This window comes from Stenotrophomonas sp. ASS1 (assembly GCF_004346925.1).
Taxonomy (GTDB): Bacteria; Pseudomonadota; Gammaproteobacteria; order Xanthomonadales; family Xanthomonadaceae; genus Stenotrophomonas; species Stenotrophomonas maltophilia_A.
The window spans coordinates 1,352,526-1,795,883 of sequence record NZ_CP031167.1; the positions used below are offsets into that span (position 1 = coordinate 1,352,526).

The window sequence follows — 443,358 nt, forward strand, 5'->3', positions numbered from 1 at the left end:
GCGCCTGCTCAAGGGCGTGGCCAAGGGCAGGGCGCTGCCGTCGTCGCGCGCGCTGCGCTGGATCAACGAGATCCCGTTGCTGGCCTTCATTCCGATCGTGTGGCTGGTGCTGGCCAAGCCATTCTGAGGCGGGGTCATCTGCACCCGGTAGATCCACGCCATGCGTGGATGCCGTCAGGGCGCAAACGAAAGCGCCGGGCATTGCCCGGCGCTTTCGTTTCTGCAATCACCTGCGTGTTGCCGGCCAGCGGCCGGCACTACCAGGCCTACCTGCATGCCGGCCAGCGGCCGGCACTACGTCAGGCCGCTTCGTACGTGCCGTAGCTGCGCAGGCGGGCGTAGCGCTGTTCCAGCAGCTGCTCGGTGGACAGCTTGTCCAGCGCGTCCAGTTCGTTCAGCAGCACCGCCTTCAGGCGCTTGGCCATCTGCGTCGGGTTGCGGTGGGCGCCACCGGTCGGCTCGCGCACGACCTTGTCGACCAGGCCCAGGCTCTTCAGGCGCGGGGCGGTCAGGCCCAGCTGTTCGGCGGCATCCTTGGCCTTGCCGGCATCCTTCCACAGGATCGAGGCGCAGCCTTCCGGGGTGATGGTCGAGTACACCGAGTACTCCAGCATCACGGTGCGGTCGCCCACGCCCAGCGCCAGCGCGCCGCCGGAGCCACCTTCACCGATCACGGTGCAGATGATCGGCACCTTCAGTTCGGCCATCTCGATCAGGTTGCGTGCGATCGCTTCGGACTGGCCACGCGATTCGGCATCGATGCCCGGCCAGGCGCCGGCGGTGTCGATCAGGGTCAGCACCGGCAGGCCGAAGCGCTCGGCCATCTTCATCAGGCGCAGGGCCTTGCGGTAGCCCTCCGGCTTGGGCATGCCGAAGTTGCGCTTGATCTTTTCCTTGGTGTCACGGCCCTTCTGGTGGCCGATCACCATCACTGCACGGCCATTGATGCGTGCCAGGCCACCCATGATGGCCTTGTCGTCGGCGAAGGCACGGTCGCCGGCCAGCTCCTGGAACTCATCGAACATGACGCGGAGGTAGTCTGCGGTGTACGGGCGCGACGGATGACGGGCCAGCTGCAGCACCTGCCACGAGGTCAGGTTGCGGAAGATCTGCGCGGTGCGCATGCGCAGCTTGTCCTGCAGCGCGTGCACTTCCGCCTCGACATTGACCGCCGGCCCGGCACTGGCGTTGCGCAGTTCCTGGATCTTGGCTTCCAGGTCGGCGATGGGTTGCTCGAAGTCGAGGTAGTTCGGATTCATCGGAAGCCGTCGTGTAAAGAAGAGGGGAATTCTATCCGAATGCGTGCAAACCACCCGTACGCCTTCGTCTGGAAGGCGACGGTAGCGCAGCCGGGCAGGGGGCGCCAGTCAGCTCAGGGCACCACCAGGGCGCTGCGGCCCATCAGCTGGCTGCGCTGGGAAACGAAGTCGTTGTAGGCCTCGTTGGCCTCCCGGCCCAGCCCGCTGCCCAGGGTGGCGGTGGCCGAGGTGAAGGCCATCTGCGCGGCGAAGTCCTGCTTGCGCAGGGCCTTCTGTTCATCGGCGGTGGTGGCCTTCAGCCAGCGCGCATAGACCTCACGCAGCGGCGCGGCATGCGCCTCGAAGGCCGGCACCAGCGCCGGCAGGCTGGCCGGGGCCGGTTCCAGGCTGAATGCCGGTGCCACGTAGCCGGCCGGCTGCTCGCGCTTGAACGCACCGGGCTCTCCCATGCCTTCTTCCACGTAAGCGATGAAGTCCGGCGCGGTGAACACCTTGGCCACGATCTGGCCACCGCTGGTGTCGACGTGGGCCACCACCTTTTCCTTCGGGAAGGGCTCGCGCACGCCGTAGGTCCAGGTCTTGTCGATGAACAGTTCGTGGCTCTTTTCGAACGGGCCTTCGAAGTCGACGCCGCCCAGCTCGATGCCGGCCTTGCCGGTGCCGAAGTTCTTCAGCTTGCTCTCGTCGGTGACATAGATCTCGCGGGCGACCACGTACTCGCTCAGGGTCGGGTTGATCAGGCCACCACGACCGTCGACGTAGACGATGAAGCGCACATCACCGAGCTTGTCGGTATGCAGGCGATGCTCGCCGACGGCCAGCGAAATCGGGCGCGAGCCCTGTGCGGCCACCGGCAGGTCCTTGCCATCGATGCTCAGTGCCAGCGGCGTGTCGGTCGGGTTGTCGATCTGGAACTCGACCTTCGAGGGCGAACAGGCGGCCAGGGCCAGCGCGGCGGCGAACGGGAACAGCAGGGTCTTCATCGGCAATCGTCCTTGATACATGGAACGGGAAAGCAGGGGGTTCAGCAAAACCAGGGAGCCAGCTTCAGCTGGCCCACGGCGGGCTGTAGCGCACCTTCAGGGTGCGCACGGCCGGGTCGGCGCGCAGCGCCTCCATCAGCTTGGAATCGATGCGTACCGCGCTCTGCCCGGACACATCGAGCATGCCGGCGACGCCGCCGTGCGGCCCCTTCAGCAGCAGGTCCAGGCGCAGCGGCGTGCGGCCGGGGCGATGGCGGTCGAGCAGGGCGTCGATGCGCTCCCAGACCGGGCGCTGCTGGCGCAGGTCCAGGCGCAGCGAGAGCCGGGTGGCGTAGTTGGCGCAGACTTCGTCGAAGTCCCAGCACTGGCGGATGCGCAGCGCGAAGCCGCCGTTGAACTCGTCCTCGCGCAGGCCACCTTTGACCACCAGGATGCGGTCCTTGGTCATCAGGTGGCCGAACTCGGCCATCGCGTCGGAGAATGCGCTGCACTCGACGCGGCCGCGGCCATCCTCGAGCTGGATGAAGATCTGGCTCTCGCCCTTGCGGCGCACGCCGACCACCTGGCCGGCCAGCACGGTCTGTACTTCCGGGCGCCAGCGCTTCTCGCCGCCGCCGCCGCCGCCGCCACTGTTGGCGCTCCAGATCTTCTCCACCGAGCCCAGGTCGTTGCCGACCAGGTCGCGCACATCGTCGCGCCAGGGATCGAACGGGTGGCCGCTGAGGTAGAAGCCCAGCGTGTCGCGCTCGCCGTTCAGGCGCTGCAGCAGCGGCCATTCCTCGGCTTCAGGCAGATCCAGCTGGATCGTGGTCGCGCTCGGGTCGGGGCCGCCGAACAGCGAGTTCTGCCCGGACGCACGTTCGCGCGCCATCTGGTCGGTGGCCTTGATCACTTCCGGCAGCTGCAGCATCAGCGAGGCGCGGTTATGCCCGAGCTCATCCAGTGCGCCGCAGTTGATCATCGCTTCCAGCGTGCGCCGGTTGAGCTTGGCCGATCCGACGCGGGTGCAGAAGTCGAGCAGGTCCTTGTAGTCGCCACCCTTCAGGCGCTCGTCCACCACCGCTTCGCAGGCACCCTGGCCGACGCCCTTGATCGCGCCCAGACCGTACTGGATGGTGTCCGGGGTGACGGCTTCGAACATGAAGGCGGAGTGGTTCACCTTCGGCGGCAGCACGGTCAGGCCGAGGTTGCGCACTTCGTCCAGGAAGCCGACCACCTTCTCGGTGTTGTCCAGGTCCGAGGACAGCGTGGCCGCCATGAACTCGGCCGGGTAGTGGCGCTTCAGCCACGCGGTCTGGTAGCTGACCAGTGCATAGGCAGCGGCGTGCGACTTGTTGAAGCCGTAACCGGCGAACTTCTCCATCAGGTCGAAGATCGCATCGGCCTTGGCTTCGTCCACACCGTCCTTGGCCGCACCTTCGCGGAAGATCTCGCGGTGCTTGGCCATTTCGGCCGGCACCTTCTTGCCCATCGCGCGGCGCAGCAGGTCGGCGCCGCCCAGCGAGTAGCCGCCGACGATCTGCGCCATCTGCATCACCTGCTCCTGGTACACCATGATGCCGTAGGTGTCCTTCAGGATCGCTTCGGTGCGCGGATCGGGATAGATGATTTCTTCCTGGCCGTGCTTACGCGCGTTGAACGAAGGAATCAGGTCCATCGGGCCGGGGCGGTACAGCGACACCAGCGCGATCAGGTCTTCGAAACGGTCGGGGCGCGCGTCCTTCAGCAGGCGGCGCATGCCCGAGGATTCGAACTGGAACACCGCGCCGGTATTGCCGTTGGCAAAGATGTCCTTGTAGGTGGGCGTGTCGTCCAGCGGGATCGCGGCGATGTCCACCGGCGGAATGCCGGCGCGCTCATGGCGCTTGTTGATCGCCTTCACCGCCCAGTCGATGATGGTCAGCGTGCGCAGGCCGAGGAAGTCGAACTTCACCAGGCCCACTTCTTCCACGTCGTTCTTGTCGAACTGGGTGACCGGGTTCTTGCCGAGGCCGTTCTCGTCGTGTTCGGCGTACAGCGGGCAGAACTCGCTCAGCGGCTCCGGCCCGATCACCACGCCACCGGCATGCTTGCCGGCGTTGCGGGTCAGGTCTTCCAGCTGCAGCGCCAGATCGATCAGGTCGCGGACATCGTCCTCGGTCTCGTAGCGCTGGATCAGTTCGGCCGACGCCATTTCCGAGCTCGGGCCTTCCTTGCCCTTGCCCAGCGCATCCTTCAGGTGGATGCCGAGGATGTTCGGGATCAGCTTGGAGACACCGTCGACCAGGCCGTACGGGAAACCGAGCACGCGGCCGGAGTCGCGCACCACCGCCTTGGCGGCCATGGTGCCGTAGGTGATGATCTGGCTGACGCGCTCGCGCCCGTACTTGCGTGCGACGTAGTCGATCACCTCGTCGCGGCGATCCATGCAGAAGTCGATGTCGAAGTCGGGCATCGACACGCGTTCCGGATTGAGGAATCGCTCGAACAGCAGGTTGTACGGCAGCGGGTCCAGATCGGTGATCTTCAGCGCCCACGCCACCAGCGAACCGGCACCCGAACCACGGCCCGGGCCGATCGGAATGCCCTGGTTCTTGCCCCACTGGATGAAGTCGGCCACGATCAGGAAGTAGCCCGGGAAGCCCATCTTGATGATGGTGTTGAGCTCGAACTCCAGGCGCTCGAAATACTCTTCGCGGGTCTTGCCCGGCGCCAGTGGATTCTTCTCCAGGCGCTCTTCCAGGCCATCGCGCGACATCTTCTGGATCCAGGTGTCCAGGGTCTCGTCGTCCGGCACCGGGTAGTTGGGCAGGAAGTAGGTGCCCAGCCGCATCTCGATGTTGCAGCGCTCGGCCAGCGCCAGCGTGTTGTCGATCGCATCGGGGATGTCGGCGAACAGCGCGCACATCTCCTCGGCCGACTTCAGGTACTGCTGGTCGCTGTATTCGCGCGGGCGCTTGGGGTCGTCCAGCACGCGGCCGGTGGAAATGCACACGCGCGCTTCGTGCGCGCTGAAATCCGTCGGCGACAGGAAGCGCACGTCGTTGCTGGCCACCACCGGCAGGCCACGCTGGCCGGCGGCCATCAGCGCGAACTGGTTGAAGGTTTCTTCGCCCTCGCGGCCGGTGCGGGTCAGCTCCAGGTGCAGACCGTCGCCGAACACGCGTTGCCAGTCGGCCAGCTGCTGCTCGGCCAGTTCATGCTTGCCGTCCAACGCCAGGCGCCCGGCCAGGCTCTGCCGGCCAGCGAGTGCGAACAGGTTGGCGTTGCCGGCCTTCAGCCAGTCCGGGTGGATTGCCACGCCGCCTTCCGGGCGATGGCCTTCCATCCAGGCGCGGGTCAGCAGCCGCGACAGGCTCAGGTAGCCCTCACGGTCGCGGCACAGCAGGGTCATCCGCCACGGGTCCTGGCCTTCCTCGGCGATCAGTACATCGGCGCCGGCGATCGGCTTGATGCCCACGCCTTCGGCGGCCTTGTAGAACTTGACCAGGGCGAACAGGTTGTTGAGGTCGGTCACCGCCAGCGCGGGCAGGCCGAGCTCGACCGAGCGCGACAGCAGGTTGGCCTGCTTGGCCTTCTTCGGGTCCGCCTGGTCGGGCTTGGCCGGCACGCGGATGGTCGAGTCCGCCAGCGAGAACTCGGTGTGGACGTGGAGATGTACGAAGCGGGAGTTGGACATGCCGGACCAGGTTGGAGCGCGCGGGCCCCGGGTGCTGACGGAAGATCGTCGCCGGGGTCGGGATGCGCTGGAGTGCCCGGTCAGGGTAGCGAGGGCAGGGGGAAGCGACAAGGACTTGACGGTGCGCCGATTGCGCGAATGTCGCCGGGCATGGCCCGGCGCCAGCGGAGGCGTTCACATTGCCGTGAAAGCGCCGGACGATACCCGGCAGCCGTTGTTCAAGCGATGGCTGTGATCGCGGGGGCTGGCGCTGTTTCCAGGCACTCGCGCACCGGGGCGAAGCTGCGCCGGTGCTCCACGCAGGGGCCGTGCTCGCGCAGGGCGGCCAGGTGGGCCGGGGTGCCGTAGCCCTTGTGCTGCTCGAAGCCGTACTGCGGATGGCGGGCATGCACCTCCTGCATGTAGCGGTCGCGCGAGACCTTGGCCAGGATCGAGGCGGCCATGATCGCGCGGTCGATGCCATCGCCGCCGACCAGCGCCTGCGCCGGCAGTACCAGCCCCTTGGGCACCACGTTGCCATCGATGCGCGCGAAGCCGGCCACGTGGGCGACCGCTGCGACCACGTCGCGCATGCCCTGCAGGGTGGCCTGGTAGATGTTCAGACGGTCGATGGTGTCCACGTCCACCAGCACCACATGCCAGGCCAGGGCGCGCTCGATGATGCGGTCATGCAGCTGCTCGCGGCGCGCCGCGGTCAGCTGCTTGGAATCGTCCAGGCCGTTGATGCGCGGCCGTGCCGGGTCGAACACCACGGCCGCCACCGCGACCGGCCCGGCCAGCGGGCCACGACCGGCTTCGTCGACGCCGGCGACCAGGCGCTCCGGCTCGACCACCGCCGCGCCATCGAACAGGGTCAGGCTGGCCGCTGCGGCATGGCGGCGGCTCATGCCTGGGCCTGGTCGCGCATCAGCAGCTCGCCGACGGCGTCGGCGGCACGTGCCGACGCATTGCGGCGCAGGCGCTCATGCAGGCGGGCATAGGTGTCCTGCAGGTCGGTCACCCGCTGCGGGTGGTCGAACCATTGCTGGATGGCCGCAGCCAGCTTGTCCGGCGTGCAGTCATGCTGCATCAGCTCCGGTGCCAGGTCCTGGCCGGCCAGGATGTTGGGCAGGGCGAAGCGGTCGACCTTGATCAGGCCGAATGCCTTGACCAGACGGTAGGTCAGCTCGTTGACACGGTAGCCGACCACCATCGGCCGCTTCACCAGCATCGCCTCCAGGGTCGCGGTACCGGACGCCAGCACCACCACGTCGGCCGCGATCATGGCGTTGCGCGCCTGGCCGTCGAGCACATGCGAGTACGCGACCGGCAGCGCTGAGCGCGACAGCTGCTCTTCGATCAGCCGCTTGCATGCGGGGTTGGCGGCAGGCACCACCACGTGCAGGCCGGGGATGCGCTCGGAGACCTGCCAGGCGGCTTCGAAGAAGGGTTCACCGAGGCGCGAGATTTCGCCCAGGCGGCTGCCTGGCAACACCGCCAGCACCTTGGCCGACGTCGGCAGGCCAAGCGCGGCGCGCGCTTCCTCGCGGTTGCCCTGCAGGGGGATGTCATCGGCCATCGGATGGCCAACGAAACGCGCGTCGATGCCGTGCTTGGCATAGATGGGCGGTTCCATCGGGAACAGGCACAGCACCAGGTCAGCGCTGCTGCCGATCTTCTCGGCGCGCTTCTCGCGCCAGGCCCAGACCGAGGGGCTCACGTAATGCACGGTGCGCACGCCGCGCTGCTTCAGCCAGCGTTCGATGCCCAGGTTGAAGTCGGGCGCGTCGATGCCGATGAACGCGTCCGGTTGCCATTCCAGCGCACGCTGGCGGAACGCGGAACGCAGCTTGAGCAGGCGTGGCAGGTGGCGCAGTACTTCGGTCAGGCCCATCACCGCCAGCTCGCTGGCATCGTGCCAGGTCAGGCAGCCGGCGCTGCGCATGGCATCGCCACCGATGCCGGCGAATTCGGCATTCGGAAAGCGTGCCTTCAGCTCGCGCACCAGGCCCGCACCCAGCAGATCACCGGAGGCCTCACCGGCCACCAGTGCGATCCGCAATGGGCGCTCGCTGAGCACCCGCTGCGCGGGGACGCTGCCGGCCATCGAGGCCAGCGGAATCACGGCGGCGCCGGCCGGCGCCTGGCCGGTCGTGCTGCTCATCGCAGCAAGGGCCTCTCGGCGTGCTCGATGAAGTCCAGCATGGCCTTCACGTCATCGCTGTCGCGCGCCTGTTCGGTCAGCTGCACCTTGGCTTCGGCCAGTGGCAGGCCCGCCACGTACAGCGTGCGGTAGGCACGCTTGATGGCGGAAATGCGCTCGGCGTCGAAGCCGCGGCGCTTCAGGCCTTCGCTGTTGATACCGCGCGGGCGGCCCAACGAATCGGTGCCGACCATGGTGAACGGCGGAACATCGCCATTGGTCAGCGCGCCCATGCCGAGGAAGGCATGCGCGCCGATCCGGCAGAACTGGTGGGCCCCGGCGAAGCCGCTGATGATCACGTAGTCACCCACGGTCACGTGGCCGGCCAGGGTGGTGTTGTTGGAGAACACGCAGAAGTTGCCGACATGGCAGTCATGCGCCACGTGCGTGTAGGCCAGCATCCAGTTGTCGTCGCCGATGGTGGTGATGCCGCCGCCGCCGCCGGTGCCACGGTTCAGCGTGACGAACTCGCGGAACACATTGCGGTCGCCGATCACCAGCTCGGTGCGCTCCCCTGCATACTTCTTGTCCTGCGGTTCGCCACCGACGGCTGCGTGGCCGATGAAGCGGTTGTCGCGGCCGATCTTCGTCGGGCCGTGGATGCTGCAGTGGGGGCCGATCACCGTGCCGGCACCGATTTCCACATCGGCCCCGATCAGGGTGAACGCGCCCACCTGGACGTCATCGGCCAGGCGCGCGGCCGGGTCGATGACGGCGGTCGGGTGGATCCGCGGTGCGTTGTCAGTCATTCCTGCCTCCAGTGGATCAGCCCTTGGCGCCGGCGCACATGACTTCGGCCGAGGCAACGACTTCACCGTTGACCTTGGCTTCGCCGTAGTACCAGCCCATGTTGCGGATCAGGCGCTTCATCTGCACATCCAGCATCAGCACGTCGCCGGGAACGACCTGCTTGTTGAAGCGGGCATTTTCCACCTTGACCATGTAGAACAGCTTGGACTGCGCATCGCGGCCGAGCGTCAGCTGGGTCATCACGCCACCGGCCTGCGCCAGCGCTTCGATGATCAGCACGCCGGGCATGATCGGGCGGCCCGGGAAGTGGCCCTGGAAGAACGGCTCGTTGATGCTGACGTTCTTCTGCGCAAGGATGCGCTTGGCGTCGATGTCGAGCTCAAGCACCCGGTCCACCAGCAGGAACGGGTAGCGGTGCGGGAGCAGTTCCTGGATCTGGCAGACGTCGATCGGAAGCTGCAGCGTGTCGTTCATTCTTTCTCCTTGCCAGCAGCCAGGACGCGGCGAGCCAATGCGTCCAGCTGCTTGAAGCGCGCGGCGTTCTTGCGCCACGTGCGGTTGTCGGTCAACGGGGTGCCGGACGAGTACTCGCCCGGCTCATGGATGGAATTGCGAACCACCGACTTGCCGGTGATCACGACCTTGTCGCAGATCTCGAGGTGGCCGACCACGCCAACGTGGCCGCCGAGCAGGCAGTAGCGGCCGATCTTGGCGCTGCCGGCGATGCCGGTGCAGCCGGCGATGGCCGAGTGCGCACCGATCTGCACGTTGTGCGCGATCTGCACCAGGTTGTCCAGGCGCACGTCTTCGTCCAGCACGGTGTCTTCCAGCGCACCACGGTCGACGCAGGTGTTGGCGCCGATCTCGCAGTCATCGCCGATGCGCACGCCGCCGAGCTGCGGCACCTTGATCCACTTGCCGGCGTCCATGGCCAGGCCGAAGCCATCGGCGCCGAGCACGGCACCGGGATGCACACGAACCCGCTTGCCGAGCTTGACCCGGGTGACCAGGGTGACCCGCGCGATCAGCTCGCAGCCGTTGTCCAGGCTGCAGTCTTCGCCGATCACGCTGCCGGTGCCGATGATGCAGTTTTCGCCGACCACGCTGCGTGCGCCGACGGAGACGAACGGGCCGATATGCGCGCTGGCGGCGACCTGCGCGCTGGGATCGATGACGGCGCTGGGGTGGATACCGGGCGGGCGCGTCGGCGCGATGTCGAACAGCGCGGCGATCTTGGCGAAGGTGGTGTACGGGTCCTTGGCCACGAGCGCGGCGCCGGGGGCGGCCTCGGCGTCGTCGGCACGCAGGACTACCAGCGAGGCCTGGCTGTCGGCCAGTTGGGCGCGGTAGCGCGGGTTGGCGAGGAAGGTCAGCTGGCCAGGACCGGCATGGGCGAGGGTGGCCACGCCATGGATGGCGGTGGCGGGGTCGCCGTGGACCTGCAGGCCGAACTGCTCGGCGAGTTGCTGGGCGGTGTAGGTGGGAGTATTCACGGCGGGAGTTTAACGTGTGACGGCATTGCGGTCATGCGGGGCGGTCATGCAGCCAACGGCAGGGCCCCTCGCGGCCGGCAGAGCCAGTGTCATGGGCTGGGTCGGACGGGGCGGGGCTGCGGGGGGCGGCGCAAGTACGTCCATGTAGCCTTGGTCGCCGCATCCATGCGGCTCACACCCCCGCAGCCCCACCCCGTCCGACCTCCGAGGGCGTGGCGCGAGTGCCAGCCACGGAAAAACAGAAAAGATCAAAAGCAGAGCGGGCGCTTCCGGCATCCAGGCCAAACGAAAACGCCGGGCAGAGCCCGGCGCTTCGCATCCCGTCTGGTGGAGAGCCCCCCTTCGTTAAGGGGGGCGCGCCGCTGGGAATCGCAGGAGCGATTCCCAACGTTGCCATGCAACGGCCCGAAGGGCGCATGCCATGGATGGCATGCGTAACGGCGCGGGGGATAGGTGAAATGCGCGGGCAATTCACCGGAGGTGGATCAGTTCTGAGGAACGACGTTCCTCAGAACTGGCCACCGAACGTGAATTGCAGACGTTCGATCTTGTCATCGTCTTCCTTCTTCAGCGGGAAGGCGTAGCTGATCGAGATCGGGCCGACCGGGGCGCGCCACAGCAGGGCCACACCGGTGGACACGCGCAGTTCGTTGGCCTTGAAGTTCTTGGTGCCGTTGTAGACGTTACCGAAGTCGACGAAGGCGGACACGCGTGCCGACGGGCTGTCGAACAGGCGCGGGAAGTAGGCTTCGACCGAACCGACGGTCTTCAGCGAACCACCCAGCGGCTGGCCTTCCGGGTAACCGTTGGTGACTTCGCGCGGGCCGAGGGTGTTGTCTTCGAAGCCGCGCACCGAGTTGGTACCGCCGGCGTAGAAGTTCTCGAAGAACGGCAGGCCGCTGGCGGTCACCGTACGGGTGGTGCCGTCCGGGTTGGTCAGCGTGCGGGTGTAGTCGTTGCCATAGGCATCGCCGTAGCCCACTTCGGCACGGGTGTTGATCACCAGCGACGGCATGATCGGCCAGTACTTGCTGATCTGGTAGTTCAGCTTGTAGTACTCGATGGTCGAACCCGGCAGCGTGGTTTCCAGGCCGATGCGCTGGTAGGTACCGCGGGTCGGCATGAAGTAGTCGTTGCGCGAGTCACGCGCCCAGCCCAGCTCGGTGCGCCAGGCATGGAACGTGCGCCTACCGACGGCGTTGATGTAGTCGATGATCGACTGCGGGGTCGAACCCTGGTAGGTGGTGATCTGGTTGCTGTCGATGCCGAACATCAGCGAGACGGTATCGGTCTCGGTGATCGGCACGCCGAACACCACCTGCGCCGAACCATTGGTGCTGTTGTACTGCGCGGTGTTGAAGTCGGAGTAGTCCAGTTCGCGCCAGGACAGGTTGTAGCCCAGCGACACGCCGTCATCGGTGAAGTACGGGTTGGTGTAGCTGAAGCCGTAGCGCTGCAGGTAGCTGCTGCGCGAGGCTTCGACCGACACGCGGTTGCCGCCGCCGAGGAAGTTGTTCTGCGACAGCTGCACCGAGGTGGTCATGCCGTAGGACTGCGAGTAGCCCAGGCCGAACACGAAGCTGCCGGACGTGGTTTCCTTGACGTTGTAGACGACGTCGACCTGGTCGTTGCTGCCGCTCACGGCCGGGGTTTCAACGTCCACCGACTCGAAGTAGCCCAGGCGCTGCAGGCGGATCTTGGAGCGGTCGATCGCGGCCTGCGAGTACCAGCTGTTCTCGAACTGGCGCATTTCGCGACGCATCACTTCGTCGGACGTACGCGTGTTGCCACGGAACAGGATGCGACGCACCGACACGCGCGGGCCGGGCACGACCTGCATGTTGATCGCCACGGTCTGCTCGGGGCGGTTGGTGGTCGGGATCGGGTTCACCTTGGCGAACGCGTAGCCGATGTTGGACAGCGAGTTGGTGATGGTGTCCGAGCTGAATTCCAGCAGCGCACGCGAGAACGTGTCGCCGGACTTCTGGATCACCATGCGCTCGACGTCCTCCTGCGGAAGGATCGTGTCGCCGCTGACCTTGATCTCGGAGATCTTGTACTGCGCACCTTCGGTCACGCCGGCGGTGAGGAACATGTCGCGCTTGTCGGGGCTGATCGACACCTGGGTCGAATCAATGCTGAAGTCGACATAGCCGCGGTCGAGGTACCAGGAATTGAGCTTTTCCAGGTCGCCGGACAGCTTTTCCTTGGAGTACTGGTCGTCACGGCGGTACCACGACGCCCAGTTGTGCTCCTTGGACTCCCAGGTCTCCAGGATGTCCTTGCTCTCGAACTTCTCGGTGCCGACCAGGTTGACGTGACGGATCTTGGCCGCCTTGCCTTCCTTGATGGCGATCGCGATGTCCACGCGGTTGCGGTCCAGCGGGCTCACCGTCGGGGTGATCTCGACGTTGTACTTGCCGCGGTCGTTGTACTGGCGGCGCAGTTCCTGGGTCACGCGGTCCAGGCTCAGGCGATCGAAGGTGCCGCCCTCGGTCAGGCCGATGTCGGACAGGCCCTTGAGCAGCTGCTCGGACTTGATGTCCTTGTTGCCGGTCACGGTCAGCTTGTTGATCGCCGGGCGTTCCTTGACGGTCACCACCAGGATGCTGCCCTGGCGGTCCAGCTGCACGTCTTCGAAGAAGCCGGTCTTGTACAGGGCGCGGATGGTCTCGCCGACCTTGTTGTCGGTGACCGTCTCGCCACGCTCCACCGGCAGGTAGGTGAATACCGTGCCCGAGCTGATGCGCTGCAGGCCATCCACGCGGATGTCGCTGACAGTGAAGGGCTCGGCTGCCTGGGCCAGGGCGGGAGCGCCGGTGACGGCGGCGAGGGCGAGGGCCAGCAGGCGGCGATTGGGGAGTCGCGTCATGTCACGTCCGGTAGGAAGGTCGATTTCATTGGTGCGGGATGCCGACGCTGTAGACGGCAACAACGTGGAAAAGTTCATCGCGGGACCAGGCCGAGGATGTCGTTGTAGAACGCCAACCCCATCAGCCCGGCCAGCAACGCCAGGCCGATGTACTGGCCGGCGGCGATGGCACGCTCGCTCAGCGGGCTGCCCTTGACCAACTCGATAAGGTAATACAGCAGGTGGCCGCCGTCCAAGATCGGGATCGGCAACAGGTTGATGATGCACAGGCTGAGTGACAGCAGGGCAAGGAACTGCAGGAACCAGTCCAGGCCGCGTTTGGCCGAGATGTTGGCTACCCGGGCGATGGTGACGGGCCCGGAAACGTTCTGCAGCGAGGCTTTGCCGGTGACGATGCGGCCCATCATTCCCAGCGAATCGGCCGCCAGGCGGCCGGTTTCGCGCACGGCCACGGTGACCGCGTCGAGCGGGCCATAGCGCAGCAGGGTGTCGTAGGGAGGGCTGAACGAGGTCGGGAACTGCACGCCGATCTGCCAGATCGGCTCGCCCTTTGAATCCTTGCCCTGGCGCGGGGTGACTTCCAGCGCCAGGCGCTCGCCGCCCCGCAGGACCTCGATCATGCCCGGGCCGCCGGCGCGGCCCAGCGTCTGGATCTCGCCGATGACCTGGTCGGCGCCGTCGATGCGCTGGCCGTCGATCGCTACGATCAGATCGCCCGGCTGCAGCTGCCCGGCCACCACGGAGTCCGCGGTGAGCGACTCGACCAGCGCCGGTTGCAGCCACGACTGCCAGTACAGGCCAGCCAGGATCGGCACGCGCCGTTCATCGAAGCCGGGGGGCAGCTGCGACAGCGGCAGGCTGCGCACGCGCACCTGGTCGGCCGGGTCCAGCACTTCCAGCTTCACGTCGCGGCGGTCCATCGCGGCGGCGGTCAGCGCCATGCTGGCCTCGCCGAGGGTGACCACCGGGCGCTCGTCCACGCGCAGCACGCGGTCGCCGCTGGTCAGGCCGGCGCTGGCGGCGATGCCGCTGACACGGCCGATGGTCGGCGAATAATCCTGCTTGCCGATCACGAACATCGCCCACAGCAGCAGGATGCACAGCAGCAGGTTGGCGATCGGTCCGGCGGCGACGATGGCGATGCGCTGCCAGACGGTCTTGTGGTTGAAGGCCTGGCCGCGCTCGTGCGGGTGCACTTCGACCTCGCGCTCGTCCAGGAACTTCACATAACCGCCCAGCGGGATGGCGGCGATGGCGAACTCGGTGCCGTTCCTGTCCCGGCGCGACCACAGCGGCCGGCCGAAGCCGACCGAGAAGCGCAGGATCTTGACCCCGCACAGGCGCCCGACCCAGTAATGCCCGAACTCGTGGAACGTGACCAGCAGCCCGAGGCTGACAATCATCCACCAGACCGATCCGATGAAGTCAGTCATGCAGGCTCACAGTGGCGGGCAGGGGCGGCGTCGTCATGCTGGGCGAGGCGGTCGTTCAGGCGGCGTCGATGGCGTTCAGGGTCAGCTGGCGTGCCCGCTGGTCGGCGGACAACAGGACCTCCAGTGTATCGGCTGGCTGGGTCGGCAGTGTTGAAAGAGCGTTAGCAACCAGCTCCGGGATGGTCAGGAAACCGATCCGGCCCTGAAGAAACGCTGAAACCGCCTCTTCATTGGCAGCGTTCAGCACCGCCGGGGCGGTGCCGCCGGCCCGCATCGCCTGCCAGGCCAGGGCCAGGCAGGGGAAGGCGTCGGTGTCCGGGGCCTCGAAATCGAGCCGGCCCTGGGCCAGCAGATCCAGCCCGGATACGCCCGATTCAATGCGTTGTGGCCAGCCCAGGCCAACGGCCAGTGTGGTGCGCATGTCCGGCAGGCCCATCTGCGCCAGGGTCGAGCCGTCCACGAACTCGACCAGCGAGTGGACCAGGCTCTGCGGGTGCACCAGCACTTCGATGCGCTCTCCGGGGATGCCGAACAGGTGGTGGGCCTCGATCACTTCCAGGCCCTTGTTCATCAACGTCGCCGAATCGACCGAGATCTTCGGCCCCATCGACCACTTCGGGTGGGCAACGGCCTGGGCCGGGGTGACCTGGGCCAGTTCGGCGCGGCTGCGGCCACGGAACGGGCCGCCGGAGGCGGTCAGCAGGATGCGGCGTACGCCGGCACCATCGACGCTGGCATCGCGCGAGCGCAGGCACTGGAAGATCGCGCTGTGTTCGCTGTCGATCGGGATGATCTCGGCGCCGGCGCGTTCAGCGGTGCGGGTCAGCAGCTCACCGGCCAGCACCAGCGATTCCTTGTTGGCCAGCAGGATGCGCTTGCCCGCGGCGGCGGCGGCCAGGGTGGAAGACAGCCCGGCCGCACCGACGATGGCGGCGACCACGGTGTCGCAGGCATCGCTGGCGGCCAGCTGGTCCAGCGCGGCATGGCCGGCATGCGCCTCGGTGGCCAGTCCGGCATCGCGCAGGCCATCGCGCAGCTCAACGAACAGCGATTCGTCGGCGATCACCGCGTGCGCGGGCCGGTGCTGGCGGCACAGTGCCAGCAACGCCTGCACCTGACGACCGGCGGCCAGCACGGTGGCCTGGTAGCGCTGCGGGTGGCGGGCGATCACGTCCAGCGTGGAGGCACCGATCGAGCCGGTGGCGCCGAATACGGCGACCCGGCGCAGGTCTGCGACAGCATTCATGGTCAGAACCCGAAGATTTCCTTGCCGAGTGCGAACACCGGCACTGCAGCCAGGACGCCGTCGACACGGTCGAGTACGCCACCATGGCCCGGAATCAGGTGGCCCGAGTCCTTGGCGCCCGCGTGGCGCTTGATCAGGCTTTCGAACAGATCACCCAGCACCGAGGCGAATACGGCCACCACCGAAGTGATCAGCAGGCCCGGCAGGTGTGCGGTATCGATGCCGGCCAGCCAGCCCAGGCCGACGGCCACGGCGACACCGGCCAGCAGGCCGCCGAACAGGCCTTCCCAGGTCTTGTTGGGGCTGATGCGCGGGGCCAGCTTGTGCTTGCCGAAGTGACGGCCGGCGAAATAGGCGCCCGAATCGGCCGCCCAGACCAGTGCCAGCGCAGCCAGCAGCCACAGGTGGCCCTGCTTGCCCGGCGGATCGCCGCCGGCATGGATCAGCACGAGCGCGGCCCAGGCTGGAACGATGGCCAGCGTACCGGCCAGCATCTTCACGATGCGCGAGGGCGCCGACGGTTGCGCGCCGAAATTGAAGAAGCGCAGCCAGACCAGCGCCGCCAGCCACCAGGCAACACCGGCCAATGTGGTGATCTGGAACAGCACCAGCGTGCTGCCATCGGCCCACACCAGCAGCACCATCAGCAGCAGGTTCAGTACCAGCAGCACGGTGCGCGCCAGGGTGTCTTCGATGCCGGCCAGCTTCAGCCACTCCCACAGGCCGATCAGCAGAACCGCAGCGGCCGCCGCTGCCAGCCATTGGGTCGGCAGCAGCAGGATCGCGGCAATGGCGACCGGCGCCATGATCAGCGCGGCAAGGACTCGGGTCTTGGTCATGGGCTGGAAGTCTCGGTGGCCAGTGCGGCGATCTGGGCGCTGGTCAGGCCGAAACGACGCTCACGGCTGCCGTAGGCGTCCAGCGCCTGCTGCAGCAGGGCGGGATCGAAGTCTGGCCACAGCGCCTCGGTGAACCACAGCTCGGTGTACGCCAGCTGCCACAGCAGGAAGTTGCTGATGCGGGTGTCGCCACCGGTGCGGATGAACAGGTCCGGTGGCGGCAGGTCGGCCAGGGCGACCTGGCTGCCCAGCAGCGATTCGTCGATCTGTTCGGGCAGCAGGCGGCCGGCGGCGACTTCAGCGGCCAGCGCGCGCGCGGCACGGGCGATGTCCTGGCGGCCACCGTAGCTGGCGGCGATCGACAGGGTCAGGGTGGTGTTGTCTGCGGTGCGCTGCTCGGCCAGCTGCATGCGGCTGACCAGCCCGGCACCGAAGCGTTCGCGCTCGCCGATGAAGCGCACGCGCACGCCACGCCGATGCAGCTCGTCCACTTCGCGGTCGAGCGCGCCGAGGAACAGCTTCATCAACGCATCGACTTCTTCCTGCGGCCGGCCCCAGTTCTCGCTGGAAAACGCGAACAGGGTCAGCGCCGGAATGCCCAGCTCAAGGCAGCGCTCGATGGTGCGGTTGACCGCACGCGCGCCGGCCCGGTGGCCGATCACGCGCGGACGACGGCGCTGCTGTGCCCAGCGCCCATTGCCATCCATGATGATGGCAATGTGGCGGGGCAGGGCGGCCGGCAACGGAGGCGGGACTGAAGGCATCGACTTCAGACCGACAGCAGTTCTTTTTCCTTGTCGGCAACGACCTTGTCGACGTCCTTGATGTTGGTGTCGGTCAACTTCTGGATGTCGTCCTCACCGCGCTTCTTCTCGTCTTCGCTGATCGCCTTGTCCTTGACCAGCTTGGCGATTTCCTTGTTCGCGTCCTGACGGATGTTGCGGATCGCGATCTTGGCGCCTTCGCCTTCCTTCTGCACCTGCTTGGCCAGCTCCTTGCGGCGCTCTTCGGTCGGCGGCGGCATGTTGATGCGGATCGCGGTGCCCAGGGTGTTCGGGGTGAACTCGGCGTTGTAGAGACCCTTTTCGATCTCCTTGATCATGCTCTTGTCGAACGGCGTGACCAGCAGCGAGTGGGCGTCGGCGTTGGAGATCGATGCGACCTGGTTCAGCGGGGTGCTGGCGTTGCCATAGGCGCTGACCGTGACGCGGTCCAGCAGGGCCGGGGTGGCGCGGCCGGTGCGGATCGAGGTGAGGGTGTGCTTCAGAGCGTCGATGCTCTTGGCCATGCGCGTCTGCGCGTTGTTCTTGATGTCGTTGAGCATCGCCCGGTCCTGGGTGTAACTGGAATCGGGCGATTATAGGCGAATACGGGACGCTGCCGGGCCTGAATCGGCCCGCAGCTCGCCTGGCGCTCAGGCTCAGGCCGGATCGCGGCCCTGGACCAGGGTGCCGATGTTCTCGCCGTTGAGGATCTTCAGCAGCTCACCGGGCTGGCCCATGTCGAATACGCGCATCGGCAGGTCGCTGTCGCGGGCCAGCGCGAAGGCGGCGGTATCCATCACTTCCAGGCCGCGGCGGATCACTTCGTCGTAGCTCAGGCTGTCGAAGCGGACCGCGTCGCTGTACTTGTTCGGGTCCTTGTCGTACACGCCATCGACCTTGGTGGCCTTCAGCAGCAGGTCGGCACCGATCTCGATCGCACGCAGCGCGGCGCCGGAGTCGGTGGTGAAGAACGGGCTGCCGACGCCGGCGGCGAAAATCACCAGGCGGCCCTTTTCCAGGTGGCGGATGGCGCGGCGGCGGATGTAGTCCTCGCACACGTCGTTGATCTTGATCGCGCTCATCACGCGGGCCTTGGCGCCCAGCTTTTCCAGGGCGTCCTGCATGGCCAGGGCGTTGATGACCGTGGCCAGCATGCCCATCTGGTCGCCGGTGACCCGGTCCATGCCGCCGGCGGCCAGGCCGGCGCCGCGGAAGATGTTGCCGCCGCCGATCACCAGCGCCACTTCGGCACCGGCCTGCTGGGCTTCGATGACCTCACGGGCCAGGCGATTGATGATCTTCGGGTCGATGCCGTAGTCCTCATCTCCCATCAGCGCCTCCCCGGACAGTTTCAGAAGGATGCGGCGATAGGCGAGCTTGGACATAGGGACCTCGGGTGCGTGGAAATCGCGGGCGATTCTACGCGCATGCGGCGTTGGGCCAAAGTGTTTTGTGCACTGCGGCGCGAAATCCTGCCGTCCGCCCCGCTCACGCGGGGCGTCCCGTTCAGCCCAGCTCGGCGCCGGCGGTGGCTGAAAGCTCGTCGTGGCCGAGGGCGCCGGGGGAGCGGGCGATCACCCGGTTGCGGCCCAGGTTCTTCGAGCGGTACAGCACATCGTCGGCTGCGCGCAGCAGGTCCTGCACGTCGGCAAAGCGTTCGTAGCCGCCCTGGGTGGCCACGCCGGCGGAGAAGGTGACGAACAGCGGGCCTTCCTCCAGCTCGGCCATCGGCGTGGCGACGATGTTGGCCAGCACACGCCGGATCACGTCCAGCGCCACCGATTCACTGGTGTTGGGCAGCAGCGCGACGAATTCCTCGCCACCGAAGCGGGCCACGGTGTCGCTGTTGCGCAGCTGGCCCTGCAGCTTGCCGGCAAAGGCGCGCAGCACCTCGTCGCCGGTCAGGTGGCCGTGGGCATCATTGATTTTCTTGAAGTCGTCCAGGTCGATGAAGGCCACCGACAGCGGCCAGCCCTGGCGCCCGGCGCGCAGGAACTCCTGTTCCAGCACCGCCTCCAGCTGGCGGCGGTTGAGCACGCCGGTCAGGGCGTCGCGGTGGGCCTGGTCGGCCAGGCGCTTGGCCCGCGCCTCGAATTCGTCGGCGCGGCGGCGTGCCTGATCGGCATCCTGCAACTCGCGCAGGTTGCGCAGGGTGGCCAGCTCCTGCGCGTGGTCGATCAGCTCCCGGACCCGCGAGGGCGAGTTCAGGCCGGCCTCGAACAGGCTGGCGATATCCGGAAGGGCATCGCTGATGCGGGTCAGCACCTGATCGAAACGGGCGCTGTCGAGCTCCAGCCGGTCATGCACCTGGTGCAGGGCGCGTTCGCGGGCGGCATCGGCGTCTTCGTCCAGCCAGATGTCGGCGACAGCGCCGGACAGCTGTACGCAGGCCTGGAACGGCGAATCGGCAGCGTCGTCGTCCTCGCTGTGGCTGATGCTCTCCACCAGGTAGCGCGGCAGGCCCCACTGTTCGGCCACCCAGGCGCCGACATCGGCGTGGCTGCAGCCCAGTTCCTCGCGCTCGCGTGCGACCAGATCGGTATTGTCACGGGCTTCGCGCAGCAGTGGCAGGTAGCGCTCCGATTCGGCCTGGGCCAGGCACAGCACGCCCAGGTCCTGCAGCAGCCCGGCCAGCATCAGTTCCTCCAGCCGGCGCAGGCCGCGCGCCTGGCCCAGCTGGCTGGCGGCCAGGGCGCTGAGAATGCTGCGCTTCCACGCGCGCTGGCGCAGGTCGTGGTCGGCACCGCCGCCACCGGTCAGGCCCTGGGTGACGGTGAAGCCGAGGGCGAGGCTGATCGTGGCATTCAGGCCGAGCATGGTCAGCGCCTGGCCGAGGTTCTCGATGCGGCGGCGGCTGGCGTACAGCGGCGAATTGGCGATGCGCAGCATGCGAGCGCTCAGCGCCATGTCGATGGCGATGATGTCGGCGGCGGTGGCGATGTCCGCTTCCGGGTCCTGGGCCAGCTCGATGATGCGCAGGGCAATACCGGGTGGCGAGGGCAGGTTGCGGCAGAGCGCCAGGGCAGCTGTCAGCTCGGGAGGCATGTCGGGTCGTTCAATTCCATTGGGACAAGAATACCTAGGAATGCATCACAGTCCGCGATTTTCGTTCCTGCTATGTGACTGTGGATTCCCTGCGCCGAGTATCGGCTTGATTCGCGCGCAACGCAAAGGTGCCGGTTGTGCGCACCAACGGTGCGCACCCACCGATGGGGCATGGGTTCATCCCTTGGCCTATACGTAAAAAAGGAGCCGCGGTTTCCCGCGGCTCCTTCTGGTCGCTTCACAGCCGGAAGGCTGGAATCAGACCTGCATCGCCTTGGCAACTTCAGCGGCGTAGTCTTCCACCACCTTCTCGATGCCTTCGCCGACGATCAGCAGCTTGAAGCCCGCCACGTCGGCGCCAGCGGCCTTGACCACCTGCTCGACGGTGGTGTCGCCCAGCACGTAGGTCTGGCCGTACAGGGTCACGTCGCTGACGATCTTGTTGATCTTGCCGCTGATGATCTTTTCCAGGATCTCGGCCGGCTTGGCCTTGTCCTTTTCGGACATCTTGGCCAGCTCGATTTCCTTTTCCTTCTCGACGAACTCGGCCGGGACGTCCGCAGCCTTGTTGTGCGGCGGCTTCAGGGCTGCCACGTGCATGGCCAGGCCACGGGCCAGCTCGACGTCGCCGCCGACCAGGTCGACCAGCACGCCAACCTTGCCGTTGGTGTGGACGTAGGCGCCGATGGTGTTGTTGCCATCAACCTTCACCATGCGACGGATCTGGATGTTTTCACCTAGGGTCTGCACGGCGGTGGCGCGGGCTTCTTCAACGGTGCGGCCATCGGCCAGCTTGGCAGCCTTCACGGCTTCGACGTCGTTGGCGCCCGATGCCAGGGCGGCAGCGGCGACGGCATTGACGAAGGACTTGAAGTTGTCATCGTTGGCGACGAAGTCGGTTTCCGAGTTGACTTCGACCAGCACGGCCTTGCCGCCATCCTGGGCCAGGCCCAGACGGCCTTCGGCGGCCACGCGGTCAGCCTTCTTGTCGGCCTTGGCAGCGCCGGACTTGCGCATGGCTTCAGCAGCAGCGTTGATGTCGCCGTTGGCTTCGGTGAGAGCCTTCTTGCATTCCATCATGCCGGCGCCGGTGCGCTCGCGCAGTTCCTTGACCAGGGAAGCAGTGATTTCCACGGGATTACCTCACGAAAGAAAGGGGTTGGGCCGGCATGGTGGCCGGCCCGTGTGACACGGTCCTGTCACGCGCCAAAGGCTGCGCGCAGGGAGGGTGGACGCCGGGCGTCCACCCCGGGGCCTGGATCAGGCCTGGGCGTCGTCGCCCTTCTTGGCAGCCTTCTTGGCCGGAGCGCGGCGGGCCGGCTTCTCTTCGCCTTCGGCAGCAGCTTCGGCGAACTCTTCCTCACGCACCGAAGCAGCGTGCGGCGCAGCAGCCTTGCCTTCCAGCACGGCGTCGGCAGCGGCGCGGGCGTACAGCTGCACAGCGCGGATGGCGTCGTCGTTGCCCGGGATGGCGTAGTCCACCAGTTCCGGGTTGTAGTTGGTGTCGACCACGGCGATGACCGGGATGCCCAGCTTCTTGGCTTCCTTGATCGCGATGTCTTCGTGGCCGATGTCGATCACGAAGATGGCGTCCGGCAGACGGTTCATGTCCTTGATGCCGCCCAGCGAGGCTTCCAGCTTGTCGCGCTCGCGACGCAGGCCCAGCACTTCGTGCTTGACCAGCTTCTCGAAGGTGCCGTCGGTTTCACCGGCTTCCAGTTCCTTCAGGCGGGCAACCGACTGCTTGACGGTACGGAAGTTGGTCAGGGTGCCGCCCAGCCAACGCTGGTTCATGAACGGCATGCCGCAACGCTCGGCTTCTTCCTTGATGGTTTCGCGGGCGCTGCGCTTGGTGCCCAGGAACAGGACGGTGCCGCGCTTCTGGGCAACCGACGAGATGAAGTTCATCGCATCGTTGAACAGCGGGACGGTCTTTTCCAGGTTGATGATGTGGATCTTGCCGCGGGCGCCGAAGATGTACGGAGCCATCTTCGGGTTCCAGTAGCGGGTCTGGTGGCCGAAGTGGACGCCGGCTTCCAGCATCTGACGCATGGTGACCTGGGGCATTGCAATACTCCTGATATGGAACCGGCGTTTCCGCCCGCGGGATAGGTATGCGGGACGCGTGGAAGCGCGGATGGTTCCGGGGTTGGGCTTCCCTGTTGCCTCCGTGGCCGAACTCCTTGCGGAGCACCCCGGCACGGATGGGGGCAGCAGGTGTGGATTCACCGGTGACGTCCGGTGTGGACGGTCTCCCGCGCACGCAGGCGGCAGGAATCCGGTCGATTATAGCCCGCTGGGAGCGCTCGCTGCAATTGCCGGGTCCGGCGCGGTGAGATCGACCACGCGGCCGTCCTGCAGCCGGGCCTGGAAATGGCCACCGGCATAGCCGCCGGCATGGACGGGGAGGGCCCAGCGGCGTTCCCGGCCCGCCAGCAGGTAGCCGGCCAGTCCCGGCAGCAGCAGGGTGCGGCGTCCATCGCCGGCGACGAACGCAAGATCGTGCAGGCGGGCGTGAACGGAACCTGCGTTGCGCAGTCGCAGAAGAGGCTGCGACGTGCCGGGCTCGATCCCGGCATGCAGGTCCGGCCGCGCCAGGGGCGCCGCATGCCCCCGGAACAAGGGGAGCGAGTAGCGTGGCAGGTCCGGTCCGCTGGGGCTCAGGATCACCCGGTAGGCCTGCTCGACGGCAACGGGCGACGTCTCCCGAGGCAGCAGCCATATGCGTTGACGGGTGCCGGGCGGGAGGTCGAGCCGGGCGGGGCTGGCCAGGATCTGGTCGCTGGGCCGCAGCTTTTCCGCATCGACCTGCTGTTCCCAGGCCAGGATCCGAACCTCGCCCTGCCAGCGGCCGGGCCCGGGGTTGTACAGCCACAGCTCGCCGTGCCCCCCTTCGGCGGGCAGCTGCAGGGTGGTGGGCACCAGGTCCAGCGCCGCAGCGGGCAGTGCCAGCAGCAGTGCCAGCAGGCTCAGCAGGATGCGCATCAGTAGATGAGGGTCACGGCAGGCGCCGCGTCGTCGCTGTCGGCCGGCGGCGCGAGGTCGCGGATCTGTTGCGGAAGCTCGGGCGCGTCGCTGCGCCGGTGCGGTGCCGCGCATCGGGTGTTGCCGGCATCACTGCTGCAGCCCTCGACCACAGTCAGCCGGATCTGCAGGGAGGTGCTGCCGGGATCGGCCCACGCGGGCATACTGGCGACCAGCATCGCCCCGATCAGAAGTGCGCGAACCACCTGCCATCCACCGTACTGTAGGACCCGTTGCGCGGTATCGGCCGGATCGGCCGAATCTGTAGGGTCGACTGCCAGTCGACTGGTCCTGGCGCAGGAGGGATGCGCGCATCCACGCACGGCGTGGATCTACCGGAACCCACCCCGGTGGATGCCGACCATTCCAATCCATCCCGGTGGATGCCGACCGTTGGTCGGCACACAGGTCAGTAAGTGATCGTCACCTGCACCAGATCGTTGTAGGTACCGGCCGGAGGCTGGCCGGTGACCGGCGGCACCCGGCCATGGATGGTCAGCTGCTGCGCGCTGCCACTTCCGGTGCCGCCAACGGTATCGACATTGAGGGTATTGCCCCAGCGCAGGCTGCGCGCGGCGTCGCGGTACAGCTCATAGGGGAGGTAGTAGGTGCCGCTGCCAATGGTGGTGGCCATGCGCCGGGTGGTGGAGGCGGCGGGGTTGTTCTGGCCGTTGTTGAGGCTAATCTGGTAGGCGGTGTTCTTCAGGCAGGTCAGCGTGAGCGTGGCGGTCCGGTCGATGTTGGCGGAAATGCTGCCGGTGACGTTGCCGAAGTCCATGTTGGTGGTGACGTAGCTGCCGCATTGCGGCAGCACGTTGGCAGTGGCAGTGAAGCTGAAGGCCGCACTGGCGCTGTTGGTGCCGGTTGCGCCGCCGTTGCAGGCGGCCGGCACGGTGGCGTTGCCGAGCAGGACTTCGTTCCAGGCCCAGGTGAGCACCACGTTGGCGCCACTGAAGGTGCTGCTGTAAGCACCCGAAGCGAGGATCTGGTTGGCGGGGATCTGCGCGAACAGCTGCACGGACTGCGCACCGCTGCCGCCGGTCAGCAGCGGCACGTTGTAGCTCATGGTCAGTTCCTGCGCCGGCGGCGTGCCGCGTGGCACCAGGCCGGTGACCTGGCCGTAGCTGGCGTTGTTGTAGAGCTGGAAATTCATGGTGTCGCTGGTGGAAGTGGACATCGTGCGGAAGGTGGAGCTGCTGCCGCCGCCACTGCCTGCGCCGACACCCACGCAGACGCGGACGCCGGTGGTGGCCAGCAGGCTCAGTGCGGCGGTGGTGCAGGTCACCGTGATGTTCAGCGTCGCCGCCGTAGGGCCGGGAGCGTTGCTGTTGATGTTGCCGAACGGCAGGGTCGGGTTCGCGGTTGCCGTGCAGACCGCTGTCGCCTGGGCCGGTAGTGCCGCGAGCAGGCCGGCGAACAGCAGCATGCCGAGCAGCAGCACTCTCATGGCGCCACCTCCGGGATGCACGGCAGCGGTGCCGGCTTCGGCCGGGCGCCGGACGCCACTACCTTGGGCTGCTCGGGTACCTTCACCCGGCACTGGCCGCGGCTGGTGGTGATGTACAGCACGCTGCCGGCAGCGACGTCTTCCAGATACAGCAGGCCGTCATAGCCCACCGTGGCCTGGCGTCCGCCGGGCAACTGCACTTCGCTGCCCACTTCCAGCGGCTGCCCGTCCATGCTCTGAAGCGTCAGGCTCAGAGAGGGCCGCGAGCGCAACTGGAATGTCACGTGGGTCCCAGCGCGCTGGCGCGGCGTCACCCAGTCCTCGATGCGGTCGGCACGCATGTCCTCGGGCAGGTCCAGGGTGTCGATCGAGACCCGGTTGCGCTGCCAGGACAGCAGCGGGCTGATCAGCAACAGGCCACGATCATCGGTGACGCCGATCAGGCGGTTCTCCAGCCGCACCGGCACGCCACCGACACCATTGGTGCTGATCACCGCGAATGCATCGGAGACCTCGCGGGTGGCGAACGCGTGCCCGCCCATCCAGACCAGGCTGCCACTGGCGTTGCCGTAGGCATAGTTGAGCCCGCCCTGGCGAGAGGCGCCGAAGGAGTAGCGGCCGACGTCATTGAGGATGCCGACTTCGGCCAGGCCGCCACTGCCGTCCTCGCCGTGGCGCACCTGCGCGCGCCAACCGATGCCGCCTGCACTGCCATCGCCGGGCACCGGCTGGGTGACGTCGGCCACCCACGTCTGGCTGTCGCCATTGCGCTGGCTGGACAGGCTGGCCTGGCGGTTGTTGCCCAGGCTGGCCGTCACCGACAGATAGATGCTGCGGTCATCACTCTGGTCCAGGTTCTGGTTCACCGAGAGGTAGGCTGACCAGCGCTGGCTCCAGGTGCGCGACCAGAACAGGCTGGCGTAGCGGTTGTCTTCGCCATCGGGGTAGCGCAGGCGCAGGTAGCTGGCGCTGAGCGTGCCCAGCCGCAGCAGATCCGCGCCGACCGTGGCCTGTTCGCTGATGCTGGGTGGCAGGTTGCCCTGCAGTGCGCCCAGGTCGCGGTAATCACCATGGCTGCGCACGGTGCGCAGATTGACGTTGAGTCGGCGGTTGTTCCAACTGTAGCCCAGTGCCCATTGCCCGCCCTGCAGGCCGTGATAGTCACTGTGCGCATAGGCGGCGTTGAACACGCCCGCGCCACCCAGCAGCCACCAGCCGCCGATGCCGGCCTGGGCCAGGCCACCACCGCCTTCGGCATGAGCCTCGCCGGTGAACGTGTCACTGATGCCACCGCGCCAGCTGGCACTGGCCACGGTGCGGTCGTCGTAGGCGAAGGAGCGCTGGCCGAAGTCCTCACGCAGGTGGCCGATGCCGGCGGACCAGTCCGACAGGCCCTTGGCCAGCAGCTGCTGGGTGCCATAGAAGCTGAAATCCAGGGTCTGCATGCGGCCGAACGCATCGGTCACCACCACCTGTGCGCTGCCGGTGCCGCTGATCCCCGGCTGTGCGGCCAGCTGGAACGGGCCGACCGGGACCTGGCCGCTGTACTGGCGCAGGCCATCGACGTACAGCTCGACCGTGGACGGCACCACCGCCTGGCCGAGGAAACTGGGCGTGGGGGTCAGCACGCGATAGGGCTGCAGGCCGTAGTTGCGACCGATCTGCAGGCCACCCAGGCGCACCGGACGGGTCCAGTCGACGAAGCCGCTGTAGAAATCGCCGACCTCCAGCGTCATCGCCTGGTCGGGGAAATCCAGGCTCCAGCGCGTATCCAGGCGCACGCTCTCACCACGCCAGCGACGGTCGCCAGGCTGCTGGTAGCGCCTGCTGACCGCGGTGTTTTCGAAGGTGCCGTTGCCGACGCCGAACAGGCGCAGTTCGGAGCTCAGGCTGAGGTTGCCCAGCGTATCCACCCGGCTGCCATACACGTCGTAGTTGAGCAGCAGTCCGGGTGAGGCACTGCTTGCGGGCGCGCGTGTCTGCGGGCGGCTGAGCACGGTGGTTGGCAGGGTCAGCTGGTCCAGTGGCACGTCCAGCGCCAGGGTCTGCAGGCGTGCGTCATAGCGCACCACCGCGCCGCTGATCTGGTCCAGATACACCGGTGCATCGCCGTGGGCGTTGAAGCCGAGCTGGCGCAGTACGTCGGGGCTGGCCTGCAGGCGGCCACGGTTCTCGATGAAAGGCAGCAGTCCGCGTGGGGTGCTGTTGAGCGAAACGTCCAGGTACAGCGTCTGGTTGGCGGTCAACGGTGTGGGCGGTGGCAGCATCGCATCGGCGGAGATGCCTGATACATCGGCGGTGGCGGTAGCCGCTGCACCGGACACATCGGCGGCTTGGGTCGCCGCAGGAGCCAGGGCAGCAAGCAGCGCGCCCATCAACGCCTCAGCGAGCCGATGGGGGCGACAGCGGCGTCTGTTCCGACTCGCCATTGAGCTTGGCCGTGATCTGGTCGTTGTCGTGGTCGATCGCCGTGCGCTCGATCGGCCAGCGCATCACCTGCCCGGGCAGCACGTAACCCAGCAGTCCGGGATGCACGATGCGTGGGCGCGTGGGGCTGCCCAGCGCAAGATCGGCGATCTGCGCATAGCTGTTGCCTGCGTTGGCCACCTCGACGACGTTGCGGCCATCGGGCAACTGCACCAGGCGGGCCTGCAGCTGCGGCGCAAGCTTGCCGGCGGCGGGCTGCACGAACACCGGTATCGAATAGCGCAGCACGAACTGCATGCCGTCGGCGCGGGTGGCCAGGTCGGGCACCTCGTCAACAATCAGCCTGTAGTACTGCTGTGCCGGCGGTGGCGTCCTGTCCGGACGCATCACCCGGACCAGCTGCTGCTGCCCGGCAGCCAGTTCCTGCATCGGCGGGGTGACCACCAGTTCATCGGTGGGCAACAGTTGCTCCTGGCCGTCCTGCTGCACCCAGCGGAACACCCGAACCTGCAGCCTCACCGGCGAGGTGCCACTGTTGGTCAGCCAAAGCTCGCCGGCACGCTGGCGCGCTTCCAGCTGCAGGCTGGTCGGGGCGACCTGCAGGCTGGTGGCTTCGACCGAGGCGGCGAATACCAGGCTCAGGACGAGCAGCGCCACGCCGGTGGCGCGCCACGGGCGGGGTCCGGCCATGCGGGCGTGCTCCATCAATAGGTGATCGTGGCGGTAACCGTATCCAGGTAGTTGCCGGTCGCCGGGTTGTTGGTGCTCAGGTTCAGAATCTGGCCGTAGACGATGTAGGGCACGGCCAGGCCGGTGCCGATGCCAGCCTGGGTGTTGGTGCCGGAGGTGGCACCCCAGACCAGGGTGTGCGCGGCGTCCTGGTAGAGCTGGTAGCCGACGTAGTTGTTGGCGGTCACCGCGGCGTTGGTGTTCTTCATCCGGCGAGTGGTGACGTCATTCGCGGTGCTGGCATTGGCACCCGCATTCAGTGAAATCGTGTACGGGGTCAGTGCCGAGCACTGGGCGGTCACCGTGCCCTGACCCAGGGTGGGGGTCGCGGTGGTCGAGGCCGCCGTGCCGAAGTCAACGTTGGTGGCGGCAGCGGCCGTGATCGTGCAGGCCTTGGTCACCACCAGGGTGACATTGAAGGTGGTGGTGTCTGCGGCCAGGGCCGGGCCGGACAGCAGGACCCCGGCCAGGGCCCAGGCAAGCGGGGAACGAAGCGCGGATCGCATGGACAACCTCCCTGACCCGAAGGTCCGTTGAACAAGGCGAAGGCGGCACGTTCGGCACCGCTTCGGCGACGGTGACCCCAGCTTAGGAGGCGTAAGTGTCTGTATTCCGTGATAAACAGGGAGGCGAAAGGGGGGCGGCGATCACGCTTTCACTTTCCTTGCCGGAACCGTGCATGGCCCGGATCGCCAGTTGGGTGGCGTTCGTTCAGATTGTGGCCGGATCGGCGATAATGGGGGCCATGAGCGTGAATCTGAAAACCCCGCAGGAAATCGAGATGATGCGAATCGCCGGCCGCCTGGCCAGCGAAGTGCTCGACATCGTCACCCCCCACGTCAAGCCCGGTGTCACCACCGAGGAACTGGACCGCATCTGCCACGACCACATCGTGAACGTGCAGGGCGCCGTTCCGGCCAACGTCGGCTACCGCGGCTTCCCGAAGACCGTGTGTACCTCGGTCAACAACGTCATCTGCCATGGCATCCCCAGCGAAGGGAAGGTGCTCAAGGATGGCGACATCATCAACATCGACGTCACCGTCATCAAGGATGGCTGGCACGGCGACACCAGCCGCATGTACTTCGTCGGCACCCCGTCGGTGATGGCCCGCCGCCTGGTGGAAACCACCTACGAAGCCATGTGGCGCGGCATCCGCGCGGTGCGTCCGGGCGCGACCCTGGGCGACATTGGCCATGCCATCCAGAGCTATGCCGAAGGCGAGCGTTTCAGCGTGGTGCGCGAGTACTGCGGCCACGGCATCGGCAAGGTCTACCATGATGAACCGCAGGTGGTGCATTACGGCCGCCCGGGCCAGGGCCTGGTGCTGCAGCCGGGCATGACCTTCACCATCGAGCCGATGATCAACGAGGGCACCCGCTACAACAAGGTGCTGCCGGATGGCTGGACCGTGGTGACCAAGGACCGCAAGCTGTCGGCACAGTGGGAGCACATGATCGCGGTCACCGAGACCGGCGTGGACGTGCTGACCCTGTCGCCGGGCGAGTCGCAGGTCTCCTGACGATGCTGCCGGCGAGTTCGCTGCTGGACACGCCGGCCGCGTCGCTCAACGACCCGGACTGGGCTGCTGCCGCGCGCCAGGCGCTGCAGCAGGCCGACGCGCGCCTGTACCGCCGCTTCGACCAGGGCGACAACATCGAGCGCCTGCTGGCACTGCGCGCGCGCGCTGCCGACCATCTGATCCGCCTGGCCTGGCAGCGCTGCCTGCCGGCCGACAGCGGGCTGTCGCTGTTCGCGGTCGGCGGCTATGGCCGCGGTGAACTGTTTCCGCGTTCGGACATCGACCTGCTGGTGTTCGGCGATCCGCCGGCACAGCTGGCCCATGAGGCGGCGCTGGCGCGCCTGTTCGCACTGCTGTGGGACTGTGGGTTGGCCGTCAGCCATGCGGTGCGTTCTGCATCGCAGTGCCGCGAGGCGGCAGCGGACCAGACCGTGCTGACCGCGCTGATCGAGGCGCGCCCGATCCTGGCCGATGATGTGGCGCGCCGCGCGCTGCGCGAGGCCGTCGACGATCGTGAACTGTGGCCGGCGCGCACCTTCTTCCTGGCCAAGCTGGAAGAGCTGCGCAACCGACACCAGCGCTTCGGCGACACCGCCGACAACCTGGAGCCGGATCTGAAGGATGGCCCCGGTGGCCTGCGCGATCTCAACACGCTTGGCTGGATGGCACTGCGTGCGTTCGGCGTGCGTGACCTGGAGGCGCTGGTCGGGCTCGGCCATCTGGGCGCAGACGAAGCGGCAGCACTGAAGCGCGAACGTGCGGTGCTGGCGCGGCTGCGCTTTGGCCTGCATCTGGTCGCGCGTCGCCCGGAAGAGCGCCTGCGTTTTGATTACCAGAAGACCCTGGCGGCACGCCTGGGCTTTGAAGACGATGCCGAGAATCTCGGTGTCGAGAAGATGATGCAGGGGTTCTACCGTGCTGCACTGGTGGTGCGCCGGATCAGCGACCGCCTGTTGCAGCGCTTCGAGGAGCAGTTCGACGGCGAGGCGCAGCCGGAGCCGTTGACCGTGGGTTTTTCCCTGCGCCGTGGTTACCTGGCGGCCAACGAAGCCGACTGGCCGCGCGGCGACATCGGCCAGGTGTTCGCGCTGTTCGCCAGCTGGGCCAACAATCCGCAGGTGCGCGGCCTGCATTCGCTGACCGCGCGTGCGCTGGCCGAAGCGCTGCCGCTGCTGCCGGCCTACGACCAGGCTGATGCCGATGCACGCGAGCAGTTCCTGGCGCTGCTGCGCGGCCAGCGCCCGGTCGATACGCTCTCGCGCATGGCGCGGCTGGGCGTGCTTGGCCAGTGGATTCCCGCGTTCGCCCAGGTCAGCGGGCGCATGCAGTTCGACTTGTTCCATGTCTACACCGTCGACCAGCACACGCTGATGGTCCTGCGCAACATCGGCCTGTTCGCCAGCAGTCGCGCCGACGAGCGCTTCTCGATCGCGCACGAAGTGTGGCCGCGCCTGCGCAAGCCCGAACTGCTGCTGCTGGCCGGCCTGTTCCATGACATCGCCAAGGGCCGTGGCGGCGACCATTCGGAGCTGGGCGCGGTGGACGCGCGCGCGTTCTGCCAGGCGCATGCGCTGAGCACGTCCGACACCGAACTGGTGGCGTGGCTGGTCGAACAGCACCTGCGCATGTCGGTGACCGCGCAGAAGCAGGACATCGCCGACCCTGAGGTGATCCATCGCTTTGCCACCCTGGTCGGCAGCCGCGACCGCCTGGACTACCTGTACCTGCTGACCTGCGCCGACATCGCCGGCACCAGCCCCAAGCTGTGGAATGCCTGGAAGGACCGCCTGCTGGCCGACCTGTACTTCGCCACCCGGCGCGCGCTGCGCGAGGGGCTGGAACACCCGGTGCCGGCGGCCGAGCGCGTGGCCGAAGCGCGTGACAGCGTGCGCGCGCTGGTGCGCGAGCGGGGTTACGACGATGCCACCATCGATCGCCAGTTCGCGGTGATGCCCGACGAAGGCTTCATCCGCCTGCGCCCGGAGCAGCTGGCCTGGCAGGCTGCCGCGCTGGTGCCGGTGAAGCAGGGCCAGGCGCTGGTAAAGGTACGCCGGATCAGTGTCGACGATCCCGCGCTGGAAGTCTTCGTGCATTCGCCGGACCGCGACGGCCTGTTCGCCGCGATCGTGATGACGCTGGACCGCAAGGGCTACGGCATCCACCGCGCACGCGTGCTGGACGGTCCGGCCGATACCATCTTCGATACCTTCGAAGTGAACCCGGCCGATACCTTCGCCGATGGCAGCAGTGCCAACCTGGAAGCGGCGCTGCGCGAGGCACTCGGCGGTGACCTGTCGCGCCTGCGGCCGTCACGCCGGGTGGTGCCACGGCAGCTGCGGCACTTCCGCTTCGCCCCGCGCATCGAATTCCGCGATGAGCCGGGCGCAACCCGTTTCGCCCTGGTCGCCCCCGACCGCCCCGGCCTGCTGGCCGATGTGGCGTTCGTGCTGCGCAATCAGGGCCTGCGCGTGCATGATGCGCGCATTGCCACGTTCGGCGAACGCGCCGAAGACACCTTCGTGATCAGTGACGAACACGATCTCCCCCTGACTGAACCTGCCCGGCAGCAGCTGCATGACGCGATGCTGGCCTGCCTGGACCCTGATCGAAACGCCGGAGACCCCGCCTGATGGCCACCAAGCCCGCCAAGAAGACCGCCGCGACCCCCAAGAGCGCAGCGGCCCGGAAACCTGCTGCTGCCGCACCGGCCGCGAAGAAGACCCCAGCGCCGAAGAAGGCCGCTGCGGTGAAGGCCCCGGCGAAGAAAGCGGCTGCGGTGAAGCGTGCTGTGAAGAAGCCGGCGCCGGCCAAGAGTGCCGAAGCGGTCCGCGCCGAAACCATCGCCCGCAAGTCGCTGCGCAAGCCGTCGGCCCCGGGCGTGGAAGAGCTGAAGTTCGGCATCGAGAGTGCCTTCGAGCGCCGCGCTACCTTGACCCTGCACGAGCTGGAAGGCTCGACCAAGCCGCTGGTCAACCGCGTGATTGACGGCCTGGAGAGCGGTGAGTTCCGTGTTGCCGAGCCGGACGGCCAGGGTGGCTGGAAGGTCAACGAGTGGCTGAAGAAGGCCGTGCTGTTGTACTTCCGTGTCAATGACATGGCCGTGGTCGACGCCCGTCCGGCGCCGTTCTGGGACAAGGTCGAATCGCGCTTCGCCGGCTATGACGAGGCGAAGTTCCGCCGTGGTGGCGTGCGCGTGGTGCCGGGCGCGATCGCCCGCCGCGGCACCTACTTCGGCAAGGACGTGGTGCTGATGCCGAGCTTCACCAACATCGGCGCCTACGTCGGCGAAGGCACCATGGTCGACACCTGGGCCACCGTCGGTTCCTGCGCGCAGATCGGCCAGCACTGCCACCTGTCCGGCGGCGCCGGCATCGGCGGCGTGCTGGAGCCGCTGCAGGCCAGCCCGACCATCATCGAGGACCACTGCTTCATCGGTGCGCGTTCGGAAGTGGTGGAAGGCGTGGTGGTCGGCCACCACAGCGTGATCGGCATGGGCGTGTTCCTCAGCCAGAGCACCCGCATCTACAACCGTGCCACCGGCGAAATCACCTACGGTTACATCCCGCCGTACAGCGTGGTGGTGTCCGGCTCGCTGCCGAGCAAGGACGGTACCCATTCGCTGTACTGCGCGGTGATCGTCAAGCAGGTTGATGCCAAGACCCGCAGCAAGACCAGCGTCAACGACCTGCTGCGCGGCCTGGCCGACTGAAGGTGACTGCGCCGGAGGATCTGGCGCAGTCCGCGATCTACCGGCATCCGTCCGACACCCTGGTCGGGCGGATGCTGCCGCGCCTGCTGCACGCCCCGCGCTGGAACCGGCTGCGCCGTGCACTGTCGCGGCGCTGGCCGATGCCGGCGCTGGTCAGTGACGTGCGCGATGTGGTCTACGTGAGCTGGTGGGTCGACGTGCGTCACGCACCAATGCCACCGCCGGGCCATCACTACGTGGTCCATGCCGGACGCACGCCTTACACCATCCTCAGCTACCGTCACGGCCACTTCGGGCCCGCGCTGGCTGGGCCGCTGCGTTCCCTGATGCCGTCGCCACGGCAGAGCAACTGGCGCTGGTACCTGCGTCGTGACGACGATCCGGACGGGACGCCGGTGGTGCTGTTCGATCGCAACGTGATGGACCAGCTGGCCTTCGTCGCTGGCGCGCGCGTTTTCAGCGATGCCATGCAACCGCATCTGTCCATACGCTTCGAGCATGTGGTGCGCACCGATGGCGATGGGCACACCCTGATCGAAGGCGGGCAGGGCAGTGCCCCGGCGTTGCACCTGCAGTGGCAGGCCGCCGCGGGCTGGGACGATGCCGGGTGGGCGGCGGCCTTCGGCAACCATCAGGCCCTGCTGCGTTTCCTCACCTGCCAGGACGAGGCCATCGCCCGTACCTGCGACGGCCGCTGGGCCAGCACCCGCATCGCGCTGCCGGTGGACATCGCACAGTTGCAACCGCTGCAGCTGGAGGGCGAACCGCAGTGCCCGCGTCTGCAGGCAATGGGCGTGGCGCTGCACGAGGGGCTGGCCTTCCGGCTGCCAAACGTGCCGTTCCGGGTCGTGTCCGAGCGCCTGTTGTGAGATTCTGGCCCTCTGTTTTCCAGCATCACAGATGGCCATGAGCACCACTGTCTACGGTTTGAAGAACTGCGATACCTGCAAGAAGGCGACCAAGTGGCTGGACCGCTTCGGCGTGCCTTACACCTTCGTCGATTACCGCGAGAACAAGCCGAGCCCAGAAACACTGCTGGCGTGGGCTGGGCACCTGGGGGGCCTGGCCGCGATGGTGAACAAGTCGTCCACCACCTGGCGGCAGTTGCCGGACAACCGCAAGGCCGCCGACTCCGAGGCCGAATGGAAGCTGCTGCTGCGCGAATACCCGCAGCTGATCAAGCGTCCGCTGGTGGTCACGGCCGATGGCACGGTCAGCCAGGGCTTCAGCGACAACGGTTTCAAGGCCCGCTTCGGCGTGGGTGACGCATGAGTGCGGTCCTCGACCTGACCTGCGAACTGATCGCACGACCCTCGGTGACGCCGGATGATGCTGGCTGCCAGACACTGCTGGCGGCACGCCTGAAGCAGGCCGGGTTCCAGTGCGATCACCTGCGCCTGGGCGAGGTCGACAACCTGTGGGCGACCCATGGCCAGGGCGCACCGGTGCTGGTGCTGCTGGGCCATACCGACGTGGTGCCGACGGGCCCGCGCGAGGCCTGGGCCAGCGACCCGTTCACGCCGCAGATCCGTGACGGCGTGCTGTACGGCCGTGGCGCCGCCGACATGAAGGGCAGCGTGGCGGCGTTCGTGGTCGCCGCCGAGCAGTTCGTCGCCGCACATCCCGATCACCCTGGCACGCTGGCGGTACTGCTGACCAGCGACGAGGAAGGCGATGCCATCGATGGTGTGCGTCACGTTGCACGGCTGTTCGCCGAGCGCGGCCAACGCATCGACTGGTGCATTACCGGTGAACCGTCGTCGACCGTGATCCTGGGTGACCTGCTGCGCGTGGGGCGTCGTGGCAGCCTGTCGGCCAAGCTGCGCGTGCAGGGCGTACAGGGCCACGTGGCGTATCCGGATAAGGCGCGCAACCCGATCCATCAGGCGGCACCGGCACTGTCCGACCTGAGCGCAAGGCGCTGGGATGACGGCTACGAGAGTTTCCCGCCGACCAGCCTGCAGGTCTCCAACATCCATGCCGGCACCGGTGCCAACAACGTGATTCCCGGCGAGCTGGAGGTGGATTTCAACATCCGCTACAACCCGCACTGGGATGCACCGAAGCTGGAGGCGGAGATCACCGCATTGCTGGGCCGCCATGGCCTGCAGTACACGCTGAAGTGGCACCGCAGCGGCGAGCCGTTCTACACCCCGGAAGGCACGCTGCGCGCCACCGCGCGTGCGGTGCTGGCCGAGCACATCGGCCGTGCGCCGGAAGAAAGCACCGGCGGCGGCACGTCAGATGCACGCTTCATCGCACCACTGGGTGCACAGTGCATCGAAGTGGGGCCGGTCAACGCCAGCATCCACCAGGTGGACGAGAACGTGCGCGTGGACGATCTGGAAGCGTTGCCGGGGCTGTACCAGCGCCTAGTGGAACGGCTGCTGGTGGGAACCCCATGACGGAATGAATCCCGCGAGGGTGGGTGCCGACCGTTGGTCGGCACGCCTCCCGCCGGGGCCGCTTCTCTACTCGGAAAAAATGAAGAACGGCGGCTCGACCGCTTTCTTCCAGTAACTTGGCGCGGCCATGTAGAAGTGTTGCGCCTCGGCTCTGGCGAACCAGCGCGCCGCCGCGTCGGTGTCTTTCTCCACACCCGGCGCACTGCGGCCCAGCAGCAGACCGGCGAAGTACTGGCCGAACACATTGCCCTTCTCACCGGCGCGCTGGTACAGCTGCAGCGCACGCACCGGATCGCGCGGCAGTCCCATGCCCTTCTCCAGCAGCGCGCCCAGGTCGACCTGCGCTTCGGTGTCGCCGTGCTCGGCACGACGCTGGATCTGCGCCACCAGCGGATGCACGGTGTCACCCTGTGCGGCCACCGCATCCGGCAGTCGCGACGATGAACTCGGGTAGCGCTTGTAGATCATTTCGCGCAGGTCCCAGCGCAGCGCCTGCTGCGCGTCGCCTCGCTGGCGGTAGGCCTTGGCGAGCCCGTAGAACGCATAGGGATTGCCGTGATTGGCAGCCGCCAGATACGCGCGTTCACCACGTCGCCAGGACGCGCGCAGGACAGGTGCAGGGTTGATGTGGGGGCTGCCGGCATGCTGCAGCCTGCCGGAGATCCAGATCCGGCCCAGTGCTTCTTCCGCTTTGGTGTTGTGGAAGGTCCAGGGCGTGATCGCGGCAGCACGCTCGTAGTAGGCGACGGCGCGCGGATCGTTGAAACGTTCGAAGGTCCGCGCGGTGTCCCAGGCTCCGTCGAAGCTGCCGTCGGTGCCGCGTTGCTCCAGTGCCTGCTGCTGCGCCAGCGGCAGCGTGGAGGGCGGAGGCAGGGTCTGGCAGGCGGCCAGGCCCAGGCAGAGCAGGGCGGCCAGCGCCGCGTTGCGTCCAGTGCGGTGTTGCATTTCCATTACACGTTTCACGGCGGGCCATTATGCGCGCCGGGGAGTGGTTGCCAACGCAACGGTTGCGCCGTGCCGGAAACCGGGGTAGGGTCGATGCCATGTCGATCCGCCTGGCCACCGCCGTCAATAACAACAACCGCAATAATCTGCGCGCGAATAATCGTGCGCGGCCGATGCGGGACTGCGCCCTGGGTAGATAGACAGCAACACACGCCCGGACACCAGAAAACCCGCATCAGCCGATGCGGGTTTTTTTGTGCCCGGGCGCAGCCCCACCCGGGCCTGGATGGCCGGTCGAACACCCTCCCACCCGTGAAATCCCCCAACAGGAGCTCTCCCATGTGTTCGATCTTCGGAATCTTCGGCCTGCAGGCCGGTGACGATCTTCCCGCCCTGCGCCGCCATGCGCTGGAACTGTCGCAGCGCCAGCGCCACCGTGGCCCCGACTGGAGCGGCGTGTACCTCGACGAAGGTGCGCTGCTGGTCCATGAGCGGCTGGCCATCGTCGACCCGGCCGGTGGTTCGCAGCCGCTGCTGTCGGCCGATGGCCAGCTGGCGCTGGCGGTGAACGGCGAGATCTACAACCACCAGGCTTTGAAGGCGGCGCTGACCACCGCCTACGACTTCCAGACCCGCTCGGACTGCGAGGTGATCAACGCGCTGTATCGCCAGGGCAGTTCGCCGGCGCAGTGGCTGGAACAGCTCAACGGCATCTTCGCCTTCGCGCTGTGGGACCGCGACAGCGGGCGCGTGCTGGTGGCGCGTGACCCGGTGGGCGTGGTGCCGCTGTACTGGGGCCACGATGCCCAGGGGCGCCTGCGCGTGGCCTCGGAAATGAAGGCGCTGGTCGACACCTGTGCCGACGTCGCACAGTTCCCGCCGGGTCACTACTTCGACAGTGCCAGCGGTGAGCTGGTGCGCTACTACCAGCAACCGTGGCGCGACTATGCCGACGTGCAGGGCCGCCAGGCCGACCTGGCCGAACTGCGCCAGGCCTTCGAGCATGCGGTGGAGCGCCAGCTGATGAGCGACGTGCCGTATGGGGTGCTGCTGTCCGGTGGCCTGGACTCGTCGCTGGTGGCGGCGGTGGCCGCGCGCTATGCGCGTCGCCGCATCGAGGATGGCGGGCAGACCGAAGCCTGGTGGCCGCGCCTGCATTCGTTCGCGATCGGCTTGAAGGGCTCGCCCGATCTGGCGGCCGCGGCGATCGCTGCCGAGGCACTTGGTACCGTGCATCACGGCTTCGAATACACCTTCGAGGAAGGCCTCGACGCGCTGCCGGAAGTGATCCGCCACATCGAAACCTACGACGTCACCACCATCCGCGCCTCGACGCCGATGTTCCTGCTGGCACGGCGGATCAAGGCGATGGGCGTGAAAATGGTGCTCTCCGGCGAGGGCAGCGACGAGATCTTCGGTGGCTACCTGTACTTCCACAAGGCACCGGATGCGCGTGAATTCCACGATGAGCTGGTGCGCAAGCTCGACGCCCTGCACAACTACGATTGCCTGCGCGCCAACAAGTCGATGATGGCCTGGGGCGTGGAGCCGCGCGTGCCGTTCCTCGACCGTGAGTTCCTCGATGTGGCGATGCGCTTCGATGCCGCACACAAGATGGTCGGTGCCGGCTTTGGTGGCCGCCGCATCGAAAAGGCGGTGCTGCGCGAGGCGTTCGACGGCTACCTGCCGGACAGCATCCTGTGGCGGCAGAAGGAACAGTTCAGCGATGGCGTCGGCTACGGCTGGATCGACGGGCTGAAGGCGCACGCCGAAGCCCAGGTGAGCGACCGCGTACTGGCGGCGGCTGACAAGCGCTTCCCGCACAACCCGCCACAGACCAAGGAGGCGTACTACTACCGCCACCTGTTCGAGCAGTTCTTCCCCAGCCGTGCGGCGGCCGAGACCGTGCCGGGCGGCAAGTCGATCGCTTGTTCGTCGCCGGCCGCCATTGCCTGGGACGCTAGCTTCGCCGCGGCGGCAGATCCGTCGGGCCGCGCGATCGCCGGCGTGCACGAACAGGCACTGGCCTAAGCCCTCAAAAAGGGGACGGAGGGGATTAAGTCGTTTGTGCCACTAACGACTTAATCCCCTCCGTCCCCTTTTTGTATGATCGCCCCCTGCGCATTGGGGAATGTTCATGGACGTACAGGCAGGTGGCGACGTGCCGCCCACGAAATGGGGATGGCGTTATCTGGCCTGGGCCGGCGTGCCGTTGCTGGCTGGCGTACTGCTGGCGCGGTATGCCGGGCCGGCGGCGCCCGAGGCGGTTGCCCGCGCCACCGCCGCCGAAGGCAGCTGGGCGCAGCACCTTGCCTCACCGCTGGGCTTGTTCCTGCTGCAGCTGCTGGTGCTGCTGCTGGTGGCCAAGGGCGCGGGTGCGCTGCTCAAGCGCTTTGGACAACCGGCGGTGATCGGCGAGATGGCCGCTGGCCTGATGATGGGGCCGCTGGTGCTCGGCAGCCTGCTGCCGCAGCTGCATGGTGCGTTGTTCCCGGCCAGCTCGCTGGGTCCGCTGGGCATGCTCAGCCAGCTGGGCGTGCTGATGTTCCTGCTGGTAGCCGGTGCCGAGCTGGACCTGGCGGCGCTGCGTGGCCGCCGGCGCTTCGCCTTCACGGTCAGCCATGCCGGTATTGCAGTGCCGTTCGTGCTCGGCGTGGCGCTGGCGATCTGGCTGTATCCGCAGCACGGTCCGCAGGGTGTGGGCTTTACTGCATTCGCATTGTTCGTCGGCATCTCCATGAGCATCACCGCGTTCCCCGTGTTGCTGCGCATCCTTGCCGATCGTGGGATCACACAGACGCCATTGGGCCAGACCGCGATCGCCTGCGCGGCATTGGGCGATGCCACCGCCTGGTGCCTGCTGGCCTTGATCGTCGCCGCCGCCCAGGCCAGCGGCTGGTTGCCGGCCAGCCTCAACCTGCTGTGCGTGGTCGTGTTCGTGGCGCTGATGCTGGGGCTGGTGAAGCCGTGGTTTGCCCGCCAGCAGATCGCGCCGGGCCGTGAGGGACGTTGGTTGCTGGGTATCCTGCTGCTGTCACTAGCGAGTGCGCTGGTCACCGAGATGCTGGGCATCCACGCGTTGTTCGGTGCATTCGCTGCAGGCGTCGCGGTATCGTCCAACGCGCAGCTGCGCGACCTGTTGATGGCCCGCGTCGAACCGTTCGCGGTGACCCTGCTGCTGCCACTGTTCTTCGCCATGACCGGCCTGCGCATGCGCGCCGATGCGCTGCAGGCCAGCGATGTCGTGTTGTGCGTGGTGGTGATCGCGGTGGCCACGACGGGCAAGCTGCTGGGTACCTTCAGTGCCGCGCGCAGTGCGGGCATGCCCACGCGCGAAGCGTGGCGGTTGGGGGCGCTGATGAACACCCGTGGCCTGATGGAGCTGATCGTGCTCAACCTGGGCTACGAGCTGGGCCTGCTCGGCGATCGGCTGTTCGCGGTGCTGGCGATCATGGCGTTGGTGACCACGGCGATGACCGGGCCGCTACTGAACCTGATCGAGCGGCGCCGGGGCTGAGCGCTGGACGGTCGTGCCGGCCAGCGGCCGGCACGACCGCTACCGCGCCGGTACCAGCGTCATCGTGTGCTGCGCTTTGCCGGGCAGGAACGGTGTCGGCCGCCCATGCACCCAGTCTTCGTGGCCGGCGCCCCAGTACGGCGACAGCGGGTGCCCGCTCTGGCCGCCGGGCATGTGCACGATGCCGTCGGCCTCGTGGCCGGGCGAAACCACCATGCGTTCGGAGGCGCCGAAGTTCGGCGTCTGCACGCGCGGCATGTCACGGTCACCGGGCAGGGGATCGGCGGGCATGCACAGCCAGCGCTTGGCGATGTCCGGCAATGCACGCGCGATGGGATGGCAGAGCGCCGCGGTGTTGCGCTCTCCCCAGGTGCGCTGGGCCAGTGGGCCCTGCTTGGCCAGCTCGCTCTCGGTGCGGCGTGCGGCATCAAGCAGCAGCGCGTCCCAGCTGTCGTAGGCCGGTGGCAACAGGTTGGCGGGGCGTTGCTGCAGCATCGGCCAGGCCACGCCTTCCAGTTGTGCCAGGCGCGGGTCCAGATAGTCATCGCCCAGCTGCGCGTTGGCCGGCGCCAGCAGTGCATCGGACAGGGTATCCATCACCTGCGTGCGGAACGCGCGCACCACCCGGTAGCTGACCGAGCTGGCCGAGGCCCGGCCGCCCCATTGATGGCTGACCGCCTTCAAGCGCTTCAGTGCAGGGTCGTCACTGCGTTCGATGACGTCATGCAGCAACGCCCACCAGCGCTGCAGGAACACGGCGCGGTCGTCGAGCTGGATCGCCAGCAGGTCGTGTTCGTCGAAGCGGTCCTGGATGGCGAGCAGGTCGCGGATCTGCTGCGCACGCGCGCCGAGGTCATAGCCACCGTTGCCGACGCTGGCCAGCGCCTCGCCGTCGAGGACGCGTCCGTTGGCGGTCCACAGGCGATGGTTGGGGGGATCGATCAATGCCGGCGAGGCATCGCTGCGGATCGGCCACGGTGCGCAGTCCTGGTTGCTGGCGGCAGTGAAGCCGGCCGGCGCGCAGCCAGGGCCACGGTCCGGACGGGCACCGATCAAGCGCCAGGCAATGCGGCCGCTGCGGTCGCCGACCACCAGGTTCTGCGCGGGAATGCCGGCGCGGTCGGCGAAGTGCAGTGCACCGTCCAGGTCACCGGCGCGGGCCAGATCAGCGAAATCCAGGCGTACGGCGCCGGGCAGGTGTGCGACCCAGCGCAGGGCATCGCCACTGCCATCGGCATGGGTGTGCAGGATCGGCCCCCAGGCGGTTTCGCGTACCGGGAACAGCACGTCGGCCTGGCCGGCCACCGCAATGCGTTCTTCGTGCACGGTCACCGTGGCGTTGGCCGGTTCCGTGCGGTAGTCCGCCGTGTCGATGTAGCTGTTGGTGAAGCCCCAGGCGACGTGGCCGTTGCTGCCGACGATCACCGCCGGCAGGCCAGGGAGCGAGAAGCCAGTGACGTCGACCTGGCCGCCGGCAGCCTGCGGGTCGGGGTAACGCAGGCGCACCCGGAACCACAGGCCAGGCGCGCGCAGGCCCAGGTGCATGTCGTCGGCGACGATCGCGCGGCCGTCGGCGGTGAGTGCGCCGGCCACCGCGAAGTTGTTGCTGCCGATGACGTCCGCCTCCTCCTGCTCGGTGCCCGGCTTTCCCTTCAATGTGCGCAGATCGAGCTGGCTGGCATCGGGCAGAATCGCATTGCCGGTGGCTTCGCCAAACAGCGGTGCATCCCATTCGGTGCCGTCGTGGGCGATCAATGCGTACAGCGCCGGCGGCACCACTGCGCGGATGCGGCTCAGTGCAAGCTCGGTCTGGTTGTTCGGGTCCTGCAGGTCGGCGTACATGGCCAGCCCGGCCAGCACGCTGTCGCTGGGCTGCCACGGTTGCGGTGATTGCCGCAGCAGCAGGTAGGCCCATGGCCGCACGGAGAGATCGGTAAGGCCTTCGTTGACGCCATCTACATAGGCGCGCACGACCGCGCCGTTGTCGCCCAGCGCGGTATCCAGATGCGCCTCGGTGCGGGCGCGCAGGCGGTGCACGCGCATGCGCTTGTCAGCTTCAACGGCCTTCGGCCCGAACAATGCCGACAGCTCGCCGGCGGCACTGCGGCGCATCAGGTCCATCTCGAAATAGCGTTCCTGCGCATGCACATGGCCGAGTGCGCGCATCGCGTCGGCCTGGCTGCCGGCAGTGATGGTGACCACGCCCAGCGCATCGCGCTCGATGGTGACCGGCTTGGCCAGGCCCGGCAGCGCATGCTCGCCGTCCAGGTCGGCCAGGCTGCCGCGCAGCAGGAGCCACAGGGCCAGTGCGGTGACCAGCACGATGGCGACCAACACACCCAGCACCCAACGCCATGTACGTCGCATCGCACGTCCTTTCCGAACTTGTGGGCTGATTGTAGCCGCAGGCGCAACTGCGACTGATTCCGATTAGATCACCGTATTTTGAAATGCGGCACCCTATGCCGCATCGATTCACAGGAGCCCCCCCATGAAAGGCAACCCGGACGTCATCGCCTGCCTGAAGGAACTGCTGCGCGGCGAACTCGCTGCCCGCGACCAGTACTTCATCCATTCCCGCCGCTATGAGGACCAGGGCCTGTTCGCGCTGTACGAACGCCTGAACCACGAGATGGAAGAGGAAACCCAGCACGCCGACGCGCTGCTGCGCCGGATTCTGTTCCTCGGCGGCGACCCTGACATGCGCCCGCATGCCACCGAGCCGGGCAAGACCGTGGAAGAAATGCTGCAGAAGGATCTCGACACTGAATACGCGGTTCGGAACAATCTCGCCGCCGGTATGAAGCTGTGCGAAGAGAAGGGTGACTACGTGAGCCGCGACATGCTGCTGGCGCAACTGAAGGACACCGAGGAAGACCACGCCTGGTGGCTGGAGCAGCAGCTGGACCTGATCAAGCGCATCGGCCTGGAGCTGTACCAGCTGAGCAAGATCGACGGCAACGGCGCTCCGGCGCACTGAGCCGGCGCCCCGCTTTGGGTAGAGCCGACCGCTGGTCGGCTGCTCTTCAAAAGACAGCCGACCAGCGGTCGGCTCTACCAGAAGAAGCACAGCGTTCTGTCGCCCGCCAGCACCGGAGCATCGCCAGCCAGCTTTCGCCAGCCAGCCGCTCCACCGCCCGCCAGCCGACAACGAAAAAGCCGGGGAATGCCCCGGCTTTTTCGTGTCTGGTCTCCGGCAAGGCGTGTCAACCAAGGTTGACACCCACCAGGAGCAATGCCCCAGCCTTTATTCCACCGACAGCCCTTCCACCTTCTGCCAGCCGCGCGGCAGCAGGTGGCCGCGGGTGGCGCGGGCGCCGAGGTAGGCGTCGAGCTCGTTGAACTTCAGCCCCATCGTGCGCTGACCGCTGCGCACCTGCAGGGTCTGCCCCGGGCTGATCGCCACGATGGCGACCACGCGTTCAGTGGCGAGCTTGGCCTTCGGGATCTCGATGATCTTGTTGCCCTTGCCCTTGTCCAGTTCCGGCAGGTCGTTGGCGGCGATTGCCAGCAGGTTGCCGGAACTGGTCACCGCCACGATGCGGTCGGTGGCCACGTTGGCGACCATCGACGGGGTGAGCACCGACGAGCCGGACGACAGGTTCAGCATCGCCTTGCCGGCCTTGTTGCGACCGATCAGGTTCTCGAAGCGGGTGACGAAGCCGTAGCCATGGCTGGAGGCCAGCACGAAGCGGGCATCCGGCTCGGCGCTGGCCAGGGTCACGAAGCTGGTGCCCGCGGCCGGCGAGAAGCGGCCGGTCAGCGGCTCACCGTTGCCACGCGCGGAGGGCAGGGTGTGCACCGGCGTCGAGTAGGCGCGACCTTCGCTGTCGAGGAACGCGACCTGCTGGGTGCTGCGCGCACGCACCGCGCCCTGCAGGGCGTCACCATCGCGATAGGACAGGGCGGACGCATCGACGTCGTGGCCCTTGGCGGCACGGATCCAGCCCTTCTCCGACAGCACGACGGTCATCGGCTCGCTCGGCACCAGTTCGGTCTCGTCGATGGCCTGGGCGGCCTGGCGCTGCACCAGCGGCGAACGGCGCGCGTCGCCGAATTTCTTGGCATCGGCGGTCAGTTCGTCGCGGATCAGCTTCTTCAGCTTGGCCTTGCTGTCGAGGATGCCGAGGATCTTCTCGCGTTCCTTGGCCAGCTCGTCCTGCTCGCCGCGGATCTTCATCTCTTCCAGGCGGGCCAGCTGCTTCAGCTTGGTTTCCAGGATGTACTCGGCCTGTTCCTCGGACAGGCCGAAGCGCGCGATCAGCGCCGCCTTCGGTTCGTCCTCGGTACGGATGATGTGGATCACCTCGTCCAGGTTGAGGAAGGCGACCAGCAGGCCTTCCAGCAGGTGCAGGCGGCGCTCGACCTTCTGCAGGCGGTGCTGCAGGCGGCGGGTGACGGTGTTGCTGCGGAAGGTCAGCCATTCGCTGAGCAGCATCTTCAGGTTCTTCACCTGCGGACGGCCGTCCAGCCCGATCACGTTGAGGTTGACGCGGTAGCTGCGCTCCAGGTCCGTTGTCGCGAACAGGTGGCCCATCAGCTGGTCGGCGTCGACGCGGTTGGAACGTGGCACCAGCACCACGCGCACCGGGTTGGCGTGGTCGGATTCGTCGCGGATGTCTTCCAGCCACGGCAGCTTCTTGGCGCGCATCTGCGCGGCGATCTGCTCGATCACCTTCGACGGCGACACCTGGAACGGCAGCGCCGTCACCACGATGTTGTTGGCTTCCTTGTTGAAGGTCGCACGCGCACGCACGCTGCCGTTGCCGGTCTCGTAGATGTTCCGCAGATCGTTGGCGGCGGTGATGATCTCGGCGCTGGAAGGGTAGTCCGGGCCCTGCACGTGCTCGCACAGGTCGCGCACGGTCGCATCGGGGTTGTCCAGAAGGTGCAGCAGTGCGCTGACGATCTCGTTGAGATTGTGCGGCGGCACGTCGGTGGCCATGCCCACGGCGATGCCGGTGGTGCCGTTCAGCAGCAGGTGCGGCAGCCGCGCTGGCATCCAGGTCGGTTCCTGCAGGGTGCCGTCGAAGTTCGGTGCCCAGTCGGTGGTGCCCTGGCCCAGTTCGCCCAGCAGTACTTCGGCGATCGGGGTCAGCTTGGATTCGGTGTAACGCATCGCCGCGAACGACTTCGGGTCATCGCTGGAGCCGAAGTTGCCCTGGCCCTCGATCAGCGGGTAGCGGTACGAGAACGGCTGTGCCATCAGCACAAGCGCCTCGTAGCACGCGCTGTCGCCATGCGGGTGGTACTTACCGATGACGTCACCGACGGTACGCGCGGACTTCTTCGGCTTGGACGCGGCATTCAGGCCCAGCTCGCTCATCGAATAGATGATGCGGCGCTGCACCGGCTTCAGGCCGTCGCCGATGAACGGCAGGGCGCGGTCCAGGACCACGTACATCGAGTAGTCGAGGTAGGCGCGTTCGGCGTACTCGCGCAGCGGCAGTTGTTCGAATCCGTGGAACACGGGGCGGGCAAGTTCGGTCATGCGGCATTGTTACCTGTTGTCGGGAGGCGGCGACGGCGGTCGCCGCTCGCAATCCTGTGATTATCCGGATGCGGCGGGGGATGCCAAGCCGCGCGCAGGGTCCAGCCCGGTTTCCAGGCCGTGTCCGGCCCGTGCCAGGTAGCGCCCCGGTGGCAGCCCGAAGTGGCGGCGGAACACGGTGACGAAGGCGCTGGCGCTGCTGAAGCCCAGCGCGTGGGCGATATCGGCCACGCTGCGGCCGTCGGTCAGCTGGCGCAGGGCTTCGGACAGCCGGGCCTGCTGCCGCCACTGCGCGAAGCTGAGCGTGGTCTCGTCGCGGAAGTGGCGGGTCAGGCTGCGCGGCGACAGCCCGGCCCAGTGCGCCCATTCGGCCAGGCTGCGCTCGTCGGACGGGTCGGCCAGCAGCTGCGAGGCGATCTTCAGCAGGCGCCGGTCATGCGGCATCGGCAGGTGCATGCGCTGGCGCGGCGCGGTACGGATCTCGTCCAGCAGCACCTCGATGATGTGCTGGCGCTCGGGCGTGGTGTCGTAGCCCAGCGGCCATTCGCAGATGCGGTCGGCCAGCGCCTGCGCCAGCTTGGACAGGCCCAGTACGCAGGGATCGGCGGGCAGGGTGGCGCAGGCCGGTGCGGCCAGCGCCATGCCCCAGCCACGCAGCGGGCCGTCGAGGGTGACCGTATGCGGCTCCAGCGGCGGCATCCAGCCGGCCGAGCCCGGCGCCAGTGACCACGTTCCGTGCGAGGTGCGGGTGGTCAACAGGCCGCGTTCGACGCAGATCAGCTGCGCGCGCTGATGGTGGTGCCAGTCCACTTCACGGACCAGGCCCAAGGGGCTGTCGAAGCGGAAGGCGACAACCGGTGGCCCGTCATTGCGCTCGAACCAATCCAGGGCGTCGTCGCGCAGCAACCGCTTGGGAGGGGGGATTTCTGCCTTGTTCATCATATCCGCTGGCTGAAATGTGTCATCCATTGGCTTAATTGTACTACCGGGCCACCTGACCAGATCATTAAGGTAGGCGCCTTCGTTGATCCAGCCCGCTGCTGCAACACAGCATTCGATGCCAGATCGAATATTTCCATTGAGAAATATTTTTTTTGGAAGAGAATGCTCCCCCATGATCTGTCCTGCAACCACTCCCCCCAGCTTCGGCCTGCTGCTGCGCCAGGTGCGCGATGGCCTGGTCCGTCAACTCGACGCGTCCATGGCTGAAGAAGACCTGGGTATCGGCTTCACCCATTACATCGGGTTGAAGGTGCTTTCCAACATGGCTCCGTGCACGGCCAACGAGCTGGCCCAGGCCATCGACCAGGTGCCCAGTGCAGTGACCCGCCTGCTGGACAAGCTGGAGTCGCTGGGCTGCGTCCGCCGCGAACCGCATGCCCAGGACCGGCGTGCGCTGCAGATCGTGCTGACCGATGAAGGCCGCGCACTGTGGGCGCGGCTGAAGCTGCGTGGCGACGCGGTGATGGATTACGCCCTGCGTGATCTTTCCGCTGACGAGCGCACGCAGCTGCTGTCCCTCCTCACCCGAATCCGCGATTCCCTGACGACCCCATGAACCCGATCCCGCAATCCACTCTCCGCCGGTCCGGGCGCGCGCTGCTGGTATCAGCGCTGGCCCTGGCCCTGGCCGCCTGCGCCAGCAGTCGTGGCCTCAACCCGCAGGGCCACGTGCTCGACGTGGACAGCCTGCACAGCGAACGCACCCTGGCCGACACCGACCTGAGCGCCACCGGCTTCCCGGCGCAGGACTGGTGGAAGGCGCTGGGCGATGCGCAGCTGGACGCGCTGGTCGCCGAGGGCCTGGCTGGCCACCCGAGCCTGGACGCTGCCGATGCGCGCCTGCGCCAGGCGCAGTCGCAGGTCGGTACCGCGCGTGCCGATCGCCTGCCGAGCCTGTCGGTGTCCGGTGGCTATACCGGTCTGCGCCTGCCCGAGTCGATGGCCGGCAGCGAGATGGGAGGCCATTACGCTGGCAGCAGCCAGGTCGCGTTGGATTTCAGCTATGGCGTGGACCTGTGGGGCGGCAAGCGCGCTGCCTGGGAAGCGGCCGTGGACGGCGCCCATGCCGCCACTGTCGAAGCCCAGGCTGCACGCCTGAACCTGTCCACCGGCATCACCCAGGCCTATGCCGACCTGGCGTATGCATGGCAGCTCAATGACGTGGCCGAAGAAGAGCTGGGCCGCTCGCAGAAGTCGCTGGAACTGACCCGCCAACGCCGCAGCGCCGGCATCGACAGTGATCTGCAGGTGCGCCAGGCCGAGGCCCGCGTGCCCGCCGCGCAGCAGCAGGTGCAGGCCGCGCAGCAGCGCATCGATGCGGCCCGCACCGCGCTGGCCGCGCTGGTCGGCAAGGGTCCGGACCGTGGCCTGTCGATCCAGCGCCCGCAGGCGTTGAATCCGATGGCGCTGCAGCTGCCGGGCGTGCTGCCCAGCGAACTGTTGGGTCGTCGCCCGGACATCGTTGCCGCGCGCTGGCGCGTGGAAGCGGCCGACAAGCAGATCAAGGTCGCCAGGACCAAGTTCTACCCGAGCTTCAACCTGACCGCACTGGCTGGCGTCGTCGCACCGAACGTGGGTGATCTGCTGAAAAGCAGTTCGACCTTCGCCTACATCGGACCGGCGCTGAGCCTGCCGATCTTCGAAGGCGGCAAGCTGCGCGCCAACCTGGCCAACACCGATGCGCAGTACGACCTGGCGGTGGCCAACTACAACCAGACCGTGCTCGATGCACTGCGCGACGTGGCCGACCAGGTCAACGCGGTGCGTTCGCTGGCACAGCAGGCGCATTCGCAGCAGCAGGCGGTGGATACCGCACGTTCGGCCTTCGACCTGGCCCAGCAGCGCTACCGCGCCGGCATCGGCAGCTACCTGGACGTGCTGACCGCGCAGTCCACCCTGCTGCAGTCGCAGCAGCAGCTGGCCGGCCTGCAGTCGCAGCAGGTGCAGACCTCGGTGCGCTTGAGCAAGGCGCTGGGCGGTGGTTTCCAGCCCTCTGACGCCGACCGCGCACCGATCGCCTCCCATTCCGATTCCTCGCATTCCTGAAGACTTCCGCCATGAGCCAGACCCAAGACACTGCGGCCCCGGCCGCCCCCAACCGCCGCGGCAACCTGCTGCGCGGCCTGTTCGTGATCGTCGTGCTGCTGCTTGCCGCACTGGCGCTGTGGTACTTCATGTTCGGCCGTTGGTTCGAAGAGACCGACGACGCCTACGTGCAGGGCAACCAGGTGCAGATCACCCCGCTGGTGGCCGGTACCGTGGTCGCCATCAACGCCGATGACGGCATGCGCGTGGAGCGCGGCCAGCTGCTGGTGCAGCTGGACCCGTCCGACACTGCGGTGGCACTGCAGCAGGCCGAAGCCAACCTGGCCAAGACCGTGCGCCAGACCCGCGGTCTGTACCGCAGCGTGGAAGGCGCCCAGGCGGACTTGAACGCCCGCCAGGTGACCCTGAAGCGCGTGCGCGAAGACTTCGCCCGCCGCAAGGACCTGGCCGCCACCGGCGCCATTTCCAACGAAGAACTGGCCCACGCCCGCGATGAGCTGGCCGCTGCCGAAGCGGCCGTGGCCGGTTCGCGCGAGACCGTCGAGCGCAACCGCGCGCTGGTCGACGATACCGTGATCGCCACCCAGCCGGATGTGCAGGCCGCCGCCGCGCAGCTGCGCCAGGCCTTCCTCAACAACGCCCGCGCCGGCATCGTTGCGCCGGTCACCGGCTACGTCGCCCGTCGTTCGGTGCAGGTTGGCCAGCGCGTGCAGCCGGGCAATGCCCTGATGGCGGTGGTGCCGACCGAACAGATGTGGGTCGAGGCCAACTTCAAGGAAACCCAGCTGCGCCACATGCGCCTGGGCCAGGAAGTGGAGCTGAAGTCGGACCTGTACGCCGGTGACGTGAAGTACAAGGGCCGCGTCCAGAGCCTGGGCCTGGGCACCGGCTCGGCGTTCTCGCTGCTGCCGGCGCAGAATGCCAGCGGCAACTGGATCAAGATCGTTCAGCGCGTGCCGGTACGCATCGCCATCGATGCCAAGCAGCTGGCCGAACACCCGCTGCGCATCGGCCTGTCGATGAAGGCCGAAGTGAGCCTGCGCGACCAGAAGGGCGAAGTGCTGCCGAGCACCCCGGCCAAGGGCACGGTGTTCGACACCGACGTGTATGCCAAGCAGCTGCATGATGCCGACGAGGTGATCCACACGATCATCCAGGGCAACCTGCCGCAGCAGGCGAAGGTGGGCTGAGGTCGCCATGTCCGCACAAGCTCCAGCCGCGCCCGGTGCTCCGGGCGCCCCGGCGGCGCCGGGTGCGGCCTCCGGGTTCCTGCCGCCCAGCGTCGCCCTGTGCACCGTCGGCCTGGCGATGGCGTCGTTCATGCAGGTGCTCGACACCACCATCGCCAACGTCTCGCTGCCGACCATCGCCGGTAACCTCGGCGCCAGTTCGCAGCAGGCGACCTGGGTCATCACCTCGTTCGCGGTCAGCACAGCCATCGCGCTGCCGCTGACCGGCTGGCTCAGCCGCCGCTTCGGCGAACGCAAGCTGTTCGTCTGGGCCACGCTGGCCTTCGTCATCACCTCGCTGCTGTGCGGCCTGGCGCAGAGCATGGGCATGCTGGTGCTGTCGCGTGCGCTGCAGGGTTTCGTGGCCGGCCCGATGTACCCGATCACGCAGTCGCTGCTGGTCTCGATCTATCCACGGGAGAAACGCGGGCAGGCACTGGCGCTGCTGGCGATGATCACGGTGGTGGCGCCGATCTGCGGACCCATTCTCGGTGGCTGGATCACCGACAACTACAGCTGGGAATGGATCTTCCTGATCAATGTGCCGCTGGGCATCTTCGCTGCGCTCGTTGTGGGCAACCAGCTGAAGGGGCGCCCGGAGCACATCGAGAAGCCGAAGATGGACTACGTCGGCCTGGTCACCCTGGTGATCGGTGTCGGTGCGCTGCAGCTGGTGCTCGACCTGGGCAACGACGAGGACTGGTTCTCGTCCATGAAGATCGTGGTGCTGGCGTGCGTGGCCGTGGTCACGCTGACGGTGTTCCTGATCTGGGAACTGACCGACAAGGATCCGATTGTCGACCTGAAGCTGTTCCGGCATCGCAACTTCCGCGCCGGTACGCTGGCGATGGTGGTGGCCTACGCGGCGTTCTTCAGCGTGGCGTTGCTGATTCCACAGTGGTTGCAGCGTGACATGGGCTACACCGCGATCTGGGCGGGCCTGGCGACAGCGCCGATCGGCATCCTGCCGGTGATCATGACCCCGTTCGTGGGCAAGTATGCATCGCGCTTCGACATGCGCATGCTGGCTACGGTCGCGTTCATTGTGTTGTCGATGACCAGCTTCCTGCGTTCGAACTTCAACCTGCAGGTGGACTACAACCATGTGGCGGGTGTGCAGCTGATCATGGGCATCGGCGTCGCGCTGTTCTTCATGCCGGTGCTGCAGATCCTGCTGTCGGACCTGGATGGACGCGAGATCGCGGCGGGCTCAGGCCTGGCCACCTTCCTGCGCACGCTGGGTGGCAGCTTCGCGGCGTCGCTGACGACGTGGCTGTGGGCGCGGCGCACCCAGGTGCACCATGCCGACCTGACCGAGCACATCTCGGTCTATCAGCCGGGCATGCAGGACCAGGTGACAGCGATGGGGCAGGGCGACCTGCAACATGGCGCAGCGGTACTGAACAACATGATCAACCACCAGGCATCGCAGATGGGCTTCAACGACATCTTCTTCCTGCTGGGCTGGATCTTCCTGGCGATCATCGCGTTCCTGTGGCTGGCCAAGCCGCCGTTCGGCGCGGGTGCGGGTGCAGCCGCCGGTGGCGGACACTGAAACTCCCTGGAAACACGTGCTGTATTTTGACCCCGCCGCAAGGCGGGGTTTTTGTTTGTGCACCGCGGGTCGCACGGGCCCTGCCGTTGGGATCGTGCCGCGGCGCAGGTTCAGCGCGTGCGATAGACGCGCTTGAACACCACCCGATCGCAGAACAATCGGGTGATGGCCCACATTCCCGCCACAAGTACGGCGCCGCATGTGAGCCAGCCAGCAGTGGCCTGCAATCGGCTGCCGACCAGTGCGCCGCAGATGATGGCGGCAACAAAGACCAGCATTACGGCCTCCTTCGATGCGCCGTAGTGGACCTCGGCCTGGCATCCCACGCATACGCGTACGCCGTGGTTCGAGCCGGTATGGCAGTGAGGGCAGATGATGCTGCGCTGCATGGGTGCGTCCTTTGGGGAAGGGGGAGGGCGCTGGTCAGGTCGTGGCGATACACCTGCAACCGGCTTCTGTAAATCTGCCTTCCACCGAAAAGGAATCGGGTAAATCTCGACTAGGAAAAGTACGAATTGAACGGCTAAAGTGAAATGCGCCCCAAAAGGAGGCCGTTCAAGGTCTGGTAACGACGCGCCGGGAGGAGGTATGCCGCAGCAGGCGACTGCCGGGTGGTGCTAGATACGACAGTTCCAGCGGTAGATGCGATGCCAGGCTCGCCAAACCCCGGAAACGAAAAAACCCGCTTTCGCGGGTTTGATCATCTTGAGTCGTGGTGCCCAGGAGAGGACTCGAACCTCCACGGTTTTACCCGCTAGTACCTGAAACTAGTGCGTCTACCAATTCCGCCACCTGGGCGACTCAGGAGATGAATTGTGCGGGACGGCAGAGAGTGTGTCAACAACATTTCACACATTTTTCTGTGGCCGTACGCCCAGGTGAAGCAGCAGGCTGCGCATCGCCGGTGACAGCTGCGCCCATCCGGCGAAACAGGCGCACAGGCGGCGCTGTGCCCACGCATCTGCAAGCGGAACCGCAACAGTACGGGTATTGCGTCGATGCTGGCGCGCAATGGTACGCGGCACGATGCCGACACCAATGCCGTAGCCGACCATGATGCACACGCCTTCGAACGTCTTCATGCGGATGCGCACGTCCAGGCGTCGCCCGATGTCGCGTGCCTGGTCTTCGATGTAGGCCTGCAGTGCATTGCCATCGGCCAGGGCAACGAAGGTCCCGCCGGCTACCTCGGTGAAGGCCACGCTGCGCCGTGAGGCGAGGCGGTGGTCTTCGGGCAACAGCATCACCAGCGGATCTTCGGCGACCACATGCTGCTGCAGACCGGCAGCGTCGACGGCATCGCTGATGATGCCCGCCTCGGCCTGGCCAGCACTGATCGCACGCACGACTTCAGGGCTGGTGCGCTCCAGCAGTTCCACGTGCAGGCGCGGGCGTTCGGCCAGCCATGGTGCGAGCCGCGAAGGCAGGTAGTTGGTCAGCGCTGCGGTGTTGGCATACAGATGCAGGGTGCCGCGCGCACCGTGCGCGAACGCCTGCAGTTCACCGCGCAGCTGTGCCTGCTGCTGCAGGATCAAGCGTGCATGGTGGGCGAGCGCGGCACCGGCTTCGGTCAGGCTGACGCCGCGTGGGTGCCGGTTCAACAGCGGGGTACCGGCATCGGCTTCGATCGTGCGCAGGCGCTCACTGGCTGAGCCCAGTGCCAGGTTTGCCTGCGCGGCACCGGCCGTGATGCTGCCCGCCTCGGCAATGGCCAGGAACAGGCGCAGGTCGGCGATATCCATCCGCATGTGATGCCCTCATCGCAACGCCTGAGCCTTCGGATCAGCCGAAGGCGAGGCCGGGAAGACCGCATTGTGCGCCGAGCGGCCGGCCGATCCAATGAAGGCATGAATGAATCGATGTACTTCTACGTGCTGCTGGTGGTGGTGTTCGTGCTGGCCGGTGTGGTCAAGGGCGTGACCGGCATGGGGTTGCCGACAGTGGCGATGGGTCTGCTCGGTGGCGCGCTGTCGCCGGTGGCGGCGGCATCGATGCTGTTCATCCCCACCTTCGTCACCAATGCGTGGCAGCTGTTGTCCGGCCCCTCACTGGGCCACATCGTGCGGCGCCTGTGGCCGATGATGCTGGCCGTGGTGGTGGTGACGCTGGGCTCGGCAGCGCTGCTGGTGCGGGTCGATCGCACCTGGTCACGTGTTGCGCTGGGCGTTGCGCTGGTGGTTTATGCGGCCTATGCCCTGCTTGCGCCGGTGTTCCGCGTGCCGCAGCGGCGCGAGCGATGGCTGGGGCCGCTGGTGGGGGCGTTGTCGGGTGTGGTGACCGGCGCCACCGGCGTGTTCGTGATGCCGGCGGTGCCGTACCTGCAGTCGCTGGGATTGCAGCGCGAGGAGCTGGTGCAGGCGCTGGGGCTGGCGTTCACTGTGTCGACGATTTCGCTGACCACTGGCCTGGTGCTGCACGGCGCATTCGGCATCCAGCAGCTGGGGCTGAGTACGCTGGCGGTGCTGCCGGCATTGCTGGGCATGTGGCTGGGGCAGGTGATCCGGCAGCGCATCAGTGCGCGGGTGTTCCGCGCCTGCTTCCTGGGTTTCCTGCTGCTGCTCGGACTGGAGCTGGTGCTGCGGCCGCTGTTGTGATGCCGGCCGCCGGTCGCGGCGATGCCGAATCACGGGCATGAAAAAACCCGCTTTCGCGGGTTTTTCTCATTCTCGACGTGGTGCCCAGGAGAGGACTCGAACCTCCACGGTTTTACCCGCTAGTACCTGAAACTAGTGCGTCTACCAATTCCGCCACCTGGGCGTCGAGGAGCGAGATTATGGGGTGTTGTTACGGGGGTGTCAACACTTTTGGTCGTGTTCGGCGTCACTCGCTGTGCCGCCCTGCATTCCGCCCGCCCGCAGCAGGTTCATGCCGGCGACGGCGCCGAGGATCGCCGCGCTGCCCATCCATTGGGCCGGCCCCAGCACATGGCCGAATGCCGCCGCATCGATGGCAATGGCGATGACCGGGTAGAGGAAGGACAGGACGCCAACCAGCAGGGTCGGTAGTTTCTTCAGGGCTGAGTACAACAGCGTCGACATCATGCCAGTATGCACGAAGCCCAGCGTCAGCAGCAGTGCCCATCCATGCGACGGAGCGTCGCCCGGCCAGCGCGCGAAGGGCAGCAGCAACAGGCTGCCCATCAGGAGCTGCACCGTTACGACCACGGGCGTGGGCACGTCCACCAGTCGTTTGCCGATGGCTGCGGCAATGGCGTAGAGGAGGGCGGCCGCCAGCGCCAGCAGAATGCCAGTGAAGTAGTTGGCCGAAGGGGTGGTGCCTGAGGGGGTGGCAACAACGATCATCACCACGCCGCCGAAGGCCAGCAGCAGCCAGCCCCACTGAGCGGGGCGTGGGCGTTCGCCGAAGGCCAGCACGCCAAGGGCCACCAGCAGGAACGGTTGGGTGTGATAGGTGACGGTCACCACGCCGATCGACGCATACGGGTAGGCGGAGAACAGGCAGATCCAGTTGAGGGTCAGGGCTGCACCGCCAGCGAGAATCCAGGGTAGGCAGCGCCGCTTGCGCGCATCCCCTAACGGCAGGCGCAGTGCGACGCAGGCCAGCAGCATGGCCAGTCCGCCCAGCAGGCAGCGCCAGAACACCACGGTCGGCGCGGGCAGTCCGGTTTCCACCACGAACCAACCCACGCTGCCGGATATCACCATCGCTGCCGCCATCTGCAACGCGCCAACGCGGATGGACTGCATGCCACCTCCAGCGGTGTTCGATATGTCGAACGATTGGCCGCTAAGATAGAAGTGATCACTAGTGTTCGTCAAGTCGAACATTCGTTCGATATGGAGTATTCATGTCTTCATCCAAGTTCGCGCCCATTGATGTCCTCGCCCGTGCCCTCAGGCGGGAGCGCGAGCATTTGGGGGTGTCTGTTTCTGAGCTGGCCAAGCGGGCTGGCGTTGCCAAGTCCACGCTTTCCCAGCTGGAGGCTGGTATTGGCAATCCCAGCCTTGAAACGCTGTGGGCGCTGGCCTCGGCTCTGGAGGTTCAGGTATCGCAGCTGATCGCTCCGCCGCAGCAGCCGGTGCAGGTGATACGTGCTGGAGAGGGCGCTCGTTTGGCCTCCGAGCAGGCTGATTACGTCGTGCATCTGCTGGCCGCGTGCCCCGCGGGGGCGCGCCGCGATATCTATCGGGTCGTGGTCGAGCCTGCATCCATCCGTGAATCCGCACCGCATCCGCCGGGAACGGTGGAGCACGTGGTGCTATGCAGTGGCCGCGCGCGCTTGGGGCCAGTGGGGCAGTGCGTCGAACTGGGGGCGGGCGACTACATCAGCTATGCGGCCGATGTCGCGCATGTGCTGGAGGCGATGTCGGAACCGGTCACCGCGGTGATGTTGATCGAGCATCGCTGAACCCGGACGACCGGAACGCTGGTAAGAGAATCCCTGCCGACATCCATGCTGGAGTGGTGGTGCCTGATGGAGCGTGGAAATGACTGAGAAGGCTTCGCCAGGTGACTGGGTCAAGCGCGGGGAGGGTGACGGTGGCATTGAGCGCATCGAGGCGTTCTTCGAAGGCCACGGTTACGCGCCTCATCGACATGACACTTATGCCATCGGATTCACGCTGGCTGGGGTGCAGAGTTTCCAGTATCAGCGCTCACGGCGGCACGGCGTGCCTGGATCGGTGCTCGTGCTGCATCCTGATGAACTGCACGATGGTGAGGCGGGCACGGCCGCCGGATTCCGCTACAGGATGGCCTATGTCTCACCTTGGCAGGTGCAACAGGTGCTTGGCGGTGCGCCGCTTCCCTTCGTGCAGGGGGGGGTATCCAGCGACCCTCGCCTGAGGGCCGCGATTCTGCCTCTACTGGCGCACCTACAGGCCTGCCTGGATCCCATGGAAGAGGCTGACGCGCTCTATGATCTATCGCACAGCCTTGTCGCGGTGGCCGGGCGCCCGCGTGCCATGCGCAGGCCCGATGCGGCCGGGGTGGAGCGGGCCCGCGCTTACCTGATGGACAGGCTCGGACAGCAGGTGACCTTGGATGCGCTGGAGCAGGTCAGCGACATGGATCGCTGGCAGCTGAGTCGTGATTTTCGCGCGCTGCTGGGTACCAGCCCCTATCGGTTCCTGACACTTCGGCGGCTCGACAGGGTGCGCAGGGCCCTGCTGGCCGGGCAATCAATCGCCTCGGCTGCACTCGATACGGGCTTCTTCGATCAGAGCCACATGGCGCGGCAGTTCCTGCTTGCCTACGGGGTCACGCCTGCGCTGTGGCTCAAGCGGATGGGCATGCGCGGCCGGCGCCGTTGATCGTTGCACGATCGTACAAGAACCCCACGGCGGAGTTTTCCATGCTTCCTCTTCCATGTCGCCAAGAGCATCCGCATGTCACACCTTGATCCCTCTCCGCTGCCCCAGCCGGTCTCGCTTGCCCTGAAATTTGCGCTGTTTACCGAACAGTGGGCACCCAAGGTCATCGCCGAGATGAATGACTACCAGTTCAAGATCGTACGCATCGAGGGCGTATTCGTATGGCACGTGCACGCCGACACTGATGAGGCGTTCCTGGTGGTTGAGGGAGAGCTGCGCATCGAATTCCGCGACGGGCACATCCTGCTGCGACGAGGCGAACTGTACGTCGTGCCTAAAGGGGTGGAGCACAGAACCTGTGCCGATCACGAAGTGTGGTTGATGCTGGTCGAGCCGCGAGGCGTGCTCAATACGGGCGATTCGCGCGGCGAGCGCACCGCGCAGAACGATGTCTGGATATGAGGCGGAGGCGCCGGACAACAAAAAACCCCTGATCGCTCAGGGGTTCTTTATCAGTGGTGCCCAGGAGAGGACTCGAACCTCCACGGTTTTACCCGCTAGTACCTGAAACTAGTGCGTCTACCAATTCCGCCACCTGGGCGTTCCAGAGGCGCAATTGTGAAGATGAATCCCCAGGCTGTCAACGACTTCCTGAATATTTTTCATGCAAGGCCTTCAAGACAGCCGCTGACCCGTTCTGCACGCCGTCAGCGGCTACCATGTAGGGCGATGACTACCAAAAAACCAAGCAAGGGCGGGAGCACCTCCCGCAGCCAGGCCCCGAAGAAGGGCGCCAAGGCGGGCACGGCCCGCACCACCAAGCCGGGCAAGCCGTTGCCGGGCTGGTTCCCCGAATTGAATGAAGGCGGCGCACCACCGCGTGGTCGCAAGGTCCGCAGCGCCGATGCCGCCGCTCCGGGCCCGGCCCCGGGCCGCAAGCTGCCGCCGACCGGCAAGGTGATCGACGATCCCTATGCCGCCCGCGAAGCCGAGAAGTACGAACAGCCCATCGCCAGCCGCGAGGCCATCCTGGCCCTGCTGGAGCGCTGCGAAGGGCCGCAGACCGCCGAGGAACTGGGCGCGCGCCTGGGCCTGACCGCGCCGGACCGGGCCGAGGCGCTGTCGCGCCGGCTCGGTGCCATGGTCCGCGACGGCCAGTTGGTGCAGAACCGTCGCGGCGGTTTCGCCCCGATCCAGACCCTGAACCTGGTCACTGGCGTGGTGATCGCCAACCCGGAAGGGTTCGGTTTCCTGCGTCCGGTCGAGGGCGGTGACGACCTGTTCCTGCCGCCGTATGAGATGCGCAAGGTCATGCACGGCGACAAGGTGCTGGCCCGTGTGACCGGCATCGATCACCGTGGCCGTCGCGAAGGCAGCATCGCCCGCGTGCTCGAACGCGGCATGACCCGCCTGATCGGCCGCTTCAGCATCGAGATGGGCATCAACTACGTAGTGCCCGACGACAAGCGCGTGCAGCGCAACGTGCAGGTGCCGCCGGACCAGACCGGTGGTGCACGTGACGGCCAGCTGGTGGTCTGCGAACTGACCCAGGCGCCGGACAGCCGCCGTCCGCCGATCGGCCGCATCATCGCCGTGCTCGGCGACAAGCTGACCGCGTCGCTGGTGGTGGAGACCGCCATCCACGGCCACGAGCTGCCGTTCGAGTTCCCGCAGGACGTGCTGGACGAAGCGGCTTCGGTGCCGCTGGTGGTTGAGCCGGCAATGATCGGCGACCGCGTCGACCTGCGCAGCACGCCGCTGGTCACCATTGACGGCGAGGATGCGAAGGACTTCGACGACGCGGTGTATTGCGAGCCGAATGCCGAGGGTTTCCGCCTGGTGGTGGCGATCGCCGATGTCTCGAACTACGTGCGCCCCGGCACGCCGCTGGATGAGGAGGCGCAGAAGCGCGCCACCTCGGTGTACTTCCCGGGCTTCGTGGTGCCGATGCTGCCGGAGACGCTGTCCAACGGTATCTGCTCGCTGATGCCGAAGGTCGACCGCATGTGCTTTGTCTGCGACATGCAGATCGACCGCGACGGCCTGGTCACGCATTCGCGCTTCTACGAGGCGGTGATGAACTCGCACGCGCGCCTGACCTACACCCAGGTGTGGAAGGCGGTGGGCGAGGACGATGCCGATACCAAGGCCTGGATGGGCGACCTGCTGCCGCAGGTGCAGCGCCTGCACCAGCTGTACAAGGTGCTGTCCAAGGCACGTGCCAAGCGCGGCGCCATCGAGTTCGAAAGCAGCGAAGTGCGCTTCGTGCTGGACAACCGCGGTGAAGTCACCCAGGCCGGCATGCTGGTGCGCAACGACGCACACAAGCTGATCGAGGAATGCATGATCGCGGCCAACGTCGAGGCGGCCAGGTACCTGCTGTCGCGCCATGTGCCGGCCCCGTACCGCATCCACGAGAAGCCGCCGGAAACCAAGTACGCCGACCTGCTGGAATTCCTCAAGGAGTTCAAGCTGAGCCTGCCGCCGTGGTCCAAGGTGCGTCCGGGCGATTACACCAAGCTGCTGAAGAAGATCCGGGATCGTCCTGATGCCACGTTGCTGGAATCGGTGCTGCTGCGCAGCCAGAGCCTGGCGATCTACAGCCCGGAGAATCACGGTCACTTCGGCCTGGCGCTGGAGGCGTACGCGCACTTCACCTCGCCGATCCGTCGCTACCCTGACCTGCTGGTGCACCGCGCGATCAAGCACGCGTTGTCCGGCAAGCCGCTGGACAAGTTCACCTACAACGCACGCGAAATGGCTGCGCTGGCGCTGCAGTGCTCCGAGCGTGAGCGCCGTGCCGATGAGGCCGAGCGCGAGGTCGACGAGCGCTACCGCGCCGCGTGGATGGAAAAGCACGTGGGCGGCCAGTTCGATGGCGTGATCAGCGGCGTGACCAGCTTCGGCCTGTTCGTGGAGCTGGACGAGTCGAAGGTGCAGGGCCTGGTCCATGTGACCCAGCTGCCGCAGGACTATTACAAGTTCGACGCGACCCGCAAGACGCTGACCGGCGAGCGCCGTGGCAGCAGCTACCGGCTGGGCGACCGCGTGCGCATCCTGGTGCTGAAGGCCAGCATGGAAGAGCGCAAGATCGACTTCCGCCTGGTCGAGCACAAGGGTGAGGATGAAGGCGATGGCCTGCCGCCGCTGCCCGAGCGTGGCAAGCCGGCCAAGCGGAAGAAAGAGAAATACTGATGACCGTGGTAGTGCCGGCCGCTGGCCGGCATCCATGGCACCCTCGGCACCGACGGGTTGCCGGCCAGCGGCCGGCACCACCAGGAGACATCGCATGCAGGGCCAACCCGAATACAGCGGCGGCTGCCAGTGCGGCGCGATCCGCTTCCAGGCGCGAGGCACGCTGACCGACAGCTCGATCTGCCACTGCCGGATGTGCCAGAAGGCCTTCGGTGCCTACTATGCGCCGCTGGTGTCGGTGCGCGGCGTGCAGTTCAGCTGGACCCGCGGCCAGCCGCGTTATTTCCAGTCGTCCAACGTGGTGCGGCGTGGCTTCTGCGCCGACTGCGGCACCCCGTTGACCTATGAAGCCCCCGACGGCGTGGCCGTGGCCGCTGGTGCCTTTGACCAACCCGAACGCCTGCCACCGACCATCCAGTACGGAGTCGAACGCAAGCTGCACTTCGTCGACAGCCTGGCCAGCCTGCCGGCGCGGCGCACCGAGGAAGACATCGCGGCGCTGGATTTCCTGGCCACCATCGTGTCCCACCAGCATCCGGACCACGACACCCCGCACTGGCCGCCGCGCAGCCGATAAGCCACCTGTAGCGCCGAGCCCACGCTCGGCTGCTCTGGGTTCAGGCTTCATCGGCCGCCGCCCGCCGAGCATGGGCTCGGCGCTACAGAGGGCCGGCCGCAGCGCCCGGCCCGCCGATGCTCTACCATAGCCACCCCCTTTCCGGTCCCCGCCCGCATGAGCAAGAACAGCCAGTGGATTGTCGGCGTCAACGCCGTCGCCTCCTCCATCGAGAACGACGCCGAGAACGTCCGCGAAGTGCTGGTCGAGGCCGGTGCGAAGAACCCGCGCCTGACCGAGATCGAGGAAAACGCCCGCCGCAAGGGCATCGACGTGCGCAAGGTGAACAGCCAGGCGCTGGACGGTGTCGGCGGTTCGGTACGCCACCAGGGCGTGGCCGCGCGCTATGCCGCCGCCCGCACCTACAGCGAGAACGAGCTGGAAGGCCTGGTCACTGCAGCCGAGGGCAAGGCCCTGCTGCTGGTGCTGGACGAGGTGCAGGACCCGCACAACCTGGGCGCCTGCCTGCGCTCGGCCGCTGCCGCCGGCGCGACTGCCGTGATCATCCCCAAGGACAAGTCGGCCACGGTCAATGCCACCGTGCGCAAGACCTCGGCGGGTGCCGCCGATCTGATCCCGGTGGTGGCGGTGACCAACCTGTCGCGCTGCCTGAAGGACCTGCAGAAGCAGGGCGTGTGGATCTACGGCCTGGCCGGCGAAGCCACCGCCTCGCTGTACCAGCTGGACCTGAAGGGCAACATCGCCCTGGTGCTGGGCGGTGAAGCAGATGGCCTGCGCCGCCTGACCCGCGAGAACTGCGATGGCCTGGTCAAGATCCCGATGCCGGGCGAGATCGAGAGCCTGAACGTCTCCGTCGCGGCCGGTGTCAGCCTGTTCGAGGCCGTGCGCCAGCGCGGTTGATCGGCAGCAGCGGCTGTGTCGACCAAGGTCGACACCCACCAGGTAGTCGCCAACCTTGGTTGGCGCTCTTGCCGCCTCACCCCGCGCTGCCGCCCAGTGCCTTGAACAAGGTGACGTCGTTGTTCAGCTGCCCCTGGCGCACGCGCGCCAGCGACAGCTCGGCATCACGCCGGGTCTGCTGCGCTTCCAGCCAGGTGCGCAGGTCGGTGGCACCTACGCGGTAGCGCACTTCCTGCGCCCGTTCCACTTCCACCGCTTCGTCGTACGAAGCCTGCGAGGCCGCCACCTGGCGCGCCAGCTGCTCGCGTGCCGACAGCGCGTTGTCCACTTCCGAGAGCGCGGTATACAGCGTCTTGCGGAAATTGGTCGCGGCGATCTGGTAGCCGGTGCCGGCGATATCGGTATCCAGCTGCGCGCGCTGCAGGTTGAGGAACGGAAGCGACAGGCCGGCGCCCAGCGTGGCCACCGGGTTGCGCAGCACGTCACCCAGCGACGTTGCACTGGAGCCGAGGCTGCCGGTCAGGCTCAGCGCCGGGTAGTACTGGGTAGCGGTCACCTTGATGGTCTTCAGGCTGTTGCGCAGGCGCAGTTCGGCCGCGCGCAGGTCGGGACGGCGACCGAGCAGGTCGGTCGGCAGGCCCTCCGCGATGCTGGGGCTGCGTGCGCCGAGCAGGTCCTGCGGTTCGTCCTGCTGCGGCCAGGGCGTGCCGTCCAGCAGCACGGTCAGTGCATTGCGCGCCTCCACCCGCTGCTGTTCCAGCGCACTCTGCGAGGAACGCTGCGACTGCAGGTTCTGCAGAGCCTGGCGTACTTCCAGGCGCGATACCGCACCGGCGTCGAAGCGGGCCTGGACCAGTTCGCGGGTACGTTCCAGCCGCTCCAGGTTGGCCTGGCCGGTGGCGATGGATTGGTTGAGATAGGCCAGGTTCCAGTATTGGTTGATGGTGTCGCTGATCACCAGCAGCGCGGTGTTCTGCCGGTCTTCCTCGCTGGCCTCGGCTTCCCAGCGGGCGATGTCGCGCTGGGTGCGCAGGCGGCCCCACAGGTCCACTTCCCAGCCCAGCGAGACGCCGGTGGAATAGCTGCGGCGCCAGTCGTCGGCCTGGTCGGTGGCGCGGCTGGCGCTACCACTCACACCTGAAGACGAAGGCTGCGGCCACAACGCGTTGCTGGCCAGGCCAGCCTGCAGGCGCGAACGCTGCACGGCCAGGCCAGCGGCGGCAAGATCGCTGTTGGCGGCCAGCGCCTGCGCCACCAGACGGTCGAGACGTTCATCGCCGAAACCGGTCCACCAGGTGTCCTGGCGGATGTCGCGGCCCGGAGTATCCAGGCTGCTGCGCGGATCGTCGGCGGGCGCATTGAGGGCGGCGTCGCCACGACCGTAGGTCGCCGCCACGTCGGGGGCCTGCACCGGATAGCGGCCCATCGATGCGCAGCCGGACAGGGCGAGCAGTACAGCGCCCGCCAGCAACAGGCGCGAGGGGGCAGGGAAGGGCAGTCGGGTCATCATCTTCATTCGCGGGCCAGGGCCTCCACCGGGTCGAGCTGCGCGGCGTTACGCGCGGGCAGGAAGCCGAACGCAACGCCGATCAGGGTCGAGCAGGCGAAGGCGGCGACGATCGAGGCGGTGGAGAACAGCACCTGGAAGTCGCTGGCGAAGCGGCCGATCATCGAGCCCAGCAGCAGGGCCAGGCCGATGCCGAGCACGCCGCCGAGCAGGCACACCAGCACTGCTTCGATCAGGAACTGCTGGCGGATATCACTCTGCCGTGCACCGACGGCCATGCGCACGCCGATCTCGCGGGTACGCTCGGTCACCGAAACCAGCATGATGTTCATCACACCGATACCACCGACCAGCAGTGCGATGGCGGCGATGGCGCCGATCAGCAGGGTCATCGTGCGCGTGGTCTGCTCGATGGTCTGGCGGATCTCGGCGCTGTTGCTGAGGAAGAAGTCCTCGGTGCCATGGCGCATCGTCAACAGGCGGGTGATCGCTTCCTGTGCGGCATCCATCGGCGTGGCGTCGTCCACGCGCACGGTGATGCTGGACACGTGGCTCTGGCCGAGCATGCGCGACATCACCGTGGTGTACGGCACCCACACGCTGAGGCTGGTGCTGCCGCCGAAACCGAAACTCTGGCGCTTGGCCACGCCGACCACGCGTGCCGGCACATTGCCGAGCAGGATCACCTGGCCGATCGGATCGACATCGGGGAAGAACTGGGTCTGGGTGTTCTCGTCGATCACCGCCACCTGGCCGAGGCCCTTCACCGCATCGGCATCGAAGAAGCTGCCGCTGAGCAGGGTCACGCCCTTGACCCGGAAGAACTGCTCGCCGACGCCGCTGACCTGGGCGGTGGAGGACTGGTTGCGGTAACGCGCGGTGACCGAGGTCGACACGCTGGGCGTGGAGCTGTCGACGTAGCTCTGCCGGGCCAGCGCATCGGCATCACTGGCTTTGAGCGTCTGCACACGGGCCGAGCGCATGTCTCCGAAACCACGGCCGGGGTAGACATCGATGGTGTTGGTGCCGAGCGCGCTGATGTTCTGCAGGATCTGCTGCTGCGAGCCATTGCCCAGCGCCACCACCGAGACCACCGAGGCGATGCCGATGATGATGCCGAGCATGGTCAGGAAGGTGCGCAGCCGATGTGCATTCATCGCCAGCAACGCCATGCGGAATGCTTCGGTGAAGCGGTCGCGCGCGGCCCGCCAGCTGTTGCCGCGGGCGACGCCGGTGCTGGCCTCGCGCTGCGCGCGGTAGGTCGGTGCATTCGGGTTGGCGCGGTCGGCGATGATCTCGCCGTCGCGGATCTCGATGATCCGCTGCGCGTGTTCGGCCACGCTCATGTCGTGGGTGACGATGATGATGGTGTGGCCTTCGGCGTGCAGCTCGCCGAGGATCGCCATCACTTCCTCGCCGGATTTCGTGTCCAGCGCGCCGGTCGGTTCGTCGGCCAGGATCACCTCGCCGCCGTTCATCAGGGCACGGGCGATCGACACGCGCTGCTGCTGGCCGCCGGACAGCTGGCCCGGCTTGTGGTGCATGCGGTCGCTCAGGCCCAGCCGCTGCAGCAGCTGTTCGGCACGCGCGTTGCGCACCGGGCCGGGGCTGCCGGCGTACACCGCCGGCACTTCCACGTTGCCGCGCGCATCGAGGTCGCCCAACAGGTGGTAGCGCTGGAAGATGAAGCCGAAATGCTCGCGGCGCAGTTCGGCCAGCTCGTCCGGCTCCATCTTCCCGGTTTCGCGGCCGGCCACCTGGTAGCTGCCACGGGTGGGACGATCGAGGCAGCCGAGGATGTTCATCAGCGTCGACTTGCCTGAGCCGGACTGGCCGACGATGGCCACCATCTCACCGGCGTGGATGTCGAGGTTGACGTCGCGCAGCACGGCGATCACATCGTCGCCGGCCGGGAATTCGCGTCGCAGGTCACGCAGGCGCAGCAGCGGCGCCGTCGTGCTCATCGGCGCCCCATGCCCGGGCCGCCGACCCGCATCTGCATGCCGCCGCGGTTGCCGCCGCCGGCGCTGGCACCGGCCGCACCGGCTTCGCCGACCACCACGCGCTCGCCTTCCTTCAGTCCCGACAGGATCTCGGCCGAGGCGCCGTTGTTGATGCCCACGGTTACCTTGCGCGGCTGCGGCTGGCCCTTGTCGTCCAGCACCCGCACCATGCGCTCGTCGCCACGGCGCTTCGGCCCCAGTGCCACCGCCGGCACCATCAGCACGCCCTTGGCCTGCTTCAGCAGTACCGAGACCTGCGCGGTCATGTCGATGCGCAGGGTGCCATCCGGGTTTTCCACGTCGAACAGCGCGTTGTAGTAGACCGCGCTGCTGGAGCTGGAACTGGACGAGCTGCTGGAACTGGACGAACTCTCGTTGGCGATCGAGGCCGGCGCCGGATTGATCTGGCGCAGCGTGGCGTGGTACTTGCGATCCGGGTCGCCCAGCGTGGTGAAGTACACCGGCATGCCGGCCTTGATCTTCACCACGTCGGCTTCGGAGATCTCGGCATTGACCGTGACCACGTCCAGCCGTGCCAGCATGACGATGGTCGGTGCGGTCTGGTTGGCGTTCACGGTGCGACCTTCCTCGGCCACCACCGCCACCACGGTGCCGTCCATCGGCGCGGTGATACGGGTGTAGGCAAGGTTGGCGCGGGCGGTGCCCAGCTCGGTTTCGCGGCCCTTGATCTGCGCCTCGTAGGACTGCAGCTGGGCACGGGCGGTCTTCAGCTGCGCCTCGGCGGCATCGTACTCCTGGCGCGAGGTGGCCTCGGCGGCCAGCATCTGCTGCTGGCGCGCGAATTCCAGTTCGGCCTGGCGCAGGGTGGCCTGCTGCACGGCGCGCTGGGCGGTGACCTGGTCCAGCGAGGCCTGGGCATTGAGCACCTGGTTCTGCTGGGTGGTGGCGTCGATTTCGGCAATCAGGTCGCCTTCCTTCACGGTATCGCCCAGCTGCACCTTCAGCGATTTGATCTGGCCAGAGGCCTGGGCACCGACGCTGACCAGCTTGTAGGCGTCGATCACACCGGTGGCCTCCACCGTCTGCTCGATGTCACCACGGCTGACGGGCGTGGTCGCCACCGCCGGGGCGGCGGGCTTGCGCAGCAGCCACCAGGCGGCTGCGGCAACGGCAAGGGCGAGCAGGGCGATCAGTATCAGGCGACCCCGGCGGGTCGCGGGCAGCAGGCGGAACGTCACGTCGTGGCTTCACTCTCGGGGCCGCGGTGGCGGCGTTGGTGGGCATTGTGAAGACCGGGCGATGGGCGGCTCAATCCTCGGGGTATGTCTCTATGTAACACTGTCGGTGAATACGCGTAACCACAGGTATCCCGCCCATGGCTGGATACACTGGTACGCATTGCCCCGGATGCGGTTCAGCTGCCGACACGGGATGATCGCGACATGGAGACTGAAAACACGATGCATCGACTGCTGATCGTCGACGACGACAACGACATCCGCACCCTGCTGGCCGAACAGCTCGGCCGGGCCGGCTACCAGGTGAGCACGGCCGCAGACGGCACCGCCATGCGCCAGCTGCTGGACCGCGAACACGTGGACCTGATCGTGCTCGACCTCAACCTGCCGCGCGAGGATGGCCTGACCCTGTGCCGCGACCTGCGCGCGCGTTCGAACACGCCGGTGATCATGCTGACCGCGCGTGCCGAGCCGATCGACCGCGTGCTGGGCCTGGAAATGGGCGCCGACGACTACCTGGCCAAGCCGTTCGAACCGCGCGAGCTGCTGGCACGCATACGCAACGTGCTGCGCCGGACCGAGGCGCTGCCGGCGAACCTGGAGCCGCTGGCGGTGCGCCGTGCGCGCTTCTCGCGCTGGGTGTTCGATCTGGAGCATCGCCACCTGGTCGATCCGGACGATCGCGTGGTGGTGCTGTCCGGCGCCGAGTTCCGCCTGCTGCGGGTGTTCATCGCCCACGCCAACAAGGTGCTGTCGCGCGAGCAGCTGGTCGCGCTCAGCAGCGGCCGCAACTACGAGGCACAGGACCGCGCCATCGATCTGCAGGTCAGCCGGCTGCGCAACAAGCTGGGCGACGACGGTGGCCCTGACGGACTGATCAAGACCGTTCGCAACGAAGGCTATGTACTGGCCTCCTCGGTGAACCTGGAATAAGCCGCGATGAAGCGCCTGCGCCATTTCCTGTCCTCGATGGTCGGGCGGTTGTTCGTGATCCTGCTGCTGGGCATGAGCGTGGCCGCGATCGGCGCGACCATGCTGGCTACCTCCAAACGCCAGCAGGAGTTCGAGCGGCAGAACCTGAACCGCATCGCCGACCGCCTCCAGGGCTACGTCAACCTGCTCGACGGCAACCCCGAACTGCGCGAGCGCCTGCTCGAAATCGGTGGGCCGAGCGTACGTGCGCTGCAACCCGGCGCACGGCTGGGGCGGGCCGATACCGCGTTGATGGAAGTACTCGATGACCGGCCCGGCCCGGTCGCACGCGCGCATGTGCACTTCGCTTCGTTCCGTTCCTGCATTCCCAAGCTGCAGGACCTGCTGCCCCCGCCGCCACCGGGGCATCGCAAGCATCCGCGCGAACGTGATCCGGCGTTCATCCCGCCCAAGTGCCGTGCGGTCGACGTGACCCTCAACGACGGCACGCTGCTGAAGCTGGCGCTGGATTCGCCGGCGGTGGCACACAACGGCATCCTCGCCGTGGACCCGTGGTTCCTGACCCTGCTGGTGCTGGCGATCGCGGTGCTGGCCTATATCGTCGCGCGCATGGCCAGCGCGCCGCTGCAGGAACTGGCCGCAGCCGCCGAAGACCTGGGCGACGACCTGCAGCGCGATCCACTGCCGCTGCGCGGCCCGCGCGAAGTGCAGCGTGCCGCCGAAGCCTTCAACGCCATGCAGCATCGCCTGCAGCGGCACCTGGCCGAGCGCACGCAGATGCTGGCGGCGATCACCCATGACCTGCAGACCCCGCTGACCCGGCTGCGCCTGCGCCTGGAGAATGTCAGCGACGAGGTGCTGCGCGAGCGCCTGATCGGCGATCTGGCCGCGATGCAGGCGTTGGTGCGCGAAGGCCTGGAGCTGGCGCGCAGCGCGGAGAGCGCCGAGCAGCGCGCCGCACTGGACCTGGATTCGCTGCTGGAGAGCATCGTTGAAGACACGGCCGAGGGCGGCGGAGATGTCGTCTTTGAAGGTGGCAGCGGAGCGGTGTTGATGTTGCGTCCGCTGGCCATGCATCGCCTGTTTTCCAACCTGGTGGACAACGCGGTGATGTATGCCTACCGGGTGCGGGTACGGGTCGAGCGTAGTGGTGGCGCGATCACCGTGGTGGTGGCCGATGACGGCCCGGGCCTGGCCGAGGATCAGCTGGAAGCCGTGTTCGACCCGTTCGTGCGGGTGGAAACCTCGCGTTCGCGCGAAACCGGCGGCGCCGGTCTGGGCCTGACCATCGCCCGCGCCCTGGCTGAGAAAGACGGGGCGCGGCTGTGGCTGCGCAACCGCGTCGAAGGCGGGCTGGAGGCGGTAGTGCAGTGGCCGGCCAGTGCACAGGTGACGCCGCCGGGCCGCGCGGGCTGAGCCTTCGCGGCTGGCGATGGTGACGCCGTGGGCCGGGTTTGGCCTATCATCTGCGCATCTTCCCAGTTCCCCCCCGATGAGCCAGCCCGTCCCCGCCGGCATGCCGTCCCGCGCTGCCCGGCAGTTCCCGCATGCTGCCAGGCCCGGCAGCCCTGCCTGGCCGCCGCCGCTGCACTGATGGCCGGACAGGGGGACATCGGGCGCTGGGTGGAGCGCTGCGGATCAGATATCGGTCGATGGCTGCGACAGGGCCTGCTGTGGCTGCTGCTGGCCCTTGCACTGCCGGTGGCAGCGCAGGAGGGGGCTCCGCCACTGCGCGACTACGCCATTGATGTATGGACGTCGCGCAACGGCCTGCCGCACAACTCGCTGCGCGACATCGCGCAGACCCCCGAAGGCCACCTCTGGTTCGCCACCTGGGAAGGCCTGGTGCGTTACAACGGGCTGGATTTCACCGTGTTCGACCGCAGTACCCGCCCGGGCCTGCGCGACAACGGCATCGGCGCGCTGTTCGTCGACCGCCAGGGGGGGCTGTGGATCAGTGATTCGCGGGGCAATGTCAGCCATCGCGGCAACGATGGCCAGTGGCGTGTCTGGGAGCACCAGGCCGATACCCCGCAGGTCCTGATCCAGTCCATGCAGATGGACAGCCAGGGCCGCTTGTGGCTGCTGTATGAAGGCAAGGGCATCGGCTATCTGACGCCGGACACCGGTATCGTCTACCAGGCTCCGGCCGCCGACCTGCCGATGGCGATGAGCTTCACCAAGCTGGTGGTCGATGCGCAGGACCGGGTCTGGGTCGGCACGTTGGATGGACTGGTGCTGCGCGACAACGATGGCGTGCTCAAGCGCGCGCCAGCGACGTGGGGGCTGGGCGCCGGCAGTGGCCTGTCGTGGCCGTACCGCGCTCCGGATGGCGCGCTGTGGATCGTCGCCGGCGAGCGCCTGTACCGGGTGGAGGATGATCAGCTGGTGCTGATGCACCGCCTGCCGGGGCAGCTGCACCTGACCTCGATGCTGCAGGATCGCCATGGTGACCTGTGGCTGGGCACCGAGAACCAGGGCCTGCTGCGGATCTCAGCGCATGGCCTGGAGCGCCTGCCGGCGGGCCTGAACCTGCCGGGTGGGCGCGTGGTCAGCCTGCGCGAGGATGCCGAGGGCAGCATCTGGGTGGGTGCCAACGGTGGCCTGTACCGCCTGCGCGAAACACTGTTCAGCAGCTACACCGAGCGCGATGGCCTCAGTGGCGACTATGTGCGCACCGTGTTCGAGGACCGCGAACGCCAGCTGTGGGTCGGCAGTGCCAGCGGCCTCGACCTGCAGACTGCTGATGGCCGCTTCCGTGCGATGCCGCTGCACAACCGCGGCGGCAAGGCACCTTCGGTGCTCAGCCTGGCGCAGGGTCCGGACGGTGACCTGTGGGTCGGAACGTTCGGTGATGGCGTCTACCGTCTTGGCCCCGATGGCCGGCTGCGGCACAACTATGCCGCCGCCGATGGCATGCCGGGCGGCAACATCCGCGCGATCAGCGTGGACCCGCAGGGTGTGGTCTGGGCCGGCACCCAGAAGGGCGTGGTCCGCATCGACGGCGACCGCGTGCAGGTATCAAGCGTTGCGGGCATGCCCAGCGGCCTGATCACCGCGCTTGAGCACGATCACCAGGGCAACCTGTGGATCGGCACCATCGAGGGCATCCGCGTACTGCGCGGCGATCACGTGCAGTCGATCGACCTCGCGCCGATGGGCGGTGGCCGCAGCGTGTTCGGCTTCCATCAGCTGGGTGACGCGATGTGGATCAGCAGCGACCGTGGCCTGTACCGCTGGCGCAACGGCACGCTGGCACGGGTGGGGCTGGAGCAGGGCATGCCGGTGGATGCGGTGTTCCAACTGGTGCCGGATCGCCTTGGCAACGTGTGGATCAGCAGCAACCGCGGCGTGCTGCGCACCGACATGGGCACCCTCAACGCCGTGGCCGATGGCCGCGCACCCCGGGTGGTGGTGGAGCGCTACAACGAGATTGACGGCATGGCCAATGCGCAGGCCAACGGCAGCTCCGGGCCATCGGCGATCCTGCGCCAGGACGGCACGTTCTGGGTGGTCACCGCCGGAGGCCTGAGCACCGTCGATCCGCAACGCCTGCAGCGTTTCCGCGAGCGTCTTTCACCGCCGGCAGCGATTGAAAGCGTGCAGGTGGATGGCGCCCCGGTGCATTGGGAAGGCCCGGACCGCAACTACATTCCCGGCGGCCGGCGCTTGGCGGTGAGTTATGTCGGCCTGAGCTACCTGATGTCTGACCGGATCCGCTACCGCACGCGGTTGGACGGCCTGGATACGGGGTGGGTCGAACGCGGCCCGCAGCGCAGCGTGGAGTTCGTCGGCCTGCCGCCGGGCGACTACACCCTGCACGTGGCCGCTGCCCATCCGAGCGGCAGCTGGGGCCAGCAGGAAGCGGTATGGAGCTTCACCGTGGAGCCGTTCTGGTGGCAGCGACGCAGCGTGCAGGTGCTGGGTGGACTGCTGCTGCTGGCCGGGCTGGTGGCGCTGTACCGCCTGCTGCTGCAGCAGCTGAAGGCCAGCAACCTGCGCCTGGCGCGGCGCGTGGACGAGGCGACCTTCGACCTGCAGGCCAAGACCGTGCACCTGCAGGCGCTGAACCAGGAAAAGACCGAACTGGCCGAGCGCCTCGCACGCCAGGCCGAGGCATTCGAACGGCAGGCCCGCGAGGATGCACTGACTGGCCTGGCCAACCGCCGTGCCTTCGATGAAACGCTGGCGCGTGACTTCGCCCGTTCGCAGCGCAGCGGTCATCCGCTGTGCCTGGTGGTGCTGGATATCGACCACTTCAAGGACGTCAACGACCGCCACAGCCACAGCATCGGTGATGCGGTGCTGGTGCAGGTGGCGCGGTTGATCGCCGCCGCCAGCCGCGATTCGGACCTGCCGGCGCGGACTGGTGGCGAAGAGTTCGCGCTGCTGCTCAACGACACCCGTCTGGAGGAAGCCGCACAGCTGTGCGCGCGCCTGCGCGGCCTGTTCCATGACCACCCCGACTGGGCCGGCGTGGACGGACTGCGCGTGACCTTCAGCGCAGGGCTGGTGGAGCTGGATGCCGACGACCGCACCCCGGCACTGCTGTACCAGCGCGCAGACCGCGCGTTGTACCGCGCCAAGAGCGACGGCCGCGACCGAACGAGCATCGGTTGATTGCATCCACGCATGGCGTGGATCTACGGGTGTTGCCGTACCAACGGTCGGCACCCAGCAGAGAGGTGACTCACCACAGCGGTGATCGGCAGCCCGCAACGAGCGCAGCGACCCGCTGTTGCTTCCGCTTTTCTGATCTTTCCGTGGCGCTCGCTGGAAACTGTCCGTGGCCGGGCGGGTGGGCTGCGCAGGGGCGTGAGCCGCATGGATGCGGCGACCGAGCTTACAGGGACGTACTTGCAGCGTCCCCTGCGCAGTCCACCCGCCCGGCCCTACCAGGAATCGCTGTCAGCCCGCCACGAGGGGCTCCGCCGTTGGCCGCTTCACCGCGGCCAGGCGTTGGCGATCGTGCAGAACAAGCGCGCGGTCTGCTCGGTGTCGTACACCGCGCTGTGTGCCTCGTTGGCATCCCAGCCCAGCCCGGCGGCGGTGGCCGCACGCGCCAGCACGGTCTGTCCGTAGGCGATGCCGGCCAGGGTGACCGTGTCGAACACGCTGAACGGATGGAACGGGTTGCGCTTGTGGCCGGTCCGCGCCACCGCTGCGTTGACGAAGCCCAAGTCGAAATGGGCGTTGTGGCCGACCAGGATCGCGCGCTGGCAGCCGTATTTCTTCATGGCCGCGCGTACCGGGGTGAAGATGTGGTCCAGCGCCGCCTTCTCTTCCTTGGCCAGCCGGAACGGGTGGTCGAGGATGATGCCGGTCACTTCCAGCGACTTCGGGTCGATCTCCAGGCCCTCGGCCGGCACCACGTGGGCACTGGCGGTCTGGCCGGGGTAGAGCAGGCCGTTCTCGTCCATCTCGATCGGCACGGCGGCGATTTCCAGCAGCGCGTTGCGCTGGCTGTCGAAGCCGCCGGTTTCCACGTCCACCACCACCGGCAGGAAGCCGCGGAAGCGTTGTGACATCGCGCGCTGCGCCTGGGGGACTGCGGAATCGGGAGCGGCGGCAGGTGCGGGGGTGGGCTCAGTCATGCGTGAATTCTAGCAGAGCGACCCTGAGCGCCCGGCCAGCCTTCGGTGCATGCGTTCCCTGCGCGGGCGTGTGTCGACCAAGGTCGACACCTACCGGGACACCGCGCGCTCAGGATTCCGGTAGGTGCCAACCTTGGTTGGCACACGGTGCGCCGACCAGGTTTGGCGATTACCGGACTGCTGGCCGTGCAGGCGTGGCCGAGGGAGACCACCGCGCCAACCACGCATCCACGCTCAGCCTGCCGGCGCCGGTGAAGATCAGCGGCAGCAGCATCGCCATGAACAGTACTGGCAGCTTGAAGTTGCCGAAGCCCTGGTCAGTGATCGCGTAGCCCATGGCCAGGTCGGCCAGCGAGTTCCACTCCATCGGCCAATGCACCGCATAGGTGGCCACTACGGTCAGCACCAGCAGGCTGGCGGCGGCAAACCGGGTGCCGAAGCCAACCAGTAGGCAGGCCGCGCCAATCAGCTCGAACCAGGTGGCAAGCTGCCAGTTCAGGGTGGCCGGCAGCTGGTCGAACGGGAACGGGAAAGCGTCCTGCAGGTCGGCGAACCAGTTCTGGCCGTGCAGCTTTTCGCGGCCGGATTCGAAGTATTCCCAGGCCAGCAGCAGGCGCAGGCCGAGCGGGGCCAACCAGGGGGCGAGACGGTCCAGCTGGCCACGCGTGGCGGCCAGGGTCGGAAGGTTCATCGGTGGTTCTCCGTGGGGGAAAGGGCGTCAGCCAGGGACTGTGAGCGGGCCGATCACGCCGGCCTGCAGGAACTGCTGCAGCAGCGCGGCACCGGGCCCGGCCAGCGCCTCCTCAGCCAGGCCGTTCGCAGCGGCCAATTGCCGCAGATAGGCATGTCCATCGAGGCCGGGTCGTTCGCCGACGCTGGACAGCAGGTATACCGCCAGCGGGCTGAGCACGGCGAAGCACACTTCGCCATCGGCCTCGCGGCGGACCAGCAGGCCGGTCGGTTCCGCCGGCGGCTGCATTGGCGCATCCTCGGCACCGAGTCGATGCACCGGCCACTGGTACAGCAGCGGCCACGCCAGGGGTGAGCGCTGCAGCGGTACCTGCAGCGGATCGATGTCGCCGGGTGCCGGCAGCGGCTCGGCCTGCAACTGGTACAGCGCGGTCTCCACCCACTCGTAATGAGCGAGTTCGGCCAACGCCGGGTGCGGCAGCTGCGGCTGTGCCCGCAGCCACTGCACGAATTCGGCGGCCAGTTCGGTGAACAGCGGTGTCTGGCAGCGATGGGTGGCGAAGTAGTGGCGCACCAGGTCGCTCCAGGCGGGCTCGCCGAGCAGGCGCACGCAGACCGGGAAGCCGTTGCTCAACAGGCCGAGCAGATTGTTGAACAGCAGCCGTTGGTACACCGTGACCCGGCGTGCCTCCAGCCCAGCCGGCGGTGGCACGCCCTGCGGATCGCGCAGATGGGCAGTGAACGCATGCTGCTGCGCGCGCAGGGTGCCGCGAGCGTCAGTCATGTGCAGTCCCCCCGTGCGTCGCCTGCAGGCGGCGGATGGTCTGCAGTTCGCCCTGCAGCTCGGCGTATGGGGGGAAGTTGAAATCGCGCTCGAGCAGGGTGGGGCGTGGGCCGATGCGCGCGTAGGTACGCGCCAGCAGCTCCCAGACCGGGTCGATCACCGCGCTGCCATGGGTATCGATCTTCAGGTCCGGCGCCTCGTCCAGGTGCCCGGCCACGTGCAGGCAGACGACGCGCTCTGCGGGCAGCCCGGCGATGAAGGTGTCGGCATCGTAGCCGTGGTTGCAGGCGTTGACGTAGACGTTGTTGACGTCCAGCAGCAGATCGCAGTCGGCTTCGGCAAGCACCGCATTGGTGAAGGCCAGTTCGTCCATCGCCGGTTCCGGTGCCAGGTAATAGGACACGTTCTCCACTGCAATGCGGCGGCCCAGCAGATCCTGCACGTGAGCGATGCGTGCCGCAGTGTGGCGCACGGCTTCGTCGGTGAACGGAATCGGCAGCAGGTCGTACAGGTGACCGTCATCGCTGCAGTAGCTCAGGTGCTCGCTGTACAGCGGCACGCGGTGCTTTTCCAGGAACTGGCCGACCTGTTCCAGCAGCTGCGTATCCAGCGGCGCGCTGCCGCCCAGCGACAACGACAGGCCGTGGCAGCTCAACGGATGGCGCTGCGCCAGTTCGGCCAGTGCATCCCCGGCGGGACCACCCACATGGATCCAGTTCTCCGGCGCGCATTCGAGGAAATCGAAGTCGCCTGCCGGGGCGTCACGCAGGTCCTGTAGCAGCGCCCGGCGCAGGCCCAACCCGGCGGCCGCCGCACGAAGCGGCGACCGCGGGTGGACGAGGCTGGCGCGGACGTCAGTGCTTGCCACCGCACTTGCCTTCGCCGCACTTGCCTTCAGCCGACTTCTTGTCGCCTGTCTTGGCAGCGGCTGCACCAGCAGCCTTGCCCTTGTCGGCACCGCACTTGCCTTCGCCACACTTGCCTTCGGCAGCCTTGCCCTTGTCACCGCCGCACTTGCCTTCAGCGGTCTTGCCGTCGGCGCCGCACTTGCCTTCGGCGTGCTTGGTATCGGCAGCCTTTGCCGCCTGGCCAGCCACCAGGTAGCCCTGGGCCAGGTCGCTCATGCTCAGGGCCGAGGCACTGGCGGTCATGCCCAGGCCGGCGGCCAGGGCCGTAGCGGTCAGCAGGGACAGGGTCTTGTTGGAACTGCTCATCGGTCTTACTCCTAGGTGGAGGGCAGGTGCCCGGGGTGAATCGATGGTGCAGCGATCCTACTCAACGAATCCTCGCCAAGAACTCAAATTTTCGTGAGATTTATTACAGAGGGGGAGACCGGTGGCCGGAACGCCCAAAAACAAAAGGGCCGCTGTCACCAGGACAGCGGCCACCGTGGAGTCGACTCCGGTGTTGCAGTGCAGCGTCAGGGCTGGCCGGTGCTGGAGGTCTCGTCGCGCTTTTCACGCGGCGGCAGCGGCTGCTCACCGTGCACCAGGAACCACACGTTCTCGGCGATGTTGGTGGCGTGGTCGCCCACGCGCTCCAGGTTCTTGGCCATGAACAACAGATGGGTGCACGGGGTGATGTTGCGCGGGTCTTCCATCATGTAGGTCAGCAGCTCGCGGAACAGCGCGGTGTACTGCGCGTCCAGGCGGGCGTCATCCTCGCGCAGTTCCAGCGCGGCATCGGCGTCGTTGTCGCGGTAGGCGGCAATGGCGCGGCGCACCTGCTGCGCGGCCAGGCGGCCGAGCGCCCGCAGGCCCTGGATCTGTGGCAGCGGCGGCACTTTGCCCAGCGCGATCGAACGCTTGGCAACGTTGGCCGCGTAGTCGCCGATGCGCTCGATGTCGGCCGGGATGCGCAGGCCGGCCAGGATCTCGCGCAGGTCGCGTGCCATCGGGCCACGCAGCGCCAGGCGCATCACGTCATGGCTGATCTGCTGCTCCAGCGCATCGATCGCTTCGTCGTTGGCGATGATGCGATGGGCGGCGTTCTCGTCGCGCTTCTCGATCACGTCCATCGCCGCTTCGAGCTGAGCGACGGCCATCTCGCCCATGCGCACGATTTCGGCCACCAGCCGCTGCTGTTCTTCGTCGTAGCTCTTGACGATGTGGTCGTTGGGAAGATTCATGTTCATTCCACTCTGTAGAGTCGAGCCATGCTCGACTGACGTTATCCGTAGAGTCGAGCCACGCTCGACTGACGTTAGCTGTAACTCGACTGACGTTTCAGCCGAAGCGACCGGTGATGTAATCCTCGGTCTGCCGCTGCGACGGCTGCGAGAAGATCACTTCGGTGCGGTCGTGCTCGATCAGGTCGCCCAGGTACATGAAGGCGGTGTAGTCGGACACGCGCGCGGCCTGCTGCATGTTGTGGGTGACGATGACGATGGTGTACTCGTGCTTGAGCTCTTCCACCAGCTGCTCGATGCGGCTGGTCGAGATCGGATCCAGCGCCGAGGTCGGCTCGTCCAGTAGCAGCACCGACGGGCGCAGGGCCACGGCACGGGCGATGCACAGGCGCTGCTGCTGGCCACCGGACAGGCCCAGTGCGCTCTGCCCCAGCTTGTCCTTCACTTCGTCCCACAGTGCGCCCTGGCGCAGCGCCTGCTCGACGCGGTCGGCCATGTCGGCCTTGCTCAGCTTCTCGTGGTGGCGGATGCCGTAGGCCACGTTCTCGAAGATGGTCATCGGGAACGGCACCGGCTTCTGGAACACCATGCCGACCTTGCTGCGCAGGCGGTTCATCGGGTACTTCGGCGACAGGATGTTCTCGCCGTCCAGCAGCACTTCACCACGCGCCTCCAGCTTCGGGTACAGCGCGTAGATGCGGTTGAAGATGCGCAGCAGGGTCGACTTGCCGCAGCCGGAGGGACCGATCAGCGCGGTCACGCGCTTTTCCGGGATCTCCAGGTTGATGCCCTTCAGGGCATGGAACTTGTCGTAGTAGAAGTCCAGTCCACGCGCAGCCAGCTTCACCGGCGACGGCGTGTGCAGGCTCTCGTGCGAGGACGGCACGGCGATGCGCTGCATCGGCACGGCGTTGGAAAGGTCGTTCATGGCGTTATCCACGGAAAGGTCAGTCATGGGAGATACGGTTGCGCAGCAGGATGCCGCGGGCGGCAAGGCTGACCAGCAACACGAAGACGGTGAGCACCAGGGCACCGGCCCAGGCCAGCACCTGCCAGGATTCATACGGGCTGCCGGCGAACTGGTTCATCACCACCGGCACCGAGGCCATCGGCTGGAAGATGTTGTTGTTCCAGTACTGGTTGCCGAAGGCAGTGAACAGCAGCGGTGCGGTCTCGCCGGAGATGCGGGCCAGCGCCAGCAGGATGCCGGTGATGATGCCGGCCGACGCACTGCGGTACAGCACCTGCACGATCACCTTCCACTGCGGGATACCCAGCGACAGGGCTGCCTCACGCATCTGCGAGGGCACCAGGCGCAGCATTTCGTCGGTGGTGCGCACCACCACCGGCAGCACGATGAAGGCCAGCGACAGTGCACCGGCGAACGCCGAGAAGTTGCCGCCGGTCTGCATCACGTACAGCGTGTAGACGAACAGGCCAAGCACGATGGATGGGGCCGACAGCAGGATGTCGTTGACGAAGCGGACCACGGTGCCGGCCTTGCGGGCGTTGCCGTACTCGGCCAGCCAGGTGCCGGCCAGCACGCCCAGCGGGGTGCCGATGCCGATCGCCAGCGCGCACATCACCGCACTGCCGAAGAAGGCGTTGGCGAGACCGCCTTCCTGCATCGGCGGCGGCGTCATCTTGGTGAACAGATCCCAGTTGATGCCGGCCAGGCCCTTGGAGGCCAGGGTGAACAGGATCCAGCCGAGGAAGAACAGGCCGAACAGGGCGGTGGCACAGGAGGCGGTGATCGCAACGACGTTGCCGATGCGACGGCGCAGGTACAGCGAATCAGCGGTGGTGGACATCAGTTGCCCTCCTTGCGGGACAGGCGCATCAGCATCAGGCGGGCGATGGCCAGCACCACGAAGGTGACGATGAAGAGGACGAAGCCGAGCAGCAGCAGGGCCGAGCGGTAGGTTTCAGTGGCTTCGCCGAAATCGTTGGCGATCAGCGCGGCGATGGTGGTGCCCGGTTCCAGCAGCGACGGCGACAGGCGCACGCTGTTGCCGATCACGAAGGCCACGGCCATGGTCTCGCCCAGGGCGCGACCGAGGCCGAGGAAGATGCCACCGATCACCGCCGAGCGGGTGTAGGGCAGCACGATGTCCCAGCTCACTTCCCACTTGGTGGAGCCCAGCGCGTACGCCGACTCCTTCAGGCGGGTGGGTACGGTCAGGAACACTTCGCGCATCACCGAGGAGATGAACGGAATGACCATGATGGCCAGCACGAAACCGGCGGTGAGCATGCCGATGCCCAGCGGCGGGCCCTGGAACATCGGGCCGATGATCGGCCATTCGCCCAGGGTCTCGTTGAGGAACGGGGTGACGTACTCGGTCATCACCGGCACCAGCACGAACAGGCCCCACATGCCGTAGATGATCGAGGGAATGCCGGCCAGCAGTTCGATGGCGGTACCGACCGGGCCACGCAGCCAGCGCGGCGCGACTTCGGTGAGGAAGAAGGCGATACCGAAGCTGACCGGCACGGCGATGACCATCGCGATGACGGCGGTGACCAGGGTGCCGTAGATCGGAGCGAGAGCGCCGAACTTGTTTTCGACCGGATTCCAGTCGGCGGAGAAGAAGAAGCTCAGGCCCTGCATCTGCAGGGCATGGCGGCCGCCCCACAGCATCGACAGCGCGGCGCAGGCCAGGGCGATCAGGACGAAGATGACGGTGCCGACCAGCACCCATCGGAACAGTTTGTCGTTGCGGGCATCACGCGCATCACGCGTGGACGGGGCGGCTACAGGCTGGGCGATGGCATTCATGGGGACGGCAGGGCCAGGAAGGGGCGGGGCGGCACGGCGTGGAAGAGGCGGTGCCCGCGCGGGGCGGGCACCGTCGTGTCCATCACTTCAGGTCGGTCGCCCAGTAGGCCTCGATCTGCTTGACCAGTTCGGCCGGCAGCGGCACGTAGTGCAGCTCGTTGGCCTGGGCCTGGCCGTTCTCGAAGGCCCACTTGAAGAAGGCCAGGGTGTCCTGGTTGCGCTTGGCGTCCTTCGGCCGCTTCTGCATCAGCATGAAGTTGGTGGCGGTGATCGGCCACGCCTGCTCGCCCGGAGCGTTGGTGATGACCAGGTTGAAGTCCTTGGCGCTGGCCCAGTCGGCGCTGGCGGCCGCGGCGGCGAAGGTTTCCGCGCTCGGCTCGACCCAGTTCCCGGCCGCATTCTGCATGGCGGTGTACGGCATGCCGTTCTGCAGCGCGTAGGCCAGTTCGACGTAGCCGATCGAGCCCTTGATCTGCTTCACGTAGGAAGCGACGCCTTCATTGCCCTTGCCACCGACGCCGTCCGGCCACTGCACCGAGGTGCCTTCGCCGACCTTGCTCTTCCATTCCGGGCTGACCTTGGACAGGTAGTTGGAGAAGTTGAAGGTGGTGCCCGAGCCGTCCGAACGGTGGACCAGGGTGATCTTGCCGTCCGGCAGCTTCACGCCCGGGTTGGCGGCGACGATGGCCGGGTCGTTCCAGGTCTTGACCTTGCCCAGGAAGATGTCCGCCAGCAGGGCGCCGCTCAGGCGCAGCTTGCCGGTTTCCAGGCCTTCGATGTTGACCACCGGCACCACGCCGCCGATGGCGGACGGGAACTGGGCCAGGCCGGCCTGGGCCAGCTCTTCGCTGCTCAGCGGCTTGTCGGAGGAGCCGAAGTCGACGGTGCCGGCCTTGATCTGGGCGATACCGCCACCGGAGCCGATCGACTGGTAGTTGATCTTGGCACCGGTGCTGGCGTTGTAGTCAGCCGACCACTTGGAGACCAGCGGGAAGATGAAGGACGCGCCCGCGCCGGACACTTCGGCGGTCACCTTGGCACCGGCAGCGGCCGGGGCGGCGGCACCGTCGGCAGCCGGCTGCTGCGCGGCCTGCTTGTCGCCACCGCAGGCCGACAGGCCCAGGGCGATGGCCAGGGAAAGGGCGGCAAGGCCGGCCGAGTGCAGTTTCATGGTCACTCCATAGCGGGGAAGAGCCGACGTCGTCGGCGGATGCGGCTATGAAATGATGTTTTTGTTACAGCCGTATTACGACCATGACAGAGGTGTCCTGGATCACGTTCTGACAAGGGTTTCACGGGGTTGGCCTCCATTCGGAAGCTCCCCGGAGACCCCGGATCTGCGCACCGATATGACGGCCGGGGCTCTACAAATGCTCTTGCCTTTGCTCCTGCCTTTCATGACCCCACCGCGCCCCCGATGAACTGTCGAGAGGCGGTGGACCAGGGCGTGCAGGACCGTCCACGGCATGGATGCCGTGGCCGAGCCCCCAAGGAAGGGTTTACGGCGTGTCCTGCACGCCCTGGCCCACCGACTCACCCACGGATCAGCGAAGGCGCAAACGCTCTTCACGACCAACCTCCAAAAACAAGAAGAGCGCGAGATCTCGAGGATCTCGCGCCCGGGGTGGGATCGGCGGGGGAGAGAGGACCCGCCGATCCCGTTCCTGCGGGGGAACGCGCTTGCTTACTTCAGGTTCTGCGACCAGTAGGTCTCGATCTGGCGGACCAGGCTGTCCGGCAGCGGCACGTAGTCCAGCTGGCGGGCCTGGGCGTCGCCGCTCTTGTAGACCCAGCGGAAGAACTCCTGGGTGGCCTTGCCGTTGGCAGCATTCTTCGGCTTCTTGTGCACCAGGATGAAGTTGGTGGCGGTGATCGGCCAGGACTCGGCGCCCGGGGCGTTGGTCATCACCAGGTAGAAGTCCTTGGCGCTGGCCCAGTCGGCGCTGGCAGCGGCGGCAGCGAACGACGCGTCGCTCGGCTGCACGAAGCGGCCGGCGGCATTCTTCATCGCGGTGTACGACAGCTTGTTCTGCAGCGCGTAGGACAGTTCGACGTAGCCGATGCCGCCCTTGATCTGCTTCACGTAGGCAGCAACGCCTTCGTTGCCCTTGCCACCGATGCCGGCCGGCCACTGGACCGAGGTGCCTTCACCGACCGAGCTCTTCCACTCCGGGCTGACCTTGGACAGGTAGTTGACGAAGTTGAAGGTGGTGCCTGAGCCATCCGAACGGTGCACGACGGTGATCTTGGCGCTCGGCAGGGTCACGCCCGGGTTCAGTGCGGCGATGGCCGGGTCGTTCCAGGTCTTGATCTTGCCCAGGAAGATGTTGGCCAGCACGGTGCCGTCCAGCTTCAGCGCGCCCGGGGCGATGCCGGCCACGTTCACCACCGGCACCACGCCGCCGATCACCGACGGGAACTGCGCCAGGCCCGCAGCGGCCAGTTCTTCCGGCTTCAGCGGGGCGTCGGATGAGCCGAAATCAACGGTCTTGGCCTTGATCTGGGCGATACCACCGCCGGAGCCGATCGACTGGTAGTTGACCTTGTTGCTGGTGGCGGCGTTGTAGTCGGCCGACCACTTCGACATGACCGGGTAGATGAACGAGGCGCCCGCGCCGGTGATTTCAGCGGCGTTGGCGGCGAACACGGACGACGCTGCGAAGACGGCAACGGCAACGCGCGACTTGAAGGCGTGGATCACGGGGTGGCTCCTGGGTTGATTGGGATGCGGGGTTACCCGCCCGGCGCACATTCCATAACGGTTCGATGACAGTGCAGGGACCGTTGTATGACGCAACCGTTACAGCGCTGCCCGGCGCCCGCACAGCCAGGGGCGTGAAGGTTCTGAGTGCTGCGGGCAACGTGTTGACCAATGCACCGGAGACGGACGTGGCCCGGTTGCGATCACGTTCTATATGTCGCTGATGGCCTGCCCAGTGTGGTCGTCAATGCCATCCCGGCCTGGCATTCCGCAGTGATGCTGCGTCATCCACACGAAACCATCGATGCAGGTGAGAGCGTCGCGGCGGTCGGTCCAGGCCGAGACGCTGATACATGACGCCATATGCCGCAAGGGATCGACAAGCATGTGCCCGCAAATGAGTCGTACGCATGACCGCACGAAGAAATCTGTGGTTGGTGCTCAGGTTGTCATTCGGCTGTCATGGTTTTAACGGAATGTTCGCAAAACGCTTGACCGGCCTGCCGGCGTGGCGTTCTGCCCAAGCCATTCCAACCCTCTGGAGAAATCCAAAATGCGTTCCCATTTGCTCGCCGCCGCGGTCGTTGCAAGCCTCGGTCTGGTTTCCGCCGACGCCTTCGCAGCCCCCGCCAGCACGGGCGTATCCCAGGCACAGCTGCAGCAGCTGCAGGCACAGATCGCTGCGCTGCAGGCCCAGGTCCAGCAGTTGCAGAACGATTCGCAGGCGCTGCAGGCGCAGTCCGATGCGCAGTCCGAAGTGAACATCACCCAGGCACAGGCCCTGGAAGGTGCGCAGAAGACCCAGACCAGCGTCGACAAGCTCGCCAAGCTGGTCAATGACAACAAGATCGGCGGTCGCATGTTCTTCGACCTGACCAACATCGACAAGACCAGCAACGGCAAGGACACCGCCGCCAGCGGCACCGGTCTGGACGTCAAGCGCTTCTACCTGACCGTCGACCACAAGTTCAACGACATCTGGTCGGCGAACCTGACCACCGACTTCCAGTACAGCTCGGCCATCGGCAACACCGAACTGTTCGTCAAGAAGGCCTACGTGCAGGGCAGCTTCGACCCGGCCTTCAACCTGCGCGTCGGTGCCGCCGACATGCCGTGGATTCCGTACGTCGAGAAGTTCTACGGCATGCGTTATGTCGAGAACACCCTGACCGACCGCCTGAAGTACGGCAACTCGTCCGACTGGGGCCTGCATGGCTTCGGCAACCTGGGCAACAACTTCAACTACGCGGTCTCGGTCGTGTCCGGCGCCGGTTACAAGAACCCGACCCGCAGCAAGGGCATGGACGTGGAAGGCCGCGCGGCCTATACCCCGAACGAGAACTTCGTGGTTGCCGTCGGTGGCTACAGTGGCAAGCTGGGCAAGGAAACCGACATCCAGAGCGCCGAGAACACCTACACCCGCGCCAATGCGATGGTGGCCTACGCCAGCAGCGACTTCCGCGTCGGTGGCGAGTACTTCCAGGCCAAGAACCTCAACAACGTGATGACCGTTGCCACCGACAAGACCAGCGGCTGGTCGGTGTGGGGCAGCGTGCGCGTCACCGACGGCGGCATCAACGTGTTCGGTCGTTACGATGACACCGACGTCAGCAAGACGCTGGACCCGACCCTGAGCGACAAGTACTGGAACGTCGGCGTCGAGTTCCCGGTCATGAAGAACCTCAAGCTGTCGACCGTGTACAAGTACACGCACCTGGCCAACGCCAGCGACAAGAAGAACGACAAGACCAAGGAGTTCGGCGTCTGGGGCGACCTGTCGTTCTGATGTCCTGAAGCACTCTTGTCTACAAGCAAGGACGGCGGGCCCTGTGCCCGCCGTCCTTGTTTTGTCACACCACGAACGCGTTCACGCCTCGGCCGTGGTCTTTTCCTTGAACCGGCACAGGTCGGCGATCACGCAGCCCGGGCAATCCGGCTTGCGCGCCTTGCACACATAACGTCCGTGCAGGATCAGCCAGTGATGCGCGTCGAGCAGGAACTCGGCCGGAATCACCTTCACCAGTTTGTCTTCCACTTCGCGCACGTTCTTGCCCGGGGCCAGGCCGGTACGGTTGGAGACGCGGAAGATATGCGTGTCCACCGCCATCACCGGCTCACCGAACGCAGTGTTGAGCACCACGTTGGCGGTCTTGCGGCCCACGCCCGGCAGCGCTTCCAGTTCATCGCGATCGCGCGGCACTTCACCGCCGTGCTTCTCCAGCAGGATCGCGCAGGTGGCGATCACGTTCTTCGCCTTGGCGTTGAACAGACCGATGGTGGCGATGTACTGCTTCAGCCCGTCCTCGCCAAGCGCGAGGATCTTTGCCGGGGTATTGGCCACCGGGAACAGGCGGCGCGTGGCCTTGTTGACGCCCACGTCGGTGGCCTGCGCCGACAGCGCGACCGCCACCAGCAGTTCGAACGGCGAGCTGTACTCCAGTTCGGTCTTCGGGTGCGGATTGAGTTCGCGCAGGCGGGTGAACATCTCCACCACGTCGGCGCGCGGCATGCTGCCACCGCGTCGCGCCGGCGCGCGCGGGGTCTTCTTCGCAGCGGCCATTACTGCTCCTTGCCGGTGGCGCGGGCCTTGGCCCGGGCGAGAATCGCGGCGGCGGCCGGGGGCAGGGCGGGCTTCACGTCTGGCGCCGGGGCTGGCGTGCGTCGCGCATCGCGTTCGGCCTCGCGGCGCGCCAGGCGCACGGCGCGGGCACGGTAGCGTTCGCGTGCGGCCCAGGCCGCGTGCAGCTGCTGCTGGGCCTGCTGCAGGCGTCGTGGAAGGTCCGGGTGGCCGGGCAGCAGCTGTTCGTCGCCGGCACGGGCAACGTAGTCCATGAGACCGGCCTGCAGGGCGCCATCGAGATCGTCTGCCTGGACCCGGGCGAACAGCTGCGCGGGGTTGGGTCGGGATGCCATGGCGTCAGCGGTTCTGGAAGGCCGGCGGGCGGCGCTGCAGGAAGGCGCTGGTGCCTTCGCGCATGTCTTCGGTGGCGAACAGCAGGCCGAACTGCGCGCTTTCGTACTCCAGCCCAGCCTCCAGGCTGCATTCGCCACCCACGTGTACCGCGTCGAGCAGGCCACGCAGGGCCAGCGGGGCCGAGCGTGCCAGCTGGCGCGCGATGTCCTGTACACGGTTGTCCAGCGCATTGGCGGGCACCACCTCGTTGACGATGCCCAGTTCCAGTGCACGCGCGGCGTTGATCGGTGCACCCAGCAGGCACAGCTCCAGGGTGGCGGCGCGGCCGCACAGGCGCAGCAGGCGTTGACTGCCGCCGAAGCCGGGAATCAGGCCGAGATTGATCTCCGGCTGCCCGACCTTGGCCGTATCGGCAGCGATGCGCAGGTGGCAGGCCATGGCCAGCTCCAGCCCGCCGCCCAGGGCGAAGCCGTTCACGCGTGCGATCACCGGCTTGGGCATACGCTCGATCTGGCGCATCAGGGCCTGGCCGAGCAGGGAGAAATCACGTCCCTGAACCGCACTGAGTGTGTTCATCTCGGCGATGTCGGCCCCGGCCACGAAAGCCTTCGGACCGGCACCGGTCAGCACCACCACGCGCACGTCCGGGTCGGCTGCGGCGGCGCTGAACGCCTCGGTCAGCGCCTGCAGGGTCGCGGCATTCAAGGCGTTGAGCTTGTCCGGGCGCTGGACGGTCACGGTGCGGATGGCGCCGTCGTCGGCGACAGCGATCAGGGCATCGGCCACGGGGAAACTCCTGAAACGTTAAAAAAAAGTGAGATTGAACTCCGCCAACGCAGACGGGTCTTAGCCTGCATCGTGAGTAGCGGTTACACGTTGTGCCCGTTATCCTAACCCGTCGCCTCAGGGCGGCGCAGAACGTCCCTGAGTTACCACCCCTGGAGAACTGTTTGATGAAGTTGCGTTCTATCGCGGTCGCCGTCGCGGCCCTGGCCCTGACGGGCAATGCCTTCGCCCAGGACGTCTCGTCCGAAAAGGGCAAGCTGAGCTACTACTTCGGTTACGACTACGGCAACAACCTGGCGGAGCTGACCGGTCGTGGTGAGCAGCTGGACATCAACTCGGTGGTGAAAGGTCTGCAGGACGCCTACGCCAAGAAGCAGCCGGCGATCACCGCCGACCAGCTGAAGCCGGCCGTTGAAGCGTTCCAGAAGCGCGAGCAGGGCCGTGCCCAGGCTGCCAAGGCCGAGTACGAAAAGGCTGCTGCCGAAAACAAGACCAAGAGCGATCAGTTCATCGCGGCGAACAAGGCCAAGGCCGGCGTGCAGTCCCTGCCGAGCGGCGTCCAGTACCGCGTGATCGAAGCCGGCAAGGGCGCCAAGCCGACCCAGGCCAGCACCGTGCAGCTGGAAGTGGCCGGTCCGTTCCCGTACGGCCAGCGCCCGACCGAAGCCCGCCCGGCCCAGCAGATTCCGTCGATCAAGGTCAGCGAAGTCGAAATGAAGGCCATGCGCGAGACCCTGCTGCAGATGCCGGCTGGCTCGAAGTGGGAAGTCACCCTGCCGCCGGACCAGGCCTACGGTGCCGACCCGCGCACCCCGTTCCCGCCGAACGTGGCTGTGCAGTTCGAGATCAAGCTGGTCAGCGTCAAGTAAATCGAAGCGGTAAACGAAACGCGCCGGTGATCCCACCGGCGCGTTTTTGTTTGCGCGGAGCGCGACGCTGCCGTGCACTGCATATTGACCCCGCGCAAATTCAGCCCGATCGCGCTACTGTTGCCGGGTGCAAACAATGGAAAAAACGGCGCGTGTTGTCGCAAGTCCCTGCATCGGAGTGTGCACGCTGGATCCGCACCGGCAATGCACCGGCTGCGGGCGGCATATCGATGAGATCGCGCGGTGGTCGTCGATGAGCAACGAGGAACGCAGCCGCATCCTGCATCGCGTGCAACCTCTGCGTGAACAGCTGCAGCAATCACTGCGCGGCTCGCTGGCTGATCACGAGCGCCTGATGCGCGCGCTGCATCCACTGGCCGAGCCGCCGGCCGGCGACGGCTGGAACCGCAGTGAACTGATCGATCTGCTTCCGCCCGGGCCCCCGGTGGAAGCCGCCGTACTGGCCGGCATCGTGCCGCGCGCCAACGGCGCACAGGTCATTCTCACCCGTCGCACCGAAACCCTGCGTACCCATGGTGGCCAGGTCGGTTTCCCCGGTGGCCGCACCGAACCCGATGACCGCGATGCGTTGGCCGCTGCACTGCGCGAGAGCCAGGAGGAAATCGCATTGGCGCCCGGCCAGGTGCAGGCGCTGGGCTATCTCGATCCCTTCGTGACGATCACCGGCTACCGGGTCACGCCGGTGGTGGCCGTGGTCGATCCGGATTTCGTGCCGGTGCCACAGCCCAGTGAAGTGGCCGAAGTGTTTGAAGTGCCGCTCGATTACCTGATGGCAGCCGACAACCTGCACCAGGTCGAAATCAATCATCGCGGCCGCGTCCGCCACGTCCTCGAATATGGCTGGCCCGGCCAGCGCATCTGGGGCGCCACCGCCGCCATCCTCTACAACCTGCGTCGCCGCCTGGAGCAAGTGCAATGAAGCCGATCGATCCGCCGTGGACCACCCTGGTCGATGTCGCCACCCTGGCCGCTGCATTGGGCGAGGGCGTTCGCGTGGTCGACGCACGTGCTACTGCCAGTACCGCCGTACGCGTGGTCGATGCACGTTCCTCGCTGTCCGATCCGCAGGCGGGTAACGGCCAGTATCTGGCGGGGCATGTTCCGGGCGCGGTGTATGCCGACCTCAATCGGGACCTGTCGGATCTGACCCGCAGCGGCCACGGCCGTCACCCGCTGCCGGACAGCGATGCCTTCGCCGCGAAGCTCGGCCAGTGGGGCATCGGTCCCGACACCCAGGTGGTGGTCTACGACGGCAGCGATGGCAGCATGGCCGCCTCGCGCCTGTGGTGGCTGCTGCGCCTGATCGGGCACAGCAAGGTGGCCGTGCTTGATGGTGGCATCGCCGCATGGCAGGGCGCAGGGCATCCCTTGGCGACGGGGCAGGATGAGGTGACCGCGCTGCCGGTTTACCCGGGCCGTTTCGACACCACCCAGATCGCCAATGCCGATGAAATCACTGCACGCTTGAAGCATGCACCCGGTTGGCTGGTCGATGCACGCGCGGGTGAGCGCTTCCGCGGCGAAGTGGAGCCGCTGGACCCGGTCGCCGGCCACGTGCCCGGCGCGGTCAACCGTCCGTTTGCGTTGAACGTCGCCGACGGCCGCCTGCGTGATGCACAGGAACTGCGCGCCGAACTGCAGGGCGTGATCGGCAACCGTGATCCGCAGCAGGTGGTGCTGATGTGCGGCTCCGGCGTGACCGCCTGCCACCTGTTGCTGGCGATGGAAGCGGCCGGTCTGTCCGGCGCACGCATCTACGCCGATTCCTGGAGCGGCTGGGTCAGCGACAGCAGCCGCCCGGTCGCCACCGGCGCCTGAGCCACGCGGGGTCGGATCCGTTCTCCAGCGGAAAACGGCTCTGACCCCATCGAGCGTAAATCGGGGTCAGAGCCCGTTGCGTAGCAACGGGATCCGACCCCGTGCCGACCAACGGTCGGCACCCACCAACAGCAGCAGGAATCTGTCGAAGGCGGGGTGGGTCCGGTTGCGGGGGCGTGAGCCGCATGGATGCGGCGACCGAGCTTACATGGACGTACTTGCAGCGTCCCCCGCAACCGGACCCACCCCGCCTCCCCTCCCCTCAGGAAGTCAGCTTCTGCTTTTGCTGTTGTTCTGGCTTCTGCTTCTGCGGGTGCAGGGCGCAGCCCTGCAAACCCTTACCCAACCGGCTGCAACGGCACCTTCGCCAGCACCCGCGCCCACGGGAACAACGGCCCCGGATCACGCTTGCGCGCCACCATCAGCGCCGGGTCATCGCTGGCCGGCACCTGCTCCAGGTCCAGCTGGTCGTGCCCGGCAATCCGCCGCAGCGACGGATAGCGCACCACCAGCGCCTGCAGCAGCTGCTCCAGCGCCTGCAGCTGTGCCTCGGTGTAGGGCTCGTCCATCGCCTGCTGGCGGCTGTCGAACCAGTGCGGGTAGCGCCCGGTGTTGACCAGCTCGATGCCCAGCGTATGCGCGTTCATGCCGCGCACGTGGTGGGCCACGCGTTCCGGCGCCACGTACTGCACCACGCTGCCATCGCGGTCGATGTAGAAGTGGCCGCTGTTGCCGGCACCGCTGTCGTACAGCACACGCTCACCGTACTCGCGGGCCATCGCCAGGTCGGGCAGCTCGGTGCAGTGGATCACCACCATCTCCAGCGTGGCCGGGTCGCGCAGTGGCAGACGGTCTTGGTAGGGCAGCGGCTGCAGCTGCAGGCCGGGCAGGAGCGGGTTGGGCATCCGGCGATGCTAGCATTGCGGCATGAACCTGCCTTCCCTTTCCTCATCGGCCCGCTCCCATGGAGCGCGCGCATGAGCCGCGGCCACTGCATCCTGTCCCACGGTTTCGAGAGTGGCCCGGAAGCGACCAAGGTCACCGCGCTGGCCGACGTGGCGCAGCGACTGGGCTGGACCCATGAGCGCCCGGACTACACCGACCTGGACGCGATGAGCGAGGTCAGCCGGGTGGGCGATGTGCCGACCCGCCTGCGCCGCCTGGTCGAACGCACCGCCATCGCTGCCCAGCAGGGCCCGGTGGTGCTGGCCGGCTCCAGCCTGGGTGCCTACATCTCTGCCATCGCCTCGCTGCAGGTGCCGGTGGCCGGCCTGTTCCTGATGGTGCCGCCGACCACCATGGGCCCGATGCCGGCGCTGGACGCCGCCGCCGTGCCGACCACCGTGGTCCAGGCCTGGCATGACGACGTGGTCCCGGCCGCCGGGGTGATTGCCTGGGCGCAGGCGCGTTCGGCGCAGCTGCTGCTGGTCGACGACGGCCACCGCCTGGAGCACCACGTGGAGGCCTCCGCGCAGGCCTTCGAGCGCCTGCTGCGGCAACTGTGAAGCCCGGGCGCACGGCGCGCCCGCCCGCATTGACTACAATGGCAGCCCCGCCGCCCCCGGCGCGGGCCTGCCGGCCGTGCCTACGGCCCTCCTTTCCGACTGGCCCGGCCCCTGTGCCGCGCCCGACCACCTGCGAACCGATCCTGTGAAATTCTTCGTCTCCTGCGCCAAGGGCCTGGAATACCTGCTTGCCGATGAACTGTCGGCCCTGGGCCTTGGCAAGGCCACTGCCACCATTGCCGGCGTCAACGCCGAGGGCGAACTGGAGCAGGCGCTGCGGATCGTGATGTGGTCGCGCCTGGCCAGCCGCGTGCTGTGGCCGATCGACGAGTTCGACTGCCCGGACGAGCAGGCCCTGTATGACGGCGTGCGTGCGCTGCCGTGGCACGAGCACATCAAGCCGGAGATGACCCTGGCGGTGGACGCGCACGTGTCCGGCGACAAGATCACCCATGCCCGCTTTGCCGCGCAGCGGATCAAGGACGCCATCGTCGACCGCATGCGTGATGAAGGTCTGGAGCGCCCGTCGGTCAACACCGACCTGCCGGATGTGCGCGTCAACCTGTCACTGCGCAAAGGCCGTGCCTCGCTGTCGATCGACCTCGGCGGCGGCCCGTTGCATCGCCGTGGCTGGCGCGGCGCCGCTCACGAGGCACCGCTGAAGGAAAATCTGGCCGCCGCGCTGCTGCTGCGCGCGCAGTGGCCGCGGCTGCACGCCGCCGGTGGCGGCCTGCTGGACCCGATGTGCGGCAGCGGCACGCTGCTGATCGAAGGCGCGCTGATGGCCGCCGACGTCGCGCCCGGCCTGATGCGCCACGGCAGCCTGCCGCCGAGCCGCTGGCTGGGCTTCGACAAGGCCGCCTGGAAGAGCATCCAGAGCGAGGCGCGTGACCGCGAAGCGGCTGGCCTGGCTGCGCTGAAGCCGGTCATCCACGGCAGCGACATCGACCCGACCGCGATCCAGGCGGCACGCGAGAATGCCGAGGTGGCCGGTGTAGCCCACGCGATCCGCTTCACCCGCGCCGATGTGGCCGACCTGGCCGCACCGGAGCAGGAGATCGGTGCGGTGGTCTGCAACCCGCCGTATGACGAACGCCTGGCCGCCGACCCGGCGCTGTACCGCGCACTGGGCAATGCCCTGCAGAAGGCGGTGCCGCAGTGGCGCGCCAGCCTGCTGTGCGGCAACGACGAACTGGCCTTTGCCACCGGCCTGCGTGCGGGCAAGAAGTACCAGATGTTCAACGGTGCGCTGGAATGCGCGCTGATCGTCTGCGACCCGATCGCCGTGCCGGGCCGTGACCCGGCGCAGCCGCGCGAGCTGAGCGAAGGTGCGCAGATGGTGGCCAACCGCCTGCGCAAGAACCTGAAGAAGTTCAAGAGCTGGCGTGTCCGCGAGGACATCACCTGCTTCCGCGCCTACGATGCCGATCTGCCGGAGTACGCGGCGGCCATCGATGTCTACGAGGAAGACGGTGGCAAGCGCCGCACCTTCCTGCATGTGCAGGAATACGCGGCACCGGCGGCGATTCCGGAGAACGACGTGCGCCGCCGCCGCAACGAGCTGCTGGCGGCCGCGCGCGAAGTATTCGGCGTGCCGCCGGAACAGGTGTCGATGAAGTCGCGCGAGCGCGGCAAGGGCGGCAGCAAGTACGGCCGTTTCGAGCAGCGTGACGAGTTCATCGTGGTGCGCGAGAACAACGCGCTGCTGCAGGTGAATCTGTTCGACTACCTGGACACCGGCCTGTTCCTCGACCACCGCCCGCTGCGCCGGATGATGGCCGAGCAGGTGCGTGGCAAGCGCTTCCTCAACCTGTTCTGCTACACCGGCGTGGCCAGTGTGCAGGCGGCGGTGGCCGGTGCGGCCAGCACCACCAGCGTCGACCTGTCGGCGACCTACCTGCAGTGGTGCTACGACAACCTGGCGTTGAACGGGCAGGGCGGCAACCAGCACCTGCTGGTGCAGGCCGATGCGATGGCGTGGCTGGAAGGCGACCGTGGCCAGTACGACGTGATCTTCTGCGATCCGCCGACGTTCTCCAACTCCGCGCGCGCGGATGACTTCGACGTACAGCGTGAGCAGCTGAAGCTGCTGCGCGCGGCGGTGGCGCGTCTGGCGCCGGGCGGCGTGCTGTATTTCTCCAACAACTTCCGCCGCTTCAAGCTGGAAGAGAACGCCATCGCCGAATTCGCCCAGTGCCGCGAGATCACCGCGCGCACCATCGGCCCGGACTTCGAACGCAACGCGCGCATCCACCGCGCGTGGGAATTGAAGCGTTTGGGGTAAGTCCGGTAGTGCCGGCCGCTGGCCGGCAACGGTGTCAGATCCGCAGAGGGTTCATGGGATGCCGGCCAGCGGCCGGCACTACCCCTATCTGGCCGGTAGATCCATGCCATGCGTGGAGGGTTGTTCAGTAGATCCACGCCATGCGTGGATGGTTGTTCAGTAGATCCACGCCATGCGTGGATGGCGGTTACAGCACCGCCACCAGCAGCCCCATCACCGGCAGCGTGATCGCCAGCGCGGCGATCCACTTCGGCCGGTACGGGTACAGCCCGAACGACAACGCCACACCGCCCAGTGTCATCGTGCCCAGCCACAGCACCGGGCCCATCGCCCAGCCATGGTCGACCACGCACAGCGCGAACGCCACCGTCAGCAGGGCCCAGCCCAGCATCCGCCACTGCGTGCGCCGTGCCGGCGAGGCGGCAGCCTTGCCGTGCAGGTCGTGCTGGTGCTTTTCCATCGCCAGCGACAACGCGGTGAACGCAGAGAACGACAGGGTCAATGCCAGCAGCATCATGCGCTGGCCTCCGCTTCGGCGGTTTCCGCAGCGTCCACCGCGGCCTTGGGTGCCGCCGCGGCGGCACGCTTCTTCTTCTCGGCTGCAGACAGCGGTGGCGTCCAACGCTGCATGCGCCAGCCGCACATCGCCAGCATCGCACCGAACGCGATCATCGACAGATCGACGCCGGCCAGTACCCAGTCACCGTTGCGCAGGGTGACGCCAAGGTGGGCGTGCGTGGTCAGCGCGTTGACCACCGGCACCAGCGCGAATGCGGCCGCGCCCAGATACAGCTGCCAGGCCCACATCATCCGCTTCGGCCAGATGAAGGCGGCCAGCAGCGCACCGCCCCACGCGTAGAAGAACACATTGGCCTCGGCGCTGGAGCGTTCGGCGATGTCCAGCGGCAGCAGGCGGTTGCCCCAGAAGTAGGCGGCGAAGGCGATCGGCAGGCCGGCCACAGTGCCGATGTTCAGTGCATCGACCAGGCGCAGGCCGAAGCTGATGCGGCCGCTCTTGGCGTGCTTGGGCCGTTCCTTCACCGCCCACAGCACCACGCCGCTGGCCACCATCAGGCAGCCGACCAGGCCGGACAGGAAGAACAGCGCGCGCAGGCCCCAGTCGGCGAAGCGCGCCAGGTGCAGGCCGTACAGCACGCCACGGGTGGCGGTGGCACCGCCGGAAGGGGGCGTTTCCTCCAGCAAGGTGCCGTTGACCATGTCGTAGCGCAGCGCCGGGGTGTCGGTGGACAGGCGCTTGCCGTCGCGTTGGCGGATGTCGATCACGGCATTGGCCGCACCCGGGTTGGACACGGTGAAGCCGGCCACTTCCACGCCGTGCCAATGCGCACGTGCGCTGTCCAGCAGCTGCGCGATCGGCAGCGGCGTGGCGCGGCCTTCGGCTGGCGCGGTCACCTCCGGCATGCCGCCGAAGGCTTCGCTGAAGAACTTGTCCTCGTCCTGCGGGTAGGCGACTTTCACCCCCCACGGCAGGTACATGATCATCAGGGTGACGATGCCGGTGTAGGTGATCATCGCGTGGTAGGGCAGGGCCATCACCGCGCTGACGTTGTGGAAATCGAGCCAGGAACGCAGGCCCTTGTCCTTGCGGAAGGTGAAGAAGTCCTTGAAGATTTTCTTGTGGGTGATGACGCCGGTGATGATTGCCACCAGCATGAACATCGCACAGAAGCCGACCAGATAGCGCGCCCACAGCACCGGGATGTAGTGCAGGTCGAAATGCAGGCGGTAGAAGAAGTCACCGCCCCGGGTTTCGCGCGCTTTCAGTGCCTGGCCGGTGTTCGGGTCCAGCGTGGCATCACCAAAACCACCGCGGCGGCCACGACTGGGATCGGCCAGCTCCGGTGGCAGCCGCCAGAACATCTGCATCGCCGGGTTGCGCGGCTGCGGCAGGGTGACGAACCAGTTCTCGGCCTGCGTGGCGTTGGCCTGCAGGTAGTCCACCGCACGCTGCGCGGCGACATCGATGCTGACCTGGCTGGACGGCAGTTCCGGTCGCATCCAGCGGCTGATCTCTTCGCGGTAGTAGCTGGCCGTGCCGGCCATGAAGATCAGCAGCAGCAACCAGCCGACCAGCAGGCCGGTCCAGGTGTGCAGCCAGGCCATCGACTGGCGGAATCCGTTCTTCATGCCCAGGCCCCCAGCAGGCGCGCAATGGCGGCCATCAGCAGCGCGGGCGCGAGGATGCCGACCCACGCGCGCAGCGCGCTGCGGGTCGCGAACGCCCATAACGCTGCGCAGGCGGCCACCAGGATGGCCAGCAGCATGCCGGTCAGCACGGTCTGGCCGCGTGCGCCGGGCAGCGCAACCGCGCAGAACACGCTGGTCACCGAGGCCAGCGCGTAGCCGCCGAAGATCGCGGCCAGCGAGCGTGACAGCACGCCCCAGCGCGGATTGGAGAAGAAGGTGCGGGGGCTGGCGGTTGCGGGCGAGCGGTCCACGGCGTTCCTGCAGGTTTCAGTGAAAAGGAACCGGCGCACCGCAGCGCGCCGGGGTTGGCCATCCGTGGCCGGGCACCGGTCGCAGAACCGGTGCCATCCATCGAGGGTCAGAGCTTCCAGCGCAGTGTCATCGTCACATTGCGCGGTTCGCCCCAGAACACGCCGTCATAGAAACCGACGCGGTTGTAATACTTCTTGTCCAGCAGGTTGTTCACGTTTACCTGCGCGGTGAAGTTCTCGTTGAAGCGATAGCCCGCCGACAGGTTGAGCAGGTAGATGTCGCCCTGTTCGATTGCCACGCGGTCGCGCTTGCCGCTGGTCAGGAAATCCGCACGCGGCTTGTTGCTCAGGCTCCAGATTCCGCTCTGCCAGGTGGCGCCACCACCCAGCCAGAAGCGGCCTTCAGCACCGCCCGGTCGCCAGCTGGCGTTGAGGCGGAACAGATCGACCGGGACAACGGTGTTCTGGCGCACGCCCTGCGCACTGCGGCTGACGGTGTGGGTGAAGCCGGCCGCCAGGTTCCAGTTCTCACCAAGGCTGCCTTGTGCTTCGATCTCCCAGCCCTTGACCTTGTTGCCCTTGCCGGTGGAGCGGTAGGCACTGACCCCACCCGGCAGCGAGTTTTCCGGCACCGAGTCATCGAGCTCGGCAACGTTGTCCTTCTGGCCCTTGAACACGGCCGCGGAAGCATTCAGCAGACCGTCGAAGAACTCGGCCTTGACGCCGGCCTCCCACATGTCACCGACCACCGGTTCGAGGTAGTTGTTGTCCCGGTCACGGTAGTTCTGCGGCTGGAAGATATCGGTGTAGCTGACGTAGCCGCTGAAGTAGCGGTTGAAGTCGTAGATGAAGCCGGCATACGGAGTGAGCGAGTCGTCCGGCTTGTAGCCGCCACGACGCGTATCGGTCAGGCGACCGGCGGCGTCGTGGGTGTAGTTCCAGGTGCGCGTTTCCCAGCTGCCGTAGCGCGCGCCGAGCACCGCGGTCAACGGATCGGCCAGCTGCAGGCGCGTCGCCAGATAGGCCGCGCGCTGGCGCAGTTCGTCTTCAGAAGCCAGATAGCCCAGGCGGGTGACCTGCAGCGGCGCGACGTCGCCGTTCCAGCGATGCCAATCCGGTACACGCGTGTAGCTGTCCGGGTAGGCAGCAGTGTCGGTGGCAGGCACTTCACCCTTGCGCACCGATTGGCCGAAACCGAGCACCAGCTCGTGTTCCCGGCCGAACAGCCGGAACGGACCGCCAACGTTGAAGTCGAACACCTGCATATCGCCGTTCTCGCCGAAGCTGCCGACGAAGGCGCTGATGCCGCTGCCATCGGCATTCGGGTAGCCGGAGGCCCCGTACCACACCGCACCGTCGGTTTCGCGCTTGGAGCGGGTATAGGCGGCCTTGGCGGTCCAGCCGTTGCCCAACTGCTGCTCAAGGCGTGCGAATGCGCTCTTTTCGATGATCGGCCAACTGCTCCAGCGGGCGGACAGGTTGGTCGAGCGCGGCAGGTTGGCGGGCTGGCCATCGGACCCCCAGTACGGCACCACGCCCCAGGTCACGCCCGTGGTGCGCGGCGACTGGTATTCGTAGCCGGCCTCGAGCAGGGTCGTGTCGGTGATGTCGGCCTGGACGATGCCGTAGAACACGTCCTTGTCCAGTTTGTAGACATCGCGGAACGAGTCACTCTGTTGTTTGGCCGCCACCACGCGCGCGCGGATGCGGCCGTCGAGCGCAACCGGGCCACCGAGGTCGGCCTCCAGGCGCTGGTTGCCCCAACGCCCGAGGGTCAGGTTGGCGCTCATCTGGAAGCTGTCGGTAGGACGCTTGCGCACGAAGTTGATGGTGCCCGAGGGATCGCCGGCACCGGTGGTCAGGCCGGTTGCGCCGCGCACCACTTCGATGCGGTCATAGATCACGCTGTCGGTGTTGGTCTTGATGTACCCACCGAAGGTGTTGAGCATCCCATCGACCTGGAAATTGGTGATGTTGTAGCCGCGCGAGACGTAGTTGATGCGCTCGCTGTCGGTAACCGATACCGCCACGCCGGTGACCTGGCCCATCACATCGGACAGCGAGAACAAGCCCATGTCATCCAGGCGCTGGCGGGTGACCACGGTCATCGACTGCGGTGTCTGGCGCAGCGACAGGCCGAGCTTGGTGGCCGTGCTGGCACGCTTGACCGTATAGCTGTCGACGATATCGCCGTCAGCGGTGACCTGGACCGTATCCAGCGTGCGCGCGGAAGGATCGGCAGTGCCGTCGGCGTGGGCCAGCGGGGCGATCATCAGTGCGGTCACGGCCAGGGCCAGCAGAGTGGGACGAGGGTGGTTCAGCGGCATTGCCATCGGTGCGATTCCATGCAGGACGAAACAGGCGATGGAATGCGCAGACGCAGCAGCCGTGCGCTCCGCGCACGTCGCCCAGCGAGTCCCATCGACGGTGTGCCACCCGTGTAGTGCGGGCGACCCGGTAGTCGGGGGATGTACACGGGCGAAGGGGCGGGTGGGTGCGTGCTTCCGTGCCCCGCTTGGCTAAGCGTACAACCGATCGGCAAATGATAGGCATTCGCATTTCGTTAATCAAGCGTGACGAATTCCGTCTCCACGCAGGGCGTGGATCGACTGCCGGATGGGGTCCTAGAACCTGAACACCACCGTCGCGGCGTGCAGCAGCAGGCCGATCAGGCCGCCCACCAGGGTGCCGTTGAAGCGGATGAACTGCAGGTCGCGGCCCACGCTCAGTTCCAGCTGTTCGACCAGATGCCGTTCGTCCCAGCTCTTCACGGTCTGCGCGATATGCGTGGTCACGCCTTCGCGCAGGCGGCCGGTGAGGCGCTGGGCGCCCTCCAGAAGATGCTGGTTCAGCGCGTCGCGCAGGGCCGGGTCGGCCTGCAGGCTGCTGCCCAGTGACGCGAGGCTGCGCTGCAGGTGGCCGACCAGCGCCGAATCCTCACGCTGCAGGTCGGCACGCAGGCTGGCATGGATGCGCGCCCACAGCCCCTGCACGTACTCCTGCAGGGCAGGGTGGTCGATCATTTCCTGTTTGAGCTGTTCGATGCGCTCGGCCAGGGCCGGGTCCTCGCGCAGGCGCTGCACGTAGTTCTGCAGCCAGCTCTCGTAGTCCTGGCGCAGCGGATGCTGCGGCTCGGCCAGCACCTGCTGCAGTTCTTCCAGCACCGCCCGCGCCAGTCGCTCGGCCAGGCTGTCGCCGATCTCGTCGATCGGCTTGACCCAGTTCACCGTGCTCGACAGCGTCGGCCACTCGCGCTGGATGTAACGCACGATCAGCTGCGAGGCGCGCTCCTTAACTTCCGGCTGCTCCAGCCAGCGCCCCAAGCGCTGCAGGCCCTCGTCCAGCACGCGCTGGTGGCGCCCATCGGCGGTCAGCAGGGCCAGCAGCTCACCGGCGGTGGCGGCGGCATTCCACTGCCGCAGCTGCTGCACCACGAAGGCGTGCAGCTGCCGACGCACCGCGGTTTCGTCGAAGAAGTCCAGTGCCTGCAGGGCCCAGCCGCGGGCCATGTCGGCCAGCATCCGCGAACGTGCAGGGTCGGCCAGCCAACTGCCGAGACGGCTGGCCGGGTCGAATACCTGCAGCTTTGCCAAGAGAACCTGTGGTTCAAGGAACTGGTCGCGCACGAACAGGGCCAGGCTGTCGCCGATGCGTTCCTTGCTGCGTGGGATGATTGCCGTATGCGGGATCGGCAGGCCCATCGGCCGCCGGAACAGCGCGACGACCGCGAACCAGTCGGCCAGTGCGCCCACGGCCGCTGCTTCGCAGAAGGCCGAAACCCACGCCCAGATGCCGCGCTCGCCTTGCCAGTGGCTGATCGCGAAACCGGCCAGCATCAACAGCAGCAGTCCCAGCGCGAGGGCTTTCAGGCGCCGCAGCTGTGCGCGGCGCGGATCGTTGGCAGACGTCATGCCGGAAGTCTAACCGGCACGGCATGAGCATCTGGTAGTGCCGGCCGCTGGCCGGCATCCGCAACGCACCCGGAACGTTCATGGGGTTGCCGGCCAGCGGCCGGCACTACCCGTTGGTTCAGAGCGCTTCGAGCTGCTTGCGCAACGCAGCCAGCTGCGCGCGCAGGGTGTCGTTCTCGCGGGTCAGCGCGACCACGCGGCGGCGCAGCGCCGGGGCATCCTCGCCCAGCTGCTCCAGTGCCGACAGCACCTCGGCGTCGCGGCTGGCGATCTGCTCTTCGTCCGCTTCCTCGAAGTCCATCTCGGCTGCTTCCGGCTTCGGTGCGCGCGGCTTGCGCTTGGACTCGCGCACGCGCTTGGCGGCCTGCTTCAGCTCATCCTTGCCACCGGCGGCAGCGGCGCGCTGCTCGTCTTCCGGCAGGTCGGCCACGGCAGCAGCAGCGCTGATCGAGATCACGCCGGCCTTCACCGCTTCCACCACCTCGGCCGCGGCCTGGGCGTGGATGCGTTCGATCATGCCGACCTGGCTGGTGCTCAGCTTGGCCTCGCGGGCCAGCTCGGCGCGGCTGATCTTCGGTGCCGGTTCCCACGGCGGGCTGTCCTCACCCGCGTCCTCGATGGCTTCGGCGGTGCCGTCGCTCTCTCGCTGCAGCTGCGCCTGCTCGATCTGCTTGCGGGCGGCCAGGATGTCGCGCTTGCGCAGCGCCAGCACGCCGCGCTGGAAGTCGGACACGCTGCGGCGGCCCAGGTGCTGCTCGATCATCCACAGGTGCACGTCTTCCATGCTCTGGAAGCGGGTGTTCTGCACGGTGTTGAAGGGCAGGCCATGCTTCTGGCAGATGCCGAAACGGTTGTGGCCATCGACCAGCACATCACCCCACAGCACCAGCGCATCGCGGCAGCCTTCGGCCAGGATGCTGCGCTCCAGCGCGTCATGTTCGTCCGCGGTCAGCGGGTCGATGTAGGCCTTGAGTTCTTCTTTGACGACGATATCCATGGGCACGGCAGCGAGCAGGAGCGGAACCGCCCATTGTACCCGCTCGCCACCGCCGGCCCGGGCTCAGGCGGTGGCCCGGATCATCTCGCCCAGGGTGCTGGTGATCTGGTCGATCTGCGCCTTGTCCACGATCAGTGGTGGCGACAGCGCGATGATGTCGCCGGTACAGCGCACCAGCAGCCGGCCGTCCTGGAAGCAGCGCCGGAACACTTCGTAGCCGCGGCTGCCGGGGGCATCGCGGCGCGGTGTCAGCTCGACCGCGCCGACCAGCCCGAAGTTGCGGATGTCGATCACGTTGGGCAGGCCCTGCAGCGCATGCAGCCGTTCCTGCCAGTATTCGCCCAGCTCGATGGCACGCTCGAACAGGCGCTCCTCGGCATAGACCTCCAGCGTGGCCAGCGCTGCGGCGCAGGCCAGCGGATGGCCGGAATGGGTATAGCCATGGAACAGCTCGATGGCCTGCGGCGGTGCCTGCATCAGGGTTGCGTGCACGGCGTCGCTGGCCAGCACGCCACCCAGCGGTACCGCGCCGTTGCTGACCGCCTTGGCGAAGGTCAGCAGGTCCGGGGTGACCCCGAAGCGCTGCGCGGCGAAGGGCATGCCGACCCGGCCGAAACCGGTGATGACCTCGTCGAACACCAGCAGGATGCCGTGGTGGTCGCACAGCTCGCGCAGGCGCTGCAGGTAGCCGGGCGCGGGCAGGATCACCCCGGCCGAACCGGCAATGGGCTCGACGAACACCGCCGCGATGGTCGAGGCATCGTGCAGCGCGATCAGCCGTTCCAGGTCGTCGGCCAGCTCCGCGCCCTGGCGTGGCAGGCCCTTGCTGAACGCATTGCGCGGCAGGTCCAGGGTATGCCGCAGGTAGTCCACGCCGCCCAACTGCAGGCCGAACGCCCTGCGGTTGTTGGGCAGCCCACCCAGCGCCATGCCGCCGAAACCGACCCCGTGGTAAGCCTTCTCGCGGCTGATGAAGCGGGTGCGCTGGCCCTCGCCACGCTGGCGGTGATAGGCCAGCGCGATCTTCATCGCGGTATCCACCGCCTCGGAGCCGGAGCTGGTGAAGAACACATGGTTGAGCGGGGCAGGCGCCAGTGCGGCCAGCCGCTGCGCCAGTGCGAAGGCCGGCGGCGAGCCCATCTGGAAGGCCGGCGAATAGTCGAGCGTGCGTGCCTGCTCGACGATGGCCTCGACGATGCGCGGGCGGGCGTGGCCGGCGTTGCAGCACCACAGGCCGGCGGTGCCGTCGAGGATCTGGCGGCCGTCGACGTCCTCGTAGTGCATGCCTTCGGCGCGTACCAGCATGCGCGGGGCGGCCTTGTACTGGCGGTTGGCGGTGAACGGCATCCAGTACGCGTCCAGTGACTCGGGACGCTGGGTGGCCAGGTCGTGCAGGTCGCTTTCGGGACGCTTCATGCCAGCTCCATCGGGTCCGATGCGACGAATGTAGCGCAGCCGCGTCACGGCGGAGTCGCGGCGGCCCCGGTATAACCAGGGCTCGTTGAATGTTGGAGCTTCCCATGGCCGATTTCCCCGACCGCAGCCATTGGCAGGCGCTGGCCCTCCAGCTGTCGATGCCGGGCCAGGCCTTCATCGACGGCCGCTATGTCGATGCCGCCAGCGGCGTCCGCTTCGACTGCATCAGCCCAATCGACGGTCGCGTGCTGGGCGCGGTTGCCGACTGTGACGCGCAGGATGTCGAGCGCGCGGTGCTGGCCGCGCGGCGCAGCTTCGAGGCGGGCCACTGGTCGCAGGCGAGCCCGGCGCATCGCAAGCGCGTGTTGCTGGCGCTGGCCGCGCTGGTGGAGAAGCACGCCGATGAGCTGGCGCTGCTGGAAACCCTGGACATGGGCAAGCCGGTGCGTGACGCACGCCGTATCGACCTGCCCGGCGTGGTGCGGTGCCTGAGCTGGACCGCCGAAGCGGTGGACAAGCTGTACGGCGAGATCGCGCCGACTGGCCCGCACGAACTCGGACTGGTCACCCGCGAAGCCGCGGGCGTGGTGGCGGCCATCGTGCCGTGGAATTTCCCGTTGCTGATGGCCTGTTGGAAGATCGCGCCGGCGCTGGCGATGGGCAACTCGGTGGTGCTCAAGCCTTCGGAGCGGTCGCCGCTGAGTGCGCTGCGGCTGGGGGCGCTGGCCGCCGAGGCGGGCCTGCCGGAGGGCGTGCTGAACGTGCTGCCGGGCCATGGCGCGCGCGTTGGCGAACCGCTGGCCCTGCACATGGACGTGGATGTGTTGGCGTTCACCGGTTCCACTGCCACCGGCGCGAAGCTGCTGGAGTATTCCGGGCGATCCAACCTCAAGCGGGTCTGGCTGGAATGCGGCGGCAAGAGCCCGCACGTGGTGTTCGCCGACGCTCCCGATCTGGACGCGGCGGCCAAGGCCGTGGCGCAGGGCATCTTCTTCAACCAGGGCGAAGTCTGTACCGCCGGGTCGCGCTTGCTGGTGCAGCGCTCGATCCGTGAGGATTTCGTGCACCAGGTGGTTGCTTATGGCCAGCACATGCAGCCGCAGCATCCGCTGGACGCCGACGCGCCGATGGGCGCGCTGGTGGACGCCGCGCATCTGGACAAGGTGATGGACGACATCGCACGCGCCGAAGTCGAGGGTGCCCGCCTGTTGCTGGGTGGCCATCGTGCCGAGGTGGAGGCGGGTGGCAGCTATGTGCAGCCGACGGTGTTCGACCAGGTGCGCCCGGAGCAGGCCTTGGCACGCGAGGAAGTGTTCGGGCCGGTGCTGGCGGTGCTCGGTTTCGACGACGAGGCCGAAGCGGTGCGCCTGGCCAACGACAGCCGATACGGACTGGCCGCCGGTCTCTGGACACGCGATCTGGGCCGCGCGCATCGGGTTGCGCGCCAGCTGCGCGCCGGCAGCGTATGGGTGAACGGCTGGGATGGCGGCGACATGACCGCACCGTTTGGTGGTTACAAGCAGTCCGGCAACGGCCGGGACAAATCGCTGCACGCCTTCGACAAGTACAGCGAAATCAAGGCCACCTGGATCCAGTTGTAACGACGCGGCTGCTTGACCACTGTTCGCTCTTTGTAGAGTCGAGCCATGCTCGACTGCTTTTCGTTCTTCGGTAGAGCCGAGCCATGCTCGGCTGCATCTCGCGAAGAGCAGTCGAGCATGGCTCGACTCTACAGAAGGCAGACAGCTGTCGAGCTACCGGCAGCGGGCACTCACCTGCAGCACTGCCACACGCAACATGTCGCGGTCGGCTTCTTCGACGGCATTCTGGAAGTAATCCATGTCCTGCCGGCCCAGCTCGCACGGGTCGACGATGTACCCCGGTGGCCACAAACCCAGCAGTTGCGCCACGCCATGCACGATCTGCTCGGGTGTCATCTGCCGACGGATCCGGAAGTAGTTGCGGCGCGGCCCAAACGCCGGATGGACCTCGCGCCGACCGATCAGGCGCGGGGCCACACCCGCTGCGCTGATGCCGTCACCGCCATCGATGCTGCCCGCAGGCAGGTCCAGCATCAGTGGCGCCGTTGCAGGCGGTTCCTCGGACGCGGGTGTGCTGGCATCCGTAGGTGCCGCCGGGGGCGGGCGTGGCGCTGTCGATGCGGCCGGGCGCGCTGCCTCTGCGGTGGGCTGCGCCGGGTGCGGTTGCGCCGGCACGGGCTGCTTCGGTGGCAGCCAGTACAACGTCATCCTGGCGCCTTCGTCGCTGCGCAGCGTCATCCTGCCGCTGCCCAGCAGCCACACTGCCATCAACCCATGCACCAGCAGCACCACCAGCCATGCCGCCATGCGCGGCAGCTTCGGCGAATCGGACCACGACAGCGCGACTGCAGTCATCGGCAAAGCATCCATGCAGGGACCGGTGGCGCAGCCTAGCGGGTGGCCCGAAAAATTCCGTTGGCATCGGTGTCGGCTGAAACCATCGCCCCGTGCGGCCACCGGCCCGTGGCAGAATCGGGCGATCCGCCGTTACCCGTGTTGCCGATGTCGACGATCACCGCTGCCGCGCCGCCCGTGAATTCCCCCCGCCGTGTCCTGCTGGCCAGCCTGATCGGCACCACCATCGAGTTCTTCGATTTCTACATCTACGCCACGGCCGCGGTGCTGGTGTTCCCGCACCTGTTCTTCCCGGACAGCAGCGAACAGGCTGCGCTGCTGCAGTCACTGGCAACGTTCGCGGTCGCGTTCATCGCGCGTCCGGTGGGCTCGGCGGTGTTCGGCCACTTCGGTGACCGTATCGGCCGCAAGGCCACGCTGGTGGCCGCGCTGCTGACCATGGGCCTGTCCACGGTGCTGATCGGCCTGTTGCCCACCCATGCACAGATTGGCTTGTGGGCCCCCGCGTTGCTGGCGCTGTGCCGCTTCGGCCAGGGCCTGGGGCTGGGCGGCGAGTGGGGTGGGGCAGTGCTGCTGGCCACCGAGAACGCACCGCCGGGCAAACGTGCCTGGTACGGCATGTTCCCGCAGCTGGGCGCACCGCTGGGCTTCCTGCTGTCAGCCGGCATCTTCCTGGTGCTCGGCCGTTGCCTGAGCCAGGACGACTTCCTGCAGTGGGGCTGGCGTATCCCGTTCGTGGCCAGCGCTCTACTGGTCGGCCTTGGCCTGTGGGTGCGCCTGAACATCCACGAGACGCCCGATTTCAAGAAAGCGCTGGAGCGCAAGGCGCCGGTGCGGCTGCCGATGTGGACGGTACTGCGTGACCATCCGGTGCCGATGCTGCTGGGCACGCTGGGTGCGTTCGCCACCTTCGTGCTGTTCTACCTGATGACGGTGTTCAGTCTGGGACATGGCACCGCAGTGCTGGGCTACAGCCGCGAGCAGTTCCTGCTGATGCAGATGGCCGGCATGCTGTTCTTCGCGCTGGGTATCCCGCTGTCGGCGCGCTATGGCGACCGTTGGGGCACGCGACGCACGATGATCGTCGCCAGCGTACTGATCGTCGGTTTCGGTGTGCTGTTCGCGCCGCTGTTCCAGCCGCACAGCCCGTGGCTGGTCACTGGCTTCCTGTGCCTGGGCCTGTTCCTGATGGGCCTGACCTACGGCCCCTGCGGCACCTTCCTGGCCGAGATCTACCCGGTGGAGGTGCGCTATACCGGCGCGTCGCTGTCATTCAACCTGGCCGGCATCCTTGGCGCGGCACCGGCGCCGTACCTGGCCACCTGGCTGGCCGAACGCTTCGGCCTGGTCGCGGTGGGTTACTACCTGTGCCTGACTGCGGTGGCGACCCTGTGCGCGCTGGTGGCACTGCACCGGCGCGCCCTGAGGCTCAACCAAAGAAGCGCTTGAGCGTACGCCCCAGCCAACCGCCCCCTTGGTGCTCGCGGGCGAACTGGTTCAGGTGCGCCTTGACCTGTTCGGCATAGGCCTGGTCATCACCGCGGATGTGGTTGAACAGCCAGCGCGAGAGCATGGTGCGCAGTTCGTCGCTGATGTCCTCGCCGGCCTGGAAGCGCATGCGGTATTCCGATACCCGCTTGATGAAGACCTCATGCACGCGCTTGTGCGCGGCACAGAACGGGTAGCCCGCTTCTTCCATCAACTCTTCTTCGAACGCGAAGTGCGACATGGTGTAGTCCACCACCTCGTCGATCACTTCACCCACCGCCGCACGCTGCATGCTGGCCTGGGCCACGTGCAGGTGGTTGAGCATCTCGATGATGCGGCGGTGTTGTTGGTCGATCACATCGATGCCGATGTTCAGATCGTCCTGCCAGACCAGTAGTGCCATCCCCGGCTCCCCTTCATGCGTATGTCGGGGCCGACTGTAGAGCCGCCGCGCGGGTGCGGCGTTGATCTGGATCAAAGCGGGCCGGTCAGGGCAGGGCGGGCTCGCGCGGGCGCAGCGGGCTGGCCACCGTGGTGCAGCTGACCCGGTTGCGGCCACCGGCCTTGGCCAGGTACAGCTGGCGGTCGGCCTCGGAGATCAGCCGGTGCAGCGCATCACGCTGCGGGCGCAGGCAGCACAGGCCGATGCTGACCGTCATGCGAAGCGTCGCGGTGCCAATGTCCACTTCCAGTGCGGCGATGCGCTGGCGCAGCTCCTCGAAGTACTGCAGTGCCTCGTCCTGTTCCATGTCCGGCACCAGCAGGCAGAACTCCTCGCCACCGAAGCGTGCGATCAGGTCCTGGCTGCGTGCATGCGCGGCCACCGCACCGGCCACCGCGCGCAGCGCATCATCGCCGGCCTCGTGGCCGTGAGTGTCGTTGATGTGCTTGAAGTGATCGATGTCGATCATCGCCACCGCCACGCACTGGCCATGCAGCTGCAGCTGCGGCAACTGGCGCTGGCTCTGTTCCAGGAAGCAGCGGCGGTTGGGCAGGCCGGTGAGGAAGTCGCGGGTGGCCAGGTCCTGCAGGGTGCCGATCAGTTCCAGCTGGTCCACGTTCTGCGAGACACGGCAGAAGAATTCCTCGCGCGAGAATGGCTTGCGCAGGAAGTCATTGGCACCGTTCTTCAGGAAGCGCGGGATCAGCGATGCGTCGGTGTTGCCGGAGATACCGATCACCGCCACCTTGTCGCGTGAGCGCAGGGTGCGCAGGCGGCGGGTGAATTCCACGCCCTGCATGCCGGGCATTTCCTGGTCGACCACCGCCAGGCGGATCGCCGGATGCGCCTCGATCGCGGCCAGGCCCTCGTTGCCATCGGCCGCTTCGTGCACCTCATGGCCATACATGCGCAGCAGGGCGGCGGCATAGCCGCGCGCGGACGGGGAATCGTCCACCACCAGCGCCGCGATGCGGCGGTTGCGTTCCAGCCGCTGCACCAGCCACACCAGGTAGTCGATGCTGCCGGGGGTGTTCTTCAGTACGTAGTCGATGATCTGCTGCTGCAGCACGCGCTTGCGCAGGTCCTCGTCGTACACGCCGCTGACCACCACGGTCGGCAGGTCGCGCTTGAGGAAGAACTCGACCACCGCATCGCGGTCGCCGTCGGCCAGCACCAACCCGGTCAGCACCAGGAACCAGCCGCCACCCTCGCTCAGCAGGCGATCGGCCTCGGCCAGGGTGGAGGCGATCACCACCGGCAGTTCCAGGCGCTGCTCGATGGCTTCGCGCAGCATGCCGGTAAAGGCACGGGAATTTTCGACCAGCAGGATCCGCTGTGGCAGCGGATCGGCCAGGTCGCCATCGACGGCGGCCTGCGGCAGGACGGGCATGATGCGGTGGCTCACGAAGGAGGGCTCGGCACGGATAGCGGCGGTTTCGGGCGTAACTTTAGAGGCGAACGCTGTGCGCCGGGCAAGATTCCGTATCAGGCCGCCGCTGGCGACGCGTGGGTGATCGATTCATGCAGGACCAGTCGCAGGCGATTGCCTCGGCAGTGGACCGTTCCGCCGTAGGCAAGCATCCGTCCGGCCAGACGCTCGACGGCCTGGTCGGTGGTGCGTGCCGATAGCGTGCAACCACGGTCGAGCAGGCTCACGATAGCAACGATGCCGCGACGTCCGCCCGCCTGGCCACTTCGGGCACGCACGCAGACCTGCCCAGTCTCCAGCTCCAGCAGCAGTGACACCGCCTCGATCAAGGAGCGGTAGATGGCCAGTTGCAGATCCACAGTCAGCAGGCAGGGGTTACCCGCCAGCCTGGGCGGAATGACGCGATGCGTGTTGTTCCAGATCTCGCATGCGCCGCCTGCTTGCAGCGCGATGTACAACCCGACCTGTTCCAATCCAGTGGGGTAGACCATGCTGGCCTGCTCGCGGAACAGACGTGAGTGCACGGATGACGCGTGTTGCAGGCTGTTCGCCACTGCATGATGGCCCTGAGCCTTCAGCCAGCTGACCATTTCAACGAGCGAGCTGTCCATGCCGTCGCTCAGATGCTTCAGATGGACGGCCCGTTCACGCAGCTCCCGCTCGCTGGTCTGGTGGGAACTGCGTGCCAGGCGCAGCGTCGTTTCTTCGGCCAGGCCGCGGGACCGGGCGCGCTGATGGTGGTAGCTGATGCTGGACCCGAGCGCGAGCAGCGCGACACTCATCACCGCCATGTTCTGCTGGGTGGCGAACGTACCGAGGTCGAAAGAGGAGGGCAGGCCGGTACTGGGCGTAGCGCCGTGAAGTGGGAGATTCAACAGCGGAATCGCGATGGCAGCGCCGCGCCAGCCATGCATGAAGGTCAGGGCGATGGCAGGTAGAGCCGCCAGCAGGACAAGGTGTGTGCGGGTGGTATGTGCGCTACTGTCTGTCAGCTGCATGCCCAACCCCAGTATCAGCATCGCCAGGATCGCCGCAGCTGTAGGCGCAACAAAGCGGGTGCCCCACCTGGGATCCGCGTGCCGCTGCGCCCAAAGGAAGGCCAGCGGGAGCAGGGTAATGATGGCCGCGAAGTGACCAAAGAGCGTTCGGTCGACCGCGTCCAGCAGGTTGCTCGGCGGAGGGTTCGACCAGAGGATATATGAAATGCTCAGGTTTAGACCCGGGACGAACAGTGCCGTGCAGATCGATAACGACAGCAGCCAGAGACCGGTGACGGCCTCGGACGGCATTCTCCTGAGGTGAAGGTGGACCACCAGCATCGCCATCGGCATCAACAGTGTTGACGCCAGGATGACCCACGCCAAGCCGTAGGCATCAATCATGGGGATGCGCAGCGTCGCGAAGTAGATGTATTCGCCCAGCAACAGGTAAGGCCACAAGCGGGGCGGGACGATCAGCAGTGCCGCTGCCCGGATGCCTGCGGGCAGGAAGAACTGATCGAGCGAGAACTGACGCGATATGAGGCAGCTGGCCGCATAGACGGCGGCCAGCACGAGACCGACCGGACGGATCCGGAAGCTCAGTTCAATTGCTTTCTTGAATCGGTCCAAAAACAAGCCTCCTTTGCTCCCGCTCAGCTACCGCTGGCCCGCTACTGGACACTATCCACTAGATCGTCGCAGGCGCAATCAGCACCCTCCTTCTTCTGCAGATGACGTGGTGCGGGCATGGTGTGCAAGGGGGGGGCACGAATGGAACTAAATCGTCCGGATTATCCGTCAATCACTTTGTTGTGGCGGGAAGGCGCTACTATCGTTTTGAGGTTGTTTGCTCTTATCCCGACCAGGAGGTCATTGTGCGATCCATATTTGTTGGTGTTGTAGCCGGGGCAACATTGTTCGCCGCAGCTCCGGTATTCGCGAGTGATAGAGGGGGCGGTGACTACCACGGCAGTCCCTTGGCAAGTGCCGCAGTTTCGAAGGCAGGCCTTGGTGAGACCAACCCTGCCGCCGCAGACATCAGCGCCGATCCCGCTTGGCAGGTGTATGCCTTCCAACGCGATGGCATGGTCTACCTGCAGGTCAACGATCTGACCGGGCAGGTAAAGCTGATCATCGGCAATGCCGCTGGTGCGTACTTTGCATTGCCTGCCGGCAAGTCCGCAGCACTTGTTTCGCTTCCCGGTCAGCGACTCACTGTCCCATCCACTGCAAAGCGTTCCGAGGTGTATCGTGCGCAGGACGTGGTACTGGTGCGGTATGCCACCGCGGATGGCGACATCTGGTCTGTCGAAACACCGTAGCGCCCGGACCGGAGGGCTTGAGGCGTGCGAGCGATCAAAACCGCTTGCACGTTTCCGCGACCACGCTCAAGGCGGGGGCAAATGCCTGCTATCGAAACAGAAGTCAGTAGACCTTGTCATTCAAGCCTGAGCGCGTGAGGGACCCGCTTCGAGTCCCGAAAGGCTGTTCCGGGCATCTGATGAAAAAGCATCCAGAGGAGCGGCTGTACCCGTTTCCTTCATTGCCAGCACGATGCGATTTCGGTTGCATTTCAGTGTGCCGCCGTAGGCAAGCGTCCTGCCGGCCAGTCGTTCCATCGCGGCGGCGGCGGTTGTGTCCGAAAGGCGTTGATGTTGATCCAGTAGTGATACCGCTATCAGGATTCCACGATGCGAACCCGTCCGTCCGCAACGCGCCCGCACGTAGATCTGTCCCGTTTCACCCTGGATCAGCAGTGACACCGCATCTATCACAGTGCGGTAGGCAGCAAGCTGCAGTCCGACACTGAGTTGACAGGGGTCGCCAAGCAACGACGGATTGGCGACGCGAGCCGTTCTTTCCCATGCTTCGCGAACGCCACCTGCTCGGAGGGCAACATAAAGGCCGAGCTGCTCCAGGGCGGTCGGATAAATCATGCTTGTCTGCTCGCGGAACTGGCGCGAATGAATCGACGCCACATGTACAAGGCTCTCCGCAATCGCATGATGGCCTTGTGCAGTAAGCCAGTTGATCACCTCGTCAAGCGCATGATCAATGCCATCCCCAAGCTTCCGCAGATGCAACGCGCGTTCGCGGAGATCCAGCTCACTGGCGACATGGGAGCTCCGAGCAAGTCTGATGGCATTTTTCTCGCCGACCTCCCGCAGTCGATAGCGGTGATAGTAGTGAGTGATCCGGGAGCCCAGTATGAGCAGTGCTGCGCCTGTGACGGCCATGATCTGCTGGGTCGCGAACGATGCAGGATCGAATGACTCAGGGTGAGACGAAGGTGTTGTCAGACCGATAATCATGTTCAGGGTCGGCACGCCGATGGCGGCGCCCCGCCAGCCATACACGCATGTGAGAAGAACGGCGGGAAGCGCCATGAGGAGTTGCAGGGATACTTTTGTCGTCACTGCATCAGCAGGTACGTCCGCAGCCCAAAGGCCGAACACGACCATCAGTGCAAGCGCTCCTGCCATCTGTGCGATATCCCGTTTCCGGACCTGCACTTCAGCCTTGCCACGCGACCACAGCAGCACAAGCGGCGCAAACGTGAGTATGCCTATGAAGTCACCTACTACCAGGCGGACGATTCCGGTCAACAGCGGAAAAGCGGGAGGTGTTGGCCAGAGGGAGTTCGCCAGAAGCAGGTTGATCAGTGTGACGGAAACTGCAGCGAAGGCAGCAATCGAGATGAGCCAAGCGTTCTTTACTGCCGAGATTACATTGCGATGGAGATAGACGATCGTCATTACAACCGGCATCTGGAACACCGAGCCGAGAATGACCCATGTCAGCCCGTACCGATCGATCATCGGCACTCGCATCTGTGCGAAATAGGCGTACTCGCCCAGCAGGAGATAGGGCCAAAGCCGAGGAGGGCAGAGCAGCACTGCAGCCACGCGTACACCAGCGGGCAGATAGAACTGATCAAGGGACAACTGGCGGGTGGCCCAACAGGCAATGGCATACAGCACAGCCAAGGCAAGTCCTGCCGGATGGATGCGCAACTTCAGCTGCAGGCCTTCATTCCACCAATTCAATCGCACTACCCCTTCACAGTACGTTCCCTGTCAGCATCCATTCGCCGCGGGACCCGGTTGTTACCGACGGTATCGACACGCGTTCGATTATGCAATCACTGCAGCGCAGTGCCGGGCAAGTGAGAAAATCATCACATGAATTGCCGTGGCGACGGGTTTCACAGTTTCTGAGGCAGCTGATTCAGGGGGATCCCTGATCAACTCACCACAACGCATCCCGCAGCTTGTACCACGACATCGCCGCCACCAGCAGCGGCGTGCGCAGCAGCCGGCCACCGGGGAAGGGCGCATGCCGCAGGCGCTGGAACACGTCCAGACGCTCGCTCTGGCCGGCAATGGCGGCGGCGATCACCTCGCCGGCCAGCCCGGCGGCGGCCACCCCATGGCCGGAGAACCCCTGCGCGAAGTACAGGTTGCCGTCCAGCCGGCCCCAATGCGGGGCGCGGTTGCGGGTGATGTCCACATAACCACCCCAGACCTGGTCCAGTGCCACGTCGGCCAGCTGCGGGAACACCTGGTGCATGCGCCGCTGCATCACCCTGCGCAGGCCGGGTGGGGGCAGCGCCGAGTAGCTGGCGCGGCCGCCAAACAGCAGGCGGTGGTCGTGGCTGAGACGGAAGTAGTCCAGTGCCCATGCGGTGTCGGCCACGGCCATGTTGTTGCCGATCAGGGCCCGGGCGCGTTCAGCACCCAGCGGCTGGCTGGCGCCGATATAGGTGCCTACCGGCATGATCCGCCGTTCCAGCTCGGGCAGCAGGCCCTGCAGCCAGGCGTTGCCGGCCACCACCAGATGCGCAGCGCGCACGCTGCCCTGAGCGGTATGCAGGGAAGGCTGGGGTCCCCGCTGCACGCGGGTCACCGCGGAGTTCTCGTGGATCACCACGCCGGCCGCGCGCGCCGCATCGGCCAGGCCGCGTGCATACGCCAGCGGTTGCAGGTGCGCGCTGAGCGGATCGAACATCGCGGCGCGGTAGCGCGGGCTGTCCAGCTGCGCGCGCAGGGCATCGCGGTCCCACCACTGCATGGGGTAGTCGTAGTGGCGCTGCAGGTGCTCGCAGTTGGCCTGCAGGTCACGCTCATGCCGTTCGCGGATGGCGACGCTGGCGTGGCCTTCCACCCAATGGCAATCGATGCCGTGACGATCGATGCGGGTGCGCATCGCCCGCACCGCGTCGCGTGACCAGTCGAACAGGTGGCGCGCATCATCGCGTCCGAGCTGCCGTTCCAGCTCGTCCACCTCGCAGCCGTAGCCGACCAGCGCCTGTCCTCCATTGCGGCCGGACGCGCCCCAGCCGATCCGCTGCGCTTCCAGCAGCACCACGCGCTGGCCACGGGCGGCCAGTTCCAGCGCGGCGGTCAGGCCGGTATAGCCCGCGCCGAGCACCGCGACATCGGCCTGCACATCGCCCTGCAGTGGGGGCAGTGCGGGTGGTTCGGGCAGGCTGGCGGCATACCAGCTTGGCGGGAAGGCGGCGCTCACCGCCGGCCTCGCAGGCGCAGTATGGAAGGACGGAGCGGGGGAGGACGATCAGTGTTCACGCGACTAGTTTCGCCGATGCATGACGGCCGTGGTGTGACGGCGACGACTTGCCGCGTTCGCCGGGCGACGGGTAACGTGTCGGCACGCCAAGGAGTTTTCCCATGCGCCGCCTGCCCTGGGTGGGCCTGCCCACCGACAGCACCGTGCTCGGCCATCACCGTTTCGCGGTGGCCGGCGAGAAGTACGTGCGCGCGCTGGCCGAGGCTGCCGAAGTGACCCCGGTAGTACTGCCGAGCCTGCAGCCGCCGCTGCCGGCTGGTGACTGGCTGCAGGGGCTCGATGGCCTGCTGTTGACCGGCGCGGTCAGCAACATCGAACCGCAGCACTACGAGGGCGGCCGCAGCTGGCCGGGCAATCCGCATGACCCGGCCCGTGATGCCAATGCGTTCGCGCTGCTGCGCGAGGCGCTGGCGTTGGACCTGCCGGTGCTGGCGATCTGTCGCGGCTTCCAGGAACTGAACGTCGCGCTGGGTGGCAGCCTGCATCCGCAGGTGCACGCGGTGCCTGGTATGGCCGACCATCGCGAAGACCCGCAGGCGCCGGTGGAGGTGCAGTACGGGCCGGCCCACACGGTCACCCTGGCCGCTGATGGCTGGTTGGCGCGGTGGAGCGGCAGTGGCCGGACGCAGGTCAATTCGGTACACGGGCAGGGTATCGCTCGTCTGGCGCAGGGGCTGCAGGTCGAAGCCGTGGCCGATGATGGCCTGGTCGAGGCGGCACGCAGCCTGCACCATGAATTCGTGCTCGGCGTACAGTGGCACCCGGAGTGGCGTGTCATGGATTCGCCGCTCTATCACGCTATTTTCCGTGCGTTCGGCCAAGCTTGCCGGCAGCACCAACAGAACCGACTGGATTCCCGATGAGTTCCCGAACGCGCCCGCGCAAGACGGCTACGCCCCCCGCACCGCAGGAAAGCAGTCTGCTGCGTTGGCTGAAGGAGCGGCGCATCACCGAGGTCGAGTGCCTGGTGCCGGACATCACCGGCAACGCGCGCGGGAAGATCATTCCCGCCGACAAGTTCTCGCACGACTACGGTACGCGGCTGCCCGAAGGCATCTTCGCCACCACCGTCACCGGCGAGTTCCCTGACGATTACTACGACCTGACCTCGCCGTCGGACTCGGACATGATGCTGCGCCCCGATCCGGATACGGTGCGGATGGTGCCGTGGGCGGCCGATGCCACCGCGCAGGTCATCCACGATTGCTACACCAAGAGCGGTGAGCCGCACGAGCTGGCACCACGCAACGTACTGCGCCGCGTGCTGGCGGCCTACGCCGAGCTGGGCCTGCGCCCGGTGGTGGCGCCGGAGCTGGAGTTCTTCCTGGTGCAGAAGAACACCGACCCGGACTTCCCGCTGCTGCCACCGGCCGGCCGCTCCGGGCGTCCGGAAACCGCGCGGCAGTCGTACTCGATCGATGCGGTCAACGAATTCGACCCGATCCTCGACCTGATGTACGACTACGCCGATGCGATGAAGCTGGACGTGGACACGCTGATCCACGAATCCGGCGCCGCGCAGCTGGAGGTCAACTTCACCCATGCCGATGCGATGGACCTGGCCGACCAGGTATTCCTGTTCAAGCGCACCATGCGCGAGGCGGCGATGCGCCACGGCGTGTATGCCACGTTCCTGGCCAAGCCGATGGAGAACGAGCCGGGCAGTGCCATGCACATCCACCAGAGCCTGGTGCGGGTGAGCGACGGCAGCAATGTGTTCGCTGGCGATACCGATGCCGAAGGCGAGTTCAGCCCGGTGTTCGGCCACTACCTGGGCGGCCTGCAGAAGTACGCGCCGCAGGCGATGGCGTTCTTCGCGCCGAACGTGAATTCCTACCGCCGGCTGGTGTTCGGCGAAGTCTCGCCGAGCAACGTGCACTGGGGCTTCGACAACCGCACCTGTGGCCTGCGCGTGCCGCTGGACACGCCGGAGAACATGCGCGTGGAGAGCCGCTTCGCCGGTTCCGACGCCAACCCCTACCTGGCGATGGCGGCGACCCTGGCCTGCGGCCTGCTGGGCATCCGCGAGCGGTTGGCACCGGATGCGCCGGTGACCGGCAGCGCCAAGGAACTGGGCTACAACCTGCCGCGCTCGCTGGGCGAAGCGCTGGATGGGCTGGAGCAGTGCAGCGACCTGCAGGCCCTGCTGGGCGAGCGCTTCTGCCGCGCCTACATCTCGGTGAAGCGCAAGGAATACGAGACCTTTTTCCGTGTCATCAGCTCGTGGGAGCGCGAGTTCCTGCTGCTGAACGTCTGAGCATCCGGAATAGAAAAATCCGCCGCCGGGGGGTAGGCTGGCACCCGGCGCCGGCCCCGCCGGCCCCCCTTCCCGCATTCTGGAGCACCCGATGAAGCTGCGTATCCTCACGCTCGGCCTGGCCTCCGCCATGCTCGCCGCCTGTGGCGGTGGCAATGGCGGCGCGCAGGACAGCCAGGTCCTGAACGTCTACAACTACAGCGATTACATCGCCGAGGACACCATCCCGACCTTCGAGAAGGAGAGCGGCATCAAGGTGACCTACGATGTGTTCGACAGCGATGAGATGGTCGAGACCAAGCTGCTGGCCGGCAACAGCGGCTACGACGTGGTGGTGCCGACCCTGAACTTCTTCGGTCGCCAGATCCAGGCCGGTGTGTTCCTGCCGCTGGACAAGAGCAAGATCCCGAACCTGGCCAATCTCGATCCGGCGGTGATGAAGCGCATCGCCACCCAGGACCCGGGCAACCAGTACGGCGTGCCGTACATGATCGGCACCACCGGCATCGGCTACAACGTGGAGATGCTGAAGCAGCGTTTCGGTGGCAGCACCGACATCGCCAACAGCTGGGACCTGGTGTTCAAGCCGGAGAACATCAGCAAGATGAAGGACTGCGGCGTGACCATCCTGGACACGCCGGCGGACATGATCCCGATCGCGCTGCATTACCTGGGCCTGGACCCGCACAGCGGTGACCCGGCCGAGCTGCAGAAGGCGGCCGACCTGCTGAAGTCGATCCGACCGTACGTGCAGAATTTCCACTCCTCGCAGTACGTGGGTTCGCTGGCCAATGGCGGCACCTGCCTGGTGGTGGGCTGGTCGGGTGACATCATCCAGGCCCGCGACCGCGCCGAGGAAGCCAGCAATGGCGTGCACGTGGCCTATTCGATCCCGAAGGAAGGCGCCCCGCAGTGGTTCGACATGCTGGCGATCCCGAAGGACGCCAAGCATCCGGAGGCCGCGTACGCGTTCATCAACTACCTGCTGCAGCCGAAGGTTGCCGCGGCCAACACCAACTTCATCCACTACGCCAACCCGGTGCCGACCGCGACCCCGCTGGTGGATGAGGCGATCCGTACCGACCCGACCATCTACCCGCCGGCCGACGTGGCCGACAAGATGTTCACCTATTCGATCAACACGCCGGAAACCGACAAGCTCTACACCCGGCTGTGGACCGAGGTGAAGACCGGCCGTTAAGCCGGTCTGGCGCCGCCGGGCCATGCCCGGCGGATTGCTTCATCCTTGGCCGGGCCATGCCCGGCGGATTGCTTCATCCTTGGCCGGGCGCGGTACCGCCGCCCTGGTCAAGGTGCCGCAGGATCGCCGGCAACAGGTCACGTGCATCGCGACCGCCGTTGCACAGGAACGACGAACTCATCCGCTGCAGGTTGTGCATGCCGATGAAGAACAGCCCCGGCCGCGGAGAAACACCGAACTCGCCGAGGGGGTAGCCATGTGCGTCCAGCACGCCCTGAACGTCGAGCCAGGGCCATTCGGCGACGAAGCCGGTGGCCAGCACCACCGAGCGGATGCCTGCGGCCTGCAGATCCAGTTCACGCGGGGCGGCGTCCGGCTCCCAGTGCAGATAGACCTCTTCGGGAATGTAGCGGGCATCGTCGGTGCGCGGTTCGGGCCGCGTGGCGTAGTACGCGCTGGCCAGCGAATCGAGATAGGCATATTCGGTCCGTGTCGCTTCGATCGCGGTGCGCAGCTGCGGGCGTACATCGGCGAAGCGGGCGACATTTCCATCGAAGCCCTGCAACCGGCCCAGCAGCCTGATGCCCGCGCGGTGCATCGCCAGCAGGCTGATCGAGCTGCCCAGGCCGGCACGCCCCTTGCCGGAAATCAGCGGGAATTCGGCGGTACGGGCCTTGCGCAGCGCATCCGGTTCTCCGGCCAGGACGGCGGCCGCTTCACTCACATGCTGGTGGATACGCCCGGCCATGTCCCACCAGGTCATCGAGTCCTTGCCGCGCAGCCGGCGGGTATGCGAATGCCGCTGGGCCAGTGACCAGTGCACGCTGCGACCGCTGTCGCGCAGGTCCTGGGCGATCTGCGCGCCGGACTGGCCGCCACCGATGACCAGCACGCCGCCGTCGGGCAGCTGGCGGGGGTTGCGGTAGTCGCCGGAGTGCAGCACCGTCAGACCCCGCGCGGGCGCGAACGGGACCCGGGGCATCCGCGCGCGGCGGTACTCGCCGGTGGCGACCACAACCGCCCCAGCCCGGATCAATCCGTGGCTGGTTTCGATGGCATAGCCGCCCAATTCGGGCGTGACCCGCTGAACCGCACAACCTTCGCTGATCGGCAACGAACGTTCGTCGGCATAGTCGCGCAGCCGCCGGATCACCTCCGGGGCCCCCATGAAGCCTTCCGGGTCGTCGCCCGCATAGGCATGGCCGTGCAGGGCCATCGTCGCGTTGGCGGTGTTGGTCTGGAACGAATCCCAGCGCCGCTGCCAGCTGGCGCCCACGGTTTCGGCCTCCAGCACGCGATGCTCGACGCCGGCTTCCTGCAGGAGCGCGCTGAGGGACAGCCCGGCCTGGCCGGCGCCGATGATGACCAGCGGCAGCGTTGCAGGCAGGGAGCCCGGCAGGCGGGGCGGGAAAGGGGAGGGGCTGTCCGGGGAAGTCACCAGGGTGGGTCCATGCAAGGGCTTGATCCGGGCCATTGCGCGGGGAATGCCCCGGGCCTTCAACAGATCCGGTTCTGAAAAACGTTGCAGATCGAGGCGTCGCCTGTGGTGTCTGGCCGGGACGGCCGCAGGGTCGTCCAGGGGAGCCCGGGCCTTTGCGCGGACAGGCCACCATGGTGGGGGAAAACCGACACTCCCAGGGCGCCCGGGGCTGGCCAGCGGCCGCTTCCGCCTGCCGCCGTCATATCCCCTGGGCCCCCCGGCCGTTAGAATGGCGGCCGCTGTCCACCGCCCGCTCCCGGAGCCCCCATGCCCGTTGAAGCCCAGCCGGTAGTCGCGGTCGTCGACGTCAATCTGGACGTACGCAAGGCTGAGAACTAAGCTCTGGTCGGTGGCTCCAGCAGTGGTAAATCGACCCGGCGGTGTTGCCCGGGTGGTTTCGAGACGCCCACTAGGTGCAGCATCACCCTCGATGGCCAGCGCCTGGATGCACTGCCGCCGTACCACTGGCCGGTCAATATGGTGATCCAGTCCTATAAGCTGTTCCCACACATGACAATCGAGCAGAACATCGCTTTCGGCCTGAAGCAGGATGGTCTGGGCAGGGTCGCGATCAGAAGGCGCGTCGGCGAGATGCTCGACTCGGTGCAGATGGCCACATGCCGGTGTCAACCTTGACCCCGCTGGCGGTTGAAGCGGTCCGTAACGCCCCGACCATCTACCTGCCGCCTGACGTGGCCGAGAAGATGTTCACCTATTCGATCTACACGCCGAATACCGACAAGCTCTACACCCGGCTGTGGGCCGAGGTGAAGATCGGGCGTTGAGCGCTGGTCCGGAGGCGCGGGTGATTGCCGACCGTTGATCAGCGCGCCTTGAGATGAAGGCGCATGCCGTGCAGTCAAACAGCGATGGAATCAGCCCACGATGGAAAGCGCAGTGGGGGGCGCAGGAGTGAAGCGCGAGCAGCTGCTTTTCCCCAGCCGAGAATTCCCTGGAGCAGGGGTACAGTGCCAAAATGCTGGAAAATGGCGAGTAGATCAGCATTCGTTCGTCGATTTCTTGCAGTTTAATTCTCATGTCACGGATGCTTGTTGTCCATCCATCTCAAGGAAGTGAATAATGAAAGCCATATCCTGGATCGGTTCCGCAATCATATTTCTGTCCGGTGCTGCTTCGGCAAATGCGCAGTTGTCCGTGCAGATGAAGCAGGCAGCAGGAGCCGCCATGGCTGACGTCGTGGTCCACGTCACCTACATCAATTCCGGCGCAGTGGCGCTCAGCATTCCCGAGAGGGGGCTGCCCAGAGTCCTGCAGGATGGAAGGCTGTGGAATGATGCGTTTCTTGTCGTTTCGCAGGATGGAGATGCAGCTGCATATCGCGGAATCATTGCCCACCTGAGTGCCGCAGCTCGAGAGAAGACGCTGACGCTGGAGCCTGGGCAGCGGCTTGTTCGACAGGTCAATCTTTCCCTGAACTATGAGCTTCGTCCGGGTCAGACATACAAGATTTCCGCTCCGATTCTTAGATACCGGATTCTTGACGGTACGGGGGCCGCAGGAGCGGCCGCGATCGACAAGGAGGCCTCCACATCTCCCGTCTCGATGCTGATCGTCGCTCCGCTGCCTCGTGCAGGCCGGCGCGCCGAAACTGCGCCGCAGGAGGCATCCCGAGTGGCATCCCGAGTGGCATCCTGCCCGCCAGCCCGATTAAAGGAGGTAACGGCGGGAATTGCCGCTGCGGCGGGTATCGCCCGCAGTTCGAAGAACTATATGGAGTCGCTTTATGGATATGAGTTTGGAGAATCATCCATTATCGTGACGTTCAAAGAGACTGCTCGCTACAGGTCGTGGTTCGGTGAGCATGGTGATCCCAACATCGCAAATCCGGTCAATGATCGGATCAGAAAGACAGTCTCGGGAGTCGCTACCCGGTTCGCATTGCTCAAGCAACCTTCTTGCGATTGCCCGGAAGAGATGGTTGGAGACACCAATGCCTGGATCTCCACTGCAGTTCCCTATGTTGTGAATTATTGCCCACGTTTTTTCGATCTCCCGGTAGGTCCCAATGTGCCCTCTGGGTCAAAGGCGGCGACCATCTACCATGAGGTAACTCATTTTTCCGATACCTTCGCACTTGGAACGTCCGATTTGGACGAGCAGTTTCCAAGCCCGGAAGACGCGCGCTACGTCGCTAGGACGGCGCGTGATCTGGCATCTGAGCACTCATACGGATACGAGTACTTTGCTGACAATCATGGCAATGAGAACTGATCGGCGGCGCGTGAAGGGTAGTGTTACTTTGTAACGATCGTACTGATGCGTGGAGGAGCGGGCGGGAATGACGGGGCCGCGGGCAATGCCTCGGCGTCCTCTTGCCAGCTCCCGTCATATCCCCTGGGCCCCCCGGCCGTTAGAATGGCGGCCGCTGTCCACCGCCCGCTCCCGGAGCCCCCATGCCCGTTGAAGCCCAGCCGGTAGCCACCGTCGTCGACACGACCGGTGTGCCCGGCTATCTCTCCATTCGTGACCTGCGCAAGGAATTCGACGGTTTCGTCGCCGTTGACGACGTCAATCTGGACGTGCGCAAGGGCGAGATCTTTGCCCTGCTCGGTGGCTCCGGCAGTGGCAAATCGACCCTGCTGCGCTGCCTGGGTGGCTTCGAGACGCCCACCAAGGGCAGCATCACCCTCGACGGCCAGCGCCTGGACGCGCTGCCGCCGTACCAGCGGCCGGTCAACATGATGTTCCAGTCCTATGCCCTGTTCCCGCACATGACGGTCGAGCAGAACATTGCCTTCGGCCTGAAGCAGGATGGCCTGGGCAAGGATGCGATCAGCAAGCGCGTCGGCGAGATGCTGGACCTGGTGCAGATGGGGCACCTGGGCAAGCGCAAGCCGCATCAGCTGTCCGGCGGCCAACAGCAGCGCGTGGCGCTGGCGCGGTCGCTGGCCAAAGGGCCGAAACTGCTGTTGCTGGACGAGCCGATGGGCGCGCTGGACAAGAAACTGCGCTCGCAGATGCAGCTGGAACTGGTGAGCATCATCGAATCGTCGGGTGTGACCTGCGTGATGGTCACCCACGACCAGGAAGAAGCGATGACCATGGCCACCCGCATCGCGGTGATGGATGCCGGCTGGATCCAGCAGGTCGGCAAGCCGGACGAGGTCTACGAGCAGCCGGCCAACCGCTTCGTCGCCGAGTTCATCGGTTCGGTCAACCTGTTCGACGGGGTGATCGACGAGGACCTTCCCGAGTACGTGACCGTGCGCTCGCCGCTGTTCCCGGCGCCGATCTACATCGCCCATGGCATCACCGGCTATGAAGGGCAGCCGGTCGCGTTCGCGCTGCGCCCGGAGAAGGTGATGATCGGCAAGGACGAGCCGGAAGGGCACACCAACAAGGCGCAGGGCGTGATCGAGGACATTGCCTACTTCGGCAGCCATTCGGTCTACCACGTGCGCCTGCCCAGCGGTGCCAAGGTGCTGGCCAACTTCGCCAACTCGCAGCGCTGGGCCAGCGATGGCCTGACCTGGGGTGACAGCGTGTGGGTGCACTGGCGCGACAACGACGGCGTGGTGCTGACCTCATGAGCGTCGCCGGCCTGAAGCGCTGGCTGCCGGGGCTGCGTGCCACGGTGATCGGCATTCCGTATCTGTGGCTGCTGCTGTTCTTCGCAGTGCCGTTCCTGATCGTGCTGATGATCAGCTTCTCGCTCAGCCGGGTCGGCTCGCCGCCGTACACCTGGCTGCTGCAGTATGCGGACGGCGGCTTCTCGCTGAAGCTGAACCTGGAAAACTACCTGGCGCTGTTCCGCGACTCGATCTATGCGCAGGCGTTCCTGAGCTCGATCAAGATCGCGGCGATCTCTACTTTCCTGACCCTGCTGATCGGCTACCCGATGGCCTATGCCATCGCCCGCCTGTCGCCCGCCGCACGCAACGTGGCAATGATGCTGGTGGTGCTGCCGTCGTGGACCTCGTTCCTGATCCGCGTGTATGCATGGAAGGCGATCCTGGACCGCAACGGCCTGCTCGACCAGTTCCTGCAGTTCACCGGCCTGCAGACGCTGATGACGTCGATGGGCCTGCCGAAACTGCAGCTGATCGACACCCCGACCGCCGCCTATATCGGCATCGTCTACTGCTATCTGCCGTTCATGGTGCTGCCGCTGTACGCCAATCTGGTCAAGCATGACCACCGCCTGCTGGAAGCCGCCTACGACCTTGGTGCCAAGCCGTGGCAGGCGTTCCTGCGCATCACCCTGCCGTTGTCCAAGGCGGGCATCATCGCCGGCTGCATGCTGGTGATGATTCCGGCCATTGGTGAATTCGTGATCCCGGAAATGCTGGGTGGCTCGGAGACGCTGATGGTGGGCCGCCAGCTGTGGAACGAGTTCTTCAACAACCGCAACTGGCCGGGCGCCTCGGCGATGGCGGTGGCGATGATCCTGTTGCTGCTGGTGCCGATCCTGCTGTTCAACCGTTCCCAGCAGCGCCTGCTGGAAGGGAAGCAGGCATGAGCCCGCGTAGCGCAAAGGGCCTGGGGCTGGGCGTGCTGCTGCTCGGCTTCGCCTTCCTGTACCTGCCGATCCTGTTGTTGATGTTCTATTCGTTCAACAGCTCGCGGTTGGCGATGGTCTGGGCCGGGTTCTCCACCCGCGCCTACAGCGACCTGTTCGCCGACCGCGCGCTGATGGATGCGATGTGGACCAGCCTGGTGGTGGCGTTCTGGACCGCCTGTACCGCCACCGTGCTGGGCACGCTGGCGGCGATGGTGATGACGCGCTTCAAGCGCTTCCGTGGCAAGCCGCTGTTCGGCGCGCTGGTGACCGCGCCGCTGGTGATGCCGGACGTGATCCTCGGCTTCTCGCTGATGGCGCTGCTGGCCTCGATGGGTGCGATTCCCGGCTTCCCGGCGCGTGGCCTGACCACCATCTGGATCGCCCACGTCACCTTCACCCTGTGCTTCGTCACCGTGGTGGTGTCCTCGCGCCTGCAGGAAATGGACCTGTCGCTGGAGGAAGCGGCGATGGACCTGGGCGCGAGCCGGCTGACCGTGTTCGGGCGCATCACCCTGCCGATCATCGCGCCGGCGCTGGTGGCCGGTTGGCTGCTGGCGTTCACCCTGTCGCTGGATGACGTGGTGGTGGCCAGCTTCGTCGCCACGCCGGGCTCGACCACGCTGCCGATGAAGGTGTTCGCCTCGGTGCGCATGGGCATCAGCCCGAAGATCAACGCGTTGGCCACGCTGCTGGTGTCGGCGGTGTCGATCGCCGCGGTGATCGGCTGGTACATCAACGCCCGCGCCGAGAAACGGCGCCAGCGCGACCTGCAGCTGGCGCGGCAGGAGAACGGCTGAGCACACGGTCTGTCGACAGCGTCGGCAACATCCGGCTCACGGTCGGCGGCGCACAATGGGGGTCTTCCAGATGGAGATCCCCCATGACCGTCGAGATTGTCGATCCGGCCACCGGCCAGGTGACCTACCGCCATGAACTGATGGGTGCTGCCGACGTCGAGCAGCGCCTGCAGGCCGCCGCCGATGCATTCCCCGGCTGGGCCGAGCGCTCGTTGCAGGAGCGGGGGGCGATCCTCAAGCAGATCGCTGGCCAACTGCGTGCGCGCCGCGACGATCTGCAGCAGGCGATGACCCATGAGATGGGCAAGCTCAAGGCAGAGGCGTTGGCCGAGGTCGACAAGTGCGCGGCGGCCTGCGAGTACTACGCCGACCATGCTGCCGACTACCTCAAGCCGCAGCTGATCGACACCGAAGCCCAGCGCAGCTATGTGCGCTACGAGCCGATCGGCTGCGTGTTCGCGGTGATGCCGTGGAATTTCCCGATCTGGCAGGTGTTTCGTTTCCTCGCCCCGGCGTTCATGGCAGGCAACGTGGCCCTGCTCAAGCACGCCAGCAACGTGCCGCAGTGCGCCGACCTGATCCTGGCGGTATGCCGTGACGGTGGCCTGCCTGACGGCGTGTTCGATGTACTGCACATCGACAACGACCAGGCGGCCGAGGTGCTGCGCGACGCACGGGTGAAGGCGGTGACGCTGACCGGCAGCGAGCGGGCAGGGCGCTCGATCGCATCCAACGCGGGCAGCCAGCTGAAGAAGTCGGTGATGGAGCTGGGTGGCAGCGATGCCTTCGTGGTGCTCGACGATGCCGACCTCGACAAGACCGTGGCGGCGGCGGTGAAGTCGCGCTTCGACAACAGCGGGCAGACCTGCATCGCGGCCAAGCGCTTCATCGTGGTCGAGGCGGTGGCCGATGAGTTCACCCGGCGCTTCGTGGAAGCCGCGGGCGAGCGCCAGTACGGTGATCCGGACGAGCGCGGTACCACGCTGGCGCCGATGGCCCGTGCCGACCTGCGTGACGAACTGCACAAGCAGGTGCAGGCCAGCGTGGCCAAGGGCGCGCGGGCACTGCTGGGTGGTGAGCCGATTGCGGGTACACATGCCGGCTATCCGGCCACCGTGCTCGATCAGGTCGGCCCGGGCATGCCGGCCTACGACGAGGAGCTGTTCGGGCCGGTGGCTGCGGTGATCCGTGTCGCTGACGAGGCCGAGGCACTGCGCGTGGCCAACGACACCCGCTTCGGCCTGGGCGGCAGCGTGTGGACGCGCGATCCGGTGCGCGGCGAACGTTTCGCGCAGCGCATGGAATGCGGTGCCGCGTTCGTCAACGCCATCGTCAAGAGCGACGCGCGGTTGCCGTTCGGCGGCAGCAAACAGTCCGGTTTCGGCCGGGAGCTGGCCGACCACGGCATCCATGAGTTCATGAACATCAAGACCGTCTACGTGGCTTGATGCCCAACGGTAGTGCCGGCCGCTGGCCGGCATTGCCTGGTTGCCGGCCAGCGGCCGGCACTACCAGAAGCGGGTCATGCGCCACGACCAACGGTCGTGGCCTACCGGTCCGGTGGGTATCGACCGTTGGTCGATATGCCCTACAACCACTTCGCGCGCTTGAACAACCGGTACAGCCCCACGCACACACCGCCCACGCCCACGATCATCAGCGGGTACGACCACGGCTCGCTCAACTCCGGCATGTGGCTGAAGTTCATGCCGTACCAGCTGGTGATCAGCGTCGGCGCCGCCAGCAGCGCGGCCCATGCGCCCAGGCGCTTGACCGTCTCGCCCTGCGCCAGCGTCACCAGCGACAGGTTCACGCTCAGCGCGGTGCCGAGCATCTCGCGCAGCGTGTCGATCACATCGCTGATGCGTACTGCGTGGTCGTGGACGTCGCGGATGTACAGCTTCACTTCGTCGGGGATCAGCTCGCCCTGGTAGCGGCGCAGCTGCGCCAGCACATCCTGCAGCGGCGCCACCGCCATCCGCATCTTGTTCAGCTCGCGCTTGAGCTCGTACAGCCGCACCACCGTGCTGCGCTTGTAGGTGTCGGCGAAGATGTCCTTCTCCAGCAGCTCCAGGGTGTCGCGGAAGCGGTGCACGATGGGCAGGTAGTTGTCGACCACGAAGTCGGTCACCGCGTACAGGCAGTACGACGGGCCCATCTTCAGCAGCTGCGGCTCGCGTTCCACCCGCGCACGCACCGGGGCATAGGACAGCGAAGCGCCATGGCGTACCGTCACCAGGAAGCGCGGGCCGAGGAAGGCATGGGTTTCGCCGTACTGGATGCGCTCGTCGACCATCTGCGCGGTGGTCACCACCACGAACATGGAATTGCCGTAGGTCTCGACCTTGGGCCGCTGGTGCGCGTTGCGCGCATCCTCGATGGCCAGGTCGTGCAGGCAGAACTCTTCCTGCAGTTTCAACAGCACATCATCATTGGGGTCGTACAGGCCGACCCAGACGAAGCCGTTGCCACTGGCAATGACATCGCTGATGGCGTCCAGGGTGATGTCGTGGCGTTTGCCCTCGTCATCGTAGTGGACGCAGTTGATGACGCAGGCGGGGTTGGCCGAGGCGGGCGCGGCAGCAGAGGCGGGCAATGACATGCCCGCCATCGTGCGTCAGGGCTGTGTTTTGGACAAGTGAGGAGTACGCCCCAGCACCCATGCCAGCGCGACGTGGACGGGCAGCAGCAGCACGATCCACTGCACGTTGTACTGTGCCTGCAGGCTCAGCCAGTGCAGTACCAGCGCGGCCACCGCCTGTACCGCCAGCAGCCACAACACGATCCTGAACATGCGGCCTGGCACGCGACGGCGCAGCAGGGCGATTGCACCCGGCAACAGCAGCACGGCCAGCGGCGAGAGCAACAGCAGGTTGCGGTTGGCCCATGCGGCGTAGTGGATGCTGAAGCCCCACAGGAACACCAGCACGCCACCAAACAGGGCGCACAGCAGCCAGAACGGCAGGGCCAGCCCGGCCAGCAGGCGCGGGCGGTTGCGCAGCGCCAGCACGCCGCCGGCCACGATCAGCCCGAGCAGCAGCCACGGCCACCAGCGGCGCGCGAATTCCTTCGGCTCCGCATCGATACGATGCGGCAGCAGTTCCTGTTCGGACTGCACCAGCGGACGGCCATCGCTGTTGCGTGCCTGGCGCAGCGCATCGGCCAGGCGCATCGGCACGAAGGCTTCCTGCCAGCGCGACAGCGGCTGGTCGGCAAATGGCCCAAGGCCGACATCGAAGCCCAGCCACATCCACGGTGCCGGCGACGCCAGGCGGACCGATTCACTGCGGTAGGTGTTGCCGCGCGAGCGCCCCGACAGCTGCGACTGCAGGCCGCCACCCAATGCCTTGTCCACCGTGTCGCGCACCATCGTGGCGCAGTTGGCGGTGTAGTAATCGTAGTGGTAGCGCGCGTTTTCCGGCTTGGCCCGCTCGGCCAGGTCGGCGGCCAGCGCACGCGCCTGGTCCGGGCGCAGGTCCAGCCACTGCACGCTGGCGCCACGGCCGGTCTCGTCGTAGTACGACAGGTCCTGCTGCAACGGCAGCGCCACCAGGTAATACATCATGTCGCCGCGTGCGAAGCGGCTGATGAAATCGTCCTCGGACGGATCGAAGTAGCCGAAGTTGTACGAGGTTGCCTCGCCGCTGACCGGATCGACCACGACGATGGCGTCGTGGCCGAAGCGTTCGAAGAACACGGTGCCCGGCTGCATGGTCACCACGCCGATGCGCGGGGCAGGGGCTTCAGCGTTGGTCGCGGGTACGGCAGGTGTGGCTGCCACCGGCTGCGCGAAGGCGGCCAGCGGCAGGGCCATGGCCAGCACGCACAGTGCCAGCCACACCATGAGGATCAGGCTGCGGCGCTTCAAGCGTCGTCCTGCGCGTCCGGCGGCAGCACGGTCACGTGGAAGGCCTGTACCCGGCGCGCATCGGCGCGGGCCACGCGGAACATGAAGCGATCCAGCGCCAGCTCGTCACCGACTTCCGGCAGATGGCCCACGGCCTCGGTGACCAGGCCGCCGATGGTGTCGTAGTCCTCGTCGGAGAACGTCGCGCCGAAACGCTCGTTGAAGTCGCCGATCGGGGTCAGCGCGTCGACCACGTACTGGCCGTCGGACTGGATGGCGATCTGCGCCGAGGGATCCTCGGCCTCGTCATGCTCGTCGTCGATCTCGCCGACGATCTGTTCCAGCACGTCCTCGATGGTGACCAGGCCGGCGACACCGCCGTACTCGTCCACCACGATGGCCATGTGGTTGCGCGACAGGCGGAATTCCTTCAGCAGCACGTTGAGCTTCTTCGCTTCCGGGATCAGCACCGCCGGGCGCAGCAGCTCGCGCACGTTGGCCGGGCCGTTGTCGGCAACCACGCCGCGCAGCAGGTCCTTTGCCAACAGGATGCCAAGGATGTCGTCCTTGTTCTCACCGTGCACCGGGAAGCGTGAATGGCCGGATTCGACCACCTGCTTCATCAGTTCCAGGAAGGGCGCTTCAACCGGCAGCGAGACCATCTGCGAGCGCGAAATCATCACGTCGCCCACGGTCAGCTCGGCCACCGAAATGGCGCCTTCCATCATCTTCAGGGTATCGGCGGCGATCAGACCCTCTTCCTGCGCGGTGTGCAGGACAGCGACCAGCTCGTCGCGGGTATGGGGTTCGCCGGAGAAGGCGGAGGTCAGGCGTTCAAGCCAGCCGCGCTTCTTTTCACTGTGCTCCGCAGGGGAACTACTACTGTCGTCTTCTGACATCTCTGGAAAAAAGGCACCCGGCAGGCCGGGCGTTGACCCAAGTCTAGCAGGATGTGACGGCCTGTCAGTGACTGCCGGTGGCCGGGGTTGGGGCGGCGGGGGCCGGCTCCTCCTCGGGCAGGTCCAGGCTGTAGGTGCAACCGGCCAGGGTCTTGCCGGGGTGGGAGGCCACGGTGGAGACGCTGAGGATGATCGACTCGATCTGGGCCTCGCCGGTCTTCGGGTCGGTCACGTCGCGGCTGACCAGCTCGCGGCCGGCCATGAACTTGCCGTCCTGGTCGTAGCCGGTCTCCAATTCCAGCCGTTTGGCCAGCGGGCGTGGGTCGGCCTGGTCGAGCACCGCCATGATGCTGGCGCCGGCCACCGCCACCCGCTCGGTCTGTTGGCCGAAGACGGTGATCGGGCTGGCCAGCCGGAACTCGCTCATGAACTGGTTGCCCTGCGGCAGCGGTTGCAGGCCCTGGGCCACGGCCTTCAGCGGATCGGCCAGCAGCGGCGCCAGCGCGGCCTGCTCGGCCACGCCCTGGCGGCATTCGATCAGGGCCGGCAGGTCCAGGCGGGTGGCGAAGGCGGCGGGAGCGGCGAGGGCACAGAGCAGGGGCAGGCAGCAGCGCAGTGACACGGTCGGTTTCCGCAGGCGAAGGGCCGCCATCATAGCCCCGGCGAGCGCCGGAACAGCCCGGTGAGAAGGCGCAGGAAACCGGTCATCGCCCGCCGCACGACCATCAGTGAGAGGGTCAGCACGACCGCAAGCATGGCGACCTGCATCGATTGCCCCGCGATGCGCGCCACCGCCGGCCACAGGCCCGGGCTGGTCAGCCAAGGCATCAGTTCCGCTGCGGCGCTCCTGCCCACTTTCATGTAGATCACAGCCAGCACGAACAGCACCAGCAGCGAGGTGCGGCTGGCGTGGAAGAACGGGAGTGAGTTCACGGGGCGGCCCAGGCGGCGGTGCACGATCATCCGCCACAGGAGCGGAAGGGTCAGTGCACCCACCAGCGTCAGCACCATCGACGTTTCAAGCAGACCGGGGAGATGGGCCGGTTCCAACCGTCCGCTGAGGTGCGGGCCGATCATGCCGATCGCCAGCCCGGCCAGCAGGCACACGGGCGAGAGCAGGGCCAGACTGCGCAGCAGCCAGTGCCTGCCGCTGGGTTCGTGGGCGCTGATGCGGCGCAAGGTGTAAGCGCCCAGCACCAGCAGGCCGGCGAACAGACCGGCGCCCATCGCAAACGTCGTGAAGCTGTTCCCTGGGTTCATCCTTTTTCCTTCCGCGTCCTGGCCGGTGTTGAACAGTAGCTCAGCGTATGGGCTGGCACTCCAGCCGTGGCGCAGTCAGGGTGGATTCCAGCGCGTGGCCGCTGGGTACCAGCGCAGCCTGACCGGGTAGCCCAGTCGCGCCTGCAGGTGGTCACGCACGGCTGCCGCCGTCGCGCGGTTGGCTGGGGTATCCCGCAGCTCCACCTCCAGCTCCCCGGTCTTGACATCCAGGCCATGGCCGAACAGGTCGGGCAGCTGGGCCCGCAGCCAGTCCTGCTGTGCGTGCAGGCGGCGCGTCATCTCCGCTTCGGTCATCGCGGCGCCGGTGATGTAGCGCACACGTTGCGGGCCATCCGCCCCTGGATGTGTCTCATCGGCCTCGGGTGCGGCGCCTGTCAGTCGCACGACAACGTTCCAGCCCCTCGCATTGTCCACCCAGATGCCGGCCAGACGTGCCGCGTGCCGCGCTTCCAGGCGCTCGATCAGTGCCCGTTGCTGGGCAGTGGCGACGATGTTGCGGGTGTCGCGCTCGCTGCTGCCGAAGAACGCCCGTAGTTCGGCGATCTTTGCGGCGATGTCGGCCTCGCTGTCGCTGGCGGGGAACGGTGAGGGACGGTCAGGATCGGGCATCAGGCCTGCCCCGGACTGCAGTAGCGCGGCAAGCACAAGTGCGGGCAGGGTCATGCTGCGCTCCTCTTCCGTGAATGCGTGGGCTCGGAACAGGGCCCGGTGTCAGCGCTCGCCCGCGTATGGATCGTCGATGCCCAGCTCGGCCAGGATTTCCCGCTCCAGCTGCTCCATCGCCTCGGCTTCCTTGTCGTCCTCGTGGTCCCAGCCGAGCAGGTGCAGCACGCCGTGCACGGTCAGATGCGCGTAATGGGCGTTGAGCGCCTTGCTCTGTTCATCGGCCTCCCGTGCCACGACCGGAGCACAGATCACCAGGTCACCCAGCAGCGGGAATTTGACGCCCTTGGGCAGGCCTTCGGGCACTTCGGCCGGGAAGCTGAGCACGTTGGTGGCGTAGTCCTTGCCGCGGTAATGGCGGTTCAGCGACTGTCCTTCCTTGGCATCGACCACGCGGATGGCCAGATCGGCCTCGCGGATGCGGCCCTTCAATGCGGCGGCCACCCACTTGCGGAAGCTCACTGCCGCCGGCAGGCCGGCGCGCGGCAGGGCATAGCTGACGGCGACGTCCAATCGCACGGGACCACGGGTCATGGAGTTGCTCCAGGTTGGATCTGATGCAGGTCGCGGCGGTCGTACGCGCTCACGATGCGCGCGACCAGCGGGTGGCGGACCACGTCACGGGATTCGAAGAAGGTGAAGCTGACGCCCTCGACCTCACGCAGCACGTCGATGGCGTCGCGCAGGCCGGACTTCACGTGCTTGGGCAGGTCGGTCTGGGTCAGGTCACCGGTGACCACCGCAGTGGAACCGTAGCCCAGGCGGGTCAGGAACATCTTCATCTGCTCGATGGTGGTGTTCTGTGCTTCGTCCAGGATCACGAACGCATCGTTGAGCGTGCGGCCGCGCATGTAGGCCAGCGGCGCGATCTCGATGACGTTCTTCTCCAGCAGCTTGACCACCTTTTCCACGCCCATCATCTCGTACAGGGCGTCGTACAGCGGTCGCAGGTAGGGATCGACCTTCTGGCTCAGGTCGCCGGGCAGGAAGCCCAGCTTCTCGCCGGCCTCCACCGCCGGGCGCACCAGGATCAGGCGCTGCACCCGCGATTCATTCAGGGCCTCGACCGCGCTGGCCACGGCCAGGAAAGTCTTGCCGGTACCGGCCGGGCCGATGCCGAAGTTGATGTCGTGGGTGGCGATCTGGTGCAGGTAGCGGCCCTGGTTGGCGCCGCGGCCGCGCACCGTGCCGCGCTTGACCTTGATCGCAACCTCCTGCGCTTCGTAGGAGCGCTCGGCGATCTGCTCGACATTGGCCTGCGCCAGGCGCAGGTGGATGGCATGGTTGTCGAAGGTCGTTTCGCCGGCTTCGGCGTACAGCGCTTCAACCAGCTTCTGCGCCTCGACAATGGCTTCGTTGGGGCCGCTGATGCGGAACACGAAGCCACGATTTGCGATCTCCACGCCGAGCTTCAGCTCGATCTGGCGCAGGTGCCCGTCGAAGGGGCCGCACAGGTTGGCCAGTCGCTCGTTGTCTTCCGGCGACAGGGTGAAGTCTCGATGATCGATGCTTTTCATTGCTTGGGGTGGGGCGGACGCCTTCCACCGCAGTGTATTCAGGGAGGACAAGGGTAGCGCGCGTGCGGGGCACACGGCCAGCAGACGGTCGATACAGCGTTTTCCACACCCGGTGTGGACGGGGCACGCGGAAACCTGTGGATAGACCTTCGCACTGCTTGTGCCACAAGGCCCATGAGGTCCTGGTGAAAAAAGCGTCATGGTCGCCGGTCGCTACGGCAGCACTGCCACGGGTGGCCTGCGCGGGGGGCATTCATCGTGATGGCAGTGCAGGTTTCGTTGCCCGGCGAGCAACAGCGCGAGGTCGTGCCGGATTTCCACAACGGTTGTGGAATGATGCCGAATCAACCTGTGGATAGGTGGTGCGGAGCCTTGCAGCAAAAGGCTTGCCCACGCGTGGTGAAAAAACCGTCAGGGCTGATTGGAATCATTGAGGGTGCACGGGGCACATGGCACCGTGTCGCCGTCGCAGGAGGGGATGGCATGGGCATCGGCAACGGGATGCGTGGAATCGGACTGGCGGGCATCGGCCTGCTGGTGGGGTGTGGGCAGTCAACGCCGACTGCGCTGGGCACGCTGGAGTGGGACCGGATCACGGTGCCGGCACCGGCGGCCGAAGTGATCGCCACGGTGGAGGTGCGCGAGGGCCAGCAGGTCAAGGCCGGGACCGTGCTGATGCAGCTGGACCCGGCGCGGGGAGACGCGCAGTTCGCCGCAGCGCAGGCTGATACGGCGCGTGCGCAGGCGCAGCTGGAAGAACTGCAGATCGGCCCACGCCAGGAGCAGATCGCGCAGGCCCAGGCACAACTGGCCGCGTTGCGCGCACAGGCTGCCGAAGCAAGTGCCTATTACCGACGGGTCCAGCCGTTGGCACAGCAGCACTTGATTGCCGCCGCTGAACTGGATCGAGCACGCGCCGCCGCCGGCAATGCCGAAGCCAGCGTGCGTGCTGCCGAGCAGGCCTGGCTGGAGCGGGTGCACGGCAGCCGTGTGCAGGATATCGCCCAGGGCCAGGCGGCCGCCGATGCCGCACGGGCACAGCAGGTGGTACAGAGCGTGAACCTGCAGAAGCTGCAGTTGCGTGCACCGCGCGACGGGGTAGTCGATGCATTGCCCTACCGGCAGGGTGACCAGGCACCGATCGGTGCGCCGCTGGCAGTGATGCTGGTCGGCGAGCGCCCCTATGCGCGCGTCTACCTGCCGCAACCGCTGCGTCTGCAGGTGAAGGTCGGGCAGGCCGCGCAGATACAGCTGGAAGGCGGCAACACCGTGCTGAAGGGGCATGTACGTGCGATCCGTAGCGAACCATCGTTCACGCCGTACTACGCACTGACCGGCGATGACGTCGAACGGCTGAGCTATCTGGCCGAGATTGAAGTGGACGGGAACAGCGACCTGCAGAAACTGCCAGCGGGTCTTCCGGTACAGGTGCGCTTCTGAACACCGGTGCGGACATCGCGGTGCATGCGCAGGGCCTGACCCGCCGCTTCGGCGAGCTGCTGGCCGTGGACAACGTCGACCTGACCGTACCGCGCGGACAGGTATACGGTTTTCTGGGCCCGAACGGGTCTGGCAAGTCGACCACCATCCGCATGCTGTGCGGCCTGCTGGAACCCAGCGCAGGGCAGATCGAGGTGCTGGGGTTGGCGGTTCCCGAGCAGGCCGAAGCGCTGCGCCGACGCATCGGCTACATGACCCAGCGCTTCTCGTTGTACGAAGATCTGTCGGTGCGCGAGAACCTGGAGTTCCTCGCCGCCATCCAGGACCTGCCGCGCGCACAGGCCCGGCAGCGGGTCGACGAACTGCTGCAGCAATACCGGCTGCAGGACCGCCAGCCACAACTGGCTGGCACGCTCAGTGGTGGCCAGAAGCAGCGCCTGGCCCTGGCCGGTGCCGTGGTGCATTCGCCCGAACTGCTGTTCCTGGACGAGCCGACCAGTGCGGTCGATCCCGAATCGCGCCGCGATTTCTGGGAGGCCTTGTTCGAGCTGGCCGATGCCGGTACGACGGTGCTGGTGTCGACCCACTACATGGACGAGGCCGAGCGCTGCCATCGCCTGGCGATCCTCGATCGAGGCGCGCTGGTCGCCGACGGCACGCCGGCCGAACTGTGTGCACGGCTGGACGGCCGCACGCTGCAGGTCACCTCGACGCAGCCGCGCCAGGCCAGCCGCGCACTGTCTGAGCTGCCCGGCGTGCTGAGCGTGGCGCAGATCGGCACCCAGCTGCGGGTATTGTGCAGCGAGGATGTCGCGGACGCCGCCGCATTGCGGCGCGCGCTGGCCAGCGCCGATCCGCAGGCCCGCATCGAGGCGGTGGCACCGAACCTGGAAGACGTGTTCGTGGCGGCCACCCGCGGCCGCGGCCGGGAGCCGGCGGCATGAACCTGCGCCGCCTGTGGGCGATCATGCTCAAGGAGCTGCGGCAGCTGCGCCGCGACCGCATCACGCTGGCGATGATCGTCGGCATCCCGGTGATGCAGCTGCTGCTGTTCGGCTACGCGATCAATCTCAACCTGCGCCATCTCAACGCCGGTGTCGCCGACCAGGCCAACAGCGCGGCGTCACGCGCGCTGGTGCAGGACATGGTCGCCACCGGCGTGATCACGCCGCGCAGCGAGGCGTACACGCCCGATCAACTGATGCAGGCGCTGCGCCGTGGCGAAATCAGTGTCGGCATCGTCGTGCCGGCCGACTTCGAGCGTCGTCGCTTCGATGGACGCGAGGCGGTGCAGGTGCTGGTCGATGGCAGCGACACCGTGGTGCAGAGCGCGGCGATCCAGCTGGCGCAGGTGCCGCTGGATACGCGCCCGACCAGCAACACGCGGCCCCTGCGCGAAGGCAGCATCGCCAGTGGCCAGGTCAGCGTGACCAGCTTCTACAACCCGCAGCGGCGCTCGGCGGTGAACATCGTGCCGGGCCTGATCGGGGTGATCCTGACCATGACCCTGGTGATGTTCACGGCGGTGGCGGTGGTGCGCGAACGCGAGCGCGGCAACATGGAACTGCTGATCGCCACGCCGGTGTCGCGCAGCGAACTGATGGTGGGTAAGGTGCTGCCCTATGCAGCCATCGGTCTGCTGCAGACCACGCTGGTACTGGTGCTGGGCACCTGGCTGTTCCAGGTGCCGATCCGCGGCAGCCTGCTGGACATCTATCTGGCCGCGGTGCTGCTGGTGCTGGCCAACCTGGCGCTGGGCCTGCTGATCTCAACGCGCGCGCGCTCGCAGTTCCAGGCGATGCAGATGACGTTGTTCCTGTTCCTGCCGTCGATCCTGCTGTCGGGCTTCATGTTCCCGTTCGCCGGCATGCCACGGCCGGTGCAGTGGCTGGCCGAAGTGCTGCCGCTGACCCACTTCCTGCGCCTGGTGCGCGGCATCATGCTGCGCGGCGCCTCGCTGTGGGAGCTGTGGCACGATGCGCTGGCGCTGCTGGCCTTCATCGTGGTGATGATGACGCTGGCGATCCTGCGTTTCCGCAAGCGCCTGGATTGAGGCCAACAGGCCGGGGTCGGATCCCCGCAGGGGCTCCGACCCCGGGATTTACTCCGCTACCACCCGCGCGCGCAGCGAATTGGTCAGCGCTTCGGTGATCACCACGTCCACGAACTGGCCGATCAACCGTGCCGGCGCCGGGAAGTTCACCGAACGCATGTTCTCGGTCTTGCCGGTCAGTTCGTTCGGGTTCTTCCGCGAAGGACCTTCCACCAGCACCGTCTGCACGGTACCGACCATCTTTTCGGAAATGCCGGCAGCGTGCGCATTGATGCGTTCCTGCAGGCGCGACAGGCGCGCGTGCTTCTCGGCATCGCTGATCGTGTCCTCCAGATCCGCAGCCGGTGTACCCGGGCGACGCGAATAGATGAAGGAGAAGCTGTGGTCGAAGCCGATGTCCTCGATCAGCTTCATCGTTTTCTCGAAATCGGCATCGGTTTCGCCGGGGAAGCCGACGATGAAGTCCGAGCTGATCGAGATGTCCGGGCGCACCGCGCGCAGCTTGCGGATCTTCGACTTGAATTCCAGCGCGGTATAGCCGCGCTTCATCGCCGATAGTACGCGGTCGCTGCCGGCCTGCACCGGCAGGTGCAGGAAGTTGGCCAGCTGCGGCACGTCGCGGAACGCATCGATCAGCGAATCGCTGAACTCCAGCGGGTGCGAGGTGGTGAAGCGGATGCGGCCGACGCCGTCGATCTCGGCGATGGTCCGGATCAGCAGGCCGAGATCGGCGAACTCGCCATCTCCATAGGGGCCGCGATAGGCATTGACGTTCTGCCCGAGCAGGTTGATCTCGCGCACGCCCTGCGCGGCCAGCTGCGCCACTTCCACCACCACGTCCTCGAACGGGCGGCTGACTTCGGTGCCGCGGGTGTAGGGCACCACGCAGAACGAGCAGTACTTCGAGCAGCCTTCCATGATCGACACGAACGCCGAAGCGCCTTCGGCGCGCGGTTCCGGCAGGCGGTCGAACTTCTCGATCTCGGGGAAGCTGATGTCCACCTGCGGGCGCTTCTGCTCGCGCCGTGCACGGATCAGTTCCGGCAGGCGGTGCAGGGTCTGCGGGCCGAACACCAGGTCGACGAACGGCGCGCGCTTGATGATTGCCTCGCCTTCCTGCGAAGCGACGCAGCCGCCGACGCCGATGATGACCTCGCGGCCCTTGTTCTTCAGGCCCTTCCATACGCCCAGCTGGCTGAATACCTTCTCCTGCGCTTTCTCGCGGATGGAGCAGGTATTGACCAGGATGACGTCGGCGTCGTCCGGGCTGTCGGTCAGTTCCAGCCCATCGCTGGCGGCAAGCACGTCGGCCATCTTGGCCGAGTCGTACTCGTTCATCTGGCAACCGTGGGTCTTGATGTACAGCTTGCCTTTCACCTGGTCGGGCTTGCGCGGACCGGCGGGCAGGGCAACGAGCGGGGTACCGCCCGGCGTGGCGGGCGGAAAGACGTCTGGCGTCCCGGTCATGGCGCTTAATCCATTCGGGTGGCGGGAAAGCGGGCAATTCTACCCGCATCCCAGCGCGCGCGCCGGCCCAGTAGAGCCAGGCCATGCCTGGCTGCTTTCCGTCCCGCAGGCACGGCGGGCGGGTCATCCACGCATGGCGTGGATCTACTGGAATTCCGGGTCCGCCCCCCGGTAGCGCCCGGCCGTGCCCGTCGGCACGCCTCAGGCCGCTGCCAGCTCCGCATCGATCTGCCGCGAACGGTCGAAAGCGGTCATCGCACTCATCCGTGCAATGTAATCAGCCGTTGCCGGCGCCGGCTGCACCAGGCCAAAGGCGGTGGTCCAGGCCAGCGCATTGCCCCACAGCACGTCGGCGGCGCTCATCGTCTCGCCGAGCAGGTACGGCCCCTGTGCCAGCTGGGCTTCGATCACCTGCAGCACCGTCTCCGCGTCGTTGTAGGGCGACATCAGGCGCGGCGGCGGCTCGCGGTGCATTGCCTTGTCGATCATCGCCGGCTCGAAACAGGCGCCGTAGAAGGCCATCCAGCGCAGGTAGGGGCCGCGCAGGGCGTCGCCGATCGGCGGGGCCAGCCCGGCTTCCGGGTACAGGTCGGCCAGGTACAGGTAGATCGCCACCTGTTCGGTCACCAGTGCGCCGTTGTGGACGATGGCCGGCACCTTGCCCATCGGGTTGATGGCCAGGTAGGCCGGGGCCAGGTTGGCGCCGGCCTTCAGGTCCAGCACCTGCATGCGGTAGTCGGCACCCAGCGCTTCGAGCAGGGCCACGGCGCCGCTCGAGCGTGAACGGGCGGCGTGGTACAGGGTGATCTGGCGGGATGTCATGGCATTGCTCCTTGCGGTGGGTGGTGAACTGGAGCTCATCCTGGGGCACTATTGCGGACGACTTCTGTCCTCGATCCTTCATGCGCCATACCGCCCATCGACTGTTGCGCCTGATCGCCCTGCTGCAGGCCCGTCGCCAGTGGTCCGGGGCCGAGTTGGCCGAGCGCATGGGCGTGGACCGGCGCAGCATCCGCCGTGACATCGAGCGCCTGCGCGAACTGGGCTATCCGGTGCAGGCCTCATCCGGGATCGGCGGCGGCTACCAGCTGGGGGCAGGGGCACCCGTACTTCCCATGCTCTTGGATGAGGAAGAGGCGACCACCCTGGCCATCGCCCTGCGCGCGGCCTCGGCCACCGTCGCCGGCATTGACGACACGGCGCGTGGCCTGCTGTCCAAGCTCGACCCGCTGGTGCCGACCCGTCGCCGCCAGCAGGCCGGCGAGGTGCATGCAGCGACGGCCACCCTGTCCGATCTTCCGTCCACCGATGCGCGCCTGCTCGGACGGCTGGCCCAGCACTGCCGGCAGGCGTCACGGCTGGCCTTCGAATACCGCAGCGCACAGGAGGCCGTCACCCAGCGCGAGGTCGAGGCCCAGCACCTGGTCAACTACGGGCGGCGCTGGTACCTGCTGGCCTGGGATCTGGGCCGGCAGGACTGGCGCACCCTGCGCGTGGACCGGATGGGCGCGGTACGCGAATGCTCCGAGCCGGGCATGCACCGACGCACCCCGGCACCGCCGGATGTAATGGTGCGGCAGGCAGTCAGCCAGGCCCCGTTCGCGCTGCAGGCGATCCTGCGCCTGGCCGGCAGCCGCGCCGAGCTGGAAGGTCGCATTCTGCCCTGGTGCGGGGTGCTGGAGGCGGACGGCACCGAGCACTGCCTGCTGCGCATGGGTGCTGAGAGCCGGGGCATGATGCTGGCGCAGATCCTGAGCCTGGACCGCGTGCCGGTGGCGCTGTGGACCACGCCGCCCGGCCTGCGTGACGAACTGGCCCAACGCCTGGCAGGGTTGGGCCAGCTGCTGGCTGTGCCGCCGGTCACAGCCTGAGCCGCATCGCTTGGCAAGTTCCGGCGAAGCTGGGACACTCGCCGCCATGAAGGGGATACTGGGGACAACGGCGATCATCATCGCTGCGCTGGCCGCTGCGCCGGCCAGCGCCGGAACCCTGTACAAGTGCCAGGGCCCTGACGGCGTCACCAGTTATGTGAGCAAGCGGGTGGCCGGTGCGCGCTGCAGCACCATCAGCTACAGCCGTGACACCCGTCCGGCGCCGCGCCCGGTAGTGGCCGCGCCCAGGCCGGCGCCGACCACGGTGGCCAGCATCGAACGCAATCCGGTGGCCGTTGCCGCCGGTGCCGCATCGCCGGCAACGCTCGCGCCCGCGTCCGTACCCGCATCCGTACCCGCGCAGCCGGTCGCCCCGCGCGCCGGACGCATGGTCAGCGGCCAGGTCTATTCCTTCATGAAGGACGGCGTGCGCCACTACACCAGTGCGCGCCCGACCCAGGTCGCCAATCTCGGCCCGGTGCGGACCATCCGCTACAGCTTCATGGAGCGCTGCTACGCGTGCGGGGTCAATCCACGCGTGGACTTCGGCACCGTGCGCCTGAACACCTCGGCCTTCCAGGCCGAGATCACCTCGGCCGCGCGCGAGTTCGGTGTGGAAGAGGCTGTGGTGCGCGCGATCATCCACGCCGAGTCGGCCTACAACCCGACCGCGCTCAGCCGCGCGGGTGCGCAGGGCCTGATGCAGCTGATGCCGCCGACCGCTGCCCGCTTCGGGGTCAGTGATTCCTACGATGCCGGGCAGAACATCCGTGGCGGCGTGCAGTATCTTGCATGGCTGCTGAAACGCTTCAATGGCGACCTGACCCTGGCGGCGGCGGGCTACAACGCCGGCGAAGGTGCGGTCGATCGCCACGGCGGCGTGCCGCCCTACAGCGAGACGCAGTACTACGTGCGCCGGGTCGGGCAGCTGGCGGAGCGTTACCGCACCGCATTGACGCACCAGTAGTGTCGGCCGCTGGCCGGCAACCGCTGGGCAATGGCCGGTACCGACCGGCCGCTGGCCGGCAACCCCGCAATCAATGTTGTTGCAATGCGTTGTGTGGCGCGCGACGGTTCAGCTACACTCGACCGTGATTCAATGCGGCTCTGGCCCCCACCGGATCCGCTGGCAGCCTTAAAGCTACCTAATCAATATCGGAGTGCCGGATGGCCAACGATGGGGTACACGATCCAGTCAACACCGGACGTCGGCGTTTTCTTTCTGCCACCACAGCCGTGGTGGGCGCCGTCGGCGTCGGATTCACCGCAGTTCCTTTCATCAAATCCTGGAATCCCAGTGCCCGCGCCAAGCTTGCCGGCGCACCGGTGGTGGCCGACATCAGCGCCCTGCAGGAAGGCCAACGCCTGATCGTGGAATGGCGTGGCCAGCCGATCTGGATCGTCAAACGGTCCAAGGCGATCCTCGATGCGCTGCACGGGCTGGACGGCCGTCTCAAGGACCCCGAGTCCGGCGAGAAGGACCAGCAGCCGGAGTACGTGCTGAAGCAGAACCCCGAGCTGCGCTCGATCAAGCCGGAGATCTCCGTGCTGGTCGGGCTGTGCACGCACCTGGGCTGCTCGCCGGAAATGGTCGCCGAGATCCGGCCCGAGCCCTACGATCCGCAGTGGAAGGGCGGTTACTTCTGCCCGTGCCACAAGTCGCGTTTCGACATGTCCGGCCGCGTCTTCAAGGACGTGCCGGCGCCGATCAACCTGAAGGTGCCCGCGCACCACTACCAGGACGACAACACCATCATCATCGGTGTCGATCCGCAGGGGGCTGCCTGATGGCCAATATCCTCAGCCGTACCGCCAGCGGCGTCGCCGACTGGGTCAATACCCGCGCGCCGGGCCTGATGCCGGTCTACCGCAAGCACGTCAGCGAGTATTACGCGCCGAAGAACTTCAACATCTGGTACTACTTCGGTTCGCTGGCGCTGCTGGTGCTGGTCAACCAGATCGTCACCGGCATCTTCCTGACGATGCACTACAAGACCAACGCCGCCGAGGCGTTCGGTTCCATCGAATACATCATGCGTGATGTGGAGTGGGGCTGGCTGATCCGCTACATGCACTCCACCGGGGCCTCGCTGTTCTTCATCGTGGTCTACCTGCACATGTTCCGCGGCCTGCTGTACGGCAGTTACCAGAAGCCGCGCGAGCTGGTGTGGATCCTGGGCATGCTGATCTACCTGGTGCTGATGGCCGAAGCCTTCATGGGCTACGTGCTGCCGTGGGGCCAGATGTCGTTCTGGGGCGCCAAGGTCATCATCTCGCTGTTCGGCGCGATACCGGTGATCGGCAACGGCCTGACCGAGTGGATCATGGGCGACTACCTGCCCAGTGACGCCACGCTCAACCGCTTCTTCGCGCTGCATGTCATCGCTTTGCCGCTGGTGCTGTTGCTGCTGGTGGTGCTGCACCTGGGCGCGCTGCACGAAGTGGGGTCTAACAACCCGGACGGCGTGGAGATCAAGAAGGGGCCGAAGGGCAACCGCTGGTCGCCGAACGCGCCGGCCGACGGCATTCCGTTCCACCCGTACTACACGCTCAAGGATGGCGTCGGCGCCGGCTTCCTGCTGATCATCGCCGCCTTCATCATCTTCTTCGCGCCCGGTTTCGGCGGCCTGTTCCTGGAGCACGACAACTTCACCGAGGCCAACCGCCTGGTGACCCCGGAGCACATCAAGCCGGTCTGGTACTACACGCCGTACTACGCGATGTTGCGCGTGGTACCGAACAAGCTGGGCGGCGTGCTGGTGATGTTCTCGGCCATCGCGATCCTGTTCCTGGTGCCATGGCTGGACAAGGCGCGGGTGAAGTCGGTGCGTTACCGCGGCTGGATCTCGAAGGTGATGCTGGGTGTACTGGCGGTGTGCTTCGTCTGGCTGGGCGTGATCGGCTCCGGCCCGGGTACCGACGTGCACGAGACCTACATCGGGCGGGTGCTGACCTTCCTGTACTTCGCGTTCTTCATCACCATGCCGCTATGGACAAGGTTGGACAAGACCAAGCCGGTACCGGAGAGGGTGACCACGCATGACTGAGCGCTGGATGGTCCGACTGGCCCTGGCGGCCACCTTGATGCTGGGCAGTTTCCTGGCCTCCGCCGCCGAGGGCGGCGCCAAGCTGCTGCAGGCCGGCAACGACCTCGGTGACCGCGCCTCGCTGCAGCGCGGCGCACAGCTGTACATGAACTACTGCTCCGGCTGCCATGCGCTGAAGTACCTGCGCTATTCGCGGATGGCGCAGGACCTGGGGCTGACCGAAGAAGAGGTGATGAACAACCTCAACTTCACCGGCTCGGCGATCGGCGACCCGATCCCGGTGGCGATGCCCAAGGAGAACGCCGAGAAGTGGTTCGGCAAGATGCCGCCGGACCTCAGCCTGATTTCGCGCGTGCGTGGCAGTGACTGGGTCTACACCTATCTCAAGTCGTTCTACCTTGATACCAGCCGGCCGCTGGGCTGGAACAACGCGTTGTTCGCGAACGCCTCCATGCCCAACCCGCTGTGGGAAATGCAGGGCCTGCAGCATGCCGTGCATGGCAAGCCCGAGGCCCCCGGCATGGACCCGCCGGTGACCGGCCTGCGCATCGAAACGCCCGGTTCGGTGGATGCCGGCCAGTACGACCAGGCCGTGCGCGACATCACCAACTTCCTCGAATACGCCGGTGAACCGGCCGCGCTCAAGCGCCAGCAGTTGGGCGTGTGGGTGATCCTGTTCCTGGCCCTGTTGACCTTCCTGCTGTACCTGCTGAAGAAGGAATACTGGAAGGACGTTCACTGATTCTGCCGCCGACCATTGCATGGGCCTATTGGCTTTTGTGATGGTCGGTTGCACACTCGGGGAGGAGTCGACCGCTGGCACGGTGCCGGCGGCGCCGATGCGGCAGGCGGTCTCCTGTCGTGGGAGAGCCTTTGATGGCGGCGAGCGTACGCATGCGCAATACACTGACGCTGTTTTCCTCGAACGACGATGTGCTGTGCCACCGTGTACGTCTGGTGCTGGCGGCGAAAGGGGTCACGTTCGACTTCGTTCCGGTCGATCCGCAGAACCCGCCTGAAGACCTGATCGATCTCAATCCGTACCACTCGGTGCCGACCCTGGTCGAGCGCGAGCTGGTGCTGTACGCGGCGTCGGTGGTCAGCGAATACCTGGACGAGCGCTATCCGCATCCGCCACTGATGCCGGTCGATCCGCTGTCGCGTGCGCGCATCCGCCTGGCCATGCTGCGCATCGAGCACGACTGGGTACCGCAGGTGCAGGCCATCCAGCTGGGCAACAAGACCCAGGCCGAGGCCGGCCGCAAGCGCCTGAAGGAGTTGCTGACCGCCTCGCTGCCGCTGTTCAAGGCCAGCAAGTTCTTCCTCAACCCGGAAATGAGCCTGGCCGACTGCGCGATGGCGCCGATCATCTGGCGCCTGCAGTCGCTGGACGTGCCGCTGCCGAAGGACGGCAAGGCGATCGAGGACTACGGCAACCGCATCTTCCGCCATCCCGGTTTCGTCCGCAGCCTGACCGATCAGGAAAAGAAACTGCGCGATCTGCCGGTCTGATCCGGCCCCGCATTACCCGTCTGCACGCCGACCGGCGTGCAGGCGATCCGCCCCGGCGGGGCGCCGGGCGCGTACACTTCACGCATGACCGAAGACTTCTTCCACATGACCAGCCACCGCCCGTACCTGCTGCGGGCGCTGGTGGAATGGATCAACGACAACCAGCTGACCCCGCACATCCTGGTCGACGCCGGCGTCCCCGGCGTGCAGGTCCCGCCTTCGGCGGTCAAGGATGGCCGGGTTGTGCTCAACATCGCCGAACGCGCTGTCGTGCGGCTGATGATCGACAACGAGATGGTGAGCTTCTCGGCGCGCTTCTCCGGCACCAGCTACCCGGTGCAGGTGCCGATCAGCGCCGTGCTGGCCGTCTACGCCCGCGAGACCGGGCAGGGCATGGCACTGCCGGATGACATTCCGGGCAGCGAAACTGCGCCGACCAGCGACGAACTGCTGCATGAGGAAGGCACGCCGCCGGACGATACCCCGCCGGCCAGTCCGCCGCCCAAGGGTCGCCCGAACCTGCGCGTGGTCAAGTAATCTCTCTGACGCCGCCCCGATGGGCGGCGTTTTCCTTTACAGGATTTACCGGTGGGTGCCGACCGTTGGTCGGCACTCAAAGCCCTTAGACATCCTCGGCATCCTCCGCATCCGGCCGGATCTGGCTGATCCGCGCCGCGCCCGGGCCAGTGAACGAGATCAACTGGTCGCCGCGCAGCACCATGCGGCCCACGTGGCGATCGATGCCATCGTAGGAATACTCGAACTTGAACGTGCGCTCGAAACCGAGCCGGCCATCCTCGCCGCGCGAAAGGCGCAGGCCGGTAGCGTGCACCGCCTGGTCCAGCCATTGCACGTCGGCTGCGCGGCAGGCATTGCGTCCCAGCTCGACCGCGCGCTCGGCGGCCGAACGCGCAGCGTTCCAGAAGAAGTAGATGATTCCGCCGGCAATCAGCAACAGCAGCAGGGTGGGCATGGCGTCAGCCGTCAGAGGTCGATTCCGCAAAGATGGCGGCGAACGTGCGCTGGATCAAGCGCTGGATTCACCGCCGCGGCTGCGGTTCGCTGGATACCGGTTGCGCGGGCACGATGACCGGTTGCGGTGTCGGGGCGGGCTGCATCGGCGTCGCAGTGGGAGAGGGCATCACCAGCGGTGATGTGGCGGTCAACTGCAGCAGCGCTGCCCAGTCCTGCCGGTTGAAGCTGCATTCGTCCTCGCGGCCCGGCGTGCAGCTGGGGTCGATGCCGGTGCTGTTGCGTTCGCGCGCGGGCGGCAGCTTGATCAGCCCGGTGCGGTCCAGCGGCAGCAACCGCATCGCCACGGTGTTCATCACGTTGCCACCGACCAGGTACAGGGTCTGGTCGCCGCCAAGATTGGCCGCTACCACCACTTCGCAATGTGATTTCCAGTGGCCCACCGATCCATTGCCCAGTGCCTGCACCAGCCCGCTGTAGCTGAGCGTGGTGCTGCGGTCGCGCAGGAAGCACAGCAGGTCGCCCGGTGCGGGCTTTGCGGTCGCGGGATCGACCAACCGGTACGGCACGCCCGAGGGGCCGCCCTGGTACGCGGCACGGATGTAGTCGATGTGGCGTGGCGAGGTGTTGAAGCCGGGAACGCCGGACTGCACCATCACCCAGGAAATGAACGCGGCCGACCACGGGTTGTCGACCAGGAAGGCGCGGCAGTCGCTGTCGGTGTAGCGCGTGCCCAGCGGTGCCAGGCAGCTGCTGGCGCCGGCGATGCTGCCCATTGCGTTGAGCGTGCCGCTGTTGTGCCAGTAGCCGGCCACGCGCTGCCAGGCGATCAGGCCGTTGTCGGCCAAGTGATCGCTTTCGGCCTCGGTGACACTGAGGCTGGCGGCGCGGCCATCGCGATCAATGAAGGGCCGGAACCACAGCCGGTGCTCGTTGCAGGCGGTATTGCGGATGGCCACCGCCAACGGGCTCAGGCCGAAGCGGGGCGGCACATCGCAGGCTTCGGCGGCCGCTGCGGACAAGGGGGCTGCGGCCAGCAGCAGGCAGGCAGGCAAGAGCATCCGGCGCATGCGCGGCTCCTGTGGGGGATGACCGCAGCGTCGCAGCGCTGTCGTGAACGCCGGGTGTGAGAACCGGGTCAGGCCTCAGCCCGGCGGCGGGCCCAGCTTCAGCGACAGATCAATCGCCTGCACGTGCTTGGTCAGGCCGCCAATGGAAATGCAGTCCACGCCGTCCTCGGCGATCGAACGCAGGCCACCCAGTCCGACGCTGCCGGAGACTTCCAGCGGGATGCGGCCCGCCGTGATGCGCACCGCCTCGCGGCGCAGGTCGGGGCTGAAGTCATCCAGCAGGATGCGTTCGCAACCAGCCTCCAGCGCCTGGCGCAGCTGCGCAAGATCCTCGACCTCGACCACCAGCGGCAACCCAGGCCATTGCCGGCGTGCGGCAGCCACGGCTGCGGCCAGTGAACCGGCAGCGCGGATGTGGTTTTCCTTCAGCATCACCGTGTCGTACAGGCCGAAACGATGGTTCTCTCCACCGCCGCAGCGCACCGCGTACTTCTGTGCCAGGCGCAGGCCGGGCAGGGTCTTGCGGGTGTCGAGGATGCGCGTGCCGGTGCCGGCCACGGCCGCCACGTAGCGCGCGGTGGTCGTGGCGGTGCCGGACAGCGTCTGCAGGAAGTTCAGCGAAGTGCGCTCGGCGCTCACCAGGCTGCGGCTGCGCCCGTGCAGCAGCGCCAGTACGGTGCCGGCGGTGACCGTGTCGCCCTCGGAGACATGCCATTCGATGCGCACGTCCGGATCGAGTGCGCGGTGGGTGGCGTCGAACCAGGGGCGGCCGGCGATCACCCCGTCCTGCTTGCACAGCAGGTAGGCGCTGTCGGCCTGGTCGGGCAGCAGGGCGGCGGTGACGTCGCCGCTGCCCAGGTCCTCGGCCAGCGCACGCGCGACATCGGCGGCGACAACGGCCGCATCCGGCGTCGGCAGCGTGCTCATGCGGCCGGGAAGTCTGCGATCTGAGCGGTGGGGATGGCTTCCTCGGCCAGCAGCACCGGGATGCCATCGTCAACGCGGAACACCTGCTTGCGGTCGCGGGTGACCAGCGCTTCGCGCAGCGGCTGCGCCAGCGGGTTGCCATCGGCCTTGTTCACCGCGCCGGCGGAAATGGCCTTGTTGAGGGCTTCCAGGCCCTTGCCATCCAGCAGGGACAGGGGCTGGCGGGTGTCCGGTGACACCAGCAGGTCGAGCAGCTTGCGATCCATGGTTCTTCGTCTTGCGTGGAAGATGGCTAGAATACGTCTTTAAGGCAGGTGACGGCCAATGACCCCCAACCCGATCGCGCCGCTTGTCGGCATCGTCATGGGTTCCCGTTCCGACTGGGAAACCATGCAGCACGCCGCCCAGAAGCTTGAAGCTCTGGGTGTTCCGTTCGAAGTGAAGGTAGTGTCCGCGCATCGGACGCCGGATGTGTTGTTCAGTTACGCCGAGCAGGCGGGCCCGCGTGGCCTGCGCGCGATCATCGCCGGTGCCGGCGGGGCCGCGCACCTGCCGGGCATGATCGCCGCCAAGACCGCCGTTCCGGTGCTGGGCGTGCCGGTGCAGTCCAAGGCCCTCAACGGCATGGATTCGCTGCTGTCGATCGTGCAGATGCCAGCCGGCATCCCGGTCGCCACCTTCGCCATCGGCAATGCCGGCGCCTCCAACGCCGCGCTGTTCGCCGCCGCAATGCTGGCCAGTGACCAGCCGGCGATCGGCCAGGCGCTCGACGCGTTCCGCGCACGCCAGACCGAAGACGTGATGGCCCACGACGATCCGCGCCAATGAGCCTGACCGTAGGCATCCTGGGTGGCGGCCAGCTCGCCCGCATGATGGTACTGGCCGGTGCGCCGCTGGGATTGCGCTTCGAACTGTACGACCCCGCAGCCGACGCCTGCAGCGGCCCGCTGGCGCCGCTCACCGTCGGTGCCTTCGATGACCGCCAGGCGCTGGCGGATTTCGCGGCCAAGGTCGACGTGGTCACGTTCGATTTCGAGAACGTGCCTGCCGACAGCGCGCAGTTCCTGGCCGACCGCGTGCCGGTCTACCCGCCGCCGGCCGCACTGGCCGTGGCCCAGGACCGGTTGAGCGAGAAGACCCTGTTCCAGCAGCTGGGCATTCCGCTGCCGGCCTTCGCTGACATCCGCAGCCGTGACGAGTTGGCCGCGAAGGCTGCCGAGTTCGGTCTGCCGTGCATCCTCAAGACCCGCCGCCTCGGTTACGACGGCAAGGGTCAGTTCCGCCTGCGCAGCGAGGCCGACATCGATGCCGCATGGGATGCGCTGGGTGCGCAGGTCGAGCGTACTGGTCTGATCCTGGAGGGCTTCGTGGCCTTCCAGCGGGAGGTCAGCGTGGTTGCCGTGCGTGGCCGCGATGGCAGCTTCGAGGCCTGGCCGGTCACCGGCAACTGGCACGTCGACGGCGTGCTGTCGGCCAGCGTGGCGCCGGCCGTGTTGTCGGCCGCCGAGCACGAGGCCGCGATCGGCTATGCCCGTCGCGTCGCCGAGCACCTGCAGTATGTCGGCGTGTTCGCGCTGGAGCTGTTCTGCCGCGATGGCGAGCTGTTGGCCAACGAGATGGCGCCGCGCGTGCACAACTCCGGCCACTGGACCATCGAAGGCAGCGAGACCTCGCAGTTCGAGAATCACCTGCGCGCTGTGCTGGGCCTGCCGCTGGGCAGCACCCGTATGCTCGGCCATGCCTGCATGCTGAACTGGCTGGGCGCGATGCCGGACCCCGCGCCGGTGCTGGCCCAGGCCAGCGGCCACTGGCACGACTACGGCAAGGAGCCGCGTGAGGGCCGCAAGGTTGGTCATGCCACGCTGCGCGATGATGCTGCTGATGCACTGGCCGATGCACTGGACCAGGTGGGTCTGGAGCTGGGTCGCCAGGCCCAGGTGGCGCCGGCGGTACACGCGCTGCGCAACCGCTGAACCCGGTAGCGCCGGCCGCTGGCCGGCAATGCAACGATGTGGCGCGCCGGTGCAGGCATCGGCGCAACATTCCCGGTGGTAGCGTGGAGCTCCTTTCACAGGAGTCACGACCATGCTCGACTGGAATGCCTACCGCAAGGAACTGAAGGGCCGCATCGGCGAGATCGGCAAGCTCTCGCCGGATACGGTCAAGGGCTATGCCACCCTGGCCAATGCCGGCGCGCAGACCAACCACCTGGATGCCAAGACCCGCGAGCTGATCGCGCTGGCCGTGGCAGTGACCACCCGCTGCGACGGCTGCATCACCGTGCATGTGGATGCAGCGCTGAAGCACGGCGCCAGCCGCGAGGAAATCGCCGAGGCGCTGGGCGTGGCAGTGTCGCTCAATGCAGGCGCCGCGCTGGTGTACTCGGCGCGGGTCATGGACGCGGTGGCCGCGCACGAGAGCGCGTGAAGCTCCGTACTGTTTCCCGGTAGTGCCGGCCGCTGGCCGGCAGATTCGCCATCTCTGTACACCGATGGGGATGCCGGCCAGCGGCCGGCACTACCCCTTGGCGGAGCCGCTGCCTCAGCGCAGCTGGCTCTCGGCGAATTCCCAGTTGACCATCTGCCAGAACGCGTCCAGATAGCGCGCGCGATCATTCTGGTAGTCGGTGTAGTAAGCGTGCTCCCAGACGTCGCAGCACAGCAGCGGGGTGCTTTCGCCGGTCAATGGCGTGCCGGCGTTACGGGTGGCCTGCAGGCCCAGCTGCCCGCCCGGATGCTGCACCAGCCACACCCAGCCCGAGCCGAACAGGCCCAGTGCGGTGCGGTTGAATTCCTCGCGCAGGCGCTGCACGTCGCCGAACTGGCGCTTGACCAGCTCGCCCAGCCGCCCCTGCGGCTCACCGCCGCCGCGCGGGCGCAGGCACTGCCAGTAGAAGCCATGGTTCCAGGCCTGGGCGGCGACATCGAACAGCGTGCCCTGGGCGTGGCGGACGATCTCTTCCAGTGACGCTTCCTCCCACTCGGTGCCGAGGATGCCGGCGTTGACGGCATCGACATAGGCGCGATGGTGGCGGCCGTGATGCAGTTCCACGGTCTGTGCGGACAGGTGCGGCTGCAGGGAGCCGGAGAGGTAGGGCAGGGCAGGCAATTCGACAGGCATGGACAGGTTCGTGGCCAGGGGGCGGCGGCAGCCGGTTCCATCGGCTTACAATGGCGGCTACCGTGGGCAGTCTAGCCGACCATCACGGTCGGTTTGTCCGGCGAAGCAAGGAGTGTGGTTGTGGCGGTAATGCAGCAAATCCAGGCCGAGGTCGATCGTTACCCGCTCGTGCTGTTCATGAAGGGCACCCCGCAATACCCGATGTGCGGCTTCTCAAGCCGCGCCGTACAGGCGTTGATGGCGGCCGGCGCTGTCACCCTGCGCACCGTCAACGTGCTGGAAGAACCCGAGATCCGCGCCAACCTGCCGCGCTTTTCCAACCTGCCGACCTTCCCGCAGCTGTTCATCAACGGTGAATTGATCGGCGGCTGTGACATCGTGCTGGAGCTGTTCGAAGCCGGCGAGCTCAAGCGCATCGTCGAAGAGGCGACCCAGGGATGAGTGCCTGGCCATCGACGTCACCGACCGACGGGGCGCTCGATGGCCGCCCGTTGCAGGATCGCGTGGTACTGGTCGCCGGTGCCGGTGGTGGGCTGGGCAGTGCTGCGGCAGTGGCTGCTGCAGCCGCTGGGGCCACCGTGGTCCTGCTGGGCCGCAAGCCGCGGCGCCTGGACCGTGTCTACGCCCAGGTGCAGGCGGTCGGCCCGGAACCTCTGCTGTACCCGTTGGACCTGGAAGGCGCAGGCCCCGACGACTATGCCGAGCTGGCCCAGGCCCTGCAGCGCGAGCTGGGGCGGCTGGACGGCCTGCTGGTCTGTGCCGCCCACTTCCCGGGCCTGACCCCGTTCGAGCTGGCCGACCCAGCCAGTTTCGCCCGCGCGGTGCACGTTACCTTGACCGCGCCGGCCTGGCTGGCCCAGGCCTGCCTGCCACTGCTGCGGCAGCGCGAAGATGCGGCGCTGGTGTTTGCGGTCGATGCCCCCGACCGGGTCGGGCAGGCTTACTGGGGCGGTTACGGTGTGGCCCAGCATGGCCTGCGTGGCCTGATCGCCAGCCTGCATGACGAACTCGGCCGCAGCCCGGTACGGGTCAGTGGCCTGTACCCCGGCCCGCTGCGCACAGCCCTGCGGGCCCGGGCGTATTCCGTCGACCAGGACCCGGCCGCCCAAGGCCCGGAGGCCGCCGCCGCTGCGGCCGTGACCCTGTTGTCCGGTGCTGGCGCCACCTGGCGCGGCCGGATTCTCGATGCCAGCGGGGCGTCCCCGGCCGAGTGAGCGCCGGGGAAAGGCGGAGTGAAGAACCCGTCACGATTGCGTTGCGATCCGGTGCCGTTTGTCGCACAACCGTCACATTGATGGCGTAGCGTGTTAATCTAGTGTTAACCGTTGTGGCTTCCTTCAGTCAAGCGGTAGGGAACCCCAGATAAATGTCCGACCAGCCACCCGCAGGGCTGTTTGGATGCGCTTTTTTTCCGCCATCGCCAACTCGCATCGAGGCTACCGAAAAATGACCCACCCACTCCGGATGTCCAAGCTCACCCTTGGTCTCGTGGCTGCGCTCGCCACCGCTCCCGCCTTCGCCCAGAGCACCTCTGCCGGTGTCGGCGGCCAGGTGATGTCCTCTGCAGGCCAGCCTGTCGCTGGCGCTGAAGTCACCATCACCCACACCGAGTCGGGCACCGTTTCGCGTGCCACCACCGACGCGTCGGGTCGTTACAACGCGCGCGGCCTGCGCGTGGGTGGCCCGTACACCATCACCATCACCAAGTCCGGTGAAGGCACCAAGACCGAAGAAGGTGTCTACCTGAACCTGAACCAGGTCAACACGGTCAACGCCAGCCTCGGCGGCGATCTGGCCGCCACCAACCTGGACGCCGTGAACGTTGTCGCCACCGCCGGCGGCCTGGACCTGTTCAGCGCCACCAAGATGGGCAGCGGCACCAACGTGACGCGCGAAACGATGGACGCGCTGCCGTCGGCCAACCGCAACATCCAGGACTACATCCGCCTGGACCCGCGCATCTCGCAGGTCAGCAAGGCTGACGGCGCGATCTCGGCCGGTGGCCAGAACACCCGTTACAACGCCATCCGCATCGACGGCATCAGCGCCTCCGATCCGTTCGGCCTGGGCTCCAACAACCTGCCGACCGAGCGTCAGCCGGTGTCGATGGACGCCATCCAGGAAATCAACATCGACCTGGCCAACTACGACACCACCATCGCTGGTGGTACCGGTGCGGTGATCAACGCCGTGACCAAGTCGGGTACCAATGAATTCCACGGCACCGTGTACGGTTCGTACCGCGACAAGGACATGGTCCGTTCGCGCCTGGAAGGTGACAAGCAGGACTTTAACGGCTTCAAGGACGAGAAGACCTACGGCATGACCTTCGGCGGCCCGATCGTCAAGGACAAGCTGTTCTTCTTCACCAACTACGAAAAGTACGAGCGTAGCGGTGGCGGCGTCAGCCTTGGCGAAAGCCCCTACAACAAGGCTGGCGGCATCAGCGATGCTGATATCGCCCGCGTCCAGAAGCGCATGTCCGATCTTGGCTATCAGGTCGGCGGCGTCGGTGCGCTGAACAACAAGACCGAGATCGAAGAGTACGCGGTCAAGCTGGACTGGAACATCAACGAGAACCACCGTGCGGCCCTGCGCTACAACAAGATGAAGCAGGACGTGGTGCGTTTCCCGAAGGTCAGCAACAGCGAAATTTCGCTGAGTGACTTCTGGTACACCCAGCCGACCGAGTATGAGACCTGGATGGGTGAACTGTTCAGTGACTGGTCCGAGAACTTCTCGACCGAGTTCAAGGTCTCGCACAAGGACTACTCGTCCAACCGCGTTGCCGCTTCGCACCTGCCGCAGATCCGCGTCCGCTTCGACAACAATAATTCGCTGTACCTGGGTACCGAGCAGAACACCCACACCAACCTGGTGGAGTCGAAGGAACTGAGCGCCTTCGGTGCCGGTACCTGGTATGTCGGTGACCACACCGTCAAGTTCGGCTTTGACTACACCGACAACGACCTGATGAACTTCTACGGTCGCAACCTGTACGGCGCGTATGAGTTCGCCAACCTGGCTGCGTTTGAAGCCGGCACCCCGTCCGCGTACCAGGTGCGCGTGCCGCGTGCTGGTGGCAGCCTGGATGACATTCCGGCGAAGTTCCACCTGAAGAACACGGGTCTGTTCATCCAGGATACCTGGGCGATCAACTACAACCTGAGCCTGATGTTCGGTGTTCGCGTTGACATGCCGGACTTCAGCACCCAGCGCCTGTACAACCCGCGCATCGAGCAGCTGTACGGCTTCAACAACACCAAGCTGGTCGACAAGAAGCTGTTCCAGCCGCGCGTCGGCTTCAACTACACCTTCGATAGCGACCGTCCGACCCAGCTGCGCGGTGGCGTGGGCCTGTTCGGCGGTGCTGCCCCGAACGTGTGGCTGGCGGGTGCCTACCAGAACACCGGCCTGAACTACGCCGAGTACAACCTGACCCGCAATCCGGGTGGTTTCAGCTTCGATGCTGACAATCCGTTCATCCCGGACCCGTCGCTTGCTTCGGCACGTCAGAACGTCGACCTGATCGCTCCCGGTACCCGCCTGCCGTCGGTCTGGAAGGCCAACCTGGCCTTCGATCACGAACTGCCGTGGTACGGCATCGTGGCGTCGGCCGAGCTGCTGGTCACCAAGGTCAAGGATGGTCTGTACTTTGATCGTCTGGACGTCATGACCCCGAATGCCAACCGCTCGGTTGGTCAGGACGGTCGTGCGCTGTACTGGAACGACTACGGCATGAACGGTGCCAATGCTGGCTCGAACGGCATGCAGGCTGGCCAGAAGAACGGTCGTGCCTGCTCGGCCACCGATCAGACCTGCCCGAGTGACCGTGTCAACCGTCCGAGCGATATCGGCGACGTGATCCTGCTGCGCAACACCGACAAGGGTCGTGGTTCCCAGGCTACGTTCTCGCTGGCCAAGCCGCTGACCGAGAACTGGGGCTGGTCGCTGGGTTATACCTACACTCAGGCGAAGGAAGTGAGCCCGCTGTCCAGCTCGCAGAACACCTCGAATTGGAACAACACGCTGAGCCTGAACGCCAACGACAACGTTGCGTACAACTCGCGCTATGCGATCAAGGACCGCATCACCGGTACCCTGGAGTGGAAGCACAACTTCTTCGGTGACAATGCCACCCGCGTCGGCCTGTTCTATGAAGGCCGTTCGGGTCGTCCGTACAGCTACGTGTTCTATAACGACGTGAACGGCGACGGCGCAGGCACCAACGATCTGTTCTACGTGCCGAAGGGCCCGGGTGACGTGATCTTCACCGGCGGCGCCGACATGGAGAAGAAGTTCTTCGAATGGCTGGCGCAGAATCCGGAGCTTGATGCCTACCGTGGCAGCGTGGTCCCGGCCAATGCGCACCGCGCCAAGTGGGTCAACAGCTTCGATGTCCGCATCAGCCAGGAGTTCCCGGGCTTTGCGAAGACCCACAAGGGCGAGATCGCGCTGGACATCATGAATGTCGGCAATCTGCTCAACAAGAAGTGGGGTCTGATCGACGATTACGGCTTCTACGCCACCCGTCGCGTTGCCAACTACTCGGGTATCGACCCGGCTACCGGCAAGTACCTGTACAACTTCACCGGCCGTACCGACAACTCGTCGATCCAGGAAAACAACAACGACAAGGGCAACACCGCCGTGTCGCGCTGGTCGATGCAGCTGACCGTGAAGTACAAGTTCTGATCCATCAGAGCCTGAAGCAGTAAGTGAAAACGGCCGGGGAAACCCGGCCGTTTTCCGTTCATGCGAAAGCCCTTGCAGGTCACCTGGCATCGGCGTAGCATCGGGAAATGTGCGCGGTGCCAACGCCGCCGATGCGGTCCCGGAAAGGCGAACGCGGGAAGCACACATCCAACGGTCGGGCTTCCCGGCCGTTTTGCTTTTTAAGGGGGCGGCAGTACAGTCGGAAACCTTGAAGGAAGCGAAAAATTGGACATGACCACGAACGAAAAATCAGCCCGTGCACTGCCGGTGCAGGACGCGCGGATCTACCCGCGCGGTGGGCTGGATGTGCTGTCGCGGGCCGAAGTGGCCCGCCTGCGCGATGCGTCTGCCGGCGGTATGCACGAGCTGCTGCGCCGCTGCGCGCTGGCCGTGCTGACCAGCGGAAGCGCCTCTGACGATCCGCGCGCGGCGCGCGATCTGTATCCCGATTTCGACATCCAGGTGGCGCAGCAGGATCGCGGCGTGCGCATCGACCTGGTCAATGCACCGGCGATGGCCTTCGTCGATGGCGAGATCATCCGCGGCGTCGCCGAACTGCTGTTCGCCGTGGTGCGTGACCTGGCCTACATGGCCATCGAGATGGGCCCGGCCTACGCGGCCGAGCTGGAGTCGTCCGAGGGCATCACCAACGCGGTGTTCGGCCTGCTGCGCAATGCGCGCATCCTCAACCCGGGCGACCCGAACCTGGTCGTGTGCTGGGGTGGCCATTCGATCTCGCGCGACGAATACCTGTATACCAAGCAGGTGGGCTACGAGCTGGGCCTGCGCGGCCTGGATATCTGCACCGGCTGCGGTCCAGGCGCGATGAAGGGCCCGATGAAGGGCGCCACCATTGCCCACGCCAAGCAGCGCCGCACCGTGACGCGCTACATCGGCCTGACCGAGCCGGGCATCATCGCGGCCGAGTCGCCGAACCCGATCGTCAACCACTTGGTGATCATGCCGGACATCGAGAAGCGCCTTGAGGCCTTCGTCCGCATCGGCCACGGCATCATCGTGTTCGCCGGTGGCGTCGGCACCGCGGAGGAAATCCTGTACCTGCTCGGCATCCTGCTGCGCGAGGAAAACAAGGACCTGCCGTTCCCGCTGATCCTGACCGGCCCGACGGTGGCAGCGCCGTACTTCGAGCAGATCGACCGCTTCATCCGCCTGACCCTGGGCGATGCGGCCGCCGAGCGCTACGAGATCGTCATTGGCGACCCGGTGGCGGTGGCCAAGAAGATGGCCAACGGCATCAAGCGCGTGCGTGAGCACCGCCTGGCACAGAAGGACTCGTTCTTCTTCAACTGGTCGATCGAGATTCCGTGGGAGTACCAGCAGCCGTTCGTGCCGACCCACGAGGCAATGGCCGCGCTGGACCTGCACCACGGACGTGCCCCGCACGCGCTGGCGGCCGACCTGCGTCGGGCGTTCTCGGGCATCGTTGCCGGCAACGTGAAGGAAGACGGCATGCGCCGCATCGAGCAGTTCGGGCCGTTCCAGATCCATGGTGACCCGGACATGATGCAGGCCCTGGACGCGCTGCTGCGCGCCTTCGTCGAACAGCGCCGGATGAAGATCTCCGGCGAATACCAGCCCTGCTACCAGGTGCTGGCCTGAGCCTGCGCCGGCGCGATGGGGATCTCGCCGGGACAGGCAGGGGAGGGCGGGCCGTCAAGGCGTTGACGCCCGTCGCCCCGGAATGACCGTTCATCCTGCCGCCGCTTGCCGGTGGCAGGGCGATGGCCCATCGTGGCCATCAACACGCTGGGGAGCGTCCAATGTCTTTACGCCGGCAAAACGGCTTTACGCTGGTTGAGTTGATGGTCACGGTTGCCGTGCTGGCGATCCTGAGCACCATCGCCTATCCCAGCTTCCAGAGCACGATCCGTTCCAATCGGATGGCCACGACCAGCAACGAGTTGATGGCCTCGCTGGCGTTGGCGCGCTCGGAAGCGGTCAAAAATGCGCACGGCGCTGGCATGTGTGCTTCCAGTACCGGTACCGGTTGCGATGGCAAGTCATGGACCGACGGCTGGATGGTTTGGGATGACACCAACGGCAATGGCGGCTTCGATGCCGGGGAGGCCGTCCTGCGCTACAGCGAGCCACGCGCAGCGATGTCCGGGGTTGATGTGAAAACGGTGTCGGTGGCGTTCGATCCCCGTGGGCGCAGTCGGGCCGCTACCGCCACCGACATTACTCTTCGCCCGGACAAATGCGGTGACCAGCCACTTCAACGGCGTCTGACGGTGTCGCTGACGGGCCAGCTCAGGTTGCACAAGGAGGCCTGCAAATGAATCGTCGTCGCATCCAGTGGAAGACGGCGCGCCATCGCGCGCAGAACGGGTTCAGCCTGATTGAAGTGCTGATCGCCATTCTTGTGCTCGGCATCGGGCTGCTTGGCTTTGCCCTGCTTCAGACCATGAACGTACGCTACGTCCAGAGTGCGAACTACCGTACCCAAGCCACCAATCTCAGTTATGAACTGCTCGATCAGGTCCGTATCAACCGTGTAGCTGCCGCGTTGTACGTAGGTGACTACTCAGCGACTACAAGCGAGTGCAATCCGCCGATCGGCAAGGACATTGATCAGGCCGCCTTCATGAAAGATTGGCGTTGCCGGTTGGGTAAAGCACTAGGCGACAACGCCAGTGCATCCGTCACTCGCAACAACAACGTGGTCACTGTGCGCGTCAGCTGGGGAGATGAGCGCTGGAGTGCAGATGCCGATGACACTACCTTCAGTGCGAGTACACGCCTGTGAGCACGCTTCGTTCCCGTCGTCATCTGGCTGGCGTGTCGATGATCGAGCTCATGATTGCGCTCGCGATCGGCCTGATCATCATGCTCGCCGTGATCCAGGTGTTCGCCGCCTCCCGCGCCGCCTATCAGTTGTCCGAGGGTATGGCGCGCGTGCAGGAAAATAGCCGCTTCGCGATGGATACCCTGCAGCGCGAACTGCGGATGGCCGGCCATTTCGGTTGCGTCAACGACCAGTCGCACGATCTTTCCGGATCGCTGCACAGCACTTTGACTGCCAACGCGCATCCAACCCTGGACTTCGGACGTTCCATTCAGGGCTATGAAGCTGTCGGGACCGCGCCCGGCAAAGATGTCACGATCAGCGCAGATCCGCCGACTGGTGGCGTGGACTACCTCCCCGTGCTGCCGAAGGAGATCGCTGATGCCCTGCCGAACCGGGTCAACGGTAGCGATATCGTGGCAATGCGTTACCTGATGCCCGACGGTGTCCCGGTAACCCTGATCGGCGGCACCGCGTCCAAGCCGATCTTCAGTTTCGATCCCAAGCGCGTAGCGGTGCTCAACAGTGGTGTCAGCAATCCGGGGTTGTTCGGTGTTGCGGATTGCATTTCCGCGACCACGTTCCAGGCCAATGCAGTGAATGCCACTGCCGGTACCGTGACCTTTGACACCGCGCCGAACAACACCGGCACATTCAGCAGCGTCTATACCGAAGGGCAGACCATGTTGCATCGCGCCGAAAGCGTGGTGTTCTACGTTGGTAAAGATGCCGACAGGGAGCAGACCTCGCTGTACCGCGTCCGCTTCGGCGCCGCTCCCAATGGTGCATTCACTGCCGGCGCGCCCGAAGCGCTGGTCGAGGGTGTGGCCAACATGCAGCTGCTGTATGGGCAGGATCGCGGCCTGACGCGGACCGCACCAACCGGCTTCATCGACCGCCAAGGCACCGCTGATGACGTGGAGAAGTCATTGACCGATACCGCGCAGGCCTGGCGACGTGTGGGTGCGGTGCAACTGGGTCTGGTTATGTCCAGCCCGGATCCGGCCGCTGCTGTGCAGGCCAAGGACGGGGCGGCACTCACTGCGCTGGGGGTCACCTTCGCCGCGCCCAGTGATGGCCGCATGCGCTCCACCTACCAGACGACCATCGCAATCCGTAACCGCCTGTTTGGCAACTGAGGCATCCCATGGCTCTACGCGCGCCCCGCTGGCAACCTCCTCGCACCCAACGGGGTGCGGTGCTCTACGTTGCCCTGATCATGCTCATCCTGCTGGCCCTGATCGGCATCGCAGGCATGCAGGTGACAGGCATGCAGGAGCGTATGGCGGCCAATTATCTAAGGACCAACCTGGCGTTCCAGAACGCCGAGCAGAACGCTCGTCAGGTTGAGGACACCATTGCCACCACCATCGAGGGCGGTGGGTTGTACGCTGCGGCGCAGGAGGCCTGCAGCCCTACCTACGACCCACTGACCTGGGCCAATGGAGTTTCCGCCAATTCGGCGCAGTACACCCGTCGGATCGACAAGTGCTTCCCGTCCTCCAGCCGTCGCGTGGGTGCGAAGTTGAACGAAGACACCGGCAACATCTATCAGGTCACTGCCCTGTCCAGTGATGCCACCACCAACGCTTCGGCCAGCGCCGTCATCGATACGGTTTTCATTCCATGAACACTCCGCGCCGTTTCCTCCGCCTCACTCCGTCCCAGTGGCTGCGATGGGGTACCGCTGGTGCTGTCGTCGCTGCTGTCGCCGCACTGGTGATTCCGCTACGTGCGGCCATTGGTGACTTCGATATCGCCCAGGAGCCGCTGTACAGCAAGCAGAGCCAGCCACCGCTGATGATGATGGTGATGTCGCGCGACGAACAGCTGTTCAACAAGGCATACAGCGACTACACCGACATTGGTGGCGGTCCTGATGGCAGTGAGGACGGCATCCTCGATACGACCTATCTGGATGCGTTCGAGTACGGCGGCTACTTCGACTCCAAGCTCTGCTACTCGGTGACAGGCACTGGCGCCAATGCACTGTTCAAGGCTGCGGCAAAGGGCGGCGGCAGTAACGGCCACAGCTGCACAGGCCAGTGGTCAGGCAACTTCCTCAACTGGGTCACCATGAGCAGGCTGGACGTCATGCGCAGCGTGCTTTACGGTGGACTGCGCACCACGGACAGCCTGACCCAGACCATCATTGAACGCGCGCGGATTCCCAATGATCTGCACGCATGGGTGAAGGTGTATACCGGTTCAGACATCGGCAATTTCGCACCGCTGACGGCGAACTCCACCGGCTGGTCATTCTGCAATGGCAACACATCTGCCACCAGCGGATCGTTGATGCGGGTGGCTTCGGGCAACTGGTCCGAGTGGGCAGCGACGGCCAGTTATCAGTGCGGCGTCGGTCGTACCGATACCGACGGCAAGCGCGACGTGCCCGGGTCGGCGGCGGACTATGCTGTACGCCTGGATGTCTGCGCGGGAGGCACTGATGCATTGCGGGAGAACTACTGCCGCAAGTACACCAGTGGCAATACCGATCGTTACAAGCCGGCCGGCCTGCTGCAGACCTATGGTGAGAGCGGGCGCCTGCGTTTTGGCCTGATTTCCGGTACATATGCCAATCCGCGTGATGGTGGCGTACTGCGCCGGAACATCGGCAAGCTGGCCGGCAATGGTGACAGCTTCTGCGGCACCGGTGACGAGATCGATCTCTCTACCGGCCAGTTCTGCTACATGAAGTCCGGCGCGACCGCCAATGGTGAAGGGGTGATCAACACGATCTCCAACTTCAGCATCGACCAGTGGAACTGGAAGGACAACTGGAGCGACTGCAACCAGTACGGCATCCTCAATCGTGTAGGTACCGATAATTCGAAGATCCTCAATAACCCGGGTGCGGGCAACCAGAGGTGCAGTGCCTGGGGCAATCCGCTGGCGGAGATGTATGCAGAGGCGCTGCGGTATGTGACCGGTGGAAGCAAGGTCTATGGTGACTCTGGTGACCTCGCTACGCTGCCAACCGGAATTGCCTGGGTCGACCCCTATCGGGACCCGGCCAAGGGCGGAAATTCCTATTGCGCCACCTGCAACATCCTGGTCATGTCATCCGGCCTGCCGTCATTCGACAGTGACAACATAGGTACGTTGCCAGTTTCGATCAACGCGACTACCGCGACCAACGATATCGGAACCGCTGAGGGCATCGCCGGCAAAAGCTGGATGATCGGCCGCGTCGGTGCGACCCCGAGCGGTACTGTGCTCAATACCCACGAAGACATATGCCAGGGACGTACCGTCGACAATCTCAGTCTGGCGCGCGGCATCTGTCCGGATATTCCTTCGATGGAAGGCAGTTATCTCATGGCCGGCATGGCCAAGTCTGCGGCGGCGACGGACCTTCGTCCGGGTGTACAGAGCAAACCGGCCAGTTACAAGATCACGGCTACCACGTACACCGTTGCGATGGCCGAGAATCTGCCGAAATTCGAAATCAAGGTCGGCGGCAAGACCATCAGCCTGGCACCGTTGTGCCAGGCCAACAATGACGGTTGGTTGGAAATCGCCGACAGCGGCTGGCGCAGCTGCTTCCTGGGTTCGGTTGGTATTGGAGTGAAGTCCGGCGTCAACAACAACAAGTACGGCCGACCGTATGCGAACGATGCGAGCTCGGGCAGCTTCTCGCTGGTGTGGGAGGATTCGCTGTGGGGCAACGACCACGACAACGATGTCGTGGCGATGATGAGCTACTGTGTAGGGGCGGCCTGCAACTCCGTGCCAGCCGGCGCCAACGACATCTGCTGGCGTGCCGATCCGATCCGCAGCGTGGTCGCCAATACCACCACCACACTGTGCAACCGCGACTCGTCCAGCCGTGGCACTACGCTGCGCAGCGCCGTGGCGGCCGATGAGGTGCTGATCCGGATCGAGAACCTCTCCGCCTTCGCCGGAAACGCGATGCTGACCGGCTACACCATCTCTGGCTCAAATGCCGCCAACACGGTGCAGAGGCTGACCCTGCGCAAGGGTGACTATAAAAGGGGCACTACTGGCCCTGCTCGCAATGGTTCCGTCATTACCCAGTCCGATGATTTCCCGAGTACTTGGGATCGGCCGGTTGTGATCAAGTACAAGGCCTCAAGTGGTGCGGCGGCCGGCCAGCTGGAAAGTCCGCTGTGGTATGCCGCCAAGTATGGCGTGCCGGCTGGCAAGAAATGGGACAGCAAGAAGCCCGGAGTGCCCGACAACTACTTCCTGGCTCGCAATCCTTCCAAGCTGCGCCAGGCGCTGGATGACATCTTTGCCAGTGCTGCCGAGGGCGACGCGCCGGTCGGTGGCAGTGGCTCGGGTGCACGCATCACTACCGGCTCGTTCACGGTAGGCTCGCATTACAAGGTTACTGCCGGCTCAAATGACTGGACGGGGGACGTGGTGGGAACCCAGGTGCTGCCCAGCGGCGCCGATGGTGATGAATTGTGGCGTGCATCGAGCAGGATGGCGGGCGCCAACCGCAAGATCTTCATGGCGACATCCGCCAATATGCAGGACACCAAGGATGTGGTCACGCCGGTAGCTGCAGCGGCGTTCACGGCGTCCAGCATTCCAGGCAGTACCCGCGCGCAGAAGCTGGCGGTGATGGGCTTCAGCACCACCCCGACGCCGATCCCGGCTTGGTTCGGTAGCACGACTGTCGACCAACTGGTCAACTATCTCAGCGGCAGCGCAGTGCCTGGGCTTCGGACCCGCACCTCGCCTCTGGGTGACATCATCAACTCCACTACCGAAATCGTGTCCAATCGCGATGATTTTGGCTATGGGGGATGGACGGCGCAGGGCGTTGTGTGGAAGCAGACGCTCGGCAGTGCCTACAAGACCTTCCTGAATGCCAAGCGTGCGGCGAATGGACCGCCAACCATGGTCTATGTCGGTGCCAACGACGGCATGTTGCACGGCTTCAATGCCAGCACCACAGCGGCGGCGGGCAGGGAGGAGTTTGCTTTCATTCCGTCCACATCGCTGCAGCACATTGCCGAACTGGCGAACCCGAAGTATGGCCACCGCTACTATGTGGACGGGCCGGTGACATCTTCGGATGTCTATTACGGTGATTCCTGGCATACCGTGGTGGCGGCGACCACCGGCGCCGGCGGCGCGAGCAAGGCGCCGAATGCGGCAAGCGTTGGCAATGGCTCGGTATTCGCTCTGGATGTCAGCGATCCGACCGGGTTCGATGCCAGCAAGGTCCTGTGGGAAGTATCCGGCAAGAACGAATCCGATCTTGGTTTCGTGCTTGGCAAGCCAGCGATCGTTCCGTTGACCAGCGCCACCAGTGGTGGAGCACCGCGTTTTGTCGCGTTGTTCGGCAACGGTGTGAACTCGTCAGGCGGCAAGGCTGTGCTGTATGTGGTCGATATCCAGACCGGCAAGGTGCTCAAGCGCTTGAGTCCGGCTGATTCCAAGTATGTTGGCCGCAATGGCCTGATGAACATCGTGCCGGTGGCGCTGAAGAATGCGGACGGGGTGACCGATACGGTTTATGGCGGCGACATGAAGGGCAATCTGTGGAAGTTCGATCTGTCCAGCAATGATCCAGCCAACTGGAACGTGGCCTACAGCGGAGCACCACTGTTCACTGCAACCCGCAACAACGTGGCCCAGCCCATCACCGGAAGCATCGAAGTCAGCAGTGGTCCGGCCGGTGGCATCAGTTTGTTCTTCGGTACCGGGCAGTACTTCGCGGCCGACGACAACACCGTCAACGCGAATACCGGCGTGCAGACGCTGTATGGCGTATGGGACGATCTGAAGACACCGATCGCCGACCGCACCAGCCTGGTTCAGCAGAGCGTTCTGGTTGGTACCGACAGCAATGGCTATGAGACCCGCGACATTACCTCCAATCCGGTCAGCTATACGAACAAGCGTGGCTGGTACGTAGACCTGACAGTCGATTCAATCGTTGATGGTGAGCGTTTCATTGCAACGCCGACGATTCAGAGCGGCCGTGTGTTCTTCCTGACCTATGTTCCCGGGAGTGCAATCTGTGGCAGCGGCGGGGTCAACTGGCGCTACGGTGTGTATCTGCTGACAGGCGGGGGAGGCATGTCTGGCCTCAGCGACAAGCCTGGCGGTGATTCGATCTGCACCGGCAACTGTGGTGGAATCAAGTTGACCAAGGGAGGTAAGGGTAGCCAGGGCGGACCTATTACCAACAACAGTGTGTTCGTACCCAAGCTGACACCCTGCGACCCCAGCAAAACCAAATGCAAGGTGGATGAGTTGCTGGAGCCATGCACCTATATGCTTGGTACTCAGGGGGCCGATGGCATGTATCTGCCCCGGCCCTGTGGGCGCCAGTCATGGCGGCAGATTCGATGAACTGTTTGCAATCCGGGAAGCCCATGCGCATGAAATCCCCACTTCGTATCGTCCGTGGCTTCACTCTGATCGAGCTGATGATCACCGTTGCCGTAGTTGCGATTCTTGCCGCTGTTGCCATGCCGGCTTACACCGAGCACGTGCGCAAGGCTCGGCGCGCTCAGGCCAAGGCCGATCTGGTGGAGCTGGCGCAGGTGTTGGAGCGCAACCACACCACTCAGAATACCTACGCCGGTCTGACTCTGCCGTTCACCAGTTCGCCGCGCAGCGGCACCTCGTTCTATGCACTGTCTTTGAATGGTGATGCGACCGCAGCCACGTTCGAGTTGCAGGCGGTACCGGAGAATGGCCAGGAAGACGACAAATGCGGGACCCTGGCCTTGGACCAGGCCGGACGAAAGACGCCAAGCGCCAGCGAGGGCCCCGGATGCTGGTGAAGGGCGTGCCGATTTGCCAAATCGCAGAAAAGGCTTGCACTCCCCTGCAAACGCTGGCTAAAATGCGCACCCCGCCCGAATAGCTCAGCCGGTTAGAGCACTTGACTGTTAATCAGGGGGTCGTTGGTTCGAGTCCAACTTCGGGCGCCAGATTCGAAAAAGCCGCGAGAAATCGCGGCTTTTCTCGTTTCCACGATGGCATTGCAGGTATCAGCAGGGGGTGGACCTGCGCGGGCGCTGGCTCCTGACCCGTCCGGGGACGCTGATGATGACGCGGCTGTGCTCCTGTCCATCCACGCACAACACGATGGACTGGTTGGTACCGGCATTGCGGCCGTCGGGCCGGAACCGCACGTCGGGCCGATGATCGCTGGTGCGCAGGTCGACATGACGCTGGTGTGTCCTGTGCACGCGCAGTTCCCTTGCGGCGGCGGTCGCGCTGTTGGCCGGTTCGACCTGCACCCGCCAGCCCTGGCTCCATGCCTGGTCACACATCATGCCGTCCGACGATCCGCAGACCGTCACGCGGCGGTGTTCGGTGATGGCGGCGCTGCGCGCCATCGACAGGCTGGCGACCAGTTCGGCGCGCAGCGCTTCCGCCTGGAAGTGCCGCAGCGTGCGTTGCCAAGGGCCCCAGGCCAACGCCAGCAGGACCGACAGCACCATGACGGCGATTAGCAGCTCGATCAGATGGAGCCCGCGGTGGAGCCGGGCAGGGCGAAGACGATGGGACATGCCTCCAGCCTCGACGTACGCCGGGGCATTCACCATCAGGCACCGCCGCGCTCACCTGCCCGGAAACCCCTCAGCGGGCCGTCACTCCATGCCCCTTATACTCACTACTCCCGGGAACTGGCACCACCATGAGCGACCGTTTTGAACTCGTCTCGCCGTATTCGCCGGCGGGCGACCAGCCTGATGCCATCGCGAAGCTGACCAGCAACTTCGAAGCGGGCATCGCCAAGCAGACCCTGCTGGGCGTCACCGGCTCGGGCAAGACCTACACCATCGCCAACGTCATCCAGAACGTGCAGAAGCCGACGCTGATCATGGCGCCGAACAAAACGCTGGCGGCGCAGCTGTATGGCGAGTTCAAGGCGTTCTTCCCGCACAACGTGGTGGAGTACTTCGTCAGCTACTACGACTACTACCAGCCGGAAGCCTACGTACCGTCGTCGGATACCTTCATCGAGAAGGACAGTTCGATCAACGAGCACATCGAGCAGATGCGGCTGGCGGCGACCAAGACCCTGTTGTCGCGCCCGGACGCGATCGTGGTGGCGACGGTGTCGGCAATCTATGGCCTGGGCGCGCCGGAAGACTACCTGTCGCTGCGCCTGATCCTTTCCAAGGGCGAGCGCATCGACCAGCGCGACCTGATCAACCACCTCACCCAGCTGCAGTACACGCGCAACGAATACGAGCTGCAGCGCGGTACCTTCCGCGTGCGTGGTGAAGTCATCGACGTGTTCCCGGCCGAGTCGGATAGCGAGGCGCTGCGCCTGGAGCTGTTTGATGGCGAGGTCGAGAAGATCACGTTGTTCGATCCGCTCACCGGCGAGACGCTGCGCAACATGCAGCGCTTCACGGTCTACCCGAAGACCCACTATGCGACCACGCGCGAGCGTGTGCTGGCGGCGATCGAGACGATCAAGGTCGAGCTGAAGGAGCGCCTGGAGCAGCTGTACGCGCAGAACAAGCTGGTGGAGGCGCAGCGCCTGGCGCAGCGCACCCAGTTCGATCTGGAAATGATGGCCGAGGTCGGCTACTGCAACGGCATCGAGAACTACTCCCGGCACCTGACCGGCAAGAACGCCGGCGAACCGCCGCCGACATTGTTCGACTACCTGCCGGCCGACGCGCTGCTGGTGATCGACGAATCGCACGTGACCATTCCGCAGATCGGCGCCATGTTCAAGGGCGACCGTTCGCGCAAGGAGACGCTGGTCGAGTTCGGGTTCCGGCTGCCCTCGGCGCTGGACAACCGGCCGCTGCGCTTCGAGGAGTGGGAAGAGCGCTGCCCGCGCAGCATCTATGTGTCGGCCACGCCAGGCCCCTATGAGTACCGCGAGGCCGGTGACGAGATCACTGAACTGGTCGTACGCCCCACCGGCCTGATCGACCCGGTGGTGGAGATCCGCCCGGTGGGCACCCAGGTTGACGACCTGATGAGCGAGGCCAACGCGCGCATCAAGGCCGGTGACCGGGTGCTGGTCACGACGCTGACCAAGCGCATGGCCGAGAATCTCACCGAGTACCTGACCGAGCACGGCATCCGCGTGCGCTACCTGCACTCGGACGTGGACACGGTCGAGCGCGTGGAGATCATCCGCGACCTGCGCCTGGGCAAGTTCGATGTGCTGGTGGGCATCAACCTGCTGCGCGAGGGCCTGGACATGCCCGAGGTGTCCCTGGTGGCGATCCTGGATGCCGACAAGGAGGGCTTCCTGCGCTCGACCGGCTCGCTGATCCAGACCATCGGCCGTGCCGCCCGCAACGTGCGTGGCAAGGCGATCCTGTATGCGGACAAGATCACCCGTTCGATGCAGGCGGCGATCGACGAGACCGACCGCCGTCGCGCCAAGCAGGTCGAGTACAACGAGCAGCACGGCATCGTGCCGCGCTCGGTGGCGCGTCCGATCACCGACGTGCTGGAAGGCGCGCGCTCCGATGCGGCCGAGAAGGAAGCAAAGAAGGGCAAGGGCAAGGGCAGGCCCGGCGTTGCCGAGGAGGGGAGTGACTATCGATCGCTCAGCCCGGCCCAGCTGGCATCCCGTCTCAAGGCGCTGGAGCAGCAGATGTACCAGCACGCCAAGGACCTGGAATTCGAGGATGCAGCCCGCGTGCGTGACCAGATCCGGCAGCTGAAGGAAGCGAGTCTGGGCTGAACGCGGCAGTGCAGCATCTTCTTCACAAAAGTGTTGCGCTTCACGGCCGGCATCCGTAATATACGCGGCCTGCACCGACGCAATCGCGGACGTTCAGAAGCAAAATCGGGCGGTTAGCTCAGCGGTAGAGCACTACCTTGACATGGTAGGGGTCACAGGTTCGAACCCTGTACCGCCCACCACGAAGTCCCTGGGAGGGGGCTGTCGTGAACTGCAAAGCCCGGCCCTGGCGCCGGGTTTTTACGTAGCAAGGCCAGCTTTCGGGCGGCAAGAACAAGATGGGCGGTTAGCTCAGCGGTAGAGCACTACCTTGACATGGTAGGGGTCACAGGTTCGAACCCTGTACCGCCCACCACCTGGCTCCCGGCATTGCCGGTGCAGCGGTGGATCACGACGGAAGCCGGCCTTGTGCCGGCTTTTCTCGTTTCAGGCATCGATCACGGTTCCACATGGTCAGCGTTGCACGACCAGGTCTTCGACGCTGATCATCCGCTGCAGCTTCCAGTGACCGTCCACGCGCTCCCAGAGCTGGGCGACGCGAACCGTCGCACCACGCGTGGGCTGGGCAACGCCGGGTTCGTGTTGCAGGGGCTGGTTGGCCAGCCTCAGGACCCGGTCCTGGCGCAGCCGGTAAAGCAGCAGGGAGGGCGAACCGCAATCCTGTCGTACGACGTCCGGCTGCTGGGTTTCGGCAAGCAGGATCTGGCTGCGAAGGGCCTCTTCAGTGGGCCCGTTGCCAGCGCCGAACAGGCTGGAGAGCAGCAGCATCAGGGCAAGCATCGGCATGGCACGGTGCTCCAGCGGGAAAGTGCACGCAGGCTGGCATGACATGTGGGGTGCTGCAGCCGGCCTGCGACGAAGGCCGGAATTGAACCGCCAAAGACGGCCGGGGGGCGATGAATCCGGGCCGTGCAGGCGTAGACTCCGGTCTACCGCGCAATCGCGCCGTCACTGCAAGGAGCTGCCGCATGAGTGATCACGTTCCGGTTTCCCGGCCCAATCCCATCATCGAACTGCTGTTCGGCGGCAACATGCTGGAGGGTACCTTCAAGGCGGTGATCTGGGTGGCCCTGCTGGCGGCAGTGCTGGCGTGGACCACGTTCCGCTGAGTCTTCCCGCTGCCTGCGGCACCGGCGGCGTCGCAGGCCCGCGCTCAGGCGCTGAAGGCCTGGCGCAGGCTGCGCAGCGTGGCCTGGCGATGTTCCTTTGCGGTCGCTTCGCCCATCTCCAGTTCCTGCAGGCGCAATCCCACCAGCGTCATCGACAACGCGTAGCCGCGTGCCGCATCGGCAGCACGCGAAAGGCCCAGTGCGCGGCGCGTCAGCGCGTTCACGTGTTCCAGGTCGGGCAGCAGCCCCAGGTAGACGCGCTCGGCGCTGTCCAGGTCGGGGGCACGCAGGATCGCGTGCGCTTCAGCAGCAGGGGAGACGGAGGCCATGGGGGGTCCTTGTCCGTTGCGGGCGCTCGATCAGAACGAGCGCATCAGGGAAACGAAGGCCGACGTCTGCGTACCGCGACGGGCCATTGGGCTGTCCTTTACTGCATCGCCGAACCACTGGTTGGCGACGACGCCGGTCGCGCGCCACTTCGTGCCCAAGGGCGTGCTGACTGCGATCTGCAGGCTCGGTGATGTCGCGCTGCCCGGGTTGTAGGCGGCAAGTCCCGAGCGCAGCGCTTCTTCGTCGGTGATGCCGTAGTAGTAGTCGAGCAGGCGCGCACTGGAGTGCACCACGCCGACCTTGGGCACCCAGGTGAAGCGACCGGCCTGGATCGGATAGCTGTAGTGCAGGCGCGACTCCATGCCACCTCCGTGCCCGGTGACCTCGCGCATCACGCTGGCCTCGACGATGCCCCAGTCGGCGCTGTACTCACCGTTGATGCCAGCCATGGCCGACATCTGCCGGCTGTGCAGGCGGCGCAGCTGCGGGTCGTTCACGTCGTCGGTCTTGAAGCGCAGCGTGTAGGGCGTGACTGCCGCCGACAGGCGCAGGCCCTCGCGCTTGTACAGGTACATGCCCAGCGAGCCCGGGCTGGCGAAGAAGCGCTCGCCCTGCCAGGCAATGGACGGTACGACCAGCGGCTTGACGTCGTAGTGGGCGTACGCCCCCGAGGTCGCGCCGGCACTGATACCGGCCTGCACGCCCGGGTTCCGGTCGGCGGCGTGGGTGATCAACGGCAGGCCGATGGCAGCGGAGAACAGCAACGGGCGCAGCAGGGTCGGGGACAGCGACGGCATCGATCAACCACTTTGCGGGGGATGGCTGTGCATGGTGCGGGTACAACATTGTCAGAACATTGCGCCTTTGCAACTGGCACACGAAGACGCCCAAACCTGGCGCCAGGCACTATGATCGGCACCGTTTCCGGTAGCCGAGCCCCTGATGCGCATTCTCCTGGTCGAAGACGATCCCGATCTGTCCCGAGCCCTGCAGTCGGGCCTGGAGCGGCAGGGCGTGGTCGCCGACGTGGTCGGCAGCCTGGCCGAAGCCGCGGTTGCGCTGCGCGAGCCGGTGCATCAGCTGATGCTGCTGGACCGTCAGCTGCCCGATGGCGATGGCGTGGCTTTCGTCGCCACCGCACGCGCGCTGCGCCCGAACCTGGCGGTGATCATGCTGACGGCCAAGGGCAGGTTGTCGGACAAGGTCGAGGGCCTGGATGTCGGTGCCGACGACTACCTGGTGAAGCCGGTGGCGATCGAGGAGCTGATGGCGCGGATCCGTGCTGTCTCGCGGCGGCCCTCGGCGATGGTGACACCGAGCCTGCATCTGGGCCGGCTGGAATTCGACTTCGAATCGCTGCAGGCACAGGTGGAGGGCCAACCGCTGGCGCTGCCGCGGCGCCAGGTGCTGGTGCTGCAGGCACTGGCGATGCGCCAGGGGCGCACGGTCACCCGCACGGCACTGGAGGCCGCGGTGTACGGCTTCGACGATGAGATCCAGTCCAATGCGCTCGATGCGCACATTTCCAAGCTGCGCAAGGCGCTGCAGCAGGCCGGGGCGGGCGTTGAAATCCATGTGATCCGGGGCGTCGGCTACCTGCTGGCGGAGGCCTGAGATGGCGCGTCCGACACGTCCGATCCGTTCCATCACGCTGGGGTTGGCCTGGCGGTTGTTCCTGGCGCAGGCCTTCACCGTGCTGTTCGCCGTTGTTGCGCTGATCCTGACCTGGGGCGACAAGGACACCTGGGGCATGGACATGTTCATGGCCGAAGCCGTGGCCAAGGCCGTGCACAGTGAAGGCGGGCGGTTGGTGCTGGACCAGGCGCGCTGGAACAAGCTCGACGCCGAGGCCGGGGGCAACCTCTGGTTCGCGGCGGTCGACGACAAGGGTGTCTGGCTGGAACGCGGCACGATTCCGGCGATCCACGCCCCGCTGCTCGCGCGCCTGCCGACGCTGGGTGCCACCGAACTCGGCTCGCTGGTGCCGCCGTACCTGGACGTGGCGCGGGTCATGATCCGCAAGGAGGACGGGCGGCGCATCACGGTGATGGTGGGTGGGGCGCCGAAGGGCGGGTTGCTGGACGGTGCGCTGATGGTGCTGCGCCTGATCGGGCTGTGGTTTTTCCTGCCGCTGATCGTGATCACGCTGCTGGTCATGCCGACCGTGATCCACCGCGCGATGCGCGGCGTGCGCCGCTCCGCACAACAGGCCAAGGAGCTGGATATCGGCCAGCCGGGGGCGCGTCTGGATGCGCAGCTGGTGTCGACCGAGGTCGCACCGCTGGTGGAAGCCTTCAACGACGCGATCGACAAGGTGCAGCAGGGGTATGCCGCGCGTGACAAGTTCCTCGCCGATGCCGCGCACGAACTGCGGGTGCCGATTGCAGTAGTGCAGGCGCGCCTGTCGCAGTTGCCGCAGGGCGAGCTGAAGTCGCAGCTGCTGACCGACGTTGCGCGGCTCGGTAACGTTGCCGAGCACCTGCTTGACCTGCAGCGACTTGATCGTAATGTCGGCGCACTGCAGCGGCTGGATCTGGCGTTGCTGGTGCGCGAAGCGGCCGCCGATCTGGCGCCGCTGGTGGTGGGGGCCGGTTACGGCTTCGAAGTGGATGCACCCGAGATGCCAGTGTGGATCCATGGCGACAGCCTGGCGCTGGGGCGGGTGATCGCCAACCTGGTGCACAACGCCATCGTCCACGGCGGCGGACGCGGCACCATCTGCGTGCGCCTGGATGCACGTGGCCTGCTGGAGGTCAGCGACCAGGGCGCCGGTATTCCGGTGGGCGACCGTGAAGCGATCTTCGAGCCGTTCCATCGTCTGCGCGCAGCGGGTAGCGGTAGTGGCCTGGGCCTGCATCTGGTGAAGGAAATCGTGCAGCATCACGGCGGTTCGGTCAGTGTCGGCGAAGCTGCCGGCGGTGGCGCCAGTTTCCGGGTCAACTTCCATCGCGGCACCGTCCGGCGCTGACAGCCACGCGGGGAAATCCCCGATAGGCAACCTGCCACGTCCCTCGGCAGGCTGCTGGAATGGTCCCCGAACGTTCCGCTCCGGCACTGTTTGGCCCCGGCTGCGCCGCCGGCCTGGTGCTGGGCGCGCTGGTCTGCGTGCAGATGCCGGCGCTGCTGCCGTTGTCGCTGAGTGCGCCGATGGCCGTTGCCGGCGTCGCGGGCTGGCTGCTGCGCTGGCGCGGCCGCGCGTGGGCTGCAGTCCTGCTCGGCCTGGCATGGGCAACAGTGCACGGGCAGTGGGCCCTGCACGGCCAGCTTCCACCCGGTGTGCCGCCGCAGGATGTGCAGGTGCGGGGGCGGGTGGCCGATCTTCCACAGAGAGGGGCCGGCTACACACGTTTCGTACTGCACGTGGATGACGCCGATGCGCCGCCAGTGCTGCGTGGCAAGCGCCTGCAGGTCACCTGGAACGACCCGTGGCGCGGATCGCCAGCGCACCAGGCGGAGGGCGGGCGCCACGCGGTTCGTGCGGGATCACATTGGCAGTTGTCGTTGCGCGTGCGCGCGCCACGCTCGCGGATCAATCCTGGCGGCTTCGACGGCGAACGCCATGCATTGCTGCGCGGTATTTCCGGCAATGGCACGGTGCGCGACCCCGGCGCTGCGCGTGAGCGCGCGCCTGCGCAGGGCCTGCCGGCCTGGCGCGAGCGCAGCAGTGACGCCATCGCAATGCAGGTGGCACATCCTGCCGCGCGGTTCGTGCAGGCCCTGGCACTGGGCGACACGCGCGGCCTGTCCGACAACGACTGGGAACACCTGCGCGCGCTGGGCCTGACCCATCTGGTCGCCATTTCCGGTTTCCACGTTGGCGTGGTGGCTGGCTTTGGCGTACTGCTGTGCCGCGTGTCGTGGTGGCTGTGCCCGGTGCTGGGACGGTTCTGGCCTCGGCCGCAGGCGGCGGCATGGGGCGCGGCACTGGCCGCAGCCGTCTATGCCGTGGCCGCCGGCGGCGCGCTTCCAACAGTGCGTGCGGCGCTGATGATCGGGCTGGTGGCACTGGCCCGTGCCGGGCGTCGCCCGGTGGGTGCGGGGCAGGGACTGGCCCTGGCCGCGATGGTGATGCTGCTGCCGGCGCCGCTGTCGGTGCTGTCGGCCGGCTTCTGGCTCAGCTTTGGGGGCGTGCTGTGGCTGCTGTGGTGCCTGCCACGAACCGGGCCGGACGGCGTCGGTGGGGGCCTGCGTGGCTTTCTGGCCGCCCAGGGCGTGGCCAGCCTCGGCCTGTTGCCGCTGTGCGTGGCCCTGTTCGGCGGCACCGCGCGCTTGGGGCCGCTGGTCAATCTGCCGATCATTCCGTGGTGGACCCTGCTGGTGGTGCCGTTGTCGCTGCTGGGTACCGGCCTGCACGCGTTGCATGATGGCGCCGGGCGCTGGGCATGGCGCGCCGCCGCCTGGCTGTTCGAGCTCAGCTGGCAGGCCCTGCAGCCACTGGCGCTGCACCCGCAGGCGATGTGGTGGCTGGCCGAGGCACCGCGCTGGGCGGTGCCGGCGGCATTGGCGGGGGTGTTCTGGTGGCTGCTGCCACGCGGCGCTGGCGGTGGCCTGGCAGGCCCGCTGCTGTGCCTGCCGCTGCTGTGGCCCGCCCGGCATGCACCGGCTGAAGGCGAACTGGAGCTGCTGGTGCACGACGTAGGGCAGGGCACCGCGGTGCTGGTGCGTACGGCGAGGCACGCACTCTGGTACGACGTGGGGCCGCCGACCGGCGGCGACGGCAACGAACGCATTCTGGTCCCGGCCCTGCGCGCGCTCGGACAGGGGCCGCCCCAGCAGGCGATGCTCAGCCATGACCATCTTGATCACACCGGCAGCCTGCCGAGCCTGCGAAGGCAGCCGCCCGGGCTGCAGCTGCTGGCGCCACCGGGCAGCACCATCGCCGGCGCTGCGCCCTGCCAGCAAGGGATGCAGTGGCAGTGGGACGGAGTTGATTTCCAGGTCCTGCACCCGGCACCGGGCAGCCGCCAGGCCGAGAACGAGGACAGCTGCGTGCTGCGCGTCGCCAGCCGTCACGGCGTGGTCCTGCTGCCTGGCGATATCGGCCGCCCGGCCGAGCAGGTGCTGCTGCAGGCGTCTCCGGCAGCACTGAAGGCGGATGTGGTGCTGGTGCCGCACCATGGCAGTGGCGGCAGCTCCAGCGCGCCGTGGGTGGCCGCCGTGGCGCCACGGCTGGCGGTGGTCTCGGCCGGGCACCGCAACCGCTTCGGGCACCCGCGCCAGGACGTGGTCCAGCGCTGGCAGGCGCAAGGGGCCGAGGTGCTGGCCACGGCCGATTCCGGGGCGATCCGCATATGGCTTGGCGCACAAGGGCTGCAGCTGCGTGAACAGCGCATCCACGCATCCCGGTGGTGGGATGCCGCTGGGCGGGCGCGGTCGGCTGCTATCCTATCGCCGATCGAACAAGCGGCCGTTGGGCCGGAGGGTTGAAACGTGTGGGAACTGGTCAAGGCCGGTGGCTGGCCGATGGTGCCGCTGCTGCTGTTGGGCGTACTGGCTTTGGCGATCATCCTGGAGCGTTTCTGGTCCCTGCGACGTACTGAAGTGCTGCCGCCCGGCCTCGGCCAGGAAGTGCGCAACTGGGCGGCACGCGGCAAGCTCGACCCGGCCCACCTGCAGACCCTGCGGGCGAACTCGCCGCTGGGCGCGCTGCTGGCCGCCGCGCTGGAAGCACGCAACCGTCCGCGTGACCAGATCCGCGAGCGCATCGAAGACACCGGCCGCCACCTGGTGCACCGCATGGAGCGTTTCCTCAACGCGCTGGGCACCATCGCATCGGCCGGGCCGCTGCTGGGCCTGCTGGGCACGGTGATCGGCATGATCCAGATGTTCCTGGGCATCCTCGACCATGGTGTGGGTGATGTGAACCAGCTGGCCGGTGGTATCGGCAAGGCGCTGGTGTGCACCGCCACCGGCATGATCGTCGCCATTCCAGCACTGATGTTCCACCGCTACTTCAAGGGCCGCATCCACGGTTATGTGGTAGAGATGGAGCAGGAAGCCAGCGCGCTGCTGGATACGCTGGATGGCCGCCCCGGCGTGATGAACCCTGCCGCTGCCACGCGCCCGGCCGGCGCGGCCACGGCGAAGGCCTGATCGATGCGTATCGGCAACGACCGATCCCAGGATGAGCCGCATATCGACCTGGTGCCACTGATCGACGTCATCCTGGTGCTGATCATCTTCTTCGTGGTCACCACCACCTTCGATGCGCGCTCGACACTCCAGGTGGAGCTGCCTACGGCCAGCCAGCAGCCCAGCAATGAGCCGCCGCGCTCGTTGAGCGTGCTGATCAACGCCGAAGGCCGCTACTTCATCAATGACCAGGAAGTGCTGCGCAGCGACGTCGAGTCGGTCAAGCAGACCATCGCGGCCGTTGCCGGCAGCGACCGTACCCAGCCGGTGCTGTTGCGTGCCGATGCCCGCACGCCCTATCAGGCCGTGGTGACCGCGCAGGATGCGCTGGGTCAGCTCGGCTTCCGCCGTATTGCCATTGCAACAGCACCCGAGGTGCGTCCATGAGTTCCAAACACGCGCCGGTGTGGCCGATCTACAAACGTCTGCTGGGATACACCCGTGCCTACTGGGGCATGATGGTCGCCGCCGTCATCGCCATGGCGGTGGAGTCGGTAGCCGGCTACCACTTCACCAAGCTGATGGAGCCGCTGGTCAACCGTGGCTTCGTCAATCCCGAACCGAAAATGGCGGTGATCCTGCCGCTGACCATCCTTGGCCTGTTCCTGATGCGCAGCGCCGCCACCTGGGTGAGCGACTACGCGCTGGCCAAGACCGGTCGCAGCGTGGTGCGCGACCTGCGTGAACAGGTGCTGGCCAAGTACCTGCACCTGCCGTCCTCGCATTTCGATACCGAATCGACGCCGGTGATGGTCAGCCGCCTCAACTTCGATACCGAGCAGGTCACCCAGGCCAGCGCCGATGCGCTCAAGACCGTGGTTGCCGACACCCTGACCATCATCGCCATGCTGGCGGTGATGCTGCAGATGAGTGTCAAGGTGACCGTGGCCATGCTGGTGGTGGTGCCGATGATCGGCGTGATCGTGTCTTACGTGGGCAAGCGCTACCGGCGCATCAGCCGCGGTATCCAGGACGGCATGGGCACGATGGCGCAGACCGCCGAGCAGTCACTGGCGGCCCAGCAGGAAGTGAAGGTGCACGGCACCCAGCAGCATGAGATGTCGCGCTACTCGCGCCTGGCCAACCGCATGCTGGCGCTGAACATGAAGGTGGAAATCACCCGTGCCGGTGCCTCCAGCGTGGTCCAGTTCCTGGCCGCGCTGGCGCTGGCGGTGATCGTCTGGGTGTCGACCCGTGAAGCACTGGCAGGGCGCCTCAATGCCGGCCAGTTCATGGGCCTGATGATCTCGATGACGGCGATCATCCCGTCGCTGCGCCGCCTGACCAGCGTGCAGTCCTCGATCTCCCGCGGTGTGTCCGCCGCCGAGCGCCTGTTCGACATCCTCGACATGCCGGTCGAGCGCGACGAAGGCCGCAACACGGTGCAGCGCGTGCGTGGCGAACTGGCCTTCGAGCACGTCATGCTGCGTTACCGCGAAGACAGTGGCATCGCCCTGGACGACATCAGCTTCGTGGCCAAGCCGGGTACGGTCACCGCCATCGTTGGTCGATCCGGCAGCGGCAAGACCAGCCTGATCCGGCTGGTGCCGCGCTTCTACGAACCCAGCGGCGGGCGCATCACCCTCGACGGGGTGGCACTGGACGACTATCCGCTGGCCGACCTGCGTCGCCAGGTGGCGATGGTCGGGCAGAAGGTCATGTTGTTCGACGACACCATCGGCGCCAACATCGCCTATGGCATGGACGCGACGGATGAACAGATCCGAGCGGCAGCTGAAGCCGCGAATGCCTGGGAGTTCATCGCACGCATGCCGCAGCAGCTGCAGACCCCGGTGGGCGAGAACGGCGCGCTGCTGTCCGGTGGCCAGCGCCAGCGCCTGGCGATCGCCCGTGCGATCCTGCGCGACGCGCCGATCCTGATCCTCGATGAAGCCACCGCAGCGCTGGACAACGAGTCGGAGCGCCTGGTGCAGGACGCGCTGCAGCGATTGATGCCCGAGCGCACCACGCTGGTCATCGCGCATCGCCTGTCGACCATCGAGCATGCAGACCAGGTGCTGGTGATGGACCACGGTCGCATCGTCGAGCGCGGTACCCACAAAGAGCTGCTCACCATGGGTGGCCTGTACCAGCATCTGCACAGCATGCAGTTCCGCGAAAGGCAGGACTGATGGCCGGCAAGGGTACCCAGACCCCGCCGTACTGGTACGACGGCACCCCGGTTCCGTGGGCGATGCGCCTGCTGGCGCCGCTGTATGCCGGCGTCACCGCGCTGCGCCGGCGCGCCTATCGGCGTGGCTGGCGCAAGCGCTACACGCTGCCGGTGCCGGTCATCGTGGTTGGCAACATCACCGCCGGTGGAACTGGCAAGACGCCGCTGACCATCGCGCTGGTGGAGCGCCTGCGTGCCGCCGGTTGGAAGCCGGGCGTAGCCAGTCGTGGCTACGGCCGCGAAGATGCCGACAAGCCGCTGTGGGTAAAGGCCGATACGCCGACCGCCAAGGGTGGCGACGAGCCGGTGCTGATTGTCTGGAAGACCGGCGTGCCGGTGCGCGTGGACAGTGATCGTGTTGCAGCCGGCAAGGCGCTGATCGAGGCCGGCTGCGATGTGATCGTCTGCGACGACGGCCTGCAGCACTACCGGCTGGCACGCGACATCGAGATCGAGGTGGTCGATGCGCAGCGCCGCTACGGTAATGGCCGGATGATTCCGGCCGGGCCGCTGCGTGAGCCGGTCAGCCGCGCCAGCGAGTGCGATTTCCGCGTGGTCAACCTCGGCCAGGCCGATGAGGAGACTGCAGCACAGGCCTGCGGCTTCGGCCAGTGGCCGATGGCCCTGCACATCGACAGCGCACAACCGCTGGCCGGTGGCCGTGCCCGTCCGCTGTCGTATTTCAAGGGCCAGCGCGTGCACGCCGTGGCCGGCATCGCCCACCCGCAGCGCTTCTTCGACATGCTGCGCGCGCGTGGCATCGGCGTCGTGCCGCACGCCTTCGCTGACCATCAGGCCTATCAGCCGCAGGACCTGTCCTTTGGCAGCCAGCTGCCGGTGCTGATGACCGAAAAGGACGCGGTGAAATGCCGCGCGTTCGGCAATGACTGGTACTACGCGGTCCCGCTGCGCGCCGAGCTGCCTGCCGCATTCTGGGTGGCGCTGACCGACCGCCTGGACAAGCTGCGACCGAACTGAGTGGCGCGGCGGCGCTTGCATTCATGCGCCGCCGGCCGCATTCCCGTTGTAACGAGCCTGCCGAGTACCGCCCCATGACCGAATTCGTCGTCGCCATCCCGGCCCGCTATGCCGCCTCGCGGCTGCCGGGCAAGCCGCTGCGCCCGCTGGGCGGTGAGCCGCTGGTGCTGCACGTGGCGCGTCGCGCGCTGCAGGCCGGTGCCGGCGAGGTCTGGGTCGCTACCGACGATCAACGCATTGCCGACGCACTGTCCGGTCTGGCCGAAGTGAAGGTGGCGATGACCGCCACCTCGCATGCCTCCGGTACCGACCGCCTGGCCGAGTGCGCGCGCATCGCCGGCTGGGCCGATGACACCGTCGTGGTCAACCTGCAGGGCGACGAGCCGTTCGCACCGGCGGCGGGTATCCGCGCGGTGGCCCAGGCACTCGTTGAAGGCAATGCGCCGATGTCGACCCTCGCCACGACCGCCGAAGACGCGCATACCCTGTTCGACCCGAACGTGGTGAAGCTGGTGCGCAACGTGCGCAACGAGGCGATGTACTTCAGCCGCGCCCCGATCGCCTGGCACCGCGATGGCTTTGCACGCAGCCGTGACACGCTGCCGGCCGGTCACAACTGGCTGCGCCACATCGGCATCTACGGCTATCGCGCCGGTTTCCTGCAGCAGTTCGCGGCGATGCCGCCGGGCCAGCTGGAGCAGATCGAATCGCTGGAACAGCTGCGCGTGCTGGAAGCGGGTTTCCCGATCAGCGTGGCGATCTCGCCCGAACCGTTCCCGCCGGGCATCGACACGCCCGAGGACCTGGAACGCGCCGAAGCACTGCTGCAGACGCTGGCTGCCCGATGAAGCTGCTGGTCGTCTGCCTCGGCAACATCTGCCGTTCGCCGATGGCCGAAGGTGCGCTGCGCGCGCGCCTGGACGCCTCGCCGCTGGCTGGTCGGGTGCAGGTCGATTCGGCCGGCACCGGCGACTGGCATGTGGGCGAGCCACCGGACCGGCGAGCGATCGCCTGCGCGGCCGGGCATGGCGTGGACATCGGCGGCCTGCGCGCGCGCCAGCTGCAGGTCGCGGATTTCGACCGTTTTGACTGGATCCTGTGTGCCGATGAGGCCAATCTGCGCGATGCGGGTCGCCTGGCCACACCCGCCCAGCGCGAACGCTTGGCGTTGTACCTGCCGTGGACCGGCGGGCAGGGAAGGCGGGCGATCCCGGACCCGTACACCGGCGGCAGTGAGCATTTCGAACAGGTCTGGACATTGGTCGACGATGCTGCAAAACGTGCCGTGGCACGACTGTTGCATGACGCCGACTCCGGCATAATCGGGCCATGAACGTCCAGCCCGTCCCGGACCTGCCCGAGTTCGCCACCTGGCTCAATGCCACCCCCTGCACCCTGACCGAACTGCGCGGTCGGCCGGTGGCGCTGTTGTTCGTCAACGCGGCTTCCGCCTGGAGCGCGCAACGCCTGGCCGAGTTCGGCCAATGGCTGTCGCGCCACCCCGGCAAGCTGCAACCGCTGGTGCTGCAGGTGCCTCGCTTCGATTTCGAACGCGAGGCCGGTGCCGCACTGAAGCTGCTGCGCCGTCAGGGGCTGACGATGCCGGTGCTGCTTGATGCCGACTGGGATGGCTGGCGCCGCTTCGGCATCACCGCCTGGCCGACCCTGGTGCTGCTGAATGCGCAGGGCCGCGAACAGCAACGGCTGGTCGGGCAGGGGGCACCCGGTGAGCTGGAGCGTGCCTTGAACGCGCTGTGCGAAGGCGCACCGTCGGCGCCGCCGCGTGGCGGCAGCGAACTGCACCCGGAACCCCGCCAAGCGCTGCGCTTCCCGCTGGGCCTGGCGGTCAGCACCGAACGCCTGTACATCGCCGACAGCGGCCATCACCGCATCCTCGAATGCAGCCACGGTGGCCGCATCCTGCGCCAGTTCGGGCTGGGCACCGCCGATTTCATGGACGGCAACCTCGCCGAAGCCGCGTTCCACCGCCCGCAGTCGCTGGTGCTGGAGCGCGATTCGCTGTACGTCGCCGACACCGGCAACCACGCGGTGCGCCGCATCAACCTGCTGACCGGGATCGTCGATACCCTGTGCGGCAACGGCCGTCCCGGTGCACCGATGGAAGGCCCGGTCGCGCAGGCGCGGCAGGTTGCGCTGGACCATCCTGTCGGCCTGGCCATCGCCGACAACCAGCTGCAGATCGCCATGGCCGGCGACAACCGCATCTGGAGCTACCACCTGGGCCAGCGCAGCCTGCAATGGCGCGCGGGCAGTGGTTCCATCGACGAGCGCGATGGCAGCGGGCATCTGGCCGCCTTCGCCCAACCCACCGCGTTGGCCGTGGTGCAGCAGGTGCTGTACGTGGCCGATGCGCTGGGTTCCTCGATCCGCGCGCTGCAGTTGCGCGGCGATCTGGTGCAGACCTTGGTCGGGCAGGGGCCGTGGCGCTTCGGCTGCGAAGACGGTCCGCGTTCGGACGCCAGCCTGCAGTTCCCACAGGCCATCGCGCTGAGTCCGGATGCGCCGCTGTTGTGGATTGCCGATACCGGCAACGGTCGCCTGCGCACGCTGCGCCTGGGCGGCGGTGAACTGTCCACCCAGCCGCTGCCGCGCCGCCTGCATGGTCCCGCCGGCCTGGCGGTGGGGGCCGGTGCGGTGTGGATCGCCGAGACCGACGCCCATGCCGTGCTGCGATTCGACCCGGACAGCGGCGTGCTCAGCGAAGTCCCGATCAGCGAATGACCGACGTTCCCGCCCCGGCCTTCGACGGCAAGGCCTTCGCGGCCCAGCTCAGTACCGCCCCTGGCGTGTACCGCATGTACGCCGCCGACGACACGTTGCTGTACGTGGGCAAGGCGCGCGCGCTGCGCAACCGTGTCGGCAGCTATTTCAACGGCAGCCCGAAGAACGCGCGGATCATGTCGATGATCTCGCAGATCACGCGCATGGACGTGACCGTGACGCGCTCGGAAGCCGAGGCGTTGCTGCTGGAAAACCAGCTGATCAAATCACTGTCGCCGCGCTACAACGTCTCGCTGCGCGACGACAAGACCTATCCGCATGTGCTCCTGACCCGCGAGGACTGGCCGCGCATCGCGCTGCATCGCGGTCCGCGCGCCATTCCCGGCCGCTACTTCGGGCCGTATCCCGGCGTTACCGCCGTGCGCGAAACGCTGAACCTGATGCACAAGCTGTTCAAGCTGCGCAGCTGCGAGGACAGCGTGTTCCGCAACCGCTCGCGGCCGTGCCTGCAGTACCAGATCGGCCGTTGCAGCGCGCCCTGCGTGGAGCTGGTGCCGGCGCCGGACTACGCCGAGTCGGTGCGTCGCGCCGCACTGTTCCTGGAAGGCAAGAGCGACGAGCTGACCCGCGAACTGGGCGAGCAGATGCAGGCGGCCAGCGAGGCACTGGAGTTCGAGCAGGCCGCGCGCCTGCGCGACCTGATTTCTTCACTGCGCAGCATGCAGACCCGCCAGTACGTGGATGGGCGCGCTGCAGATCTGGACGTGCTGGCGGTGGCCATGCAGGGTTCGCAGGCCTGCGTGCTGCTGCTGGCCTTCCGCGATGGCCGCAACCTCGGTACCCGCCCGTTCTTCCCGCGTACCAATGGCGAGGAGAGCCCGGAGGAAGTGCTGGCCGCGTTCGTCTCGCAGTACTACATCGAATTCGAGCCGCCGCGTGAGATCCTGCTGGACCGCGAGATTCCCGACGCCGACCTGCTGGTCGCCGCGCTGTCAGCCTCGGCCGAGCGCAAGGTGCAGCTGAAGTGGAACGTGCGTGGCGAACGCGCCGGCTATGTGGAACTGGCCAGCCGCAACGCGCAGCTGACCCTGGCGACCGAACTCAACAGCCGCAACGCGCAGCACGCGCGCAGCGATGCATTGCGCGACATGCTGGGCCTGGCCGAGCCGGTCAAGCGTGTTGAATGTTTCGATATCAGCCACACCATGGGTGAGGCCACCGTGGCCTCATGCGTGGTGTTCGACGCCGCCGGTCCGGTGCGCGCGCAGTACCGCCGCTTCAACATCAGCGGCATCGAGCCGGGCGACGACTACGCCGCCATGCGCCAGGCCATCGACCGCCGTTTCCGCCGTGCGGTGGAAGAGCAGGGCGTGCTGCCGGACGTGCTGCTGATCGACGGCGGCGCCGGCCAGTTGGCCCAGGCCCAGGCCGCGCTGGCCGACCTGGGCGTGGAAGGCGTGCTGCTGGTGGGCGTGGCCAAGGGCGTGGAACGCCGCGCCGGCCACGAAGCGCTGGTGATGCCCGATGGCCGCGAGCTGCGCCCGGGCGCAGCCAATCCGGCGCTGCAGTTCATCCAGCAGGTGCGCGATGAGGCGCACCGCTTCGCCATCACCGGCCACCGCGGCCGCCGCCAGAAGGCGCGGATGACCAGCAAGCTGGAGGACATCCCTGGTATCGGGCCGCGCCGCCGCGCCAGCCTGCTCAAGCATTTCGGCGGCCTGGTGGGCCTGAAAGCCGCTGGCGAAGCGGAAATCGCCAAGGTGGAAGGTATCAATGACGCCCTCGCGGCACGTATCTACGCTAACCTGCACGGGTTGGCCACGCCTGATGCGGCCGAGTAGAGAGAGAAGCACGCAAGCATGAAGTTGACCCTGCCCACCTGGCTGACGTTGTTGCGGATCGTGATGATCCCGGTGCTGGTGCTGGTGTTCTACCTGCCCTACACCTGGACCAACTTCGCTTCGGCGGCGATCTTCGGCCTGGCCGCGATCACCGACTGGCTCGATGGCTGGATCGCACGCCGTTACCAGCTGGAATCGGCCTTCGGTGCCTTCCTCGACCCGGTCGCGGACAAGCTGATGGTGGCAGTGGCACTGTTCCTGATCGTGCAGGGTCACCCGACGCCGTGGATGGCGTTCTGGGCGGCGGTGATCGTTGGTCGTGAAATTGCGGTATCGGCGCTGCGCGAATGGATGGCCGAACTCGGCCAGCGCGCCAAGGTGCGCGTGGCGATGATCGGCAAGGTCAAGACCACCGCGCAGATGGTCGCGCTGCTCTGCCTGCTGTATTCGGTGGCACCGAACGTGCCGGTGGAAGACATCTGGATGGGCTGGCCGGTGTTCCACATCGGCGACTGGACCCTGGCGATCGCCGCGGTGCTGACCCTGTGGTCGGGCCTGCAGTACCTGCACGCCGCCTGGCCGAGCCTGCGCGATGACGAGCGCGCTGCGCGCGAGCGTGCACGGCAGAAGAAGCTGGGCAACTGAGCCCCGGGGTCGGATCCCTTTCCGCAGGAAAGGGCTCTGACCCCATCGATGCGCCTATCCACGCATGGCGTGGATCTACTGGGGTATGCCGTCTTCGACATGTACATGCTCCATTGATGCACATGTGAAGCCTCCGATGAAGAGGGCTTCGCATTGCTCTGGGCGCTTGGGCATGAAGGTGCCCAAACGCAGTGCTTGGTCGCACGCGCCTTCATTCAATGGATAGCGGGTCAGTACGCCTGTCAGGGAGTGCTTGGCGGCCCAAGTCAGTCCCGACTCCCGGCTGACGAAGACACCTCCGGCGAAGCGCGCGCCTGCGCCGTGGAAGACCCAGATGCCATGGATTTCAGTGTTGATGTTCATCTCCTTGGTAGATCCACGCCATGCGTGGAATCGACATTTCAGTGACTTCGTGAGGCCCCGGAAAAAGCACTTGACGCCACTTCCAGAACAGGTAGAATTTCGCCTCCCAAGCGGGAATAGCTCAGTTGGTAGAGCGCAACCTTGCCAAGGTTGAGGTCGCGAGTTCGAGTCTCGTTTCCCGCTCCAGATTCAAGAGAAACGCTCCCGCAAGGGGGCGTTTTTCGTTATGGCCCATCAAAGTGCCCTGAGGTGATTTCGACCTGGGTCTGAGAGTTGCTCGATGTGGTGGGCCCCAACATCCGGCCTGTCAGGCCGGTCGATCATCATCGCGCACGAGACTTGGCCCTTGGTTCGCGAGGCTTGGTGTCCTCCAGAAAAATTTTCATCCATGCATCCATGACTCTGAAGACGTCGATGTCGAATTCTGGAGTTGCAGGATTCTCGTGCCACCAGATCAGGCCATCTGAATCGCCATGGCTGTCGGCGTTCACTGCGACATAGTCTCCGCCACCATTCGAAAGTACGGTGATCCAACTTGCCGCAAAAGAGTCGTCTGCCTCATCGATCAGTTCGGAGACCCGTGACTGGTCACCAAGGCGTTGCGGGCCCATAGAGCGCGCAGGAAAGAAGGTATATCCGTCGTGCACTTCGCGATAGAAGTCCTGCAGTCTTCTGGGCAGATGCTTGAACTCGAAGGTCTCTTTGGCTTCACCTTCGACGGGCTTTCCCCCTACGTAGTAGTAGAGACCATCTCCGTCGTGAAAGATGTACGCCAATTCAACTTCACCACCTAGTAGCAGTACTGTGCCCAGCAGGCAGTCGTTGAACAGTGCAATTGTCGATGGGAATTCATTGGAGAATGAGCTCCAGCCAGCAGGAAAGACCGGGGCGACGTCGGGCCTGAGTCCGAAGTTCTCCCAGCTTCTGGGCAATGCGACATCTTGAGGTACATCATCGAGTGAAAGACATACCTTGTGATGGGGAAATGTATTGCCAAGGTCCTTGGCAATGTCATCAAGCGTAGTCATGTAATTCTTCCTGCTGCGACCCGAAATAATTTCCTGTAAACCAATCGTCCTGCTGATCGATAAATCCGGCTGTCTCGAAGTTTTGAATAAGCATCTGCTCGGCCTCTTGGCAGTGCGCTCATTCCGAATGGCTTGTCGTACGTTGCTATGCTGGGCGGAAAGGGGCCATACAAATAGTCCGAAAAGACGCAGCAAATGCCCATGTTCGAATCTAATGTGACCAGGACATTTCCGGGCGACGAGGAGGGGCCTGTCAGCCTTTGGAACAGTGCCAGTCCTCCGACGCAGATCGGTCGATGCCGGAGGGAATAGACCAGTTGGTAGAGCGCAACCTTGCAAGGTTGAGGTCGCGAGTTCGAGTCTCGTTTCCTGCTGCAGATTCAAGAAAAGCGCTCCCGAAAGGGGGGCGTTTTTCGTTTGCGTCCAACGCGCTTCATCCCCACTTCACCGCCACCCCATCGCCTCAACACGCGCATTGGCGAAGCTGCATCTCCGTTCCAATCCGGTGGTGTCGCGATGCCTCATCAATCCTCGGCCTACGATCACGACGTGGTCATCGTCGGCGCCAGTTTCGCCGGTGCCGCCTGCGCGTTGGCCGCTGTCCAATATGGACTGCGCGTGTGCGTACTCGAACGCAAGGCCGACCCCGGCGAACGCCTGCACACCACCGGCATCGTGGTGAAGGAAGCGATGGAGCAGACCTGGCTGGGGCGCATGCCCGAACACCTGGTGCAGCGGGTTGCCAATGTGCGCCTGTATGCGCCGAACCTGCGCAGCGTGTTGCTGGCCGCGCCGGGCTATTACTTCCTCACCACCGATACGCCGAACCTGATGCGCTGGCTGGCCAGCGAGCTGCGCGCGAATGGTGTCGACCTTCGCCTGCAGCAGTCCTTCACCGACGCCCATCGCAGTGGTGACGGCTGGCTGGTGGAAGGGGGAGGGCGGTGCGCCTACCTGGTCGGCGCCGATGGCGCGCGCTCACGCGTTGCCCGGCGCACTGGCCTCGGCCAGGTGCGCGACAATCTCTACGGTGTCGAACGCGAGTTCGCCGGCCTGCAACTACCTCAGGGCGATGCATTGCATTGCTTCGTCAGCAAGCGCTTTGCACCGGGCTACATCGGCTGGGTCGCCCAGAACCCGACCGGGCTGCAGGTCGGCTTGGCGCTGCGCCATGACCCGAACCAGGTGCGGCCGCCTGATATCGATGGCTTTCTTGAGCACGTGCGCGATGTGGTCGGCATTCCGCCTTCGGCGCGTCCGTCGGCCACCCGCGCAGGCCTGGTGCCCTGCGGCCGGCCGGATGGGCCGATCACTGGCCAACGGCTGATCCTGACCGGCGACGCGGCGGGCATCGTCTCGCCATTGTCCGCCGGGGGCATCCATTCCTCGTGGCGGCATGGCTGGGCGGTCGGCGAGGCGATTGCCCGCCATCTGCGCGGCCAAGGGCCGGGCGCCGAACGGGTAGCGCGGCAGGTAGCCCCCGCATTTCACGGCAAGTACCTGCTGCGCTGGGCGATGGATCATCTGCAGGCCGACTGGCCGCTCAACGCACTGCTGCACACGGCGACCACGCGGCGCATCGCCGAGCAGGTCTACTTCCATCGCCGTGGCCTGCGCAGGTGATGCACATTTCGATGGGCTTATAATTACATGATTCTGTATTTATTTGCGTGAACACGCATATAAGCCACAAAATTAGGGAATTAAATTCATTGAACAGGAGTGGTGTCGATTCTATAATTTGGATGCCAACTGGCATGGGAAGAGGGTGGTGAGCGCTATGTTGGATTTGGGCTTCAGCAAGCCCGGCGAGGTCGTCAAGCGACTCTGCGAGCGCTTGCGCACAGAGCGCATGGCGTTGGGCATGACACAGTCGGATCTGGCCGGGCGTGCCGGCATTGGGACCAACACCGTGTCCAACCTGGAGGCCGGGCGCAATGTTGGCTTCGAGGCGGTGGTCCGCGTGGCGATGGTCCTTGGTCGGATCAACGAGCTCGAAGGCCTGTTCCAGCCAAAGCTGGACAGCATCGAAGACATTCGGCGCTACGAAGAGGCCGCGAATCGCCTGCGGACGAAGAGGAAGCCCCGCAATGCCTGAGCAAGTGAATGTCTTCTATGAGGGGTGGGGAGAGCGATGGCTCTGGGGAACGCTGGTCTCCACCACCGCCCTGACCGGCCGCCCGCTGATCGCCTTCGAGTACAGCAACGAGGCCAGGCAAAGGGGGCTGGAGCTGTCTTCGTACAAGCTGCCGCTGGCCGGCCCTCCGTTGCGGCGGGATTTTCCGGACCATCAACTGCAACTGCCCGGGCCCGTGTATGACGCCTTGCCAGACGGCTGGGGCATGCTGCTGATGGACCGCATGTTCAGGCGCCGAAGGATCAGCACAGCACGCATCGGCCCGCTCCAGCGTTTGGCCTGCATCGGTGGCAACGCGATGGGGGCCATGACGTTTGAACCTGTGGCGCCCGAGGGCGAGGCGCCGCAGGTCCACGTCCCGCTGGAGCAGCTTGCCGCCGAAGTGCAGGAGGTGCTCCGGGGAGAAGGTGGCGAATTTCTGCAGACCTTGCTGCTGGTGGGCGGCTCACCCCAAGGTGCAAGGCCCAAGGCACTTGTCTATCGCGATCCGCAGTTCGGTGGGTTCACCACGGCCGCCGAGCCAGGGTTCGAAGCCTGGCTGGTCAAGTTCCCGGCCAGAGAAGAGCATGCCGAGGCGTGCGCCATTGAAATGGTCTACGCCGAGTGCTTGCGCAGGTGCGGCATCGAGACCCCGGACACGCAGTACTTCAGCCTGCCCAATGGGCTGGCCGCGTTCGCCAGCAAGCGCTTTGATCGCCACGATGGGTTGCGTGTACCCATGCAGAGTCTTGCCGCATTCACGGGCGCCAACTACCAGACGGCGGGGTCCTTGGACTATGTCAACTTCCTGCGCGCGACCCAGCTGTGTACCAATGACGTGCGGCAAATGGCCGTGGCCTTCGAGCGTGCGGTCTTCAACGTCGCCTTCAACAACCGGGACGATCATCCGAAGAATTTTGCCTACATCATGTCGCCGGATGGGCAATGGCGCTTGGCCCCGGCCTACGACGTGACCTTCTGCGAGGGACCCAACGGATATCACCAGATGGACGTCATGGGGGAGGCACTGGCGATTTCCCGTGCTGACATGCTTCGGCTTGCCGAGGAAGCAGAAGTGCAGCAGGGTGACGCCAGTCTGGCGATTGACAGCATCTGCGAGGTGGCCAGCCAATTCACCGAAATCGCCAACGGCATGTATTCAAGCGTTATTGCTCAAGACACCTTGAGCATGATCCAAGGGCGTATCAACGAGAACGTGGCTCTGCTGCGGCAAGTCCGGCCTGGCCTGCGGACCTGAGGCCCGGGCGCAGGGGCCTGAACGCCCCCCTTCACTTCACCTGAAAATTCCTGTTGACGCCGTGCAGCAATATCGACACAATAGCGATCCTTCGACGCAGGTCGAACGGAATCTGCGGGAATAGCTCAGTTGGTAGAGCGCAACCTTGCCAAGGTTGAGGTCGCGAGTTCGAGTCTCGTTTCCCGCTCCAGATTCAAGAAGAACGCTCCCGCAAGGGGGCGTTTTTCGTTTGTCACACCGGTTGCACCACCGCCGCGCTAGCGTGCCTTGCCGGGCAGGGCGCTGCACCAGGTCCGGGCATCCTGCCGGTGGAAACCGGGGCAGCGGTTGTCCTGCGGGATGTAGACGTAGGGAGCGTCATCTTCGTAGGTGAAGTGGTAGTAGTAGGTCCGGTCCTTCCCGTACAACCAGTAGTTCGACGAGCCCTGGTTGATGGCATACGGCTCGAACGTGAAGATCGAGGATTCGGCGGGAATGAAGTTGCTGCGCTCCATCAGTAGCAGCGTGGCGTTCGAGACCAGTGGGGTGGTCAGGACGAGCACGATCACACCGACAGTCGCTGTCGTGATCGAGCCAATCAGCAGCCAGCGGCGGGGGCGTTTCACGGTCGGGCAGCATCGAAGCAAGACAATGCCGCAATGTGCAATACGCTGTGAAAGTCGTCCAGTGTTCCGTGCCGGGAACGCATTGAAAGCGTAGTGAAAGACTGGGTCGGCGTTGCCTGAACCGCACGCGTGCTGTGACCTTTTTCGGACGATTTCTCCATGTTCGCTCCACAATCGCACGGTAGCCTTCATGCTCCTTCTACACGTTGGCGGGCTGGTGGTCAGGCGTATCACTTCAGTGGCAGTGCCCAAGGCCGGGCACGGACTCTCCCTGCATGCAGTGCTGCGCCCTGGTGCGTTGTTGGCAAGCCTGGCCCTGGCCGGTTGCATGTCGGTGCCTGTTCCGGACCTGCCTGACCGCACGCCCAGCGCCTGGACCCAGGTGCCGCAGGGCCAGGGCGTGGCAGTGGATGCCAGACAGTGGTGGAAAGTGCTGTCCGACCCGGCACTGGATGGCCTGGTCGACCAGGCCATCGCCGGCAACCTGGACCTGCAGCAGGCTACGCTGCGCCTGCAGGCCGTTCGGATCGTCGCAGGCACTTCCGACTCGCGTTTCCTGCCGGAAATCTCGGCCAGCGCCAAGCAGGTGCAGGACGCCGCCGCCGTCGATACCTACTTCCATGCCGGCATCGAAGCGATCTGGGACCTGGGCCTGTTCGGTGCCGCCGAGAGCGCGCAGTTGAGCGCGCAGGCTTCGGCCGGCAATGCCGAGGCGCTGCGCAATGCCGCGCTGGTGGCGGTGATTGCCGACGTGGTGCGCAGCTATCTGGACCTGACCGTTGCACAGGCCCAGCAGGACCTGCTGGCCCGCCAGCAATCGGTGGATGACCGCGGCGAGCACCTGGCCCTGGTCCGCCAGCGCCTGCGCCTGGATGAGCCCGGCGAACTTGATCGCCTGCGTGCACGCCAGGCCGCCACCCACGCCGCCATCGCACAAGCGCGGGAAAACGCCGACAACGCCGCCCGTGCGCTGGCATTGTTGCTGGGCCGTGATGGCCCGGATCCGGCTTGGCGCGCCTATCGCTCGCCGCCGAAGCTGGGCACGTTCTCCCTGCAGCAGGTACCGGCCGATCTGCTGCGCCACCGCCCGCAGATTCTGCTGGCCGAATCTGAAGTGATGCAGGCTGCGGCGAGCAAGGGCTCCGCACGTGCCGCGATGTATCCGCGGGTCAGTCTTGGTGGCTCGATCCTGTACGCCTACAACCTCACCCAGAACGCCCGCTCCAACTCCGATTCCAGTCCCTCGATCGGCCCGTACATCGATATCCCCCTGTGGGATTGGGGCCAGCGTCGTGCGCGCTTCAATGCCGATGAAAAGCAGTTGGATGCCGCGTTGCTCGGTTATCGCAAAGCGGTACTGGAAGGCGTGAGCGAAGTGGAGGGCGCGCTGGGCAGCCTGGCGCGGCAGGACAGCAGCATCCAGTCGCTGCGTGCGGCCAATGATGCCGCCGGCCAGCAGCTCAAGCGCCAGGCACGGCAGGTGCAGCTGGGTTTGTCCAGCGAGTTCGATGGACTGGACACGCAGCGTGCCGCGCTTGCCTCGCAGGCTGATCTGATCGGTGCGCAGGGCGCACGCGTGCTCGCGTTTGCTTCGCTGTACCGCGCCCTCGGTGGCGCACCGCTGCCGGTCGAAGCCGAGGACGCGTCGCAATGATTGCACTGGCCCGAAAGACCCTGGCCTATGAGTGGCGCCGGTTTCTGCCGGTAGTGCTGGCGATGTGCTTCGCTGGCGTGCTGCTGATCGTGCAGGCGGCGCTGGTGCTGGGTATCTTCGGTACCGCCGCGATCTACGTGAAGGCATCGTCGGCTGATATCTGGGCCGGTTTCCCCGGCACCCAGAGCGTGAACTACGGCCATGCAATCAGTGCGGATGTGGAAAGCCACCTGCGCATGGATCCGGATGTCACCCGCGTCGAACCCTACGAATGGGTCGATGGCGAATGGCGTTCCAGCGCGCAGGGTACCGGCAACGTGTCGGTGTACCTGTCCGGCATCTCCACCCAGGACGACGCGATGATGTTCGCGCGCATCCTGCCCGCCGACCTGCGCGCGCAGCTGCGCGAACCCGGTGCGGTGATCGTCGATAGCGCCGATCTGGATACGCTGGGCGTGGACCTGCAGAACAACCGTGCGTGGATCAATGGCAAGGCGGTGCGCGTGGTCGCGGCACAACCGGGCCTGCGTGGCCTTGGTGGCGTCAACGTGCTGGCGTCGCTGGATACCGCGCGCGCCATCGCGGGTACCGATCCGCACGAGGGCAGTACCTATTTCGTGGCGGGCCTGCGTTCGCCGGACCTGGCCGACCGTGTGCGCGACCGCCTGGCCACGTCGATGGGGCAGGCCACGCCGGTCGAGTTCTGGACGGCACCGGAGTTCGCCAGCCGCTCGCAGCAATACTGGCTGTTCGATACCGGTGCCGGCATCGCAGTGCTGTTCATGGCGGTCATCGTCTGCTTTGTCGGCGCGGTGATCACCAACCAGTCGTTCGCTTCGGTGGTGGCCGGTTCGGTGCGCGAGTACGCCACGCTCAATGCACTCGGTGCCGGTCGCTATGCACTGGCGCGGGTGGTGTTCGAACAGGCACTGTTGATCGGCGGCGTGGGCATGTTGCTGGCGGCGGCGTTCAGTACCGTCGTGCTGTTGATCGCACAGACCCAGCGCGTGCCAGTGCAGCTGACACCGATGGTGATCATCGGTTGCGTTGCACTGGTCGCGGTGATGGCCATGCTGTCGAGCATCATGGCGGTACGCAGTGTCGTTCGCTCCGATCCATCGTTGCTGCTGCGTTGAGGACCGACCGATGACTTCCATACGCGCCGTCGCCCCGACCCTGCAGGCCGACGCACTGGAAAAGGGTTTCATGTCCGGCGACGTGCAGGTGCCGGTGCTGCGTGGCCTGTCACTGGACATCTATCCCGGTGAACTGACCCTGGTATCGGGCCCATCCGGTTGCGGCAAGAGCACGCTGCTGTCGTTGCTGTCTGGGTTGTCTGCGCCCGATGGCGGCCGCGTGCACGCGCTCGGGCAGGATGTGGGCCACATGACGCGCAGTGAAGTGGAGCGCTTCCGCCTGCACCATGTCGGCTTCGTGTTCCAGGGCTTCAATCTGTTCCCCGCACTGACCGCACTGGAACAGGTGCAGCTGCCGCTCGGCTATCGCGGCATGAGCAATCGCGAAAGCGAACCGCTGGCCCGCAAGGCATTGGACGAGGTGGGCCTCAGCCACCGCAGCCACATGCGACCGGCGCAGCTGTCCGGTGGTGAGAAGCAGCGCGTGGCCGTTGCGCGCGCCTTCGCCAAGTCGCCGACGCTGATCTTCGCCGACGAACCCACCAGCGCGCTGGACGCCGAGAACGGCCAGCGCGTGATCGACATCCTGCATCGCTACGCACGTGCGCACGGCGCCACCGTGTTGTGCGTGAGCCACGATCCGCGCCTGATCCGGCATGCCGATCGGGTGATCGCCATGGAAGACGGCATGGTCCGTGATGACCGCCGCCAGAACGAAACTGTAGAGTCCGCCCCATGACCAAGACGTTGCACCTGCTTCCCTTCAGCCTGGTACTGTCCGCGGCGCTGCTGCTCGGCGCCTGTTCCAAGGACGCGCCTGCCCAAGCACCTGCAGGTAAAGCCGGCACTGCCACCGCCGGCAAGGTCGCGGTGGCGCGCGGCATCATCGACGTCGAGGGTGGCCTGATCGCGCTGGCGCCGCCAGTGGATGGCTCGATCACCGCCGCGCCGGTGAAGGAGGGTGCCACGGTGAAGAAGGGACAGTTGCTGCTGTCGCTGGATGGCGCCCTGCTGCAGCAGGAAGTGGCGATGGCCACCGCCGATCTGGCCCTGGCCAACGACCGCCTGAAGGGCAGCCAGGCGCAGTTGCGCGAACTGGAGCGCAACGCCACCCGTCTGTCCACCGGCGCCAGCGAAGGCGTGTCGTCCAACCAGCAGGCCGATGCGGCCAAGCAGCAGCTGGCCGGCGTACGTGCCGATGTCGATGTGGCCGGTGCGCAGGTCGACATGGCCCAGCACAAGCTGGAGCACGCCAGACTGAAACTGCAGCAGATGTCGCTGAGCGCGCCGGAAGCCGGCACCGTGGTCGGCCAGGTGCCGGGCCTCGGCGCCTTCGTGCAGGCTGGCAAGCCGGCGATTTCGCTGCTGCCGGCACGCCCGCTGCAGGTGCGTGCAGAACTGAGCGCCGCCTATGCCGATGCCGTGCAGGTGGGCATGAAGGCCACCGTCGTGCCGGACAGCGATGGCGCCGAGAACACCGGCTCACTGCCACCCGCGCGCGTGGTGCGCATCAGTCCGGTGTTCGCGCAGGCGCGCCTGCCTGAAGATGCCGGGCGGGGCGTGGCCAAGGTGGTGGAGTGCGTGCTGGAGTTCGACGGCGCGGCCAAGGCGCGCTTCGGCCAGCATGTGCGGGTGGAGTTCCGGAATTAGGGCGCGGGCCTCAGTTCTCGAGCCAACGTCGTAGGCGAGGCCAAAGCGAGGCCGGCACAACCACGAGCAGTGCAAGCAGCAGGAGGGCGCTCATGCCGAGCAGCCAGAGCATATGCACGGCACGCACGGGTGATTGATGCATGGAAATCGCGCCCCAATAGGCCGTCCAGGCAAGCCACGGAAGGATGCCGAGCAGCATCCGCAGCCACAGGCGGCGGAACCGCCATGGCTGCACAGCCACGCACAGCACTGTCATTTCCACGAGGATGATCAGCGCGAATGTGATCACCGAGCCGATGGGGTAGGGCAGCGTCCCGGACTCGGTGTAAGGCCGCTGCCAATGATCCGGCTGGAATCCGGCATGGATGAGCGCAGCAACCAGCAGCAGCCAGATGAGTGATACGAACAGCCAGAAGGCAGAGACGGCACGGAATGCGATGGGCAGGGGCACGATGCAGGCGTTCGTCGCTGGCGGATCCTCAACTTCCTGCATCGGCCTGCCGCAATCCATGCAAGAGATCCGAAAATGAAGCGGTGAAGTCCTCGGATCCCGCGCCTTAAGGAACCGCAGTCGGGGTCTTCTTCCTGCCGGAAATGCGTCCCAGGACGCTGACCAGCGACACCACGCACAGCGCCAGCAGCAGCCCAACGTCCAGCAGCAGCAACCACAGCAGGTGCATGCCGTGCACCGGTGGCTGATGCATGGCCGACAGCATCCACGGTACCGACCACGCCAGCAGCAGAACGAAGGCAATCAACAGGCGCAGCCACAGTCGCTTCAGTTTCCATGGCCGCACGATCAAGGCGGCCACGACCAGTTCAACCGTGCCCAGCAACGCGAACACGATGACAGTGCTGGTCGGGTAGGGCAGCTCGGCGCCTTCCAGGCGGTGCAGCAACCAGTAGTCCGGGGTGAAGCCGGCATTGACCAGCGCGACGATCAGCGCCAGCCAGGTCAGCGCGACCAGTAACCAGAACAGGCGGATGTAACGTCTAGGCATCGGCGGTGTCCATGGTAGCGGGCAGGCGGCTGCGTGATGCATAGCACACCGATGTGGCGATCGCGGCCAGCGCCAGCAGGCCAGGCCCGACAGTGAAGTACAGCAGGCGCAGCGGGTGGTTGTGCATCAGCGTCCAGGTCGCGAACGTCAGCGGAACCGCCAGCACCAACAGCTTGGCGAACAGCGGCCGCAGCACCGCAATCAGTGGCTGGGCGCCGAGGAACATATGGAACAGATGGAACTGGGCGATGCCAAGGCCGATGTCGCGATGCGAGGTGAAGCCGAAATTGTCGCGATACCAGTTCATTCCCAGCGGAATCAGTGCCCAGTACAGCAGCGCTACTACCAGATGCAGCAGCAGGGCGATCAACAGGGGCTTGCCGCGAAGGAACATGGGCGCACGGGGCTGGGCGGGGCAGCGTACCCCAGTGCGGACGCCCATGACCGCATCGTGTGAAGACTGTTGACGGCGTGAAGGAATTTGGACACAATAGCGCTCCTTCGACGCAGGTCGAACGGAATCTGCGGGAATAGCTCAGTTGGTAGAGCGCAACCTTGCCAAGGTTGAGGTCGCGAGTTCGAGTCTCGTTTCCCGCTCCAGATTCTACAGGGCCCCGGTAGGGGCCTTGTTTTTCTCCCGCCACGGCAAGGCGGGGCACGTTGGGCCACAAGGCTTTACGCGCAGTCAGAAAAGTGAAATCGCTGGTGTGTGTTCCGGATTTCCGGTACCATGGCGGCTTATGCGGGAATAGCTCAGTTGGTAGAGCGCAACCTTGCCAAGGTTGAGGTCGCGAGTTCGAGTCTCGTTTCCCGCTCCATGTTCCGACAGGCCCCATCATGGGGTTTTGTCTTGTCAGGGCTCCGTTCCTGGCGCGCAGTACGTTGGCCTCATGGCAGAGTGGCTATGCACCGGATTGCAAATCCGTTTACAGCGGTTCGATTCCGCTTGAGGCCTCCAATTGAAAAGCCCTGACTCCGGTCAGGGCTTTTTTGTTTGTCTGGATGCCAGCTAACCTGCGTCCGGATCGATATCCGCTACAGCCTGGCCAGCGCCTGCACCGTGGCCTGGGTCAGTGGCTGGGGCAGAGCATCCAGCGCGAACCAGCCCAGCCCTGTCTGCACACCCGGCTCCTGGATGGAAGCCTCGGCAGCGGCAGGTGCCCGAGCCTCGAAGATCGGCGCGACCCAGTGCTGCGCAAGTGTCGGCTCGAAATGATCGGCCACACACAGCAGGCGTAGCAGCGTCACTTCCAATGCCGTCTCCTCGCGAGTTTCGCGGACCACGGCAGCCTCCACCGTTTCCATCCAGTCGACTTTGCCGCCGGGCAGGCCCCAGTGCCCGCGCTCCGGATCGCGTCCGCGCTGGATCAGCAGGATGCGGCCGTCGGCATCACGGACGACGGCGCCGCATCCAACGCGGGGAATCTGCAGTTCAGTCATGGCGGAGAATGAAGAAGGAGCTGACTTCATTCTTGCATGCACACCGCATCAGGTGGACCCGCGCTAGGCTGGGCACCTGTGCATCAGCATCCTCACAGGTGTGTCGCATGCTTCTCCGGCAACTCAGCGCTGACGACGCCGATATTCTCTGGCAAGCACGGTTGCAGGCCCTTCGCGAGTCGCCCGCGGCGTTCCTGTCCACGCTGGCCGAGGCGCAGGATGACTCGGCGGACGTGATGCGCGCCCAGCTTGCCGATCCCGGCACGCGCTACTTCGGCACGTTCGTTGACGGCATGCTGGCGGGCTTCCTGCGTTACGTGCGCCCGGTACGGATGGCGCGACGGCATACGGCGGAAGTGCACAGTGTCCATGTGGGTGCTGGCCATCGTGGACACGGCATCGCCCGTCAACTGTTCCTTGCCGCGTTCGCGGCTGCGCGCGCGGAAGGCATTGAATCGCTCACTCTCACGGTGCTGGCGGACAACGCCGCCGCGCGCGCGCTGTATGAATCGCTGGGTTTCACCGAATCCGGCGTCGAGCCGCGCGCGGTGAAGCGCGACGGCCGCTATGTGGACATGGTGTCGTACTGGATTTCAGTGACCAGCTACCCACCATCGCCGGCACCTTGAATCACCCGCTCTACGCCGGATCGTGGACCGGCGTCTGCGCGCGGAAGTTGCGCCCGACTGGTTCACCCACGCTCAGGTAGTGGCGGAACAGATAGATCAACGGTTTCCAGTGGGCGACATCGATGTGCTGGGTGCCAGCCACGGTGATCGCTTCGTGCGCATGCACGCAACGGATCCGTCCTTCGACGATCACGAAGCCCTGACCGTCATCCTCGCCGGGCGGGTGCATCGCCATCACGCTGACTTCCACCTGCAGCGGGCACTCGGCAATCGCCTCTGGTGCGACGTGCATCGAGGCGACCGCACTGAAGCCCCCCAGCGCGAACTTGTCGCGGACGTGCACGTAGCCCATCGCCTGTTTGGCAGTGGGCACCGGGTCGCAGCCTGTCGCGCGCGCGATGGCCTCGACCTGTGCGGCCTGCGCGGAGGATGGGAAGTTCAGTACGCACTCGTTGCGCAGCTGCAGGTTGCGATAGCCCTGACCCTGCACGCCTAGGCCCAGCACTACCCGGTTGCCCAGGGCCCAGAACGAAGACAACGGACTGATGTTGCTGCTGCCGTCGTCGTTCAGCGTGGTCATCAGCAACACAGGCGTGCCCGGGTACAGGACCGAAGGGGTGATGCGGCGGCGGGGAATCGGAGCGGTTTTCACGGCAGGCCTTGCACTATCGGGGTGGCCACTGTGCCGTGGCAGCGGGTGCCGACGCTTCGGCCTGCATCGAACTGTCGGCCTGCAACGGCGTGCCACAATGCGGGCATGGTCCACACCTCCGGTTCCCTTGTCAGCGTCGGTGCCCTGGTTGGCGACCAGGCGCGCGCATCCATGCTGCTGCAGTTGATGGATGGGCGTGCGTATACCGCGACGGAGCTGGCACGCGTGGCTGGGGTGACACCGCAGACGGCGAGCACGCATCTGCGCAGGCTGGTCGAGGGCGACCTGCTGGTCGCTGTCGCGCAGGGGCGCCATCGCTATCACCGGCTGGCCTCGCACGAAGTCGCCGACATGCTGGAGGGCATCCTGCGCGTTGCGGACCGCACGCCGTCCTGCACCGCTGAGGCATCACGCAGCATGCCGGCGTTGCGCCAGGCGCGTTCCTGCTACCGGCATCTGGCCGGTGTGCATGCGGTGGCGATCACCGACCGCTTGTTGCAGGCAGGGCACCTGGTCCCGCACCAGGCGCATTGGCGGGTGAGTGTGGAGGGCGCAGCGTTCCTGCAGGAGCTCGGCCAGCCGCTGGCTGAGCTGCTGCGGCTTCCCGTGACGGTCAAGCCTGCGCGCTACTGCCGAGGATGCCTGGACTGCACCGAGCGGCGCCCGCATCTGGCCGGGCTGGTCGGCGAGGCGATGCTGGACAGCTTCGTGAAGAACGATTGGCTTCGGCGGGTTGAGGGTCGACGCGAACTGCGCCTGACGCAGCCGGGGCGCGAAGCGCTGTGGACGCGGTTCGGCCTGGCGACATAAGGGCCCCTCCAGTCTCATTCGCCCACGACATGGCAAGGCGCTATGGTCGAGTTCCAAGTCTTAGGGAGCTGCAATGGCGAGCAAGGACATGAACGATCGCGGCACGCTGGCGGTATGCCGGCAATGAGCAAATCTTCTGTGGAAGTACGTTGGCTGACGTTCCGCCTGATGAACGGCCAGTCGATCGGACCGGATCGGCTGAAGGATGGATGGGTGATTGCTTCGGAGACCCGCCACTGTGGCGTGCGGCGTGAAGCCATCGAAGGCGCGGGCGTGGTCTACGCGCTGTATGCACCGGCCAACCTCGCCTCACCGCGGCGCGCGGAGATGCGCATGCGCGAATTCCTGATGAGCTCCGGCTACACCTTCACCATGGGTACGCTGGGCGGCTGACGCCGCCCTTTGGGGTCACGGGCGTACGGTCAGTGCCTGGCCGAGCATGCCGATCGGACCGCGCGCATCGTGCAGCACGGTGCTGGTCAAGCCGAGACCCTGGTGGCCAAACGACACCGACGTGTCGAAGCCCAGCCACTCGCCTTCGGGCATGCCGAACAGGTGCGCGGTCAGATCGAGGTTGGGGAAGGCGACCTCCTTCGGATCGGCGCGCACGGCCATGCCATTGGACAGATCGAACAGGGTGGCGGCACGGGCCAGCGGACTGACCGGCTCGCCGTCCAGCAGCGCGTGCTTCGCGCGCGCCCAGTAGGTGGCACGGCCGGGCCCCTGATCATGTCGGCGGATCTCCACGCTCTTGATGAAACCACCTGGCCAGACCGTACCTGGGTCCCACGCAGGCATTGATTCCGGCGGAGCAATGCCGGTGATCGGCGTGCCGGCGATGGCCTGCGTATCGTTCGGGCGCATCAGCCATGCACGCACGCGCAGCGCCGGGCGATCGTCATGGCGCAGCGTGGCTTCGACCAGTTCGATGGTGCGACCACCGCGCAGCACCTGTACGTCGGCCTCCATCGCTTCGATCGGAATGGTGCCGAGGATGTCGTAGGACAGGCGCGCGATCAGAAAACCGTGCCCACGCGCTGCGGCGTCGCGTTCCAGGTGGTGCGCCAGCAGCCCGATCGCAGGTGCGATGTGTTGTTCGCGGATGTTCCAGGCGCCGCCCGTGTGTTCGGTCGGCAGGTAGCGGGTGTCACTCAGTCGTTCGAAGAAGGCCATCGTATGCGTTGTGTCAGCAGGGAGGGGAGGCGGCAGATGCTGCGCGGGTCCCTGCATCGTAAGCGTTTGGCAGCGTGGCCGGCTGAGCTGGCTCCCGCAGGAGCCGGCCGGATGCCGGTCAGGAGGACTGGCAATCCATTTCGCGGCACATCTTGTACTGGGCCAGGCATTCTGCGGGTGTCTTGGCCAGTGGGCCTGAAGTTGCGCGCAGACAATATTCGTACTGCTGGCTGCAGAATTCACAGGGGCCTGCGGCGAAGGCCAGCCCGGTCACGGCCATGCCAAGGAACATCACGGTCTTCAAGGTCGTCTTGATCATCACGTCAGTCCTTTGTGTGCCCGTCAATGGGCCCGGCCACCATAGCAGTCCTTATGGCGCGCCCCTGATGCGCTGCGACACGTTGAGCTCAACGCTGGATTGCCTTCAAGGCATCGACAACCTGTGCTTCAGAGAAGCCACAATGCCCTTCGCCCACCGGCGGCAGCACGCGCGGCAATGGTCGCGCGCCGGCCTGTGCGGCCATCTGCGGATACACCGCCTGCATGTGCGGCACGATGGTGGGATCGTTGTTGTTGAACTGGACCGCCAGCGGTCGCTTCAACGCGCCGCTCAGTGCCAGCTTCGCGCGGACATCGGCCTGTGCCGCAGGCACGGGAGCGATGCGCTGCACGCCGGCATTGAACGCGGCGTCGTCACCGAATCCGCTGTACACCACACCAAGGTTGCCGGCCGGCATGCCGCCGCTGCGCGTGGCCAGTTCATGCAGGACCAGCGTGTGCAGGCTGATTGTCCCGGCCAGTGCATCCGGAGCGACCTGCAGTCGCTTGGCGAGCACGTCGGCATGCTGGGGATTCCGTTGCAGCGCGTCGGAGATGCCCTGATAGAGCACTCCCTGCGGCAGCACGGCCGCTTCATGCGAAGCCAGTCCGGTGGCCGGCAGGCCTGCAGCGTTGGGGAAGAAGTAATCGAAGGCGACCAGCGTGGTCAGCAGATCTGCGGCGATCTGTTCGCCACTGAGATTGGCACCGCACAGCGAGACGCCACCGGTGTAGTGCTGCGGGAAGCGCTCGAGGCTGGCGAGTGCCACCGCGCCGCCCATCGAGAATCCGAGCAGCCAGGTGTGGCGCACGCGCTTGAGTTCGCCCAGCGCGTGCTGGCGCAGGCGCTCCATGTCGGTGATCGCATCGGCCACTGCCCAGCCCTGGCTGGCGTAGGCACTCTGCGCGACGGCGTAGCCTGCGGACAGCAGCGTTGCGGTGCTGTCATTGGCGGTCATCGGCGTAGTGCGTGGCACGCCCACCGGCTCGTAGCCGTGCGCCAGCATCACCAGGTCGCCGTTCCAGTCAGCCGGCACGTCCAGGCGCCAGGGGGCGCCCTGCAGCTCACCGCTGAGCATGCGTGGTGCCGTGGGGGGCGCAGCCAGCAGCGATGCCGCAGGCAGCAGAAGGCCGAGGGCGAGGGCGCATCGAAGCAAGGGTCGCATCGTGGTCATTCCATGCGGGAATGGCGCCGAGCATAGATCCCCGCAAAACCTTGCGCGCGCTGCACTGCCGCAGGGGATTGCCCGCCGGCCAGGCTGCGCTCTACGCTGGCGGCATGGTCCTGCACAGCACCGCGTCGATTATCCGCATTCCCCACCGGAAGGCGGGATAGCGCGCGGTCGCCACGGCCATGCAACCCGCCCGGGAAGGCGGGTTGCATGCGGCGCTCTCCCGGGTACTGGAATCCATCAAGGAGAACGCAGATGCATCATCTTTCATCGACCGACAATGCGCCGATCCTGCACCTGGTGTGCGGCAAGATCGGTGCCGGCAAATCCACCCTGTCGCAGCAGCTGGCGGCGCAGCCACGTCACGTGCTGATCAGCGAGGACGCCTGGCTGGCCGCGCTGTATCCCGACCAGATCCATTCCGTTGCCGATTACCTGCAGCGCGCGGCCGCGCTGCGCGGAGCGCTGACGCGGCATGTATGCGCGATCCTGCGGGCCGGGTCGTGCTCGACGTTCCGTTCAATACGCCGGCCGCCCGTGCATGGGGCCGCGAACTGTTCGAGTCGGCCGGTGTTGCCCACCAGCTGCATTTTCTCGATGTTGCCGACGCCATCTGCAAGGCGCGGCTGCATGCCCGCAACGCGCGCGGCGAGCACCCGTTCCAGGCCAGCGACGAAGCCTTCGAGCAGATCACCCGTCACTTCGTGGCACCTGCGCAGGAAGAGGGCTTCATGGTGATCCGCCATTCACAGGAGGCTTGAGGGCGCAGAGAGTGCGGCGTTCAGTCGACCATTTCGGTGGCGATTCCGATACGATCTGTCGCATTGAGCTCGCCTCGCTTGACCCGGAGTCCCGTCATGGTCGACCGTCTCGCCATACTGCTTGAACGTTTTGCGGTGACCGCCTCGGTATTCCATGCCGGTGCGCTGTGCGGCATCAACACGCTGGAGGGCGAAGACGAGGCGGGTCAGCTGCACCTGGTGCGGCGCGGGCCGGTGCAGGTCAGCCACGGGCAGCAGACCGTGCAGGTCGAAGTGCCGAGCCTGCTGCTGTATCCGCGGCCGATGCCGCATCGCTTCAGCACCGACCCGCAGCAGGGCGCCGACATGGCCTGCGCCAACCTGCATTTCGAGGGCGGCCGGCTCAATCCGATCAGCGCCGCGCTGCCTGATTTCATCTGCCTGCCGCTGGCCGATCTGTATGGCGGCAACGCGGCGCTGGAACTGCTGTTCGAAGAAGCGTTCGAGCAGCGTTGCGGGCGGGCGGCGATGGTCAACCGGCTGTTCGAGGTGGTGATGATCCAGGTGCTGCGTCAGCTGATGGAAGGCGGCGAGATGCGTGGCGGCCTGTTCGCCGGGCTGGGTCATCCGCGGCTGCGGTTGGCGCTGGTGGCGATGCATGAAGCGCCGGCGCAGGCGTGGACGCTGGAGGACCTGGCCGAAGTGGCCGGCATGTCACGCAGCGTGTTCGCCGCCAGCTTCCGCGAGGCGATGGGCACCACGCCGGGCCAGTACCTGCAGGGCTGGCGGGTGGGGTTGGCGCAGCAGGCACTGCGCCAGGGGCGGCCGCTGAAGCGGATTGCCGATGATGTGGGCTATGGCAGCGAAGCGGCGCTGTCGCGCGCGTTCAAGGCGCACACCGGGCAGTCGCCGCGGGAATGGCGGGGACAGGCCCGTGCCAGTGCGGCCTGAGCGTCAGCCGAGCACCAGCCGGGCCAGCTTCATCCCACCGAACAGGCCGGCCAGGCCCAGTGCCACCGAGCCGCCGGCATACAGTGCCGCCAGCCCATGCTGGCCACGCTGCAGCAGCAGGCCGATCTCCAGCGCATAGGTGGAAAACGTGGTGTAGCCGCCGAGGATGCCGGTGGCCAGCAGCAGGCGCAGCTGCGGCGAGGCGCCATTGCGCATCGCGAAGACCTCGACCACCACGCCCATCAGCAGGGCGCCGCTGACGTTGATCAGGAAGGTCGACCAGGGCCAGGGACTGCCGACGGCCACCCGCGCGCCGATCAGGTTGCAGGCATGGCGCAGGCAGGCACCGATGCCGCCTCCGACGAAGACCAGGAAATAATTGTTCAGTGTTTGCATGGCGTGCCTCGAATGCGGGTTCGCAGGGGCAATGGCGAACGCCGAGGGCAGGCACGACCTGCCGTCGACGAACACCGGGTTCGTCCTGGCAGGAGCCATCAGCCTTCTCAGGCGGTTATCGGGGGAGCCCCATCCCCATCGCGGTCCATGCTACCAGCGGCGGTGCATTCACGTCATCGAGGTCGTCAGCACGCGGGCGACCTTGCTGCGGCTGAAGCCATCCATCAGCAGTTCGAACGCGAGCAGATCCAACGCTGCATGGCGGCGATGGTCGATCTCCAGCCCGTTCTCGGCCACCAGGTGACTGACCAGCTCGTAGGCGTCCTGCCAGACATCCAGATGGGCCTGGCTGGGGATGTAGGCACTGCCAGGCTCACCGACGCCGAGCCCGCTGACCCCGTACAGCAGCTCGCGTGCGTCCAGCTTGGCCGCATCGGCGATGCGGAACAGCTGTTCGGCTTTCACGTGGGAGGCGCTCACGTGGTCGTTGAGCCAGTTGCTGATGGTTGCTGTCGTTGATTTGGCGGCGCGTGCCAGATCGGCCGGGCGTGGGTGCCCGGCTTTCTTCATGGCTGCCGCGAGTCGTTGGCCGAGAGTATTCATCTATGCAAGCCAGCTTAACGCGTGGATTGCGAAGAAGCCTTGTCGCAAGAATCAGTCTGGTTAACAGAAGGACCGACCGTGACCGAATTCTGGAGCAAGCGGCAGGTGCGCACCCGGCTGGGATTCCAGACCGATGCCGAACTGGCCCGCTTCTTTGGCATCAGCCGTTCCGCAGTGTCGCAATGGCCGAAGGATTTCCCGATTCCGGCCCTGCGGCAGTACATCCTGCATCAGCGCTATCCGAACCTGTTCCCCACGACAGAAGCGTCGGCGGGCGAATCCATCTGACTTGCGCCGCCTTTTGTCGCATTTAGCACGCTAAGCGCAATTTGCTAAGTATGCTTAGCGAAATAGGCAAGATCGATCGATCTGAGGGTCACAATCGGCGCCATCTACTGGAGTCATCGGTCCATGGTTCCCGCGGCCTGTCGGCTTCACCCCATCCGGGGGCCCCGGGGTCCCGTATGTAGTTTCGTGAACGATTAATAATTTCAATCGCTAAAGTCGCCGCATGTAATTGACCTGTCGTGAAATCTATGACTAATTGGAGTCAACCAAGCGTGAAGCCTGGGAGTCTTTCAGTAGCACGCAAGTGAGTCGGTAGACCGTCAACAATGCAGAACAAGTCCAACGGAGGTCGTATGGAATACGGCATGCATGGCTTGGCTGAACGGGTACGCCGCGAACTGGAAGCCAGTTACCACAAACACGGATGCGGTCCGGCGTTCTGGGATACCTACCAGCAGGTGCTGGACCGTCTGGTCCCGCAGGGGACCGAGCGTACCGAAGTCACCAACGAAATGGCGCTGATCATCGAACAGCTGGGCATCGTCCGGCGTGCGCAGCTTGTGCCGCCGCACGCCAGCGGGTCGCGTTGATTCAGAGCAGGCGCCAGGCGCCGCAGGCAAGCAGCACCAGCAACAAGGACAGCAGCGCCAACGTCCGGGGGCGCCACAGGCGCTTCGGTTGTCCGGCCATTGCCTGCGGACTGCAGTAGCGCACCAGCGCCGGACCGAAACCGGCCCGGTGCTGCTGTTGTGCGCAGGCCTCCAGGCAGGCACCGCAGGCCAGGCAATCGGCTTGCGGTCCCTGTCGGATGTCCAGTTGCATCGGGCAGGCAATGACGCAGGCCGCGCAATCGGTGCAATCACCCAGACGGTCGGCGCTGAAGGTCGGCATCGGTCCAGCCAGCAGCGGATGCGCGGCGCGGAATACGTAGTCCTGCGCAGTGGTCGGGTCGAGCAGGCCGCGGCCACGGCCCAGCACCCCGCCGAGCCCGGATGGACGTGGCCCGCGCGGCTCACCGCGACGGGCGTCGTACAGCATGCGCGGCGTATGCGGATCGGTCAGCAGTGGTTGCATGCGTGCGAACGGGCACAGCGAACGGCAGACCTGCTCGCGCAGGAAACCGGCGTTTCCCCAGGTGGCAGCGGCATAGAACAGTACCCAGAACGTTTCCCAGCCGCTCCAGCCAGCGTTTGGCGCGGCGGCCAGCAAGCCGGTGATCGGGCTGAACAGGCCGACGAAGGTAATGCCGGTCCACACTGACAGCAGTCCCCAGGCAAGCTGGGTGACCGGGCGTACAGCAGGTGCCGGCAGCATGCGGGCCGCGCTGCGGGCGATCCAGTCGAAGGCGCGCCGCCACAGCGTCTGCGGGCAGGCATGGCCGCACCAGATGCGTCCGGCGAGGTGGGTAAGCAGCGCCAGGCCGACGGCCAGTACCGCCAGCAGGCCGATCAGTACGCCGACGTCGCCGGGCCACAGGGTCCAGCCGAACAGGTCGAATCGCCGCGCGTTGATGTCCAGCAGCAGCGCCTGGCGGCCCTCCCAGCGCAGCCACGGCAGTGCGTAGAACAGCGCCAGCAGGGCGGCGCTGAGCGTGCCGCGCCAGTGCCAGGGACGGGGAGTCCGGGTACATGACGTGCTCATCCCAGCGGCAGCTCGTCGTCGTCATCGCTCGGCATGGGCCGCTGCAGGTACCAGGTGACCGCGCTGGACAGTGCCGTCACCGACCAGAACATGAAGAATCCCGCCGTGTAACCCAGTTCGCGGCTGATTGCGGTGCCCGGGAAACTGATGGCCTGCAGGCGCAATGGATCGACGAAGGCGAAGAACACTACGCTGGCCACGCCGGCGGCGATGAAGCTGGGCCAGAGGATGGCGCCCCACTGCTGGATCAGCCGCTGGCGGCGGTTGGGAGAAGGTCTGTTCATGCTGTCCCGGATCGAAAAGTGGGCGGCGCGTATACTTCGCCAGGGTCGGCGCCGCATCCGCAGGGCATGCTTCCTGCAAGCGTGCCAGCCTAGGCGCAGCGGACTGCGCCGACATTGATCTGGATCAACGGTGGTGATGGCCGGCTGCGGCACACTGCCGGCACGCTTTGGGTACCCCGATGAACGCAACACCGCCGCCTGTCCTCCCCGTCGCCTCGCCCGAGTTGTGCACCGAGCAGGAAGTGACCCGCCTGGTTCACGACTTCTATGCCCGCGTGCGCGAGGAAGAGCGGCTGGGGCCGGTGTTCGGCGCACACGTCCACGATTGGCCCGAGCACCTGGCGCAACTGGTCGACTTCTGGTCGGCGATGCTGCGCGGCACCCGCCGGTTCAAGGGCTCGCCGATGTCCAAGCACATGGCCATCGAGCTGGACAAGGACCTGTTCGACCGCTGGCTGGTGCTGTTCCGGATCACCACCGCCGAATGCAACAACCATCCGATGCAGGAGCTGGCCAACGACGTGGCCGCGCGCATCGGTGACACCTTCTGGAAGCGCTACCAGATGCTGCGCTGGCCGCAGGTCGGCCTGCCGGTGCTGGGCATCCCTGCCAAGGATTGATCTGGGTCAAGGCGGCGCAGGCCGCCCGGCGCGATGCTGGCGGCATGGACACGTTCTCTCCCGCCGCTGGTGGCCTGGCCTGGACCTTCGACCCCGATCTTCTGCGCCGGCACGACCGGCCGGGCCCGCGCTACACCTCGTACCCGACCGCGCCGCATTTCCATGATGGCTTCGACGCGCCGGCACTGCGCCAGGCGATCGCCGACAGCAACCAGCTGGCCCGTGCGCTGTCGCTGTACGTGCATGTGCCGTTCTGTTCCAGCCCCTGCTTCTACTGCGGCTGCAACCGGGTGATCACCCGTGATCGCGGTCGTGGCCACAGCTACGTCTCACGCGTGCTGGCCGAGGCCGACCTGCTGGCGCCGCAGTTCGATGACGGCCGCGAGGTGATCCAGCTGCACCTGGGTGGTGGTACGCCGAACTTCCTCGATGCCGAAGCGATGACCACGCTGGTGGAAGGGTTGCGCCGGCGCTTCGATTTCAGTGATTCGCCGCAGCGCGATTTCTCGATCGAACTCGATCCGCGCTTCATCGACACCCGCGACGTCGCCATGCTGGCGCGGCTGGGCTTCAACCGGGCCAGCCTGGGCGTGCAGGATTTCGATCCGCAGGTGCAGGAATCGATCAACCGCGTGCAGGGCGTGCAGCAGACGCTGGACATCCTGCGCGCCTGCCGCGACAGCGGCATGCGATCGGTCAACGTCGACCTGATCTATGGGTTGCCGGGACAGAGCCTGGAAGGCTTCGGTCGCACCCTCGAGCTGGTGCTGGCGCTGCGCCCGGACCGCCTGGCGGTCTACGGCTACGCGCATCTGCCGCATCTGTTCCGCGCGCAGAAGCAGATCGACGAAAGCCGCTTGCCGTCACCGGAAGACAAGCTGGCGCTGCTGGGCCTGGCGGTGGAGAAGCTCTCCGCGGCGGGCTACCAGTACATCGGCATGGATCACTTTGCGTTGCCGGAAGAGGATCTGTCGCGCGCACAACGCGCCGGCCAGCTGCATCGCAACTTCATGGGCTATACCACCCACGCCGATACCGATCTGCTCGGCCTGGGCGTGAGTGCGATCAGCCACATCGGTGCCACCTACAGCCAGAATCCGCGCGACCTGCCGTCGTGGGAGGATGCGGTGGACCAGGGCCAGCTGCCGGTCTGGCGCGGCGTGGCGTTGAGTGCCGACGACCAGTTGCGCGCGGAACTGATCCAGCAGCTGATGTGCCAGGGCGAGGTGGATGGCGTGCTGCTGGGGCAGCGTCACGGCGTGGATTTCGAGCAGTACTTTGCCGAGGACCTGCGTTCGGTACAGCGGCTGCAGGAAGACGGCCTGGCCGAATACCGCGATGGCGTGGTGCGCGCCAGTGAACCCGGGCGACCGCTGCTGCGGCTGCTGGCGATGTGCTTTGACCCGTATCTGCGTGCCGCGCACGAGCAACCACGTTATTCGCGGGCGATCTGAAAGCGGGACGTGCTGCGTGCGTGTGGTGCCCGGAGCCGGAATCGAACCGGCATGACCTTGCGGTCGGCGGATTTTAAGTCCGATGCGTCTACCAGTTTCGCCATCCGGGCCTGCAGCGCGGCGCCGATTGTAGCCCACCTGCGGTTCCGCAACCGGATTGCATCATGGCCGCGGCGTGCTTAACTGTCGATCGCATTCATGTCATAGTCCCTGCCATCGTTCCCAGGGGGGGAGCCACCTGATGTCGCTGCACGCGATTGCCTATGCCAGTGAGGCCCGCGCCGATCTGCAGACAACCGATCTTGACCGCCTGCTGGCCGACGCCACGGCATTCAATCGTGTAGCCGGTGTCACCGGTGTGCTGATGTTCGACGGAGCGCGCTTCCTGCAGTATCTCGAGGGCCCGGAGGACGGCATCGATTCGGTGTTCCAGCGCATCCTCAATGCGCGCAGCCACGGGCAGCTGAAAGTGTTGTGCCGTGCCCCCGTGGTGCAGCGCGCATTTCCGCGCTGGTCGATGGGCACGCGGCGGATCGAACCGGAGCTGCTGGCACAGATCGTCGACGCCGCGTGGCCCGGCTTCCTGCTTGGCAGCGGTGGATTCGAGCGCCTGCTGCAGGCCTGGACCGGCGCAGACGGCGAACTGGAACCGGCCGCGGTGGCGTTGGGGTCCTGAGCCCGCCTTGGCGGCAGGGCGCCGGGGCCGGTAGGCTGTACCCTTTCTGGCGCAGGTTTTCCGGAGTGGTGCAGCAGATGAGTGTGTTGGCCGAGGCCATGGCAGCGTATGTGCGATCGCATCCGTTGCGCGGGATGTGCCGATGAGTGCGCCGGTAGCGGCGGCCAGCGCACCTCGGTTTGCGGTGATCGGCCTGGGCTACGTCGGCCTGCCGTTGGCGGTGGCGTTTGGCCGGCAGTGGCCGACGTTGGGTTTCGATATCGATGCCGGTCGCATCGCCGAGCTGCGCAACGGCCAGGACCACACGCTGGAAATGGAATCCGACGAGCTGGCCAGTGCGCAGCTGCTGCAGTACGGCAGCGATCCCGCACTGCTCGATGCCTGCAACGTCTACATCGTCACCGTGCCGACCCCGATCGATGCTTACGAGCAGCCCGACCTGGAGCCCCTGCGTTCGGCGACACGGCTGATTGCCAGTCATCTTCGCGCCGGCGACCTGGTGATCTACGAGTCCACGGTCTACCCCGGTACCACCGAGGAAGTGTGCGTGCCGCTGCTGGAGCAGGGTTCGGGCCTGCGCTTCAACGAAGACTTCTATTGCGGCTACAGCCCGGAACGGGTCAGCCCCGGCGACCGCCAGCGGCGCCTGGCCGACATCCGCAAGATCACTTCCGGCTCGACACCGGAAGTTGCTGCGGTGATTGATGGTCTGTACCAGCGCATCATCGCCGCCGGTACCTTCCCGGCACCGTCGATGCGGGTGGCCGAAGCGGCCAAGGTGGTCGAGAACATCCAGCGCGACGTCAACATTGCGCTGGTCAACGAGCTGGCCCTGATCTTCGACAGGCTGGGCATCGATACCCAGGACGTACTGGACGCCGCCGGCAGCAAGTGGAATTTCCTGCCGTTCCGGCCGGGGCTGGTCGGCGGCCACTGCATCGGCGTGGACCCGTACTATCTGCTGCACAAGTCCGAGAGCGTGGGCTATCACCCGGACCTGATCCACACCGCACGACAGGTCAACAACCGCGTCGGCGAGCACGTGGCGGCGCGGGTGCTGGCGATGCTGGCCGAGCGTGGCCGTGCGCCGGCGGACGCACGCATCCTGGTACTGGGCGTGACCTTCAAGGAGGATTGCCCGGACCTGCGCAACAGCCGCGCGCTGGAGCTGGCGCAACGCCTGCGCGATGCCGGTGCGCAGGTGGAGGTCAGCGACCCCTGGGTCGGCCCGGCGGCGTTGACCGGCGAGGGCCTGGATTGGCTGGCCGATCCCGGGGCGGGGTGTTATGACGCGGTGGTGCTGGCGGTGGCCCACGCCCGTTTCAAGGCGATGGATGAATCCGCAATCCGGGGCCTGCTGGCGCCGGGAGGCCTGGTCTACGACGTGAAATCGGCCTGGCCGCGCAACGTGGTTGACGATCGCTTGTAAGCCTTGGCAGCGGGCGGCGCGGTAGACTCGGGGGCAGTTGCAACCGAGGAAAGCCATGCACCGGTATATCGTCTACCTGCTCGCCATCCTGATGTTCCCGATATGCCTGTGGCTGGCCACGATCTGGCCGGCCTGGTATTGGGGCGTCGGCCTGACTGCCGCGATGGTGGCGCTGGGGACCTGGGACCTGCTGCAGAAGCGCAGCACGCTGCGCCGCAACTATCCGGTGATGGCGCACTTCCGCTACGGGCTGGAATCGATCGGCCCGGAGATCCGCCAGTACTTCGTGCAGAGCGACCTGGAAGACGTGCCGTTCTCGCGCCAGCAGCGTGCACTGATCTACCAGCGCGCCAAGAACGAGATGGACACGGTGCCGTTCGGCACCCTGCGCAGCACCTATGCGGTGGATTACGAGTGGATCAACCATTCGCTGGCACCGACCGCCATCGCCAAGCATGACTTCCGTGTGTTGATCGGCCCGAACTGTGCCAAGCCTTATTCGGCCAGCGTGTTCAACATCTCGGCGATGAGCTTCGGTTCGCTGTCGGCCAATGCCATCCGCGCGCTGAACGAAGGCGCACGCCGCGGTGGCTTCTATCACGACACCGGCGAAGGTTCAATCTCGCCCTACCACCGCGAGATGGGCGGCGACCTGGTGTGGGAGATTGGCTCGGGCTACTTCGGTTGCCGTGACGAGAAGGGCGGTTTCAGCGAGGAACGCTTCGTTGCCAATGCCACCCATGATCAGGTCAAGATGATCGAGATCAAGCTGTCGCAGGGCGCCAAGCCCGGCCACGGTGGTGTGCTGCCGGCGCCGAAGGTGACCGCCGAGATCTCGGTGACGCGTGGCGTGCCGATGGGTGTGGACTGCGTGTCGCCGTCGCGTCACTCGGCGTTCTCGACGCCGGTCGAGCTGCTGCAGTTCGTTGCACGCCTGCGCGAGCTGTCCGGTGGCAAGCCGGTCGGTTTCAAGCTGGCCATCGGCCACCCGTGGGAGTGGTTCGGCATTGCCAAGGCGATGCAGGAAACCGGGCTGCTGCCGGACTTCATCGTGGTCGACGGCGCCGAGGGTGGCACGGGTGCGGCACCGGCGGAGTTCGTCGACCATGTCGGCGTGCCGATGCACGAAGCGCTGCTGTTGGTGCACAACACTCTGGTCGGCCTGGATCTGCGCGATCGCATCCGCATCGGTGCGGCCGGCAAGATCACCAGCGCGTTCGACATCGCGCGGACCATCGCGCTGGGGGCTGACTGGTGCAATGCCGGCCGAGGCTTCATGTTCGCGCTGGGCTGCATCCAATCACTGAGCTGCCATACCGACAAGTGCCCGACCGGCATCGCGACCCAGGACCCGGCACGCTGGAAGCATCTGGATGCACCGGACAAGGCCACCCGTGTGTACAGTTACCACGAGCACACGCTGCACGCCCTGAAGGAGCTGCTGTGTGCGGCGGGCCTGAACGATCCTGCCGAGCTGGGGCCGGAGCACATCCTGCGCCGCGTCTCACCGGTGGAAATCCGTTCGCTGGCCTCGCTGTACCGCTACCTGGAACCAGGCGAACTGCTGCACAAGGTGCCCGACCATGCGGTGTTCCATGCGTTCTGGGCCGATGCACGCAGCGACTCGTTCCAGCCGCCGCCGAAGATCCAGGCGCTGCGCGCCAGCAAGTCGCGGTAACCGTTGCTGTAGCGTCGAGCCCTGCTCGACTGCCTTTCGATCAGGCGTCGAGATTAACGATTCTGTAGAGTCGAGTCTTGCTCGACTGCCTTTCAATCAGGCATCGCGCTGTTGGAACGAAGAACAGCCGAGCATGGGCTCGGCTCTACAAGGAGGCGTCATGCAGTTCAGGACCGGCACCATGGATGATGTGGCCAGGCTGTGGGCCCTGCGTACGCGCTGCGTGCGCGAGATCTGCAGCAGCCATTACCCTCCCGAGGTCATCGCGCCCTGGTCTGCCTCGCCGCCACCGTCGCAGTACGCGCGGCTGTTGTCGCAGGGGGGCTGCGTGGTGGCCGAGGACGGGCAGGGTGTCCTGCTCGGGTTCGGCGTGTTTGATACCGATGCCAACGAGGTTGATGCGTTGTTCGTCGATCCGGATCGCGGCGGCAAGGGCATCGGCCAGGCGCTGATGCAGCGCCTGCTGGCGATGGCCGATCGTGATCGTGAGGTAGTGCTGTCGGCCTCGCTCAATGCCGTGCCGTTCTATCAACGGCACGGGTTCATCAGCGTGCGCGAAGAGACCTATCCGCATCCCAGTGGCGTGGCGCTGGCTTCGGTGAGCATGCGCCGGCCGTGGTGATGTAGCGTCGGGCTTGCTCGATGGTTTTTGTAGAGTCGAGCCATGCTCGACTGCTCTATCGCCTGAATCAAAAGCAGTCGAGCATGGCTCGACTCTACAACGCAGGTGTCAACGCGCCGCCAGCCACCCGATCACGCCTTCCGCAGCACGCAGGCCACTGGCGTAGCACGCGGTCAGCAGGTAGCCACCTGTCGGCGCCTCCCAGTCCAGCATCTCGCCGGCACAGAACACGCCGGGCACTGCCCGCAACATCAGGCCATCATCCAGCGCATCCAGGCGCACGCCACCGGCGGTGCTGATCACCTCGGCCATCGGCCGGGGGCGCAGCAGGCGCAGGGGCAGGCGCTTGAGCGTAGCTGCCACGGCAGGCAGGTCGTTGCCCGCTTCCTTGCCCAGCATCTCGAACACCAGTGCGGCTTTCACTGCATCCAGGCCGGCCTGGCGGCGCAGGTGCTCGCCGAAGCTGCGACCCTTGCGCGGGCGTGACAGGTCGGCCAGCAGGCGTGCTTCATCGCGGCCCGGTACCAGGTCCAGCCACAGCATCGCGTGGCCATCGCGGTTGATGGTTTCGCGCAGGTCTGCGGCCAATGCGTAGATCAGGCTGCCTTCGATGCCGTACTCGCTGGCCACGCACTCGCCCTGCAGCGACTGCGGTTGTCCCGCCAGGTCCAGCCAGTGCGCGACCACCGGCTTCAACGGTGCGCCGGCATTGCGCTGGGCGAAGAACGGCGTCCAGTCCACGTCGAAACCGCAGTTGGCCGACTGCAGCGGTGCGATGTCCACGCCACGTGCCTGCAGTGGCGAGACCCAGGCGCCGTCGCTGCCCAGCTGCGGCCAGCTGCCGCCGCCCATGGCCAGCACGGTAGCATCGGCATGCACTTCAACGGCGCCGTCTTCGGTTTCAAATCGCAGGGCGCCGTCGTCGCTCCATCCGATCCAGCGGTGGTTGGCGTGCAGGCGCACACCCTGTTCTTTCAGGCGGCGCACCCAGCCGCGCAGCAGTGGGGCTGCCTTGCGGTCGACCGGGAACACGCGGCCGGAGCTGCCCACATAGGTCTCCACGCCAAAGCCGGCAGCCCAGTCGCGCAGCGCCTGCGCGTCGAAGCCGTCCAGCCAGCGTCCCACGGTAGAGGCCTGCTCGCGGTAGCGGCTGTCGAACAGCGGCCGCGGATCGGAATGGGTGAGGTTGAGCCCGCCCTTGCCGGCGATCAGGAACTTGCGGCCGGGCGAACCCTTGGCCTCGTACAGGTCCACCTGCAGCCCAGCGGCGCGCAGGCGCTCGGCGGCGAACAGGCCGGCCGGGCCGCCGCCGATGACGGCGACCCGTGGAGGCGTTGCGGTATTACGGTTTGACATCGAGCAGCTCGACATCGAACACCAGCGACGAGCCGGCCGGGATCGGGCCAACCCGGCGGTCGCCGTAGCCGTAGTCCGGCGGGATCATCAGCGTGCGCTTGCCGCCGACCTTCATGCCGGCCACGCCCTCATCCCAGCCGCGGATGACCTGGCCGGCGCCGAGCGCAAAGGTGAACGGTTCGCCACGGCTGACCGAGCTGTCGAAGGTCTTGCCGTGCTTGGTTTCAGTGCGGTTGTCGTAGATCCAGCCGGTGTAGTGCACGGTGACCTTGTTGCCGGCAACGGCTTCGGTGCCGGTGCCCGGGACGGTATCGATGCGCTCGAAGGTGGTCAGGGTGCCACCCGGCGGTGGGCCGGACGGTTCGGTCGAGCAGCCAACGGCGGCGAGGGACAGCAGCAGGGGAAGCAGCAGGCGGCGCATCGGGCGTCTCCGGAAGGGCGCAGGGCGAGGGCGGCAAGGGTAGCGCATCGGCGCCGGGTATCATGGGGGGCATGGCAAAACTCCTGCTCAATCTGCGCAATGTCGGCGACGACGAATACGCCGATGTCTGCACGCTGCTCGACCAGCACGGCATCGCCTGGTATCGCACCGAACCCAGCCCCTGGGGCATTTCCAACGGCGGCCTGTGGCTGCGCGAGGACGCCGATCATCCGCGTGCGAAGGCGCTGATGGCCGAGTACCAGGCCGAACGCGGGCCGCGCATCCGTGCCGAGCGCGAGCAGGCGTTGCGCGAGGGGACGGCGGAGACCTTCGGCAGCCTGTTCCGGCGCCGGCCGGTATATGTGGTGCTGGTGCTGGTGGCGATGGCCGGTGCGGCGGCGCTGGTGCTGCTGCCGTTCGTGCTGTTGCGGGGGTAATGGGGCTTCTGGCCGGGTTGCACCCGGCACCCGCGGTAGTGCCGGCCGCTGGCCGGCAACAGCAACAGCAAGAGCAACAGCAACAGCAACAGCAACAGCTGGCATTCCGTGGGATGGCGTGGCGGTGTGGGCAGGCGGGGGACGGCAAAAACTGCTCCTGCGTGCCTCGTAGAGCGCCATCCATGGCGCTCTGCGCCCCCGCCTGCCCACACCGCCACGCCTCTGACAGGTTCATGAACTCTGTAGATCCACGCCATGCGTGGATGAACGTGAAAATCTGACCCTGGAGTGGTCTGGCGCTAAAATGGCGGGATGATCGCCAATACCGCTGCCTACCATTTCGCCGTCATCGACGCCCCCCAGGCCTTGTGCGACCAGCTGCTGGCACGTGCCGAGGCGGCGCAGCTGCGCGGTACGATCCTGGTGGCGGGCGAGGGGCTGAACCTGTTCCTGGCGGGTGGGCCGGAGGCGGTCGAAAGTTTCTATGCGGCGCTGCATGCCGATGCGCGCTTTGCCGATATGCGGGTCAAGACCAGCCTGAGCGAGCATCAGCCGTTCGCGCGGCTGAAGGCCAAGGTGAAGGACGAGATCATCAGCTTCCGCCGTGATGACGGCCAGCCGCTGGAGTATCCGCGTGCACCGGCGGTCGATCCGGCTACCGTGCAGCGCTGGTTGCGGCAGGGGCATGATGACGCCGGCAAGCCGGTGGTCATGCTCGATACGCGCAATCTGCAGGAAGTGGAGTACGGCACCTTCAAGGATGCGCTGGTGCTGCCCATCCACAAGTTCACCGACCTGCCCGAGGCGCTGGCGCCGCACCGCGAGGCGCTGAAGGACAGCACCGTGGTCAGTTTCTGCACCGGCGGCATCCGCTGCGAGAAGGCCGCGCTGTGGATGGTCAACGACGGCATGGACAACGTGCTGCAGCTCGATGGCGGCATCCTCGGCTACTTCGAGGAGGTGGGCGGCGAAGGTTACGAAGGCCGCTGCTTCGTGTTCGACGAGCGCGTGGCGCTGGATGCCGAGCTGAAGCCGATGGTCGACCAGCCGCTGCCGGAGCCGCGCCCCAGCGCGTTCTGACGCTTCCTTGGTAGAGCCGGCCGCTGGCCGGCTGCGAAGCGATCTACCTGTATGCCGGCCAGCGGCCGGCACTACCAATCGCGCTTGGCGCGGATCAGGGCACCCCGGATCGGTCCGGCGGGCCCTGAACCCGTCCCACGGGAATCAGCATCCCGCCACCGTCACTGGCCGCCGCGCCCGGCCGACCCCATGCATGTGGAATCCTGTGACGGAAAACTGCTGATGATCCCGTTGTCGATCCTTGACCTGGCCCCGGTCTGCGAGGGCAGTGACACCACCGCCGCCTTCGCCAACATGCTGGAACTGGCCCAGCACGCCGATGCGCTGGGCTACCGCCGCTACTGGCTGGCCGAACACCACAACATGCCTGGCATCGCCAGCGCGGCCACCGCCGTGCTGATCGGCCACGTCGCCGGTGGAACAAAGCGCATCCGCGTCGGGGCAGGCGGCATCATGCTGCCCAACCATGCGCCGCTGCAGGTGGCCGAGCAGTTCGGCACGCTGGCCTCGCTGTACCCGGACCGCATCGACCTCGGCCTGGGCCGTGCGCCGGGCACCGATCAGCCGACCGCGCGCGCACTGCGCCGCTATTTCGACAGCGCCGACCAGTTCCCGCAGGACGTACGCGAGTTGCTGCACTACTTCGAGCCGGTACAGCCCGGGCAGGCGGTGCAGGCCGTTCCCGGTGGCGGCCTGCGGGTGCCGACCTGGATCCTCGGTTCCAGCCTGTTCGGTGCGCGCATGGCTGCCTCGATGGGCCTGCCGTACGCGTTCGCCTCGCACTTCGCACCGGACGTGATGGACGAGGCGCTGGCGGTGTACCGCCGCGAGTTCCGCCCATCGGCCACGCTGAAGCAGCCGCACGCGATGCTGGCCCTGAACGTCGTTGCCAGCGACAGCGAAGCCGAATCGCGGCGCCTGTTCACCAGCCAGCAGCAGAGTTTCGTGAACCTGCGTCGTGGTCGACCAGGCAAGATTCCGGCACCCATCGACGACATCGAGTCCTTCTGGGAGCCGCACGAAAAAGTGGGCGTGGAGCGGGCACTGGCCTGCACCGTGCTGGGGGATCCGCAGCAGGTGGCGGAAGGCATCGCCGCGTTCGTCGAACGGCACAAGCCCGACGAGCTGATGCTCACCGCCAACCTGTACGACCACCGCGCGCGCCTGCGCTCGTTCGAACTGACCATGCAGGCCTGGCACGCCCGCCACGCGGGCTGAACAATTGCGTCACGGCCCATTGCGGCCGAACCGCGTCTGATGGGGGCTCATATCGAAGGAGCCCCCACATGGCCGACACCCGCGCCGAACACATTGCCCAACTGGCAGAACTGATCAAGGACGTGGAGGTGGCGATGTTCACCACCACCGGCGTCGACGGCCGCCTCTACAGCCGGCCGCTGGCCACCCAGCAGGTCACCTTCGACGGTGATCTGTGGTTCGTCATCACTGCCGACAGCCCGAAAGTGGCCGAAATTGCGCTCGACCCGCGCGTCAACGTGGCCTATGCCTCGCCATCGAAGAACACCTATGTGTCGGTGGCCGGGCGCGCGCGCGTGGTTGATGATCGCGCGAAGATCGAGGAACTGTGGTCGCCAGCGATGAAGCTGTTCTTCCCGGGCGGCAAGGACGACCCGAACCTGCGCCTGATCCAGGTGCGCGCCGACTCGGCCGAGTACTGGGATGGACCGGGCACGCTGCTGGGCACAGCGCTGAGTTTCGTGCTGTCAGCCGTGCAGGACGAACCGGCGGCGTTGGCCGACAACGGATTCATCGACCTTCGATGATGGCCGATGTCCGGTATTGGTAGTGCCGGCCGCTGGCCGGCAAACCTGGAAACGTGGCAGCCGGCCAGCGGCCGGCTCTACCGGATTCCGGCTCAGAACCAGCGCTGGAACAGCTCCACCGTGTAGCCCACCAGCTGCCCCGAACTGAAACCGAAGAACGCGATCGCTGCCACGGCGGCGATCCAGTTGAACAGCATCAGCGCGCCATCGCGTTCCAGCAGCGCCAGCGAGAACAGCAGCAGCTGGAAGCCGAACAGGAAATTGGTGAAGGGAATCGGCAACGACAGCAGCAGGCCCAGCAACACCAGCAGCAGGCCACTGAAGGCGTGGGCGGGCAGCGGTGTCAGCAGCTGCGGCAGGCGGGGTTTCAGCATCTTGTCCAGGCGCCGCAGCGGTCGGTCGATGCGGTCCAGGAAACGATGCATGGTGCCGCGCTTCGGCCCGCGGCGGGCGATGAAGCCGGGCAGCCAGGGCCGGCGCAGGCAGAACAGCATCTGCAGGCCGATCAGGACCACCAGTGGGCCGCTGACCGCGCCGCCCATGCCCGGGATCGGGATGAACGACGGCAGGATCGCCACGAACAGGAACACGCCGAACGCGCTCTGCTGCAGGTTGCCGAGGATCTGGCCCAGCGGCATGTGCTCGGCGGGATCGCCAGAGGCAAACATCTCCAGCAGGGTACGGATGCCCTCGTTGCGGTAGGCCGGGCGCTCGTCGCCCGGACCCTTGCCGGCCTCAGGCGGTGAGCTCATCGGCCTGCTCGTCGGACAACGTGCGCAGCAGCAGCTTGTCCACGCGCGCACCATCCAGGTCAACCACTTCGAAGCGCCAGCCCGCCCAGTCGAAGTACTCGCCTGCGTGCGGAATGCGGCCGAAGTAATGGATGCACATGCCGGCCAGCGTGTAGTAGTCGCCGTCCTCGGCGTCGGGCAGGTCGTTGCTGCCGATCAGTTCGCGCACGTCTTCGATCGGCAGCGAGCCGTCCACCAGCAGCGAGCCGTCTTCGCGGGTCACCACCAGCGCGTCCTCGTCGGCGTTCTCCACCGCCTGCAGGCGGCCGACCACCGCGCCCATCAGGTCGCTGATGGTCACCAGGCCCTGGATCTCGCCGTACTCGTCCACCACCAGTGCCATCGACTGCTGTTCCTCGCGGAAGATTTCCAGCAGCTTCATCGCGTGGGTCGATTCGGAGACGTACAGGGGTTCGCGCAGGGTCTGGAACAGCGCGTTGTCGCCGCGCGCCATGCGCGTGGCCAGCGATTTCAGTTCGAGCACGCCGACCACGTCCATGTCGTTGTCGCGGTACACCGGGTACCGGGAGAACTCGTGTTCGGCCATGATTTCCAGGTTGCGCTCCAGCCCGGCCTGAGTATCCAGCCACGCGATGCGGTTGCGCGGGGTCATCAGGCTGTCGGCGGTGCGGTCGCCAAGGCGCATGACGCGGTTCATCATGTCGCGCTCGTGGGCATCGATCACGCCGGCCTCGTGGCTTTCGGCGACCAGCATGCGGATCTCTTCTTCGGTCACCGAGGCGACTTCATCCTTGCCCAGGCCGAACAGGCGCAGCACCAGCTGGGTGGTCCTGGACAGCAGCCAGACGAAGGGCAGGGCGAGCTTGGCCAGCCAGCTCATCGGCATCGCGACCAGGCCGGCAATGGCCTCCGAACGGGTCAGCGCCAGGCGCTTGGGCACCAGTTCGCCGAAGATCAGCGTGATGAAGGTGATCAGGCTGACCGCCAGCGCGGTACCGATGTTGCCGGCATAGGCAAAGCCCGGCATCAGGCCCTGGATCCAGCCGGCGAAGGCTTCGCCCAGCGCTTCACCGCCGAGGTAGCCGGTCAGCACGCCGATCACGGTGATGCCGATCTGCACGGTGGACAGGAAGCTCTCCGGCTTCTCGGACAGCTCCAGCGCCTTGGCCGCGCGCTTGGAGGTGGCGGCCATCTGCTTCAGGCGGCTCTTGCGCGAGGTCATGACCGACATCTCGGACATGGCGAAGAAGCCGTTCAGCAGAACAAGCGCGAAGACAATCAGGATCATTTCAAACACGGGCGTCGTCCCCGGTTGGTGGCAGGGAGGGCGGGTGCTTGCGATGGCGGCAGGCGCTCAGGAACGGGGTCCGGCGCGGCGCTGGGGGATAAGGGTCGTCGTCCATAAGGTGCGCCCGAAGGCGCGCTGGCATCTTAGCAAAGGGGCGTGGCAGGGTGGCAACCGCCTGTTCAGGTTGGGGCTTCCAGAGCCCCGGAAGGGGGCAGGGATACCCGTGATGGTCATCTAGCCGTCATAATTCCGTCTGGTGCCGTCCTTCCCGCGACGGCTGACAGGTTTCTCAATGTTCTCTCTGCAGACCATTTTCGGTTCCGGCAAACAGTTCTACACCCTGCTCGATGAGGCTGCCGTCGCGGCTTCCGACGCCGCCAAGGCGCTGCATTCCATGCTGCGCGAGGCCGACCGCCAGCCCGCGCTGGACGCGTTCAAGCTGGCCCGCCTGCGCGAACGCGCGGCCTCGGACAAGATCAGCCAGGCGCTGGTGGACAGCTTCATGACCCCGATCGAGCGCGAAGACATCGAAGCGCTGGGCTCGGCGCTGTACAAGATTCCGAAGCAGATCGAGAAGTTCGCCGATCGCTATTCGCTGGCCACGACCCACCTGGAGCACATCGACTTCGCGCCGCGCGCGGCGATGCTGGAACAGGCTGCCGGCGTGGTGGTGGAGATGGTGGCCGACCTGCGCCACATGAACCTGGACCGGATGACCGCTCTCAACGAGAAGCTGCGTTCGCTGGAGAACGAGGCCGACCGCCTGATGCTCGAGCTGTACCGCGACATCTACTCGGGCCGCCTGGACAACCTGCAGATGTTCCTGCTGAAGGAATTCTTCGAGATCCTGGAAAAGGCCATCGATCGCTGCCGCGAGGCCGGCGTGGTGGCGTACCAGATCGTGTTGAAGAACAGCTGACGGACGCCGCCGCATGTTGACCCTTGTCCTGGTGGTGATCCTGGCCGCGCTCGTCTTCGAGTTCATCAACGGCTTCCACGACACCGCCAACTCCATTGCCACCGTGGTGGCGACCAAGGTGCTCTCGCCCGGCTGGGCGGTGATGCTGGCCGCCTTCATGAACCTCATCGGTGCACTGACCGGTACCGCGGTGGCGCTGACCATCGCTTCGGGCCTGCTCAACACCAACGTGGTCGACGTCACCCCGCAGGTGATCCTGTGCGCCCTGCTGGGCGGCATCATCTGGAACCTGATCACCTGGTGGAAGGGGCTGCCTTCCTCGTCCTCGCACGCCCTGATCGGTGGCCTCTGCGGCGCCGGCCTGGCCGCTGCCCACAACAACTGGGACGCGCTGATCTGGTCCGAGCGCCTGGGCAGCTGGGCGCAGAACAAGGGCCTGCTGTGGAAGGTGTTCGTGCCGATGATCACCTCGCCGATCGCCGGCTTCCTGCTCGGCATCGTGGTGATGGTGCTGCTGTGGGGCCTGATCGCCGGGCTGGCCAGGATCGGTGGTGCCATCGGTCGTCTGGCCCGCCCGCGCATCGTCAACGCCTTCTTCGGCAAGGCGCAGATCGCCTCGGCGGCCTACATGGGCTTTGCCCACGGCCACAACGACGCGCAGAAGACCATGGGCATCATCGCCATGACACTGATCGGTGCCGAGGCCACCGGTGCGCTGGATGACCTGCCGTCGTGGCTGGCCTTCATGCACCCGGACGCCAGCGCCGGTGACGGCATCGCGATGTGGATCGTGCTGACCTGTGCGGTGGTGATGGCCGCCGGTACCGCCTCGGGCGGCTGGAAGATCATCAAGACCCTGGGCCACAAGATGGTCAAGCTGCACCCGATCCACGGCTTCGCCGCGGAGACCAGCTCGGCCACCATCCTGACCCTGGCCGCCCACTTCGGCATGCCGGTCTCGACCACGCACAGCATCTCCACGGCGATCATGGGCGTCGGCTTCGCCAAGAACCCGCGCTCGCTGAAGTTCGGCGTCATCGAACGCATTGTCTGGGCCTGGATCCTGACCATCCCGGCCGCGGGCGGCTGTGCGTACCTGATCCTGAAGCTGTTCGAGCTGTTCGGCTGGACCTGATCGCCACGCCAAGGTTGCAAACGAAAAAGCCCGCCGGTATCCGGCGGGCTTTTTCATGGGCAAAGAATTTTTCCGCACACATCGTGTCGACCAAGGTCGACACCTACCAGAGCAGAAACAGGGATCCGATCCCGTGCCGACCAACGGTCGGCACCCACCAACAGCAGCAGGAACCTGTCAGCGGCGGGGTGGGGTGGGGTTGCAGGACCGTTGGCGCCATGGATGGCGCCATCGAGCCCCCAAGGATGGGTTTACGGCGTGTCCTGCAACCCCACCCCACCTCGCCAGCCCTCAGGAAGCCAGTTTTTGCCGTTGCCGTTGCCGTTGATCCGGCGGGTGCCGGGCCGCAGGCCCGGCCAAACCCCTCAGTTACGCTGGAACAGCGCCTGCACATCCTTCCGGAACGCCGCCTGGCTGTCCGCCCGGCTGTAGAACATGTGCCCGCCCGGATAACTGCGCACCTGCACCCGGGCCGGATTGCTGCCCATCGCCGGCATCTGGTCCACCGTCAGGATCGACCCCATGAACGGGCACGACAGATCATTCCAGCCATGCACGATCAGCACCTGCAGATGCGGATCGATCGCCACCGCCTGCCGCAGCTGGGTCACCGCGCCCTGGCGCAGCTCGCCGTTGCGGTCCCACAGCCGGTTCACGTCGTAGTTCAGCGCCTGGTAGCGTGCATCCACCTTCCAGCCGACCACGCGCGTCACGAAGTCGACCATCGCGGTGGTGGTCGGCGCAATGATGCTGTCCAGCAGCGGATCGTTGGCGCGCTGTTCCGGATCATTCGGGAACGGATCGAACGCGGTCACGTTGGAGTCGTAGCGGCTGCCCAGCGTGCCCTTGTCGCGGAACACCTCACGCAGATAGGCCTGCGTCTCCAATCGGCCACCGGCGCGGCGCACGAACTGCGCATCCAGCCCGGTCAGCTCGGTCACCCGGCGCAGCATCGCCTCGGTCGCCTGCGGATCGCTGCGGCCCTTCATCAGCGCAGTGGCGTAGTCGCCGCGGGTGTATTCCACCACGTCGCGCATCGCCGCATCGGTCAGTTTGCCCTGGCGCTCCAGGTGCGCTGCAGCGATCGACGGCAGCGTCTGCATCCACGCCATCGGCGAGACATCGGCGTTGTCTTCCAGGGTCGGGCTCAGGTAGGGCGAGACCAGCACCAGGCCGTTCATCGCCACGCCCAGCCGGGTCTGCAGGAAGTGGGTGATGCGCGGGCCACGGTAGCCACCGTAGCTCTCGCCGGTCAGGTACTTGCGCGAGGCCATGCGCTGGTTGCGCAGCAGCCAGTCGTAGATCGAGCGCGACAGGTATTCGATGTCGGCGCTGGGGTTGTACAGCTGCTTCTTCGCTTCGTCATCGCCGATGCGCGCACGGCTGAAGCCAGTGCCGACCGGGTCGATGAACACCAGGTCGGTGAAGTCCAGCCAGGTGCCGGGGTTGTCGTGCAGGGTGGCCGGCGCCGATGCGCTGTCCCCCTCCGAACCAAAGGTGACCACCTTGGGTCCGATCGCGCCCATGTTGAGGTAGACCGACGATGCACCCGGGCCGCCATTGAGCGCGAAGGTCACCGGCCGGTCCTTGCCCGGCATCGTGTAGGCGGTGAACACCACATCGGCGATCACCTTGCCCTTGGCATCGCGTACCGGCAGGGTGCCGACGGTGGCGGTGTAGTCCAGGGTGCGGCCGGCCAGGCGCATGCTCTGGCGGACCGAGGCGTCGGCGGGCAGCGCAGGCGCTTCGGTCTTGTCGTCTTTCGGGTCGGGCTTGGCCTCGGCGTCGGGCGCGGCCAGCACGCTGGCAGGGGCGATGAGCAGGCCGACGCAGAGCGCGGCAGTGTGCAGCAGGGACTTCATGGCACCGGATCGGCAGCGGAAGGGGGTTCCGATGCTAGGCCGGTGGCGGCCCATGCCGTATGTGTCCAAAGGCATGGCCGCGCTTCGAGGCCGCCAGTGGCCAGATTGGGTCAAGCGGGCAGGGTGGTGCGCAGTTCGTCGTCGGCCAGCAGGCCGTATACCGCCGAATCGGACAGTTCGCCCTGGATGCGCCAGCGCTGCCGCAGCACGCCCTCCAGGTGGAAGCCCAGCCGTTCAAGCACGTGTGCCGAGGGCCGGTTGCGCGGGTCGACTTCGGCTTCCACGCGATGCAGGCGCAGGGTCTGGAACAGGTAGTCCAGCAGATGCTGCAGCGCTTCGTGCATGTAGCCCTGGCCTTGCCTGTCGGGGGCCAGAAGGTAGCCGATCTCGGCACGAGCGGCATCGCGATCCAGGGCGAACACCACGCAGATGCCCAGCAACGGGCCATCCAGCGTTTCGCGCACGGCCAGCTTGAGCTGGGTGCCGGTGGCCTGTGCCGCCAGGTCATCGTCGATCTGCGCGCGCGCTTCGGCCGGTCGTGTCCACGCCGGGTGGTTCCAGAACCGCATCACGTCCGGATCGGACTGGATCGCGAACAGGGCGGCCGCATCGTCGCGGCGGATCGGGCTCAGGACCAGGCGCGCGCTGTGCAGCGGCAGGCCCGGGAACAGCAGCGAGTGGCTGGCCAATACGATGGTCCACACAGATGGACGCGCATTATGGCGCCGCCGGGTTTGCCGATGGGGGCGTAATGCCAAGGGCACATGAACCGGCATTACCGGGCGATGGGGCCAGAGCCGTTTCCCTGCAGGAAACGGATCCGGCCCCGCGTCGGGTCAGACTTCCAGCGAAGCCAGATCGCCCTTGCTCTCCAGCCAGCCCTTGCGGTCGGAGGCGCGCTTCTTGGCCAGCAGCATGTCCATCAGCGAGCTCGTCTGCTCGCGATCGTCCACGGTCAGCTGCACCAGGCGGCGCGTATCCGGGTGGATGGTGGATTCACGCAGCTGCGGCGGGTTCATCTCGCCCAGGCCCTTGAAGCGGGTCACGTTGATGGCGCCCTTGATCTTCTCGCGTTCGATCTTGTCCAGCATCGAGCGCTTTTCTTCTTCATCCAGGGCGTAGAACACCTGCTTGCCCACGTCGATGCGGAACAGCGGCGGCATCGCCACGAACACGTGGCCGGCATCGACCAGCGCCGGGAAGTGCTTCAGGAACAGTGCGGTCAGCAGGGTTGCGATGTGCAGGCCGTCGGAGTCCGCGTCGGCCAGGATGATGACCTTGCCGTAACGCAGGCCGCTGATGTCGTCCTTGCCGGGGTCGCAGCCGATGGCGATGGCCAGGTTGTGTACTTCCTCCGAGGCCAGCACGCTGTTGGACGAGACTTCCCAGGTGTTCAGGATCTTGCCGCGCAACGGCATGATGGCCTGGAAGTCCTTGTCGCGGGCCTGCTTGGCACTGCCCCCTGCCGAGTCGCCTTCCACCAGGAACAGCTCGGTACGCGACAGGTCCTGGCTGATGCAGTCGGCCAGCTTGCCGGGCAGGGCCGGGCCCTGGGTGACCTTCTTGCGGACGACCAGCTTCTCGGTCTTCAGGCGTGCGCTGGCGCGCTCGATGGCGATCTGCGCGATTTTCTCGCCCAGCTCGACGTTCTGGTTCAACAGCAGGCTGAAGGCATCGTGGGCGGCGCCTTCAACGAAGCCGGCGGCCTGGCGCGAGGACAGGCGTTCCTTGGTCTGGCCACTGAACTGCGGGTCGGTCATCTTCAGCGACAGCACGAACGACACGCGGTCCCACACGTCTTCCGGGGCCAGCTTGACGCCGCGCGGCAGCAGGTTGCGGAAGTCGCAGAACTCGCGCAGCGCCTCGGTCAGGCCGGTACGCAGGCCGTTGACGTGGGTGCCGTGCTGGGCGGTGGGAATCAGATTGACGTAGCTTTCCTGCACCAGCTCGCCTTCCGGCAGCCAGGCCACGGCCCAGTCCACCACCTCGGTGTCCTTCTTCAGGTTGCCGACGAACAGGTCGGCCGGCAGCGATTCGCGTTCGCCCAGTTCCAGCTTCAGGTAATCGCGCAGGCCGTCTTCGTAGTACCAGGTGTCGACTTCACCGGTGGCCTCATCGGTCAGCTTGACCGTCAGGCCCGGGCACAGCACGGCCTTGGCGCGCAGCAGGTGCTTCAGCGCGCGCACCGCGAACTTGGGCGTGTCGAAGTATTTCGGGTCAGGCCAGAAGCGCACGCGGGTGCCGGTGTTCTTCTTGCCGACGCTGCCGATCACTTCCAGCGGCGTGGCGCGGTCGCCGTTGCGGAAGGTGATGCGGTGCTCGGCACCTTCGCGCTTGATGTGCACTTCCACCAGGGTCGACAGCGCATTGACCACGCTGACGCCGACGCCGTGCAGGCCGCCGGAGAAGGTGTAGTTGTTGTTGCTGAACTTGCCGCCCGCATGCAGGCGGGTGAGGATCAGCTCGACACCCGGGATCTTCTCTTCCGGGTGGATGTCCACCGGCATGCCGCGGCCGTCATCGCTGACCTCCACGCTGCCGTCCTTGTACAGGGTGATCTCGATCGAGCGCGCATGGCCGGCGAGGGCCTCGTCCACCGAGTTGTCGATCACTTCCTGCGCCAGGTGGTTCGGGCGCGCGGTGTCGGTATACATGCCGGGACGGCGCTTGACCGGGTCAAGGCCGGACAGGACTTCAATATCGGCGGCGTTATAACGGGCGTTCATCTGTCTTCGAAAGCTTGGAGCGACGGGCAAGTGTGGGGTCTGGCACGGGATTTTGCACGCCTGCGGTTCAGTCTCGGCGACGCAGAGGGGGTAAAATGGCAGCTGCTGGAATCTGAACACCGGCGACCCCCGTTGGGTCGAAACATCCAAGCCATACCGCGAGGAGGACCTCATGAAGAAGTTGCTGACCATTGCGATCCTGGCCGCTGCCGCCGTTGCAGTGCCGCTGGTGGTGGCGCAGAACGCCGGCCAGCCGGCCCCGCAGCAGGGTGACCAGGCCGACAAGGCGCAGGCCGAGGCCGATGCCAAGGCCAAGCGTCGGGCCCAGGCCAATGCCGAAATGAAGGCGCAGGGCCAGCCGGCCCCGCAGCAGGAAGAGGAAGAGGAAGCGCGCAAGAAGCGCTGATCCCGCCCCCTGCCAGGCGCCCTTGCGACAAGGGTTGCGCTCCGGAACGCCCCGCTTTGCGGGGCGTTTCTTTTTAGTGGCGTGCCATCTGCCTCTTGGGTTGGCGGCCATCAATCTGTAAACTATGGCTTTCCGGGAGTAAGTGCGTGTCCACCATTTGCGAATGGGCTGGAGCGGCCAAGCGTGGCTTCCAGCATGGCGGGTCGCAGGTGACGGTCGATTTGACCGGCACGGTCGCCCCGACCTCGCACGGTGGTCCCCGTCCGGCGCCTGCCGTCGCACGGATCCGCACCTCCCTCGCTGCCACAGCGAACCGGAAAACCCCCTCTGAGCACCATGCCTGCCCTCCGGGCGCGCGTGGTGCTGCCGTTTTCCATTTCCAGACAGGATGCTTGCAGCCATGACTCCCTTGATTTTCGTAACCGGCGGCGTGGTGTCCTCGCTCGGCAAAGGCATTGCCGCCGCGTCGCTGGCCGCCATTCTCGAAGCCCGTGGCCTGAAGGTCACGATGATGAAGCTCGACCCGTACATCAACGTCGACCCGGGCACCATGAGCCCGTTCCAGCACGGTGAGGTCTACGTCACCGACGACGGCGCCGAGACCGACCTCGACCTGGGCCACTACGAGCGCTTCGTGCGCACCCGCCTGAGCCGCAAGAACTCGGTCACCACCGGTCGTATCTACGAGAACGTGATCCGCAAGGAACGCCGCGGCGACTACCTGGGTGCGACCGTGCAGGTCATTCCGCACATCACCGACGAGATCCGCCGCTGCATCGACGAAGCCACCGAAGGCTACGACGTGGCGCTGGTGGAGATCGGCGGTACCGTCGGCGACATCGAGTCGCTGCCGTTCCTGGAGGCGATCCGCCAGGTGCGCACCGAGCGTGGCCCGGAGAAGGCACTGTTCATGCACCTCACCCTGGTGCCGTACATCGGCGCCGCCGGTGAGCTGAAGACCAAGCCGACCCAGCACTCGGTGAAGGAACTGCGCTCGATCGGCATCCAGCCGGACGTGCTGCTGTGCCGTTCGGAACAGGCCGTGCCGGATTCGGAGCGCCGCAAGATCGCCCAGTTCACCAACGTTTCCGAGCGCGCGGTGATCAGCGTGCCGGACGTGGATGTCCTGTACCGCATTCCGTCGGGCCTGCATGCGCAGGGCCTGGACGAGATCGTGGTCAACCAGCTGAAGCTGGCCGACAAGGCTGGCCCGGTCGATCTGTCGATGTGGGAAGACGCGGTCGATGCGACCCTGCACCCGCTGGACGAAGTGACCATCGCCGTGGTCGGCAAGTACGTCGACCACCAGGACGCCTACAAGTCGGTCGGCGAAGCACTCAAGCACGGCGGCCTGCGCCAGCGCACCAAGGTCAACCTGAAGTGGCTGGAAGCACAGGACCTGGAAGGCACCGACATGGCCGCACTGGCCGATGTCGACGGCATCCTGGTGCCGGGTGGCTTCGGTGACCGTGGTTTCGAAGGCAAGGTGCTGACCTCGAAGTTCGCCCGCGAGCAGCACGTGCCGTACTTCGGCATCTGCTACGGCATGCAGGCGGCCGTCGTCGATTACGCCCGCAACGTGGTCGGCCTGGAAGGTGCCAACAGCACCGAGAACGACCGCCAGTCGCCGAACCCGGTGATCGGCCTGATCACCGAATGGCGTACGGCAACCGGCGACGTCGAAAAGCGTGATGACAAGAGCGACCTCGGTGGCACCATGCGCCTGGGCCTGCAGGAACAGCGCCTGAAGCCGGGCACGCTGGCCCGTGAGCTGTACGGCAAGGACGTGGTTGCCGAGCGCCACCGCCACCGCTACGAGTTCAACAACCGCTACCGCACCCAGCTGGAGGATGCAGGCCTGGTGATCGCCGGCAAGTCGATGGATGACACCCTGGTGGAAGTGGTGGAGCTGCCGCGCGATGCGCACCCGTGGTTCCTGGCCTGCCAGGCGCACCCGGAATTCCTGTCCACGCCGCGTGACGGCCACCCGCTGTTCATCGGTTTCATCCGTGCCGCACGCGAGCGCAAGGCCGGCGGCAAGCTGCTGCAGGAAGCCCGCGCCTGACTTGTGATGGGGGCCGCCGGCCCCCATCTTGCACGCTTCAACCCCCAGCGCACCGGCCCGGCCGGTGCCGCGGACAACAAGGAAACGCCATGAAACTGTGTGGATTCGAGGTCGGGCTGGACCAGCCCCTGTTCCTGATCGCCGGCCCCTGCGTGATCGAGTCGATGCAGCTGCAGCTCGATACCGCCGGCAAGTTGAAGGAAGTCACCGACAAGCTCGGCGTCAACTTCATCTTCAAGTCCAGCTTCGACAAGGCCAACCGCACTTCGGGCACCGCATTCCGCGGCCCGGGCATGGAAGAGGGCCTGAAGGTCCTGGCCGAGGTCAAGAAGCAGATCGGCGTGCCGGTGCTGACCGACGTCCACGAATACACCCCGATGGATGAAGTGGCCTCGGTGGTGGACGTGCTGCAGACCCCGGCGTTCCTGGTCCGCCAGACCGACTTCATCCGCAAGGTGTGCTCGGCCGGCAAGCCGGTCAACATCAAGAAGGGCCAGTTCCTGGCGCCGTGGGACATGAAGCCGGTCGTGGAAAAGGCCAAGGCCACCGGCAACGAGCAGATCATGGTCTGCGAACGCGGTGCCAGCTTCGGCTACAACAACCTGGTCAGTGACATGCGTTCGCTGGCGGTGATGCGCGATACCGGTTGCCCGGTGGTGTTCGACGCCACCCATTCGGTGCAGCTGCCGGGTGGGCAGGGCACCAGTTCCGGTGGCCAGCGTGAGCACGTGCCGGTGCTGGCCCGCGCCGCCGTGGCGGTGGGCATCTCCGGCCTGTTCGCCGAAACCCATCCGGACCCGTCCAAGGCGCTGTCCGATGGCCCCAATGCATGGCCGCTGGACCAGATGGAAGCGCTGCTCGAGACCCTGATGGAACTCGATGCGGTGACCAAGAAGCACGGCTTTTCGCGCTTCGCGTGAGTCGTGACCCGTGGCTGGCGCTGGAAACCCAGCGTCACCGCCGGCACTGGAAACAGTGGCCCTGGGGCCTGATCGCACTGGGTCTGGCCGTGCTGTTCACCGTGGGCATGTTCGGGCTGGTACTGATCGGCGCTGCGTCGGTGCGGCCCCCCGGTGATGGCAGCAGTGCGCTCGATCTGCGGGCGTACTTCATTGCGCTGCTGGTGGCGGAGCTGCTCGGTGCGGTGGGATGCGTTGCTGCCGCTGTGCTGGCCTGGCGGCTGAATCGCGGCAAGGTCACGGCTGGCCTGGCGATCATCCTGCTCTCGCTGTGGCTGGGCGCCCTGTTCTACGGATTGCTCTGATGAATACGACCACATCGGCGCGTGGCTGGCCCTGGGGCCTGATCGCGCTGGGGCTGTCCGTGTTGACCTGGATCGCCCTGGTGGTGGGCGTGCTGGCCTTCACGTCCGGTTTCCGGCCGCCGGGGGATGGAAACAACGGCGTGCAGGCCACGCAGTGGTGGCTGCTGGGCGCGCTGGTCACGATGGTGCTGTCCTTCCTGGGCAGTCCGGTGGCGATGGTGCTGGCCTGGCGACGGCGGCGTGGCCCCATCCTGGCAGCGATTGCCGGTGCATTGCTGGTGATGCTGGTGTCGATGATCCTGATCGTGATCGGGTCCAGTTGGGGCTGAAGCCGCCCACGCCATTTGGCAAGTGGCGGGCAGCCGGGGATAATCACGCGGCATTCGTTTTGTCGCCCCCTCTCCATACAGGTAACCGGCCCGACCATGAGTACGATCCGCAGCATCCACGCCCGTGAAATCCTCGACAGCCGTGGCAACCCCACGCTGGAAGCCGAAGTCATCCTGGAGGACGGTTCGTTCGGTCGTGCCGCGGTTCCCTCCGGCGCCTCGACCGGCACCAAGGAAGCGGTCGAGCTGCGTGACGGCGACAAGACCCGTTACCTGGGCAAGGGCGTGCGCAAGGCTGTCGACAACGTCAACACCACCATCGCCAATGCGCTGAAGGGCTTCGAAGCCACCGACCAGGCCGGCCTCGACCGTCGCCTGATCGACCTCGACGGCACCGAGAACAAGGGTCGCCTGGGCGCCAACGCGCTGCTGGGTGTTTCGATGGCCGCCGCGCACGCCGCCGCTGCATCGAACAAGCAGGCGCTGTGGCAGTACCTTGCCGCCAAGACCGGCGTGACCCCGTCGCTGCCGGTGCCGATGATGAACATCATCAACGGCGGCGCGCACGCCGACAACAACGTCGACTTCCAGGAGTTCATGGTGCTGCCGGTCGGCTTCACCTCGTTCTCCGAAGCGCTGCGCGCGGGCACCGAAATCTTCCATTCGCTGAAGTCGGTGCTGAAGGGCCACGGCCTGAGCACGGCGGTCGGCGACGAAGGCGGCTTCGCACCGGACTTCCGCAGCAACGTCGAGGCGCTCGACACCATCCTCGAAGCGATCGGCAAGGCTGGCTACACCGCCGGTGAAGACGTGCTGCTGGGCCTGGACGTCGCCTCCAGCGAATTCTTCGAAAACGGCAAGTACAACCTGGTCGGCGAGAACAAGCGCCTGACCTCCGAGCAGTTCGTCGACTTCCTCGCCGACTGGGCCGCGCAGTACCCGATCATCACGATTGAAGATGGCCTGGCCGAGAACGACTGGGCCGGCTGGAAGCTGCTGACCGACCGCATCGGCAAGAAGGTGCAGCTGGTTGGCGACGACCTGTTCGTGACCAACCCGAAGATCTTCCAGGAAGGCATCGACTCGGGCACCGCCAACGCGATCCTGATCAAGGTCAACCAGATCGGCACGCTCAGCGAAACCCTGGAAGCGATCGCGATGGCCGACCGCGCCGGCTATGCCGCCGTCGTCTCGCACCGTTCGGGCGAAACCGAAGACACCACCATTGCCGATATCTCGGTGGCCACCACCGCCACCCAGATCAAGACCGGTTCGCTGTGCCGCAGCGATCGCGTGGCCAAGTACAACCAGCTGCTGCGCATCGAGGAAGCCCTCGGCGCCGGCGCGCGTTACGCCGGTCGTGACGCGTTCGTTTCGCTGAAGCGCTGAGCCGATGCGCGACTGGCGCTGGATGCTGCTGGTGCTGGCCCTGCTGCTGGGCTGGCTGCAGTACCGCTTCTGGTTCGGTCCGGGCAACTCGGGTGAAGTGATGATGCTCGAAGCCCAGGTCGCCAACCAGGAGCGGGACAATGAGGGTCTGCAGCAGCGCAACGACGCGCTCGCTGCCGAAGTGAAGGACCTCAAGGAAGGCCAGTCCGCCATCGAGGAACGCGCGCGCAGCGAGCTGGGCATGATCAAGCCTGGCGAGAAGTTCTACCGCGTGGTCGAGGATGCGCCGGTCCACCCGGCGCAGCCTGCTGCCGGCGTCACTGCCCAGGCGGGCGAACACCCGGCAGACGTGCCATGAGCGCGGCGATCTGGGTCGTTGTTCCTGCGGCCGGCCGTGGCACCCGCTTCGGTGCACCGCTGCCCAAGCAGTACCTGCAGGCGGGCGGGCAGATCCTGCTCGCCCACACACTGGACGCGCTGCTGGCGCACCCCGCCGTGGCCGGAGCGATGGTGGTGATCGGCCAGGACGACGCCGACTGGCCGGGCTGGAATGAGTGGTCGGGCAAGCCGGTGCTGACCTGCATCGGCGGCGCGACCCGTGCCGCCTCGGTGCTGGCCGGGTTGCAGGCGCTGCCGGACACCGTGCGTGCCGATGAATTCGTGCTGGTTCACGATGCTGCACGGCCGAACCTGTCGTTGGCCGATCTCGGTCGTCTGCTTGAAGTCGGTCGTGCCGACCCGGTCGGGGCGATCCTGGCTGCGCCGGTGCGCGACACCCTCAAGCGCGCTGGCGACGACGGCGGCATCGATGGCACCGAGCCACGCGAGCGCCTGTGGCGCGCACTGACGCCGCAGCTGTTCCGCCGCCACCAGCTCAGCCGCGCGCTGTCTGACGCTGCGGCCGCCGGTGTTGACGTCACCGACGAGGCCATGGCCATGGAGCGCCAGGGCCAGCGCCCGCTGCTGGTGGAAGGCAGCGAGGACAACTTCAAGGTCACCACTCCGGCCGATCTGGACCGGTTCGAATTCGTACTTTCCCGCCGCGCCGGCTGACCGTCCGCGCGGCCCTGTTGCAAGGGTTGCATCCATGAGCACCGCACCGTTCCCGCCCGTCCGCATCGGCCAGGGCTACGACGTCCATGCCTTCGGTGAAGGCGACCACATCATGCTTGGCGGCGTGAACGTGCCGCACAGCTGCGGCGTGCTCGCACACAGCGATGGCGACGTGATCCTGCACGCCCTGTGCGATGCGATGCTCGGCGCGTTGGCGCTGGGCGATATCGGCCAGCATTTCCCGCCGAGTGACGACCGCTGGAAGGGCGCCGACAGCAGTGATTTCGTTCGCCATTGCGACAGCCTGCTGCGCGAGCGTGGCTGGCGCGTCGGCAACACCGACATCACCGTGATCTGCGAGCGGCCGAAGGTCGGTCCGCATGCGCTGGCGATGCGTGAGCGCATCGGTGGGTTGCTGCAGTTGCCGCTGGATGCGGTCAGCGTCAAGGCCACCACGTCTGAGAAGCTGGGCTTCACCGGCCGTGGCGAAGGCATCGCCGCACAGGCGGTGGTACTGCTGGTGGCGGCATGATCCCGCTGCCGTTGGCGTTTGGTGCACCGTTGCTGACGGCGCGCATCCGCACCACGCCGGACGATTTCCAGGTTGACGAACTGCCGGCCTTCGAGGCCACCGGTGAAGGCGAGCACCTGCTGCTGCACATCCGCAAGCGCGGCGCCAACACCGTGCATGTGGCCAAGGTGCTGGCCAAGTGGGCGGGCCTGCCGGAAATGGCGGTGAGCTACGCCGGCATGAAGGATCGCCATGCGGTCACCACCCAGCGTTTCAGCGTGCACCTGCCCAAGCGCATTGCGCCGGACCTGGCCGAGCTGGCCAGTGACGAGATCGAAGTGCTCGAAGCCACCTGGCACAACCGCAAGCTGCAGCGCGGTGCACTGGCAGGCAACCGCTTCAAGCTGGTGCTGCGTGAAGTGCAGGGCGATGCCGCAGCGATCAGCGAACGCTTGCAGCAGATTGCCGAGCGCGGCCTGCCGAACTGGTTTGGCGAGCAGCGCTTTGGCCGCGACGGCGGCAATGTGCCAGCGGCACTGGCGATGTTCGGGGGGCGCCGCATGCGCAAGGAACAGCGATCGCTGCTGCTGTCAGCCGCTCGTTCGGCGCTGTTCAACCGCGTGCTGGCCGCGCGCGTGGAGCAGGGCAACTGGGACCAGCCGCTGGAAGGCGAAGTCTGGATGCTCAATGGCAGCCGCAGCGTGTTCGGTCCCGAGCCGTACACCGACGTGCTGGCCGAGCGCCTGGCGCGTTTCGACATCCATCCCAGCGCGCCGCTGTGGGGTGAAGGCGAGCTGCGCAGCACCGATGCGGCACGCGAGCTGGAGCTGGCCGCGCTGGACGACGAGGAATCGAAGGCGCTGCGGGCCGGCCTGGAAGACGCGCGCCTGAAGCAGGAGCGCCGCGCGCTGCGCCTGCGCCCGGCGCTGCTGCAGCACCAGTGGCTGGCCGAAGACGTGCTGGAGCTGTCATTCGCGCTGCCGCCAGGCTGCTACGCCACCGCCGTACTGCACGAACTCGGCCCCGTCGAGGACGCCTCGCAGGCCTGACAGAAAAAGGGGACCAGAAAAAGGGGACGGAGGGAATTAAGTCGTTTGTGCCACAAACGACTTAATTCCCTCCGTCCCCTTTTTCATCTACGGGCCAGCAGCACCAGCACCGCGCCGGTGCCGCCTTGTCCGGTCGGCGCCGAATGGAACGCCAGTACGTCGTTGCGCAGCCGCAGCAGGCGATCGACCAGATTCTTCAGCACCGGTGCACCGCCATCGGACTGCAGGCCCTTGCCGTGGATGATGCGCACGCAGCCATAGTCGTGTGCATGCGCTTCCAGCAGGAACTGGCGCAGCAGCGCCTCCGCCTGCGACGCAGTGGCGCCGTGCAGGTCCAGCTCGTCCTGCACCGAGTACTGGCCACGCTTGAGGCGCTGGAACAAGCGTGGTGGCAGGTTGTCGCGGCGATAGCTGGCCACGTCGCCGGCTTCCAGCGGCGTGCTGTCGCGCAGCAGCCGGGCGAATTCGCCGGCGGCTTCGGCCTCGTCACGTTCGGCCATGCGCGCGCGCGGCTTCGGCCGGGGCGCGGCAGGCGCCGGCTCGGCATCCTTGCGCAGCGGCGTCACTTCGCCGATGGCCGCACGGAACAATGCGGCCGGATCTTCGTCTTCAGGGTGCGACATGCGCACAGGGTAAACCGCCGGCGCATCTCTGCCTATGACGGTTCGATGTCGGTCATGACCGCCGACAGGGTAGGACCGGCGGCTCGCATGCGGCACAATAGACGATGCCCTTGCAGGGTCGACGGCTTCCGCAGGGGAGTACGGCGGTCCCGCCCACACTGCACGGTGACGGAATCGAATTCTTGGAAAATCAAGCGGTTAAATCGAAGATGCGAATCCTGGTCAGTAACGACGATGGCGTCGACGCCGCAGGCATCCGGATGCTTGCTTCGGTGCTGCGCGAGGCCGGACACGAAGTCACGGTGGTCGCGCCCGACCGTGATCGCTCCGGCGCCAGCAATTCGCTGACCCTGGACCTGCCGATCCGCCTCAAGCGCATCGACCATTACACCGTCTCGGTGGCCGGCACTCCGACCGACTGCGTGCACCTGGCGCTGACCGGGCTGCTCGAGTTCGAACCGGACATTGTCGTGTCCGGCATCAACAATGCCGCCAACCTCGGCGATGACGTGATCTACTCCGGCACCGTCTCGGCGGCGATGGAAGGTCGCTTCCTCGGGCTGCCGGCGGTGGCGGTCTCGCTGGTTACCCGCAACCACGATCCGAAACATTTCGAGACCGCCGCGCGCGCTGCGGTGGAGATCGTTGCCCGGCTCAAGGCCGATCCGTTGCCGGCTGACACCATCCTCAACGTCAACGTGCCTGATCTGCCGTGGAGCGAGGTCAGGGGCTTCGAGGTCACCCGCCTCGGCAACCGCCATCGCGCCGAAGGCTGCATCGCGCAGAAGGACCCGCGCGGCAACGAGGTGTACTGGATCGGCCCGGCCGGCCGTGAGCAGGACTCCGGCCCCGGTACCGACTTCCATGCGGTGCGCACCGGGCATATCTCGATCACCCCGATCCAGGTGGACCTGACCCGCTACCAGGCACTGGAGAAAGTGGCCAGCTGGGTCGGCGGCCTCAGTGCCGCGCTGGACCAGCCGGCATGAGTCCACGCCTGCGCCTGCAACCGGAAGCCGTCGGTATCGGCATGACCTCGCAGCGTGTGCGTGACCGCCTGGTCGACCGCCTGCGCGAAGCCGGCATCGTTGACGAGCCGACCTTGAATGCGATCCGGGTGGTGCCGCGCCATCTGTTCATCGACGAGGCACTGGCCTCGCGTGCGTATGAAGACACCGCGCTGCCGATCGGCCACGGCCAGACCATCTCGCAGCCCTGGGTGGTCGCGCGGATGACCGAGGCGGTCCTCCAGGTCGCGCCGAAACGGGTGCTGGAAGTCGGCACCGGTTCCGGTTACCAGGCCGCCATCCTCGGTGCGCTGGGCCTGGAGGTCTACACCGTGGAGCGCATCGGTGATCTGCTGCGGCAGGCCCGCAAGCGCTTCCGTGCACTGGGCATGAACATCCGCACCAAGCATGACGACGGTCGCGTCGGCTGGGCCGAGCACGGTCCATTCGATGCCATCGTGGTCACTGCGGCGGCGCCGGCACTGGTCGACGCCCTGATCGAGCAACTGGCCGAGGGCGGCCGCCTGGTGGCGCCGGTCGGTGGCCCCGGGGCGCAGTCGCTGGTACAGCTGGACCGCAAGGCCGACGGCAGCATCGAACAACACGTGCTGGCGCCGGTCACGTTCGTGCCGCTGCTGTCTGGCATGCTCGACTAATCCACGGAGCAGGGTTGCATGAAGATTTTCGGGCCGCTGTACGAGCGGGCGATGAAGTGGGCGGCGCACGAACGCGCGCCCACCTACCTGACGGTGTTGAGCTTCTTCGAGGCGATCATCTTCCCGGTGATGCCGGAGGTGATGCTGGCGCCGATGTGCGTGGCCCAGCCCAAGCGCGGTTGGTGGTTCGCCACCCTGAGCCTGGCCGGCTCGATGGTCGGTGCACTGGTTGGCTACGCGCTGGGTCATTACGCCTTCGAGGCGATCAAGCCGTTGTTCGAAGCGCTGGGCATGCTGCCGGCCATCGAGCAGGGCATCACCACCGTGCAGGCGAAGATGGCCGAGTCGCCGTGGGCAGTGTTCACCTTCCTGGTGCTGGGCGGATTCATGCCCATCCCGATGAAGGTCTTCACGTGGGCATCGGGTATCGTCGGTGTACCGATGCCGCAGTACCTGTTGAGCATGCTGATCGGTCGTGGCAAGCGCGTGTTCGTGCTGGCTGCGGTCATCCGTATCGGTGGTGCGCGTGCTGAAGCGGCACTGCGTCGCTGGATTGAACCGCTGGGCTGGATCGCCACCGCGCTGGTGGTGGTGCTGATCGCCTGGCTTGTATGGAGGTCGAAGTTCGCATGAGTCCTGATCGTCTGAGCAAGGGAGTGCGCATCGGCGCGCTGGCGTTGCTGGTTTCCACCCTGGCCGCCTGCGGCACCGCCACCGTGGTTCGTCCTGGTGGTGGCAGCACCGGCGGCGGTGTGACCACGCCGAAGACCTCGGTACCCAAGCCGGGGCAGACCGTGGTGGTGCGCAAGGGCGACACCATCTATGCGCTGGCCCGCATCCATGACATCACCCCGGGCGACCTGATTGCCTGGAACAGCCTGGACAACCCCTCGACGATCTATCCGGGGCAGGTGATCCGGCTGTATCCGGCCGGTGCCAGCGGCGGTCGCGCGCCCACCACGGTGGTCACCCCGCCGCGTTCCGGTGGCAGCAGTGGCGGCAGTACCACGCCGGCCCCGGCGCCGGTCGGTCCGGTGAAGAGCAACATCGCCTGGCGCTGGCCGGCTGATGGCGCCATCGTTGGCCGCTACGTGGCTGGTGATGCGACCAAGCAGGGCGTTGACATCGCCGGCACCAGCGGCCAGGCGGTCAAGGCCACCGCCAATGGCGTGGTGGTGTATTCCGGCGCCGGCCTGGTCGGCTACGGCGAGCTGATCATCATCAAGCACAGCGACCAGTGGCTGTCGGCCTATGGCCACAACCGCAAGCGCCTGGTGAATGAAGGCCAGAGCGTGAAGGCCGGTGAGCAGATCGCCGAAATGGGCCGTACCGGTGCGAACCGCGACATGGTCCACTTCGAGATTCGCTACAACGGCAAGCCGGTCGACCCGCAGCAGTACCTGCCGGCACGCTGATCGTCAGATGCGATAGCGCCGGGCCATGCCCGGCGTTCCTGGCCCGTAGAGGCGAGCCATGCTCGATCCGGGTACCGCAGAGTGGTCATTTGCGATCTTGTGTGTCGCAGGCTCACCTTCACGGCGGACGGGATACCCGGCATTCTTGAGCGGTCCCAGTCAATCCGGTGCCCCATGCTCCGTCCTGCTTCCACTCTCGCGTTGCTCATCGTCGCGCCGCTGGCCTCCGCAGCCAGCGATCCGCGCGACGTGGTCACCCGTCTTTACGCGGCCGTCCAGGCGCCGGCTTCGGACGAAGCGACCATTCCGCCGTTGCTGGGCGATGCGCTGCGCTCAGCCATCGATGCGCAGCGCGCTTACGAGCGGGCCTGTGCGGTGCTGGCCGCGCATGACGAGAAGCCGCACATGTTGGACCAGAGCCCGTATCTCATGGCGCCGGATCGGCCGGAAACGGTAAAGGTGGGGCTGCCCGCGACGAGCGGCGATGGCAGTTGGGTGCTCGTCGAAATGGCGATAGGCGACTATCGCTGGACCGACCGTGTCCTGCTGCAAAGGCAGGGTCAGGACTGGAAGGTCATGGACATCCGCTGGGGCCAGGGCGGCAACCTGATCGGGCGGCTGAAGCAGTTCTCGGCCTTCCGCTGCACCGCTTCTGGCGGCTAGCGCCGGGGCGCGCCCGACGCCTCGACCTCAGCCTTCCAGAATGAAAGCGGCCGCGACCTTGCGGCCTTCGCCCGCCAGGATGTTGAAGGTGCGCGCGGCGGCCGGATTGTTCATCACTTCCAGGCCGATGCCGCGTGACAGGCAGGCAGCCATCACCACTGCCGGCGGGAATACCTGGCGGTCACCCGTGCCGAGCACGATCAGCGCCGGATTCAGCGCCAGGATCGGCTCCAGGTCAGCCACCTGCAGCGCAGTGGCGCTCACCACCGGCCATTGCGAGACCAGCTGGTCCGGGGTCAGGAAGAAACTGCTGCCCAGCGCCTGGTCATTCACCTTGGCCGAGCGGCCATCGGCGGCACGGAGGCTATAGGCGTAATCCGGCGGTTCGTGGTTCAGCTGCATGGCAGTAGGGCGATCAGCCGCGCGGCAGCACGATCTGGCGCTGTTCCTTGCTCGGGCGGTACAGCACGGCGACGTGGCCGATGCGCTGCACCAGCGCGCTTTCTGTGGCTTCGACGATCTCGCCGATCATCACGTCACGGGCGTCGCGGTCTTCAGCAGCGACCTTCACCTTGACCAGCTCGTGGCGCTCCAGCACTTCGTTCAGCTCAGCGATGAAGGCCGGGGTCACACCCTTGCCGCCGGTCTGCAGCAGGGCCTTCAGGTCGTGGGCTTGGCCGCGCAGGAAACGGGTCTGGGAGGCGGTCAGGGCGATGGACATGCAGGAAAACACGGTTGAATGGGGCGATCAGGGTATCATGAGGACCCCATCAGCCCCTATTTTCAATGGCTACCCGCAGCAAAAGCAGCCAGCGCTGGCTCAAGGAACACTTCTCCGACCCCTTCGTGAAGAAGGCCCAGGCCGAAGGCATGCGCTCGCGCGCCGCCTACAAGCTCGAAGAGCTGCTGGAACGTGACCGGTTGCTGAAGCCGCACATGGTGGTGGTCGACCTCGGTGCCGCCCCGGGCGGCTGGTCTCAGCAGGTGCGGAGACAGATCGGCGACACCGGTCGCGTGCTGGCGCTGGACATCCTGGACATGCCGCCGCTGGCCGGCGTGGAGTTCCTTCATGGTGACTTCAGGGAAGAAGCCGTTCTATCGCAGTTTGAAGCCATGCTCGGGGATCAGCCGGTAGACCTTGTGCTGTCGGACATGGCCCCCAATAAGAGTGGTGTAGGCGCGGTCGACCAGCCGCGGATGATGCACCTGGCGGAGCTGGCCCTGGATTTTGCCGACAACCACCTGAAGACCGGTGGGGCGTTCCTGATCAAGCTGTTCCAGGGTGAGGGCTTTGACGACTACGTGCGCGACATGCGCCGCCGGTACGACAAGGTCTCCATCCGCAAGCCGGAAGCGTCGCGCAAGCGCTCTCCCGAGGTGTATGCCTTGGGTCAGGGAAAACGCGCCCACATGAAGTAAGCTCGCAACGTACGCAAGTTCGACCCCAACGCAACGCCAGCACTGAGAGGAACACCGGAGCCAATGAGGATGAACGACTTGACCAAGAACCTCCTGCTGTGGGTGGTCGTCGCCGTCGTGCTGATGGTGGTCTTCCAGAGCTTCTCGCCGAAGTCCTCCGGGGCCGGCGCGCAGGGCGCGTCTTACTCGCAATTCCTGGACCAGGTGGACAGCGGCAACGTGCAGAAGGTCGCCTTTGGCGGCGACATGCGTGGCGGCACCAGCCAGCTGACCTACACCACCCGCGGTGGTCAGTCCTCCACCATCACCGCGCCGTTCGATCGTGACCTGATCAACGTGCTGCGTACCAAGAACGTGGAGATCGTGCAGGAGGAGCCGTCCAGCGGCATTTCCCTCGGCGCGATCCTGATGAATTTCCTGCCGGTCATCCTGATCATCGGCTTCTGGTTGTTCATCATGCGCCAGATGCAGGGCGGTGGCGGCGGTGCCAAGGGCGCGATGTCCTTCGGCAAGTCGCGCGCCAAGCTGCAGGGCGAAGACCAGATCAAGGTCACCTTCGCCGACGTCGCCGGCTGCGACGAGGCCAAGGAAGAAGTGGGCGAACTGGTCGACTTCCTGCGCGACCCGTCCAAGTTCACCAAGCTGGGCGGCAAGATTCCGCGCGGCGTGCTGATGGTGGGCCCGCCGGGTACCGGCAAGACGCTTCTGGCCAAGGCCATCGCCGGCGAAGCCAAGGTGCCGTTCTTCTCGATCTCCGGTTCGGACTTCGTGGAAATGTTCGTCGGCGTCGGCGCCAGCCGCGTGCGTGACATGTTCGAGCAGGCCAAGAAGCACGCGCCGTGCATCATCTTCATCGACGAAATCGACGCCGTCGGCCGCCACCGTGGCGCCGGCCTGGGCGGCGGTCACGACGAGCGCGAGCAGACCCTGAACCAGCTGCTGGTCGAGATGGACGGTTTTGAAGGCGGCGAAGGCGTGATCGTGATCGCTGCGACCAACCGTCCGGACGTGCTGGACCCGGCGCTGCTGCGCCCGGGCCGTTTCGACCGCCAGGTCGTGGTCGGCCTGCCGGACGTGAAGGGCCGCGAGCACATCCTCAAGGTCCACATGCGCAAGCTGCCGCTGGCTGACGACGTCGAGCCGATGGTGATCGCGCGTGGTACCCCGGGCTTCTCCGGTGCGGACCTGGCCAACCTCTGCAACGAGGCGGCCCTGTTCGCCGCGCGTGGCAACGAGAAGGAAGTCCGCATGGACCACTTCGACCGTGCCCGCGACAAGATCCTGATGGGTGCCGAGCGCCGCTCGATGGCCATGAGCGAGGACGAGAAGACCCTGACCGCGTACCACGAGGCCGGCCACGCCATCGTCGGCCGCCTGGTGCCCGAGCACGACCCGGTCTACAAGGTGACCATCATTCCGCGCGGCCGCGCGCTGGGTGTGACCATGTACCTGCCGGAAGGCGACAAGTACTCGATGAACCGCGTGGCGATCCAGTCGCAGCTGTGCTCGCTGTACGGCGGCCGCGTCGCTGAAGAGCTGATCTTCGGCGAGGACAAGGTCACCACCGGCGCCTCCAACGACATCGAGCGTGCCACCAAGATGGCCCGCAACATGGTCACCAAGTGGGGCCTGTCCGAGCAGCTCGGCCCGATCGCCTATGGCGAAGAGGACGACGAGGTGTTCCTGGGCCGTTCGGTGACCCAGCACAAGAGCGTGTCCAACGACACGGCGCGCCGGATCGACGAGGAAGTGCGCAACATCCTCGACAAGGCCTACGCCCGCACGACCCAGCTGCTGACCGAGAACATCGACAAGCTGCACGCGATGTCGCAGCTGCTGCTGCAGTACGAGACCATCGACGCGCCGCAGATCGACGCGATCATGGAAGGCCGCGATCCGCCGCCGCCGGCGGGCTGGAGCAAGTCGAACAAGGATGGCGGCAACGACAAGGGCGGCGACGCCCGTCCGCTGCCGCCGATCGCAGGCCCGGCCGAATCGCACTGACGGCCCGCTGCAGGTGACACCAGGCGAGGCCGGGGCAACCCGGCTTCGTTGTTTCCGGGCCACTGGCCCATCCCGAAGATCCGATCTGACGCTGGAGCCCGCATGTCCGCCCCGAAGCCCGAACCGATTTCCCACACTGCCGAAATGGTGATCGCCACCGTGGTCGGCGTGGGTGTGGGCCTGGGGGCCGACAACCTGCTGCTGGGCTGCGTGGTGGGCATCGGAGTCGGCATCGTGCTGAGCATTGCCAAGACCCTGTACGTGGACCGCAAGCGCCGCCGCCGTTGAGGGGGTGTCGGCAGGGCTGCGCCCTGCACCCGTGGTAGTGCCGGCCGCTGGCCGGCAACCTCAACAGCAACAGCAACAGCAACAGCGGGCTTTCCGTAGGATGGCGGGGCGGTGTCGGAGTGCGGGGGCGCTGCAAGTACGTCCCTGTAAGCTTGGCAGCCGCTTGCTCGCGTGCGCATTCCTGCGCACACGGCAAGACCGGGGTTGGGCGTCCTGCCCAACCCGCCCGAGGCATGCCTCGGGCCCATGCGGCTGACACCCCGCCATCCGACACCGCCCCACCTCTGACAGATTCCGGGAGCTGTTGGTAGGTGTCGACCTTGGTCGACACATCTGTCAGATATCGATGTACAAGAATGGGGTCAGATCCGTTTTCCGTAGGAAAACGGATCTGACCCCAAGAGTCACTCCGGCAGCTCGCGAGCAACTGTCGAAGGCGGGGTGGGTCCGGTTGCGGGAGTGTCCGCGGCATGGATGCCGCGGCCAAGCCCCCATGGTGAAGTGACCCCCGAGACTTGGACGGGGTCAGGCGGCCGATTGGGCCTGCTCCCGGTACTTTACCGGGCTCAGACCTTTCAGTTTCAGTTTGATGCGTTCTTCGTTGTAGTACTGGATGTATTCCACCAGCCCAGCCTCCAGACTCTCGAGGCTGTCAAAGCTGTTCAGGTAGAAGAATTCCGACTTCAGCGTTCCAAAGAAGCTCTCCATCGCCGCATTGTCCAGGCAGTTGCCGCGCCGGGACATGCTTTGCTTCAACGAGTGCTTTTCCAGCATGTGCCGGTAGTTTTCATGCTGGTACTGCCAGCCCTGGTCGGAGTGGATCATGGGGCGCTCATCCGGGGAAAGCTTCTTGATGGCCTCCTCCAGCATTTGACCCACCAGATCAAATACGGGCCGACGCTTGATCTGATAAGCCACGATTTCGCCGTTGTAGAGGTCCATGATCGGCGACAGGTATAGCTTCATGCCCTGCACCTTGAACTCGGTCACGTCAGTCACCCACTTCTGGTTGGGCCGCTCGGCATGGAACTGGCGATTGAGGTCATTGCCAACCACAACATTGGCCGCCCCCTTGAAGGCCTGGTAGCGCTTCACACGCACCCGCGATTTCAGCCCCATCTCCCCCATCAGGCGCTGAACCCGCTTGTGATTGGTCCGATGACCCTGATTGGCTAATTCCAGCGTCACCGTGCGATAGCCATAGCGCCCTTGGCTTTGATCGTAGATTGCACGGATGCGCTCGCACAGGGCTGCCTCATCCTGATCCGGATGGGCCAGGACATGGTTCTGGTAATAGAACGTACTGCGTGACAGCTCAGCTGCTTCGAGCAGAAGCGACAGCGTATGAACCTGCCTCAATCCTTGGACGGCTTGCGCTTTGCGTCCTGCGCCGCCTGCTCTTCCCGGATCAAGGCATCGAGTTTTTTTAGGTAGTCGGTCTCCGCACGCAGATAGGCGACTTCCTTGAGCAGCTCATCGCGGCTCATATCTTCAGGCGGCTTGGACGAACGGGTCTTCTTCATCGGCTTTCGGGGCGGCGGCGGAGGGGGTGCCAACGCTTGGGCACCGCCTTGAGCATACAGGCGCCGCCATCGCCCCACCGCGCCGGCATCGCCAATTTGAAAGTAGGTGGTGGCCTCGCGCCCGGACAGGCCGTCCTGGCTCATCTTCTCCAGGACAGCCAGCTTGAACGGGAGGTCATAGGACCGGGCCTGGCGATGAAATCCCCGCCAACCATGCAGCCGATAGGTCGCCACCCAGCGCCTGACCGTGGAGAACTCCAGGCCGTGGCGACGGGCAATGGCTTTGACCGATGTGGAGGTCTTGCAGGCCTCTTTGGCGACCTGCAGTTTGAAACGCGCGTCGTATTTGTTCATGTATCCCTCGGGGTTGGATCTAGCGTCCAACTCCCGGGGGTCACTTCATGGATGGGTTCACGGCGTCTCCCGCAACCGGACCCACCCCGCCATTCCTCAGCAAACCTGCTGTTGCTCCGGCTATTGCTGTTGCCTCTGCGGGTGCAGGGCGCCGCCCTGCCGAACTAAACTACCCGCCGTTGTCCCTGCAGGATTGCCCATGTTCGATACCTCGCCCCAGCTCGATTGCGCCGGCCGCATCCTGCGCCTCGACCGTGCCCGGGTCATGGGCATCGTCAACGTCACCCCGGATTCGTTCTCCGATGGCGGCGCGCACGACACTACCGAGGCCGCGGTCGCACATGGCCTGAAGCTGGTCGAGGAGGGTGCGGACCTGCTCGATATTGGCGGCGAATCGACCCGCCCGGGCGCCGCGCCGGTATCGATCGAGGACGAGCTGCGCCGCGTGATTCCGGTGATCGAGCAGCTGGCCGCCCGAACCCAGGTTCCGATCAGCATCGACACCTTCAAGCCGGAGGTGATGCGTGCGGCCGTGGCCGTCGGCGCGGGCATGATCAATGACATCTACGGCCTGCGCCAGGAAGGGGCGCTGGACGCCGCCGCTGCAACCGGCGTGCCGGTGGTGCTGATGCACATGCAGGGCGAGCCGGGCCACATGCAGGCTGACCCACACTACGATGACGTGGTCGCCGAGGTGCACCGTTTCCTGGTGCAGCGCCTGTTCGCTGCAGAAATGGCCGGCATCGCGAAGAAGAACCTGCTGATCGATCTCGGTTTCGGCTTCGGCAAGACCACCGCCCACAACATGACCCTGCTGGCGCGCTCCGAGCGCTTCCTGGAACTGGGCGTGCCGATGCTGGCCGGCTTGTCGCGCAAGCGCAGCCTGGGGGAACTGACCGGCCGCGACACGCCGTCCGAACGCGTGGCGGCTTCGGTGGCCGCGCACCTGATTGCGGTGCAGCGTGGTGCGCGCATCGTGCGCGTGCATGACGTGGCGGCCACCGTCGATGCGCTGAAGATCTGGCAAGCAGTCGAGGCGGTGCCGACGCCGCGCGCCGACGCCACGCCGACGATCCGCTGGCCGGACGAAGACTGATGGGCATCGACCGGCGGCCACTGGCGATCGCCGTGATGGGGCCGACCGCCAGTGGCAAGACCGCCACCGCGATCGCCCTGGCGAAGCAGCTGGATGGCGAGATCGTCAGCGTCGATTCGGCGCTGGTGTACCGCCACCTGGATATCGGTTCGGCCAAGCCCGATGCGGCAGAGCGTGCGCAGGCGCCGCACCATCTGCTGGACCTGCGCGATCCCTGGCAGACCTACTCGGCAGCCGAATTCGCCGCCGATGCCGGTCGGGTCGTGGCCGACATCGTGGCACGCGGCAAGATGCCGATCCTGGCCGGTGGCACTGGCCTGTACTTCCGCGCCCTGTTGCAGGGCCTGTCGCCGATGCCCGAGGCCGATCCGGCGACGCGCGAAGCGCTCAGCGCCGAGGCGGCCGAGCGTGGCTGGGCGGCGCTGCACGCAGAGTTGGCCAAGGTCGATCCAGCAGCAGCGGCACGCATCCATGCCACCGACCCGCAGCGCATCCAGCGGGCGCTGGAGGTCTATCGCCTGACCGGCACCCCCATCACTGAATGGCAGCGCCGGCCGGGCGTGGCGCCGTTGCCGGTGCGCACCCTCAAGCTGATCCTGGCGCCGCGTGACCGCGCGGTGCTGCACCAGCGCATCGAGGCGCGCTTCGACGCCATGCTGGCGCAGGGCTTCCTGGACGAGGTGCGGGCACTGCGTGCAATGCCGGAAATGGCCGCCGTGACGGCGCCGCTGGACCTGCCGGCGGTGCGCGCGGTTGGCTATCGCCAGGCCTGGGAATACCTGGACGGGGAGGGTGATGCCGCCCGTTTCCGTGACAAGGCGATCTTCGCCACCCGGCAGCTGGCCAAGCGCCAGCTGACCTGGCTGCGCGGCGAGCTTGATGCGCGCTGGTTCGACCCCCATGTCGATGGGGAGCGCCTGGCCGGCGCGGTGTCGACCTTCGTCGCACGCTGAACCCCCGCCAGCCGTGTAACATCATCGGTCGGCGGGCGGCTCGGGGGCCGTGGCAACCGTCGGCAACCCAATAAGAACAATAATCAGGAGTGTGCAATGTCCAAGGGGCAATCGCTGCAGGATCCTTTCTTGAACGCACTGCGGCGCGAGCGCGTGCCGGTTTCGGTGTACCTGGTCAACGGCATCAAGCTGCAGGGCACGATCGAGTCGTTCGACCAGTTCGTGGTCCTGCTGCGCAACACGGTCAGTCAGATGGTCTACAAGCACGCCATTTCCACGGTCGTTCCGGCACGCAACGTGAAGGTCGGTCCGGGCGGTGGTTACGTGCAGTCGGGTGAAGGTGGTCAGGCAGGTGATGAAGCAGACGAGTAATACCGGAGCGGTGAATGTTTGACCGCTCGAAAAAGGGCGAACACGCCTTGTTGATCCAGCCCCATTTCGGCAAGCTGGAAGACGATGTGCTGGAAGAATTCGGTGATCTGGCCCGCTCGGCTGGGGCCAGCATCGCCGCGACGATCACCGCGCGCCTGGACCGTCCGAATCCGTCGACCCTGATCGGCAGCGGCAAGCTGGACGAGATCAAGGCTGCGGCCGACGCCAGCGGTGCCGACCTGATCCTGGTCAACCATGCGTTGAGCCCGGGCCAGGAGCGCAACCTGGAACGGTTCCTGGAGCGCCGGGTGATCGACCGAACCGGCCTGATCCTGGACATCTTCGCCCAGCGTGCGCACAGCCACGAAGGCAAGCTGCAGGTCGAGCTGGCGCAGCTGCGTCACCTGGCCACGCGGCTGGTGCGCGGCTGGACCCACCTGGAGCGCCAGCGCGGCGGTTCGATCGGCCTGCGCGGCCCGGGTGAAACCCAGCTGGAAACCGACCGCCGCCTGCTGCAGAAGCGGGTCGAGCAGCTGCAGAAGCGGCTGGAAAAGGTGGAAGTGCAGCGCACCCAGATGCGCCGTGCGCGCGTGCGCAGCGAGCTGCCGCGCGTGGCCCTGGTCGGCTACACCAACGCCGGCAAGTCGACCCTGTTCAATGCCATGACCGGCGCCGAGGCCTATGCCGCCGACCAGCTGTTTGCCACGCTGGACCCGACCGTGCGCCGCATCGCGGTGCCGGGCGGCAACGTGGTGCTGGCCGACACCGTCGGCTTTGTCCGCGATCTGCCGCATGACCTGGTCGCTGCCTTCCGCTCGACCCTGTCCGAGGCGCGCGAGGCCGATTTCCTGCTGCATGTGGTCGACGCCGCCGATCCGCACCGCGAGGAGCGCATCGCCCAGGTCGACGAGGTACTGACCGCGGTCGGTGCCGGTGACCTGCCGCAGTTGCTGGTGTTCAACAAGATCGACCGGATCGAGGGCGCTGACGTCCGCCACGATGGCCAGGACGGTATCCCGGATGAGTCGCGTCGCGAGCGGGTGTGGATTTCCGCGCGTGACGGGCAGGGCCTGGAGCTGCTGCAGGCGGTGCTGGGCAAGCGCCTGGGCCTGCAGCATGTCACCGGCGAACTGCGCCTGCCGCCGGATGCCGGCCGCCTGCGTGCGCGCCTGCACCAGCTGGAAGTGATCCGCAGCGAGCAGGCCGACGAAGACGGCTGGCTGCTGCAGGTCGACCTGCCGATTGCCGAAGCCGAAAAGCTGGCCGCCAGTGCCGACGGCGCGCCGATCCGGGCGCTGCTGCCGGAGAAACTGCCGGAGTGGTGAGGTAGCGGCCCATGCCCGGTAGTGCCGGCCGCTGGCCGGCAGCGTAACCGTGCCGGAGGGACGCGACATCCAGCTGTCATCTGCGGTACAACGTGCAGGTTCTTCACCCCACCGTCATGCCGATGTCCATTCCCACCGACGCTGAACTCAATGCCCAGTCCGCCGCGCTCGGGCAGCGCCTGCAGCAGGCTTCGCTGCAGCTGGTGACCGCTGAAAGCTGCAGTGGTGGCTGGATCGCCAAGTGCATGACCGATATCGCCGGTTCCTCGGCGTTCTTCGACTGCGGCATGGTGGTCTACAGCTACGAGGCCAAGCAGCGCCTGTTGGGCGTGCGTGCGCAGACCCTGGAGCAGTTCGGTGCGGTCAGCCGCGAAACCGTGCTGGAAATGGTGTCCGGCGCGCTGGTCAATTCCGGTGCCGGCATCGCGGTGGCGGTGACCGGCATCGCCGGTCCTGGTGGCGGCAGCCCGGACAAACCGGTCGGAAGCGTCTGGATTGGCTGGAAGCGCCGCGGCGGCTATGCCCGTGCCGAGCTGTTCCAGTTCGATGGCGACCGCGAAGCCATCCGCCGGCAAACCGTGGCGGCGGCATTGCGCGGTATCGACGCCCAGCTGTGACATGCTGCTCCGGTAATCGTCCGGAGCACGCATGATGTGGGAAACGCTGGGCACGGTCCGTGACCTGGGCCGACTGCAGGAAATCGCCGTCGTCCTGATCCGCTATGGCTTCGGCGATGTGGTGCGGCGCATCGGCCTGGCCAGCACGCTGGAGCGGGCAGGGCGCCTGCTGCACTGGAACGAGGAGCGGCAGGAACTGCTGCGGATGACCGCGCCGGTGCGCGTGCGCAGCGCGATGCAGGATCTCGGCCCGACCTTCGTCAAGCTCGGCCAGGTGCTGGCGACGCGCGTCGACCTGCTGCCGCCGGAATGGATCGCCGAGCTCTCTGAACTGCAGAACGCAGTACCGGCGCTGCCGTACGCGGATATCCGTGAGCAGCTCGAGGCCGATCTTGGCGCATCGCCTTCAGAAGTGTTCGCCTTCCTCGATGAAACCCCGATGGCCGCCGCTTCGCTGGCGCAGGCCCACCGCGCGCGCCTGCATGACGGTCGCGAGGTGGTGCTGAAGGTGCGTCGCCCCGGCATCCGCGATGTGGTCGAGGCCGACCTGCGGCTGCTGGCCCGCCTGGCCGAAATCGTTGAAGCCCGGCTTCCGGACCTGCGTCGTTACCGCCCGGCCGAGGTGGTGCAGCAGTTCACCGTGTCGCTGCGTCGCGAGCTGGATTTTGCCGCCGAATGCCGCAATGCCGAGCGCATCGCGCGCAACTTCAAAGGCCGAGACGATATCCTGATTCCCCGCGTGCACTGGCAGTGGACCTGCGAAAGCCTGAACGTGCAGGACTTCGTCGACGGCATTCCAGGGCGTGATCTGGCTGGCGTTGATGCGGCAGGACTGGACCGGCGCGAACTGGCGCGACGCGGTGCGGACATCGTGCTGAAGATGGTGCTGGAGGACGGCAGCTTCCACGCTGATCCGCACCCGGGCAACATCATCTACCTGCGTGACGGCCGCATCGGTGTGATCGATTTCGGCATGGTCGGTGCGCTGTCCGAAGTGCGTCGTTTCCAGGTCGCGCAGCTGCTGCACGGGCTGGTCGAGCAGGACCCGCAGGGTGTGGCCGACGTGCTGCTGGACTGGGCCGGCGGCGTGGAAGTGGACGAGAACCGGCTGCAGCACGACATCAGCCAGTTCGTCGACCAGTACCGTGGCGTGCCGCTGAAGGACCTGCGCATCGGTCTGATGCTGGGCGACATCACCCAGCTGCTGCGCAGCTACAGCCTGACCCTGCCGGCCGACCTGGCGCTGATGATCAAGGCGTTCCTGACCCTGGAAGGCATGGGGCGGCAGCTGGACCCTGATTTCGACATGGCCAGTGCCGCGCGCCCGTTCCTGGAACGGGTGGTGCTGCAGCGCTATGCGCCCAGGGCCCTGCTCAAGCGCGGCCGCCGCAGCCTGCTGGGCCTGGTCGACTTCGCCGGCGAACTGCCACGCGACCTGCGCAAGCTGGTCCAGGCAGCCCGCCGTGGGCGCCTGCAGCTGAAGGTGGAAACCAGCGCGCTGCAGGGCTTCGGCGAGCAGGTGAACCGCGCCGCGAACCGGCTGGTGATGGGCATCGTCACCGCTGCATTGATCATCGGCTCGTCGATCGTGATGCACAGCGTTGGTGGCGTTTCCAGCCGCTGGCTGCTGGCGCTGGGCGTGTGCGGTTTCATCGGCGCCGGCTTCTGCGGCGTGTGGATCCTGTTTTCGATATGGAGAAGCGGTAAACACACATAAGTGTGTTTACCGCAGCGGTTCTCCCCGGGAACCGCGGAATCGCGCAGCGATTCCTGTAGAGCCGACCGCTGGTCGGCTGCTTTTGCTCTCGCCTTTGCTTCTGCCTCTGCCAGCCGGGCCGAGCCGGCGCGGATTGCCGAGCTCGGCTCGGCACTACAGCTGTCGCCGTGTCGCCCCCCGCCACTTGCAGTCCCGCTCATTAGTAGTAATACTACTAACCATGGACCTGACCGACACCCAGCAGGCGATCCTGCAGTTGATCGCCGAGCGTATCGAGAGCGAAGGCGCGCCGCCCTCGCAGACTGAAATCGCACGTGCGTTCGGCTTCAAGGGCGTGCGCGCGGCCCAGTACCACCTGGAAGCCCTGGAGCAGGCCGGTGCGATCCGTCGCATCCCGGGTCAGGCCCGCGGCATCCGCCTGGTACAGGCACCGCCGGTCGAGAAGCTGGCCGAGCCGGGCCTCCCCGACAGTGTGCTGCGCCTGCCGGTGCTCGGCCGGGTTGCGGCGGGCCTGCCAATCGGCGCCGATATCGGCTCGGACGATTTCGTGGTGCTGGACCGGGTGTTCTTCTCGCCCGCGCCGGACTACCTGCTGAAGGTGCAGGGCGATTCGATGATCGACGAGGGCATCTTCGACGGTGACCTGATCGGCGTGCATCGCACCCGCGACGCCCATTCCGGGCAGATCGTGGTGGCCCGCATCGATGACGAGATCACGGTCAAGCTGCTGAAGATCGCCAAGGATCGCATCCGCCTGCTGCCGCGCAATCCCGATTACAAGCCGATCGAGGTACTGCCGGATCAGGACTTCGCTATCGAGGGCCTCTATTGCGGCCTGCTGCGGCCCAACCGTTGACCCGTTCCATAGCGCATTACCCCGCGGTCTTTTGTGGCGATTCTCTGGTTCCACTGAGGTTGGTACGGATGTCCGATAATTCTTTTCAGAGCGCCGGGCAGAATCTCAGCCTGTGCGATACGTCCGACTTAAAGTGAACCCATGGCAAAGAAGACCCCCAAAGACAGCACCTCCAACGACACGACCTCTGCAAGGACCAATCCGATGGACGAGAACAAGAAGCGCGCCCTCGCTGCAGCTCTGGGCCAGATCGAAAAGCAGTTCGGCAAGGGCTCGGTGATGCGCATGGGTGACCGCGTGGTCGAGCCCGTCGAAGCCATCCCGACCGGTTCGCTGATGCTCGACATCGCGCTGGGCATTGGTGGTCTGCCGAAGGGCCGTGTCGTTGAGATCTACGGGCCGGAATCCTCGGGCAAGACCACCTTGACCCTGCAGGCCATCGCCGAATGCCAGAAGATGGGTGGTACCGCGGCCTTCATCGACGCCGAGCACGCGCTGGACCCGATCTACGCCGCCAAGCTGGGCGTGAACGTGGACGACCTGCTGCTGTCGCAGCCGGATACCGGTGAGCAGGCGCTGGAAATCGCCGACATGCTGGTCCGTTCGGGTTCGGTCGACATCCTGGTGATCGACTCGGTTGCCGCGCTGACCCCGAAGGCCGAAATCGAAGGCGAGATGGGCGACCAGCTGCCAGGCCTGCAGGCGCGCCTGATGAGCCAGGCGCTGCGCAAGCTGACCGGCAACATCAAGCGCTCCAACACCCTGGTGATCTTCATCAACCAGCTGCGCATGAAGATCGGCGTGATGATGCCGGGCCAGAGCCCGGAAACCACCACGGGTGGCAACGCGCTGAAGTTCTACGCCTCGGTCCGCCTGGACATCCGCCGTATCGGCGCGATCAAGAAGGGTGACGAGATCATCGGTAACCAGACCAAGATCAAGGTCGTCAAGAACAAGCTGGCACCTCCGTTCAAGCAGGTCATCACCGAGATCCTGTATGGCGAAGGCATCAGCCGTGAAGGCGAGCTGATCGACATGGGTGTGGATGCCAAGCTGGTCGAGAAGGCTGGCGCCTGGTACAGCTACGGTGAAGAACGCATTGGCCAGGGCAAGGACAACGCCCGCGGCTACCTGCGCGACAACCCGACTGTCGCCGCCAAGCTCGAGGCCGAGCTGCGCGAGAAATTCCAGCCGGCCGAAGCGGCCCGCGAGGAAGGCGACGACGAAGGCGAAGACGAATAAGGCTTGCTGTGGGGCAGGGTGGCGCCGTCAGTGACGTCGCCCTGTCCCGCAGGTTCGAATCGCCCAGGGATGGGCTGGGCGCCACGGATGGCGCCACCCTTGGAGTACCCATGTCCGACGCCGAAGACATTCCGACCGGCCGCAAGCGCCGGCCGCGTGAGCAGACCCCCGTGCAACGGGCGCTGGGCCTGCTGGTCCGCCGCGAGCACTCGCGCAAGGAACTCACCCGCAAGCTGACCGCCCGTGGCATCGAAGACGAAGCCGCGCAGGCCGCTGTCGCCAAGTTGACCGAGGCCGGCTGGCAGGACGACACCCGTTTTGCCGAGAACCTGGTGAGGATGCGCGCCAACACCGGTTATGGGCCGATCCATGTCCGCGCCGAGCTGGGGACCCACGGCCTGGACAGTGCCGCGATTGCCGCAGCGATGGACAGCTACGAAGGCGACTGGCAGGAAAACGCCCGTGATCTGGTCCGCCGACGCTTTGGCGAGGCCGGCCCGCAGGACCTGACGCAGCGGCGCAAGGCCGCCGATCTGCTGGCCCGACGGGGCTTCGACGGCGACAGCATCCGCCGCGCAACCCGCTACGACCCGGATGACTGAGACTGGCGGCGCCGGGCCTGATACCCTTTAGGTTTTCGGCGGTCCCTCGCGACCCTGGCCAACGCGGCCGGTGGTCCGGGTCCGCCGGCCCGCAGACTGCCAGCCCCCAATGAACGCATCCGCCAAATTCACGACTTCCCAGATCCGCAGCGACTTCCTTGAATTCTTCAAGGGCAAAGGCCACACCATCGTGCCGTCGGCGCCGCTGGTGCCGGGCAATGATCCGACCCTGCTGTTCACCAACTCCGGCATGGTGCAGTTCAAGGACGTGTTCCTTGGCGCGGAGAAGCGCAGCTACGTGCGCGCGGCCGACGTGCAGCGCTGCCTGCGCGCCGGCGGCAAGCACAACGACCTTGACCAGGTCGGCTACACCGCACGCCACCACACCTTCTTCGAAATGCTGGGCAACTGGTCGTTCGGCGACTACTTCAAGAAGGACGCGATCGCCTGGGCTTGGGAGCTGCTGACCCAGGTCTGGAAGCTGCCGGCCGAGCGCCTGCTGGTCACCGTCTACCAGACCGACGACGAGGCCTACGCGCTGTGGCGCGACATGGTTGGCGTGCCGGAAGAGCGCATCGTGCGCATCGGCGACAACAAGGGCGCACCGTTCGCCTCGGACAACTTCTGGCAGATGGCCGACACCGGCCCGTGCGGCCCGTGCACCGAGATCTTCTACGACCACGGTGACCATATCGCCGGCGGCCCCCCGGGCTCCCCGGATGAGGACGGCGACCGCTTCATCGAAATCTGGAACCTGGTGTTCATGCAGTTCGACCGCCAGCCGGATGGCACCCTGGTGCCGCTGCCGGCACCGTGCGTGGATACCGGCATGGGCCTGGAGCGCCTGGCGGCGATTCTGCAGCACGTGCACACCAACTATGAGATCGACCTGTTCCAGGCGCTGATCCGCAAGGCGTCCGAACTGACCGGTACCGCCGATCTGGAGAACAAGTCGCTGCGGGTGATCGCCGATCACATCCGTGCCTGCTCGTTCCTGATCGTCGACGGCGTGCTGCCGTCCAACGAAGGCCGCGGCTACGTGCTGCGCCGTATCATCCGCCGCGCCCTGCGCCACGGCTGGATGCTGGGTGTGCGCCAGCCGTTCTTCAGCAAGCTGGTGCCGACCCTGGTCGAGCAGATGGGCGAGGCCTATCCGGAACTGCCGGCGGCGGTGGATACCGTCACCCGTGCGCTGCAGGCCGAGGAAGAGCGTTTCGCTGAAACCCTCGATGCCGGCATGAAGATCTTCGAGGACGTCGCGGGCAAGGCCAGCAATGGTGTGATCCCGGGTGTTGACGCGTTCCGCCTGTACGACACCTATGGCTTCCCGCTCGACCTGACCCAGGACATCGCCCGCGAGCGCGACCTGACCGTCGACATCGCCGGCTTCGATGCGGCGATGGAGCAGCAGCGAGAAACCGCGCGCGCGGCCGGCAAGTTCGGCGGTGGCGTGACCCTGCCTGCCGAGCTGGTGGCGACCCTCAGCCCGACCGTGTTTCTGGGGTATGACCGCCTGCAGGCCGACGGCCTGACCGTGCTGGCCCTGCTCAAGGACGGTCGTCCGGTGCAGTCGGCCGATGCCGGTGATGCGGTCATCGTGATCACCAACCAGACCCCGTTCTACGCCGAGTCCGGCGGCCAGGTCGGCGACACCGGCGTGCTCACCGGCAACGGCGTGCGCCTGGCGGTGGAGGACACCCAGAAGTTCGCCGGCCAGTTCCATGGCCACGTCGGCACCCTGTCCGAAGGCGGCCTGAAGGTCGGTGATGTGCTGTCCGGCCAGGTCGATGGCGAGCGCCGTGGCGCCACCATCCTCAACCACTCCGCCACCCACCTGCTGCACGCCGCCCTGCGCGAAGTGCTCGGCACCCACGTGCAGCAGAAGGGCTCGCTGGTGGCGCCGGATCGCCTGCGCTTCGACTTCTCGCACTTCCAGCCGATCAGCGCGGAAGAGCTGGCCGTGATCGAGCGCAAGGTCAACCAGCAGGTGCGTGCCAACAACGCTGCCGAAGTGCACACCATGGCCATGCAGGAAGCGCTGGACTTCGGCGCGATGGCCCTGTTCGGCGAGAAGTACGGCGAACACGTGCGCGTGCTGAAGATGGGTGACTACTCCACCGAGCTGTGCGGCGGTACCCACGTCAACCGCACCGGCGACATCGGCTTGTTCAAGATCACCTCCGAGGGCGGTGTCTCCGCTGGCGTGCGCCGTATCGAAGCGGTCACCGGCCAGGGCGCCCTGGACTACGTGGACGCCGAAGAGGCTCGCCTGGCCGAAGCCGCCGACCTGCTCGGTGGCAGCGCTGCCGACGTGGTCGAGAAGATCCGTGCCCTCGGCCAGCGCCAGAAGCAGCTGGAGCGCGAACTGGAAGCCGTGAAGGCCAAGGTTGCCGCCGGTGCTACCGCCGACCTGTCCGGCCAGGCGGTCGAGGTTGCCGGTGTGAAGGTGCTGGCCGCCCGTCTGGAGGGCTTCGATGCCAAGGCCCTGCGTGACGCCATGGACCGCCTGAAGCAGCAGCTGGGCGATGCGGTGGTCGTGCTGGCTGGCGCCCAGGACGGCAAGGCCGCCCTGGTCGCGGGTGTGAACGGCAGCGCAATGGGCAAGGTCAAGGCCGGGGAACTGTTGTCCCATATCGCCGGTCAGATCGGGGGCAAGGGCGGCGGACGCCCGGACCTCGCCCAGGGTGGTGGCGAGGACGGGCCCGCCCTTGCCACTGCGCTGGCTGCAGTCGTCGAATGGGTCAGCCCCCGCCTGTGATGAACCTGGCCGTCCCCCTCCTTGTAGGAGCGGGACGGCTGACGGTACCATTGCGAATCTTTTCCCTTTGTCGTGGTAGCGCTTCTTGACGGAGCGTCAAGCCGGTGGGGGATACCCTTCCACACGGTTCCATGGAGACTTACAAAAATGTTGATCCTGACTCGCCGCGTCGGCGAAACCCTGATGATCGGAGACTCGGTGAGCGTCACCGTGCTTGGCGTCAAGGGTAACCAGGTGCGTATCGGCATCACCGCGCCGAAGGACGTCGCTGTGCATCGCGAAGAGATCTATCAGCGCATCCAGCGCGGTGACGAAGCCGGTGGCACCGGTAGCGAAAATTCTGCCGAATAACGCTTTACCTTCGCACTCGATTAACGTTATGATTCACGCCCCGCTGAGGTGCAACGCACCAGACGCGGAGAAAACCCCGGAGTGATGCCCGAGTGGCCGAAGGGGCTCCCCTGCTAAGGGAGTATAGGGTCAAAAGCTCTATCGAGGGTTCGAATCCCTCTCACTCCGCCAGATACAAAGAAGCGCCTGCAGATCCTCGATCTGCAGGCGTTTTTCTTTATCCGACACTCGAAAGTACAGCCGGCGTGGAGCTGGCTATCCTGGCTGATCGGTGCGGATGGCAGGCGTTGGCATGGGCGCGGGCGTCGCCGCTGGTGCCGGAGCGGGCGCACCGGGCAGCTGTGGCGGTTCAAGATAGCGAGTTGGGGTTTCCCGCCACAGCAAGGCAAGCGTGCAGTCGTTGGCACGTTCCCTGCACATTCTTTCGGCCTTCCGCTGCGCGGCGTCCGCGGTCTTCTCACCCAGTGCAAAGCCCAACGCAATCGTGCCGGTCGCTATGGCCGAATAGCCTTCGCTGCTGGTGCTGGCGGACTGACCGCAATTGCGCGATCGCGCTGCGCAGTAGTGCAGCGACTGCTGCATCGCAGTGGTGAGGGAAGATTGGTTCATCGAATAGCCGTAGCGGCCATCCTTGTCGTAGGTGATCGCAGACGCAGCACTTGCGCCTGATGAAACGGACAACAACAGTGCCAGTGAAACCGCATGCTTCCAGTTCATCACGCTCTCCTTCTCTGCCGATGGTGAATCAACCGGGGAGCGTGGTGCAACCACGCAGGGGGTGCGATGGACGACGCCTGCAGGGCGTCTGCCTGCAGGCGTGTACCGATGCATCCGGTTGTCAGAGCTTCACCGTCACACCCACCTGGAAGCCACGCCCGGGCAACGGTGCGATGTACTTCAACGGCGAGTTGTGCGGCCGTGCTTCTTCATTGAGCAGGTTGCTGCCGTTGACGAACACCTCCACGCCGGCGATGTAGCTGTTGCGTACCGGCAGTTCGCGGCTGACCTGCAGGTCGACCATGTTGAACGCATCCAGCGGCACCTCCTCGCTGACGTTGCGGCCGAGGTACTTCTGCGTGTCGTAGTAGGTGCTGGACAGCTGCGCCTTCCAGCCCTCGCGCTGCCATTGCAGGTTGGCACCGTAGCGGTTGGTCGGCATGTTCGGCAGGTACTCGCCGTCATTGTGGGCACGCAGCGAATCGGGGCGGTCGGCCTTGTTCTTCACCAGGTCGGCGAAGGCGGACACATTCAACGTGCCGAAGCGGCCCAGGTCCAATGCCTGCGAAGCATCGATCTCGAAGCCCTTCACCGTGGTGTCGGTCTGCTTCCAGTACTTCAGTGGCAGGCGGTTGGCGGTCTGCAGGCCGGAGTAGCCGAGGTAGAGATAATTCTCGTACTTCATCCGGTACGCGGTGGCGGACAGCTCGAAACCACCGAGGTGGAACAGGCCGGTCAGTTCCAGGTTTTTCGCGCGCTCCGGTTCGAGGTTCTGGTTGCCTTCTTCCTGGGTCATCACCGAATAGTGAGCATTGCTCGCATACAGCTCGTTGATCTCCGGTGCGCGCTGCGAGGACGAGTAGCGCACCTTGGCCGCGAACAACGGACCGAGCTCGACATACGATCCCAGGCTGTAGCTGTTGAGCCGGTAGTCGCGGTCCTGCAGTTTGGTGTTGGCGGCATTGCGCGCGGTCTTGAAGCGGCTTGGTTGCAGGTCATGGTCAACGCGCTCGTGGCGCACGCCAGCGTCGAAACTGGCCCAGCCGAAGTCGAGCGTTTCCTTCAGAAACACCGCATTGCTGCGGGTGTCCACGTCCGGCAGGTAGCGCTGAGAACCACTGCCGGTGACATCACGCGACTGATGGCTGAAACCGAGCAGGCCACTGAGCCGGCCGATGCGTTGATGGCTGAGCAGCAGCTCGGCCTGGGTGCTCTCGAAATCGTAGTCGTTGGCCTTGGTGGCGCCCAGCCGCTCGCCTGAGGTGTTGTCCAGCTTGGAAACGCGGAGTTCCGCGCGCTCGAACCACGGTAGTGGATCACGCAGCAGGGCTTCCAGCGCGTAGCGCTGTTGCTTGATCACCACGCCCACCGGCAGGCCATCGGCATAGTTGGAACCGAACGACAGGTTCTGCATCGAGAAGCCTGGAACGCCGTACTCGCTGTCCTTGGCATCAATGCTGACACCCACGTAGCCACGGTCGAAGAACAGGGTCGAGCCGAAGGCCACCTGACTGTTGCGCACATAGCTGTTGCCCAGCCGGTGATGGTAGTCGGGCGTCACATCGTTGTTGATCTGCTTCTGCACATACGACGGCGTGCCGGGCACGTAGGCCGGGTTGACCGGATTGATGTAGGTGCGGCGCTGCCAGACCGACGTCGGATTGTTGGTGTAGAAGGAGAAATCACCATCGGCCCAGTCCGGGTTCTCGGTCATGAACTGGTCGATGTACGGCTGCGAGGCCTTGTTGTAGATCTGCTGGACGCGCGCCTCTTTCTGGCAGGCGTCGGCCAGTGCCGAATTGACGCCCCCGCCGGCCGGGAACAACCCGGTGTTGCAGACGCTGGCCTTGCTGTTGCCGGGGATGTCGTAGTGCGAGATGCGTTGCCGCGACACCTGCAGATTGGTGGAGATGTTGCGCTGGTTGTTGAAGTTCATGCGGAAGCCCTGCGCGTCGGCCGCGTTGAAGCCCTTGCGCAGGACCAGTTCCATCGACTGATCCCTGTCTTCCATGCTGCGCGAGATCAGGCCCGAGTCGATCTCCACGCTGCCGCCGATCGCATTGCCCCCATAGCGCACGGTGTCGGAGGACTTGTTGACGGTGACGCTGCGCACGAACAGCGGATCGAACGGGATGTTGATGTCACCGCTGATCGCGTTCATGCCCAGAATCGACTGGCCGTCCTGCAGGATCTGCACGCGGTTGCCGCTGAGGCTGCGGATGACCGGAGCGCCCGCGTTTGGCCCGAAGGCGCTGCTCTGCACACCGGAGACGTGTTCGAGCAGGCCGCCGAGGGTGCGGTTCTGCGCCTGCGGATTGTCGACGGTGACCCGGCTGTCGATGCGCGAGGGCTGGGAGGCCTGGACCTGGAGGGTGGGGAGGGTGGGTTCGTCCGCGGCCTGGGCGGTGTGGACGGCGAACAGAATGGCTGCAGCAAGGAGATGGCGGCGCATGACACGATCCGTGAAGTTAATGTGAAATGTTATAACGTAACTCTTTGTATCGACAAGGGCGGATTGGGCCTTGCCACCAGGGCTGGATATGAGAACGGTTCTCATATGAGAATGGCGGGTGATTCTTCACCGGCGCACCATGCACAGCCTCACCCTCGCCGACCTGGACCGCCTGGGCCGCAGCAGTGGTTTCCGCTATCGGCTGCCAGCACTCGCGTCCGCCGCCGATTCGGGCGCGCTGTGCGTGGTCGAGGGCAGGGTGGAACAGCGCTGCTTGCGCCCTGGCATCAGCCTGGCGCTGTCGGACGTGGTCGCGCATCAGCCGTTCGAGGCGACTTCGGAGGCACCCCCGCCGTTCGCTGCGATCGTGATGCTGGAAGGTCGTGCCGGAGCACGCCTGGAAGGGCAGGCTGTGATCGGCATGAACCGCGGCGCCGGCGCGATGGTGTTGGCCGATGCCACGCCGATGACTGCGATTCATCCGGCCGGTCAACGGATGCGCAGTCTGAATGTCTCGCTGGATGCACCGGCCGAGATGGATGATCCGGTGATCAGCGAACTGCTGTTGCAGGCGCATCGCCATGGTCGCCGGCGGCTGCACAGCTGGCAGGTACCCGCGCATCTTGAACATGCCGCCGAACAGTTGCTGTCGGGGACCTGGCAGGGCGCAATGCATGCGCTGCTGTGCGAGGGTGTGGGCCTGCAGATGCTGGCGATGGCGTTGGGTGCGCCTGCCCAGGAGGCATCGCCGGACCAGCGTGTTTCAGCACGTGATCGCCGCATGCTGCAACGGGTGATCGACTGCCTGCAGGCATCACCTGCGGCTGACCACAGCCTGGAGGATCTGGCGCGCCTGGCCTGCATGAGCCCGAGCAGCCTGCGGCTGAAGTTCCAGCAGGTGCACCGGTGTTCGGTGTTCGCCTGGCTGCGCGAGCGGCGCCTGCAGTTGGCCTGCGAGCAGCTGCGGCAGGGCTGCAGCGTGCAGCAGGCCGCACATTTCGTCGGCTACCGGCACGCCACCAATTTCGCGACCGCATTCCGCGCGCGCTACGGCATCGCGCCCAGCGAGCTCCGCTGAGTCCGGACCACCGTCGGCAGTGCGCATACGCCTGCTGCGTCCGCGCATACGTGCGCTCACGCTCAAATGACAATAATTCTCATCCAGCCTTTCCTTCCCGCTGGATCTCCCATGCCTGCCTGTTTCCGCCCGTGTGCCCTGGCTAGCGCCATCGGCACGACCCTGGCGCTGTTCAACGCTGCCCACGCCGCCGAACGCACTCCGTCCGTAACGCCTTCCCAGCTTCCAACCGTGCAGGTCACGGCCGACCTCGATGGCAGCACCGAAACGTCGCGTTCCTACACCACCGACTCGATGGGCACGGCGACCGGACTGTCGCTGACCTCGCGGCAGACCCCGCAATCCGTCAGCGTGGTCACCCGCCAGCAGATCGAGGACCGTGGCCTGCTCAGCACCGCCGATGCCTTGGCGACCGCACCTGGCATCTCGGTCACGCGCAGCGACGCCAACCGCTACTCGTTCTCCGCACGCGGCTTCGACATCGACAACTACCAGTTCGATGGCGTGGTGATGCCGGTGCTGTCGCCGTGGAATTTCGGCGAGAACAACCTGGACATGGTGGTGTATGACCGCATCGAGATCGTGCGCGGCGCCAACGGCCTGATGACTGGCGCCGGCAATCCCTCGGCGGCGGTGAACTATGTGCGCAAGCGCCCGCTGCGCGAGTTCGCTGCCAGTGGTGGCATCAGCCTCGGCAGCTGGGACGCACGGCGCGCGTGGGCGGATGTGTCCAGCCCGTTGAGCCGGGAAGGACGCGTGCGTGGTCGCCTGGTGGCGGCGCACGCAGAGGGCGACAGCTACACCGCTGGCCTGGACAGTACGGCGAAGACGCTCTACGGCGTGGTCAGCGTGGACTTGGGCGAGGACACCGGCTTGATCGCCGGCATCTCCTACCAGAGCAACGACAACCGCGGCTTCGGCAGCGGCTTCGCGCTGTTCAACGCCGATGGCACGCGTACCCGCTTCGACCGCTCGGTATCAGCCACCGCGCCGTGGGCACGGATGAGCACCGATACCCGCAACGGCTTCTTCGATTTCAACCATCGTTTCAGCAACGACTGGCAGGCGCGCGTCTCCTACAGCCGATCGCATACCGACATGGAGATGAAGCATCTCTATCGCGGTGGCTATCCCGACCCGGTCACTGGTGCCATGCCCAATGGCAACAGCTTTACCCGCTACGACGGTCCGGTGCGCCGCGAAGCGATCAGCGCCAGCCTGACCGGTCCGTTCCAGCTGTTCGGCCGCCAGCACACGGCGTCCATCGGCTGGTCGCGTTCGCGTGACGAGATCGCGCTCGGCCAGTATCGCGCGCTGGCGCCGCTGCCGCCGCTGGCAAGCTATCTGGACTGGCACGGGCCGGGCACGCCGGAGCCGACGTGGGCCAGCAGCAAGACCCAGGCCGATGACCTGGACAACCATCAGAGCGGTGCCTACGCGGTGGCGCGGCTGTCGCTGGCCGATCCGCTGCACGTGATCGTCGGTGGCCGCATGAGCAACTGGGAGACCGACCAGGTCTACTTTGGCACCAAGCGGAAGTACCGCTACCGCAACGAGTTCGTACCGTATGCCGGTGTGGTCTGGGACCTCAACGGCTACAGCAGCGTGTACGCCAGCTACACCGGCATCTTCAAGCCGCAGAACAACCGCAACGAATCCGGGCAGATCCTCGATCCGGTCAGTGGCCGCAGCTATGAGCTGGGCCTCAAGGGCAGCTGGCTGCAGGAGCGTTTGAATGCTTCGGCGGCGCTGTTCCGCACCCAGCAGGACAACCTGGCCGAGGCCACTGGTGGTCTGGTCGAAGGCAGCACGCAGGCGGCCTACCGTGCGGTGAAGGGCGCAACCGTGGATGGCCTGGAACTGGAGCTGGCCGGCGAGCCGCTACCGGGCTGGAGCCTGGGTACCAGCTTCACCACCTTCATCGCGCAGGATGCACAGGGACGGGCGATCAACACCGCCAAGCCGCGCAGCCTGTTCAAGCTGTTCACCACCTGGCGGCTGCCGGGTGCCTGGGACCGGCTGACGATCGGCGGTGGCGTGGACTGGCAGAACCGCATGTACCAGACCGCCACCGCGCCCGGGAATCGCCGGGTGCCGGTGGAGCAGCCCGCCTACGCGCTGGTCAACCTGATGGCGCGCTACCAGTTCAGTTCCAATGTGTCGGCGGCGGTCAACATCAACAACCTGTTTGACCGCCACTACTACTCGCAGATCGGCTTCTACAATCAGGGCTGGTACGGCGCGCCGCGAAACGTGATGTTCACGCTGAAGGTTGGCTATTGAGGCGGCAGTGGCGAGGTTCAGGGATCCAGTGGATCCATCGGGTCGATGCGAAGTGATTCGGGCGCTGGCACGAAGGTGATCGCGTACGGTGAAATGCGTGAACCGACCTTGCCGGGAACGTAGCCCAGCTCACGGCGGTTGCGCTCGCTGAAGCCGCTGCTGGCGACCGAATCGATATGCGATGGGCTGCTGACCACCAGTGCCGGTTGTCGTGGCGGTGCCGGCAGGGCCGCCAGCAATCGCGCTGCGTTGCGCAGGTTGGTGGTGGTGTGGCGGGCATACGGCTCGATGATGATCGCCTCTGCGGGAATGCCGAAGCGCGCGATCAGCGCTTCGCGCATCTGCACCGCTTCGACGCTGCGGGTGCCGCGCGGATGCACGGCGCCGCCGGAAACGATGATGAAGGGCGCATCACCTGCGTCGTAGCGCTGCGCAGCCGCCTTCAGGCGCAGCTTACTGCCGGCGCTGAGCGGGGTGGTCAGTTCGTCTGGGCCCTGGCCCAGCACGATGATCGATGTGTATGGATGCGCATTCCAATCGAACTGCCGCGCGCGCGCGAATGGCGCGGCGTTCATTCCCGCGTTGATGGGCTCGAAGCGGATCGCATCGAGGCGGTCATTGGCATCAAGCAGGCCCACCGCCACGGCGATGCTGCGATCGAATGCGGTGTAGGCCGCGCCGGCGTCCACTTCGCTCATCTGCATGGCAATGGCAACATCGCCGGCCAGTCGCGTGCTGCCTGCCGCGCCGACCGGGCCGTCGATGGCGTCGTAGCGGGGCGGCTGGCCGTGGCCGTAGACGGAGAGGATGTTGTTGAGGCCCGCAAGCTCCCTTTCTATGGCTGCAGCGCGCGCCGGAACCGCGGTGGTCAGCAGGCCTGCCTGCGCCGGCGTCCAGTGTGCCGCCTCGAGTGTGCAGGCCGCCGTCCGGCAGCCAGTCATGCGCTGGGTGCGTTCGACCATGAGGGCGCGTGCAGGGGCGGGCAGTGCGTCGTGCTTCAGCTGCACCAGGGTTGGAAACAAGCGCCCGGCCAGTACCGTGCTGTCGCGGTCGTCGGCTGCCGCCGCAAGCGGCAGCACAGCCGTGGCCAGCAGGGCGAGGGACAAGCTCAATCGTCGGTGCATCACCAGCTCCTGCTGACCATCAGGCGGACGTTGCGGCCGAACAGCGGCCGCCCATAGATTGCCTCGGCCGAACCCTGTCCGGCCAGCGCGTCGGTGCGGGTGTTGCCCTCGGTGAGCCCCTTTTCATTGGTCAGGTTGTCGCCCACCAGCTGTGCGCCCCAGTTGCCGCGCTTCCATGAAACGCCCAGACCCAGGGTCTGGTAGGCAGGCAACGCGGTCTGGTTGAACAGATCGACATAGGACTTGCCGACCACGTCATAGCGCAGCCAGGTCTCGAACTGGTCCTGGCCGTACTGGAAACTGAAAGTCGGTCGCAGGTTGCCGTAGAGCTTGGGTTCGCGAACGATCTGCTTGCCATTGACCGCCGCCGGATCGGCACCGGAATCGTTCTGCAGGCTGTCGTACTGCGGATCGCTGACCGTGATCGAACCGGCGATGCTGAACCAGTCCAGCGGTCGGAACAGGCCATCCAGCTCGATGCCCTTGGAGACGGCGGTGCCGATGAAGGGCACCGACTGGTCATTGCGGCCGGTCGTCGGATTGAAGGCGACGAAGGACGCATTGAGTGGATCGAACTTGGTGTAGAACGCGGTCAGGTAGAGATAGGACCGGCCGAACCCGGCCTTCAAGCCCAGCTCGTACTGGTCCAGCTGGGTCTGCACGATGGTCGGGTCGATCGAGCGCGCCACCGACGAATTGGGAACGATCTCCATGTGCGACACGCGGGCATAGGCGCCTACGGTGGCAGTGAAATCGTAGTTGGCACCGACCGTCCAGTTGGTGGCGGTCGGGTTCAGGCGATGGTTCTGGACGACGCCGGTGAACCGGCGCGTGGTGTTGTCAGCCAGTGTGTTGCGGTCGCCGAGGTCGACCTGGGCGGTCTGCTCGGCATAGCCCTCGTAGCGGTAGCGCTCATGGCGGATGCCGGCATCAAGCTTCAAGCGGTCCGTCAGTGCCCAGGTGTCATTGGCATACACCGCGAACATGCGGGCATCGACCTTGCCGCGATTGAGGGTGGTGGTGTAACGCAGCGTGCCCTTGTCGGTGACATAGCCCAGTGGGGCGCCATCGTTACCGTAGGCCACCAGATCAAGCAGGCGTGGCTTGCCGCGCATCTCCATCAGCATGTCCTGGTACAGGCTGAAGGACGTGGTGCCGAAGAAGGCGGTGTACGCGCCGATGTTCAGATCGTGGCTGCCCCAGGCCGTTTCAAACAGCCGCGTCGCACTGAAATCGGCCTGACCGGAGTAGAAGTCCGAATCAGCGGCACGGTACTGGGCCGAGATCACCAGGCCGGAGTCGGCGTAGGGATCGTAGGCAGTGGCGCCGTTGCTGCCGGCCAGCGCGTAGCCCATCCGCGCGACACCGGCACCGAAGGCGGTACGGGCCGCGCCCAGATAGCCGTTGGCGAAGCTGCGTGCGTCGACCGGATTGGTGGTCGAGTACAGCGCGTCGAAGGTATTGCGGCCCTTGGTGTAGCCGGATTTCAGCGACAGGGTCCAGTCGGTGGCGGTGTTCTCGTATTGGAAGCCGATGTTGCCGAAGCGCATGTGGCGGCCATCGGCCAGATCGCGGTTCATGCCCTGCAGGACACCGCCGCCATCGAGGTACTTCAGGTTGACACTGCGCAGCGAGGGCGAGTTCAGGGTGCCGTCGAAGTAGTCGATGTAGGGATCCAGCGGGACGCTGGGATTGCGCGGGTCGGCGACCGGGATCGGCAGGTAGAACGTATTGTGGTCGTCAACGAAGGTTCCGCTGACCTTGAACCAGCTGGTGTCGTCGAAGTAGTGCTTGATGTTGCCGCGGATCTGGCCGCCCTTGTCGTTCGGGAAGCCGTTGTCGCGGTAGCCATCGTGCTGGCGCAGGAAGCCACCGACGGCGTAGAACGTGTCCTTGCCGAGCGCGCCCGACTGGTACATCTCGCCGCGGTACAGCCCGGTATCGCCGATGGTCAGCTGCGCCTTGCCGTGGGTCTCTTCCGAGCCCTCGGCCAGGATGTTGTTGACGATGGCGCCGCCGCTGCTGGCATAGATCGGCGCCGGGCCACCACGTACGATCTCTACCCGCTGGTTCATCACATCGAACCGGTTCATGCCGTCGCCGGAATTGAAGAAGTGACCATCCAGCTCCTGGTAGAGCGGCAGGCCATCCTGCTGGAAGGCAATGAAGCCACGATCGGTGGGAATGCCGCGCAGCCGGGTGATGTTCTGCACCTCGCCGCCGGTGGCCTCGACATGGATGCCGGGAACCGAGCCGAGCAGGTCGGCGTAGCTTTTCGGTGCGAGTTTCTGCACGTCTTCGCGGCTGAGTGAATTGACCGCGAAGGACGCATCGAAGCGACGCTGGGTGCGTGCCGCACCGGTGACCACCACCGCATCCAACGTTGCAGCGTCGGCACTGTCCTTGTTCTGGACAGGGGCGTCCTGCGCAGACGCACTGCCGTGCAGGGTGATCAGGGCCAGGGAGATGCCCAGGACCAGAGGGCTGATGTTCATCGGAGGGCGGCCATGCAGGAAAGGGGGACCGCTGCACGGTAGGTCCGGGCGATGACGGAATTGTTTACTTCGGCGGAAATAAACAATTAAGCGGCGGCATCGGCACCCAGCTGATGGATAGGCAGCAGCGCCGCGCCCACCGATACCGCGGATCCTCCCAGCCGTGACACATGCACCTGCGGCAGGCGCAGACTGTCCAGCGCACTGCTCCAGCGTGCCGGTTGCTGCAGGTGTTGCCCCAACACTTCCAGCACCTGCCTCGGCAGTGAGCCGGACAGGATCAGGGCGCCAGGATCGAGCCATGCCACACCGGTATTGGCCGCGACGCCCAGCTGGTTGCCTGCACGTTCTGCCCAGGCATTGATGATGCCGGCATGGGTTTCCAGGCAGGACTCAAGTTCGAACAGTGAAGGAATGCCGGCGCCGGCGTCGCGCAACGTGGCCAGCAGGTCGATGCCCGAGGGACGCGGTGCGTCCATGCGGAACAGGCGACCGATATCCCCGGCATTGCCGAACTCACCGCGCATCACATCACGTCGATGGATCACGCCACCGCCCACGCCGTGGCCGACATACAGCAACAGCGCCGACGCGCAGTCGCGGATCAGTCCGCTGTCGTAGTATTCCGCCAGCGCCGCCAGGGTTGCATCGTTCTCCACCCAGACCGGGAAGCCGAAGTAGTCTTCGAAGAACTGGTCGTTGTCGATATCGCGCCAGCCATGCAGCCAGTCCACCGCGTGCCGGCGTGCCGGACCGGTTTCGACCACGGGCCCGGGAACCGCCACGCCGAGGCCCAGAAAGCGCGCGCGCATGAGCCCGGTGCGGCTGGTGAGGCTGCGCAGGCGCTGGTCCACCGCGTGCACGAAGTCGTAGGGATCTGCGCTGTCGAATGCGGTTGCATCGCGGGCGATGACCTGGCCGGCAAAATCCACCAGCGCGATCTCCAGCCAACCGGGGTGCACCGTGGCACCGGCGGCATAGCCACCCCGCCCGGACAGTGCCAGTGGCACCGATGGACGCCCCCGTTGGCCATCGGACAGTTGTCCCTGTTCCTCGATCACCTCCAGCATCAGCAGTTCGCGCGCCAGGCGGGTCAACGCGCCGTTGTGCATGCCCAGCTGGTGGGCGATGGTGATACGGGGAACCGCGCCCATCGTGCGCAACAGCCAGATGATGCGCTTGTGGTCGGCATCCAGCGCGATCAGCGGCTTGCGGCGCAGCCGCGATGTCGGGGCCAGGTTCATGGGTGCAGGCCCTCGGTATGCGGAAGCGCGACCGGCCAGGCCAATGCGGCCAGCGACAGCAGACTGCCGACGGCAACCAGCGAGACCAGTACGGCAGAGGTGCCCGGATCACCGGCCTGTATGCCGGGCAGCAGCTGGCCCAGCAGCAATGAGGAGGCGGCAATGGACAGTTTCATGGTTCCAGTGAGCAGCGCAAAACAGCTAAGGTCATCCTCGCGCCCGCTGCGGGCGGCATGGCGACGGGCGATCAGCGCGGTGCGCCGCCACAGCACCAGGCCGACACTGGCTACCGCCGCCCCATGGACAGCGGCACACGCAATCGCGACAGGCAGGGAGGGCTTGGCCTGGTAAACGCAGACGGCAGCGATGACCAGCACCGACATCAGCGCGATCAGGCCTGTCTCGCTGCACAGCGGGGGGCGCAGGCGCAGATGGAGCCAAGGCGCGACCACCATGCCCGCGACCATGGCGAAGGTCAGCGCTGCGCCCTGGTCGGCAAAGGGAAACAGACGCCCGGCCAGGCCCACCAGCGCCGTCTCTACCGCTGCGGCCAGCAGAACCGGCAGCAGTGCCGGCAGCGGCAGGGCGCCGGCAACGGGCCTGCTGGTTGTGGCGGGCTGTGCGGGCGTGGCGATGCAGGCCAGGGGAAGCGCGGCGGCCGCGATCAGGATGCCGATGATCATGCAGATCAGCAGCGCGCTGCCACTGCCTGCAGATTCAGGTGCACCGACCACGCCGAACAGTGCTGCAGCGATGCACAGCTTGGAGATCGGTACCACTACCGCGCGAGCGGAAACGTAGCGCATGGCCTCGTTCTCGTCGCGGGGCAACAGCGAAGTCAATGCATTCTGGGCCACGTCGTAAACCGCGTAGCAGGTACGGAACAAGAGCGAGGCGGCCAGCAGCGGCAGGAAGGCGGGCTCGGTCGCGGTGCTGGGGCTGAACAGCAGGCAGGCGCTGGCGGCGGTGCCGAGCCCGCCGATCAACTGCAGGCGCAAGGCGAGGCGACGCTGGTCGTGCAGGCGGGTGAACACGGCGGCCAGCAGCAAGTCGAGCACGCTGCTGTAGGCCAGGGAGATCGCCAGCAGTTGGCCGGTGTGGGCAGCCGACAGCCCCAGCCGCGCGTGCAGGTAGTAGCCGAGTGCCAGGTCCACGAACGACCAGACCAGAGTGCGGGCGAAGTGGCCGGCGGCATAGAGCCGCCGCAGCGATGGCTGCGCGTTCAACGCTGTTTTTGGGGGAGGAGGCCGGAGATCCGGGATCGTTCTACTACCCCTGTGTGACAGCGGTCTGACATGGTGCGAGGTCGGCCATTCAGCGAGTGGCTTGCAGCACACGCCGTGGGCGAGCAGCATTGACCGTGCTGCGCCCCACAACGCCTCACGCAGAGCCTTCTTCGCCGAATGGAGCAACGTATGAAGCTGTTGTCCGCTGTGTTGTTGTCTGCGCTTTCACTTCCTGCCGTTCCGGCGCTGGCAATGGAGGCATCTCCTTCGCCGCTGTTGGGGCGCTGGTCGCTGGATATCGCCACGTCCGCGCTACCCGAAGCGCAGCGCCCGAAGCACGTGGTGCTGGAGTTCAAGGACGCCGGTGCGGGGCGTTGGAGTTCACACGTGGACATCGTCCTGCACGACGGCAAGACCATGAAGTCCGACGGCACGCTGGCGCTGGATGGCACGCCGGGGCCCTTGTCCGGCACCTATGGCGCAGACAAGGCCAACCTGAAACTGCCAGCGCCGAACACGCTGGTGATGCAGCTGGTGGACCACGGCACGCCGGCCTCCACCCGTATCTATACCGTGGCGGCCGACCGCTCGACGATGACCGAGACCAAGGCGTTCTACGGCCACGACGGTACGCCGATCCTGCAGACCAATCTGTTCAAGCGGATGCCCTAGCGTTGCCGCCGGCACCACGCCCGTAGAACGGGCGTGGTGAATGCAGCAGCCTTACACCGCGGCCGGGTCGCGCTTGCCGGTGTCGATGCCGTACTTGTCGATGGCGTCCTGCATCCGCGCGCGCTCGATGCGGCCTTCGTCGGCCAGCGACTTCAGGGCGGCCAGCACGATGAAGTGGCGATCCACTTCGAAGAACGTGCGCAGCGACTCACGCGTGTCGGAGCGGCCGAAGCCATCGGTACCGAGCGCGGTGAAGCGGCGGTCGTTGATGAAGGGACGGATCTGGTCGCCGACGATCTTCATGTAGTCGGTGGCCACCACCACCGGGCCTTCATGGCCCTGCAGGCACTGCTGCAGGTAGGGCACGCGGGGCTCCTCGGCCGGATGCAGCAGGTTCCAGCGCTCGGCGGCCAGGCCATCGCGGCGCAGTTCGGTCAGGCTGGTCGCGCTCCACACATCGCTGGCGATGCCGAAGTCCTGCTGCAGCAGTTCTGCCGCGGCTTCCACTTCGCGCAGGATCGAACCGCTGCCCATCAGCTGCACGCGTGGCTGCGAGTCGCTGTCGGCGTCCGCCGGGTGCAGCAGGTACAGGCCCTTCAGGATGCCGGCCTCGGCGCCCTCGGGCAGCGCCGGCTGCGGATAGTTCTCGTTGAGTACGGTGATGTAGTAGTAGATGTCTTCCTGCTCGACGTACATGCGGCGCAGGCCGTCGTGGATGATCACCGCCAGCTCGTAGTTGTAGGTCGGGTCGTAGGATACGCAGCTCGGGATGACCGACGACAGCACGTGGCTGTGGCCGTCGTCATGCTGCAGGCCTTCGCCCATCAGCGTGGTGCGGCCGGAGGTGGCACCCAGCAGGAAGCCACGGGTGCGCGCATCGGCGGCGGCCCAGGCCAGGTCACCGACGCGCTGCAGGCCGAACATCGAGTAGAAGATGTAGAACGGGATCGTCGCCAGGCCGTGGTTGCTGTAGGCGGTGCCGGCGGCAATCCATGAGCAGATCGCACCGGATTCGTTGATGCCTTCCTGCAGGATCTGGCCGTCCTTGGCTTCCTTGTAGTAGCTCAGCTGGCCGGCATCCTGCGGGGTATACAGCTGGCCCAGGTAGGAGTGGATGCCGATCTGGCGGAACAGGCCTTCCATGCCGAAGGTGCGCGATTCATCGGGCACGATCGGAATGACCAGCTTGCCCAGTTCCGGGTCCTTCAGCAGGCTGGTGAGAATGCGCACGAAGCCCATGGTGGTGGACTGTCCGCGATCGCCGCTGCCCTGCAGCTGGGTGTTGAAGATCGACAGCGGCGGCAGCGGCAGCGGATCGACCTTGGCCAGGCGCGCGGGCAGTTGCCCGCCCTGGATGCGGCGGCGCTCGGCGAAGTAGATGGCTTCGGCGCTGCCCGGTTCCGGACGCAGGTACGGCATGTCCTCCAGCTGGTCGTCGCTGACCGGCAGGTTGAAGCGGTCGCGGAAGGCGCGCACCGCGTCGGCGCTCATTTTCTTCAGCTGGTGGTTGATGTTCTGGCCTTCACCGGCTTCACCCATGCCGAAACCCTTGACCGTCTTGGCCAGGATCACGGTGGGCCGGCCGCTGGTGTTCACTGCCTGCTGGTAGGCGGCGTACACCTTCTGCGGATCATGGCCACCACGCGCCAGCGCCCAGATGTCGTCGTCGCTCATGTGCGCGACCAGCTCCAGCAGTTCGGGGTAACGGCCGAAGAAGTGCTCGCGCACGTAGGCACCGTTCTGCGACTTGAAGGTCTGGTAGTCGCCGTCCACGCATTCCATCATGCGCTGGCGCAGCAGGCCGCTGTGGTCGCGGGCCAGCAGGTCGTCCCAGCCGCTGCCCCAGATCAGCTTGATCACGTTCCAGCCGGCCGCGCGGAAGGTGCCTTCCAGTTCCTGGATGACCTTGGCGTTGCCGCGCACCGGACCGTCCAGGCGCTGCAGGTTGCAGTTGATCACGAACACGATGTTGTCCAGCCGCTCGCGACCGGCCAGCGAGATCGCCGCCAGCGATTCGGGCTGGTCCATCTCGCCGTCGCCGAGGAAGGCCCATACTTTGCGGCCCTGGTGTTCTTTCAGGCCGCGGTATTCCAGGTAACGCATGTAGCGCGCCTGGTAGGCGGCGGTCAGCGGGCCCAGCCCCATCGACACGGTGGGGAACTGCCAGAACTCCGGCATCAATCGCGGGTGTGGATACGAGGACAGGCCTTCGCGCCCGGCTTCACGGCGGAAGTTGTCCATGCGCGCCGGATCGATGCGGCCTTCCACGTACGCGCGGCCATAGATGCCCGGCGCGGAGTGGCCCTGGATGTAGATCATGTCGCCGTCGAAGGTGTCGGTACGGCCACGGAAGAAATGATCGAAGCCCACGTCGTACAGTACTGCCGCCGACTGGTAGGTGGCGATGTGGCCACCGACGTTGGAATGCTTGCCGGCACGCAGCACCATCACCATCGCGTTCCAGCGGATCATCGCGTTCAGGCGGCGCTCGATGGCCAGATCACCCGGGTAGGCCGGCTGGCGCTCGGGCGGGATGGTGTTGACGTAGGCGGTCCAGGCACGGGTATGCAGGTCGCCATGCTGCTGTGCATCCAGCTCGCTGAGCTGGTCGATCAGGTAGTGCGCGCGCGGCCGGCCACCGGCCTGCATCACCGCTTCCAGTGATTCACGCCACTCGCGGGTTTCCAGCGGATCGGTATCGAAGGGAATGAGCGCTTGGTTCATGACTGTCTCCAGAGGGCGCCGGTCGGACTTCTGCCTGGGCGACAACACCGGCAGGGCGCACAGCACTGGAGCGGGGTCGCAACGGCGGGGCCGTGACGCGAAGGGCGACCGTGGCGGCCGCCGAGAAGACAAGCGTAGGCCCGGCCACCCGGCTTCGATAGGCGGGCAGGGCTTGGGTCTCTGGCAAGCAAGGGTTGGCACGTGGCGCCGTATCATGGGCGGGCGCGCCGGGTGCGGCCGCTGATCAGGCCGGGGACAGGCCCGGGAAGAACATCGGGATGACCGCCACACCAACCCCCAGCAGGCACCAGGCCACGATCGGCAGCCAGCCCGAGAGCTGCTGGCAGCGTTCCGGCAAGCGGCGCCCTCCGATCCACAGCAGCAGGGTGAGCAGGCCCAGCGCGTAGGCGAGGGCGACGACCACCGGATGCACGTGGACGACACGGCTGGGCGGCCACATCTGCTGCTGGTAGGCGGTGGTGTGTGCGACCAGCAGCAGGAACAGCAGGCTGCTGAGGGGGTTGATGGCGGTGCGGGCGTTCATTGCGGGGCACTCCTTGTGCCGGCTGCCGGAAACTGCAAGGGCGGCATTCTAGCGGCTGCGTGCCGGCAGTTGAAACGCCACTGTCATCGATGGCCGTCACCCTGCGGGGCTTTCCAGCCTTGGGGTGGTTGGCCGGCCGTGAACAGCGTGAGGATCTGGGAGAAGAGCTATGCGCTGCGGCGGCGGCTGCTGCGCGGCTTCTTCCTGCGCCGGGGTTCTGCCAGCGAAGATGCCGAGGATCTGGCGCAGGAGGTTTACCTGCGGCTGCTGCGCAGCACCGGTGAGCATGCCGACGCGGTCGAGAACCCGGAAGCCTACCTGTTCACCGTGGCCGCCAATCTTGCACGGGAGCACGCGCGCGCGCGTTCTTCGCTGCCGCCGCTGGAGGACGTCGACCTCCTGGCCGAAGTGCTGAAGAGCGAAGAAGACATCGAAGGCGAATTCGAGCGCGCGCAGCGCTGGAACGATATCCGCACCACCATCGCACGGCTGCCGGCGACCACGCGGCGGGTGATGGAGCTGCATTACCGCGACGGGCTGGACTGCCCGGCAATCAGCCAGCAGCTGCAGGTCTCGGTGCACATGGTGCGCAAGCATATCGGCAAGGGGCTGGACGCCTGCAGGAAGGCGCTGGGCGCCAGGGAGCTCACATGAAACGGAATCCATCGGGTGCGGCCGACGACGCGATCGCCAGCGAGGCCATGGACTGGTTCCAGCGCAATCGCGAGGGCGTGCTGGGCGAAGCCGAGCGGGTTGCGTTGCTGGACTGGATGAAGCGCTCGCCGGAGCATGTGCGCGCCTATATGCACGCGCTCGCACTGCACCGGCAGGTTGGTGAGGCGCTGCAATCGGCATTGGCTGAAGAGGCCTCGGTGCCGCCACAGCAGGCCGCTGCCAAGGTCGTGCCGCTGTTCGGACACGCACAGGCCCCGCTGCGCAGTGCGCCGCACAGCCGTCGCACGCGTTGGTGGGTGGCGGCTGCCGCAGCCTGTATCGCCCTGCTCGGCGTGGGCCTGGTTCCGCAGCTGATGCCTACCGAGCAGCTTTACAGCGCCGGACATGGAGAAATTCGCGACCTGGTGCTGCCCGACCAGACCCAGGTGCGGCTCAACGCGGACAGCCGCCTGCGGGTGCGCATGGGCGGGTTCAGCCGCAGGGTGGAGCTGCTGCAGGGCGAGGCCACGTTCGACATCGCCCAGGACCGACGGCCGTTCGAGGTGCGGGTGAACGGATTGCAGATCCGCGATATCGGCACGGTGTTCGACGTGTCGCGACGGCTGCAGGGCACCCGCATCGGTGTGGTTTCCGGCGAGGTGGAAGTGTGGAGCCACGGTGCGGATGCGCGGCGTCTTGCACAACTGGGTAAAGGCCAGGTGGTGCAGGTCGACGCGCGCAGCCATGCGGTCGAGTCGTTGGATGTGCCGTTGTCGATGCTGCTGGACTGGCAGCAACGCAAGGTCTCTTTCCTGGACGAGCGGCTGGATGAGGTGGCCGCCGCCTTCAACCGCCACAACCAGGTGCAGGTGCGGGTGCTGGATGAAGGTGCGGCGTCGGCGCGGTTGTCCGGCAGCCTGGACGCGCATCGCATCGGTGCGCTGCAGGCCTTCCTCGAGCGCGACCCGCGCTTCGTGGTGCGGCGAGAAGGCGACACCGTGCGGGTTGGCAGTCGCTGAGGTCGACATGGCCGTGCGTTGTCAGAAAAAATTCATCAAATCCGCGTTCTCCACTTCGGTGGATGCGGGCTCTTACTTGGGAGAAGCCGCTGCCGAGTCACGCAGCGGCACCTGCTGCTTTCTCTCTTCCAAGGACCCGTGATGCGCAACACGCTCTACCTGTCGATCATCCTCGCCCTGTCTCCCTGCAGCGTGCCGCTGGCGGCTGCGGCCACTGCCGATGGCCTCGAGGCCCGCGTTTCGGCGCCGATCGCGGCGCAGCCGCTGGCGCGCGCGCTGGAGCAGTTGTCGCGCAGTTCCGGCGTGCAGTTCCTGTATTCGGGCAGTGGTGAAGCGCACATGGCCGGGGCGGTGCCGCGCGGTGCCACCGTCAAGCAGGCGCTGGACGCGCTGCTGGCAGGGACCGGCCTGGGCTACACCGTGGTGGATGGCAACGTCATCGCCATTGATCCTGCGCCGGCACACAACGAACCGAAGCCGGCCGCGCCGAAGCCGCGCGAGGCCGAAGCGGTGGTGGCGCCGACCCTGGGCACGGTGAAGGTGATTGCTGCGCATGAGGTGATCGACCAGAAGAAGACCTCGCCGGTGATCAAGGATTCGGTGGTCTACGACGAGATGGACAGCTACGGCGACGAGACACTGGCCGAGAGCCTGATGGCCGCGCCGGGCCTGAGTGCCGTGGAGGATGCCGGTGAGCCCCGTTACGTGACGGTGCGTGGCGTGCAGGCCAACCTCAACTACACCACCATCGACGGCATCGCGATTGCCAGCGTGGGTGGCAGTGGCTCGGGTGAGCGCATGAACAACCTGCAGCTGATTCCCAGCGACATCGGCACCCGCACCGACATCTACAAGAGCTTCAGCGCAGAGCAGGCGCCGGATGCGATCGGCGGCGTGATCGACATCATCAGCCGCAGTGCCTTCGACCGGTCCGGCAAGTACGTGTTCGCCGATGTGGCTGGTATCTACTCCACGGCCGAGACCAATGTCGAGCGCAGTGCCGGTGGCAACCACGAGACCCTGGGGCATTTCGGCAAGAGCGCCAAGATGGTGTTCTCCAACCAGTTCGGTGCCGACCAGGAATTCGGCCTTGTTGCGGTAGCGCGCTATGAGCAGCGTTCGCGCAACAGCGTCAAGCGCTGGGTGGAGTCGAACTACTACTACAACGACGCCGGCAAGTACCTCACCGACGGTACCACGGGGCCGGACGAGGCCAAGGGCTGGAACGGGCTGCGTGCGCCCGGCAATTTCAGCACCGGCACCTACACCAACTTCATCACCAACTTCGGTGGCTCGGCCAAGCTGGAATGGAAGCCATCGGACGATCCTTTCTACGCGTCGTTGCTGCTGTACTCGTACCGGTTCTACGAGAACTCGACGATGAACAAGACCGATCTGTACGGCAACGCCAAGTTTCCGATCCGCAACCAGACCGAAGACAGTGGCACCACCCAGATCAACAGCATCTACATCAAGAACCGCCACGACCGCTGGGACCGCAGCAACCGTGGCGCCATCGCCAGCTTCAACTGGGATATCGGTGATCGCTCGCGGCTGACCCTGCGTGGCGGCCATACCGAAGAGACCTTCCACAACAACCAGGTCTACTGGGGTGTGCGCGCCTACCCAAGCAATCTGTTCGTCGACTACGAGAACGACAGCCATGGTTTCCCGAACGCAGTGGCGGTTTCCGATTCCAGCCTGTTGACCAGCTCGGCGTTCAAGCTGAACCCGGCGCAGGCCTATGTCTCGCCGCGCGACGCCAAGGAGAGCATCGACAACCTGCGTGCCGACTTCAGCTACAACGTCGACGCCGATGCGCGTGGCTTCGGCCTGGCCGCCGGCGCCGAATACCGCCATCTGAAGATCTGGCAGGACATCGACTTCGACTACTTCAAGAGCAGTGCCACGCTCAACGATTACCTGTATCCGGGTTCGACGCTGCTGGGCAGCGTGCCGGGCTTCCCGCTGATCGACAACCGCAAGTGGAACGAGGAACTGCTGCCGAAACTGGGCAACAACAATGCGGCGTATCCAAATGCCAACTTCACCAGCGACTACAAGTACGTGGAGGACATCACCAATGCCTACGTGTCCGCACACTACGCCTGGGACCGACTGCTGCTGATCGGCGGCCTGCGCTACGACCACACCCGCTTCGATGCCTACAGCCCATTCAGCGATGATGGCGGCACTACGTATACCTCTGCCTTCCGCAATACGAGCGGTGGCTACAACAACCTGCTGCCTTCATTGAATGCGACGTTCAAGTTGAGCGAGGACCAGCGCCTGCGCTTCTCCGCCAGCCGAACGCTGGGCCGGCCGACACCCAGCAACATCGCCCAGGCCACCAGCACCAGCTGTGGTGATGACGAGGAGGGCAGGGGCTTCTGCACCATCAAGCAGGGCAACGCCAACCTGCAGCCGCGCCGTTCCACCAACATCGACCTGGCGTGGGACCTGTACTTCAACGGCAACAACGGCCTGGTCTCGGTGGCACTGTTCGACAAGGTGATCAAGGACGACATCTACACCCTGACCACCTTCGAGAACGTGGGTGACACGCGCTACCGGGTCACCCAGCCGATGAACACCGATGAGTCCAGGCTGCGCGGCGTCGAGTTCGCGGTCGCCAATCGCAACCTGCAGTGGGGCCGTCAGCGCTTCGACATGTACTTCAACGCCACGCGGCTGGAAGGCCAGACCAACTACCGCATCAGTGATGGCACCGAACGCCGCCTGGACCGCCTGCTGTACCAGCCGGACTGGTCGCTCAATGGGTCGGTGATCTGGCGCATGCCGTGGAAGAGCGCACAGCTGCGCCTGTCCGGTACCTACCGCAGCCGGATGCTGGTCGACTTCGGTGATACCCAGTGGCTGGACTCGTACTACGACCCATACATGACCTTCAACTTGGCCTTCAGCCACAAGGTCAGCAAGCACGTGACGCTGAAGTACGAGGCCAAGAACCTGTTCAACACGCAGCCGACCTACAGCACCGGTCCGAACGGGCGCTTCCGTACCGAGATCGACGACTACGGCCGCTTCTTCTACTTCCACATCATCTACAACTGAGGGCGCAGCCGTGGATACGATCAATCGCAGGCGATTCCTGGCCCTGGCCGGCCTGTCTGCTGCCGGCGCGTGGATGGGCACGGCGCACGCGCTGGCCGCACAGACCGATGCCGCCGCGCTGAACCCGCGCAACCTGCTGGCGTCGCCGCGGTTCGCCAGCACGCCGTTCACCCTGGGCGTGGCCTCGGGTGATCCTTCGGCCGATGGCATGGTGCTGTGGACACGGCTGGCGACCGAGCCGCTGGTGTTCGGCGGTGGCATGCCGACCCGGCCGATGGTGGTCGAATGGCAGCTGGCCGCGGACGAGGGCATGCGCAAGGTGGTACGCCAGGGTTCGGCGATGGCGCATCCCGAACTCGGCCACGCCGTGCACGTGGAGCTGGGTGGGTTGGCGCCCGCACGGCCTTACTGGTACCGCTTCACCGTAGGCGGCCACGCCAGTGCGGTCGGTTGCACCCGCACGCTGCCCGCAGCCACGGCCGCAGTGGATCGCGTGCGGTTTGCGGTGGCCGGTTGCCAGCACTACGAAGAAGGCCACTACACCGCGTGGCGGCGCATTGCCGAGGAACCGCTGGATTTCGTCTTCCACTACGGTGATTACATCTACGAAGGCGAAAGCCAGCCGGGCCTGCGGAGAATGAACGGCCAGCCGTTCACCAACCTGCGCAATCATGTCGGGCCGCAGACCTACACGCTGGACGACTACCGTCGCCGCTACGCCCAGTACAAGAGCGATGCCGACCTGCAGGCCGCGCATGCATCGGCGCCGTGGTTCGTCACCTTCGATGACCATGAAGTGGACAACAACTGGGCCGGCGCCGAAGACCAGGACGATACGCCCAGCGAAGTGTTTTTGCTGCGCCGCGCACAGGCGTTCCAGGCCTACTACGAGAACATGCCACTGCGCCGTTCGGCATTCCCGCGCGATGGCCATATGCAGATGTACCGGCGCGCACGCTATGGCACGCTGATGGACCTGCACCTGCTCGACACCCGCCAGTACCGCAGCAAGCAGGTGAACATGGCGCTGCGTGAGGAGGTGGAATCGCCGGAGCGCAGCATTGTGGGGGCGAAGCAGGAGCGCTGGCTGTTCGACGGCCTGGCCGATGCCACGCCACGTTGGCACACCATCGCCCACCAGGTGGCACTGGGCAACTACATGCGCGAGAAGGATGGTGTGGTGCAGTCGTCCGACGACCAGTGGTCGGGCTATCTGGACAGCCGCCGGCGCCTGCTTGACCACATCCAGAAGGTTGGCTTCGGCAATGTAGTGACCGCCTGCGGCGACGCGCATCGGCACTACGCCAGCGACCTGGTGCAGGACCATCGTGATTCAGGCGTGGTCTCCAGTGAGTTCCTTGCCACTTCGATCACTTCGGGGGCCGACGGCCAGGGCGTGGATGCGTACGCCAGGAATCAGCTCGCGCACAGCCCTTATCTGAGGGCGACCACCGACAAGCGTGGCTATGTGCTGTGCGATGTCACCCGTGATGCCTGGATCGGCGACATGAAGACGCTGGATACCGTGATGCAGCCGAATGGAACGGTGCAGAGCTGGAAGCGCTACGCGGTGGAACACGGCCGGCCGGGGTTGCAGGAGGCCTGATCAGCCAGCACCACTGTAGAGTCGAGCCATGCTCGACTGCTTTTCGATCGTTCTTCGATCATTGACCGGAAAAAGCAGTCGAGCATGGCTCGACTCTACAAGGGCGGAGCGGCTCAATCGTGCTCGAGGCGCAGTGGTTCGCTGCCCATCGCCGGGTCACTGGTGCCAGGACGCCCATCCTCGGCACGGCCCGCCAGGCGCAGCACACTCTCACCGGCGTTGACCTGCAGGTCGTACCAGCCCGCGGTAGGCGTTGCATCCCACGCCAATGCGGTCTCCGCATGCGCCGGCAGCGCAAGCGTCTGTTCCGGCATGTGCCCGGCATAGGCACCGGCATGCACGCGCAGCTGCTGTGCGGTATCGCTGAGATTGCGCAGGTGCAGCCGCAGCTGGCCGTCGGCGCGCTCGACCGACGCCTGCACGACGGGCCCTTTGGCAGCACCCTGGAGGTGACGGTGGAAGCCGTTCGGGCCAAGCAGCCACAGGTCGTAACGCCCCTGTGCATCCAGCGCCCAGCGTTCGCGCAGTGGCGTGCCCGGTATCAGTGTATAGCGGCGTGGCACTGCACCCAGCCGCAGCCGATCGTAGACATGCAGGACCGCTGCCGCACCTTCGCAGGACAACACCAGTTCCACGCCCGATGTGTCGATCGCGGCAATCGATGCCTGCGGCCGATAGGGCAGGGCACGCGCCGGACGTACGCCACGTTCCTGTTGCGCCGGTTCCAGCCCCTCCGGCAACGCTGGCACGGTGCGTCCTGGCAGGGCGGCGGCACGTGCGGCCGCCGCGCTCACGTCGGGCAGGCCGCGTACGAACGGACGGGTATCGCGCTGGGCGAAGTCGAAGGCGTTGCTCAGGTCTCCGCAGACCGCACGGCGCCAGGGTGAGATATCCGGTGCGGCCACGCCGAAGCGGCGTTCGATCAGCCGTATGACCGAGGTGTGGTCGTACACCTGCGAATCGACCCAGCCACCGCGGCTCCAGGGCGAGATCACGTACAGCGGCACGCGCGGACCCAGCCCATAGGGGCGGCCGCGCAGCTCGGCGGCGTCGTACTTCTCGTCGCCCGGTGCCGGATGGCGGTGGTACTCGCCTTCGGTACTGACCGAAGACATACCCGCCCAGCCACCGTTTATCGGTGAAGGCGGTGCCGGTGGCGGCATGTGGTCGAAGAAGCCGTCGTTCTCGTCGAACATCAGCAGCAGGGCGGTGCGGCTCCACACTTCTGGATCGGCGGTCAGTGCATCCAGCACGCGAGCGGTATAGGCCGCGCCCTGGGCCGGGCTGGAGGGGCCGGGATGCTCGCTGCCGGCCGCGTCGGCGATGATGAAGCTGACCTGCGGCAGGCGTCCATCGACCACATCCTGGTGCAGCTGCGCCAGGCCACGGGTGCTGACGCCGCGTGCGCGCAGCTGCGGGTCATGCCCCGGCGCAGCGCGGTAGGCCTGGCGGAACGCCTCGAAGCCGGCCAGCGGGTTGTCGGTGAAGTTGTCGGCCATGTCCTGGTAGATCTGCCAGGAGACGCCCGCCTTCTGCAGGCGTTCGACATAGCTGGTCCAGCGATACGACGCCGGATGCCCGCCGTGCTCGGGGAAGTTGTCGTGCGAGTTGGCGATCACCGGACCGCCAGCACGCGCGTGTGCATCATTGTGACCGGTCCACAGGAACACCCGGTTCGGGTTGGTTCCGGCCTGCATCGCGCAGTGGTAGGCGTCGCAGATGGTGAAGGCATCGGCCAGCGCGAACTGGAAGGGCAGGTCGCTGCGCTGGAAATAGCCCATCGAATGGTTCTGCTTGGTCTTCGGCCATTGCCCCATGCGTCCATGGTCCCAGGCCTGTTGTGCATCCGGCCAGGTGTGCGGTGTGCCCTCCACCCGCATGTAGCCGAAGTGCGCAGCGGTATCCAGCGGGAACGGTGCGATCGCGCGCGTGCCGCTGGCATCGGGTTGCAGCCACAGGCTGCGCGTGCGGCCGCCGGCCTGCAGCGCAGCGGCCGGAGCCACGAAGCGATCGCCGAACCCCCGTACGCCCGGCAGCGTGCCGAAGTAGTGGTCGAACGAGCGGTTTTCCTGCATGAACACCACGATGTGCTGCAGGTCTTCGAGGCTGCGCGTCTGCGCGGCGGGGGCGATCGCTGCGGCCCGGGCGATGCTGGGAAGCAGCGGAGAAAGGCCGGCGGCAACGCCGGCCTGCAACAACCGGCGTCGGCCGATATCAGTCACGGGCTCACTCACAGGTCCACACGGAAGGAGATGCCGACAGTGCGCGGGGCGCCGATGAAGGCGTTGTCGCGGCCGTCCACCCCTGCAAGATACCGCTTGTCGGTGAGGTTGCTCACCACCAGGTTGGCACCCATGCCCTTCAGGCGCGGCGACAGGCCCTGCAGGTCGAAGCCGATATTGGCGTTGAACACGGTGGCCGAGGGCAGCTTGTTGACGTTGGCGGCATCGAGGTAGCGCGTGCCGAGGTAGCGACCGGACAGGCCGAAGTTCCAGTTTTCGCCCTGCCAGTCGGCCGACAGCACCAGGGTCTGCTCGGGCTGTCCGATCACCTTGGCGCCGTCGACGATGCCCAGCTGGGTATCACGTGCGGCATCGCCACTGCCCAGGTACTTGGAGCGGTTGTAGGTATAGGCGGCGTTGAGGCGCCAGCCGTTGTCCCAGCCATAGCCGAACGCCGCCTCCAGGCCGTTGCTTTCCACGCCGCCGAAGTTCTCGTAGACGCCGTCGGTCTCGCCCAGGTAATCGATGCCGCTGACGAAGCCGGCCGGCAGATAGACGATGCGGTTGTCGAACTTGATGTTGTACAGGGTGACCGAAGCGGTCAGCGGCCAGCGGCTGATGCGCATGCCGACTTCGATGTTGTCGGCGGTCTCCGGCTCGACGTTGCGGAAGCGCTGCGGGTCGGTCTCGCCGAGCACGCCGGAGGGAATGGCGGCGAAGTTCTGCGAGAAGCCAGCGAACAGCTCCATGCCTTCCACACCGGGTGCCCAGGTGAAGCCGGTGGACATCAGCGGATCGGACTTGGAATCGGATTTGACGTGCTCGCTGGCACCGATCACGCGGCGGCGCGACTGGTCGACGAAGAACTGCTTCACGCCCAGGCGTGCGCTGAACGGCCCGAAGCGGGCCACGTCCTCGACGTAGTACATCTGCTCGTCAACCTTGTACTTGTCCTCGAACTGCACCCAGTACGGCTGATGGTCGAAGGCGATGTCCTGGCCGACGTTGAGCAGGCGATGCCAGTCGCGGCGCGCCGAGCGGTCCAGCTTTTCCACCCACAGGCCGCCGCGGATCGTGTTGTCGACCGCACCGAAGGTCTGCCGCCATTCGACGTCGGCGGTCACGCCCATGCGGTCGTTGTCGTAGTGGGTGTGGCGGTAGGACTGCGCGCCCAGCACGTTGCCCGCGTAGCAGTTCGGATCGTACTCGGCGGTGAAGCCCAGCCGTGGGGTGCAGCTGGCCAGGCGCTGCGCGGCGCTGCCATCGGGATTGACGAAGAAAATCTGGCCGCGGTTACTGCCGCCGTACACGGTCTTTCCACCGATGTACTCTGACTCCGGGCGACCGGCACCATCATCGCTGACCTGCGCCAGGTAGGGGGGCAGCCAGTCGCCACGACCTTCCATGCGGTGCCCGTAAGCCGCCACCGAGGCCTTGAAGCCGTTGCCGCCGTCGAAGGCCGCGCGCAGGTAGCCGAAGGTGTTCTCGCGCAGCGCACGCGAGCCGGAACGGTAGTTCTGGTCCAGGTACGGAATGCCGGTGAGGGTGCCGCCCAGGTTGTCGCGGTCCGGATTGGTGGCGAAGCCCTTCGGCGAGACGCTGGTGTACTCCGGCTCGTCGGCATCGTTGTAGGACAGGTAGCCGGTCAGCGTCCAGCGATCCAGCTCGGTGATGAACTTGCCGGCGATGTGGTCGTTGCTGGTCTTGCCGCTGCCATCGATCCAGTCGTGCACACGTGCGGAAGAAGCGCTGACCCAGGCGCGGGTATGCCCGCCGAGCAGGCCGGTGTCGTAGCGCACGTAGTACTTGCGCACCTCGTTGTCACCGGCACCGACCACGAAGCGCAGGCGGCTGTCCTGCAGTGGGTCGCTGGTGAGGAAGTTGAGCGTGCCACCCAGCGCCTCGTTCGAGCGCGAGGAGATGTCGGCAGTGCCCTGGCTGACTTCCACTGTTTCCAGGTCCAGGGTATCGATGTAGCGGTTGGCCAGCGAACCGCCACCGTAGCCCGAGCCGCCATTGGGCAGGCCGTCGATGGTGGTGCCGATCTGCTGGGTGTCACGGTTGGTCACGAAGCCGCGCATGCTGATCTGCGTGCCCCACACCGACGAACCGGTGGCATCGGCCTCGCTGACCACCACGCCGGGCACTTCGTTGAGCGCGTCGTTGACGCTGCTCATCACCGTCTGCCGGTTCAGTGTTTCCGCGCGCACCGACGTCTTCGCGTAGCTGGTGGCCTGACCAATCACCTGTACCTGGTCGAGGGTACGCGCATCGCTGCTGCGCGCTTCGCCCGTATCGCCCTGCGGTGCTTCTGCGAGGGCGTCCAGGGCGGGGGCGATCAGCAGGGCCAGCAGCGAGACACGGGGAAAACGCGCAATCGTTCGCATCGAAACCGGACCTTCAGAGGGAGGAAACCCCGGAGTGTCGGCAGCGCCAATGACATCGGGATGACGTGGCAGCGCAGGAACGATGGCACTGTGGGGGCGGTCACGGCCTTCGGGTATGCTCGGCGCTTCAATGGACCTGAGGTGGTGGCGATGCAGAAGCGATCGAAGATCTGGCTTGGAGGTGCAGCCCTGGTGCTGCTGGCAGGGTGCAACCGGACGCCCTCGGATGGAGAGGTGGCACCGCCTGCGCCAGCCACGGCGGACGAGGCCGCAGCACCGGCCGCCGCCCCAGCGGGTTCAACGGCCGCCGCCGACGGCACCGCACTCACCGACCGCGATGGCAAGCCGGTGCCGCTGGTGCCTTTCGACACCGGCAGCGTGCCGCTGAGCGACACCGCGCTGGGTGAGCTGCCGTTCTTCAGCCTGCCGCAGGGCTACGCGCCGCAGAACGCCCCGCACCCGCGCGCCTGGGCGCGCTTCCCGTTCCGGATGGGCGAGGGTGTGCATTGGGCGGAAGGTCCGAGCTGGTCGGCACGCATCGTGACCGACAGTGAGGTGGCCCCCGACAAGGCGTTCTCCGCGCTGGAAGTGCAGCGCAACTTCGACGGCGTGATCACCGCCGCTGGCGGCCGCAAGGTCTTTGAAGGCACGCTGCTGCGCGACATCTACTACGGCCCGCAACTGGAAGGCGAGATCGGGGGTGGCTTCATCGATGCGGTGAACGGTGAACAGGACGCACCCACCACCGTCTACGTGCTGCGCCAGGCCAACCGCACCGTGTGGGTGCAGCTGGCGGTGGACAGCAACGGCGCCGGTCTGGTGGTCGTGGATGACGTTCCGTTCAAGGCCACCGCGCAGTGGTCGGACAGTTTCCCGCACCTGTCCCTGCCGGCCGGCTATCGTGAGCGCAACACGCCCGAGCAGCGTGATTTCGATGCCTTCCCGTTCTGGACCGGAGATCACTTCGAACCGGTCGAGGGCCGCACCTTCGCTGCCGATTTCGACAAGGGCGAGCGCGAATACTCGATGCATGAAGTACGCCGCAACCTTGAGGCGATGATGGCCCAGGTCAACGGCACCAAGGTGTTCGAGGGGCGCATCCCGCACGAGGCGGCCGAGGGTGTGTCGAAGCAGGTGCAGTCGTCCTACGGCAACGCGGCCAGCTACAGCTGGGACAACTACGACACCGTGGTCTATCGCGTCGATCTGGCTGACGGCCGCCAGGTGTGGGTACATGCTCGCCTCGAATACCTCAGCGCTGGCTGGGTCGTGGTCGAGCGCAAGGGTTTCACCCAGACCGCGGCGCTGCTGCCGGCCGATGCGTTGAAGAAGAAGCTGGACAGCGACGGCCGCGTGGCGATCCAGGTCAACTTCGCCACCGACAAGGCGCAGATCCTGCCGACGTCCGAACCACAGCTGGCGCAGGTGCTGGACCTGCTGCGTGCCGATCCGTCGCTGAAACTGTCGATCGAAGGCCACACCGACAACAGCGGCGCGGCCGCGCACAACCGCAGCTTGTCCGAGGATCGTGCGCGGTCGGTGGTGGCGGCGTTGACCGCCAAGGGGGTCAACGCCGACCGCCTGCAGGCGGCCGGCTTCGGCACCGACAGGCCGGTGGCCGACAATGGCAGCGAGGAAGGCAAGGCGCGCAATCGCCGGGTCGAGCTGGTCAAGCGCTGAACCACGCCCTCCTCAGTACCGCGCGTCCTTGGGTTTCGGGTCGCGCGGCCAGTCCTTGGCCTTGTTGGCGAAGTCCGGCCGCGGTTGGTTGATGAAGTAGCTGGCGATGTCCACCGCATCCTGGTCGGGCATCACCTGCTGCCCCAGTGGCGGCTCGCGGGTCACCGCCGGCGGCATGTTGTGCTTGACGAAACCGGCCGCCTTGTACAGGCGCGCCATGCCGGCGCCGATGTTGAAGCTGTGGTCGCCCCACAGCGGCGGGAAGGCGATATCACCGCTGGCGTCGCGCCGGCCTTCGCCGTTGTCGCCATGGCAGGCGGCACACTGCACGGCGTACAGCGCCTGGCCACGGATCGGGTCCGGGGTCAGCGTGCTGTCGATGGGGCCCTCGCTGGGGGCGGCCACCTTTGCACCGTCTGGCACGGGACTGCTCAGCCACGCCATGTAATCGAGCATGGCGCGCATCTGCGGTGAGTCCTTCGGTAGCGGCTTGCCGTTCATTGAGCGCTGCAGGCAGCCATTGATGCGCTCGGTCAGCCCGATCACCTTGCCCGGGCGCGGCATGTAACGCGGATAGGCGCCGCCGCCGGTGTTGAAATAGTGGTTGCCGAACGGTCGCTTGCCCTCGGCCATGTGGCACGAATTGCAGTTCAGATCGTTGCCGACGTTGTCCGGCAGCAGCCGTGCGGTCTCGTTGAGGAGGCGGCGGCCAAGCATCACCGATTCGGCATTGCCGAGCCCGGCGATCTCCTCGGCGCTGGGTGCGTGGTAGTGGCCGACCACCTTGCCCTGCGCATCGAGGATATCGATCGTGCTGGCTACGGCAGCATCCAGGTCCGGGTACAGATGGCGATAGGCGAGGGTGCCGGCGCCGGCCAGCAGCACGAGGGTGACCACGCTGCCGACCAGCAGGCGGGAGCGTTTGCGCGAACGTTTCATCGTGCGGCCTCCTGCGGAACGTAGTGCACCGGCTTGTCACGCACCACCCGGCGCATGCGCGCCACGTCGACCTCGCTCACCGCGCTGGCCTGGTTGCCCCAGCTGCTGCGGATGAAGGTCAGGATCTGTGCCAGCTGCGCATTCGGCAGCTGCTCGAAGCCGGGCATGGTGAAGGCCATGCGGTCTTGCGGGGTATGCGGCGTGCGGCCGCCGATCAGGGTCACCTGCACCAGCGAGCTGGGGTCATCGGCGAACACGATCGAGTTGCCGGCCAGGGCGGGATAGACGCGCGGCATGCCGCGCCCGTCGGCGCGGTGGCAGGCCTGGCAGTGCTCGGCATAGGCCAGCGAACCGGCCACGCGGTAGTCGCCGCTACGCAGTGCGGCGGTGGTGGTGTCGGTACCCGGCGACCACTGCGCACTGCGGCCCTCGCGCGCCGGCAGCTGTTTCAGGTAGCGGGCCATCGCCAGCAGGTCGGCGTCGGACAGGTACTGCGTGCTGTGCTCGACCACGTCGGCCATGCCGCCGAAGGCCGCGGAGCGATCGGTGCGTCCGGTGCGCAGGAAGTCGACGATCTCGCCCTCGTTCCAGCTGGCCAGACCGGTTGATTCATTGCGCAGGTTCTTCGCATACCAGCCTTCCAGCACCGAGCCGGACAGGAACTGGCGGCTGCCATCATCGGCCATCGCCTTTTCCTGGAACGCCAACCCGCGTGGCGTGTGGCAGGCGCCGCAGTGGGCCAGGCCTTCCACCAGTTCGGCGCCGCGCTGCTGGCTGGCATCCAGCGACGGATCCGGGTTGAACGTACGCGGGCGTGCGAACAGCAGCTGCCACCAGGCCAGTGGCCAGCGCATGTTGGCCGGCCAAGGGATCGTGCTGTCGGCGTTGCCCTGCTTCACCGGCTGCACCGAGCCCATGAAGTAGGCGTACAGCGCCTTGATCTCGGCATCGCTGGCGATCACGTATGAGGCATACGGCATTGCCGGATACAACGGCTGCCCATCGTGACGGATGCCGCGACGGACCGCGCGCTCGAAGTCGGCGTAGTCGTAGGCGCCAATGCCGGTGTCCGGATCGGGCGTGATGTTGGTCGAGTAGATCGTGCCCATCGGCGTCTGCATACCGAGGCCACCGGCGAACGGCTTGCCGCCCGGCGCAGTGTGGCAGGCGGCGCAGTCGGCGGCGCGCGACAGGTACTGTCCCTGCGCGATCAGCGTCGGATCGTGGATGTCGACCTGCGCCGTCTGTCGCGGTGCGAACCAGTAGGGCGTGGTGCGGGCGATGCCGTAGGCGGCGGCCAACGTGGCGGCCAGGGCAATGGCGAGCTTGAGCGAGGTGCGCATGGCGGCACTGTGGGCAATCCCGCGCGCGCGTTCATTGATCCGGATCAATGACTGAACGGATACAGCTTGTACACCAAGCTGAATCGTTCCTGCGCTGTCATCAAGCCGTCATCCGCGCGCGATAGATGACCGGTCTATCGGGGCGTTAACGTCCCAGCCTGTCTGATTCACCCCTATGACGTGATATGAAGCGCCTGCTGCTGCTGTTGCTGGCGTGCGCCGGCCTGTGGTTGGCTGCATGCTCCTCCTCCATCAATGCCTCGTCCACCTCACTCGCCGATCGGCTGATCGCACCGGGTGGCGTATCGACCCTGCTCGATCGCCCGCGCATTGCCGCGGCCATCGCCGAACTGCCCAACCGCCATGGCTTCGCGCCGGGCCGCGATGGCGTGCCGATATTCTGGCGTGTGTTCGATCCCGGCGATTACGGCGCGCGTTACCACTACCTGCCGCAGCGCCATGAGAACGGCCTGCCGCTGGATACCGGCCTGAGCCTGGCGGTGCCGCAGCCGTTCCGCGCGCAGACGCCGCGCGGCACCGTAGTGCTGCTGCACGGCTGGATGATGAACGGTGATTCGATGCTGCCGTGGTCGCTGCAGCTGGCCGAGTCCGGCTACCGCGTGATCACCCTGGACCTGCGCAACCATGGCCAGTCCGGTGCCGGTCCGTCCGGATACGGCACCTACGAATCCGATGACGTGGTTGATGTGATCGGTGAGCTGCGTGCACGCGGTGAAGTGACCGGTCCGTTGTACCTGTTCGGTGTGTCCTACGGCGCGGCCACGGCGGTGTTCACCGCCGACAAGCTGGGCGACCAGGTGGAAGGCGTGGTGGCGATGGAATCGTTCGCCAATGCCGGTGTGGCGATCCGCACGATGATCCCGCACCTGATGGGACTGCAGCCGGAAGGCCTGAAGGCGCAGGCGGTGGCGTCGTACGCGCGCTGGCGCTACGGCGGCCAGGACATCAACCAGGTGATCGCCGCCGCCAGCCGCCGCATCGATGTTGACCTGGACCGCGTGGACGTGGCGCGCGCGTTGGCCGATACCCGCGCCTGCGTACTGCTGCTGCACGGGCAGGGCGACCAGCACATTCCGGTCAGCCAGGGCCGCGAACTGGCCCAGGCCAATCCGCGCGCGCACTACATCGAGATGCGCGGCGAGGACCACATCACCCTGCCGCTGCGACTGGACCTGCTGGCGGGCGTGGTCGATGACTGGATGGCGCGCGACGAGCACCATCCGCAGAGTGCCTGCCCGGCGCCCCAGCTGCCGGCCCAGGCCGAGTGGCTGACACGCAGCTGAGAAAAGGGGACGGAGGGGATTAAGTCGTTTCCCGCACAGCTGGGCCAGAAACGACTTAATCCCCTCCGTCCCCTTTTTTCTGTCAGGCCACCCGTCTTGCCAGCGAGCGCGCAGACGCCGCGACGCCCAGCAGCAGCGCGGCCACGCACAGGAAGGCGAAGCCGAGGCTGGTAGCGTGTGCGAGTGCGCCGATCGCTGCCGGTCCGGCGAGGATGCCGGCGTAGCCCAGCGTGGTGACCGCAGTGATGGCGATGCTCTCCGGCATCACCCGCTGTTGGCCGGCCATCGAGAACAGCGCCGGCACGATGTTGGCGCAGCCCAGCCCGACCAGTACGTAGCCGGCCAGCGCCACCGGGAACGATGGCACCAGCGTCGCCAGGGTGAAACCCGCAGCAGCGGTGATGCCGCCGAAGACCAGGGTGCGGGTCCGGCCGAGGCGCTCGACGATGCCGTCGCCGAACAGGCGCATCGCGGTCATCGCCAGGGTGAACAGTGCAAAGCCGGCACCGGCCTGGTCACGTGGCACCTGCCGCACTTCGGCGAGGAACACCGCGCTCCAGTCCAGCATCGAGCCCTCGGCGAGGAACACCACGAAGGCCAGCACGCCGATGAACAGCACCACGCCATGCGGCAGTGCCAGCAGGGGGCCTTCATGCAGGATCCGTTGTGGGCGCCAGTGCGGTGCCGACAGCACTGCCACCAGCAGCAGAGTGGCCACCGAAACCAACGCGGCCAGCCACAGCGGCGTACCCAGGATCAGCATGCCGGTCATGCAGCCGGCGCCGACGAAGCCGCCGATGCTGTAGAAGGCATGGAATCCGGACATCATCGCGCGCCCGGCGTCGCGCTCGACCGCGACCGCCTGCATGTTCATCGCACAATCCAGTGCACCGACGCCGGCGCCGAACACGAACAGGGCGGCGCCCAGCGCTACCGGAGAGGGCGCCAGCACCAGCAAGGGCAGGGCGCACAGCATCGTCGCGCAGGTGATCACCATCACCCGGCGGCATCCCAGCCGCCCGGTCAGCGCACCTGCCAGTGGCATCGCCAGCAGTGAGCCGAGCCCGAGGCACAGCAGCACTGCGCCGAGGCTGGCGTCGGACAGCCCGGCCTTGGCCTTGGCGTAGGGCACCATCGGTGCCCAGGCGGCGGTGGCGAATCCGGGAATGAAGAAGGCAGCGCGGGTGGCGTGCTGCTGGGCACGTGGGGATGAAGGCGTCATGCGCGATACGAAGCTCCAAGGATCATCCATGAAAACGTTTTCAAGCGGGATCGGCAAGTGCCATGCATGACATCCAGCGACGCATACGATTGCAGTGACCCGAATGCGTCACCGCTGATTAACGCCAAAGACGGACAGTGGCGACACGGTCGGCATCCCGCCGGCCGCTGCCGGAGATCCGTACATGAGCACGACACCGACCATCCTCCTCGTCCATGGTTTCTGGGGTGGGGCCGCACACTGGGCCAAAGTGATCCTGGAGCTGCATCGCAACGGCCATGACCGCGTGCAGGCGGTGGAACTGCCACTCACCTCGCTGGCCGACGATGCCGGCCGCACCCGGAAAATGATCCGGCAGATCGACGGGCCGGTGCTGCTGGTCGGCCACTCCTACGGTGGTGCGGTGATCAGCCAGGCCGGCAACGAGGCCAACGTGAAGGGCCTGGTCTATATCGCAGCGTTCGCCCCGGATGCCGGCGAGAGCCCCGGTGGCATCACCCAGCAGCATCTGCCGGAAGCGGCACCGAACCTGGCGCCGGACAGTGATGGTTACCTGTGGCTGCGCGCCGACAAGTTCCATGAAAGCTTCTGCCAGGACCTGAGCGACGATGAGGGCCGGGTGATGGCGGTGACCCAGAAGGCGCCGCTGGCCAGCACTTTCGGTGATGCGGTGAGCGACCCGGCGTGGAAGCACAAGCCGAGCTGGTACCAGCTGTCCCGCCATGATCGGATGATCGCGCCGGAGAACCAGAGGGCAATGGCCACGCGCATGCAGTCCAAGCGACTGCTGGAGCTGGATGCCAGCCATGCCTCGCTGGCCTCGCAGCCGAAGGACGTGACCGCACTGATCCTGGAGGCCTGCGCCGCCATCGGCGGCTGAGCCTGCGGCAGCGCGCCGCACCACAGCACACCGCACGACAGCCGGGGCGCAGGGGAGTACACTCCTGCGCCTGCGGCCATCCGGCCTCATCCCCATCCCGCCTCCAGCCGCCGCCAGAGGATCCCACCCGATCGTGGAGGTCCCGCCGTGCTGTCTGTGCCTGATGCCCGTATTCCGTCCCCATTGCCGCGTCGCCGTGCGTTGCCGCAGGCGCTTGCCCAGGGCCTGCTGATCACCGCACTGGCCAGCAGCGGCATCGCAGCCGCGCAGTCCGCCGCCGAGCCGGACAAGGCCGCCGAGGCCCCGGCGTCGCAGACCCTGCAGACCGTGCAGGTCACCGCCAACCTGCTCGGCACCATCACCGAGGGCAGCGGCGCGTACACGCCCGGCACCATCGCCACCGCCACCCGCCTGGTGCTGACGCCACGGCAGACCCCGCAGACCATCAGCGTCATTACCCGCGCTCAGATGGACGACTTTGGCCTGAACGGCATCGATGACGTGATGCGGGTGACCCCGGGCATCAGCATCGTCACCTACGACAGCGAGCGCACCGAGTACTACGCGCGCGGCTTCGCCGTGCAGAACTTCCAGTACGACGGCATCCCGATGTCGCGTGACTCGGCCTATTCGGCGGGCAACACGCTCAGCGATACCGCGATCTATGACCGCATCGAAGTGCTCAAGGGCGCGACCGGCCTGCTGACCGGCATGGGCGATCCGGGCGCGACCATCAACCTGGTGCGCAAGAAGCCGGGCAAGGAGTTCGCCGGCAGTGCGACGCTGGGTCTGGGCCGCTGGGATGACTATCGTGCCGAGATCGATGTTGGCGGCCCGTTGACCGCCGATGGACGCGTGCGCGGTCGTGCGGTGGGCGCCTGGCAGGACAAGCATTCCAATCTCGACTTCTACCAGCGCACCAGCAAGGTGGGCTACGCGGTGCTGGAAGCAGATCTGGGCGAGCGCACGCTGCTGACCGTGGGTGGCGATACGATGGACAGCGACCCGAAGGGCTCGACCTGGGGTGGCATCCCTCTTCTGGACAGTGCCGGCAACTTCAATGACATGCCGCGTTCGTTCAACAACGGCACGCGCTGGAGTGGCTGGCGCCAGTATGTGCGCACCGGCTTCGCCACGCTCGAGCACACCTTCGCCAACGACTGGGTGGCCAAGCTGCAGCTCAACCACCAGGTCAACGGCTATGACGCGGCGCTGGCGGGAGCGGCCGGTGGCAATCCCGATCCGGTCACCGGCGAAGGCGTGTCGTTGTGGCTGGGCAAGTACGTTGGCAAGACTGTCAGCAACGCGGCCGACTTCTACCTGAGCGGTCATTTCGGCCTGTTCGGCCGCGAGCATGAGCTGGTGGTCGGTGGCAGCGCCTCGCGCAAGCGCTGGACCAATACCGGTTACTCGCCGCAGCCCGGCTATCCGACCGAGGTGCCCGATTACCGCGCATGGCAGGGCGACATTGCGGAGCCGCAATGGCAGCGCAGCTACGATAACAACGAAGTGACGCGCGAGAATGGCGTCTATGTGGTCGGTCGTTTCGACGTGGCCGATCCACTGAAGGTGATCGTGGGCAGCCGCCTGGCCAGCTACCGTTCGCCGCAGACGCGCGAAACCGGCGTGTTCGTACCGTATGCCGGCGTGGTCTACGACCTTGGCGAGCACTATTCGGTGTATGCCAGCTACAGCACCATCTTCAAACCGCATAGCGAACGCGACGAGCAGGGCAAGGCACTGTATCCGCTGGAAGGCCGCAGCTACGAGATGGGCCTGAAGGCCGAGTTCCTCGATGGGCGCTTCAACGCCAGTGCGGCGCTGTTCCAGCTCGACCAGGACAACTTTGCCCAGCCCACCGGCGGCAAGACACCGGACGGGCAGGATGCCTATCGCGCGCTGATGGGCGTGCGTACCAAGGGCTACGAGCTGGAAATGTCTGGCCAGCTGGCGGAAGGCTGGCAGGTGCAGGGTGGGTTCTCGCACAAGATCGCCCGCCAGGCCGGTGCCAAGGTCACCACGCTGGAACCGGAAAACCAGTTCAGCCTGCACACCAGCTATCGCCTGCGTGGCGACTGGAAAGGCCTGACGCTGGGCGGTGGTGCGCGCTGGCAGGATTCCACTTTCGGCGAGATCACCAACCCGGCCACGCAGGCCAAGGTGGTGCATCGCACCCAACCCTACTGGCTGCTCGATGCAATGGCGCGCTATGAATTCAACGATCGCCTGTCGGCCACGCTCAACGTCAACAACCTGCTGGACAAGCGGTACTACACGATCTTCAGCTGGTACAGCACCTATACCTGGGGTGAGCCGCGCAACGTGCGGTTGAGCTTGAATTACAGGTTCTGACGCGGCTCTACACATACGCCCGCGATGCTTTTCGGCATCGCGGGCGTTGTCGTTACAGCGGCAGGTCGAACACCAGCACTTCGGCGTCGTTGCCGTTTTCCAGGGTCAGCTGCGCTTCGTCGCTGACCTGCAGTGCATCACCGGCTTCCAGTGTGATGCCATTGACCTGCAGCTGGCCTCGGGCCACCTGCACATAGGCGCCACGGCCGTTGCCGAGGGCGTGGTGCAGCTTCTGGCCGCCATCGAGGATGGTGGCGAAGATGCGGGCATCCTGGTGGATGCGCAGCGAACCGTCGGCACCGTCCGGCGAAGCGATCAGGCGCAGCTGGCCGCGCTTGGTTTCCGGGGCGAAGTGGGTCTCCTCGTAGGACGGCGTGATGTTCTCGGTGTCCGGGAAGATCCAGATCTGCAGGAAGTGCACGGTCTCGTCGGCGGAGTGATTGAACTCGCTGTGGCTGACACCGCTGCCGGCGCTCATGCGCTGCACGTCGCCGTAACGCAGCACCGAGCCGGTACCCATCGAGTCCTTGTGCTCCAGCGCGCCGCCCAGCACATAGGAAACGATCTCCATGTTGCTGTGGCTGTGGGTGCCGAAGCCCTGGCCGCCGATCACCTTGTCTTCGTTGATCACCCGCAGCGGTCCGAAGCTGACGTAGCGGGGGTCGTAGTAGTTGGCGAAGGAGAAGGTATGGCGCGAGGACAGCCAGCCATGCTCGGCCAAGCCACGGGTAGCGCTCTTGCGGATCTGCAGCATGATGGAATCTCCTTGTTCGATGGTTTCGATGGGGCGGGGTGGGCCGATAGCCGCTGTGTTTCCCCGTTGGAGAGAAGTATCCGCTTGCGCCCTGGGTTTGAAAAACGGATAGTTTTGACAGCCATCATCGAAAAATTCGAATGCTCAAACTCAGTCTCGATGCCCTGCAGATCCTGGACGCCATCGACCGCCGCGGCTCGTTCGCCGCCGCCGGCAAGGCTCTGCACAAAGTGCCCTCGACCATCTCCTACACCGTGGCCAAGCTGGAGGAGGATCTGGGCGTTCAGCTGTTCGACCGGGTCGGCCCGCGCGCCGAGCCGACCGAGGCTGGCCGCGCGCTGCTGGACGAAGGCCGCCACCTGCTGCGCGCAGCCCGGGAGCTGGAACTGCGGGTGCGCCGGGTGGCGTCGGGCTGGGAGACCGAACTGACCCTGGGGGTGGACTCGGTGTTCCCGACCTGGCTGCTCGGCCCGGACATCGCCGCGTTTCGTGAGGCCGAGGCACCGACCCGGCTGCGGTTGATCGGCGAGGCCCTGTCCGGTACTTGGGAGGCCTTGCTGGACCGCCGTGCCGACCTGCTGGTTGGTGCGCCGGGCGAGGGTCCCAGCGGCGGCGGTTACGTGGTCGAGCCGCTGGGTACGGTGGAGTTCGTGTTCGCGGTCGCCCCCGGTCATCCGTTGGCTGCAGTGCCGGGTGTGCTCGGACGCGAGCAGCTGGTCGAGCACTGCGCGATCGCGGTCTCCGATTCGGCGCGACGGCTGCTGCCGCGCACGGTCGGCCTGCTGATGGGGCAGGAGATGCTGACGGTGCCGGACATGGCCAGCAAGCTGAAGCTGCAGTGCGAAGGCGTGGGCTTCGGCTTCCTGCCCGAACCGTGTGCGCGCGCTGCGGTGGCGCGCGGCCAGCTGGTGATCCGTGAGGTGGAGGAACACAAGCCGGAAGAGACCTTCTGGCTGGCCTGGCGCACCGGAGAGGATGGCGCCGCACTGCGCTGGTGGCGCGAACGCCTGCGCAGGCCGGAGCTGCTGTCGCAGTGGTGGCAGGCAATGGCCAGGGGGTAGGGGTACGGCAGGGCTGCGCCCTGCACCCGCTACGAGCTGGAGCAACAGCAACAGCAACAGCAGAAGCTGGTTTCCTGTGGGGAGGCGCGGTGGGGCCGGTTGCGGGGGCCGCTGCAAGTCCCCCTCCGGGGCCCGGCCCAGCCGCTGGCGGCTGTGCGTTCGGGCGCTTGCGAAGCAATGCTTCGCAAGCAAAGCGCCCTCACCCATGTAAGCTCGGTCGCCGCTTGCTCGTGTGCGCTGTCCTGCGTACACGGCAAGACCGGGGTTGGGCGTCCTGCCCAACCCGTCGGGCGCATGCGCCCGACCCATGCGGCTCACGCCCCCGCAACCGGACCCACCCCGCCTTCGACAGTTGGCCGCGATCTGTCGGAACGGCGTATTGCCCTGGTGGGTGTCGACCTTGGTCGACACAGTAGATCCACGCCATGCGTGGATGACTCATTCGATATCTGACAGATATTTCGACCAAGGTCGACACCTACCAACAGCCACCGGAAACTGTCAGAGGTGGGGCGGTGTCGGAGTGCGGGGTGTCAGCCGCATGGATGCGGCTGCCAAGCCTACAGGGACGTACTTGCGGCGTCCCCGCACTCCGACACCGCCCCGCCAACCCACGGAATGCCAGCTTTTGCTTTTGCTTTTGGTTTTGCTGTTGAGGTTGCCGGCCAGCGGCCGGCACTACCAGGGGTGCAGGGCGCAGCCCTGCCGAAAAACACACATAAAAAAACAGCAGGCCGGGGCCTGCTGTTTCGGTGTAATGGTGCGCCCGGAGAGATTCGAACTCCCGACCGCCTGGTTCGTAGCCAGGTACTCTATCCAACTGAGCTACGGGCGCCAATTACATAAACTTGTTGTGCTGACTGTGTATGGTGCGCCCGGAGAGATTCGAACTCCCGACCGCCTGGTTCGTAGCCAGGTACTCTATCCAACTGAGCTACGGGCGCGCGGTACACAATCAACTTACTGCTAAATTTTACTGCATTTCCAGCGGCGGATGCTGAAAACCTGTCGAGTGGTGCGCCCGGAGAGATTCGAACTCCCGACCGCCTGGTTCGTAGCCAGGTACTCTATCCAACTGAGCTACGGGCGCCCTGCGACAGGAGCGGAATTATGCGGATGTCGGCGCGTACCGTCAACAGTTTTGTGAAAATTTTCATCCAACTGAATGAAAAAGCTGTCAGCTACGGCCTCCGGCGCCTTCAGCCACGCGAAATGATCGGCGCGCGTGCCCAGTTCCTGCGCGGACAGCACGCGCAGCTGCGCGTCCACATTCGGCAGCTTCGCCAGCAGCGTCTGCATCGATCCGGTCGGTGCCAACCAGTCGTGCTCCATCAACACGGCCCGTGCGCTGCCATGCACGCGCGCCATCTGCGCATCGAGGTCTTCGTTCATGCCGGCCGCGGCGTAGTGGTTGTTCAGGCCAACGCGCGCCCAGTCGGCAATCAGCCCGCGCGCTTCGGTGCCACCAAAGCCGAGGCGCCGCCCATGCAGCACGCCCTGGCGTTGCGCGATCCACGGCAGGAAACGATAGACCAGCGGCAGCAGCCAGCCGCGCGGTGGTGGGAAGCCACGCCAGAACGGTGAGCCGCTGGCCGCCAGCCACAGCCGGTTGAAGTGCTGCGGGTTGCGGCCGGCATGCACGCAGGCCAGCTGCCCGCCCAGACTGTGTCCACCGATGATCCAGGGCAGGGCGTCGGTGGCGTCATCGGCTGCGGCCAGGACGGCCTGGCTGGCCGGCAGATCCTGTTCGAGTACTTCGCGATAGCCCCAGTCCTGCGTGCGCGAGGGGCGCAGTGAGCTGCTGCCGTTGCCGCGCCACTCATGCAGGTAGACCGCCACGCCCTTCGCCGCCAGCGCCAATGCCAGTGGCAGGTAGTGACGCGCGGCCACGCCCAGCGCTGGCAGCCACAGCAGGCGCGCGATGGGCTGTGCGGGCACGCAGGCGATCACTTCGTAGCGATGGCCATCAGTGCACTGCACGGCAACGACGTCCGGTGCGAGACTCATGCGTGCGGTGCCGCGCCGAAGTGATCGAGTACCAGCACCTCGCTGCGGCCAGGCGCGTAGCCCTGCTGCAGGCCGCGCGCAACGTAGTCGATGCCGGCTTCGCAGGCATTGGCCAGGCTCAGGCCGTTGCACAGCTGCGCGGCGATGGCCGAGGCGAGCGTGCAGCCTGTGCCATGTGCGTCCAGCGGCAGGCGGGCGTGGATGAATTCTTCGCTGCTGACGCCGTCGAAGTAGCGATCGATCACGCGGTTGCCTTCCTGCAGGTGGCCGCCTTTCAGCAGCACCGCACCGGCACCGAGATCGAGCAGGGCAGAGGCAGCCTGTTCGGCGTCATCGCCGTTGCCGATCTTCCGGCCGATCAGGAGTTCTGCTTCCGGGGTATTGGGTGTAACCAGCGTCGCCAACGGCAGCAGGCGTTCGCGCATGGCCTTGAGCGCACTTTCCTCCAGCAGGCGCGCGCCGCTGGTGGCGACCATCACCGGGTCCAGCACCACGTGCGGCGGGCGATGCTTTTCCAGTGCGTCGGCGACCGCATGGATCACCTCGGCGTTGGCCAGCATGCCGAGTTTCACGGCATGGATGTCGAAGTCATCGAAGCAGGCCTCGATCTGCGCCTGCAGGAATGCGATCGGTGGCACATGCACGGCGGTGACGCCACGGGTGTTCTGTGCAGTCAGCGCGGCGAACACGGCCAGGCCATGCACGCGGTGCGCGGCGAAGGCCTTGAGATCGGCAGGGACACCGGCGCCACCGCCGGAGTCGGAGCCGGCGATGGTGAGGGCGGAAACGGGAGTGGTCGGGCTCATCAGTTGATTGTGCCGTGGTCCCGCAGGGGAAGGTAGATCCACGCCATGCGTGGATGTCCTTGATTCAATGCCGCCAACGCGCCCACTGCTGGTACACCACATAACCCAGCCCGGTCAGGCCGGTCAGCAGGGCGGGGGCGAGCAGGGCGTCGTATTGCCAGCGCATGAACAACCAGGCGCCGAGGATGCCGCCGGCGAGGAAGCCGCTGATGATTAGGCCGCTGAGGGTCAGCCGCCGTACCTGCAGCGGCAGTCCGCGCAGCAGGTGGCCCAGGCCGATGCCGAGGTCGGTGAACATGCCGCTGAGGTGGGTGGTGCGCACCACCGCGCCACTGAAGGTGGTGGCCATCGCGTTCTGCAGGCCGCAGGCCATGGCGGCGGCCAGTGCGCCCCAGATCTGATGCTGTTCGAACAGCGGAATGGCCACCAGCAGCAGTGCCGATTCCAGCGCCAGCGCGACGCCGTAGCGGCGGCCCAGCTGCAATGCGCTGTCCTGGATCAGCAGGCCGCTGAGCATCGCGCCCAGCGAAAACGCGATCAGCAATCCCCACAGGTGGCCGACCGCGCGCCAGTCACCCTGGGCCAGCGCCATGCCCAGCTGGCTGGTGCTGCCGGTCATGTGGCTGACCGCCTGGTGCTCGAAACCGAGGAAGCCGACCACGTTGACCATGCCGGCCACGCACGAGAGCGCGACCGCGCCGATCCAGACCCAGGTGGGCAGGCGTATTCCCATCGGCGGGGCCCCTCAGGGCCCGCCGAAGCCGCCGTTGAACTGCAGCTCGCTGAAGGTGTTGCTGGCGGGGTCGAATACCGCGCCCCAGAACTGCGTGCCGCCGTCACAGACGCGGATCGCTTCCCGTGCCGGGTTGATGCCGCTGTCGTCGGGCAGATGGAAGGCGTTGATGTAGATCAGCCGCTTGCCGGTGCTTTCGATGCCGACGTATTGGCGGTCGAAGTCCAGCACCTTCGGTACCTGTGACTCCAGCGACGACAGCTGCGCTTCCAGCTGGTCGATCTGCTGCCGGCTGGGTGCCCAGTAGCCGCTGACCCGCCCGGCCTCGCGGCCGGGACTGGGGCGCGAGCAGGTGTCGAGCACCTGCGCGGCGATGATCGGGCGGGTGACCACCCAGGATTGGCCGGTACGCTCGGCGGTCGGCACGCTGGCCGGGCCGCGCGTGGTGGTGCAGGCACCCAGGGCGGTTGCGAGGGCGATCGCAGCCGTGGGCAGCAGCAGGCGGGTGCAGCGGTTCACAACACCTCCGAAGCGTAATCGGCCAGGCGTGAGCGTTCGCCTCGGCGCAGGGTGATGTGCGCACTATGTGGCCAGTTCTTGAAGCGATCCACCGCGTAGGTCAGGCCCGAGGTGGTCTCGGTCAGGTACGGGGTGTCGATCTGCTCGACGTTGCCCAGGCAGACGATCTTGGTACCGGGGCCGGCACGGGTGATCAGCGTCTTCATCTGCTTGGGGGTGAGGTTCTGCGCCTCGTCCAGGATCAGGTAGCGCGACAGGAAGGTGCGGCCGCGCATGAAGTTCATCGAGCGGATCTTGATGCGGCTGGCGAGCAGGTCGTTGGTCGCCTGGCGCCCCCAGGTGCCGCCTTCCTGGTTGTGCGTGAGCACTTCCAGGTTGTCGGTCAGTGCGCCCATCCACGGCGTCATCTTCTCTTCCTCGGTGCCGGGCAGGAAGCCGATGTCCTCGCCGACGCTGACCGTGGCGCGGGTCATGATGATCTCGCGGTAGCGCTGCTGGTCCATCGTCTGCGCCAGGCCGGCGGCCAGCGCCAGCAGGGTCTTGCCGGTGCCGGCGGTACCCAGCAGCGTGACGAAGTCGATCTCCGGATCCATCAGTGCGTTGAGCGCGAAGTTCTGTTCTCGGTTGCGTGCGCTGATGCCCCACACGGCGTGGCTGCCGTGGCGGAAATCATCGACCAGTGACAGCACCACCTTGCCGTCGCCGACCACGCGGCTGACGCGCAGCTCGACTTCATCTTCGCCAGGCAGGTAGACGTACTGGTTCGGGTACCACTCCTCGCCATCCTGCGCCAGGATTTCGTAATGCGTGCGGCCCTTGTCGCTCCAGCTGCGCAGGTCATCGCCGTGGCGCTTCCAGAAGTCTTCTGGCAGCTCGGTGGCGCCGGTGTAGAGCAGGCTGAAATCGTCCAGCGCGCGGTCGTTCTCGTAGTCCTCGGACACGATGCCGGCGATCGCGGCCTTGATCCGCAGGTTGATGTCCTTGGAAACGAACACCACCGGCAGGTCCGGGGTTTCTTCCTTCAGTGCCAGGATCGCGCCGAGGATGGCGTTGTCCGGGATGACCTTGCCGAAGCTCTTGCCGGCGTCGAAATGGCTGGTCTGGAAGCGCAGCTTGCCGGCGCTCTGCTTGCCGCGCAGCTGCAGGCCATTGGGACGCTGCAGCGGAATGCCGTCGGCCAGGTTGTCCAGGCCGGATTCCTGCACCAGCTCGTTGAGGAAGCGGCTCACCTGGCGGGCGTTGCGGCTCGCTTCGGAGGTGCCCTTCTTGCCGTTGTCCAGCTCCTCGATCACCTGCATGGGCAGGTAGACGTCGTGCTCCTCGAATTTGAACAGCGCGGTGGGATCGTGCATCAGCACGTTGGTATCCAGCACGTAGATGCGCTTGCCTCGGGTCATCGTCGATTCCTGGTTACGGACAGGGAAAAACCACCACGGCCTGCTGCGGGGCAGGGTGATGGCAGACACAGTAGGCAGTGGGACTCACTTGGACTGGGAGGCCTTCAGTTCGGCGAGAACGGCATCGGCATGGCCGGCAACCTTGACCTTGCGCCAGGACTGCACGATGCGGCTGTCGGGGGAAATCAGGAAAGTGCTGCGTTCGATGCCACGTACCTGCTTGCCGTACATGTTCTTCATCTTGATCACGTCGAAGGCGCTGCACAGCGCTTCGTCGCCATCGCTGACCAACGGGAAGTTGAAGCCCTGCTTGGCACAGAAGTTGTCGTGCGACTTCACCGAGTCGCGCGAGACACCGAGTACCACCGCGCCTGCCTTCTTGAATTTCGGCAGCAGTGCGTTGAAGTCGATGCCTTCGGTGGTGCAGCCCGGGGTGCTGTCCTTGGGATAGAAGTACAGCACCAGCCAGTGGCCGGCGTAGTCGCCGAGAGTGGCCTGTTCGCCACCGGACAGCGCCAGCGGCAGGGAGAGGGTGGTGCTGTCCAGGGTATCGCCGTTGTTCATGAGGTCCTTCTGTCGAGCCTGGGTTGTTTCTACGACAATTGCATGAAACGCCACGCGCCCGTGAGAGGCGCGCGAAGAATCAGAATTTCATCGGGTCCATGATCGCGTCCAGGTTCAGGTGGTCGCAGAACTCAAGGAAATCGTCGCGCAGCGCGGCGATGTGCATGTTGGCCGGCACGCCGATGGTGACCTGTGCACTGAACATTTCCGCACCGGTCTGCATGGCGCGGTAGCGCGTGCTCTGCAGGTTCTCGATGGTGATGCCCTGGCGGTCGAAGAAATCGGCCAGCTGGAACAGGATGCCCGGCTTGTCGGCGGCGATCACTTCGACGATGTACGGCAGCAGGTTGGACTGCGCCTGCTTGGCCGCGGTGCGGTACCAGACTAGCTTCAGGCCTTCCTCGCGCTCCAGCCGGGTCAGCATCGCCTCCAGCTTGGCCACCGAGTCCCAGGAGCCGGTGGCCAGGGCGGTGACCGAGACATCGCGGCCGACCGTGGCCAGGCGTGCGTCCACCAGATTGCAGCCGCTGTCGGCGATGCGGCGGGTGACGGACAGCAGGGGGGACTCCGGATGCGTCGTATAGGCGTTGATCAGGAGGTGGTTTTCGCTCGGCGCGGGGCGCGGGGTGGTGTCGGTCAAGGCGATTCCGGGTAATGCATGCGTTAGTCTGAATGCCCGCCAGAGGCGGGGATCCACCGGTGTCCAGCATACTTGCCCGTGCTTTCGCGCCGCAAGTAACATTCAGGTCGCCCCCGGCCTTTCGTGGCGGGCGTTTTCCCTTTCCAGCCAAGAGCAGCACGTCCTTGTCCCTTTCCGGCCTCATCACCGCGCTGGCGACCCCGTTCCGGGCCGACGGCGCCCTCGATCCCGACGGTTGGCAGCGCCTGCTGCACCTGCAACTGGAAGGTGGCGTCCATGGCGTTGTCGTAGCCGGCTCGACCGGTGAAGCAGCGACCCTCACCGATGCCGAGTACGACCTGCTGCTGGCCAGCGCGGTTGAGCGCATCGGCGGCCGCATCCCGGTCATGGCCGGTACCGGCCTGTCGGGCACCGCCAAGACCATCGAACAGACCCGCCGTGCCGCCGCGCTTGGCGCCAGCCACGCGCTGGTGGTCACCCCGCCGTACGTGCGGCCGACCCAGGCTGGCCTGATCGCCCACTACCGCGCGGTTGCCGACCAGGGCGGGCTGCCGGTCGTGCTGTACAACGTGCCCGGCCGTACCGGGTGCGACATGCAGCCGGAGACCGTGGCCGAACTGGCCAGCCATCCCAACATCGTCGGCATCAAGGAGGCGGTGGGTGACACCGGCCGGGTGCAGGTGCTGCTCGCCCTGCGCAGCCCGCAGTTTGCCGTGCTCAGTGGCGACGACGGTACGGCGGCGCGCTCGATCCAGGCCGGTATCGATGGCCTGATCTCGGTCGGCTCCAACGTGCTGCCCGGCGCCTACCGCCGGATGTGCGAGCTGGCTGCCGCCCACGACCACGAAGCCACCGGGTCCTGGGATGCGCGCCTGCAGCCGTTCCATGATTTCTGCGGCGTTGAGCCGAACCCGATTCCGGTCAAGGCGCTGCTGCGCCGTATCGGCATCGGTCACGACCTGCGCCTGCCGCTGCTGCCGCTGTCGGTGGCGCACCATCCGGCGGCCGATCACCTTGCCGGCGACATCGCCGCCCTCGAAGCCCTTTCCAGCCACTGACCTTCCGTCTTGGTCTGACCCAGGAGATTCACATGCGTCAATCCGTATCCACCGTCCGCGTGCTGTCCTACGCCCTGCTTGCGGTGGCCGTTGCCGCCGGCACCACCGGCTGCTTCAAGCGTGGCGTCAAGGGCGACTACGCCCTGGCCCCGGAAATGCGTCCGCTGGAAGTGCCGCCGGACCTGAACCTGCCCAACGCCACCAGTGACAACAAGGTGCCGACCCTTGCCTCGGCGACCAAGCCGGCGGCCCCGGTGGCTGCGGCCCCGGCCGTGGGCAACACCGGTTTCACCATTGCCGGCGGCAAGGACGAGGCTTTCGCCAAGGTCGGCACCGCGCTGGAAGGCGTGGAAGGCGTGACCATCGCCAGCCGCGCGCAGCTGCTGGGCTCGTATGACGTGGCCTACGAAGGCAGCAACTTCCTGGTCCGCGTGGTCGCCGTCGATGCCGGCGCCTACATCTCCGCGGTCGACCCGCGTGGCCTGCCGGCCACTGCAGAAGCGCCGGTGAAGCTGATCGCCGCGCTCAAGGCAAAGCTGGCCCAGTAAGGGCCGGTCGGGTGCGTGCGGGCCCAGGTCCGCACGTGCCCGGGTAGAGGGCGACCTTGGTCGGCGCTTCGGTGCCAACCAAGGTTGGCACCTACCGGATCTTGCGGTTGGCACCAACCGGATCGCGCGGTTGGTATCTGCCGAGCTACGAAAAAGGGCGCCATAGGCGCCCTTTTCGTTGCCGCAAGAGGCGCTTCTCAGCGCTCCAGCAGCTTCAGCTTGTCCGGCTTGCCGTCCCATTCGCCGGCGTCGGCGGGCGGGTCCTTGCGCACGGTCAGTACCGGCCACTCCTTCGCCAGCTCGGCGTTGAGGGCGACGAAGCTCTCCTGGCCGGCAGGAACATCGTCCTCCGGGAAGATCGCGTTGACCGGGCATTCCGGTTCGCAGAGGGTGCAGTCGATGCACTCATCCGGGTCGATCACCAGGAAGTTCGGGCCTTCGTGGAAGCAATCCACGGGGCATACTTCCACGCAATCGGTGTGTTTGCACTTGATGCAGTTTTCGGTGACGACAAAGGGCATGGGCTGGGGGTGGATCGATTCCTGAACCCGCCAATTCTAGAACAGGTTGGCCCCCGGTGTCGGCGCGGGGCGGAAATCGGGCGTCTGGCAGGCGCGGCCGTGGTGGTCGTTGGCGGCAGGGTGAGGCCTGTGCGACGCTGCGGGTCAGCCGGCTGCGTTGGATGGCCGGACCCCTTCCCAGCAGGATCGTTCATGTCCCCAGCCCAGCCCAACATCGCCTCCCATGGTGGTGAGAACACTGCATTCATCGTCCTGATCAGCTGCGTGGCCACGCTGGGTGGATTCCTGTTCGGCTTCGACAGTGGTGTCATCAATGGCACGGTCGATGGCCTGCGCCAGGCCTTCAACTCCAGCGAGGCGGCGCTCGGTTTCGAAGTCGCCTCGATGCTGCTGGGCTGCGCGATCGGTGCCTTCCTGGCCGGCTGGCTGGGGGATCGCCTGGGCCGTCGTGGCGTGCTGATCGCCTCGGCACTGATGTTCCTGGTCTCGGCGCTGGGCGCCGGTGCCGCTCACGCCTCCTGGCTGTTCATCGCCGCACGGGTGCTCGGCGGCTTCGCGGTGGGCGCGGCCAGCGTGATGTCGCCGGCCTACATTGCCGAGGTGGCCTCGGCGCGCTATCGCGGGCGTTTGGCCACGGTGCAGCAGATGGCGATCATCTGCGGCCTGTTCGCCGCCTTCCTCAGCAATTACCTGCTGGCCCGAGCTGCTGGGGCGTCAACCGAGCCGCTATGGCTGGGCCATGAGGCCTGGCGCTGGATGTTCTGGATGCAGGCGCTGCCGTCCGGGCTGTTCCTGCTGTTGTTGCTGGTGATTCCGGAAAGCCCGCGCTTCCTGGTCCTGAAGGGGCGTCAGCAGCAGGCGAGGGCGGTACTGTCGCGACTGTACGGCGAGGCGGCAGCGGCGACCAAGCAGGCCGAGATCGAAGCCAGCCTGGCCCAGGATCAGCACAAGCCGCGCTTCAGCGACCTGCGCGATACGGTCACCGGCAAGCTGCGCCCGATCCTCTGGGTAGGCATTGGTCTGGCCATGTTCCAGCAGCTGGTCGGCATCAACGTGGTGTTCTATTACGGCGCGGTGCTGTGGCAGGCGGTGGGCTTCTCGGAAAGCGACGCGCTGCTGATCAACGTGCTGTCCGGCGCGCTGAGCATCGGCGCCTGCCTGCTGACGGTGCTGTTGATCGACCGCATCGGGCGCAAGCCGCTGCTGTGGATCGGCTCGGTTGGCATGTCGGTGGCGCTGGTGCTGATGGTGGTGGCGTTTGCCAGCGGCAGCCTGGCCGATGGTCGCCTGCAGCTGTCCGATGGCATGGGCCGGCTGGCGCTGGTTGCGGCCAACGTCTATGTGGTGTTCTTCAACATGTCCTGGGGTCCGGTGATGTGGGTGATGCTGGGCGAAATGTTCCCGAACCAGATCCGCGGCCCGGCACTGGCGGTGGCCGGCGCGGCGCAATGGACCTCGAACTTCGCCATTACCGTGACCTTCCCGATGCTGCTGGCCGGCATCGGCCTGGCCGGGGCCTACGGCATCTACGCTGTCGTTGCGATCCTCTCGATCTTCTTCGTGGTTCGTTACGTGCGCGAGACCAAGGGCAAGGAGCTGGAGCAGATGGAAGGCTGACGGCCGGCCTGTGTTTCAGCGCCTCCTTTCTCCGTGGGGAGACTGCAGGCCAGCCGATCCAGGACACGCCGTAAACCCGTCCATGGGGGCTCGATGGCGCCATCCATGGCGCCAACGGTCCTGGATCGGCGGGCCTGCAGCCTCTGGTCAGATCATGGGTTGCGCGGACGCGGCGCAGCACGTCGGGGTCGAGTTTGCCGCGAGTACGGAAACTGTGAAGAGTGCGGGCAAGGCCATCCAGGGCAGGACCGTGAGCGCCATGGATGGCGCGACCGAGCCCCCAGGGTGAAGTGACCCCCGAGACTTGGACGGGGTCAGGCGGCCGATTGGGCCTGCTCCCGGTACTTTATCGGGCTCAGACCTTTCAGTTTCAGTTTGATGCGTTCTTCGTTGTAGTACTGGATGTATTCCACCAGCCCAGCCTCCAGACTCTCGAGGCTGTCAAAGCTGTTCAGGTAGAAGAATTCCGACTTCAGCGTTCCAAAGAAGCTCTCCATCGCCGCATTGTCCAGGCAGTTGCCGCGCCGGGACATGCTTTGCTTCAACGAGTGCTTTTCCAGCATGTGCCGGTAGTTTTCATGCTGGTACTGCCAGCCCTGGTCGGAGTGGATCATGGGGCGCTCATCCGGGGAAAGCTTCTTGATGGCCTCCTCCAGCATTTGACCCACCAGATCAAATACGGGCCGACGCTTGATCTGATAAGCCACGATTTCGCCGTTGTAGAGGTCCATGATCGGCGACAGGTATAGCTTCATGCCCTGCACCTTGAACTCGGTCACGTCAGTCACCCACTTCTGGTTGGGCCGCTCGGCATGGAACTGGCGATTGAGGTCATTGCCAACCACAACATTGGCCGCCCCCTTGAAGGCCTGGTAGCGCTTCACACGCACCCGCGATTTCAGCCCCATCTCCCCCATCAGGCGCTGAACCCGCTTGTGATTGGTCCGATGACCCTGATTGGCTAATTCCAGCGTCACCGTGCGATAGCCATAGCGCCCTTGGCTTTGATCGTAGATTGCACGGATGCGCTCGCACAGGGCTGCCTCATCCTGATCCGGATGGGCCAGGACATGGTTCTGGTAATAGAACGTACTGCGTGACAGCTCAGCTGCTTCGAGCAGAAGCGACAGCGTATGAACCTGCCTCAATCCTTGGACGGCTTGCGCTTTGCGTCCTGCGCCGCCTGCTCTTCCCGGATCAAGGCATCGAGTTTTTTTAGGTAGTCGGTCTCCGCACGCAGATAGGCGACTTCCTTGAGCAGCTCATCGCGGCTCATATCTTCAGGCGGCTTGGACGAACGGGTCTTCTTCATCGGCTTTCGGGGCGGCGGCGGAGGGGGTGCCAACGCTTGGGCACCGCCTTGAGCATACAGGCGCCGCCATCGCCCCACCGCGCCGGCATCGCCAATTTGAAAGTAGGTGGTGGCCTCGCGCCCGGACAGGCCGTCCTGGCTCATCTTCTCCAGGACAGCCAGCTTGAACGGGAGGTCATAGGACCGGGCCTGGCGATGAAATCCCCGCCAACCATGCAGCCGATAGGTCGCCACCCAGCGCCTGACCGTGGAGAACTCCAGGCCGTGGCGACGGGCAATGGCTTTGACCGATGTGGAGGTCTTGCAGGCCTCCTTGGCGACCTGCAGTTTGAAACGCGCGTCGTATTTGTTCATGTATCCCTCGGGGTTGGATCTGGTGTCCAACTCCCGGGGGTCACTTCAGGGATGGGTTTACGGCGTGTCCTGCCCTGGATGGCCTTGCCCGAGCTCCTTTCGGGAGGGTTGGCGCTACAGCGATCAAGCGGGCGGGGTGCGCCAAATCCGGAAAACAGAAAAGCCCGCACAAAGGCGGGCTTTTTCGGTTCCTGCTGCGGCGACTGGCGCTCCCTAGGGGACTCGAACCCCTGTTTTAGCCTTGAGAGGGCCACGTCCTAACCACTAGACGAAGGGAGCGTAACTGTGTCGCTGCCGAGGCAGGAGCGCTAGTATATGCACCTCGATGCCATTGGGCAATCCCGAAACTTCAACCGGAAGCGCCAACATCATTTCCTCTGCTACATCACCGTTCAGCCTGCGCGTCATCCCGCGCGACCAGCACACGATCTCCCGCAAGGACATCAGCCCGAACGCCCTGCGCGTGCTTTATCGCCTGCGCGATGCCGGCTTCGGCGCCTACCTTGTCGGCGGCGCGGTGCGCGATCTGCTGGTCAATGGCCAACCCAAGGATTTCGACGTGGCCACCGACGCCACGCCCGAACAGGTCAAGCAGCTGTTCCGCAACTGCCGCCTGATCGGTCGCCGGTTCCGCCTCGCCCACGTCGTGTTCGGCCGCGAGATCATCGAAGTCGCCACCTTCCGTGCCAACAGCGATGACGGCAGCGGCGACCGCGAGATGGAAAACGGCATGCTCGTGCGCGACAACGTGTACGGCACCATCGAAGACGACGCCATCCGCCGCGACTTCACCTGCAACGCCCTGTACTACGCCATCGAGGACTTCTCGGTGCGCGATTACACCGGCGGCTTCGAGGACGTCCAGGCGCGCCTGATGAAGCTGATCGGCGACCCCGAGCAGCGTTATCGCGAAGATCCGGTGCGCATGCTGCGTGCGGTGCGCCTGGCGGCCAAACTCGGCTTCCAGATCGAAGAGGGCACCGCCGCGCCGATCCCGCACCTGGCGGGCCTGCTCAACGAAGCCGCACCGGCGCGCCTGTTCGAGGAAGTGCTCAAGCTGTTCCTGTCCGGGCACGGCGTGGCCAGCTTCGAAGGCCTTGAGCGCTACGGCCTGCTGGACGTGCTGTTCCCTGAAAGCGCCAAGGCGCTGAAGTCCAACCGCACCGGCGCGCTGCGCCGCATGCTGGTGGAGGGCCTGGCCAACACCGATGCACGCGTGGCCAACGATGAACCAGTCTCGCCCGCGTTCCTGTTTGCGCTGCTGCTGTGGCCGGCGTTCTGCCGGGCCCAGGCAACCCTGCTCAAGCAGGGCGTGGCACCGGAAGAGGCGCAGCGCCGTGCGGCCGACCGCGTCACGGTGCAGCAGCTGAGCACCATCGCGCTGCCGCGCCGCTTCTCGCTGCCGATGCAGGAAATCTGGCTGCTGCAGTCGCGCTTCAGCTCGCGCCAGCGCAAGCGCGTGTTCCGTACCCTGACCCATCCGCGCTTCCGCGCTGCGTTCGACTTCCTCAGCCTGCGCCAGGTGGCCTCGGCCGAGCACGCCGCCGATGTCGAGTTCTGGCGTGAGGCGCAGGCGCAGTCCGGTCGCGAGCTGGAATCGTCGCTGGACGTGATGCACAGCGAAGACGGGGATGACGAGAGCGGGGCACCGCGCAAGCGCCGCCGTCGCCGCCGTCGTCCGGGTGCCCCGGCCGGCGCGGCTGGCGAGTAAACGATGACCCTCGCCTGGATCGGCGTCGGCGCCAACCTTGGCGACGCGGCCGTCACCGTCGGCGCGGCGATTGCCGCGCTCGACGGCCTGCCCGATACCCGCCTGCGCCAAGCCTCAAGGCTGTACGCCACGCCGGCCTGGGGCAATGAAGACCAGCCGCCGTTCGTCAACGCGGTGGCTGCGGTCGAGACCACGCTGCCCGCCGATACGCTGCTGCAGGCGATGCTGGCGCTGGAGCAGCGTTTTGGTCGCGTACGCGATCCGGCGGTGCACTGGGGCCCGCGCGCGCTGGACCTGGACCTGCTGCTGTATGGCGCGCAGGTGCTCGACCAGCCTGGTCTGCAGGTGCCGCATCCTTACCTGCACGAGCGTGCCTTCGTGTTGGTGCCGCTGGCCGAAATCGCGCCGGATCTGGCCATTCCCGGCCATGGCCGCGTGCGGGATGCAGTGATGCGGGTGGATGCCTGCGGGATTGCGCCGATAGGGTGATAATGCCCGGGTTATCTCCCCCGGTTATCAGCACATGAGCACCCACGCAGACAGCAAGCCCTGGACCGTTCCCGCCCTGGCCGAGGCCAAGCGCAATGGCCAGAAGCTGGTCATGTTGACCGCCTACGACGCCGGCTTCGCCCGCACTTTCGATGCCAACGGCGTCGACCTGATCCTGATCGGCGATTCGCTGGGCATGGTCGTGCAGGGCCATGATTCGACCTTGCCGGTGACCGTGGCCGACATGGTCTACCACACCCGCGCCGTGGCCCGCGTGCTGCAGCGTGCGTTGCTGGTGGCCGACCTGCCGTTCGGCGCCGATGCCACCCCGGAGCGCGCGCTGGATGCCTCGTTGCAGCTGCTGCAGGCCGGCGCCGAGATGGTCAAGATCGAAGGTGCCGGCTTCAAGGTCGACATCATCCGCTACCTGGTGGAGCGCGAGATTCCGGTCTGCGCGCATCTGGGCCTGACCCCGCAGTCGGTGCTGCGACTGGGCGGCTTCAAGATCCAGGGGCGTGGCGATGCCGCGCGCCAGCTGGTGGAAGATGCCAAGGCTGTGGCCGCTGCCGGCGCCAGCATCATGGTGCTCGAATGCGTGCCGACTCCGGTCGCCGCCGAAGTGACCGCTGCGGTGGATGTGCCGACCATCGGCATTGGCGCAGGCCCGCAGTGCGATGGCCAGGTGCTGGTGCTGCACGATTTCCTCGGCCTGGACAGTGGTCATCGCCGTCCCAAGTTCGTCAAGGATTTCCTTGCCGAAGGCGGTTCGGTGGCCGGTGCCACCCGCGCCTATGCCGACGCGGTGCGCGACGGCAGCTTCCCCGACGAACAGCACGCCTACGCCCAATGATCCAGACCTTCAACGAGCTCGGCGCACTGCGCGGGCAGATCGCCCAGTGGAAGCGCGAGGGCCTGCGGGTGGCGCTGGTGCCGACCATGGGCAACCTGCATGGAGGTCACCATTCGCTGGTGACCCTGGCCCGCCAGTACGCCGACAAGGTGGTGGCAAGCATCTTCGTCAACCCGACCCAGTTCGGGCCGAACGAGGATTTCAGTCGCTACCCGCGCACGCCCGAGGCCGACGTGGCCGGGCTGGAGCAGGCCGGCTGCGATGCGGTGTGGCTGCCCAGCGTCGAGGTGATGTACCCGCTGGGGGTGGACAAGACCACGCGCATGCACGCGCCGGGCGTGAGTGAAGTGCTGGAAGGCGCCAGCCGTCCGGGGCACTTCGATGGCGTGTGCACGGTGGTGGCGCGCCTGTTCCTGCAGGTGCAGCCGGATGTGGCCGTGTTCGGCCGCAAGGATTACCAGCAGCTGGCGGTCATCCGCCAGATGGTGGCCGAGCTGTCGTTCCCGATCCAGATCGTCGGTGCGGACATCGTGCGCGACGAGGATGGCCTGGCCAAGAGTTCGCGCAACCAGTACCTGAGCGCCGAACAGCGCCCGGTCGCGACCAGCATCCACCGCACCCTGCTGGGCATGCGCGAGGGTTACGTGGCTGGCCAGTCGCGCGCGCAGATCGAGGCCGACGCAACGGCCGCGCTGCAGGCGGATGGTTTCCAGGTCGACTACGCCGTGTTGCGCACGCCGGAACTGGCCGAGCCGACCTTCGACGGCGGTGGCCGCGTGGCGCTTATCGCCGCGCGGCTGGGTACCACGCGCCTGATCGACAACCTGGAGTTCTGAGCCGCATGCGGCTACGGGGCGCCCGCAACGGGCGCCTCTCCACTTCCCACGGACGGGAGACCGGAAATGAAGACCCCCAGCACTGATACCGGCCGTCTTGCCCAGGCCTCGATCCTGGCGGTGCTGGCCGCCGGCATGCTGCCGGCGCAGCTGTTCGGCGGCCTGCTGTTCGCATTGGACCTCGGGCGTACACCGGTGCCGGCCCTGATCGGTGGCGGGCTGATGTTCGTACTGGCGGTCTGCAATGCCATTGCCGTGCTGTTGCCGATGGCGCTGATCCTGCAGTCTCAGCAGCGCCTGCGCCGGGTCGGTTTCGTCCTTGTGGGGTTTGGCCTGGGCGCGCTGGCCATGGCCACCTGTGCCTGGCCGGGCGACGACAGCGGCCCGCTGCTGCAGCGCCTGCGCTATGTCGACACCTTCGATGTGATCAGCTATGGCCTGTCAGTGCTGGCTGCCGGGGGCTTCGGTGCGGTGGCCGGCTGGGCGTTCCATGCGGTGTTTCGCCTGTCGCTGGCAGCTAGCGTTGGCCCCATGCCGCCAGCGTTGCCGGGGGAGGGGGCCTGAACAGCCTTCAGCGTCCTGCTGCGGCCCCCTGACGATGGCCAAGCGGGTGCTAGAATCCGCTCTTTCCTTTGCCGTTGCAGCGCCCCCATGCACCTGTCCCTGCTCAAGACCAAGATCCACCGCGCCACCGTCACCCATTCCGAGCTGAACTACGAAGGCTCGATCGCCATCGATGACAACCTGCTGGCTGCCACCGGCATCCGCGAGTTCGAGCAGGTGCACATCTGGGACGTGACCAACGGTGCGCGCTTCTCGACCTACGCCATCCGCGCCGAAGCCGGCAGCGGCGTTGTCTCGCTCAACGGTGGTGCTGCGCGCCACGTGCAGGTCGGTGACATCATCATCATCGCCGCGTTCGCCAGCATGACCGAGCAGGAAGCTGACAGCTTCAAGCCGAAGCTGGTGTACGTTGATGGCAAGAACCAGATCTCCCACACCAACGACACGATCCCGACCCAGGCCGCATGACAACGAACAACGGATTCGACTCGCTGCATTCCCACGCCCAGCGCCTGAAGGGCGCAAGCATTCCCAGCCTGCTCTCCGCCGAACCTGGCCGCGTGCAGGACCTGGCGCTGCGGGTCGGTCCGTTGTACGTCAACTTCGCGCGGCAGAGATACGATGCCGCGGCGTTGCAGGCCCTGCTCACGTTGGCCGCCGACCGTGATGTCGGTGGTGCCATCACCCGCTTGTTCCGTGGCGAGCAGGTCAACCTGACTGAAGGTCGCGCCGCGCTGCATACCGCGCTGCGCGGCGACGTGGTCGATGCGCCGGTTGCAGCCGAGGCCTATGCCACCGCGCGCGACATCCGCCAGCGCATGGGCGTGCTGGTGCGTGCGCTGGAAGACAGCGGCGTCACTGACGTGGTCAGCGTCGGCATCGGTGGTTCCGATCTCGGTCCGCGCCTGGTCGCCGATGCGTTGCGCCCGGTCACCGGCGCGCGCCTGCGCGTGCATTTCGTATCGAACGTGGACGGCGCCGCCATGCAGCGCACGCTGGCCACGCTGGATCCGGCGAAGACCGCCGGCATCCTCATCTCCAAGACCTTCGGTACGCAGGAAACCCTGCTCAACGGCCAGATCCTGCACGACTGGCTGGGTGGCAGCGAGCGCCTGTATGCAGTCAGCGCCAATCCGGATCGCGCCGCCAAGGCCTTCGCGATCGCCGCCGATCGCGTACTGCCGATGTGGGACTGGGTCGGTGGCCGTTATTCGCTGTGGTCGGCCGTTGGTTTCCCGATCGCGCTTGCGATCGGTTTCCAGCGCTTCGAGCAGATGCTGGAAGGCGCCGCGCAGATGGATGCGCACGCGCTGGATGCACCGCTGGAGCGCAACCTGCCGGTGCTGCACGGCCTGACCGACATCTGGAACCGCAACGTGCTGGGCCATGCCACGCATGCGGTGATGACTTACGACCAGCGCCTGGCGCTGCTGCCGGCCTACCTGCAGCAGCTGGTGATGGAAAGCCTGGGCAAGCGCGTGCAGCGTGACGGCCAGCCGGTCACCACCGACACCGTGCCGGTGTGGTGGGGCGGCGCGGGCACCGATGTGCAGCACAGCTTCTTCCAGGCACTGCATCAGGGTACCAGCATCGTTCCGGCCGACTTCATCGGCTGCGTACACAACGACGATCCCTACACGATCAATCATCAGGCCCTGCTGGCCAATCTGCTGGCGCAGACCGAAGCACTGGCCAATGGCCAGAGCAGCGACGACCCGCACCGTGATTACCCGGGCGGCCGCCCGAGCACGCTGATCCTGCTCGATGCGCTGACCCCGCAGGCGCTGGGTGCGCTGATCGCCATGTACGAACACGCCGTGTACGTGCAGTCGGTGATCTGGAACATCAATGCCTTCGACCAGTTCGGTGTCGAGCTTGGCAAGCAGTTGGCCAGTGGCCTGTTGCCGGCGCTGCAGGGTGAGGATGTGGCGATTGCCGATCCGATGACCCGCGAGATCCTGGCGCAGCTGAAGGGCTGACCCGGCCTGCGGATGTGCCGGCGCCGGCCGGCCATCCGATGCCTCTGCGGTTGCCTTCGATCCGGTCGCGCAGGAGTGGCGGCGCGGCCACTCATTCCACGTCACTTCCGTACCGCACGTGCAGCGTATTCGTGCGCCCTGCCGCAGCGCAGCTTGACGCACTTCGCACGCGGATGCAGTGTGCACGGGCGGCTGTACCTGTCATCCAGTATCGCTCGCAGCATGATGTTGATGCCAGGGACTGGCCGTATCCGAAGGGACGTGGAATCGATCCATGTCCTCAACGCCTCATGTTGTGAATGACAGGAGATTGCGAATGGATCTGAACGACGATGTTGTGTCCGGCTGGCTCAATGGCTCGGACGATGTGGATGGGTGTGCCAACCCTGCGGGTTCGCTGTTCATCTACGGTGCGGCAGCCACCGAAGCGGCCCTCACCGGAGCTTCGGACACCATGATCACCGGGGGCACCAACGAGTGCACCACCACGGTATCGGTGATCAACCACTGCCTGTGTTGCTGATGTAACCCGAGCCGGCACGCAGAGGCGTGCAGCTGCGTGCCGGCGACTGGAACAGACTCTCGATATCTCGCAGGGGGCGTAATGACCGCTTCTCCGGCTGCGGCCGCGTTTGCGTGCATCACCGAACATTTCCTTGCCCAGGCGCGCGCTGCGCTGGTTGCCGGCCTGCATGATCCCGCCATTGCTCTGCAGCCTGGCGAGCGCGATCTGCTGCATGCACGGGGCGATGCGGCACTGCGTGAGCATGCCCAGCTCAAGCTCAACCGCGTGCTGCTGCTGGAACTGCACGCCGCTGCGCGCAGCGGTGACATCGGCCCGCTTGACAGCGCTGGGGTGCTGGACGAATTCGTTGCCCTGGCCACCAGCGAGGGCTTCCGCACGCATCTGCAGCGACGCTATCCGGTGCTGCTGCCGCGCCTGACGCGCATGCTCGAAGGACAATGTGCGGCTGTGGTGGAGCTCGCTGTTCGCATCGGCAGCGATCGTGCGGCGCTGGCAGAGTTGCTGGGTGCGCCGGCGGGCACGCTGCATGCCGTTGCATTGGGACGCGGTGACCTGCATGGTGGCGGCCGGACTGTGGCACGGCTGCAGTTCGATGGCGGCACGGTGATGTACAAGCCACGCTCATTGCGCATCGATGCGACGCTTGATGGCCTGTTGTCCACGGTCTTCGGTGACGGCCCTGACCGCGTATGCGTGCCGAAGGTGATTGATCGTTGCAGCCACGGCTGGGCCGCCTTCGCCGCGCACCGCTACTGTGCCGATGACCTTGAACTGCGTGCCTACTACCGCGGTCTTGGCCATTGGCTGGCAATCCTGCGCCTGGTCGGTGGCACCGACATCCATCTGGAGAATCTGATCGCGGTCGGGCCGGTGCCGGTCGTGGTCGACGCCGAAAGCGTGTTCTCCCGGGTAATCGACATCGAGCCATCAGGGCTTGGCGATGCGTACGACACCGCCGTCAAGCTGATGCGTAATTCAGTGCTGCGTACCGGAATCGTGCCGTTCCGTACTGCCGGCCTGGGGATGGAGGGCGTGGATCTGTCCGCAGCCGGCGCACTGCCGGGCGAGCAGCCGCGGGTACAGGTGCCGGTGATTGTCGAGGACGGGACGGAACCGGCCCGCTTGGGCATGGTTGAGGCCGAGGTCTCCGTTGCGCAGAATCATCCCAGCGCGCAGCCCGATGTGTCGTTGTACTGGGATCACATCAGCGAGGGCTTCATCGACGCCAGTGGGCGCCTGCGCGCGCTCGATGCGAAGGGTGAACTGATGCCACTCCTGGCGGCTTTCGAGGGCTGCCAGGTGCGCGATGTGCGGCGGCCGACCATGGCCTACGCCGAGCTCGGGCGGATGCTCTGGCATCCGGCATCGCTGCACAACGAAGCCCAGGCGGTTGAACGCGCGATCGATCTGCTGGTGCGCAATGCAGCGGTGTCACCGGCTGCGCCATCGGACCTGGAAACCGTACGTGGAGAAGTGGACGACCTGCGCCACGGTGACATTCCGATCTTCACTTCACAGCTGGACGCGACCCGCATCCGCTCCATCGCCGACAACTGGCGTGCGATGCGCATCGACCTCGAAGACGTGACCATCCGCAGCACGTTGGTGGCCACCGACCTGAACCAGCACGCGCTGGCCCGCGCCGAGGCTCGGTCCGGCTATAGCTACGCCGCGCAGCAGCCTCGCGCGGACGATCTGGACCTGCGCCGACGAACGCTTGCGGCACACGCGGTGGAGAATCTTCTGCGGCTTGCCGTGCACGGTGAAGACGGTTCGATGACCTGGATCACGCCCGAGGTGACCCGCACAGGATGGACCGTCCAGCCGGTGCAGCCCGACCTGTATTTCGGGCTGGGAGGCATTGCGTTCGCGCTGGCGGCCTACCGCCGGGAAGTGGAGCAGGGACGTGCCGATCCGGTGGCTGGGTTGGATCCGGCCATCGAAGGCGCCATTGCGGTGTTCCAGACCATGTGCGAGCGCCATCCCGCCGGGATCGATGGTGGTTTCGTCGGCTCGGGCTCGCAGATCTGGACCCTGCTGGCATTGCATGATCTGCTGCAGCGCCCCGCACTGCTCGCGCTGGCCGAGCGCTGTGCGGAAGGAGTGGAACGTCGTGGTTTCCAGGGGCCGGTGAAATTCGAACTGATTGATGGCGTGTCCGGCATGATCCTGCCGTTGCTGGCGCTGGCCGAGGCCACCGGCAGATCGCGCTGGCTGGAGTTGGCGGCTGCAGCCGGGCGCCGCATGCAGGAAGCAGCGATCGTCGATGCCGACGGCGCACGCTGGCCGACGCCACAGTTCCGCGAGCCGATCGGTGGCTTTGGCCACGGCGCGATGGGCATGGGCTGGGCGCTGGCACGGCTGGCGCGTTCGGATGCCGGCAGCCTGCCTGAGCGGGCCGCCTGGCGGCAGCTGGCCGAAGGAGCATTTGCGTTCCAGGCGGCGCTGTTCGAGACGCATACCGGACGCTGGCGCGATATCCACCTGGAGGACGGGCAGAAGAATTTCCCGACCTGGTGCCATGGCAGTGTTGGCATCGGTCTGGCGGCGGCGGATCTGTACGCCCGCACCGGCGATCCCGCGCAGTTGCGTGACATGCGGCGGGCTGTGGCCGACGCGCGCGGCAAATGGGGGTTCAGCCACACCCTGTGCCATGGCGATGTGTCCACCCGGGAGTTGCTGGTGCTGGCGGCTGCGCTGGATCCGGAGGGATGTCCCTATCCGCAGGACGAGGCCGCCATCGAGATCGTTTCTTCGATCGAGGAGCACCAGGGCATGGTCGGCGGGTTGACCCGCGCGGCCTTTACTCCGGGCCTGATGATCGGTCTGGCAGGGACGATCTATGGCTTCCTGCGCATGCATCCGGCCTGCACGCTGCCGTCGCCGCTGCTGCAGGAGACGGTAGCGGCGCGGGTCGATGCGTCGGCGTCGCGCTCCAGCGCCGCGCAGGACCGAGCAGTGCTGGCCGAGGTCTGAGCCGGACGGGTCCGGCGATCAACGGCTGGGATCGCGTTCCGGGCTTGGCCGCTTGGCCAGCTTGCGCTGCAGCGAACGCCGGTGCATGCCGAGCAGGCGGGCGGCTGCGGACACGTTGCCGCCGGTCTCGTGCATCGCCTGCTGGATGTGTTCCCACTGCAGGCGGCTGATCGGCGTCATCGCATCAGGTACTTCCATTTCACCATCGTCGGCCGGGCCGTCGTCTTCCTCGCCGAGCGCGCGCAGGATCATCGGCACCGTGGCCGGCTTCGGCAGGTAGTCGTCGGCACCGAGCTTGATCGCCTCCACGGCGGTGGCGATGCTCGCGTAGCCGGTCACCAGCAGGATGCGCATGTCCGCGCGCAGGGCACGCAGCGGCTGGATCAGTGCCAGGCCGGAATCGCTGCCCAGCTTCAGGTCGATCAGCGCGAACGCCGGCGGATGCTGGCGGGCCAGCGCCAGCGCACTGGCGGCATCCTGTGCGGTCTGCGTTTCAAGCCCCTTGCGGGCCAGGCTGCGCTGCAGGGTGCGCAGGTACAGCTCGTCGTCGTCGACCAGCAGGCCCAGGGTGGAGTGATGAAGGCTCATGGGGTGTCCTCACGTGGGGTCAGCGGCAGGCGGAAGCCGACGCGGCTGCCGGCCCCCTGGGCCGGGCGCATCCACATCTCGCCGTCGAGGCGTTCGATGGTGGCATGGGACAGGGCCAGGCCGACGCCCATGCCCTCGCTTTTGCTGCTGCCGAACAGCTTGCCCGGCAGCACCGCAGCACGGGCGTCGAAGCCGTGGCCGTAGTCGCGGACTTCGCCGATCAGGTCGTCGCCTTCGATGCGCAGGTCCAGGTCCACGCGCGGCCGGCCGGCCTGCTCGCCGGCATCGGCGGCATTGTTGAGCAGGACCATCAGCAGATGGCCCACGCCCGGGTCGAGTGGCAGCCGCAGCGGCGCATCGTCATTGCGATGCAGGTCGATGGTCGGCCGCACCAGGCGCCACTGTTCCAGTACCTGCTGGGCGCTGGAGTGGCTGCGACCCGGTGCATCGGCCGAGGCCGGTGCGGCCAGCGCCAGCACGCGCTCGCGGCACTGCACCAGCAGCTCGCGCAGGGTTTCCATGTCTTCGCGTACTTCGGGCTCTTCGCTACGCTCGGCGACGTCATCGGCGAGCAGGGTCATGGTCGCCAGCGGCGTGTTCAGCTCATGCGCCACCGAGGCGGCATGGGTGGCCAGGGCGACGATGCCCTCGTTGCGGGCGAAGCGTTCGCGCAGGGCCGACAGTTCCAGTTCGCGCTGGCGCAGCGCCAGTGCCAGGCGGGTGGAAAAGGTCAGCACGACCGCTGCGGAAATCAGGAAATTGGCGACCACGCCCCAGCGGTTGAGGTCCTGGGCGCGGAAATAGCCATCCGGCAGCGACTGGCCGAAGATGCCGCTGGCGGCGTAGCCGAGCAGGCAGGCCAGCGCCACCGCCAGTGCCCAGCGCAGGGGCAGGGCGAACGCGGCGAGCGCGATCAGGATCAGGAACAGCGAACTGAACGGGTTGGCCATGCCGCCACTCCAGCCCACCATCCAGGTCAGGATGATCACGTCCACCAGAATGTGGCCGAACGCGGTCAGTGGCGCGGTGTCGGCCGCCTCCGGGCGCAGCTGGGTGTAGATGTTGAACAGGGTCAGCACGGCCACGCCCGCCCACAATGGCAGTTGCGGCAACGGCAGGCCCAGCACCCAGGTGGCAACCAGGATGGTGGCGGCCTGGCCACCTACGGCAAGCCAGCGCAGGCTGCACAGGGTTCGGAGAAACGGGGCGTCGGGACCGGTCATTCACGCTCATCGTATGCGTTCACGCGTGACCGTGCCTGCGACAATCGGCCGCAGCCGTGCCGCCGGCTGAATGCGAGTCACCCGGAATGCGGAGGCGGGCGGTAGAATGCGCCCATGCACGACGCCGTTACCCGCCCGACGCCCCCTTCCGATGCCACTGCCTGGCCCCGCCGCCAGACCCATGCCGTCCAGATCGGCGGGGTCACCGTAGGCGGAGGCAAGCCGGTCGTGGTGCAGTCGATGACCAACACCGATACCTCCGACGTGGCCTCCAGCGTGAAGCAGGTGGCCGAGTTGTGGCGTGCGGGTTCGGAAATGGTGCGGCTGACCGTCAATACCGTGGAAGCGGCTGCGGCGATCCCGCGCATTGTCGACAAGCTGGCGATGATGGGCATCGACGTGCCGCTGATCGGTGACTTCCATTACAACGGCCATCAGCTGCTGACCGCCGAACCGGCCTGTGCCGAAGCACTGGCCAAGTACCGCATCAACCCGGGCAACGTCGGCTTCGGCAAGAAGAAGGATCTGCAGTTCGCCCAGTTGATCGAGTTCGCGATCCGCTACAACAAGCCGGTGCGCATCGGCGCCAACTGGGGCTCGCTGGACCAGGCCCTGGCGGCGAAGCTGATGGACGAGAACAACCTGCGTGAGCAGCCCTGGGACGCCGGCCGCGTGCTGCGCGAGGCGCTGATCCGCTCGGCGCTGGATTCGGCAGAGCAGGCGGTGGAGCTCGGCCTGCCGCGCGACCGCATCGTGCTGTCGGCCAAGGTCAGTGGCGTGCAGGAGCTGATCGCGGTGTACCGCGACCTGGCCCAGCGCTCGGATTTCGCCCTGCACCTGGGCCTGACCGAGGCCGGAATCGGCAGCAAGGGCATCGTCGCCTCGTCCGCGGCGCTGAGCGTGCTGCTGCAGGAGGGCATCGGTGACACCATCCGCATCTCGCTGACCCCGGAACCGGGCCAGTCGCGTACGCAGGAAGTGATCGTCGCCCAGGAGCTGCTGCAGACCACCGGCCAGCGCGCCTTCACGCCGCTGGTCACGGCCTGCCCGGGCTGCGGCCGCACCACCTCCGAGTTCTTCCAGGAGCTGGCCAAGGTGGTACAGAACCACGTGCGCGAGAAGATGCCGCTGTGGAAGATCCACCACCCGGGTGCGGAGAACATGACCCTGGCGGTGATGGGCTGCATCGTCAACGGACCGGGTGAGTCGCGCCATGCCAATATCGGCATCTCGCTGCCCGGCACGGGTGAAACGCCTGCAGCGCCGGTGTTCGTCGATGGCGAAAAGAAGGTGACCCTGCGTGGCGACAACATCGCCCAGGAATTCGTCGCCCTGATCGACGATTACGTCGAACACAAGTATGTCCGAAGCGCCGGATAAGCCTGCGATCCTCGCTGCACCGGAGTCCGCCTCCGGCTTCCGCCACTGGATGGCGCGCAATGCCTGGCGCCTGGTCCTGCTGTTCGGTGGCGTGCTGCTGCCGCTGGCCGGCTTCGTCGCCCTGGCTGACGAGGTGCACGAGTTTGAATCGTTCCATTTCGATGCGCCGCTGCTGTGGCAGATGCATGGCCTGCATTCGCCGCTGCTGGACCGCTTCTTCGTGCTCATTTCCAGACTGGGCTACGAATGGTTCCTGATCCCGGCCGACGTGCTGATCATCGGCGTGCTGCTGGGCTACCGGCGTTGGCGCGAGGCGACCTTCGTGGCGGTCAGCTTCGTCGGCTCGGCGCTGCTGAACATGGGCAGCAAGCACTTCTTCCAGCGCCAGCGCCCCAGCCTGTGGGAATCGATCGCGCCGGAATCGACGTTCAGCTTCCCCAGCGGCCATGCGATGGGCTCGATGACCCTGGCAGTGACCCTGGTACTGCTGGCCTGGAACACCCGCTGGCGCTGGCCGGTGCTGCTGCTGGCACCGGCATTCAGCCTGCTGGTCAGCGTGTCCCGGGTCTACCTGGGGGTGCATTACCCCTCCGATATCCTGGCCGGATGGTGTGCCGCGCTGGTTTGGGTGGTAGGGTGCTATCTGGTCATGTTCAGTCGCCGGCACCCATGGCGACGTCACGGCTCGCCGCCAGCGAAGGCCAGCGAAGCATCATCACAGGGGGATTGACGTGGATGGCCCTTGAGGGACGTCTACGTGATAGATCAGTTGTTTCGTTGCAGCAGGTTCTGCAAGACAGGGGGCAAGCACAACGCGCGGTAGTGTGATGCGCAAGGCGGATTGCCGGGGTCGCATTCCGAACGCGCTTGCAGGGGTATCGGCACCCTGCCTAGCTTGACCTGCAATGGCCGCATTCGAAGAGGTACGTGAATGACGATTCGAGTCTACCTGGTGGATGACCACGCGCTGGTCCGCACCGGGATGAAGATGATTCTGTCGGGGGAAACCGACATCGAGGTGGTGGGCGAAGCCGAGACCGGCGAAGACGCGCTGCGTGAAGTCCGCCAGCTGCTGCCCGATGTGGTGCTGTGTGACCTGCACCTGCCGGGTGTGAGCGGCATGGAAGTGACCGAGCGCATCGTGCGCAGCCACCGCAATACCCGCGTGGTGATCGTGTCGGTGCTGGAAGATGGCCCGCTGCCGAAGCGGCTGCTCGAGGCTGGCGCCGCCGGTTACATCGGCAAGGGCTGCGATGCGCAGGAGCTGTTGCGCGCGGTGCGTGACGTGGCCGGCGGCCGCCGTTACCTGGGCACCAGCATCGCGCAGAACCTGGCGCTGTCGACGGTGGAAGGCAACGGTTCGCCGTTCGACAGCCTGTCCCCGCGCGAGCTGGAGGTGGCGTTGCTGCTGACCCAGGGCCTGCGCCAGGAAGACATCGCGCGGCGGCTGAGCCTGAGTGCGAAGACGGTGAACACGCACAAGGCGCGGTTGTTCGAGAAGATGGGGATCCACGACAACATCGCGTTGGCGCGGATGGCCAGCCAGTACGGGCTGGTGGATCCGGCACGGCCGCTGTAAGGGTTTCGGCCAACGGCTGAGCCCCTCGCGGTGTGCGGCAGGATTCGTGGGGTTGGCCCTGCGGAGGGATTGCGCAGGGGACGCCGTGAATCCATCCCTGGAGGCTCGGGCGCGCCATCCATGGCGCTTACGCCCCTGCGCAATCCCTCCGCAGGGCCACGGACAGGTTCCGTGCGCGTCCACCGCGGAATGTGAAGAAGGAAGAGCAGGAGCGGGTCGCGCGCTGTGCGCGCTCGTCGCCCGGGGTCGGATCCCTTTCCCGGTGGGAAAGGGCTCTGACCCTTGATGATGCCGGAGCCGAGCGTGGGCTCGGCTCTACCCCTTTGTCGGGCTCAGTGGCCGCGCACGCGCTTGATGATCTTCGCGGCGTCGGCGGCGCTGGCGCGCACCTTGTCCCATTCGCCGTTGGCGATCCAGTTGCCCGGCACCATCCACGAACCACCGATGCAGACCACGTTCTTCTGCTCGAGGTACTCGGCGGCGGTGTTTTCGGTGATGCCGCCGGTCGGGCACAGCTTGAGGTCGGCAACCGGGCCGGCCAGGCCCTTGATCATCGCCAGCCCGCCCACGGCCGTGGCCGGGAACAGCTTGCACACGCGGAAGCCGCGCGCATACAGCGACAGCAGCTCGGTCGGCGTTGCCGCACCCGGCACCACCGGCAGCGGCGCAGCGGCCAGTGCATCAGCCAGCGCCGGCGGCGTACCCGGGGTCACCAGGAAATCCGCACCCGCATCGATGGACTGCTGCATCTGCTCCACGGTCAGCACCGTACCGGCACCCACCACCACGTCCGGCAGCTCACGCTTGAGCATCGCCAGCGCTTCCATTGCCACTGGCGTACGCAGGGTCAGCTCGATGGCCGGCAAGCCACCTTCCAGCAGCGCCGCGCTGACCGCACGCGCCTGGTCCAGCGTATGAATCGTCACCACCGGCAGGATGCCCGCCGCACGCAACAGCTCCGCCGCCTTCACCTGATGTTGTTCGATACCCATGCTTTTGCCCTTGCCTTTGCTCTTCTTGATTCAGTGGCCGCAGCGCAAATGACGCGCCGGGAATTGTCCAAGGGCAGTAGAGCGCCTTGGCCGGGACCGTGAGCGGCATGGATGCCGCGATCGAGCCCCCATGGATGGGTTTACGGCGTGTCCCGGCCAGGGCGCTCTACTGCCCAAGCCGGGAAGCCTGCCGCGGCTTTTCGCTTCAGGCGTCTTTCGCCTCATGCGGCGCCGCCGCCGCCGCGGCATCGTGCCCCAGCTCGTATTCCGCGTCGTACTCCCACGGCCCACCATCAGCCGCCGCCGGCCCGCACGAAATCGAAATCGCACCCTGGTCGGCCGGACCCACCACACGACGGTTGATCGCGAACAGGTTGCGGCCCAGATCATGCGCGGCAGGCGCGGTGTTCGGCGCCAGCGGACGTGCAGCCCATTCGGCTGCGTCCACCAGCACTTCCAGCGTGCCGGCCTCGCCATCGAGGCGGATCATGTCGCCCTCGCGAACCTTGGCCAGCGGACCACCCCGCGCCGCTTCCGGCGTCACATGGATCGCCGCAGGAATCTTGCCCGAGGCGCCGGACAGGCGGCCGTCGGTGACCAGCGCCACGCGCCGGCCCTGGTTCTGCAGCAGGCCCAGCAGCGGCGCCAGCGAATGCAGCTCCGGCATGCCGTTCGCACGCGGGCCCTGGTAACGCACCACCGCCACGAAATGCTCGGGCAACAGGCCGCCGGCATGCAGCTTGTTCAACACCTGCGGCGCATCGACCACCACCGCCGGTGCTTCGATCGTGCGGTATTGCGGCTTCACCGCCGACAGTTTGATCAGCGACTTGCCGAGGTTGCCGCGCAGCAGGCGCAGGCCACCCTGGTGTTCGAACGGATTGTCGACGCCACGCACCACTTCGTCATCGGCGCTGCGTTCCAGGCCCGGCAGGTAGACCAGCTTGCCGTCGCGCAGCTGCGGTTCGCGTGCGTAGTCGGCCATGCCGCCACGCGCCACGCTGACCAGGTCGCCGTGCATCAGGCCGGCCTTGATCAGTTCGCCGAACACGAAGGCCGGGCCGCCTGCTGCGGCGAAGCGGTTTACATCGGCTTCGCCGTTCGGGTAGACGCGGGCCAGCAGCGGAATCAGCTGTGACAGCTCGTCGAAGTCGTCCCAGGTCAGCACGATGCCGGCCGCACGCGCCACCGCGATCCAGTGGATGGTGTGGTTGGTCGAACCGCCGGTGGCCATCAGTGCGATGACCGCGTTGATGATCGCGCGCTCGTCGATGATCCGGCCCAACGGGCGGAAGTCGTCGCCGAGTGCCGTGATGTCGAGCGCGCGCTCGGTGGCTTCACGGGTGAGGGCGTCGCGCAACGGCGTGCCTGGATTGACGAACGATGCGCCCGGCAACTGCACGCCCATCGCTTCCAGCAGTACCTGGTTGGAATTGGCAGTGCCGTAGAAGGTGCAGGTGCCGGCGCCGTGGTACGACGCGGACTCCGCTTCCAGCAGTTCTTCGCGGGTGGCTTCGCCAGCGGCATAGCGCTCGCGCACTTCGGCCTTCTGCTTGTTCGGGATGCCCGGGGTCATCGGGCCGGCCGGCACGAACACCGCCGGCAGATGGCCGAAGGCCAGCGCACCGATCAGCAGGCCCGGCACGATCTTGTCGCACACACCGAGGTAGACAGTGGTGTCGAACATATCGTGGCTGAGCCCGATCGCGGTGGCCTGCGCGATCACATCGCGCGAGAACAGTGACAGTTCCATGCCGCCGCGGCCCTGGGTGACGCCGTCGCACATCGCCGGCACGCCGCCGGCCACCTGTGCGGTGGCGCCCAGCTCGCGGGCGATCTCGCGGATCTGCTCGGGATAGGTCTCGAACGGCTGGTGCGCCGACAGCATGTCGTTGTAGGCGGTGATGATGCCGAGGTTCGGCGTCACGCCGCCGCGTAGGCGGCTCTTGTCGGTGCCGCCGCAGGCGGCGAACCCGTGGGCGAGGTTGCCGCAGCTCAGGCGGCTGCGGAACGGGCCTTCACGCAGGGAGGCGTCGATCGCGGCCAGGTAGGCGGCGCGCGAGGCGGCGCTGCGGCGGATGACACGCTCAGTGATGGCTTGCAGTTGCGGATGGAGGCTCATTGGCTACCGGCGTTCGTGGTGGCGAGAGGCAAGCGGCGGCACGGCGCCGCCGCCAACATCAATCAGCCCAGTGGACGCGCAGGCGCGCGCCTTCCAGGTTGATCGCATTGAGGATGGGGTACTGCTGGGCGTCATTGCTGTCCAGCGCCTGGCGCAGTACCTGCAGCTTCTGCTTGCCGCGCAGCAGCAGCAGGCGCTGGCGGCACTGGCGCAGGCCATGCGGGGTCAGCGTGATGCGCAGCGGCCACTGGTTCGCGCCCGGGCAGCCGGTGGCATCCAGCGCCGCGTAGGGCAGGGTGCTTTCCAGTGCGCGGGCCAGGTCCTTCGAGCCGGGGAACAGCGAGGCGGTGTGGCCGTCGTTGCCCATGCCCAGCGCCACCAGGCTCGGCGGTTGGCTGTGCTGCGCCTGCAGGTTGGCGGTGTACACGCATTCCGGAAGCGGCTTGCCGATGCGCACCAGCGGATCGAAATGCGCACCTTCGGCGCGCTTGAGCAGATTCTCGCGCACCAGCCAGGCATTGCTGTCGCGATCCTGCGGCGACAGCCAGCGCTCATCGGCCAGGCTCACTTCCACGCGGTCCCAGTGCACGTCCAGTTCGGCCAGCGCCTGGTACACCGGTGCCGGCGTGGTGCCGCCGGACAACAGGATGCGGGCGCGGCCCACTTCGTTGATGTCGTGGTTGAGGGTCTGCGCCATCTCGGCGGCCACCGCCTCGATCCAGCCATCGGCATCGCCGTGCTGGATGAACTCGATGCGGTCGTCGTGGAAGGTGGTGGGGCTCATGCGGCAACTCCAGGTGCGTCACGTTCGGCGTCGGCGGCATAGGCGGCGGCGCCCAGTAGTCCGGCGTGGGGGTGCATCACGGCCAACGAGGGCACCCGCGCCATGATCGAGGAGAAGCGGCCCTTGTGTTCGAAGCGCTGGCGGAACCCAGAGTGCTGCAGCGAATCGAGCATCTTCGGGGTCAGCCCGCCGGTCAGGAACACGCCGTCCCACGCGCCCTGGGTCAGCACCAGGTCGCCCGCGATGGCGCCGAACACGGCGCAGAACACATCGACGGTGCGCATCGCCTGCGGGTCACCGTGCAGGGCGCGGGCGGTCACGTCCACCGGCTGCAGTTGGCCCGGATCGATGCCGGCCATCTCGCATACCGCGCGATGGATGTTGACCAGGCCAGGGCCGCAGATCAGGCGCTCGTTGGAGACGCGGCCGAACTGTTCGGACAGGATCTCCAGGATGCGGATCTCCTCCGGCGTTCCCGGCGGGAAGCTGACATGGCCGCCTTCGGTTTCCAGCGGGTAGCAGCGGCCGTGGCGCAGGATCAGGCCACCGACACCCAAGCCCGTACCCGGCCCGATCACCGCGTAGTTGCGCGGCTGGCCGGGTTTGCCCGGCACCCAGGCGGCACCGCCGACCTGGACCACGTCATCGGGCTGCAGCAGCGAAATCGCCATCGCCTGTGCGGCGAAGTCGTTGATCAGGTGAAGCTCGTTGAAGCCGAGCATGGCGGCGGTGCGGCTGCGCGAGATCACCCACGGGTGGTTGGTGATGCGCGCTTCGTCACCGTCGACGCGACCGGCCACCGCGAACACGCCGCGGCTGGCCGTGGCGCCGATCTGTTCCAGATGGTGGCGCGCGGCATCACCCAGCGACGGGAACTCCGCCACCGCGTACTCGCGGATGCTGTCCTTCTGCAGCGGTGCGTCCTGCGAGGTGTCGGCCAGGGCGAAGCGGGCGTTGGTACCGCCGATGTCGGCGACCAGCACCGGCTGCGAGCTGGCACTCATGCCGACGCTCCGCTGTCCGGCGCGTCCACGCCCTGCGGCAGGAACTCGCCCGCGTTGGCCGGGCCCCACTGGCCGGCGGGGTAGGGTTCCAGAGGCAGCTTGGCATCCTTCCAGGCGTCGGCGACGCTGTCGATCCACGCCCAGGCGGCGCGCACTTCGTCGTCACGCACGAACAAGGTGTGGTTGCCGTTGAACGCATCCAGGAACAGGCGTTCGTACGCGATGCGGCGATGCAGGCCGGTCGGCACCGACAGTTCCAGTTCCAGCGGATGCAGTTCCAGCGCGCCCCATTCCGGGCCGGCCAGGCTGCTCATCAGGCCCAGTTCGATGTTCTCCTGCGGCTGCAGCTGGAACACCAGGCGGTTCGGTGCGGCCTGGGCGCGCTGCGGGCGCTCGAACAGCCAGTGGGTGACCGGCTTCAGCGTGACCACCACGCGGGTGGTGCGCTCGGGCAGGCGCTTGCCGGTGACCAAGTGGAACGGCACGCCGCTCCAGCGCCAGTTGTCGATGTGCGCGGTGACCCCGGCGAAGGTTTCCACGTCGCTGCCTTCCGGCGGCTGGTAGGCCTGCGCCGGCTGGCCGTTGATGGTGCCGGCGGTGTAGCGGCCGCGGATGCTGTCACGCGCGGCGTGCCTGGCATCGAGCGGACGCAGCGCGCGCAGCACCTTGACCTTCTCGTCGCGGATGCGATCGGCTTCCAGCGAGGCCGGCGGCTCCATCGCCACCATGCACAGCAGCTGCAGGATGTGGCTCTGCACCATGTCGCGCAGCGCGCCGGAGCGGGCGTAGTAGGCGTCGCGGCCATCCACGCCCTCGCTCTCGGCCACCAGGATGTGCACTGATTCGATGTAGTTGCGGTTCCATACCGCTTCCAGCAGCGTGTTACCGAAGCGCAGCGCGATCAGGTTCTGCACTGCGGCCTTGCCCAGGTAGTGGTCGAGGCGGAACACGCGGTCCTCGTCGATCCACTGGCCGATGGTGCTGATGATTTCCTCGGCGCTCTCGCTGTCGCTGCCGATCGGCTTCTCCAGCATCAGGCGTGCCGGTGCGGCGAGGGCGCCACCCTTGGCCAGGCCTTCGCAGGTGGAGATGTACAGGCCCGGCGGAATGGCCAGGTAGCTGACGCACTTGCGGTGCACCAGGTCGGAGACCGCGGCGGCAACCGAGTCGACGTCGCGCAGGTCCACCGAACGATAGTCGATGCGGCGCAGCAGGGCGCTGATGTCGTCCTGCGTGGCCATCGGCATGGCCTGCTGCAGGCGCGGCCGCAGGATGTCATGGAAGGCTTCGGTGTCATGCCCGGACAGGGCCAGCGCACGGATGCGGAAGTCCTCCGGCAGCAGGCCGTCGCCAAGCAGGCGAAGCAGCGAAGGGAACAGGTAGCGCTGGGCCAGATCACCTGTGGCACCGAACAGGAAGAGGGTGTCGTGCATCGCTCGAGTTTCAGATCCGGGTGACATCGTTGTCAATCGCTTCATGGCTGGGTTCGGGGGACATCCGCGCAACTGCCTGTCCGAGGTTCGTCAGGTGCGATCTCCGGGGTAGCGGAAGACCGTTCCATTCGAAACCACTGCTTCGGCAGAACCTTCGTTCAACCGCCGACGCAGATCGGTGCGCACCGATCAACGGATAGTGCCACGTGAAAACGTTTACATGGCAGAATGGGCAACTGTATTCGATTGCAGTGCTCGCCGTCATGCGGCAGGCGCGCAATCATCACTGCCATCGGGAGGGCCGAGGCAGTCCCAAAAGACAGCCCGGCTTCGGGCGGACCGGATAGGTGATATGGCAAAAGTGCAGTTGCAGGGTGTGCGCAAGGTCTATGACAACGGCCAGGTCGCGGTGAAGGACGCCAGCTTCGAGGTCGCCGATGGCGAGCTGATGGTGCTGGTCGGTCCGTCCGGCTGTGGCAAGTCGACCCTGCTGCGGATGGTGGCCGGCCTGGAAGAGATCAGCGGCGGCACGCTGACCATTGGTGATCGCGTGGTCAACGACGTGGCGCCGAAGGACCGCGACATCGCCATGGTGTTCCAGAGCTACGCGCTGTACCCGCACATGACCGTGGCCGAGAACCTGGCCTTCGGCCTGAAGCTGCGCGGGCATGACACGGCGACCATCGACAAGCGCATCGCCGAAGCAGCGCAGACCCTGGGCCTGACCGAGATGATGGACAAGCTGCCCAAGGCGATGTCCGGTGGCCAGCGCCAGCGTGTTGCGCTGGGCCGTGCACTGGTGCGCGAGCCGGCGGTGTTCCTGCTGGACGAGCCGCTGTCCAACCTCGACGCCAAGCTGCGCCACAGCGTGCGCACCGAGATCGCGCAGCTGCATCGCAAGCTGGGCACCACCATGATCTACGTGACGCACGACCAGGTCGAAGCAATGACCCTGGGCCAGCGCATCGTGGTGCTGAAGGACGGCATCATCCAGCAGATCGATACGCCGATGGCGCTGTACGACCGCCCGGCCAATCTGTTCGTGGCCGGTTTCCTCGGCAGCCCGGCGATGAACGTGCTGCGTGGCACGCTGCAGGGCGATGCCGGTGGCGTGACCGTGGTCGACGGCGAATGGCGGGCACCGCTGGGCCAGGCCACGATCGACCCGGCGTGGCTGCAGAAGCCGATCGCGGTGGGCGTGCGCCCGGAACACCTGCAGCCGGCCAGTGCCGATGATGCGCATGCATTTGCCGCACGCATTGAAGGCATCGAACCGGTCGGCAACGAGATCTTCGTCAACCTGAGCAGTGGCCAGCACGCGCTGACCATGCGCGTGGCGCCGCAGTCGCTGCCGGCGGTGGGCGAGCAGATCCGCGTGGCGATCCACCCGCAGGGCCTGCACTTCTTCAACCCGGAATCCGGCGAGCGGCTGTAACGGGTAGTGCCGGCCAGCGGCCGGCACTACCATTCCTTCATCCACCGGGCTCAGCGCGCCAGGCCATCCAGCAACGGCATGCGCTGCGCGATCGCATCACCCACCTGCAGATCAGCGTCGCTGGCTTCCAGCGGCAGCACCGCCAGTGCCAGGTCGCCGGCCACGCAGGCAATCGTGCCCAGCGCTGCGCCATCCTGCTGCACGCCATCGCCGGCCTGCGCCGGTGCCGCGGTATGCAGCAGCTGCACCGCACGCTTGGCCTTGCCGAGGAAGTGGGTGCGGGCGACGATCTCCTGGCCCGGATAGCAGCCCTTCTTCACGCTGTAACCGTTCAGGCGGTCCAACCCCAGCTGCTGCGGGGTCCACACTTCGCGCTGGCTTTCTTGCAGCCGGGGCAGGCCGTAGCGCAGGTCGGCCTGGCGCCAGGCCAGTGCGAAAGCGGCCTCATCGGCTTCACTGCCGGCGGCGAAGGCATCGGCGCTGCCAATGCGCAGGGTCCGCGGCAGGGCGTCGCTGCCCAGGTCCAGTTCCCAGCCGTCACCTGCGGTCTGCGCAATCGCAGGGCCGCTGGCGGCTTCGGGCGCAGTGAACGCACCGGCCACGGCCAGATCGCTGCGCACCTGCACCTTTACCTTGCGGCGGAACACGAAGCGCTGCAGTTGCGACGCAATCGCATCGGCATCACCGTCGGCCAGCACCAGCATCACGTGGTCGTCCGCCAGTCGAAGCAGCTGGAACACCGCCAGAGTGCGGCCCTTGGCGCTCAACCAGGCGCTCCACTGCCAGTGCAGCAGGGGCAGGGCGGTGACATCGCTGCTGAACTGAGCGTGGGCGAAGACGGCCGCATCCGGGCCCTGCAGGCTCAGCAGCTGGTGGCCGGGCAGGCGCGGATATCCGACGAAAGCAGGGGGCAGGTTGTCAGGCACGTGAACGAGGTCTAAAATTTGTGCGTTGCGAGACCGAACATGATAGGCCAAACAACCCCCACTCCCGACGACGAATCTGAAGCCCCGCTGGTCCCCGCGGCACCCGTGCCCGTGGAACAGGAAAAAGCAGAGGAATTCGGCGGCCGCGGCGGACTCGATCCGGTGCGGTATGGCGATTGGGAGAAAAACGGACGCTGCATCGATTTCTGATCAGCATTGAGCCAACGCGGCCGCGTGCCGCCCAGCCGAGACAACGAGCCCAGCGAATGGCGACCAGACAACGCCCACTTTCCCCGCACCTTCAGGTGTATCGCTGGCAGATTCAGATGGCCACCTCGATCCTGCATCGAGCCACTGGCGTCTTTCTGTCTGTTGGTGCCCTCATCATCGCTGCCGGCCTGCTGGCCCTGATGATGGGGCCCGAGTCCTGGAACTGCTTCACCGGCCATGCCGGGGCCTGGTATGGCCGCGTGTTCCTGTTCGCGTGGACATGGTCGTTCGCCTATCACCTGTGCAATGGCATCCGCCACGTGGTGCAGGACTTCGCCATCGGCTTCAGCATCCCCGCCTTCATCCGCAGCAGCTGGCTTTCGGTCATCGGCAGCCTGGTGATCACCCTGCTGGTGTGGGCCTATGTGATGTTCGGAGGTGCCGCGTGAGCAAGTTCCGTACCCCGTTGAAGAACGTGCGCGGCCTCGGTTCGGCCAAGACCGGCACCGAGCACTTCGTGCACCAGCGCCTGACCGCCGCCGCCCTGGTGGTGCTGGGCATCTGGTTCTTGGTCTTCGTGCTGGGCCTGCTGGGCTCGGATTACGCGACTGCCGCCGCTGCCGTGGCCAAGCCGTGGAATGCGGTGCCGCTGATCGGCCTGCTGATCGCCATGTTCTGGCACGCGCAGCTCGGCATGCAGGTCGTGCTGGAAGACTACATCCACGAATCGCTGCTGGCTCTGGTGCTGCAGACCGCGGTGAAGTTCGTCGCCGTGCTCGGCATGATCGTCAGTGTGTTTGCGGTGGGCCGCATCGCCCTCGGCGTTGCCTGAGCCCAGGCACCAACACAGGAATCCAGATTAGATGTCCGCTTACAAGATCACCGAACACAAGTACGACATGGTCGTGGTCGGCGCCGGCGGCGCCGGCCTGCGCGCCACGTTCGGCCTGGCCGCCAAGGGCCTGCAGACCGTGTGCCTGACCAAGGTCTTCCCGACCCGTTCGCACACCGTTGCCGCCCAGGGCGGCATCTCGGCCGCACTCGCCAACATGGGTGAGGACGACTGGCGCTACCACTTCTTCGACACCATCAAGGGTTCGGACTGGCTGGGTGACCAGGACGCCATCGAATACATGTGCCGTGAGGCCATCCCGGCCATCATCGAGCTCGAGCACTACGGCGTGCCGTTCTCGCGCACCGCCGAAGGCAAGATCTACCAGCGTCCGTTCGGTGGCATGACCACCAAGTACGGCGAAGGCCCGGCGGCGCAGCGTACCTGCGCGGCGGCCGACCGTACCGGCCACGCGATGCTGCACACCCTGTACCAGCAGTCGCTGAAGCACGATGCGCGCTTCATGATCGAGTACTTCGCGCTCGACCTGATCTTCGACGAGGAAGGCGCCTGCCGCGGCGTGCTGGCCCTGGACATGTCCGACGGCACCCTGCACCTGTTCCGCGCCCAGGGCGTGGTGCTGGCCACCGGCGGTTACGGCCGTGCCTACTTCAGCGCCACCTCGGCGCACACCTGCACCGGCGACGGTGGCGGCCTGGCCATGCGTGCCGGCATCGCCATGCAGGACATGGAGTTCGTGCAGTTCCACCCGACCGGCATCTACGGCGCCGGCTGCCTGATCACCGAGGGTGTCCGCGGTGAAGGCGGCATCCTGCGCAACAGCAGCGGCGAGCGCTTCATGGAGCGCTACGCACCGCACTACAAGGACCTGGCCTCGCGCGACGTGGTCAGCCGTTCGATGACCATCGAGATCCGCGAAGGCCGCGGCGTCGGCGAGCACAAGGACCACATCCTGCTCGACCTGACCCACCTCGGCCCGGGCGTGATCGACGAGAAGCTGCCGGGCATCGCCGAGAGCGCCCGCATCTTTGCCGGCGTCGACGTGCACAAGCAGCCGATCCCGGTCATTCCGACCGTGCACTACAACATGGGTGGCATCCCGACCAATTACCACGGCGAAGTGGTGCGCAAGGATGGCGACAACCCGGATGCCGTGGTGCCGGGCCTGTACGCCATCGGTGAAGCCGCCTGCGTGTCCGTGCACGGCGCCAACCGCCTGGGCTCGAACTCGCTGCTGGACCTGGTGGTGTTCGGTCGTGCAGTGGCCAACCGCTGCGCCGAGACCATCAAGCCGGGCGCGTCGCACAAGCCGCTGCCGGCCGATGCCTGCGACAAGGCGCTGGGCCTGCTGGACAAGCTGCGCCACGCCAACGGCGATACCCCGACCTCGGTCATCCGCGATCGCATGCAGCGCACCATGCAGGCCGACGCGGCGGTCTTCCGCACCAGCCAGACGCTGAAGGAAGGCTGCGAGAAGATGGACAAGATCTTCGACTCGTTCCAGGACGTGAAGGTCTCCGACCGTTCGCTGGTCTGGAACTCGGACCTGATCGAGACCTACGAGCTGAACAACCTGCTGCTCAACGCGGTGGCGACGATCAACTCGGCCGAACAGCGCAAGGAAAGCCGCGGCGCGCATGCGCACGAGGACTATCCGGACCGCGACGACGTCAACTGGCAGAAGCACACCCTGGTCAGCGTCGACGAGAAGGGCAAGTGCAGCTTCGACTACCGTCCGGTGCACATGTACACGTTGACCGACGACGTGTCCGTAGTGCCGCCGAAGCCGCGCGTGTACTGATCCGACCCCGCCTACCATGCAATCCGCGCCCACGGGCGCGGGCCGCCTGAGCCAACGAGAGCAGCCATGGCCGAGTTTTCACTCCCCAAGAATTCCAAGATCACGAAGGGCAAGCACTTCCCCGTCAAGAACGGCGGCAAGAACGTGCGCACCTTCAAGATCTACCGCTGGAGTCCGGACGACGACAGCAACCCGCGCACCGATACCTATGAAGTCGATCTGGACGCCTGTGGCCCGATGGTCCTGGACGCCCTGATCAAGATCAAGAACGAGATCGACCCGACCCTGACCTTCCGCCGCTCCTGCCGCGAAGGTATCTGTGGTTCGTGCGCGATGAACATCGACGGCACCAACACCCTGGCCTGCACCCGAGCCATCTCGGACTGCGGCAAGAAGGAAGTGCCGATCTACCCGCTGCCGCACATGAACGTGGTCAAGGATCTGGTTCCGGACCTGACCCACTTCTACGCGCAGTACGCCTCGATCAAGCCGTGGATCCGCACCCAGACCCCGGCACCGCCGGACCGTGAGCGCCTGCAGTCGCCGGAAGACCGCAAGAAGCTGGACGGCCTGTACGAGTGCATCCTGTGCGCCTGCTGCTCGACCAGCTGCCCGAGCTACTGGTGGAACGGCGAGCGTTACCTGGGCCCGGCGATCCTGCTGCAGGCCTACCGCTGGATCATCGACTCGCGCGATGAGGACACCGGTGCGCGCCTGGACGATCTGGAAGATCCGTTCAAGCTGTACCGCTGCCACACCATCATGAACTGCGCCCGGACCTGCCCGAAGGGCCTGAACCCGGCGCTGGCGATCGCCGAGATCAAGAAGCTGATGATGGAACGCCGCGCCTGATCAGGCCTGGCTGTACCCGGTAGAGCCACGCCACGCGTGGCTGTGCCACCCCAGCAGAGCCACGCCATGCGTGGCTTTGCTGTATCTGGAGAAACATGATGGAAGAAGACGTTCTGCTGAAGAAGCTGCGCTGGCGTTGCCGCCGCGGCATGCGTGAGCTGGACCAGCTGTTCGGCCGCTACCTGGACCACGAATGGAGCACTGCGCCGACCGAAGAGCGCGAGGTTTTCCTGTTCCTGCTCGACTGCGAGGACGATAAGTTGTGGCGCTGGTTCATGGGCTACGAGGCCTGCCCGCATGCGCACGCGATCCCCCTCATGCAGAAGATCCTCGCCCTCAAGCCTTGAGTGGCGCCCCTCGCGGCTGCAGGCCGCCGCCCAGTTGGCGGTGCTGCTGGCTGCGCCCTGGCTGCTGCGCGCATCGGATCTGCCTTCACGGTTGCTGATGCCCGCGGTGGTGCTGGCCTGGTTCATCGGGTTGGCCGAACTGGCCTGGCGCCAGCGCAGGCCACGCGTGCAGGTGCTTCTGCCGGCACCGCCCGAGCCGCTGCAGGTGGCCGGGCAGGACGCCGATGCACCCCAGCTGGTCGTGCGTGGTCCATGGCTGTTGTTGCTCTGGCGTGAGGATCGGCGCCGCCGGCGCCTGCTGTTCTGGCCGGATGTGCTCGATTCCGGGCAGCGACGTGAACTGCGACTGGCCGTGGCCGCACGTGGCGTTTCCCGTAGGCCCCGGTCGATGGCACCATAAGCTGAATTGACCGGCGTGCCTGCATGTTCAAACCCATTCCCGTGGCCATTGGCCTGCGCTACCTGCGCGCCAAGCGCCGCAACGGCTTCATCTCCTTCATCTCGATGGCATCGATCCTGGGCATCGCGCTCGGCGTCACGGTGCTGATCACCACCTTGGCCGTGATGAGCGGTTTCCAGAAGGAGATCCGCAGCCGCCTGCTGCAGATGACCGCGCACACCACCATCAGCCGCGACGGCGAGCCGATGCCGGACTGGATGCGCGTAGTCGACGTGGCCAGCAAGGACCCACGCGTGGCCGGTGCTGCGCCGTACATCGAGATCCAGTCGATGATCAGCGGCCCGCGCGTGCAGGGCGCGATCATCCAGGGCATCGATCCGGCGCTGGAGCCGAAGGTATCGGTGATCGACAAGAAGGTCACCAAGGGCAGCTATGGCAGCCTCACGCCGGGCAGCTTCAACCTGCTTCTGGGCAAGGAACTGGCGATCTGGCTGGGCGTTGATGTCGGCGACCAGGTGCTGGTGACCTTCGCCGAAGTGCAGGGCACGCCTGCCGGTGCGGTGCCACGGATGAAACGCTTCACCGTCAGCGGCATCTTCGAGGCCGGCTACAACGAGGTCGACCGCGGCGTCGGCTTCGCCAACATGAAGGACCTGGAGCGCGTGCTGCGTTCCGATGGCGCCACCGGCGTGCGGCTGAAGCTGCACGACATGGACCGCTCGCTGGAAGTGGGCGTGGACCTCGCGCAGAACCTCGGTGGTGCGTACCGCGTGAGTGACTGGACCCAGCAGAACGCCAACCTCTACCACTCGCTGCGCATGGAGAAGGTGGTGATGGGCATCCTGCTGTCGCTGATCATCGCCATGGGCGCGTTCAACCTGGTGTCCTCGCAGGTGATGCTGGTCACTGACAAGCAGGCCGACATCGCCATCCTGCGCACGCTCGGCCTGACGCCGGGCGGGGTGATGCAGGTATTCATGGTGCAGGGTTCGCTGATCGGCATCTTCGGCACGCTGGCCGGCCTGATCGGTGGCATCACCCTCACACTCAATCTGGAGCGCATCCTCGGTGCCATCGAGAGCGTGTTCAACGTCAAGCTGATGCCGGAGGATGTGTACTACATCACCGGCCTGCCGACCGACATGCAGACCGGCGACGTGGTGGCGATCACCGTGGTCGCGCTGCTGATGAGCTTCCTGGCCACCCTGTATCCCGCCTGGCGGGCAGCACGCACCCAGCCGGCGGAGGCCCTGCGTTATGAATAAGGTCTTCAACCGCGGCGATGAAGTGATCCGCGCCGAAGCACTGGGCAAGACCTACGCCGAAGGACGCATGCAGACCCCGGTGTTCGATGGCCTGGACCTGACCGTGACCGCCGGCGAAACGGTGGCGATCATCGGTGCTTCCGGTGCCGGCAAGAGTACGCTGCTGCACCTGCTGGGTGGCCTGGACATTCCGACCGCCGGCGAGGTCTATGTGACCGGCCAGCGCATGTCAGCGCTGTCCGATACCGCGCGCGGCCTGCTGCGCAACCAGGCGCTGGGCTTCGTCTATCAGTTCCACCACCTGCTGCCTGAGTTCACCGCGCTGGAAAACGTGATGATGCCGGTGCTGCTGGCCGGTACTGCAGTGGCCGAGGCGAGCAGCCGGGCCACCACGCTGCTGGAAGCGGTCGGCCTTGGCCATCGCCTGGACCACAAGCCCGGCGAACTGTCCGGAGGCGAACGCCAGCGTGCCGCAGTGGCGCGTGCGCTGGTCAATCATCCGGCCTGCGTGCTCGGGGACGAGCCGACCGGTAACCTCGATGACCGCACCGCGGCGACGGTGTTCGAGCTGATGCTGGAACTGAATCGTGCGCGGCATACCAGCCTGGTGCTGGTGACCCACGACCGCAGCCTGGCACGGCGCCTGGACCGGGTGCTGGAGCTGCGCGAGGGGCGCCTGCACGCGCTGGCCCACGCCGACGTCTGAGGCGCCGGGCCCGCTTTGGTGGAAGCCGACCTTGGTCGGCTGCTCTTGCAGGGCAAGCGCCAACCAAGGTTGGCGACTACCGTGGTCCGGCCAGGAGCCGCCGACCGGCTGCTGAATGGGGTGCTGGCTTTCGCGCCGGCGTTGTCTGCGCAGGCGCATGATGGCGACAGTTCCCCGAGGAGATCGCCATGAAGACCCCGATCCTGATGGCCGGACTCTGCCTGGCGCTGGCCGCCTGCGCGACCACCGGCCGGCTCAGCTCTGCCGAGAAACTTGACCTGTACCGTTCCCATGCTGGCGCGCCGCAGAACGACATGCAGTTCTTCGGCAGCCTCAATGGCTGGACCGAGCTGGGCGACAGCGCGCTGGCGGTGTGGACCCGTCCCAGCGAAGCCTATCTGCTGGAATTGAGAGGTCCCTGCCAGGACCTGCCGTATGCCACCGCCATCGGCCTGACCAGCCAGATGAACCGTGTTTCGGCGCGTTTCGACAAAGTGCTGGTGCGCGACCCGACCGGCGGGCCGCGCATGCCGTGCTTCATCGACAGCATCCGCAAACTGGACGTGAAGGCGCTGCGTGCCTCCGAACAGGAGCTGCGCCAGGCGCAGGTGCAGGAGCGCGAGGAAAGCACGAAATAGTGTGGTAGTGCCGGCCGCTGGCCGGCATCGCGCAGATGCCAGGTTGCCGGCCAGCGGCCGGCACTACCTGTGTGTCAGGCTTCCGGGGTGAAGCCGGCCGGCTTTTGCGCGTCCTTCTCGAACAGGAACTTGACCAGTTCGCCTTCAAGGAACGCGCGATGCTCCGGCGTGCGCGGCGACAGGCGGTTCTCGTTGATCAGCATGGTCTGGTGCGCCAGCCACGCAGCCCAGGCCTGCTTGCCGATGTTGTTGAAGATGCGCTGGCCCAGTTCGCCGGGGTAGGGCACGAAGTCCAGGCCCTCGGCATCGCGTTGTTCGTACTGGCAGAAGACGGTTCGGGACATGGCATTCACTCGTGGTTGCGGGGTTTCTTGGAATTTCGTTTCGGCGTCTTGATCGTTGCGCCGTCGAGCAGTTTGCGGATCGGTGCCGGCAGGCCCAGCGCGTGCAGTTCGTCGCTGGCGACCCAGCGCAGCGTGGGTTCTTCCACGCGCAGTCCGTGTACCTGCCGCGACAATACCTGCAGATGCAGCTTGTAGTGGCTGAAGGTGTGCTGCAGCACTGGCAGCTCTTCGGCCTCTTCCAGCGAGCCGTCGACGTGCACGTCGAACCAGTCCTGCAGCACGCTGCCGGCATCGGCCTGCGGCAGCGTCCACAACTGCGCCCAGATGCCGGTGTCCGGCCGCTTCTGCAGCAGCACACGCTGCTGGGCGTCGCGCAGCAGCAGCGCAACGGCCTCGCGCTCGGGCAGGGTCTTGCTGGGCTTGGGCGTGGGTAGTTCAGCGGTGCGGCCTTCGCGCCGTGCCACGCAGTCATCCTGCAACGGGCAGATCACGCAGGCCGGTTTGGCACGGCTGCACACCGTCGCGCCCAGGTCCATCTGCGCCTGCGTGTAGTCGGCCATGCGCCCGGCCGGCACCTGCGCCACATGCGCCTCGGCGATCGCCCACAGCTGCTTCTCGATGGCCGGCAGCCCGGGGAAACCATCGATGCCGTGGTAACGGCTGAGCACGCGCTTGACGTTGCCATCGAGGATCGCGAACGGGTCGTTCCAGGCCTGGCTGAGGATCGCACCGGCGGTGCTGCGGCCGATGCCGGGCAGGGCATGCAATGCATCGAAATCACGCGGCAGGTCGCCGTCGTGCAGTTCCACGCAGCGCTTCGCAGCGGCATGCAGGTTGCGTGCGCGGGCGTAGTAGCCGAGCCCGGCCCACTGCGCCATTACCGCGTCGTTGCTGGCGGCGGCAAGGTCGGGCAGGGTCGGGAAGTGCTGCAGGAACCGCTGGAAATACGGGATGACCGTGGCCACCTGGGTCTGCTGCAGCATGATTTCCGACAGCCAGACCCGGTAGGGACTGCGCGGGTGCTGCCAGGGCAGGTCGTGGCGGCCGTGGTCGTCGAACCAATGCAGCAGGTGTGCAACGAAGCCATCGGTCTGCGTGGTTCCGGCGCTGGCTTGCGGCTGGCGGGGCATCGGTGTTCCAGAGAGGCAGCCACCCGTGGGGCGGCTCTACCGGATTGCAGTAGAGCCACGCCATGCGTGGCTGCACGGTGTATCAGACGCCCAGCGCTTCGGGCAGCAGGGCGTCGACGAAGGCTTCCGGGTCGAACACGCGCAGGTCTTCCGGGCGCTCGCCGATGCCGGCGAAACGGATCGGAATGCCGAACTCGCGGGCCAGCGCGAACACCACGCCGCCCTTGGCGGTGCCGTCCAGCTTGGTCACCACCAGGCCGGTCACGTTCACTGCGGCATTGAACTGGCGCAGCTGCGACAGCGCGTTCTGGCCAGTGGTGCCGTCGATCACCATCAGCACTTCGTGCGGGGCGGTGGGGTCGATCTTGCCGAGCACGCGGCGGATCTTGCCCAGCTCGTTCATCAGGCCGGACTGGGTATGCAGGCGGCCGGCGGTGTCGGCGATCAGCACCGAGGTGCCACGGGCCTTGCCGGCCTGGAGCGCGTCGAATGCCACCGAAGCGGCATCGGCGTTCTGCCCCTGCGCGACCACGGCCACGCCGTTGCGCTCGCCCCAAGCCTGCAGCTGTGCCACGGCGGCGGCGCGGAAGGTGTCACCGGCGGCCAGCATCAGGCTGTGGCCATCGTCCTTGAAGCGCTTGGCCAGCTTGCCGATGGTGGTGGTCTTGCCGACGCCGTTGACGCCAACGGTGAGCACCACGAAGGGCTTGGCGTTGCGGTCGATCAACAGCGGCTTGGCCACCGGCTGCAGGATTGCGATCAGCTCGGCGCGCAGCGCGGCCAGCAGCGCATTGGCGTCAGCGAATTCGCGCGACTTCATGCGCTTGCGCAGGCCCTCGACCAGGTCGGTGGTGGCACCTACGCCGACGTCGGCGGTGATCAGTGCGGTTTCCAGCTCGTCCAGCAGGTCGTCGTCGAGCTTGGGGTTGCGCGAGAACAGGCCGCCGAAGCTGCGTGCGATGACGCTGTTGCGCAGGCGTTCGCGCCAGCCAGGCTTGCCGGCCGGGGCCGGGGCGGCATCGACCAGCACTGGCAGGTCAGTCGCAGGAGTGGCCGGCGCTTCAGCCGGGATGACCGGGGCCAGCGGTGCGAGCACGGCGGCCGCAGCCAGGGCCTCGGCTTCGAAGTCCTCCGCAGCGATGACGCGTTCCGCAGCCGGCGGTGCCGGTGCGGCGGCCGGCGCTTCGGGCACTGCGACGGGCGCCGGTGCAGGTGTCGGCGCGGGCGTGGCAGCCTCGGACGTGTTCGGAGCGGCTACCGGAGCGACCGGGGCTTCTTCGACCGGGGCTGCGGACGGGAATGCCGCCGCCAGCTCTTCAGCCGAGTAGTGCTGGGTCTTGGGCGCCTCCGTTGCGGGGGCATCCTGGGGCTTCTTGCGGCGGAAAAAACTGAGCATTGGCAAAAGGCGCTGAAATCAGAGGGATATGCTACCACTCGGGCCTGTCGGGCCGATGTGGACTCAAGGTTGCGGCCCACCGGCCGTTAACCGGTCCGGAGGGCTGCGTCGTGCGGCCCGGAGACCGCCATGGACAACGTGATGGGAATGGCCCTCAGCGGGATGCGTGCGGCCCAGCAGGGCGTGCAGGTGGCCGCGCACAACGTGGTCAACCTGGCGACCCCGGGTGCCCAGCACCTGCAGTTGCAGCGCAATACCACCGAGCAGGGTGGGGTGCAGGCTTTGGTGGCGCCCACCGGCGCCAATGCCGGCGCGCCGCTGGGTGATCTGCTGGCCGCGAAAGCCGAGGTCGTGGCCTTTGCCGCCAACGCCACGGTGATCCGTCGCCAGGACCAGATGCTGGGCTCACTGCTGGATCGGGACGCCTGAGCAACACCGTTTTGGCAGGTGCCAACCGCCGCCCCTGGTGGGTGCCAACCTTGGTCGGCACGCTTCGACCCAGCCTGGTAGGTGCCAACCTTGGTTGGCACGCTTTTGGGGCGCCAACCAAGGTTGGCCTCTACCAGGGCAGCAGTGCCAACCAAGGTTGGCACCTACCAAAGCAGGAATGCCAACCAAGGTTGGCATCCACCAGCACCCGGTAGCGCCGGGCCATGCCCGGCGACCACTGCCTCGATCAGACCGACAGCTCCAGCAGCAGCTTGTTCAGGCGCGCCACATAGGCACCCGGATCCTTCAGGCTGTCACCGGCGGCCAACGCAGCCTGGTCGAACAGCACCCGGCCGAGGTCGTCGAAACGCGCGCCATCGGCTTCGGCGTCGAGCTTGGAGATCAGCGGGTGGCCCGGGTTGATCTCCAGCACCGGCTTGCTGTCCGGCACCTTCTGCCCGCTGGCCTCCAGGATCTGGCGCATCTGCAGGCCCAGGTCCTGTTCGCCGATGGCCAGCACCGCCGGCGAATCGGTCAGGCGATGCGAGACGCGCACTTCGGCCACGTCATCGCCCAGCACCGTCTTCAGGCGCTCGACCAGACCCTGCTTGTCCTTGGCCGCAGCTTCCTGTTCCTGCTTGTCCGCTTCGGTTTCCAGGGCACCCAGGTCGAGGTCGCCACGGGCGATGTCGACGAAGCCCTTGCCGTCGAAATCGGTCAGGTAGCCCATCAGCCACTCGTCGATACGGTCGGTCAGCAGCAGCACTTCCACGCCCTTCTTGCGGAACACTTCCAGGTGCGGGCTGTTGCGGACCTGGCTGTAGCTCTCGCCGGTCAGGTAATAGATCTTGTCCTGGCCTTCGGTCATGCGGCCGAGGTAATCGGCCAGCGAGACGCTCTGCGCATCGCCGTCGCCACGGGTGGAGGCGAAGCGCAGCAGGCCGGCCACCTTCTCGCGGTTGTTGTAGTCCTCGGCCGGGCCTTCCTTCAGCACCTGGCCGAATTCCTTCCAGAACGTGGCGTACTGCTCCGGCTTGTCGGTGGCCAGCTTCTCCAGCATGTCCAGCGAGCGCTTGGTCAGCGCCGCCTTCATCGAATCGATGACCGGGCCGGACTGCAGGATCTCGCGCGAGACGTTCAGCGACAGGTCGTTGGAGTCGACCACGCCCTTGATGAAGCGCAGGTACAGCGGCAGGAACTGCTCGGCCTGGTCCATCACGAACACGCGCTGCACGTACAGCTTCAGGCCCTTGGGCGCATCGCGGTGGTACAGGTCGAACGGCGCGCGGCCCGGCACGTACAGCAGCGAGGTGTACTCCAGCTTGCCTTCGACCTTGTTGTGGCTCCACGCCAGCGGGTCGCTGTGATCGTGCGCGACGTGCTTGTAGAACTCGGTGTACTCGGCATCGCTGATTTCGGTGCGCGTACGGGTCCACAGTGCGCTGGCGCGGTTGACGGTTTCCCACTCGACCGCTGCGCCTTCTTCACCGCCCTCCTTGGGCATCTGGATCGGCAGGCCGATGTGGTCCGAGTACTTCTTGAGGATGCTGCGCAGGCGCCAGCCATCGGCGAAATCGTGTTCGCCATCCTTCAGGTGCAGCACGATGCGGGTGCCGCGCTCGGCCTTGTCGATGGTGGCGACGTCGAAATCGCCTTCGCCGCGCGAGGTCCAGCGCACGCCTTCGCCTGCAGCCAGGCCGGCGCGGCGCGAGGTCACTTCCACTTCGTCGGCGACGATGAAGGCGCTGTAGAAGCCGACGCCGAACTGGCCGATCAGCTGCGAATCCTTCTTCTGGTCGCCGGACAGTTGGCGCAGGAAATCGCCGGTGCCGGACTTTGCGATCGTGCCGAGGTGGGCAATCGCTTCGGCGCGGCTCATGCCGATACCGTTGTCTTCGATGGTGATGGTGTGGGCGGTGGGGTCGAAGCTGACGCGCACGCGCAGCTCGCTGTCGCCTTCCAGCAGGGTCGGCTGGGTCAGGGCCTCGAAACGCAGCTTGTCGGCGGCGTCGGCGGCGTTGGAGACCAGCTCGCGGAGGAAGATCTCCTTGTTGGAGTACAGCGAGTGGATCATCAGTTGCAGCAGCTGCTTGACTTCGGTCTGGAAGCCAAGGGTTTCGGTCTGGGTGGTCTCGGTCATCGATAAGGCTCCGTGTGCAATGCCGCGCCAGCGCGTGCGGCCTCGCCAAGGGGTATGGCTGATTGTCCCGAAATCAAGGGGTTGGTCGGGCAGGGTTGCACCCTGCACCCGCCGAGGCCGAAGCAACAGCAACAGCAACAGCAACAGCGGGCATTCCGTGGGATGGCGGGGCGGTGTGGGTGGGCAGGACACGCCGTAAACCCGTCCCTGAAGTGACCCCCGGGAGTTGGACGCTAGATCCAACCCCGAGGGATACATGAACAAATACGACGCGCGTTTCAAACTGCAGGTCGCCAAAGAGGCCTGCAAGACCTCCACATCGGTCAAAGCCATTGCCCGTCGCCACGGCCTGGAGTTCTCCACGGTCAGGCGCTGGGTGGCGACCTATCGGCTGCATGGTTGGCGGGGATTTCATCGCCAGGCCCGGTCCTATGACCTCCCGTTCAAGCTGGCTGTCCTGGAGAAGATGAGCCAGGACGGCCTGTCCGGGCGCGAGGCCACCACCTACTTTCAAATTGGCGATGCCGGCGCGGTGGGGCGATGGCGGCGCCTGTATGCTCAAGGCGGTGCCCAAGCGTTGGCACCCCCTCCGCCGCCGCCCCGAAAGCCGATGAAGAAGACCCGTTCGTCCAAGCCGCCTGAAGATATGAGCCGCGATGAGCTGCTCAAGGAAGTCGCCTATCTGCGTGCGGAGACCGACTACCTAAAAAAACTCGATGCCTTGATCCGGGAAGAGCAGGCGGCGCAGGACGCAAAGCGATATGAGCCGCGATGAGCTGCTCAAGGAAGTCGCCTATCTGCGTGCGGAGACCGACTACCTAAAAAAACTCGATGCCTTGATCCGGGAAGAGCAGGCGGCGCAGGACGCAAAGCGCAAGCCGTCCAAGGATTGAGGCAGGTTCATACGCTGTCGCTTCTGCTCGAAGCAGCTGAGCTGTCACGCAGTACGTTCTATTACCAGAACCATGTCCTGGCCCATCCGGATCAGGATGAGGCAGCCCTGTGCGAGCGCATCCGTGCAATCTACGATCAAAGCCAAGGGCGCTATGGCTATCGCACGGTGACGCTGGAATTAGCCAATCAGGGTCATCGGACCAATCACAAGCGGGTTCAGCGCCTGATGGGGGAGATGGGGCTGAAATCGCGGGTGCGTGTGAAGCGCTACCAGGCCTTCAAGGGGGCGGCCAATGTTGTGGTTGGCAATGACCTCAATCGCCAGTTCCATGCCGAGCGGCCCAACCAGAAGTGGGTGACTGACGTGACCGAGTTCAAGGTGCAGGGCATGAAGCTATACCTGTCGCCGATCATGGACCTCTACAACGGCGAAATCGTGGCTTATCAGATCAAGCGTCGGCCCGTATTTGATCTGGTGGGTCAAATGCTGGAGGAGGCCATCAAGAAGCTTTCCCCGGATGAGCGCCCCATGATCCACTCCGACCAGGGCTGGCAGTACCAGCATGAAAACTACCGGCACATGCTGGAAAAGCACTCGTTGAAGCAAAGCATGTCCCGGCGCGGCAACTGCCTGGACAATGCGGCGATGGAGAGCTTCTTTGGAACGCTGAAGTCGGAATTCTTCTACCTGAACAGCTTTGACAGCCTCGAGAGTCTGGAGGCTGGGCTGGTGGAATACATCCAGTACTACAACGAAGAACGCATCAAACTGAAACTGAAAGGTCTGAGCCCGGTAAAGTACCGGGAGCAGGCCCAATCGGCCGCCTGACCCCGTCCAAGTCTCGGGGGTCACTTCACCCTGGGGGCTCGATGGCGCCATCCATGGCGCCAACGGTCCTGCCGACCCACACCGCCCCACCTCTGACAGGTTCACTCGGCTGTTGGTAGGTGTCGACCTTGGTCGACACATCTGTCAGATATCGATACATCAAATGGGGTCAGATCCGTTTTCCGCAGGAAAACGGATCTGACCCCAAGAGACGTTCCGACAGATCGCAGGAGACTGTCGAAGGCGGGGTGGGTCCGGTTGAGGGGGCGTGAGCCGCATGGATGCGGCGACCGAGCTTACATGGATGTACTTGCAGCGCCCCCCTCAACCGGACCCACCCCGCCGGCCCACGGATAGCCGGCTTTTGCCGTTGCTCCGGCCGTTGCCGTGGCTTCGACGGGTGCCGGGCAAAGCCCGGCCGAACTACAATCCCGCTCATGCTGAAATTCTCGAATACCTCCCGCCGGGGGAGCCGATGAGCGGCCGTGGCGGCAATGAAGGCCAGGTCCGCATCATCGGCGGGCGCTGGCGCAATACCCGCCTGCCGGTGCCGACCCTGCCGGGGCTGCGGCCCAGCAGTGACCGCGTGCGCGAGACCCTTTTCAACTGGTTGATGCCCAGACTGGGCGGCGCGCGCGTGCTGGACCTTTTCGCCGGCAGTGGCGCACTGGGCCTGGAGGCGGTCTCGCGCGGTGCCGCCCACGCCACCCTGGTCGAGCGCGATGCGCAGCTGGAGCGCAATCTGACCGCCGCGGTGGCCAAGCTGCAGGCCAGCGACCAGATCAGCGTCGTGCAGGCCGATGCCCTGCGCTGGCTGCAGGGCGCGCCGGCGCAGCAGGCCGATCTGGTCTTCATCGACCCGCCGTTCGCCGACGGCCTGTGGCAGGACGTGCTGGCCCAGCTGCCGCGGCACTTGGCCGCCGATGCCTGGCTGTACCTGGAATCGCCGGCCGGCCACGTGCCGGTGCTGCCGCCGGACTGGCTGCTGCACCGCGAGGGTGGCACCCGCGAGGTGCGCTTTGCCCTGTACCGCCGCGCCACTGCTACACTTTGACCTCATCTGAACATCTGCAACCGCCCATGACCGTGGCCAATCGCCGCATCGCCGTTTACCCCGGCACGTTCGACCCCATCACCAACGGTCATATCGACCTGGTGAGCCGGGCCGCGCCGCTGTTCGAAAAGGTCGTGGTCGGCGTGGCGCAGAGCCCGTCCAAGGGCCCGGCGCTGCCGCTGGAGCAGCGCGTGCAGCTGGCGCGTGGCGCGCTGGCCCACCACAGCAACGTCGAGGTCATCGGCTTCGATACCCTGCTGGCGCATTTCGTACGTTCGGTCCAGGGCGGGGTGCTGCTGCGCGGCCTGCGCGCGGTGTCCGACTTCGAGTACGAGTTCCAGATGGCCAGCATGAACCGGCACCTGATCCCCGAGGTCGAGACCCTGTTCCTGACCCCGGCCGAGCAGCACAGCTTCATTTCGTCCTCGCTGGTCCGCGAGATCGCGCGCCTGGGTGGCGACGTGTCCGGCTTCGTGCCGGCCGCGGTGCTCGAAGCCCTGCGCAAGGTCCGCGAAGCGAAGTCGGCACAGTCGTAAGCCCCGCTGTACCCGCACCCCATTACGTACAACACCACGCACCATTCCGGGAGGAAACCCATGAACACCACCATGCGCGCGATGCTGATCGCTTCGTTGGCCCTGGCCTTCACCGCCTGCAAGAAGGAAGAGGCCGCTCCGGTCGACGAGGCCAAGCAGGCCCTGGTCGCTCCGTCCAAGGACGACGATGCAGGCTGGAAGAAGTACCTGCAGGAAGTGGCGATCCAGAACATGGGCAACATCACCAACAGCCCGTTCCTGTACTACCTCTCGCCGGAATCGGACCCGGACTTCCAGGCCAAGTACGAGCGCCAGACCGAGAGCGCGACCCAGGCCGTGGCCCGTGGCGTGCAGCCGGGCAACATGCTGGCCTTCGGTTCGTCGGCCTCGGGCAAGATGGCTGACATGATCCAGGCCGTGTTCAAGGACGTGTCGCCGGATTCGATGAAGGGCGTGCGCGTCGTCTTCATCGGCCAGTCGGCCGACAACGCCCGCGTACAGGCTGCGATCCAGCCGACCGGTGCCGAGTACATTTTCGTCGAAGCCAAGTAATACCGAGCCATGGCGGCCATGCTCCGGCATGGCCCGGGCGGCGTCCTGCAAGGGCGCCGCTGATGACCTGACCGGCCCGCGCGCCCGCGCTGGCCGGTCCTTTGTCCCAGGGCGCGGGCGAGGAGTATCGCCGTGTCGCTGAAAATCAACGAGCTCTGCGTCAACTGCGACGTATGCGAGCCGGCCTGCCCGAACCAGGCCATTGCGATGGGTGAAACCATCTACGTGATCGACCCTGCGCGCTGCACCGAATGCGTGGGTCATTTCGACGAGCCACAGTGCGTGGTCGTCTGCCCGGTCGAGTGCATCGACCCGGACCCGGAGATCGTGGAAACGGAAGACCAGCTGCTGGCCAAGCTGCGCCAGCTGCAGCACGATCACCCCGAACTCTACGCGGAGCCCCCATCCGAATGAAGACGCTGATCGTCCGCCCCCTGTTGCTGCTCGGCCTGCTGCTGAGCCCGATTGCCTGGGCCGACAGCCCGGCCCGTGCCGAGCGCCCCGATGGCGCGGCCATTGCCAGCGGCCATGCGCTGGCCACCCAGGCGGGCATCGACATCCTGGCGCAGGGCGGCAACGCCTTCGATGCCGCGGTGGCGGTATCGTCCACGCTGGCGGTGGTCGAGCCGATCAGTTCCGGCCTGGGCGGTGGTGGCTTCTTCCTGCTGCACGATGCGGCCACCGGCAAGGATGTGATGCTGGATGCGCGCGAGACCGCACCGGCCGCTGCGACCCCGCAGGCCTTCCTCGACAAGCAGGGCAACCTCGACCGTGACCGCTCGGTCAATGGCGCCTGGTCGGCCGGTATCCCGGGCCTGCCTGCGGCGCTGGTCGAGCTGTCGGCCAAGCACGGCAAGCTGCCATTGGCGGCCTCGCTGCAGCCGGCCATCCGCATCGCGCGCGAAGGCTTCCCGGTGTATGACCGCATGGCCAAGGGCTATGCCTCGCGCCGTGAAGTGATGGAGCGCTATCCCGGAACGCGCGAGGTCTACCTGCGCAACGGCAAGCCGATCGCCAGCGGTGACCTGTTCAAGCAGCCGGAGCTGGCACAGACGCTGGAGCGCCTGGCCGCAGGTGGCTTCGATGGCTTCTACAAGGGCCAGACCGGAACGCTGTTGCTGGCCGGCGTGAAGCAGGCCGGCGGCAAGTGGACCGCTGAAGAGCTGGCCGGTTACCGCGTGAAGCAGCGCGAGCCGATCGTGTTCAACTACAACGGCTGGAAGATCACCACCGCGCCGCCGCCGTCGTCCGGTGGCATCGCGCTGGCCAGCATGCTGCAGATCCTGGAAGGCTGGGATATCAAGAAGATGGACCCGGCGCACCGCACCCACCTGGTGGTGGAGTCGATGCGTCGCGCCTACCGCGACCGCACCTTCTTCCTCGGCGATCCGGACTTCGTGCAGATCCCGCAGAAGGTGCTGACCAGCAAGGACTATGCACAGGGCCTGCGGGCGACCATCCATCCGGAGAAGGCCACGCCCAGCGACCTGCTGTCGGGCAACCCGACGCCGCTGGAAGACGACGAGACCACGCACTTCTCGATCATCGACCGCGACGGCAACCGCGTCGGCGCCACCCAGACCGTCAACCTGCTGTACGGCTCGGGGCTGATTCCCAAGGGCACCGGCGTGCTGCTGAACAACGAGATGGACGACTTCGCGCTGAAGCCGGGCACGCCCAATGCGTTCGGCGTGATGGGCTATGAAGCCAATGCGCCGAAGCCGGGCAAGCGCATGCTCAGCTCGATGACGCCGACCTTCATGGAGAACGCCGACAAGGTGGTGGTGCTGGGCACCCCGGGTGGCAGCCGCATCATCACCATGGTGCTGCTGGGCATCCTCGGCTACGACGACGGCCTGGATGCGCAGCAGGTTGCCGCACTGCCGCGCTACCACCACCAGTGGCTGCCGGACCTGATCGAAGCCGAGGACGATGCGTTCGACGCGGCCACGGTGAAGCAGCTGCAGGCGATGGGCCACAAGATCGACCTGCCGGGCAATGTCGCCGTGGGTGGCCGCGGTTCCAGCCACGTGTGGGGCAACCTGCAGACCGTGGAATGGGACCGCAGGGCCAACAAGCTGTTCGGTGGCAGTGACCCGCGCAACCCGGTGGGCAGTGCCCAGGTGCTGCCGGCACACTGATCCGGTGGTGCCGGCTGCTGGCCGGCAATCCGGCTGATTATCGAAACCCCGCCTTTGCCGGCGGGGTTTTCTGTTTCCCTTCTAGCGATTATTTAACGAGCCGGCGCCGATAATCGACACATGAAACTCTGGTCTATTCGTGGAAACTCGCAGCGTCTTGATGGCGGCGCGATGTTCGGCAACGCGCCGCGCGCGTTGTGGGAAAAATGGGCGGCACCGGACGAGCTCAATCGCATCGAGCTGGCCTGCCGTGCGCTGCTTGCCAGCCCGCTGGAAGGCAAGACGGTGCTGTTTGAAACCGGTATCGGCGCGTTCTTCGATCCGCGCATGCGCGAGCGCTACGGCGTGCAGGAAAGCCAGCACGTGCTGATCGATTCGTTGCGCGAGGCGGGTTTCGAGCATGAGGATATCGACGTGGTGGTGCTCAGCCACCTGCACTTCGATCATGCCGGCGGACTGCTGGCGGCCTGGAGCGAAGGGCGTGAGCCCGAGTTGCTGTTCCCCAACGCAACCTACGTGGTCGGCGCACAGCATTGGCAGCGCGCCGTGCAGCCACACCCGCGCGATCGCGCCAGCTTCATTCCGGAACTGCCGGGCCTGCTGCAGGCCAGTGGCCGGCTGGAAGTGGTGGACGGGGAGTACTCGAAGGCGCTCGGCCGCAGCGTGCGCTTCAGTTACAGCGACGGGCATACACCGGGGCTGATGCTGGCCGAGATCGTCGGTCACGCGCATCCAGGCGAAAGTGCGCATGGTGGCGTGGTGTTCTGTGCCGACCTGATCCCGGGCCGCTCATGGGTACACGTGCCGATCACCATGGGCTACGACCGCAATGCCGAGCTGCTGATCGACGAGAAGCGGCAGTTCCTGGAAGACAAGCTGGCGCGCAACGTGCGGCTGTTCTTCACCCACGATCCGCAGGTGGCATTGGCGCAGCTTGGCAGGGATGACAAGGGGCGTTTCGTGACCCTGCACGAGCAGGGTGAGCTGAAGGCACGCGCCCTGGGGTAATGGCATGGCCGGGCAATGCCCGGCCTTTTACTGATGTCCGTGGATCCACGCCATGCGTGGATGGCGTTTCATCCGGATGCGACCATTACGACGCCTTCAGGCAGCTGCTCATGAAGGTCTTGCGCGCATCACCGGCCAGCTTTTTGGCGCCCGCGTCAGCGTTGCACTTGCGCATGCGTTCCTGCTGCGTATTGACCGGCTTGGCGTCGGCCGCGTGGCCGCTGAGGCAGGAGCTCTGTGCAGTCTTGTAGGCATCGCCCTTCAGCCCCTTGTTCTTGGCCGAGCATTCGGCCATGCGCTGCTGCTGCGGAGTGGTGGCATTGGCAGCCAGGGGCAGGCCGACCAGCAGGACGGCGGCCAGCAGGAAAGAGGCTTTCATCGGGAGCTCCAAGGGTGGCGGGTGCGCGGAGCATTCGCTTCCCGGCGCCAAGAGCACGTGAAGAATCGCAACGCGGCCGCGATGGCCTGCGCTGTTGGGGTCAGCCCCCTTTCGCGGTGAAAGGACTCTGACCCCGGTTCGTCGGATCAGCCGACGCGGGTACCGAAGATGCGGTCACCGGCATCGCCCAGGCCCGGCAGGATGTAGCCCTTGTCGTTGAGCTGGGCATCAATGGCCGCGGTGTAGATCTCCACGTCCGGGTGCACGGCCTTGACCGCCTCGATGCCTTCCGGCGCGGCCACCAGGAAGATGCCCTTGATGCGGCGGGCACCGGCCCGCTTGAGCATGTCGATGGTGGCGATCAGGGTGCCGCCGGTGGCCAGCATCGGGTCCAGGATCAGCGCGTCGCGCTCTTCCAGGCGCCCGGTCAGGCGCTCGAAGTAGGGCACCGGCTGCAGGGTTTCCTCATCGCGCTGCAGCCCGACCACGCTGACACGGGCCGCCGGGATCAGCGACAGCACGCCGCTGAGCATGCCCAGGCCGGCGCGCAGGATCGGCACCACGGTGATCTTGGCGCCCGCAATGCGCTGCACGGTGACCGGGCCGGCCCAGCCGGGCAGGGTGTGCGGCTCGGTGTCCAGGTCGGCGGTGGCCTCGTAGGCCAGCAGCGTGCCCAACTCGTTGGCCAGTTCGCGGAAATCCTTGGTGCTGAGCGCAGCGTTGCGCATCAGGCCGATCTTGTGCTGCACCAGCGGGTGGCGCACTTCGACGATCTTCATGGTCGGGAAGGGGAAAAGGAGAGAGGGCGCCATTTTGCCGGATCGGCGGGCCGAACCCAAACCGGGCCGTGGCCCTGGTACGCGAAATGTGCAGGCGCATGTCACGGCCATGCAACCTTGCGGACATACCGTGCAGACCCATTCTTAACAGGAATGGGGATTCCCAGTGCATATCAAGACTCCGTTGGCCGTTGCCATCACGCTGACCCTGGCAATGGGGGCCGCAGCACCCCTGCAGGCCGCCGGGCAGCAGGCGGTAGCCGCCACCGGCGCCGTGGCGTCCGACGCGGTCGACCTGGACCGCATCGAAGTGCGCGCCCAGCTCGAATCACAGATCCGCGCGGTCGACCTCAAGCGCAGCAGCGACGCCATCGAAGATGCGGTGTCCTCCGATGCACTGGGCCAGTACCCGGACAAGAACGTCGCCGAGTCGCTGCAGCGCCTGCCGGGCATCAGCGTGACCCGCGACCAGGGCGAGGGGCGCTTCGTGGTCATCCGCGGTCTGGACGCCAACCTCAACAGCGTCAGCGTGGATGGCATCGCCATCGGTACGCCGGAGGATTCCAGCCGCGCCGCACCGCTGGATGTGATTCCGTCCGATTCCACCGAGCGCCTGCGCGTGGTCAAGTCGCCGACCCCGGACATGCCCGGTGATGCCATCGGCGGCGCCGTGCTGGTGGAATCGGCCTCGGCCTTCGACCGCGACGGTCGCAGCCTGCGTGGCAAGATCGAAGGCAGCCACCAGCAGTTGTCCGGCGAGACCAGCCCCAAGGCCGCCTTCAACTACAGCGAAGTGTTCAACGACACCTTCGGTGTGGCGCTGGGCGTGAACTACCAGAAGCGCAAGTTCGAGTCGGACAACACCGAAGTGGAGTATGACGGCGAGGACGATGCCGTCCCCGGCGATGTCACCGCGATCAACCTGCAGCACCGCAAGTACGAGATCGAGCGCAAGCGCATCGGTGCCAACCTCAACCTTGACTGGCGCCCGAATGAAGACAGCAAGTACTACCTGCGCACGCTGTACAGCCAGTTCGACGATGCGGAGACCCGCCAGCGCGTGATCTTCAACTTCGACGACGCGAAGATGGTCAAGACCGGCACCGACCAGTACCGCCTGGATGGAATGCCGAAAGATTCCATCGACAAGCGCATGCGCTACCGCACCAAGAAGGAGAACACCTTCGCGGCCAGTCTCGGTGGCGAGAACAAGCTGACCAACGCCGTGGTCGATTACCGGATCGGCTACACCCGTACCGAAGAGCGCGTGAACGACGAGATGGAGGCGCGCTTCAAGCTCAACGGCAAGGCCTTCAACGGCACCCTGGACCAAAGCAGCCGCCTGCCCAGCTACAGTTTCGACAACCCGCAGTGGCTGGACAACAGCAACTACGCGTTCGACCGCTTCGTGCTCTCACCCAAGCAGGTGAACGACAAGGAGCACAGCGCGCAGGTCAACGTGCGCTTCGACGGCGACAGCAGCAGCATCAAGTTCGGCCTGCTGGGTCGCTGGCGCGACCGTGACGTGAATGTGGACGAGCGCGAACTGCGTGTCGGCCCGAAGGTGGCGCTGTCGAGCTGGAGCACCTCCTCGCCGGAACACCGCCACGGCAACCTGGGTGACGGCATGGATTCGGCCGCGATGCGTGCCTTCTGGGCGGCCAATGGCGGCCAGTACAGCGCCCGTCCCCAGGATGCCGGTGGCAACGCGATGACATCGCTGGAAGAGGACTACGTGGCCAGCGAAGACATCTTCGCCAGCTATGCGATGGGCACCTGGGACGTGGGCGCGCTGCGCATCATCGGCGGTGTGCGCGTGGAAAATACCCAGTTCAAGGCGGTCGGCAATCAGGTGGACGTGGCCTCCAACGGGCGCAGCTTCACCGTCACCCCGAGGGTGGCCAACAGCAGCTACACCAACGTGCTGCCGGGCCTGCACCTGCGCTACGACGCGGCCGATGACTGGGTGCTGCGCGCCTCGGCCAACAAGACCGTATCGCGCCCGTCCTTCGGTGACATCTCGCCGCGCGTGGGCTACAGCCGCGGCGACGAGGAAGTGCGCCTGGGTAATCCGGAACTGGATCCGTACGAGTCGAAGAACATCGACCTGTCGGTGGAGAAGTACATCGGCAGCACCGGTATCGTTTCACTTGGCCTGTTCCACAAGTCGATCGATAGCTACATCGTGCAAACGGTGCGGACCAATGATCCCGCTTATGGCGGCTTCGACGTGACCCAGCCGATCAATGGCCGCAAGGCCACCGTGCGCGGTGCGGAATTTAACTGGCAGCAGCAGCTGGCCTTCCTGCCGGACGGCCTGGATGGCCTGCTGGTCGGTGCCAGTGGCACCTGGCTGGATACCAAGTTCGATGCCGGCATCAAGGACCGTGCAGGCGAGGACTTCACACTGCCGCGCGCCTCCAAGCATGTCTACAGCGCACACATCGGCTATGAAAAGTACGGTGTGAGTACACGCCTGGCGGCGGTATACCGCAGCGAGTACCTGGACAGCATCGGCAAGGGCCGGGCGTTCGACATCTACGTTGCACCGAACACCCAGCTCGATTTCTCGCTGGACTACAAGTTCACCCCGCGGGTGAGCATGTATTTCGAAGCACAGAACCTGCTGGACAAGCCGCTTGAGCTGTACCAGGGCACGCGCTCGCGCACCCTGCAGATGGAAGAATACGGTCGCACCTACGCGCTCGGCCTGAAGGTGGCACTGTGATGGGGCGTGGCATCACCGTCCTGGCGGTCGCGCTCGCGGCGACCCTGGCCGCCGGCTGCACGCCGGCGACCGGCAACGATCCGGCTGCGGCCCCTACGGCAGCGAAAGCCGGGGGCGCGCGCACGGTGACCACCATCGCCGAAGCCTTTCTGTCACCGATGACCCCGGCCGACAACATCGACTCGCCGGCGGCCTGGCGCGCGCCGGACGGCGCGCTGTGGCTGATCGCCACCGCCAAGGCCACCGACAAGCTGGTGGTCTACGACGGCAGCACCGGCCAGCACCTGCGTGACGTCGGCAGCAGCGGCTCCGCACCGGGGCAGTTCGACCGCCCAAACGGCATCGCGGTAATCGACGACCTGCTGTGGATCGTGGAGCGCGACAATCACCGCGTGCAGGTGCTGAGCCTGCCGGACTTCGCGCCGCTGGCGACGTTCGCTGCGGACGACCTGCGCAAGCCGTATGGGCTGTGGGTCGACCGCCGTGCCGATGGCTACAGCGTCTACGTCACCGACTCTTGGGACAACGGCGAGGATGCGCAGGGGCGTGACATCCTGCCGCCGCTGGCCGAGCTGGACAAGCGCGTGCGCCAGTACCACGTGACCCGCGACGGTGCGAAGGTCGAGGCGAAGCTGGTGGCCAGCATCGGTGACACCAGCGAAGCCGGTGCGCTGCGCGTGGTCGAGTCGATCTGGGGCGACCCGGAGAATGATCGCCTGCTGATCGCCGAAGAGGATGAAAGCTACGCCAGCGAGTTCAAGGTCTACACCCTTGCCGGACGCTTCACCGGCACCACATTCGGTCGCGACGTGTTCAAGGCGCAGGCCGAAGGTGTGACCTTGCGTACCTGCGGCAAGGACGGCTGGTGGATCACCACGGAACAGGGCAAGCAGCGCAGCGTGTTCCATCTGTTCGACCGGCACACGCTGAAGCCGGTGGGCGCGTTCCAGGGGAATACCGTGGCCAACACCGACGGCATCTGGATGATGCAGCAACCCAGTGCGCGCTTCCCGCACGGCGCACTGTATGCAGTGCATGACGACCAGGGCGTGGTGGCGTTCGACTGGGAGAGCATCGCCAAGCAGTTGGCATTGCCGCTGGAGTGTGGCGCATGAGCCGGCAGTGCGTGATGCGCACGCTGGCGTTGGGCCTGCTGCTGGCACTGCCGTCGCTGTCGTTCGCAGCGGCCGAACCCAACACCCAGGTGCCAGCGGGCAGCCGCCACTACGCAGCGACGCCGGTGCCGGATCGCATCGTCGCCTCGCCGGCGGTGGATCCCAGCCACGGTTTCGCCGTGGCCTGGCGTACTGACGGCAGCGTGCAGGCACCGCTGCTCGAGATTGCCCTCGCCGGGGATTCGCCGGCGATCGAGGGCATCCGCCAGGTGCGCGCAACGACCCGCGCGCTGCAGACCGAGAACGGGCTGTCGCATCATCATCGCGCGGACATCAGCGGCCTGCAGCCGGATACCCAGTACGTCTACCGCGTGCGGGGCAACGGCAGTTGGAGCGCCTGGAACCAGTTGCGCACGCTGGCCGCGGCCGATCAGCCGCTGACCCTGCTGTACTTCGGTGATACCCAGAACAAGAACGTCAGCCATGTCAGCCGTGTAGTGCGCGCCGCGCAGAAGGCCGCGCCGCAGGCACGCATGAGCCTGTTCGCCGGTGACCTGGTCAGCGGCGGCGACAACATGGATGACAGCGAATGGGGCGAGTGGTTTGCTGCCACCGGCTGGCTGGCGCAGGAAACGCTGGTGGCCCCGGCGATCGGCAACCACGAGTATTTCGAGGAATTCGAGGACACCCCGCAGGAGCGGCGCGTGCTGGGCAAGCATTGGCCGGTCACCTTCGCGCTGCCGGGCAACGGCGCCACCGCCGCGCAGCAGACCAGCTACTGGTTCGATGCGCAGGGTGTACGCGTGGCGGTGGTCGATGGCACCTCGGCACTCGACCTGGGTACCGCCAAGGCACAGGCGCAGTGGCTGGACAAGGTGCTGGCCGGCAACCGGCAGCCGTGGACCATCGTGCTGCTGCACCAGCCGTTCTACTCGCCGCGCGAAGGGCGCGAGAACGCCGCGCTGCGTGACGTGCTGCTGCCGGTGGTACGCCGCCACAACGTCGACCTGGTGCTGCAGGGCCACGATCACACCTATGGTCGTCGTGGCGAGGGGCAGGCTGCGACGCCGCAGTACGTGGTGACCGTGGCCGGGCCGAAGCAGTACCGTCTTTCCGACGAGGCACGGAAGACGATGGATCCGGTAGCCGAGGACACCCAGCTGTTCCAGGTGCTGAACATCGATCCGCAGTACCTGCGCTACGAAGCGCGCACCGTGACCGGGCGCCTCTACGACGCCTTCGAACTACGCCGCGATGCCAAGGGCGCAAAGCAACGCACGGAGTTGACCGAAGGCCGCATCGCACCGCGCGACTGCCCGCGTGCGCAGACCGCCAAGGGTCGCGTCGACCGCTGCTGGGAATGACGAGATGCCAATGACCACGCTCCGACGCATCCTTCCTCTCGCCGCCATCGGTGCCGCCCTGCTGTTGCTGGCCAGTGCGGTGACCGCTGCCGATACCGTACTGCATCCGTTCCTGGTGGCCCAGCCGAAGCAGGCCCCACAGGAGGTGAATCTGGCGGTGGAGATTCCGGCCGGCAGCTTCACCAAGTACGAGATCAAGGAAGACGGCCTGGTCCATGTGGACCGCTTCCAGTCGATGCCGGTCGCCTATCCGGCCAACTACGGCTCGATGCCGCGCACCCTGGCCGGCGACAACGATCCGCTGGACGCGCTGGTGCTGACCCGTGAACCGCTGCATCCGGGCGTGATCGTGCGCTTCCGGCCGATCGGCTATCTGAAGATGATCGATGGCGGCGAGTACGACGAGAAGATCATCGGCGTGCCCACCGACAAGGTCGACCCGACCTACGCCAGCATCCGCGACCTGGCGGATCTGCCGGAGGTCGAGCGCCAGCGCATCGAAGCCTTCTTCCGGGTCTACAAGGACCTGCCGGCCGGGCGCAATCCGGTGCAGCTCAACGGCTGGGGCAATGCCGCCGAAGCCCGCGCGCTGATCAGTGAAGCGATGGAGCGGTTCAAACAGTAGATCCACGCCTTACGTGGATGGCCGCCTGCGCGCATCTCCTTCACCGCCGCTGGCTATCATGTCCGCCTTCCACAACGAAGGCGGTGCATGTGTCGGTAGCGTTGGTATGGTTCCGCCGTGATCTGCGGCTGCAGGACAATCCGGCCCTGCAGGCCGCGCTGGATGCGGGCCACGACGTGGTGCCGGTCTACATCCATGCGCCGCACGAGGAAGGCGAGTGGGTGCCTGGCGCGGCCTCCGATGCGTGGCGCCATCGTTCACTGGGCGCATTGGATGCCGACCTGCGCGTGCGCGGTTCGTCGCTGGTGCTGCGCAGTGGTGACAGCCTGCCGGCCCTGCAGTTGCTGATCGAGCAGACCGGCGCCGGGGCGGTGTACTGGAACCGCAAGTACGAGCCGGCCACCCAGCCTCGCGACGCCACCATCAAGCGTACGCTGCGCGAGCAGGGCATCGATGCGCAGAGCTGCAATGGCAGCCTGCTGTTCGAGCCGTGGGACATCGCCACCCAGCAGGGCCAGCCGTACAAGGTATTCACGCCGTACTGGCGCAATGTACTCAGTCATTGGCGCCTGCCCGCGCTGCAGGCCGCACCGGAAGCATTGGCGACGCACGCAGTCGACAGCCTGGCATTGGATGATCTCCAGTTGGCACCGACGCTGGACTGGGATACCGGCTTCTGGGAGCACTGGCAGCCGGGTGAAGCCGGTGCGCTGGAAGCGCTGTCCGTGTTCGAGGACGGTGCGCTGCGCGGCTACCGCGAGCAGCGTGACCTGCCAGATCGCGTGGGCACCTCGCGGATGTCGCCGCACCTGCATTTCGGCGAGATCGCACCCTGGCGCATTGCCCATGCGCTGGAAGGGCTGCGTAGTGCCGGCACCGACGCCGACATCGACGGCTATCTGCGCCAGCTGGGCTGGCGTGACTTCGCCTCCCACCTGTTGCATCACTTCCCGAAGACGCCGACCGACAACCTCAACCCGCGCTTTGACCGTTTCCCGTGGGCCACACCGAGTGCCGCGCAGCTGCACGACTGGCAGCGAGGCAACACCGGCGTGCCGATCGTCGATGCAGGCCTGCGCGAGCTGTGGCACACCGGTTACATGCACAACCGGGTGCGGATGATCGTGGCCAGCTATCTGTGCAAGCACCTGCGCGCGCACTGGCTGCATGGCGCGCGCTGGTTCTGGGACACCCTGGTCGATGCCGACCTGGCCAACAACACGATGGGCTGGCAGTGGGTGGCCGGGACCGGTGCCGATGCCGCGCCTTACTTCCGCGTGTTCAACCCGGTCACCCAGGCCGAGAAGTTCGACCCCCAGGCCCGCTACATCAGCCGCTGGGTGCCCGAACTGGCCGCGCTGCCGGTGAAGGCGCGCTTCGCGCCGTGGCAGCATCCGCTGCTGCTGGCCGCGCATGCCCCGGGCTATCCGCGTACGCCGCTGGTGGACCTGGCCGCGGGCCGCGACGCCGCATTGGCGGCTTACCGCCAGTCGGGGGCGGGGTAAAGGGCGACCTGAGCGATCTGGTCAGTTAGCTGAACGCGGCCCTGTCGGTGTGCCCGATCATCATTCCGGCATCGCATCGGGCTGTTTATTCTCTTTGCGCCCGCAGGCCGCCGGCCGACCGGAAACCAAGGAGAACCTCATGATCCGCAACACCACCCGCAACGTCGCACTGGCCCTGATGAGTGCGGCCGTCCTGTCGGCCTGCGCCACCGGCGGCTCCTACGTACAGAGTGACCAGTACGGCAACCCGACCGAGCAGCAGAACCGCACCGGCCGCAACGCGCTGATCGGCACCGCCATCGGCGTAGCCGCCGGCCTGCTGACCGGTGACAGCGCCACGGAGCGCCGCCAGCATGCGCTGATCGGCGCCGGTATCGGCGCGCTCAGCGGCGCCGCGGTAGGCCAGTACCAGGATCGCCAGGAACGCGCACTGCGCGAGCGCACTGCCAACACTGGCATTGATGTGCAGCGCCAGGGCGACAACATCATGCTGAACCTGCCGGACGGCATCACCTTCGACTTCGGCAAGGCGACCCTGAAGCCGCAGTTCTACGGTTCGCTCAACGGCGTGGCAGGCACCCTGCGCGACTACAACCAGACCATGATCGAAGTGGTTGGCCATACCGACAGCATCGGCAGTGACGCGGTCAACAACCGCCTGTCGAAGGAACGTGCCGACTCGGTCGCGCAGTACCTGATCGGCCAGGGCGTGCAGAGCGTGCGCATCGAAACCCTGGGCGCCGGCAAGTCGTACCCGATTGCCGACAACAGCACCGATGCCGGCCGCGCCAAGAACCGCCGCGTCGAAATCCGCGTGATTCCCCTGAAGCAGTAACGCGTAGCGTTACGGTTCCGGCGTAGCCGGAACGAAAATGCCGCCCTTGCAGGCGGCATTTTCTGTAGGTGCCGAGCTTGCTCGGCACACCGATAGCGCTTCCGGTTGCGGCTTCTCCGAACGGCGCCGACCAAGGTCGGCATCTACCGAAAGCCACGTAGCCGGAACGAAAATGCCGCCCTTGCAGGCGGCATTTTCTGTAGGTGCCGAGCTTGCTCGGCACACCGATAGCGCTCCCGGTTGCGGTTTCTCCAAACGGCGCCGGCCAAGGTCGGCATCTACCAAAAGCCACGCCGCCGGAACGAAAATGCCGCCCTAGCAGGCGGCATTTTTGTGGGTGCCGAGCGTTGCTCGGCACACCGATAGCGCTCCCGGTTGCGGTTTCTCCAAACGGCGCCGACCAAGGTCGGCATCTACCGAAAGCCACGCAGCCGAAACGAAAATGCCGCCCTTGCAGGCGGCATTTTCTGTAGGTGCCGAGCGTTGCTCGGCACACCGATAGCGCTCCCGGTTGCGGCTTTTCCGAACGGCGCCGACCAAGGTCGGCATCTACCGAAAGCCACGTAGCCGGAACGAAAATGCCGCCCTTGCAGGCGGCATTTTTGTGGGTGCCGAGCGTTGCTCGGCACACCGATAGCGCCCGTAGAGTCGAGCTTGCTCGACTGAAGCGCAAGAGCAGTCGAGCAAGCTCGACTCTACGGAATGCCGGTAGATCCACGCCATGCGTGGATGCTTCCGGTCATGCGGCCGAAGCGGCCACCTTCTCCAGGATCCGCTTGCCGCTGCTTTCCAGCGCCGCGTCTTCCTTTTCCTTCTGCTGCTGCGCCAGCTTCGCGCCCGGGCACTGCGCCAGCATGTAATTGGCGTCGAAGTTGAGCTTCTCGACCAGGAAGTCGACGAATGCACGCACCTTCGGCGAGACCAGGCGGCCACCGGCGAACACGGCGTTGAAGTCCACTTCCGGGCCAGTCCAGCCGGCCAGCACGCGGCGTACCATGCCCGACTCGACGAACGGCTTGGCCATCACGTCGCCGGTCAGCAGCAGGCCTTCGCCGCACACCAATGCACCATTCAACGCAGACATGTCGTTGGCGGTCATCAGCGGGGTAACAGGGAAGTCGCGCAGCTCGCCGCCGTTCTCGCCCAGCTGCCAGGTGAAGCGCGGCGAGTTGCCGGTGTGGTACGGCTTGCGCATCGCCAGGATGCGATGGAACTGCAGCTCTTCCGGATGCAGCGGCTCGCCATAGCGTTCGATGTAGGCCGGGCTGGCGAACACCTGCGTGCGCAGGCTGCCCAGCTTGCGTGCCACCAGGTTGGAATCGGGCAGGGCACCCACGCGCAGGGCCAGGTCCGCCTCACCTGCAATCAGGTCCAGCTTCTCGTTGCCCATATGCATGTCCAGCCGGATCTCCGGATACTGCGCATGGAACTGGCCCAGCAGCGGCGCAATCCAGGTGATGCCGATCGAGTAGGGCACAGTGAAGCGCAGCCAGCCGCGCGGACCGGACTGCAGCTGGCTCACCGCGCTCTCGGCTTCTTCCAGCTCGCGCGCGATGCGCTGGCAATGTTCGTGGTAGATCGAACCCGCTTCGGTCAGGCCGAGGCGGCGGGTGGTCCGGTGCAGCAGGCGCGCACCGAGGCGCGTTTCCAGCTCCTGCACTTTGCGGCTGACCGTGGTCTTGGGCAGGCCGAGCGATTTGGCAGCGGCAATGAAACTGCCTTGCTCGACCACTTTGACGAAGATCAGCGTCTCGTTGAGATCGTGGGACATGGTCTGGGATCCTGGACGTCGGGGATGGGACAATCGTGACAGAACGATTGGACCGGGAGCGGGATGATTATTCCCCTTAATCAGGACTAATCAAGTAAAGGTTTGAGGTCTATCGTGGCGCCATTCGTTATTTGGAGCCCGTCCGCCATGAGCCTGCGCAACATTCTTGCCCGTCTCCGGAACGCCGGCCAGAGCACCCTGGACCTGGCAATGACCGTTGAAGTCCGCCCGAGTTCCTTGGTACACAAGGACTTCCGTGAGTTTACCGCGCCGATGCGTCAGCAGCGTGGCGGTGCCATCCGCCTGGCCCCGCACAAGGGCGACCGGCTGCGTCGAATCGGGACTATCCCGGATTTGGGAGGAAATGTCCCGTGAATGGGATGCTGACGCCCGAAGTCCTGGTCCTCGGCGGCACCGGTGCCGTCGGCCAGGGCGTGGTTGGCGCACTGCTGGAAGCCGGCAGCCCGGTGCTGGTGGTGGGTCGCGACCCGGGCCGGCTGGCGGCGCTGCATGAGCAGTTCGCCGATGAGCCGGGCCTGGAGACGCTGCTGGGTTCGCTCAGCGATGACGGCTCGGCGCGCGTACTGGCCGAACGCATCGCGCATCGCCCGCGTCCGCTGGCGGCAGTGATCGCCGCAATGGGCGGCCCTTACCGTCGCGGCCGGGTGACTGACCGCAACGGCGATGAACTGCTGGGCGCGATGCAGGCCGATCTGATGCCGCACGTGCACGCAGTGCGTCATCTGCTGCCGCTGCTGCAGGACAACGTGCATGCGCGTCGCTACGTGATGATCGGCAGCCCGGCCAATGCCAAGCCATGGGCGGGCTACGGCGAAACCTCGATCACCACTGCGGCGCTGCGTATGTACGCGCAGGTGGTGCACCAGGAAGCCCAGGCATTGGGCGTGCGCGCGCAGATGCTGGAAGTCTGCAGCCCGGTGTGTACGCCGGCCAACGCGGCCAATGCCTGCATCGAGTGGCCCAGCTCACTGCTGGTCGGCCGTCGCGTGGTCTCCCTGCTCGACGGCTGCCGCGACAACCGCGCCATCGTCCGCTGCGACAGCAGTGATGCCGAACTGCCGCGCGGCCTGCTGCACCTGGACGTTCCTCCCCTGTGGCGCGATACCGCAGGCGTCGCTTGACCTCGACCATGGTTGAGGTCGCAGGATACGCCGCCTGTTTTTGCAACACGTTCTCATCTAGCTGTACCACCCCTCCGTACGGATGCATGCCATGACTTCCCCCAATTCCACCCCACATCGTTTCGGCCATCGCATCGCGATGGTCGGCGTGTCGATCCTCGCCGCAGCCGTGCTGGCGGCCTGCAGCGGCGGCCACGCCGAAGAAGCCGGTGCACCGCCGCCGCCGCAGGTCAGTGCTGCACCGGTGCTGGTCAAGCAGGTCAGCCAGTGGGACGAGTTCAGCGGCCGCGTCGAAGCGGTACAGAGCGTTGAACTGCGCCCGCGCGTGTCCGGCTACATCGACAAGGTCAACTACGTCGAAGGCCAGGAAGTGAAGAAGGGCGAAGTGCTCTTCACCATCGACGCGCGCAGCTACCAGGCCGAGTACGATCGCGCCGCTGCCGAACTGGCCCGCGCCCGCACCCAGGCCACGCTGGCCCGCAGTGAATCCGAGCGTGCCAAGCGCTTGTCCGAGCAGCAGGCCATTTCCACCGAGACGGCCGAGCAGCGTCGCGCTGCGGCTGACCAGTCCGGTGCCGCCGTACAGGCGGCCCAGGCTGCGCTGGATGCGGCCCGCCTCAACCTGGAGTTCACCAAGGTGCGTGCGCCGATCGACGGCCGTGCCGGCCGCGCGATGGTCACCGCCGGCAACCTGGTCACCGCCGGCGACAGCGCCAGCGTGCTGACCACGCTGGTCTCGCTGGACACCGTGTTCGTCTACTTCGATGCCGATGAAAGCACTTTCCTTCGCTATGCGCAGATGGCGCGCAAGGGTGAACGCCCGAGCGAGCGTGACAGCGATCTGCCGGTGAAGGTCGGTCTGTCCGGCGAAGAGGGTTACCCGCATTCGGGCAAGGTCGACTTCCTCGACAACCAGGTCGCCCGCAGCACCGGTACCATCCGCGTCCGCGCGCTGCTGGACAACGCCGATCGCCAGTTCACGCCGGGCCTGTTCGCCCGCGTGCAGCTGCTCGGCAGCGGCCAGTTCCAGGCCCTGCTGATCGACGAGAAGGCCGTTCTGACCGACCAGGACCGCAAGTATGTCTACGTGGTCGACAAGGATGGCAAGGCCCAGCGCCGCGACATCCAGCTCGGTCGCACCGCTGATGGCCTGCGTATTGTCGAGCACGGCCTGGCCGCCGGCGACAAGGTGATCATCGACGGCGTGCAGAAGGTCTTCATGCCGGGCATGCCGGTGCAGGCCAAGGCCGTGGCGATGCAGCCGCAGGCTGCGCCACCGGCACCGGGCCGCGATGCCACCGCCGCGCTGAACCACTGATCCGCCGTCTCCTGATCCGCGTCCCCGCTTAGCTGCCGGCGCCAGCAGCAGCCTTCCCTGCCTTCGTCATCTCGGCGAGGGGCGGGGAGGCTGTTGCCCGCCGAACGCCTTTCCCAGGAATTCCTCCATGGACTTTTCCCGTTTCTTCATCGACAGGCCGATCTTCGCGGCGGTGCTGTCGATCGTGATCTTCGCCGCAGGCCTGATCACGATTCCAATCCTGCCGATCAGCGAGTACCCCGAAGTGGTGCCGCCGTCGGTGGTCGTGCGCACGGTGTATCCGGGCGCCAACCCCAAGGTCATTGCCGAGACCGTCGCCACCCCGCTTGAAGAGGCGATCAACGGCGTCGAAGGCATGATGTACCTGAAGTCGGTCGCCGGCTCGGACGGTGTGCTGCAGATGACCGTCACCTTCCGCCCGGGCACCGACCCGGACGCGGCGGCGGTGAAGGTGCAGAACCGCGTGGCGCAGGCGCAGGCGCGCCTGCCCGAGGACGTGCGCCGGCAGGGCGTGACCACGCAGAAGCAGTCGCCGACCTTCCTGATGGTGGTGCATCTGACCTCGCCGAACGGCAAGTACGACACCCTGTACCTGCGCAACTACGCCCGTCTGCACGTCAAGGATGCGCTGGCGCGTATTCCGGGCGTGGGTGACGCGCAGATCTTCGGTGGTGGTGACTACGCCATGCGCGCCTGGCTGGACCCGGACAAGGTCGCCTCGCGCGGCCTGACCGCCAGCGACGTGGTGCGCGCGATGCGTGAGCAGAACGTACAGGTTTCGGCCGGCCAGCTCGGTGCCGAACCGTTGCCGAACAGCCAGTTCCTGACCCTGATCAATGCCCAGGGCCGCTTGAAGACTGAAAAGGAATTCGGCGACATCGTGCTCAAGAGCGGTGTTGATGGCGAGATCGTGCGCCTGGCCGATGTGGCCCGCCTGGAACTGGGTGCCGGTGACTACACCCTGCGTTCGCAGCTGGACGGCAAGAACGCGGTGGGTATCGGTATCTTCCAGTCGCCGGGTGCCAATGCACTGGAGATCCGTGACCAGGTCATCTCGACGATGGACGAGATGCAGAAGACCATGCCGGCCGACGTGAAGTACGAAGCCGTGTATGACACCACCATCTTCGTGCGCGACTCGATCAAGGCCGTGGTCTCCACGCTGCTGGAAGCGATCGCGCTGGTGGTGCTGGTGGTGATCCTGTTCCTGCAGACCTGGCGTGCGTCGATCATTCCGCTGATCGCGGTGCCGGTGTCGGTGGTCGGTACTTTCGCCGCGCTGTACCTGCTGGGCTTCTCGATCAATACGCTGAGCCTGTTCGGCCTGGTGCTGGCGATCGGCATCGTGGTCGATGACGCGATCGTGGTGGTGGAGAACGTCGAGCGCAACATCGAAGAAGGCCTGTCGCCCACCGCCGCGGCCCACCAGGCCATGCGTGAGGTGTCCGGCCCGATCATCGCGATCGCGCTGGTGCTGTGTGCCGTGTTCGTGCCGATGGCCTTCCTGTCGGGTGTCACTGGCCAGTTCTACAAGCAGTTCGCGGTCACCATCGCCATCTCCACGGTGATCTCGGCGATCAACTCGCTGACCCTGTCGCCGGCCCTGGCCGCGCGCCTGCTGAAGGCCCATGGAGCGCCGAAGGACGGCCCGAGCCGCTTGATCGACCGCCTGTTCGGCTGGGTGTTCCGTCCGTTCAACCGCTTCTTCAAGTCCAGTTCGGAGAAGTACGAGCGTGGCGTGGCTCGCATCCTCGGCCGTCGTGGTGCGGTGTTCGTGGTCTACGCGATCCTGCTGGTCGGTACCGGTGTGATCTTCAAGCTGGTGCCGCCGGGCTTCATCCCGACCCAGGACAAGCTGTACCTGATCGCGGGTGTGAAGTTGCCGGAAGGTTCGTCGATCGCGCGTACCGATGAAATGCTGCGCAAGGTCGCCAAGATCGCCCAGGAAACCGATGGCGTGGCCCACACCATCTCGTTCCCGGGTTTGAACGCGCTGCAGTTCACCAACACGCCGAACACCGGTGTGGCGTTCATTCCGCTCAAGCCGTTCGCCGAGCGCCATGGCCGTACCGCCGCGCAGATCAACGCCGAGATCAACCAGAAGATCGCCGGTCTGCAGGAAGGCTTCGCCTTCTCGATGATGCCGCCGCCGATCCTCGGCCTGGGCAACGGCAACGGCTACCAGATGTTCATCGAGGATCGTGGCAACCTGGGTTACGGCGCGCTGCAGAATGCTGTACAGGCAATGCAGGGCACCGTTGCGCAGACGCCGGGCATGGCCTTCCCGATTTCCAGCTACCAGGCCAATGTGCCGCAGCTGGATGCCGAGGTCGACCGCGTCAAGGCCAAGGCACAGGGCGTGCAGCTCACCGAACTGTTCGACACGCTGCAGACCTACCTCGGCTCGGCCTACGTCAACGACTTCAACCAGTTCGGCCGTACCTGGCAGGTCATCGCGCAGGCGGACGGTCCGTACCGCGAAACGGTCGAGGACATCGGCAAGCTGCGTACCCGCAATGACCGCGGCGAGATGGTGCCGATCGGTTCGATGGTCACCATCAAGCAGACCTTCGGCCCGGACCCGGTGCTGCGCTTCAATGGCTATCCGGCGGCGGATCTGGCCGGTGAAGCCGACCCGCGCCTGCTGTCTTCGGCCGAGGCGATGAACAAGCTGACCGAGATCGCCGGCAAGGTGCTGCCGGTGGGCATGACCACCGAATGGACCGACCTGAGCTACCAGCAGGCAACCCAGGGCAAGGCCGCCTTCATCGTGTTCCCGGTGGCGATCATGCTGGCCTTCCTGGTGCTGGCCGCGCTGTACGAGAGCTGGTCGCTGCCGCTGGCGGTGATCCTGATCGTGCCGATGACCCTGCTGTCCGCGCTGTTCGGCGTGTGGCTGACCGGTGGCGACAACAACGTGTTCGTGCAGGTCGGCCTGGTGGTGCTGATGGGCCTGGCGTGCAAGAACGCGATCCTGATCGTCGAATTCGCCAGAGAGCTGGAGATGGGCGGCAAGGGCATCGTTGAAGCTGCGCTGGAAGCCTGCCGCCTGCGCCTGCGCCCGATCGTGATGACCTCCATCGCGTTCATCGCCGGCACCGTACCGCTGGTGCTGTCGCACGGTGCAGGTGCCGAGGTGCGCTCGGTGACCGGTATCACCGTGTTCGCCGGCATGCTGGGCGTGACCCTGTTCGGCCTGTTCCTCACCCCGGTGTTCTACGTGGCCCTGCGCAAGTTCGTCACCCGCAACGGTGGTGGCCAGCTGGTGCAGCACGGCGAGCCGACCATCCACCACTGACATGGAACCCCGTCGCCGCCGGTCGCTGGCCGGCGGCGGCTTCCCCCTCACGAGGCAAGAATCCATGAACTCTCATCAGAACAAGATCGCGCTGGTCACCGGCGCCACCCGCGGCATCGGCGCCGAGACCGTGCGCCAGCTGGCCCAGGCCGGCGTGCATACGCTACTGGCCGGCCGCAAGCGCGAGACCGCCGTAGAGCAGGCGCTGAAGCTGCAGGCCGAGGGCCTGCCGGTGGAAGCCATCCAGCTGGACGTGACCGATGCAGCCAGCATCGCCGAAGCGGTCGAGCAGGTACGCCAGCGCCATGGGCGCCTGGACATCCTGGTCAACAACGCCGGCATCATGATCGAGAACCCGGCGCAGGCGCCGTCCGAACAGTCGCTGGATACCTGGAAGCGCACTTTCGACACCAACGTGTACGCACTGGTTGCGGTGACCCAGGCCTTCCTGCCACTGGTCAGGCAGGCCAAGTCCGGGCGCATCGTCAACGTTTCGAGCATGCTCGGCTCGCAGACCCTGCATGCTGATCCGACCTCGGGCATCTACGATTTCAAGATTCCCGCGTACAACGCCTCCAAGGCAGCGGTGAACAGCTGGACGCTGGCGCTGGCGCATGAACTGCGCAGCACCCAGATCAAGGTCAATACCGTGCATCCGGGTTACGTGAAAACCGACATGAACGGCGGCCACGGTGAGATTGAGATCAGCGAAGGCGCGCGCTCCAGCGTGCAGATGGCACTGATCGGCCATGAAGGCCCGAACGGCAGCTTCACTTACCTGGGCGAGGTGCTGCCATGGTGATCCGCACGTTGGCGATGGCCGTCTCCAGCCTGGTGCTGGCAGGCTGTGTCAGCGTCGGCCCGAACTACAAGGCGCCGGTGCAGGATCCGGTGGTGCTGCAGGGTGCGCAGCAGCCGGTGTTCAGCACCACCTCGCCGGTGGCCAGCTGGTGGGCGCAGTTCGATGATCCGGTGCTGGAAGAGCTGGTGCACGGTGCACTGTCGGACAACCTGGACCTGCGCGTGGCCGTGGCCCGCGTCAGCCAGGCCCGCGCGGTGTTCGTCGAAAGCCGCTTCGACCAGGCGCCCCACGTTACCGCGGGCGGCAGCTACGATCGCCGCAAGCAACCCGATCCGCAGCTGGGTGGGCAGCGGGTGTTCAGTGAAAGCTACCAGCTCGGCTTCGATGCGGGCTGGGAGCTGGATCTGTTCGGCCGCAAGCGCCGTGCTGCAGAAGCCGCGCGTGCCGACCTCGACGCCGAGCAGGCCAACCTGGCCGACGCACAGGTACTGATCGCCGCCGAAGTGGCACGCAACTACTTCGAGCTGCGCGGCACACAGAAGCGCATCGCCGTGGCCCAGCACACCCTGGTCAATCTGCGCGAGACGCAGAAGCTGACCGAGGCACGCTGGGAGCTGGGCGCCGGCAGCGAGCTGGACGTGCAGAGCAGTCGTGCCCGGCTGAAGGCCATCGAGGCCGACATTCCGCTACTGGAAGTGGCCGAAACGCAGTCGCGCAACCGCCTGGCGGTTCTGCTGGGCCAGCGTCCGGAAACGCTGACCGCCATGCTTGCGCCGCACGAAGTGCCGGCATTCGCCAAGGCGCTGCCGCTGGGCGATACCCGCGAGCTGCTGCGCCAACGCGCCGACGTGCGCGTGGCCGAGCGTCGTCTTGCCGCCGCTACCGCGCGGGTGGGCGTGGCCACGGCGGATCTGTTCCCGCGGCTGTCGCTGTCCGGATTCGTCGGCTTCCTCGGTGGCGATGCCAGTGGCCTGGTCAATGGCAACAACAAGGCCTGGTCGCTGACGCCGTCGCTGAGCTGGGCGGCCTTCGATTTCGGCACCGTACGTGCACGCCTGCGTGCCAGCAAGGCCGAGGCCGAAGGCGTGGCAGCACAGTATGAGCAGACGGTGCTGCTGGCACTGGAAGACACCGAGAACGCGCTGACCCGCTATTCCAAGCAGCAGGCGCGGCTGGCGATCGTGGTCGAGCAGGCGCAGGCGGCACGCCGTGCCGAGTCGCTGGCGCAGATCCGCTATCGCGAGGGCTCGGAGGACTTCCTGACCCTGCTGGATGCGCAGCGTACGCAGCTGGCAGCCGATGATGCGTTGGCCGCGGCCGAGTCCGAGGTCAACGTCAGCGTGGTGGGGGTGTACAAGGCGCTGGGTGGTTGGGGTCAATCACCGCAGCCGGCGAGTGTGGCGCAGGTGCAGTAAGCGCAGGGGACGGAAGCAGTGGCTTCCGTCCCTTTCTTCTTTCAGGGCCAGTGATTGGCTGGTGTCTCGCGCTCGCGCATGCGCACGATGCAGAAGCGATGGCCGGTCGGTGCTTCCATCACCCACCAGCGTTTGACGAAGCCTATCCGCCGCGCGCCGAGCTTCTCCAGGCGGTCGGCCTCGGCGTCGATGTCGTCGCTCTCGATGTCCAGGTGCACCCGTGAAGGATGATTGACGCGTTGCACCTCCACGTTCAGGCCTGCGGGCGCGCCCTGCAGGTCGGCGTACTCGGCGCCGTCTTCGGCATAGGCGGGCTGCGCCTGCAGGCCGAGCGCGGCGGACCAGAAGCGGGCACCTTCGTCGGCGGGAATGCCCTCGCAATCGATGATGAAACCGGCCAGGCGGCTCTGGTGTGCCATGCCTTTCTCCACAGTTCGGGAACGGGGGCAGGGTAGCGCGGCGTGTGCTGTGGACGTTGCCACAGTCGTGACGTTTCTGACTCTGCCGGAAGCCGTGTCCGCCGTGTAACTAGTGGGGCAGATTCCAGGGAGTAAAGACGATGAGTGATGACAGGCGGGATACCCAGCGCATGCTGTTTGGCGACCCGGGGCCACCCGGCGCGGGCCTTTCGGTGGCGGTCGTTGTGCTGCTGGTGCTGGCGACGATGGCCGCTGCGATCGGTTTCCTGCGACTGCCTGATCCGATGCTGGGGCTGGGCCTGATCGGCGTTGCCGTGTTCCTTGCTGTCGGCGCCCGCATCTGCCAGGCGCGCAACCAGCACCTGGCGTTGTACCGGCTGTTGTCGCGGCAGCCGCCGCGGTAGCCACGGCGGCCGCGGAGATTCAGTGCTTCGGCCAGTCCAGCTCGACCACCAGCGGGAAGTGATCCGACGGCAGCACGCCGTCGATGCGGCGGTCATCGGTGAGGAAACTGCGGGCATGGAAGCCGCGCACCAGCACCCAGTCCAGCTGCACGGTGGCCTTGCCGGTGAAGTCGTGGAAGGTCAGGCGTGGTCCCTGCGGTGCCTTCACCTGCGTGCGTGTGTCCTGCAGCAGGCGGGTGAACGCCTTGTAGGTGTCACCGCCGGGCTCGCTGTTGAAGTCACCGGTCAGGACCACCGGCAGGTCGGCAGGCAGGGCTTGCAGGCGCTTGCCGATCAGCTCGGCACCCTTCACCCTGCGCGGTTCGTCCTCGTCGCGATAGGGCAGGTGGGTATTCATGAAGTAGAAACGGCGGCCATCGTCCAGGCGCCGGAACAGGGCCCAGGTGACCATGCGCGGGTACAGGTTGCCCCAGCTGATGCTGCCGGGTACTTCGGGCGTATCGGATAACCAGAAGTTGCCGGATTCCTCGATGGCCAGCACCTTGCTGTCGTAGAACACGCCCATGTGTTCATCGCCGCTGCCACCGCGGCGGCCTTCACCGAACCAGCGGTAGCCGGGCAGATGCCCGGACAGGAAGTCGGCCTGTTCCTTCACCAGCTCCTGCGTGCCGATCACGGCCGGGTGTGCATCGAGGATGACCTTGACCATGGCATCGCGACGGTCCGGCCAGCGCTTGCCCGGTTCGGTATCGGCCGGGGTACGGACATTGAACGACATCACTTTCAGTGGCGCCGGCGCAGCAGCCCAGGCGACGGCAGGCAGAGCAAGCGCCAGCAGCGCACACAGCGCAGGGCGACGGAAACGCGACAACATCGTGGAATCCCTCCATTCCATGAAAACGGTTTCATGAAGCATGCCATGGACGGTGGGGTCGGCGATATGCCGGGATGGGCGGATGGAAGATGCCGGGCGGGCGGTGAAGGTCCCGCCCGGCGGATCGCGCGGGCGCGATCAGGAGGTCATGGGTGCTCAGTCGGCGGGCAGGTACCACTGGCCATTCTGGTCAATCCAGTACACCTGGATGTAGGGAGTGCCGTCCTCGTCGAAGTACGTCACTTCGCAACGTTGATGGTAATAGGGCCCCATCTTGACCCGGACGCAGTTCGTGTTCTCCGGACCACCGCCACCACCGCCGGCGGTGGCCTGGGACGGCGTGGAGAGAGCTCCCACGGCAAACATCAGTGCGGCCATCGAGGCCAGGTGCAGTTTCATGGGCATCATCCTTGTGTCTGCAATCGCGCATCTGCGCGGTGTCGTGCAACTACCCCCGGGTAGAGCATGCGCCCGAGTGGCAGCTGCTGCATGCGCGCCGGCCCGGCGCAGTCCCGGCGCAGTCCCCTGCCGGCTCAGTCGCGCAGGTAAGGGTTGCCGTACTCGTCGATCCAGTACTCGGCTTCGTACACGTTGCCGAATTCATCGGTGTAGGTTTCAGTGCAGTGCTGGTGGACCCGGTTGTGGTCCACTTTCACCGGCACGCACGAAACATTTTCTTTCGGTCCCCCGGCATTGGCGTCCGCCACCGGAGCCAGGGTTGCCGTTGCCATCACCAACGCGGCCATCGCGGCCAGTTGCAGTTTCATAAGCATCGTCCTTGCTTTCTGCAATCGCGCACATGCGCATGGTGTGTGTAACACGCGAATCAGAGCGCCGGAAGTGTCTTGCCCGGATCAGTCCTCGATCTCGCCGCGCCGACTGGCAGCACGCACCGCCTGCGCGGTGGTTGCCACGCCCAGGCGCTGGCGCGCGCGTCGCAGATGATTCTCCACCGTACGGGCGGAAAGTCCCAGCGTGGCCGCGATTTCCGCCTGGCGACGGCCGGCGGCGACCCAGCGCAGCACCTCGCGTTCGCGCGTGCTCAACGCACTTCCGGAAAGCTCGGTGGGCGCCTCGGAAAGCCGGCGTGCGGCACGGAATGCTGCAGCTGCAGCAGCATCCAGCAGCAGTCGCGCGCTGGCCGATGCATCGATCGCTGTCCCCGCAAAACTGATCGCGCCTTCCAGCCCTGTGGTGCCGAACACCGGCACCTGCAGACCGTGCAGGCCTTCACCACGTGGCTGCTTTACCACCTGATAGCGTTCGCCGCGAACGCCCTGGCGCTTGCTCCAGAAGAACGGCGCGTCACTGTCCAGAACGTGGCGATTGACCGGACAGGCGTGCAGGTAGCGCGCGAGGTCGGTAGTGCTGCCGTCGCCGAACCAGTCGCCCTCGATCCAGTACACGCGCTGGGTACCGCGTTCCAACCCCGTGCCGGTGGCGAACACCAGCACGCGGTCGTAGCCCAGCGGTGCAGAGATGCCGCGCAGTACCGCGCCCACCGCACTCAGTGAGCGGGCGCGTTCCAGTTCCAGCAACGCCTGCACCAGATCGCTCACGCCAGTCAGCGCCCGGCCAATGCGTCGAGCAGCGTGCGCGCGGCCAGCTTGCCCAGCGCATTGCCGGCCAGCGGGCTGTCGCCGGTCAGCAACAGGCGGTCCTGCAGCACGCTGCCATCGATGCCGTCGTTGACGATCTGCACGCCCTGCTGCGCCAGGCGCTCACCGAAGAACCACGGCAGCTGCCCGGGCATGTAGCCGATCTCCGGCGTCTGCCGGTCCATCGCATCGGGGAAGGCACAGATGCGGTAGCCGCGGAACAGCGAACCACCGTCGGCCTCGTCAACGCCTGCGGCCAGCAATGCGGCCGGGCCGTGGCAGAGGGTGATGATGTGACGTTGCTCGGCCATCGCCCAGTGCAGGGCCGCCTTTACCGCGCGACTCTGCGGCAGTCCGATGAGGGCGCCGTGGCCACCGGGAATGAACACGGCTGCATAGTCCGACGCGGCATCGAGGCCTGCCACCACCTCATCCAACGGCAGTGGCTGGCGGAAGCGGGCTTCGTAGCGGTCGTACAGTCCGCCGATTTCCTTGTCCTCATGCGGGAACGCCCACCACTCGAACTTGGCGGCGTTGCCGGACAGCGTGGCCACATCGATGTCGAAGCCGGCCTTGTCCAGATGGTACATCGGCAGCAGGGTTTCCACCGGATGGTTGCCGGTGGAGAACAGGTGGCCGTTGGCGGTGGGCAGATAGCGTTCGTCCGCAGCGATCATCAGCACCTTCCAGCGGCCATCGCGGCGCGCGTCGGGATAGTCGGCGCCGGACAGGTCGCTCTTCGCCGATGTGAACTGTGACAGCGAGTACGGCGACGGGAAGAAGGCGTCGCGCTCGGCCGGATCGGGGCTGGGGTGGCGGCTGGGCTCTTGCGTGTTCATGCGGACCTCCAGTGGGGTAGTGGAGCCAGCATAGAAGGGCGGATGCGTACAGGCGATGAGGGTTTTCCCCTCATTCGCCCCCTGCTATTTCACCACGGCGCCGTGCTGTTGCATGTCTTCATGCAGGATCCGCCGCAGTTCGACGATGGCCGGCGTGGCTTCCTGCACGCTGTGCCCGGACACGATCACCTTCTCCGAATCCGCGTGCGGAAGGTGCGAGCTCCAGTAGGGCACCAGCCCGTCGTCGGTCTTTTCCAGCGGACCATCTGCCTTGGCGCGCGCGATGATCGAGTGGTAACGCACCTTCGGTGCCATCGGCAGGTCGGCCACGGCGCGCACGAAGGGATCGTCCTTGTCCAGGTTCTGGATGCTGTTCATCTGGTAGCCGTGCTTGCCGTCGTTGCGATCGATCTTGCCGTCGTTGGCGATGGTGGCCACGTCCTCCAGGACGGTCAGTGGCAGCCGTACCAGGCGGCCGATCCAGCGGCCGAGGCGGGTGCTCGCCACATCGGTACCGCGGTGCGGCGTGGCAATGAATACCACGCGCGAGACTTCCGGTTCCGGCAGGAAGGTCAGTACCGGTGCGCCCTTGGTGCGCAGCAGCTCCTGCTGCGCAGGCGTCATCTGTGCGGTCGCCAGCAGGGTCTCTACCAGGTGGTCGCCGGAAGAAGATACCATCAGCCGTGAGATCACCCCACCCATGCTGTGCCCGACCAGCACCATGTCATGCGAGGCCTGCGCCTTGCCGCTGGGGTCGAAGTGCTTGAACACCTCATCCAGCGTATGGCGCATCGCATCGTGGCTCATCGCGATGGGCATGTTGGTCGGGTAGTAGAACTGCCAGATCTGGAAGTCCTGGCGGATCTCGTCGTCGCGCATCAGCTCGTTGGCGACGTTGACCCAGGCTTCCGGGCTGCTGGCCAGGCCATGGATCATCAGCAGCACGCGGCGGTTCGGGTCGTAGGGCTGCATCATGTACAGATGCGGCGTGTCGATGCCGCCCTTGCCACCGAACAGCGAACGCAGCGATTGGTGGCTGAAATTGGAGCGCGCCAGCCACAGTGCGTAGCCTGCGGTGAAGTTCGCGGCCAATGGCACCTGCTGCCCATGCAGGGTGACTTCGGTGACCTGGTAGGGATCGTGGATCTCCAGTTCCGGCTCGTCGTCGTGCAGCACTTCCCACAGGTTCTTTCCGGAGAAGCGCAGCAGCACCGTCATCGAAGGGGAGGGCATCTCGCTCCAGCTCTGCGCGGCCGAGGTGCTTGCCTGCGCGGCGGGCGTCGCTGCCGAAGGCGGGGTGGCCGTGCTGCCAGCCGGATCGTTCATCACCGCCACCAGTTCGGCACCGAAGCCATCGCGGCGATGCACGCTGCGCAGCGTGCCGGTGAACGACAGCGAGGCTGCCGGTACCAGTTCGGTGGGCGTACGCGTATCCAGCGGTGATGCTTGGCCCGACGGCGCCAGCACGAACGTCCAGCGGCCCAGCTGGAAGTGGCTGGCTTCACCATGCACGCGCCCGGTGGCATAGGCGTTGTACAACTGTACCGAGGCTTCCTGCACGGCCAGGTTGTAGTAGTCGCGCACCTGGGTCTGGCGGTCTTCGAAACCGCGCTGGTTGGCCGTGCGCTCGGTGAAGAACAGGTAGGCGTAGGCCTGCCGCGCGACCTGCATCCACGCGTCCAGGCGCGGCTGGAAGTCCGCATCCAGTTCGGTGATCGCGCTCTTGGCACGGCCTGACGTGGAGTACTCGCGCTTGGGCGCGGGCAAGGTCATCGCATACTGCAGCCACAGTTCGGCCAGGCTTGAGCGCTTGTCCTCCTCGCGCACCACGATGCTGCCTTCCATCGCCTCGATGCAGGGCAGGCCTGGCTTGGCGCAGACGCCTTCGTCGAGGCCGGCGACGCGCAGCGTCTCCATGGTGGCCGAACTGAGCTTGCCGGTGGTCAGGATGTCGCCGCGTTTCAGGGCGATGTACTGGCCGGGGGTGACCGAGGCCACCTGCACCGACGGCCCGAACTGGCGCAACGTCGCGCAGCCGCCCAGGGTGAGCAGCACGGTGATGATGAGGGTCGTGCGGCCGATGAAGCCCAAGCCCGTGGTTGCCATACGATCCTCCTGCGCGGTGGCGCCACTCTAGCGGTCGGCATGTCAAAGCGGAAGATACCGGGCGGTCGGTTTGGAGCGCGGAAATGCCGCCAACCAGGCGATTCAGGCATTCCCGTGTGACACTGGGGTGAACAGGATGAATGCGGGGCTGCGATGCGATGGCTTGAGACCCGTGTTCCTCCGCCTCTCGTGATGCTGTTGTGCGCCGCCATCGGCTACATGGGCAGCCGATGGCAGCCGGGCGCGGCGCTGCAGCTACCCGTGCCGGAGTTGCTTGCGGGTCTGGTGATGGCCTTCGGCGTGGTATTGAACCTGCTGCCGAAGCTGGCCTTCCGGCGCGTGGGCACCACGGTCAACCCCCTGCGGCCAGCGACGTCGAGCGTGCTGGTCACGCACGGCGTGTACCGCTACACGCGCAACCCGATGTACCTGGGCCAGGCCACTGTCCTGGCAGGTGCCATGCTGTACCTGCAGAACCTGACCGCACTGCTGGCCGTGCCGCTGTTCGTGCTGTACATCAACCGATGGCAGATCATGCCGGAAGAGCGGGCACTGTCGGCCCGCTTTCCGGAGGCATACGCAGCCTTCCGCCAGCGCGTACGGCGCTGGCTCTAGCGCGGGTCAGGCCGTCACGGTGTGATCTGGCACTTCACGGCAGCGGAATAGCCTTCGTAATCATTACCGGCAATCACGTGCAGGGTGTGGTGCTTGTCGATGCGCTTCACGTAGGACGGTGCTTCGGTGTTGGCGTATTCGTTGACCGTGGTCACCGACCAGGTCTTGGCCAGGCGCTTGGGGTCGACACCGTTCAAGTAGACGAAGATGCTCTTCTCGCCCTCGGCGACATTCACGTCGGCATGGGTGACGGTACCGCCGAACAGGGCGACCGGCGTGGTTTCCGGCTCGAACGTGCCACCAGGCTTCCTGGCCAGGCCGGCTGCCTGCAGGGCATCGATAGCCTCGGCTTCGCTGAAGGTCGAGCCTGCCTTGCAGGCCAGCAGGGCTTCGAGTGTTGCGGTGCCGGGCGGCGCGATGGCGGGTGCAGCCGCGTGCGCAGCCGGGGTCGCGGCACAAGCAGCCAGGAGCAGGGCAGAGGTGATGATCACGGTTCTCATCGCAGGTCCTTCTGTAGGTAGTGGGCAGCAACGCGGGGAGGATGCCGCTTCATTTTGCGATGTTCCAGTCAGTGCCGCGTGCAGCAATGGATCATGACCCATTCCGGCTGCCGTCGTCCGATTCAAGCAAGACGGCGCCGTCGCCGCGTTGTGACAACTGGTCGCCAGGGTTTCGCAACGGACAGTCCTTCAGTGACAGGCAACCACAGCCGATGCATTCGTCAAGCTGGTCGCGCAGCTGGACCAGGCTGCGGATGCGCTCGTTCAGCATGTCGCGCCAGTTGCTGGACAGCCTTGCCCAGTCCTTCGAACTGGGCGCCCGTTCGGCTGGAAGATCATCCAGCGCGATCTTGATCGTGGCCAAAGGAACGCCCGCCCGCTGTGCGACCTTGATCACGGCAATGCGCCGCAGCACGTCGCGGCGGTAGCGGCGCTGGTTGCCGTTGTTGCGCCAGCCATGGATCAGTCCCTTGGCTTCATAGAAGTGCACGGTGGCAATGCTGACCCCGCTGCGACGCGCGACTTCGCCCACGGAAAGCGGAACGCTGACATCGATCTTCATGGCCGGGGTTCCTTGACCTCATCAATACATGAGGTTTTATAAGGCAGTTCCCTTTTTCCTGCATGTGAACCCTGGGCTGCAGGTCATGAATCATAGGTTTGAACGAAAATGGAACAGCAAGGCATCGCCGTCCCCGGCACCCGCTGGGGCGATCTCCTGTCCGGCCGCAATGCAGTGCGCTCACTTGCCCTGGCGGGCGGGGTCGCACTGCATGCGGTGAACGTCTACATCGCCACCACCATGTTGCCAACCGTGGTGGAGGACATCGGTGGCCTGGATCTCTACGCATGGAACACCACGCTCTTCGTGGTCGCGTCCATCCTGGGGTCGGCATTGTCGATCAAGCTGCTTGAACGTGCCGGGCCTCGTGGAAGCTATGCACTGGCGACGCTCATCTTCGCAGCCGGTGCCGTGATCTGCGCGCTCGCGACCTCGATGCCGATGATGCTGGTGGGGCGACTGGTGCAGGGTGTCGGCGGCGGCTTCCTGTTCGCACTGGCCTACGCCATGATCCGGCTCGCGTTCGAAGAGCCGCTCTGGCCCCGCGCGATGGCCCTGGTTTCGGGGATGTGGGGCGTGGCGACGTTGATCGGGCCTGCTGTGGGCGGCGTCTTCGCCGAATGGGGCGTATGGCGGGCCGCTTTCTGGTCGGTCACTGCGGTTGCCGTGTTGTTTGCACTGCTGGCGTCGAATGTCCTTCCGCAGAGGGAGGCATCGTCTTCAGCTGCGGCCAGGTCCTCGGTCCCGTGGCTGCAGATCCTGCTGCTGACCCTGGCCGTCATCAGCGTCTCCCTTGGCAGTACATCCTCGAGCGCAGTCAACAATTTCATCGGCATCGTGATGGCCGTGTTCCTCGCAGTGGTGCTGGTGAGGATCGAGTCCCGCGCGAAGCAGACGCTGCTTCCTTCCGGCGCTCTCCGGCTCCGCTCGCCGCTGGCCGCGTTGTATGGGCTGATGTCGCTGCTGGTGGTGATGATCACCAGCGGCGAGGTCTTCGTGCCACTGTTCCTGCAGGTGCTGCATCAGCAATCACCACTTGCTGCGGGCTATCTCGCGGCGTTGATGGCGGCCGGTTGGACGCTCGGGTCGTTGGTCGGCTCCGGCTTCAGCGGGCGCGGCGTTGACCGGGCGTTGATGATCGGCCCGGCGCTGGGATGGCTGGGCATGATCGGGCTGGTGCTGTGGGTGCCGGCTGCGGGCAGCGGTGCGTGGTTGCAGATGGTGCCGATCTGCGTGGCGCTGGCCGTCATCGGGATCGGCGTGGGCCTGGCCTGGCCTCACCTGCTGACACGTGTTCTGACCTCTGCACCGCCGGAGGAACAGGAGCGCGCCGGTGCGTCGATCACCACCATCCAGCTGTTCGCCACCGCGGCCGGGGCTGCGCTTGCCGGGATGGTCGCCAATGCAGCGGGATTGATCGAGCCGGGCGGGGCCGAGGGAACCGCGCGTGCGGCCCGGTGGCTGTTTGCCACCTTCGCGCTGGCGCCGATGCTGGGCATGCTGCTGGTGGAGCGATGCCGCTTTCCGGCGGACGTGAACTGAGCAACGGAGGAGGGCGCAGCGACCTTGCCGGGCCGCTGCGCCATGCCATCAGTTGCTGGCTGCCTTCACGGCTTCGGCCGCGTCAATGATGCCTGGCCCGCAGCCACCCGGGCAGTTCGCTGCGGCGATCGGGTGCGCAGTGCGACGCAGGATGTCCTTGACCTGGTCGGTGGTCTTTGGCACCGGCGCAACCGCTTGCATCAGCGCGACGATGCCAGCGACGTGAGGCGCCGCCATCGAAGTGCCGGACATGAAGTCGAAGGCGTTGTTACCCACCGTGGACAGGATGCCCTGCGCCGGATGCTGACGGGTCGGGGCGCAGTTGGCCTGGCTAGGCGGCGTGGCCAGCGGCAGGAACTCGCCGACGGACGCGCGGCAGGACCAGGTTTCACCACCGGGTGCGGTGATATGGATGCCTGCGCCATAGTTGGAGTAGAACGCGCGTCGCCCGCCCTGATCGTTGGCAGCCACCGCGATCACGCCCTTGCAGTTCGCCGGAGCAAACTCGGACACATCCAGATTGCTGTTGCCGGCGGCGACCACCACGATCGTGCCCTGCGCGGTGATGTCGTCGATTGCATCCTGCTCGGCCGGCGAGCAGGCGCGGCGGCCGCCCAGGCTGAGATTGATGACTTCGGCCGGGTTCGCATTGGCCGGGACGTTGGGCACGTTGATGCCGGCACTCCAGAGCATGCCATCGATGATGTCGGCGGAACCGCCATTGCCCTGGTTGCCGAGTACGCGTACCGGCACGACCTTCGCGTTGTAGGCCACGCCGGCCACGCCGATCTGGTTGTTGGTCACCGCAGCGACCGTTCCAGCGACGTGGGTGCCGTGTGCGATGCCCGAGGCATCGAAGGCATCCGCGTCGCGTCCATCGCCATCGTCGGAGCCGCCACAGCCGGGATTCATTCCGCCGATGATGCATTGCCAATCACTGAACGGACGGGTCGACGAGATCATGTCGTAGCCCGGCAGCAGGTTGGCCTGCAGGTCGTTGTTGTTGAGGTAGCCCGAATCGACCACAGCCACCACCACGCCCTGGCCAGTGGAGCGATCCCACGCGCCGGGCAGGCGCGCGCCACTGGTCGGATTGCTGTAGTGCCACTGTTCGCCGTAGCGTGGGTCGTTCGGTGTGGCGAATGCGCTCATCATGTAGTTCGGCTGCACATACTCGACGTCCGGATCGTCGGCGATGCGCTGCATCAGGATCTGCGCTTCCGGGAGGTCCAGTGGCTTGTCCGTGGTGACCACGTCGGCCCCGCCGCCCATGCGGCGTTGATGGGTTACGGACGCGGCTGCTGGCGGTGCGTTGCCGATCGAACGCTTGCTGCGCTGCTGGACGCCGAGGCGCTTCTTCAGCGCATCCTGCGCGGTGGTGGCGGAGACGCGCTTGCTGCTGCCGTCCCGGTACTTGACGATGAAACTGCTGTACTGCTCGTTGCTGGCCATGCCTCGCGTCCATACCCGTTCGGTGGGTTGGGCGAAGGCGGGGGCGCTGGCCAGGACCAGGGTGATGGCACTGGCAAGGGAAACCCGAAGCGACGTACGCATGGATACAGTTCCTTTGTGGAAGATGTGTCGAACAGGCCGTGCCCCTCGGGCTCGGCTTGGATGTGAAGGGTGCAGGTGTCCCGTGGTCTCCTTTTGATGGCGACCAAGGACGAACGTCTTCGCGGACACATCCCCCCCAAGGAGAGGGTGGGAAATTTCTGAAGTGGTTTAGTGATGTCGAAAGCGAGAGAAGATGGCGGTTGTCGACATTGCTTGACGGCATCGGACCGCGATTGCGCCGGGGCGTCGAACTTCGCAGCGGCGTAGAGCAGCCAATAAAAAAGCCCGGAAACCCACGCTGGTGGAATTTCCGGGCTTCTCCGGTCCTTGACGAACCGTTCGTTGGTGGAGGTGGGCTCTACCGTAGTTCCGGCAAAGGCCCTTGTCCTGAGATGGTTTGGCCCTACGCTGCGTCGGCGATACCCCCACCCATACCCCCGGTTTCGCCCGTCTGGTCACGCTGCTCCATCTGGTCCTGAATCCAGGAATCGATCTCCGATTCGACCCAGCGAACGGAGCTGCCCAGGTGGACCGGTTTCGGGAACTTCCCAGCGGAAATGCGCAAATACAGGGTCGACTTGGCCATGCCGACGCGGGCCAGAACCTCGGCGCGACGCAGGAGGCGGCTGGGGGTGACTGCGGTGCTCTCGTTCATGCTTCCTCCTTCGGCGCGCCGGCGGCGGCCAGATTGGTGCCGCGGCGGCGGCGTTTCGATACGGGGGCCATGATCCGCTCGGCTTCGGCCCGGTCCCCACGGGAGAGTTCGATCAGGGCCAGGCCCCGGGCTTCCCACGCGCGCACGGTTCCCTTGCTGGCCTTGCCGAGGTCGACCCCCGACAGGCTGGCCAGCACGTGGCCCACCTCGCGGAAGTCGGGCGCGTCGGTGCCCTGCAGCAAGTCAGCCATCTGCGCCCACCTTGCCCGTTGCCGCCATGGCAGAATGCCGGGCAGTCCACAGAGGGGTCAGGGAATGAGCATGCTGGACGCGGTCAGTCAGTGCTGGTGGTTGGGGGAGACTTGCGTCCCACAATGGGAAGCATGGGCCGCTGCAGCCGGCATTGCTGCGGTTGTTACTACTGCTGTTCTGGGCATCGTCACGTACAGACTCGGAAAGGCCGCAAATCGCGCTAGCGACGTAGCAGTTCGAATTTCTGGACATCAGGCAAATAAACAATCGCAGCGGGAAGAAACCGAGCGACTTCTTGTGCTCGTGCAGATCACGTCCGAGGTATCGATGAATGCCGGCCTGCTGGGTCATCTCCTGGGCATCCTGAGCCAAGAGAACAGCGAAGCCGTCTTCGTTGCAGACAAGAACTTCCAGAACCGTATTTTCGGCAGGTTGAACAAGCTTTCTTTCCCGTCGAAGGAAAGTGTCCGAGATCGCTTGCACTACTTGGACAGACGGACGGCCGCATGCTTCCTTCGCGCGGTAGGGATGTTTGAACTCTTGCAGAGCGGCGAGAAACATAGGGATGGAACTGAGACACAGGATGAGTTGCGAGCGGGGTTCAGAGCCCTGTGCGCAACTATTCCTTGGGTCATTGAGGACCTGCGTGTTGTGGAAGCAGAGGGTGTGGCTGCCGTCAACCGACTGGGCCTCAATAAGAAACTGGACGATTGGCCGTTTGGCAACGGCAATAATTGAGAGGGCGCAGTGGTTCAAGCCTGCGGGTGGCTCAGAGATTAATGCCGTAGAGTGGGCTTTGAGACGTGCAGCGGTGAGCAGCTGGTCAGCCATGGGGCTCAGCCTTCTCCGCCTTCTCGACGGCTTGTATGATCGGCGTCACCAGACGCACGAACGTCACCCATGGATGCGGGTCGGAGGTCGACGCTACGGCGCAGCCCTGCGCGTGCTGGAACTTGAAGTGTGCGTAGTTGGTGAGCTGAGCCCGGCCGCACTTGCGACAACGAATGTAGTCGCCATCCATGTTCCAGCGCCCTGAAAACTCGCAGAGCGCTGCGTTCGCTTCGTACAGCTCGCCACTTGCGATGTACTTGGGGTCAGCCATTGCCCACCGCCTGGCTGTCGATCATGCCAAGTAGCTCGGTGAACGCGAACCGGTAGGCCTTGTGGTCCGGGTGCGACGAACAGTCGGCGGCGTCTTCCGCCCATACCAACGCATCCCGGAACTGGCTCAGGTCCGCGGCCTGCGCGGGCGGGGCGGCGTAGAGGCGATGAACTCCGTCAGGCATCGGAGAGCAGTAGAGGATGTGATTCAGCCTGCCGTTCCTCCAATGCGAAGTAACCACCGCCTCCTGCCCCACCAGCTGTCGGTCCCCCTTCTCGCTGCAGAATTCCGTTGCTTCGCCCAGAGCAACGCTATCCTGTTGCTGGGCCGGCTGGCGGGCGGCGAGTGCGGCAGCAGCCTCGCGGCAAGCATTCCAGCCTCGGTTGTACATGCGCGCATCGTGCTGCTCGCCGATGGGTTCATCCCCACGTAGCGGCTGATCCTCACGGAGCGGCGGCAGCGCATCCCCCTGACCACCCGGGGAGGGCTTGGCGGAGAGGGCGGCTACGGCTGCCCGCACGGCTGCGCGGCGCGCGATGCCTTCGAACGGCAGACCTTCTGCGCCTGCGGAATACGCATCAGCCAGGATGGCGTCGATCTCCGGCCAGGGAGCATCCCCCAGTCTCACCCTCCCACCGGGCCGCACTTCCGCCAGGGTGGGGCGAGAACCGTCACCGCGCCATTCGGTGATGGCATTCCAGAAGGCGCGCGCTGCATCGTCCAGATTCGCGCCCTCCGCGATCACAACCTCGCCGCTGGGCTTGATGCGAACCACTTCGGGATCACCAAACACCACGTCTGGGGTCTGTTTGGTGAAGCGGACACCGCTGATCAGGCCGTGCTGGTTCACCAGCAGCCGCACCTGGGCCTGCGGAGGTTGAGTCGTGTCGTCGGTGCTCATGCTTTCTTCTCCAGAACGAAGGTGGGGTCGATCTGCCAGCCGGCCTCGCGGGCCCCGAGCAGGCGCAGTTCGTTGGTGTCGAATTCGTCAAGGCCGAGCATCTTTGCGGCCAGTTCGATGTGCTTCGGGGAAATGGGTCGGTCGCGGTAGAACAGGTCGTAGACGTTGTGCTTCGAGCAGCCCCAGACGTCGGCCAGGTCCTGCATGCGTTTGCCTTCCTCCAGGAGGTGGCGCTTCAGGTGCGAGCGCACGCTGTCGATCGACCGGGGGATACGGATTGGACGGCCGCCTGCGGCCATGCCGTTGTTGGCGTGCTGGCGACGGGCTTTCATGCGGCCTCCGCCAGCGGCGCAGCAGCCGCATCCAGATTTGCCTCAGCAAGTGCGCGCAGCGGAGGCGGACTGACGCTGTTGCCCACCATGCGCACCTGCGCGGTGGTCTTCAGAGGCTTGTCGTCTGCAGTGCGATCGATGATGTAACCGGTCGGGAAGCCCTGTGCCCGGAACAATTCGTGGGGCTTGAGCATGCGCAGGCCGATGTCCACGATCACGTACGGCACGCCCTGGATGTGGACGGTGACCAACGCCAAGCGGTCCTTGGTCGTGATGGTGTCCACGGGATCGTGCAGATCGACCGCGATGCCGCTGCCATAGTACTTCACCAGGAAGGCGGCGACGCGCAGCGCACCGGCCTCCTGTTCCGGCGTCAGCTCGGACAGCTCTGCGCTGACCAGCCTCTGCTGGCTGCCGCTGGCGGTGATGGTGCTGACGGGATCACGGGCATCGTTGCCGGCGCCCTGGTAGAAGCCACCGTTGGCCTGCTCCAGGAAGGCAGTGGCCAGCGCGTGGTGCTCGGCCTGGGCAGCCACAGTGGTGAGCGGCGTACGTGCGTCGGCACCGACCATGTTCCGCCGTAAGGTCACCAGCGAGGCAGCGGCTACGCCGAGAGCGTGCGCGGCGCCGGCCGGGCGCGCGGCACCAGCACCAGAGGTGATCGTGGGCACAGGCTCGGTGGCAGGAGTGCCGATGCTGTCGCCTCGGAACTTGACCAGGTGCGGGGCTGCCACCGCATGCTTCACGCCGCCGGCAACCACCGTGCCCAGCGGCTGCTGCAGGTCGAGCGCACGCGGAGCCTGGCCCTCACGCTCGCCATAGTCGGTCTGCACCAACGTTGGCGCCACCAGTGCGGTGTCTGCCTTCGTGGTCATCGTATAGAGAGGTTCACCGCCTGAGCGCGGCTCGGACTGGCCGGCCCGGCCGCCGACGCCGGCAAGGATGGGCGTCACCACAGAGAAGTGGCCACCCTTCACCCCTGCGCAGACGGTGCGCAGCGGCTCGTCGGCGGCCATCGTGCGCTGGTTACTGGCGTTGGCATGCTCGGCGATGAAGGGCGCCAGCTCAGGCACTGCCAGCATCAGCTCACCACGGTTGGCCGCGGTAATGGTCTTCATGGGCTCATGGATGCTGTTGATCCGGTCCGCGCCCTGGTGCGTCACCGGCACGATGAACGGATCCGCCGATTCGATGACGTGGCGCATGACGCCCTTGGCGACGCGGCGCATGGTGGCGTCAGCCAGTGGACGGGCGCGGGTGAAGATGGAGGGGCAGGGAATAGAGAAGTCCAGGCAGTCTGCGGCGGTCACGCGGGCCATCTGTCCAGGCGCATCGCCATGGGTGGCCTGCGGCCAGGTGATGGCTTCCCGGTCGCGGCGAGCCAGCAGGAACAGGCGTTCGCGGCTGGTGCCGGCGCCGTAGTCGCTCGCGACCAGTTTTCTCCACTCGACCACGTAGCCCAGCGCACGCAGCGCGGCGACGAAGTGACGCCAGGTGCGGCCGGCGTGACGCTTGTCGGGCACCAGCAACTGGTTCCAGACCGGCACGCGCTCGCCCGACGCCGCGACCTCGGTGCGCACGTGCACGCGCTCAGTTTCGACCTCTCCGGTCTTGCGCTTGACCTCGCGGTCTTCGAACACCGCCTTGAAGACCCGGCCGGTTTCCTTGCAGCGCTTCGCAACCAGCGGTCCCCAGGTGAGGATCTGCCAGACGTTCTCCATGGAGATGATGCGCGGCGCGGTGTTGGTGCCGTTGAGCGCATCTGCGCGGCGAAGCTGACCGACCCACTTCAGCACGACCCACGACAGGGCCCGGGTCTTGCGGCTGCGAGGCTGGCCGCCCTTGGCCTGGCTGAAATGGGTGCAGTCCGGGGAGGCATGGAACCAGCCGATGGGGCGGCCGGCCACGTCCACGCGCGGGTCGGCGTGCCAGATGTCCTCGCGGTGGTGCTGGGTGAGCGGGTGGTTCGCGGCGTGCATGCCGATGGCGAGCTCGTCGTGGTTGTACGCCAGGGCGGGGTCGATACCGAGGGCCTGCTTGAGGCCTTCGCTGGCGCCGCCGCCGCCGGCGAACAGGTCGACCACGATTTCGCCTTGGCGCAGGCGGGAGCGCTGCGGGGCGGGGAAGTTGAAGGATCGGGAGCCGTCAGCCATGGTGTTCTCCAGTCAGTTCGGCGCGCAGCTGCTCAATGCGCGTGCGCCAGTAGTCGATGGTTTCGTCGCTGCTGCTGCGCAGCGTTTCGTGGTGCCCGAGGGCATTTGCGGCGGTGACCAGGTCATCGACCAGGCCCGGCCGGGTGGTGCTGGTGCTGCCGCTGCCGCCGGCGCGCAACTCGGCCACCTCGGCCTGCAGTTGCTCGATCTGCTCGTTCGCTTGGGTCAGCCACTGCCGATAGGCGTCCTTCGTCGGCTGCCGCATGCGAGACGGAACGCCCGGATCCTTCGGCGCCGGCACCAGCACCAGGCCGCTCACCCCCCGGGCCTCGCGGCGGGCTTCGGCGAGGATCTCGCGCAGGTCGTCCTGCACTTTGCGGTCCTCGCCCTGGGCAACGGCGGCGGCCACAGCGCGCTCCAGCGCGTAGACCCGGTCGTTCGGATGGATGTAGGTCATGGCAGAATGCGCTCCAACAGGGACGGGGGGTTGGTATGTCGATGCTTGACGGGCTGAGTCAGTGCTGGCGGCTCAGCGAAACGTGTGTGGTGAACTGGGACGCATGGGCCGCGATTGGCACTGTTGCTGCGGTGTTCACGGCGGTGTTCGCGCCAGAGATTCAGCGGCTTCTCGTCCGAAAAAAGACGAACGCGTTGTTTGCCTTGGCGTACAGGACGGACCTGTTCGCGGCGCTTGATACGGTTGAACGTCTTCGCAGGAAGTACCCCTTCGGAACGGGGACCGGAGATGCTTTCGCCGCTGAGGCATTGCTCTTGACCGATGAGAGCTTCCGCGCAGCGCTTACCCAGGATGCGAACGCTCTCGAGGTCCTTATGGTTCGGGATGTGGATCTCACGAAGTGGCCGGGCGTGGACGTTCGGCTGGCGGCCAAAGTTGCTCTCGCAATAGAAACCACTAGGAACCTGCACAAGCTGTACACCAACCTGGCGGTAGCCGGTCGAGACGGCGAGGCAGGCCCCTACTTCTATGTGGCCGAGCACGTTGGCAAGCTCGCCGCAGAGCATCTTTCCGATGCGGATAGCGATGTTGATCTGGCCATCAGGCCGATCACGAAGAGCGATCAGGCTGAGATCTGAGACCTGAGCTGCCATCACGCGGCCACCCCCAGAGCCAGCAGGTCGATGTCGTCCACCTTGTCGCGAAGGTAGCGGCGCGCGCGGCGCAAGTGCCCGGCGATCACCGCGCGGTCCTCATGGGCGAAGAACGTCAGCACGTGCATGTGCATCGCACGGCGGTGGTCGCGGCGGTACAGGCGCCAGGTAACGGCGCTGCCGTCCGTGGTCGGGAACCGGCCCCAGGCGAAGCCCAAGGTCTCCTTGGGCGCGCGACGGGCGATGTGACGGCTCATGACTGCACCTCTCGGCGACCGGCAGCACCGATGAACCGCGCCAGCCGCTCATAGACGCGCTGCAGGTGCTCATCGCTGGACCAATGCCAGCTGTGGAAGCCATCCGACTCGTCGCCCGTTTCTGCGGGGTATTTACGGTCCAACAGTGCACGCGCTTCGGCCCGCACTGCTGAGCGCCTCGACAGGTAGCGGCGGCCCTTGGTTGGAGCGAGGTAGACCGTTGCGGCGATGGGTTGAATGCGCATGGTCAGCCTGCCTTCTTCCCAGCGCGGCGCCCGTGGCCACCCTCAACCACCTGGCGGCGGCTGATCGTGCTCTTGTCGATGCCGGTGGTGCCCAGGACCTGGACCTTGCCGCCGGCGGCTTCGAAGCGCGCGATGTCGCTGGCCAGCTTCTGCCGGTCCTGCTCCTTTTCGCGATCGGTTGCGCCGCTGAAGACGGGCTTCACGTGGATGCTGGTCATGCTGCTGCTCCTTCGTAGACCCAGCGGCGCACGGTCCCGAACGGGACACCCAGCGCGGCACTGATCTGGTTGACGGTGTTGCCGCTGGCCCGGAGCTGACGGGCGCGGCGTTTGGTAGTGACCGGCCAGTACCGGGCGTGAGGCTGGCGCGGTACCGGCATCCCTTGGCAGCGGGCCATGTCCTGGACCGCGCGGGGCGAGCGCCCGAGGGCAGCCGCGACGGTCATCGCGTCGCGGCCCTCCATCTGGCGCAGAACCCGCAGTTCGCTGGTGCGCCAGAGTTCCATCATGCGGCCAGCGGGTAGCTGTTGGCCGCGTCCTGCAGGCCCTCGATCATGGCCCGGCACATGGCCGGGAACTGCGCCTGGTCGTACAGCTTCGCCGAGCCGGTGGCGTTGATCGGCTTGAACCCCAACATGGCCAGCCCATCGGCGCTGATCGACAGCGGGGCGATGCGAGCGTTGATGTCGCCGAGCTTGATCTTGACCACCTCGCGCGGCGCTGCGGCGGGTGTCGGAGCGCTGGCCACTGCCGTCGCCACGGTGCGCACCGGAGCCGCTGCCGGGACGGCTGCCGCAGGCACGGGCTGCTGCTCGGCCGCTGCCGGCTGTGCAGCCTGAGCTGCCTGGGCGGCCTGCTCTGTTGCCGCCTTTTGCGCGCGAGCCTCCTCCTCCTTGCGGATCTTCTCGCGCTCGGCGTCCAGACGCTCCTGCTCCGCCTGCCGATGTTCGGAGATCCGGGCAGCAACCAGGTTGCGCAGATCGTCCGGCGCCTTGCTGGCGCACAGCTGCACACGGTCGGCGAACAGGGTCGCGTAGTCCGGATGCTCAGCCAGGATGGCGATGTTGGCGCGGATACGGTCGGCCGCCTGGCTGGCGGTAATCTTGGCATTGGTAGCAACCGCGTCGACCGCATCCTGCATGCTGGTGAAGGAACGCTTGCCCTTGATGGCAGCCTGCAGATCTGCGACCAGTGTGGCCGGCATCGGCACAGCATGCGCGCCCAGCGTTTCGTTGATTCCCTGGATGTGGTCGATCACCGCGCGCCGAGCGTTGTTGCCGATCTCGGTACGGCGTTCATCCTTCCGCTTCGCCACCAGCTTGTCCAGTTCCAGCCGGATCTTGCGCGTCTCGGCGGCCACGTCGTCCATCGTGCGGAACACCGCATCGATGTCGGCTGTCTGGCCCAGAACCTGCTGCTTCGTCGCCTCGATGCGTTCCTCGACGCCCTTGCACCAGGTGACCGTCTTCTCGGCGTCGGCGAAGTCCTCATCGGACTGCAGTTCCCGGTTGATCGAGCCCAGCACCGCCAGCGCGTTTTCCTTGAATTCGGCCAGGTTGGAGGCGGTGACCATGCCGGTGACCTGGATGCTCAGCGCCGGAAGGGTCTCTGGAGCGCGGCCGACCGGCACAGGCTCGCTGGCCGGGCCCGGCTCGAAAGCCGCAACGTCTGCCTCCAGCTGCGCCCAGCCTGCGACGATGCGCGCACGCAGCTCCGGGTTCGGCGTGTACCAGCAGTGCCGCTCCTCGACTAGGTCGTCACCGCTCCACTTCGACGCCATGAACAGCACGCGCTCGGCGCCGCTGACCATGGCCTGGTGTTCCATCTGCACCTGGTAGTGCAGCGGCAGGCAGGCGTCGCCACCGTCCACCGGCATGGCCAGGCGCAGGTCGTCGTTGAGCGACTTGTGCTCGAAGGCCTTGTCCTCCAGCAGGGTCAGGCCGTCGAAGCTGGCCGAGTACTTGCCGTCGACGCCGACGCAGGGATACAGCTCCTCGCCGATGATCTGCTCGGCCAGCGGCCGGGCCAGGTCTTCGAAACGGTGGCCGTCGGCGAAGCGCTGCAGGGTTGCTGCGTCGTGCTCGATGGTCGCGCCGGTGGCGAACTCGCGCAGCAGCTGGCTGCGGGTCTTGTACGGGCTGCAGCCCATCATGGCCGGCGCGTCGCTGGCGTTGAAGTGGGTGGCGCGGTGGGCATGCCATTCCGGCGTGCCCTGGATCAGGTCGACGGTGATCATTCAGAAACCTCCTCAGCCACGTCAGGGCCGGTCTTGTTGTCGCTTTGCGGCTGCTTGCGCAGTTCGCGGATCTGCTTCTGCTGGGCTTCGCTGAGTGCGCCCTTCGTCTGAGCCATTGCGATGATGGCGTCCGGAGTTTTTTTGCCGGCAGCGACAGCCGCCTTCCACTGAGGCATTGCTGCGCTGAACGCCTCGTCGGTGTATGGAGGCTTCTTGTCGCCAGCGGCCTGACCTGACGCGGCTTGATCGGCCTTGTTCTCCATCACGCTCTTCCACGACGCTTCGCCGTCGCGAATCGCACCGTAGATGCCCCGCAGATTGACCAGCTCAGCCGGGGAGCATGTGTCGAGTGAATGACCGAGGAAGTCCGCCAGATCTGCGGCCTTCACTCCAATCTCGCCGAAAGCATCAGCAATTCGCTTGCGCTCTGCGCTCGGATCGGCAGCTGCTGCATCCAGGCGAATAGTCTTGATGATGGCCTCGGCTTCGTCTTGCAGGTCGCCCGGAATAATTCGCAGCCCGAGGGTTCGGATCGCCTTGGAGATCTGCGCCGAGCGCTTGTTCAGCAGATCATCATCGGTCGCCGTAACGGTGTAGACGTTTCGGCCATAGCTGTTCTTTCGGACGCTGATGTAGCTGCCGTCATCGGACGGGCGTGACCTCTCTACGGTTCGCGTTACACGGACATCGAGCGGGTAGGTGACATTCGATTCCAGGTCAGTGACAGAGACGCGGTGGATTTCCTTTGCATCGTCCTCGTAGACCATGGTGGTCTCTACCAGCACATTGGTCATGCAACGGATCGCAACCTCAACGAAGCGAATGCCGAGACCTTCGACGCCGTCGCCAATTGGCTTGCGGTAGTAGGCCGACTTGTTGTTGGCGAAGCTGGGGCGACGGCATTCACGCAGAAGGTCTTGGCGCACCTGGTCCCAGATGCGTGGGCGCTGAAGCGCCATGACGTAGCGCGCTTCGACCATGGCCTTGGCTTGCGCTGCTACTGCGGTCGATGCGGTTTCGACTACGGCCATGGTGGTGCTGGTGCCGCTGAAATCCTGGCGGGTCGCAATTGCTTGTGCAGGCGCGTTCATGTATTTGGATCTCCGGCCGGCGTGGCCGGCGATGTGGGAATGAGGGTGGAGAGGGCCGGTGCTGATCTCCGGCTTGACGGGACTCAAACCCGCCTACGTTTAACGGTCACCGCGCGTCGCTTCGCCAGCATCAAACGGGTCTGCCGGTTCCGCCGTCACCAGCGGATTCGCTTTCGCTACCAGCCCCGAACTACATCGGGGGTTCTTTCCCGGACGTGAGCGCATCAGCCTGCGCATTCCTCTCCGTAGTCGATCAGGCGGCCTGCTGCTGCTCGGCGACCTTGTGGTACGGGTACTTCTCCGGGAACGGCTTGATGTACGCGCCGAAGTGCTTTCCGAGGGAGTCGGCATCCTTAAACGCCTGGAACTCCTCGGCGCCGAAGTTGGCGTAGTGGTACAGCGAGCCTGGGCCGCGCTTGTCGCCATAGCCCTTGGTGAAGCGGATAGCGAGGGTGTTGGTGTCGGCGTCGTGGCCGATGCTATGGATCTGCGAGCTGTCGACGTCGAACAGCTGGATGCGGCCGGTGGCCGGGGTGGTGCTGGTCATGTTGTGCTCCAGGGCGGTTAGAGAGGTGCCCGTCTGTTCCGGGCTGTCAGCCATGCGCCACAGGGGGGAAGCGCAGGGCGGGGGATCAGGCAGCCAGGTCTTCCTGCTGGGTGGTTTCGTTGGCCTGGCCGGGCTGCAGGGTCAGGACCACGTTTTCGCGGATCAGCGCTTCGGTCAGCTCGGCCACCTCGTCGGGGGTGACGCTGGTCGAGGCCTTGAACGTCAGCTCGACGCTGCCGCCTTCCTTCGGGGCGATGACGAACTTCTTGAGCTTCACGTCCACCAGGAAGATCGGCTGGGTGTTGTCGAGCTCACCGTCGATCTGCAGCTCGAAGCCCTTGAATTCGTGGCCCACCTTGATGGGCTCCAGGCTCGGGATCTTGATCTCGGTCAGGTGGTCGCCGATGGTCGGAAGCGACTGCTGCTCGCCCTTGCCCGGCTTGCGGAACAGGGCCTTGCGCAGTTCCTTGTCGAAGTGGTCCAGCACCAGGTTGCTGGTGCTGGTGGTGATGGACAGATCGACCGCCAGGTGCCGCTCATCGCCGTGCTTCTCGATGCGCAGGTTCACGTTGGAAACGGCCGCCGGGTTGTTCTTCAGGTGGAACATGTGGACCTCGTCGGTTGAGCCGGCCGGGCCGGCAGTGGGTTACTGCAGGTCTTCCGCCGGTACCGGCATGGCGGTCGTCAGGGACTGGATGCCGCTGCGGCGCTCGGCCAGCGCCTTCTCGGCTCGGAACCATTCCAGTGCGGTCTGGTAGACGGCAGCGGCCAGGACGGCGCGGGCCATCAGCAGCGACAGGTAGTTGCCGTGCACAACAGCGAGCAGGACGCCGGCCGCTGCAAAGCCGCAGATCAGCGCCCACATGGCCAGCGGCGCGAGGATGTACGTGAGGCGGCGGCTCACGACATCACCGCCTGCAACATGTCCTGGAAGATCAGCACGGCGGTCGCACCGACGATGAAACCGATCACCGCGCCGTAGGCGATGAACTCCAGCGACATGCACACTGTCTCCTTTCGGATGGCCTGTTCGAAGCTCATGCGGCCTCCGGGTCGGGCTGGTTGCTGAACTCGTCGCGGAACTGGCGGCGCAGGCGCAGCGCGTTGTCGACCACAGACAGGCCGCGATAGCCCCGGCGCTGCTCGGCATTGAGGCGCTGGAACAGCGGCGCCGGGCTCAGGCCAGTGCAGGCGATCGCGTCGCGCACGGCCTGGAACTCGCGGATCTGGCGAACGTTGGTGTTCATGCGGTTGCTCCTTCGGGTGCGTGCTGGTTGCTGGCGATGAGGCGGGCAACTTCGGCCCGTGCGGCGCGCAATCGGTCGCGGCGGTACTCCGCCCAATCGCAGACCCGGTCGGCGTGGATGTCGCGCCCGCCCTTACGCGCGGCGGTGCGGTCAGCACGGCTGCGGTGGCGGGAGAGGCTTTGGCTGATCACCTCGATTTCGTCATCGAGGATCTGGAGGACGGTGGCGCTCATGCCGCCACCGACAGATCGGCGCCCAGGGCAAACGGGTTGGGAAGCGAGCGGCAGGTATCGATCAGCGCCTGGCGGCGCTTCCGCATCGCCTCGGCCTTGCTCAGGTCAAGGCCGGCGTCGGAGATCTCATCGGGGAAGCCGATCATTGCCAGCTCATGGCGGCGGGCAGCTTCCCAGGCCATCTCATCGGTGGCGCCGGCGAACAGGGCCGCCCGGTACGCGGTATCAACGCCGGGCATGTTCAGGCCAGCGGCCTTCAGGTTGCCGATCAGGACCGGGATGTTCCGGCGCTGGCGGCGGACGTCTGCCTCGGGGTGAAGATCCTGGACAGCTGTGTTGTGGGCGGTGTGGTCCATCTCGGGCTCCGGCGGTCCAGCACGGTGCTGGTCGACGGCTGACAAATTACCAGACGGTAATTTGTTGTCAACACCAAATGGTAAATATTTTTGCGAGAAGAGGCCGACCCAGGCCGCGCAGGGGCGTACGGGTCGATCGGGTAGACTCGTAGGTCTACAGGGAGGGCTTATGAAGAAGATTTCAGCACTGGGGTTCTTGGCCGTGCTTGCCGCCGGATGTTCCTCGACCGCGGTCGCCCCGGGAACCGAGAAATCCGTGTCAGCCGCTCGGGTGTATGACGCCAGTTACCTCGAAAGCAGTCCCGATCGTTCGGCCACCATCAACGTGACTCGCGATAAAGGGTTCGCGGGCGGGGGTTGCTCGTTCGACATCCTGATAGACAATCAGAAGGTCGTCGCGTTGAAGCCTGGCGAATCGGCGAGCATGCACTTGGGGCCAGGAACTTACTTCCTGAAGCTAGAGGCCGGCGGTGGTCTCTGTCAGAACGTCTCGACGTTCCAGAACGTCACTGTCGCAGCTGGCGATATCTTGGGCTACCGCATCGTCTGGCCTGCTGGTGGCCGGCCAACGTTGGAGCGGCAGTAGGTCGCCGCTCCTGCATCGTGTGAACGGTTTCTAGGCGACGCGTTCCAGACGCTGAATTAAATAGACCCTACCGCCGATGATGGCCTCGTCAGTGAGACGGAACGGCGGATACAGGGTCTGATCAGTACTGCGCGCCCATAGCCCATCAGGCTGCGCCTGCAGCGCCTTGATCTGCTGTCCATAGCCGGTGTTGATCAAGTAGAGGCCGTCGCCGACGAACTCGTTGCAGCCGGTATCGACCAGCACCATTTCACCCGGCTTGATCTTTGGCGACATCGAGTCGCCAACCCCTGTGACCAGCTTCAATCGTCCCGGTGGTGGCATGAAACCAACGACCGATCTGATGTAGGAAGGGGCGAAATCCATCGCCTTGATGACTTCAGGGAAATCCTCGTTGACGCGCCCCAAGCTTCCCATCTGTGCCTCCGCATCGATCTGTTCGACGCGAACGTAATCAGAGGTGATCGCAGGGGCTGCGACCGTGACGTGGCCGCCATCCAAACCCGAAAGGTATCCGGCAGGCATCTTCGCGGATGCCTCAATGGCTGCAGCCTTCTTCTCGCCGAAGGACTTATCTTTCAACAGTCCGGACAGCTCTCCCTGGTTGATCGTGGTGGCCATAACAAAGGCCGCTTGGCTGCCGCCATGATGGCGGTCGATCCATTCGCGGAGGCGTCGGCGTCGGGTCGCAACGATCGGGGCGTCAGTCTTCATCCGCAAAGTTTCAGTTACCGCAGGGTAATTCACCAAATGGTGTTGACTGGCAATTACCATATGGTAATCTCCGCGTCATGGACACCCTTCGCAACTACCTCTCGACGTTGAGCCCGGTCCAGCAGGCGGAATACGCCAAACGCGCCGGCACTTCCATCGGTTATCTGCGCAAAGCCCTGAGCAAGGGCCAACGCTTCGACGGCGGCCTGGTGCGCCAGTTGCACGTCCACAGCGAAGGCGCCGTCTCGCTTACCGAGCTCCGGCCGGATATCTGGCCATCGGCCGCCAACGACGACCAGCAGGAGGCGCCCCATGCTGCCTGATCGCTGGAATCCGAGGTTGTGGCTGCGGGATTGGCTGATCAAGCCCAGCAGGGCAGAGGCTGGCTCAGGGCAGCCGCTGCCCAATCGAATGATGATCGACGCCACGACGTTCGGCAGCGTCAATACCACCGCCCAGGGCGAGCCCAAGGCGGTGGAGTACGGCCCCTTCCATGTGGCGTCCGGAGAGGTTCGGATCGAAGCGACCGGCGTTACTCGGGGCGAATCCCGATGAACGACGCTCCGGCATCCGGATCTGCAAGCTGCTGGTACGCCTGGTTCCAGACGTTCACCACCTCCTGCTGCAGCTCTTCCGGCCAGGTGTTGATCGCTGCCAGCGACTTCTGCCCCGATTCCAGGAGTCGCTTGGATACCTCGCTCCGTTCGTGCCAGCAGCCCCAGGCCAGCACCTCGACGACCTGCTGCAGCGCCATCGTCCGTGCACTCAAGCGGCTGTGGCTGTGTTCCAGCGTCTTCAAGCGCTCTGCCACTGCCAACAAGCTGATCGGTTCGTTCCCTTGGTTCATGTCGCCCTCCTTGCGGGCTGTGCGTGTGGTGACCGCAGCCTACCGCAAGGAGGGCGACTCCCTTCATCCCTGATGTGACGTTGTCCATGGCGCCATCGTGCGCCGCCGTCGCCGCCCCGTCTCCAATCGAGAAACCCGCCCATGAATGTCACTGATGCCGCCTACGACACCGTCCACCAGTACCCGGGCGGCAGTGAGCCGCTTGCCGAGCGCATGCGGATGTCCGGCGCCACCTTGCGTGGCAAGGTAAACCCGAACAACGACCGGAACGTGCTGAGCCTCCAGGAGGCGGACAGCATGATGGGGAAGACCGGCGACTACCGGATCCTGCACGCGCTCTGCGCGGAGCACGGTTTCATCGCTCAGCGTGTCGATGCACCTGAGTCCGGCACCCTGATCACCGCACTGCTGTCGGCTGCCGCCGCGAAGGGCGATCTGGCCGAGCTGGTCTCGGAAGCGATGGCCGACAACCGCATCACCCCGAATGAGGCTGATGCCATCTCGCGCGCCTGCCAGCAGGTCATGGCCGCGCTTGTGCAGGTCAGCCAGCACGCAGAGGCAGCCTCGGAGCGGGGTGGGGTATGAGCGTAACCCCGGCCCACATCGCGGCAGTTAGCGTGCACCGTCGCCGCCGGCGTGCCATAGGGTGGGTGTCCACCCGAAACGGAGGACATCCCATGAAAGCACGGCCCGACACGCTGCGACAGCTGCAGTGCTGTCTTGACGTCATCGCCAGCAGCGAACCCATGACCGAAGCCGAGCGCGCGGAGCACCGTAGCCGGTGTGCCGAGGAACAGGCAAGGGCCGAAGCGCGCCGCGCCGGCGGCGTTCCTGACGATCTCCTGGGGAAGCTGTAATGGCCCGCATCCGCTCTATCAAACCTGAGTTCTGGGCCAGCGAGCAGGTAATGGAATGCTCGCCGATGGCTCGACTGCTCTTCATCGGCCTCTGGAATTTTTGCGACGACGGCGGCAATCACGTCGCCAGCGCCAAGACCGTGAAGGCTGAAATCTTCCCCGGCGACGATATCTCCTCGACGGATGTTCAGGGAATGCTCGACGAGCTGTCGTCGAATTCACTGATAGTCTTCTATACCAATGGTGACAAGCAGTATCTCCACGTCACAGGGTGGAAGAAGCACCAGAAAATCGACCGTCCAACGTACAAGCATCCGGCATTCTCTCCAGATGATCGTCGAGGGCTCGACGAGTCCTCCCCCCCCGGAGTGGAGGGGAGTGGAGAGGAAGGGAAGGGAAAAGGAGAAAAGCCCCCCCATACCCCCCCGGCTGCCGCCGGTGGGGCAGACGGTGGCAAATCTGGCCAGGGCAAGGCTGGCCGGCCCAAGCGGGAGAAGGTCACCTTCAACGCCTTCATCGAGGCCTGTCGGGCTGCCGGTGAGCGCCCGATCCGCACCGATGACCCGATTTTCGATTTCGCCGAGGACGCTGGCATCCCCCGGGAGTTCGTGGCACTGGCCTGGCGCGAGTTCGCCATCAAGCACCGGGACAGCGGCAAGCAGCAGAAGGACTGGCGCGCTCACTTCCGCGATGCCGTGCGCCGGAACTGGTTCAAGCTCTGGTGGTGCCCGAATGGCGGTGGCTGCGAACTGACGACCAGCGGCGTGCAGGTCAAGCGCGAGCGCGACGCTGAGCGCGAACGTGAGCGGCAGGATCAGCTGGCCCAGCAGGAGCAGGCGGCGTGAACGCTGTGCCCGACTACCTGGGCAACGTCGCCCATCTGCGCGTGCCGCCGCATTCCGTACCGGCCGAGCAGTCGGTCCTCGGCGCGCTTCTCCTGGTCGGGGAGTCGCTGGCTCAGATCCGCGACCAGCTGGCAGCGGAGGACTTCTACCGCCGCGAGCACCAGCTGATCTACCAGGGCATCTGCGGCGTGGCCGACCTGAAGCGCGAGGTCGACGTGGTGACCGTGGGCGACTGGATCACGGCCAACGTCGAGATCGGCGCCCAAGAGCTGGTGGCCACCGTCTACGACCTAGCCGGCAGCACGCCCTCGGCGGCCAACGTTCGTGCCTATGCGGAGATCGTGCGCAACAAGGCGCTGCTGCGGCAGCTGATCGAGACCACCACCGACATCGCAGACAACGCCTACGCCGCCAGCGACGATGAGGCGGAGGAGGTCGTGTCTGCCTCGGCGACGAAGCTGGCAAGCCTGACCGTGAAGTCGAGTGGCAGCGGCGGCCTGGTGCTAGTGCGCAGTGGCGTGCAGAAGGCCTGGGACGAAATGGAAGCCCGGTTCCACGGTGAGGGCACGCAAGGCCTGGTGCCGAAGTGGAGCAGCGTGCGCCGCAAGATCCCGTACCTGGAGCCGACCGACCTGATGGTGCTGGGCGCACGCCCGTCTATGGGCAAGACCGCGCATGCCTTGAACTGGGCCGAGGACGCGGCTGCCAGCGGCAGGAACGTCGCGGCCTTCAGCCTGGAGATGTCCGCCTCGCAGTGGAGCCTGCGGCTGATGGCGGCCCATGCCGGAGTCGACCTGAATCGCATGCGCGAGAAGGGCGCTCTGAACAACGACGAGTGGGCGCGCCTCTCGCAGGCCCGCAACTACATCCAGTCGCTGCCGTTGGCGATCGATGACTGCGGCGCGCTGTCGGTCGATGCTTTGGCAGCGCGGGCCTCCCGCATGCATGCCAAGGTTCCGGGCGGCCTGGGCCTGATCGTCGTTGACTACCTGCAGCTGCTGACCGGCAAGGCCAAGTCGGAGAACCGAAACGACGAGGTGTCGTACATCTCGCGCCGCCTGAAGGGTCTGGCCAAGGAACTGAACTGCCCGGTGATGGCGCTGTCCCAGCTCAATCGCAGCGTGGAGAAGAGCCTCGACAAGCGCCCCGGCATGGCCGATCTGCGCGAGTCCGGTGCCATCGAGCAAGACGCCGACGTGATCGCGTTCCTGTACCGCGATGACTACTACAGCAAGGATGCCTGCGGCGCGCCGGGGATCTCCGAGCTGATCGTGGCGAAGAACCGCCAGGGCGAAACCGGGACCTGCTACTTGCAGCACCGGCTGCAGTGCAGCGCCTTCGATGACTACACAGGCCCGCGGCCGAACTACAGCCTGAAGGGAACCTCGACCGTCGGCGGTGGCGATGATGACTTCGACGTGCCGGCTTCGGGCCGCCGCCGTCGCAGCCGCCGCGACCTTGCCGCAGGAGACGACGCATGACCGCGATGACAGCAGCTGCACGGAAGATTCGCGCGAAGCGGGCCAGCCGGCCCATCTATGCCATCTGCCTGCGTCTGGTCGATCCGGCCACAGGCGAGGAGATCGGCGCGTTCGCCCCGAGCAACGACATCGATCGCAGGCTGGCCAAGGACCGCGGCTACCGCGTCGGCCATGAGTACCGGCTGGAAATCAAGGCCTCGCGCAATGCCGCGTTCCACCGCCTAGCCCACGTCATCGGGCACCTGCTGGTCGACAACGTCGAGGCGTTCCGTGACCTGGACGCGCATGCCGCGCTGAAGCAGGTGCAGCTGGAGTCGGGCATCTGCTGCGAGATGGTGGAGATGGACGCCAGCCCGGTGGTCAAGGCGCTGCTGGACGCGGCCGAGACTGTGCTGGGCGCCGGCGCGCGCAAGGTGCTGTCGGGCGTGCTGCCGGAGATCCGTACCATTCCGGTGAAGGTGGCCCAGTCCCTGGCCTTCGATTCGATGGAGGAGGAGGACTTCGCCGCCTTCTTCAAGGGCATCACAGCCTGGATCGGTGACCACTACGCGCACGTCATGCTGGACGACGTGCGCGCTGACTACTGGCGGATGGTCAACGGCCGGCAGAGGCAGGAGAGGGCGGCATGATGCTAGTCGAGGAGAGCTCTCATCGTGAGGGTGCCCGAGCAGAGCTTCTGGTAAGCGGTCTCCAGCCACTGAGCCTGTCGATCATCAAGCTCTTTGATGTCCTCCCCACGTTGTGCGAGAGCACCGCGCCTGAGTTGGTACGACTCGGCGCGTTTGATGAGTCCGAACGCGGTTTGGATGGGGTCGGCTACCCCGTCCAGCAGGTGAAGTTCGGCCATGGGAACCTTGCAATCGCGCGCGCCGGTGAGGGCTTCAGCGATGGCGGAAAGATCGACGGCACCAACCATGGAGTTGTTTACCTCGGCCGTCTTCTGAAGGTAGTCGCGCAGAAGTTCAAGATCGTGGAAGTACTGGAGGGCGAAACTCTTCGCACGCCGTATGGCCTCCTGTCGCTTCAGTGCACGATCGCGAGCGGCGAAGCGCGCTGGGACGTAGATCGCAACGATGCCAACCAGCACGGCGGACGCCAGCTGGAGCCATGCCAGCGTATCGCCGGCAGCGGCGGCGGTCTCAATGATGATCGTCCTGTCCATGGTTCCCCCTTTGGTTGGAGGAAAGCATGAAGCGAGGAAGGTCGACCGGCAAGAAGACCAAGGCCCAGCTCGCCCGGCTCGACGCCATCAAGGACATCGGGTGCATCGTGGCCCACAGCCTTGGGATCCGGTTCGGTGAGAAGCCTGTGCCGGCCGAGGAGCACCACCTGACCGTTGGCGGGAAGCACGGCCAGAAGCGGCGCGGGCATGACTTCACCATCGGCCTGAACCCGTGGTCTCACCGCGGCGAGCCGTTCGGCGGCATGTCCGCCGCCCGGTGCGAGGAACTGTTCGGACCGTCCTACGCCCGCCAGCCCCGGAAGTTCCGGCTGGAGGTCGGCAGCGATGACTACCTGCTGGACCTCCAGAACACCCTGATCGAAAAGCACCTGGAGAAGACCTCATGGCGACCAGCCGCCTGATTATCAGCATCGACCCCGGCCGGACCGGTGCCATCGCCGCGCTGGTCGACGGCGCGCCAGGCCCGGTGATCGACATGCCGCTGCTGACTGTGGGGGAGAACCAGGAAGTCGATGCCCGTGGCATCGCTCTGTTCATCCGCGCGGCGAAGGACCAGAACCCCGGCGCGGAGGTAGTGGGGGTGATCGAAAGGGTGCGCGCGATGCCGCCGAGGAAGGGGCCGGACGGAAAGGAGGAGCGCAAGGCCGGTCCCCAGTCGTCCTTCAACTTCGGCGACCATTACGGCAAGGCCAAGGCAGCATTCGAGCTGCTGGGTATTCCCTACATGCGTGCGGAGCCTGCCAGCTGGAAGCGCCGGTTCGGACTGACCGGCCAGGACAAGGACGCGGCGCGGCTGCTTGCCATCAAGCGGTTCCCGGATGCAGCACACCTGCTGAACCTGAAGAAGCACAACGGCCGGGCCGACGCGCTCTTGATCGGACTCTGGGCCGAGCACCAGCTGGCCATGGGAGTAGCAGCATGAGTGACGAAAATGTGGTTCGGCTGCCGGTCAAGCCGAAGGACGCCCCGGCCAATGAACTGACGATCGTCCGCACCTACGGCAGCTGCGCCCACAGTCACTTCCTGGTGGATGAGCGCGCATCGGAAGTGACTTGCCGGGACTGTGGCGAGAAGCTCAATCCGGTCTGGGCATTGGCGCAGCTGGCCCGCGAGGACAGCAGTCTCATCCAGCGCTGGTCTCTCCTTTCGGCCCATGTTCGCCTGCTGCAAGGCCGTACGAAGGTGAAGTGCACCAGCTGCCAGAAGATGGTCACGATCCCCAGCGGGGTTTCCGATTGGAAGGTCAGGGACTTGGCCGAGCACATCCGCAAGGAAGAGGGCCTGTGACGGCGGCCGAACTGCGCATGCAGAAGCGCTACCGGTCTTACGTGCAAAAGCACGGCCGCTGCTCGGTCTGCCAGTTCCGCACCGCCGGCGCTGAGGGCTTCCACTGCAAGGGCTGGCCAGAGCGGGCCGGTACCTGCGACACCGACAGGAAGCTGCCGGTGTTCCGATTCGATGACGCTGTTCTGGATGGCATGCGCGATGCGCGCTGAGGTGACCCATGGATAAAAAGCAGCTCGAAGCGCGCCTGGTCCAGTGGGCTGAGGAGTACGGCGGCGGCCGCTATGAAAACATCGGTTTCGCAAGTCGGAACGTGCTGCAGTCGCTGATCGAGCATCAGGGTTTCATGCCGGGCGGTGGCGGATATCGCGGCATCCTGATCAACACGCCTGGCGATGAAGTGCAGTCCGCCGTGCTTGCCATGGAGGCATTCGGCTACGTCCGCCCGGCCCGAACCCTTCGTTGCGAGTACTTCCTGAAGAGCGCGCCCTTGGAGCTGAAGCTGCAGAACCTGAGGCGCGTGGGGATTGATATCAAACGTCCCACCTACTACGACTACCTCGCAATCGGAAAGGCATTCGTAATGGGTCAGCTTTCAAAGGAGATGGCAGCATGAAGATGGTCGTTTACATGATGATCGCTGATGCTTGCTGTGGAGATAGTTTCTGCAAGATCGGTGTGACCACCGACCTCGCGGCTAGGGTCAGCGCGGTGCAGACCGGATGTCCGATGCCGATCACTGACGTGGCGTATCTGGAGCTTCCACGCGGCGCCCGGCAGGCAGAGACGCTGTTCCACAGCAAGCTTCAGGCGTTCCACACGCAAGGCGAGTGGTTCCGGATGAACCTGTCGAACCCTGACCACAAACGCGCCATGGCCGAGGCAACGGCAGTGGTGCTGCGGCACCACGGGCTGAGCGAAACGCGCTGGAAGCATATGAGCCTCGACGCCGTGCGATCGCTCTGCAGGGTGTTGCGTCTAGACAATGCGGCCTAGAAACTGGGCACCTTCGCGAAGTACCCACTTCCGGCACCTGATGACCACATTCGAAGCCCTGGCAGCCGCCGGGGCTTCGTCGTATCTACCGATCAACCATCGCGCCGAAACCCCCTCCGCTCGCCGTGAGGCGATTGGGGCTGGCGTCTACGCAACCGGGCGGTTTGCATCCCTGGCGCTACGGCGCAGGGAAGCGCCTAGGCAGCGGTGGTGATCGGCCCTCTACGCCCGCAGCCCCCCGGACCAACCACATCCTCGCGCACCAGCCGGTTGCGGGGCGGGCACCTATGCAGGAACACCCCATGAGCCAGTTCGACCAGATCATCGACCGGGTGCTGGCCCATGAGGGCGGCTACGTCAACGACCCGCGCGATCCAGGCGGCGAAACCCAGTGGGGCATCAGCAAGCGCTCCTATCCCCAGCTCAACATCCGGGCGCTGACCCGCGCTGACGCAGTGGAGATCTACCGCCGGGACTTCTGGCAGCGGGTGCGGGGCGACGAGCTGCACAAGGCGTTCGCCTTCCAGGCACTGGATGCGGCTGTGAACCACGGGATCGGCAACGCCGTCCGCTGGCTGCAGCGCGCCGCTGGCGTCGCTGACGACGGGATCATCGGGCCACGAACGCTGGCTGCTGTTGCTCAGGCAGATCCCGCAGACCTGGTGCTGCTGTTCAACGCGGAGCGCCTGGAGTTCTACGCAAAGCTGGGTACATTCGACGCGTTCGGGCGAGGCTGGACCCGGCGAGTAGCCGGCAACCTGCGGTACGCTGCCAAGGACAACTGATGTCGGTGACCAAGAAGAAGGCCAAGCTCTCGCCGGTCAACCAGTTGCAGGGCGTGCTGGTGGTGCTGGAGAACCAGAAGGCCAAGAACCCGACCGCCGAGTTGCTGCTGGCCATCCGCGAGATGGTGAGCGACGCACTGGCGGTGCTGCAGGAGCCGGACCCCACCAAGCAGCGCATTGCGTTTGTGCTGCTGGCGGTCCAGCAGTCGACCCAGGTGGCGGTGAAGGTGGTGCGCGGCAAGCGCCTCACCCGGGTGACCATCATCGACCAGCCGCTCTATCACTGGGCGCTGGAGGAAATTCACTCACTGGCAGGTGCGGCATGACCTTCGCGACCCGCAACATCGGCGCCGCGCGCGTCGGCATCGCCGTGCTGGTGCTGTTCCTGCTCGGCATGGCCATGGCCGCCCTAATTGCGGTGGCAATCCCGCCGGAGAACAAGGACTCGTTCGGCATGCTGATCGGCGGTCTGAACAACGCTACCGGCATGGTCATCGGTTACTTCTTCGGTATGACCCGCAAGGGTCCGGGGGCCTGACATGAACCGGATCGCCATCTACCTGCTGGTGTTCGTCGCTTGGTCGGCTGGCATGTTCGGTGCCGGATGGGCTTGGCGTGGTGACCAGGCTGAGCGCGACGCATCTGACAAGTTGCTATCAAGTACCGCGCAAGCTTTACAGCAAGAGCAGTCGGTGCGGGCCACTGAACACCGGCAGGCCGACACCCTGGCCACCATCGGAGCCAAGCATGAAGAAGATCGCACTGCGGCCACGGCCGTTCCTGCTGCTGTTGTGGCTGACCTGCGCGCTGGGCGTCTCCAGCTGCGCGACGACCTCGCCACCTGCAACACCGCTCGCCTGTCCCAAGCCGTCGCCGGCGCCGTCGAACGTGACCAGGCAGCCCAACTACGAGCAGAGGTCGCGGGCGCTCTTGTTCAAATCGGACGTGACGCAGACGACCACGTCCGCGCCTGCCAGGCAGTCATCGCAGCAGACCGTGCCGAGGTGATGCGATGAGCCTGCACGACCGGCTGCGTCGGATAGAGCTGCAGCAGGAAGAGCAGCGCCAAGCCACCGCCAGACTGGAAGGAAAGGTTGATGCCTTGTTGGCGGCGCTGGAAGCTGAAGGCGAGGAAGAGCAGGAAGAGCCAGCCCGTAACCTCGACGGTGAGCTGCTGCCCGGCGATCGCGAGCAGTCGCAGAGTCTCGGCTGATGGGCATCGTCACGATCATCCCGCCACCGGTGGACGACCGGTCGGGGCTGACCCGTACCCAGGGCACCAAGGTGCTGGTCGACGGCCAAGAGCTGAAGGGTGTGACCAAGGTAGAGCTGGTCGCCAGCGTCGACGACGTGTGGCGCGCCCGCATCGAGTGCGTTGCTCAGGTGCAGGTGATGCCTGGCATGTTGCTGGAGGTGGAATCACACCGGCGGCTGTCGTGGTGGCGGAGGCTCGCGTACCGCATTGCTGGTGCGGACATCGACGCCACAAGCCTGACCTGCAGCGCACGCAGGAGCGAGAAGCCCTGATGGCGAGGGTCACCACACTGGCACCGCGCATCGCCAGCGCACCCAGCAGGCTGAAGCCCACCACCCCCGTGGTGCCCACCTACGGGAAAGGAAGGGGCGGTAGGCCCTGGCGTAGGAAGCGGGATGCAGTCATGCAGCGGGACCAGTACCTGTGCCAGCCCTGCAAGCAGCAGGGACGGATCACCGAGGCAACTGAGGTGGACCACATCGTCAACGTGGCCGAGGGCGGCAGCGACGACGACACGAACCTGCAGGCGATCTGCACCGAATGCCATGGGGTGAAGACCCAGGCAGAGGCAAGGCGAGGCGCGGCGCGACGTTGAAGCGAACGCGTGGAACCACACGCGACGCGACAACTGTTTCACATCGGCGGGAACAGGCCGGGGGGGAGGGAGGAAACTTCAGACCCTTTGCCACGGACACCCGCCGCCCACTCATTCAGAGGTTTTTTTCTCGGCCGGGATTTCGGGCTGAGGGTCATTTATGCGCAAAAACACGAAACCTGGGCGCCCGGCGTTCAAGGCCACTGCCGTGCAGCGCCGGTTGGTCACCAATGCAGCGGCCAGCGGCATGACGCATCAGGAGATTTCGATCGCGCTGGGGATCTCCCGGAACACCCTGGAGAAGTACTTCGAGAAGGAGATTTCGGCCGCCGCACTGCGCCGACGCATGGAGGTGATGGACGCGATGGCGAGGACGGCACTTAAGGGCAACGTGGCGGCCCAGAAAGCATTCCTTGCGCAGGTCCCCACGCTGGCTGCGCCACCGGTGCCGCAGGAGAAGCCGGTGGGCAAGAAGGAGAAGGCCAACGCTGATGCGGTGGGTGCCGAGGCCGGTACCGGGTGGGAGGAGCTGCTTGGCAACAACGTCACCCCGATCACCAGGGCGGTCAAGTAAGTGAGCTGGGACCTTTCCTGCCGGGACTGGTGGGAGAAGCTGCAGGCCGGCCAGCTGCCGGTCGCGCAGCTGCCACTGTGGACCCAGCAGGCGGAGCGTGCGGCGGCCATTCTGGGCAGGCTTCGTCTGGCCGACGTACCTGGCACGCCAACGCTGGCGGAGGCCGGTGGCGAGTGGTTCCAGGATGTGGCGCGCAACATGTTCGGCTCGGTGAACCCGGAGAACGGAGACCGCGAGATTCGCGACCTGTTCGCCTTGGTACCGAAAAAGAACGCCAAGACCACGTTCGGGGCGCTGGGCATGGTGACGGCCACGCTGATGAACCAGCGCCCACGTGCCACATTCCTGATGACGGCACCGGTGCAGGACACGGCGCAGCTGGCGTTCGATGCTGCGGCCGGCGCGATCGAGCTGGACCCGGTGCTGGATGCCAAGTTCCACATCCGCCACCACCTGAAGACGATCATCCACCGCGAGACGAAGGCCTCGCTGGAGATCATGACGTTTGACCCTGCGGTGTTGACCGGCGTGAAGGTGTCGGGCGGGGCGCTGATCGACGAGCTGCACGTGTGCGCCAAGAAGGCCAAGGCCGCCCAGGCGCTGCGGCAGATCCGCGGCGGCATGGTGCCTTACCCGGAGGCGTTCCTGTGGTTCATCACCACGCAGAGCGACGAGCAGCCGGTCGGGGTGTTCGCCGACGAGCTGCAGAAGGCTCGGGACATCCGCGATGGAAAGCGGGTAGGCAAGATGCTGCCGGTGCTGTTCGAGTTTCCGCAGGAGGTACAGGAGTCGAAGGAGCAGCAGTGGAAGGACCCGCAGCTGTGGCCGCTGCTGAACCCGAACATCGGCCGCGCCATGACGCTGGAGCGCATGGTGGAAGAGTTCGACGACGCGGTCGGTACCAGCGAGGCCGAGCTGCGCAGTTGGGCCTCTCAGCACCTCAACGTGCAGATCGGGGTGGCGCTGCACCAGGGTAGCTGGGCGGGCGCGGAGTATTGGGAGCAGCAGGCCAACAAGAAGCTGAAGCTCGCCTACATGCTGCAGGTGTGCGACGCAATCACTGCCGGCATCGATGGCGGCGGATTGGACGACCTCCTTGGTCTCTCGTTCTGCGGGCGGCACAAGCACACCAAGCGGAAAATGCTGGTGTCCTTCGCCTTTGCTCACCCCAAGGCGGTTGAACGGCGCAAGAGCGAGCAGGAACGATATGCGGGCTTCATCAAGGACGGAAGCATGTTCGTCGGCGGGATGGAGGAAGAAGGCGCCACCGACCTACGCGACATGGCCAAGATGGTGAAGTTGGTGGCTGTGGCCCGGTTGCTGGCTGGTATCGGTGTCGATCCCTCCGGCCTCGGTACGGTGCTGGACGCACTGGCCGCCGAGAAGATCGATGCGGAACTGATCGTGGGTATCAGGCAGGGCTGGCAGCTCACGGGCACCTGCAAGGTGTTCGAGCGCTGGCTGTCAGATGGTTTGCTGGAGCATGACGGCTCGCGGCTGATGGATTGGTGCGTGGGCAATGCCAAGGTCGAGGCGTCGAAGAACGCGCTGTACGTGACCAAGGCGGCCAGCGGGGTCGGGAAGATCGATCCCCTGATGGCGGCGATGAATGCCGTCGAGCTGATGTCTCGGAACCCCGAGCCGCAGAACAAGAAACTCGTCCTCATGACCTTGGGTGGAGCCCGATGAACAACGAGAACCGCGCCTACAGCCTGCTGGAGGTGAAGAACTATGACGACGACCTGCAGGTGATCACCGGCCTGGCCACAACGCCGGAGCCGGATCGCTATGGCGATATCGTCGAGCCGCTGGGCGCAAAATTCGCCGCCGAGCTGCCGCTGCTGTGGCAGCACCGCCACGACAGCCCGGTCGGCATCGTGAAGTTCGGCAAGCCGACGGCGCAGGGCATCCCGTTCACCGCGATCGTGGCGAAGATCGCCACCCCGGGCGCGCTAAAGGATCTCTGTGACCTGGCCTGGCAATCGGTCAAGGAACAGCTGGTGCGGGGCGTGTCGATCGGCTTCCGCGCGCTGGAGTACAGCTACATGGAAGGCGGCGGTATCCGCTTCACCGAGACCGAGATCTACGAGCTTTCCCTGGTCACCATCCCGGCCAACGCCGCGGCGACCATCCAGACCATCAAGGCCATGGATACCGGCGCCCGGCGCCCGGTGAACTATGGCGTCCCCCTCATCCAGCGCCAGGTGGCCAAGGTCGAGCGACCGGCCGGCGGCGCGGTGAAGTTGCTGGACTGAAGTGCCGGGCCACACGGCCCTGCGGGGTGGAACCCGCTTCCCATCATTTGCAGGCACTGCCCGGCGTGGAACCCGGGCCGAACGGCTGCACCACAAGGAAACTGACATGACTCTCGCAGAACAGCTGGAAGCCCTCCGCGCCACCCGCGCCGATTTGGAAAAGAAGCTCACCACCGTCGTCGAGAAGTCGATGGGTGAGAAGCGTTCCCTGAACACCGCCGAGCAGGAAGAGTTCGACAGCATCACCGATCAGATCAAGGATCTGGATGGCGATATCGAGCGCTTCGAGAAGCTGCTGGCCATCCAGGCGAAGTCGGCTACCCCGGTCGCGGCCATCGTCAAGGCGCAGGGCTCGGCCACCGCTGGCGGCGAAGGCCGCACCCTGGAGCCGGCGCAGCTGAAGACGGTCGACAAGACCGACGCCGGCATCGGCTTCGCCCGCATGGCCCGCTGCCTGGCCGTGTCGCATGTCCACCACCAGAACCCGCTGGACGTGGCCCGCGCGATTTATCCGAACGATGAGCGCCTGCACGGCATCATCCAGGAGAAGGCCGCCGTACAGGCTGCCAGCACCGGCAATGCGACCTGGGCCGGCAACCTGATCACCGATGGCGGCGTGGCCTTCGCCGACTTCGTCGAGTGGCTGCGCCCGCGCTCGCTGTTGGGTCAGGTGTCCGAGCGCCTGCGCAACCTGCCGTTCGACACCCCGGTGCTTGTGCAGGGCTCGGCCGGCACGGCCAAGTGGGTCAAGGAAGGCGCTGCGAAGCCCCTGACCAAGTGGTCGTACACCCGTGCGAAGCTGACCCCGCTGAAGGTTGCCGCGATCGCTGCGGCGACGAAGGAAACGATGATGCGCGCCACGCCCGCAGCCGATGCGCTGCTGCGTGATGAGCTGGGTCGGGCGGTCAACCAGACCATCGACACCCAGTTCATCGACCCGGATGCGGCGGCCGTGGCTGATGAGGCACCCGCCTCGATTCTGAATGGCGTGCCCGCCACCACGGTGCCGTCGGGCAGCGATCCGGATTCGATCCGGGCTGGCGCCGCGGCGATCATGCAGGCCGTGGCCGGTGCGAACCTGTCGCTGGCAGGCTCGTTCTGGGTCATGTCGGAACGCACTGCGATCGCGCTGTCGCTGATGACGAACCCGCTGGGCGCTTCCGAGTTCCCGGGCCTGAACTTCACCGGCGGCACGTTCCTGACGTTGCCGGCGTTCGTCTCGGCCTACGTCCCGGACGATGAAGACGGTGCCGTGATCGCGCTGATCAAGGGCGACGAGATCTTCCTGGGCGACGAAGGTGGCCTGCAGGTCTCGATGTCGGATCAGGCATCGCTTGTCATGGATGACGCCCCGACCATGAACAGCACCACGCCGACCGCGCAGCAGGTTGTCTCGCTGTGGCAGACCAACAGCGTGGCCTTCCTGGTCGAGCGCTTCATCAACTGGCAGCGTCGCCGCACGCAGGCCGTCGCTTGGGCGCGCGTGAACTGGGGCAGCGGTTCGGTTCCGTCCAGCTCGTAACCGACACGTGGCAGGGCCCGAAGGCCCCGCCACTCTCTCCCGAATTGCGAGGTTCCCATGAGCAAGGTCGATATCGTCGGACGTGGCGGTCGCGTGATCAGCGTCCATCATCGTGTTGCTGCGGCGCTGGAGCAGCGCGGCGGCTACCTGCGCCGTGACATGGTGGCGCAATCGCCCGTCGCGCCGAATCCGGGCGCCAACGCGCCTGCGTCTGGAAAGGCCAAGAAGACGGCCAAGAAGACGGCCAATAAGACGGCAGCCAAGGTTGGCCAGCCGAAAAAGGAAGCGTCCGAATGAGTGGCTTCTCGCCCCGGGAGCTGGCCACCGCCTACGGTGTCCGTCAGCATGGTGTCGACTACCTGAAATCGCTGTCGCCGGTAGTTGCTGCGCCGGGGCGGGATAGCTGGCATACCCTGACCGTGCAAGAGCCATTCACGGGTGCTTGGCAGCGCAACATGGAGGAACGAGCGACCACGGTCCTGACCTATCCAACGTTGTACGCCTGCCTCAACCGCATCGCCTCGGACATCGGCAAGCTGCCGTTCGTGTTGAAGACGGAGGACGAGAACGGGATCTGGCGGGTCGAGAAGAGCAACACTGCCTACTGGCCCGTCCTGCGCAAGCCGAACAATTACCAGATCGCGCAGCAGTTCCGCGCAGCCTGGATGCTGTCGAAGCTGATCCAGGGAAACACCTACGTGCTGAAAGGCCGCGATGAGCGCCGTGTGGTCAACCGTCTGTGGGTGCTCGATCCGTGCAGAGTGCAGCCGATGGTGTCTGACAGCGGTGAGGTCTTCTACCAGCTCAACTACAGCACCGGTACGAACCTACTGCCGGAGAACTATCCAGGCACCCAACTTATCGTGCCGGCCAGCGAGATCATTCACGACCGGATGAACTGCTTCCACCACCAGCTGATCGGTGTGCCTCCGCTATGTGCGGCGCACTGGCCTGCGGTGAAGAACCTGAAAATCCTGAAGGACTCGACCACCTTCTTCTCCAACGGCGCCAACCCTGGCGGCATCTTGACCGCACCGGCCGGCATGTCCGACGAGGATGCGCAGGAAGTGAAGGATTACTGGAACAGCAGCTTCCATGGGCCCAACGCTGGCAAGGTAGCCGTGGTCGGCGCGGACATGAAATTCACGCCTTTCGCATTCAAGGCCGCAGATTCGCAGCTGGTTGAGCAAATGAGGTACTCCGACGAGCAGGTGTGCCAGCCGTTCGGCATCCCGCCATTCAAGATCGGCATCGGGTCGATCCCTGCGGGGATGAAGGTCGACGACATCAATCAGCTGTACTACTCGGATGCGCTGCAGGCGCACATTGAGAGCATCGAAGAGCTGCTAGACGAGGGTCTGGGGATTTCCCGACCGATGGGAGTGGAGCTGGACCTGGAGCCGCTGCTGCGAATGGACGTCGGCAAGCAGGCTGAAGTCATTACGAAGTTGACGGGCGGCCCGGTTCTGACCCCGAACGACGGCCGGCTCAGGATCGGATACGGCCCGCTTGAAGGTGGCGACACCGTCTACATGCAGCAGCAGGACTTTCCGCTCGACCAGGTTCGGCAGAACAAGATCACGGCCGAGCCCGATGCCGCACCGGTGGCGCCGTCCGCTGAACCAGACGACACGCCGCCTGACGACAGCGACGAGTTGCGCGCGCTGCAGCAGGAGAATTTCATGATGAAGGCCCTTCACGCCGCGCGAGCCGAGGTATTCCGCAATGACTGACCCCATCGACTTCGGCAAGGAGATCGGCGGCCTGATCCGTGAGGCGATCGCGCCGGTGAAGCGGGAGCTGGAGGAGCTGCGCGAGCGGGCTCCGGAGAAGGGTGATCCTGGCCGTGACGCTGACCCGGAGATGGTGGCTGAGCAGGTCCGCACCGCGCTGGAGGCCCTGCCGGCCCCGGCAGCCGGCAAGGACGCCGACCCCGTCACGGACGACCAGATCGCCCTGCAGGTCGCACGCCACCTTGAGGCGAATCCTGTGTCCCCTGGCCGTGACGCGGATCAGGTCGACGTTGAAGCCTTGGCCGACCTGGTGGTGGCGAAACTACTGGACTCCGACAGGTTGGCTACGCTGGTAGACTTGGCGACCAGTGCCGCCGTGGCGAAGCACTTCGAGGACCACCCAGTGCGCGACGGCCGCGATGCAGACCCTGCATTGGTCGCGGATATGGTAAAGGCCGCTGTCGACGCACTGCCGGCGCCGAAGGACGGCCGTGACGCCGAGCCGGTGACCGAAGATCAGCTGGCCGCCCAGGTAGCGAAGCACCTCACCGCCAACCCACCGCAGGACGGTGCGGACGGTGTCGGCCTGGCCGGAGCGATGATCGATCGCGCTGGGGAGCTGGTGATCACCACCACCAAGGGCGAGGCGATCAGGCTGGGCAAGGTCGTCGGTGAGGACGGTCGGGACGGGCTCAGCTTCGAGACAGCCGCCGGCGACTACGACGCCGAGCGTGGCTTCGTCATCACGCTGGGCGCCGGCGACCGCCGGAAGGAGTTCGTGCTGCCCTACATGGTGCATCGCGGCTTCTGGCGCGAAGGGCTGGGCGTGAAGGCAGGCGAATCCATCACCCACGACGGTGCCCTGTGGATCGCCAAGCGGAGCAATGCGTCGAAGCCCTGCCTGGAGAACGAGCAGGACTGGGCGCTGGGCGCACGTAAGGGGCGCGACGGCAAGGACGGCAAGAGCGTGCGCGTCCCGGCCGAGCCCGTGCCGCTGGGTGGCAGCCATGCGTGAATTCATCACCCCGGCGGACGCCCGCGAGCAGATGCGCATCGACAGTGACGCAGATGACCGCTGGCTGGCGATATGGATTCCGGTCGTGTCCGCGGCAGTGGCGGCTTGGCTAAAGGAGGAATGGCGGCTGTATGTGCTGCAGCGGGATTCGGCCGGAAAACTGGTGCGCGACATCGCCGGTCGGCCGGTGCCGGCCGAGGACAGCAACGGTGAGCCGATCCTGCATCCTTCGGTGATTGCCGCGACGTTGCTGGAGCTGGCCTCGCAGTACCGCTTCCGCGAAGGCGAGGGCGACAACGTGGTGCCGGCCGATGCTGGCCACGGCTATGTGCTGTCGAAGGCTGCCACTGCACAGCTGGCGCCGCTGCGCCGCACGACGGTGGCCTGATGAGCAACGTTGCCAGCGGATCCCTGCGGCACCGCGTGCTGATCCAGCAGCAGGTGACCACCAGGGACAGCGATGGTATCGAGCAGACGGCGTGGGTCGACGTGGCCACCGTATGGGCGTCTGTCGAGCCACTGTCAGCCCGGGAGTTCATCCAGTCCGGGCAGACCCAATCGTCGGTCACGGCGCGCATCACCATGCGCTACCGCGCCGGTCTGTTGCCGTCGATGCGCCTGGTCCATCGAGGTGAGATCTTCAACATTGCCGGCCTGCTGCCGGACAAGGCATCGGGGCTGGAGTACATCACCATTCCCGTCTCGGCCGGGGTCAACGACGGCCAATGATCGAGATCGACCTTCTTGGACCAGGCCCGAGCGCATCGGGAAGCCTGGCCGAACGGCTGCGCGGCCGTCGGGTTGGCGTGGTCGGCAATGCCTTCGAGATTGCGCCGTGGGCTGAGTTCCTAGCGGCCAGCGACCGGCAGTGGTGGGACAAGTATCCGCAGGCCCGGGAGTTTGTCGGTGCCCGCTACAGCAGCCACCGAATCGGCGGAGTGATCCAGCTGCCCGGGGCGTTGACCAACTGGAACAGCGGCGTGCTGGCGCTGGCGGTTGCCGCCCACCTGGGCGCAACGCTGGTTCGCCTGCACGGCTTTGATATGCATGGCAGCCACTTCTTCGGGCCGTACTCCAACGGCCTGACCAACACGTCGGCGCACCGTCGTGAGATTCACAAGCAACAGTTCGCCCTTTGGGCGATCCAGAACCCCCATGTCCGCGTCGTGAACTGCACGGCCGGCTCAGCGCTCAGGTGCTTCGATTTCGATGAACAGACTGCCGCTTAACTCGGTGCGCGGGCGCATCCGCGCCTACATCGAGAGCCATGCCGGTGCCTTGGGTGATGACGTGCTGGAGGTAGGCAGCCGCATCCATGACCCGGCCGCCTGGTGGTGCACAAACCGCGACCTGGCCAGTGGCCAGTGGACCGGGATCGACATGCAGGCGGGCGCCGGCGTCGATCATGTTGCCGACATCCACGACCTGCCGGCGGAATGGGCCGGGCGCTTCAGCGGCATCGTCTGCTCCGAGGTGCTGGAGCACGTGGCCCGGCCGTGGCTGGCGCTGCCGGAGCTTCGCCGAGTGCTGCAGCCCGGTGGCCTGCTGGTGATCACCACGCTGTTCGCGTTTCCGGAGCACGGCTACCCCGACGACTATTACCGCTACAGCCAGAGCGGCCTGCGGCTGCTGCTGGCCGATGCCGGATTCAGCGGGATCGCGACCGAGTACGGCGGCGAGGTGCCGATCGAACTGAACGACCATGGCGAGCGCGGTGTGTCCCGCCGGCGCCTGCCGATGCACACCTTCGCGGTGGCGCGATGCTGACGCTGCTCACGGCCACCGGTGCCCGGCCCGCCGCCTGGGCGCTGTGCGAGCGCTGGATGGCCCGGCAGGACTACGCCGGCCCCGTCCGCTGGATCATCGTGGACGACGGCCTTGAGCCGCAGCCGGTAACCTTCCGGCGCGCGGGTTGGCAGCTGGTGCTGGTGCGCCCATCGCCACATTGGGCGCCCGGGCAGAACACGCAGGCTCGCAACCTGCTGAAGGGGCTGGCTGCAGTTGGTCCGGAAGATCGGCTGGTGATCATTGAGGATGACGACTGGTATGCGCGCGACTGGTTGACCACGGTCGCGGCCGAGCTGGAGCATGCCGAGCTGGTGGGCGAGCACCGCGCTCGCTACTACAACGTGGAGCAGCGGCGCGGTCGGCAGCTGGCCAACACCGGTCACGCAAGCCTGTGCAGTACCGCGATGCGTGGCTCGGCGATCCGCGACTTCGCCGACGCCTGCCGATCACGGCCGAAGTTCATCGATCTGGAGCTGTGGCGCCGTCCGCGCGGTCGCCGGCTGTTCGGCGGCCACCGTGTCGTTGGGATCAAGGGTCTGCCAGGTCGCGGTGGCATCGGCATGGGGCATGACCCGGATTTCAAGGGTGAGGCCGACGCCAGCAGCGCCTTGCTGCGGCATTGGATCGGCGGCGATGCCGAGGTGTACTTGTGAAGGTCGAAGTTCAGATCCACGGGATCGATGGTGTCCTTGCGACGCTGCAGGCGTTGCCGGCTGAGGTCGTCAGCAAGCGGGGCGGCCCCGTCAAGCTCGCACTGGCCAAGGGCGCGAGGCTGCTTCGCGATCAGGCGAAGGACAACTTCCGCCGTTCCGCAGCTATTGGTGGCGCCGACAGCACGGACACCACCGTCAACAGCATCATCGCCAGCCGTGGTAAGGCGCCGGTAGGAACCAAGGGCGAGCGTCAGCTGGTGCGTGTAAAGCGCAAAGCGTTCGTGAACGCGCATGGATCGAAGACGACCACTCGGAAGGCCGCCCAGCTTATGGAATACGGGTCCAGTACCCAGCCGGCCTATCCGTGGTTGCGTCCGGCCGTCCAGCGACGAGGAACCCAGATCATCGATGTGATCACCGAGGACCTGTTGAAGAGGCTTGACCAGATCACCAAGCGCCTGGCCGCGCAGAACGGAGGGCGCCGCTGATGTTCCCGAAGGTGTATCGAACCATCCGCACCGCAGCGGTGTCGGCGATCGTCGACGACCGCATAGGGCGGCACGGTGAAGTGGCGCAGACAGAGACCCGCCCCTACATCGTCTGGCAGATCGTGACCGGTTCCGCGTTCGACAACCTGAGCGCAGCTCCAGGCGGTGATTTCACCAGTGTGCAGATCGACTGTTACCACAAGACCGACGCAGGAGTGGAGCAGCTAGCCAAGGCAGTGCGTGCTGCGCTGGATGGCGCACTGATCGTCAATCGTGTTGTGGTCAACAACCGCGACCCCGATACCAAGCTGTACCGCGTCGGCCTCGAGGCCGATTTCATCGATCAGCGCTGAACGCTGGTCATCCGTAATGCCGCCCTCGCGCGGCCCTTCAGAGGAAACTGCCATGACCGAGGGCGTCGTCAAGACCCAGGGCACCCATCTGTTCTTCGTCAACCCGAACACGGCCGGTGGCCCGGCGATCGTGAAGTTCGCCTGCCCGACCGGTGCGTCCGGGCTGGGCGGAGCTGCCGATCAGATCGAATCCACCTGCCTGGATGCAACGGTGGACAAGGAGTACCAGCGCGGGTTGGGCAACCCGGGCCAGGTGTCCATCCCGTTCAACTACATCCCCAGCGACGCATCGCATGACGCGCTGTTCAAGCTGAAGGATACCGGCGAGAACGTGAGCTGGTACATCGGCCTGAGCGACGGCACCGCGGCACCCACGCTCGACACTGAGGACGAGCTGGTTCCTCCGCTGGCCACTGCCCGGTCCGGCTTCCTGTTCAGCGGCTACGTCGCCGACGTGAACATCGACATCGCCACCAACGAGATCGTGCGGGGCACGGTCACCGTGCAGCGCAGCGGCGGCGTCACCCGCTACGGCAAGCCGCTGGCCTGATCCCATCCAAGCGCCCGGCGCCCCCGCGGCGCCGCGGCGCACCATTCCTGCGGAAGAGCCCCATGACCGAGACCACTAATGTTGCAGTGCCGCTGCTGGATCCCTCGCTTTTCATCTCCGATGATGTGCACGAGCGGCAGGTGAAGCTGCCCGATGGCAAAGAACACATGTTCTACATCCGCGAGCAGGAGGCTGGCGTTCTTCGCGGGTTCTTCGCCGGGCAGACCAGCGAGGACCCAGAAAAGCAGGCTGAATCAATGGCTCGCCTCATCGCGAAGGCCATTTGCGATCCCGAGGGGAAACCGGCTCTTTCGCTGGCGCAGGCCAAGCGCCTGAAGTTCGCGGTGCAGATCGCTCTGACCAAGGCCATCAGCGAGGTGCACAGTTACCAGGGAAAGGAGAGCTTGCCCGGCGAGGAAGCAGCGAGTGGTTCCGATACCAGCTCGCTTTGACCCTGGGCAAGACACTCGGCGAGATCGATGCGATGCCAGCAGCTGAGCTGGACGGCTGGCGCGCGTTCTACGAACTGTACCCATTCGACGATCTGCACCGGTTCCACCGGCCGGCTGCAGTTATAGGAACCGCGTTCGGCGGCAAGTACGAAAGCATCATCGGATTCCTCGCCCCGAGCCCGGACGACCCGGTCCTGAGCGACGCCGATCGCGATGTATCCAAGGCCCTCGGCTTCTAACCTGACTGGACCCCACTATGGCCACTGCCGGCTCAATCGTTGTCGACCTACTGATGCGCACCGGGTCGTTCGAGACCGACACCAACCGCGCGTCCAAGCAGATGAAGAAGCTTGGCAAGGACGCTGGGGAGACCGCTGCTGATATCGGGCGCGCCTTCGGACTTATCGGCGGAACGATCGCAGGTGGGCTGGCCACGGCCGGCACGGCGGTTCTGGGTTGGACCCGACAGCTGGTCGATGCATCGGCGGAGCTGGAGAAGTTCTCCCGTCTGTCAGGAACCAACGAGCAGGTGTTCCAGCGCATGGCGGCCGGCGCGGCGACCGTTGGCATCCAGCAGGACAAGCTGGCCGATATCTTCAAGGACACCCAGGACAAGCTGGGTGATTTCCTGCAGACCGGCGGCGGCGCGATGAAGGACTTCTTCGAGCAGATTGCACCGCGCATCGGGTTGACCGCGAAGGAGCTGCAACACCTGAGCGGGCCGGAAGTGCTGCAGCGGTACTACAGTGCTCTGGAGCAGGCCGGCGCTAGCCAGGCCGAGATGGTCTTCTACATGGAGGCGATCGCCAGCGACTCATCGATGCTGGCACCGCTGCTGGCACGCAACGGCGAGGGATTCAAGAAGTGGGGCGATGAGGCGCAACGCCTTGGTGCTGTGCTCGACGCCGATACCCTAGCCGCTATGAAGGAGGTCAAGGAACAGTCCAACCTGATCCAATTGGCCTTCCAGGGGCTGAAGAACGAGGTAGCAGCCGAACTGCTGCCACAGTTCAAGGAGCTGACCGCTTTCCTTGGATCCGACCAGACCAAGAGCGCCTTCGTCACTATCACCAAGTGGGTTGGAGACCTGGCCGCTGAGATGGCCAATGGTGCGGTGCTGATCGTCAACTTTATCGACAAGGTCAACCAGCTTCGAAATCTGGACGCGGGCGGCATGGTCAGCGCCGCCGGCGAAGACGCCTTGAACACCCAGATGGCGCGACTGACCGACCAGATCAACTACGCCAAGAAAAACACCTCGGGTTTGTTCGGCCTCCCACTGACCGACGGTCAGGAGGAAGCCCGCCTGAAGCGCATCAATGACCTTGAGGCCAAGCGACTCGAGATTCAGCGGGAGCTGACGAAGCGATACAAGTCGGAGGCTGCGGGCGAGAGTTTCAAGGGAGTGACGGGTTCGGTCGATAGTACGGCCCGGATTCCTGGGAGCGGCCCACCCACCGGGTCAGGCGTTGCTGGCGCGTCCGGCCGCCGCACGGGCGCTTTGACGAAAGAGAAGTCGTTACTTGAGCAGATCCAGGAAGACTACGAGGCGCTGTATGGAGCAGGCAGCGAGCGTGCTGACGATCAGATCGCCAAACTGGAGCGCGAGATTGCCCTGCATGGGGATCTCAGTGAGGTGGCCAAGGTCAACTACGACATACAGACCAACGCCTACGGCGCGCTTAGCGAGGCGCAGGCCGAGGTTCTTCGCAATCTGGCGGCGGTGAAGGACGCACAGGACGATTTTGCCGCGCTCTATGGGGATGGGCTGCAGGACCTGGCCAGCAAAACCCAGGATGCAAACAGCCAGATGAGCACCTTTGCCGACCAGGCCGCCCGCAACATGCAGGACGCCTTCGCTGACTTCCTGTTCGATCCGTTCTCGGAGGGCTTGGGCGGGATGGTTCAGAGCTTCGTCAAGACCCTGCAGAGGATGGCTGCTCAAGCGGCGGCCTCGCAGATCTTCAAGATGATCGGGAATTGGGCGAACAGCTACAGCGGTGCCGGCTCCAGCTGGATCAATGCCATCGGCAGCGCGATCGGAGGAACGGCAGGAGGCCGTGCCGGTGGTGGCCCGGTAGCGGGCGGCAGTATGTACCGAGTCGGTGAGGGTGGCCGTCCTGAGCTGTTTGAACAGGGCGGGAAAACCTATCTGATCCCTGGTGATGCTGGATCGGTCCGGCCGATAACTGCTGGGTTGCCTGCTTCTTCGATGGGTGCTGGTGGGGGAATCAACAACAACTTTAGCACCACGCTCAACGTGACCAACGACGGCACCAGCAACACGCAGCAGGGCGCCGGCAGCGAACAGGGCCGGCAGGTGCAGCAGGCATTTACGCAGATGATCAACCAGTGGGCGGTACAGCAGTCGCGCCCCGGTGGTCTCTTCCACCAGATGAGTACGCGCAATGGCTGAGGTCTTCACCTGGTGCGTGCGCACCGAGATCACCGGCACCGGCGACTTTCTTGTCCGGGAGGCGCAGTTCGGCGACGGGTACAGGCAGACCGCGTCCGATGGCCTGAACAACGAGACCCAGCAGTGGCCGATCTCCATCGTCGGCCGCTCGTCGAAGGTGGGTCCTGCACTGGCCTTCCTGCGCGCACGGAAGGGAGCGGTTTCGTTCCTGTGGACGCCGCCGCTCGGAGTGCAGGGCCTGTACCTCTGCAAGTCCTACACCCTCACCCCACATGGCAATGGCGTCTACACGCTCAACGCCACATTCGAACAGACGTTCCAGCCGTAGGTGCGGATCATGCCACTTAATCCAGTCGATACCACAACTGACCACGGCAGCTACAAAGGGGATCCGGCCAAGACCGCCTTTGGGAAGCTCAACGATAACGACGCGTATCTCGATGGCCGGATCAATGGCGTCGCCACAGCTGCGGCGAATGCCGATACGAAGGCAACGAATGCCGCAGCCGTAGCCGCCGGAAAGGCCACAAAGGGCTCAAACGGCACTTGGCCTGACGCCATTCCTACCGCTTCGTCATTGTGGGGTTCTCCGGCGCGTATCCAGAGGTGGAACAGCAATTCCGCAGATCGCCCAGTTCCCTTTGGCTTGGCTATCTGCTGGTCAACAATGGGCCACTTCAACAAGGTCAACGACAACTGGATAAGCCAAATGGGGTTTGGTACTGACGGCGAGGTCTATTACACGCAGTCGGTCAACGGCAACCAGTTCGTGGCGTGGAGGAAATTCTGGAGTACCGGAAACACCACGGTCGACGCCAACAACTTCATCAAGCGAGCCTGACGATGGACACTACCTGTGCCGCAGCATTCAACATCCAGCCGGACGGTGGGATCGTCCTCGATGGCGACCACGCCCCGGGCACGAGCCTGGGATGTCCGTTCGAGAGCCTCGACATCAGTTGCACGCGCATCGGCCCCGGGCTGTACCAGGTTACGGGTCCGGGCGTCCAGCCGGCGGCCGGGTGGCGCGCGAGCGTATACCGTGACGAGAACGACGAGCCAACCATCCGCCTGGCCATCAAGCAGGAAGCCGATGCGGTGCTCTACACATGCACCGACCCGGCATCGGGAGAGGCGAAGGACATTGTCTACTTGCTGACTGTACGCGTCGTCGTTGATGTTTCGGAGGCCGCACAGGTGGATGATGCTGAGGTCGAGGCGCCATGATCACCGCCGATGCCCAGCAGCTCGAGCCGGGCGGCCGCGTCACGGTCTACGAGCTGGACGCCAGCAGCTTCGGCGCCGACCAGCTGTTCTTCCACGCGCACCTGCAGTCGGGCGTGATCTGGTGGCAGGGGCAGGAGTACGGCGCCTGGCCGATTGAGGCGACCGGCTTCGAGCGCACCAGCGACCAGCCGCCGAACCCGCGCCTGAAGGTAGGCAACCTCGACGGCCGGATCGCGGCCATGTGCATGCTCTACGGCGACATGGTCGGAGCCAAGGTGATCCGCCGGCAGACGCTGGTGAAGTACCTGGACGGGGCGAACTTCCCGCAGATCGTCAACCTTCTCAACAACAGCAATGCACCCATGGGGAGCAACTGGGGGAACTCAGGGACAACCGCGACGGGCTTGGCGCCTGCCCATGCAGACGGGATCCTGTTCACGCCCTGCGCGATCGCCAGCGGTGGGGTAACTTCACACAACCGACGCGGCACTCTTCGCCCGGCTCTTGTTCCCAATGGGCAAGTGGCCGTCGCTACGTTCTACTTCAAGTTTGGCACGTCGCAGAAGGTCCGGCTTGTGATCTCTAACACGGTTGGTGGCACCTACCGAGAATCACTACTGAACATCAACGCCGATGGGAGCATTGCCAGCTCATCATCCAATGCCGGCCAGCTTGAGCGCTTGGAGTACAGCGACGTTGGAGACGGAGTCATGCGGGCGGTAATCCGCATCACGTTCAACGGGGCGAGTTCTTCTAACCCATCCGTTCTTGTGGGCCCCAATTCAGCAGTTGTCGGTCAGAGCGTGATCCTCTATGGAGCGCAGTTCGAACTCGGCTCTTCGCCCAGCCCGTTTCAGGTCACCACGACGGATCCTGTGAAAGATAGAAACCCGACCGCTGACCAGAACGAGCACTTCCTGGACGAGATCTGGTTCATCGAGCGCAAGGTCTCCGAGACGAAGGAAGTGGTCGAGTTCGAGCTGACCACGGCGATCGACCTCAACGGCGAGCAGCTGCCCGGTCGTCAGATCATCTCGGGCGTGTGCGGCTGGTTGATTCGGGGCGGTTACCGCGGCCCGTTCTGCGGCTACACCGGGCCGGCCGTGGCCGACGCCAACGACGTCCCGACCACCGACCCCGCGCGTGACCAGTGCGGTGGCAGGGTGGGCAGCTGCAAGCTGCGCTTCGGTGCGGACAAGCCGCTGCCCTACGGCGGGTTCCCGGCCGCCGGCCTGCTCCGCACGTAGTAGACTTTCGACGTCGATGGATAGTCCCGGCCTGGATCGGTGCAGCCGGGGGTCGTAGGGGGCGCGCCTACATTCATGCCCATGGGTAAGGCCATGGGATTGGGCCAGCAAGGGTCGCGCCTTGCGGTGGTTCGAATCCACATCATCGACACTTCTTTCAAGGCCCGCCAAGCGCGGGCCTTTTCTATGGGCGACACCCATGCAACAGACGACCCTGCTGGCCATCCAGGCGCACGCCGTGGCCGAGTACCCACGCGAGTGCTGCGGCCTGATCGTGGCCGGCCGCGACGGGGAGACGTACATCCCGTGCCGGAACGTGGCGACCACACCCAGCGAACACTTCCGGCTGCCAGCGGAGGACTACGCCGACGCGGAGGACCAGGGCGAGGTGCTGGCCGTAGTGCACAGCCACCCGAACGCCTCTGCGACGGCGTCGGATGCCGACCGTGTCATGTGCGAGGCCAGCGGCCTGCCGTGGCACATCGTGAGCGTGGGGCAGTGCACTGGCGCAGATCCGGAGTGTGGCGACCTACAGACCATCGAGCCCGGTGGCTACGAGGCGCCTCTGGTTGGCCGCCAGTTCGCCCATGGGGTGCTGGACTGCTACACCCTGGTGCGCGACTTCTACGCCCGCGAGCTGGGCATCCAGCTCAGCCAGTACGAGCGCGAGGACGACTGGTGGGAGAAGGGCCAGGACCTCTACAGCCTGGACCGGTTGCGCGCCGAAGGCTTCGAGCTGATCGATGGCGAGCCCCAGCGCGGCGACATGGTGCTGATGCAGATCCGCTCGCCCGTGCCGAACCACGCAGGTGTCTACCTGGGCGACGGCCAGATGCTGCACCACATGCACGGCCGCCTGTCGGAGACGGTGGTCTACGGCGGCATGTGGGCCGAGCGCACGCGCTACATCGTCCGGCACAAGGGGGCCCGCCATGGCTGATCGCCTGCGCACCATTCGCCTATACGGCCTGCTGGGTGCACGCTTCGGGCGCAAGTTCCGCCTGGCCGTCAGCAACCCCGCCGAGGCCGTGCGCGCGCTGTGCGTGCTGCTGCCGGGCTTCCAGCAATACCTCATGGGCGCAAAGGTCAAGGGCATGGAGTTCGCCGTGTTCGTCGGGCGGCAGAACCTGTCCAAGGAACAGCTGCACGATCCGCCCGGCGCTGACGACATTCGGATCGCTCCGGTGCTGGTGGGCTCGAAGCGCGGAGGCGTCCTGCAGACGATTCTCGGCATCGTGCTCATCGTGGTCGGCGTCTGGACCCAGAACTACCAGCTCGTCTTCCAGGGCGGCGTCATGGTGCTGGGGGGCGTTTCCCAGATGCTCGCACCACAGCCGAAAGGGCTTGGCGCCAAAGACAGTGCCGAGAACACCCCGAACTACAGCATGAACGGCGCCGTCAACACGCAGGCGCAGGGCAACCCTGTGTCTGTCGCCTATGGCGGCCACGACACCAAGGGAATGTTCGTGGGCTCGGCAGTGATCAGTGGCGGCATCTACGCAGAGGATCAGCAGTGAACGTAGCCATCAAGTATCAGCCCACGCAGCTGGCGCGTGCCTGCTCGCCGGCGGCGATTGCCGGTGCTGGCGGCAAGGGCGGCGGGAACGCCCGCACGCCGGTCGAGACACCCGATAGCCTGCACTCGATCTCCTACGCGAAGATCCTGGACCTGATCAGCGAGGGCGAGATCCGGGGCTTGGTGGCGGGCAATCAGTCCGTCTACCTCAACCAGGTTCCGATCCAGAACAGCGACGGCACCCTGAACTTTGCCGGCGTGCGCGTGGAAACCCGTGCAGGCACGCAGGACCAGGAGTACATCGCCGGATTCCCATCGGTCGAGAACGAGGTCCCGGTCGGGGTCGAGCTGCGCAGTAACGCACCTGTGGTCCGCACGGTCTCCGGCTCTGACCTGTCCGCCGTGCGCATTCGATTCAGCGTTCCTGCGCTGCAGCGGCAGAACACGGAAAACGGCGATACCGAAGGCTACGCGATCGAGTATGCGATCGATCTGTCGGTGAACGGAGGCGCGTTCAGCACGGTGCTCTCCAATGCGTTCCGTGGCAAGACCACCAGCGAGTACCAGCGCAGCCACCGCATTGATCTGCCGGCCGGCACCCAATGGCAGGTGCGCGTGCGCCGCCTGACGCCGAACGCGAACAGCTCGACCGTCGCCGACATCGTCATGGTCCAGTCGCTGACCGAGATCATCGACGCCAAGCTGCGGTATCCCAACTGTGCCCTCGCGGCGGTGCAGGTGGACGCGAGCGCCTTCCAGAACGTCCCCTCGCGCGCCTTCCAGGTATGGGGTCGCATCATCCGTGTGCCGAGCAACTACGACCCGCGCACGCGTTCCTACAGTGGCATTTGGGACGGCACCTTCAAGTCGGCATGGACCAACAACCCGGCCTGGGTGTTCTTCGACATTGTCACCAACGACCGTTTCGGACTGGGCAATCGGATCCCGCTGGATTGGGTGGACAAGTGGCGGCTGTACGAGATCGCGCGGTACTGCGATCAGCTGGTCAGCGATGGTATGGGGGGGCAGGAGCCGCGCTTCACCTGCAGCCTGTACCTGCAGACCCGTACCGATGCGTACAAGGTCCTGCAGGACATGGCCAGCATGTTCCGGGGCATCAGCTTCTATGCCGCTGGTCAGGTGATGGCCTCGGCGGACATGCCGAAGGACCCTGGTCCGACATACAGCCAGGCCAACGTGATCGATGGCCGGTTCACCTACGAGGGAAGTGCTCGCAAGGTCCGCCACACTGTGGCGCTGGTGTCTTGGACCGACCCTGATGACTTCGGCCGGCAGAAGGTTGAGCCGGTGCAGCTGCTCGACGGGATCGCCCGCTATGGCGTGAACCAGATCGAGGTCACCGCGCTGGGCTGTCATTCGAAGTCGCAGGCACAGCGGGTGGGGAACCACATCCTCTACAGCGAGAACCTGGAGACGGAGACGGTCACCTTCGCGGTAGGCCTGGACGCACTGAACTGCATGCCGGGCGACGTGATTCAGGTGGCTGACGCCAACCGCGCAGGCCGCCGGAACTCCGGCCGCGTCAGCGCCGCCACTGCCAACAGCCTTACGCTGGACGTGTTGCCGCCGACCATGGCCGCAGGCGACCTCCTGCGCGCCACGCTGCCGACTGGCAAGACCGAAGCGCGGACCATCAATGCGATCAACCCGACTACGCGCGTGGTGACCGTCTCGGCGCCGTGGAGCGCGGTGCCGGTGTCTCAGTCGATCTGGGCGACAGAGTCGACCGACCTGGTGCTGCAGCAGTTCCGTGTGCTGGGCATCGCAGAGGAAGAGGGCCTGACCTACCGCATCACTGCGCTGCAGCACCGGCCGGACAAGTTCGCTGCCATCGATGATGGGACCCGCCTGGAGCCGCCGCCGATCAGCGTCATTCCGCCCAGCGTGCAGCCGCCACCGGCCAACGTCCGCATGTCCTCCCATGTGGTGATCGACCAGGGCATTGCCACGCCGGTGCTGACCATCGAGTGGGACGCGGCCGACAAGGCCATTGCCTACGACGTGGAGTGGCGCCGGGACGACCTGAACTGGGTGCGTGCAGGAAGGGTAGGGACCACCAGCTGCGAGGTGCGGGGCATCTATGCCGGCAAGTACCTGGCCAGGGTGCGCGCGGTCAATGCGCTCAACGCGGTTTCGCAGCCGACGCTGAGCATGCTCACAGACATCACCGGCAAGACCGAGCCGCCGCCGGCGCTGACCTCGCTGACCGCCACGCCGGTGGTGTTCGGCATCCAGCTGGCTTGGGGCTTCCCGCCCGGTGCCACCGACACCGAGAGGACCGAGATCTGGCGCAGTGCCGGGCCGGACCGTGCCAGCGCCACGAAGTTCGCGGACTTCGCCTATCCGCAGAACCGCTACCAGCTGGACGGCCTGGCCGCAGGAGCGCGGTTCTACTTCTGGGGTCGCCTGGTGGACAAGAGCGGCAACATCGGGCCGTGGTATCCGACGGGCACGGGTGTGATGGGCGAGGCCAGCACCAACCAGTCGGACTACGACGCGTACTTCTCGGGGAAGATCAGCGAGAGCGCGTTGGGGCAGGATCTGCTGGCCAAGATCGACAGCATCGACCAGATCGTTCCTCTGATCTGGGAGGCGGGTGCCACCTACGATCCCGGCGACACCGTGATCCACAACGGCAAGATATGGCTGTGGAACGACAACGCGCCGGGCAATGAGGAGCCTCCGGGTACGAAGTGGAAGGACGTAGGCGATGCGGTCGCCCAGGCTGGCGCGGTGGCCGGTCGGGTGAGCACCCTGGAGCTGCAGGTCAACGACCCGGAGACCGGCCTGCAGGCCATAGGGCAGAAGACGGATGGGCTGTTCGCCCAGCTGGATCCTCAGGCGGCCGGAGATACTGATTGGGGTGCTGGCGATGAGACGGTGTTTGCGGGAACGCTGACTGTTCAGACCGTCATTGCTGAGGGCGACTATGCCCAAGCCAAGCGCACCGATACCGTCGAGGCCAAAGTTGGCGAGACCCAGGCCCTTGTGCAGCAGACCTCTCAGACAGTGGTTGACCTGGATGGTCGGATCAGTGCGACCTACACGCTGCGAGCACAGGTCACCGCTGACGGAAGGATCTACGCCGCCGGCATGGGGCTGGGTGTCGAACAGCAGCCGGACGGTAGTTACCAGAGCCAGGTTCTCTTCGATGTGGGTCGATTCGCGGTGATCAACCTGGTGAACGGGAATGTCACGTCACCCTTCGTGATTCAGGGCGGGCAGACCTTCATCAGTCAGGCATTGATCGGCACCGGCTGGATCACCAACGCGATGATCGGGAACCAGATTGCGTCGTCGTCGGTGAATGGCGGAGGGCTTCCGCGCTGGGAGATCAACAAGGACGGTGGTCGCGTTGTTCGGGGCGACGGTTTCACCATCAACGAGCACCCGACCTATGGATATCGCATGACCGACAACCAGACGGGCGTTAACTTCATCGAGATCGGGGAGCTGAGCTGATGGCAAGAGGGTTTCGACAGCGAGACCCCGGCACGGGGCAGATCCTGGTGGACATAACCACCAGGCTGCCCCGGATCATCGGGCGGGTTTCGATCACTGGTGGTGCCTCTGGTTCAATCACCGTGCCCAGCAGTGGGTCCAATCCAGCATTCTTCTTCTTCGCCCCATCCAATGACGGGAACTGCTCACCGACGTTCAGTCAATCTGCTGGGGCCGGGGACGTGATTTCTTGGACCTATAGCGGTTCTGTCGGCCAGATTCCAATCACGCCGATCGATGGAATCCTGTCCTACGGGAGGTATTGAAATGGTGCGAGGCGTCCGCATTCGAAGCACGGTAGATTCGCTGGTCCAGATCGACCCGAGTTACGAGAACCTTGCGCTGAAAACGTCGGGGGCGGTGACCACGGTGGTTGCCGGCTCGACGCCGGGACTCAATGAGTGCGGGATAGCAACTATCACCGTCGCGGGTTGCAACAATCCTGTTCTGGCAATCCGCTGCGACTCGAACTTTGTGGGCCTGCTGTCTAGAACGAGCTCGGGCGGCACATACACGTGGAAGATCATCGCCAACACCCCCGTTGTGACGGTCAGCTACTGGGTGTTCGATACCACTGACGTGGCGCAGATGCAGTTCAACACCACACGGGGGATGCGTGTCCGGAACCCGGCCAACAACCGGGTGGTGTTCGACTCCCGCTACAAATACCTGCGCGTGATCGCTATGGCCAACAGCACACAGGCCAGCACCCATCCAATGCCGCAGGCAGACGGCTTCTGCGTGGCGCTTTCGAACGTGAGTGTGTTTACCGCAGTCACTTACATCGGTGCGGGTGGTGGGCCGCAGTTCTGGACGAGGTACGTGTTTACCAAGATGGTGGGATTTCGCACCGTCGCTGGTGCAGTCGAAACCCAAGGCTTCGACATCTATCGGAACGCCTACGAAACACCCACGCCATCCCCAATGCCGCCGCCTGCGTTCTACGGGTCCTATCAGGCAATCGGCATGGTTGCGGACGTCAGAAACTACTGACGGTCCGCACCCCGGTTGCATCCTGATACTTGACCGACCACGGCGTTACCAGATAGCCAGGACGGTCACGGTTGGCCAGCGAGAAGTGGTTCTCTCTGGCGTCTACGGCGGTGCCATTCACCAGAAGGTATGGAAGGCCGGACTGCGGCAACCCACAATCGCTCACGTAGCCGTCAGTCTTCAGTTGGATCGTATGCCGACCAGCGACCTGTTCGACCTGGCCGCAAACCGTGGCACGGGCGGTCTTCGACGCCTGCAGTGCACGCGGGGCGATTCTGACAACGAACGCATCCAGCGTTTCGCCATCGTTGGCGGTTTCTTGGTGCAGCTCAACTGTGCGGCCGTGGATCACCCCTGGTGCGGTCGTGCAGCCTGCGGAAAGCATTGTCGCGATGAAAGCTGTGGTGATCAGTGCGCGCATGACTCTCTCCCTGTGTTGTGCTGCGAACAAGGCAGAGGGTAGCGCGTCGGACTGTCCCGATCACAACGGAGAACCATTCGCGTTTTCTGCGCGCGAATGTCAGGCGACCTGCTGCAGCAGGTCCTCGCGGTTATTCCGGGGCGTGTTCACTGCTCGGCTGACGCGGTATGCCTCCATTGCCGGAGGCCCGCTGGCCAGCAGCATCGCCATGGCATCGTCCGGGCCAGCCGCCATCCACTCATCGATTTGGCCGGCCTGCAGCCACACAGGCATGCGGTCGTGGATGTCGGCCGAGACGCCGCTGCTGTCGCCGGTGATGATGGTGAAGGTGCCCAGGTTGCCGTCGGGCAGCAGGGGGCTGGTGTCCTCCCAGAGGCCAGCGGCCAGCAGCGGCCCGGTGGCGTGGATGAACCACGGGTCCTTCTTCTCGTCGATCGGGCTGACCGACCACTCGTAGTAGCCGGCCATGGGGATGACGCAGCGGCGCTTCTTGAAGGCCGATCGGAACGCCGGCTTGGTGGCAACCGTCTCGATCCTGGCGTTGATGGTCGAGCCCTGCAGCTTCTTGTCCTTCGCCCAGAACGGCAGCAGGCCCCAGGCCAAGCGCGTGACCTGCCGGCCTTCGCCGCGGTCCAGGATCACCGAGGCGCGCTGCGTCGGCGCCAGGTTGTAGCTAGGCTGGATCTCGGCCAGGCCGGGGGCAAGGTCAGCCAGCCCCGGCTGGCCGAAGTCGATCACGGGGAGCTGGACGAATCGGCCGCACATGGCCGGAGGGTAGCCCGGCCGGCCGTGCCCGGGGCGTGTAGGGCACGGGCGAACTGTGACGCCGGTCAGGCAGCCTCTACGCGAAACTTACGGTAGCGGTTCTACGCTCGGGCTCCCCATGGAGGCCGGAGAGAGACATGCCTAACAGGGCTGTTGTGTTTGTCAGCGAAGCGGTCGGCGACCTGACCATGGCGCGCCTGTCGCAGATCATGGCGGACGCGGAGCGATTCAATCGCACTGCCGGAGTTACCGGGGTCACGCTGTTTGATGGGCAGAGGTTCCTCGCTTACATGGAGGGACCGCCCGATGGCCTGGATGTGGCCTTCTCCAGAGCAGCCGGCGCCACCAGCCATTCAAGCCTGATCGAGATTGCGCGGGGGCGGGTTGGGCAGCGCAGGCTTCCCTACTGGCCTATGAGTTGCATCCCCCTGTCGCCGCCGGAGCTGGTGCAGCTGGTGCGGGCCGATTGGACTTCCTTCCTGCAGCGGGGAGGCGATCAAGTCGCCCCAGCCACCGCCATGGAGATGCTGGTTGCACTTGTCGAACCATTCGCCGAGGCTGCCTGAGCAGCGCCGCGCTGGCGCAAGCGCAGTGGACAGAGGGTAGGGCGATGGCCATAGTCACGGCTGGCCAATGGACGTGCCCTATGAGCATCCTCAACGTACTGATCAGTCGTGACCAGCTTGTCGTTGCCGTGGATACGCTCGCGGAGGATGCGCTGACAGGCGCTTACTCTGCTGGTGCAAAGGTGCTCCTGATACCGCAGCACAACGTGCTACTCGCTACCAGAGGTGGAGCCCAGTTCTTCCTGAAGATCTACGAGCTGGCTCTGCAGGCGAGCTTCCGGGCCGACTTCTCCATTGAGCAGCTTTCGGCCGAGATGGGGCCTGTAATGGACCAACTGTGGTTGAACTATGAGAAGGCGGCCGCGGAGGCTGACCTGCCTATCGAACAGCTGGGGACGGAGATCGTCCTGGGCGGTTGGTCGCCCAGAAGCGGCAGGATGATGGCCACGGTTTATGCCAAGAGCGACAGCCGGCAGGCTACGTCAGTGCAGCCGATCGGTGGCCAGTTCGCATCACCCGGTGACCCTCTCAAGGGCGTGGCGCCGAGCATGCTGCAGGCCGACCTGATGGCTGCCGGACGGCTCCAGGCGGGCTACCTCAATGAGCAGATGGGCCGGCAGGTCGCCGGCGGGCGTCTGCTGATCGGGTTCTTGCAGCAGGGCCAGGCTGTGGTGAAGGACCTGGGACCGATCTGACGATTTGGGCTCCCAAACGATTCAGCCAGGTCGCCGCCGTGTTCGCAGGATCTGCGACCGCCAGCCGTATCCTTCCGGCCATGTATTCCTCCCACGGCTTCCGCACCGCCCCGTTTCCCTCTGGCTGGGTCCAGACCGGCGAGCGCTGGGCGCTCTGGTACAACGGCCGGGAAACGGCGAACGTCACGTTCGATGGCGGTCCTGGCGTCCGGCTGTGGATGGAAGGCCAGAAGATGTGGCACACCAAGGAAGCGCGCGCCGCCAACGTCCGACAGGCGAAGCGCTACGCCGAGCGCTGGTGCGCGGCCAGGCTCTATCCCGATCTGCCCCTTCGCGAGGCCGTGGTCCGGCTGACCGACAGCACGCCGATCCAGCCACCGCCGCCGCTGCCAGGCCTGCCACCGACCCGTGAGCAGCAGCAACAGGCTCGGCGCTTGGCGGAGGCTGGGGCGAAGGAGATCGAGCGGATCAAGGAAGCGCTGGAACCGCGCCGACCGCCGAAGGAGACCAAGCCCCGCCCGAAGGACGCCCGCAAGGCGTGGATGAGGGCAGGGCTGCAGCAGATGCGCCGCGGCGTGTAGGCATCAAGCAACCCGCAGCTGCACCACGTTGCCATCGCGCAGCCTGTCCAGGTAATCCGCCCATTCCTGCATCATCCGGACGCGCTCATCGATGTGGGTCGTGCGGTTGTAGGCACGGCCGTTCGGGTCGCGCACGGCATGCGCCAGCTGGTGCTCGATGATGTCCGGACGGAACCCAAGCACCTCATCCAGCAGCGTGCGCGCGGTTGCGCGGAAGCCGTGACCCGTCACGGTGTCCTTGTCGAACCCCATCGCACGTAGCGCGGCCAGTACCGCCACCTCCGACATCGGGCGATCCTTCTTGCCCCTGGCGGGGAACACATACTTTCCCGACTCGGTGTATGGCTTCAGCTCGCGCAAGATCTCAACGGCCTGGCGCGCCAGCGGCACGATATGAGGCTGCCGCATCTTCATGCGTGCTGCCGGAATCGACCACAGGCCGGCATCCAGATCCATCTCAGTCCATTCGGCCTGCCGGAGCTCCCCTGGGCGGACGAACACCAGGGGCGCCAGTTTGAGCGCTGTGCTGACGATGCCGGCGCCACGGTAGGCGTGCAGGGCGCGCAGTAGCCCGCCCAACTGGACCGGGTCCACCACTGCGGCGTGGTTCCGTTCTGGGGGCGGGACCAGGGCGCCGCGTAGGTCCGCGACGGGGTTTCGCTCTGCTCGGTCGGTCGCCACGGCGTATCGCATGACCTGGCCGCAGTTCTGCATGACACGGTGCGCGGACTCGAACGCTTGGCGCTCCTCCATCTTCCGGGCGATCTTCAGGAAGTCGGAGGCCTTCAGGTCAGCAGCGCGCAGCTTCCCGATCTGGGGGAAGACGTCATTCTCGAACCACGCCTCGACCTTCTTGCTATACGTTGGCACCCAGGGGCGGGCAGTCAGCCACTCCCGGGCAATCGCCTCGAAGCTGGAGGCAGCATCCACCACGGCGGCCGTCGCAGCTGCCTTCTTCTGCTCGCTGGGATCCATGCCGCCGCGCAGCAGACGCCGGGCATCGTCTCGCGCCTCCCTGGCGTTGGCCAGGCTGACGTCTGGATACAGGCCAAGCGCCAGCACCTTCTCCTTTCCCCCGAAGCGGTACTTCCAGCGCCAGCTCTTGGCGCCGGCCATGGTGATGTAGAGGTAGAGGCCGCCAGCGTCGGACAGCTTCTGGGGCTTGTCGGCTGGCTTCGCGCGGCGGATCGCTACGTCGGTCAGGGGCATGGGGGTATCGGCTTTTCGTGGGCGGTGCGATACCCCTAGATATACCCCCACCGTCTCATAGCCTGCAACGGAACGGCATGGACAAGGGTGGAAAACGAAAAAGCCGGAACCCCTTATTTGACTAGGGATTCCGGCTTTTCGTGGACCCTTGCGGACCCGGTATTGGTGGAGGTGGGCGGAATTGAACCGCCGTCCGAAGGCACTCCATCCCCAGCACTACATGCTTAGCTCACCGTTGAATCTCATCCCCGAGCAGCACGGTGTGCAAAGCGCACCCGGGAACCAGCCTGTTGTGTTCTAGTGCCGGACTGACAGGCAGCCGCCCAGCGCGATTCCATGATAATGACTCTACGCTGCGAGCATGGACACAAGCAGTTTCGAGGCTCCGCCTAAGTCGGCAGAAGGTCACGCACCGCAGTTTTTAGGCTGCGAGAGCGACCGGAGCGTAGTTGTCGTCGTTGGCAACTAGAGTTTTGCAGCTGGATTTACGAGGAAAGCTACCCCCTCGGCATGCGCCAGGCGACTTCACAACCCCCGTCGAAACCAATGCACCCCCGGCTTCTTCAAGCATTGCAAGGCTTTGGGGTCAATGCCGTCATGAAAGCTGACACTGACCCTGCCCAACGAGACGGATCTTACGGCAATCTTCCTGAACAGTCACGCGGGTGAGCGTCCGGTTCCCAGCTGTTTGGCACGTTGCGATCCCTTGGGACGCCGAGCTCGAATTTCCGGACATCACTCCACGGGGGGCTCATGGCCATTTCCGTCAGCCCCGGCAACTGGGGACAGTATCGGATCGGGCAAGAGGTGCGCGGTGGCATGCTGTCGGCTGAATCGTCCTGGTCCATCCAGCCACACGCAGATCGGGCGGCGAAGGCCCTCGCGGCAGCGTTTCCGGCAACAGGTCCTGCATCAGGGCTGCAGTCCGATCCGTTGTTGAAGGCAGTGGCATCGGTCTGTGCTCAAGACGGGCCGCAATAGCGTCAAACGCTGAAGCGGGTCGGCGTAGGTGCGATCAGGCTTGATAGCATCCAGATTCCTGAAGTGGAGCCAGTGGAAGGACGCCATGACGCTTGACGTTGCAGTAACAGATGAACCCAGCGACGAAGCGCTGGAGGTGATTGGCACTGGCTTGGATCAGTTCAATCTGGACGCTGCGGGTTACGCCGATCGGCGCACACTGGCGGTGCTGGTCACCGATCCGGCCAGTGGCGAGGTGGTGGGGGGCCTTACCGGGCGAACCTCACTGGGCCTGTGGTTCGTGGATCTGTTCCATCTGCCAGCGGCCCATCGCGGCAACGGGCTGGGGTCGCGTGTGCTGAAGGCTGCAGAGGATGAAGCGCGGCGTCGCGGTTGCCGTTCCGGCGTGCTGTACACCCTCAGCTTCCAGGCGCCCGACTTCTATGTGAAGCATGGATGGGGCGTGTTCGGCCGGGTGCCATGCGATCCGGCCGGCACATGCAGGGTGTTCCTCAGCAAGGATCTGTCGGTGGGGTGAGCGCTGCGGGCGAGCCGCGCGTCCTGTCAATCCGCAACTTGTTGTAGAGCGTCTGTCATAGCGGATTGCTAACTTCGTGGGCACGAATTTGCGACACACTGGCGATGACCATCCGAGCCAGGACAGACACGGAGACCATGGGTGACCGATGCAAGCCAACAACGCAGCCTGCGGCAGCTGATCGGGCCGGTCGGTGCCGACTACCAGCGGCGTGCGTTGCCGCCGGGCTGGGTCTGGGCGGTGCTGGCGGTGCTGCTGGCGGCCACCTGGGTGACGGAGTTGCCGGCCACGGCAGCTGCGGCACTGGTCGCCAGCGCGGTGGTGGTGCACTGGTCGCAGCGCGGCCGCATCCATTGGCTGGGGTGGCGCCTGCCGGGCCTGGCAGTGCTGGCCGCCCTGCTGTGGGGGCCGGAAGTGCTGTCGCAGTGGTTCGAGCACGGGCTGGCTGTGGTGCTGATGTCGCTGGCCAGTCTCAGCATCGGCGTGCATGTGTGGCAGTCGCGACAGATGGCGCACCAGCTGCAGGGCGCGGCCGATGCACTGGACGACGCCCAGTTGCTGGCGTTGCTGCCGGCTGATGCCGCGAACCTGGCCCAACAGTGGCGCTTGGGCGATGACCGTTACGCACCGGAGCTAGCGGTAGTGATGCACCTGGCGGTGATGCACGCGGCGCTGTCGCCGCGGATGCGCAGGCAGGGCATGCTGGCGGGGTGACCTGCCTTTTGTAGAGTCGGGCCATACTCGACTGCTTTTCTTACCGAAGCCGAGCATGGCTCGGCTCTACAGAAGGCCAAGGCAGCCGAGGATGGCTCGGCTCTACAGACAGAAAGCCAAGGCAGCCGAGCATGGCTCGGCTCTACATGGTCATGTGCAACGGCCTTACGCGTCGCGGTTGCCGCGACGCATCACGCGCTGCTTCTCGATCGCCCAGTCGCGGTCCTTGGCGGCATCGCGCTTGTCGTGGGTCTGCTTGCCCTTGGCCAGCGCCACTTCCAGCTTGATCTTGTTCTTGCTCCAGTACATCGCGGTGGGCACGATCGTGTAGCCATCGCGCTCGACCTTGCCGACCAGCTTGTCGATCTCGCTCCGGTGCAGCAGCAGCTTGCGATCGCGCCGGTCGTTGGCCACGACATGGGTCGAGGCCTGGATCAACGGGGTGATCTGCGCGCCGATCAGGAAGATCTCACCATCCTTCACGTAGGCGTAGGCGTCGACGATGTTGCCGCGGCCAGCACGGATCGATTTCACCTCCCAGCCCTGCAGGGCCAGACCGGCTTCGAAGCGGTCTTCGATGTGGTACTCGTGGCGGGCACGCTTGTTCAACGCGATGGTTTTGTTGGCCGTCGCGCTCTTTGCTTTATCCTTGCCGCTGTTCTTGCTCATTTCCGTATTGTCTCCGATTCGGGCCCGCCCGGTCGATTGCCGAAACGTCCTGTATTCATGCCTACTATCCGCCGCAGCGCCCTGGTCGAACATTCGGCCGCGCGCATGTTCGACCTGGTCAACGACGTCCAGGCCTATCCGCGCCGCTTCCGCTGGTGCTCGGCTGCCCAGATCCTGGAGCAGGGCGAGGACCGCCTGGTGGCGCGCCTGGACCTGGGCCTGGGTTCGTTCAGCACCTGGTTCCAGACCGAGAACACCCTGCAGCGCCCGCACAGCATCGATATGCAGCTGCGCGATGGCCCGTTCAAGCAGTTGCACGGTCGCTGGGAATTCCATGCGCTGGCCGAAGATGCCTGCAAGGTCACCCTCACCCTGGAATTCGAACCCAGTTCGCGCCTGCTCGGTCCGGCGCTGGCATTGGGCTTCCAGAGCCTGGCCGACCGCATGGTCAACGACTTCATCCGCGTTGCCGACGAGGCCTGAGCGATGATCGAGGTCGAGGTGGTGCTGGCCTGGCCGCAGCGGGTGCTTTCGCGCCGGTTGCAGCTGGACGAGGGCGCGACGGTGGCCGAGGCCATTGCCGCTGCTGCGCTGGAAGGCAGTGCCGACTGCCCGGCGGCGGCCGTGCATGGGCTGCTGGCGCGCCCGCAGCAGGTGCTGCTGGATGGCGACCGCATCGAGCTGCTACGCCCGCTGCAGGCCGACCCCAAGGACAACCGCCGGCGTCGCGCGCTCGGCGGTTGATTCCTGTCGCCCGTCCGCGAGAACGGGCTGGGGGCGTCAGCGACCCTTCTTCTTCTTGTCCTTCGGCAGATTGCGGCCGAACTGGCGCACGGTCTGCTGGGCCAGGGCCTTGTCGTTACCCGGGAAGTAATCGCCTTCCCAGCGGGTCACGTTGTCATTGTCGAAGAACACGGTGAAGTTCTTCACCTCGGTACGGCCCAGGCGGTTCACGCGCTGGCTGGAGGTGTAGTCCCAGCGCTGGGCGTGGAACGGGTCCGGAATGGACGGGGTGCCCAGCAGCGCAGTGACCTGCTGCTTGCTCTGCCCGACCTGCAGCTTGGCCACGGCATCTTCCCGGATCAGGTTGCCCTGATAGATGGGTTGCTTGTAGATGATGCCGCACCCGGTGGTGGACAGGGCGACGGCGGCGACCAACAGGAGATTGCGCATCGGGACTGGCGGTTGGGGAAATCAAACCGATGATACACTCCCGGCGTGCCACCGCGACCCAATCCGAGGCAGCTGGCGCTAAATCGCCAATGAACGGAGACCTATGGAAACCCACGACCTGCGAAAAGTCGGCCTGAAGGTGACCCATCCACGGATGCGGATCCTGGCGCTGCTTGAACAGCGCAATGCCCAGCACCACATGACCGCCGAAGACATCTACCGCCAGCTGCTCGAGCATGGCGACGAGATCGGCCTGGCGACGGTCTACCGGGTGCTGACCCAGTTCGAGGCCGCCGGCCTCGTGCTCAAGCACAATTTCGAAGGCGGCCAGGCCGTCTACGAGCTGGACCGTGGCGGCCACCACGACCACATGGTCGACGTGGACAGCGGCAAGATCATCGAGTTCGAAAGCCACGAGATCGAGGAGCTGCAGCGCAAGATCGCGGCCGACCACGGCTACGAGCTGGAAGAGCATTCGCTGGTGCTGTACGTGCGTAAGAAGCGCAAGTAAGCCGTTCCGGCCAGCTGGATGCGACGAAACCCCGGGCCTTCCCGGGGTTTTTCGTTGCTTACGGCAGATCCACGCCATGCGTGAGGGGCCCTATCAGCACCTCCAGATCCACCGCCTCGGCCATTGCCCGGTTGCCCGCATCGCCCGGGTGCAGGTGATCGCCGGAGTCGTAGGCGGCAGCCATCCGTGACGGATCGGCCGGGTCCCGCAGTGCGGCGTCCAGGTCGATCACCGCATCGAACGGGCTGCCCGTGCGCAGCCAAGCATTGAGCTGCTGGCGCAGGGCGTCCTTGTCCGGGTGGTAGTAGTCGTCCAGCGGCGTGCCGGGCAGGGCGCCGGCGAACGGCGTCAGGGTGGCGCCGAGGATGCGTAGACCCCGCCGATGGGCCTGTTCGGCCAGTGTGCGATACCCCGCCTGCAGTTCGGCCAGCGTGGGCCGGGCCTGGTTCCGGGCGAAGGCGGTGCCGGGCCAGCTGATGTCATTGATGCCGATCAGCACGACTACGCTGACCACGCCTGGTTGATCCAGCACGTCACGCCGGAAGCGGGTCAGGGCGGATTCGCCCATGCCATCGCGCAGCAGCCGCCCCCCGGAAATACCGGCGTTGACCACGGCAACGCCCCGCGGTGCCAGGCGCGCCGCCAGATGGTCGGTCCAGCGCTGGTCCTGGTCGAGGCTGGCGGTGGCACCGTCGGTGATCGAGTCGCCGATCACCACCACGCTGCGTGCGCTGGCCGCCGCTTCGACCTCGATGCCAGCCAGGAACAGGCGGGCAGTGGTGCTGCTGGCCCCGCTCAGAGCCTGGGTCTTGCTCTGGTCGCCGGGCGCAATCCAACTGGTCTGCCGACCCTCCCAGTGGAACGTTTGCACGGGCGTCGGCCCGGGCACAAAGACACTGATCTGCAACGCCTGGCGGTCATCCGTGGCCAGTGGCAGCGGATCGCTCAGCCGTTCCTGACCTGGGCCGATCAGCACCCCGGGCTGGCCGTCGAAGCTGAGCGGCTGCGGGGCGGCACCCGCGTGTGCGGCCACGCTGGCCGCCCCGATCCGCAGCGGCTGGGTGCCGTAGGCATTGCTCAGCCGCACCCGCAGCCGGGGCCCGCCCGAGCTGATGCGCGCGGTCTGGCGGAAGGTCTGGTCCTGCAGCGTGGCCGGAACCAGGGTCGGGAACAGGAAATCGGCGCCCCAGACAGGTTGCGGACTTGCCTGCCAGCTGGCGACCCAGTGCGGGGCCGGGGCGGCACTGGCTGCGCTGGAGAGGGCGATCAAGGCGGTCGCGGTGAGCTGGCTGAGGCGGTTCATCGGGCAATCCCGGGAGGAGGGAGGGCCATGGTGATTCTCCGTCGATCTGTGAACTAGACTGCGCATGGATAATCATCTGTGAACTGGATTCATCGCCATGGCGCGACCCGACATCAACCGATCTGGCGAACTGGAAGTGTTCGTGCGGGTGATCGAGACCGGTGGCTTCTCCGCCGCGGCCCGTACCCTGGACATGACGCCGTCGGCAGTCAGCAAGCTGGTGGCACGGCTGGAGCAGCGGCTGGGTACGCGTCTGCTGCAGCGTTCCACCCGCCAGCTGCAGCTGACCCCGGAAGGCTGCGCGTTCTACGAGCGCGGCCTGCGCGTGCTGGCCGACCTGGAGGAGGCCGAGCGCTGCGCCAGCGCCCATGCCGAGCCGCGCGGACGCCTGCGGGTCAATTCCAACGTGCCGTTCGGCCAGCATTTCCTGTTGCCGCTGCTGCCGGCATTCCTGGAGCGCAATCCGCAGGTGGGGGTGGATCTGACCTTGAACGACGAGGTGATCGACCTGCTTGAGCAGCGCACCGACGTGGCGGTGCGGGCAGGCCCGCTGAAGAGTTCCAGCCTGGTGGCGCGACGGCTCGGTGCGACGCGGATGATGATCGTGGCCGCGCCAGCCTACGCGCAGCGGCATGGACTGCCGCGCAACGCTGAGGAGCTGATGTCGCACAACCGTCTGGACATCGGCCATGCGCGTGCGATGCAGGGCTGGCCGCTGCTGCAGGACGGACGCGAGCGGATGGTGCTGCCCAGTGGCAATGCCCGCGCAAGCAACGGTAACGCGCTGCGGCAGCTGGTGCTGGGCGGGTTGGGCCTGGCGCGGCTGGCGACCTACCAGGTGCAGGAGGACATCGCCGCCGGACGCCTGCTGCCGGTGCTGGAAGAGGCCAATCCCGGTGACCTGGAAGAGGTCCATGCGGTGTTCCTGGGGCAGGGTGGCTACCTGCCGCTGCGAGTGCGCGCCTTCCTCGATTTCCTGGTGGAAACGGTGGATCTGGCGCGGCCACGGGGGTAGTGCCGGCCGCTGGCCGGCAACCCAACACAGGTGAACGAAGATCATGAGGTTGCCGGCCAGCGGCCGGCACTACCTCGCGCGTTGTAGATCCACGCCATGCGTGGAAAACCGCGAACAGGCCTCAGACCTGCAGCAGCTTGCGGGCGGCGGCGCGCGCTTCCTTGCTCACTTCCACGCCGCCGAGCATGCGCGCCAGTTCTTCCTCGCGTGCCTTGCTGTCCAGCTTTTCCACCGCGCTCTGGGTCATGCCTTCCACCGGGGCCTTGCTGACCCGGTAATGCGCGTGGCCCTTGGAGGCGACCTGCGGCAGGTGGGTCACGCACAGCACCTGGCGCTTCTCGCCAAGGGCGCGCAGCTTCTGGCCGACGATGTCCGCCACCGCGCCACCGATGCCGGAGTCGACTTCGTCGAACACCATGGTAGGCACCGCATCCAGGTCCAGCGCGGCCACTTCGATGGCCAGCGAAATGCGCGACAGTTCACCGCCCGAGGCCACCTTGCGAAGGGCGCGCGGTGGCTGGCCGGCGTTGGCGGCGACCAGGAACTCCACGCGCTCGGCACCCTGCGGGTCGGGCTTGCCGGCGTCCTGCGGTTCCAGCTCGATCAGGAACTGGCCGCCGCCCATGCCGAGCTCGGCGATGATGCCGGTGGTGGTGGCCGACAGTTCGGTAGCGGCGCTGCGACGGCTGGCGGTCAGCACCTCGGCCTGTACGCGCCAGGCCGCAGCGGCCTTGTCGATTTCGCCGGCCAGGCGCTGCAGGCGTTCGTCGGCGCCGCGCAACTGTTCCACTTCGGCATGCATGCGCTCGCGCTGCGCGCCCAGCTCGTCCATCGGCACGCGGTGCTTGCGGGCCAGGTCGTGCAGGCGGCCGAGGCGACGCTCGTTCTCCTCGAACTGCTCCGGGTCGGCGTCGAGGTCGTCATGCACCCGGTCCAGCAGCGACAGGGCTTCGTGCAGCTGGATCGAGGCGTTCTCGATCAGGCCGTCCACCTCGCCCAGGCGCGGGTCGTGTTCGATCAGGCGCGACAGCTCGTGGCGCACCTGCTGCAGCAGGTCCAGCGCGGAACTGCCGTCGTCGCCATTGAGCTGGTTGCTGGCCGCCTGGCAGGCGCTCAGCAGGGCGCTGGCGTGGGCCTGGCGGCGGTGGCTGGCACCGAGTGCGACGATCGACTCCGGTTCCAGATCTTCGCGGTCCAGTTCGCGCAGCTGGTGCTCCAGGAAGCCGATCCGGTCACTGACGTCGCCCTGTTGCGACAGCGCCAGCGATTCATCGACCAGAGCCTGCCAGGCCGCGGCGGCGCGGCGCACCTGGCGGCGCTCGTTCTCGTTGCCGGCATAGGCATCCAGCAGGGCCAGCTGCGACGGGCGCGTCAGCAGGGCCTGCTGTTCGTGCTGGCCGTGGATCTCCACCAGCAGCGAGGCCAGGTCGCCCAGCTGGGCCAGGGTCACCGGGCGGCCATTGATCCACGCCCGCGAACCGCCATCGGCGCGGATCACGCGGCGCAGCTGGCACTGTTCCTCGTCGTCCAGCTCGTTGTCGGCCAGCCACTGGCGCGCGGCCTGCAGCTGGTCCAGCGCGAACTCGGCGGAAAGTTCGGCGCGCGCAGCGCCGTGGCGGACCACGCCACTGTCGGCACGCAGGCCGGACAGGAAGCCCAGCGCGTCGACCATCAGCGACTTGCCGGCGCCGGTCTCGCCTGAAACCACGGTCATGCCTGGCCCGAACTCCAGTTCGGTGGCGCGGACGACGGCAAAATCCTTGATCGAAAGATGTCTGAGCATGGGTAAGGGGGTATCAGCAGCCGCGCAACGCTAGCACGCGGGCGAGGGAGGTCCAATGACTTGCCAAGGTGATGCGCCGCCATTATCTAGTGTCCGTGTCTCACAGGTTGATTTCATGCACGGTTCTCCCGACCAGCTTGCCCCGCGTGCGCGCCATCTGCTGCGCACGCTGATCGCGCGTTACATCCAGGACGGCGAGCCGGTCGGCTCGCAGACGCTGGCGCGCGTGGCCGGGCTGGAGGTCAGTCCGGCCACCATCCGCAACATCCTGGGTGACCTGGAAGACCTGGGGCTGCTGGCCTCGCCGCACACCTCCGCCGGGCGCGTTCCGACCGCGCATGGCTACCGCGTGTTCGTCGACAGCCTGCTGCAGATGCAGCCGCCGGGCGAAGGCGAGCTGGCCCGGCTGCGCCAGGAACTGGCTGGCGGCGGCAGCACCCAGGCCCTGCTCGGCAGCGCCTCGGAGCTGTTGTCGGCGATGAGCCACTTCGTCGGCGTCGTCAGCGCGCCGCGACGCGAGCAGTTCGCCTTCCGCCAGATCGACTTCGTGGCGCTGGACGGGCGCCGGGTGCTGGCGATCCTGGTGTTTGCCGACAACGAGGTGCAGAACCGCGTCATCGAGACCCGCCAGGAGTTCGCGCCGGGCCAGCTGGAGCAGGTCGCGAACTACCTCAATGCCCATTTCGCCGGCCTGCCGATGGCCGAGATCCGCACTCGACTGCTGCTGGAACTGCGCGATGCCCGCTCCGAGCTGGAACAGCTGCTGGCGCACAGCATCGAACTGGCCGAACAGGCCCTGCAGCCGGCTGCCGACGACATGCTGGTGGCGGGCCAGACCCGCCTGATGGGGGTGCAGGACCTGTCCGACCTGGAGCGCCTGCGCGAGCTGTTCGAGCTGTTCTCCAGCAAGCGCGAGATCCTGCAGCTGCTGGAGCGGACCATCCAGGCGCCCGGCGTGCGCATCTTCATCGGCGAGGAGACCGGGATGATGCCGCTGCAGGGCGTCTCGCTGGTCACTGCCCCTTACACGGCCAATGGCCAGGTGCTGGGCGTGCTGGGGGTGATCGGCCCCAAGCGGATGGCCTACGACCGCGTGATCCCGCTGGTCCAGGCTACCGCCGATGTACTGGGCGCGGCGTTTTCGCCAGCCGGCCGCCCGCCGGGAACATCCGACGCTTGAAACGCAGCATCCCGCCCACACTAGGGTGGGTGGAGGCGGAGATTGACCGCCAGGGACCCAGACATGAACCACGAACAGCCAGATATCGAATCCCAGCAGAGTGCCGCCGATGCGGCTGCCACCGCCGGCGTCAACGACGAAGTCGAGCGCCTGCGCGCCGAAATCGAACAGGTCAAGGCCGATGCCCTGCGTGAGCGCGCCGACCTGGAGAACCAGCGCAAGCGCGTTGCCCGTGACATCGAACAGGCCCGCAAGTTCGCCAACGAGAAGCTGCTGGGCGATCTGCTCCCCGTGTTCGACAGCCTGGATGCCGGCCTGAAGGCCGCCGGCGACGACCCGCACCCGCTGCGCGAAGGCCTGGAGCTGACCTACAAGCAGCTGCTGAAGGTGGCCGCCGACAACGGACTGGTCCTGCTGGACCCGATCGGCCAGCCGTTCAACCCGGAACACCACCAGGCCATCAGCCAGGTGCCGACGCCGGGCGCCGCCCCGGGCAGCGTGGTGACCGTGTTCCAGAAGGGCTACCTGCTCAACGAGCGCCTGCTGCGGCCGGCGCTGGTGGTGGTGGCCGCCGATTGATCGGCCGGGCCGGGCTTTGCCCGGTCCCGGTTGTGCCAGGCCATGCCTGGCAAGGTTTTCCAGGCGCTGAACACAGCGTTCGGGAGACGGCTTGAATGTTCCACGAGCCTCCCCCACATCGTATTCATCCACCGGTCGAACGGCCGGACTGACACCAACAAGCATCCTCAGGAGTCTCCCCCATGGGCAAGATCATTGGTATCGACCTCGGCACCACCAACTCGTGCGTGGCGATCATGGACGGCGGCAAGGCCCGCGTCATCGAGAATTCGGAAGGCGATCGCACCACCCCGTCGATCGTCGCCTACACCAAGGACGGCGAAGTCCTGGTCGGTGCCTCGGCCAAGCGCCAGGCCGTGACCAACCCGAAGAACACCTTCTACGCGGTGAAGCGCCTGATCGGCCGCAAGTTCACCGACGCCGAAGTGCAGAAGGACATCGCGCACGTCCCGTACAGCATCCTGGCCCATGACAATGGCGACGCCTGGGTGGCCACCAGCGACGGCAAGAAGATGGCTCCGCAGGAAATCTCGGCCAAGGTGCTGGAAAAGATGAAGAAGACCGCCGAGGACTTCCTCGGTGAGAAGGTCACCGAAGCGGTCATCACCGTGCCGGCCTACTTCAACGACAGCCAGCGCCAGGCAACCAAGGACGCCGGCCGCATCGCCGGCCTGGACGTCAAGCGCATCATCAACGAGCCGACCGCGGCCGCGCTGGCCTATGGCCTGGACAAGGGCGACAACAAGGATCGCAAGATCGTGGTGTACGACCTGGGCGGCGGCACCTTCGACGTCTCGGTGATCGAGATCGCCAACGTCGACGGTGAGAAGCAGTTCGAAGTGCTGGCCACCAACGGTGACACCTTCCTGGGCGGCGAAGACTTCGACAACCGCGTCATCGAATACCTGGTTGAAGAGTTCAACAAGGACCAGGGCATCGACCTGCGCAAGGATCCGCTGGCCCTGCAGCGCCTGAAGGATGCTGCCGAGCGCGCCAAGATCGAGCTGTCCAGCGCCCAGCAGACCGAAGTGAACCTGCCGTACGTCACCGCTGACGCGTCGGGTCCGAAGCACCTGAACATCAAGCTGACCCGCGCCAAGCTGGAAGCCCTGGTGGACGACCTGATCAAGAAGTCGATCGAGCCGTGCCGCGTCGCGCTGAACGATGCCGGCCTGCGTTCGAGCGACATCAGCGAAGTGATCCTGGTCGGTGGCCAGACCCGCATGCCGAAGGTGCAGCAGGCGGTGACCGAGTTCTTCGGCAAGGAACCGCGCAAGGACGTCAACCCGGACGAAGCCGTGGCACTGGGTGCGGCGATCCAGGGCGGCGTGCTCGGCGGCGACGTCAAGGACGTGCTGCTGCTGGACGTGACCCCGCTGTCGCTGGGCATCGAGACCATGGGCGGCGTGTTCACCAAGATCATCGAGAAGAACACCACCATCCCGACCAAGGCCTCGCAGGTGTTCTCCACCGCCGAGGACAACCAGTCGGCCGTGACCGTGCACGTGCTGCAGGGTGAGCGCGAACAGGCCCGCTTCAACAAGTCGCTGGCCAAGTTCGACCTGTCCGGCATCGAGCCGGCTCCGCGCGGCCTGCCGCAGGTGGAAGTGTCCTTCGACATCGACGCCAACGGCATCCTGCACGTGTCGGCCAAGGACAAGAAGACCAACAAGGAACAGAAGGTCGAGATCAAGGCTGGTTCGGGCCTGTCCGAGGAAGAGATCGCGCGCATGGTCGCCGACGCGGAAGCCAACCGCGAAGAAGACAAGAAGTTCCAGGAGCTGGTGCAGGCCCGCAACCAGGCCGACGCCCTGATCCACGGCACCCGCAGCGCGATCACCGAGCACGGCAGCAAGGTCGGTGGCGAAGTGATCGGCAAGGTCGAGGCGGCCCTGGCCGACCTGGAAACCGCGATGAAGGGTGACGACAAGGCGCAGATCGAAGCCAAGTCGAAGGTGCTGGAGGAAGCCGGCCAGTCGCTGTTTGCCGCTGCTTCGGCCGACCAGGGCGGTGCCCCGGGTGCCGACGCTGGCAACGCCGGCAAGGCGCAGGACGACGTGGTCGACGCCGAGTTCACCGAAGTCAAGGACGACAAGAAGTCCTGATCCGGACCGACACGGGACGCTGGCCATCAGCGTCCCGTTGTCGCATCAGGGTCCTGACCGCCCACCGGCGTGTCGGGGCGCCCGACGCAAGAGCGGACCTGGTTCCGCTCTTCCGCTTTGACGAATCCCGACTTTCCGGAACCCGATTCACGATATGAGCAAGCGCGATTACTACGAAGTGCTGGGCGTTGCCCGCACCGCCACCGACGACGAGCTGAAGAAGGCCTACCGTCGCTGCGCGATGAAGTTCCACCCGGACCGCAACCCGGGTGATGCGGCGGCCGAAGCCTCCTTCAAGGAGTGCAAGGAAGCCTACGAAGTGCTGTCCGACGGCAACAAGCGCCGCATGTACGACAGCCACGGCCACGCCGCGTTCGAGCACGGCATGGGCGGTGGTGGTCCGGGCGGCCCGGACATGAACGATATCTTCGGCGATATCTTCGGCAACATCTTTGGCGGTGGCGGCGGTGGTCCGCGCCAGGCCCGTCGCGGCGCCGACATCGGCTACGTGATGGAACTGGACCTGGAAGAGGCCGTGCGCGGCGTCGAGCGCCGCATCGAGATCCCGACCCTGGCCGAATGCGGCGACTGCGATGGCAGTGGCTCCGAAGACGGCAAGGTCGAGACCTGCAACGTGTGCCATGGCCGTGGCCAGGTGCGCATCCAGCGCGGCATCTTCGCCATGCAGCAGGCCTGCCACAACTGCGGCGGCCGCGGCCAGATTATCGCCAAGCCCTGCAAGACCTGCCACGGCAATGGCCGTGTCGAGGAAGACAAGGTGCTGTCGGTGAAGGTGCCGGCGGGCGTCGATACCGGCGACCGCATCCGCCTGCAGGGCGAGGGCGAGGCCGGCCCGGCCGGTACGCCGCCGGGCGACCTGTACGTGGAAGTGCGCGTGCGCGAGCATGCGATCTTCCAGCGCGATGGCGACGACCTGCACTGCGAAGTGCCGATCCGCATCTCGCAGGCGGCACTGGGTGACACCGTGCGCGTGGCCACCCTGGGCGGCGAAGCGGAGATCCGCATTCCGGCCGAGACCCAGACCGGCAAGCTGTTCCGCCTGCGTGGCAAGGGCGTGCGTTCGGTACGCAGCCGCAGCGAAGGCGACCTGTACTGCCGTGTGGTGGTGGAGACCCCGGTCAACCTCACCAACGAACAGCGCAAGCTGCTGGAGCAGTTCGAAGCCACCTTCGTCGGCGAGGAAGCGCGCAAGCATTCGCCGAAGTCGGCCACCTTCATGGATGGCGTGAAGGGCTTCTGGGACCGGATGACGTCCTGAGTTTTTCCATGGAAGCGTAGAACGGTAGCGCCGGGCCATGCCCGGCGTTGTCGTTTGTGGTGTAGTAGATCCACGCCATGCGTGGATGCCGTTCAAAGGATCATCGGAAGAAGGCCGCCGGCGTCTGCCCCAGCTGCCGCTTGAACATGCTGGTGAACGCGCTGGGGCTGTCGTAACCCATCGCCAGCGCGACATCGATGACCTTGTCGCCGACCGCCAGTCGCTCCAGGGCGGCCAGCAGCCGCGCCTGCTGCCGCCACTGCCCGAAGGTCATGCCCAGTTCACTGGCGAAATGACGCTGGATGGTTTTCACGTCCACCTGCAGCGCCTGCGCCCAGTCCTGCAGGGTGGCGTCGTCGCCGGGATGTTTCTGGATGTGCTGGCAGATCCGCTGCAGGCGCGGGTCGGAGGGCGAGGGCAGGTGTAGCGGCAGCACGTCCATGCGGTGCAGCTCGTCCAGCAGCAGGCGCACCACGCGGCCGTCGCGGCTGTCATCCACATGCGCGGTCTCGATCAGGCTGGCGGCGAGCAGCAGCTCGCGCAGCAGCGGCGCTACCTGTACCGCGAACGCCTCGTCCGGCAGCTGCGGCGCGAAATCCGGTTCCACGTACAGGCTGCGCATATGCACCTCAGCGATGCAGTCCACCGCATGGGCCATGCCGGCCGGCACCCAGATCGCGCGGGTCGAGGGCACCACCCAGCGGCCGCCGTCCGCACGCACCACCATCAGTCCGGACATGGCGAACACCAGCTGGTGACGGCGATGCCGGTGGGGCGCGATGTGGGTGCCGGGTTTGTAGTGGCGGGCGCGGCAGGTCACCGGGCGGTGTACCGGAACCTCGTTCCACGGTGCAGTCTCGCGGACCGGGCAGGGAGTGTCCTTTTTGCGATATGCCATGACCCGAACGCGGCAGAAGGGAGGGGGAGGCCACCGTAGCATGCGTGGCTCGCCCCCAACCTGACTGTGTCCATGTCGACCCTGGCTTCTCCCGCAACGACCTCACGCCCGGTGGCCCCCGGCGTGCTGGCAGCCATTTCCACCTCGCATGTCGTCAACGACATGATGCAGTCGCTGATCCTGGCCATCTATCCAGTGATCAAGGGCGGCTTCAACCTGAGCTTCACCCAGATCGGCCTGATCACGCTGACCTACCAGCTGACCGCCTCGATCTTCCAGCCCTTGATCGGCATGGCCACCGACCGTCGCCCAGCCCCGTACTCGCTGCCGATCGGCATGGCCTCGACCCTGTGCGGCATGCTGCTGCTCGGCTTCGCACCGAACTACGCGGTGGTGCTGATGGCGGCGGCGATGGTCGGCATTGGCTCGGCCATCTTCCATCCGGAAGCCTCGCGCATCGCGCGACTGGCCTCGGGCGGCCGTCACGGCTTCGCGCAGTCGGTGTTCCAGGTGGGTGGCAATTTCGGAACAGCGCTCGGCCCGTTGATCGCCGCC

442 protein-coding genes, 17 tRNA genes, 1 other RNA gene, 4 pseudogenes and 1 riboswitch (2 of these 465 running past the window's edge) are annotated in these 443,358 nt (G+C 66.1%); of the genes and pseudogenes, 268 read left to right on the forward strand and 196 right to left on the reverse strand.

Going from position 1 to position 443,358, the window contains the following annotated elements; all coding sequences use genetic code 11:
* On the forward strand, positions 1-127 hold the end of the coding sequence (locus MG068_RS06270) for a CopD family protein (RefSeq protein ID WP_032128333.1). It extends 329 nt beyond the left edge of the window; the window shows 127 of its 456 coding nt (coding positions 330-456); its start codon lies beyond the left edge, outside the window; it ends in the stop codon at positions 125-127.
* Positions 128-299: 172 nt separating this feature from the next.
* On the opposite strand, the gene MG068_RS06275 is transcribed toward MG068_RS06270, so the two are convergent.
* The 24 genes from MG068_RS06275 to MG068_RS06390 all read right to left on the reverse strand — a co-directional run bounded on the left by MG068_RS06275 (position 300) and on the right by MG068_RS06390 (position 28,657).
* Entirely contained in the window at positions 300-1,259 is a 960-nt protein-coding gene (locus MG068_RS06275) for an acetyl-CoA carboxylase carboxyltransferase subunit alpha (protein WP_032128332.1), read from the reverse strand.
* A 113-nt stretch (positions 1,260-1,372) separates the two neighbouring features.
* Entirely contained in the window at positions 1,373-2,242 is an 870-nt protein-coding gene (locus MG068_RS06280) for a hypothetical protein (protein ID WP_132809694.1), read from the reverse strand.
* Between the two features lie 64 nt (positions 2,243-2,306).
* Positions 2,307-5,900 (reverse strand): DNA polymerase III subunit alpha, encoded by a 3,594-nt coding sequence (gene dnaE / locus MG068_RS06285; RefSeq protein ID WP_132809696.1) that lies wholly within the window; start codon positions 5,898-5,900, stop codon positions 2,307-2,309.
* Between the two features lie 218 nt (positions 5,901-6,118).
* Entirely contained in the window at positions 6,119-6,787 is a 669-nt protein-coding gene (gene rnhB / locus MG068_RS06290; RefSeq protein WP_049461544.1) for a ribonuclease HII, read from the reverse strand.
* Positions 6,784-7,986 carry a lipid-A-disaccharide synthase gene (gene lpxB, locus MG068_RS06295; protein WP_132811118.1) on the reverse strand — a complete coding sequence of 401 codons (1,203 nt, stop codon included), beginning with the start codon at positions 7,984-7,986 and terminating at the stop codon, positions 6,784-6,786. The genes rnhB and lpxB overlap by 4 nt, the downstream gene beginning before the upstream one ends.
* 53 nt (positions 7,987-8,039) lie before the next feature.
* The gene (gene lpxA, locus MG068_RS06300) at positions 8,040-8,831 is read right to left on the reverse strand and encodes an acyl-ACP--UDP-N-acetylglucosamine O-acyltransferase (RefSeq protein WP_032128327.1); all 792 of its coding nucleotides are present in this window, start codon (positions 8,829-8,831) and stop codon (positions 8,040-8,042) included.
* A gap of 16 nt (positions 8,832-8,847) precedes the next feature.
* A complete protein-coding gene (gene fabZ, locus MG068_RS06305; protein WP_005408737.1) occupies positions 8,848-9,306 on the reverse strand; it encodes a 3-hydroxyacyl-ACP dehydratase FabZ in 459 nt (152 codons plus the stop codon).
* Positions 9,303-10,325 (reverse strand): UDP-3-O-(3-hydroxymyristoyl)glucosamine N-acyltransferase, encoded by a 1,023-nt coding sequence (gene lpxD, locus MG068_RS06310; protein ID WP_010486339.1) that lies wholly within the window; start codon positions 10,323-10,325, stop codon positions 9,303-9,305. The genes fabZ and lpxD overlap by 4 nt, the downstream gene beginning before the upstream one ends.
* A gap of 508 nt (positions 10,326-10,833) precedes the next feature.
* Positions 10,834-13,197, reverse strand: a complete 2,364-nt coding sequence (bamA, locus tag MG068_RS06315; protein ID WP_049463624.1) for an outer membrane protein assembly factor BamA — start codon at positions 13,195-13,197, stop codon at positions 10,834-10,836.
* Positions 13,198-13,271: 74 nt separating this feature from the next.
* Entirely contained in the window at positions 13,272-14,630 is a 1,359-nt protein-coding gene (gene rseP / locus MG068_RS06320) for an RIP metalloprotease RseP (protein ID WP_132809698.1), read from the reverse strand.
* 55 nt (positions 14,631-14,685) lie between these two features.
* A complete protein-coding gene (locus MG068_RS06325; protein WP_132809700.1) occupies positions 14,686-15,876 on the reverse strand; it encodes a 1-deoxy-D-xylulose-5-phosphate reductoisomerase in 1,191 nt (396 codons plus the stop codon).
* Between the two features lie 2 nt (positions 15,877-15,878).
* Entirely contained in the window at positions 15,879-16,715 is an 837-nt protein-coding gene (locus MG068_RS06330) for a phosphatidate cytidylyltransferase (protein ID WP_010486331.1), read from the reverse strand.
* Positions 16,712-17,479: a polyprenyl diphosphate synthase gene (gene uppS / locus MG068_RS06335; protein WP_032127943.1), complete on the reverse strand. Its 768-nt coding sequence runs from the start codon at positions 17,477-17,479 to the stop codon at positions 16,712-16,714. The genes MG068_RS06330 and uppS overlap by 4 nt, the downstream gene beginning before the upstream one ends.
* Positions 17,480-17,484: 5 nt before the next feature.
* Complete coding sequence (gene frr / locus MG068_RS06340; RefSeq protein ID WP_032127942.1) at positions 17,485-18,039, reverse strand: ribosome recycling factor; 555 nt, start codon at positions 18,037-18,039, stop codon at positions 17,485-17,487.
* 96 nt (positions 18,040-18,135) lie between these two features.
* Positions 18,136-18,864 carry a UMP kinase gene (pyrH, locus tag MG068_RS06345; protein WP_012510513.1) on the reverse strand — a complete coding sequence of 243 codons (729 nt, stop codon included), beginning with the start codon at positions 18,862-18,864 and terminating at the stop codon, positions 18,136-18,138.
* Positions 18,865-18,985: 121 nt separating this feature from the next.
* The gene (locus MG068_RS06350; protein WP_132809702.1) at positions 18,986-20,524 is read right to left on the reverse strand and encodes a GGDEF domain-containing protein; all 1,539 of its coding nucleotides are present in this window, start codon (positions 20,522-20,524) and stop codon (positions 18,986-18,988) included.
* A gap of 258 nt (positions 20,525-20,782) precedes the next feature.
* Positions 20,783-21,658 (reverse strand): translation elongation factor Ts, encoded by an 876-nt coding sequence (tsf, locus tag MG068_RS06355; protein ID WP_032127939.1) that lies wholly within the window; start codon positions 21,656-21,658, stop codon positions 20,783-20,785.
* 126 nt (positions 21,659-21,784) lie between these two features.
* Positions 21,785-22,591 (reverse strand): 30S ribosomal protein S2, encoded by an 807-nt coding sequence (gene rpsB, locus MG068_RS06360; protein ID WP_005408748.1) that lies wholly within the window; start codon positions 22,589-22,591, stop codon positions 21,785-21,787.
* Positions 22,592-22,810: 219 nt separating this feature from the next.
* The gene (locus tag MG068_RS06365; RefSeq protein ID WP_132809704.1) at positions 22,811-23,509 is read right to left on the reverse strand and encodes a fimbrial biogenesis chaperone; all 699 of its coding nucleotides are present in this window, start codon (positions 23,507-23,509) and stop codon (positions 22,811-22,813) included.
* The gene (locus MG068_RS06370; protein ID WP_071228441.1) at positions 23,509-23,727 is read right to left on the reverse strand and encodes a hypothetical protein; all 219 of its coding nucleotides are present in this window, start codon (positions 23,725-23,727) and stop codon (positions 23,509-23,511) included. The genes MG068_RS06365 and MG068_RS06370 overlap by 1 nt, the downstream gene beginning before the upstream one ends.
* Positions 23,728-23,957: 230 nt before the next feature.
* Complete coding sequence (locus tag MG068_RS06375; protein WP_049421639.1) at positions 23,958-24,995, reverse strand: Csu type fimbrial protein; 1,038 nt, start codon at positions 24,993-24,995, stop codon at positions 23,958-23,960.
* Complete coding sequence (locus MG068_RS06380; RefSeq protein WP_132809706.1) at positions 24,992-27,370, reverse strand: fimbria/pilus outer membrane usher protein; 2,379 nt, start codon at positions 27,368-27,370, stop codon at positions 24,992-24,994. The genes MG068_RS06375 and MG068_RS06380 overlap by 4 nt, the downstream gene beginning before the upstream one ends.
* A gap of 7 nt (positions 27,371-27,377) precedes the next feature.
* Positions 27,378-28,127, reverse strand: a complete 750-nt coding sequence (locus MG068_RS06385; RefSeq protein ID WP_132809707.1) for a fimbrial biogenesis chaperone — start codon at positions 28,125-28,127, stop codon at positions 27,378-27,380.
* Positions 28,127-28,657, reverse strand: coding sequence for a Csu type fimbrial protein (locus tag MG068_RS06390; RefSeq protein WP_032127934.1), 531 nt, complete (start codon positions 28,655-28,657; stop codon positions 28,127-28,129). Before MG068_RS06390 ends, MG068_RS06385 begins: the two co-directional genes overlap by 1 nt.
* Before the next feature lie 173 nt (positions 28,658-28,830).
* Between MG068_RS06390 and map the strand changes: the two genes are divergently transcribed.
* From map to dapE, 6 genes are read left to right on the forward strand one after another with little or no spacing between them, the layout of a single operon-like run.
* Positions 28,831-29,673: a type I methionyl aminopeptidase gene (gene map, locus MG068_RS06395; protein ID WP_107433358.1), complete on the forward strand. Its 843-nt coding sequence runs from the start codon at positions 28,831-28,833 to the stop codon at positions 29,671-29,673.
* A gap of 20 nt (positions 29,674-29,693) precedes the next feature.
* Positions 29,694-32,303 (forward strand): [protein-PII] uridylyltransferase, encoded by a 2,610-nt coding sequence (locus MG068_RS06400; protein WP_458073724.1) that lies wholly within the window; start codon positions 29,694-29,696, stop codon positions 32,301-32,303.
* Entirely contained in the window at positions 32,303-33,382 is a 1,080-nt protein-coding gene (gene dapD / locus MG068_RS06405; RefSeq protein ID WP_049463633.1) for a 2,3,4,5-tetrahydropyridine-2,6-dicarboxylate N-succinyltransferase, read from the forward strand. The genes MG068_RS06400 and dapD overlap by 1 nt, the downstream gene beginning before the upstream one ends.
* Positions 33,383-33,384: 2 nt before the next feature.
* Positions 33,385-34,251, forward strand: a complete 867-nt coding sequence (locus tag MG068_RS06410; RefSeq protein WP_071228438.1) for a hypothetical protein — start codon at positions 33,385-33,387, stop codon at positions 34,249-34,251.
* 31 nt (positions 34,252-34,282) lie between these two features.
* Positions 34,283-34,654, forward strand: coding sequence for an arsenate reductase (locus MG068_RS06415; protein ID WP_177179504.1), 372 nt, complete (start codon positions 34,283-34,285; stop codon positions 34,652-34,654).
* Entirely contained in the window at positions 34,651-35,787 is a 1,137-nt protein-coding gene (dapE, locus tag MG068_RS06420) for a succinyl-diaminopimelate desuccinylase (protein WP_132809709.1), read from the forward strand. The genes MG068_RS06415 and dapE overlap by 4 nt, the downstream gene beginning before the upstream one ends.
* A gap of 66 nt (positions 35,788-35,853) precedes the next feature.
* Here the strand turns inward: dapE and MG068_RS06425 are convergent, their stop codons facing one another.
* On the reverse strand, positions 35,854-36,732 hold the full coding sequence (locus tag MG068_RS06425) for a tetratricopeptide repeat protein (protein ID WP_132809710.1): 879 nt from the start codon (positions 36,730-36,732) through the stop codon (positions 35,854-35,856).
* A 339-nt stretch (positions 36,733-37,071) separates the two neighbouring features.
* Here MG068_RS06425 and asnB point away from each other — a divergent pair, with 339 nt between their 5' ends.
* Together asnB and MG068_RS06435 are read left to right on the forward strand one after the other, a co-directional pair.
* The gene (gene asnB, locus MG068_RS06430; RefSeq protein WP_132809711.1) at positions 37,072-38,763 is read left to right on the forward strand and encodes an asparagine synthase B; all 1,692 of its coding nucleotides are present in this window, start codon (positions 37,072-37,074) and stop codon (positions 38,761-38,763) included.
* Between the two features lie 100 nt (positions 38,764-38,863).
* Complete coding sequence (locus MG068_RS06435; protein WP_132809712.1) at positions 38,864-40,249, forward strand: cation:proton antiporter domain-containing protein; 1,386 nt, start codon at positions 38,864-38,866, stop codon at positions 40,247-40,249.
* A 39-nt stretch (positions 40,250-40,288) separates the two neighbouring features.
* On the opposite strand, the gene MG068_RS06440 is transcribed toward MG068_RS06435, so the two are convergent.
* The gene (locus tag MG068_RS06440) at positions 40,289-42,616 is read right to left on the reverse strand and encodes a penicillin acylase family protein (protein ID WP_132809713.1); all 2,328 of its coding nucleotides are present in this window, start codon (positions 42,614-42,616) and stop codon (positions 40,289-40,291) included.
* 124 nt (positions 42,617-42,740) lie between these two features.
* On the opposite strand from MG068_RS06440, the gene bfr reads away from it, so the two are divergent.
* Positions 42,741-43,229, forward strand: a complete 489-nt coding sequence (bfr, locus tag MG068_RS06445) for a bacterioferritin (RefSeq protein ID WP_132809714.1) — start codon at positions 42,741-42,743, stop codon at positions 43,227-43,229.
* A gap of 267 nt (positions 43,230-43,496) precedes the next feature.
* Here the strand turns inward: bfr and parC are convergent, their stop codons facing one another.
* Positions 43,497-45,740 carry a DNA topoisomerase IV subunit A gene (parC, locus tag MG068_RS06450; RefSeq protein WP_005408764.1) on the reverse strand — a complete coding sequence of 748 codons (2,244 nt, stop codon included), beginning with the start codon at positions 45,738-45,740 and terminating at the stop codon, positions 43,497-43,499.
* 60 nt (positions 45,741-45,800) lie between these two features.
* Positions 45,801-46,682 carry a helix-turn-helix domain-containing protein gene (locus MG068_RS06455; RefSeq protein ID WP_049399506.1) on the reverse strand — a complete coding sequence of 294 codons (882 nt, stop codon included), beginning with the start codon at positions 46,680-46,682 and terminating at the stop codon, positions 45,801-45,803.
* Between the two features lie 172 nt (positions 46,683-46,854).
* Here MG068_RS06455 and emrR point away from each other — a divergent pair, with 172 nt between their 5' ends.
* The 4 genes from emrR to emrB are packed head-to-tail and all read left to right on the forward strand — an operon-like array spanning position 46,855 to position 51,572.
* Positions 46,855-47,298: a multidrug efflux system transcriptional regulator EmrR gene (emrR, locus tag MG068_RS06460; RefSeq protein WP_032127923.1), complete on the forward strand. Its 444-nt coding sequence runs from the start codon at positions 46,855-46,857 to the stop codon at positions 47,296-47,298.
* Positions 47,295-48,788, forward strand: coding sequence for a multidrug efflux transporter outer membrane subunit EmrC (emrC, locus tag MG068_RS06465; protein WP_071228434.1), 1,494 nt, complete (start codon positions 47,295-47,297; stop codon positions 48,786-48,788). Before emrR ends, emrC begins: the two co-directional genes overlap by 4 nt.
* An 11-nt stretch (positions 48,789-48,799) precedes the next feature.
* Positions 48,800-49,978, forward strand: a complete 1,179-nt coding sequence (gene emrA, locus MG068_RS06470) for a multidrug efflux MFS transporter periplasmic adaptor subunit EmrA (RefSeq protein ID WP_071228433.1) — start codon at positions 48,800-48,802, stop codon at positions 49,976-49,978.
* 7 nt (positions 49,979-49,985) lie between these two features.
* Positions 49,986-51,572 carry a multidrug efflux MFS transporter permease subunit EmrB gene (gene emrB / locus MG068_RS06475; RefSeq protein WP_132809715.1) on the forward strand — a complete coding sequence of 529 codons (1,587 nt, stop codon included), beginning with the start codon at positions 49,986-49,988 and terminating at the stop codon, positions 51,570-51,572.
* Positions 51,573-51,682: 110 nt separating this feature from the next.
* Here emrB and MG068_RS06480 read toward each other — a convergent pair whose 3' ends face one another.
* The 3 genes from MG068_RS06480 to MG068_RS06490 form a co-directional block, all read right to left on the reverse strand.
* A complete protein-coding gene (locus MG068_RS06480; protein WP_049461950.1) occupies positions 51,683-51,961 on the reverse strand; it encodes a hypothetical protein in 279 nt (92 codons plus the stop codon).
* A 324-nt stretch (positions 51,962-52,285) separates the two neighbouring features.
* Positions 52,286-52,370, reverse strand: a tRNA-Leu gene (locus tag MG068_RS06485).
* 50 nt (positions 52,371-52,420) lie between these two features.
* On the reverse strand, positions 52,421-53,320 hold the full coding sequence (locus MG068_RS06490) for a LysR family transcriptional regulator (protein ID WP_132809716.1): 900 nt from the start codon (positions 53,318-53,320) through the stop codon (positions 52,421-52,423).
* Between the two features lie 99 nt (positions 53,321-53,419).
* Here MG068_RS06490 and MG068_RS06495 point away from each other — a divergent pair, with 99 nt between their 5' ends.
* Positions 53,420-54,166, forward strand: a complete 747-nt coding sequence (locus MG068_RS06495) for a sulfite exporter TauE/SafE family protein (RefSeq protein ID WP_107433349.1) — start codon at positions 53,420-53,422, stop codon at positions 54,164-54,166.
* Between the two features lie 78 nt (positions 54,167-54,244).
* On the opposite strand, the gene MG068_RS06500 is transcribed toward MG068_RS06495, so the two are convergent.
* Positions 54,245-54,329 (reverse strand) — tRNA-Leu (locus tag MG068_RS06500).
* A gap of 38 nt (positions 54,330-54,367) precedes the next feature.
* The gene (locus MG068_RS06505) at positions 54,368-55,279 is read right to left on the reverse strand and encodes a DMT family transporter (RefSeq protein ID WP_132809717.1); all 912 of its coding nucleotides are present in this window, start codon (positions 55,277-55,279) and stop codon (positions 54,368-54,370) included.
* 101 nt (positions 55,280-55,380) lie between these two features.
* Between MG068_RS06505 and MG068_RS06510 the strand changes: the two genes are divergently transcribed.
* The 3 genes from MG068_RS06510 (at position 55,381) to MG068_RS06520 (ending at position 57,307) form a co-directional block, all read left to right on the forward strand.
* Entirely contained in the window at positions 55,381-55,941 is a 561-nt protein-coding gene (locus tag MG068_RS06510; protein ID WP_132809718.1) for a helix-turn-helix domain-containing protein, read from the forward strand.
* A 79-nt stretch (positions 55,942-56,020) separates the two neighbouring features.
* Positions 56,021-56,845 carry an AraC family transcriptional regulator gene (locus MG068_RS06515; protein WP_032127915.1) on the forward strand — a complete coding sequence of 275 codons (825 nt, stop codon included), beginning with the start codon at positions 56,021-56,023 and terminating at the stop codon, positions 56,843-56,845.
* Between the two features lie 75 nt (positions 56,846-56,920).
* Complete coding sequence (locus MG068_RS06520; protein ID WP_132809719.1) at positions 56,921-57,307, forward strand: cupin domain-containing protein; 387 nt, start codon at positions 56,921-56,923, stop codon at positions 57,305-57,307.
* A 54-nt stretch (positions 57,308-57,361) separates the two neighbouring features.
* Here the strand turns inward: MG068_RS06520 and MG068_RS06525 are convergent.
* A tRNA-Leu gene (locus tag MG068_RS06525) sits at positions 57,362-57,446 on the reverse strand.
* Between the two features lie 128 nt (positions 57,447-57,574).
* Here MG068_RS06525 and rnr point away from each other — a divergent pair.
* The 3 genes from rnr (at position 57,575) to rlmB (ending at position 61,517) form a co-directional block, all read left to right on the forward strand.
* Positions 57,575-60,040 (forward strand): ribonuclease R, encoded by a 2,466-nt coding sequence (gene rnr / locus MG068_RS06530; RefSeq protein ID WP_107432518.1) that lies wholly within the window; start codon positions 57,575-57,577, stop codon positions 60,038-60,040.
* A gap of 94 nt (positions 60,041-60,134) precedes the next feature.
* The gene (locus MG068_RS06535) at positions 60,135-60,617 is read left to right on the forward strand and encodes a GFA family protein (RefSeq protein WP_132809720.1); all 483 of its coding nucleotides are present in this window, start codon (positions 60,135-60,137) and stop codon (positions 60,615-60,617) included.
* 156 nt (positions 60,618-60,773) lie between these two features.
* Positions 60,774-61,517, forward strand: a complete 744-nt coding sequence (gene rlmB / locus MG068_RS06540) for a 23S rRNA (guanosine(2251)-2'-O)-methyltransferase RlmB (protein ID WP_005408775.1) — start codon at positions 60,774-60,776, stop codon at positions 61,515-61,517.
* 76 nt (positions 61,518-61,593) lie between these two features.
* Here the strand turns inward: rlmB and MG068_RS06545 are convergent, their stop codons facing one another.
* From MG068_RS06545 to MG068_RS06555, 3 genes are read right to left on the reverse strand one after another with little or no spacing between them, the layout of a single operon-like run.
* Complete coding sequence (locus MG068_RS06545; RefSeq protein WP_107432516.1) at positions 61,594-63,033, reverse strand: TolC family protein; 1,440 nt, start codon at positions 63,031-63,033, stop codon at positions 61,594-61,596.
* Positions 63,030-64,988, reverse strand: coding sequence for a MacB family efflux pump subunit (locus tag MG068_RS06550; protein ID WP_107432515.1), 1,959 nt, complete (start codon positions 64,986-64,988; stop codon positions 63,030-63,032). The genes MG068_RS06545 and MG068_RS06550 overlap by 4 nt, the downstream gene beginning before the upstream one ends.
* The gene (locus MG068_RS06555) at positions 64,985-66,226 is read right to left on the reverse strand and encodes an efflux RND transporter periplasmic adaptor subunit (protein WP_032127909.1); all 1,242 of its coding nucleotides are present in this window, start codon (positions 66,224-66,226) and stop codon (positions 64,985-64,987) included. The genes MG068_RS06550 and MG068_RS06555 overlap by 4 nt, the downstream gene beginning before the upstream one ends.
* Before the next feature lie 204 nt (positions 66,227-66,430).
* Here MG068_RS06555 and MG068_RS06560 point away from each other — a divergent pair, with 204 nt between their 5' ends.
* The 3 genes from MG068_RS06560 to MG068_RS06570 all read left to right on the forward strand — a co-directional run bounded on the left by MG068_RS06560 (position 66,431) and on the right by MG068_RS06570 (position 71,779).
* Positions 66,431-67,159: a response regulator gene (locus MG068_RS06560; protein WP_005408779.1), complete on the forward strand. Its 729-nt coding sequence runs from the start codon at positions 66,431-66,433 to the stop codon at positions 67,157-67,159.
* A 6-nt stretch (positions 67,160-67,165) separates the two neighbouring features.
* Positions 67,166-68,575, forward strand: coding sequence for an ATP-binding protein (locus tag MG068_RS06565; RefSeq protein ID WP_032127908.1), 1,410 nt, complete (start codon positions 67,166-67,168; stop codon positions 68,573-68,575).
* A 177-nt stretch (positions 68,576-68,752) separates the two neighbouring features.
* Positions 68,753-71,779 carry a ligand-binding sensor domain-containing diguanylate cyclase gene (locus MG068_RS06570; protein WP_132809721.1) on the forward strand — a complete coding sequence of 1,009 codons (3,027 nt, stop codon included), beginning with the start codon at positions 68,753-68,755 and terminating at the stop codon, positions 71,777-71,779.
* 323 nt (positions 71,780-72,102) lie between these two features.
* Here MG068_RS06570 and rnt read toward each other — a convergent pair whose 3' ends face one another.
* From rnt to pstS (MG068_RS06625), 11 genes are all read right to left on the reverse strand, one after another.
* Entirely contained in the window at positions 72,103-72,687 is a 585-nt protein-coding gene (gene rnt, locus MG068_RS06575) for a ribonuclease T (RefSeq protein WP_005408782.1), read from the reverse strand.
* Between the two features lie 235 nt (positions 72,688-72,922).
* The gene (locus tag MG068_RS06580) at positions 72,923-73,444 is read right to left on the reverse strand and encodes an HvfX family Cu-binding RiPP maturation protein (RefSeq protein WP_049463604.1); all 522 of its coding nucleotides are present in this window, start codon (positions 73,442-73,444) and stop codon (positions 72,923-72,925) included.
* A gap of 27 nt (positions 73,445-73,471) precedes the next feature.
* Positions 73,472-74,227 carry an HvfC family RiPP maturation protein gene (locus tag MG068_RS06585; protein ID WP_132809722.1) on the reverse strand — a complete coding sequence of 252 codons (756 nt, stop codon included), beginning with the start codon at positions 74,225-74,227 and terminating at the stop codon, positions 73,472-73,474.
* Complete coding sequence (locus MG068_RS06590; RefSeq protein ID WP_049421603.1) at positions 74,220-75,095, reverse strand: HvfB family MNIO-type RiPP peptide maturase; 876 nt, start codon at positions 75,093-75,095, stop codon at positions 74,220-74,222. Before MG068_RS06590 ends, MG068_RS06585 begins: the two co-directional genes overlap by 8 nt.
* Positions 75,082-75,441, reverse strand: a complete 360-nt coding sequence (locus tag MG068_RS06595; protein WP_049421602.1) for an HvfA family oxazolone/thioamide-modified RiPP metallophore — start codon at positions 75,439-75,441, stop codon at positions 75,082-75,084. The genes MG068_RS06590 and MG068_RS06595 overlap by 14 nt, the downstream gene beginning before the upstream one ends.
* 206 nt (positions 75,442-75,647) lie before the next feature.
* Positions 75,648-76,361 carry a phosphate signaling complex protein PhoU gene (phoU, locus tag MG068_RS06600; RefSeq protein WP_087944217.1) on the reverse strand — a complete coding sequence of 238 codons (714 nt, stop codon included), beginning with the start codon at positions 76,359-76,361 and terminating at the stop codon, positions 75,648-75,650.
* Between the two features lie 91 nt (positions 76,362-76,452).
* Positions 76,453-77,283 carry a phosphate ABC transporter ATP-binding protein PstB gene (gene pstB / locus MG068_RS06605; RefSeq protein WP_005408788.1) on the reverse strand — a complete coding sequence of 277 codons (831 nt, stop codon included), beginning with the start codon at positions 77,281-77,283 and terminating at the stop codon, positions 76,453-76,455.
* A 19-nt stretch (positions 77,284-77,302) separates the two neighbouring features.
* Complete coding sequence (pstA, locus tag MG068_RS06610) at positions 77,303-78,166, reverse strand: phosphate ABC transporter permease PstA (protein ID WP_032127902.1); 864 nt, start codon at positions 78,164-78,166, stop codon at positions 77,303-77,305.
* Entirely contained in the window at positions 78,166-79,134 is a 969-nt protein-coding gene (pstC, locus tag MG068_RS06615) for a phosphate ABC transporter permease subunit PstC (RefSeq protein WP_005412771.1), read from the reverse strand. Before pstC ends, pstA begins: the two co-directional genes overlap by 1 nt.
* An 82-nt stretch (positions 79,135-79,216) precedes the next feature.
* The gene (gene pstS, locus MG068_RS06620) at positions 79,217-80,305 is read right to left on the reverse strand and encodes a phosphate ABC transporter substrate-binding protein PstS (protein ID WP_132809723.1); all 1,089 of its coding nucleotides are present in this window, start codon (positions 80,303-80,305) and stop codon (positions 79,217-79,219) included.
* Between the two features lie 513 nt (positions 80,306-80,818).
* Positions 80,819-81,835, reverse strand: coding sequence for a phosphate ABC transporter substrate-binding protein PstS (gene pstS, locus MG068_RS06625; RefSeq protein ID WP_004151437.1), 1,017 nt, complete (start codon positions 81,833-81,835; stop codon positions 80,819-80,821).
* A 553-nt stretch (positions 81,836-82,388) separates the two neighbouring features.
* Between pstS (MG068_RS06625) and MG068_RS06630 the strand changes: the two genes are divergently transcribed.
* Positions 82,389-83,621: a porin gene (locus tag MG068_RS06630; RefSeq protein ID WP_032127900.1), complete on the forward strand. Its 1,233-nt coding sequence runs from the start codon at positions 82,389-82,391 to the stop codon at positions 83,619-83,621.
* An 81-nt stretch (positions 83,622-83,702) separates the two neighbouring features.
* Here MG068_RS06630 and nth read toward each other — a convergent pair whose 3' ends face one another.
* From nth to MG068_RS06645, 3 genes are read right to left on the reverse strand one after another with little or no spacing between them, the layout of a single operon-like run.
* A complete protein-coding gene (nth, locus tag MG068_RS06635; protein ID WP_049463598.1) occupies positions 83,703-84,395 on the reverse strand; it encodes an endonuclease III in 693 nt (230 codons plus the stop codon).
* Positions 84,395-84,748, reverse strand: a complete 354-nt coding sequence (locus MG068_RS06640) for a hypothetical protein (RefSeq protein WP_049399879.1) — start codon at positions 84,746-84,748, stop codon at positions 84,395-84,397. The genes nth and MG068_RS06640 overlap by 1 nt, the downstream gene beginning before the upstream one ends.
* 4 nt (positions 84,749-84,752) lie before the next feature.
* Entirely contained in the window at positions 84,753-85,535 is a 783-nt protein-coding gene (locus MG068_RS06645; RefSeq protein WP_132809724.1) for an enoyl-CoA hydratase/isomerase family protein, read from the reverse strand.
* A 167-nt stretch (positions 85,536-85,702) separates the two neighbouring features.
* Between MG068_RS06645 and MG068_RS06650 the strand changes: the two genes are divergently transcribed.
* From MG068_RS06650 to MG068_RS06660, 3 genes are all read left to right on the forward strand, one after another.
* The gene (locus tag MG068_RS06650; RefSeq protein ID WP_032127896.1) at positions 85,703-86,404 is read left to right on the forward strand and encodes an FKBP-type peptidyl-prolyl cis-trans isomerase; all 702 of its coding nucleotides are present in this window, start codon (positions 85,703-85,705) and stop codon (positions 86,402-86,404) included.
* 136 nt (positions 86,405-86,540) lie between these two features.
* Positions 86,541-87,344: a CoA pyrophosphatase gene (locus tag MG068_RS06655; RefSeq protein ID WP_032127895.1), complete on the forward strand. Its 804-nt coding sequence runs from the start codon at positions 86,541-86,543 to the stop codon at positions 87,342-87,344.
* Positions 87,341-88,243 carry a sulfurtransferase gene (locus MG068_RS06660; RefSeq protein ID WP_132809725.1) on the forward strand — a complete coding sequence of 301 codons (903 nt, stop codon included), beginning with the start codon at positions 87,341-87,343 and terminating at the stop codon, positions 88,241-88,243. The genes MG068_RS06655 and MG068_RS06660 overlap by 4 nt, the downstream gene beginning before the upstream one ends.
* Before the next feature lie 338 nt (positions 88,244-88,581).
* Here the strand turns inward: MG068_RS06660 and MG068_RS06665 are convergent, their stop codons facing one another.
* Entirely contained in the window at positions 88,582-89,148 is a 567-nt protein-coding gene (locus MG068_RS06665) for an N-acetylmuramoyl-L-alanine amidase (RefSeq protein WP_132809726.1), read from the reverse strand.
* Positions 89,149-89,220: 72 nt separating this feature from the next.
* Here MG068_RS06665 and MG068_RS06670 point away from each other — a divergent pair, with 72 nt between their 5' ends.
* Together MG068_RS06670 and rlmKL are read left to right on the forward strand one after the other, a co-directional pair.
* Positions 89,221-89,748: an alpha/beta hydrolase gene (locus tag MG068_RS06670; protein ID WP_049399884.1), complete on the forward strand. Its 528-nt coding sequence runs from the start codon at positions 89,221-89,223 to the stop codon at positions 89,746-89,748.
* A gap of 145 nt (positions 89,749-89,893) precedes the next feature.
* Positions 89,894-92,032 (forward strand): bifunctional 23S rRNA (guanine(2069)-N(7))-methyltransferase RlmK/23S rRNA (guanine(2445)-N(2))-methyltransferase RlmL, encoded by a 2,139-nt coding sequence (gene rlmKL / locus MG068_RS06675; protein WP_132809727.1) that lies wholly within the window; start codon positions 89,894-89,896, stop codon positions 92,030-92,032.
* Between the two features lie 187 nt (positions 92,033-92,219).
* Here the strand turns inward: rlmKL and MG068_RS06680 are convergent, their stop codons facing one another.
* From MG068_RS06680 to aptA, 7 genes are all read right to left on the reverse strand, one after another.
* A complete protein-coding gene (locus MG068_RS06680; RefSeq protein WP_014036560.1) occupies positions 92,220-92,549 on the reverse strand; it encodes a DUF3325 domain-containing protein in 330 nt (109 codons plus the stop codon).
* A complete protein-coding gene (locus tag MG068_RS06685) occupies positions 92,546-94,180 on the reverse strand; it encodes a PepSY-associated TM helix domain-containing protein (RefSeq protein WP_132809728.1) in 1,635 nt (544 codons plus the stop codon). The genes MG068_RS06680 and MG068_RS06685 overlap by 4 nt, the downstream gene beginning before the upstream one ends.
* Complete coding sequence (locus MG068_RS06690) at positions 94,177-94,491, reverse strand: DUF3649 domain-containing protein (protein WP_075674886.1); 315 nt, start codon at positions 94,489-94,491, stop codon at positions 94,177-94,179. Before MG068_RS06690 ends, MG068_RS06685 begins: the two co-directional genes overlap by 4 nt.
* Before the next feature lie 107 nt (positions 94,492-94,598).
* Positions 94,599-96,824: a TonB-dependent siderophore receptor gene (locus MG068_RS06695; protein ID WP_132809729.1), complete on the reverse strand. Its 2,226-nt coding sequence runs from the start codon at positions 96,822-96,824 to the stop codon at positions 94,599-94,601.
* Between the two features lie 291 nt (positions 96,825-97,115).
* Complete coding sequence (locus tag MG068_RS06700) at positions 97,116-98,402, reverse strand: DUF445 domain-containing protein (protein WP_132809730.1); 1,287 nt, start codon at positions 98,400-98,402, stop codon at positions 97,116-97,118.
* A 118-nt stretch (positions 98,403-98,520) separates the two neighbouring features.
* Positions 98,521-99,399 carry a plasmid replication/partition related protein gene (locus tag MG068_RS06705; RefSeq protein WP_032127886.1) on the reverse strand — a complete coding sequence of 293 codons (879 nt, stop codon included), beginning with the start codon at positions 99,397-99,399 and terminating at the stop codon, positions 98,521-98,523.
* A gap of 63 nt (positions 99,400-99,462) precedes the next feature.
* Complete coding sequence (gene aptA / locus MG068_RS06710; RefSeq protein WP_132809731.1) at positions 99,463-100,815, reverse strand: omega-aminotransferase AptA; 1,353 nt, start codon at positions 100,813-100,815, stop codon at positions 99,463-99,465.
* Between the two features lie 104 nt (positions 100,816-100,919).
* Here aptA and MG068_RS06715 point away from each other — a divergent pair, with 104 nt between their 5' ends.
* Positions 100,920-102,416: an aldehyde dehydrogenase gene (locus tag MG068_RS06715; RefSeq protein WP_132809732.1), complete on the forward strand. Its 1,497-nt coding sequence runs from the start codon at positions 100,920-100,922 to the stop codon at positions 102,414-102,416.
* A 153-nt stretch (positions 102,417-102,569) separates the two neighbouring features.
* Here the strand turns inward: MG068_RS06715 and MG068_RS06720 are convergent, their stop codons facing one another.
* Positions 102,570-103,211 (reverse strand): hypothetical protein, encoded by a 642-nt coding sequence (locus tag MG068_RS06720; protein WP_132809733.1) that lies wholly within the window; start codon positions 103,209-103,211, stop codon positions 102,570-102,572.
* Positions 103,212-103,358: 147 nt separating this feature from the next.
* Between MG068_RS06720 and MG068_RS06725 the strand changes: the two genes are divergently transcribed.
* Complete coding sequence (locus MG068_RS06725; RefSeq protein ID WP_132809734.1) at positions 103,359-104,660, forward strand: MFS transporter; 1,302 nt, start codon at positions 103,359-103,361, stop codon at positions 104,658-104,660.
* On the opposite strand, the gene MG068_RS06730 is transcribed toward MG068_RS06725, so the two are convergent.
* The 3 genes from MG068_RS06730 to MG068_RS06740 all read right to left on the reverse strand — a co-directional run bounded on the left by MG068_RS06730 (position 104,641) and on the right by MG068_RS06740 (position 108,180).
* On the reverse strand, positions 104,641-105,102 hold the full coding sequence (locus tag MG068_RS06730; protein ID WP_004151683.1) for a bacteriohemerythrin: 462 nt from the start codon (positions 105,100-105,102) through the stop codon (positions 104,641-104,643). The genes MG068_RS06725 and MG068_RS06730 overlap by 20 nt on opposite strands.
* Positions 105,103-105,187: 85 nt before the next feature.
* Positions 105,188-106,531 carry a diguanylate cyclase gene (locus MG068_RS06735; RefSeq protein WP_032127881.1) on the reverse strand — a complete coding sequence of 448 codons (1,344 nt, stop codon included), beginning with the start codon at positions 106,529-106,531 and terminating at the stop codon, positions 105,188-105,190.
* Between the two features lie 95 nt (positions 106,532-106,626).
* Positions 106,627-108,180, reverse strand: a complete 1,554-nt coding sequence (locus MG068_RS06740) for an MASE1 domain-containing protein (protein WP_132809735.1) — start codon at positions 108,178-108,180, stop codon at positions 106,627-106,629.
* 347 nt (positions 108,181-108,527) lie between these two features.
* Between MG068_RS06740 and MG068_RS06745 the strand changes: the two genes are divergently transcribed.
* Complete coding sequence (locus tag MG068_RS06745; RefSeq protein ID WP_053092140.1) at positions 108,528-108,872, forward strand: hypothetical protein; 345 nt, start codon at positions 108,528-108,530, stop codon at positions 108,870-108,872.
* 120 nt (positions 108,873-108,992) lie between these two features.
* Here the strand turns inward: MG068_RS06745 and MG068_RS06750 are convergent, their stop codons facing one another.
* Positions 108,993-110,597 carry an MASE1 domain-containing protein gene (locus MG068_RS06750; protein ID WP_206138685.1) on the reverse strand — a complete coding sequence of 535 codons (1,605 nt, stop codon included), beginning with the start codon at positions 110,595-110,597 and terminating at the stop codon, positions 108,993-108,995.
* 202 nt (positions 110,598-110,799) lie between these two features.
* Positions 110,800-112,077 (reverse strand): NAD(P)/FAD-dependent oxidoreductase, encoded by a 1,278-nt coding sequence (locus MG068_RS06755; RefSeq protein WP_132809737.1) that lies wholly within the window; start codon positions 112,075-112,077, stop codon positions 110,800-110,802.
* Between the two features lie 161 nt (positions 112,078-112,238).
* On the opposite strand from MG068_RS06755, the gene MG068_RS06760 reads away from it, so the two are divergent.
* The 3 genes from MG068_RS06760 to MG068_RS06770 all read left to right on the forward strand — a co-directional run bounded on the left by MG068_RS06760 (position 112,239) and on the right by MG068_RS06770 (position 115,595).
* Positions 112,239-113,000, forward strand: a complete 762-nt coding sequence (locus MG068_RS06760) for a gamma-glutamyl-gamma-aminobutyrate hydrolase family protein (RefSeq protein WP_132809738.1) — start codon at positions 112,239-112,241, stop codon at positions 112,998-113,000.
* Positions 112,997-114,394 carry a glutamine synthetase family protein gene (locus MG068_RS06765; protein ID WP_132809739.1) on the forward strand — a complete coding sequence of 466 codons (1,398 nt, stop codon included), beginning with the start codon at positions 112,997-112,999 and terminating at the stop codon, positions 114,392-114,394. Before MG068_RS06760 ends, MG068_RS06765 begins: the two co-directional genes overlap by 4 nt.
* Positions 114,395-114,485: 91 nt before the next feature.
* The gene (locus MG068_RS06770; RefSeq protein ID WP_107432497.1) at positions 114,486-115,595 is read left to right on the forward strand and encodes a polyamine ABC transporter substrate-binding protein; all 1,110 of its coding nucleotides are present in this window, start codon (positions 114,486-114,488) and stop codon (positions 115,593-115,595) included.
* Between the two features lie 73 nt (positions 115,596-115,668).
* Here the strand turns inward: MG068_RS06770 and MG068_RS06775 are convergent, their stop codons facing one another.
* Positions 115,669-117,069, reverse strand: a complete 1,401-nt coding sequence (locus MG068_RS06775) for a flavin-containing monooxygenase (protein ID WP_132809740.1) — start codon at positions 117,067-117,069, stop codon at positions 115,669-115,671.
* A gap of 273 nt (positions 117,070-117,342) precedes the next feature.
* Here MG068_RS06775 and MG068_RS21195 point away from each other — a divergent pair.
* The 7 genes and pseudogenes from MG068_RS21195 to MG068_RS06810 form a co-directional block, all read left to right on the forward strand.
* A pseudogene (locus MG068_RS21195) lies at positions 117,343-117,687 on the forward strand (ATP-binding cassette domain-containing protein); the annotation flags it as partial.
* Between the two features lie 8 nt (positions 117,688-117,695).
* Positions 117,696-117,860, forward strand: a pseudogene (locus MG068_RS06785) (spermidine/putrescine ABC transporter substrate-binding protein PotF); the annotation flags it as partial.
* 295 nt (positions 117,861-118,155) lie between these two features.
* A complete protein-coding gene (locus MG068_RS06790; protein WP_132809741.1) occupies positions 118,156-119,307 on the forward strand; it encodes a M35 family metallo-endopeptidase in 1,152 nt (383 codons plus the stop codon).
* Positions 119,308-119,489: 182 nt separating this feature from the next.
* Positions 119,490-120,626, forward strand: a complete 1,137-nt coding sequence (locus tag MG068_RS06795) for an ABC transporter ATP-binding protein (protein WP_132809742.1) — start codon at positions 119,490-119,492, stop codon at positions 120,624-120,626.
* Positions 120,623-121,555 (forward strand): ABC transporter permease subunit, encoded by a 933-nt coding sequence (locus MG068_RS06800; RefSeq protein WP_049399899.1) that lies wholly within the window; start codon positions 120,623-120,625, stop codon positions 121,553-121,555. Before MG068_RS06795 ends, MG068_RS06800 begins: the two co-directional genes overlap by 4 nt.
* Complete coding sequence (locus MG068_RS06805; RefSeq protein ID WP_032130237.1) at positions 121,552-122,394, forward strand: ABC transporter permease subunit; 843 nt, start codon at positions 121,552-121,554, stop codon at positions 122,392-122,394. Before MG068_RS06800 ends, MG068_RS06805 begins: the two co-directional genes overlap by 4 nt.
* 83 nt (positions 122,395-122,477) lie before the next feature.
* Positions 122,478-123,842 (forward strand): NAD-dependent succinate-semialdehyde dehydrogenase, encoded by a 1,365-nt coding sequence (locus MG068_RS06810; RefSeq protein WP_132809743.1) that lies wholly within the window; start codon positions 122,478-122,480, stop codon positions 123,840-123,842.
* 140 nt (positions 123,843-123,982) lie between these two features.
* On the opposite strand, the gene MG068_RS06815 is transcribed toward MG068_RS06810, so the two are convergent.
* From MG068_RS06815 to MG068_RS06850, 8 genes are all read right to left on the reverse strand, one after another.
* Positions 123,983-125,005, reverse strand: coding sequence for a magnesium and cobalt transport protein CorA (locus MG068_RS06815; protein WP_012510579.1), 1,023 nt, complete (start codon positions 125,003-125,005; stop codon positions 123,983-123,985).
* 6 nt (positions 125,006-125,011) lie between these two features.
* The gene (locus MG068_RS06820; protein ID WP_132809744.1) at positions 125,012-126,262 is read right to left on the reverse strand and encodes a lipoprotein N-acyltransferase Lnb domain-containing protein; all 1,251 of its coding nucleotides are present in this window, start codon (positions 126,260-126,262) and stop codon (positions 125,012-125,014) included.
* Positions 126,259-127,140 carry a CorC family transporter gene (locus MG068_RS06825; RefSeq protein ID WP_005408827.1) on the reverse strand — a complete coding sequence of 294 codons (882 nt, stop codon included), beginning with the start codon at positions 127,138-127,140 and terminating at the stop codon, positions 126,259-126,261. Before MG068_RS06825 ends, MG068_RS06820 begins: the two co-directional genes overlap by 4 nt.
* Positions 127,141-127,204: 64 nt before the next feature.
* Positions 127,205-127,792 (reverse strand): hypothetical protein, encoded by a 588-nt coding sequence (locus MG068_RS06830; RefSeq protein WP_180844488.1) that lies wholly within the window; start codon positions 127,790-127,792, stop codon positions 127,205-127,207.
* On the reverse strand, positions 127,792-128,400 hold the full coding sequence (locus MG068_RS06835; protein WP_107432491.1) for a hypothetical protein: 609 nt from the start codon (positions 128,398-128,400) through the stop codon (positions 127,792-127,794). The genes MG068_RS06830 and MG068_RS06835 overlap by 1 nt, the downstream gene beginning before the upstream one ends.
* Positions 128,401-128,475: 75 nt before the next feature.
* On the reverse strand, positions 128,476-129,084 hold the full coding sequence (locus MG068_RS06840; RefSeq protein WP_049402731.1) for a hypothetical protein: 609 nt from the start codon (positions 129,082-129,084) through the stop codon (positions 128,476-128,478).
* A gap of 48 nt (positions 129,085-129,132) precedes the next feature.
* Positions 129,133-129,618: an rRNA maturation RNase YbeY gene (gene ybeY / locus MG068_RS06845; RefSeq protein WP_049399905.1), complete on the reverse strand. Its 486-nt coding sequence runs from the start codon at positions 129,616-129,618 to the stop codon at positions 129,133-129,135.
* On the reverse strand, positions 129,615-130,601 hold the full coding sequence (locus tag MG068_RS06850; RefSeq protein WP_019337148.1) for a PhoH family protein: 987 nt from the start codon (positions 130,599-130,601) through the stop codon (positions 129,615-129,617). Before MG068_RS06850 ends, ybeY begins: the two co-directional genes overlap by 4 nt.
* A gap of 483 nt (positions 130,602-131,084) precedes the next feature.
* On the opposite strand from MG068_RS06850, the gene MG068_RS06855 reads away from it, so the two are divergent.
* Genes MG068_RS06855 through MG068_RS06865 form a run of 3 tightly spaced genes read left to right on the forward strand, consistent with a single transcriptional unit; the run spans position 131,085 to position 134,094 of the window.
* Complete coding sequence (locus MG068_RS06855) at positions 131,085-132,041, forward strand: HlyD family secretion protein (protein ID WP_132809745.1); 957 nt, start codon at positions 131,085-131,087, stop codon at positions 132,039-132,041.
* 20 nt (positions 132,042-132,061) lie between these two features.
* A complete protein-coding gene (locus MG068_RS06860) occupies positions 132,062-132,985 on the forward strand; it encodes an ABC transporter ATP-binding protein (protein WP_049399907.1) in 924 nt (307 codons plus the stop codon).
* On the forward strand, positions 132,982-134,094 hold the full coding sequence (locus MG068_RS06865) for an ABC transporter permease (RefSeq protein WP_132809746.1): 1,113 nt from the start codon (positions 132,982-132,984) through the stop codon (positions 134,092-134,094). The genes MG068_RS06860 and MG068_RS06865 overlap by 4 nt, the downstream gene beginning before the upstream one ends.
* A gap of 48 nt (positions 134,095-134,142) precedes the next feature.
* Here MG068_RS06865 and miaB read toward each other — a convergent pair whose 3' ends face one another.
* Together miaB and MG068_RS06875 are read right to left on the reverse strand one after the other, a co-directional pair.
* Positions 134,143-135,561, reverse strand: a complete 1,419-nt coding sequence (miaB, locus tag MG068_RS06870; protein ID WP_049399909.1) for a tRNA (N6-isopentenyl adenosine(37)-C2)-methylthiotransferase MiaB — start codon at positions 135,559-135,561, stop codon at positions 134,143-134,145.
* 201 nt (positions 135,562-135,762) lie between these two features.
* On the reverse strand, positions 135,763-136,383 hold the full coding sequence (locus tag MG068_RS06875; protein WP_012510589.1) for a glutathione S-transferase family protein: 621 nt from the start codon (positions 136,381-136,383) through the stop codon (positions 135,763-135,765).
* 80 nt (positions 136,384-136,463) lie between these two features.
* Between MG068_RS06875 and MG068_RS06880 the strand changes: the two genes are divergently transcribed.
* From MG068_RS06880 to MG068_RS06910, 7 genes are all read left to right on the forward strand, one after another.
* Positions 136,464-137,432: a helix-turn-helix transcriptional regulator gene (locus MG068_RS06880; RefSeq protein WP_132809747.1), complete on the forward strand. Its 969-nt coding sequence runs from the start codon at positions 136,464-136,466 to the stop codon at positions 137,430-137,432.
* A 46-nt stretch (positions 137,433-137,478) separates the two neighbouring features.
* A complete protein-coding gene (locus MG068_RS06885) occupies positions 137,479-138,399 on the forward strand; it encodes a lytic transglycosylase domain-containing protein (RefSeq protein WP_132809748.1) in 921 nt (306 codons plus the stop codon).
* 200 nt (positions 138,400-138,599) lie between these two features.
* Complete coding sequence (petA, locus tag MG068_RS06890; RefSeq protein ID WP_049423262.1) at positions 138,600-139,220, forward strand: ubiquinol-cytochrome c reductase iron-sulfur subunit; 621 nt, start codon at positions 138,600-138,602, stop codon at positions 139,218-139,220.
* Positions 139,220-140,479, forward strand: a complete 1,260-nt coding sequence (locus MG068_RS06895) for a cytochrome b (RefSeq protein ID WP_107432484.1) — start codon at positions 139,220-139,222, stop codon at positions 140,477-140,479. The genes petA and MG068_RS06895 overlap by 1 nt, the downstream gene beginning before the upstream one ends.
* Complete coding sequence (locus MG068_RS06900; protein WP_049423258.1) at positions 140,472-141,221, forward strand: cytochrome c1; 750 nt, start codon at positions 140,472-140,474, stop codon at positions 141,219-141,221. The genes MG068_RS06895 and MG068_RS06900 overlap by 8 nt, the downstream gene beginning before the upstream one ends.
* Positions 141,222-141,355: 134 nt before the next feature.
* Positions 141,356-141,991, forward strand: a complete 636-nt coding sequence (locus MG068_RS06905) for a glutathione S-transferase N-terminal domain-containing protein (protein ID WP_005408842.1) — start codon at positions 141,356-141,358, stop codon at positions 141,989-141,991.
* 84 nt (positions 141,992-142,075) lie between these two features.
* Positions 142,076-142,528, forward strand: coding sequence for a ClpXP protease specificity-enhancing factor (locus MG068_RS06910; protein WP_019659028.1), 453 nt, complete (start codon positions 142,076-142,078; stop codon positions 142,526-142,528).
* Between the two features lie 85 nt (positions 142,529-142,613).
* Here MG068_RS06910 and MG068_RS06915 read toward each other — a convergent pair whose 3' ends face one another.
* The 4 genes from MG068_RS06915 to MG068_RS06930 all read right to left on the reverse strand — a co-directional run bounded on the left by MG068_RS06915 (position 142,614) and on the right by MG068_RS06930 (position 145,226).
* Positions 142,614-142,964: a DUF3301 domain-containing protein gene (locus tag MG068_RS06915; protein ID WP_049423257.1), complete on the reverse strand. Its 351-nt coding sequence runs from the start codon at positions 142,962-142,964 to the stop codon at positions 142,614-142,616.
* Between the two features lie 67 nt (positions 142,965-143,031).
* Positions 143,032-144,033: a DUF2272 domain-containing protein gene (locus MG068_RS06920; RefSeq protein WP_132809749.1), complete on the reverse strand. Its 1,002-nt coding sequence runs from the start codon at positions 144,031-144,033 to the stop codon at positions 143,032-143,034.
* Positions 144,034-144,108: 75 nt separating this feature from the next.
* Positions 144,109-144,960: a carboxylating nicotinate-nucleotide diphosphorylase gene (gene nadC / locus MG068_RS06925; protein WP_071228393.1), complete on the reverse strand. Its 852-nt coding sequence runs from the start codon at positions 144,958-144,960 to the stop codon at positions 144,109-144,111.
* On the reverse strand, positions 144,957-145,226 hold the full coding sequence (locus MG068_RS06930) for a Trm112 family protein (protein ID WP_005408847.1): 270 nt from the start codon (positions 145,224-145,226) through the stop codon (positions 144,957-144,959). The genes nadC and MG068_RS06930 overlap by 4 nt, the downstream gene beginning before the upstream one ends.
* 58 nt (positions 145,227-145,284) lie before the next feature.
* On the opposite strand from MG068_RS06930, the gene purE reads away from it, so the two are divergent.
* From purE to MG068_RS06945, 3 genes are all read left to right on the forward strand, one after another.
* Entirely contained in the window at positions 145,285-145,788 is a 504-nt protein-coding gene (purE, locus tag MG068_RS06935; RefSeq protein ID WP_005412808.1) for a 5-(carboxyamino)imidazole ribonucleotide mutase, read from the forward strand.
* Positions 145,785-146,933, forward strand: coding sequence for a 5-(carboxyamino)imidazole ribonucleotide synthase (locus MG068_RS06940; protein ID WP_032128885.1), 1,149 nt, complete (start codon positions 145,785-145,787; stop codon positions 146,931-146,933). Before purE ends, MG068_RS06940 begins: the two co-directional genes overlap by 4 nt.
* Before the next feature lie 112 nt (positions 146,934-147,045).
* Positions 147,046-147,387, forward strand: coding sequence for a carboxymuconolactone decarboxylase family protein (locus MG068_RS06945; protein WP_004152082.1), 342 nt, complete (start codon positions 147,046-147,048; stop codon positions 147,385-147,387).
* 114 nt (positions 147,388-147,501) lie between these two features.
* Here the strand turns inward: MG068_RS06945 and MG068_RS06950 are convergent, their stop codons facing one another.
* A complete protein-coding gene (locus MG068_RS06950; protein WP_071228391.1) occupies positions 147,502-148,080 on the reverse strand; it encodes a superoxide dismutase in 579 nt (192 codons plus the stop codon).
* 120 nt (positions 148,081-148,200) lie between these two features.
* Between MG068_RS06950 and grxD the strand changes: the two genes are divergently transcribed.
* The 11 genes from grxD to MG068_RS07005 all read left to right on the forward strand — a co-directional run bounded on the left by grxD (position 148,201) and on the right by MG068_RS07005 (position 162,525).
* Positions 148,201-148,521, forward strand: a complete 321-nt coding sequence (gene grxD / locus MG068_RS06955) for a Grx4 family monothiol glutaredoxin (protein WP_005408852.1) — start codon at positions 148,201-148,203, stop codon at positions 148,519-148,521.
* Positions 148,518-149,294 (forward strand): SDR family NAD(P)-dependent oxidoreductase, encoded by a 777-nt coding sequence (locus MG068_RS06960; protein WP_049399918.1) that lies wholly within the window; start codon positions 148,518-148,520, stop codon positions 149,292-149,294. Before grxD ends, MG068_RS06960 begins: the two co-directional genes overlap by 4 nt.
* A 232-nt stretch (positions 149,295-149,526) precedes the next feature.
* The gene (locus MG068_RS06965; protein WP_132809750.1) at positions 149,527-152,775 is read left to right on the forward strand and encodes a TonB-dependent receptor; all 3,249 of its coding nucleotides are present in this window, start codon (positions 149,527-149,529) and stop codon (positions 152,773-152,775) included.
* Positions 152,776-153,027: 252 nt separating this feature from the next.
* The gene (gene ppnN, locus MG068_RS06970) at positions 153,028-154,416 is read left to right on the forward strand and encodes a nucleotide 5'-monophosphate nucleosidase PpnN (RefSeq protein WP_010486098.1); all 1,389 of its coding nucleotides are present in this window, start codon (positions 153,028-153,030) and stop codon (positions 154,414-154,416) included.
* 161 nt (positions 154,417-154,577) lie between these two features.
* Complete coding sequence (locus MG068_RS06975; RefSeq protein ID WP_132809751.1) at positions 154,578-155,096, forward strand: GspH/FimT family pseudopilin; 519 nt, start codon at positions 154,578-154,580, stop codon at positions 155,094-155,096.
* On the forward strand, positions 155,093-155,563 hold the full coding sequence (pilV, locus tag MG068_RS06980) for a type IV pilus modification protein PilV (protein WP_121503796.1): 471 nt from the start codon (positions 155,093-155,095) through the stop codon (positions 155,561-155,563). Before MG068_RS06975 ends, pilV begins: the two co-directional genes overlap by 4 nt.
* Positions 155,564-155,601: 38 nt before the next feature.
* On the forward strand, positions 155,602-156,741 hold the full coding sequence (locus MG068_RS06985) for a PilW family protein (RefSeq protein WP_165929928.1): 1,140 nt from the start codon (positions 155,602-155,604) through the stop codon (positions 156,739-156,741).
* 80 nt (positions 156,742-156,821) lie between these two features.
* On the forward strand, positions 156,822-157,232 hold the full coding sequence (locus tag MG068_RS06990; RefSeq protein ID WP_343144385.1) for a pilus assembly PilX family protein: 411 nt from the start codon (positions 156,822-156,824) through the stop codon (positions 157,230-157,232).
* Positions 157,229-161,938, forward strand: coding sequence for a pilus assembly protein (locus MG068_RS06995; protein WP_240792119.1), 4,710 nt, complete (start codon positions 157,229-157,231; stop codon positions 161,936-161,938). Before MG068_RS06990 ends, MG068_RS06995 begins: the two co-directional genes overlap by 4 nt.
* A 23-nt stretch (positions 161,939-161,961) precedes the next feature.
* A complete protein-coding gene (locus MG068_RS07000) occupies positions 161,962-162,375 on the forward strand; it encodes a type IV pilin protein (protein WP_132809752.1) in 414 nt (137 codons plus the stop codon).
* Between the two features lie 73 nt (positions 162,376-162,448).
* Positions 162,449-162,525, forward strand: a tRNA-Asn gene (locus tag MG068_RS07005).
* Between the two features lie 60 nt (positions 162,526-162,585).
* On the opposite strand, the gene MG068_RS07010 is transcribed toward MG068_RS07005, so the two are convergent.
* Positions 162,586-163,110: a GspH/FimT family pseudopilin gene (locus MG068_RS07010; RefSeq protein ID WP_132809753.1), complete on the reverse strand. Its 525-nt coding sequence runs from the start codon at positions 163,108-163,110 to the stop codon at positions 162,586-162,588.
* A 128-nt stretch (positions 163,111-163,238) separates the two neighbouring features.
* Between MG068_RS07010 and uvrB the strand changes: the two genes are divergently transcribed.
* From uvrB to MG068_RS07025, 3 genes are all read left to right on the forward strand, one after another.
* The gene (gene uvrB / locus MG068_RS07015) at positions 163,239-165,263 is read left to right on the forward strand and encodes an excinuclease ABC subunit UvrB (protein ID WP_132809754.1); all 2,025 of its coding nucleotides are present in this window, start codon (positions 163,239-163,241) and stop codon (positions 165,261-165,263) included.
* A gap of 107 nt (positions 165,264-165,370) precedes the next feature.
* Positions 165,371-165,445: transfer RNA gene (locus MG068_RS07020), tRNA-Val, on the forward strand.
* A 98-nt stretch (positions 165,446-165,543) separates the two neighbouring features.
* Positions 165,544-165,618 (forward strand) — tRNA-Val (locus MG068_RS07025).
* 98 nt (positions 165,619-165,716) lie between these two features.
* Here MG068_RS07025 and MG068_RS07030 read toward each other — a convergent pair.
* Positions 165,717-166,049 carry a hypothetical protein gene (locus tag MG068_RS07030; RefSeq protein ID WP_125893534.1) on the reverse strand — a complete coding sequence of 111 codons (333 nt, stop codon included), beginning with the start codon at positions 166,047-166,049 and terminating at the stop codon, positions 165,717-165,719.
* Positions 166,050-166,231: 182 nt separating this feature from the next.
* Between MG068_RS07030 and MG068_RS21070 the strand changes: the two genes are divergently transcribed.
* A complete protein-coding gene (locus MG068_RS21070) occupies positions 166,232-166,372 on the forward strand; it encodes a hypothetical protein (RefSeq protein WP_165929929.1) in 141 nt (46 codons plus the stop codon).
* A gap of 44 nt (positions 166,373-166,416) precedes the next feature.
* Here MG068_RS21070 and MG068_RS07035 read toward each other — a convergent pair whose 3' ends face one another.
* Together MG068_RS07035 and MG068_RS07040 are read right to left on the reverse strand one after the other, a co-directional pair.
* On the reverse strand, positions 166,417-166,701 hold the full coding sequence (locus MG068_RS07035; RefSeq protein WP_032128898.1) for a hypothetical protein: 285 nt from the start codon (positions 166,699-166,701) through the stop codon (positions 166,417-166,419).
* 30 nt (positions 166,702-166,731) lie between these two features.
* A complete protein-coding gene (locus tag MG068_RS07040; protein WP_049412592.1) occupies positions 166,732-167,499 on the reverse strand; it encodes a MipA/OmpV family protein in 768 nt (255 codons plus the stop codon).
* Between the two features lie 145 nt (positions 167,500-167,644).
* On the opposite strand from MG068_RS07040, the gene MG068_RS07045 reads away from it, so the two are divergent.
* The 12 genes from MG068_RS07045 to pgsA all read left to right on the forward strand — a co-directional run bounded on the left by MG068_RS07045 (position 167,645) and on the right by pgsA (position 181,213).
* A complete protein-coding gene (locus MG068_RS07045) occupies positions 167,645-168,316 on the forward strand; it encodes a response regulator transcription factor (protein ID WP_032128900.1) in 672 nt (223 codons plus the stop codon).
* 1 nt (position 168,317) lies between these two features.
* Positions 168,318-169,670, forward strand: a complete 1,353-nt coding sequence (locus tag MG068_RS07050) for a sensor histidine kinase (RefSeq protein ID WP_049399928.1) — start codon at positions 168,318-168,320, stop codon at positions 169,668-169,670.
* A gap of 59 nt (positions 169,671-169,729) precedes the next feature.
* Positions 169,730-172,129, forward strand: coding sequence for a DNA internalization-related competence protein ComEC/Rec2 (locus tag MG068_RS07055; protein ID WP_132809755.1), 2,400 nt, complete (start codon positions 169,730-169,732; stop codon positions 172,127-172,129).
* Positions 172,130-172,132: 3 nt separating this feature from the next.
* On the forward strand, positions 172,133-172,795 hold the full coding sequence (locus tag MG068_RS07060; protein WP_019337175.1) for a MotA/TolQ/ExbB proton channel family protein: 663 nt from the start codon (positions 172,133-172,135) through the stop codon (positions 172,793-172,795).
* Positions 172,796-172,798: 3 nt separating this feature from the next.
* Positions 172,799-173,221 (forward strand): ExbD/TolR family protein, encoded by a 423-nt coding sequence (locus tag MG068_RS07065; RefSeq protein ID WP_032128903.1) that lies wholly within the window; start codon positions 172,799-172,801, stop codon positions 173,219-173,221.
* A complete protein-coding gene (gene msbA / locus MG068_RS07070; RefSeq protein ID WP_032128904.1) occupies positions 173,218-174,966 on the forward strand; it encodes a lipid A export permease/ATP-binding protein MsbA in 1,749 nt (582 codons plus the stop codon). Before MG068_RS07065 ends, msbA begins: the two co-directional genes overlap by 4 nt.
* Entirely contained in the window at positions 174,966-175,985 is a 1,020-nt protein-coding gene (gene lpxK, locus MG068_RS07075) for a tetraacyldisaccharide 4'-kinase (protein WP_132809756.1), read from the forward strand. Before msbA ends, lpxK begins: the two co-directional genes overlap by 1 nt.
* A 74-nt stretch (positions 175,986-176,059) precedes the next feature.
* Positions 176,060-176,833 carry a 3-deoxy-manno-octulosonate cytidylyltransferase gene (kdsB, locus tag MG068_RS07080; protein WP_132809757.1) on the forward strand — a complete coding sequence of 258 codons (774 nt, stop codon included), beginning with the start codon at positions 176,060-176,062 and terminating at the stop codon, positions 176,831-176,833.
* Positions 176,830-177,318 carry a low molecular weight protein-tyrosine-phosphatase gene (locus MG068_RS07085; RefSeq protein WP_132809758.1) on the forward strand — a complete coding sequence of 163 codons (489 nt, stop codon included), beginning with the start codon at positions 176,830-176,832 and terminating at the stop codon, positions 177,316-177,318. The genes kdsB and MG068_RS07085 overlap by 4 nt, the downstream gene beginning before the upstream one ends.
* Positions 177,315-178,727: a hypothetical protein gene (locus MG068_RS07090; RefSeq protein WP_132809759.1), complete on the forward strand. Its 1,413-nt coding sequence runs from the start codon at positions 177,315-177,317 to the stop codon at positions 178,725-178,727. Before MG068_RS07085 ends, MG068_RS07090 begins: the two co-directional genes overlap by 4 nt.
* Positions 178,724-180,568 carry an excinuclease ABC subunit UvrC gene (uvrC, locus tag MG068_RS07095; protein WP_132809760.1) on the forward strand — a complete coding sequence of 615 codons (1,845 nt, stop codon included), beginning with the start codon at positions 178,724-178,726 and terminating at the stop codon, positions 180,566-180,568. Before MG068_RS07090 ends, uvrC begins: the two co-directional genes overlap by 4 nt.
* An 18-nt stretch (positions 180,569-180,586) precedes the next feature.
* Positions 180,587-181,213, forward strand: coding sequence for a CDP-diacylglycerol--glycerol-3-phosphate 3-phosphatidyltransferase (pgsA, locus tag MG068_RS07100; RefSeq protein WP_012510614.1), 627 nt, complete (start codon positions 180,587-180,589; stop codon positions 181,211-181,213).
* Positions 181,214-181,288: 75 nt separating this feature from the next.
* Here pgsA and MG068_RS07105 read toward each other — a convergent pair whose 3' ends face one another.
* A complete protein-coding gene (locus MG068_RS07105) occupies positions 181,289-181,576 on the reverse strand; it encodes a DUF7710 domain-containing protein (protein WP_132809761.1) in 288 nt (95 codons plus the stop codon).
* Positions 181,577-181,686: 110 nt separating this feature from the next.
* Here MG068_RS07105 and MG068_RS07110 point away from each other — a divergent pair.
* Positions 181,687-181,762 (forward strand) — tRNA-Gly (locus MG068_RS07110).
* A gap of 137 nt (positions 181,763-181,899) precedes the next feature.
* On the opposite strand, the gene MG068_RS07115 is transcribed toward MG068_RS07110, so the two are convergent.
* Positions 181,900-182,604, reverse strand: a complete 705-nt coding sequence (locus MG068_RS07115) for a hypothetical protein (protein WP_132809762.1) — start codon at positions 182,602-182,604, stop codon at positions 181,900-181,902.
* Positions 182,605-183,120: 516 nt separating this feature from the next.
* Between MG068_RS07115 and MG068_RS07125 the strand changes: the two genes are divergently transcribed.
* From MG068_RS07125 to MG068_RS07140, 4 genes are all read left to right on the forward strand, one after another.
* Complete coding sequence (locus tag MG068_RS07125) at positions 183,121-184,227, forward strand: NAD(P)/FAD-dependent oxidoreductase (RefSeq protein ID WP_132809763.1); 1,107 nt, start codon at positions 183,121-183,123, stop codon at positions 184,225-184,227.
* A gap of 157 nt (positions 184,228-184,384) precedes the next feature.
* Entirely contained in the window at positions 184,385-184,702 is a 318-nt protein-coding gene (locus MG068_RS07130; RefSeq protein WP_049399935.1) for a helix-turn-helix domain-containing protein, read from the forward strand.
* On the forward strand, positions 184,695-185,978 hold the full coding sequence (locus MG068_RS07135) for a type II toxin-antitoxin system HipA family toxin (protein WP_132809764.1): 1,284 nt from the start codon (positions 184,695-184,697) through the stop codon (positions 185,976-185,978). Before MG068_RS07130 ends, MG068_RS07135 begins: the two co-directional genes overlap by 8 nt.
* A gap of 114 nt (positions 185,979-186,092) precedes the next feature.
* A tRNA-Gly gene (locus MG068_RS07140) sits at positions 186,093-186,168 on the forward strand.
* Between the two features lie 67 nt (positions 186,169-186,235).
* On the opposite strand, the gene MG068_RS07145 is transcribed toward MG068_RS07140, so the two are convergent.
* Positions 186,236-186,583: a hypothetical protein gene (locus tag MG068_RS07145; RefSeq protein WP_050509834.1), complete on the reverse strand. Its 348-nt coding sequence runs from the start codon at positions 186,581-186,583 to the stop codon at positions 186,236-186,238.
* Positions 186,584-186,773: 190 nt separating this feature from the next.
* Between MG068_RS07145 and MG068_RS07150 the strand changes: the two genes are divergently transcribed.
* Genes MG068_RS07150 through MG068_RS07165 form a run of 4 tightly spaced genes read left to right on the forward strand, consistent with a single transcriptional unit; the run spans position 186,774 to position 191,023 of the window.
* Positions 186,774-188,237 carry an efflux transporter outer membrane subunit gene (locus MG068_RS07150; RefSeq protein WP_132809765.1) on the forward strand — a complete coding sequence of 488 codons (1,464 nt, stop codon included), beginning with the start codon at positions 186,774-186,776 and terminating at the stop codon, positions 188,235-188,237.
* Positions 188,234-189,373 carry an ABC transporter permease gene (locus tag MG068_RS07155; RefSeq protein WP_132809766.1) on the forward strand — a complete coding sequence of 380 codons (1,140 nt, stop codon included), beginning with the start codon at positions 188,234-188,236 and terminating at the stop codon, positions 189,371-189,373. Before MG068_RS07150 ends, MG068_RS07155 begins: the two co-directional genes overlap by 4 nt.
* A gap of 10 nt (positions 189,374-189,383) precedes the next feature.
* Positions 189,384-190,112, forward strand: coding sequence for an ABC transporter ATP-binding protein (locus MG068_RS07160; protein WP_032128913.1), 729 nt, complete (start codon positions 189,384-189,386; stop codon positions 190,110-190,112).
* Positions 190,109-191,023, forward strand: coding sequence for an HlyD family secretion protein (locus MG068_RS07165; RefSeq protein WP_132809767.1), 915 nt, complete (start codon positions 190,109-190,111; stop codon positions 191,021-191,023). Before MG068_RS07160 ends, MG068_RS07165 begins: the two co-directional genes overlap by 4 nt.
* Positions 191,024-191,033: 10 nt before the next feature.
* Here MG068_RS07165 and MG068_RS07170 read toward each other — a convergent pair whose 3' ends face one another.
* From MG068_RS07170 to MG068_RS07180, 3 genes are all read right to left on the reverse strand, one after another.
* Entirely contained in the window at positions 191,034-191,516 is a 483-nt protein-coding gene (locus MG068_RS07170) for a hypothetical protein (RefSeq protein WP_240792120.1), read from the reverse strand.
* Positions 191,517-191,580: 64 nt separating this feature from the next.
* Positions 191,581-192,024, reverse strand: coding sequence for a hypothetical protein (locus MG068_RS07175; protein ID WP_049463680.1), 444 nt, complete (start codon positions 192,022-192,024; stop codon positions 191,581-191,583).
* Positions 192,017-192,418 carry a hypothetical protein gene (locus MG068_RS07180; RefSeq protein ID WP_107433538.1) on the reverse strand — a complete coding sequence of 134 codons (402 nt, stop codon included), beginning with the start codon at positions 192,416-192,418 and terminating at the stop codon, positions 192,017-192,019. Before MG068_RS07180 ends, MG068_RS07175 begins: the two co-directional genes overlap by 8 nt.
* A gap of 130 nt (positions 192,419-192,548) precedes the next feature.
* On the opposite strand from MG068_RS07180, the gene MG068_RS07185 reads away from it, so the two are divergent.
* The 3 genes from MG068_RS07185 to MG068_RS07195 all read left to right on the forward strand — a co-directional run bounded on the left by MG068_RS07185 (position 192,549) and on the right by MG068_RS07195 (position 192,982).
* A tRNA-Gly gene (locus MG068_RS07185) sits at positions 192,549-192,624 on the forward strand.
* A gap of 142 nt (positions 192,625-192,766) precedes the next feature.
* A tRNA-Gly gene (locus MG068_RS07190) sits at positions 192,767-192,842 on the forward strand.
* Between the two features lie 66 nt (positions 192,843-192,908).
* A tRNA-Cys gene (locus MG068_RS07195) sits at positions 192,909-192,982 on the forward strand.
* A gap of 77 nt (positions 192,983-193,059) precedes the next feature.
* On the opposite strand, the gene MG068_RS07200 is transcribed toward MG068_RS07195, so the two are convergent.
* Positions 193,060-193,464: an NUDIX domain-containing protein gene (locus MG068_RS07200; RefSeq protein WP_132809768.1), complete on the reverse strand. Its 405-nt coding sequence runs from the start codon at positions 193,462-193,464 to the stop codon at positions 193,060-193,062.
* A gap of 107 nt (positions 193,465-193,571) precedes the next feature.
* Here MG068_RS07200 and MG068_RS07205 point away from each other — a divergent pair, with 107 nt between their 5' ends.
* A complete protein-coding gene (locus MG068_RS07205) occupies positions 193,572-194,093 on the forward strand; it encodes a GNAT family N-acetyltransferase (RefSeq protein ID WP_132809769.1) in 522 nt (173 codons plus the stop codon).
* Positions 194,094-194,103: 10 nt separating this feature from the next.
* Here MG068_RS07205 and MG068_RS07210 read toward each other — a convergent pair whose 3' ends face one another.
* Positions 194,104-194,745: a flavin reductase family protein gene (locus tag MG068_RS07210; protein WP_132809770.1), complete on the reverse strand. Its 642-nt coding sequence runs from the start codon at positions 194,743-194,745 to the stop codon at positions 194,104-194,106.
* A gap of 105 nt (positions 194,746-194,850) precedes the next feature.
* Between MG068_RS07210 and MG068_RS07215 the strand changes: the two genes are divergently transcribed.
* Both MG068_RS07215 and MG068_RS07220 read left to right on the forward strand, forming a co-directional pair.
* Positions 194,851-195,555 carry an ArsR/SmtB family transcription factor gene (locus MG068_RS07215; RefSeq protein ID WP_049420989.1) on the forward strand — a complete coding sequence of 235 codons (705 nt, stop codon included), beginning with the start codon at positions 194,851-194,853 and terminating at the stop codon, positions 195,553-195,555.
* A gap of 123 nt (positions 195,556-195,678) precedes the next feature.
* Positions 195,679-195,948 (forward strand): hypothetical protein, encoded by a 270-nt coding sequence (locus MG068_RS07220; protein WP_032128923.1) that lies wholly within the window; start codon positions 195,679-195,681, stop codon positions 195,946-195,948.
* A gap of 15 nt (positions 195,949-195,963) precedes the next feature.
* On the opposite strand, the gene MG068_RS07225 is transcribed toward MG068_RS07220, so the two are convergent.
* The 3 genes from MG068_RS07225 to MG068_RS07235 all read right to left on the reverse strand — a co-directional run bounded on the left by MG068_RS07225 (position 195,964) and on the right by MG068_RS07235 (position 198,212).
* A complete protein-coding gene (locus tag MG068_RS07225) occupies positions 195,964-196,728 on the reverse strand; it encodes a thioesterase family protein (RefSeq protein ID WP_049461945.1) in 765 nt (254 codons plus the stop codon).
* 118 nt (positions 196,729-196,846) lie between these two features.
* A complete protein-coding gene (locus MG068_RS07230) occupies positions 196,847-197,047 on the reverse strand; it encodes a hypothetical protein (RefSeq protein ID WP_032128925.1) in 201 nt (66 codons plus the stop codon).
* An 88-nt stretch (positions 197,048-197,135) separates the two neighbouring features.
* A complete protein-coding gene (locus tag MG068_RS07235) occupies positions 197,136-198,212 on the reverse strand; it encodes an alpha/beta hydrolase family protein (protein ID WP_132809771.1) in 1,077 nt (358 codons plus the stop codon).
* Between the two features lie 261 nt (positions 198,213-198,473).
* Here MG068_RS07235 and MG068_RS07245 point away from each other — a divergent pair.
* A pseudogene (locus tag MG068_RS07245) lies at positions 198,474-198,979 on the forward strand (P-loop nucleotide/nucleoside kinase family protein).
* A 96-nt stretch (positions 198,980-199,075) separates the two neighbouring features.
* Positions 199,076-199,909 carry an AraC family transcriptional regulator gene (locus MG068_RS07250; RefSeq protein ID WP_032128928.1) on the forward strand — a complete coding sequence of 278 codons (834 nt, stop codon included), beginning with the start codon at positions 199,076-199,078 and terminating at the stop codon, positions 199,907-199,909.
* 3 nt (positions 199,910-199,912) lie between these two features.
* Here the strand turns inward: MG068_RS07250 and crcB are convergent, their stop codons facing one another.
* Complete coding sequence (crcB, locus tag MG068_RS07255; protein ID WP_032128929.1) at positions 199,913-200,305, reverse strand: fluoride efflux transporter CrcB; 393 nt, start codon at positions 200,303-200,305, stop codon at positions 199,913-199,915.
* 82 nt (positions 200,306-200,387) lie between these two features.
* Positions 200,388-200,451: riboswitch (Fluoride riboswitch) on the reverse strand.
* A 22-nt stretch (positions 200,452-200,473) separates the two neighbouring features.
* Positions 200,474-200,875 (reverse strand): transcriptional regulator, encoded by a 402-nt coding sequence (locus tag MG068_RS07260; RefSeq protein WP_010486043.1) that lies wholly within the window; start codon positions 200,873-200,875, stop codon positions 200,474-200,476.
* 111 nt (positions 200,876-200,986) lie between these two features.
* On the opposite strand from MG068_RS07260, the gene MG068_RS07265 reads away from it, so the two are divergent.
* Complete coding sequence (locus tag MG068_RS07265; RefSeq protein WP_032128930.1) at positions 200,987-201,196, forward strand: helix-turn-helix domain-containing protein; 210 nt, start codon at positions 200,987-200,989, stop codon at positions 201,194-201,196.
* A gap of 353 nt (positions 201,197-201,549) precedes the next feature.
* On the forward strand, positions 201,550-201,786 hold the full coding sequence (locus MG068_RS07270) for a hypothetical protein (RefSeq protein WP_032128931.1): 237 nt from the start codon (positions 201,550-201,552) through the stop codon (positions 201,784-201,786).
* A 1-nt stretch (position 201,787) separates the two neighbouring features.
* Here the strand turns inward: MG068_RS07270 and MG068_RS07275 are convergent, their stop codons facing one another.
* Entirely contained in the window at positions 201,788-202,837 is a 1,050-nt protein-coding gene (locus MG068_RS07275; protein WP_132809772.1) for a 4Fe-4S dicluster domain-containing protein, read from the reverse strand.
* Entirely contained in the window at positions 202,834-203,121 is a 288-nt protein-coding gene (locus MG068_RS07280) for a hypothetical protein (protein ID WP_010486039.1), read from the reverse strand. Before MG068_RS07280 ends, MG068_RS07275 begins: the two co-directional genes overlap by 4 nt.
* A 179-nt stretch (positions 203,122-203,300) precedes the next feature.
* Between MG068_RS07280 and MG068_RS07285 the strand changes: the two genes are divergently transcribed.
* Both MG068_RS07285 and hemN read left to right on the forward strand, forming a co-directional pair.
* Entirely contained in the window at positions 203,301-203,741 is a 441-nt protein-coding gene (locus MG068_RS07285; RefSeq protein ID WP_132809773.1) for a group III truncated hemoglobin, read from the forward strand.
* Between the two features lie 44 nt (positions 203,742-203,785).
* Positions 203,786-205,195 (forward strand): oxygen-independent coproporphyrinogen III oxidase, encoded by a 1,410-nt coding sequence (gene hemN, locus MG068_RS07290; RefSeq protein ID WP_132809774.1) that lies wholly within the window; start codon positions 203,786-203,788, stop codon positions 205,193-205,195.
* A 23-nt stretch (positions 205,196-205,218) separates the two neighbouring features.
* On the opposite strand, the gene MG068_RS07295 is transcribed toward hemN, so the two are convergent.
* Positions 205,219-205,305: transfer RNA gene (locus MG068_RS07295), tRNA-Leu, on the reverse strand.
* A gap of 131 nt (positions 205,306-205,436) precedes the next feature.
* On the opposite strand from MG068_RS07295, the gene MG068_RS07300 reads away from it, so the two are divergent.
* The 4 genes from MG068_RS07300 (at position 205,437) to MG068_RS07315 (ending at position 209,600) form a co-directional block, all read left to right on the forward strand.
* Positions 205,437-205,871, forward strand: a complete 435-nt coding sequence (locus tag MG068_RS07300; protein ID WP_032128935.1) for a BLUF domain-containing protein — start codon at positions 205,437-205,439, stop codon at positions 205,869-205,871.
* 142 nt (positions 205,872-206,013) lie between these two features.
* Complete coding sequence (locus MG068_RS07305; protein WP_032128936.1) at positions 206,014-207,300, forward strand: nucleotide sugar dehydrogenase; 1,287 nt, start codon at positions 206,014-206,016, stop codon at positions 207,298-207,300.
* 55 nt (positions 207,301-207,355) lie between these two features.
* Positions 207,356-208,978, forward strand: a complete 1,623-nt coding sequence (locus MG068_RS07310) for an FMN-binding glutamate synthase family protein (protein WP_049420983.1) — start codon at positions 207,356-207,358, stop codon at positions 208,976-208,978.
* Between the two features lie 160 nt (positions 208,979-209,138).
* Positions 209,139-209,600: a GNAT family N-acetyltransferase gene (locus MG068_RS07315; RefSeq protein WP_132809775.1), complete on the forward strand. Its 462-nt coding sequence runs from the start codon at positions 209,139-209,141 to the stop codon at positions 209,598-209,600.
* 108 nt (positions 209,601-209,708) lie between these two features.
* Here MG068_RS07315 and MG068_RS07320 read toward each other — a convergent pair whose 3' ends face one another.
* The gene (locus tag MG068_RS07320; protein ID WP_132809776.1) at positions 209,709-210,956 is read right to left on the reverse strand and encodes a TIGR03862 family flavoprotein; all 1,248 of its coding nucleotides are present in this window, start codon (positions 210,954-210,956) and stop codon (positions 209,709-209,711) included.
* A complete protein-coding gene (locus MG068_RS07325) occupies positions 210,943-211,377 on the reverse strand; it encodes an FKBP-type peptidyl-prolyl cis-trans isomerase (RefSeq protein ID WP_004152813.1) in 435 nt (144 codons plus the stop codon). The genes MG068_RS07320 and MG068_RS07325 overlap by 14 nt, the downstream gene beginning before the upstream one ends.
* A gap of 71 nt (positions 211,378-211,448) precedes the next feature.
* Here MG068_RS07325 and MG068_RS07330 point away from each other — a divergent pair, with 71 nt between their 5' ends.
* The 4 genes from MG068_RS07330 to MG068_RS07345 all read left to right on the forward strand — a co-directional run bounded on the left by MG068_RS07330 (position 211,449) and on the right by MG068_RS07345 (position 214,678).
* The gene (locus tag MG068_RS07330) at positions 211,449-211,814 is read left to right on the forward strand and encodes a DUF6164 family protein (RefSeq protein WP_132809777.1); all 366 of its coding nucleotides are present in this window, start codon (positions 211,449-211,451) and stop codon (positions 211,812-211,814) included.
* 312 nt (positions 211,815-212,126) lie between these two features.
* The gene (locus MG068_RS07335; RefSeq protein ID WP_132809778.1) at positions 212,127-212,894 is read left to right on the forward strand and encodes a sulfurtransferase; all 768 of its coding nucleotides are present in this window, start codon (positions 212,127-212,129) and stop codon (positions 212,892-212,894) included.
* A gap of 222 nt (positions 212,895-213,116) precedes the next feature.
* The gene (locus tag MG068_RS07340; protein ID WP_132809779.1) at positions 213,117-214,112 is read left to right on the forward strand and encodes an LLM class flavin-dependent oxidoreductase; all 996 of its coding nucleotides are present in this window, start codon (positions 213,117-213,119) and stop codon (positions 214,110-214,112) included.
* A 68-nt stretch (positions 214,113-214,180) separates the two neighbouring features.
* Complete coding sequence (locus MG068_RS07345) at positions 214,181-214,678, forward strand: pyridoxamine 5'-phosphate oxidase family protein (protein ID WP_049400371.1); 498 nt, start codon at positions 214,181-214,183, stop codon at positions 214,676-214,678.
* A 92-nt stretch (positions 214,679-214,770) separates the two neighbouring features.
* Here the strand turns inward: MG068_RS07345 and MG068_RS07350 are convergent, their stop codons facing one another.
* Both MG068_RS07350 and MG068_RS07355 read right to left on the reverse strand, forming a co-directional pair.
* On the reverse strand, positions 214,771-215,430 hold the full coding sequence (locus MG068_RS07350; protein WP_005412917.1) for an exopolysaccharide biosynthesis protein: 660 nt from the start codon (positions 215,428-215,430) through the stop codon (positions 214,771-214,773).
* Entirely contained in the window at positions 215,414-216,718 is a 1,305-nt protein-coding gene (locus MG068_RS07355) for a hemolysin family protein (RefSeq protein ID WP_032966609.1), read from the reverse strand. Before MG068_RS07355 ends, MG068_RS07350 begins: the two co-directional genes overlap by 17 nt.
* A gap of 292 nt (positions 216,719-217,010) precedes the next feature.
* Here MG068_RS07355 and MG068_RS07360 point away from each other — a divergent pair, with 292 nt between their 5' ends.
* Together MG068_RS07360 and MG068_RS07365 are read left to right on the forward strand one after the other, a co-directional pair.
* Complete coding sequence (locus MG068_RS07360) at positions 217,011-217,637, forward strand: DUF47 domain-containing protein (protein WP_004152833.1); 627 nt, start codon at positions 217,011-217,013, stop codon at positions 217,635-217,637.
* A gap of 13 nt (positions 217,638-217,650) precedes the next feature.
* A complete protein-coding gene (locus tag MG068_RS07365; protein WP_049421504.1) occupies positions 217,651-218,772 on the forward strand; it encodes an inorganic phosphate transporter in 1,122 nt (373 codons plus the stop codon).
* Positions 218,773-219,137: 365 nt separating this feature from the next.
* On the opposite strand, the gene MG068_RS07370 is transcribed toward MG068_RS07365, so the two are convergent.
* From MG068_RS07370 to parE, 3 genes are all read right to left on the reverse strand, one after another.
* Positions 219,138-220,634 (reverse strand): S10 family peptidase, encoded by a 1,497-nt coding sequence (locus MG068_RS07370; RefSeq protein WP_132809780.1) that lies wholly within the window; start codon positions 220,632-220,634, stop codon positions 219,138-219,140.
* A gap of 110 nt (positions 220,635-220,744) precedes the next feature.
* A complete protein-coding gene (locus MG068_RS07375; RefSeq protein WP_107432345.1) occupies positions 220,745-221,323 on the reverse strand; it encodes a GNAT family N-acetyltransferase in 579 nt (192 codons plus the stop codon).
* A 147-nt stretch (positions 221,324-221,470) separates the two neighbouring features.
* Positions 221,471-223,360: a DNA topoisomerase IV subunit B gene (gene parE / locus MG068_RS07380; RefSeq protein WP_132809781.1), complete on the reverse strand. Its 1,890-nt coding sequence runs from the start codon at positions 223,358-223,360 to the stop codon at positions 221,471-221,473.
* 172 nt (positions 223,361-223,532) lie between these two features.
* On the opposite strand from parE, the gene MG068_RS07385 reads away from it, so the two are divergent.
* From MG068_RS07385 to truD, 10 genes are all read left to right on the forward strand, one after another.
* Positions 223,533-223,766, forward strand: a complete 234-nt coding sequence (locus MG068_RS07385; protein ID WP_005416022.1) for a hypothetical protein — start codon at positions 223,533-223,535, stop codon at positions 223,764-223,766.
* Positions 223,767-224,166: 400 nt separating this feature from the next.
* Positions 224,167-225,831: a CTP synthase gene (pyrG, locus tag MG068_RS07390; protein WP_014036735.1), complete on the forward strand. Its 1,665-nt coding sequence runs from the start codon at positions 224,167-224,169 to the stop codon at positions 225,829-225,831.
* Between the two features lie 89 nt (positions 225,832-225,920).
* Entirely contained in the window at positions 225,921-226,751 is an 831-nt protein-coding gene (gene kdsA / locus MG068_RS07395) for a 3-deoxy-8-phosphooctulonate synthase (RefSeq protein ID WP_014036736.1), read from the forward strand.
* Entirely contained in the window at positions 226,748-227,095 is a 348-nt protein-coding gene (locus MG068_RS07400; RefSeq protein ID WP_107432320.1) for a hypothetical protein, read from the forward strand. The genes kdsA and MG068_RS07400 overlap by 4 nt, the downstream gene beginning before the upstream one ends.
* Positions 227,095-227,424: a hypothetical protein gene (locus MG068_RS07405; protein ID WP_049400376.1), complete on the forward strand. Its 330-nt coding sequence runs from the start codon at positions 227,095-227,097 to the stop codon at positions 227,422-227,424. Before MG068_RS07400 ends, MG068_RS07405 begins: the two co-directional genes overlap by 1 nt.
* Before the next feature lie 96 nt (positions 227,425-227,520).
* Positions 227,521-228,813, forward strand: coding sequence for a phosphopyruvate hydratase (gene eno / locus MG068_RS07410; protein WP_032130116.1), 1,293 nt, complete (start codon positions 227,521-227,523; stop codon positions 228,811-228,813).
* Positions 228,814-228,817: 4 nt separating this feature from the next.
* Positions 228,818-229,171 carry a cell division protein FtsB gene (gene ftsB / locus MG068_RS07415; RefSeq protein ID WP_032130117.1) on the forward strand — a complete coding sequence of 118 codons (354 nt, stop codon included), beginning with the start codon at positions 228,818-228,820 and terminating at the stop codon, positions 229,169-229,171.
* Positions 229,168-229,866 carry a 2-C-methyl-D-erythritol 4-phosphate cytidylyltransferase gene (gene ispD / locus MG068_RS07420; RefSeq protein ID WP_049400377.1) on the forward strand — a complete coding sequence of 233 codons (699 nt, stop codon included), beginning with the start codon at positions 229,168-229,170 and terminating at the stop codon, positions 229,864-229,866. Before ftsB ends, ispD begins: the two co-directional genes overlap by 4 nt.
* A gap of 34 nt (positions 229,867-229,900) precedes the next feature.
* Positions 229,901-230,398 carry a 2-C-methyl-D-erythritol 2,4-cyclodiphosphate synthase gene (gene ispF, locus MG068_RS07425; RefSeq protein ID WP_005409005.1) on the forward strand — a complete coding sequence of 166 codons (498 nt, stop codon included), beginning with the start codon at positions 229,901-229,903 and terminating at the stop codon, positions 230,396-230,398.
* Positions 230,395-231,426, forward strand: a complete 1,032-nt coding sequence (gene truD / locus MG068_RS07430) for a tRNA pseudouridine(13) synthase TruD (RefSeq protein WP_132809782.1) — start codon at positions 230,395-230,397, stop codon at positions 231,424-231,426. The genes ispF and truD overlap by 4 nt, the downstream gene beginning before the upstream one ends.
* 83 nt (positions 231,427-231,509) lie before the next feature.
* Here the strand turns inward: truD and MG068_RS07435 are convergent, their stop codons facing one another.
* A complete protein-coding gene (locus MG068_RS07435) occupies positions 231,510-232,049 on the reverse strand; it encodes a Smr/MutS family protein (RefSeq protein ID WP_032130120.1) in 540 nt (179 codons plus the stop codon).
* A gap of 209 nt (positions 232,050-232,258) precedes the next feature.
* Here MG068_RS07435 and surE point away from each other — a divergent pair, with 209 nt between their 5' ends.
* The 5 genes from surE to MG068_RS07460 all read left to right on the forward strand — a co-directional run bounded on the left by surE (position 232,259) and on the right by MG068_RS07460 (position 235,790).
* Positions 232,259-233,038, forward strand: a complete 780-nt coding sequence (gene surE, locus MG068_RS07440) for a 5'/3'-nucleotidase SurE (RefSeq protein ID WP_132809783.1) — start codon at positions 232,259-232,261, stop codon at positions 233,036-233,038.
* Positions 233,035-233,712, forward strand: coding sequence for a protein-L-isoaspartate(D-aspartate) O-methyltransferase (locus MG068_RS07445; protein ID WP_010485977.1), 678 nt, complete (start codon positions 233,035-233,037; stop codon positions 233,710-233,712). The genes surE and MG068_RS07445 overlap by 4 nt, the downstream gene beginning before the upstream one ends.
* A gap of 18 nt (positions 233,713-233,730) precedes the next feature.
* Positions 233,731-234,345 carry a YqaA family protein gene (locus tag MG068_RS07450; RefSeq protein WP_014036746.1) on the forward strand — a complete coding sequence of 205 codons (615 nt, stop codon included), beginning with the start codon at positions 233,731-233,733 and terminating at the stop codon, positions 234,343-234,345.
* Positions 234,342-235,127, forward strand: coding sequence for a peptidoglycan DD-metalloendopeptidase family protein (locus MG068_RS07455; protein ID WP_107432324.1), 786 nt, complete (start codon positions 234,342-234,344; stop codon positions 235,125-235,127). Before MG068_RS07450 ends, MG068_RS07455 begins: the two co-directional genes overlap by 4 nt.
* Positions 235,128-235,301: 174 nt before the next feature.
* Entirely contained in the window at positions 235,302-235,790 is a 489-nt protein-coding gene (locus MG068_RS07460; RefSeq protein ID WP_107432325.1) for a hypothetical protein, read from the forward strand.
* 27 nt (positions 235,791-235,817) lie between these two features.
* Here MG068_RS07460 and MG068_RS07465 read toward each other — a convergent pair whose 3' ends face one another.
* The gene (locus MG068_RS07465) at positions 235,818-236,192 is read right to left on the reverse strand and encodes an Mth938-like domain-containing protein (protein ID WP_049421498.1); all 375 of its coding nucleotides are present in this window, start codon (positions 236,190-236,192) and stop codon (positions 235,818-235,820) included.
* A 13-nt stretch (positions 236,193-236,205) separates the two neighbouring features.
* Positions 236,206-236,511, reverse strand: a complete 306-nt coding sequence (gene yhbY, locus MG068_RS07470) for a ribosome assembly RNA-binding protein YhbY (RefSeq protein ID WP_004152868.1) — start codon at positions 236,509-236,511, stop codon at positions 236,206-236,208.
* Between the two features lie 65 nt (positions 236,512-236,576).
* On the opposite strand from yhbY, the gene rlmE reads away from it, so the two are divergent.
* The 3 genes from rlmE to MG068_RS07485 all read left to right on the forward strand — a co-directional run bounded on the left by rlmE (position 236,577) and on the right by MG068_RS07485 (position 239,501).
* Positions 236,577-237,209: a 23S rRNA (uridine(2552)-2'-O)-methyltransferase RlmE gene (rlmE, locus tag MG068_RS07475; RefSeq protein WP_005409014.1), complete on the forward strand. Its 633-nt coding sequence runs from the start codon at positions 236,577-236,579 to the stop codon at positions 237,207-237,209.
* Positions 237,210-237,278: 69 nt separating this feature from the next.
* Entirely contained in the window at positions 237,279-239,213 is a 1,935-nt protein-coding gene (gene ftsH, locus MG068_RS07480) for an ATP-dependent zinc metalloprotease FtsH (protein WP_005409015.1), read from the forward strand.
* A 102-nt stretch (positions 239,214-239,315) separates the two neighbouring features.
* Positions 239,316-239,501, forward strand: a complete 186-nt coding sequence (locus MG068_RS07485) for a hypothetical protein (protein WP_005409016.1) — start codon at positions 239,316-239,318, stop codon at positions 239,499-239,501.
* Between the two features lie 525 nt (positions 239,502-240,026).
* On the opposite strand, the gene MG068_RS07495 is transcribed toward MG068_RS07485, so the two are convergent.
* A protein-coding gene (locus MG068_RS07495) for an IS3-like element ISStma2 family transposase (RefSeq protein WP_132809301.1) occupies positions 240,027-241,378 on the reverse strand; the annotation gives its coding sequence in 2 pieces (ribosomal slippage) (positions 240,027-240,931 and positions 240,931-241,378; 1,353 coding nt in all).
* A 199-nt stretch (positions 241,379-241,577) separates the two neighbouring features.
* Between MG068_RS07495 and folP the strand changes: the two genes are divergently transcribed.
* From folP to MG068_RS07560, 12 genes are all read left to right on the forward strand, one after another.
* The gene (gene folP, locus MG068_RS07505; RefSeq protein WP_132809785.1) at positions 241,578-242,474 is read left to right on the forward strand and encodes a dihydropteroate synthase; all 897 of its coding nucleotides are present in this window, start codon (positions 241,578-241,580) and stop codon (positions 242,472-242,474) included.
* Positions 242,474-243,427: a tRNA (adenosine(37)-N6)-dimethylallyltransferase MiaA gene (miaA, locus tag MG068_RS07510; RefSeq protein ID WP_132809786.1), complete on the forward strand. Its 954-nt coding sequence runs from the start codon at positions 242,474-242,476 to the stop codon at positions 243,425-243,427. The genes folP and miaA overlap by 1 nt, the downstream gene beginning before the upstream one ends.
* Positions 243,428-243,523: 96 nt before the next feature.
* Positions 243,524-243,799, forward strand: coding sequence for an RNA chaperone Hfq (gene hfq / locus MG068_RS07515; protein WP_004152891.1), 276 nt, complete (start codon positions 243,524-243,526; stop codon positions 243,797-243,799).
* A gap of 14 nt (positions 243,800-243,813) precedes the next feature.
* Positions 243,814-245,124: a ribosome rescue GTPase HflX gene (hflX, locus tag MG068_RS07520; protein WP_032128411.1), complete on the forward strand. Its 1,311-nt coding sequence runs from the start codon at positions 243,814-243,816 to the stop codon at positions 245,122-245,124.
* A 122-nt stretch (positions 245,125-245,246) separates the two neighbouring features.
* Positions 245,247-245,741: a CinA family protein gene (locus MG068_RS07525; RefSeq protein ID WP_010484249.1), complete on the forward strand. Its 495-nt coding sequence runs from the start codon at positions 245,247-245,249 to the stop codon at positions 245,739-245,741.
* A gap of 34 nt (positions 245,742-245,775) precedes the next feature.
* The gene (ubiB, locus tag MG068_RS07530) at positions 245,776-247,458 is read left to right on the forward strand and encodes a 2-polyprenylphenol 6-hydroxylase (protein ID WP_132811120.1); all 1,683 of its coding nucleotides are present in this window, start codon (positions 245,776-245,778) and stop codon (positions 247,456-247,458) included.
* Positions 247,459-247,678: 220 nt separating this feature from the next.
* Positions 247,679-248,314 (forward strand): transcriptional repressor LexA, encoded by a 636-nt coding sequence (gene lexA / locus MG068_RS07535; RefSeq protein WP_005412936.1) that lies wholly within the window; start codon positions 247,679-247,681, stop codon positions 248,312-248,314.
* A 204-nt stretch (positions 248,315-248,518) separates the two neighbouring features.
* Positions 248,519-249,556: a recombinase RecA gene (gene recA, locus MG068_RS07540; protein WP_005412937.1), complete on the forward strand. Its 1,038-nt coding sequence runs from the start codon at positions 248,519-248,521 to the stop codon at positions 249,554-249,556.
* Between the two features lie 110 nt (positions 249,557-249,666).
* On the forward strand, positions 249,667-250,158 hold the full coding sequence (gene recX / locus MG068_RS07545) for a recombination regulator RecX (protein ID WP_005409024.1): 492 nt from the start codon (positions 249,667-249,669) through the stop codon (positions 250,156-250,158).
* A 109-nt stretch (positions 250,159-250,267) separates the two neighbouring features.
* Positions 250,268-252,916: an alanine--tRNA ligase gene (gene alaS / locus MG068_RS07550; protein WP_107432328.1), complete on the forward strand. Its 2,649-nt coding sequence runs from the start codon at positions 250,268-250,270 to the stop codon at positions 252,914-252,916.
* A gap of 147 nt (positions 252,917-253,063) precedes the next feature.
* The gene (gene csrA / locus MG068_RS07555) at positions 253,064-253,267 is read left to right on the forward strand and encodes a carbon storage regulator CsrA (protein ID WP_004152909.1); all 204 of its coding nucleotides are present in this window, start codon (positions 253,064-253,066) and stop codon (positions 253,265-253,267) included.
* 78 nt (positions 253,268-253,345) lie between these two features.
* A tRNA-Ser gene (locus MG068_RS07560) sits at positions 253,346-253,438 on the forward strand.
* 84 nt (positions 253,439-253,522) lie between these two features.
* On the opposite strand, the gene MG068_RS07565 is transcribed toward MG068_RS07560, so the two are convergent.
* On the reverse strand, positions 253,523-253,984 hold the full coding sequence (locus MG068_RS07565; protein WP_132809787.1) for a DUF4189 domain-containing protein: 462 nt from the start codon (positions 253,982-253,984) through the stop codon (positions 253,523-253,525).
* A gap of 121 nt (positions 253,985-254,105) precedes the next feature.
* Positions 254,106-256,436 carry a TonB-dependent receptor gene (locus tag MG068_RS07570; protein ID WP_132809788.1) on the reverse strand — a complete coding sequence of 777 codons (2,331 nt, stop codon included), beginning with the start codon at positions 256,434-256,436 and terminating at the stop codon, positions 254,106-254,108.
* A gap of 139 nt (positions 256,437-256,575) precedes the next feature.
* On the opposite strand from MG068_RS07570, the gene MG068_RS07575 reads away from it, so the two are divergent.
* Together MG068_RS07575 and fauA are read left to right on the forward strand one after the other, a co-directional pair.
* The gene (locus tag MG068_RS07575) at positions 256,576-257,514 is read left to right on the forward strand and encodes a helix-turn-helix transcriptional regulator (protein ID WP_049422688.1); all 939 of its coding nucleotides are present in this window, start codon (positions 256,576-256,578) and stop codon (positions 257,512-257,514) included.
* Between the two features lie 111 nt (positions 257,515-257,625).
* The gene (fauA, locus tag MG068_RS07580) at positions 257,626-259,797 is read left to right on the forward strand and encodes a TonB-dependent alcaligin siderophore receptor FauA (RefSeq protein WP_132809789.1); all 2,172 of its coding nucleotides are present in this window, start codon (positions 257,626-257,628) and stop codon (positions 259,795-259,797) included.
* A 17-nt stretch (positions 259,798-259,814) separates the two neighbouring features.
* On the opposite strand, the gene MG068_RS07585 is transcribed toward fauA, so the two are convergent.
* The 4 genes from MG068_RS07585 to MG068_RS07600 form a co-directional block, all read right to left on the reverse strand.
* On the reverse strand, positions 259,815-260,921 hold the full coding sequence (locus MG068_RS07585) for a YdcF family protein (RefSeq protein WP_132809790.1): 1,107 nt from the start codon (positions 260,919-260,921) through the stop codon (positions 259,815-259,817).
* A complete protein-coding gene (locus MG068_RS07590; protein WP_132809791.1) occupies positions 260,921-263,416 on the reverse strand; it encodes a TonB-dependent receptor in 2,496 nt (831 codons plus the stop codon). Before MG068_RS07590 ends, MG068_RS07585 begins: the two co-directional genes overlap by 1 nt.
* Positions 263,417-263,502: 86 nt before the next feature.
* Positions 263,503-264,660 (reverse strand): ROK family protein, encoded by a 1,158-nt coding sequence (locus MG068_RS07595; RefSeq protein ID WP_132809792.1) that lies wholly within the window; start codon positions 264,658-264,660, stop codon positions 263,503-263,505.
* Positions 264,657-266,015, reverse strand: coding sequence for an MFS transporter (locus MG068_RS07600; protein ID WP_240792121.1), 1,359 nt, complete (start codon positions 266,013-266,015; stop codon positions 264,657-264,659). Before MG068_RS07600 ends, MG068_RS07595 begins: the two co-directional genes overlap by 4 nt.
* A gap of 60 nt (positions 266,016-266,075) precedes the next feature.
* Between MG068_RS07600 and MG068_RS07605 the strand changes: the two genes are divergently transcribed.
* The gene (locus tag MG068_RS07605; RefSeq protein ID WP_049422682.1) at positions 266,076-266,558 is read left to right on the forward strand and encodes a hypothetical protein; all 483 of its coding nucleotides are present in this window, start codon (positions 266,076-266,078) and stop codon (positions 266,556-266,558) included.
* Between the two features lie 51 nt (positions 266,559-266,609).
* On the opposite strand, the gene aceE is transcribed toward MG068_RS07605, so the two are convergent.
* Complete coding sequence (aceE, locus tag MG068_RS07610; protein ID WP_132809793.1) at positions 266,610-269,282, reverse strand: pyruvate dehydrogenase (acetyl-transferring), homodimeric type; 2,673 nt, start codon at positions 269,280-269,282, stop codon at positions 266,610-266,612.
* A gap of 244 nt (positions 269,283-269,526) precedes the next feature.
* Complete coding sequence (locus MG068_RS07615; protein WP_132809794.1) at positions 269,527-269,826, reverse strand: hypothetical protein; 300 nt, start codon at positions 269,824-269,826, stop codon at positions 269,527-269,529.
* 138 nt (positions 269,827-269,964) lie between these two features.
* On the opposite strand from MG068_RS07615, the gene MG068_RS07620 reads away from it, so the two are divergent.
* From MG068_RS07620 to MG068_RS07635, 4 genes are all read left to right on the forward strand, one after another.
* A complete protein-coding gene (locus tag MG068_RS07620) occupies positions 269,965-270,480 on the forward strand; it encodes an RNA polymerase sigma factor (protein ID WP_049400446.1) in 516 nt (171 codons plus the stop codon).
* Positions 270,477-271,499: a FecR family protein gene (locus tag MG068_RS07625; RefSeq protein ID WP_132809795.1), complete on the forward strand. Its 1,023-nt coding sequence runs from the start codon at positions 270,477-270,479 to the stop codon at positions 271,497-271,499. Before MG068_RS07620 ends, MG068_RS07625 begins: the two co-directional genes overlap by 4 nt.
* Before the next feature lie 141 nt (positions 271,500-271,640).
* A complete protein-coding gene (locus tag MG068_RS07630) occupies positions 271,641-274,574 on the forward strand; it encodes a TonB-dependent receptor (RefSeq protein ID WP_132809796.1) in 2,934 nt (977 codons plus the stop codon).
* Positions 274,575-274,584: 10 nt separating this feature from the next.
* Entirely contained in the window at positions 274,585-276,180 is a 1,596-nt protein-coding gene (locus MG068_RS07635; RefSeq protein ID WP_132809797.1) for an alkaline phosphatase D family protein, read from the forward strand.
* A gap of 113 nt (positions 276,181-276,293) precedes the next feature.
* Here MG068_RS07635 and MG068_RS07640 read toward each other — a convergent pair whose 3' ends face one another.
* Positions 276,294-278,402, reverse strand: a complete 2,109-nt coding sequence (locus tag MG068_RS07640; protein WP_132809798.1) for a phosphocholine-specific phospholipase C — start codon at positions 278,400-278,402, stop codon at positions 276,294-276,296.
* A gap of 8 nt (positions 278,403-278,410) precedes the next feature.
* On the reverse strand, positions 278,411-280,789 hold the full coding sequence (locus MG068_RS07645) for a TonB-dependent receptor (RefSeq protein WP_132809799.1): 2,379 nt from the start codon (positions 280,787-280,789) through the stop codon (positions 278,411-278,413).
* Positions 280,790-280,939: 150 nt separating this feature from the next.
* On the opposite strand from MG068_RS07645, the gene MG068_RS07650 reads away from it, so the two are divergent.
* Positions 280,940-282,469: an OmpA family protein gene (locus MG068_RS07650; protein ID WP_132809800.1), complete on the forward strand. Its 1,530-nt coding sequence runs from the start codon at positions 280,940-280,942 to the stop codon at positions 282,467-282,469.
* A 12-nt stretch (positions 282,470-282,481) separates the two neighbouring features.
* Here MG068_RS07650 and MG068_RS07655 read toward each other — a convergent pair whose 3' ends face one another.
* Both MG068_RS07655 and MG068_RS07660 read right to left on the reverse strand, forming a co-directional pair.
* Positions 282,482-283,408, reverse strand: a complete 927-nt coding sequence (locus tag MG068_RS07655) for a c-type cytochrome (RefSeq protein WP_032128430.1) — start codon at positions 283,406-283,408, stop codon at positions 282,482-282,484.
* Positions 283,405-284,751 (reverse strand): c-type cytochrome, encoded by a 1,347-nt coding sequence (locus MG068_RS07660; protein ID WP_132809801.1) that lies wholly within the window; start codon positions 284,749-284,751, stop codon positions 283,405-283,407. Before MG068_RS07660 ends, MG068_RS07655 begins: the two co-directional genes overlap by 4 nt.
* Positions 284,752-284,936: 185 nt before the next feature.
* Here MG068_RS07660 and MG068_RS07665 point away from each other — a divergent pair, with 185 nt between their 5' ends.
* A complete protein-coding gene (locus MG068_RS07665; protein ID WP_132809802.1) occupies positions 284,937-286,055 on the forward strand; it encodes an alpha/beta fold hydrolase in 1,119 nt (372 codons plus the stop codon).
* 82 nt (positions 286,056-286,137) lie between these two features.
* Here MG068_RS07665 and MG068_RS07670 read toward each other — a convergent pair whose 3' ends face one another.
* The gene (locus MG068_RS07670) at positions 286,138-287,277 is read right to left on the reverse strand and encodes an MFS transporter (RefSeq protein ID WP_132811122.1); all 1,140 of its coding nucleotides are present in this window, start codon (positions 287,275-287,277) and stop codon (positions 286,138-286,140) included.
* 184 nt (positions 287,278-287,461) lie between these two features.
* Here MG068_RS07670 and MG068_RS07675 point away from each other — a divergent pair, with 184 nt between their 5' ends.
* Together MG068_RS07675 and MG068_RS07680 are read left to right on the forward strand one after the other, a co-directional pair.
* A complete protein-coding gene (locus MG068_RS07675) occupies positions 287,462-288,157 on the forward strand; it encodes an alpha/beta hydrolase (RefSeq protein ID WP_049400455.1) in 696 nt (231 codons plus the stop codon).
* A 147-nt stretch (positions 288,158-288,304) separates the two neighbouring features.
* On the forward strand, positions 288,305-290,509 hold the full coding sequence (locus tag MG068_RS07680) for a TonB-dependent siderophore receptor (protein ID WP_132809803.1): 2,205 nt from the start codon (positions 288,305-288,307) through the stop codon (positions 290,507-290,509).
* Positions 290,510-290,561: 52 nt separating this feature from the next.
* Here MG068_RS07680 and MG068_RS07685 read toward each other — a convergent pair whose 3' ends face one another.
* A complete protein-coding gene (locus MG068_RS07685; RefSeq protein ID WP_049461316.1) occupies positions 290,562-291,263 on the reverse strand; it encodes a pirin family protein in 702 nt (233 codons plus the stop codon).
* Positions 291,264-291,403: 140 nt separating this feature from the next.
* Between MG068_RS07685 and MG068_RS07690 the strand changes: the two genes are divergently transcribed.
* Positions 291,404-292,324 carry a LysR family transcriptional regulator gene (locus tag MG068_RS07690; protein ID WP_132809804.1) on the forward strand — a complete coding sequence of 307 codons (921 nt, stop codon included), beginning with the start codon at positions 291,404-291,406 and terminating at the stop codon, positions 292,322-292,324.
* 758 nt (positions 292,325-293,082) lie between these two features.
* Here MG068_RS07690 and MG068_RS07700 read toward each other — a convergent pair.
* From MG068_RS07700 to MG068_RS07745, 10 genes are all read right to left on the reverse strand, one after another.
* Positions 293,083-293,159, reverse strand: a tRNA-Arg gene (locus tag MG068_RS07700).
* Positions 293,160-293,191: 32 nt separating this feature from the next.
* A tRNA-Arg gene (locus MG068_RS07705) sits at positions 293,192-293,268 on the reverse strand.
* Between the two features lie 69 nt (positions 293,269-293,337).
* Positions 293,338-293,414, reverse strand: a tRNA-Arg gene (locus tag MG068_RS07710).
* A complete protein-coding gene (locus tag MG068_RS07715; RefSeq protein WP_132809805.1) occupies positions 293,405-294,331 on the reverse strand; it encodes an alpha/beta hydrolase family protein in 927 nt (308 codons plus the stop codon). The genes MG068_RS07710 and MG068_RS07715 overlap by 10 nt, the downstream gene beginning before the upstream one ends.
* Positions 294,328-295,137, reverse strand: coding sequence for a bifunctional hydroxymethylpyrimidine kinase/phosphomethylpyrimidine kinase (gene thiD / locus MG068_RS07720; RefSeq protein ID WP_049423499.1), 810 nt, complete (start codon positions 295,135-295,137; stop codon positions 294,328-294,330). The genes MG068_RS07715 and thiD overlap by 4 nt, the downstream gene beginning before the upstream one ends.
* Positions 295,138-295,201: 64 nt before the next feature.
* Positions 295,202-295,870, reverse strand: a complete 669-nt coding sequence (locus MG068_RS07725) for a YoaK family protein (protein ID WP_049463692.1) — start codon at positions 295,868-295,870, stop codon at positions 295,202-295,204.
* Between the two features lie 12 nt (positions 295,871-295,882).
* Complete coding sequence (locus tag MG068_RS07730) at positions 295,883-296,389, reverse strand: hypothetical protein (RefSeq protein WP_049463693.1); 507 nt, start codon at positions 296,387-296,389, stop codon at positions 295,883-295,885.
* Positions 296,386-297,786: a PhoH family protein gene (locus MG068_RS07735; RefSeq protein WP_010484287.1), complete on the reverse strand. Its 1,401-nt coding sequence runs from the start codon at positions 297,784-297,786 to the stop codon at positions 296,386-296,388. The genes MG068_RS07730 and MG068_RS07735 overlap by 4 nt, the downstream gene beginning before the upstream one ends.
* A gap of 84 nt (positions 297,787-297,870) precedes the next feature.
* The gene (locus MG068_RS07740) at positions 297,871-298,350 is read right to left on the reverse strand and encodes a peroxiredoxin (protein WP_049445310.1); all 480 of its coding nucleotides are present in this window, start codon (positions 298,348-298,350) and stop codon (positions 297,871-297,873) included.
* Positions 298,351-298,429: 79 nt separating this feature from the next.
* Positions 298,430-298,990: a glycine cleavage system transcriptional repressor gene (locus MG068_RS07745; RefSeq protein WP_005409051.1), complete on the reverse strand. Its 561-nt coding sequence runs from the start codon at positions 298,988-298,990 to the stop codon at positions 298,430-298,432.
* Positions 298,991-299,154: 164 nt separating this feature from the next.
* Here MG068_RS07745 and dapA point away from each other — a divergent pair, with 164 nt between their 5' ends.
* The gene (gene dapA, locus MG068_RS07750) at positions 299,155-300,048 is read left to right on the forward strand and encodes a 4-hydroxy-tetrahydrodipicolinate synthase (protein ID WP_132809806.1); all 894 of its coding nucleotides are present in this window, start codon (positions 299,155-299,157) and stop codon (positions 300,046-300,048) included.
* 32 nt (positions 300,049-300,080) lie between these two features.
* Positions 300,081-300,596, forward strand: coding sequence for a hypothetical protein (locus MG068_RS07755; protein WP_006432432.1), 516 nt, complete (start codon positions 300,081-300,083; stop codon positions 300,594-300,596).
* Positions 300,597-300,793: 197 nt separating this feature from the next.
* Here the strand turns inward: MG068_RS07755 and fdxA are convergent, their stop codons facing one another.
* The gene (fdxA, locus tag MG068_RS07760) at positions 300,794-301,117 is read right to left on the reverse strand and encodes a ferredoxin FdxA (RefSeq protein ID WP_004153066.1); all 324 of its coding nucleotides are present in this window, start codon (positions 301,115-301,117) and stop codon (positions 300,794-300,796) included.
* A 192-nt stretch (positions 301,118-301,309) separates the two neighbouring features.
* Here fdxA and MG068_RS07765 point away from each other — a divergent pair, with 192 nt between their 5' ends.
* Positions 301,310-302,734: a sugar porter family MFS transporter gene (locus tag MG068_RS07765; protein ID WP_071229267.1), complete on the forward strand. Its 1,425-nt coding sequence runs from the start codon at positions 301,310-301,312 to the stop codon at positions 302,732-302,734.
* A 314-nt stretch (positions 302,735-303,048) separates the two neighbouring features.
* Here MG068_RS07765 and MG068_RS07770 read toward each other — a convergent pair.
* Together MG068_RS07770 and MG068_RS07775 are read right to left on the reverse strand one after the other, a co-directional pair.
* A protein-coding gene (locus tag MG068_RS07770; RefSeq protein ID WP_132809807.1) for an IS3-like element ISStma2 family transposase occupies positions 303,049-304,400 on the reverse strand; the annotation gives its coding sequence in 2 pieces (ribosomal slippage) (positions 303,049-303,953 and positions 303,953-304,400; 1,353 coding nt in all).
* Between the two features lie 204 nt (positions 304,401-304,604).
* Positions 304,605-304,679 (reverse strand) — tRNA-Glu (locus MG068_RS07775).
* Positions 304,680-304,731: 52 nt separating this feature from the next.
* On the opposite strand from MG068_RS07775, the gene pcnB reads away from it, so the two are divergent.
* The 9 genes from pcnB (at position 304,732) to MG068_RS07820 (ending at position 314,331) form a co-directional block, all read left to right on the forward strand.
* Positions 304,732-306,111: a polynucleotide adenylyltransferase PcnB gene (gene pcnB, locus MG068_RS07780; protein ID WP_132811123.1), complete on the forward strand. Its 1,380-nt coding sequence runs from the start codon at positions 304,732-304,734 to the stop codon at positions 306,109-306,111.
* A 3-nt stretch (positions 306,112-306,114) separates the two neighbouring features.
* Entirely contained in the window at positions 306,115-306,600 is a 486-nt protein-coding gene (folK, locus tag MG068_RS07785; protein ID WP_132809808.1) for a 2-amino-4-hydroxy-6-hydroxymethyldihydropteridine diphosphokinase, read from the forward strand.
* Positions 306,601-306,634: 34 nt separating this feature from the next.
* Positions 306,635-307,450, forward strand: a complete 816-nt coding sequence (gene panB, locus MG068_RS07790) for a 3-methyl-2-oxobutanoate hydroxymethyltransferase (protein ID WP_005416119.1) — start codon at positions 306,635-306,637, stop codon at positions 307,448-307,450.
* The gene (panC, locus tag MG068_RS07795) at positions 307,447-308,286 is read left to right on the forward strand and encodes a pantoate--beta-alanine ligase (RefSeq protein WP_132809809.1); all 840 of its coding nucleotides are present in this window, start codon (positions 307,447-307,449) and stop codon (positions 308,284-308,286) included. Before panB ends, panC begins: the two co-directional genes overlap by 4 nt.
* A 66-nt stretch (positions 308,287-308,352) precedes the next feature.
* A complete protein-coding gene (locus MG068_RS07800) occupies positions 308,353-308,850 on the forward strand; it encodes a hypothetical protein (RefSeq protein WP_132809810.1) in 498 nt (165 codons plus the stop codon).
* Positions 308,851-308,937: 87 nt separating this feature from the next.
* On the forward strand, positions 308,938-309,318 hold the full coding sequence (gene panD, locus MG068_RS07805; protein ID WP_032128853.1) for an aspartate 1-decarboxylase: 381 nt from the start codon (positions 308,938-308,940) through the stop codon (positions 309,316-309,318).
* Positions 309,315-310,829, forward strand: a complete 1,515-nt coding sequence (pgi, locus tag MG068_RS07810) for a glucose-6-phosphate isomerase (RefSeq protein WP_132809811.1) — start codon at positions 309,315-309,317, stop codon at positions 310,827-310,829. The genes panD and pgi overlap by 4 nt, the downstream gene beginning before the upstream one ends.
* Positions 310,830-311,145: 316 nt before the next feature.
* Complete coding sequence (locus tag MG068_RS07815) at positions 311,146-311,352, forward strand: DUF6229 family protein (RefSeq protein ID WP_010484314.1); 207 nt, start codon at positions 311,146-311,148, stop codon at positions 311,350-311,352.
* Positions 311,353-311,433: 81 nt separating this feature from the next.
* Positions 311,434-314,331 (forward strand): type 2 lanthipeptide synthetase LanM family protein, encoded by a 2,898-nt coding sequence (locus MG068_RS07820; RefSeq protein WP_132809812.1) that lies wholly within the window; start codon positions 311,434-311,436, stop codon positions 314,329-314,331.
* Between the two features lie 18 nt (positions 314,332-314,349).
* Here MG068_RS07820 and MG068_RS07825 read toward each other — a convergent pair whose 3' ends face one another.
* Positions 314,350-314,919 carry a response regulator transcription factor gene (locus MG068_RS07825; RefSeq protein ID WP_012510702.1) on the reverse strand — a complete coding sequence of 190 codons (570 nt, stop codon included), beginning with the start codon at positions 314,917-314,919 and terminating at the stop codon, positions 314,350-314,352.
* On the reverse strand, positions 314,916-316,142 hold the full coding sequence (locus tag MG068_RS07830; protein WP_032128856.1) for an ATP-binding protein: 1,227 nt from the start codon (positions 316,140-316,142) through the stop codon (positions 314,916-314,918). The genes MG068_RS07825 and MG068_RS07830 overlap by 4 nt, the downstream gene beginning before the upstream one ends.
* A gap of 114 nt (positions 316,143-316,256) precedes the next feature.
* Between MG068_RS07830 and ispG the strand changes: the two genes are divergently transcribed.
* From ispG to MG068_RS07845, 3 genes are all read left to right on the forward strand, one after another.
* Positions 316,257-317,522: a flavodoxin-dependent (E)-4-hydroxy-3-methylbut-2-enyl-diphosphate synthase gene (gene ispG, locus MG068_RS07835; protein WP_106467705.1), complete on the forward strand. Its 1,266-nt coding sequence runs from the start codon at positions 316,257-316,259 to the stop codon at positions 317,520-317,522.
* The gene (locus tag MG068_RS07840; RefSeq protein WP_032128858.1) at positions 317,503-318,252 is read left to right on the forward strand and encodes a phosphatase PAP2 family protein; all 750 of its coding nucleotides are present in this window, start codon (positions 317,503-317,505) and stop codon (positions 318,250-318,252) included. Before ispG ends, MG068_RS07840 begins: the two co-directional genes overlap by 20 nt.
* Before the next feature lie 201 nt (positions 318,253-318,453).
* The gene (locus MG068_RS07845; protein ID WP_004153112.1) at positions 318,454-319,101 is read left to right on the forward strand and encodes a response regulator; all 648 of its coding nucleotides are present in this window, start codon (positions 318,454-318,456) and stop codon (positions 319,099-319,101) included.
* Positions 319,102-319,433: 332 nt separating this feature from the next.
* Here the strand turns inward: MG068_RS07845 and MG068_RS07850 are convergent, their stop codons facing one another.
* From MG068_RS07850 to zwf, 5 genes are all read right to left on the reverse strand, one after another.
* Positions 319,434-320,093 (reverse strand): bifunctional 4-hydroxy-2-oxoglutarate aldolase/2-dehydro-3-deoxy-phosphogluconate aldolase, encoded by a 660-nt coding sequence (locus MG068_RS07850; protein ID WP_004153124.1) that lies wholly within the window; start codon positions 320,091-320,093, stop codon positions 319,434-319,436.
* A 205-nt stretch (positions 320,094-320,298) separates the two neighbouring features.
* Positions 320,299-322,215 (reverse strand): phosphogluconate dehydratase, encoded by a 1,917-nt coding sequence (gene edd, locus MG068_RS07855; protein ID WP_132809813.1) that lies wholly within the window; start codon positions 322,213-322,215, stop codon positions 320,299-320,301.
* Between the two features lie 58 nt (positions 322,216-322,273).
* Positions 322,274-322,999 carry a 6-phosphogluconolactonase gene (pgl, locus tag MG068_RS07860; protein ID WP_012510707.1) on the reverse strand — a complete coding sequence of 242 codons (726 nt, stop codon included), beginning with the start codon at positions 322,997-322,999 and terminating at the stop codon, positions 322,274-322,276.
* A complete protein-coding gene (gene glk, locus MG068_RS07865; protein WP_049400948.1) occupies positions 322,996-324,003 on the reverse strand; it encodes a glucokinase in 1,008 nt (335 codons plus the stop codon). Before glk ends, pgl begins: the two co-directional genes overlap by 4 nt.
* Positions 324,000-325,436 carry a glucose-6-phosphate dehydrogenase gene (gene zwf, locus MG068_RS07870; protein ID WP_132809814.1) on the reverse strand — a complete coding sequence of 479 codons (1,437 nt, stop codon included), beginning with the start codon at positions 325,434-325,436 and terminating at the stop codon, positions 324,000-324,002. The genes glk and zwf overlap by 4 nt, the downstream gene beginning before the upstream one ends.
* Positions 325,437-325,788: 352 nt before the next feature.
* On the opposite strand from zwf, the gene MG068_RS07875 reads away from it, so the two are divergent.
* A complete protein-coding gene (locus tag MG068_RS07875; protein WP_132809815.1) occupies positions 325,789-326,871 on the forward strand; it encodes an ABC transporter ATP-binding protein in 1,083 nt (360 codons plus the stop codon).
* A gap of 50 nt (positions 326,872-326,921) precedes the next feature.
* Here MG068_RS07875 and ygfZ read toward each other — a convergent pair whose 3' ends face one another.
* A complete protein-coding gene (ygfZ, locus tag MG068_RS07880; protein ID WP_132809816.1) occupies positions 326,922-327,797 on the reverse strand; it encodes a CAF17-like 4Fe-4S cluster assembly/insertion protein YgfZ in 876 nt (291 codons plus the stop codon).
* A 39-nt stretch (positions 327,798-327,836) separates the two neighbouring features.
* Between ygfZ and MG068_RS07885 the strand changes: the two genes are divergently transcribed.
* The 10 genes from MG068_RS07885 to MG068_RS07930 all read left to right on the forward strand — a co-directional run bounded on the left by MG068_RS07885 (position 327,837) and on the right by MG068_RS07930 (position 334,869).
* Complete coding sequence (locus MG068_RS07885; protein WP_005409075.1) at positions 327,837-328,007, forward strand: DUF1674 domain-containing protein; 171 nt, start codon at positions 327,837-327,839, stop codon at positions 328,005-328,007.
* Positions 328,008-328,063: 56 nt separating this feature from the next.
* Entirely contained in the window at positions 328,064-328,456 is a 393-nt protein-coding gene (gene sdhC, locus MG068_RS07890) for a succinate dehydrogenase, cytochrome b556 subunit (protein WP_024958620.1), read from the forward strand.
* Positions 328,453-328,839 (forward strand): succinate dehydrogenase, hydrophobic membrane anchor protein, encoded by a 387-nt coding sequence (sdhD, locus tag MG068_RS07895; RefSeq protein WP_005409077.1) that lies wholly within the window; start codon positions 328,453-328,455, stop codon positions 328,837-328,839. Before sdhC ends, sdhD begins: the two co-directional genes overlap by 4 nt.
* A 31-nt stretch (positions 328,840-328,870) precedes the next feature.
* Positions 328,871-330,661, forward strand: coding sequence for a succinate dehydrogenase flavoprotein subunit (gene sdhA / locus MG068_RS07900; RefSeq protein WP_132809817.1), 1,791 nt, complete (start codon positions 328,871-328,873; stop codon positions 330,659-330,661).
* A 66-nt stretch (positions 330,662-330,727) separates the two neighbouring features.
* Positions 330,728-331,513: a succinate dehydrogenase iron-sulfur subunit gene (locus MG068_RS07905; protein ID WP_005409079.1), complete on the forward strand. Its 786-nt coding sequence runs from the start codon at positions 330,728-330,730 to the stop codon at positions 331,511-331,513.
* A gap of 98 nt (positions 331,514-331,611) precedes the next feature.
* Positions 331,612-331,860 carry an FAD assembly factor SdhE gene (locus MG068_RS07910; protein ID WP_005409080.1) on the forward strand — a complete coding sequence of 83 codons (249 nt, stop codon included), beginning with the start codon at positions 331,612-331,614 and terminating at the stop codon, positions 331,858-331,860.
* Complete coding sequence (locus tag MG068_RS07915; protein ID WP_107432900.1) at positions 331,811-332,260, forward strand: hypothetical protein; 450 nt, start codon at positions 331,811-331,813, stop codon at positions 332,258-332,260. The genes MG068_RS07910 and MG068_RS07915 overlap by 50 nt, the downstream gene beginning before the upstream one ends.
* Before the next feature lie 23 nt (positions 332,261-332,283).
* Entirely contained in the window at positions 332,284-333,525 is a 1,242-nt protein-coding gene (locus tag MG068_RS07920) for a lipoprotein-releasing ABC transporter permease subunit (RefSeq protein WP_132809818.1), read from the forward strand.
* Entirely contained in the window at positions 333,518-334,231 is a 714-nt protein-coding gene (lolD, locus tag MG068_RS07925; RefSeq protein ID WP_005409083.1) for a lipoprotein-releasing ABC transporter ATP-binding protein LolD, read from the forward strand. The genes MG068_RS07920 and lolD overlap by 8 nt, the downstream gene beginning before the upstream one ends.
* Before the next feature lie 188 nt (positions 334,232-334,419).
* The gene (locus MG068_RS07930; protein WP_132809819.1) at positions 334,420-334,869 is read left to right on the forward strand and encodes a DUF6491 family protein; all 450 of its coding nucleotides are present in this window, start codon (positions 334,420-334,422) and stop codon (positions 334,867-334,869) included.
* Positions 334,870-334,943: 74 nt separating this feature from the next.
* Here the strand turns inward: MG068_RS07930 and MG068_RS07935 are convergent, their stop codons facing one another.
* The 3 genes from MG068_RS07935 to ftsY form a co-directional block, all read right to left on the reverse strand.
* The gene (locus MG068_RS07935) at positions 334,944-335,213 is read right to left on the reverse strand and encodes an oxidative damage protection protein (protein ID WP_049423664.1); all 270 of its coding nucleotides are present in this window, start codon (positions 335,211-335,213) and stop codon (positions 334,944-334,946) included.
* Between the two features lie 5 nt (positions 335,214-335,218).
* Positions 335,219-336,343 carry an A/G-specific adenine glycosylase gene (mutY, locus tag MG068_RS07940; protein ID WP_132809820.1) on the reverse strand — a complete coding sequence of 375 codons (1,125 nt, stop codon included), beginning with the start codon at positions 336,341-336,343 and terminating at the stop codon, positions 335,219-335,221.
* A gap of 82 nt (positions 336,344-336,425) precedes the next feature.
* The gene (gene ftsY, locus MG068_RS07945; RefSeq protein ID WP_132809821.1) at positions 336,426-337,739 is read right to left on the reverse strand and encodes a signal recognition particle-docking protein FtsY; all 1,314 of its coding nucleotides are present in this window, start codon (positions 337,737-337,739) and stop codon (positions 336,426-336,428) included.
* A 129-nt stretch (positions 337,740-337,868) separates the two neighbouring features.
* On the opposite strand from ftsY, the gene MG068_RS07950 reads away from it, so the two are divergent.
* Entirely contained in the window at positions 337,869-338,168 is a 300-nt protein-coding gene (locus MG068_RS07950) for a hypothetical protein (RefSeq protein WP_132809822.1), read from the forward strand.
* Positions 338,169-338,415: 247 nt separating this feature from the next.
* Here MG068_RS07950 and htpG read toward each other — a convergent pair whose 3' ends face one another.
* Positions 338,416-340,308, reverse strand: coding sequence for a molecular chaperone HtpG (gene htpG, locus MG068_RS07955; protein ID WP_132809823.1), 1,893 nt, complete (start codon positions 340,306-340,308; stop codon positions 338,416-338,418).
* Between the two features lie 256 nt (positions 340,309-340,564).
* On the opposite strand from htpG, the pseudogene MG068_RS07960 reads away from it, so the two are divergent.
* The 7 genes and pseudogenes from MG068_RS07960 to MG068_RS07990 all read left to right on the forward strand — a co-directional run bounded on the left by MG068_RS07960 (position 340,565) and on the right by MG068_RS07990 (position 347,322).
* Positions 340,565-342,031: pseudogene (locus MG068_RS07960) on the forward strand (IS3 family transposase).
* 475 nt (positions 342,032-342,506) lie between these two features.
* On the forward strand, positions 342,507-343,085 hold the full coding sequence (gene rsmD / locus MG068_RS07965) for a 16S rRNA (guanine(966)-N(2))-methyltransferase RsmD (protein WP_132809824.1): 579 nt from the start codon (positions 342,507-342,509) through the stop codon (positions 343,083-343,085).
* A gap of 26 nt (positions 343,086-343,111) precedes the next feature.
* Positions 343,112-343,621: a pantetheine-phosphate adenylyltransferase gene (coaD, locus tag MG068_RS07970; RefSeq protein ID WP_032130277.1), complete on the forward strand. Its 510-nt coding sequence runs from the start codon at positions 343,112-343,114 to the stop codon at positions 343,619-343,621.
* Between the two features lie 60 nt (positions 343,622-343,681).
* Complete coding sequence (locus MG068_RS07975) at positions 343,682-344,173, forward strand: hypothetical protein (RefSeq protein ID WP_004153167.1); 492 nt, start codon at positions 343,682-343,684, stop codon at positions 344,171-344,173.
* A 132-nt stretch (positions 344,174-344,305) separates the two neighbouring features.
* Positions 344,306-344,587: a YfhL family 4Fe-4S dicluster ferredoxin gene (locus MG068_RS07980; RefSeq protein WP_004153175.1), complete on the forward strand. Its 282-nt coding sequence runs from the start codon at positions 344,306-344,308 to the stop codon at positions 344,585-344,587.
* Positions 344,584-346,314, forward strand: a complete 1,731-nt coding sequence (ggt, locus tag MG068_RS07985; protein WP_132809825.1) for a gamma-glutamyltransferase — start codon at positions 344,584-344,586, stop codon at positions 346,312-346,314. Before MG068_RS07980 ends, ggt begins: the two co-directional genes overlap by 4 nt.
* Before the next feature lie 120 nt (positions 346,315-346,434).
* Complete coding sequence (locus MG068_RS07990; RefSeq protein ID WP_049400411.1) at positions 346,435-347,322, forward strand: MBL fold metallo-hydrolase; 888 nt, start codon at positions 346,435-346,437, stop codon at positions 347,320-347,322.
* 85 nt (positions 347,323-347,407) lie between these two features.
* Here the strand turns inward: MG068_RS07990 and MG068_RS07995 are convergent, their stop codons facing one another.
* Together MG068_RS07995 and upp are read right to left on the reverse strand one after the other, a co-directional pair.
* Entirely contained in the window at positions 347,408-347,701 is a 294-nt protein-coding gene (locus tag MG068_RS07995) for a PsiF family protein (protein ID WP_032130275.1), read from the reverse strand.
* 146 nt (positions 347,702-347,847) lie between these two features.
* Entirely contained in the window at positions 347,848-348,480 is a 633-nt protein-coding gene (upp, locus tag MG068_RS08000) for a uracil phosphoribosyltransferase (protein ID WP_005409099.1), read from the reverse strand.
* Between the two features lie 214 nt (positions 348,481-348,694).
* Here upp and MG068_RS08005 point away from each other — a divergent pair, with 214 nt between their 5' ends.
* The 6 genes from MG068_RS08005 to MG068_RS08030 all read left to right on the forward strand — a co-directional run bounded on the left by MG068_RS08005 (position 348,695) and on the right by MG068_RS08030 (position 356,652).
* Positions 348,695-351,208 (forward strand): TonB-dependent receptor, encoded by a 2,514-nt coding sequence (locus MG068_RS08005; protein ID WP_489686045.1) that lies wholly within the window; start codon positions 348,695-348,697, stop codon positions 351,206-351,208.
* Entirely contained in the window at positions 351,208-352,323 is a 1,116-nt protein-coding gene (locus MG068_RS08010; RefSeq protein WP_132809827.1) for an NHL repeat-containing protein, read from the forward strand. The genes MG068_RS08005 and MG068_RS08010 overlap by 1 nt, the downstream gene beginning before the upstream one ends.
* Positions 352,324-352,337: 14 nt before the next feature.
* Entirely contained in the window at positions 352,338-353,687 is a 1,350-nt protein-coding gene (locus MG068_RS08015) for a purple acid phosphatase family protein (protein ID WP_240792141.1), read from the forward strand.
* Positions 353,688-353,697: 10 nt separating this feature from the next.
* Positions 353,698-354,312: an inorganic diphosphatase gene (locus tag MG068_RS08020; protein ID WP_132809829.1), complete on the forward strand. Its 615-nt coding sequence runs from the start codon at positions 353,698-353,700 to the stop codon at positions 354,310-354,312.
* 89 nt (positions 354,313-354,401) lie between these two features.
* Positions 354,402-355,817 carry a cryptochrome/photolyase family protein gene (locus MG068_RS08025; RefSeq protein ID WP_132809830.1) on the forward strand — a complete coding sequence of 472 codons (1,416 nt, stop codon included), beginning with the start codon at positions 354,402-354,404 and terminating at the stop codon, positions 355,815-355,817.
* Positions 355,818-355,956: 139 nt separating this feature from the next.
* Positions 355,957-356,652 carry a YiaD family glycine zipper/OmpA-like lipoprotein gene (locus MG068_RS08030; RefSeq protein WP_008267948.1) on the forward strand — a complete coding sequence of 232 codons (696 nt, stop codon included), beginning with the start codon at positions 355,957-355,959 and terminating at the stop codon, positions 356,650-356,652.
* 739 nt (positions 356,653-357,391) lie between these two features.
* On the opposite strand, the gene MG068_RS08035 is transcribed toward MG068_RS08030, so the two are convergent.
* Complete coding sequence (locus tag MG068_RS08035; RefSeq protein ID WP_005409107.1) at positions 357,392-358,423, reverse strand: LysR family transcriptional regulator; 1,032 nt, start codon at positions 358,421-358,423, stop codon at positions 357,392-357,394.
* 147 nt (positions 358,424-358,570) lie between these two features.
* On the opposite strand from MG068_RS08035, the gene MG068_RS08040 reads away from it, so the two are divergent.
* From MG068_RS08040 to MG068_RS08065, 6 genes are all read left to right on the forward strand, one after another.
* Complete coding sequence (locus tag MG068_RS08040; RefSeq protein WP_032128321.1) at positions 358,571-358,798, forward strand: hypothetical protein; 228 nt, start codon at positions 358,571-358,573, stop codon at positions 358,796-358,798.
* Positions 358,795-359,565 (forward strand): SDR family NAD(P)-dependent oxidoreductase, encoded by a 771-nt coding sequence (locus MG068_RS08045; RefSeq protein ID WP_049423570.1) that lies wholly within the window; start codon positions 358,795-358,797, stop codon positions 359,563-359,565. Before MG068_RS08040 ends, MG068_RS08045 begins: the two co-directional genes overlap by 4 nt.
* 91 nt (positions 359,566-359,656) lie before the next feature.
* Positions 359,657-360,883: an efflux RND transporter periplasmic adaptor subunit gene (locus tag MG068_RS08050; protein ID WP_032128263.1), complete on the forward strand. Its 1,227-nt coding sequence runs from the start codon at positions 359,657-359,659 to the stop codon at positions 360,881-360,883.
* A 127-nt stretch (positions 360,884-361,010) separates the two neighbouring features.
* The gene (locus MG068_RS08055; protein ID WP_032128264.1) at positions 361,011-364,181 is read left to right on the forward strand and encodes an efflux RND transporter permease subunit; all 3,171 of its coding nucleotides are present in this window, start codon (positions 361,011-361,013) and stop codon (positions 364,179-364,181) included.
* A gap of 64 nt (positions 364,182-364,245) precedes the next feature.
* The gene (locus MG068_RS08060) at positions 364,246-364,983 is read left to right on the forward strand and encodes an SDR family oxidoreductase (RefSeq protein WP_012510730.1); all 738 of its coding nucleotides are present in this window, start codon (positions 364,246-364,248) and stop codon (positions 364,981-364,983) included.
* Positions 364,977-366,398, forward strand: coding sequence for an efflux transporter outer membrane subunit (locus MG068_RS08065; protein WP_121503706.1), 1,422 nt, complete (start codon positions 364,977-364,979; stop codon positions 366,396-366,398). The genes MG068_RS08060 and MG068_RS08065 overlap by 7 nt, the downstream gene beginning before the upstream one ends.
* Positions 366,399-366,439: 41 nt before the next feature.
* Here MG068_RS08065 and MG068_RS08070 read toward each other — a convergent pair whose 3' ends face one another.
* Complete coding sequence (locus MG068_RS08070; protein WP_071229462.1) at positions 366,440-366,817, reverse strand: VOC family protein; 378 nt, start codon at positions 366,815-366,817, stop codon at positions 366,440-366,442.
* 140 nt (positions 366,818-366,957) lie between these two features.
* On the opposite strand from MG068_RS08070, the gene MG068_RS08075 reads away from it, so the two are divergent.
* A complete protein-coding gene (locus MG068_RS08075) occupies positions 366,958-367,221 on the forward strand; it encodes a hypothetical protein (RefSeq protein WP_049423576.1) in 264 nt (87 codons plus the stop codon).
* Positions 367,222-367,240: 19 nt separating this feature from the next.
* Here MG068_RS08075 and MG068_RS08080 read toward each other — a convergent pair whose 3' ends face one another.
* The 6 genes from MG068_RS08080 to MG068_RS08105 all read right to left on the reverse strand — a co-directional run bounded on the left by MG068_RS08080 (position 367,241) and on the right by MG068_RS08105 (position 372,638).
* Positions 367,241-368,095, reverse strand: coding sequence for an endonuclease/exonuclease/phosphatase family protein (locus MG068_RS08080; RefSeq protein WP_132809831.1), 855 nt, complete (start codon positions 368,093-368,095; stop codon positions 367,241-367,243).
* Between the two features lie 156 nt (positions 368,096-368,251).
* Positions 368,252-368,494 (reverse strand): hypothetical protein, encoded by a 243-nt coding sequence (locus tag MG068_RS08085; protein ID WP_049462602.1) that lies wholly within the window; start codon positions 368,492-368,494, stop codon positions 368,252-368,254.
* A gap of 134 nt (positions 368,495-368,628) precedes the next feature.
* Entirely contained in the window at positions 368,629-368,862 is a 234-nt protein-coding gene (locus MG068_RS08090; RefSeq protein ID WP_032128272.1) for a hypothetical protein, read from the reverse strand.
* Between the two features lie 87 nt (positions 368,863-368,949).
* Positions 368,950-369,654: a PA1136 family autoinducer-binding transcriptional regulator gene (locus MG068_RS08095; protein ID WP_132809832.1), complete on the reverse strand. Its 705-nt coding sequence runs from the start codon at positions 369,652-369,654 to the stop codon at positions 368,950-368,952.
* 5 nt (positions 369,655-369,659) lie between these two features.
* Positions 369,660-370,532 carry a glyoxalase III HchA gene (hchA, locus tag MG068_RS08100; protein WP_107432382.1) on the reverse strand — a complete coding sequence of 291 codons (873 nt, stop codon included), beginning with the start codon at positions 370,530-370,532 and terminating at the stop codon, positions 369,660-369,662.
* Between the two features lie 84 nt (positions 370,533-370,616).
* Positions 370,617-372,638, reverse strand: a complete 2,022-nt coding sequence (locus MG068_RS08105) for an esterase/lipase family protein (RefSeq protein ID WP_132809833.1) — start codon at positions 372,636-372,638, stop codon at positions 370,617-370,619.
* 153 nt (positions 372,639-372,791) lie between these two features.
* Between MG068_RS08105 and MG068_RS08110 the strand changes: the two genes are divergently transcribed.
* Positions 372,792-373,253, forward strand: coding sequence for a methyltransferase family protein (locus tag MG068_RS08110; protein ID WP_132809834.1), 462 nt, complete (start codon positions 372,792-372,794; stop codon positions 373,251-373,253).
* Positions 373,254-373,267: 14 nt separating this feature from the next.
* Here the strand turns inward: MG068_RS08110 and MG068_RS08115 are convergent, their stop codons facing one another.
* Both MG068_RS08115 and soxR read right to left on the reverse strand, forming a co-directional pair.
* On the reverse strand, positions 373,268-373,753 hold the full coding sequence (locus tag MG068_RS08115) for a hypothetical protein (protein WP_132809835.1): 486 nt from the start codon (positions 373,751-373,753) through the stop codon (positions 373,268-373,270).
* Positions 373,754-373,844: 91 nt separating this feature from the next.
* Complete coding sequence (gene soxR, locus MG068_RS08120) at positions 373,845-374,315, reverse strand: redox-sensitive transcriptional activator SoxR (RefSeq protein ID WP_132809836.1); 471 nt, start codon at positions 374,313-374,315, stop codon at positions 373,845-373,847.
* Positions 374,316-374,423: 108 nt separating this feature from the next.
* Here soxR and MG068_RS08125 point away from each other — a divergent pair, with 108 nt between their 5' ends.
* Complete coding sequence (locus MG068_RS08125; protein WP_132809837.1) at positions 374,424-375,857, forward strand: MFS transporter; 1,434 nt, start codon at positions 374,424-374,426, stop codon at positions 375,855-375,857.
* A gap of 48 nt (positions 375,858-375,905) precedes the next feature.
* On the opposite strand, the gene MG068_RS08130 is transcribed toward MG068_RS08125, so the two are convergent.
* The 3 genes from MG068_RS08130 to MG068_RS08140 all read right to left on the reverse strand — a co-directional run bounded on the left by MG068_RS08130 (position 375,906) and on the right by MG068_RS08140 (position 378,317).
* Positions 375,906-377,411: a S8 family serine peptidase gene (locus tag MG068_RS08130; protein ID WP_223224726.1), complete on the reverse strand. Its 1,506-nt coding sequence runs from the start codon at positions 377,409-377,411 to the stop codon at positions 375,906-375,908.
* Between the two features lie 403 nt (positions 377,412-377,814).
* Positions 377,815-378,066 (reverse strand): helix-turn-helix transcriptional regulator, encoded by a 252-nt coding sequence (locus tag MG068_RS08135; RefSeq protein ID WP_132809838.1) that lies wholly within the window; start codon positions 378,064-378,066, stop codon positions 377,815-377,817.
* Complete coding sequence (locus MG068_RS08140) at positions 378,063-378,317, reverse strand: hypothetical protein (protein WP_132809839.1); 255 nt, start codon at positions 378,315-378,317, stop codon at positions 378,063-378,065. Before MG068_RS08140 ends, MG068_RS08135 begins: the two co-directional genes overlap by 4 nt.
* Positions 378,318-378,381: 64 nt before the next feature.
* On the opposite strand from MG068_RS08140, the gene MG068_RS08145 reads away from it, so the two are divergent.
* Positions 378,382-379,056, forward strand: coding sequence for a hypothetical protein (locus tag MG068_RS08145; protein ID WP_132809840.1), 675 nt, complete (start codon positions 378,382-378,384; stop codon positions 379,054-379,056).
* Positions 379,057-379,141: 85 nt separating this feature from the next.
* Here the strand turns inward: MG068_RS08145 and MG068_RS08150 are convergent, their stop codons facing one another.
* Genes MG068_RS08150 through MG068_RS08170 form a run of 5 tightly spaced genes read right to left on the reverse strand, consistent with a single transcriptional unit; the run spans position 379,142 to position 383,263 of the window.
* Positions 379,142-379,420 (reverse strand): hypothetical protein, encoded by a 279-nt coding sequence (locus tag MG068_RS08150; protein ID WP_132809841.1) that lies wholly within the window; start codon positions 379,418-379,420, stop codon positions 379,142-379,144.
* Positions 379,413-380,321: a hypothetical protein gene (locus MG068_RS08155; protein WP_132809842.1), complete on the reverse strand. Its 909-nt coding sequence runs from the start codon at positions 380,319-380,321 to the stop codon at positions 379,413-379,415. The genes MG068_RS08150 and MG068_RS08155 overlap by 8 nt, the downstream gene beginning before the upstream one ends.
* Positions 380,318-380,653, reverse strand: coding sequence for a hypothetical protein (locus tag MG068_RS08160; protein WP_132809843.1), 336 nt, complete (start codon positions 380,651-380,653; stop codon positions 380,318-380,320). The genes MG068_RS08155 and MG068_RS08160 overlap by 4 nt, the downstream gene beginning before the upstream one ends.
* A complete protein-coding gene (locus MG068_RS08165; RefSeq protein WP_132809844.1) occupies positions 380,650-382,806 on the reverse strand; it encodes a DNA cytosine methyltransferase in 2,157 nt (718 codons plus the stop codon). The genes MG068_RS08160 and MG068_RS08165 overlap by 4 nt, the downstream gene beginning before the upstream one ends.
* On the reverse strand, positions 382,799-383,263 hold the full coding sequence (locus MG068_RS08170) for a hypothetical protein (RefSeq protein WP_132809845.1): 465 nt from the start codon (positions 383,261-383,263) through the stop codon (positions 382,799-382,801). Before MG068_RS08170 ends, MG068_RS08165 begins: the two co-directional genes overlap by 8 nt.
* A gap of 35 nt (positions 383,264-383,298) precedes the next feature.
* Here MG068_RS08170 and MG068_RS08175 point away from each other — a divergent pair, with 35 nt between their 5' ends.
* On the forward strand, positions 383,299-383,901 hold the full coding sequence (locus tag MG068_RS08175) for a hypothetical protein (RefSeq protein WP_132809846.1): 603 nt from the start codon (positions 383,299-383,301) through the stop codon (positions 383,899-383,901).
* Positions 383,902-383,915: 14 nt separating this feature from the next.
* Here MG068_RS08175 and MG068_RS08180 read toward each other — a convergent pair whose 3' ends face one another.
* The 13 genes from MG068_RS08180 to MG068_RS08235 all read right to left on the reverse strand — a co-directional run bounded on the left by MG068_RS08180 (position 383,916) and on the right by MG068_RS08235 (position 390,127).
* Positions 383,916-384,173 (reverse strand): hypothetical protein, encoded by a 258-nt coding sequence (locus MG068_RS08180; RefSeq protein ID WP_132809847.1) that lies wholly within the window; start codon positions 384,171-384,173, stop codon positions 383,916-383,918.
* A complete protein-coding gene (locus MG068_RS08185; protein ID WP_132809848.1) occupies positions 384,170-384,418 on the reverse strand; it encodes a hypothetical protein in 249 nt (82 codons plus the stop codon). The genes MG068_RS08180 and MG068_RS08185 overlap by 4 nt, the downstream gene beginning before the upstream one ends.
* Positions 384,419-384,420: 2 nt before the next feature.
* Complete coding sequence (locus tag MG068_RS08190) at positions 384,421-384,636, reverse strand: hypothetical protein (protein ID WP_132809849.1); 216 nt, start codon at positions 384,634-384,636, stop codon at positions 384,421-384,423.
* The gene (locus MG068_RS08195) at positions 384,633-384,926 is read right to left on the reverse strand and encodes a hypothetical protein (protein ID WP_132809850.1); all 294 of its coding nucleotides are present in this window, start codon (positions 384,924-384,926) and stop codon (positions 384,633-384,635) included. The genes MG068_RS08190 and MG068_RS08195 overlap by 4 nt, the downstream gene beginning before the upstream one ends.
* Entirely contained in the window at positions 384,923-386,653 is a 1,731-nt protein-coding gene (locus MG068_RS08200) for a lambda-exonuclease family protein (RefSeq protein ID WP_132809851.1), read from the reverse strand. Before MG068_RS08200 ends, MG068_RS08195 begins: the two co-directional genes overlap by 4 nt.
* Positions 386,650-387,744, reverse strand: a complete 1,095-nt coding sequence (locus tag MG068_RS08205; protein ID WP_206138687.1) for a hypothetical protein — start codon at positions 387,742-387,744, stop codon at positions 386,650-386,652. Before MG068_RS08205 ends, MG068_RS08200 begins: the two co-directional genes overlap by 4 nt.
* Before the next feature lie 253 nt (positions 387,745-387,997).
* On the reverse strand, positions 387,998-388,291 hold the full coding sequence (locus MG068_RS08210) for a KTSC domain-containing protein (protein WP_132809852.1): 294 nt from the start codon (positions 388,289-388,291) through the stop codon (positions 387,998-388,000).
* An 85-nt stretch (positions 388,292-388,376) separates the two neighbouring features.
* Positions 388,377-388,898: a hypothetical protein gene (locus tag MG068_RS08215; RefSeq protein ID WP_132809853.1), complete on the reverse strand. Its 522-nt coding sequence runs from the start codon at positions 388,896-388,898 to the stop codon at positions 388,377-388,379.
* Between the two features lie 39 nt (positions 388,899-388,937).
* A complete protein-coding gene (locus MG068_RS08220) occupies positions 388,938-389,195 on the reverse strand; it encodes a hypothetical protein (RefSeq protein WP_132809854.1) in 258 nt (85 codons plus the stop codon).
* On the reverse strand, positions 389,192-389,332 hold the full coding sequence (locus MG068_RS21075) for a hypothetical protein (RefSeq protein WP_165929930.1): 141 nt from the start codon (positions 389,330-389,332) through the stop codon (positions 389,192-389,194). The genes MG068_RS08220 and MG068_RS21075 overlap by 4 nt, the downstream gene beginning before the upstream one ends.
* Positions 389,329-389,538, reverse strand: a complete 210-nt coding sequence (locus MG068_RS08225) for a hypothetical protein (RefSeq protein ID WP_049402473.1) — start codon at positions 389,536-389,538, stop codon at positions 389,329-389,331. The genes MG068_RS21075 and MG068_RS08225 overlap by 4 nt, the downstream gene beginning before the upstream one ends.
* Positions 389,535-389,771: a hypothetical protein gene (locus tag MG068_RS08230; RefSeq protein ID WP_132809855.1), complete on the reverse strand. Its 237-nt coding sequence runs from the start codon at positions 389,769-389,771 to the stop codon at positions 389,535-389,537. Before MG068_RS08230 ends, MG068_RS08225 begins: the two co-directional genes overlap by 4 nt.
* Entirely contained in the window at positions 389,768-390,127 is a 360-nt protein-coding gene (locus tag MG068_RS08235) for a hypothetical protein (RefSeq protein WP_132809856.1), read from the reverse strand. The genes MG068_RS08230 and MG068_RS08235 overlap by 4 nt, the downstream gene beginning before the upstream one ends.
* A 169-nt stretch (positions 390,128-390,296) precedes the next feature.
* On the opposite strand from MG068_RS08235, the gene MG068_RS08240 reads away from it, so the two are divergent.
* Positions 390,297-390,713: a hypothetical protein gene (locus MG068_RS08240; RefSeq protein ID WP_132809857.1), complete on the forward strand. Its 417-nt coding sequence runs from the start codon at positions 390,297-390,299 to the stop codon at positions 390,711-390,713.
* A gap of 30 nt (positions 390,714-390,743) precedes the next feature.
* Here the strand turns inward: MG068_RS08240 and MG068_RS08245 are convergent, their stop codons facing one another.
* Positions 390,744-391,427, reverse strand: a complete 684-nt coding sequence (locus tag MG068_RS08245) for a S24 family peptidase (RefSeq protein ID WP_132809858.1) — start codon at positions 391,425-391,427, stop codon at positions 390,744-390,746.
* A gap of 77 nt (positions 391,428-391,504) precedes the next feature.
* On the opposite strand from MG068_RS08245, the gene MG068_RS08250 reads away from it, so the two are divergent.
* Together MG068_RS08250 and MG068_RS08255 are read left to right on the forward strand one after the other, a co-directional pair.
* Positions 391,505-391,750, forward strand: coding sequence for a hypothetical protein (locus MG068_RS08250; protein ID WP_132809859.1), 246 nt, complete (start codon positions 391,505-391,507; stop codon positions 391,748-391,750).
* On the forward strand, positions 391,740-391,982 hold the full coding sequence (locus tag MG068_RS08255; protein ID WP_132809860.1) for a hypothetical protein: 243 nt from the start codon (positions 391,740-391,742) through the stop codon (positions 391,980-391,982). The genes MG068_RS08250 and MG068_RS08255 overlap by 11 nt, the downstream gene beginning before the upstream one ends.
* Here the strand turns inward: MG068_RS08255 and MG068_RS08260 are convergent.
* Positions 391,960-392,274 carry a hypothetical protein gene (locus tag MG068_RS08260; RefSeq protein WP_132809861.1) on the reverse strand — a complete coding sequence of 105 codons (315 nt, stop codon included), beginning with the start codon at positions 392,272-392,274 and terminating at the stop codon, positions 391,960-391,962. The genes MG068_RS08255 and MG068_RS08260 overlap by 23 nt on opposite strands.
* A gap of 141 nt (positions 392,275-392,415) precedes the next feature.
* On the opposite strand from MG068_RS08260, the gene MG068_RS08265 reads away from it, so the two are divergent.
* The 5 genes from MG068_RS08265 (at position 392,416) to MG068_RS08290 (ending at position 396,086) form a co-directional block, all read left to right on the forward strand.
* Positions 392,416-392,859, forward strand: coding sequence for a phage regulatory CII family protein (locus tag MG068_RS08265; RefSeq protein ID WP_132809862.1), 444 nt, complete (start codon positions 392,416-392,418; stop codon positions 392,857-392,859).
* Positions 392,860-392,951: 92 nt separating this feature from the next.
* Positions 392,952-393,131, forward strand: coding sequence for a hypothetical protein (locus tag MG068_RS08270; RefSeq protein ID WP_132809863.1), 180 nt, complete (start codon positions 392,952-392,954; stop codon positions 393,129-393,131).
* Entirely contained in the window at positions 393,131-393,976 is an 846-nt protein-coding gene (locus MG068_RS21150; protein ID WP_206138689.1) for a hypothetical protein, read from the forward strand. The genes MG068_RS08270 and MG068_RS21150 overlap by 1 nt, the downstream gene beginning before the upstream one ends.
* On the forward strand, positions 393,973-395,457 hold the full coding sequence (dnaB, locus tag MG068_RS08285) for a replicative DNA helicase (protein ID WP_132809864.1): 1,485 nt from the start codon (positions 393,973-393,975) through the stop codon (positions 395,455-395,457). The genes MG068_RS21150 and dnaB overlap by 4 nt, the downstream gene beginning before the upstream one ends.
* Positions 395,454-396,086 carry a hypothetical protein gene (locus MG068_RS08290; RefSeq protein WP_132809865.1) on the forward strand — a complete coding sequence of 211 codons (633 nt, stop codon included), beginning with the start codon at positions 395,454-395,456 and terminating at the stop codon, positions 396,084-396,086. The genes dnaB and MG068_RS08290 overlap by 4 nt, the downstream gene beginning before the upstream one ends.
* Before the next feature lie 2 nt (positions 396,087-396,088).
* Here the strand turns inward: MG068_RS08290 and MG068_RS08295 are convergent, their stop codons facing one another.
* Positions 396,089-396,619, reverse strand: a complete 531-nt coding sequence (locus MG068_RS08295; RefSeq protein WP_132809866.1) for a hypothetical protein — start codon at positions 396,617-396,619, stop codon at positions 396,089-396,091.
* A 26-nt stretch (positions 396,620-396,645) separates the two neighbouring features.
* On the opposite strand from MG068_RS08295, the gene MG068_RS08300 reads away from it, so the two are divergent.
* From MG068_RS08300 to MG068_RS08495, 39 genes are all read left to right on the forward strand, one after another.
* The gene (locus MG068_RS08300) at positions 396,646-397,041 is read left to right on the forward strand and encodes a Ref family recombination enhancement nuclease (protein WP_132809867.1); all 396 of its coding nucleotides are present in this window, start codon (positions 396,646-396,648) and stop codon (positions 397,039-397,041) included.
* Positions 397,023-397,562, forward strand: coding sequence for a RuvC family protein (locus MG068_RS08305; protein ID WP_132809868.1), 540 nt, complete (start codon positions 397,023-397,025; stop codon positions 397,560-397,562). Before MG068_RS08300 ends, MG068_RS08305 begins: the two co-directional genes overlap by 19 nt.
* Positions 397,559-397,927 (forward strand): hypothetical protein, encoded by a 369-nt coding sequence (locus MG068_RS08310; protein WP_132809869.1) that lies wholly within the window; start codon positions 397,559-397,561, stop codon positions 397,925-397,927. Before MG068_RS08305 ends, MG068_RS08310 begins: the two co-directional genes overlap by 4 nt.
* A 17-nt stretch (positions 397,928-397,944) precedes the next feature.
* The gene (locus MG068_RS08315; protein ID WP_240792122.1) at positions 397,945-398,136 is read left to right on the forward strand and encodes a hypothetical protein; all 192 of its coding nucleotides are present in this window, start codon (positions 397,945-397,947) and stop codon (positions 398,134-398,136) included.
* A gap of 8 nt (positions 398,137-398,144) precedes the next feature.
* Entirely contained in the window at positions 398,145-398,540 is a 396-nt protein-coding gene (locus tag MG068_RS08320; protein ID WP_132809871.1) for a hypothetical protein, read from the forward strand.
* Entirely contained in the window at positions 398,537-398,920 is a 384-nt protein-coding gene (locus MG068_RS08325) for a GIY-YIG nuclease family protein (protein WP_132809872.1), read from the forward strand. The genes MG068_RS08320 and MG068_RS08325 overlap by 4 nt, the downstream gene beginning before the upstream one ends.
* Before the next feature lie 302 nt (positions 398,921-399,222).
* Positions 399,223-399,705: a glycoside hydrolase family 108 protein gene (locus MG068_RS08330; RefSeq protein WP_132809873.1), complete on the forward strand. Its 483-nt coding sequence runs from the start codon at positions 399,223-399,225 to the stop codon at positions 399,703-399,705.
* Positions 399,705-400,031, forward strand: a complete 327-nt coding sequence (locus MG068_RS08335) for a hypothetical protein (RefSeq protein WP_132809874.1) — start codon at positions 399,705-399,707, stop codon at positions 400,029-400,031. The genes MG068_RS08330 and MG068_RS08335 overlap by 1 nt, the downstream gene beginning before the upstream one ends.
* On the forward strand, positions 400,028-400,243 hold the full coding sequence (locus tag MG068_RS08340) for a hypothetical protein (RefSeq protein WP_043034789.1): 216 nt from the start codon (positions 400,028-400,030) through the stop codon (positions 400,241-400,243). The genes MG068_RS08335 and MG068_RS08340 overlap by 4 nt, the downstream gene beginning before the upstream one ends.
* Before the next feature lies 1 nt (position 400,244).
* Complete coding sequence (locus tag MG068_RS08345; RefSeq protein ID WP_132809875.1) at positions 400,245-400,721, forward strand: lysis system i-spanin subunit Rz; 477 nt, start codon at positions 400,245-400,247, stop codon at positions 400,719-400,721.
* Positions 400,718-400,918 (forward strand): hypothetical protein, encoded by a 201-nt coding sequence (locus tag MG068_RS08350; RefSeq protein WP_132809876.1) that lies wholly within the window; start codon positions 400,718-400,720, stop codon positions 400,916-400,918. The genes MG068_RS08345 and MG068_RS08350 overlap by 4 nt, the downstream gene beginning before the upstream one ends.
* Positions 400,918-401,232: a hypothetical protein gene (locus tag MG068_RS08355; RefSeq protein WP_132809877.1), complete on the forward strand. Its 315-nt coding sequence runs from the start codon at positions 400,918-400,920 to the stop codon at positions 401,230-401,232. Before MG068_RS08350 ends, MG068_RS08355 begins: the two co-directional genes overlap by 1 nt.
* Before the next feature lie 131 nt (positions 401,233-401,363).
* Complete coding sequence (locus tag MG068_RS21155) at positions 401,364-401,555, forward strand: HNH endonuclease (RefSeq protein WP_206138691.1); 192 nt, start codon at positions 401,364-401,366, stop codon at positions 401,553-401,555.
* 208 nt (positions 401,556-401,763) lie between these two features.
* Positions 401,764-402,129 (forward strand): hypothetical protein, encoded by a 366-nt coding sequence (locus MG068_RS08365; RefSeq protein ID WP_206138693.1) that lies wholly within the window; start codon positions 401,764-401,766, stop codon positions 402,127-402,129.
* Positions 402,130-403,818 carry a terminase TerL endonuclease subunit gene (locus MG068_RS08370; protein WP_132809880.1) on the forward strand — a complete coding sequence of 563 codons (1,689 nt, stop codon included), beginning with the start codon at positions 402,130-402,132 and terminating at the stop codon, positions 403,816-403,818. It begins immediately after the preceding gene.
* The gene (locus MG068_RS08375) at positions 403,815-404,384 is read left to right on the forward strand and encodes an HK97 family phage prohead protease (RefSeq protein ID WP_132809881.1); all 570 of its coding nucleotides are present in this window, start codon (positions 403,815-403,817) and stop codon (positions 404,382-404,384) included. The genes MG068_RS08370 and MG068_RS08375 overlap by 4 nt, the downstream gene beginning before the upstream one ends.
* Positions 404,385-404,490: 106 nt before the next feature.
* Positions 404,491-405,906, forward strand: coding sequence for a phage major capsid protein (locus MG068_RS08380; protein ID WP_132809882.1), 1,416 nt, complete (start codon positions 404,491-404,493; stop codon positions 405,904-405,906).
* Positions 405,907-405,963: 57 nt separating this feature from the next.
* Positions 405,964-406,203, forward strand: a complete 240-nt coding sequence (locus tag MG068_RS08385) for a hypothetical protein (RefSeq protein ID WP_132809883.1) — start codon at positions 405,964-405,966, stop codon at positions 406,201-406,203.
* Positions 406,200-407,639, forward strand: coding sequence for a phage portal protein (locus MG068_RS08390; protein ID WP_132809884.1), 1,440 nt, complete (start codon positions 406,200-406,202; stop codon positions 407,637-407,639). The genes MG068_RS08385 and MG068_RS08390 overlap by 4 nt, the downstream gene beginning before the upstream one ends.
* Positions 407,632-408,654, forward strand: a complete 1,023-nt coding sequence (locus MG068_RS08395) for a hypothetical protein (protein ID WP_132809885.1) — start codon at positions 407,632-407,634, stop codon at positions 408,652-408,654. Before MG068_RS08390 ends, MG068_RS08395 begins: the two co-directional genes overlap by 8 nt.
* A complete protein-coding gene (locus MG068_RS08400) occupies positions 408,647-409,042 on the forward strand; it encodes a head-tail connector protein (protein ID WP_132809886.1) in 396 nt (131 codons plus the stop codon). Before MG068_RS08395 ends, MG068_RS08400 begins: the two co-directional genes overlap by 8 nt.
* Entirely contained in the window at positions 409,042-409,383 is a 342-nt protein-coding gene (locus MG068_RS08405; RefSeq protein ID WP_132809887.1) for a phage head closure protein, read from the forward strand. Before MG068_RS08400 ends, MG068_RS08405 begins: the two co-directional genes overlap by 1 nt.
* The gene (locus tag MG068_RS08410) at positions 409,380-409,883 is read left to right on the forward strand and encodes a hypothetical protein (RefSeq protein WP_132809888.1); all 504 of its coding nucleotides are present in this window, start codon (positions 409,380-409,382) and stop codon (positions 409,881-409,883) included. The genes MG068_RS08405 and MG068_RS08410 overlap by 4 nt, the downstream gene beginning before the upstream one ends.
* Positions 409,864-410,421: a methyltransferase domain-containing protein gene (locus tag MG068_RS08415; RefSeq protein WP_132809889.1), complete on the forward strand. Its 558-nt coding sequence runs from the start codon at positions 409,864-409,866 to the stop codon at positions 410,419-410,421. Before MG068_RS08410 ends, MG068_RS08415 begins: the two co-directional genes overlap by 20 nt.
* The gene (locus tag MG068_RS08420) at positions 410,415-411,095 is read left to right on the forward strand and encodes a glycosyltransferase family A protein (RefSeq protein WP_132809890.1); all 681 of its coding nucleotides are present in this window, start codon (positions 410,415-410,417) and stop codon (positions 411,093-411,095) included. Before MG068_RS08415 ends, MG068_RS08420 begins: the two co-directional genes overlap by 7 nt.
* On the forward strand, positions 411,092-411,583 hold the full coding sequence (locus MG068_RS08425; RefSeq protein ID WP_132809891.1) for a hypothetical protein: 492 nt from the start codon (positions 411,092-411,094) through the stop codon (positions 411,581-411,583). The genes MG068_RS08420 and MG068_RS08425 overlap by 4 nt, the downstream gene beginning before the upstream one ends.
* Positions 411,583-411,936, forward strand: coding sequence for a tail completion protein gp17 (gene gp17, locus MG068_RS08430; protein ID WP_132809892.1), 354 nt, complete (start codon positions 411,583-411,585; stop codon positions 411,934-411,936). Before MG068_RS08425 ends, gp17 begins: the two co-directional genes overlap by 1 nt.
* Before the next feature lie 52 nt (positions 411,937-411,988).
* Positions 411,989-412,486 carry a phage tail tube protein gene (locus MG068_RS08435; RefSeq protein ID WP_132809893.1) on the forward strand — a complete coding sequence of 166 codons (498 nt, stop codon included), beginning with the start codon at positions 411,989-411,991 and terminating at the stop codon, positions 412,484-412,486.
* Between the two features lie 62 nt (positions 412,487-412,548).
* On the forward strand, positions 412,549-412,938 hold the full coding sequence (locus MG068_RS08440; protein WP_132809894.1) for a phage tail assembly chaperone family protein, TAC: 390 nt from the start codon (positions 412,549-412,551) through the stop codon (positions 412,936-412,938).
* Entirely contained in the window at positions 412,935-413,177 is a 243-nt protein-coding gene (locus MG068_RS08445) for a hypothetical protein (RefSeq protein WP_132809895.1), read from the forward strand. The genes MG068_RS08440 and MG068_RS08445 overlap by 4 nt, the downstream gene beginning before the upstream one ends.
* A gap of 17 nt (positions 413,178-413,194) precedes the next feature.
* Positions 413,195-415,354: a GumC domain-containing protein gene (locus MG068_RS08450; RefSeq protein ID WP_132809896.1), complete on the forward strand. Its 2,160-nt coding sequence runs from the start codon at positions 413,195-413,197 to the stop codon at positions 415,352-415,354.
* Entirely contained in the window at positions 415,347-415,682 is a 336-nt protein-coding gene (locus MG068_RS08455; protein ID WP_132809897.1) for a phage tail protein, read from the forward strand. The genes MG068_RS08450 and MG068_RS08455 overlap by 8 nt, the downstream gene beginning before the upstream one ends.
* Before the next feature lie 9 nt (positions 415,683-415,691).
* Positions 415,692-416,195 (forward strand): hypothetical protein, encoded by a 504-nt coding sequence (locus MG068_RS08460; protein ID WP_132809898.1) that lies wholly within the window; start codon positions 415,692-415,694, stop codon positions 416,193-416,195.
* 2 nt (positions 416,196-416,197) lie between these two features.
* Positions 416,198-416,581 (forward strand): hypothetical protein, encoded by a 384-nt coding sequence (locus tag MG068_RS08465; protein WP_132809899.1) that lies wholly within the window; start codon positions 416,198-416,200, stop codon positions 416,579-416,581.
* The gene (locus MG068_RS21200) at positions 416,578-417,828 is read left to right on the forward strand and encodes a phage minor tail protein L (RefSeq protein WP_240792123.1); all 1,251 of its coding nucleotides are present in this window, start codon (positions 416,578-416,580) and stop codon (positions 417,826-417,828) included. The genes MG068_RS08465 and MG068_RS21200 overlap by 4 nt, the downstream gene beginning before the upstream one ends.
* Positions 417,829-418,027: 199 nt before the next feature.
* Positions 418,028-418,768, forward strand: a complete 741-nt coding sequence (locus tag MG068_RS08480) for a C40 family peptidase (RefSeq protein ID WP_132809900.1) — start codon at positions 418,028-418,030, stop codon at positions 418,766-418,768.
* Positions 418,761-419,345 (forward strand): tail assembly protein, encoded by a 585-nt coding sequence (locus tag MG068_RS08485; RefSeq protein WP_132809901.1) that lies wholly within the window; start codon positions 418,761-418,763, stop codon positions 419,343-419,345. Before MG068_RS08480 ends, MG068_RS08485 begins: the two co-directional genes overlap by 8 nt.
* On the forward strand, positions 419,342-422,827 hold the full coding sequence (locus tag MG068_RS08490) for a TipJ family phage tail tip protein (RefSeq protein ID WP_132809902.1): 3,486 nt from the start codon (positions 419,342-419,344) through the stop codon (positions 422,825-422,827). The genes MG068_RS08485 and MG068_RS08490 overlap by 4 nt, the downstream gene beginning before the upstream one ends.
* A gap of 306 nt (positions 422,828-423,133) precedes the next feature.
* Positions 423,134-423,859: a hypothetical protein gene (locus tag MG068_RS08495; protein ID WP_121503648.1), complete on the forward strand. Its 726-nt coding sequence runs from the start codon at positions 423,134-423,136 to the stop codon at positions 423,857-423,859.
* Here MG068_RS08495 and MG068_RS08500 read toward each other — a convergent pair.
* Together MG068_RS08500 and MG068_RS08505 are read right to left on the reverse strand one after the other, a co-directional pair.
* Entirely contained in the window at positions 423,846-424,280 is a 435-nt protein-coding gene (locus MG068_RS08500) for a hypothetical protein (RefSeq protein WP_132809903.1), read from the reverse strand. The genes MG068_RS08495 and MG068_RS08500 overlap by 14 nt on opposite strands.
* A 99-nt stretch (positions 424,281-424,379) precedes the next feature.
* Complete coding sequence (locus tag MG068_RS08505; RefSeq protein WP_132809904.1) at positions 424,380-425,045, reverse strand: SOS response-associated peptidase; 666 nt, start codon at positions 425,043-425,045, stop codon at positions 424,380-424,382.
* Positions 425,046-425,182: 137 nt separating this feature from the next.
* Between MG068_RS08505 and MG068_RS08510 the strand changes: the two genes are divergently transcribed.
* From MG068_RS08510 to MG068_RS08520, 3 genes are all read left to right on the forward strand, one after another.
* Positions 425,183-425,611: a BLUF domain-containing protein gene (locus tag MG068_RS08510; RefSeq protein WP_132809905.1), complete on the forward strand. Its 429-nt coding sequence runs from the start codon at positions 425,183-425,185 to the stop codon at positions 425,609-425,611.
* An 80-nt stretch (positions 425,612-425,691) separates the two neighbouring features.
* Positions 425,692-426,306, forward strand: coding sequence for a hypothetical protein (locus MG068_RS08515; RefSeq protein WP_132809906.1), 615 nt, complete (start codon positions 425,692-425,694; stop codon positions 426,304-426,306).
* Positions 426,307-426,386: 80 nt separating this feature from the next.
* Entirely contained in the window at positions 426,387-426,887 is a 501-nt protein-coding gene (locus tag MG068_RS08520) for a hypothetical protein (RefSeq protein ID WP_132809907.1), read from the forward strand.
* Between the two features lie 3 nt (positions 426,888-426,890).
* On the opposite strand, the gene MG068_RS08525 is transcribed toward MG068_RS08520, so the two are convergent.
* Both MG068_RS08525 and ssrA read right to left on the reverse strand, forming a co-directional pair.
* Positions 426,891-428,096: a tyrosine-type recombinase/integrase gene (locus MG068_RS08525; protein ID WP_132809908.1), complete on the reverse strand. Its 1,206-nt coding sequence runs from the start codon at positions 428,094-428,096 to the stop codon at positions 426,891-426,893.
* A 163-nt stretch (positions 428,097-428,259) separates the two neighbouring features.
* Positions 428,260-428,652, reverse strand: a transfer-messenger RNA (tmRNA) gene (gene ssrA, locus MG068_RS08530).
* Positions 428,653-429,162: 510 nt separating this feature from the next.
* Here ssrA and MG068_RS08540 point away from each other — a divergent pair.
* Positions 429,163-429,594: a GNAT family N-acetyltransferase gene (locus MG068_RS08540; RefSeq protein WP_132809909.1), complete on the forward strand. Its 432-nt coding sequence runs from the start codon at positions 429,163-429,165 to the stop codon at positions 429,592-429,594.
* 141 nt (positions 429,595-429,735) lie between these two features.
* A complete protein-coding gene (locus MG068_RS08545; protein WP_132809910.1) occupies positions 429,736-430,308 on the forward strand; it encodes a hypothetical protein in 573 nt (190 codons plus the stop codon).
* A 165-nt stretch (positions 430,309-430,473) separates the two neighbouring features.
* On the opposite strand, the gene smpB is transcribed toward MG068_RS08545, so the two are convergent.
* Positions 430,474-430,977, reverse strand: coding sequence for an SsrA-binding protein SmpB (gene smpB / locus MG068_RS08550; RefSeq protein ID WP_010484447.1), 504 nt, complete (start codon positions 430,975-430,977; stop codon positions 430,474-430,476).
* A gap of 57 nt (positions 430,978-431,034) precedes the next feature.
* On the opposite strand from smpB, the gene MG068_RS08555 reads away from it, so the two are divergent.
* Positions 431,035-431,460 (forward strand): type II toxin-antitoxin system RatA family toxin, encoded by a 426-nt coding sequence (locus tag MG068_RS08555; protein ID WP_132809911.1) that lies wholly within the window; start codon positions 431,035-431,037, stop codon positions 431,458-431,460.
* Positions 431,461-431,463: 3 nt separating this feature from the next.
* Complete coding sequence (locus MG068_RS08560; protein WP_032128285.1) at positions 431,464-431,721, forward strand: RnfH family protein; 258 nt, start codon at positions 431,464-431,466, stop codon at positions 431,719-431,721.
* A 36-nt stretch (positions 431,722-431,757) separates the two neighbouring features.
* Here the strand turns inward: MG068_RS08560 and MG068_RS08565 are convergent, their stop codons facing one another.
* Positions 431,758-432,150, reverse strand: a complete 393-nt coding sequence (locus MG068_RS08565; RefSeq protein ID WP_010484453.1) for an outer membrane protein assembly factor BamE — start codon at positions 432,148-432,150, stop codon at positions 431,758-431,760.
* A 103-nt stretch (positions 432,151-432,253) separates the two neighbouring features.
* On the opposite strand from MG068_RS08565, the gene fur reads away from it, so the two are divergent.
* Positions 432,254-432,661, forward strand: a complete 408-nt coding sequence (gene fur / locus MG068_RS08570) for a ferric iron uptake transcriptional regulator (RefSeq protein ID WP_005409235.1) — start codon at positions 432,254-432,256, stop codon at positions 432,659-432,661.
* Between the two features lie 58 nt (positions 432,662-432,719).
* On the opposite strand, the gene MG068_RS08575 is transcribed toward fur, so the two are convergent.
* Positions 432,720-433,964: an SGNH/GDSL hydrolase family protein gene (locus tag MG068_RS08575; RefSeq protein ID WP_132809912.1), complete on the reverse strand. Its 1,245-nt coding sequence runs from the start codon at positions 433,962-433,964 to the stop codon at positions 432,720-432,722.
* A 97-nt stretch (positions 433,965-434,061) separates the two neighbouring features.
* Between MG068_RS08575 and MG068_RS08580 the strand changes: the two genes are divergently transcribed.
* Positions 434,062-434,979 carry a LysR family transcriptional regulator gene (locus tag MG068_RS08580; RefSeq protein ID WP_071229472.1) on the forward strand — a complete coding sequence of 306 codons (918 nt, stop codon included), beginning with the start codon at positions 434,062-434,064 and terminating at the stop codon, positions 434,977-434,979.
* 121 nt (positions 434,980-435,100) lie between these two features.
* Here the strand turns inward: MG068_RS08580 and recN are convergent, their stop codons facing one another.
* Positions 435,101-436,762, reverse strand: a complete 1,662-nt coding sequence (gene recN / locus MG068_RS08585) for a DNA repair protein RecN (RefSeq protein ID WP_132809913.1) — start codon at positions 436,760-436,762, stop codon at positions 435,101-435,103.
* Positions 436,763-436,877: 115 nt separating this feature from the next.
* Between recN and hrcA the strand changes: the two genes are divergently transcribed.
* From hrcA to dnaJ, 4 genes are all read left to right on the forward strand, one after another.
* Positions 436,878-437,942 carry a heat-inducible transcriptional repressor HrcA gene (gene hrcA / locus MG068_RS08590; RefSeq protein ID WP_005409239.1) on the forward strand — a complete coding sequence of 355 codons (1,065 nt, stop codon included), beginning with the start codon at positions 436,878-436,880 and terminating at the stop codon, positions 437,940-437,942.
* Positions 437,943-438,005: 63 nt separating this feature from the next.
* Positions 438,006-438,521, forward strand: coding sequence for a nucleotide exchange factor GrpE (gene grpE, locus MG068_RS08595; protein ID WP_005409240.1), 516 nt, complete (start codon positions 438,006-438,008; stop codon positions 438,519-438,521).
* 182 nt (positions 438,522-438,703) lie between these two features.
* Positions 438,704-440,626 (forward strand): molecular chaperone DnaK, encoded by a 1,923-nt coding sequence (gene dnaK, locus MG068_RS08600; protein WP_132809914.1) that lies wholly within the window; start codon positions 438,704-438,706, stop codon positions 440,624-440,626.
* 154 nt (positions 440,627-440,780) lie between these two features.
* Complete coding sequence (dnaJ, locus tag MG068_RS08605; RefSeq protein ID WP_014036853.1) at positions 440,781-441,905, forward strand: molecular chaperone DnaJ; 1,125 nt, start codon at positions 440,781-440,783, stop codon at positions 441,903-441,905.
* Positions 441,906-442,005: 100 nt separating this feature from the next.
* On the opposite strand, the gene MG068_RS08610 is transcribed toward dnaJ, so the two are convergent.
* Positions 442,006-442,803 (reverse strand): AraC family transcriptional regulator, encoded by a 798-nt coding sequence (locus MG068_RS08610; protein WP_049463047.1) that lies wholly within the window; start codon positions 442,801-442,803, stop codon positions 442,006-442,008.
* 72 nt (positions 442,804-442,875) lie between these two features.
* Here MG068_RS08610 and MG068_RS08615 point away from each other — a divergent pair, with 72 nt between their 5' ends.
* Positions 442,876-443,358: the 5' end (the start) of an MFS transporter gene (locus MG068_RS08615; protein WP_071229475.1), read on the forward strand. 717 nt of this gene lie beyond the right edge of the window; the window shows 483 of its 1,200 coding nt (coding positions 1-483); its start codon is at positions 442,876-442,878; its stop codon lies off the right edge, out of view.

Coding starts and splice junctions, on each gene's coding strand:
- MG068_RS08240 (WP_132809857.1), top strand. CDS start 390,297: ATGAAGAAGATTTCAGCACTGGGGTTCTTGGCCGTGCTTGCCGCCGGA.
- MG068_RS07030 (WP_125893534.1), bottom strand. CDS start 166,049: ATGCCGATGCTTGCCCTGATGCTGCTGCTCTCCAGCCTGTTCGGCGCT.
- MG068_RS07250 (WP_032128928.1), top strand. CDS start 199,076: ATGGTCGACCGTCTCGCCATACTGCTTGAACGTTTTGCGGTGACCGCC.
- MG068_RS07235 (WP_132809771.1), bottom strand. CDS start 198,212: ATGCGACCCTTGCTTCGATGCGCCCTCGCCCTCGGCCTTCTGCTGCCT.
- rnr (WP_107432518.1), top strand. CDS start 57,575: ATGACTACCAAAAAACCAAGCAAGGGCGGGAGCACCTCCCGCAGCCAG.
- MG068_RS08295 (WP_132809866.1), bottom strand. CDS start 396,619: ATGGACAGGACGATCATCATTGAGACCGCCGCCGCTGCCGGCGATACG.
- recA (WP_005412937.1), top strand. CDS start 248,519: ATGGACGAGAACAAGAAGCGCGCCCTCGCTGCAGCTCTGGGCCAGATC.
- pilV (WP_121503796.1), top strand. CDS start 155,093: ATGAATCGTCGTCGCATCCAGTGGAAGACGGCGCGCCATCGCGCGCAG.
- MG068_RS06660 (WP_132809725.1), top strand. CDS start 87,341: ATGAAGCCGATCGATCCGCCGTGGACCACCCTGGTCGATGTCGCCACC.
- recN (WP_132809913.1), bottom strand. CDS start 436,762: ATGCTCAGACATCTTTCGATCAAGGATTTTGCCGTCGTCCGCGCCACC.
- MG068_RS06910 (WP_019659028.1), top strand. CDS start 142,076: ATGACCGAAGACTTCTTCCACATGACCAGCCACCGCCCGTACCTGCTG.
- MG068_RS07435 (WP_032130120.1), bottom strand. CDS start 232,049: ATGTCGCACCCTGAAGACGAAGATCCGGCCGCATTGTTCCGTGCGGCC.
- MG068_RS08080 (WP_132809831.1), bottom strand. CDS start 368,095: ATGTTGTCGCGTTTCCGTCGCCCTGCGCTGTGTGCGCTGCTGGCGCTT.
- aceE (WP_132809793.1), bottom strand. CDS start 269,282: ATGAACCAAGCGCTCATTCCCTTCGATACCGATCCGCTGGAAACCCGC.
- MG068_RS07645 (WP_132809799.1), bottom strand. CDS start 280,789: ATGCGAACGATTGCGCGTTTTCCCCGTGTCTCGCTGCTGGCCCTGCTG.
- MG068_RS08055 (WP_032128264.1), top strand. CDS start 361,011: ATGGACTTTTCCCGTTTCTTCATCGACAGGCCGATCTTCGCGGCGGTG.
- MG068_RS06915 (WP_049423257.1), bottom strand. CDS start 142,964: ATGCCCACCCTGCTGCTGTTGCTGATTGCCGGCGGAATCATCTACTTC.
- MG068_RS08575 (WP_132809912.1), bottom strand. CDS start 433,964: ATGAACCGCCTCAGCCAGCTCACCGCGACCGCCTTGATCGCCCTCTCC.
- kdsB (WP_132809757.1), top strand. CDS start 176,060: ATGACCGAATTCGTCGTCGCCATCCCGGCCCGCTATGCCGCCTCGCGG.
- MG068_RS07370 (WP_132809780.1), bottom strand. CDS start 220,634: ATGAAGTCCCTGCTGCACACTGCCGCGCTCTGCGTCGGCCTGCTCATC.
- coaD (WP_032130277.1), top strand. CDS start 343,112: ATGACCGTGGCCAATCGCCGCATCGCCGTTTACCCCGGCACGTTCGAC.
- MG068_RS08255 (WP_132809860.1), top strand. CDS start 391,740: ATGCTGCCTGATCGCTGGAATCCGAGGTTGTGGCTGCGGGATTGGCTG.
- miaA (WP_132809786.1), top strand. CDS start 242,474: ATGGGCATCGACCGGCGGCCACTGGCGATCGCCGTGATGGGGCCGACC.
- MG068_RS07525 (WP_010484249.1), top strand. CDS start 245,247: ATGTCCATTCCCACCGACGCTGAACTCAATGCCCAGTCCGCCGCGCTC.
- MG068_RS07660 (WP_132809801.1), bottom strand. CDS start 284,751: ATGCGCACCTCGCTCAAGCTCGCCATTGCCCTGGCCGCCACGTTGGCC.
- MG068_RS08335 (WP_132809874.1), top strand. CDS start 399,705: ATGTCGGTGACCAAGAAGAAGGCCAAGCTCTCGCCGGTCAACCAGTTG.
- MG068_RS21200 (WP_240792123.1), top strand. CDS start 416,578: ATGATCACCGCCGATGCCCAGCAGCTCGAGCCGGGCGGCCGCGTCACG.
- MG068_RS07285 (WP_132809773.1), top strand. CDS start 203,301: ATGAACGCAACACCGCCGCCTGTCCTCCCCGTCGCCTCGCCCGAGTTG.
- MG068_RS08040 (WP_032128321.1), top strand. CDS start 358,571: ATGAGCCTGCGCAACATTCTTGCCCGTCTCCGGAACGCCGGCCAGAGC.
- MG068_RS08420 (WP_132809890.1), top strand. CDS start 410,415: ATGCTGACGCTGCTCACGGCCACCGGTGCCCGGCCCGCCGCCTGGGCG.
- MG068_RS07630 (WP_132809796.1), top strand. CDS start 271,641: ATGCGCAACACGCTCTACCTGTCGATCATCCTCGCCCTGTCTCCCTGC.
- uvrC (WP_132809760.1), top strand. CDS start 178,724: ATGACCGACGTTCCCGCCCCGGCCTTCGACGGCAAGGCCTTCGCGGCC.
- purE (WP_005412808.1), top strand. CDS start 145,285: ATGACCCCCAACCCGATCGCGCCGCTTGTCGGCATCGTCATGGGTTCC.
- MG068_RS08250 (WP_132809859.1), top strand. CDS start 391,505: ATGGACACCCTTCGCAACTACCTCTCGACGTTGAGCCCGGTCCAGCAG.
- MG068_RS06365 (WP_132809704.1), bottom strand. CDS start 23,509: ATGCGCATCCTGCTGAGCCTGCTGGCACTGCTGCTGGCACTGCCCGCT.
- dapD (WP_049463633.1), top strand. CDS start 32,303: ATGGCCACCAAGCCCGCCAAGAAGACCGCCGCGACCCCCAAGAGCGCA.
- MG068_RS06560 (WP_005408779.1), top strand. CDS start 66,431: ATGGAGACTGAAAACACGATGCATCGACTGCTGATCGTCGACGACGAC.
- MG068_RS06830 (WP_180844488.1), bottom strand. CDS start 127,792: ATGGCGGCCCTTCGCCTGCGGAAACCGACCGTGTCACTGCGCTGCTGC.
- MG068_RS06455 (WP_049399506.1), bottom strand. CDS start 46,682: ATGATGAACAAGGCAGAAATCCCCCCTCCCAAGCGGTTGCTGCGCGAC.
- MG068_RS06930 (WP_005408847.1), bottom strand. CDS start 145,226: ATGGATCGCAAGCTGCTCGACCTGCTGGTGTCACCGGACACCCGCCAG.
- surE (WP_132809783.1), top strand. CDS start 232,259: ATGCGAATCCTGGTCAGTAACGACGATGGCGTCGACGCCGCAGGCATC.
- fur (WP_005409235.1), top strand. CDS start 432,254: ATGGAAACCCACGACCTGCGAAAAGTCGGCCTGAAGGTGACCCATCCA.
- MG068_RS06905 (WP_005408842.1), top strand. CDS start 141,356: ATGGCGGCGAGCGTACGCATGCGCAATACACTGACGCTGTTTTCCTCG.
- MG068_RS06370 (WP_071228441.1), bottom strand. CDS start 23,727: ATGCTGGTCGCCAGTATGCCCGCGTGGGCCGATCCCGGCAGCACCTCC.
- fabZ (WP_005408737.1), bottom strand. CDS start 9,306: ATGAACGACACGCTGCAGCTTCCGATCGACGTCTGCCAGATCCAGGAA.
- ftsH (WP_005409015.1), top strand. CDS start 237,279: ATGAACGACTTGACCAAGAACCTCCTGCTGTGGGTGGTCGTCGCCGTC.
- MG068_RS07090 (WP_132809759.1), top strand. CDS start 177,315: ATGAACGTCCAGCCCGTCCCGGACCTGCCCGAGTTCGCCACCTGGCTC.
- MG068_RS07325 (WP_004152813.1), bottom strand. CDS start 211,377: ATGCGCCGCCTGCTGCTTCCCCTGCTGCTGTCCCTCGCCGCCGTTGGC.
- emrR (WP_032127923.1), top strand. CDS start 46,855: ATGATCTGTCCTGCAACCACTCCCCCCAGCTTCGGCCTGCTGCTGCGC.
- MG068_RS06815 (WP_012510579.1), bottom strand. CDS start 125,005: ATGGCGGGCATGTCATTGCCCGCCTCTGCTGCCGCGCCCGCCTCGGCC.
- MG068_RS07815 (WP_010484314.1), top strand. CDS start 311,146: ATGGATCTGAACGACGATGTTGTGTCCGGCTGGCTCAATGGCTCGGAC.
- MG068_RS08135 (WP_132809838.1), bottom strand. CDS start 378,066: ATGAACGAGAGCACCGCAGTCACCCCCAGCCGCCTCCTGCGTCGCGCC.
- MG068_RS08510 (WP_132809905.1), top strand. CDS start 425,183: ATGCCTAACAGGGCTGTTGTGTTTGTCAGCGAAGCGGTCGGCGACCTG.
- pyrH (WP_012510513.1), bottom strand. CDS start 18,864: ATGTCCAAGCTCGCCTATCGCCGCATCCTTCTGAAACTGTCCGGGGAG.
- MG068_RS07160 (WP_032128913.1), top strand. CDS start 189,384: ATGACTTCCATACGCGCCGTCGCCCCGACCCTGCAGGCCGACGCACTG.
- pyrG (WP_014036735.1), top strand. CDS start 224,167: ATGACTCCCTTGATTTTCGTAACCGGCGGCGTGGTGTCCTCGCTCGGC.
- MG068_RS07260 (WP_010486043.1), bottom strand. CDS start 200,875: ATGAAGAAAGCCGGGCACCCACGCCCGGCCGATCTGGCACGCGCCGCC.
- panB (WP_005416119.1), top strand. CDS start 306,635: ATGAGCACCCACGCAGACAGCAAGCCCTGGACCGTTCCCGCCCTGGCC.
- MG068_RS06810 (WP_132809743.1), top strand. CDS start 122,478: ATGACCGTCGAGATTGTCGATCCGGCCACCGGCCAGGTGACCTACCGC.
- zwf (WP_132809814.1), bottom strand. CDS start 325,436: ATGCACGACACCCTCTTCCTGTTCGGTGCCACAGGTGATCTGGCCCAG.
- MG068_RS08560 (WP_032128285.1), top strand. CDS start 431,464: ATGATCGAGGTCGAGGTGGTGCTGGCCTGGCCGCAGCGGGTGCTTTCG.
- MG068_RS07830 (WP_032128856.1), bottom strand. CDS start 316,142: ATGACCGGTCCCGACGCCCCGTTTCTCCGAACCCTGTGCAGCCTGCGC.
- MG068_RS06350 (WP_132809702.1), bottom strand. CDS start 20,524: ATGCCTCCCGAGCTGACAGCTGCCCTGGCGCTCTGCCGCAACCTGCCC.
- ispG (WP_106467705.1), top strand. CDS start 316,257: ATGCACGACGCCGTTACCCGCCCGACGCCCCCTTCCGATGCCACTGCC.
- MG068_RS06800 (WP_049399899.1), top strand. CDS start 120,623: ATGAGCGTCGCCGGCCTGAAGCGCTGGCTGCCGGGGCTGCGTGCCACG.
- MG068_RS06965 (WP_132809750.1), top strand. CDS start 149,527: ATGACCCACCCACTCCGGATGTCCAAGCTCACCCTTGGTCTCGTGGCT.
- MG068_RS07065 (WP_032128903.1), top strand. CDS start 172,799: ATGCGTATCGGCAACGACCGATCCCAGGATGAGCCGCATATCGACCTG.
- MG068_RS08415 (WP_132809889.1), top strand. CDS start 409,864: ATGAACAGACTGCCGCTTAACTCGGTGCGCGGGCGCATCCGCGCCTAC.
- MG068_RS08540 (WP_132809909.1), top strand. CDS start 429,163: ATGACGCTTGACGTTGCAGTAACAGATGAACCCAGCGACGAAGCGCTG.
- MG068_RS08060 (WP_012510730.1), top strand. CDS start 364,246: ATGAACTCTCATCAGAACAAGATCGCGCTGGTCACCGGCGCCACCCGC.
- MG068_RS06435 (WP_132809712.1), top strand. CDS start 38,864: ATGTTCATGGACGTACAGGCAGGTGGCGACGTGCCGCCCACGAAATGG.
- MG068_RS08200 (WP_132809851.1), bottom strand. CDS start 386,653: ATGATCACCGTCGACCTGATCCAGGGCACGCCGGAATGGCATGCCCAC.
- MG068_RS08465 (WP_132809899.1), top strand. CDS start 416,198: ATGGACACTACCTGTGCCGCAGCATTCAACATCCAGCCGGACGGTGGG.
- parC (WP_005408764.1), bottom strand. CDS start 45,740: ATGACCGAACTTGCCCGCCCCGTGTTCCACGGATTCGAACAACTGCCG.
- MG068_RS07320 (WP_132809776.1), bottom strand. CDS start 210,956: ATGTCAAACCGTAATACCGCAACGCCTCCACGGGTCGCCGTCATCGGC.
- MG068_RS07740 (WP_049445310.1), bottom strand. CDS start 298,350: ATGAACAACGGCGATACCCTGGACAGCACCACCCTCTCCCTGCCGCTG.
- MG068_RS06700 (WP_132809730.1), bottom strand. CDS start 98,402: ATGACGTCTGCCAACGATCCGCGCCGCGCACAGCTGCGGCGCCTGAAA.
- MG068_RS07850 (WP_004153124.1), bottom strand. CDS start 320,093: ATGGGTATCGAACAACATCAGGTGAAGGCGGCGGAGCTGTTGCGTGCG.
- MG068_RS07910 (WP_005409080.1), top strand. CDS start 331,612: ATGGAAGAAGACGTTCTGCTGAAGAAGCTGCGCTGGCGTTGCCGCCGC.
- MG068_RS07685 (WP_049461316.1), bottom strand. CDS start 291,263: ATGCTGCAGATCCGCAAGAGCGCTACCCGTGGCTTGGCCGAGCATGGC.
- pstA (WP_032127902.1), bottom strand. CDS start 78,166: ATGTCCACCACCGCTGATTCGCTGTACCTGCGCCGTCGCATCGGCAAC.
- bamA (WP_049463624.1), bottom strand. CDS start 13,197: ATGACGCGACTCCCCAATCGCCGCCTGCTGGCCCTCGCCCTCGCCGCC.
- MG068_RS07350 (WP_005412917.1), bottom strand. CDS start 215,430: ATGAGCTCACCGCCTGAGGCCGGCAAGGGTCCGGGCGACGAGCGCCCG.
- crcB (WP_032128929.1), bottom strand. CDS start 200,305: ATGCAAACACTGAACAATTATTTCCTGGTCTTCGTCGGAGGCGGCATC.
- parE (WP_132809781.1), bottom strand. CDS start 223,360: ATGAACGCCCGTTATAACGCCGCCGATATTGAAGTCCTGTCCGGCCTT.
- MG068_RS06960 (WP_049399918.1), top strand. CDS start 148,518: ATGAGTGCCTGGCCATCGACGTCACCGACCGACGGGGCGCTCGATGGC.
- eno (WP_032130116.1), top strand. CDS start 227,521: ATGAGTACGATCCGCAGCATCCACGCCCGTGAAATCCTCGACAGCCGT.
- panC (WP_132809809.1), top strand. CDS start 307,447: ATGATCCAGACCTTCAACGAGCTCGGCGCACTGCGCGGGCAGATCGCC.
- MG068_RS08410 (WP_132809888.1), top strand. CDS start 409,380: ATGATCGAGATCGACCTTCTTGGACCAGGCCCGAGCGCATCGGGAAGC.
- emrC (WP_071228434.1), top strand. CDS start 47,295: ATGAACCCGATCCCGCAATCCACTCTCCGCCGGTCCGGGCGCGCGCTG.
- ubiB (WP_132811120.1), top strand. CDS start 245,776: ATGTGGGAAACGCTGGGCACGGTCCGTGACCTGGGCCGACTGCAGGAA.
- MG068_RS08150 (WP_132809841.1), bottom strand. CDS start 379,420: ATGGCTGACCCCAAGTACATCGCAAGTGGCGAGCTGTACGAAGCGAAC.
- MG068_RS06765 (WP_132809739.1), top strand. CDS start 112,997: ATGAGTTCCCGAACGCGCCCGCGCAAGACGGCTACGCCCCCCGCACCG.
- MG068_RS06580 (WP_049463604.1), bottom strand. CDS start 73,444: ATGAACCTTCCGACCCTGGCCGCCACGCGTGGCCAGCTGGACCGTCTC.
- MG068_RS08245 (WP_132809858.1), bottom strand. CDS start 391,427: ATGAAGACTGACGCCCCGATCGTTGCGACCCGACGCCGACGCCTCCGC.
- MG068_RS07990 (WP_049400411.1), top strand. CDS start 346,435: ATGAAACTCTGGTCTATTCGTGGAAACTCGCAGCGTCTTGATGGCGGC.
- MG068_RS08155 (WP_132809842.1), bottom strand. CDS start 380,321: ATGAGCACCGACGACACGACTCAACCTCCGCAGGCCCAGGTGCGGCTG.
- pstB (WP_005408788.1), bottom strand. CDS start 77,283: ATGAACGACCTTTCCAACGCCGTGCCGATGCAGCGCATCGCCGTGCCG.
- MG068_RS07135 (WP_132809764.1), top strand. CDS start 184,695: ATGCCTGAGCAAGTGAATGTCTTCTATGAGGGGTGGGGAGAGCGATGG.
- MG068_RS07605 (WP_049422682.1), top strand. CDS start 266,076: ATGAAGCTGTTGTCCGCTGTGTTGTTGTCTGCGCTTTCACTTCCTGCC.
- MG068_RS08455 (WP_132809897.1), top strand. CDS start 415,347: ATGGCTGAGGTCTTCACCTGGTGCGTGCGCACCGAGATCACCGGCACC.
- MG068_RS07055 (WP_132809755.1), top strand. CDS start 169,730: ATGGTCCCCGAACGTTCCGCTCCGGCACTGTTTGGCCCCGGCTGCGCC.
- MG068_RS07690 (WP_132809804.1), top strand. CDS start 291,404: ATGCTCAAACTCAGTCTCGATGCCCTGCAGATCCTGGACGCCATCGAC.
- upp (WP_005409099.1), bottom strand. CDS start 348,480: ATGAAGATCGTCGAAGTGCGCCACCCGCTGGTGCAGCACAAGATCGGC.
- MG068_RS08390 (WP_132809884.1), top strand. CDS start 406,200: ATGAGTGGCTTCTCGCCCCGGGAGCTGGCCACCGCCTACGGTGTCCGT.
- MG068_RS08395 (WP_132809885.1), top strand. CDS start 407,632: ATGACTGACCCCATCGACTTCGGCAAGGAGATCGGCGGCCTGATCCGT.
- frr (WP_032127942.1), bottom strand. CDS start 18,039: ATGCTCAACGACATCAAGAACAACGCGCAGACGCGCATGGCCAAGAGC.
- csrA (WP_004152909.1), top strand. CDS start 253,064: ATGTTGATCCTGACTCGCCGCGTCGGCGAAACCCTGATGATCGGAGAC.
- MG068_RS06945 (WP_004152082.1), top strand. CDS start 147,046: ATGCTCGACTGGAATGCCTACCGCAAGGAACTGAAGGGCCGCATCGGC.
- MG068_RS07215 (WP_049420989.1), top strand. CDS start 194,851: ATGGTCCACACCTCCGGTTCCCTTGTCAGCGTCGGTGCCCTGGTTGGC.
- MG068_RS06720 (WP_132809733.1), bottom strand. CDS start 103,211: ATGACTGCAGTCGCGCTGTCGTGGTCCGATTCGCCGAAGCTGCCGCGC.
- MG068_RS08225 (WP_049402473.1), bottom strand. CDS start 389,538: ATGAACACCAACGTTCGCCAGATCCGCGAGTTCCAGGCCGTGCGCGAC.
- recX (WP_005409024.1), top strand. CDS start 249,667: ATGTCCGACGCCGAAGACATTCCGACCGGCCGCAAGCGCCGGCCGCGT.
- MG068_RS07650 (WP_132809800.1), top strand. CDS start 280,940: ATGCAGAAGCGATCGAAGATCTGGCTTGGAGGTGCAGCCCTGGTGCTG.
- gp17 (WP_132809892.1), top strand. CDS start 411,583: ATGTTCCCGAAGGTGTATCGAACCATCCGCACCGCAGCGGTGTCGGCG.
- MG068_RS08330 (WP_132809873.1), top strand. CDS start 399,223: ATGAGCCAGTTCGACCAGATCATCGACCGGGTGCTGGCCCATGAGGGC.
- MG068_RS06840 (WP_049402731.1), bottom strand. CDS start 129,084: ATGACCCTGCCCGCACTTGTGCTTGCCGCGCTACTGCAGTCCGGGGCA.
- hchA (WP_107432382.1), bottom strand. CDS start 370,532: ATGAACACGCAAGAGCCCAGCCGCCACCCCAGCCCCGATCCGGCCGAG.
- MG068_RS06640 (WP_049399879.1), bottom strand. CDS start 84,748: ATGGCATCCCGACCCAACCCCGCGCAGCTGTTCGCCCGGGTCCAGGCA.
- MG068_RS07875 (WP_132809815.1), top strand. CDS start 325,789: ATGGCAAAAGTGCAGTTGCAGGGTGTGCGCAAGGTCTATGACAACGGC.
- MG068_RS08315 (WP_240792122.1), top strand. CDS start 397,945: ATGCAGAAGCGCTACCGGTCTTACGTGCAAAAGCACGGCCGCTGCTCG.
- MG068_RS06735 (WP_032127881.1), bottom strand. CDS start 106,531: ATGCCCGTCCTGCCGCAGGCCGCCGTCGATGGCGACCTGGCCGATCCG.
- MG068_RS06655 (WP_032127895.1), top strand. CDS start 86,541: ATGGAAAAAACGGCGCGTGTTGTCGCAAGTCCCTGCATCGGAGTGTGC.
- MG068_RS06280 (WP_132809694.1), bottom strand. CDS start 2,242: ATGAAGACCCTGCTGTTCCCGTTCGCCGCCGCGCTGGCCCTGGCCGCC.
- MG068_RS06415 (WP_177179504.1), top strand. CDS start 34,283: ATGGCCATGAGCACCACTGTCTACGGTTTGAAGAACTGCGATACCTGC.
- MG068_RS08515 (WP_132809906.1), top strand. CDS start 425,692: ATGAGCATCCTCAACGTACTGATCAGTCGTGACCAGCTTGTCGTTGCC.
- MG068_RS06570 (WP_132809721.1), top strand. CDS start 68,753: ATGGCCGGACAGGGGGACATCGGGCGCTGGGTGGAGCGCTGCGGATCA.
- MG068_RS07825 (WP_012510702.1), bottom strand. CDS start 314,919: ATGAGCCTTCATCACTCCACCCTGGGCCTGCTGGTCGACGACGACGAG.
- MG068_RS08380 (WP_132809882.1), top strand. CDS start 404,491: ATGACTCTCGCAGAACAGCTGGAAGCCCTCCGCGCCACCCGCGCCGAT.
- MG068_RS06535 (WP_132809720.1), top strand. CDS start 60,135: ATGCAGGGCCAACCCGAATACAGCGGCGGCTGCCAGTGCGGCGCGATC.
- MG068_RS07675 (WP_049400455.1), top strand. CDS start 287,462: ATGAGCACGACACCGACCATCCTCCTCGTCCATGGTTTCTGGGGTGGG.
- MG068_RS07670 (WP_132811122.1), bottom strand. CDS start 287,277: ATGACGCCTTCATCCCCACGTGCCCAGCAGCACGCCACCCGCGCTGCC.
- MG068_RS08235 (WP_132809856.1), bottom strand. CDS start 390,127: ATGGACCACACCGCCCACAACACAGCTGTCCAGGATCTTCACCCCGAG.
- MG068_RS06985 (WP_165929928.1), top strand. CDS start 155,602: ATGATCGAGCTCATGATTGCGCTCGCGATCGGCCTGATCATCATGCTC.
- asnB (WP_132809711.1), top strand. CDS start 37,072: ATGTGTTCGATCTTCGGAATCTTCGGCCTGCAGGCCGGTGACGATCTT.
- fauA (WP_132809789.1), top strand. CDS start 257,626: ATGCCTGCCTGTTTCCGCCCGTGTGCCCTGGCTAGCGCCATCGGCACG.
- MG068_RS07950 (WP_132809822.1), top strand. CDS start 337,869: ATGGACAACGTGATGGGAATGGCCCTCAGCGGGATGCGTGCGGCCCAG.
- MG068_RS07170 (WP_240792120.1), bottom strand. CDS start 191,516: ATGCAGGAAGTTGAGGATCCGCCAGCGACGAACGCCTGCATCGTGCCC.
- MG068_RS06375 (WP_049421639.1), bottom strand. CDS start 24,995: ATGAGAGTGCTGCTGCTCGGCATGCTGCTGTTCGCCGGCCTGCTCGCG.
- MG068_RS06480 (WP_049461950.1), bottom strand. CDS start 51,961: ATGCAGCGCAGCATCATCTGCCCTCACTGCCATACCGGCTCGAACCAC.
- MG068_RS06440 (WP_132809713.1), bottom strand. CDS start 42,616: ATGCGACGTACATGGCGTTGGGTGCTGGGTGTGTTGGTCGCCATCGTG.
- MG068_RS06855 (WP_132809745.1), top strand. CDS start 131,085: ATGGGCATCGGCAACGGGATGCGTGGAATCGGACTGGCGGGCATCGGC.
- MG068_RS07935 (WP_049423664.1), bottom strand. CDS start 335,213: ATGTCCCGAACCGTCTTCTGCCAGTACGAACAACGCGATGCCGAGGGC.
- MG068_RS08290 (WP_132809865.1), top strand. CDS start 395,454: ATGACCGCGATGACAGCAGCTGCACGGAAGATTCGCGCGAAGCGGGCC.
- ybeY (WP_049399905.1), bottom strand. CDS start 129,618: ATGACCCGTGGTCCCGTGCGATTGGACGTCGCCGTCAGCTATGCCCTG.
- MG068_RS06595 (WP_049421602.1), bottom strand. CDS start 75,441: ATGAGCAGTTCCAACAAGACCCTGTCCCTGCTGACCGCTACGGCCCTG.
- MG068_RS07220 (WP_032128923.1), top strand. CDS start 195,679: ATGAGCAAATCTTCTGTGGAAGTACGTTGGCTGACGTTCCGCCTGATG.
- MG068_RS07085 (WP_132809758.1), top strand. CDS start 176,830: ATGAAGCTGCTGGTCGTCTGCCTCGGCAACATCTGCCGTTCGCCGATG.
- MG068_RS07275 (WP_132809772.1), bottom strand. CDS start 202,837: ATGAGCACGTCATGTACCCGGACTCCCCGTCCCTGGCACTGGCGCGGC.
- ftsY (WP_132809821.1), bottom strand. CDS start 337,739: ATGCTCAGTTTTTTCCGCCGCAAGAAGCCCCAGGATGCCCCCGCAACG.
- MG068_RS06665 (WP_132809726.1), bottom strand. CDS start 89,148: ATGCCCAACCCGCTCCTGCCCGGCCTGCAGCTGCAGCCGCTGCCCTAC.
- MG068_RS06510 (WP_132809718.1), top strand. CDS start 55,381: ATGTCTTCATCCAAGTTCGCGCCCATTGATGTCCTCGCCCGTGCCCTC.
- MG068_RS07230 (WP_032128925.1), bottom strand. CDS start 197,047: ATGATCAAGACGACCTTGAAGACCGTGATGTTCCTTGGCATGGCCGTG.
- MG068_RS07565 (WP_132809787.1), bottom strand. CDS start 253,984: ATGAACTGGAAGCATGCGGTTTCACTGGCACTGTTGTTGTCCGTTTCA.
- MG068_RS08270 (WP_132809863.1), top strand. CDS start 392,952: ATGAAAGCACGGCCCGACACGCTGCGACAGCTGCAGTGCTGTCTTGAC.
- MG068_RS08160 (WP_132809843.1), bottom strand. CDS start 380,653: ATGAAAGCCCGTCGCCAGCACGCCAACAACGGCATGGCCGCAGGCGGC.
- MG068_RS07360 (WP_004152833.1), top strand. CDS start 217,011: ATGTTCTCTCTGCAGACCATTTTCGGTTCCGGCAAACAGTTCTACACC.
- hemN (WP_132809774.1), top strand. CDS start 203,786: ATGGACACGTTCTCTCCCGCCGCTGGTGGCCTGGCCTGGACCTTCGAC.
- MG068_RS21155 (WP_206138691.1), top strand. CDS start 401,364: ATGCAGCGGGACCAGTACCTGTGCCAGCCCTGCAAGCAGCAGGGACGG.
- MG068_RS08130 (WP_223224726.1), bottom strand. CDS start 377,411: ATGCGTACGTCGCTTCGGGTTTCCCTTGCCAGTGCCATCACCCTGGTC.
- MG068_RS07305 (WP_032128936.1), top strand. CDS start 206,014: ATGAGTGCGCCGGTAGCGGCGGCCAGCGCACCTCGGTTTGCGGTGATC.
- MG068_RS07715 (WP_132809805.1), bottom strand. CDS start 294,331: ATGAGTCTCGCACCGGACGTCGTTGCCGTGCAGTGCACTGATGGCCAT.
- MG068_RS07385 (WP_005416022.1), top strand. CDS start 223,533: ATGAAGAAGTTGCTGACCATTGCGATCCTGGCCGCTGCCGCCGTTGCA.
- MG068_RS06920 (WP_132809749.1), bottom strand. CDS start 144,033: ATGCGCCGGATGCTCTTGCCTGCCTGCCTGCTGCTGGCCGCAGCCCCC.
- rpsB (WP_005408748.1), bottom strand. CDS start 22,591: ATGCCCCAGGTCACCATGCGTCAGATGCTGGAAGCCGGCGTCCACTTC.
- MG068_RS07310 (WP_049420983.1), top strand. CDS start 207,356: ATGCACCGGTATATCGTCTACCTGCTCGCCATCCTGATGTTCCCGATA.
- MG068_RS07180 (WP_107433538.1), bottom strand. CDS start 192,418: ATGTTCCTTCGCGGCAAGCCCCTGTTGATCGCCCTGCTGCTGCATCTG.
- MG068_RS06390 (WP_032127934.1), bottom strand. CDS start 28,657: ATGCGATCCGCGCTTCGTTCCCCGCTTGCCTGGGCCCTGGCCGGGGTC.
- MG068_RS07845 (WP_004153112.1), top strand. CDS start 318,454: ATGACGATTCGAGTCTACCTGGTGGATGACCACGCGCTGGTCCGCACC.
- MG068_RS07575 (WP_049422688.1), top strand. CDS start 256,576: ATGCACAGCCTCACCCTCGCCGACCTGGACCGCCTGGGCCGCAGCAGT.
- MG068_RS07905 (WP_005409079.1), top strand. CDS start 330,728: ATGGCCGAGTTTTCACTCCCCAAGAATTCCAAGATCACGAAGGGCAAG.
- MG068_RS06880 (WP_132809747.1), top strand. CDS start 136,464: ATGCGCCATACCGCCCATCGACTGTTGCGCCTGATCGCCCTGCTGCAG.
- petA (WP_049423262.1), top strand. CDS start 138,600: ATGGCCAACGATGGGGTACACGATCCAGTCAACACCGGACGTCGGCGT.
- MG068_RS07405 (WP_049400376.1), top strand. CDS start 227,095: ATGAATACGACCACATCGGCGCGTGGCTGGCCCTGGGGCCTGATCGCG.
- MG068_RS07595 (WP_132809792.1), bottom strand. CDS start 264,660: ATGAACCTGGCCCCGACATCGCGGCTGCGCCGCAAGCCGCTGATCGCG.
- MG068_RS06995 (WP_240792119.1), top strand. CDS start 157,229: ATGAACACTCCGCGCCGTTTCCTCCGCCTCACTCCGTCCCAGTGGCTG.
- MG068_RS08305 (WP_132809868.1), top strand. CDS start 397,023: ATGGCGACCAGCCGCCTGATTATCAGCATCGACCCCGGCCGGACCGGT.
- sdhC (WP_024958620.1), top strand. CDS start 328,064: ATGGCGACCAGACAACGCCCACTTTCCCCGCACCTTCAGGTGTATCGC.
- MG068_RS07465 (WP_049421498.1), bottom strand. CDS start 236,192: ATGCAGCTGAACCACGAACCGCCGGATTACGCCTATAGCCTCCGTGCC.
- MG068_RS08345 (WP_132809875.1), top strand. CDS start 400,245: ATGAACCGGATCGCCATCTACCTGCTGGTGTTCGTCGCTTGGTCGGCT.
- pgsA (WP_012510614.1), top strand. CDS start 180,587: ATGAAGTTGACCCTGCCCACCTGGCTGACGTTGTTGCGGATCGTGATG.
- MG068_RS08355 (WP_132809877.1), top strand. CDS start 400,918: ATGGGCATCGTCACGATCATCCCGCCACCGGTGGACGACCGGTCGGGG.
- MG068_RS07315 (WP_132809775.1), top strand. CDS start 209,139: ATGCAGTTCAGGACCGGCACCATGGATGATGTGGCCAGGCTGTGGGCC.
- MG068_RS06990 (WP_343144385.1), top strand. CDS start 156,822: ATGCTCATCCTGCTGGCCCTGATCGGCATCGCAGGCATGCAGGTGACA.
- MG068_RS07460 (WP_107432325.1), top strand. CDS start 235,302: ATGCTCCGTCCTGCTTCCACTCTCGCGTTGCTCATCGTCGCGCCGCTG.
- MG068_RS08300 (WP_132809867.1), top strand. CDS start 396,646: ATGAAGCGAGGAAGGTCGACCGGCAAGAAGACCAAGGCCCAGCTCGCC.
- MG068_RS08005 (WP_489686045.1), top strand. CDS start 348,695: ATGGGGGCCGCAGCACCCCTGCAGGCCGCCGGGCAGCAGGCGGTAGCC.
- lexA (WP_005412936.1), top strand. CDS start 247,679: ATGGACCTGACCGACACCCAGCAGGCGATCCTGCAGTTGATCGCCGAG.
- MG068_RS07585 (WP_132809790.1), bottom strand. CDS start 260,921: ATGCACCGACGATTGAGCTTGTCCCTCGCCCTGCTGGCCACGGCTGTG.
- MG068_RS06545 (WP_107432516.1), bottom strand. CDS start 63,033: ATGAAGATGATGACCCGACTGCCCTTCCCTGCCCCCTCGCGCCTGTTG.
- MG068_RS07820 (WP_132809812.1), top strand. CDS start 311,434: ATGACCGCTTCTCCGGCTGCGGCCGCGTTTGCGTGCATCACCGAACAT.
- uppS (WP_032127943.1), bottom strand. CDS start 17,479: ATGCCTTCAGTCCCGCCTCCGTTGCCGGCCGCCCTGCCCCGCCACATT.
- MG068_RS06795 (WP_132809742.1), top strand. CDS start 119,490: ATGCCCGTTGAAGCCCAGCCGGTAGCCACCGTCGTCGACACGACCGGT.
- MG068_RS08310 (WP_132809869.1), top strand. CDS start 397,559: ATGAGTGACGAAAATGTGGTTCGGCTGCCGGTCAAGCCGAAGGACGCC.
- MG068_RS08210 (WP_132809852.1), bottom strand. CDS start 388,291: ATGACCAGCACCACCCCGGCCACCGGCCGCATCCAGCTGTTCGACGTC.
- MG068_RS06865 (WP_132809746.1), top strand. CDS start 132,982: ATGAACCTGCGCCGCCTGTGGGCGATCATGCTCAAGGAGCTGCGGCAG.
- MG068_RS07045 (WP_032128900.1), top strand. CDS start 167,645: ATGCGCATTCTCCTGGTCGAAGACGATCCCGATCTGTCCCGAGCCCTG.
- MG068_RS08185 (WP_132809848.1), bottom strand. CDS start 384,418: ATGCGCATTCAACCCATCGCCGCAACGGTCTACCTCGCTCCAACCAAG.
- MG068_RS06325 (WP_132809700.1), bottom strand. CDS start 15,876: ATGAATGCTGTCGCAGACCTGCGCCGGGTCGCCGTATTCGGCGCCACC.
- MG068_RS07840 (WP_032128858.1), top strand. CDS start 317,503: ATGTCCGAAGCGCCGGATAAGCCTGCGATCCTCGCTGCACCGGAGTCC.
- MG068_RS08460 (WP_132809898.1), top strand. CDS start 415,692: ATGCCACTTAATCCAGTCGATACCACAACTGACCACGGCAGCTACAAA.
- MG068_RS06940 (WP_032128885.1), top strand. CDS start 145,785: ATGAGCCTGACCGTAGGCATCCTGGGTGGCGGCCAGCTCGCCCGCATG.
- MG068_RS06275 (WP_032128332.1), bottom strand. CDS start 1,259: ATGAATCCGAACTACCTCGACTTCGAGCAACCCATCGCCGACCTGGAA.
- msbA (WP_032128904.1), top strand. CDS start 173,218: ATGAGTTCCAAACACGCGCCGGTGTGGCCGATCTACAAACGTCTGCTG.
- MG068_RS06680 (WP_014036560.1), bottom strand. CDS start 92,549: ATGATGCTGCTGGCATTGACCCTGTCGTTCTCTGCGTTCACCGCGTTG.
- MG068_RS06950 (WP_071228391.1), bottom strand. CDS start 148,080: ATGCCTGTCGAATTGCCTGCCCTGCCCTACCTCTCCGGCTCCCTGCAG.
- dapE (WP_132809709.1), top strand. CDS start 34,651: ATGAGTGCGGTCCTCGACCTGACCTGCGAACTGATCGCACGACCCTCG.
- dnaJ (WP_014036853.1), top strand. CDS start 440,781: ATGAGCAAGCGCGATTACTACGAAGTGCTGGGCGTTGCCCGCACCGCC.
- ispD (WP_049400377.1), top strand. CDS start 229,168: ATGAGCGCGGCGATCTGGGTCGTTGTTCCTGCGGCCGGCCGTGGCACC.
- panD (WP_032128853.1), top strand. CDS start 308,938: ATGCACCTGTCCCTGCTCAAGACCAAGATCCACCGCGCCACCGTCACC.
- ftsB (WP_032130117.1), top strand. CDS start 228,818: ATGCGCGACTGGCGCTGGATGCTGCTGGTGCTGGCCCTGCTGCTGGGC.
- soxR (WP_132809836.1), bottom strand. CDS start 374,315: ATGAAGATCGATGTCAGCGTTCCGCTTTCCGTGGGCGAAGTCGCGCGT.
- MG068_RS07615 (WP_132809794.1), bottom strand. CDS start 269,826: ATGAACGCCCGCACCGCCATCAACCCCCTCAGCAGCCTGCTGTTCCTG.
- phoU (WP_087944217.1), bottom strand. CDS start 76,361: ATGAACATGAATCTTCCCAACGACCACATCGTCAAGAGCTACGACGAA.
- MG068_RS07975 (WP_004153167.1), top strand. CDS start 343,682: ATGAACACCACCATGCGCGCGATGCTGATCGCTTCGTTGGCCCTGGCC.
- MG068_RS06770 (WP_107432497.1), top strand. CDS start 114,486: ATGAAGCTGCGTATCCTCACGCTCGGCCTGGCCTCCGCCATGCTCGCC.
- MG068_RS08555 (WP_132809911.1), top strand. CDS start 431,035: ATGCCTACTATCCGCCGCAGCGCCCTGGTCGAACATTCGGCCGCGCGC.
- MG068_RS06495 (WP_107433349.1), top strand. CDS start 53,420: ATGAATGAATCGATGTACTTCTACGTGCTGCTGGTGGTGGTGTTCGTG.
- MG068_RS06520 (WP_132809719.1), top strand. CDS start 56,921: ATGTCACACCTTGATCCCTCTCCGCTGCCCCAGCCGGTCTCGCTTGCC.
- MG068_RS07665 (WP_132809802.1), top strand. CDS start 284,937: ATGAAGCGCCTGCTGCTGCTGTTGCTGGCGTGCGCCGGCCTGTGGTTG.
- pstS (WP_132809723.1), bottom strand. CDS start 80,305: ATGAAACTGCACTCGGCCGGCCTTGCCGCCCTTTCCCTGGCCATCGCC.
- MG068_RS08265 (WP_132809862.1), top strand. CDS start 392,416: ATGAATGTCACTGATGCCGCCTACGACACCGTCCACCAGTACCCGGGC.
- MG068_RS08030 (WP_008267948.1), top strand. CDS start 355,957: ATGATCCGCAACACCACCCGCAACGTCGCACTGGCCCTGATGAGTGCG.
- MG068_RS07340 (WP_132809779.1), top strand. CDS start 213,117: ATGATCCCGTTGTCGATCCTTGACCTGGCCCCGGTCTGCGAGGGCAGT.
- MG068_RS08400 (WP_132809886.1), top strand. CDS start 408,647: ATGCGTGAATTCATCACCCCGGCGGACGCCCGCGAGCAGATGCGCATC.
- MG068_RS07155 (WP_132809766.1), top strand. CDS start 188,234: ATGATTGCACTGGCCCGAAAGACCCTGGCCTATGAGTGGCGCCGGTTT.
- MG068_RS07915 (WP_107432900.1), top strand. CDS start 331,811: ATGCGCACGCGATCCCCCTCATGCAGAAGATCCTCGCCCTCAAGCCTT.
- MG068_RS08205 (WP_206138687.1), bottom strand. CDS start 387,744: ATGAACGCGCCTGCACAAGCAATTGCGACCCGCCAGGATTTCAGCGGC.
- MG068_RS07000 (WP_132809752.1), top strand. CDS start 161,962: ATGCGCATGAAATCCCCACTTCGTATCGTCCGTGGCTTCACTCTGATC.
- MG068_RS06775 (WP_132809740.1), bottom strand. CDS start 117,069: ATGGCCCGGATCAAGCCCTTGCATGGACCCACCCTGGTGACTTCCCCG.
- emrA (WP_071228433.1), top strand. CDS start 48,800: ATGAGCCAGACCCAAGACACTGCGGCCCCGGCCGCCCCCAACCGCCGC.
- rlmB (WP_005408775.1), top strand. CDS start 60,774: ATGAGCAAGAACAGCCAGTGGATTGTCGGCGTCAACGCCGTCGCCTCC.
- smpB (WP_010484447.1), bottom strand. CDS start 430,977: ATGAGCAAGAACAGCGGCAAGGATAAAGCAAAGAGCGCGACGGCCAAC.
- MG068_RS07570 (WP_132809788.1), bottom strand. CDS start 256,436: ATGCGCCGCCATCTCCTTGCTGCAGCCATTCTGTTCGCCGTCCACACC.
- rnt (WP_005408782.1), bottom strand. CDS start 72,687: ATGTCACAACGCTTCCGCGGCTTCCTGCCGGTGGTGGTGGACGTGGAA.
- lpxB (WP_132811118.1), bottom strand. CDS start 7,986: ATGGCCGGCAGCGTCCCCGCGCAGCGGGTGCTCAGCGAGCGCCCATTG.
- MG068_RS06685 (WP_132809728.1), bottom strand. CDS start 94,180: ATGAAGAACGGATTCCGCCAGTCGATGGCCTGGCTGCACACCTGGACC.
- MG068_RS07445 (WP_010485977.1), top strand. CDS start 233,035: ATGAGTCCACGCCTGCGCCTGCAACCGGAAGCCGTCGGTATCGGCATG.
- MG068_RS06730 (WP_004151683.1), bottom strand. CDS start 105,102: ATGGCACTACTGGTCTGGCAGGACGATCTGAACATCGGCATCGATGTG.
- MG068_RS06425 (WP_132809710.1), bottom strand. CDS start 36,732: ATGCAACACCGCACTGGACGCAACGCGGCGCTGGCCGCCCTGCTCTGC.
- rseP (WP_132809698.1), bottom strand. CDS start 14,630: ATGACTGACTTCATCGGATCGGTCTGGTGGATGATTGTCAGCCTCGGG.
- miaB (WP_049399909.1), bottom strand. CDS start 135,561: ATGACCGGGACGCCAGACGTCTTTCCGCCCGCCACGCCGGGCGGTACC.
- MG068_RS07655 (WP_032128430.1), bottom strand. CDS start 283,408: ATGAAACGTTCGCGCAAACGCTCCCGCCTGCTGGTCGGCAGCGTGGTC.
- MG068_RS07755 (WP_006432432.1), top strand. CDS start 300,081: ATGCGTCAATCCGTATCCACCGTCCGCGTGCTGTCCTACGCCCTGCTT.
- MG068_RS07205 (WP_132809769.1), top strand. CDS start 193,572: ATGCTTCTCCGGCAACTCAGCGCTGACGACGCCGATATTCTCTGGCAA.
- MG068_RS08435 (WP_132809893.1), top strand. CDS start 411,989: ATGACCGAGGGCGTCGTCAAGACCCAGGGCACCCATCTGTTCTTCGTC.
- MG068_RS07010 (WP_132809753.1), bottom strand. CDS start 163,110: ATGTCCCATCGTCTTCGCCCTGCCCGGCTCCACCGCGGGCTCCATCTG.
- yhbY (WP_004152868.1), bottom strand. CDS start 236,511: ATGTCCATCGCCCTGACCGCCTCCCAGACCCGTTTCCTGCGCGGCCAA.
- MG068_RS07625 (WP_132809795.1), top strand. CDS start 270,477: ATGAAACGGAATCCATCGGGTGCGGCCGACGACGCGATCGCCAGCGAG.
- MG068_RS06515 (WP_032127915.1), top strand. CDS start 56,021: ATGACTGAGAAGGCTTCGCCAGGTGACTGGGTCAAGCGCGGGGAGGGT.
- kdsA (WP_014036736.1), top strand. CDS start 225,921: ATGAAACTGTGTGGATTCGAGGTCGGGCTGGACCAGCCCCTGTTCCTG.
- MG068_RS07735 (WP_010484287.1), bottom strand. CDS start 297,786: ATGACCCGAGGCAAGCGCATCTACGTGCTGGATACCAACGTGCTGATG.
- truD (WP_132809782.1), top strand. CDS start 230,395: ATGATCCCGCTGCCGTTGGCGTTTGGTGCACCGTTGCTGACGGCGCGC.
- MG068_RS07920 (WP_132809818.1), top strand. CDS start 332,284: ATGTTCAAACCCATTCCCGTGGCCATTGGCCTGCGCTACCTGCGCGCC.
- MG068_RS08065 (WP_121503706.1), top strand. CDS start 364,977: ATGGTGATCCGCACGTTGGCGATGGCCGTCTCCAGCCTGGTGCTGGCA.
- MG068_RS08385 (WP_132809883.1), top strand. CDS start 405,964: ATGAGCAAGGTCGATATCGTCGGACGTGGCGGTCGCGTGATCAGCGTC.
- MG068_RS06835 (WP_107432491.1), bottom strand. CDS start 128,400: ATGAACCCAGGGAACAGCTTCACGACGTTTGCGATGGGCGCCGGTCTG.
- MG068_RS08170 (WP_132809845.1), bottom strand. CDS start 383,263: ATGACCTACATCCATCCGAACGACCGGGTCTACGCGCTGGAGCGCGCT.
- MG068_RS08525 (WP_132809908.1), bottom strand. CDS start 428,096: ATGCCCCTGACCGACGTAGCGATCCGCCGCGCGAAGCCAGCCGACAAG.
- ggt (WP_132809825.1), top strand. CDS start 344,584: ATGAAGACGCTGATCGTCCGCCCCCTGTTGCTGCTCGGCCTGCTGCTG.
- lolD (WP_005409083.1), top strand. CDS start 333,518: ATGAATAAGGTCTTCAACCGCGGCGATGAAGTGATCCGCGCCGAAGCA.
- MG068_RS06760 (WP_132809738.1), top strand. CDS start 112,239: ATGCGCCGCCTGCCCTGGGTGGGCCTGCCCACCGACAGCACCGTGCTC.
- bfr (WP_132809714.1), top strand. CDS start 42,741: ATGAAAGGCAACCCGGACGTCATCGCCTGCCTGAAGGAACTGCTGCGC.
- grpE (WP_005409240.1), top strand. CDS start 438,006: ATGAACCACGAACAGCCAGATATCGAATCCCAGCAGAGTGCCGCCGAT.
- MG068_RS07225 (WP_049461945.1), bottom strand. CDS start 196,728: ATGGCCTTCTTCGAACGACTGAGTGACACCCGCTACCTGCCGACCGAA.
- MG068_RS08145 (WP_132809840.1), top strand. CDS start 378,382: ATGAGCATGCTGGACGCGGTCAGTCAGTGCTGGTGGTTGGGGGAGACT.
- MG068_RS06790 (WP_132809741.1), top strand. CDS start 118,156: ATGAAAGCCATATCCTGGATCGGTTCCGCAATCATATTTCTGTCCGGT.
- map (WP_107433358.1), top strand. CDS start 28,831: ATGGCCCGGATCGCCAGTTGGGTGGCGTTCGTTCAGATTGTGGCCGGA.
- MG068_RS06695 (WP_132809729.1), bottom strand. CDS start 96,824: ATGGCAATGCCGCTGAACCACCCTCGTCCCACTCTGCTGGCCCTGGCC.
- MG068_RS07455 (WP_107432324.1), top strand. CDS start 234,342: ATGAGTCCTGATCGTCTGAGCAAGGGAGTGCGCATCGGCGCGCTGGCG.
- MG068_RS08375 (WP_132809881.1), top strand. CDS start 403,815: ATGAACAACGAGAACCGCGCCTACAGCCTGCTGGAGGTGAAGAACTAT.
- MG068_RS08190 (WP_132809849.1), bottom strand. CDS start 384,636: ATGACCAGCATCCACGTGAAGCCCGTCTTCAGCGGCGCAACCGATCGC.
- glk (WP_049400948.1), bottom strand. CDS start 324,003: ATGAGTGCCAGCTCGCAGCCGGTGCTGGTCGCCGACATCGGCGGTACC.
- MG068_RS07450 (WP_014036746.1), top strand. CDS start 233,731: ATGAAGATTTTCGGGCCGCTGTACGAGCGGGCGATGAAGTGGGCGGCG.
- hrcA (WP_005409239.1), top strand. CDS start 436,878: ATGCACGGTTCTCCCGACCAGCTTGCCCCGCGTGCGCGCCATCTGCTG.
- folK (WP_132809808.1), top strand. CDS start 306,115: ATGACCCTCGCCTGGATCGGCGTCGGCGCCAACCTTGGCGACGCGGCC.
- MG068_RS07725 (WP_049463692.1), bottom strand. CDS start 295,870: ATGGGAATACGCCTGCCCACCTGGGTCTGGATCGGCGCGGTCGCGCTC.
- MG068_RS08440 (WP_132809894.1), top strand. CDS start 412,549: ATGACCGAGACCACTAATGTTGCAGTGCCGCTGCTGGATCCCTCGCTT.
- MG068_RS07590 (WP_132809791.1), bottom strand. CDS start 263,416: ATGAACATCAGCCCTCTGGTCCTGGGCATCTCCCTGGCCCTGATCACC.
- folP (WP_132809785.1), top strand. CDS start 241,578: ATGTTCGATACCTCGCCCCAGCTCGATTGCGCCGGCCGCATCCTGCGC.
- MG068_RS06550 (WP_107432515.1), bottom strand. CDS start 64,988: ATGAGCACGACGGCGCCGCTGCTGCGCCTGCGTGACCTGCGACGCGAA.
- MG068_RS07050 (WP_049399928.1), top strand. CDS start 168,318: ATGGCGCGTCCGACACGTCCGATCCGTTCCATCACGCTGGGGTTGGCC.
- uvrB (WP_132809754.1), top strand. CDS start 163,239: ATGAGCGACCGTTTTGAACTCGTCTCGCCGTATTCGCCGGCGGGCGAC.
- nadC (WP_071228393.1), bottom strand. CDS start 144,960: ATGAGCACGCTGCCGACGCCGGATGCGGCCGTTGTCGCCGCCGATGTC.
- dnaE (WP_132809696.1), bottom strand. CDS start 5,900: ATGTCCAACTCCCGCTTCGTACATCTCCACGTCCACACCGAGTTCTCG.
- ppnN (WP_010486098.1), top strand. CDS start 153,028: ATGACCACGAACGAAAAATCAGCCCGTGCACTGCCGGTGCAGGACGCG.
- dnaK (WP_132809914.1), top strand. CDS start 438,704: ATGGGCAAGATCATTGGTATCGACCTCGGCACCACCAACTCGTGCGTG.
- MG068_RS06565 (WP_032127908.1), top strand. CDS start 67,166: ATGAAGCGCCTGCGCCATTTCCTGTCCTCGATGGTCGGGCGGTTGTTC.
- MG068_RS08020 (WP_132809829.1), top strand. CDS start 353,698: ATGACCACGCTCCGACGCATCCTTCCTCTCGCCGCCATCGGTGCCGCC.
- mutY (WP_132809820.1), bottom strand. CDS start 336,343: ATGCCCCGCCAGCCGCAAGCCAGCGCCGGAACCACGCAGACCGATGGC.
- MG068_RS07300 (WP_032128935.1), top strand. CDS start 205,437: ATGTCGCTGCACGCGATTGCCTATGCCAGTGAGGCCCGCGCCGATCTG.
- MG068_RS06875 (WP_012510589.1), bottom strand. CDS start 136,383: ATGACATCCCGCCAGATCACCCTGTACCACGCCGCCCGTTCACGCTCG.
- emrB (WP_132809715.1), top strand. CDS start 49,986: ATGTCCGCACAAGCTCCAGCCGCGCCCGGTGCTCCGGGCGCCCCGGCG.
- MG068_RS07800 (WP_132809810.1), top strand. CDS start 308,353: ATGAAGACCCCCAGCACTGATACCGGCCGTCTTGCCCAGGCCTCGATC.
- MG068_RS06975 (WP_132809751.1), top strand. CDS start 154,578: ATGTCTTTACGCCGGCAAAACGGCTTTACGCTGGTTGAGTTGATGGTC.
- MG068_RS08075 (WP_049423576.1), top strand. CDS start 366,958: ATGAGTGATGACAGGCGGGATACCCAGCGCATGCTGTTTGGCGACCCG.
- MG068_RS06670 (WP_049399884.1), top strand. CDS start 89,221: ATGAGCCGCGGCCACTGCATCCTGTCCCACGGTTTCGAGAGTGGCCCG.
- pstC (WP_005412771.1), bottom strand. CDS start 79,134: ATGAATGCCATCGCCCAGCCTGTAGCCGCCCCGTCCACGCGTGATGCG.
- MG068_RS08340 (WP_043034789.1), top strand. CDS start 400,028: ATGACCTTCGCGACCCGCAACATCGGCGCCGCGCGCGTCGGCATCGCC.
- MG068_RS08500 (WP_132809903.1), bottom strand. CDS start 424,280: ATGCGCGCACTGATCACCACAGCTTTCATCGCGACAATGCTTTCCGCA.
- rsmD (WP_132809824.1), top strand. CDS start 342,507: ATGAGCGGCCGTGGCGGCAATGAAGGCCAGGTCCGCATCATCGGCGGG.
- htpG (WP_132809823.1), bottom strand. CDS start 340,308: ATGACCGAGACCACCCAGACCGAAACCCTTGGCTTCCAGACCGAAGTC.
- MG068_RS08015 (WP_240792141.1), top strand. CDS start 352,338: ATGCGCACGCTGGCGTTGGGCCTGCTGCTGGCACTGCCGTCGCTGTCG.
- MG068_RS07365 (WP_049421504.1), top strand. CDS start 217,651: ATGTTGACCCTTGTCCTGGTGGTGATCCTGGCCGCGCTCGTCTTCGAG.
- MG068_RS08450 (WP_132809896.1), top strand. CDS start 413,195: ATGGCCACTGCCGGCTCAATCGTTGTCGACCTACTGATGCGCACCGGG.
- MG068_RS08180 (WP_132809847.1), bottom strand. CDS start 384,173: ATGAGCCGTCACATCGCCCGTCGCGCGCCCAAGGAGACCTTGGGCTTC.
- MG068_RS06650 (WP_032127896.1), top strand. CDS start 85,703: ATGAAGTTGCGTTCTATCGCGGTCGCCGTCGCGGCCCTGGCCCTGACG.
- MG068_RS07125 (WP_132809763.1), top strand. CDS start 183,121: ATGCCTCATCAATCCTCGGCCTACGATCACGACGTGGTCATCGTCGGC.
- MG068_RS08195 (WP_132809850.1), bottom strand. CDS start 384,926: ATGATGGAACTCTGGCGCACCAGCGAACTGCGGGTTCTGCGCCAGATG.
- MG068_RS08320 (WP_132809871.1), top strand. CDS start 398,145: ATGGATAAAAAGCAGCTCGAAGCGCGCCTGGTCCAGTGGGCTGAGGAG.
- MG068_RS07115 (WP_132809762.1), bottom strand. CDS start 182,604: ATGACTACGCTTGATGACATTGCCAAGGACCTTGGCAATACATTTCCC.
- MG068_RS08495 (WP_121503648.1), top strand. CDS start 423,134: ATGGTGCGAGGCGTCCGCATTCGAAGCACGGTAGATTCGCTGGTCCAG.
- MG068_RS07355 (WP_032966609.1), bottom strand. CDS start 216,718: ATGATCCTGATTGTCTTCGCGCTTGTTCTGCTGAACGGCTTCTTCGCC.
- MG068_RS07345 (WP_049400371.1), top strand. CDS start 214,181: ATGGCCGACACCCGCGCCGAACACATTGCCCAACTGGCAGAACTGATC.
- MG068_RS07130 (WP_049399935.1), top strand. CDS start 184,385: ATGTTGGATTTGGGCTTCAGCAAGCCCGGCGAGGTCGTCAAGCGACTC.
- thiD (WP_049423499.1), bottom strand. CDS start 295,137: ATGAGCCCGACCACTCCCGTTTCCGCCCTCACCATCGCCGGCTCCGAC.
- MG068_RS08090 (WP_032128272.1), bottom strand. CDS start 368,862: ATGAAACTGCAACTGGCCGCGATGGCCGCGTTGGTGATGGCAACGGCA.
- MG068_RS06885 (WP_132809748.1), top strand. CDS start 137,479: ATGAAGGGGATACTGGGGACAACGGCGATCATCATCGCTGCGCTGGCC.
- MG068_RS06825 (WP_005408827.1), bottom strand. CDS start 127,140: ATGTCAGAAGACGACAGTAGTAGTTCCCCTGCGGAGCACAGTGAAAAG.
- MG068_RS06850 (WP_019337148.1), bottom strand. CDS start 130,601: ATGAAAAGCATCGATCATCGAGACTTCACCCTGTCGCCGGAAGACAAC.
- MG068_RS07335 (WP_132809778.1), top strand. CDS start 212,127: ATGATCGCCAATACCGCTGCCTACCATTTCGCCGTCATCGACGCCCCC.
- MG068_RS08230 (WP_132809855.1), bottom strand. CDS start 389,771: ATGAGCGCCACCGTCCTCCAGATCCTCGATGACGAAATCGAGGTGATC.
- aptA (WP_132809731.1), bottom strand. CDS start 100,815: ATGAAGCGTCCCGAAAGCGACCTGCACGACCTGGCCACCCAGCGTCCC.
- MG068_RS07270 (WP_032128931.1), top strand. CDS start 201,550: ATGGAATACGGCATGCATGGCTTGGCTGAACGGGTACGCCGCGAACTG.
- MG068_RS06330 (WP_010486331.1), bottom strand. CDS start 16,715: ATGACCAAGACCCGAGTCCTTGCCGCGCTGATCATGGCGCCGGTCGCC.
- MG068_RS06705 (WP_032127886.1), bottom strand. CDS start 99,399: ATGGATATCGTCGTCAAAGAAGAACTCAAGGCCTACATCGACCCGCTG.
- MG068_RS07175 (WP_049463680.1), bottom strand. CDS start 192,024: ATGCCTAGACGTTACATCCGCCTGTTCTGGTTACTGGTCGCGCTGACC.
- MG068_RS08505 (WP_132809904.1), bottom strand. CDS start 425,045: ATGTGCGGCCGATTCGTCCAGCTCCCCGTGATCGACTTCGGCCAGCCG.
- MG068_RS08580 (WP_071229472.1), top strand. CDS start 434,062: ATGGCGCGACCCGACATCAACCGATCTGGCGAACTGGAAGTGTTCGTG.
- MG068_RS07165 (WP_132809767.1), top strand. CDS start 190,109: ATGACCAAGACGTTGCACCTGCTTCCCTTCAGCCTGGTACTGTCCGCG.
- MG068_RS07600 (WP_240792121.1), bottom strand. CDS start 266,015: ATGCTGCTCGCCCACGGCGTGTGCTGCAAGCCACTCGCTGAATGGCCG.
- fdxA (WP_004153066.1), bottom strand. CDS start 301,117: ATGCCCTTTGTCGTCACCGAAAACTGCATCAAGTGCAAACACACCGAT.
- MG068_RS08405 (WP_132809887.1), top strand. CDS start 409,042: ATGAGCAACGTTGCCAGCGGATCCCTGCGGCACCGCGTGCTGATCCAG.
- MG068_RS08215 (WP_132809853.1), bottom strand. CDS start 388,898: ATGTTCCACCTGAAGAACAACCCGGCGGCCGTTTCCAACGTGAACCTG.
- MG068_RS08175 (WP_132809846.1), top strand. CDS start 383,299: ATGTCGATGCTTGACGGGCTGAGTCAGTGCTGGCGGCTCAGCGAAACG.
- MG068_RS06380 (WP_132809706.1), bottom strand. CDS start 27,370: ATGGGCGCGCTGCTTGCTGCCCTGGCTCCTGCGGCGACCCAAGCCGCC.
- edd (WP_132809813.1), bottom strand. CDS start 322,215: ATGAGCCTCCATCCGCAACTGCAAGCCATCACTGAGCGTGTCATCCGC.
- nth (WP_049463598.1), bottom strand. CDS start 84,395: ATGGCCGCTGCGAAGAAGACCCCGCGCGCGCCGGCGCGACGCGGTGGC.
- MG068_RS07485 (WP_005409016.1), top strand. CDS start 239,316: ATGTCCGCCCCGAAGCCCGAACCGATTTCCCACACTGCCGAAATGGTG.
- MG068_RS08085 (WP_049462602.1), bottom strand. CDS start 368,494: ATGAAACTGCACCTGGCCTCGATGGCCGCACTGATGTTTGCCGTGGGA.
- rlmE (WP_005409014.1), top strand. CDS start 236,577: ATGGCTACCCGCAGCAAAAGCAGCCAGCGCTGGCTCAAGGAACACTTC.
- MG068_RS06490 (WP_132809716.1), bottom strand. CDS start 53,320: ATGCGGATGGATATCGCCGACCTGCGCCTGTTCCTGGCCATTGCCGAG.
- MG068_RS21075 (WP_165929930.1), bottom strand. CDS start 389,332: ATGAGCTTCGAACAGGCCATCCGAAAGGAGACAGTGTGCATGTCGCTG.
- MG068_RS06895 (WP_107432484.1), top strand. CDS start 139,220: ATGGCCAATATCCTCAGCCGTACCGCCAGCGGCGTCGCCGACTGGGTC.
- MG068_RS06505 (WP_132809717.1), bottom strand. CDS start 55,279: ATGCAGTCCATCCGCGTTGGCGCGTTGCAGATGGCGGCAGCGATGGTG.
- MG068_RS21070 (WP_165929929.1), top strand. CDS start 166,232: ATGAGTGATCACGTTCCGGTTTCCCGGCCCAATCCCATCATCGAACTG.
- MG068_RS08110 (WP_132809834.1), top strand. CDS start 372,792: ATGCGATGGCTTGAGACCCGTGTTCCTCCGCCTCTCGTGATGCTGTTG.
- lpxK (WP_132809756.1), top strand. CDS start 174,966: ATGGCCGGCAAGGGTACCCAGACCCCGCCGTACTGGTACGACGGCACC.
- pgi (WP_132809811.1), top strand. CDS start 309,315: ATGACAACGAACAACGGATTCGACTCGCTGCATTCCCACGCCCAGCGC.
- lpxA (WP_032128327.1), bottom strand. CDS start 8,831: ATGACTGACAACGCACCGCGGATCCACCCGACCGCCGTCATCGACCCG.
- MG068_RS08325 (WP_132809872.1), top strand. CDS start 398,537: ATGAAGATGGTCGTTTACATGATGATCGCTGATGCTTGCTGTGGAGAT.
- MG068_RS08565 (WP_010484453.1), bottom strand. CDS start 432,150: ATGCGCAATCTCCTGTTGGTCGCCGCCGTCGCCCTGTCCACCACCGGG.
- MG068_RS08070 (WP_071229462.1), bottom strand. CDS start 366,817: ATGGCACACCAGAGCCGCCTGGCCGGTTTCATCATCGATTGCGAGGGC.
- MG068_RS07105 (WP_132809761.1), bottom strand. CDS start 181,576: ATGAACATCAACACTGAAATCCATGGCATCTGGGTCTTCCACGGCGCA.
- MG068_RS07035 (WP_032128898.1), bottom strand. CDS start 166,701: ATGGCCTCCGTCTCCCCTGCTGCTGAAGCGCACGCGATCCTGCGTGCC.
- MG068_RS08165 (WP_132809844.1), bottom strand. CDS start 382,806: ATGGCTGACGGCTCCCGATCCTTCAACTTCCCCGCCCCGCAGCGCTCC.
- hflX (WP_032128411.1), top strand. CDS start 243,814: ATGTTTGACCGCTCGAAAAAGGGCGAACACGCCTTGTTGATCCAGCCC.
- MG068_RS08485 (WP_132809901.1), top strand. CDS start 418,761: ATGGCTGATCGCCTGCGCACCATTCGCCTATACGGCCTGCTGGGTGCA.
- MG068_RS07930 (WP_132809819.1), top strand. CDS start 334,420: ATGAAGACCCCGATCCTGATGGCCGGACTCTGCCTGGCGCTGGCCGCC.
- MG068_RS21150 (WP_206138689.1), top strand. CDS start 393,131: ATGGCCCGCATCCGCTCTATCAAACCTGAGTTCTGGGCCAGCGAGCAG.
- MG068_RS08520 (WP_132809907.1), top strand. CDS start 426,387: ATGTATTCCTCCCACGGCTTCCGCACCGCCCCGTTTCCCTCTGGCTGG.
- MG068_RS08140 (WP_132809839.1), bottom strand. CDS start 378,317: ATGGCTGACTTGCTGCAGGGCACCGACGCGCCCGACTTCCGCGAGGTG.
- MG068_RS08610 (WP_049463047.1), bottom strand. CDS start 442,803: ATGGCATATCGCAAAAAGGACACTCCCTGCCCGGTCCGCGAGACTGCA.
- hfq (WP_004152891.1), top strand. CDS start 243,524: ATGTCCAAGGGGCAATCGCTGCAGGATCCTTTCTTGAACGCACTGCGG.
- MG068_RS08010 (WP_132809827.1), top strand. CDS start 351,208: ATGGGGCGTGGCATCACCGTCCTGGCGGTCGCGCTCGCGGCGACCCTG.
- MG068_RS07765 (WP_071229267.1), top strand. CDS start 301,310: ATGTCCCCAGCCCAGCCCAACATCGCCTCCCATGGTGGTGAGAACACT.
- MG068_RS08350 (WP_132809876.1), top strand. CDS start 400,718: ATGAGCCTGCACGACCGGCTGCGTCGGATAGAGCTGCAGCAGGAAGAG.
- MG068_RS07150 (WP_132809765.1), top strand. CDS start 186,774: ATGCTCCTTCTACACGTTGGCGGGCTGGTGGTCAGGCGTATCACTTCA.
- MG068_RS06725 (WP_132809734.1), top strand. CDS start 103,359: ATGTCGACGATCACCGCTGCCGCGCCGCCCGTGAATTCCCCCCGCCGT.
- MG068_RS08050 (WP_032128263.1), top strand. CDS start 359,657: ATGACTTCCCCCAATTCCACCCCACATCGTTTCGGCCATCGCATCGCG.
- MG068_RS06630 (WP_032127900.1), top strand. CDS start 82,389: ATGCGTTCCCATTTGCTCGCCGCCGCGGTCGTTGCAAGCCTCGGTCTG.
- MG068_RS08480 (WP_132809900.1), top strand. CDS start 418,028: ATGCAACAGACGACCCTGCTGGCCATCCAGGCGCACGCCGTGGCCGAG.
- MG068_RS08125 (WP_132809837.1), top strand. CDS start 374,424: ATGGAACAGCAAGGCATCGCCGTCCCCGGCACCCGCTGGGGCGATCTC.
- MG068_RS07040 (WP_049412592.1), bottom strand. CDS start 167,499: ATGCCGTCGCTGTCCCCGACCCTGCTGCGCCCGTTGCTGTTCTCCGCT.
- ispF (WP_005409005.1), top strand. CDS start 229,901: ATGAGCACCGCACCGTTCCCGCCCGTCCGCATCGGCCAGGGCTACGAC.
- rnhB (WP_049461544.1), bottom strand. CDS start 6,787: ATGAGCCGCCGCCATGCCGCAGCGGCCAGCCTGACCCTGTTCGATGGC.
- MG068_RS06385 (WP_132809707.1), bottom strand. CDS start 28,127: ATGGAGCACGCCCGCATGGCCGGACCCCGCCCGTGGCGCGCCACCGGC.
- MG068_RS06805 (WP_032130237.1), top strand. CDS start 121,552: ATGAGCCCGCGTAGCGCAAAGGGCCTGGGGCTGGGCGTGCTGCTGCTC.
- MG068_RS07885 (WP_005409075.1), top strand. CDS start 327,837: ATGATAGGCCAAACAACCCCCACTCCCGACGACGAATCTGAAGCCCCG.
- sdhA (WP_132809817.1), top strand. CDS start 328,871: ATGTCCGCTTACAAGATCACCGAACACAAGTACGACATGGTCGTGGTC.
- alaS (WP_107432328.1), top strand. CDS start 250,268: ATGAACGCATCCGCCAAATTCACGACTTCCCAGATCCGCAGCGACTTC.
- MG068_RS08115 (WP_132809835.1), bottom strand. CDS start 373,753: ATGAGAACCGTGATCATCACCTCTGCCCTGCTCCTGGCTGCTTGTGCC.
- MG068_RS08260 (WP_132809861.1), bottom strand. CDS start 392,274: ATGAACCAAGGGAACGAACCGATCAGCTTGTTGGCAGTGGCAGAGCGC.
- MG068_RS08035 (WP_005409107.1), bottom strand. CDS start 358,423: ATGTCCCACGATCTCAACGAGACGCTGATCTTCGTCAAAGTGGTCGAG.
- MG068_RS07280 (WP_010486039.1), bottom strand. CDS start 203,121: ATGAACAGACCTTCTCCCAACCGCCGCCAGCGGCTGATCCAGCAGTGG.
- MG068_RS07200 (WP_132809768.1), bottom strand. CDS start 193,464: ATGACTGAACTGCAGATTCCCCGCGTTGGATGCGGCGCCGTCGTCCGT.
- MG068_RS06900 (WP_049423258.1), top strand. CDS start 140,472: ATGACTGAGCGCTGGATGGTCCGACTGGCCCTGGCGGCCACCTTGATG.
- pgl (WP_012510707.1), bottom strand. CDS start 322,999: ATGAGCCCCACCACCTTCCACGACGACCGCATCGAGTTCATCCAGCAC.
- MG068_RS07330 (WP_132809777.1), top strand. CDS start 211,449: ATGGCAAAACTCCTGCTCAATCTGCGCAATGTCGGCGACGACGAATAC.
- MG068_RS06715 (WP_132809732.1), top strand. CDS start 100,920: ATGGCCGATTTCCCCGACCGCAGCCATTGGCAGGCGCTGGCCCTCCAG.
- MG068_RS08105 (WP_132809833.1), bottom strand. CDS start 372,638: ATGGCAACCACGGGCTTGGGCTTCATCGGCCGCACGACCCTCATCATC.
- MG068_RS07995 (WP_032130275.1), bottom strand. CDS start 347,701: ATGAAAGCCTCTTTCCTGCTGGCCGCCGTCCTGCTGGTCGGCCTGCCC.
- MG068_RS06585 (WP_132809722.1), bottom strand. CDS start 74,227: ATGACTGACGCTCGCGGCACCCTGCGCGCGCAGCAGCATGCGTTCACT.